Source organism: Streptomyces dryopteridis (assembly GCF_049606955.1).
Lineage (GTDB): Bacteria > Actinomycetota > Actinomycetes > Streptomycetales > Streptomycetaceae > Streptomyces.
Map to the genome: position 1 here is coordinate 2,747,896 of NZ_CP187113.1, position 457,072 is coordinate 3,204,967.

General features: G+C 73.1%; 402 protein-coding genes, 7 tRNA genes and 1 pseudogene (2 of these 410 running past the window's edge). 235 read left to right on the forward strand and 175 right to left on the reverse strand.

The window, feature by feature from the left end:
- Together ACN20G_RS11635 and ACN20G_RS11640 are read left to right on the forward strand one after the other, a co-directional pair.
- A protein-coding gene (locus ACN20G_RS11635) for a PAS domain-containing protein (protein WP_424212668.1) crosses the window boundary here: on the forward strand, positions 1-1,445 show its 3' end. It extends 2,056 nt beyond the left edge of the window; only the last 1,445 of its 3,501 coding nucleotides appear in the window; its start codon lies off the left edge, out of view; the stop codon is at positions 1,443-1,445.
- A 14-nt stretch (positions 1,446-1,459) separates the two neighbouring features.
- On the forward strand, positions 1,460-2,086 hold the full coding sequence (locus ACN20G_RS11640) for an antibiotic biosynthesis monooxygenase (RefSeq protein WP_424212669.1): 627 nt from the start codon (positions 1,460-1,462) through the stop codon (positions 2,084-2,086).
- Positions 2,087-2,201: 115 nt separating this feature from the next.
- Here the strand turns inward: ACN20G_RS11640 and ACN20G_RS11645 are convergent, their stop codons facing one another.
- The 15 genes and pseudogenes from ACN20G_RS11645 to ACN20G_RS11715 form a co-directional block, all read right to left on the reverse strand.
- On the reverse strand, positions 2,202-3,866 hold the full coding sequence (locus ACN20G_RS11645; protein WP_424212670.1) for a long-chain fatty acid--CoA ligase: 1,665 nt from the start codon (positions 3,864-3,866) through the stop codon (positions 2,202-2,204).
- 352 nt (positions 3,867-4,218) lie between these two features.
- Positions 4,219-4,755: pseudogene (locus tag ACN20G_RS11650) on the reverse strand (SigE family RNA polymerase sigma factor); the annotation flags it as partial.
- Between the two features lie 158 nt (positions 4,756-4,913).
- Complete coding sequence (locus ACN20G_RS11655) at positions 4,914-6,080, reverse strand: lipid-transfer protein (RefSeq protein ID WP_424212671.1); 1,167 nt, start codon at positions 6,078-6,080, stop codon at positions 4,914-4,916.
- Positions 6,077-6,526 carry an acyl dehydratase gene (locus tag ACN20G_RS11660; protein WP_424212672.1) on the reverse strand — a complete coding sequence of 150 codons (450 nt, stop codon included), beginning with the start codon at positions 6,524-6,526 and terminating at the stop codon, positions 6,077-6,079. Before ACN20G_RS11660 ends, ACN20G_RS11655 begins: the two co-directional genes overlap by 4 nt.
- Entirely contained in the window at positions 6,523-7,611 is a 1,089-nt protein-coding gene (locus tag ACN20G_RS11665) for an acyl-CoA dehydrogenase family protein (RefSeq protein WP_424212673.1), read from the reverse strand. Before ACN20G_RS11665 ends, ACN20G_RS11660 begins: the two co-directional genes overlap by 4 nt.
- Positions 7,611-8,588: a bifunctional MaoC family dehydratase N-terminal/OB-fold nucleic acid binding domain-containing protein gene (locus ACN20G_RS11670; protein ID WP_424212674.1), complete on the reverse strand. Its 978-nt coding sequence runs from the start codon at positions 8,586-8,588 to the stop codon at positions 7,611-7,613. Before ACN20G_RS11670 ends, ACN20G_RS11665 begins: the two co-directional genes overlap by 1 nt.
- A complete protein-coding gene (locus ACN20G_RS11675) occupies positions 8,585-9,742 on the reverse strand; it encodes an acyl-CoA dehydrogenase family protein (protein ID WP_424212675.1) in 1,158 nt (385 codons plus the stop codon). Before ACN20G_RS11675 ends, ACN20G_RS11670 begins: the two co-directional genes overlap by 4 nt.
- A 282-nt stretch (positions 9,743-10,024) precedes the next feature.
- On the reverse strand, positions 10,025-10,327 hold the full coding sequence (locus ACN20G_RS11680) for a hypothetical protein (RefSeq protein ID WP_424212676.1): 303 nt from the start codon (positions 10,325-10,327) through the stop codon (positions 10,025-10,027).
- A gap of 664 nt (positions 10,328-10,991) precedes the next feature.
- Positions 10,992-11,369: a DUF6344 domain-containing protein gene (locus ACN20G_RS11685; RefSeq protein ID WP_424212677.1), complete on the reverse strand. Its 378-nt coding sequence runs from the start codon at positions 11,367-11,369 to the stop codon at positions 10,992-10,994.
- A gap of 241 nt (positions 11,370-11,610) precedes the next feature.
- Positions 11,611-11,697, reverse strand: a tRNA-Ser gene (locus ACN20G_RS11690).
- Positions 11,698-12,006: 309 nt separating this feature from the next.
- Positions 12,007-12,420: an ankyrin repeat domain-containing protein gene (locus ACN20G_RS11695; protein ID WP_424212678.1), complete on the reverse strand. Its 414-nt coding sequence runs from the start codon at positions 12,418-12,420 to the stop codon at positions 12,007-12,009.
- A 9-nt stretch (positions 12,421-12,429) separates the two neighbouring features.
- Entirely contained in the window at positions 12,430-12,723 is a 294-nt protein-coding gene (locus ACN20G_RS11700) for a hypothetical protein (protein ID WP_424212679.1), read from the reverse strand.
- 201 nt (positions 12,724-12,924) lie between these two features.
- Positions 12,925-13,350, reverse strand: a complete 426-nt coding sequence (locus ACN20G_RS11705) for an acyl-CoA thioesterase (protein ID WP_424212680.1) — start codon at positions 13,348-13,350, stop codon at positions 12,925-12,927.
- Complete coding sequence (locus ACN20G_RS11710; RefSeq protein WP_424212681.1) at positions 13,350-14,069, reverse strand: XRE family transcriptional regulator; 720 nt, start codon at positions 14,067-14,069, stop codon at positions 13,350-13,352. The genes ACN20G_RS11705 and ACN20G_RS11710 overlap by 1 nt, the downstream gene beginning before the upstream one ends.
- Before the next feature lie 346 nt (positions 14,070-14,415).
- The gene (locus tag ACN20G_RS11715) at positions 14,416-14,862 is read right to left on the reverse strand and encodes a helix-turn-helix domain-containing protein (RefSeq protein ID WP_424212682.1); all 447 of its coding nucleotides are present in this window, start codon (positions 14,860-14,862) and stop codon (positions 14,416-14,418) included.
- A 313-nt stretch (positions 14,863-15,175) separates the two neighbouring features.
- On the opposite strand from ACN20G_RS11715, the gene ACN20G_RS11720 reads away from it, so the two are divergent.
- The 18 genes from ACN20G_RS11720 to ACN20G_RS11805 all read left to right on the forward strand — a co-directional run bounded on the left by ACN20G_RS11720 (position 15,176) and on the right by ACN20G_RS11805 (position 32,479).
- Positions 15,176-15,484, forward strand: a complete 309-nt coding sequence (locus ACN20G_RS11720; RefSeq protein ID WP_424212683.1) for a hypothetical protein — start codon at positions 15,176-15,178, stop codon at positions 15,482-15,484.
- Positions 15,481-16,038 carry a WhiB family transcriptional regulator gene (locus ACN20G_RS11725; protein ID WP_424212684.1) on the forward strand — a complete coding sequence of 186 codons (558 nt, stop codon included), beginning with the start codon at positions 15,481-15,483 and terminating at the stop codon, positions 16,036-16,038. The genes ACN20G_RS11720 and ACN20G_RS11725 overlap by 4 nt, the downstream gene beginning before the upstream one ends.
- Positions 16,039-16,102: 64 nt before the next feature.
- Positions 16,103-16,429 (forward strand): hypothetical protein, encoded by a 327-nt coding sequence (locus ACN20G_RS11730; RefSeq protein ID WP_424212685.1) that lies wholly within the window; start codon positions 16,103-16,105, stop codon positions 16,427-16,429.
- An 8-nt stretch (positions 16,430-16,437) separates the two neighbouring features.
- Positions 16,438-17,187 carry a hypothetical protein gene (locus tag ACN20G_RS11735; protein WP_424212686.1) on the forward strand — a complete coding sequence of 250 codons (750 nt, stop codon included), beginning with the start codon at positions 16,438-16,440 and terminating at the stop codon, positions 17,185-17,187.
- The gene (locus ACN20G_RS11740; protein WP_424212687.1) at positions 17,187-17,915 is read left to right on the forward strand and encodes an ATP-binding protein; all 729 of its coding nucleotides are present in this window, start codon (positions 17,187-17,189) and stop codon (positions 17,913-17,915) included. Before ACN20G_RS11735 ends, ACN20G_RS11740 begins: the two co-directional genes overlap by 1 nt.
- Positions 17,912-19,057, forward strand: coding sequence for a DUF2637 domain-containing protein (locus tag ACN20G_RS11745; protein WP_424212688.1), 1,146 nt, complete (start codon positions 17,912-17,914; stop codon positions 19,055-19,057). The genes ACN20G_RS11740 and ACN20G_RS11745 overlap by 4 nt, the downstream gene beginning before the upstream one ends.
- A 434-nt stretch (positions 19,058-19,491) precedes the next feature.
- Positions 19,492-21,315, forward strand: coding sequence for a SpaA isopeptide-forming pilin-related protein (locus tag ACN20G_RS11750; protein ID WP_424212689.1), 1,824 nt, complete (start codon positions 19,492-19,494; stop codon positions 21,313-21,315).
- A 123-nt stretch (positions 21,316-21,438) separates the two neighbouring features.
- The gene (locus tag ACN20G_RS11755) at positions 21,439-21,987 is read left to right on the forward strand and encodes a hypothetical protein (protein ID WP_424212690.1); all 549 of its coding nucleotides are present in this window, start codon (positions 21,439-21,441) and stop codon (positions 21,985-21,987) included.
- Positions 21,988-21,991: 4 nt separating this feature from the next.
- The gene (locus ACN20G_RS11760) at positions 21,992-22,972 is read left to right on the forward strand and encodes an NlpC/P60 family protein (protein WP_424212691.1); all 981 of its coding nucleotides are present in this window, start codon (positions 21,992-21,994) and stop codon (positions 22,970-22,972) included.
- 43 nt (positions 22,973-23,015) lie between these two features.
- On the forward strand, positions 23,016-23,351 hold the full coding sequence (locus tag ACN20G_RS11765; RefSeq protein WP_424212692.1) for a hypothetical protein: 336 nt from the start codon (positions 23,016-23,018) through the stop codon (positions 23,349-23,351).
- 106 nt (positions 23,352-23,457) lie between these two features.
- Positions 23,458-24,621 (forward strand): hypothetical protein, encoded by a 1,164-nt coding sequence (locus ACN20G_RS11770; protein ID WP_424215480.1) that lies wholly within the window; start codon positions 23,458-23,460, stop codon positions 24,619-24,621.
- A gap of 82 nt (positions 24,622-24,703) precedes the next feature.
- The gene (locus ACN20G_RS11775; RefSeq protein ID WP_424212693.1) at positions 24,704-26,287 is read left to right on the forward strand and encodes a hypothetical protein; all 1,584 of its coding nucleotides are present in this window, start codon (positions 24,704-24,706) and stop codon (positions 26,285-26,287) included.
- 3 nt (positions 26,288-26,290) lie between these two features.
- Complete coding sequence (locus tag ACN20G_RS11780; protein WP_424212694.1) at positions 26,291-27,814, forward strand: SCO6880 family protein; 1,524 nt, start codon at positions 26,291-26,293, stop codon at positions 27,812-27,814.
- Entirely contained in the window at positions 27,811-29,238 is a 1,428-nt protein-coding gene (locus ACN20G_RS11785; RefSeq protein WP_424212695.1) for an ATP/GTP-binding protein, read from the forward strand. The genes ACN20G_RS11780 and ACN20G_RS11785 overlap by 4 nt, the downstream gene beginning before the upstream one ends.
- 82 nt (positions 29,239-29,320) lie before the next feature.
- Positions 29,321-29,596, forward strand: a complete 276-nt coding sequence (locus ACN20G_RS11790; protein ID WP_424212696.1) for a hypothetical protein — start codon at positions 29,321-29,323, stop codon at positions 29,594-29,596.
- A gap of 2 nt (positions 29,597-29,598) precedes the next feature.
- Entirely contained in the window at positions 29,599-31,044 is a 1,446-nt protein-coding gene (locus tag ACN20G_RS11795) for a type IV secretory system conjugative DNA transfer family protein (RefSeq protein ID WP_424212697.1), read from the forward strand.
- Positions 31,041-31,517, forward strand: coding sequence for a hypothetical protein (locus ACN20G_RS11800; RefSeq protein WP_424212698.1), 477 nt, complete (start codon positions 31,041-31,043; stop codon positions 31,515-31,517). The genes ACN20G_RS11795 and ACN20G_RS11800 overlap by 4 nt, the downstream gene beginning before the upstream one ends.
- A gap of 725 nt (positions 31,518-32,242) precedes the next feature.
- Positions 32,243-32,479, forward strand: a complete 237-nt coding sequence (locus ACN20G_RS11805; protein WP_424212699.1) for a hypothetical protein — start codon at positions 32,243-32,245, stop codon at positions 32,477-32,479.
- Positions 32,480-32,540: 61 nt separating this feature from the next.
- Here ACN20G_RS11805 and ACN20G_RS11810 read toward each other — a convergent pair whose 3' ends face one another.
- On the reverse strand, positions 32,541-33,086 hold the full coding sequence (locus ACN20G_RS11810) for a GNAT family N-acetyltransferase (protein WP_424212700.1): 546 nt from the start codon (positions 33,084-33,086) through the stop codon (positions 32,541-32,543).
- Between the two features lie 16 nt (positions 33,087-33,102).
- Positions 33,103-34,362, reverse strand: a complete 1,260-nt coding sequence (locus ACN20G_RS11815; RefSeq protein WP_424212701.1) for a Tat pathway signal protein — start codon at positions 34,360-34,362, stop codon at positions 33,103-33,105.
- A 263-nt stretch (positions 34,363-34,625) separates the two neighbouring features.
- On the opposite strand from ACN20G_RS11815, the gene ACN20G_RS11820 reads away from it, so the two are divergent.
- From ACN20G_RS11820 to ACN20G_RS11845, 6 genes are all read left to right on the forward strand, one after another.
- The gene (locus ACN20G_RS11820; RefSeq protein ID WP_424212702.1) at positions 34,626-34,982 is read left to right on the forward strand and encodes a hypothetical protein; all 357 of its coding nucleotides are present in this window, start codon (positions 34,626-34,628) and stop codon (positions 34,980-34,982) included.
- 82 nt (positions 34,983-35,064) lie between these two features.
- Complete coding sequence (gene fxlM / locus ACN20G_RS11825) at positions 35,065-36,276, forward strand: methyltransferase, FxLD system (RefSeq protein ID WP_424212703.1); 1,212 nt, start codon at positions 35,065-35,067, stop codon at positions 36,274-36,276.
- A 67-nt stretch (positions 36,277-36,343) separates the two neighbouring features.
- Complete coding sequence (locus ACN20G_RS11830; protein ID WP_424212704.1) at positions 36,344-36,508, forward strand: FxLD family lanthipeptide; 165 nt, start codon at positions 36,344-36,346, stop codon at positions 36,506-36,508.
- Positions 36,509-36,607: 99 nt separating this feature from the next.
- Entirely contained in the window at positions 36,608-39,571 is a 2,964-nt protein-coding gene (locus ACN20G_RS11835; protein ID WP_424215481.1) for a lantibiotic dehydratase, read from the forward strand.
- Positions 39,568-40,719, forward strand: a complete 1,152-nt coding sequence (locus ACN20G_RS11840; protein WP_424212705.1) for a lanthionine synthetase C family protein — start codon at positions 39,568-39,570, stop codon at positions 40,717-40,719. Before ACN20G_RS11835 ends, ACN20G_RS11840 begins: the two co-directional genes overlap by 4 nt.
- A gap of 22 nt (positions 40,720-40,741) precedes the next feature.
- On the forward strand, positions 40,742-41,629 hold the full coding sequence (locus tag ACN20G_RS11845; protein WP_424212706.1) for a thiopeptide-type bacteriocin biosynthesis protein: 888 nt from the start codon (positions 40,742-40,744) through the stop codon (positions 41,627-41,629).
- Here the strand turns inward: ACN20G_RS11845 and mobF are convergent.
- On the reverse strand, positions 41,592-45,947 hold the full coding sequence (gene mobF / locus ACN20G_RS11850; RefSeq protein WP_424212707.1) for a MobF family relaxase: 4,356 nt from the start codon (positions 45,945-45,947) through the stop codon (positions 41,592-41,594). The genes ACN20G_RS11845 and mobF overlap by 38 nt on opposite strands.
- Before the next feature lie 367 nt (positions 45,948-46,314).
- Between mobF and ACN20G_RS11855 the strand changes: the two genes are divergently transcribed.
- Positions 46,315-47,151 carry a sulfite exporter TauE/SafE family protein gene (locus tag ACN20G_RS11855; RefSeq protein ID WP_424212708.1) on the forward strand — a complete coding sequence of 279 codons (837 nt, stop codon included), beginning with the start codon at positions 46,315-46,317 and terminating at the stop codon, positions 47,149-47,151.
- Between the two features lie 175 nt (positions 47,152-47,326).
- On the opposite strand, the gene ACN20G_RS11860 is transcribed toward ACN20G_RS11855, so the two are convergent.
- The 12 genes from ACN20G_RS11860 to ACN20G_RS11915 form a co-directional block, all read right to left on the reverse strand.
- A complete protein-coding gene (locus tag ACN20G_RS11860) occupies positions 47,327-48,244 on the reverse strand; it encodes a hypothetical protein (RefSeq protein ID WP_424212709.1) in 918 nt (305 codons plus the stop codon).
- A 309-nt stretch (positions 48,245-48,553) separates the two neighbouring features.
- A complete protein-coding gene (locus ACN20G_RS11865; protein WP_424212710.1) occupies positions 48,554-48,730 on the reverse strand; it encodes a hypothetical protein in 177 nt (58 codons plus the stop codon).
- Positions 48,727-49,362, reverse strand: a complete 636-nt coding sequence (locus ACN20G_RS11870) for a hypothetical protein (RefSeq protein ID WP_424212711.1) — start codon at positions 49,360-49,362, stop codon at positions 48,727-48,729. The genes ACN20G_RS11865 and ACN20G_RS11870 overlap by 4 nt, the downstream gene beginning before the upstream one ends.
- Before the next feature lie 25 nt (positions 49,363-49,387).
- Entirely contained in the window at positions 49,388-49,666 is a 279-nt protein-coding gene (locus tag ACN20G_RS11875; protein ID WP_424212712.1) for a DUF6211 family protein, read from the reverse strand.
- 96 nt (positions 49,667-49,762) lie between these two features.
- A complete protein-coding gene (locus ACN20G_RS11880) occupies positions 49,763-50,191 on the reverse strand; it encodes a DUF6181 family protein (RefSeq protein ID WP_424212713.1) in 429 nt (142 codons plus the stop codon).
- Entirely contained in the window at positions 50,086-51,426 is a 1,341-nt protein-coding gene (locus ACN20G_RS11885; protein WP_424212714.1) for a DUF3560 domain-containing protein, read from the reverse strand. Before ACN20G_RS11885 ends, ACN20G_RS11880 begins: the two co-directional genes overlap by 106 nt.
- A 423-nt stretch (positions 51,427-51,849) precedes the next feature.
- On the reverse strand, positions 51,850-52,230 hold the full coding sequence (locus tag ACN20G_RS11890; RefSeq protein WP_424212715.1) for a DUF6409 family protein: 381 nt from the start codon (positions 52,228-52,230) through the stop codon (positions 51,850-51,852).
- An 82-nt stretch (positions 52,231-52,312) separates the two neighbouring features.
- Complete coding sequence (locus ACN20G_RS11895; RefSeq protein WP_424212716.1) at positions 52,313-53,215, reverse strand: hypothetical protein; 903 nt, start codon at positions 53,213-53,215, stop codon at positions 52,313-52,315.
- A gap of 137 nt (positions 53,216-53,352) precedes the next feature.
- A complete protein-coding gene (locus tag ACN20G_RS11900) occupies positions 53,353-54,567 on the reverse strand; it encodes a hypothetical protein (RefSeq protein ID WP_424212717.1) in 1,215 nt (404 codons plus the stop codon).
- A gap of 124 nt (positions 54,568-54,691) precedes the next feature.
- The gene (locus ACN20G_RS11905) at positions 54,692-55,108 is read right to left on the reverse strand and encodes a hypothetical protein (RefSeq protein ID WP_424212718.1); all 417 of its coding nucleotides are present in this window, start codon (positions 55,106-55,108) and stop codon (positions 54,692-54,694) included.
- 59 nt (positions 55,109-55,167) lie between these two features.
- Positions 55,168-57,054, reverse strand: a complete 1,887-nt coding sequence (locus ACN20G_RS11910; protein WP_424212719.1) for a ParB N-terminal domain-containing protein — start codon at positions 57,052-57,054, stop codon at positions 55,168-55,170.
- A 1,006-nt stretch (positions 57,055-58,060) separates the two neighbouring features.
- The gene (locus ACN20G_RS11915) at positions 58,061-58,690 is read right to left on the reverse strand and encodes a hypothetical protein (RefSeq protein WP_424212720.1); all 630 of its coding nucleotides are present in this window, start codon (positions 58,688-58,690) and stop codon (positions 58,061-58,063) included.
- A gap of 654 nt (positions 58,691-59,344) precedes the next feature.
- Between ACN20G_RS11915 and ACN20G_RS11920 the strand changes: the two genes are divergently transcribed.
- The 5 genes from ACN20G_RS11920 (at position 59,345) to ACN20G_RS11940 (ending at position 62,191) form a co-directional block, all read left to right on the forward strand.
- The gene (locus ACN20G_RS11920; RefSeq protein ID WP_424212721.1) at positions 59,345-59,647 is read left to right on the forward strand and encodes a hypothetical protein; all 303 of its coding nucleotides are present in this window, start codon (positions 59,345-59,347) and stop codon (positions 59,645-59,647) included.
- A complete protein-coding gene (locus tag ACN20G_RS11925; RefSeq protein WP_424212722.1) occupies positions 59,631-60,245 on the forward strand; it encodes a hypothetical protein in 615 nt (204 codons plus the stop codon). Before ACN20G_RS11920 ends, ACN20G_RS11925 begins: the two co-directional genes overlap by 17 nt.
- 85 nt (positions 60,246-60,330) lie before the next feature.
- Complete coding sequence (locus ACN20G_RS11930; protein ID WP_424212723.1) at positions 60,331-60,564, forward strand: hypothetical protein; 234 nt, start codon at positions 60,331-60,333, stop codon at positions 60,562-60,564.
- Between the two features lie 2 nt (positions 60,565-60,566).
- Positions 60,567-60,761 carry a helix-turn-helix transcriptional regulator gene (locus ACN20G_RS11935; RefSeq protein ID WP_424212724.1) on the forward strand — a complete coding sequence of 65 codons (195 nt, stop codon included), beginning with the start codon at positions 60,567-60,569 and terminating at the stop codon, positions 60,759-60,761.
- Positions 60,755-62,191: a tyrosine-type recombinase/integrase gene (locus ACN20G_RS11940; RefSeq protein ID WP_424212725.1), complete on the forward strand. Its 1,437-nt coding sequence runs from the start codon at positions 60,755-60,757 to the stop codon at positions 62,189-62,191. The genes ACN20G_RS11935 and ACN20G_RS11940 overlap by 7 nt, the downstream gene beginning before the upstream one ends.
- Positions 62,192-62,457: 266 nt before the next feature.
- Here the strand turns inward: ACN20G_RS11940 and ACN20G_RS11945 are convergent.
- The 5 genes from ACN20G_RS11945 to ACN20G_RS11965 all read right to left on the reverse strand — a co-directional run bounded on the left by ACN20G_RS11945 (position 62,458) and on the right by ACN20G_RS11965 (position 66,912).
- Positions 62,458-62,544, reverse strand: a tRNA-Ser gene (locus ACN20G_RS11945).
- Positions 62,545-62,623: 79 nt separating this feature from the next.
- Complete coding sequence (locus tag ACN20G_RS11950; RefSeq protein ID WP_424212726.1) at positions 62,624-63,712, reverse strand: YeiH family protein; 1,089 nt, start codon at positions 63,710-63,712, stop codon at positions 62,624-62,626.
- Positions 63,712-64,266, reverse strand: coding sequence for a cysteine dioxygenase (locus ACN20G_RS11955; protein WP_424212727.1), 555 nt, complete (start codon positions 64,264-64,266; stop codon positions 63,712-63,714). The genes ACN20G_RS11950 and ACN20G_RS11955 overlap by 1 nt, the downstream gene beginning before the upstream one ends.
- Positions 64,267-64,363: 97 nt before the next feature.
- Positions 64,364-65,269, reverse strand: coding sequence for a LysR family transcriptional regulator (locus ACN20G_RS11960; protein WP_424212728.1), 906 nt, complete (start codon positions 65,267-65,269; stop codon positions 64,364-64,366).
- A 107-nt stretch (positions 65,270-65,376) separates the two neighbouring features.
- Complete coding sequence (locus ACN20G_RS11965; protein WP_424212729.1) at positions 65,377-66,912, reverse strand: S1C family serine protease; 1,536 nt, start codon at positions 66,910-66,912, stop codon at positions 65,377-65,379.
- Positions 66,913-67,155: 243 nt separating this feature from the next.
- On the opposite strand from ACN20G_RS11965, the gene ACN20G_RS11970 reads away from it, so the two are divergent.
- The 3 genes from ACN20G_RS11970 (at position 67,156) to ACN20G_RS11980 (ending at position 69,812) form a co-directional block, all read left to right on the forward strand.
- On the forward strand, positions 67,156-67,968 hold the full coding sequence (locus ACN20G_RS11970) for a glycerophosphodiester phosphodiesterase (protein ID WP_424212730.1): 813 nt from the start codon (positions 67,156-67,158) through the stop codon (positions 67,966-67,968).
- A gap of 85 nt (positions 67,969-68,053) precedes the next feature.
- Complete coding sequence (locus ACN20G_RS11975; RefSeq protein ID WP_424212731.1) at positions 68,054-68,656, forward strand: ATP-binding protein; 603 nt, start codon at positions 68,054-68,056, stop codon at positions 68,654-68,656.
- Positions 68,657-68,837: 181 nt separating this feature from the next.
- Entirely contained in the window at positions 68,838-69,812 is a 975-nt protein-coding gene (locus ACN20G_RS11980) for a DUF5926 family protein (protein ID WP_424212732.1), read from the forward strand.
- Positions 69,813-70,013: 201 nt separating this feature from the next.
- Here the strand turns inward: ACN20G_RS11980 and ACN20G_RS11985 are convergent, their stop codons facing one another.
- Together ACN20G_RS11985 and ACN20G_RS11990 are read right to left on the reverse strand one after the other, a co-directional pair.
- Positions 70,014-70,598, reverse strand: coding sequence for a hypothetical protein (locus ACN20G_RS11985; protein WP_424212733.1), 585 nt, complete (start codon positions 70,596-70,598; stop codon positions 70,014-70,016).
- Positions 70,599-70,710: 112 nt separating this feature from the next.
- The gene (locus ACN20G_RS11990; RefSeq protein WP_424212734.1) at positions 70,711-71,685 is read right to left on the reverse strand and encodes a bifunctional DNA primase/polymerase; all 975 of its coding nucleotides are present in this window, start codon (positions 71,683-71,685) and stop codon (positions 70,711-70,713) included.
- Positions 71,686-72,160: 475 nt separating this feature from the next.
- On the opposite strand from ACN20G_RS11990, the gene ACN20G_RS11995 reads away from it, so the two are divergent.
- Together ACN20G_RS11995 and ACN20G_RS12000 are read left to right on the forward strand one after the other, a co-directional pair.
- A complete protein-coding gene (locus ACN20G_RS11995) occupies positions 72,161-73,768 on the forward strand; it encodes a PP2C family protein-serine/threonine phosphatase (RefSeq protein WP_424212735.1) in 1,608 nt (535 codons plus the stop codon).
- A 169-nt stretch (positions 73,769-73,937) separates the two neighbouring features.
- The gene (locus ACN20G_RS12000) at positions 73,938-75,416 is read left to right on the forward strand and encodes an aminopeptidase P family protein (RefSeq protein WP_424212736.1); all 1,479 of its coding nucleotides are present in this window, start codon (positions 73,938-73,940) and stop codon (positions 75,414-75,416) included.
- A gap of 132 nt (positions 75,417-75,548) precedes the next feature.
- On the opposite strand, the gene ACN20G_RS12005 is transcribed toward ACN20G_RS12000, so the two are convergent.
- A complete protein-coding gene (locus tag ACN20G_RS12005) occupies positions 75,549-75,989 on the reverse strand; it encodes an ATP-binding protein (RefSeq protein WP_424212737.1) in 441 nt (146 codons plus the stop codon).
- 290 nt (positions 75,990-76,279) lie between these two features.
- On the opposite strand from ACN20G_RS12005, the gene ACN20G_RS12010 reads away from it, so the two are divergent.
- The 9 genes from ACN20G_RS12010 (at position 76,280) to ACN20G_RS12050 (ending at position 86,114) form a co-directional block, all read left to right on the forward strand.
- Positions 76,280-77,059, forward strand: a complete 780-nt coding sequence (locus tag ACN20G_RS12010) for a hypothetical protein (protein ID WP_424212738.1) — start codon at positions 76,280-76,282, stop codon at positions 77,057-77,059.
- A gap of 106 nt (positions 77,060-77,165) precedes the next feature.
- Positions 77,166-77,909: a YcnI family protein gene (locus ACN20G_RS12015; protein ID WP_424212739.1), complete on the forward strand. Its 744-nt coding sequence runs from the start codon at positions 77,166-77,168 to the stop codon at positions 77,907-77,909.
- An 88-nt stretch (positions 77,910-77,997) separates the two neighbouring features.
- The gene (locus ACN20G_RS12020; protein ID WP_424212740.1) at positions 77,998-78,651 is read left to right on the forward strand and encodes an SCO family protein; all 654 of its coding nucleotides are present in this window, start codon (positions 77,998-78,000) and stop codon (positions 78,649-78,651) included.
- On the forward strand, positions 78,648-79,109 hold the full coding sequence (locus ACN20G_RS12025) for a copper chaperone PCu(A)C (protein ID WP_424212741.1): 462 nt from the start codon (positions 78,648-78,650) through the stop codon (positions 79,107-79,109). Before ACN20G_RS12020 ends, ACN20G_RS12025 begins: the two co-directional genes overlap by 4 nt.
- A gap of 91 nt (positions 79,110-79,200) precedes the next feature.
- Positions 79,201-81,192 carry a copper resistance CopC/CopD family protein gene (locus tag ACN20G_RS12030; protein WP_424212742.1) on the forward strand — a complete coding sequence of 664 codons (1,992 nt, stop codon included), beginning with the start codon at positions 79,201-79,203 and terminating at the stop codon, positions 81,190-81,192.
- Positions 81,193-81,197: 5 nt separating this feature from the next.
- Positions 81,198-82,484 (forward strand): iron uptake transporter deferrochelatase/peroxidase subunit, encoded by a 1,287-nt coding sequence (gene efeB / locus ACN20G_RS12035; RefSeq protein WP_424212743.1) that lies wholly within the window; start codon positions 81,198-81,200, stop codon positions 82,482-82,484.
- A 42-nt stretch (positions 82,485-82,526) separates the two neighbouring features.
- A complete protein-coding gene (gene pheA, locus ACN20G_RS12040) occupies positions 82,527-83,462 on the forward strand; it encodes a prephenate dehydratase (protein WP_424212744.1) in 936 nt (311 codons plus the stop codon).
- A gap of 550 nt (positions 83,463-84,012) precedes the next feature.
- Positions 84,013-85,305, forward strand: a complete 1,293-nt coding sequence (gene serS, locus ACN20G_RS12045) for a serine--tRNA ligase (protein ID WP_424212745.1) — start codon at positions 84,013-84,015, stop codon at positions 85,303-85,305.
- Entirely contained in the window at positions 85,302-86,114 is an 813-nt protein-coding gene (locus tag ACN20G_RS12050; protein WP_424212746.1) for an HAD family hydrolase, read from the forward strand. Before serS ends, ACN20G_RS12050 begins: the two co-directional genes overlap by 4 nt.
- 143 nt (positions 86,115-86,257) lie before the next feature.
- Here the strand turns inward: ACN20G_RS12050 and ACN20G_RS12055 are convergent, their stop codons facing one another.
- From ACN20G_RS12055 to ACN20G_RS12075, 5 genes are all read right to left on the reverse strand, one after another.
- Entirely contained in the window at positions 86,258-86,962 is a 705-nt protein-coding gene (locus ACN20G_RS12055; protein ID WP_424212747.1) for a rhomboid-like protein, read from the reverse strand.
- 88 nt (positions 86,963-87,050) lie between these two features.
- Positions 87,051-87,770 (reverse strand): ABC transporter permease, encoded by a 720-nt coding sequence (locus ACN20G_RS12060; RefSeq protein WP_424212748.1) that lies wholly within the window; start codon positions 87,768-87,770, stop codon positions 87,051-87,053.
- 16 nt (positions 87,771-87,786) lie between these two features.
- Positions 87,787-88,698 (reverse strand): ABC transporter ATP-binding protein, encoded by a 912-nt coding sequence (locus tag ACN20G_RS12065; protein WP_424212749.1) that lies wholly within the window; start codon positions 88,696-88,698, stop codon positions 87,787-87,789.
- Positions 88,695-89,585 carry an ABC transporter permease gene (locus tag ACN20G_RS12070; RefSeq protein ID WP_424212750.1) on the reverse strand — a complete coding sequence of 297 codons (891 nt, stop codon included), beginning with the start codon at positions 89,583-89,585 and terminating at the stop codon, positions 88,695-88,697. The genes ACN20G_RS12065 and ACN20G_RS12070 overlap by 4 nt, the downstream gene beginning before the upstream one ends.
- Positions 89,572-90,573 (reverse strand): ABC transporter ATP-binding protein, encoded by a 1,002-nt coding sequence (locus ACN20G_RS12075; protein WP_424212751.1) that lies wholly within the window; start codon positions 90,571-90,573, stop codon positions 89,572-89,574. Before ACN20G_RS12075 ends, ACN20G_RS12070 begins: the two co-directional genes overlap by 14 nt.
- Before the next feature lie 361 nt (positions 90,574-90,934).
- Between ACN20G_RS12075 and ACN20G_RS12080 the strand changes: the two genes are divergently transcribed.
- From ACN20G_RS12080 to ACN20G_RS12090, 3 genes are all read left to right on the forward strand, one after another.
- A complete protein-coding gene (locus tag ACN20G_RS12080) occupies positions 90,935-91,771 on the forward strand; it encodes a M24 family metallopeptidase (protein WP_424212752.1) in 837 nt (278 codons plus the stop codon).
- The gene (locus ACN20G_RS12085) at positions 91,768-93,570 is read left to right on the forward strand and encodes an SDR family oxidoreductase (RefSeq protein ID WP_424212753.1); all 1,803 of its coding nucleotides are present in this window, start codon (positions 91,768-91,770) and stop codon (positions 93,568-93,570) included. The genes ACN20G_RS12080 and ACN20G_RS12085 overlap by 4 nt, the downstream gene beginning before the upstream one ends.
- A gap of 122 nt (positions 93,571-93,692) precedes the next feature.
- Positions 93,693-94,652 carry a MerR family transcriptional regulator gene (locus tag ACN20G_RS12090; RefSeq protein ID WP_424212754.1) on the forward strand — a complete coding sequence of 320 codons (960 nt, stop codon included), beginning with the start codon at positions 93,693-93,695 and terminating at the stop codon, positions 94,650-94,652.
- Positions 94,653-94,898: 246 nt separating this feature from the next.
- Here ACN20G_RS12090 and ACN20G_RS12095 read toward each other — a convergent pair whose 3' ends face one another.
- The gene (locus ACN20G_RS12095) at positions 94,899-95,663 is read right to left on the reverse strand and encodes an aquaporin (protein WP_424212755.1); all 765 of its coding nucleotides are present in this window, start codon (positions 95,661-95,663) and stop codon (positions 94,899-94,901) included.
- Positions 95,664-95,848: 185 nt separating this feature from the next.
- On the opposite strand from ACN20G_RS12095, the gene ACN20G_RS12100 reads away from it, so the two are divergent.
- The 3 genes from ACN20G_RS12100 (at position 95,849) to ACN20G_RS12110 (ending at position 101,623) form a co-directional block, all read left to right on the forward strand.
- Positions 95,849-96,418 carry an RNA 2'-phosphotransferase gene (locus tag ACN20G_RS12100; RefSeq protein WP_424212756.1) on the forward strand — a complete coding sequence of 190 codons (570 nt, stop codon included), beginning with the start codon at positions 95,849-95,851 and terminating at the stop codon, positions 96,416-96,418.
- Positions 96,419-96,566: 148 nt separating this feature from the next.
- On the forward strand, positions 96,567-98,492 hold the full coding sequence (locus tag ACN20G_RS12105; protein ID WP_424212757.1) for an HSP90 family protein: 1,926 nt from the start codon (positions 96,567-96,569) through the stop codon (positions 98,490-98,492).
- On the forward strand, positions 98,489-101,623 hold the full coding sequence (locus tag ACN20G_RS12110; RefSeq protein ID WP_424212758.1) for a tetratricopeptide repeat protein: 3,135 nt from the start codon (positions 98,489-98,491) through the stop codon (positions 101,621-101,623). Before ACN20G_RS12105 ends, ACN20G_RS12110 begins: the two co-directional genes overlap by 4 nt.
- A gap of 45 nt (positions 101,624-101,668) precedes the next feature.
- Here ACN20G_RS12110 and ACN20G_RS12115 read toward each other — a convergent pair whose 3' ends face one another.
- Both ACN20G_RS12115 and ACN20G_RS12120 read right to left on the reverse strand, forming a co-directional pair.
- Entirely contained in the window at positions 101,669-103,006 is a 1,338-nt protein-coding gene (locus ACN20G_RS12115) for an IS701 family transposase (RefSeq protein ID WP_424212759.1), read from the reverse strand.
- A 45-nt stretch (positions 103,007-103,051) separates the two neighbouring features.
- Positions 103,052-103,831, reverse strand: a complete 780-nt coding sequence (locus ACN20G_RS12120) for an L-threonylcarbamoyladenylate synthase (RefSeq protein WP_424212760.1) — start codon at positions 103,829-103,831, stop codon at positions 103,052-103,054.
- A 382-nt stretch (positions 103,832-104,213) separates the two neighbouring features.
- On the opposite strand from ACN20G_RS12120, the gene ACN20G_RS12125 reads away from it, so the two are divergent.
- Positions 104,214-105,116, forward strand: coding sequence for an LLM class flavin-dependent oxidoreductase (locus tag ACN20G_RS12125; protein WP_424212761.1), 903 nt, complete (start codon positions 104,214-104,216; stop codon positions 105,114-105,116).
- Positions 105,117-105,164: 48 nt separating this feature from the next.
- Positions 105,165-106,103, forward strand: a complete 939-nt coding sequence (locus ACN20G_RS12130) for a Cof-type HAD-IIB family hydrolase (RefSeq protein WP_424212762.1) — start codon at positions 105,165-105,167, stop codon at positions 106,101-106,103.
- 52 nt (positions 106,104-106,155) lie between these two features.
- On the opposite strand, the gene ACN20G_RS12135 is transcribed toward ACN20G_RS12130, so the two are convergent.
- From ACN20G_RS12135 to ACN20G_RS12150, 4 genes are all read right to left on the reverse strand, one after another.
- Complete coding sequence (locus ACN20G_RS12135) at positions 106,156-107,865, reverse strand: GAF domain-containing sensor histidine kinase (RefSeq protein ID WP_424215482.1); 1,710 nt, start codon at positions 107,863-107,865, stop codon at positions 106,156-106,158.
- A 116-nt stretch (positions 107,866-107,981) separates the two neighbouring features.
- The gene (gene cydD, locus ACN20G_RS12140) at positions 107,982-111,644 is read right to left on the reverse strand and encodes a thiol reductant ABC exporter subunit CydD (RefSeq protein ID WP_424212763.1); all 3,663 of its coding nucleotides are present in this window, start codon (positions 111,642-111,644) and stop codon (positions 107,982-107,984) included.
- A 206-nt stretch (positions 111,645-111,850) separates the two neighbouring features.
- Positions 111,851-112,855 (reverse strand): cytochrome d ubiquinol oxidase subunit II, encoded by a 1,005-nt coding sequence (gene cydB, locus ACN20G_RS12145; protein ID WP_424212764.1) that lies wholly within the window; start codon positions 112,853-112,855, stop codon positions 111,851-111,853.
- Between the two features lie 19 nt (positions 112,856-112,874).
- On the reverse strand, positions 112,875-114,380 hold the full coding sequence (locus ACN20G_RS12150) for a cytochrome ubiquinol oxidase subunit I (protein WP_424212765.1): 1,506 nt from the start codon (positions 114,378-114,380) through the stop codon (positions 112,875-112,877).
- A gap of 197 nt (positions 114,381-114,577) precedes the next feature.
- Here ACN20G_RS12150 and ACN20G_RS12155 point away from each other — a divergent pair, with 197 nt between their 5' ends.
- Positions 114,578-114,955, forward strand: a complete 378-nt coding sequence (locus ACN20G_RS12155) for a cyclophilin-like fold protein (RefSeq protein WP_424212766.1) — start codon at positions 114,578-114,580, stop codon at positions 114,953-114,955.
- A 55-nt stretch (positions 114,956-115,010) separates the two neighbouring features.
- Here the strand turns inward: ACN20G_RS12155 and hisC are convergent, their stop codons facing one another.
- Complete coding sequence (hisC, locus tag ACN20G_RS12160) at positions 115,011-116,093, reverse strand: histidinol-phosphate transaminase (protein ID WP_424212767.1); 1,083 nt, start codon at positions 116,091-116,093, stop codon at positions 115,011-115,013.
- 452 nt (positions 116,094-116,545) lie between these two features.
- On the opposite strand from hisC, the gene ACN20G_RS12165 reads away from it, so the two are divergent.
- From ACN20G_RS12165 to ACN20G_RS12180, 4 genes are all read left to right on the forward strand, one after another.
- Entirely contained in the window at positions 116,546-117,661 is a 1,116-nt protein-coding gene (locus ACN20G_RS12165; RefSeq protein ID WP_424212768.1) for a LacI family DNA-binding transcriptional regulator, read from the forward strand.
- A gap of 318 nt (positions 117,662-117,979) precedes the next feature.
- Positions 117,980-119,131 (forward strand): metallophosphoesterase, encoded by a 1,152-nt coding sequence (locus ACN20G_RS12170; protein WP_424212769.1) that lies wholly within the window; start codon positions 117,980-117,982, stop codon positions 119,129-119,131.
- A 152-nt stretch (positions 119,132-119,283) separates the two neighbouring features.
- Positions 119,284-120,114: a hypothetical protein gene (locus ACN20G_RS12175; protein ID WP_424212770.1), complete on the forward strand. Its 831-nt coding sequence runs from the start codon at positions 119,284-119,286 to the stop codon at positions 120,112-120,114.
- Between the two features lie 219 nt (positions 120,115-120,333).
- On the forward strand, positions 120,334-121,605 hold the full coding sequence (locus ACN20G_RS12180; protein WP_424212771.1) for a glycosyltransferase: 1,272 nt from the start codon (positions 120,334-120,336) through the stop codon (positions 121,603-121,605).
- A 39-nt stretch (positions 121,606-121,644) separates the two neighbouring features.
- Here ACN20G_RS12180 and ACN20G_RS12185 read toward each other — a convergent pair whose 3' ends face one another.
- Complete coding sequence (locus tag ACN20G_RS12185) at positions 121,645-123,015, reverse strand: VWA domain-containing protein (RefSeq protein WP_424212772.1); 1,371 nt, start codon at positions 123,013-123,015, stop codon at positions 121,645-121,647.
- A gap of 94 nt (positions 123,016-123,109) precedes the next feature.
- Complete coding sequence (thiC, locus tag ACN20G_RS12190; protein WP_424212773.1) at positions 123,110-124,909, reverse strand: phosphomethylpyrimidine synthase ThiC; 1,800 nt, start codon at positions 124,907-124,909, stop codon at positions 123,110-123,112.
- A 392-nt stretch (positions 124,910-125,301) separates the two neighbouring features.
- Between thiC and ACN20G_RS12195 the strand changes: the two genes are divergently transcribed.
- Positions 125,302-126,825 carry a YibE/F family protein gene (locus tag ACN20G_RS12195; RefSeq protein ID WP_424212774.1) on the forward strand — a complete coding sequence of 508 codons (1,524 nt, stop codon included), beginning with the start codon at positions 125,302-125,304 and terminating at the stop codon, positions 126,823-126,825.
- Positions 126,826-126,877: 52 nt separating this feature from the next.
- Here the strand turns inward: ACN20G_RS12195 and ACN20G_RS12200 are convergent, their stop codons facing one another.
- From ACN20G_RS12200 to ACN20G_RS12215, 4 genes are all read right to left on the reverse strand, one after another.
- Positions 126,878-127,324, reverse strand: a complete 447-nt coding sequence (locus ACN20G_RS12200) for an SsgA family sporulation/cell division regulator (RefSeq protein ID WP_424212775.1) — start codon at positions 127,322-127,324, stop codon at positions 126,878-126,880.
- A 97-nt stretch (positions 127,325-127,421) separates the two neighbouring features.
- Positions 127,422-128,168 (reverse strand): IclR family transcriptional regulator, encoded by a 747-nt coding sequence (locus ACN20G_RS12205; protein WP_424212776.1) that lies wholly within the window; start codon positions 128,166-128,168, stop codon positions 127,422-127,424.
- A 374-nt stretch (positions 128,169-128,542) separates the two neighbouring features.
- Positions 128,543-128,767, reverse strand: a complete 225-nt coding sequence (locus tag ACN20G_RS12210) for a DUF5326 family protein (RefSeq protein WP_424212777.1) — start codon at positions 128,765-128,767, stop codon at positions 128,543-128,545.
- Positions 128,768-128,965: 198 nt separating this feature from the next.
- A complete protein-coding gene (locus ACN20G_RS12215; protein ID WP_424212778.1) occupies positions 128,966-129,283 on the reverse strand; it encodes a cupin domain-containing protein in 318 nt (105 codons plus the stop codon).
- Positions 129,284-129,399: 116 nt separating this feature from the next.
- On the opposite strand from ACN20G_RS12215, the gene ACN20G_RS12220 reads away from it, so the two are divergent.
- From ACN20G_RS12220 to ACN20G_RS12230, 3 genes are all read left to right on the forward strand, one after another.
- Positions 129,400-129,777, forward strand: a complete 378-nt coding sequence (locus ACN20G_RS12220) for a phage holin family protein (RefSeq protein WP_424212779.1) — start codon at positions 129,400-129,402, stop codon at positions 129,775-129,777.
- On the forward strand, positions 129,770-130,951 hold the full coding sequence (locus ACN20G_RS12225; RefSeq protein ID WP_424212780.1) for a cystathionine gamma-lyase: 1,182 nt from the start codon (positions 129,770-129,772) through the stop codon (positions 130,949-130,951). The genes ACN20G_RS12220 and ACN20G_RS12225 overlap by 8 nt, the downstream gene beginning before the upstream one ends.
- A gap of 104 nt (positions 130,952-131,055) precedes the next feature.
- The gene (locus ACN20G_RS12230; RefSeq protein WP_424212781.1) at positions 131,056-131,535 is read left to right on the forward strand and encodes an NUDIX domain-containing protein; all 480 of its coding nucleotides are present in this window, start codon (positions 131,056-131,058) and stop codon (positions 131,533-131,535) included.
- A gap of 24 nt (positions 131,536-131,559) precedes the next feature.
- On the opposite strand, the gene ACN20G_RS12235 is transcribed toward ACN20G_RS12230, so the two are convergent.
- Both ACN20G_RS12235 and ACN20G_RS12240 read right to left on the reverse strand, forming a co-directional pair.
- A complete protein-coding gene (locus tag ACN20G_RS12235; protein WP_424212782.1) occupies positions 131,560-133,320 on the reverse strand; it encodes a globin domain-containing protein in 1,761 nt (586 codons plus the stop codon).
- Positions 133,321-133,461: 141 nt separating this feature from the next.
- Positions 133,462-134,118: an HAD family hydrolase gene (locus tag ACN20G_RS12240; protein WP_424212783.1), complete on the reverse strand. Its 657-nt coding sequence runs from the start codon at positions 134,116-134,118 to the stop codon at positions 133,462-133,464.
- 253 nt (positions 134,119-134,371) lie between these two features.
- Between ACN20G_RS12240 and ACN20G_RS12245 the strand changes: the two genes are divergently transcribed.
- Both ACN20G_RS12245 and ACN20G_RS12250 read left to right on the forward strand, forming a co-directional pair.
- Complete coding sequence (locus ACN20G_RS12245; protein WP_424212784.1) at positions 134,372-134,878, forward strand: N-acetyltransferase family protein; 507 nt, start codon at positions 134,372-134,374, stop codon at positions 134,876-134,878.
- A 91-nt stretch (positions 134,879-134,969) separates the two neighbouring features.
- Entirely contained in the window at positions 134,970-136,157 is a 1,188-nt protein-coding gene (locus tag ACN20G_RS12250; protein ID WP_424212785.1) for a winged helix DNA-binding domain-containing protein, read from the forward strand.
- A 31-nt stretch (positions 136,158-136,188) separates the two neighbouring features.
- Here the strand turns inward: ACN20G_RS12250 and ACN20G_RS12255 are convergent, their stop codons facing one another.
- Both ACN20G_RS12255 and ACN20G_RS12260 read right to left on the reverse strand, forming a co-directional pair.
- Positions 136,189-137,568: a serine hydrolase domain-containing protein gene (locus ACN20G_RS12255; protein ID WP_424212786.1), complete on the reverse strand. Its 1,380-nt coding sequence runs from the start codon at positions 137,566-137,568 to the stop codon at positions 136,189-136,191.
- Between the two features lie 10 nt (positions 137,569-137,578).
- Positions 137,579-138,493: a helix-turn-helix domain-containing protein gene (locus ACN20G_RS12260; RefSeq protein ID WP_424212787.1), complete on the reverse strand. Its 915-nt coding sequence runs from the start codon at positions 138,491-138,493 to the stop codon at positions 137,579-137,581.
- A 130-nt stretch (positions 138,494-138,623) separates the two neighbouring features.
- On the opposite strand from ACN20G_RS12260, the gene ACN20G_RS12265 reads away from it, so the two are divergent.
- Entirely contained in the window at positions 138,624-139,427 is an 804-nt protein-coding gene (locus tag ACN20G_RS12265; protein WP_424212788.1) for an NAD(P)H-dependent oxidoreductase, read from the forward strand.
- Positions 139,428-139,454: 27 nt separating this feature from the next.
- Here the strand turns inward: ACN20G_RS12265 and ACN20G_RS12270 are convergent, their stop codons facing one another.
- The 3 genes from ACN20G_RS12270 to dnaB all read right to left on the reverse strand — a co-directional run bounded on the left by ACN20G_RS12270 (position 139,455) and on the right by dnaB (position 143,289).
- Positions 139,455-140,900, reverse strand: a complete 1,446-nt coding sequence (locus ACN20G_RS12270) for an FAD-dependent monooxygenase (RefSeq protein ID WP_424212789.1) — start codon at positions 140,898-140,900, stop codon at positions 139,455-139,457.
- A 173-nt stretch (positions 140,901-141,073) separates the two neighbouring features.
- Positions 141,074-141,751, reverse strand: a complete 678-nt coding sequence (locus ACN20G_RS12275) for an SDR family oxidoreductase (RefSeq protein WP_424212790.1) — start codon at positions 141,749-141,751, stop codon at positions 141,074-141,076.
- A gap of 41 nt (positions 141,752-141,792) precedes the next feature.
- Positions 141,793-143,289 (reverse strand): replicative DNA helicase, encoded by a 1,497-nt coding sequence (gene dnaB / locus ACN20G_RS12280; protein ID WP_424212791.1) that lies wholly within the window; start codon positions 143,287-143,289, stop codon positions 141,793-141,795.
- A gap of 433 nt (positions 143,290-143,722) precedes the next feature.
- On the opposite strand from dnaB, the gene ACN20G_RS12285 reads away from it, so the two are divergent.
- Entirely contained in the window at positions 143,723-145,060 is a 1,338-nt protein-coding gene (locus tag ACN20G_RS12285) for an MATE family efflux transporter (protein WP_424212792.1), read from the forward strand.
- 80 nt (positions 145,061-145,140) lie between these two features.
- On the opposite strand, the gene rplI is transcribed toward ACN20G_RS12285, so the two are convergent.
- The 4 genes from rplI to rpsF form a co-directional block, all read right to left on the reverse strand.
- On the reverse strand, positions 145,141-145,587 hold the full coding sequence (gene rplI / locus ACN20G_RS12290) for a 50S ribosomal protein L9 (RefSeq protein WP_424212793.1): 447 nt from the start codon (positions 145,585-145,587) through the stop codon (positions 145,141-145,143).
- Positions 145,588-145,605: 18 nt separating this feature from the next.
- Positions 145,606-145,842, reverse strand: a complete 237-nt coding sequence (gene rpsR, locus ACN20G_RS12295; RefSeq protein ID WP_358826448.1) for a 30S ribosomal protein S18 — start codon at positions 145,840-145,842, stop codon at positions 145,606-145,608.
- 42 nt (positions 145,843-145,884) lie between these two features.
- Positions 145,885-146,499 carry a single-stranded DNA-binding protein gene (locus ACN20G_RS12300; RefSeq protein ID WP_424212794.1) on the reverse strand — a complete coding sequence of 205 codons (615 nt, stop codon included), beginning with the start codon at positions 146,497-146,499 and terminating at the stop codon, positions 145,885-145,887.
- A 73-nt stretch (positions 146,500-146,572) separates the two neighbouring features.
- The gene (gene rpsF / locus ACN20G_RS12305; protein ID WP_006604399.1) at positions 146,573-146,863 is read right to left on the reverse strand and encodes a 30S ribosomal protein S6; all 291 of its coding nucleotides are present in this window, start codon (positions 146,861-146,863) and stop codon (positions 146,573-146,575) included.
- A 250-nt stretch (positions 146,864-147,113) separates the two neighbouring features.
- Here rpsF and ACN20G_RS12310 point away from each other — a divergent pair, with 250 nt between their 5' ends.
- The 3 genes from ACN20G_RS12310 to ACN20G_RS12320 all read left to right on the forward strand — a co-directional run bounded on the left by ACN20G_RS12310 (position 147,114) and on the right by ACN20G_RS12320 (position 149,875).
- Entirely contained in the window at positions 147,114-147,428 is a 315-nt protein-coding gene (locus ACN20G_RS12310) for a hypothetical protein (protein WP_424212795.1), read from the forward strand.
- A gap of 175 nt (positions 147,429-147,603) precedes the next feature.
- A complete protein-coding gene (locus ACN20G_RS12315; protein ID WP_424212796.1) occupies positions 147,604-148,725 on the forward strand; it encodes a lipid II:glycine glycyltransferase FemX in 1,122 nt (373 codons plus the stop codon).
- A gap of 118 nt (positions 148,726-148,843) precedes the next feature.
- A complete protein-coding gene (locus ACN20G_RS12320) occupies positions 148,844-149,875 on the forward strand; it encodes an alanine racemase (RefSeq protein ID WP_424212797.1) in 1,032 nt (343 codons plus the stop codon).
- Positions 149,876-149,952: 77 nt separating this feature from the next.
- Here the strand turns inward: ACN20G_RS12320 and ACN20G_RS12325 are convergent, their stop codons facing one another.
- Both ACN20G_RS12325 and ACN20G_RS12330 read right to left on the reverse strand, forming a co-directional pair.
- Positions 149,953-151,434, reverse strand: coding sequence for a glycosyltransferase family 87 protein (locus tag ACN20G_RS12325; RefSeq protein WP_424212798.1), 1,482 nt, complete (start codon positions 151,432-151,434; stop codon positions 149,953-149,955).
- Between the two features lie 113 nt (positions 151,435-151,547).
- Positions 151,548-154,103, reverse strand: coding sequence for a transglycosylase domain-containing protein (locus ACN20G_RS12330; RefSeq protein WP_424212799.1), 2,556 nt, complete (start codon positions 154,101-154,103; stop codon positions 151,548-151,550).
- A 273-nt stretch (positions 154,104-154,376) separates the two neighbouring features.
- Between ACN20G_RS12330 and ACN20G_RS12335 the strand changes: the two genes are divergently transcribed.
- The 3 genes from ACN20G_RS12335 (at position 154,377) to ACN20G_RS12345 (ending at position 157,560) form a co-directional block, all read left to right on the forward strand.
- Positions 154,377-154,979, forward strand: coding sequence for a helix-turn-helix transcriptional regulator (locus tag ACN20G_RS12335; RefSeq protein ID WP_424212800.1), 603 nt, complete (start codon positions 154,377-154,379; stop codon positions 154,977-154,979).
- 49 nt (positions 154,980-155,028) lie between these two features.
- Positions 155,029-156,111 (forward strand): inositol-3-phosphate synthase, encoded by a 1,083-nt coding sequence (locus tag ACN20G_RS12340; RefSeq protein ID WP_424212801.1) that lies wholly within the window; start codon positions 155,029-155,031, stop codon positions 156,109-156,111.
- Positions 156,112-156,261: 150 nt separating this feature from the next.
- On the forward strand, positions 156,262-157,560 hold the full coding sequence (locus tag ACN20G_RS12345) for an MFS transporter (protein ID WP_424212802.1): 1,299 nt from the start codon (positions 156,262-156,264) through the stop codon (positions 157,558-157,560).
- Between the two features lie 69 nt (positions 157,561-157,629).
- On the opposite strand, the gene ACN20G_RS12350 is transcribed toward ACN20G_RS12345, so the two are convergent.
- Positions 157,630-159,096 carry a CCA tRNA nucleotidyltransferase gene (locus ACN20G_RS12350; RefSeq protein ID WP_424212803.1) on the reverse strand — a complete coding sequence of 489 codons (1,467 nt, stop codon included), beginning with the start codon at positions 159,094-159,096 and terminating at the stop codon, positions 157,630-157,632.
- Between the two features lie 210 nt (positions 159,097-159,306).
- Between ACN20G_RS12350 and ACN20G_RS12355 the strand changes: the two genes are divergently transcribed.
- From ACN20G_RS12355 to trxA, 7 genes are all read left to right on the forward strand, one after another.
- On the forward strand, positions 159,307-161,568 hold the full coding sequence (locus ACN20G_RS12355) for a DUF6049 family protein (RefSeq protein WP_424212804.1): 2,262 nt from the start codon (positions 159,307-159,309) through the stop codon (positions 161,566-161,568).
- Positions 161,569-161,615: 47 nt separating this feature from the next.
- Entirely contained in the window at positions 161,616-163,937 is a 2,322-nt protein-coding gene (gene murJ / locus ACN20G_RS12360) for a murein biosynthesis integral membrane protein MurJ (protein WP_424212805.1), read from the forward strand.
- A 117-nt stretch (positions 163,938-164,054) separates the two neighbouring features.
- A complete protein-coding gene (locus tag ACN20G_RS12365) occupies positions 164,055-165,830 on the forward strand; it encodes a protein kinase family protein (RefSeq protein ID WP_424212806.1) in 1,776 nt (591 codons plus the stop codon).
- 23 nt (positions 165,831-165,853) lie between these two features.
- Positions 165,854-166,609 (forward strand): RNA polymerase sigma factor SigM, encoded by a 756-nt coding sequence (gene sigM / locus ACN20G_RS12370; RefSeq protein WP_424212807.1) that lies wholly within the window; start codon positions 165,854-165,856, stop codon positions 166,607-166,609.
- The gene (locus ACN20G_RS12375) at positions 166,606-167,514 is read left to right on the forward strand and encodes a zf-HC2 domain-containing protein (RefSeq protein ID WP_424212808.1); all 909 of its coding nucleotides are present in this window, start codon (positions 166,606-166,608) and stop codon (positions 167,512-167,514) included. Before sigM ends, ACN20G_RS12375 begins: the two co-directional genes overlap by 4 nt.
- Positions 167,515-167,651: 137 nt before the next feature.
- The gene (gene trxB / locus ACN20G_RS12380; protein ID WP_424212809.1) at positions 167,652-168,620 is read left to right on the forward strand and encodes a thioredoxin-disulfide reductase; all 969 of its coding nucleotides are present in this window, start codon (positions 167,652-167,654) and stop codon (positions 168,618-168,620) included.
- 50 nt (positions 168,621-168,670) lie between these two features.
- A complete protein-coding gene (trxA, locus tag ACN20G_RS12385; RefSeq protein WP_424212810.1) occupies positions 168,671-169,009 on the forward strand; it encodes a thioredoxin in 339 nt (112 codons plus the stop codon).
- 69 nt (positions 169,010-169,078) lie between these two features.
- On the opposite strand, the gene ACN20G_RS12390 is transcribed toward trxA, so the two are convergent.
- From ACN20G_RS12390 to rpmH, 9 genes are all read right to left on the reverse strand, one after another.
- A complete protein-coding gene (locus ACN20G_RS12390; protein ID WP_424212811.1) occupies positions 169,079-169,696 on the reverse strand; it encodes an N-acetyltransferase family protein in 618 nt (205 codons plus the stop codon).
- A gap of 80 nt (positions 169,697-169,776) precedes the next feature.
- Positions 169,777-170,856: a ParB/RepB/Spo0J family partition protein gene (locus ACN20G_RS12395; RefSeq protein WP_424212812.1), complete on the reverse strand. Its 1,080-nt coding sequence runs from the start codon at positions 170,854-170,856 to the stop codon at positions 169,777-169,779.
- Positions 170,853-171,935, reverse strand: coding sequence for a ParA family protein (locus ACN20G_RS12400; RefSeq protein WP_424212813.1), 1,083 nt, complete (start codon positions 171,933-171,935; stop codon positions 170,853-170,855). Before ACN20G_RS12400 ends, ACN20G_RS12395 begins: the two co-directional genes overlap by 4 nt.
- Before the next feature lie 254 nt (positions 171,936-172,189).
- On the reverse strand, positions 172,190-172,957 hold the full coding sequence (gene rsmG / locus ACN20G_RS12405; RefSeq protein WP_424212814.1) for a 16S rRNA (guanine(527)-N(7))-methyltransferase RsmG: 768 nt from the start codon (positions 172,955-172,957) through the stop codon (positions 172,190-172,192).
- A gap of 73 nt (positions 172,958-173,030) precedes the next feature.
- Positions 173,031-173,543 carry a protein jag gene (locus ACN20G_RS12410; protein WP_424212815.1) on the reverse strand — a complete coding sequence of 171 codons (513 nt, stop codon included), beginning with the start codon at positions 173,541-173,543 and terminating at the stop codon, positions 173,031-173,033.
- A 16-nt stretch (positions 173,544-173,559) separates the two neighbouring features.
- Positions 173,560-174,681, reverse strand: a complete 1,122-nt coding sequence (gene yidC / locus ACN20G_RS12415; RefSeq protein WP_424212816.1) for a membrane protein insertase YidC — start codon at positions 174,679-174,681, stop codon at positions 173,560-173,562.
- A 3-nt stretch (positions 174,682-174,684) separates the two neighbouring features.
- A complete protein-coding gene (gene yidD / locus ACN20G_RS12420; protein ID WP_424212817.1) occupies positions 174,685-174,966 on the reverse strand; it encodes a membrane protein insertion efficiency factor YidD in 282 nt (93 codons plus the stop codon).
- Positions 174,963-175,337: a ribonuclease P protein component gene (rnpA, locus tag ACN20G_RS12425; protein ID WP_424212818.1), complete on the reverse strand. Its 375-nt coding sequence runs from the start codon at positions 175,335-175,337 to the stop codon at positions 174,963-174,965. Before rnpA ends, yidD begins: the two co-directional genes overlap by 4 nt.
- 21 nt (positions 175,338-175,358) lie before the next feature.
- Positions 175,359-175,496, reverse strand: coding sequence for a 50S ribosomal protein L34 (rpmH, locus tag ACN20G_RS12430; RefSeq protein ID WP_018547628.1), 138 nt, complete (start codon positions 175,494-175,496; stop codon positions 175,359-175,361).
- 393 nt (positions 175,497-175,889) lie between these two features.
- Between rpmH and dnaA the strand changes: the two genes are divergently transcribed.
- The 10 genes from dnaA to ACN20G_RS12480 all read left to right on the forward strand — a co-directional run bounded on the left by dnaA (position 175,890) and on the right by ACN20G_RS12480 (position 189,059).
- Entirely contained in the window at positions 175,890-177,653 is a 1,764-nt protein-coding gene (gene dnaA / locus ACN20G_RS12435; protein WP_424215483.1) for a chromosomal replication initiator protein DnaA, read from the forward strand.
- Positions 177,654-178,508: 855 nt separating this feature from the next.
- Positions 178,509-179,639: a DNA polymerase III subunit beta gene (gene dnaN / locus ACN20G_RS12440; protein ID WP_424215484.1), complete on the forward strand. Its 1,131-nt coding sequence runs from the start codon at positions 178,509-178,511 to the stop codon at positions 179,637-179,639.
- A 272-nt stretch (positions 179,640-179,911) separates the two neighbouring features.
- Positions 179,912-180,787, forward strand: a complete 876-nt coding sequence (gnd, locus tag ACN20G_RS12445; protein WP_424212819.1) for a phosphogluconate dehydrogenase (NAD(+)-dependent, decarboxylating) — start codon at positions 179,912-179,914, stop codon at positions 180,785-180,787.
- A gap of 151 nt (positions 180,788-180,938) precedes the next feature.
- Positions 180,939-182,084: a DNA replication/repair protein RecF gene (recF, locus tag ACN20G_RS12450; RefSeq protein WP_424212820.1), complete on the forward strand. Its 1,146-nt coding sequence runs from the start codon at positions 180,939-180,941 to the stop codon at positions 182,082-182,084.
- Positions 182,081-182,698 carry a DUF721 domain-containing protein gene (locus ACN20G_RS12455; RefSeq protein WP_424212821.1) on the forward strand — a complete coding sequence of 206 codons (618 nt, stop codon included), beginning with the start codon at positions 182,081-182,083 and terminating at the stop codon, positions 182,696-182,698. Before recF ends, ACN20G_RS12455 begins: the two co-directional genes overlap by 4 nt.
- A gap of 413 nt (positions 182,699-183,111) precedes the next feature.
- Complete coding sequence (gene gyrB / locus ACN20G_RS12460) at positions 183,112-185,130, forward strand: DNA topoisomerase (ATP-hydrolyzing) subunit B (RefSeq protein WP_424215485.1); 2,019 nt, start codon at positions 183,112-183,114, stop codon at positions 185,128-185,130.
- Positions 185,131-185,179: 49 nt separating this feature from the next.
- The gene (gene gyrA, locus ACN20G_RS12465) at positions 185,180-187,780 is read left to right on the forward strand and encodes a DNA gyrase subunit A (RefSeq protein ID WP_424212822.1); all 2,601 of its coding nucleotides are present in this window, start codon (positions 185,180-185,182) and stop codon (positions 187,778-187,780) included.
- 3 nt (positions 187,781-187,783) lie between these two features.
- Positions 187,784-188,575, forward strand: a complete 792-nt coding sequence (locus ACN20G_RS12470; RefSeq protein ID WP_424212823.1) for a DUF3566 domain-containing protein — start codon at positions 187,784-187,786, stop codon at positions 188,573-188,575.
- A 115-nt stretch (positions 188,576-188,690) separates the two neighbouring features.
- A tRNA-Ile gene (locus tag ACN20G_RS12475) sits at positions 188,691-188,764 on the forward strand.
- A 160-nt stretch (positions 188,765-188,924) separates the two neighbouring features.
- Entirely contained in the window at positions 188,925-189,059 is a 135-nt protein-coding gene (locus ACN20G_RS12480) for a DLW-39 family protein (RefSeq protein ID WP_208809277.1), read from the forward strand.
- A 312-nt stretch (positions 189,060-189,371) separates the two neighbouring features.
- Here ACN20G_RS12480 and ACN20G_RS12485 read toward each other — a convergent pair whose 3' ends face one another.
- On the reverse strand, positions 189,372-189,920 hold the full coding sequence (locus ACN20G_RS12485; RefSeq protein WP_424212824.1) for a DNA-binding protein: 549 nt from the start codon (positions 189,918-189,920) through the stop codon (positions 189,372-189,374).
- A 162-nt stretch (positions 189,921-190,082) separates the two neighbouring features.
- On the opposite strand from ACN20G_RS12485, the gene ACN20G_RS12490 reads away from it, so the two are divergent.
- Positions 190,083-190,155: transfer RNA gene (locus ACN20G_RS12490), tRNA-Ala, on the forward strand.
- Between the two features lie 75 nt (positions 190,156-190,230).
- Here the strand turns inward: ACN20G_RS12490 and ACN20G_RS12495 are convergent.
- Positions 190,231-190,926: a DUF5324 family protein gene (locus ACN20G_RS12495; RefSeq protein ID WP_424215486.1), complete on the reverse strand. Its 696-nt coding sequence runs from the start codon at positions 190,924-190,926 to the stop codon at positions 190,231-190,233.
- A 218-nt stretch (positions 190,927-191,144) separates the two neighbouring features.
- On the opposite strand from ACN20G_RS12495, the gene ACN20G_RS12500 reads away from it, so the two are divergent.
- The gene (locus ACN20G_RS12500) at positions 191,145-191,684 is read left to right on the forward strand and encodes a peptidylprolyl isomerase (protein WP_424212825.1); all 540 of its coding nucleotides are present in this window, start codon (positions 191,145-191,147) and stop codon (positions 191,682-191,684) included.
- Positions 191,685-191,792: 108 nt separating this feature from the next.
- On the forward strand, positions 191,793-192,671 hold the full coding sequence (locus ACN20G_RS12505) for a rhomboid family intramembrane serine protease (RefSeq protein WP_424212826.1): 879 nt from the start codon (positions 191,793-191,795) through the stop codon (positions 192,669-192,671).
- A 114-nt stretch (positions 192,672-192,785) separates the two neighbouring features.
- Here the strand turns inward: ACN20G_RS12505 and crgA are convergent, their stop codons facing one another.
- Positions 192,786-193,040: a cell division protein CrgA gene (crgA, locus tag ACN20G_RS12510; RefSeq protein ID WP_424212827.1), complete on the reverse strand. Its 255-nt coding sequence runs from the start codon at positions 193,038-193,040 to the stop codon at positions 192,786-192,788.
- Between the two features lie 92 nt (positions 193,041-193,132).
- Between crgA and ACN20G_RS12515 the strand changes: the two genes are divergently transcribed.
- Genes ACN20G_RS12515 through ACN20G_RS12540 form a run of 6 tightly spaced genes read left to right on the forward strand, consistent with a single transcriptional unit; the run spans position 193,133 to position 197,193 of the window.
- Positions 193,133-193,924 (forward strand): DUF881 domain-containing protein, encoded by a 792-nt coding sequence (locus ACN20G_RS12515; RefSeq protein WP_424212828.1) that lies wholly within the window; start codon positions 193,133-193,135, stop codon positions 193,922-193,924.
- Positions 193,878-194,615, forward strand: coding sequence for a class E sortase (locus tag ACN20G_RS12520; RefSeq protein ID WP_424212829.1), 738 nt, complete (start codon positions 193,878-193,880; stop codon positions 194,613-194,615). Before ACN20G_RS12515 ends, ACN20G_RS12520 begins: the two co-directional genes overlap by 47 nt.
- A 33-nt stretch (positions 194,616-194,648) precedes the next feature.
- Complete coding sequence (locus tag ACN20G_RS12525; protein WP_424212830.1) at positions 194,649-194,825, forward strand: hypothetical protein; 177 nt, start codon at positions 194,649-194,651, stop codon at positions 194,823-194,825.
- A complete protein-coding gene (locus tag ACN20G_RS12530; RefSeq protein WP_424212831.1) occupies positions 194,822-195,460 on the forward strand; it encodes an aminodeoxychorismate/anthranilate synthase component II in 639 nt (212 codons plus the stop codon). The genes ACN20G_RS12525 and ACN20G_RS12530 overlap by 4 nt, the downstream gene beginning before the upstream one ends.
- Entirely contained in the window at positions 195,457-196,422 is a 966-nt protein-coding gene (locus tag ACN20G_RS12535) for a class E sortase (RefSeq protein WP_424212832.1), read from the forward strand. Before ACN20G_RS12530 ends, ACN20G_RS12535 begins: the two co-directional genes overlap by 4 nt.
- Before the next feature lie 39 nt (positions 196,423-196,461).
- Positions 196,462-197,193, forward strand: coding sequence for a class E sortase (locus tag ACN20G_RS12540; RefSeq protein WP_424212833.1), 732 nt, complete (start codon positions 196,462-196,464; stop codon positions 197,191-197,193).
- Positions 197,194-197,385: 192 nt separating this feature from the next.
- On the opposite strand, the gene pknB is transcribed toward ACN20G_RS12540, so the two are convergent.
- The 6 genes from pknB to ACN20G_RS12570 all read right to left on the reverse strand — a co-directional run bounded on the left by pknB (position 197,386) and on the right by ACN20G_RS12570 (position 205,416).
- On the reverse strand, positions 197,386-199,443 hold the full coding sequence (pknB, locus tag ACN20G_RS12545; protein ID WP_424212834.1) for a Stk1 family PASTA domain-containing Ser/Thr kinase: 2,058 nt from the start codon (positions 199,441-199,443) through the stop codon (positions 197,386-197,388).
- 179 nt (positions 199,444-199,622) lie between these two features.
- Positions 199,623-201,083, reverse strand: coding sequence for a peptidoglycan D,D-transpeptidase FtsI family protein (locus ACN20G_RS12550; RefSeq protein WP_424212835.1), 1,461 nt, complete (start codon positions 201,081-201,083; stop codon positions 199,623-199,625).
- Positions 201,080-202,504: an FtsW/RodA/SpoVE family cell cycle protein gene (locus tag ACN20G_RS12555; protein WP_424212836.1), complete on the reverse strand. Its 1,425-nt coding sequence runs from the start codon at positions 202,502-202,504 to the stop codon at positions 201,080-201,082. Before ACN20G_RS12555 ends, ACN20G_RS12550 begins: the two co-directional genes overlap by 4 nt.
- Positions 202,505-202,535: 31 nt before the next feature.
- The gene (locus ACN20G_RS12560) at positions 202,536-204,032 is read right to left on the reverse strand and encodes a PP2C family protein-serine/threonine phosphatase (RefSeq protein WP_424212837.1); all 1,497 of its coding nucleotides are present in this window, start codon (positions 204,030-204,032) and stop codon (positions 202,536-202,538) included.
- Between the two features lie 90 nt (positions 204,033-204,122).
- Complete coding sequence (locus tag ACN20G_RS12565; protein WP_424212838.1) at positions 204,123-204,629, reverse strand: FHA domain-containing protein FhaB/FipA; 507 nt, start codon at positions 204,627-204,629, stop codon at positions 204,123-204,125.
- Between the two features lie 10 nt (positions 204,630-204,639).
- The gene (locus tag ACN20G_RS12570) at positions 204,640-205,416 is read right to left on the reverse strand and encodes an FhaA domain-containing protein (RefSeq protein WP_424212839.1); all 777 of its coding nucleotides are present in this window, start codon (positions 205,414-205,416) and stop codon (positions 204,640-204,642) included.
- 301 nt (positions 205,417-205,717) lie between these two features.
- Here ACN20G_RS12570 and ACN20G_RS12575 point away from each other — a divergent pair.
- From ACN20G_RS12575 to ACN20G_RS12600, 6 genes are all read left to right on the forward strand, one after another.
- Positions 205,718-205,803 (forward strand) — tRNA-Leu (locus ACN20G_RS12575).
- 219 nt (positions 205,804-206,022) lie between these two features.
- Complete coding sequence (locus ACN20G_RS12580) at positions 206,023-207,741, forward strand: sensor histidine kinase (RefSeq protein ID WP_424212840.1); 1,719 nt, start codon at positions 206,023-206,025, stop codon at positions 207,739-207,741.
- Between the two features lie 31 nt (positions 207,742-207,772).
- On the forward strand, positions 207,773-208,408 hold the full coding sequence (locus ACN20G_RS12585) for a response regulator transcription factor (RefSeq protein WP_424215487.1): 636 nt from the start codon (positions 207,773-207,775) through the stop codon (positions 208,406-208,408).
- A 112-nt stretch (positions 208,409-208,520) separates the two neighbouring features.
- Positions 208,521-209,957 carry a DUF2252 domain-containing protein gene (locus tag ACN20G_RS12590; RefSeq protein WP_424212841.1) on the forward strand — a complete coding sequence of 479 codons (1,437 nt, stop codon included), beginning with the start codon at positions 208,521-208,523 and terminating at the stop codon, positions 209,955-209,957.
- A 56-nt stretch (positions 209,958-210,013) separates the two neighbouring features.
- A complete protein-coding gene (locus ACN20G_RS12595) occupies positions 210,014-210,901 on the forward strand; it encodes a J domain-containing protein (RefSeq protein ID WP_424212842.1) in 888 nt (295 codons plus the stop codon).
- Positions 210,902-210,990: 89 nt separating this feature from the next.
- The gene (locus tag ACN20G_RS12600) at positions 210,991-211,335 is read left to right on the forward strand and encodes a rhodanese-like domain-containing protein (RefSeq protein ID WP_424212843.1); all 345 of its coding nucleotides are present in this window, start codon (positions 210,991-210,993) and stop codon (positions 211,333-211,335) included.
- A 38-nt stretch (positions 211,336-211,373) separates the two neighbouring features.
- On the opposite strand, the gene ACN20G_RS12605 is transcribed toward ACN20G_RS12600, so the two are convergent.
- The gene (locus tag ACN20G_RS12605; protein WP_424212844.1) at positions 211,374-212,525 is read right to left on the reverse strand and encodes an acyl-CoA dehydrogenase family protein; all 1,152 of its coding nucleotides are present in this window, start codon (positions 212,523-212,525) and stop codon (positions 211,374-211,376) included.
- A gap of 167 nt (positions 212,526-212,692) precedes the next feature.
- Here ACN20G_RS12605 and ACN20G_RS12610 point away from each other — a divergent pair, with 167 nt between their 5' ends.
- Entirely contained in the window at positions 212,693-213,502 is an 810-nt protein-coding gene (locus tag ACN20G_RS12610; RefSeq protein WP_424212845.1) for a hypothetical protein, read from the forward strand.
- A 13-nt stretch (positions 213,503-213,515) separates the two neighbouring features.
- Here ACN20G_RS12610 and ACN20G_RS12615 read toward each other — a convergent pair whose 3' ends face one another.
- The 5 genes from ACN20G_RS12615 to paaA are packed head-to-tail and all read right to left on the reverse strand — an operon-like array spanning position 213,516 to position 217,238.
- Entirely contained in the window at positions 213,516-214,667 is a 1,152-nt protein-coding gene (locus tag ACN20G_RS12615; RefSeq protein WP_424212846.1) for a 2Fe-2S iron-sulfur cluster-binding protein, read from the reverse strand.
- Positions 214,668-215,168: a 1,2-phenylacetyl-CoA epoxidase subunit PaaD gene (gene paaD / locus ACN20G_RS12620; protein WP_424215488.1), complete on the reverse strand. Its 501-nt coding sequence runs from the start codon at positions 215,166-215,168 to the stop codon at positions 214,668-214,670.
- Positions 215,165-215,896 (reverse strand): 1,2-phenylacetyl-CoA epoxidase subunit PaaC, encoded by a 732-nt coding sequence (gene paaC / locus ACN20G_RS12625; RefSeq protein WP_424212847.1) that lies wholly within the window; start codon positions 215,894-215,896, stop codon positions 215,165-215,167. The genes paaD and paaC overlap by 4 nt, the downstream gene beginning before the upstream one ends.
- Positions 215,893-216,204, reverse strand: a complete 312-nt coding sequence (gene paaB / locus ACN20G_RS12630) for a 1,2-phenylacetyl-CoA epoxidase subunit PaaB (RefSeq protein WP_424212848.1) — start codon at positions 216,202-216,204, stop codon at positions 215,893-215,895. Before paaB ends, paaC begins: the two co-directional genes overlap by 4 nt.
- Positions 216,201-217,238 carry a 1,2-phenylacetyl-CoA epoxidase subunit PaaA gene (gene paaA, locus ACN20G_RS12635; RefSeq protein WP_424212849.1) on the reverse strand — a complete coding sequence of 346 codons (1,038 nt, stop codon included), beginning with the start codon at positions 217,236-217,238 and terminating at the stop codon, positions 216,201-216,203. The genes paaB and paaA overlap by 4 nt, the downstream gene beginning before the upstream one ends.
- Positions 217,239-217,469: 231 nt before the next feature.
- On the opposite strand from paaA, the gene ACN20G_RS12640 reads away from it, so the two are divergent.
- The 3 genes from ACN20G_RS12640 to ACN20G_RS12650 are packed head-to-tail and all read left to right on the forward strand — an operon-like array spanning position 217,470 to position 220,092.
- The gene (locus ACN20G_RS12640) at positions 217,470-218,078 is read left to right on the forward strand and encodes a DUF5819 family protein (protein ID WP_424212850.1); all 609 of its coding nucleotides are present in this window, start codon (positions 217,470-217,472) and stop codon (positions 218,076-218,078) included.
- Complete coding sequence (locus ACN20G_RS12645) at positions 218,075-219,313, forward strand: HTTM domain-containing protein (protein WP_424215489.1); 1,239 nt, start codon at positions 218,075-218,077, stop codon at positions 219,311-219,313. Before ACN20G_RS12640 ends, ACN20G_RS12645 begins: the two co-directional genes overlap by 4 nt.
- Positions 219,310-220,092, forward strand: a complete 783-nt coding sequence (locus ACN20G_RS12650) for a TrmH family RNA methyltransferase (RefSeq protein ID WP_424212851.1) — start codon at positions 219,310-219,312, stop codon at positions 220,090-220,092. Before ACN20G_RS12645 ends, ACN20G_RS12650 begins: the two co-directional genes overlap by 4 nt.
- 16 nt (positions 220,093-220,108) lie before the next feature.
- Here ACN20G_RS12650 and paaN read toward each other — a convergent pair whose 3' ends face one another.
- Positions 220,109-221,830: a phenylacetic acid degradation protein PaaN gene (gene paaN, locus ACN20G_RS12655; RefSeq protein ID WP_424212852.1), complete on the reverse strand. Its 1,722-nt coding sequence runs from the start codon at positions 221,828-221,830 to the stop codon at positions 220,109-220,111.
- A gap of 136 nt (positions 221,831-221,966) precedes the next feature.
- Between paaN and ACN20G_RS12660 the strand changes: the two genes are divergently transcribed.
- Both ACN20G_RS12660 and ACN20G_RS12665 read left to right on the forward strand, forming a co-directional pair.
- Positions 221,967-223,478, forward strand: a complete 1,512-nt coding sequence (locus ACN20G_RS12660; protein WP_424212853.1) for a 3-hydroxyacyl-CoA dehydrogenase — start codon at positions 221,967-221,969, stop codon at positions 223,476-223,478.
- The gene (locus ACN20G_RS12665) at positions 223,479-224,111 is read left to right on the forward strand and encodes a TetR/AcrR family transcriptional regulator (protein WP_424212854.1); all 633 of its coding nucleotides are present in this window, start codon (positions 223,479-223,481) and stop codon (positions 224,109-224,111) included.
- A 72-nt stretch (positions 224,112-224,183) separates the two neighbouring features.
- On the opposite strand, the gene ACN20G_RS12670 is transcribed toward ACN20G_RS12665, so the two are convergent.
- Entirely contained in the window at positions 224,184-224,921 is a 738-nt protein-coding gene (locus ACN20G_RS12670; RefSeq protein WP_424215490.1) for an Lrp/AsnC family transcriptional regulator, read from the reverse strand.
- Positions 224,922-225,114: 193 nt separating this feature from the next.
- Between ACN20G_RS12670 and pdhA (ACN20G_RS12675) the strand changes: the two genes are divergently transcribed.
- From pdhA (ACN20G_RS12675) to ACN20G_RS12685, 3 genes are read left to right on the forward strand one after another with little or no spacing between them, the layout of a single operon-like run.
- Positions 225,115-226,281: a pyruvate dehydrogenase (acetyl-transferring) E1 component subunit alpha gene (gene pdhA / locus ACN20G_RS12675; RefSeq protein WP_424212855.1), complete on the forward strand. Its 1,167-nt coding sequence runs from the start codon at positions 225,115-225,117 to the stop codon at positions 226,279-226,281.
- Positions 226,278-227,306 carry an alpha-ketoacid dehydrogenase subunit beta gene (locus ACN20G_RS12680; RefSeq protein ID WP_424212856.1) on the forward strand — a complete coding sequence of 343 codons (1,029 nt, stop codon included), beginning with the start codon at positions 226,278-226,280 and terminating at the stop codon, positions 227,304-227,306. The genes pdhA (ACN20G_RS12675) and ACN20G_RS12680 overlap by 4 nt, the downstream gene beginning before the upstream one ends.
- Positions 227,306-228,646, forward strand: a complete 1,341-nt coding sequence (locus ACN20G_RS12685; RefSeq protein WP_424212857.1) for a dihydrolipoamide acetyltransferase family protein — start codon at positions 227,306-227,308, stop codon at positions 228,644-228,646. The genes ACN20G_RS12680 and ACN20G_RS12685 overlap by 1 nt, the downstream gene beginning before the upstream one ends.
- 116 nt (positions 228,647-228,762) lie before the next feature.
- Here the strand turns inward: ACN20G_RS12685 and ACN20G_RS12690 are convergent, their stop codons facing one another.
- The 7 genes from ACN20G_RS12690 to ACN20G_RS12720 form a co-directional block, all read right to left on the reverse strand.
- On the reverse strand, positions 228,763-229,746 hold the full coding sequence (locus tag ACN20G_RS12690; protein WP_424212858.1) for an NAD(P)H-quinone oxidoreductase: 984 nt from the start codon (positions 229,744-229,746) through the stop codon (positions 228,763-228,765).
- 57 nt (positions 229,747-229,803) lie between these two features.
- Positions 229,804-230,880, reverse strand: a complete 1,077-nt coding sequence (locus ACN20G_RS12695; RefSeq protein ID WP_424215491.1) for a potassium channel family protein — start codon at positions 230,878-230,880, stop codon at positions 229,804-229,806.
- Between the two features lie 20 nt (positions 230,881-230,900).
- The gene (locus tag ACN20G_RS12700; RefSeq protein WP_424212859.1) at positions 230,901-232,556 is read right to left on the reverse strand and encodes a molybdopterin molybdotransferase MoeA; all 1,656 of its coding nucleotides are present in this window, start codon (positions 232,554-232,556) and stop codon (positions 230,901-230,903) included.
- Positions 232,553-233,542 (reverse strand): NTP transferase domain-containing protein, encoded by a 990-nt coding sequence (locus tag ACN20G_RS12705; RefSeq protein WP_424212860.1) that lies wholly within the window; start codon positions 233,540-233,542, stop codon positions 232,553-232,555. The genes ACN20G_RS12700 and ACN20G_RS12705 overlap by 4 nt, the downstream gene beginning before the upstream one ends.
- A gap of 82 nt (positions 233,543-233,624) precedes the next feature.
- Positions 233,625-234,161 carry a bacterial proteasome activator family protein gene (locus tag ACN20G_RS12710; RefSeq protein ID WP_424212861.1) on the reverse strand — a complete coding sequence of 179 codons (537 nt, stop codon included), beginning with the start codon at positions 234,159-234,161 and terminating at the stop codon, positions 233,625-233,627.
- Between the two features lie 118 nt (positions 234,162-234,279).
- Positions 234,280-234,795: a hypothetical protein gene (locus tag ACN20G_RS12715; protein WP_424212862.1), complete on the reverse strand. Its 516-nt coding sequence runs from the start codon at positions 234,793-234,795 to the stop codon at positions 234,280-234,282.
- 136 nt (positions 234,796-234,931) lie between these two features.
- Complete coding sequence (locus ACN20G_RS12720) at positions 234,932-236,539, reverse strand: protein kinase domain-containing protein (RefSeq protein ID WP_424212863.1); 1,608 nt, start codon at positions 236,537-236,539, stop codon at positions 234,932-234,934.
- 238 nt (positions 236,540-236,777) lie between these two features.
- On the opposite strand from ACN20G_RS12720, the gene ACN20G_RS12725 reads away from it, so the two are divergent.
- Positions 236,778-238,454, forward strand: coding sequence for a protein kinase domain-containing protein (locus ACN20G_RS12725; RefSeq protein WP_424212864.1), 1,677 nt, complete (start codon positions 236,778-236,780; stop codon positions 238,452-238,454).
- 153 nt (positions 238,455-238,607) lie between these two features.
- Here the strand turns inward: ACN20G_RS12725 and ACN20G_RS12730 are convergent, their stop codons facing one another.
- Together ACN20G_RS12730 and ACN20G_RS12735 are read right to left on the reverse strand one after the other, a co-directional pair.
- Entirely contained in the window at positions 238,608-239,024 is a 417-nt protein-coding gene (locus tag ACN20G_RS12730) for a pyridoxamine 5'-phosphate oxidase family protein (protein ID WP_424212865.1), read from the reverse strand.
- Between the two features lie 249 nt (positions 239,025-239,273).
- On the reverse strand, positions 239,274-239,933 hold the full coding sequence (locus ACN20G_RS12735; RefSeq protein ID WP_424212866.1) for a response regulator: 660 nt from the start codon (positions 239,931-239,933) through the stop codon (positions 239,274-239,276).
- Positions 239,934-240,257: 324 nt separating this feature from the next.
- Between ACN20G_RS12735 and pdhA (ACN20G_RS12740) the strand changes: the two genes are divergently transcribed.
- The 9 genes from pdhA (ACN20G_RS12740) to ACN20G_RS12780 all read left to right on the forward strand — a co-directional run bounded on the left by pdhA (ACN20G_RS12740) (position 240,258) and on the right by ACN20G_RS12780 (position 251,377).
- Positions 240,258-241,463: a pyruvate dehydrogenase (acetyl-transferring) E1 component subunit alpha gene (gene pdhA, locus ACN20G_RS12740; protein ID WP_424212867.1), complete on the forward strand. Its 1,206-nt coding sequence runs from the start codon at positions 240,258-240,260 to the stop codon at positions 241,461-241,463.
- 5 nt (positions 241,464-241,468) lie between these two features.
- Positions 241,469-242,449, forward strand: a complete 981-nt coding sequence (locus ACN20G_RS12745) for an alpha-ketoacid dehydrogenase subunit beta (protein ID WP_424212868.1) — start codon at positions 241,469-241,471, stop codon at positions 242,447-242,449.
- A 35-nt stretch (positions 242,450-242,484) separates the two neighbouring features.
- A complete protein-coding gene (locus ACN20G_RS12750; protein WP_424215492.1) occupies positions 242,485-243,903 on the forward strand; it encodes a dihydrolipoamide acetyltransferase family protein in 1,419 nt (472 codons plus the stop codon).
- Positions 243,904-244,284: 381 nt separating this feature from the next.
- Positions 244,285-245,265 carry an N-acetyltransferase family protein gene (locus ACN20G_RS12755; protein WP_424212869.1) on the forward strand — a complete coding sequence of 327 codons (981 nt, stop codon included), beginning with the start codon at positions 244,285-244,287 and terminating at the stop codon, positions 245,263-245,265.
- A gap of 104 nt (positions 245,266-245,369) precedes the next feature.
- The gene (locus tag ACN20G_RS12760; RefSeq protein ID WP_424212870.1) at positions 245,370-246,176 is read left to right on the forward strand and encodes a hypothetical protein; all 807 of its coding nucleotides are present in this window, start codon (positions 245,370-245,372) and stop codon (positions 246,174-246,176) included.
- A 354-nt stretch (positions 246,177-246,530) separates the two neighbouring features.
- Positions 246,531-247,181 carry a hypothetical protein gene (locus tag ACN20G_RS12765; protein ID WP_424212871.1) on the forward strand — a complete coding sequence of 217 codons (651 nt, stop codon included), beginning with the start codon at positions 246,531-246,533 and terminating at the stop codon, positions 247,179-247,181.
- A 179-nt stretch (positions 247,182-247,360) separates the two neighbouring features.
- Positions 247,361-249,262: a C1 family peptidase gene (locus ACN20G_RS12770; protein ID WP_424212872.1), complete on the forward strand. Its 1,902-nt coding sequence runs from the start codon at positions 247,361-247,363 to the stop codon at positions 249,260-249,262.
- A 92-nt stretch (positions 249,263-249,354) separates the two neighbouring features.
- Entirely contained in the window at positions 249,355-250,083 is a 729-nt protein-coding gene (locus ACN20G_RS12775; protein ID WP_424212873.1) for a hypothetical protein, read from the forward strand.
- 10 nt (positions 250,084-250,093) lie between these two features.
- A complete protein-coding gene (locus ACN20G_RS12780) occupies positions 250,094-251,377 on the forward strand; it encodes a sensor histidine kinase (RefSeq protein ID WP_424212874.1) in 1,284 nt (427 codons plus the stop codon).
- Between the two features lie 83 nt (positions 251,378-251,460).
- Here ACN20G_RS12780 and ACN20G_RS12785 read toward each other — a convergent pair whose 3' ends face one another.
- Positions 251,461-253,539 (reverse strand): PhoX family protein, encoded by a 2,079-nt coding sequence (locus ACN20G_RS12785; protein ID WP_424212875.1) that lies wholly within the window; start codon positions 253,537-253,539, stop codon positions 251,461-251,463.
- Between the two features lie 301 nt (positions 253,540-253,840).
- Between ACN20G_RS12785 and ACN20G_RS12790 the strand changes: the two genes are divergently transcribed.
- A complete protein-coding gene (locus ACN20G_RS12790; RefSeq protein ID WP_424212876.1) occupies positions 253,841-255,679 on the forward strand; it encodes a VWA domain-containing protein in 1,839 nt (612 codons plus the stop codon).
- Positions 255,680-255,830: 151 nt separating this feature from the next.
- On the opposite strand, the gene aspS is transcribed toward ACN20G_RS12790, so the two are convergent.
- The gene (aspS, locus tag ACN20G_RS12795) at positions 255,831-257,606 is read right to left on the reverse strand and encodes an aspartate--tRNA ligase (RefSeq protein ID WP_424215493.1); all 1,776 of its coding nucleotides are present in this window, start codon (positions 257,604-257,606) and stop codon (positions 255,831-255,833) included.
- A 199-nt stretch (positions 257,607-257,805) separates the two neighbouring features.
- Between aspS and ACN20G_RS12800 the strand changes: the two genes are divergently transcribed.
- Entirely contained in the window at positions 257,806-259,989 is a 2,184-nt protein-coding gene (locus ACN20G_RS12800; RefSeq protein ID WP_424212877.1) for an ATP-binding SpoIIE family protein phosphatase, read from the forward strand.
- A 4-nt stretch (positions 259,990-259,993) separates the two neighbouring features.
- Positions 259,994-261,103 (forward strand): AI-2E family transporter, encoded by a 1,110-nt coding sequence (locus ACN20G_RS12805; RefSeq protein WP_424212878.1) that lies wholly within the window; start codon positions 259,994-259,996, stop codon positions 261,101-261,103.
- A 113-nt stretch (positions 261,104-261,216) separates the two neighbouring features.
- Here ACN20G_RS12805 and ACN20G_RS12810 read toward each other — a convergent pair whose 3' ends face one another.
- The gene (locus ACN20G_RS12810; protein ID WP_424212879.1) at positions 261,217-262,200 is read right to left on the reverse strand and encodes a pirin family protein; all 984 of its coding nucleotides are present in this window, start codon (positions 262,198-262,200) and stop codon (positions 261,217-261,219) included.
- A 212-nt stretch (positions 262,201-262,412) separates the two neighbouring features.
- Positions 262,413-262,865, reverse strand: a complete 453-nt coding sequence (locus tag ACN20G_RS12815) for an SseB family protein (protein ID WP_424212880.1) — start codon at positions 262,863-262,865, stop codon at positions 262,413-262,415.
- 173 nt (positions 262,866-263,038) lie between these two features.
- Here ACN20G_RS12815 and ACN20G_RS12820 point away from each other — a divergent pair, with 173 nt between their 5' ends.
- The 3 genes from ACN20G_RS12820 (at position 263,039) to ACN20G_RS12830 (ending at position 267,247) form a co-directional block, all read left to right on the forward strand.
- Positions 263,039-264,865: an acyl-CoA dehydrogenase gene (locus ACN20G_RS12820; protein ID WP_424212881.1), complete on the forward strand. Its 1,827-nt coding sequence runs from the start codon at positions 263,039-263,041 to the stop codon at positions 264,863-264,865.
- A gap of 233 nt (positions 264,866-265,098) precedes the next feature.
- Positions 265,099-265,845, forward strand: coding sequence for a hypothetical protein (locus ACN20G_RS12825; protein ID WP_424212882.1), 747 nt, complete (start codon positions 265,099-265,101; stop codon positions 265,843-265,845).
- Between the two features lie 106 nt (positions 265,846-265,951).
- The gene (locus ACN20G_RS12830) at positions 265,952-267,247 is read left to right on the forward strand and encodes a M18 family aminopeptidase (protein ID WP_424212883.1); all 1,296 of its coding nucleotides are present in this window, start codon (positions 265,952-265,954) and stop codon (positions 267,245-267,247) included.
- A 61-nt stretch (positions 267,248-267,308) separates the two neighbouring features.
- Here ACN20G_RS12830 and ACN20G_RS12835 read toward each other — a convergent pair whose 3' ends face one another.
- Positions 267,309-269,201: an NHL domain-containing thioredoxin family protein gene (locus ACN20G_RS12835; protein WP_424212884.1), complete on the reverse strand. Its 1,893-nt coding sequence runs from the start codon at positions 269,199-269,201 to the stop codon at positions 267,309-267,311.
- A 69-nt stretch (positions 269,202-269,270) separates the two neighbouring features.
- Between ACN20G_RS12835 and ACN20G_RS12840 the strand changes: the two genes are divergently transcribed.
- A complete protein-coding gene (locus ACN20G_RS12840; protein WP_424212885.1) occupies positions 269,271-269,810 on the forward strand; it encodes an LURP-one-related/scramblase family protein in 540 nt (179 codons plus the stop codon).
- Positions 269,811-270,106: 296 nt separating this feature from the next.
- A complete protein-coding gene (locus ACN20G_RS12845) occupies positions 270,107-271,387 on the forward strand; it encodes a cytochrome P450 (RefSeq protein ID WP_424212886.1) in 1,281 nt (426 codons plus the stop codon).
- Between the two features lie 25 nt (positions 271,388-271,412).
- On the opposite strand, the gene ACN20G_RS12850 is transcribed toward ACN20G_RS12845, so the two are convergent.
- Entirely contained in the window at positions 271,413-272,192 is a 780-nt protein-coding gene (locus tag ACN20G_RS12850; protein ID WP_424212887.1) for a carbon-nitrogen family hydrolase, read from the reverse strand.
- Between the two features lie 242 nt (positions 272,193-272,434).
- Here ACN20G_RS12850 and ACN20G_RS12855 point away from each other — a divergent pair, with 242 nt between their 5' ends.
- Complete coding sequence (locus ACN20G_RS12855) at positions 272,435-273,211, forward strand: maleylpyruvate isomerase family mycothiol-dependent enzyme (protein ID WP_424215494.1); 777 nt, start codon at positions 272,435-272,437, stop codon at positions 273,209-273,211.
- 52 nt (positions 273,212-273,263) lie between these two features.
- Here ACN20G_RS12855 and ACN20G_RS12860 read toward each other — a convergent pair whose 3' ends face one another.
- From ACN20G_RS12860 to ACN20G_RS12875, 4 genes are all read right to left on the reverse strand, one after another.
- On the reverse strand, positions 273,264-274,628 hold the full coding sequence (locus tag ACN20G_RS12860) for an MFS transporter (RefSeq protein ID WP_424215495.1): 1,365 nt from the start codon (positions 274,626-274,628) through the stop codon (positions 273,264-273,266).
- A 71-nt stretch (positions 274,629-274,699) separates the two neighbouring features.
- Entirely contained in the window at positions 274,700-275,404 is a 705-nt protein-coding gene (locus ACN20G_RS12865) for a GntR family transcriptional regulator (RefSeq protein ID WP_424212888.1), read from the reverse strand.
- A gap of 103 nt (positions 275,405-275,507) precedes the next feature.
- Positions 275,508-277,697, reverse strand: a complete 2,190-nt coding sequence (locus ACN20G_RS12870; RefSeq protein ID WP_424212889.1) for an FUSC family protein — start codon at positions 277,695-277,697, stop codon at positions 275,508-275,510.
- A 157-nt stretch (positions 277,698-277,854) separates the two neighbouring features.
- Positions 277,855-278,700, reverse strand: coding sequence for a hypothetical protein (locus tag ACN20G_RS12875; protein ID WP_424212890.1), 846 nt, complete (start codon positions 278,698-278,700; stop codon positions 277,855-277,857).
- Positions 278,701-278,861: 161 nt separating this feature from the next.
- On the opposite strand from ACN20G_RS12875, the gene ACN20G_RS12880 reads away from it, so the two are divergent.
- On the forward strand, positions 278,862-279,257 hold the full coding sequence (locus ACN20G_RS12880; RefSeq protein ID WP_424212891.1) for a hypothetical protein: 396 nt from the start codon (positions 278,862-278,864) through the stop codon (positions 279,255-279,257).
- Positions 279,258-279,492: 235 nt separating this feature from the next.
- On the opposite strand, the gene ACN20G_RS12885 is transcribed toward ACN20G_RS12880, so the two are convergent.
- The 6 genes from ACN20G_RS12885 to ACN20G_RS12910 all read right to left on the reverse strand — a co-directional run bounded on the left by ACN20G_RS12885 (position 279,493) and on the right by ACN20G_RS12910 (position 285,512).
- Positions 279,493-279,714, reverse strand: coding sequence for a hypothetical protein (locus tag ACN20G_RS12885; protein WP_424212892.1), 222 nt, complete (start codon positions 279,712-279,714; stop codon positions 279,493-279,495).
- A gap of 92 nt (positions 279,715-279,806) precedes the next feature.
- The gene (locus ACN20G_RS12890) at positions 279,807-280,259 is read right to left on the reverse strand and encodes a hypothetical protein (protein ID WP_424212893.1); all 453 of its coding nucleotides are present in this window, start codon (positions 280,257-280,259) and stop codon (positions 279,807-279,809) included.
- Positions 280,260-280,519: 260 nt separating this feature from the next.
- Positions 280,520-281,281 (reverse strand): hypothetical protein, encoded by a 762-nt coding sequence (locus ACN20G_RS12895; protein ID WP_424212894.1) that lies wholly within the window; start codon positions 281,279-281,281, stop codon positions 280,520-280,522.
- A 283-nt stretch (positions 281,282-281,564) separates the two neighbouring features.
- Positions 281,565-282,626 (reverse strand): PucR family transcriptional regulator, encoded by a 1,062-nt coding sequence (locus ACN20G_RS12900; protein ID WP_424212895.1) that lies wholly within the window; start codon positions 282,624-282,626, stop codon positions 281,565-281,567.
- Between the two features lie 194 nt (positions 282,627-282,820).
- Positions 282,821-283,738: a factor-independent urate hydroxylase gene (pucL, locus tag ACN20G_RS12905; RefSeq protein WP_424212896.1), complete on the reverse strand. Its 918-nt coding sequence runs from the start codon at positions 283,736-283,738 to the stop codon at positions 282,821-282,823.
- A 415-nt stretch (positions 283,739-284,153) separates the two neighbouring features.
- The gene (locus ACN20G_RS12910) at positions 284,154-285,512 is read right to left on the reverse strand and encodes an aspartate aminotransferase family protein (RefSeq protein WP_424212897.1); all 1,359 of its coding nucleotides are present in this window, start codon (positions 285,510-285,512) and stop codon (positions 284,154-284,156) included.
- Between the two features lie 306 nt (positions 285,513-285,818).
- Between ACN20G_RS12910 and ACN20G_RS12915 the strand changes: the two genes are divergently transcribed.
- Both ACN20G_RS12915 and ACN20G_RS12920 read left to right on the forward strand, forming a co-directional pair.
- On the forward strand, positions 285,819-286,394 hold the full coding sequence (locus tag ACN20G_RS12915) for an STAS domain-containing protein (protein WP_424212898.1): 576 nt from the start codon (positions 285,819-285,821) through the stop codon (positions 286,392-286,394).
- The gene (locus ACN20G_RS12920) at positions 286,391-287,194 is read left to right on the forward strand and encodes an ATP-binding protein (protein WP_424212899.1); all 804 of its coding nucleotides are present in this window, start codon (positions 286,391-286,393) and stop codon (positions 287,192-287,194) included. The genes ACN20G_RS12915 and ACN20G_RS12920 overlap by 4 nt, the downstream gene beginning before the upstream one ends.
- Positions 287,195-287,211: 17 nt before the next feature.
- On the opposite strand, the gene ACN20G_RS12925 is transcribed toward ACN20G_RS12920, so the two are convergent.
- Entirely contained in the window at positions 287,212-288,105 is an 894-nt protein-coding gene (locus ACN20G_RS12925; RefSeq protein WP_424212900.1) for a SigB/SigF/SigG family RNA polymerase sigma factor, read from the reverse strand.
- A gap of 265 nt (positions 288,106-288,370) precedes the next feature.
- Between ACN20G_RS12925 and ACN20G_RS12930 the strand changes: the two genes are divergently transcribed.
- The gene (locus ACN20G_RS12930; protein ID WP_424212901.1) at positions 288,371-290,692 is read left to right on the forward strand and encodes a SpoIIE family protein phosphatase; all 2,322 of its coding nucleotides are present in this window, start codon (positions 288,371-288,373) and stop codon (positions 290,690-290,692) included.
- 5 nt (positions 290,693-290,697) lie between these two features.
- Here ACN20G_RS12930 and ACN20G_RS12935 read toward each other — a convergent pair whose 3' ends face one another.
- Positions 290,698-291,321 (reverse strand): TetR/AcrR family transcriptional regulator, encoded by a 624-nt coding sequence (locus ACN20G_RS12935; protein ID WP_424212902.1) that lies wholly within the window; start codon positions 291,319-291,321, stop codon positions 290,698-290,700.
- Positions 291,322-291,441: 120 nt separating this feature from the next.
- Between ACN20G_RS12935 and ACN20G_RS12940 the strand changes: the two genes are divergently transcribed.
- The 9 genes from ACN20G_RS12940 (at position 291,442) to ACN20G_RS12980 (ending at position 304,188) form a co-directional block, all read left to right on the forward strand.
- On the forward strand, positions 291,442-292,377 hold the full coding sequence (locus ACN20G_RS12940) for an alpha/beta fold hydrolase (protein WP_424212903.1): 936 nt from the start codon (positions 291,442-291,444) through the stop codon (positions 292,375-292,377).
- 91 nt (positions 292,378-292,468) lie between these two features.
- Complete coding sequence (locus ACN20G_RS12945) at positions 292,469-293,869, forward strand: glutamate decarboxylase (protein WP_424212904.1); 1,401 nt, start codon at positions 292,469-292,471, stop codon at positions 293,867-293,869.
- 507 nt (positions 293,870-294,376) lie between these two features.
- The gene (locus ACN20G_RS12950) at positions 294,377-295,606 is read left to right on the forward strand and encodes an ATP-grasp domain-containing protein (protein ID WP_424212905.1); all 1,230 of its coding nucleotides are present in this window, start codon (positions 294,377-294,379) and stop codon (positions 295,604-295,606) included.
- A gap of 165 nt (positions 295,607-295,771) precedes the next feature.
- Positions 295,772-297,025, forward strand: coding sequence for a radical SAM protein (locus ACN20G_RS12955; RefSeq protein ID WP_424212906.1), 1,254 nt, complete (start codon positions 295,772-295,774; stop codon positions 297,023-297,025).
- A gap of 119 nt (positions 297,026-297,144) precedes the next feature.
- Positions 297,145-298,365: an ATP-grasp domain-containing protein gene (locus ACN20G_RS12960; protein WP_424212907.1), complete on the forward strand. Its 1,221-nt coding sequence runs from the start codon at positions 297,145-297,147 to the stop codon at positions 298,363-298,365.
- On the forward strand, positions 298,362-299,294 hold the full coding sequence (locus ACN20G_RS12965) for a sulfurtransferase (RefSeq protein WP_424212908.1): 933 nt from the start codon (positions 298,362-298,364) through the stop codon (positions 299,292-299,294). Before ACN20G_RS12960 ends, ACN20G_RS12965 begins: the two co-directional genes overlap by 4 nt.
- Positions 299,291-300,601, forward strand: coding sequence for an MFS transporter (locus tag ACN20G_RS12970; protein WP_424212909.1), 1,311 nt, complete (start codon positions 299,291-299,293; stop codon positions 300,599-300,601). The genes ACN20G_RS12965 and ACN20G_RS12970 overlap by 4 nt, the downstream gene beginning before the upstream one ends.
- Positions 300,598-301,908: a cystathionine beta-lyase gene (gene metC / locus ACN20G_RS12975; RefSeq protein WP_424212910.1), complete on the forward strand. Its 1,311-nt coding sequence runs from the start codon at positions 300,598-300,600 to the stop codon at positions 301,906-301,908. The genes ACN20G_RS12970 and metC overlap by 4 nt, the downstream gene beginning before the upstream one ends.
- Before the next feature lie 102 nt (positions 301,909-302,010).
- Positions 302,011-304,188: an ATP-binding protein gene (locus ACN20G_RS12980; protein WP_424212911.1), complete on the forward strand. Its 2,178-nt coding sequence runs from the start codon at positions 302,011-302,013 to the stop codon at positions 304,186-304,188.
- Between the two features lie 39 nt (positions 304,189-304,227).
- Here ACN20G_RS12980 and ACN20G_RS12985 read toward each other — a convergent pair whose 3' ends face one another.
- The 7 genes from ACN20G_RS12985 to ACN20G_RS13015 form a co-directional block, all read right to left on the reverse strand.
- A complete protein-coding gene (locus ACN20G_RS12985; RefSeq protein WP_424212912.1) occupies positions 304,228-305,526 on the reverse strand; it encodes a hypothetical protein in 1,299 nt (432 codons plus the stop codon).
- 661 nt (positions 305,527-306,187) lie between these two features.
- Entirely contained in the window at positions 306,188-307,399 is a 1,212-nt protein-coding gene (locus tag ACN20G_RS12990; RefSeq protein ID WP_424212913.1) for an NAD(P)/FAD-dependent oxidoreductase, read from the reverse strand.
- A gap of 122 nt (positions 307,400-307,521) precedes the next feature.
- On the reverse strand, positions 307,522-308,466 hold the full coding sequence (gene sigJ / locus ACN20G_RS12995; RefSeq protein ID WP_424212914.1) for an RNA polymerase sigma factor SigJ: 945 nt from the start codon (positions 308,464-308,466) through the stop codon (positions 307,522-307,524).
- A 108-nt stretch (positions 308,467-308,574) separates the two neighbouring features.
- Positions 308,575-309,267: a response regulator gene (locus ACN20G_RS13000; RefSeq protein ID WP_424212915.1), complete on the reverse strand. Its 693-nt coding sequence runs from the start codon at positions 309,265-309,267 to the stop codon at positions 308,575-308,577.
- Positions 309,264-310,433 (reverse strand): sensor histidine kinase, encoded by a 1,170-nt coding sequence (locus tag ACN20G_RS13005; RefSeq protein WP_424212916.1) that lies wholly within the window; start codon positions 310,431-310,433, stop codon positions 309,264-309,266. The genes ACN20G_RS13000 and ACN20G_RS13005 overlap by 4 nt, the downstream gene beginning before the upstream one ends.
- Positions 310,434-310,450: 17 nt before the next feature.
- A complete protein-coding gene (locus tag ACN20G_RS13010; protein WP_424212917.1) occupies positions 310,451-311,236 on the reverse strand; it encodes a hypothetical protein in 786 nt (261 codons plus the stop codon).
- 158 nt (positions 311,237-311,394) lie between these two features.
- A tRNA-Gly gene (locus ACN20G_RS13015) sits at positions 311,395-311,465 on the reverse strand.
- Positions 311,466-311,893: 428 nt separating this feature from the next.
- On the opposite strand from ACN20G_RS13015, the gene dcd reads away from it, so the two are divergent.
- Both dcd and ACN20G_RS13025 read left to right on the forward strand, forming a co-directional pair.
- Entirely contained in the window at positions 311,894-312,481 is a 588-nt protein-coding gene (gene dcd, locus ACN20G_RS13020; RefSeq protein ID WP_424212918.1) for a dCTP deaminase, read from the forward strand.
- Positions 312,478-312,975, forward strand: a complete 498-nt coding sequence (locus ACN20G_RS13025; RefSeq protein ID WP_424212919.1) for a phosphoribosyltransferase — start codon at positions 312,478-312,480, stop codon at positions 312,973-312,975. The genes dcd and ACN20G_RS13025 overlap by 4 nt, the downstream gene beginning before the upstream one ends.
- 70 nt (positions 312,976-313,045) lie before the next feature.
- Here the strand turns inward: ACN20G_RS13025 and ACN20G_RS13030 are convergent, their stop codons facing one another.
- On the reverse strand, positions 313,046-314,134 hold the full coding sequence (locus ACN20G_RS13030) for a Yip1 family protein (RefSeq protein ID WP_424212920.1): 1,089 nt from the start codon (positions 314,132-314,134) through the stop codon (positions 313,046-313,048).
- A 273-nt stretch (positions 314,135-314,407) separates the two neighbouring features.
- Here ACN20G_RS13030 and ACN20G_RS13035 point away from each other — a divergent pair, with 273 nt between their 5' ends.
- A complete protein-coding gene (locus ACN20G_RS13035) occupies positions 314,408-315,439 on the forward strand; it encodes a hypothetical protein (protein WP_424212921.1) in 1,032 nt (343 codons plus the stop codon).
- A gap of 195 nt (positions 315,440-315,634) precedes the next feature.
- On the opposite strand, the gene ACN20G_RS13040 is transcribed toward ACN20G_RS13035, so the two are convergent.
- Entirely contained in the window at positions 315,635-317,863 is a 2,229-nt protein-coding gene (locus ACN20G_RS13040) for a heterodisulfide reductase-related iron-sulfur binding cluster (protein ID WP_424212922.1), read from the reverse strand.
- 121 nt (positions 317,864-317,984) lie between these two features.
- Positions 317,985-318,782: a sugar transferase gene (locus ACN20G_RS13045; RefSeq protein WP_424212923.1), complete on the reverse strand. Its 798-nt coding sequence runs from the start codon at positions 318,780-318,782 to the stop codon at positions 317,985-317,987.
- Positions 318,783-319,010: 228 nt separating this feature from the next.
- Between ACN20G_RS13045 and dnaK the strand changes: the two genes are divergently transcribed.
- From dnaK to ACN20G_RS13065, 4 genes are read left to right on the forward strand one after another with little or no spacing between them, the layout of a single operon-like run.
- Complete coding sequence (gene dnaK / locus ACN20G_RS13050) at positions 319,011-320,852, forward strand: molecular chaperone DnaK (protein WP_424212924.1); 1,842 nt, start codon at positions 319,011-319,013, stop codon at positions 320,850-320,852.
- Positions 320,852-321,535: a nucleotide exchange factor GrpE gene (grpE, locus tag ACN20G_RS13055; protein WP_424212925.1), complete on the forward strand. Its 684-nt coding sequence runs from the start codon at positions 320,852-320,854 to the stop codon at positions 321,533-321,535. Before dnaK ends, grpE begins: the two co-directional genes overlap by 1 nt.
- Before the next feature lie 33 nt (positions 321,536-321,568).
- On the forward strand, positions 321,569-322,753 hold the full coding sequence (dnaJ, locus tag ACN20G_RS13060) for a molecular chaperone DnaJ (protein WP_424212926.1): 1,185 nt from the start codon (positions 321,569-321,571) through the stop codon (positions 322,751-322,753).
- Position 322,754: 1 nt separating this feature from the next.
- Positions 322,755-323,213, forward strand: coding sequence for a heat shock protein transcriptional repressor HspR (locus tag ACN20G_RS13065; RefSeq protein ID WP_424212927.1), 459 nt, complete (start codon positions 322,755-322,757; stop codon positions 323,211-323,213).
- A gap of 99 nt (positions 323,214-323,312) precedes the next feature.
- Here ACN20G_RS13065 and ACN20G_RS13070 read toward each other — a convergent pair whose 3' ends face one another.
- Positions 323,313-324,431, reverse strand: coding sequence for a helix-turn-helix transcriptional regulator (locus tag ACN20G_RS13070; protein WP_424212928.1), 1,119 nt, complete (start codon positions 324,429-324,431; stop codon positions 323,313-323,315).
- A 210-nt stretch (positions 324,432-324,641) separates the two neighbouring features.
- Between ACN20G_RS13070 and ACN20G_RS13075 the strand changes: the two genes are divergently transcribed.
- Positions 324,642-324,908: a hypothetical protein gene (locus tag ACN20G_RS13075; RefSeq protein ID WP_424212929.1), complete on the forward strand. Its 267-nt coding sequence runs from the start codon at positions 324,642-324,644 to the stop codon at positions 324,906-324,908.
- Complete coding sequence (locus ACN20G_RS13080; RefSeq protein WP_424212930.1) at positions 324,908-325,222, forward strand: (2Fe-2S)-binding protein; 315 nt, start codon at positions 324,908-324,910, stop codon at positions 325,220-325,222. Before ACN20G_RS13075 ends, ACN20G_RS13080 begins: the two co-directional genes overlap by 1 nt.
- A gap of 120 nt (positions 325,223-325,342) precedes the next feature.
- Here ACN20G_RS13080 and ACN20G_RS13085 read toward each other — a convergent pair whose 3' ends face one another.
- Positions 325,343-325,753 (reverse strand): pyridoxamine 5'-phosphate oxidase family protein, encoded by a 411-nt coding sequence (locus tag ACN20G_RS13085; RefSeq protein ID WP_424212931.1) that lies wholly within the window; start codon positions 325,751-325,753, stop codon positions 325,343-325,345.
- A gap of 250 nt (positions 325,754-326,003) precedes the next feature.
- Here ACN20G_RS13085 and clpB point away from each other — a divergent pair, with 250 nt between their 5' ends.
- Both clpB and ACN20G_RS13095 read left to right on the forward strand, forming a co-directional pair.
- Complete coding sequence (clpB, locus tag ACN20G_RS13090; RefSeq protein ID WP_424212932.1) at positions 326,004-328,589, forward strand: ATP-dependent chaperone ClpB; 2,586 nt, start codon at positions 326,004-326,006, stop codon at positions 328,587-328,589.
- 160 nt (positions 328,590-328,749) lie between these two features.
- On the forward strand, positions 328,750-329,343 hold the full coding sequence (locus ACN20G_RS13095) for a YbjN domain-containing protein (protein ID WP_424212933.1): 594 nt from the start codon (positions 328,750-328,752) through the stop codon (positions 329,341-329,343).
- A gap of 89 nt (positions 329,344-329,432) precedes the next feature.
- Here the strand turns inward: ACN20G_RS13095 and ACN20G_RS13100 are convergent, their stop codons facing one another.
- Entirely contained in the window at positions 329,433-330,662 is a 1,230-nt protein-coding gene (locus tag ACN20G_RS13100; RefSeq protein ID WP_424212934.1) for a glycosyltransferase family 39 protein, read from the reverse strand.
- 112 nt (positions 330,663-330,774) lie between these two features.
- A complete protein-coding gene (locus tag ACN20G_RS13105; protein WP_424212935.1) occupies positions 330,775-331,980 on the reverse strand; it encodes a pyridoxal phosphate-dependent aminotransferase in 1,206 nt (401 codons plus the stop codon).
- A 125-nt stretch (positions 331,981-332,105) separates the two neighbouring features.
- On the opposite strand from ACN20G_RS13105, the gene ACN20G_RS13110 reads away from it, so the two are divergent.
- From ACN20G_RS13110 to fbaA, 7 genes are all read left to right on the forward strand, one after another.
- Positions 332,106-332,558, forward strand: a complete 453-nt coding sequence (locus ACN20G_RS13110; RefSeq protein ID WP_424212936.1) for a hypothetical protein — start codon at positions 332,106-332,108, stop codon at positions 332,556-332,558.
- Between the two features lie 694 nt (positions 332,559-333,252).
- Positions 333,253-333,828, forward strand: coding sequence for a DUF2617 family protein (locus tag ACN20G_RS13115; RefSeq protein ID WP_424212937.1), 576 nt, complete (start codon positions 333,253-333,255; stop codon positions 333,826-333,828).
- Positions 333,829-334,245: 417 nt separating this feature from the next.
- Positions 334,246-335,898 carry a polyamine aminopropyltransferase gene (locus ACN20G_RS13120; protein ID WP_424212938.1) on the forward strand — a complete coding sequence of 551 codons (1,653 nt, stop codon included), beginning with the start codon at positions 334,246-334,248 and terminating at the stop codon, positions 335,896-335,898.
- A 100-nt stretch (positions 335,899-335,998) separates the two neighbouring features.
- The gene (locus tag ACN20G_RS13125) at positions 335,999-336,898 is read left to right on the forward strand and encodes an SRPBCC domain-containing protein (RefSeq protein WP_424212939.1); all 900 of its coding nucleotides are present in this window, start codon (positions 335,999-336,001) and stop codon (positions 336,896-336,898) included.
- 51 nt (positions 336,899-336,949) lie between these two features.
- Positions 336,950-337,750 (forward strand): aldose 1-epimerase, encoded by an 801-nt coding sequence (locus ACN20G_RS13130; RefSeq protein ID WP_424212940.1) that lies wholly within the window; start codon positions 336,950-336,952, stop codon positions 337,748-337,750.
- A gap of 18 nt (positions 337,751-337,768) precedes the next feature.
- Positions 337,769-338,314, forward strand: coding sequence for an orotate phosphoribosyltransferase (gene pyrE / locus ACN20G_RS13135; protein WP_424212941.1), 546 nt, complete (start codon positions 337,769-337,771; stop codon positions 338,312-338,314).
- Positions 338,315-338,770: 456 nt separating this feature from the next.
- The gene (fbaA, locus tag ACN20G_RS13140) at positions 338,771-339,793 is read left to right on the forward strand and encodes a class II fructose-bisphosphate aldolase (protein ID WP_424212942.1); all 1,023 of its coding nucleotides are present in this window, start codon (positions 338,771-338,773) and stop codon (positions 339,791-339,793) included.
- Positions 339,794-340,464: 671 nt separating this feature from the next.
- Here fbaA and ACN20G_RS13145 read toward each other — a convergent pair.
- Complete coding sequence (locus ACN20G_RS13145; protein WP_424212943.1) at positions 340,465-341,565, reverse strand: ScbA/BarX family gamma-butyrolactone biosynthesis protein; 1,101 nt, start codon at positions 341,563-341,565, stop codon at positions 340,465-340,467.
- A gap of 364 nt (positions 341,566-341,929) precedes the next feature.
- Here ACN20G_RS13145 and ACN20G_RS13150 point away from each other — a divergent pair, with 364 nt between their 5' ends.
- The 7 genes from ACN20G_RS13150 (at position 341,930) to ACN20G_RS13180 (ending at position 351,496) form a co-directional block, all read left to right on the forward strand.
- Entirely contained in the window at positions 341,930-342,667 is a 738-nt protein-coding gene (locus tag ACN20G_RS13150; protein WP_424212944.1) for an HAD family phosphatase, read from the forward strand.
- 215 nt (positions 342,668-342,882) lie between these two features.
- Positions 342,883-343,647, forward strand: a complete 765-nt coding sequence (locus tag ACN20G_RS13155; RefSeq protein ID WP_424212945.1) for a glucose 1-dehydrogenase — start codon at positions 342,883-342,885, stop codon at positions 343,645-343,647.
- Positions 343,648-343,765: 118 nt separating this feature from the next.
- On the forward strand, positions 343,766-344,623 hold the full coding sequence (locus tag ACN20G_RS13160) for a ScbR family autoregulator-binding transcription factor (RefSeq protein ID WP_424212946.1): 858 nt from the start codon (positions 343,766-343,768) through the stop codon (positions 344,621-344,623).
- A gap of 648 nt (positions 344,624-345,271) precedes the next feature.
- The gene (locus ACN20G_RS13165) at positions 345,272-346,639 is read left to right on the forward strand and encodes a BTAD domain-containing putative transcriptional regulator (RefSeq protein ID WP_424212947.1); all 1,368 of its coding nucleotides are present in this window, start codon (positions 345,272-345,274) and stop codon (positions 346,637-346,639) included.
- Positions 346,640-346,936: 297 nt separating this feature from the next.
- A complete protein-coding gene (locus ACN20G_RS13170; RefSeq protein WP_424212948.1) occupies positions 346,937-348,223 on the forward strand; it encodes a hypothetical protein in 1,287 nt (428 codons plus the stop codon).
- 393 nt (positions 348,224-348,616) lie between these two features.
- Positions 348,617-350,956 carry a helix-turn-helix domain-containing protein gene (locus ACN20G_RS13175; RefSeq protein WP_424212949.1) on the forward strand — a complete coding sequence of 780 codons (2,340 nt, stop codon included), beginning with the start codon at positions 348,617-348,619 and terminating at the stop codon, positions 350,954-350,956.
- A gap of 66 nt (positions 350,957-351,022) precedes the next feature.
- On the forward strand, positions 351,023-351,496 hold the full coding sequence (locus ACN20G_RS13180) for a GNAT family N-acetyltransferase (RefSeq protein WP_424212950.1): 474 nt from the start codon (positions 351,023-351,025) through the stop codon (positions 351,494-351,496).
- 104 nt (positions 351,497-351,600) lie between these two features.
- Here the strand turns inward: ACN20G_RS13180 and ACN20G_RS13185 are convergent, their stop codons facing one another.
- Together ACN20G_RS13185 and ACN20G_RS13190 are read right to left on the reverse strand one after the other, a co-directional pair.
- Positions 351,601-352,932: an IS701 family transposase gene (locus tag ACN20G_RS13185; protein WP_424212951.1), complete on the reverse strand. Its 1,332-nt coding sequence runs from the start codon at positions 352,930-352,932 to the stop codon at positions 351,601-351,603.
- 310 nt (positions 352,933-353,242) lie between these two features.
- Complete coding sequence (locus ACN20G_RS13190; protein WP_424212952.1) at positions 353,243-353,662, reverse strand: DUF3151 domain-containing protein; 420 nt, start codon at positions 353,660-353,662, stop codon at positions 353,243-353,245.
- Between the two features lie 406 nt (positions 353,663-354,068).
- On the opposite strand from ACN20G_RS13190, the gene ACN20G_RS13195 reads away from it, so the two are divergent.
- The 3 genes from ACN20G_RS13195 to ACN20G_RS13205 all read left to right on the forward strand — a co-directional run bounded on the left by ACN20G_RS13195 (position 354,069) and on the right by ACN20G_RS13205 (position 357,228).
- Entirely contained in the window at positions 354,069-354,917 is an 849-nt protein-coding gene (locus ACN20G_RS13195; protein ID WP_424212953.1) for a tryptophan 2,3-dioxygenase family protein, read from the forward strand.
- A complete protein-coding gene (kynU, locus tag ACN20G_RS13200) occupies positions 354,910-356,181 on the forward strand; it encodes a kynureninase (RefSeq protein ID WP_424212954.1) in 1,272 nt (423 codons plus the stop codon). Before ACN20G_RS13195 ends, kynU begins: the two co-directional genes overlap by 8 nt.
- Positions 356,182-356,328: 147 nt before the next feature.
- A complete protein-coding gene (locus tag ACN20G_RS13205; RefSeq protein WP_424212955.1) occupies positions 356,329-357,228 on the forward strand; it encodes an alpha/beta hydrolase family protein in 900 nt (299 codons plus the stop codon).
- Between the two features lie 95 nt (positions 357,229-357,323).
- On the opposite strand, the gene ACN20G_RS13210 is transcribed toward ACN20G_RS13205, so the two are convergent.
- Positions 357,324-358,607, reverse strand: a complete 1,284-nt coding sequence (locus ACN20G_RS13210) for an adenylosuccinate synthase (protein WP_424212956.1) — start codon at positions 358,605-358,607, stop codon at positions 357,324-357,326.
- 163 nt (positions 358,608-358,770) lie between these two features.
- Here ACN20G_RS13210 and ACN20G_RS13215 point away from each other — a divergent pair, with 163 nt between their 5' ends.
- Positions 358,771-359,664, forward strand: coding sequence for a diacylglycerol kinase (locus ACN20G_RS13215; protein WP_424212958.1), 894 nt, complete (start codon positions 358,771-358,773; stop codon positions 359,662-359,664).
- Positions 359,665-359,680: 16 nt separating this feature from the next.
- Here the strand turns inward: ACN20G_RS13215 and ACN20G_RS13220 are convergent, their stop codons facing one another.
- A complete protein-coding gene (locus ACN20G_RS13220) occupies positions 359,681-360,244 on the reverse strand; it encodes a GbsR/MarR family transcriptional regulator (protein WP_424212959.1) in 564 nt (187 codons plus the stop codon).
- Positions 360,245-360,340: 96 nt separating this feature from the next.
- Here ACN20G_RS13220 and ACN20G_RS13225 point away from each other — a divergent pair, with 96 nt between their 5' ends.
- Both ACN20G_RS13225 and ACN20G_RS13230 read left to right on the forward strand, forming a co-directional pair.
- Entirely contained in the window at positions 360,341-361,246 is a 906-nt protein-coding gene (locus ACN20G_RS13225) for an ATP-binding cassette domain-containing protein (RefSeq protein ID WP_424212960.1), read from the forward strand.
- Entirely contained in the window at positions 361,243-362,838 is a 1,596-nt protein-coding gene (locus ACN20G_RS13230; RefSeq protein WP_424212961.1) for an ABC transporter permease, read from the forward strand. The genes ACN20G_RS13225 and ACN20G_RS13230 overlap by 4 nt, the downstream gene beginning before the upstream one ends.
- Positions 362,839-362,917: 79 nt before the next feature.
- On the opposite strand, the gene ACN20G_RS13235 is transcribed toward ACN20G_RS13230, so the two are convergent.
- From ACN20G_RS13235 to ACN20G_RS13250, 4 genes are all read right to left on the reverse strand, one after another.
- Positions 362,918-364,171, reverse strand: a complete 1,254-nt coding sequence (locus ACN20G_RS13235; RefSeq protein ID WP_424212962.1) for a cytochrome P450 — start codon at positions 364,169-364,171, stop codon at positions 362,918-362,920.
- A gap of 69 nt (positions 364,172-364,240) precedes the next feature.
- The gene (locus tag ACN20G_RS13240; RefSeq protein ID WP_424212963.1) at positions 364,241-364,924 is read right to left on the reverse strand and encodes a response regulator; all 684 of its coding nucleotides are present in this window, start codon (positions 364,922-364,924) and stop codon (positions 364,241-364,243) included.
- Positions 364,921-366,294, reverse strand: a complete 1,374-nt coding sequence (locus ACN20G_RS13245) for a sensor histidine kinase (RefSeq protein WP_424212964.1) — start codon at positions 366,292-366,294, stop codon at positions 364,921-364,923. The genes ACN20G_RS13240 and ACN20G_RS13245 overlap by 4 nt, the downstream gene beginning before the upstream one ends.
- Before the next feature lie 122 nt (positions 366,295-366,416).
- The gene (locus ACN20G_RS13250) at positions 366,417-367,439 is read right to left on the reverse strand and encodes an alpha/beta hydrolase (protein WP_424212965.1); all 1,023 of its coding nucleotides are present in this window, start codon (positions 367,437-367,439) and stop codon (positions 366,417-366,419) included.
- Positions 367,440-367,614: 175 nt separating this feature from the next.
- Between ACN20G_RS13250 and ACN20G_RS13255 the strand changes: the two genes are divergently transcribed.
- Positions 367,615-368,109 (forward strand): HIT family protein, encoded by a 495-nt coding sequence (locus ACN20G_RS13255; protein WP_424212966.1) that lies wholly within the window; start codon positions 367,615-367,617, stop codon positions 368,107-368,109.
- 56 nt (positions 368,110-368,165) lie between these two features.
- Here ACN20G_RS13255 and ACN20G_RS13260 read toward each other — a convergent pair whose 3' ends face one another.
- The 4 genes from ACN20G_RS13260 to ACN20G_RS13275 form a co-directional block, all read right to left on the reverse strand.
- Positions 368,166-368,600: a nuclear transport factor 2 family protein gene (locus ACN20G_RS13260; RefSeq protein ID WP_424212967.1), complete on the reverse strand. Its 435-nt coding sequence runs from the start codon at positions 368,598-368,600 to the stop codon at positions 368,166-368,168.
- A 121-nt stretch (positions 368,601-368,721) separates the two neighbouring features.
- Entirely contained in the window at positions 368,722-370,521 is a 1,800-nt protein-coding gene (locus tag ACN20G_RS13265; RefSeq protein WP_424212968.1) for a serine/threonine-protein kinase, read from the reverse strand.
- Positions 370,522-370,958: 437 nt separating this feature from the next.
- Positions 370,959-371,519 (reverse strand): MarR family winged helix-turn-helix transcriptional regulator, encoded by a 561-nt coding sequence (locus ACN20G_RS13270; protein ID WP_424212969.1) that lies wholly within the window; start codon positions 371,517-371,519, stop codon positions 370,959-370,961.
- A 94-nt stretch (positions 371,520-371,613) separates the two neighbouring features.
- Positions 371,614-372,252 (reverse strand): DJ-1/PfpI family protein, encoded by a 639-nt coding sequence (locus ACN20G_RS13275; RefSeq protein ID WP_424212970.1) that lies wholly within the window; start codon positions 372,250-372,252, stop codon positions 371,614-371,616.
- A 250-nt stretch (positions 372,253-372,502) separates the two neighbouring features.
- On the opposite strand from ACN20G_RS13275, the gene ACN20G_RS13280 reads away from it, so the two are divergent.
- The 3 genes from ACN20G_RS13280 (at position 372,503) to ACN20G_RS13290 (ending at position 375,515) form a co-directional block, all read left to right on the forward strand.
- Complete coding sequence (locus tag ACN20G_RS13280; RefSeq protein ID WP_424212971.1) at positions 372,503-373,867, forward strand: aspartate aminotransferase family protein; 1,365 nt, start codon at positions 372,503-372,505, stop codon at positions 373,865-373,867.
- 209 nt (positions 373,868-374,076) lie between these two features.
- On the forward strand, positions 374,077-374,760 hold the full coding sequence (locus ACN20G_RS13285; protein WP_424212972.1) for a GntR family transcriptional regulator: 684 nt from the start codon (positions 374,077-374,079) through the stop codon (positions 374,758-374,760).
- Positions 374,761-374,864: 104 nt separating this feature from the next.
- Positions 374,865-375,515, forward strand: coding sequence for a hypothetical protein (locus tag ACN20G_RS13290; RefSeq protein ID WP_424212973.1), 651 nt, complete (start codon positions 374,865-374,867; stop codon positions 375,513-375,515).
- A gap of 81 nt (positions 375,516-375,596) precedes the next feature.
- Here the strand turns inward: ACN20G_RS13290 and ACN20G_RS13295 are convergent, their stop codons facing one another.
- Positions 375,597-376,463 carry an SLATT domain-containing protein gene (locus ACN20G_RS13295; RefSeq protein WP_424212974.1) on the reverse strand — a complete coding sequence of 289 codons (867 nt, stop codon included), beginning with the start codon at positions 376,461-376,463 and terminating at the stop codon, positions 375,597-375,599.
- Positions 376,464-376,838: 375 nt separating this feature from the next.
- Between ACN20G_RS13295 and ACN20G_RS13300 the strand changes: the two genes are divergently transcribed.
- The 7 genes from ACN20G_RS13300 (at position 376,839) to ACN20G_RS13330 (ending at position 383,590) form a co-directional block, all read left to right on the forward strand.
- Positions 376,839-377,183, forward strand: a complete 345-nt coding sequence (locus ACN20G_RS13300; RefSeq protein WP_424212975.1) for a YbaB/EbfC family nucleoid-associated protein — start codon at positions 376,839-376,841, stop codon at positions 377,181-377,183.
- An 86-nt stretch (positions 377,184-377,269) separates the two neighbouring features.
- The gene (gene recR, locus ACN20G_RS13305) at positions 377,270-377,869 is read left to right on the forward strand and encodes a recombination mediator RecR (protein ID WP_424212976.1); all 600 of its coding nucleotides are present in this window, start codon (positions 377,270-377,272) and stop codon (positions 377,867-377,869) included.
- Complete coding sequence (locus ACN20G_RS13310; protein ID WP_424212977.1) at positions 377,862-378,578, forward strand: DUF5063 domain-containing protein; 717 nt, start codon at positions 377,862-377,864, stop codon at positions 378,576-378,578. Before recR ends, ACN20G_RS13310 begins: the two co-directional genes overlap by 8 nt.
- 194 nt (positions 378,579-378,772) lie before the next feature.
- Positions 378,773-380,083 (forward strand): aspartate kinase, encoded by a 1,311-nt coding sequence (locus ACN20G_RS13315; RefSeq protein ID WP_424212978.1) that lies wholly within the window; start codon positions 378,773-378,775, stop codon positions 380,081-380,083.
- The gene (locus ACN20G_RS13320) at positions 380,080-381,420 is read left to right on the forward strand and encodes an aspartate-semialdehyde dehydrogenase (protein WP_424212979.1); all 1,341 of its coding nucleotides are present in this window, start codon (positions 380,080-380,082) and stop codon (positions 381,418-381,420) included. The genes ACN20G_RS13315 and ACN20G_RS13320 overlap by 4 nt, the downstream gene beginning before the upstream one ends.
- Positions 381,421-381,869: 449 nt before the next feature.
- On the forward strand, positions 381,870-382,412 hold the full coding sequence (locus ACN20G_RS13325; RefSeq protein WP_424215496.1) for a SigE family RNA polymerase sigma factor: 543 nt from the start codon (positions 381,870-381,872) through the stop codon (positions 382,410-382,412).
- Entirely contained in the window at positions 382,409-383,590 is a 1,182-nt protein-coding gene (locus ACN20G_RS13330; RefSeq protein WP_424212980.1) for a hypothetical protein, read from the forward strand. The genes ACN20G_RS13325 and ACN20G_RS13330 overlap by 4 nt, the downstream gene beginning before the upstream one ends.
- Before the next feature lie 75 nt (positions 383,591-383,665).
- Here the strand turns inward: ACN20G_RS13330 and ACN20G_RS13335 are convergent, their stop codons facing one another.
- Both ACN20G_RS13335 and ACN20G_RS13340 read right to left on the reverse strand, forming a co-directional pair.
- Complete coding sequence (locus ACN20G_RS13335; protein ID WP_424212981.1) at positions 383,666-384,520, reverse strand: SURF1 family protein; 855 nt, start codon at positions 384,518-384,520, stop codon at positions 383,666-383,668.
- Between the two features lie 46 nt (positions 384,521-384,566).
- Entirely contained in the window at positions 384,567-386,426 is a 1,860-nt protein-coding gene (locus ACN20G_RS13340; protein ID WP_424212982.1) for a prolyl oligopeptidase family serine peptidase, read from the reverse strand.
- Positions 386,427-386,582: 156 nt separating this feature from the next.
- Between ACN20G_RS13340 and ACN20G_RS13345 the strand changes: the two genes are divergently transcribed.
- Together ACN20G_RS13345 and ACN20G_RS13350 are read left to right on the forward strand one after the other, a co-directional pair.
- Positions 386,583-387,200 carry an HD domain-containing protein gene (locus ACN20G_RS13345; protein ID WP_424212983.1) on the forward strand — a complete coding sequence of 206 codons (618 nt, stop codon included), beginning with the start codon at positions 386,583-386,585 and terminating at the stop codon, positions 387,198-387,200.
- Positions 387,201-387,281: 81 nt separating this feature from the next.
- Positions 387,282-387,464 (forward strand): hypothetical protein, encoded by a 183-nt coding sequence (locus tag ACN20G_RS13350; RefSeq protein ID WP_424212984.1) that lies wholly within the window; start codon positions 387,282-387,284, stop codon positions 387,462-387,464.
- 21 nt (positions 387,465-387,485) lie between these two features.
- Here ACN20G_RS13350 and ACN20G_RS13355 read toward each other — a convergent pair whose 3' ends face one another.
- The 3 genes from ACN20G_RS13355 to ACN20G_RS13365 all read right to left on the reverse strand — a co-directional run bounded on the left by ACN20G_RS13355 (position 387,486) and on the right by ACN20G_RS13365 (position 390,429).
- Complete coding sequence (locus tag ACN20G_RS13355) at positions 387,486-388,097, reverse strand: response regulator (protein WP_424212985.1); 612 nt, start codon at positions 388,095-388,097, stop codon at positions 387,486-387,488.
- On the reverse strand, positions 388,094-389,290 hold the full coding sequence (locus tag ACN20G_RS13360) for a sensor histidine kinase (protein WP_424212986.1): 1,197 nt from the start codon (positions 389,288-389,290) through the stop codon (positions 388,094-388,096). Before ACN20G_RS13360 ends, ACN20G_RS13355 begins: the two co-directional genes overlap by 4 nt.
- Positions 389,291-389,436: 146 nt before the next feature.
- Positions 389,437-390,429, reverse strand: coding sequence for a UbiA family prenyltransferase (locus ACN20G_RS13365; protein WP_424212987.1), 993 nt, complete (start codon positions 390,427-390,429; stop codon positions 389,437-389,439).
- Positions 390,430-390,740: 311 nt separating this feature from the next.
- On the opposite strand from ACN20G_RS13365, the gene leuC reads away from it, so the two are divergent.
- The 18 genes from leuC (at position 390,741) to ACN20G_RS13455 (ending at position 406,270) form a co-directional block, all read left to right on the forward strand.
- Positions 390,741-392,174: a 3-isopropylmalate dehydratase large subunit gene (leuC, locus tag ACN20G_RS13370; protein WP_424212988.1), complete on the forward strand. Its 1,434-nt coding sequence runs from the start codon at positions 390,741-390,743 to the stop codon at positions 392,172-392,174.
- A 68-nt stretch (positions 392,175-392,242) separates the two neighbouring features.
- Positions 392,243-392,845, forward strand: coding sequence for a 3-isopropylmalate dehydratase small subunit (leuD, locus tag ACN20G_RS13375; RefSeq protein ID WP_424212989.1), 603 nt, complete (start codon positions 392,243-392,245; stop codon positions 392,843-392,845).
- Between the two features lie 24 nt (positions 392,846-392,869).
- Entirely contained in the window at positions 392,870-394,138 is a 1,269-nt protein-coding gene (locus ACN20G_RS13380; protein WP_424212990.1) for an MFS transporter, read from the forward strand.
- A 140-nt stretch (positions 394,139-394,278) separates the two neighbouring features.
- Positions 394,279-394,707: a GlcG/HbpS family heme-binding protein gene (locus ACN20G_RS13385; RefSeq protein ID WP_424212991.1), complete on the forward strand. Its 429-nt coding sequence runs from the start codon at positions 394,279-394,281 to the stop codon at positions 394,705-394,707.
- 230 nt (positions 394,708-394,937) lie between these two features.
- Positions 394,938-395,219, forward strand: a complete 282-nt coding sequence (locus ACN20G_RS13390) for an acyl carrier protein (RefSeq protein ID WP_424212992.1) — start codon at positions 394,938-394,940, stop codon at positions 395,217-395,219.
- A 49-nt stretch (positions 395,220-395,268) separates the two neighbouring features.
- A complete protein-coding gene (locus ACN20G_RS13395) occupies positions 395,269-395,727 on the forward strand; it encodes an acyl-CoA thioesterase (RefSeq protein WP_424212993.1) in 459 nt (152 codons plus the stop codon).
- Positions 395,724-396,965, forward strand: coding sequence for a beta-ketoacyl synthase N-terminal-like domain-containing protein (locus ACN20G_RS13400; RefSeq protein WP_424212994.1), 1,242 nt, complete (start codon positions 395,724-395,726; stop codon positions 396,963-396,965). Before ACN20G_RS13395 ends, ACN20G_RS13400 begins: the two co-directional genes overlap by 4 nt.
- Positions 396,962-398,119, forward strand: a complete 1,158-nt coding sequence (locus tag ACN20G_RS13405) for an NAD-dependent epimerase/dehydratase family protein (RefSeq protein WP_424212995.1) — start codon at positions 396,962-396,964, stop codon at positions 398,117-398,119. The genes ACN20G_RS13400 and ACN20G_RS13405 overlap by 4 nt, the downstream gene beginning before the upstream one ends.
- Complete coding sequence (locus ACN20G_RS13410) at positions 398,116-398,496, forward strand: hypothetical protein (protein ID WP_424212996.1); 381 nt, start codon at positions 398,116-398,118, stop codon at positions 398,494-398,496. Before ACN20G_RS13405 ends, ACN20G_RS13410 begins: the two co-directional genes overlap by 4 nt.
- 1 nt (position 398,497) lies before the next feature.
- Entirely contained in the window at positions 398,498-399,322 is an 825-nt protein-coding gene (locus tag ACN20G_RS13415; protein ID WP_424212997.1) for an SDR family NAD(P)-dependent oxidoreductase, read from the forward strand.
- A gap of 152 nt (positions 399,323-399,474) precedes the next feature.
- Entirely contained in the window at positions 399,475-400,329 is an 855-nt protein-coding gene (locus ACN20G_RS13420) for an enoyl-ACP reductase FabI (protein ID WP_424212998.1), read from the forward strand.
- The gene (locus ACN20G_RS13425) at positions 400,322-400,732 is read left to right on the forward strand and encodes a hypothetical protein (RefSeq protein ID WP_424212999.1); all 411 of its coding nucleotides are present in this window, start codon (positions 400,322-400,324) and stop codon (positions 400,730-400,732) included. Before ACN20G_RS13420 ends, ACN20G_RS13425 begins: the two co-directional genes overlap by 8 nt.
- 1 nt (position 400,733) lies before the next feature.
- Positions 400,734-401,549 carry a hypothetical protein gene (locus tag ACN20G_RS13430; protein WP_424213000.1) on the forward strand — a complete coding sequence of 272 codons (816 nt, stop codon included), beginning with the start codon at positions 400,734-400,736 and terminating at the stop codon, positions 401,547-401,549.
- A complete protein-coding gene (locus tag ACN20G_RS13435) occupies positions 401,546-402,967 on the forward strand; it encodes a class I adenylate-forming enzyme family protein (protein ID WP_424213001.1) in 1,422 nt (473 codons plus the stop codon). Before ACN20G_RS13430 ends, ACN20G_RS13435 begins: the two co-directional genes overlap by 4 nt.
- A gap of 54 nt (positions 402,968-403,021) precedes the next feature.
- Positions 403,022-403,705 carry an L-threonylcarbamoyladenylate synthase gene (locus ACN20G_RS13440; RefSeq protein ID WP_424213002.1) on the forward strand — a complete coding sequence of 228 codons (684 nt, stop codon included), beginning with the start codon at positions 403,022-403,024 and terminating at the stop codon, positions 403,703-403,705.
- Positions 403,702-405,168 carry an MFS transporter gene (locus ACN20G_RS13445; protein WP_424213003.1) on the forward strand — a complete coding sequence of 489 codons (1,467 nt, stop codon included), beginning with the start codon at positions 403,702-403,704 and terminating at the stop codon, positions 405,166-405,168. The genes ACN20G_RS13440 and ACN20G_RS13445 overlap by 4 nt, the downstream gene beginning before the upstream one ends.
- Positions 405,168-405,905, forward strand: coding sequence for an adenylate kinase (locus ACN20G_RS13450; RefSeq protein ID WP_424213004.1), 738 nt, complete (start codon positions 405,168-405,170; stop codon positions 405,903-405,905). The genes ACN20G_RS13445 and ACN20G_RS13450 overlap by 1 nt, the downstream gene beginning before the upstream one ends.
- Positions 405,902-406,270, forward strand: a complete 369-nt coding sequence (locus ACN20G_RS13455; protein WP_424213005.1) for a holo-ACP synthase — start codon at positions 405,902-405,904, stop codon at positions 406,268-406,270. The genes ACN20G_RS13450 and ACN20G_RS13455 overlap by 4 nt, the downstream gene beginning before the upstream one ends.
- A gap of 175 nt (positions 406,271-406,445) precedes the next feature.
- Here ACN20G_RS13455 and ACN20G_RS13460 read toward each other — a convergent pair whose 3' ends face one another.
- A complete protein-coding gene (locus ACN20G_RS13460) occupies positions 406,446-407,471 on the reverse strand; it encodes a hemolysin family protein (RefSeq protein WP_424213006.1) in 1,026 nt (341 codons plus the stop codon).
- Positions 407,468-408,841: a hemolysin family protein gene (locus tag ACN20G_RS13465; protein WP_424213007.1), complete on the reverse strand. Its 1,374-nt coding sequence runs from the start codon at positions 408,839-408,841 to the stop codon at positions 407,468-407,470. The genes ACN20G_RS13460 and ACN20G_RS13465 overlap by 4 nt, the downstream gene beginning before the upstream one ends.
- Positions 408,842-409,193: 352 nt before the next feature.
- On the opposite strand from ACN20G_RS13465, the gene ACN20G_RS13470 reads away from it, so the two are divergent.
- Entirely contained in the window at positions 409,194-410,183 is a 990-nt protein-coding gene (locus tag ACN20G_RS13470) for a sporulation protein (RefSeq protein WP_424213008.1), read from the forward strand.
- A 131-nt stretch (positions 410,184-410,314) separates the two neighbouring features.
- Here the strand turns inward: ACN20G_RS13470 and ACN20G_RS13475 are convergent.
- The 3 genes from ACN20G_RS13475 to ACN20G_RS13485 form a co-directional block, all read right to left on the reverse strand.
- Positions 410,315-410,388: transfer RNA gene (locus tag ACN20G_RS13475), tRNA-Pro, on the reverse strand.
- A gap of 38 nt (positions 410,389-410,426) precedes the next feature.
- Positions 410,427-411,155, reverse strand: coding sequence for a Pr6Pr family membrane protein (locus ACN20G_RS13480; RefSeq protein WP_424213009.1), 729 nt, complete (start codon positions 411,153-411,155; stop codon positions 410,427-410,429).
- Complete coding sequence (locus tag ACN20G_RS13485; protein ID WP_424213010.1) at positions 411,152-412,096, reverse strand: metallophosphoesterase; 945 nt, start codon at positions 412,094-412,096, stop codon at positions 411,152-411,154. The genes ACN20G_RS13480 and ACN20G_RS13485 overlap by 4 nt, the downstream gene beginning before the upstream one ends.
- A gap of 76 nt (positions 412,097-412,172) precedes the next feature.
- Here ACN20G_RS13485 and ACN20G_RS13490 point away from each other — a divergent pair, with 76 nt between their 5' ends.
- Positions 412,173-412,634, forward strand: a complete 462-nt coding sequence (locus ACN20G_RS13490; RefSeq protein WP_424213011.1) for a GatB/YqeY domain-containing protein — start codon at positions 412,173-412,175, stop codon at positions 412,632-412,634.
- Between the two features lie 124 nt (positions 412,635-412,758).
- Here the strand turns inward: ACN20G_RS13490 and ACN20G_RS13495 are convergent, their stop codons facing one another.
- Complete coding sequence (locus tag ACN20G_RS13495) at positions 412,759-415,104, reverse strand: transglycosylase domain-containing protein (protein WP_424213012.1); 2,346 nt, start codon at positions 415,102-415,104, stop codon at positions 412,759-412,761.
- Positions 415,105-415,489: 385 nt separating this feature from the next.
- Here ACN20G_RS13495 and ACN20G_RS13500 point away from each other — a divergent pair, with 385 nt between their 5' ends.
- Positions 415,490-415,855 carry a WhiB family transcriptional regulator gene (locus tag ACN20G_RS13500; protein ID WP_424213013.1) on the forward strand — a complete coding sequence of 122 codons (366 nt, stop codon included), beginning with the start codon at positions 415,490-415,492 and terminating at the stop codon, positions 415,853-415,855.
- Between the two features lie 137 nt (positions 415,856-415,992).
- Here the strand turns inward: ACN20G_RS13500 and ACN20G_RS13505 are convergent, their stop codons facing one another.
- Together ACN20G_RS13505 and ACN20G_RS13510 are read right to left on the reverse strand one after the other, a co-directional pair.
- Complete coding sequence (locus ACN20G_RS13505; RefSeq protein ID WP_424213014.1) at positions 415,993-417,393, reverse strand: ArsA family ATPase; 1,401 nt, start codon at positions 417,391-417,393, stop codon at positions 415,993-415,995.
- Positions 417,390-418,409, reverse strand: coding sequence for an ArsA family ATPase (locus ACN20G_RS13510; RefSeq protein ID WP_424213015.1), 1,020 nt, complete (start codon positions 418,407-418,409; stop codon positions 417,390-417,392). The genes ACN20G_RS13505 and ACN20G_RS13510 overlap by 4 nt, the downstream gene beginning before the upstream one ends.
- Before the next feature lie 98 nt (positions 418,410-418,507).
- Between ACN20G_RS13510 and ACN20G_RS13515 the strand changes: the two genes are divergently transcribed.
- The 4 genes from ACN20G_RS13515 to ACN20G_RS13530 all read left to right on the forward strand — a co-directional run bounded on the left by ACN20G_RS13515 (position 418,508) and on the right by ACN20G_RS13530 (position 421,058).
- Complete coding sequence (locus tag ACN20G_RS13515) at positions 418,508-418,669, forward strand: hypothetical protein (RefSeq protein WP_424213016.1); 162 nt, start codon at positions 418,508-418,510, stop codon at positions 418,667-418,669.
- Positions 418,666-419,139 carry a RidA family protein gene (locus ACN20G_RS13520; RefSeq protein WP_424213017.1) on the forward strand — a complete coding sequence of 158 codons (474 nt, stop codon included), beginning with the start codon at positions 418,666-418,668 and terminating at the stop codon, positions 419,137-419,139. The genes ACN20G_RS13515 and ACN20G_RS13520 overlap by 4 nt, the downstream gene beginning before the upstream one ends.
- Before the next feature lie 138 nt (positions 419,140-419,277).
- On the forward strand, positions 419,278-420,216 hold the full coding sequence (locus ACN20G_RS13525) for an NUDIX hydrolase (protein WP_424213018.1): 939 nt from the start codon (positions 419,278-419,280) through the stop codon (positions 420,214-420,216).
- Positions 420,213-421,058 (forward strand): MBL fold metallo-hydrolase, encoded by an 846-nt coding sequence (locus ACN20G_RS13530; protein WP_424213019.1) that lies wholly within the window; start codon positions 420,213-420,215, stop codon positions 421,056-421,058. Before ACN20G_RS13525 ends, ACN20G_RS13530 begins: the two co-directional genes overlap by 4 nt.
- 70 nt (positions 421,059-421,128) lie before the next feature.
- On the opposite strand, the gene ACN20G_RS13535 is transcribed toward ACN20G_RS13530, so the two are convergent.
- Both ACN20G_RS13535 and ACN20G_RS13540 read right to left on the reverse strand, forming a co-directional pair.
- Positions 421,129-421,992, reverse strand: coding sequence for a nucleotidyltransferase domain-containing protein (locus ACN20G_RS13535; protein WP_424213020.1), 864 nt, complete (start codon positions 421,990-421,992; stop codon positions 421,129-421,131).
- Between the two features lie 140 nt (positions 421,993-422,132).
- Positions 422,133-422,807, reverse strand: coding sequence for a Crp/Fnr family transcriptional regulator (locus ACN20G_RS13540; RefSeq protein ID WP_424213021.1), 675 nt, complete (start codon positions 422,805-422,807; stop codon positions 422,133-422,135).
- 403 nt (positions 422,808-423,210) lie between these two features.
- On the opposite strand from ACN20G_RS13540, the gene nth reads away from it, so the two are divergent.
- The 3 genes from nth (at position 423,211) to ACN20G_RS13555 (ending at position 426,118) form a co-directional block, all read left to right on the forward strand.
- A complete protein-coding gene (gene nth, locus ACN20G_RS13545; protein ID WP_424215497.1) occupies positions 423,211-424,038 on the forward strand; it encodes an endonuclease III in 828 nt (275 codons plus the stop codon).
- A 117-nt stretch (positions 424,039-424,155) separates the two neighbouring features.
- Entirely contained in the window at positions 424,156-424,902 is a 747-nt protein-coding gene (locus tag ACN20G_RS13550; protein ID WP_424213022.1) for an NUDIX hydrolase, read from the forward strand.
- 13 nt (positions 424,903-424,915) lie between these two features.
- A complete protein-coding gene (locus tag ACN20G_RS13555) occupies positions 424,916-426,118 on the forward strand; it encodes a MarP family serine protease (RefSeq protein ID WP_424213023.1) in 1,203 nt (400 codons plus the stop codon).
- A gap of 547 nt (positions 426,119-426,665) precedes the next feature.
- Here ACN20G_RS13555 and ACN20G_RS13560 read toward each other — a convergent pair.
- The 5 genes from ACN20G_RS13560 to ACN20G_RS13580 form a co-directional block, all read right to left on the reverse strand.
- Complete coding sequence (locus ACN20G_RS13560; RefSeq protein ID WP_424213024.1) at positions 426,666-427,619, reverse strand: alpha/beta fold hydrolase; 954 nt, start codon at positions 427,617-427,619, stop codon at positions 426,666-426,668.
- Complete coding sequence (locus ACN20G_RS13565; protein WP_424213025.1) at positions 427,616-428,113, reverse strand: phage holin family protein; 498 nt, start codon at positions 428,111-428,113, stop codon at positions 427,616-427,618. Before ACN20G_RS13565 ends, ACN20G_RS13560 begins: the two co-directional genes overlap by 4 nt.
- Before the next feature lie 97 nt (positions 428,114-428,210).
- Positions 428,211-429,635 carry a Na+/H+ antiporter NhaA gene (gene nhaA, locus ACN20G_RS13570; RefSeq protein WP_424213026.1) on the reverse strand — a complete coding sequence of 475 codons (1,425 nt, stop codon included), beginning with the start codon at positions 429,633-429,635 and terminating at the stop codon, positions 428,211-428,213.
- Positions 429,636-429,885: 250 nt separating this feature from the next.
- On the reverse strand, positions 429,886-431,886 hold the full coding sequence (gene acs / locus ACN20G_RS13575) for an acetate--CoA ligase (protein ID WP_424213027.1): 2,001 nt from the start codon (positions 431,884-431,886) through the stop codon (positions 429,886-429,888).
- Between the two features lie 308 nt (positions 431,887-432,194).
- The gene (locus ACN20G_RS13580; RefSeq protein ID WP_424213028.1) at positions 432,195-434,603 is read right to left on the reverse strand and encodes a bifunctional SulP family inorganic anion transporter/carbonic anhydrase; all 2,409 of its coding nucleotides are present in this window, start codon (positions 434,601-434,603) and stop codon (positions 432,195-432,197) included.
- 239 nt (positions 434,604-434,842) lie between these two features.
- Between ACN20G_RS13580 and ACN20G_RS13585 the strand changes: the two genes are divergently transcribed.
- The gene (locus ACN20G_RS13585; RefSeq protein ID WP_424213029.1) at positions 434,843-436,153 is read left to right on the forward strand and encodes a hypothetical protein; all 1,311 of its coding nucleotides are present in this window, start codon (positions 434,843-434,845) and stop codon (positions 436,151-436,153) included.
- Here the strand turns inward: ACN20G_RS13585 and ACN20G_RS13590 are convergent.
- A complete protein-coding gene (locus ACN20G_RS13590; RefSeq protein ID WP_424213030.1) occupies positions 436,116-437,144 on the reverse strand; it encodes an ATP-binding protein in 1,029 nt (342 codons plus the stop codon). The two genes, ACN20G_RS13585 and ACN20G_RS13590, sit on opposite strands and share 38 nt — an antisense overlap.
- Positions 437,145-437,251: 107 nt before the next feature.
- Here ACN20G_RS13590 and ACN20G_RS13595 point away from each other — a divergent pair, with 107 nt between their 5' ends.
- Complete coding sequence (locus ACN20G_RS13595; protein WP_424213031.1) at positions 437,252-438,118, forward strand: oxidoreductase; 867 nt, start codon at positions 437,252-437,254, stop codon at positions 438,116-438,118.
- Positions 438,119-438,489: 371 nt separating this feature from the next.
- On the opposite strand, the gene ACN20G_RS13600 is transcribed toward ACN20G_RS13595, so the two are convergent.
- Positions 438,490-439,344, reverse strand: coding sequence for an HAD family hydrolase (locus ACN20G_RS13600; protein ID WP_424213032.1), 855 nt, complete (start codon positions 439,342-439,344; stop codon positions 438,490-438,492).
- 455 nt (positions 439,345-439,799) lie between these two features.
- Between ACN20G_RS13600 and ssd the strand changes: the two genes are divergently transcribed.
- From ssd to ACN20G_RS13635, 7 genes are all read left to right on the forward strand, one after another.
- Complete coding sequence (gene ssd / locus ACN20G_RS13605) at positions 439,800-440,966, forward strand: septum site-determining protein Ssd (protein WP_424213033.1); 1,167 nt, start codon at positions 439,800-439,802, stop codon at positions 440,964-440,966.
- A complete protein-coding gene (locus ACN20G_RS13610; RefSeq protein ID WP_424213034.1) occupies positions 440,963-442,117 on the forward strand; it encodes a TadA family conjugal transfer-associated ATPase in 1,155 nt (384 codons plus the stop codon). Before ssd ends, ACN20G_RS13610 begins: the two co-directional genes overlap by 4 nt.
- 194 nt (positions 442,118-442,311) lie before the next feature.
- Positions 442,312-443,097: a type II secretion system F family protein gene (locus ACN20G_RS13615; protein ID WP_424213035.1), complete on the forward strand. Its 786-nt coding sequence runs from the start codon at positions 442,312-442,314 to the stop codon at positions 443,095-443,097.
- Positions 443,098-443,102: 5 nt separating this feature from the next.
- The gene (locus tag ACN20G_RS13620; protein ID WP_424213036.1) at positions 443,103-443,615 is read left to right on the forward strand and encodes a type II secretion system F family protein; all 513 of its coding nucleotides are present in this window, start codon (positions 443,103-443,105) and stop codon (positions 443,613-443,615) included.
- Positions 443,616-443,657: 42 nt separating this feature from the next.
- Positions 443,658-443,870 carry a DUF4244 domain-containing protein gene (locus tag ACN20G_RS13625; protein ID WP_424213037.1) on the forward strand — a complete coding sequence of 71 codons (213 nt, stop codon included), beginning with the start codon at positions 443,658-443,660 and terminating at the stop codon, positions 443,868-443,870.
- Positions 443,857-444,243 (forward strand): TadE family type IV pilus minor pilin, encoded by a 387-nt coding sequence (locus tag ACN20G_RS13630; protein WP_424213038.1) that lies wholly within the window; start codon positions 443,857-443,859, stop codon positions 444,241-444,243. The genes ACN20G_RS13625 and ACN20G_RS13630 overlap by 14 nt, the downstream gene beginning before the upstream one ends.
- Positions 444,240-444,659 carry an Rv3654c family TadE-like protein gene (locus ACN20G_RS13635; RefSeq protein WP_424213040.1) on the forward strand — a complete coding sequence of 140 codons (420 nt, stop codon included), beginning with the start codon at positions 444,240-444,242 and terminating at the stop codon, positions 444,657-444,659. Before ACN20G_RS13630 ends, ACN20G_RS13635 begins: the two co-directional genes overlap by 4 nt.
- Here the strand turns inward: ACN20G_RS13635 and ACN20G_RS13640 are convergent.
- Complete coding sequence (locus ACN20G_RS13640; RefSeq protein ID WP_424213041.1) at positions 444,646-447,090, reverse strand: DEAD/DEAH box helicase; 2,445 nt, start codon at positions 447,088-447,090, stop codon at positions 444,646-444,648. The genes ACN20G_RS13635 and ACN20G_RS13640 overlap by 14 nt on opposite strands.
- 81 nt (positions 447,091-447,171) lie before the next feature.
- Between ACN20G_RS13640 and bldG the strand changes: the two genes are divergently transcribed.
- The 8 genes from bldG to tmk all read left to right on the forward strand — a co-directional run.
- A complete protein-coding gene (bldG, locus tag ACN20G_RS13645; protein ID WP_042812494.1) occupies positions 447,172-447,513 on the forward strand; it encodes an anti-sigma factor antagonist BldG in 342 nt (113 codons plus the stop codon).
- 114 nt (positions 447,514-447,627) lie between these two features.
- The gene (locus tag ACN20G_RS13650; RefSeq protein WP_424213042.1) at positions 447,628-448,077 is read left to right on the forward strand and encodes an ATP-binding protein; all 450 of its coding nucleotides are present in this window, start codon (positions 447,628-447,630) and stop codon (positions 448,075-448,077) included.
- A 231-nt stretch (positions 448,078-448,308) separates the two neighbouring features.
- Complete coding sequence (locus tag ACN20G_RS13655; protein WP_424213043.1) at positions 448,309-450,300, forward strand: hypothetical protein; 1,992 nt, start codon at positions 448,309-448,311, stop codon at positions 450,298-450,300.
- A gap of 167 nt (positions 450,301-450,467) precedes the next feature.
- Positions 450,468-451,049 carry a small secreted protein gene (locus ACN20G_RS13660; RefSeq protein ID WP_424213045.1) on the forward strand — a complete coding sequence of 194 codons (582 nt, stop codon included), beginning with the start codon at positions 450,468-450,470 and terminating at the stop codon, positions 451,047-451,049.
- A 104-nt stretch (positions 451,050-451,153) separates the two neighbouring features.
- Positions 451,154-452,728 carry a DUF7059 domain-containing protein gene (locus ACN20G_RS13665; protein ID WP_424213046.1) on the forward strand — a complete coding sequence of 525 codons (1,575 nt, stop codon included), beginning with the start codon at positions 451,154-451,156 and terminating at the stop codon, positions 452,726-452,728.
- A gap of 162 nt (positions 452,729-452,890) precedes the next feature.
- On the forward strand, positions 452,891-453,088 hold the full coding sequence (locus ACN20G_RS13670) for a hypothetical protein (protein ID WP_424213047.1): 198 nt from the start codon (positions 452,891-452,893) through the stop codon (positions 453,086-453,088).
- A gap of 462 nt (positions 453,089-453,550) precedes the next feature.
- Entirely contained in the window at positions 453,551-456,430 is a 2,880-nt protein-coding gene (gene topA, locus ACN20G_RS13675; RefSeq protein WP_424213048.1) for a type I DNA topoisomerase, read from the forward strand.
- Positions 456,431-456,713: 283 nt separating this feature from the next.
- Positions 456,714-457,072: the start of a dTMP kinase gene (gene tmk, locus ACN20G_RS13680; RefSeq protein ID WP_424213049.1), read on the forward strand. Its footprint extends 2,785 nt past the window's final position; the window shows 359 of its 3,144 coding nt (coding positions 1-359); its start codon is at positions 456,714-456,716; the stop codon falls past the right edge of the window.

A 457,072-nucleotide genomic window follows, 5' to 3' on the forward strand; every position in this document is an offset into this window, starting at 1 on the left:
CCGAGGCCGCGACCCGGGTGGCCCCGGCCGGCGGTTTCGCGCTGCCCGCCGCCGACAGCCCGGCCGCGGGTCCCGTGCCCCCCGCCGGCCGCACCGGCGAGCAGCCGGCCGAGCACCCCTCCGACGAGTCCCCGGAGGCCGGCGCCGTCGGACGACGGGCCCGCCGCGCCCTCGGCGCGCCCGCGACCGGGGAGGAGCCCGCCGACCCGGCCCCCGAGACCGCCGAGAACACCCCCACCGGCCGCCGCCGCTCCCTGGCCGGCGGCGCCCCCGCGGCCTGGCCCGTGCCCGGGGCCCGCCCCGCGCCCGAGGCCGCGCCGGCCCCCACCCCCTCGGTGCCCGCCGCCCGGCAGTCCCAGGACGGCGCGGCCCGCCCGGTCAGCGTCCGCGCCCTCGGCGCCCGCCCGGTGGCCCACCCCGCCGGACCCGCCACCGGACCACGGGACGGGACGGGCGCGGCCGGGACAGAGGGCCCGGAGAGCCCGTCCGGACGCCGTCGCCGGCTCGCCGAACCCGCCGAGCGGCCGGCCGGCGCCCCGGCCCCCTCCGTGATCCCGGCGCCCACACCGACCCTGGGGCAGCCCCGCGCCTTCGCGATAGGCGCCCCGGCGGCCGACGCCGCCGAAGGGCCCGAACCCCTCGACGGTCCGGGCGGCGCGGTGGAGGTCTCGCCCGAGAGCACCGGCCGACGGCCCGTGCCGCTGCCCGTGGACGACGAGCTGCCGCCCGAGCCCCTGGACAACCCGCGCCGGCTGCTGGTCTGGCCCGCGCCCGACGTGGCCACCGCGCAGGCCCTCACCGAACGCGGCTACCGGCCCGTGATCGTCCGCTCCCGGGAGGAGGTGGACGCGCAGACCTCCGCGTTCCCCGCCGCCCTGTTCGTGGACCCGCTGACCGGCCCGATCACCCGCACCGCCCTGACCCAACTGCGTCAGGCCGCCGCCGCGGCCGCCGTCCCCGTACTGGTCACCGCCGGACTCGGGCACGCCTCCCGCGAGGCCACCCAGGGCGCCGACCCCGCCGTCCTCCTCAAGGCCCTCGCCCCCCGCGACAGCGAACAGCACCCCTCGCGGGTGCTGCTGGTGGAGGAACGCGACGAACTGGCCGGGGCCCTCACCGCCGCCCTCGAACGGCGGGGCATGCGGGTCGGCCGGGCCGGCGCGACCACCGACGCCGTCGAACTCGCCGCGCGGGTCCGCCCCAACCTCGTCGTCATGGACCTCATGCAGGTGCGCCGGCGACGCGCCGGGATCGTCGACTGGCTCCGGGAGAACGGGCTCCTGGCCCACACCCCGCTCGTCGTCTACACCGCCGGCGGCATCGGCACGGAGGAACTCGCCCGGCTCGGCACCGGCGAGAGCACCCTGTTCCTCGCCGAACGCTCCACCTCGGCCGAGTCCCAGGGCCGCATCGTGGACCTCCTGACCAAGATCGGCACCCGGTAGTCCAGGCTGGCCCGATGGCCACGACGAACCCGAAGACGCGCACGAGCGAGAAGACCCGGTCCGACGACGGCGGGGCCGGCGGTGAGCACCGGGTGCCCGCCGACGACGGCGAGGTCACCCTGCTGATAGCCCGGCAGGTGGAACCCGGGCACGAGGACGCCTTCCGGATCTGGGCCGAGGGGATCCTGGCGGCGGCCGCGGCCCTCCCGGGCCACCTCGGGCACGGGCTGTTCCGGCCCGCCCACGAGGGCGCCCCCTGGTTCCTCGTGCACCGCTTCCGGGACCAGGCCGCCCTCGACCGGTGGCAGGAGTCCCCCGAGCGGGCCGCGTTCTTCGCGAACTGCCAGGGCCACCGGCACACCGAGATCGCGCGCCGCGAACTCCAGGGCATGGAGACCTGGTTCGCCAAGCCCGGCACCACCCGGCCGGCCCCGCCGCGCTGGAAGATGGCGATCAGCTCCGGGCTGGCCATCTTCCCGATCTCGCTGGCCGGCAACCTGCTGCTGGCCCCGTACCTGATCGACCTGAACGTGGTGCTGCGGACCGCCGTGTTCGCGGCCGTGTTCAGCACCCTGATGACGTACGTGGCGATGCCGGCCGTGAGCCGGCTGCTGCGGGGCTGGCTGACCCGGGGCCGCTGACGCCCGCGACCCGACCGGCCGCGCGGGCCGGTCGGGTCGGTCGGGTCGGGGACGCGTGCGGGACGCGCGGGCGGGACGCGCGGGCGGGACGCGCGGGCGGGACGCGCGGGCGGGGTCAGTCGAGGGTGGTGACGTCCAGCTCCCCGGCCGCGTACTGCCGCCGGATCACCTTCTTGTCGAACTTGCCGACACTGGTCTTGGGCACCGCCGCCACCAGGCTCCAGCGCTCCGGCAGCTGCCACTTGGCGATGGTGCGCCCCAGAAACTCGCGCAGCTCGGGGTAGCCCACCTCGGCCCCCTCGCGCAGCACCACGGTCGCCAGCGGGCGCTCGCCCCACTTCTCGTCCGGGACCGCGACCACCGCGGCCTCCGCCACGTCCGGGTGGGCCATCAGCGCGTTCTCCAGCTCCACGCTGGAGATCCACTCGCCGCCCGACTTGATCACGTCCTTGGCCCGGTCGGTGAGGGTCAGGTAGCCGTCCGGGCTGATCACCCCGACGTCCCCGGTCCGCAGCCAGCCGTCCGGGCTGAACTTGTCCTCCGGGCGCAGCGGCTCGGCCCCGGCCCCGCCGAAGTACGAGCCCGCGATCCACGGACCGCGCACCTCCAGCTCCCCCGCCGACTCCCCGTCCCAGGGCAGCACGTCCCCGTTCGGGCCGATCAGGCGCGGCTCCACGCTCGCCGGGAACCGGCCCTGGGTCAGCCGGTAGGGCCAGGCCGCCTCCGCCGCGAGACCGTGCGGCGGGTGGGCCACGGAGCCCAGCGGGGAGGTCTCGGTCATGCCCCAGGCGTGCACCAGCCGCACGCCCAGCCGCTCGTACGCCTCCATCAGCGCGGGCGGGCAGGCCGAACCGCCGATGATCACGTTGGCCATGGAGCTCAGGTCCCGCGGCCGGGCGGTGACCTCGGCCAGCAGGCCCTGCCAGATGGTGGGCACGGCGGCGGCGTGGGTGGGCCGCTCCCGTTCGATCATCTCGGCCAGCGGCTCGGGCTGGAGGAAGCGGTCCGGCATCAGCACGTTCACGCCGGCCATGAACGAGGCGTACGGCAGCCCCCAGGCCAGCACGTGGAACTGCGGGACCACGGCGAGGGTGGTGTCGGCGGAGGTCAGCCCCATCGACTCGGTCTGGTTGACCTGGAGGGAGTGCAGATAGATCGAGCGGTGCGAGTACACCACGCCCTTGGGGTCCCCGGTGGTCCCGGAGGTGTAGCACATGGCCGCACCGGTCCGCTCGTCCAGCTCGGGCCAGTCGTAGGTGGTGGGCCGGCCCGCGAGCAGCTCCTCATAGGCGTGCACGACCAGTCCGGGACGGTCGGCGGCATGGACGTCGAGGGCGCTCCGGTCCCCGGGACCGACCACGACCACGTGCTCCACGCAGGGCAGGTGCGGCAGCAGCGGGACCAGCAGCGGCAGCAGGGAGCCGTTGACGAGCACCACGCGGTCGGCGGCGTGGTTGACGATGTAGACGAGCTGCTCGACGGGGAGCCGCAGGTTCAGCGGGTGCAGGACCGCGCCCATGGCCGGGACCGCGAGATAGGTCTCCAGGTGCTCGGCGTTGTTCCACATCAGCGTCGCCACGACACCGCCCTCGACGACCCCGAGGTCATCGCGCAGGGCGTGGGCGAGCCGCGCGGCCCGGTCGCCGACCTCGGCGAAGTCCCGGCGCTGCGGCTCGGGCTCCCCGGTCCACGTGGTGACCCGTGAGCCCCCGTGGATCCGACGGCCGTGTTCGAGGATCCGTGAGACCAACAGCGGCGTGTCCTGCATCGTGCTCAGCAAAGCGTCCTCCCGGTGGGCGCTGTGACCGACGCGACCTGGGCAGGGCCGCGCACCCCGCGGCGAGGTTCGTCGTGAGGGTGTGCGGTCGATTTTGCGCATCGATGGGGCGAGCTGTCACTACCCGGGAGTAGAGGCGTACCGGAATCGCCCCGCGCGGGCCGACGCGGGCCTGCTCGGGCCGAAGGGCCGGTCAGGCGGCCATCGACACCGCGACGGGACGGACGGGACGGGGCGAGGGCGCTGTTTCACGTGAAACGAGGGCACCTGTTTCACGTGAAACAGCGGTGCCCGTTTCACGTGAAACAGTCGGGACGGCGGTCAGGAGGGCGCGGCCGGCGGGGGCCGGGGCCTCCGGGGCGAGCTCGGGGGCCTCACGGAGTTTGACCAGGGCGCGGGAGACGGCGCTCTTGACCGTGCCGACGGAGACGCCGAGCAGGTCGGCGGTCTGCGCCTCGGTCAGGTCCTCGTAGTAGCGGAGCACCACCATCGCGCGCTGGCGGTCCGGCAGCCGCATGATCGCCTGCCACATCGCCTCGCGCAGGGCCTGGGCCTCGGCCGGGTCCGCCGCGGGTGCCACCGCGTGCTCGGGCACCTCCTCGCAGGCGTACTCGTCGACCTTCCGCTTGCGCCACTGCGAGGTGCGGGTGTTGACCAGGGCCCGACGCACGTAGCCGTCGAGGGCCCGCTGGTCCTCGATCCGGTCCCAGGCCAGCCAGGTCTTGGCGAGGGCGGTCTGGAGCAGGTCCTCGGCCTCGCTCGGGCTGGCGGTGAGCGACCGCGCGGTGCGCAGCAGGGCCGCGCCCCGGGTCCGCACGTACGCGCTGAACGTCGGGTACGTCGGCTCGGGCAGCGACGGAAGGGAGGCTTCCCTGCACACAGGCGTGGTCATGGGTCCACGCTAGAAGCGCGCGGGGCCCCGGGGATCGGCCGCAGGTGCCGACCCCGGGTCCCTCTCAGGTCGTAGGGAACGGGCCCGCCGCACCTCCTGAGGGTGGAGGCGGGCCCGGAGGGCGGGTCGGGGAAGGGCCCTGGGCGGGGTCGGCGGGCTCAGCCGTCGGCGCCCAGGATCAGGCCGGAGGTGGGGACGCCGGTGCCGGCGGTGACCAGGGTGTGGGTCGCCCCGTCGACCTGGTTGACGGCCGTGCCGCGGACCTGTCGGACGGCCTCGGCGATGCCGTTCATCCCGTGCAGGTATGCCTCGCCGAGCTGTCCGCCGTGGGTGTTGAGGGGGAGGGTGTCGGCGGCGACGAAGGCGGAGCCCTCGCCGCGTCCGCAGAAGCCGAACTCCTCCAGCTGCATCAGCACGAAGGGGCTGAAGTGGTCGTAGATGATGCCCACGTCGATCTCGTCGGGTCGCAGTCCGCTGGTGTTCCACAGCTGGCGGGCGACCACGCCCATCTCGGGCAGGCCGGTGAGGTCGGAGCTGTAGAAGGAGGTCATGGCCTCCTGGCCGCGGGCGGCGCCCTGGGCGGCGGCGCGGATCACGGCGGGCGGGCGGGCCAGGTCGCGGGCGCGTTCGACGGTGGTGACGACGATGGCCTGGGCGCCGTCGGTCTCCTGGCAGCAGTCGAGCAGGCGCAGGGGTTCGACGATCCAGCGGGAGGCGGCGTGGTCGGCGAGGGTGATGGGTTTCCCGTGAAACCAGGCGTGCGGGTTGGTCGCGGCGTGCCGGCGGGCGGTGACCGCGACCGGGCCGAATGCCTCCGGGGTGAGGTCGTGGGCGTGCAGGTAGCGCTGGGCGGTCATGGCCACCCAGGAGGCGGGGGTGAGCAGGCCGGAGGGCAGGGCCCAGCCCATGGCCACGCCCTCGGCGGAGGGCTCGCGGTGTTGGACGCCGGAGCCGAAGCGGCGTCCGGAGCGTTCGTTGAAGGCGCGGTAGCAGACGACGACCTCGGCGATGCCGGTGGCGACGGCCATGGCGGCCTGTTGGACGGTGGCGCAGGCCGCGCCGCCGCCGTAGTGGATGCGGGAGAAGAAGGACAGCTCGCCGATGCCGGCCGCCTGGGCGACGGTGATCTCGGGGTTGGTGTCCATGGTGAAGGTGACCATGCCGTCCACGTCGGCCGGGGTGAGGCCGGCGTCGTCGAGGGCGGCGTGGACGGCCTCGACGGCGAGTTTGAGTTCACTGCGGCCGGAGTCCTTGGAGAACTCTGTGGCGCCGATGCCGGCGATGGCGGCGCGGCCGCCGAGGCGGTCGGGGGTGCGCAGGCTCATGGCGTCGGCTCCTGGGGGAGGGTGAGGGTGGCCGTGCCGGTGACGTGCGGGCCGGCGGCGTTGGTGCCGAGGACGCGGATCTCCACGGTGCGTTCGGCGTTCGGGTCGGCGGGGTCGGGTTCGGTGAGGGCGGTGACCGTGCCGGTGAGGGTCATGGTGTCGCCGGGGTGGTTGGGGGTGCCGAGCCGGATCGCGAGGCGGCGCAGTACGGCCCGGGGGCCGAGCCGGTCGGAGAGGTAGGCGCCGACGAGCCCGTTGGTGGTGAGGATGTTCATGAAGATGTCCGGGGAGCCCTTCTCCCGCGCGAGTTCCACGTCGTGGTGCACGTCCTGGTAGTCGCGGGAGGCGATGGCCCCGGCCACGATGAGGGTGCGGGTGACGGGGACGACGGTGGGGGGCAGGGCGGTGCCGACCGCGAGCGGGGGCGGGGTGTCGGGGCTGCTCATGACCGTCCTTCCGGTGCGGTGGGGGCCGCGGCGGCCGGGCCCTCGGTGAGGTGTTCGCCGAGTTCGGCGAGCAGGCGGGCGCCGCCGCCGAGCAGGGCGTCGATCTGCCGGCCCCACAGGAAGTGCCGGTGCACGGGGTGGTCGAGGTCGGCGCCGGTCCCGCCGTGCAGGTGCTGGCCGGTGTGCACGACGCGGCGGCCGGCCTCGGCGGCCCACCAGGCGGCGGTGAGGGCCTCGGCGTGGGCGGGCAGGCCCTGGTCCACGCGCCAGGCGGCCTCGTAGGCGGTGACCCGGATCGCCTCGGTGTCCATGTGGGCGTCGGCGGCGCGGAGCTGGACGCCCTGGTGGGTGGAGAGCGGGCGGCCGAACTGTTCACGGGTGGAGGTGTGGGCCACGGCGCGGGCCAGGGATCCCGCGCAGACCCCGGCCTGGAGGCCGGCGAAGGCGATCCGGGCGGCGTCCAGGGTCCGCTCGTAGGGCTCGGGGTCCCCGGGCGGGCCGAGGCGCGTCCCGGCCGCGCCGTCCAGGTCGAGCCGGCCCGCCGCCCAGGGCGCGGTGGTCTCGACGGGGGTGACGCGCACCCCGGGGTCGTCGGTGCGCACGAGCCACAGGGCGCGGTCGGCGTCGGGCACGAGGACGAGGTCGGCGCCGCGCAGCCAGGGCACGACGGGGGCGGTGCCGGTGAGCCGGCCGGCGGCGGAGACCAGGCCGGGGCGGGCCGGGAAGGCCCCGGTGGCCACGAGTTCGCCGGCGGCGAGGGCCGGGAGCAGTTCGGCGCGCTGTCGGGCCGAGCCGTGGGCGGCGATCGGGAGCAGGCCCCAGGCGCAGGTCGCGGCGTACGGGACCTGGGCGGTGACCCGGCCCTGTTCCTCCAGCAGCAGGACCAGGCCGAGCAGGCCCAGGCCCGGGGCCCCGGGTTCGTCGAGGACGGCGGCGATCAGACCGGCGTCGGCGAGGGCCTTCCAGAGTTCGGCGTCCACTCCGCCGCCGGCGGCGTCGAGGCGGGTGTGGTCGGAGAGGTCGCCGAGTATGCGGGCGGCGAGGCGGACCGCCTCGGTCTGCTCCTCGGTGGGCCGGAAGTCCATCAGTGGCCCTCCTCGACGCGGAAGGCGGGCAGTTCGAGTTCCTCGTCCACCCGGTGGAACTCGACGCGGACGGGCAGGCCGACCCGGACCTTGTCGCAGGGCACGCCGACGACGTTGCCGAGGATCCGGACCCCCTCCGTCAGCTCGACCAGGGCCACCGCGTAGGGCGGGTCGAAGGCCGGGAAGGGCGGGTGGTGCATGACCACGTGGCTGAAGACGGTGCCGGTGCCGGCGGCCTCGACGGTGTCCCAGTCGGCCCCGCCGCAGGAGTTGCAGCCGGGCAGCCAGGGGAAGCGGAGGGTCGCGCAGTCGGCGCAGCGCTGGATCAGCAGGCGGTGTTCGCGCACCCCGTCCCAGTAGCCCCGGTTGTCGCGGTTGACCACGGGGCGGGGCCGGCGGGGGCGCTCGGACCCGGCGGGGGCGGCGGCGGGGGGTTGGGGGCGGCGGGCCGGGGCGTACTTGAGGATCCGGAACCGGTGGGTGCCCACGGGTTCGCCGTCCACCGTGAGGTCCATCCGGCTGGTGACGAAGTGGCCGGTGCCCAGGCGGGTGGTCTTCAGCGGGGAGACCGACTCGATGACGGCGTCGTAGCGGACCACGTCGCCGGGGCGCAGCGGGCGCAGGTACTCCTGTTCGCAGTCGGTGGCGACCACCGAGGTGCGGCCGTCGGCGTCGAGGAGGGCGAGGAGCTCGTCGTAGGCCGTGGCCCGGCCGGTGCCGTCGCCGTGCCCGGAGAGGCCGCCCATGGTCCACGCCTGGAGCATGGTGGGCGGGGCGATCGGGTCGGGGCCGGTGTACCGGGGGTCGGTGTCGCCCATGGCCTCGCACCAGTGGCGGATCATGGCGGTGTTGACGGGGTCCTTGGCGGTGCCGCCGACGGCGGCCGCGCGGCCCTCGTAGGCGCGCAGGGCCTCGTACCGGGCCTGGGCGGCCGTGGCCTCCGCCCGGTCCTCGGCGCTCGTGTCGGACGCGCTCATCGCTTCCTCCCCTTCATCCCCAGCCGCATCTGGGCGACGATCTCGCGTTGGACCTCGCTGACCCCGCCGCCGAAGGTGTTGATCTGCGCGGCGCGGTTCATCCGCTCCAGCTCCCCGCCGAGGAAGCCCTCGGGGCCCCGGACGAGGGCGGTGTCGCCGACGACCTCCTGGCAGATCCGGTAGATCTCGACGGCGGCCTCGGTGCCGTGGAACTTGACCCCGCTGGCGTCCCCGGGGGCGAGGGTGTCGGCGCCGACGTCCTGCACGAGCCGCCAGTTCAGCAGCCGCACGGCGGCGAGCCGGGCGTGCGATTCGGCGAGCCGGGCGCGCACCCAGGGCTGGTCGGCGGGGCGTTCGCCGCCGATCGGGTCGCGGGTGCGGGCCCGGTGCAGGGCGGCGGCGTGGAAGTCCTCGGCCTGCATGCCGATGGCGGCGAGGGCGACGCGTTCGTGGTTGAGCTGGTTGGTGATCAGCCGCCAGCCGGCGTGTTCGGCGCCGACGAGGTTCGCGCGCGGGACCCGGACCCCGTCGTAGTAGGTGGCGGTGGTGGTCTGGCCGCCGACGGTCTCGATGGGGGTCCAGGAGAAGCCGGGGGCGGCGGTGGGGACCAGCACGATCGAGATGCCCTTGTGCTTGGGGGCCTCGGGGTCGGTACGGCAGGCGAGCCAGATCCAGTCGGCGTTCTGGGCGTTCGAGGTGAAGATCTTCTGCCCGTCGATCACCCACTCGGAGCCGTCCTCGGAGGGCACGGCGCGGGTGCGCAGGGAGGCGAGGTCGGTGCCGGCCTCGGGTTCGGAGTAGCCGATGGCGAAGACGAGTTCGCCGGCGAGGATCCGGGGGAGGAAGTACGCCTTCTGTTCCTCGGTGCCGTACTTCATCAGGGTCGGGCCGACGGTGTTGAGCGTGACCATGGAGACCGGCGCGCCGGCGCGGTATGCCTCGTCGAAGAAGACGAACTGCTCCTCCGGGCCCCGGCCCGCGCCGCCGTACTCGGTGGGCCAGCCCAGGCCCAGCAGGCCGGCGGCGCCGATCCGGCGGAGCAGGGCGCGGCCCTCGACGGGGTCGGCGGGCGGCCCCTGGGGCATCAGCTCGGCGAAGCGGGCGCGCAGGTCGGCGCGCAGCCGTGTCTGCGCTGCGGTGGGTGCGAGGTGCACGTGCGGTCCTCCCGGCGGGCGAGCGGTCGGGCCGGTGCGACGGGTCCGCGGGAGCGGGGCCGGCCCTGCGGAGACAGGACCTGACTGTCCGTCAGATTCCCGTCCCCTGTCAAGGCGCGGACCGGGACGCGCGCGAGGGCGCCCGCGACACCGGGACCCTGCTCGGCCCGGCCTCGCGAACGCCCTCGCGCACGTGCGACGGAGAACTCGATCTCGGCACGGGGATCCCCGACCGACGGGCCGCCTCCTCGTGGCCCGTCGACGCGTGCTCCCCGGGCCCCACTAGTGCCAGTGGAAGTTGACCGCCACGTTGGACTGGTCGATCGCCGTCACGCCGGAGCCGTTGACCTGCGCCCCGTTGTTCTGGTTGGAGGCGCCGGAACCGGTGGCGACCTGCTGGGTGGTGGACGAGTTGCCGTGGTTGTCGCCGGCGACCCCGCTGCCGACGACGCTCGCGACGCTGGTGTTGGATCCGTTGTCCGCGAAACCGCCGTTGTCGGCCTGGGCGACGCCACCGAAGAGGGCGACGGCGAGCGGGAGCGAGGCGACGGTCGCGATGACCCGGGCGGTACGGATGCTTGCCATGTCCTGATCCTCCATAGAACCCGAAGTGGGGGGTTGCACAAGGCAGTTGGCCGACTGCCCCGATCGTTCTCACACAGTGACGACGTCGCCGGACCAGAGTCGCCCACCCGGTCCCCCTCGAACCAGCCCGGGGCGCCTGATTCCCCCGCAAGCATGAGCAACATCGGATAAACCTCATTCACGCCCCCAAAGCCCCCGGCGCCACGCCGTGAGGTGCCCGGTGCCCTTGGGCCACAAGGGCCGAAGCGTTCCGTCCGAAGTGCGACCCGCGCGCCCCCGCACCCGGGTCCGGACATGCGGAAATGGCCGGCGTGTCCGGAAAACCTCGGGTTTCCCGACCGCACGGCCTCGCGTTGTGCAGGCGTCGTCCAGCAATGCCAAGCCCTCGGCGCACGCGCGCCCCTCGCACGCCCCCGGCGCCCACCCCTGCATCCGGCCATTCGGCCGTATCGTCACGTTCCGTGACCCGCGCGCGAGTGTCGCGCGCCGTCCGACACCGCCGCCGTGCCAGGCTGGCGGGTCCTGCCCGTCGCGGCCGCGCGTACTCCGCGCACCGCGCCCTCCCGGGACATCCGACCCCGGGGCCCTCCGCGCCCTGCCGTCTCTCGCGCCGTCTTCCGTGCCGTCTTCCGTGCCGTCTCTCGTGCCCTCGTCGTGCGTGCTCTCAGCCGGAGAACGGCTCCTGGTCCCGATCGGTCACCGCGGGTCGACCGGCGGCGGCCAGGGCGGTGGTGGAACGGCGACGGGCGGAGGGGGAGGAACCGTGGGCCTCCGCGCGGATCCGCTGCACCAGGGTGGGCGGCAGCGCGGCGCCGGCCGCCGTCAACCGCCGCATCCGGGCGGCCTGTCGGGGGAACTCCGTCACCGTCCCCCCACCCGTCGCACCGGTCGGCGCCGATCCGCTCTCCACGATCCGCACGACGCGCTCCACCCGGTCGGCGCGGGCCGCCGCGCCGCGGGCCGCGTAGACCACCACGAGGCCGGTGACGGACAGGGTCCACAGAAGGAAGAGAACGAAACCGCTGCTGCCGACGATGCTCATGACGTGCTCCGATCCAGACTGTTGCGACGGGCGGATCTGCATACATTCGTCATGATGCGTCCGCACCTCGAACAGTCGTGGCACGCACGCCGATCTTCCGACAAACACCACCCGTACGGCGCAGCACCGGGCGGCCCATCCCCTCTGGACAAGCCCCTGACCTGCACTTTCACCAAGCAGCCCCAGGACACCGACCCGGAACGCCGAAGGGGCGCCCCCGACGGGGCGCCCCTTCTCGGTGCGGTGGGTGTGGGATTTGAACCCACGGAGACGTTGCCGCCTCGGCAGTTTTCAAGACTGCTCCCTTAGGCCGCTCGGGCAACCCACCTGGCAGGGAAAACCGTCCCTGACCTCGAAAGCTGGGCCGCGTATAGGCCGCGGGCCGCAAGCGGGGCCGTGACGAACCGTCAGCAGTCCTGAAGGGGATCACCAGCGGTCAGTAGGGAGCATACCGCCGTACGGGGCCAGGTGGCCCGGCCCTCCGGGTCCGACGACCGGCAACGCCCGGCGCGCCGGTCACGCACCGTGCCGAGCTGGAAGCGCACGCACCGGACGCATTGAGGGGGACGGCTCCATGAAGCCGTCCCCCTGCGCGGTCGCCTCCGGGAGCGATCCACTCTCGGACCTCGATCCGGCACTACGCGCCGGCCAACAGCTCCTTGATCGCCTTGCGCTGGGGCGAGTCGTCACCGGGCCTGTCGGCCCACTGAACGGCCGGCGACCCTCCGGTCTCCGCCTGGCGCGGGTCCGCGCCGAATCGGAGCAGAACGGCGGCGGTGTCCACGAAGGCATGAGTGGCGGCGACCGCCAAGGGCAGTCCTGCCCTCCACCCCGTCGACTCCGTGTTCGGCGACGCGCCGGCCTGCAAGAGGGCCTCCACACAGCGGGGCTGGTCCTGGGCCGCCGCGAGGTAGAGGGGCGTGGCACCGTCAGGGCGCCGGCCGTCGGGATCTCCGCCGCGGTGAAGCAGCTCGCGGAGCGCGCCAACGCGCCCGTCCTCGGCCGCGGAGCAGATCCACGTGGCCATCTTCTTGCGGTCTCGGTTGTTCACGGTTCCGTCCTACCGTCGGGAGGTGCGGAACGTGCAGTGGTGCGCCCGGAAGCCCTTGCCGAACTTGCTCGCGATCTGTCGTTGGACATCGGACTGAGCGGCCTTCTCGGCTTCGCCTTTGCTCTTCCCGACCCCATTGCCCTTGAGCTGCTTGTCCCCGTGGTCCCCCTTCCCGATCTGCTCCACGCCGCAGGTGGCCGTGGAGTACCACTTCTTGGGGCCCGCCTGGGCTTCCGTCGCGCCGATGAACGGCAGCGCCATCAGCGCCACCACGGCAACGCATCGCTGGACAACACGAACCATGCTTCCTCCAACCATGTGGACCTCCGGTCGACACGATCGTTCCGGCCTTGCTCCCTGGCCCACCAGTCACCCAGAGGAGTGCCGCGATGATCAGTTGATAGGTCCGAGCACGCCCCCGACGCCCGCACTTGGCGCGCGGTCAGCGCCCCGACAACAGCGACCGCCGGCGCACTGGGCACCGGCGGTCGCTCGTCGGGTGAGTCAGGCGCCCGCAGGGGCCTCGACGGGGGCCAGAAGGAAGGACTCCATCGCGGCCATCTCCTCGGCCTCGAACCGGCGGATGCGGCCGGTGGTGGAGTCGACGCCGGCCATGACCGTGGACGCGGTGACGTAGGTCTGCTCGGCGTCCTTGATCTCGTAGTGCACCTCGAAGCTGACCCGCTTGAGCGCGGTCACCCACGCCTCCACGGTGACGGGGGTCTCCCAGGTGGCGAGGGGGCGGAGGTACTTGATCGTCTGCTCGCGGACCAAGAAGTTCCGGCGCAGGCGCTCGGCGGGATCGGCGGGCACGAGGGACTCGAACATTCGCATTCGGGTCTCTTCGAGAAGGGTGCCGTATCGCGAGCTGTTGACGTGGCCGTTGGCGTCCATGTCGGACCAACGGATAGGGCAGGGGTAGACGAACATCAGCTCTTCAGTTCCTTGGCGGATCGGGTCACGTACTCAGGGGACAGGAATTCACCGTGAAAGCAGTCGTCGCCGGGCCACGTCAAAAGGACTAGGCGAAGGTCTTCGAGTTGGGCCGGAATGAGGACCTGGCTTATAAGGTCGACCTCCGCACCGTCGAAATACGGAAGCCTCAAGCGGAAGTGGTGACCGTCACGGTTGGCCACGACCTTCGCGTCCTCTTCCCAGATCGCCAGGCACGCGGGGTCGCGAAGGACGTCGTCCCGGAGCTGCATGAGCCGCGGAAGGTCGCGATAACGCGACAATTGCAGGCGGAGCATGGCCAGGTAGACCCGTGCGTGGCTGCGCCAGCTCACGAGCTGCCGGCGCGCCGCCGGATCCAGAAGAGCCCAGCGCAGGAGGTTGGCGCCGGGTTCCTTGACCCATGGGAACCAGTCGGCCATGACCTGGTTGTAGGCGATGATTTCCCAGCTCGCGTCCGACAGGTACGCCGGCCGTGGGGCCTGCTGGGAGATGACGAGTTGAAGTGCCCGGTGCTGCGGGCTGTCGTGCAGGGCCGTGACGCCCTTGGGGGCTGGGCACCCAAGGGTGTGCAGGAAGAGGGTCAAGCGCTGGTCCGGCTCCAGCAAGAGGGCCTCGGCCAGGTCCTCCATGACCTTGCGGTCTGCCTTTCGGGGAAGGCGGCCCTTTTCGAGATCGCGGAACCACTTGTCGCTCACGCCCGCACGTTGGGCCACTTCGATCTGCGTCAGGGGGCGAGACCTCCCGAGTTTGGCACCGGCTTCCGCGCGCCACGCAACCAGAAATCTTGGAAGACCTATGGCCGGGTCATCCACACTCACTATCACACCTCGCGATAGAAGTCACCGAAGAACTGCTCTGGATTTCAGATTACATCCAGCAACGGGCAGGAATCCGGGACTTTCGCCCCATCGGGCGGGCCCATCGGCCGGTAACTTTCTTCCGGAATGCGCGTTCCGTCATTTCCCTCTGTAAGGATCGCGTTGTGATCCGGCAAAGGAATGCGAAAGTGAAGATCGTTTACGGGGAGGCGCGCGAAGTCCGTCAGGGGCGGATGCTCTGGACTTCGGCTCGCCACCGGTCGGCGGCGACAATGCCGGCGCTGCGGACTCGCGCCGCGGGGACGCCGAACAGCGAGGAGAGCGGGCCCACCCACTCCTCTCGGAGCGGCACCTTCCCCGCCTCCAGCTCGCTGACATCACTGGGCTGGATCGCCAGCACCTCGGCCACGTCCACCTGACGCAGGCCGGCGCGCGTCCGCAGGGCGGCAATGTCCGCGTCATCGCCGAGAGGCTCCACCAAGTCGTCGGCGGTCACGGAGAGAACTTCCAGCAACCTGCCGAACGCCTTCGCGCTCGGCGCCCCCTTACCCCGTTCCCAGCGGCCGTACGTGTTCTCCGTAACGCCGACGGCGGCAGCGACGACAGCTTGCGAGCGGTCGGCGCGGGCGTCCTTGAGGCGCTGGGGCGAGAAGCCCTGAACGGATTTCATTCCCTCAGTATCGCGTAGGGGCCCAATCCGGCACAGGTTCAAAATGTTGGGTTGGAAGTGTTGGGAAGAAAATGATGGTAAGGTGATCGTGCTGGCGCCGCTTCGGCGGTGTCGGTGAGTGGGCTTCGCCCACGAAACAGATGCGCCCCGACGGCGGAGCGGGAACTCCAGCCGACGGGGGCGCATGGCACACGTGCTGTCGCGACCGGCCTAGGAACCACGGCGGCAGCACTTCGACAGCACCCCTGAGCACTGCTCTGGGGACTGACGCGGGCAGGGGGTTCACACCCATGCCCGAAGAAGGGATTGTGTCATGGGAGTGACCTCTCAGGCATCCCCGCGTCCGGCCGCTCCGGCGGCGGACGTGGTCTTCGAAGAGCTGCCCCCCGTCCAACGGACGCAGGGCTCGCGGCCCGCCGCGCACACCGACATCGCGAACGCCCTTCGGGCACGGCCCAAGAGCTGGGCCTTCGTCGGGACTCGCGTCACGGCGCAGGCTGCGGCCGGTGCGGCGTACCGGATCCGGACCGGGGCGCTCGTCGCGTTCCAACCGGCCGGCTCGTTCCGCGCGAAGGCGCGGGGCCGGCACGTCTACGCCCAGTTCCGGGGCGGCGCCGAGTGACCCCCTCCATCCGGACGCTGGCGGACGCGGCGTTGGACGGCGACTGGGCTCCCCTCACGAACGCGGCTTCGGGGGCACCTCGCCGGTGGGCGGAGTCCGCCGCGTGTGCGTCCGACCGGCCGGACGACTGGATGCCCCGCTTCGACTCCCCGACCGCCGACCCGGAGAACGTCCGTCTGCTGCTCGGGGGCACCCTCGCGGCTCCGTTGTCGGCGTGCGCCGGCTGCCCGGTGGCGGCACGGTGCCTGATGGACTCGGTGGCCTTGGGCGACGCGTACGGGATCAGGGGCGGTCTGCTCGCGGCGGAACGCTCGGCCCTCACGCGGTCGTGGCACACGACGGTCCGGGCGGACCGGGTGGAGGACGCCGTGGCCGGTGCGGCCTGTGTGCCGTTGACCGCCGGTGAGCGCCAGGCCGCCGTGCAGGCCGCGACCGACGCGACCGTGCACGACTTGTCTGCGGCAGCTCAAGGCATCGGCGTGAGCCGCGAGTACCTCGTCCGGCGCGCCCGGAACGCTCGGTACAGGAAACCGGAAAACCGCCTTTCCGCCTGACCCAATCCTTTTCTCGATTTCTCAAGGGGATACCCCCATGTCAAAAACTTCCGAAATTCAGATAGTGCGTGAGAACTTGAACGCCTGGATTTCCGACCTCGTACCGACCGCCGCCGTCGTCCGCGTCGTTGCTTTTCCGCGATTCGACAGCGTGCGGATCTTCGACTCTCGATTCGGTGTCGTGAGCGTCTCGGTTCGAACCGCCGCGCGCGTGGCCTGGCTCATCCGACGGGCCTTTCCCGGCGCCGACTGGGCCGGGCTGGGCAACGACTACGCCGTCCACGCCGGCCTGCTCTACCGTGCCCCCGGCCCGCTGGCGGACGGCTTCGTGCCGGAGGACGACCAGACCTTCGGCCACACCTCGATGCGCCTGGTGGGGAGGATCGGGTGAGCGGGACCATGACCGACCTCGTGTACGACCACTCCCGGTCCCGGCTCGGCGCCCGGCTGGTCCTCCTCGCGCTCGCGCACCACGCCGACGGCAGGGGCGTGGTCACGCTGTCGGCCCGGGAGGTCGCCGACATGACCGGTCTGACCGATCGGTCCGTCTTCGAAGGGCTCAAGGTCCTCAGAGAGGCCGGTGAGGTCAAGCGCACCGAACACGGGCGCGGGCACGCCGTGCGCAACACCTACCAGTTGTCGCTGGGCCCCCTTGCTGACGTCACCTTCTCTGAACCTTCTTCGATCAACCGTGAGGAAGCTTCGGCTTCTGTGCGGGGAGTTCAGAGAAGTTCGGACCCGGAACCGGCCTCGCGTACGCGCGTGGGGGGTACTCCCTTCGGGAGTACCCCCCACAACAAGCAAGCCAGCAAGCTGGGTTCCGGATCGATCGACGTTCCCGACGGGGCCCGGCCGCTGGTGGACGCGATGGAAGCCGCAGGAATGACCGTCGGGTGGCGGCTGACGTTGGAGGAGTGGAAGGCCGTCCAGACCCTCGTGGCCCGCTGGGGTGTCGCTCGCCTCGTGGACCTCGCGGCCCGTCGTTGGAAGGACCCGGCACGCAGGCCGCAGAGCGCCCGCTACCTGGTGCGCATCTGGAGCGACCTGCCCGCGATCACCCCGCCCGCGAACGTCGTCCCGCTGCGCGTTCCCACGGCTCGCGCCTACGTCGACCCGGTCTCGACCGACGTCTACGGGAGTGGGTTCTGATGCCCGAACCGACGCGACTGGGCAACGAAGCGGCCATGCGGCGGATGCACGAGATCCTCCGGGACCGGGGAATGCAGATCCCTTCGGGCGGAGCGCTGTACGCGGACCCCGGAGGCCCGCAGGAACCCGGCTCCCCGGAATGGCACCGACAGACCCGGACCGACGTGGCGGTGGCCCGGTGGAGGGCTGCGACCCCGCCGCAGTACGCCGAAGCGACGGCGACCGCGCCGGCGGTGCGGGACTGGGTGCGCGCGATGCTGGAAGGCCCCTCCACGCCGCAATCCCTCGTGTTGACCGGTCCGGTGGGCCGCGGGAAGACCTGGGAGGCGTACGGAGCCCTCCGGGCGCTGGCCGAAGCACCGGTGCCGAACTTTGGCCTGCTGGCGGTCCGAGCAGCCGACATGTACGCGAGTCTGCGCCCGACGGCGACGCCGGGGAGCGCGGAGATCGCGATGGGCCGGCTGTGCCGGGTCCCGTACTTGCTGATCGATGACCTCGGGGCGGGAAAGTGGTCGGAGGCCGTCCACGAAGCCAGTGAGCGGATCTTCTTCTACAGGTACGACCACCGGCTTCCCACGGTGATCACGAGCAATCTGCCGCCCCGGAGTGACGACGGCGAGGACCTCGTGAGCTGGGTCGGGGACCGCGTCGCGAGTCGACTGGCGCAGACCGCCCGGATCGTGGCCATGCTCGGCCCGGATCGGCGCCGGCTGGAGGGTGCGGCATGAGCACCCTCACCAAGGACGTCGCTCCCTGCCCCCATCACGACGGGCCTCGGAGGATGACGGCCTGGGACCGTGCGGCCATCGCGGCACTGGGTCTCGCCGGCTTCGTGTTCTCCTTCGACGCGCTTCGGCAAATCGCCCTGGCGATGCACGCCGCTCCGCTCCTGAGCTGGCTGTTCCCCGTCTTCCTCGATGGTTTCATTGCCTACTCCACGCGGGCGCTCGTGCTGATGCGGTCGGCTCCGTTCCGCGCTCGGCTGTACGTCTGGGCCCTCTTCGCCATCTCGACGGGAACCAGCATTTGGGCTAACTGCCTGCACTCGGTCACGATGAATGGGGTCGTGGCCAACGGTGTGGTGCACCTGAGCGACAAGGTGGTGGCCGTGCTCGCGGCCGTCGCCCCGCTGGCTCTGGCCGGGGCCGTCCACCTGTACATCCACATGGCGAGGACGGTGGAGGTCTGCGTCTGCGACGGGCCCGGTAACAGCCCGCCGGCGCCCACGGCCCGCACGGAAATCGTCCGAACGCCGGCCTCGGCCGCGCCTCTCGGTCCAGCGGGGCAGCCCCGGGCCGTCCCTCCAACGCCTGCTCCCGCAGTGCGTGAACGGCCCGCCCCGCCGCCCCGGGAGGACGGACCGGTGGAAGGGGACCTCCTCCCTCCGGCAGAGGTGTCCCCCGCGACTCCGGACCCCGCGCCGCTTCCCCGTCCCGTCCCGGACGGGACGGAGCTTCCGGGTGACGGCGCAGAGGCCCCGGGGACTGCGGACGGTCGGCACGACGACGGCCAGGACGACGCCCCAATGACGCCGCCTCGCCCAACAGACCTGGCTCCGTCGACGGACGGGACGGAGGAGGCTGCCCCTGCACCACACCCTCCCGTCCCGGACGGGACCGCCACAGCTCGGGGCGACGAAGGGAGGTCGGAGGAGGACCAAGCCCTTCGTCTGGCTCTGCCCCTGGCTGTCGAAGCGGCGCGCGCGGCCGGCCGCGTCACTCGCGACGTCGTGGGCGACGCGGTGAGGGTCCGCCACCCCATCAGCAACGCGCGCTTGACCGTTCTGGTGGACCTGACCCGGAAGCACTTGGCCCAAGAGGACGAGGAGAGGAGCGAGCACGAGCACGCGGCGGACACGCGCCTTTGGTGATCCGGCCCGCGACGTGACGGCGGGGCGCCTCGACCAGCGGGGCGTCCCGTCCGTAGGGCCCTTCGGTCGGACCGAAGGGCCCTACCGCATCCCGCGTGACGCAATTCAAGCGGAAAGCTTCTGTGAAGCTTTCCGCTTTTCGTGCATCGAGTTCAGGGAACTGAATTCACCCAAACGTAAACTGGAAATCAATACGGCCACCTTGTGAGGATTCCGGACGGCAACGGAATAACCCCCACAGGAGTGACATGAAACGTCGAATACAAACCTCGCGGCTCGCGGCGGTGGCCGTGGCTGCCGGGGTCGTCGGAACCATGGCCATAGCGCCTTCCGCCGTGGCTGCCGATCGATACGGACCCGGGTACGCCATTCCCGATTCCGACGGCCACGCCGCGACATCTCACATCGGGGCCTACGGTCCCCCGGGTGCCCCCGTGCACGGTGACCTCCAGACCTACTGCGGGGACCCGTCCCGGCGGGGGCCCGACGCGGCCGGCGGCTACGGGGACCCGGTGGCGGTCTCGGACTGGATGTCCAGCGAGACCGGGGCCAAGGTCGGCGCGGACGCGGTCGCCAGGGCCTCGTACATCATCAGCCGGTACGGGCAGACGACCGTGGACGCGCGGGCGGCGGCCGTGGACGCGGCCGTGTACGACCTGCTTGCCGGCGGGTCGTACGGGATCAACGGAAGCCGCGGCAAGACCCGCCTGGCCTACCCGGTCGTGTCGCCGACCTCGCGCACCCTCGCGCTCCAGTACCTCGATGAGGCCCGCCGGCTCGCCGGGCCGTACGAACTGCACGTGCGGCCGAAGGTCACCGAGACGGCCGTGGGCACGAAGGTGTCCGTGGACCTGTCGGTGACCTCGAAGGTCTCCGGCGCCAAGATCCCCGGGGTGCGGGTCGCGATGACAGCCGGGGACGCCCACGGTTCCGTGACGACCGGGGCAGACGGTACGGCGACCTGGGACGCGACGGCCGCCAAGGCGGGCAAGCTGACCGTCAAGGGGGTGGCCTCGGGGCTTCCTGGGGCCCAGTTGAAGAAGCTCGACCCGAAGGACAGCCGCGCGCAACGGATGCTCCTCGCCGGCGACACGGCGTCCGTGGCCGCAGAGGCGCCCGTGGACGTGAAGCCGGCGACCGGTGGGGTGACGCTCCACAAGAGCGACCCCGAGGGTTCGCGGATGGTGGGTGCCGCCTTCCAACTCCTCTCCGGCTCGAAGGTCGTGGCGGAGGGGAAGACGGACAGCTCTGGCGTGTTGACCTTCAAGGGGCTGGCGGCGGGCACGTACCGGCTGCACGAAACCTCGTCGGGCTCGAACCTCCACGGGACAGTCCCCGATCAGGACGTAGTGATCGTGGCGGGCCAGGACGGCACGGCGAAGCCGGTGGTGGTGGTCGATCCGTTCAAGCCGGCCGACCTCACCTTGAAGAAGCTCGACCGGAAGACCGGGAAGCCGCTCGCCGGCGCGGTGATCAACGTCCTCGACGACGCCGGCGGGAAGCCCGGGACCAAGAAGGTCGCGGAGGTCACGACGGACGCCGCGGGCATCGCGAAGGTCAAGATCGGGATGGACGTCAAGGCCGGTCAGACCTACTGGGCCAAGGAGGTCAAGGCCCCGGCCAAGTACCAGCTGAACGGTGAGCCCCAGAGCTTCAAGGCGACGCCCGGCGCCGCCGTCTCGCTCACGATGTTCAACGATCCGAAGCCGGCGCGGCTGACCGTGCTCAAGGTCGACAAGGCCGACAAGGCCCCGCTGGCCGGGATGGGCTGGCAGGTGAGCACGGTCAAGGTGGACTCGGACGGCAACAAGGTGCCGGGGACGAAGGTCGCGTCGGGGACGACGGGGAAGGACGGCAAGTCCGCCCCCGTGAACCTCGATGCGCTCGTGGACACCGGGATCGAATACCTCCTCACCGAGACGAAGGCGCCGGCCGGGTACGAACGCGCGGAGCGGCCCGTGCCCATCACCGCGCGGGCGGATGAGCCGGTGGACGTCCGGGTTGAGAACACCCGGGCCGCCACGCCGCCCGCGCCCGAGACCCCCGAACCGAGCACGGCCCCGACCTCGCCGGCCGCCCCGTCGGCGCCCGGGAAGGGTGGCAACGCCCCAGCCAAGCCGACCGGGTCCCTCGCGGCCACGGGCGCGGAGCTGTCCGTGTGGGTCGCCGGCGGCGCAGGGCTGCTGGTCGCGGCCGGCGGCGCGACGGTGTGGGCGACACGGCGGCGCCGCGCCTCCGGCAGCACCTCGGCGCGCTAGCGCCTCCTCGGCGGCGCGGCCTCCTGCTCCGCGCCGCCCCTTCCCCTTCGTCCTCCTCCCCTTGGTACTTCCATGCCTCCACACGCCCCATTCCTGCCTATATGCGCCGTTCTTCTAGGGGCGGTGCTGACCGGCTGCGCACTGCTGCCGGCGTCCTCGGCCGACGCCGCCCCCGTAACGGGGGAGCAGCCGGCCGTCATGCTGGCCGCCCCCACGTCGGCACCCACGACCGGCGGGCCGACCGCCAAGAGCAGCTCGGTTCCGCCGGCGGTGCCGGACGCCGTGGAGCAGGTGGCGCGCAGCTTCGTCACCGCCTACGCGAGTCGTGACGCCCGCGACGGCCAGGACGACGGCTTCACCGCTGCGGGCCGGCGCGCGGCCCGGTGGGCGACGGGCGACCTCGTGCGGCTCCTGGGTGAGCCGCGCGCGGGTCAGGCCGGCGCCTGGGCTCGCCTGCGCGAGGACCGGACCCGGCAGACCGCAGAGATCGTGAGCGTCGTCGTCCCGGACGGTGCCCCCGACCCCACGCCGTCGGCCGCCCTCGTCCGGGTCGGCTATCGCGTCACCGCCACGACCGGGACCGGCCGGACGCGGACCTCGGCGGACCACATGGCGCTGCGACTCACCAGCACCTCCGACGGGTGGCGCGTGGCCGCGCTGCCGTGGGCGTGATCGCGTGAACGGCAAGACGGGCGCCGGCCTGGGCCTCGGGGCCGTGCTCGTGGTCGGCACGCTGATCGGCGGCCTGTTGATGCTGGGCGGGTCCAGCAGCGCGGCGACCGGCGGGGCCGGCTTCGGCGGCGGGATCGCCACGGACGCCCCCGTGCCGGGGTGGCTGCGGACCCTGGTCACGAAGTTCGGAACGAAGTGCCCGCAGATCACGCCAAGCCTGATCGCCGCGCAGCTCTACACCGAGAGCGGCTTCGACCCGAAGGCGGTCAACACCAGCTCCGGGGCTCAAGGGATGGCCCAATTCCTCCCCGGGACGTGGGGCGATTACGGCGTGGACGGCGACGGTGACGGAAAGGCCGACCCGTTCAACCCGGCGGACGCCGTGGCCTCGATGGCGAACTACGACTGCGTCCTTGTGGGGTACGTCGACAAGATCCCCGGCGACATCACGGATCTGATGCTCGCGGCCTACAACGCGGGGCCGGGCAACGTGCAGAAGTACGGCGGGATCCCCCCGTTCGAAGAGACGCGCGGGTACGTGAAGCACATCCGTGAGCTGGCCACGAAGTGGGCCGCCGCCATCACGAACGTCCCGGCCGGCAAGGGCGCTGCCGCCGCCATCGCCGCTGCCAAGACGGCGCTGGGGACCTGGTACGTCTGGGGCGGATCGTGCGTCGCGCCGTACACCGGTGGTGGCGGCTGCGACTGTTCCAGCCTCGTGCAGATGGCCTGGGGCAAGGCCGGCGTCAACCTGCCCCGGGTCACGTACGACCAAGTCCATTCCGGGACGGCGGTCACCTCGATCAGCGCGCTGGCACCCGGGGACCTCCTCTTCACACGGCCAGGGCCCGCCGGCCCTGAGCACGTCGGCATGTACATCGGTGCCAACCAGGTGATCGAAGCGCCGCGGACCGGGGTGCAGGTCCGCATCCAACCGCTGTCGACCTGGGCCCCCCAGATCATCGCGATGCGCCGCGTCGGCTGAGCGCTCGCCCCTCTCCTCCCCTCCCTCGTTCAAGGAGTTCGTCATGCAGTCGTTCAGCCTCCTCTCCGACCCGAGCACGCACACCGTGCTGGCCGCCGGGGTCGACACCGTGTCCGGCATCAAGCCCGATTGGGGCCCGTTCGGGAAGCTCGGCAACACGGCCAAGGTCCTGCTGGGCGTGCTCGCGGCTGTGGTCCTCGCCTTGGGCGTCGGCGCGTTCCTCGCGGGGCTGGGGAAGTCGAAGGGGTGGTTCGGCGAGGGTCACTCGACCATGGACTCCTCGCGGGGCAAGGGGATGATGGTCGGCGGTCTGGCCTGCATCTTCTTGGTGGCCTCGCTGAGCACGATCGTCGGCATCGCCTACGGCATGGGCGTCTGACGTGACCAGAAGAAACGATTCCCCTCGGCCTCGCCGGGCGTCCCGGGTACTGGGCATCGTGGTGGCCGGCGTCTCCGTGCTGACAATCTGCGGGGTCGCCGTGACGATGCTGACGGACCCCCCGGCCCCGGCGTCGACCACGTCCCCGTCGGCCGGCCCCACCTCGACCTCGCCCGTGGCCAGGGGCCGGGTCAAGGACGGTGTCCCCGTCGGTCACCCGCACACCGGCCCGGGGGCCCGCGCGGCTGCGGCCAACTACGTGACCGTGCTGAACAGCCCGGCGATGGTCACCAGCACGGGCCGGGCCCGCTCGGTCGCGGTGATGACGGCGGACAGCGGGAAGGAGATGCTCCAGCGGCACGCGGCTGAGGCGGGAACGCGTCTTCGTGCGATCGACACGGCCGGTGGTGACCCGTCCTCGCTGTTCGCGCGCACGGGCGTGCTGTCGTCCGAGCTGCTGGGGGTCACTTCGGAGACGGCGACGGTCCGCTTGTGGGTGACGACGGTCGCCGGGCACACCACCGGTCGGACCGTCCCGGCCTCGGCGTTCCGGTCGGTGACGGTCGGACTCCGTTGGGAACGGGCCGATTGGAAGGTGGCGTCGATCTCCGACGACGGCGGGTTGGTGCCCTCGGCCGACGTGCGGCAGGCCACGAACGCCCCGGCGGACTTCGACCGGGTCTCGGCGGACGCGGCGGACCCGATCGCGGCCGGCACGGCCGATGCGGACGGCGTCCCCGCGCCGTACGACCGGACCGACGCCGGCGCGCGGGCTGCGGCCACGACGGCCGCACAGTTCTACGGGGATCCGCGGTTCTACGCGTCGGCGCAGTGGCGTCACCGGATGCTGACCGCGATCACCTCGGCCGGCGCGCTCCCCACGGCTCGGTCCGACGCGGACCGGACGGCCGACCTGGTGGTGACGAACCGGGGTCTCGGCGAGGACGGCCGGACGGCGGACGGCGGCCTGTTGATCACGCGGACGGCGGTGCTCTCGACCCGGATGGTCTCCTACTCGCCGTCGGCCGCCGCCGTCGAACTGTGGACGGCGAGCGTGGGCGGCGTCGCGGGTGACACCGAACGTATGCGGCCCCAGGTGTCCTACCTCCGGATGGCCGTGGACCTGGTCTGGGAACGGGGTTCGTGGAGGGTCACGAACCTGCGGGCCTCGGAACCCCTGGTGCCGACTCCGGCCACGGCGACGGCCGTCGTCCCGGCATCGGCGTTCGCTGCCGTGGGAGGTGTCGACCATGCTCCGGCGACCTCGTGACGGCGGCGCGGGGACGGCGCGTCCCCGGCCGACCATCAGTCGGGGACGGCGTCTGTGGACTGTGGCCTCCACGGTGATCGCGGTGTCCTTCCTGCTGGTCCCGAAGGCGGTCGCCAATCCCTTCTGCCACATCCCGTTGGTGTGTGAGATCGGTACCGCGATCGACTTCGCGACGGACCCGTTCGGGTTCATCCTCCAGAAGATCGGCGAGGCCAACATCTGGTTCTTGAAGGAACTCCTGGACATGATCCAGAACACCAGCAAGATCAATCTGGGTGGGTCGGAGTTCACCAAGCACTACGCGATCATCTTCGCGGCCTCCGGCTTGATCACCGTGGCGCTCTGGTTGATCGGGGTGGCCAAGCGAGCGGTCCGGGGCGTCGCGCTCGGGACGGCGCTGGGTGAGGCCGTGGGATTCCTCCTCCTCTCAGTCGTCGTCAGCGCCTTGGCTCCGGCCGTGGTCGGGCTGTTCCTGGCCGGCGTGGACGAGGTAACAAAGGTGTTCCAGCCGTACGCGGTGGAGAACTTCAAGCCCTTCCTGGAAGCCCTGCTGAAGCACATCGCGGTGGACCCCGGGAACGGGAACGCACAGCTCCTCGTCGTCAACTTGGTCATGCTGCTCGGCGGCCTCCTGATGTGGGTGGAGATGCTCATCCGGGGCGCCGCCATCTACGTCGCCGTGGCGCTCGCGCCGATGGTGACCGCCGGGCTCGTGGACAAGGACCTATGGCCCAAGACCCGGAAGTGGGTCGGCGCGGTGGTGGGCCTCGCGCTCACGAAGCCGGTACTGGTGGCACTGCTCGGCCTCGGCGGCGCGGTCCTCAGCGACTCGGCGACAAGCAAGGACCCGGCGTCTCAGATCCTGGTGGGGGCGTTGATCCTGCTGCTGACGGTGTTCGCCTCGGCGAGCGTCTACAAGTGGGTCCCGACGTTCGGGGACGACATGGCCGCCCTGCACCACGCGCGGAAGTCGGCTGCGTCCTCGGGGCCGGCGGGTGCGGTTCCGGGCCCGGCGAGCACGGCGAACAGCCTGGCCACGTCCTACATGCAGAAGGCCGTGGTCGGCGGCGGGAAGGCGGCGAGCACCGGCGCGAAGGCCGCGGCCACCGGTCCGGGTGCGGCGGCGGTCGCCGCCGCGAAGGCTGCGAAGGCCGGGGTCGACTGGAGCAAGAACAAGGCCATGTCCAGTCCCGGCGCCAGTCCGGATACGTCCGGCCAGGGCGGCGCCTCGAAGGGCGGTGGGACGCCCAACGCAGGTGGCGCCCCAGCGACAACACGGCCTCCGGCCTCTGCTCCGTCCGCCGCGTCTCCCCGCGCGGGCAGCTCCCCGAGCGGTTCACGTCCCACCCCGCCGGCGACGGCGAAGCCGGCGGTACCCGGCGGTTCCGGGGCCGTGGTTTCGGCACCGGGCGGCTCCGCGAAACCGCCCGCCGGCGCGCCCCCGACCCCACCGGCTACCGCTCGGACGGGGGCCGGAGCGACCTCGACGGTCGTCCTCCCGACTCCTGGGGGCCCATCCCCCTCGTCGGGGTCGGGCAGCGCCCCCACCTCGGCGGGACCGTCCCCGCTGGGGCCGGCGGCGCAACGCCCGGCGCCAACCACAGCTCCGCCGGCTTCGTCCCGGCCATCGGCCACACCCCCCACCTCTTCCTCGAAGGACAGCTGACCCATGCGCACGTATCAGTTCGGCAAGCACAGGCCGACGGGCCTGGTCGGACGCCGCGACCTAGGCGAGCAGATCGTTCTTGGGGCGGGCGCTTCGATCGGGATTCTCGGCAGTTTCGCTGTGAGCTCCATGAGTGCGGCGGCGGCCGGGGTGGTGTTGGCCCTGCCCATCGTGGTGGCGGTGCTCGTCGTCTTCATGCCGTACCGGCCGCGAGGAACAGAACAGCGTCGGACGATCTACCGGTGGTGGAGGATCGCTCGGTACCACCGGCAGGCACTCGCCCGGACGGGCGGCGTCTGGACGAACCCGGCGGTGGAACGTGGAACACCGGTCGGGGGATTCCCGCCGGACTCGGCGTTGGAGGGGCCGGAAGGGATCGCCGGGATGACCTGGCTACCCGTCGTCGTTCGTGGCCAAGACGCCGTGGTCGTGATGCAGCCGGCGGCCGGCTGCATCACCGGGACCTTGGAGGTCTCCTCACCCGGTCTCGGTGGCAAGGACCCGTCCGAACAGGCCGTGACGGTGGCGCGTTTCGGCGAACTTTTGGACGCGTTCGGGAACTCGGAGCAGCACCCCATCAAGCGTGTTCAGGTCCTCGCGCGGCAGATGAAATCCGACCCGCACGCGCATCAGGCGTGGGTGGCGGAGCGCGACGCCACGGCTGCGACGGCCGACGTCCCGGCCTGGTTGAAGGAGTCGTACGAGACCCTCGCCACGGCTGTGTCCACCAGCGCGGAAGAGCACAGGTACTACATCACGGTGCACGCGCGCTTCACCCGCGACCTTGCGGCGGACGCTTCTTCTCGCGGCACTGGCGACGAAGGTGTGGCGGCGGTCATGGCAACCTGCCTGGAAGAGCTGTGGGCCCGCTGCGAGGACGCGGAGCTGACGGTGATCGCTCCCCTCAGCGTCCCGAAGCTGACGGCCCTGATCCGCAATTCGTTCGACCCCGACCACGCGATATGGGACGAGGACCTGCCTGTGTCGCACGCTTGGCCGCGACAGATCGACGTGCGCGACGGCCGGTACGTGGCCGCCAGGGCGGCCGACAGCGTCACCTCCTGGTACCACGCGACGGCGGCCGTCCGGTCCTGGCCGGGGACCCCGGTCGGCCCTGATTTTCTGAGCCCGCTCCTGATCGGGATGCCGGACGTGATCCGGACCCTCGCCATCACGCAGGACCTCGAACCCAACGATCAGGCGGTGGAGAGGATGCTGAGCGAGGACACGAACAACCAGGCTGAGCTTCTGCGGGCGCAGGCGCGGGGCAAGAACGTCGACCCGCGTGACGTGCTGGCGGCGAACGCCACCGGGTCCCGGGGCATGGCCCTGGCACAGTCGGGCGCGGCCGGTTCCTCGGTCGTCGGGTACATCACGGTGTCGGCACGGAGTGCGGATGAACTGGAGCGCACGAAGCGCACGGCCGCGTCACGAGCGCGGTCCGCGCACCTGCGAATCGAGTGGCTCGACCTCGAACACGCACGGGCCATCGCCTGCACCCTGCCGTTCGCCGGGGGCATCCTGTGAGCCTCGACCTGCCCTTCCTCTCGCCGTTCCACGCGACCGCTCGCCGGCCGCTGCACTCCGACACCACCACGACACAGGCTCTCTACCTGCCAATCAGCCCGCCCACGTTGGGCTCCGGCGGCGTCATCATCGGACGCGAGCTGTACAGCGGGAAGGCCCTGGTGTACTGCCCGTTCGCGGCGTTCGGTGACGGTCTCCCCGGCGCGAACATGATCGTCTTGGGGGACACTGGCCGGGGCAAGTCAGCCCTCACGAAGACGTACACGGCGCGGCAGATCCGGCAGGGCCGGAAGGTGGTCGTCCTCGACACGAAGGAACAGACGGAGCGGCAAGAAGGGGAGTGGGCGGCGCTGGGGCGCGCGATCACCGGGCACGCGCCGGTGAAGTTCACCCCGGGCGGGCACGGCGAGAGTTCGTGCATCAACCCCATGGACCCGGCCCTGTCCGGCACCCGCCGGGCGGAGCTGATCCGGACCATAGTGGAACTCGGCCTAAACCGGCCCCTGGACGAGTTCGCCGGGTCGGCGCTCCGGGTCGCGATCCAGCGGGCGCACGAGCGGGCCACGGCCGCGGGGCGGGTTCCCGTGCTGTCCGACGTGTCCGCCGCGCTGCGGTCGCCGGAAGAGGCGGACGCGGCAGCGAAGATGCAGACCCGGGAAGAGGTGCTCGAAGCCGGCCTCGAAGCCTCGTTCGTCCTCGACCGGCTGTGCGGCGACGGGGACACGGCCGGGGACCTGACCGGGATGCTGGATCAGCCCACGAGCCTGTCCCTGGACCTCGACGCGTCGATGGTGGTCTTCGACCTCACGAAGGTCCCGTCGGGCGGCGTCGCCATGACCATCCTCGTCGCGGTGATCGCGGTGTGGTTGGAAGAGATCTGGCTTCGCCCGCAGTGCGAGTGCGGGGCCTCCCCCGCCGAACACGACCGGACCGTGGTGGACTCGGCGTCCGGCGCCTGGGCCTTGGGCGGGTGCGCGGCTACGGGCTGCACCCGCTACGTCCAGCAGAAGAAGATCCTGGTGTGCGAAGAGGCGTGGCACATCCTCGGCACCCCGCAGCTCGCGGCCCTGCTCGAAAAGTTCTTGAAGTTCGCGCGTGGACTCGGCTTGAGCTGCATCTTCATCGTCCACCACCTGAGCGACATCGATGACTCTCCGGAGACACAAGCCGCGCTCAAGATGGCGGACACGGTCGTCGTGTACTCGATGAAAGCGGCGGAGGCCGCGGAGACCGTGGCGCGGCTCGGGCTGCCGGCGTGGACGGCGGAACACATCACCCGGCTACGTCGGGGGGTCGCGCTGTGGCGGGTGGCAGAGGTCATCTACGCCTCGGTGCAGCACCTTCTCACCGAAGCGGAGCAGCATCTCTGTTTCAGCTCGGGCTCGATGGCGGACGAGTCCGGCAGTGAGGCGGAGGCGGCGTGATGCGGCCGGTGAACGCCTCCGTCGCGGCGCTGGTCGTGCGCCGGTTCCGGTTCTTCGCGGGGCTCATCGTGAGGAGGTTCCGGTGGACGGGCTGATCAGCTCCGGGCTACAGACCGTGCTCTACGTGGTCGTGGCGGTGGTCGGGCTCGCCATGGTTGCCGTCGCCGTTTCGACGGCACGGGGCCGGCGCGACGCGGGCTTCGCGCCGCGCGCGGTGGTGCGCCGCGAGCTGTCAGTGCGGGCCCTCGGGCGGGCGAAGGAGATCCGCCCGTCCCTGCACACGGACGAGAAAGATCCTGTCGACGCCACCACCCCGGTGTCGCTGAACAAGGCCGTCGACGCGCGGCGAGAGGTGTGATCGTGCGTACCGTCATCGACCCGTACGACTACGGGTACGAGCTGGGACGAGCTGTCCGGCCGAAGGCCGGGCCGGTCTGGGCACGGGCCGATCAGTCGGCGCGGGTGATCGGCCCGATGGGCAGCGGAAAGACGATGCGGGTCTTCGGCCCGTTGATCCGACGGTGGCCGGGACCGGTCGTCGCAACCAGCACGAAGCCGGACCTGGTGGAGCTGACCTTGGACGCGCGCCGGGCCGATGACCGGCCGGTCGTCGCGTTCGACCCGCAGGGCATCGCTCCATCCCTGCCTCGGCTGAGGTGGTCGCCGATCACGGGGGCGGCCGACACACGGATTGCTCTGGCCCGTGCGAAGGCACTCGTGGCCGGGTCCCGCACGCCGGGCTCCGTCGGGGCCTCGTCCGAGGGCGGGGCCTTCTACCGGGGCCAGGCAGCCAAGGTGCTCGCCTGCTTCCTGCACGCGGCGGCCCTCGACCGCACGCCGCTGGGGACGGTGCTGCGGTGGGCTCGGAAGCTCACCGACCCGGTTCCGGTGAGCATCCTGGCCACCCACCCGGGCGCCGGCCCGGGGTGGGCGGAGGTCCTCCGCACGGCCACGAGCGGCGATAGCCGGACCGTGGGCAACATGGCGGCGACCCTCGACGCGGCCCTTGAGCCGCTGATGCACGCGGACGTCGTCGCCGCGCTGGAAGGCGACGGCGGCCCGCCGACAGACCTCGCCGCGCTGCTGGCGGCGGGCGGCACGATCTACATCCTCGGCAAGGACAGCGAGGTCGACTCGATCACGCCGTTGACCACAGCCATCACCGAGGACATCTTCGACGCGGCCGAAGGGTGTGCCCTGCTCTCCCCGGCGGGCCGGCTCGACCCGCCGTTGCTCGGCGCGCTGGATGAGGTCGCGAACATCGCCCCGATCCCCTCGTTGCGGCAACGGGTCGCGGACGGGCGCGGGCGCGGGATCACCATCGTGTACGGGCTGCAAGCCTGGGCGAGCGCCGTGGCCCGGTTCGGTCCGGACACGGCCGCGGAGCTGGCCGCGTTCACGAACATCGTGCTCGTCCTCGGCGGCGCGAAGGACCCCGGTTGGCTCCGAGAGATCAGCGACCTGTGCGGCCAGGTGGAGCGGGTCCGCACGTCCCGGACGAAGGGTGGAGGCCAGGGCGGGGACTCGGTGAGCCGGCAGACGGTCTGGGAACCGGTGCTGCGGCCGGACGAAATCAAGGGCCTCGCCACCGGCCGCGCGCTCGTGCTCGCCGGGAACCTCCCCCCGATCATCACCAAGATCGAAGGGATGTGGACCTGGGAGACCTGGCCGGCCATCGAGAAGGAGATCACCGTGCTCCGCGCGGCCAACGACACCGTTCGCGCCCGAACGGACGCTGTTCGACGCCGGGCAGCAGCGGCCCACGCTGCGGCCTGGAAGGCCGGTCGGGGGCGTGGGGCGGCATGAGCGAGGACGTCTTCCCCGCGCTGCCGGACCTTCCGGTCGTAGTCGCGGAGTACCTGGTGAAGCTGGCCACGAAGGAGGGAGTGGGGAGCCCGCCGTGGGAGTTCGGTGGCCTGCCGGCCAGCGCGCGGGCAGGCGTCCTGGAGTGGCTCGACGGGGTGGCACGGTGGCTGAACCACGCGTACGCCTGGCAACCCGAGCAGGTCATCCCACCGTGCTGGGCCCAACACCCCGGGCTCGCCCTCGACCTCGCGGGCCTCGCCTTCGCCCGCCTGGACCTCGCACGCGAACCGGCCGGATCGGCCGTCGTCTGGCACGAACGCTACGAACGCGCGCTCACCCGCTGGAACACGGCCCTCGGGCGATCAGGCAACGACTGCCGGGCGGGGCAGCATGAACATCGGCCCGCAAGGGTCGTTATGGCTGCGTGGGGCACGCCAAGGACTCACTCGACAGAAGATGCCGTCCGGACATGAAACGATGATTTACGTGCGCCAGGCTGTTGGCACCACTAGAGTTCGACGGTATGGAGCAGGTCGTCCCCCCGAGCATGGCGCTAGCCCAGTTCGGGCCTCGCGTCGGACGCTACATGGCCGTGCCCCTGCGGACTGCTCTCCATCGGCCTTGGCATCAAGCCGTGCACATCGCGGGAGTTGATAGCCGCCGCGTCAGCTGGCGTATCAGTGACCTGAGGTATGAGCACGAAGTTGTGACCTTACTTTCCCCCTCACCCAAGATCGACCGACATTCCTTGTTGGCGGATCTGCTCTTCCTCGAATCGATCGACAGCCCTTCCAACTACGGTCACCTCACGCCCAAAGAACAGGTGATTCGCGAGTTCCAGCTCTACACCTGCGGGTCACGCGAAGAGAACATTGAACTTCCCAAGAGCGCAGCGTGGCAGAACACCCGTACACCACACCTCAGTTCAGACCACAGAAGCGCAGCCAGGATCATCAAGGCCGTCGTAGTCGCCCTGCGACTGCTACTTGACGACCATCGGTCCACCTGTGGATGGCCGTTTACTCGATCTGTCCCCCGTGTTCCCCAAGCGCCTTGCGGAGTCCTACGCCTAGCCGCTCCGCGCACGCCCCGGGGCCCTGTGCTGCCGCACCTCTCTCCGCCGCCTCAAACCCAATGGGCGCTGGCTGCCTGATCTCCGGACCGGGCAATGGTGCCCAGTCATCTTCACGGAGAAGCAGTGCAGTCGATCAACTCGATCATCGAGTACGCGTCGGAAGGCCCGTACGAAGCTTCGCTCATCGGCCTCGCCATCGCCGTCCTCGGCCCGCCGATAGTGCAGCGCATCGGACAGCTGACCGTCGCTTTCTGGGGCCCGAAGGTCCGAAAGCTGCGGCGGGTCGTCGCTGACCGGGTGGCTCCGAAGGACCCGGAGCCACCCGCCGAACCGGGCGCCGAACTGGCCGAACGGTTCTGACACCATCCGCACCTCCGGGTCCTCGCGCCGCTCTCTGCGGGGCCCGGAGGTGCGGCACCCTTCACAGGCGGCGGAGCATCGTCGCGTAGATCGGCGCGTCCGGGAACGGCTGCTGGTCGCCGATGTGCTCGTACCCCCACCGTTCGTACAGGGCCTTCACCTTCGGGTGTTCCGGCTCGACCAGCAACGTGACCCGCTCCTCGGACCGGCCGGCGAGCAGCTCTTCGTGGATCTGCTCCGCCAGGCCCGTCCCCCGCCACGGCGTGCGCACCATGATCTCGAACAGGGCCAGGGTGCGGCTCCCGTCCTCGGTGATCTCCGCCTCGGGCAGGGGGCTCAACATGTGTGCCCACCACCCGGTCGCCGGCGGGAGGGTGGCGGCGTAGGCGTAGCCGGCGGCCTCTCCCCCGTCGTACGCCACCACGGCTTCCCACGACGGCCGCGACGCGTGGCCGGTCAACCGCCCTTCGAACCGGTCGACGCTGAAGAACGGGTCCTCCCCGATCTCCTTCTCGTAGACCTCGGCATACAGGCTCACGAGCGTTGGCCGGATCGCGGACAGCTGGTCGACGCCGTAGCGGTGGAGGGTGATGGCGGACGTGGTCATGGGTCTCCTGTCGGGATCAGGACGTGCGGACGTGATCGGTCCACTGCCGGGTGACTGAGGCAGTGGGCGCGGCCTGCTGGAGGGCGGACGTGAAGTTGCCGAGCAGGTGTGTGACCCGGCTCGTGGGAGAGGCGTTGGGGGCCGTGACCCGCCTCGCGGTGCTGACGGCCTGCTCGATCTCGCCTTGTGCGACTTGGGCCAGGGCGATCTGGGAGAGGTAGTACGCCCGGTTCCTGACCTGGTCTTCCCGCAGCCCTGACAGGCAGCGGTGCGCCGATGCCTCGGCGGTGGCTCCGTCACCGAGTCGGTAGTGGGTGATGCCGGTCAGGCCGTGCAGCTCGCCGCGGGTGAAGAAGGCGACGGAGGGCGGGCGGTCCGCTCCGGCTTCGGCTCGTCGGTAGGACTCCTGGGCGCGATCCATGGCCCGCTGCGCGCGTCCCTTCTCGTGCAGGTTGGCGGCGGCCAGGGCGATGCGGGCGTGGGTGAGCGCGGCGTAGAACGGATCGGTGCGGTGGGCCCGGGTGCTCGCGCAGGCTTCGGCGGCGGCGAGTTCATCGGCGTAGCGGCCTCGTTGCGCGGCGAGCATCGACGCGTGGCGCCACATCTCGTGCTGCACCTGCCCGTCCCGGGACAGGCCGGCGAGGTAGGTGCCCTGTTCAAGGTAGCCCTGGGCGGCCTTGAAGCGGCGGGAGTCGATGGCCGCGAAGACCGCGATTCCGGTGAACGAGGCGGCGACGGAGTAGAGGCGGGCCCGGACGGTCTGACTGGCCGATCCGTGCTGTTGGAGTTCGAGCGCGCGTGCGGCAAGTCCGGTGGCCCGGCTCTCCAGTACGGGGCCTCCACCGTTCTTGTCGTCATCGAGCCAGAGATCACGGAGTTGGGTGTTCAGGCGATCCACGTCGGAGTGTCCGACGGTGGGGCGGGCTGCGGCGGTGCCGGCGACCAGTGCGATCGACACCCCGACGGCCCGAGAGCCGAAGGTGCGGCGGAGCAATTTTGCCTCCTGACGTGCTGATGGCGGTGCTGGTGCGGCACGCCGTTTGAAGCCCAACGCGGTCGGTGGCAGGCCCGTGAGGGCCTCCAACGCGTCCCACTGTTCGCTCTGGGGACTCTTGGTCTGCCCGGACGTCCAGCGGTAGACGGTCCTCGTGCTGACACAGTCCGGGTCTCCGAACTCCCGACCGAGGGCCCGGTTCAGCTCCTCGACCAGTGATCTCGCAGTGTGCCCGTTCTCCCGCATCCACTCGGTTAACAGCCGGTTCGGCGTACGCACCATGACGTCACGGTAGGGCGGCTTCCGGGGGCGCGGGTAGCGGAGCTCGGGACTTTTTGTCAGTGGTCACGCGAGCAGCAGCGGACCGCTTTGTCATTTCCAAGGGGGCCTCGAAGCGCGTTACTTATCCGCACACCGGGTCGCCGGCAGCAGGCGGAAGGGAGCGGACCGTGAGCGTCCTCGTGCACCACCCTGCACCACCTCGTGAGGGCAGTGTTCCGCTTCCCTCCTTGACTCGAACGACCACTCCGTCGGAGGCGCGCGCCGTGGCCGGGGTAGTGGAGATCGCCTTGTTGCTGGCGCGCTGCAACCCGTCCGGGGACGAAGCGGCGCGGGTCCGAGTGCAGCTCCGCGAGCACATCGTGCGGCTGATCGAACCGGCGGCGGAGTACGCGGTGCTGCTGCCCGAGTCGCGGGTGAAGGACATCGTCGGCGCCACGGTGAACGGGGCCCGCCGGATCCTCGGCGTCCACGGCGGAGACCCGAAGGCCACGCTGCTGCTCTTGGCGAAGGCCACGGAGCATCTGGCGCGGTTCGCGGATCTGCGACGCGTCCCCCTCCAGTCCCGTCCGGCCCCGGCTGCCCGGAGGCGCCGGGTCCGGACGGTCACCGACGAGTGGTAGAGGACCGTCACCGGAAACGGTGTGCAACAGACCGACTCGGGCCGAACGAGGCCCGGGTGAAGCACGATCCACAGGGAACGACATGACGGACACGACCGAGGACAGGGCCACGACCCTCCGCCTCGAACTGGTGGAAGCCCTGGTCAAGGCCGGGGACCTCACCGAGGGGAGCACGGTGCACGTCGCGTTCCTCGCGGTGCCGCGCCACCTGTACTTGCCCGGCGAGTCGCTGGAGCGGGCCTACGCGAACACGGCCGTGGTCACGAAGCGCAACAAGGACGGCGGGTCGATCAGCTCCGTGTCCCAGCCCTCCATGGTCGCGCAGCAGCTCACCCAGCTCGATGTGCGTCCGGGCATGAGCGTGCTGGAGATCGGCTCGGGCGGGTATCAGGCACACCTCCTGCGCCACCTCGTCGGGGAGGAAGGTTCGGTCACCTCCGTCGACATCGACGCCGACGTCACGGACCGTGCCGAGTCCTGCTTGGCCGCGGCCGGCGTCAAGGACGTGCGCGTGGTCCTGTCCGACGGCGAGTACGGGGCACACGACTTCGCCCCGTACGACCGGATCGTGGTCACGGCCGGCGCCTGGGACGTACCGCGCGAACTGGTGGCGCAGATGGACGGGGACGGACGCCTCGTGACGCCGCTCCGGATGCGCGGGCTCACCCGGTCGCTGGCCCTGGAACACCGGGACGGCCGGTTGAGCGCGGTCTCCGCGCGGCAGTGCGGATTCGTTCCGATGCAGGGGGACGGGGGCCACGACGAGCGGCGCGTGTTGCTGCACGGGACAGAGGTGGCACTTCGGATCGACGAGTCCGCCGACCTCGGGGTGGACACGGAGTCCCTGGCCACGGCCGTGGAGCAGATCCGACACGAGGAGTGGACGGGCGTCACTGTCGCCGGCGGGGAGCCGTTCGAAGACCTCGAAATGTGGCTGGCGACCCTCCTCCCCGGGTACTGCCGCCTCGCCTCGGAGAAGACCGCCGTGGACCGGGGAGTGGTGAAGCCCGCCCTGCCCTGGGGTGGATCCGCCGCCGTGCACCGGGGGTCGTTCGCCTACCTCACCTTGCGCGCGGTCGACGCGGGATACGAGTTCGGTGTCTACGCCCACGGCGCGGACGCGGAGCAGCTCGCCGGCACCTTCGCGGGGGCGGTCGTGAGCTGGGACGCGGAGCAGCGCCAGGGCGACGGCCCGAAGTTCGACATCTTCCCGGCGGGCACCCCGGACGAGCGGCTCCCCGAGGGCCGCGTCATCGACAAGCGGCACACCCGCCTCACGATCTCCTGGCCCTGATCGCGCCTTCGCGCGGTCCGCAGTCAGGCACGCCAGAGCACCACTACAACGAGAAGAGGAGTTCCCCATGGACCGGTTCGAGAACACCGTGGCGCCCAAGGCGGACGACGGCTGGACCCTCGACGTGCAGGTCGTCGCGGACGGAGCGGTGACGTCCGCGCTGTTCCGCAACACGGACGACGGGTGCGGCTCGACCTGCCCGAACGCCTGCGCGTCCGGCGGCGCGGTCTGACCGGACGTCGGTCGCCGTTGACGTGAGCCGGTGCCGGGTCCTTCGGGGCCTGGCACCGGCTCTCCCATGTGGAAGGGGTGATGTCGGATGTACAAGGCGATGAACGCCGTGCTGGTGCGGGCGGCCGTACACACCGAAACGGAGCTGCCCGACCTGCCGGCCGTGGACACCTCAACGGCTGTCGGCGCGGCCTCCGTGCGTACGTGGTTGGGGCAGGTCTGGGCCGTGCCGTCGTTCGCAGAGGCCGTCACGGTGGCCTCCCCGGTGCTGGCCACGCAGGTCTCGCAGGCTCTTGAAGGACGCCACTCGGGCCGGCGCCTCCGGAAAATAGCCGGCTCGGTGGGGAAGTACGTGCTGCGCGGGACGGGGCGGGCGACGCCGTTCGGGCAATTCGCCGGCGTTGCGGCCGTATCCGTCGGGGAAAGCACAGCCTTCCGGTGGGGGTCGGATCACCACGTGGTCGTAGGGCCGGATGGTGAGTGGGTGGCTCGTGCCGTCGCCGTGCTGACCGCTGATCCGATGGTCCTCGACCGCATGGTGGTGGTGGCCAATCCGCTCTGCCGTGACCGTGGTGAACGGCTGGTCCTCCCTCCTGCGGCTCAGAGTGCGGGGGAACCTGCGGAGGTGCTCGTCCGGAGCACGCCGGCCGTCCTCGCCGCGCTGGCCGGGGCGCACGCGCCGATCGCCTTCGGCGACCTGGTGGAGAAGCTCGCAGTGGATCACCCTGCGGTCCCGGACGAACGCATACGGGCTGCTGTGACCGATCTGGTGAACCGGCGGTTTCTCCTGTCGGCCCTCGAACCGCCGATGTCGGCGACTGACCCGCTGGGTCACTTGGCCGGTGTCCTGGGGCGTGCCGGTCTCACCGACCACGCGGCCCGGGTCCGCGCGGCCGGTGCCACGCTCGCGCGGGCTGGAACGCCGGCGGCGCGGGGCCGCGCCGTGAAGGTGTTGGAGCGCCTCGGACAGCCGGGCGAGACGCCCGCGTTGGTCGTCAACCTCGCGTTGGACGCGGACCTGACCTTGCCCGTCGGGGTGCTCGAAGAGGCCGAACGGGCGGCATCGGCCATGACCCGGTTGTCCCCCGCGCCCCATGGTTTCCCCGCCTGGGCGGAGTACCACGGGGCCTTCCTCGACCGGTACGGTCCCGGTGCGCTCGTGCCCGTCCTCGACCTGACCGATCCGGTCCGGGGCCTGGGGCTTCCGGCTCGGTATCGCGGATCGACCCGGCCCACCGGCCCGACCGTCTTCACCCGGCGGGACGCCGACCTGATCGCCCTCGCGCAGCGGGCCGCGCTCGAAGGCCGCACCGAGATCCACCTGACGCCGTCGGACATCGACCGGTTGGCCGGCGTCGACGTACCGGTCCAGCCCTACCCCCACGCCGAGCTGCGCTTCCACCTCCAGGCGCCGACCCGGGACGACGTGGACGCCGGTGACTTCCGCCTGGTGGTCGTCGGAGCCTCCCGCGCGGCCTCCACGACCATGGGCCGCTTCCTCCCTCTGCTGGATCCCGTCGATCAGGACCGGATGCGCAAGGTCTACGAGGGCCTTCCGACGATGACCCCCGGCGCCAGAGCCGTGCAGGTGTCCGCACCCCCCAGCTACCGGCGCACGGCGAACGTCGCCCGCGCGCCCCGGCTGGCGCCGGTGCTGTCCGTGGGCGAGTATCCGGCCAACGGCCCGGCCCTCTCGGTGACCGACCTCGCGGTGGGCGCGGACTCCCGACACCTCTACCTCGTGCACCTGCCCACCGGCGACGTGGTGGAGCCGTTCGCCGCGAACGCGGTCAGCTTCCGCGACCACGTGCCGGGCCTGGTGCGGTTCCTGTGCGAACTCCCGCGGGCTCGTGCCACCGCCTTCATGCAGTTCTACTGGGGGGCCGCGTCCTCGCTGCCGTTCCTCCCTCGGATCCGGGTCGGCCGGACCGTGCTCGCTCAGGCCCGGTGGAACCTGCCCTCCTCGGACCTCCCGGCACCGGGCGACGTCGCCGCGTGGGACCGTGCCCTTGCCCTGTGGCGGGCCACGCACTTCGTGCCGGCGGTGGTCTCGGTGGGTGAGTCGGACACCAGGCTCCGGCTCAACCTGGACGTCGCCTCGCACCGGTCGGTTCTCCGTGACGAGCTGGCCAAGAACTCCTCGGTATCGCTGGTGGAGGCCCCCACGGCGAAGGACTGGGGATGGGCCGGCGGACGCGCCCACGAGGTCACCGTGCCGCTGTCCACCACCGTGGCGTCACCGTGGACACCCCCGGCGGTCCAGCGCCAGGCCCTCCACGAAGGACGCGTCCACCCGCCAGGGGCAGGGTTCTGGCTGTCGGCCCGGATCGGTGTCCGCCAAGCCGACGAACAAGCCGTCCTCGACCGCCTTCCCCTGCTGATCCGAGCTCTGGGCACACAGGCTCCCGTGTGGTGGCTCCTGCCGTACGCGGATCCCGCACCCCACCTCCTCCTCCGGCTGCGGATCACGAACGGCAGTTGGGGCACAGCCGCGGACGCACTGAACGCCTGGGCGAACACCTTGATGGCCGGGGGCCTGGTCTCGGACCTGAGCCTGGTCACCTACCGACCGGAGACCGCACGGTACGGGTCGGGCCCCGTCATGGACGCGGTGGAGGAGGTCTTCGCCGCCGACACCTCGGCCGCTCTGATCGAACGGACCCGACCCTCACGGGTCGCGGTGGGAGCGGCCTCGCTCCTCGACCTGGCCGCCTCGTTCCTGGGCGGCTTCGAGATCGCTGCCCCTTGGCTCGCGGCTCGGGTCCCGTACGGCGACGGTCACCAGCTCGACCGGGAAGCCCTCCAAGGGGCTCTCCGAATCACGGAACGCGTGGGGGCCGATCCGGCCATCGCGGAAGCGTGGGCCCACCGGCAGCACGCCGTTCGCGGCTACCGCGAGCACCTCCGGACCACAGGCGGCCCGGATCCGGACGCCGTGCTGTCCTCCCTCCTGCACCTGCACTGCGTGCGCCTGTTCGGCGTCGCGCCCGACGTGGAGACGCAGGCTCACCGCGTCGCCCGTGCCGTGTCCATCGCATGTCTCAAGCGGAGGAACGTCCAATGATCACCGACCTCCCCACCACACCGTTGCGGCCGGGATGGGGCCAATCCCTCGCCCAGGGTGCCGCCGGCGTCGCCCTCCTTCACGTCGAACGGGCACGTGGAGGACGTGGCGGATGGCCAACAGCCCAAGCCTGGCTCGCCAAAGCCGCGACCGACGTCATCAGCGGGGCGGACAGTGCCGGCCTGTACTTCGGCGCCCCCGCGTTGGCCTTCGTGGTCCGGGCTGCCGCAGCCGATGAGCCCGGCAGGTACGCACGAGCCCTCGCACGGCTCGATACCGCGACCGTCGCGATCACCCGGCGCCGGTTGGACGCGGCGCACTCCCGCATCGACGCCGGCCGCCGGCCTCGCCTCGGTGAGTTCGATCTGATCTACGGCCTGACCGGGCTCGGGGCCGGATTGCTGACCGGAGGTACCGCGCAGCACGATCTCCTCCGCGAGGTGCTCGGCTACCTCGTCCGGCTCACCGAACCCGTCGCCGGCCTCCCTGGGTGGTGGACGGCGAACGATCCGTCGGACAGTCCGTCCGCAGAGTTCCCGGGAGGCCACGGCAACTTCGGGATGGCCCACGGTGTCGGCGGCCCGCTCGCCCTGTTGGCCATCACCGCGCGGCGGGGAGTAGTGGTTCCGGGGCACCTCGACGCGATCCGAACCATCTGCCGATGGTTCGACGTCTGGTGTCAACCAAGCCCCACCGGCCCTTGGTGGCCGGAGTGGATCACCCTTCACGAGCACGGGACCGGCCGGCCACGAGCCGAGAGGCCCGGCCGCCCCTCGTGGTGCTACGGAACTCCTGGGTTGGCCCGCGCCCAGCAGCTCGCGGCCCTCGCGCTGACCGATCCGACGCGCCAGGCCATGGCCGAAGGCGCTCTCGTCGGCGCGCTGATCGACCCCGTTCAGCGGGGCGCGATCACCGATCACAGCCTCTGCCACGGGACGACCGGGCTCCTTCACACGGCCTGGCGCATGTCCCTCGACGCCCCCGGCTCCACCATCGCCGGTCTCCTTCCGGAGCTGCGGGCGTCGTGCAGGACGGCCGCGGGGCCCGGCTTCCTCGAAGGCGGTACGGGCTCGGTGCTGGCGCTCGACGTGCAGGACACCGGCCTCCCTCCGACGACCGCGTGGGACACCTGCCTCCTCGTGAACTAGCAGCTCCACAGAAGGGAACACCGTGCACTCCGCCGAATCCCCCTGGCAGCAGTTCGACATCACCTTCACCGCGTGGGGCTCCGCCGAACAGGTCGCGGCCCTCCATCTCGCTCCGCACCTCGCCAACCAGGAACAGGCCGGAACGGTCACCGCCTGGTTCTTCGTGCGCAAACACCCGACGTGGCGACTGCGGATCCTGCCGGCTCCGCACCGTGAAGCTCAGGCGGTGACCGCTCTGGAAGCCCTCTTCCAAGCCCTCTGCGGACAAGGCCACCTGACCGGATGTGCCCGCCCGATCTACGAACCGGAGACCCACGCCTTCGGTGGCACGGCCGCGCTGGACATCACCCACAGGCTGTTCCACCATGACAGTCGACACGTCCTCGCGCACGTTCGCCCACCCGGCCACGCCGGCGCGGCACCTCAAGATCACAGACGCGAGCTGTCCGTCCTCCTCGCCACAGCCCTCATGCGCGCTGCGGGCCAAGAGTGGGCGGAACAGGGCGATGTCTGGGCCCGGCTGGCTGACGCACGACTCGCCGACGACGGCACCCGGCCGACCGCCGTGCCCAGGATCGAAGCGGCGCTCCGGCGGCTGATGACCGTGGACAGTAGCGCCGGAAGCCCGATGGTCGCGGAAGGATCACTCGCCACGGCGGCCACGTGGCTGACCGGGTTCCGTGCCGCCGGCGAACGTCTCGGCGCCTTGAGCCGCTCAGGGCAGATGACACGCGGGCTCCGCGCGGTCCTCGCCCACCACATCCTGTTCCACTGGAACCGGCTGGGAGTGCCGTACGCGGTACAGAGCGACCTCGCGGCGACCGCCCGCCACGTGGTTCTCGGCGAGGACCTCACCCGGCCCCGCCTCCCCGTCACAGAGACGGTGGGGCAGGGTCCTGCGGCACGGTGACATCCCAGGAGTCGTCTGGAACGGCAACGGAGCGGTCTGGAGGGGCGGAGGCCCCTCGACTGCTCGGCCCGGGATCGCCATATGCCGGAGAGCTGGGGCGTCGGTCGGCATCAGCCTTGAGGTCCACCACCCGGCGCCCGGCCTGCGTCGCGTGCACGGCGGCGTCGTCGGCCTCGCTGCGGAGCGCGCCGGCGCGACCGACGTCCTGTTGGCGCGCGGCGGCCGTGCGTTCGTCCGCGTGCTCACGGTGTTCAGCGGCGGTGGCCAAGACTTCGGGGTGCTCGTGCTCGGGGCCAGTGGTGGCGAGCAGTTCGGTCTTGCGCCGTTGCAGTGCAGCGATCCGGGCCGTCAGCGCTTCGGCCTCGGTGGTGAGGGTCGCGCGATCGGCTTGCGCTTCGGTGCGCGCCTGTCCCCTCAAGGTTGACCGGCCGAACAGTCCGCCGGTCTCGGCCAAGGCCGTGTCGATGTTCGTCAGGCGGTCGCTCGCGGCTCGATGGCGGTCCTCGGTCTGGGAGAGGGCTTCGGCCGTCTTCCGGTAGTCGGCTACAGCCTGCGCGCGTTCGTCGGCCAAGGCCGCTTCCTCGGCCAAGGCCCGGACGGCGGGGCCGGTGCCGGTGGCGGCTTCGACCTCGGCACGTTCGGCGGCCTGGGCGGCTTCGGCAGCGGCACGGTCGGCGGCCTGCTGGGCCGTGATGGCGTGGCGGAGTGCGGTCTGCACCTCGGTGTCGGTCAAGTGGGTGTACCTCGTGCTGTCGGGCAGTGGCGTCGGGCCTTCGGGACCCGGCTCGTCTTCGTCAAATTCGGGGGTTCGGGTCGGGCGTTCCGGAAGGGCTGCGACGATGCCCCGAAGGTGCTCGGGGACCCGGTGGGCGGGCAGCTCGGTCAGGACGAGTGCCTCGTCCTGACCGGCCTCGATCTCTCGGAGGAGTCCGGAGACGGCACGATCCACGCGTTCCTGATCGGTGGCAGGGACCCCGCCGCGGGCACGGTCGGCGTCGGTCTCGTAGCAGTCGAGCGGGAGGTGGAGGTGGACTTCGCCCTTCTGCCTGCTGAGCATCGTGTAGAGGGCGTTCGACTGGGCTCCGGGGCCGTACACGAGGACGTCTTGGACGGTGAGGCCCTGGCTCTTGTGGCCGGTGATGGCGTAGCCGTGGCTGAGGCCGCCTTCGGAGATGTACTCGGGGGTGAGCCACTCGGCGGTGAGGGTGGAGCCGTCCGGGGTGGCGGTCTGCCACTCCACGAGGGCGCGCCGGTCGGAGTCGATGGCTCGGACGATGCCCCGGGTGCCGTTGAGGACGTCGGCGTGGCCGCTGCCGACCCGGGACCGGTAGTCGTTGCGGCGGATGAGTACTTGGTCTCCGACGATGAGGGCGAGTTCGCCGCCGTCGGGGAGGGCATAGAGGTGTTCGGGACCTGAGAGTGCGCCGGTGGTCTTCCGGGTGGCGCGGGCTCCGGCGTTGAGTTCGTCGACGACCGCGTTGGTGGAGGCGAGCATGAGGAGTTGCCGGACGGCGGTGTGGTCGTCGGTGTGCGCTTCGCGTCGTTCAGCCCACTGGGTGAGCATCGCGGCGAGGACCTCGTGGTGATCGGCGCCGGCGTGGACGCGTCCGGTGGCGGCGAGGGTCCGGAGTGCTCCGGTCCGGTTCTCCTTGCGCCACAGGGCGAGGGCCTGGCGTTCGACGGGGTCCTTCTGGCGGAAGTTCTCGGTAAGGCTGAGGCCGCCGACGGTGTGGTGGACGGCGGCGAAGCTGCCGCCGATGCCCGGGGAGTGGAGTTGTTTCGGGTCTCCGACGCCGACGATCTTCGTGCCCGTACGGGCTGCGTGCGCCAGCAGTTCGGCAACGTCGCGGTCGTCGCACATCGCGGCCTCATCCACGATCAGGATGTCCACGCCGGTGAGGCCCTTGCCTCCGGCTCGGATGCCGGTGAGCCAGGATGCGACGGTGCGGGAGGCGACGCCGGCTTCGGCTTGGAGATTGGCCGCCGCAATGGCGGCGGTGCTGGCGCCCGCGACCACGTACCCCTGCGCCTCCCACGCCTGGCGCGCGGCCGACATGATCGTGGTCTTGCCGGCTCCGGCGATGCCGAGCAGGGCATCAACGCCGTGTCCGCCGGTGAGGAGTCGGTGGAGGACGGCGCGCTGTTCGTCGCTGAAGGCGAAGCCCTGTTGGACCTCGGCGGCGGAGAGGGTGAAGGTGACGACGTCGGCCGGGACGACGGCGGCTTGTTCGCCGAGTCGACGGGTGGCCTCCGTCATGATCGTGGTCTCGGCGGCCACGACGTCGGCAGTGGTGTAGCGGTCGGCGTGCTTGTAGTGCTGGGGGCCGCGGGGGTTCAGCTTGACGGCGAAGCCGGCGTGTTTCAGGACGGCGGTGGTGAGCTGTTCGGCTTCGTCGGCGGTGCCGATGCCGTAGGGGAGGGCGTCCAGCACAGCGGCGAGCGCGGCGGCGTGGCTGAACTCCTTGCTGTGGGAGGTGAGCCCGGTTTTGGGGTCGAAGATCGTCCGGCAAAGTTCGGCGACGTCGGGGTTCTGGCCGGGGCCACCGGGGGTGAGCGCGGCGGCGGCCAGGGCGGTGGGGTCGTCGCCGGCGGCACGGCCTTCGGCCTGCCAGTGCGCACGGAGGGCATCGTCGCTGATGCCGGCGGTGTCGGGGTTCTTGGCCTCCTTGGAGCGGGCGGAGAGGGCAGCGCGCTGCTGGTGAGAAGCGGTGTCGTAGTCGATTCCGAGGGCTTCGAAGAGCTGCCGGACCTGTCCGTCGCGCTTGCTGAACAGGCGGCGGGTGGCCTCGGGGATGGCGCTGATCTCCCACGCAGCGGTGTTGGGGTCGCGGGTGAAGGCGACGCCGTACCGGTCGGTGAGGTCGCGGCGGATCCTCGCGGACATGAGGGCCTGGGTGGCGCGGGCGTGGCGGTGCAGGTCCCGGCCGCCGGACGCGGTGGTCGACCACTTGCCGTCGACGCCCTTGACCATGTTCGCGATGTTGAAGTGCAGGTGGAAGTGGGGGTCCCCGACCCGGGCCCCTTCGACCGGGCGGGCGGCTCGGTGGATCATCAGCCATCCGGCGAACCCGCTGGTCTCGATGACCTCGGCTTCCTCGCCGTCGCCGTGGTGGCCGCGCATGGCGTACGCGGTCCATTTCTCCAGTGCCGCGACGGCTTCGTGGCCCGCGCCGGTGTAGATCGCCTCGACCTCGGCAGCAGCCTCGACGGACGCGTAGGCGAGGAGAACGGATTGGGATTTGGGCAGGTCAAGGGTGACGTCGGCGCCTCGGTTGCCGACCTCGACGCGGCCTTCGCGCTGGGCGGCCTTGATCTCTTCGGGGTCCCAGACCTCTTCGGGGGTGAGCCCGGCGGCGACGGCCAAGGCGACGGCGTCCCGGACGGGAACGGGGAGGTCGACACGTCGCCGGCTGGTCTCGGCGGCGAGCTGCGTGAGCCGGCGGGCGGCGGACTTCTTGACGTTCTCGGTGGGGTGCCGGCCGGTGTCCCGGGCTCGTTGTTCGAGCACGCGCACGAGGGCGCGTCCACTGAGGTGGCCGCCGTTCTCGATGGTGAGCGCCTGGGCGAGTCGGTCTTCGCCGTAGAGCGCGCCGGCGTCGACGCCGGCGGCTTGGGCGAGCTTGAACGCGGTTGAGGCGGGGACTCGGTGGGTTTCACCACGCCGGTGAACCTGCCGGTCCATCCGTCCGTAGGCGTCGCGTTTCCGCTTGGAGTCGAAGAGGGCCGCGGGGGCGATGCCGCGTTCTACGGCGGTGCGGCGGATGGCCTGAAGGAGGGGTGCAGCGGGGAGTTTCGCGGCGGGCGCGACGGCCAACTTGGGCTCGACCAGCACGCGGCCGCTGTTCGGGTCCTCGCCGCGCATCAGCCGGCGGGCGGCAAGGTGTTGGTCGGGGGTGAGGGGGCTGCCGGGGGTGATGCCGTGCTCGGTGAGGCCCTTGCCGATCCACACAAGGGGGCGTTCGGACGCGTCGACGTGGTAGTCGATCTGGCGGTCGGGGAGGGTCGCACGGAGCTTCGTCTTCGGGTAGATCCGGGTGGGGTCCAACCCGGCGGCCAAGGAGATCTCGACGGCGGCGGCATCGGCGAACGTGGCGGTCTCGCCGCCGCGCGCGTGGGTGCGGGCGCGGAAGTAGGCGCGGCGGGCGTCGGGGTTCTGGATGAGGGCGGAGACGGTGGTGCCAGCCGCTTCGGCGGCGGCTTCGACGGCTTCGATCAGGGGGCGGGCGTCGAGTTCGGCGGTGGTGGTGCAGCCGTGGCCGCCGGTGAGGCGGTAGTCCACCTGACTGTCACTGGGGCCGATGACGGTGACCCACCCCATCGGCCGTTCGCCTCCTGCCGGTCCCGCTTGGAGTCGTTGGCCAAAGGCCCACGTATCGTCACGGAGTGACGATACCTTGGTCCTCTCCGATCAAAATATGAAATATTCGCAGGTCAGAGAGGGTGTCTCGTCTCGTCCCGATCGACTCTGGCAGCTCCAAACTGCACGTGTTCTTGCGGTGATCAGTTTGACCTTGCATCGAGGAGTCGGCGGAAGGCCCGGTTCGGCGGATCGGCTCAGCAAACAGAGCAGGGCTCGGAGGAAGGTGAGATCCGGGACCGTGGGTCTGGGAGTGTGGAGGTTGGCGGGTGATGCTGGTCGGCGACGTGGCGCGCCTTCGCGCCCGCACGAAGAAGAGGTTCGTTCGTTGAGCACCAAATCCGACGCCCTGCCAGGCGCCGCCGTGCGTTCGATGCCCGTGACGTTCGCCTGTGGGGCCGCGGTCGGAGTGCTGGGCGGCATGATCGGCCTCGGCGGGGCTGAGTTCCGCTTGCCGTTGCTGATCAGCGTGTTCGGGTTCGCGGCCCTGTCGGCGGTCATCCTGAACAAGGCGATGAGCCTGATCGTCGTCATGACCGCGCTGCCCGCGCGCCTGGCGGCGGTCTCCTTCACCGACCTCGCCCCGCACTGGACCGTCGCGGTCAACCTGCTCGCCGGAAGCCTGCTCGGAGCCTGGGCCGGGGCCTCGTGGGCGGTGAAGATGCGGACCAGCACCCTCTACAAGGTCCTCGCGGTCCTGATGGTGGCCATGGCCGCCGCCCTCGTCTACACCCACACCGCCGACCTCGGCGGCCTTGGCCTGTCCGGACCGCTCCTCGCGATCCTCGGCGTCGTCGCCGGGTTCGGCATCGGTGTGGTCGCCGCGATCATGGGCGTCGCCGGCGGCGAACTCCTCATCCCCACGATCGTGCTGCTCTACGGCGTCGACATCAAGATCGCCGGAAGCCTGTCCCTGGTGGTGTCCCTGCCCACCATGCTCGTCGCGTTCGCCCGCTACAGCCGCGACGGCAGCTTCACCGTCCTGCGCGCCAATCTCCGCTTCACCCTCGTCCTCGCCGCCGGCTCCGTCACCGGCGCCCTCCTCGGCGGGCTCCTCTTGGGCACCGTCCCGAACACCGTCCTGATCCCGGTGCTCGCGGTGATCCTGCTGATCTCGGCGGTCAAGACCGCCCGCCACGCGACCCCCGCCAAGACCACCAACTGACCGACCTCGCGGCGCTGCCACCCGGCCAGCGCCGCGAGGTTGGCCGACACGTTGGCGAACAGCACCACGCGTTCCCCCACCACCCGCGAAATGCAGGGTCAACCTGCCCTCCCACGCCGACGACCATCCCGGGCATTCCTTCATCTCCCAGGTCGCCGGGGCCACCCACGCAAGGTCACTTGGAAACGGACACAGGGCTGTCGGAATTGCCCATGGCTTGCAGGGGAATCGTCGCGGTGACCTTCGCTCCGGGGTAGGTCTGCTCCAGTTCCTTCTTGAGGGTCATGATCCGCCTGGGCACTTCGCCGGGCGGGACCTCCTTGAGCAGCGGAAGTGGAGGCAAGGCGTCTCCGTCGGACCATGAACCCGTCACCACGAGGTCCGTTCCGATCAGTCGGCCGCCAAGCGCCTCGGCCTCGCGCAACGCCCACGCCGGAGGCGGCAACCGTGCGACGCTCAACGCCAAGGTGCGGCCGGCATGAAGCCCTTCTCGGACCGGTTCCGGGCGCAACGGCCGGGCGCGACGCGGGGCAAGCGGATGGTCCTTGCCGATGGGCCACTGCCGCGGGGCGTCCCGCTCTGCCACGTACGGGGGCAAACACGGCTTGCCCGTATCGGGGTCGATCGTTTTTCGGGCCTGCTCGATCCACCGTTCGAGCTTTCGTGAGCGCTGGGCGCCGTCCAGCGGGATGCCGTAGACCTCGGCGATGACTCGCTTGGGCACGAGACCGCGTCCTTGGGCTGCTCGGTACATGGTCGCGATCGTCCTGGCCCGCAGCAATACGCTGTTCTGCTTCTTCCCGTGTGGTGAGGGGAGGGCCAGGGAGAGAACCCAGACCATGCTTCGGGGTGCTTCGTGGACGGCTTCCGCCGTCGCTCTGATGCGCTGAACCAATTCGGCGTCGCCGCTGGGCCGACGGGCGTTCCGCCGGGTGCCGGGTGGCGGGATGTCGCGGAGTTCCCCGGCCGTCCAAGTCCTCCAGTCGATATCGACCTGCACCATCCACCCCGGCCAGCCGTAGAGCCCACGGAGGTCTACGCCTCGCCCTGTGATCGCTAACCGGACTCCACTCACCATCGTCTGCATCGGCACGTACCCACCATGGCAGGCCCCCGGGCGGGTGAGTCAGGATCCGGCGCCGAACAAGAAAGATCCCCGATTTTGTCGGCCTGGTTTCTCCGGTCCTTCCCGAGAACCTCGGTGCATGACGAAAAACCCATCTGACATGCAGGTTTGCCCAGACTGCGATGGAACCGGTCACCACCCCGCCACGGACGAGATGTGCGAAATGTGCCAGGGCGAAGGGCACGTTCCTGCGTGGTGAAACCCGTCGTGCAACGGGCTCGAATACGGGGTTGTCCCGCACCACCAACGTGGTGCGGGACAACCCCGTGTTCGGGTTCAGATGGACGCGGCGTTCCACTGGTCGAAGGGGAGCGGGGCCAAGCCGGCTTCTTCGCGGTCGGCCTCGTCCGCCCCGCACGCGGTGCAGATCGGGACGTCCCTGTCGGCCGTGAGCCGGGACGTGGCCGGGTGGGTGCCCAGCGGACGGACGCCGCAGCGGCGGCACAGGGTCACGGGGTCTCCTCGTTGTCGCGGGCGGACTTGAGGATGTTGTTCCACGTGGGGCGGGAGTACGGCTTCTCAGAGCGTTCGGCGAGCAGGGGGATCAGCTCGGAATTCCGGGCGCCGGGGTGCTCGGCGAGTACCTGGCGAGCCAGGGTGAGCCGGGGGTCCCCCTGGTACGGGTACGCCTGTCCCCCGCTGCGGCCGGCCGGGCGACCAGCGGCTTGGCCGCGGGGCGCCCGGTTGCGGACGTAGTTCCACAGGGTCGCGCGTTTCCACCGGGGCCGGCGGCGGGTGGGGAGGACGTCCCAGTCGTCGGGCTCGGGCCATCCGGCGGGCGGGTTCTTCATGTACCCGGAGATGACGGAGGTGTCCGCGAACCCGCAGACCTTCGCGGCCTCGGCGGGCCCGACGGTCTCTTCGGGGTCGCCGGTGAAGTCGGGGTCCCGGGTCGTGGTGGCGGTGGCGCGTCGGGATTGCAGGTCCCGGTGCCAGGTGCGCCAGGTGGCGAGGTCCCAGCGCATCCGACCGTCGGTCGTGATCGCGGGCGGGTGTCCGTTCTCTTCGCGCTTGGCCCAGAGGTTCGAAAGCGTGGCCTTGCTCAAGCCCACCTCCACGGCGAGTTCGTCTCTGGTGCACAGCACGGTCGGGGTCCTTGTCTGGTGGGGGTCACGAGCCGTCGTCCACGGTAGACGGCCAGGACCACGTTCCGGTCGTGGTGAGGCGGGTGAGGGTGCGGATCGCGGTGGTCGGCACGAGGGCGGCCCAGTCGTCGTCCTCGGGGTCGTTGATCGCGACGTGGCCGGGGACGGGGCGGGGCCAGTTCTCGACGACCACGTAGGTCTCGAAGGGGTCGACGTCGACGGCGCTGTTACCGGTGAGGGTCACGAGGTCTCCGGGGTGAGGCTCCGGTGCGGGACTCGGGATGGGTTGGGGGCCGAATGGCATGATGGTGGGGTTCTCTCTGGTGAGGACGGTGGCCGGCCCCGGTTGCCCACTTGGGGCCGGCCACGCTCGTGCCCGGCGCCGGTCGGCGCCGGCGCGTCACGCGGGGGTGTTCAGGAAGGCCGCGTCGGGGGTGCCCCGGAACCGGCCGCCGTACGCGCGCCAGATGGCGGCGCGGGCCTGCTGGTGGCGTGCGTCGGCGGGGTCGTAGCGACGGACTTGTTGCAGGGCGCCGTACCCGTAGGCCCTCAGGGCGACGCCGATGGCTTCGCGGGTGCGCGTGGGCGTGATGTCGGTGAGGTCGGTGGGCATCGCGAGGAGTACGCGGGTCAGCTCGGTGGCGGTGAGTCGGACGGTCACGGGTACTGAGACCCGGTGCCGGCCGTCTTCGCTGGGGGTGGCGGCGCCTCGGCCGGCCCCGGTCACGCGACGGGCCCTTCGTGCGGGGTGCTGCCGGTCTCGGTGGCGAGGACCTCGGCCTGTGCGTCCGCCACGTGGGTGAGGCAGGCGACTCCGCCGCCGCCCCACCGGTAGTAGAAGCAGATCGCGGCGGGGGCGTCGCACACGTGGCACTCGTCGTCGTCCTCGGGCTGGAGCGGCCCATAGCTCCACGTGGACCGGTCGGAGCCCTCGTTCAGCTGCGCGATCAGGCTGTCCCGCGCTGCGGTGAGGCTCGCCAAGACGGCGGCGCCTCCTCCGGCGGTGCGCGTGGTCTTGATGTTCAGCTCGATGCCGGCCAGGGCGGCGAACCGGCCCGGGGCGGTGCCGGCTGCGGCGGGCTTGGGCTGTCGCCCGCTGACGCGGTCGTAGGTGATGGTGGTGGTGAGCCCGCGGGGGTCGTCGGCGGCCCGGACGGTGTCGCTGCCGTTGCCGGTGATCGGGTTCGGGATGGTGAGGCTCCTGGGGTTGACCCGGAGAACCTCGTACCAGGTGCCCCGGTGGCGCGCGAGGTCTCCGGGGCGGAAGTCGGCACGGCTCCAGAGCTTCGCGCCGGCCGCTTCGGCGGCGCGGACGGCCTCTTCCCAGTGGGCTATCTCCTCGGTGAGCTGTTGGTGGGTGGCGTGGAGGTCTTCGCGGACGCTGGGGTCGGTGGTGTCGCGGGACTGGCCCTTCGCGGAGCGGCCGGCCTGCCACTTCTCGACGGCGCGCAGCTCGGCGCGGAGCTTCTCCAGCCGGCGGAGGGTGGTGCCCAGGTCGGCCCGGCCGGCCTCGTGGCCGGCGGCTGCCTGTGCGCGCCGGGTCCAGTGCTCGGCCCGGTCGTGTTCCTCGATGCTGCGGCGCGTCGCCGCCTCGATCCGGGCTTGGTCTCGGCGGGCCCGGCGCTCGCTGTGGTGACCCACGAGGATCGGCTGGCCGTACGGGATGCCGTCGGCTATCGCGTGGCCGGCTCGCCATGCTGCGGTGGAACGGGCGGAGGCGTTCTCGGCGTAGCCGGTGAAACGGTCGGCCCGGTCGGCGGCGCGGGCGATCCGCTCGGCTTCGGCCTCGGCGAACGGGCGCCGGTCATCGTTGTTGATGGTGACGGTGGTGGGGTGGCCGGCTTCGGTGAGGCGTTCGGCCAGGGCGGTGAGAACGGTTCCGCGGGCGCGCTGGTCGCGGGTGTGGGGGAGGTACCAGCACTCCAGCTCGCGGGTCCAGCGGGCGGGGTTGGTGTAGCCACTGGGGTAGTGACGTGCTCGAAGGATCTCGGCCTCTTCGCCGTGTCGGCTGGTGCCGGTGATGAGCGTGCCTTCTCGGGGGCTGTGGGTGATCTTGATGGTCATGGTGTGCCTGCCTGCTTGCTCTTCTGGTGAGTGGTTGGTCCGGCCGAAGGTCGGACCCTGGCGACGGCGCTCGGCCACAGCGCCCGGTCCCGGAGGGACGGAGGGAACGGGCCGTCGGCGCCCCGGGCGCCGACAGATGCAGCCGCGCGCCGGCGGCGCGTGTCCGAAGGGCGATCGGGGGCCCGGTGACGGGGGTGCGCTCCCCGCTGCCGGCCGGTGGGTGGGGTTGGTCCGGCCGGAGGTCGGACCCTGCCGACGGGCCTCGGCCACAGCGCCCGGTCCCGGAGGGACGGAGGGAACGGGCCGCCGGCGCTCGCGCCGGCAAGTGCAGCCGTGCGCCGGCGGCGCGCGTCCGCCGGCCGGCCGGGGTCGACCGGTTCGAAGGTTGCCCTCCTCGAACCGGTCGACCCCGGTGGGATGCTGCTAGGAGGTGAGGTTGAGCGCCTCGGCCACGGTGCGCTCGAACTCGGCGGCGGCCAGGGCGGCGGCCAGGGAGCGGCCGTCAACGGGTCCGGCGTGGTGCCATCCGTCCCGGATCACGCGAAACACGTCGGCGTCGACGGTGTCCAGCGTCTCGCCGGTGGCGGTGACCTCGCGCGGGGTCATGGCCTGGACGGTGGCACCGGGGATCGGGTCGCCCAAGGGCCAGAACCAGACCAACAGGTTCGAGTCCTCGTGGTCGGTCCACGGGCCCAGGGAGATTCCGGCGGTCACCTCCTGCTCGACGCTGCGCTTCCACCAACGTCCCGTGATCAGGGTTCCGGCGGGGAAGTCTGCGGCGGTGGGGCGGGTGGTGGTGTTCATGAGTGGTGCTCCTGGTGAGGGTGGGTGGTGTAGTCCGAGGTGGGAGGGGGTTGCCCTCCCCGCCCACCCCGGACCGGGGGGATCAGGCGGCGGCGTGGTCTTCGGAAGCCTCGTCGGCGTCGTCGTCCTCGTGGTCGCCGAAGATGTTCGGCGCGCCTGCCGTGTCGATGACGTCTTGTGCGATGGCACGGCCGGCGGTGATGACGCGGACGGCGGCGTGGTGGATGGGGGGCTTCCGGTCCAGCGTGGTCCATTCGGACATCGGGGGGTGGAGTGCCGGCGGCGGGGTGAGTCCGAGGATGCGGGCGGCGACGTAGACGACGCTGACGACTTCGCTGATCCACTGGCCCGGGGTCATGTCGGGGGCCTCGGGGATCTCAAGTTGGGCCTGGTCGAACAGGCCGTCAAGGGCGGTTCGCTCGGGGCTGGCCTCGGACCACTCGGGGGCCTCGCCGGTGCCGATCTGGTAGTTGGTGGCGAGAATGCCCGCGATCTCGGCGGCGGGGATGGTGGGGCGGTGGTCGGGCCCCACGTCGGTGCCCTCGGTCTGACTGATGTCGAAGCAGGGGCCGGCCTTGTAGGCGGTCACGGTCTCCGTCGACTGGTCGGCCTGGGAGGCGTCGGCCGGCGTCGCGTGTTCGGCGGTGGGGGCGGCGTTCCGGTAGCGGACGGGGGTCCAAATCCGGATCGCGCGGCTTCCCTTGGCGGGGTACCGGCCGGCCTTCCTCCAGTCGCCGGCCGACCGCACGTCGGTCGCCCCGGGGCACTGCGCGGTGATCGCGATGCAGTTGACCGGGCTGCGGTCCGTGCGGGCGCCGGCGACCGCGTTCCGGGTGAGGGCGACGGCGGTCGACATGAGGTCGGCCCACGCGTCGGGGCTGGTCTCCAGCCGGCTGTACGCGGTGGTCATGATCTGTTCGAGCTGGGCCCGCATCTCGGCGGTGTACGCCTTACGGGCTTCAGGGGTCATGGTCTTGCGCGCCATGGGGGGCGGCTCCTTCTGGTGAGAGATGGCCGGCGGGTTGCCCTCCGCCGGCGGGGTGTCGGGAGGGGGTTGCCCTCCCCTCCCGACTGATCTAATTAAACCATGTTTCTGGATCCTGGTCCAGTACAGCTGGGGGTTCAGGCGGCGGCGAGCTCGCGGACCTTGCAGCGCTTCATGACGGTCTGCTGTACGTCGCGGTACGCGTCGTGCTTGGACACGGTGCCGGTGACCTCGACTTCGTCCCCCTCGTCGGGGACGTGGGCGGCGCTGGCAAACCAGACGAACACGTTGCCGGTGGGGTCCATGAAGCGCACGAGCCGCCGGCGCTGGGTGGTGTAGCCGTAGTGGCGGGCCTCCAGTTCCACGACCGTGGTGACGGTGGCGGTAACGGTGAGGCGCTGCCCCGGTTCGCCCTGGTGACGACTGACTGCGGCGGCCTTCTCGACGGCGGTCTTCTCGCGGTCCCGGCGCCATCCCACGATCGCGGACACGAGGGTGGGGAGGTGCCGGGGGGCAACGGTTTCGGCGTGGGCCAACTGGCCGATCTTGTAGCGGTATTCGTTCTCGCTGGATCGACCTTCGATCGCCCATGCTCGAATGTCGGCGGCGTGGGCCTGGGCGGCGGGTTCGGCGTCAATGTCGGCCAGCCACTCGGCAGGGGCGTTGCGTGCGAAGTAGTACGCCTTCACGTCGTCGGCGGTGGTGGGCCGACCGGTCCACGCGTCGGCCTTCGGGACGAACCGGCCGGTCATCGTGACGACTGCGGCGGCCACCCGGAGCACGTCCGCGACGGGCAACCGGATGTCGTCCGGGATGCCCTGCTCGCGGTCGTCGTCACCCTCCTTGATCCGGTGGAGCGTCCAGAGCGCCTGCAATCCGGCGACCGGGATTCCGGTGTAGGGCTCCACGCACGTGGTGCCCAGCAACTTGGCTCCGTGGTTGGGGTGGTGGGCCAAGTAGGTGGCGGTCCGGGGGCGACTGATGCCACACGCGTCACACCGGTCGGTTGCGGCGCGGTGGGCGCGGACGATGTCGGCGGCGGTCTCGGAGAGTCCGGGGAACAGGCTCGCCACGGGGCCGGCCTCGGGGTCGTGGTCCAGTCGGGCCAGGATGGTCCAGCCGGCGTGTCGGGGCATGTTGCCGGTGAGGGTGACGGCGACGGTGGGGCGCTGGCCGATGACGCGCCCGGTGAACGGGTCGGTCCAGTCGCGCAACACGGGTGCGTCGACGGTGAGGTGGTAGCCGGTGAGGCCGTGGGCGGCGGCGCGGCGGTTGGCGTTGTCCACGAGTCGGCGGACGTGGTCGGCGTCGATGGCGGGGACTTCGAATCGCATGGTGGCGACGGTGGTCATGGGGTGGTTCTCCTACTGGTGAAGGTCGGGGCCGGCTGCGGGTTGCCCTCCGCGTTGCGGCCGTTCGGGCGCGGGGGCCCGATCATCGGGAAGAGGGGTTGGCCTCCCCTTCCCGATGAACTAATTAAACCACGTTTTGAGCCCTGGGTCGACTGTCCACCCTGGGGAGTTCAAGGGCGGCGCGGTCGCGCATGTAGGCGACGAACAGGGCGGCCACGTGGGCGTCGCGGGTGCCGTAGACGCGTCGGGCGTCCAGCGCTGCGACGCGCCGGCGATTGCGGTGGACGGGGAAGGGGGCTCCGGGGGCGGGGATGACCAGGGTGACAAGGGTTCCGTCCTCGGCGCACACCCTGAGGACAGCTCCGCCGGCCTCGGGGTCGACTGCGGTGCTCCAGCGGTCGGGGCCGATGCCGTAGCGGGCAAGTCCCCCGGCTATGGACCGGGCCTGCATGAGGTCGGCTTCCGTCGTGGGGTCGGGGTCGGCGGGGTGAGGAACACAGGCACAGCCGGTGTGGGTGGGGATCGGGCTCGGGGTGAACACGTCGGGTTCTCCTGCGGGGTGGGGCGGGGGCGGTGGGCGCCCCCGCCCGGGGGCTGTGATCAGGCTGCGGCGGGCTCGACGGTGGGCGGCGGGCCGGCGGCCTGGGGGGCGCCGTCGTCGGCCACTTCGGCGGCGGCCTGGTGGTCGTCGCCAACGGCCTCTTCGTCGTCGGCCCCCTCGTTGGTGGGCTCCTCGACTTCGGACTTCTCGTCGTCGCCGGCCTCGACCGGCAACGGCGTGGGCTCGGACGCCGGGTCGGCGGGCTCGTCCGCCGGGGTGGGGACGGTGGACTTCGGGTGGTTGGCGCTCGGGTGGTACTCCTCGTCGTTCATGACGGCGCGCTCGATCGGGCTCGGGCTGTACCCGATGGCCTCCAGCGTGCGGAGCCACTCCGCCGTCGCGCTGCGGAGCGTGTTGGACCGCTGCTCGTCGGTGCGCCACGCGACCCGGCTACCGGCCCCCTTCTCCTGCACTGCGGCGACGGTGGCCCACTGGAAGGCCAGAGCGCGGGCCGGCGACTTCGCGATGTGCGCCGTGAACTCGGAGCGTTCCCGGCTCTTGGGGCCTCGCAGGTTCAGGAACTTGGCGAGCACCTCGGTGACCGGGCCTTTGTTCAGCTCGGATGCGACTCGCCACGTTCCGTCAACGAGTGCGGCGGTGACGTGGGCGGTGAGGACGGCGGCGATGTCCCTGGGGAGGGTGCGGGCCTGCACGAGGTTCGCGATCCACTGGCGTCGACATTCGGTCGCGGTGTCCCAGTGGGCGTTCCCCTTCTTCACGGCGGACCTTGCGGCCTTGGCGGCGGCGGCCTCGGCGGTGATCTGCTCTCCGGTCTTGCCGGCACCCGGGGCGGCGTGGCCGTACAGGGCCGGGGACACGCAGTAGGGCTGATAGGCGGTGTCCTCCTCGGGGTCCTCCAGCACCCAGACGAGTCCCTTGCACTCGGCGTGCTCGGTGGTGGTGATCCGCTTGCCGGTGGTGGTCTTGAGCCTCCACACCGGGGTCGCGCGCTCGGAGAGTTCGCTCAAGTCCCGGATGCGGGCTCCGCCGGCCTCCAACTCAGCCCGGTGCGCCTGGGCGGCCATGCGGACGGCTCGTCGGTTGCGTTCGGTCCGGATCACCCAAGCGACGTGGGCGGCGGGGTCGGGCTTCTTGTCGGCCACGGCCTGTTCGGCGGCCTCGGTGATGATGTCGACGACGTTCGGTTCGTCTGCGAACTCGGCCACTGCCTCCATCTCGTCAAGGGTCCAGTCGTAGCGGCGGGAGACGGCCTTCTTGATCCGCTCGTTCGACATGACGGCGCGGGCGGTCTTCACGTCCTTCTGCCGGACCCGGCCGGCCTTGGCGACGCGGGCGGGGTCCGCTCCGGCCTCGGCGGCTGCGAACAGGGCGCCGGTCAGCTCGGCCGTCGTGAGGTCCTCGCGGTGACGGGCGGTGGTGATCATGTCGATGATCTGGCCGGCGTCGTCGCGCTGGTCGACCTCGACGGGGACGTGGGTGATACCGACCTGCCGGGCGGCGCCGAACCGACGGTGTCCGTCGATGATCCGGGCGCCTCCGTTCGGCATGTACTGGATCTTGATGGGAACTCGGCACCCTTCGGTTCGGATGGATTCGACAAAGTGCCGGTCGATCCGAACAGGGCGGACGTTGGCGGGGTGAGACATGAGGTCGGCCACACGCATGACGGCACGGCGGGTCACCGGGACAGCGTCGATGCCAGCGGTAACGGCGGCTCGGAGCAAGCGGGTCCCGTCGACCACGCGGATTTCGCCGTTCGACTCCACGATGTAGAGCGGATCGACCACACCCCCTTGCGTCACGGCGGCGAGCATCATGGGCGGCACACTGTCGGCCAGGTTCGCCGGCCGGGCGGCCAGCGTGGCGACGGGGAGGGTCTCCCACTGCGGGGTGTAGGTGGGCTCGGCCTTCGTCTTGGCGGTCACGTTGGGGCTCCTGGTGAGGTTCTCTCCGGCGGGCGCCGGTGGGCTCGTTCCGGGGGGGTGCCCTCCCCCTTTCCGATGTCTTAATTAAACCATGTTTTACGACCCCTGTCGAGCCCTCCACCCCTTCTGACCTGGGGTTTTCGGTAGGCGGCAAGCCGCACTGGCCGACTTCCTTCATGCGGGCCGGCCTCGCGTTGTCATCCCGTGTGCTGTCGACCCGGGTTCTGCGGCGCGGGCCGGCGTTCCGGTGTCCTAAGCGGAGCGTGGACTCCGGGTTGTCGGGCTGCAAAGCTGGGCCTGGGTCGACAGTGCGCGGGATGACAACGCGCCCCGCCCTCGCCCCGAACGGCCCGCACCCGCCCGACTGCCCCCGTACATCCCGGCGTTGGCCGCTCCCCCGCCGGAGGCAGCTTCTTATCGCGCTCAGACCGAATCTGGGTGGCCCGGGACAATTCATGGACTTTCAGTTGACGAGTCGACAAACCCCTCGTGGTGAACTCGCCTAATATGCCCGGGACCATGAGGGTATCCGCATACCCGACACATCTTGATACCCACAGGGAAGAATCCACAGCAAATTGCGGTTACCCGCATGAAGCCACGACCCTCGGAACACTCAAGACAAGAGAGGTCGTCACAACGACTCAAGAGACGCTCAAGAATGTTCAACTTACCAGCATCCCGCACCCTCATCTCACGCTCCACATCCTCTTCCTCTTTAGCCTTCCGCCAGAGCGAATAGACGCGCGCCCCAAATTCGTCAAGGAATGTTTCGGAATCTTCGTCAGGTCTAGGCATGCGCGCAGCCAAGTGCAATGCCACACGCGTAACAGAATCCGAGCTCTGTACTTTGCGTGCAGAAAAAATACTGGACACTGCACTCTTGCTCAGCCCGACCCCAATCGCAATCTCCGATTGACTGATCCGGCCGCTTTTCTGCTGGAGACCAATAAGCATCTTTTGAAGGTCTCGACGAGCCCCGCGGGGAAGATCAGACCCCCTAGACTCACCCTTCCTGCCCATACCATGCATCCTCTACGGTCATATCCAGAACCGCCGCAATCGCGTTAAGCGGGAGACAGCTCAGGTCGGCCACTTGCGAGATTAGATCCACATATCTCCTGTACGCGACGGGCGCATTCGGCAGCAAGTCAAGCTGCGCGCGAGACGCCCTCAAGTGCTTCCACATCCCCCTACCCGAGTACTTCAAGTGACAGTTGGGGCAGACCATGACGAAATCCCACGGAACGAACCAGGGTGGTGGCACTTCCCTCGCTCGCAGCCCTTGAGACCTCAACCAATGAAATACTTCCCCCTCCACGACAGGAGAACCTAGCCTCTTAACAAAGAGTTGCCCACGCCAACCACAGCTCGAACATGCCCCATCGGCCAGCTCTTTAGCGAGACTCATTGCCGCCGCCATAAGAACTTCAAAGGTCCCAGAGGGATACTCTCTATATTTACGAAAAGGCGAGTCGCCGGAAAAGCCATTTCGAACCATTCTCGGATCGCTTTCCGTGCCAACTGGGGAGACACCCCCCTCCTCGACCATTTCTTCATCTCGCGCTAGAATCCACATATCGAGAACCCGAGTGCTCACTTCATCTAAATATGCCTCCTTGTCGATTCCCGCCACGCGAGCCTTATCTGCGAGATATAAAGCAACAAGCATTACTAGTTGACTTGATTGGACTCGCCCGGAAGAGAAGACATTAGACACGGAGCTTTTACTCCATCCAGTCACGCGGGCAATTTCAGATTGACTGACCCCTCCAGCGGCACGCTGCATCCCAATAAGCTGCTGTTGGAGATCACGACGACGGCCTTCAGGCAAATCAGCCCCCTTCGACTGCCCTTTCCTCCCCATGGCCCTCTCCCTCTCTTCGGGCTCGCCAGCGGTTCTTCACCCACTTGGCCAACGCCAAGACACCGGCCACGATGATGCCGGACACCACTTCCGCAGCAATGTCACTCATGGGAAGAATCTTGACGCCTTGATCGACCCAACTGGACACCTGTGGACACTTGGTGACGATTCATTGAGTCTTTTACACACTCCCGCGAGCCGCAGACCAACTGGGGCTTCCGTGAAGAGGTTGCACACTTGCGTGGCAGTGAGACGCCCAGCCATGTCTAAGGTGCGCGCACCCCGACCCGGAACGAGAGGTGGCGACCTGTGGGCGCACGTGGTGAGACAGCGACGATGGCCGAAGTGCGGCAGCGTGTTCGTGCTGAGGAGAGGCGGCGGACGAAGATCCGCGAGCTGGCGGCAGCGTCGGCCCTACAGGGGGTGACGGGGGCTCGCGACGCGGCCGACGCGCTCAAGGCCGCGGAGTTGATCGCGGCGGAGTCCACGGCCGCTCTGATCCGGCTGTACGACGGGAACGTGGAACTCGTTGCGGACCTGCTCTCGTTGAACCCGGAAGACCTCGACAAGAGCGCCAAGGGGGTCTCGGCGGCACGGGCCCGCGCCGTCATCGCGGAGCTGGGACACAAGGTCGACCGGCCCCGTCTGACCGCCCCTTCGGCTGCGGGCCCCGGGGCCGGCGTCGACGGGACGACCGTGCCGGGCTCCGGTGTCCCGACCTCCTGAGCAGCCGGGGCTGTTCCCGGTGCTCTCCGCCAGGGCACCGGGCTCACAGCTCTCCCTGCTCGGGCCCCCGGTACCGGTCCGGATCGCGTCGGAGACCTGGCGGTCCTGGTTGGAGGACCCGACCTGTCGGGCGAGGTTCGACGCGAAGGTCTACCGCCTCGACGGCGCCGGCTGCTGGTTCTGGACCGGTGCGATCAGCGGTACCGGCCACGCGAGCTTCCGCGCCGCGTCACTGCCCGGCAGGACGCGCCGCGGGACGGTTCCGGGCCACCTGTACGCCTACCAACGCGCCCACGGCGTGATCCCCCGCCTGGGCTGGGGCACCGAGAACCCAACCGTGTGCCACCGGTGTGACAACCACTCCTGTCAGCGGCCCGACCACATGACCCTCGGCACCCCCGCGCAGAACCGGCACGAGTGGCTGGCCCGCCGGCACCTCACCGGTTCACCCCTCGCGGACCTGCGCGGCCCAGCGGGCCGCTCACGGGCCATCGCGCGGGCAATCCGGACCGGGCTCGACCTCCACGAGCCTGCCACCCGCATCAACGCCCGCATCAACGCCGCCGCAGATGCGGGACAACCGCTCCAGCTCTGGTGACCCCGAGGAGTGCTCCTTGACCTCTACCGAACGATGCCCTGCCGCTCATCCCGCCGACCCGTGCCCGTGCGCTGGCCCGGCCCTCGTGTCCGTAGTCGACCGCTGCGGGACGGCCGTGGACGCCTGCGAAGCCCACGGCGCCCGCCTCCTCGCCTCCCTGGAGGACGGCCGGGTCTACCCGCACCCCTCCGCTCCCACGGACGTGGCGATCCGCGTGTTCGGCGCGGCACGGTCCACCCGGCCCTTCGCCTGGGTGGACGGGCCGCGCACAAGCCCACCCCAGCTCAGCCGCACCGAGACCGAAACCCACAGGAGATGACCATGGCCGGCCCGACCAAGATGCTCAAGCTGGAGGAGACCTTGGAGGTGCTCCAGATGAGCCGAGCGTCCTTCTACCGTCTCCGCGCCCGGGGCAACGGTCCCCGGATCGTCAAGCTGCCGAACGGTCACCTCCGGGTCCGTCAAAGCGATCTGGACTCCTGGCTCCGCTCCTGCGAAGAGGTCCTCGCGTGCTGACGTACGACGTCAAGGTCTGGAGCATTCGCGAGCGAACCCGGGCCAAGGGCAAGAAGACCTTTGAGGTTCGGTGGCTTACTGCCGGAGAAGGCCACGGGGACACGTTCTCGTTCAAGCCGCAGGCAGAAGGCCGCCGACTCGACCTGATGACGGCTATTCGGAACGGGGAGCGTTTCGACACGGAAACCGGACTTCCGGAATCCGAACTCAAAGCCCAGCAGGCTGTTACCTGGCTGACCCATGCCCGCGAGTACGTGGCAATGAAGTGGCCAACCGCAGCAGCCAAACAACGAGCCAACATTGCCGAGACTCTCGCCAACACAACGCCGGCGCTCACACGAGAGGGAAGGAACCGACCTGACCCCAAGTTGATCAGGAAGACTCTACTCCTGTTCGCTTTTCGAATGGCGCGGGACGCAGAGGGGAAATGGGCACCCCGCACGGAAGTCGACTTCATTCCCGATGATGTGGCACGCTGCTTGAAGTGGCTCCATGAGAATTCTGTCGACATTGCTTCTCTTGACGATGACCCCGCCTTGACCCGGGCAGCCTTGGATTCCATGACGGTACTCCTGGACGGCAGCCGCGCAGCTGACAATACGATCCGCCGCAAGGTGCCGGTTTTCACCAACTGTCTGCGGTATGCGATAGAGCGAAAAAGGTTGTCGACCCTGCCAACGAAGTACATCGATTGGCAGGCTCCGGAATCCGATCAGGAAGTGGATCTCCGGCGCGTGCCGGACGCAGAGTTGGCCGACCAGCTCATTAATGCGGCTCCGGAAGCCTCGCCAACAAGGGGCGAGTATCTGAAATCGTTCTACGCCACCATCTACTATTCGATGGCACGCCCCGGCGAGGCCAAAGGAATTCGACCGACAGACTGCTTCCTCCCCTTGACGGGATGGGGACACGTCACCGTGTCGACCAGCACGCCGGACGTCGGATCGGGATGGACGAACGACGGAACTCCCTACGACTCACGAGGTCTCAAGAAGCGGGCACGGAATGCGACTCGCGAGATACCCATCCCGCCGACCCTCGTTCAAATTCTTCGTGAGCACATCTCCCAGTTCTCCATCGGCCCTCTTGAATACCTGTGGCGTTCGATCCGCGGGAAAGGACCTCTCACGACGAACGAATACGGGGAGGTATGGCGGCTGATTCGGATCACCGTCCTCACTGCTGAGCAGTTGGACGAAAAGCTCGCCGATCGGCCGTACTCGCTCCGGGCTGCCGGCATCTGCCTTCTGCTCGCGGCGGGCCTCGACCCCATGGAGGTGGCCCGCCGGGCCGGCCACTCCGTCGCCGTCCTGTTCAAGTTCTACGCGCGCGTCATCGCCCGTTCCCGGCAGGAGGACAACGCTCGGGTCGACCGGCTCTTGGAGGCCGCGCAACAGCCCCATGCCGTCACGGAGCCGGACGCCGAGTGACCAGGGGGCGGCGCGGCCCGAACATCACGGCCTGTCACCGACGAAGCCCGACGACGAAGGGGTGGTCCGAGAGGACCACCCCTTCGTCGTGCGTGCCCCCGGACCTGCGCATCCGCCTTGCTGGAGCGTCAAAAGCTGGGCCGCGCCTGGGCCGCGAACACTGGATTCCCTTGGGACATAGCCGACACAAGGTGAGACACACCCAAAACAGATGGGGTGTCGAGATCCTCTCGACACCCCATCTGACCTGCATTTACGTCATTGAGCGGTGGGTGTGGGATTTGAACCCACGGTGACATCGCTGCCACGACGGTTTTCAAGACTGCTCCCTTAGGCCGCTCGGGCAACCCACCTGGCGGGTACAGGGTACCGGGCCCGCCGGGGTGACCGGTGGTGGATTCGGCGGCACGAGGGCACGGGGCGCGGGAGCCGTCAGGTCGTCAGGAGTACGCCGCCGTAGGCCGCGCCCGCGATCACCAGCCACGCGGCGAGTCCGAGCAGGGCCGCGCGGGCGCCGGTGCGGGACAGGGTGGGCAGGTGCACGGCGCTCCCGAGGGCGAAGAGGGCCGCCGCGAGCAGGAGTTCCTGCGCCGTACGGGCCCCCGTCAGCAGTTCGGCCGGCAGCAGTCCGGTCGCCCGGAGCGCCACGGCGGCCAGGAAGCCCAGCACGAACAACGGGACCAGCGGCGGTCTGCGGCCCGAGACCGTGCGCCGGACGCGTCGCGAGCGGCGGACGGAGAGCGCCACCAGGGCCACCAGCGGGGCCAGCAGCGCCACCCGCATCAGCTTGACGACCACCGCCTCCCCCAGGGCCTCGGGACCCGCGGTCTGGGCCGCGGCCACCACCTGGCCCACGTCGTGCACGCTCGCCCCGACCCAGCGCCCGAACTCCGGCGCGTCGAGTCCCAACGGGCCCTGCAACAGCGGCAGGACCACGATGGCCAGGGTGCCGCAGAGGGTGACCAGGGCCACCGACGCGGCCACGTCCTCCTCCTCGCTGTCCGAGACCTCGCTCACCGCGCCGATGGCCGAGGCCCCGCAGATGGCGTAGCCGGTGGCGATGAGCAGCGGCTGGTCCCCGCGCAGGCCGAGCCGGCGGCCCAGCCACAGGGTGCCGAGGAAGGTGGCCACGACCACGCCGACCACCATGGCCACCGTGCCCCAGCCCAGCCGCGCCACCTGGTCCAGGCCCAGGCCCAGCCCCAGCAGCACGATCCCGATCCGCATCGGACGGCGCGCCGCCAGCGAGAGTCCCGGACGGGCCGCGGACCGCAGCCAGGGCCGCAGGGCGGGCACGTGGGCCAGCGCGATGCCCCCTGCGACGGCCGCCGTCAGCATCGGCACGGCCGGCAGCAGCCGGTGGACCGACCAGGCCAGGGCCGCCCCGCCGACCGCGAGGGCCATGCCGGGCCAGGGGCCCCGGGTGGGTGCGGGCCGCGCTGTTTCACGTGAAACACGTTCGGCCGAATCGACGGCGGCCCGGCCCCGGGCCGGCGTCCGGGGCCGGTGCAGGAGGGCCATCAGCCCACCGGGAGCCGGTAGACGCGGCGGACGCTGCCGCCGAGGCGGGAGACGTCGGCCCCGTAGACGTGGAGCGAGTACGCGGTGTCGGCGCCGGCGTTCACCACCCGGTGGATGTCCCCGGGCGGGGCGAAGCCGCTGATCTGGCCGGGCCCGTTCACGAGCTCCTCGGTGCGGGCCAACCGCGCGGGCCGGCCCTCGACCCCGGGCACCAGCCGGTAGCGGGTCTCGCTCTCGTGGCCCTCGTGCACCCCGGTGGCGCACCAGGCCACGTGGTCGTGGATCGAGGTGCCCTGGCCGGGCAGCCACACCAGGGCCACCACGGAGAAGGCCCCGTCCTCCTCGGCGTGCACCAGGTGCTGCCGGTAGCGCTCCGGGTCGCCCTCGCGCTGGGCGGGGGTGAGCAGGTCGGGGGCGCCCAGGTGCGGGGCCAGGGCCTCGCCGACCAGGTGCGCGGTGTGGTCGGGGGACAGTCCGCGGTCGACGACCGCGCGTACGTGGTGGACGAGGGCGGCCATCCTCGCGGTGGTGCGGGCCGGCGTGGCGATGGTCATGTCCGCAGCGTCGACGCGATCGATCCATCACGTCCAACACCGGTTTCACCCCCGTGACCCAACTCCCGCTTATGGATCGCGGGGCGGCGGGCGGGGCTCAGCAGCCGACGCGGTTGGCGGCGGCCCGGCGCAGGGCCTCCAGGACGGCCGCGGTGGCCGGGATCCGCAGGTGGTCGGCGTGCGCGTAGGCCGATATGTGCCGGCGGGCGGAGGGTTGCAGCACCCGGCCGCACACCTTGGTCAGGGCCAGCGAGGGCAGCACCATCGCGGGCATCATCGCCACCCCCAGCCCCTGGGCCACCAGGCTCTGCACCACCAGGTTGTCGTCGGTGGCGAAACGGATGTCCGGGACGAAGCCCAGTTCGGCGCACTCGTGCAACAGGTTGGCCCGGCAGCGCGGGCAGCCCGCGATCCAGCGCTCCTCGGCCAGGTCGGCCAGGTGCACGGCGCGCCGGCGGGCCAGTGGGTGCCCGGTCGGCAGCAGGACGGTGAGCTGGTCCTCCATCAGCCGGACCTCGGTGACCTCCGCCGGCAGTTCCTCGTGCAACCCGGGGTAGGTGAAGGCGAGGGTCACGTCGCTCTCCCCGCGCCGCAGTCGGGCCAGCGACTCGGGCGGCTCGCCCTCCAGCAGCTCCACCTGGATGCCGGGGTGCGTGGCCGCGAGGTCCGCGAGGGCCTCGGGCACCAGGCTCACGTTCGCGCTGGGAAAACCGCACAGCCGCACCCGGCCGGTCTGGAGCCTGCCGTACGCCTTGAGCTGGGAGTGGGCGTCGGACATCGTGGCGAGGATGATCTCGGCGTGCCGGGCCAGCGACTCCCCGGCCTCCGTCAACCTCATGCGTCGCCCCACCCGGGTGAAGAGCGGGGTGCCCACCACGCGTTCGAGGGCCTTCATCTGCTGGGTGATGGCCGGCTGGGTGTACCCCAGGGCGCGGGCCGCCGCCGAGTAGGAGCCGGTCACCACCACCTCGTGGAAGCTCCGTATGTGCCGCGAATCGAACACCCGCGAAGCATAAGGGGAGCTTGGGTCCGACCGGCACACCCCGACGGGCACGCGAACGGCCCCGCCCGAAAGGGGCGGGGCCGTCGTGGCGCGGGGGCCGGCGGGGGTCAGCTGTCGCCGGTGCGCGAGCCGAGGGTCACCTCGACGGTGGTGGGCTTGCCGTCGCGCTCGTAGGTCAGCTTCACCTTGTCGTTCGGCTTGTAGGTCCAGATCTCGCCGATCAGGGTCGGGCCGCTGTCCACCGGCTTGCCGCCGAACTCGGTGATCACGTCGCCGGGCTTGAGGCCCGCCTTGCCGGCCGGGCCGTTGGGGTCGACGAGCTGGTCGGCGGGGGCCCCGCCGGTGGAGACCTTCGCGCCGGCCGCCGAACGGTCCTTCAGGTCCACCGAGACACCGATCACCGGGTAGACGGGCTTGCCGGTCTTGATGAGCTGTTCGGCGACGTTCTTGGCCTGGTTGATCGGGATGGCGAAGCCGAGGCCGATGGAGCCGGGCTGGCCGCTGCCCATGCCGCTGCCGGCCGACTGGATCGCCGAGTTGATGCCGATCACCGCGCCGCGCCCGTCGAGCAGGGGGCCGCCGGAGTTGCCGGGGTTGATCGAGGCGTCGGTCTGGAGGGCGCTCATGTACGAGTTCTTGCCGCCCGAGCCGTCCCCGGAGGCGACCGGCCGGTTCTTGGCGCTGACGATGCCGGTGGTGACCGTGTTCGACAGGCCGAAGGGGGCGCCGATGGCGATGGTCGCGTCGCCGACGGCCACCTTGTCGGAGTCGCCGAGCGGCAGTGGCTTCAGCCCCCGGGGCGGGTTCTTGAGCTTGAGGACGGCCACGTCGTAGCCCTGGGCGCGGCCGATCACCTCGGCCTCGTAGGTCTTGCCGTCGGAGAAGGTCGCGGAGAGCTTGCCGCCGTTGGCGGCGGAGGCGACCACGTGGTTGTTGGTGAGGATGTGGCCCTGCTCGTCGTAGACGAAGCCGGTGCCGGTGCCGCCGGACTCGCCCTCCCCGCCGTCGCCGAGTCCCCCGCCGCCGCCACCGGCCGAGGCACGGATGGTGACCACGCTGGGCAGGGCGTTCGCGGCGAGGCCCGCGATGGAGTCGGGGGCACGGCCGAGGTCCTTGGGGGAGCTCGCGCTGACCACGGTGGAGCCCGAGGCGCGGTCGATGCGGTCGGCGGCCCAGTAGCCGAGGCCGCCGCCGACGCCGCCGGCCACCAGGGCCGCGACGAGGATGCCGGCGATCAGGCCGCCGCGTCCCTTGCCCTTGCCGCCGGGGGCCGGCTCGCCGGGGTGGCCGCCGGGCGGCGGGGGCCAGCCGCCCGCGACCGGGGGCTGGGCGCCGTAGGCGTAGGCGGGGACGGCGGGGGGCTGCGGGGGCCAGGCGGCGCCGGGCGGGGCCTGCGGCGGGGCCGGGGGCACGGGCGGCTGCGCGTGGCCGTGGGGGTACGCGGCGGTCGGGGGTTCCACGGGCGGCAGCGGAGCGGTGTGCTCCGGACCGGCGGCCGGTGCGGGGGGCTGGGCCGGGGGCGCGGGGGCACCGGCCGGGGGCTTGTCGAAGGCGACCGTCGGCTCGGCGTCCGCCGGGGGCTGGACGGGGGGCGTGGCCGGGGTCTCGGAGGGCGGGGTGGTGCCCTCGTTCTCGGTGCTCACAGCGCTGCTCTCCTCGTCACGCACGTCTGATGGGCGGGTCCCCTGGTTCGCGGACCGACGGTCGAACGGAACGTTCGGCCGACCTCACAGGTTCCCGCACCAAGCCTTTCCCATGAATCGTCAGGCCACGGTAAGCCGGACCTGTGCGTCCGTGCCCCATCCTCTCCCGCAACCGGGGCAATTCGCCCGTACACCTCCGGCCGGGGGCTCCGGGAGGCACCCGAGGGGTGGCACGATGACCCCGTGACGCACGCAACGCCCCCGCCGATCCAGGTCGTCGCCCACCGCGGCGCCTCGGAGGACGCCCCCGAGCACACCCTGGCCGCCTACCGCCGGGCCATCGAGGACGGGGCGGACGCCCTGGAGTGCGATGTGCGGCTGACCGCCGACGGGCACCTGGTGCTCGTGCACGACCGGCGGGTGAACCGGACCTCGAACGGGCGCGGGGCCGTCTCGGCCCTGGAGCTGGCGGATCTCGCGGCGCTGGACTTCGGCTCGTGGAAGGACCGGGACGAGGCCCCGGACTGGGAGGCCGACCCGACCCTGGCGGCCGAGCGGACCTCCGTGCTGACCCTGGAGCGGCTGCTGGAGCTGGTCGCCGACGCGGGCCGGCCGGTGGAGCTGGCCATCGAGACCAAGCACCCGACCCGCTGGGCCGGTCAGGTGGAGGAGCGGTTGTTGGCCCTGTTGGGGCGGTTCGGGTTGGCCGAGCCCGCGGCCGGGGGCCCGCACCCGGTGCGGATCATGAGCTTCTCGGCGCGGTCCCTGCACCGGGTGCGGGCGGCGGCGCCGACCATCCCGACGGTCTACCTGATGCAGTTCGTCTCCCCCCGGATGCGGGACGGTCGGCTGCCGGCGGGGGTGGGGATCGCGGGCCCGGGGATCCGCATCGTCCGCAATCACCCCGGCTTCATCCGCAAGCTCCAGGCGGCCGGGCAGCGGGTGCACGTGTGGACCGTGAACGAGCCCGAGGACGTTCGGCTCTGCGCTGAATTGGGTGTGGAGGCGATCATCACCAATCGGCCGCGGCAGGTTCTGTCCCAACTCGGCCGCTGAATTCCCGATATGCCCACCCGTCCCGCCCTCCGCTTCCGTCACAGGGCGTGCCCCGGCGCGTTCGCCGCGCGTTCGTCGGTGGTGAATGCGTCAGACGCCTTTCATCAGGCGGTTTCCCCTCCGAACGGACGGGGCATCCAGATCTTGGCGTGGGGCTAAGGAGGTTCCGGGGGTGGCATTGGTGGTGGCGCAAGAGGTGCCCACGTCGGCGTGCGTGGCCGTTCCCCACGGCCCGGCGGGTGTGGGCCGGGCGCGGCGCAGGATGCGCGAGGAACTCTGTCTGGGCGGGGTGACCGAATCGGTCGTGGACGACGCCGTCCTGGTCCTGTCCGAACTGCTCAGCAACGCGTGCCGACACGGCAGACCGCTCGGCTCGGCCGAGATCGGCGAGGGCGAGGTGCGCGCCGCGTGGCGCGTGGACGGCGGCGGCCGGCTCACGGTGGAGGTCACGGACGGCGGGGGTCCCACCCGTCCCGTCCCGTCCACCCCCTCCGTGACGGCGCGCGGCGGCCGGGGGCTCAACATCATCGCGGCCCTCGCGACCGACTGGGGGGTGCGCGACGGCGCGGCCGGGGAGCTGACCGTGTGGGTCACCCTGGCGGCCGACCCGCGGCACGAGGACTTCGTCTCCCGGGTCGCCGTCCCGACCGTGGACTTCACGACGGCCTTCGACGACCTCGACCTGTGAGCGGATCGCCCGCGGTCCGCAGCGGCTAGGGTCTGGAGCGGTGGAGCGCGCGTACCGCGTGGCGCTCCACCGGACCGAACCGGGCCCGTACGCCCGGGCGGCGCCACCGGGCATCCCGCGCGGCGCAGCCGCCCGACCGGCACCCGGAGCCCCACCGCCGTACAGCCGGGAGACACCCACGATGGCCAAGAAGCGCCCCGCCGCGAAGTCCGCGACCCCGCAGCTCCAGGACGGGGAGATCCCGGTCGTCGGAGCCCGCGAGCCCTGCCCGTGCGGGTCCGGCCGCCGCTACAAGGCGTGCCACGGGCGCGCCGCCGCGCAGGCCGGCGCCGACCTGACCCGGCGCCCGTTCGAGGGACTGCCCGGCGAGTGCGACTGGGTCGCGCTGCGCGAGCTGGTGCCGGCCGCGACCGTGCCCCTGCACCTGGCGGGCGGCCTGCCCGAGGGCGTGCCCTCGGTGACCCTGGCCACCGTGCTGCCGATGGCCTGGCCCGCGCTGCGGCGCGAGGACGGTTCGGTGCTGCTGGGCCTGCAGAACGAGTCCTCCACCGGTGACCTCGGCCGCGACCTCGCCGACACCCTGGAACGGGCGCTGGCCGCCGAGCCGGGCACCCCGGTGCCGGCCCGTCGGGTGCCGGCCGAGGGCCCGCGCCTGACCGAGCTGCTGGACCCGGCCGGCCCCTTCGAGCCGGCCGTGCACACCGGCTTCGAGTTCTGGATCCCGGAGGGTCAGAGCGCCGAGGCCGCGGGTCCCGAGGTCGCCGCCTCCCTGGAGCGGGCCAACGCCGCCGCCATCCCGACCGTGAAGCTGGCCGGGGTGGACGCCGCGTACTGGTGCGAGACCCCGGAGAAGAACCACCTGCGCTGGGTCATGCCGCACCCGGAGGAGAAGCTCCTCGACGCGCTCGCCCGGCTGCACGCGGCCGGCGAGTCCTCGCTGGGCGACGGCACCCGCCTGGTCGGGTCCTTCCGCGCGCACGGCCTGGTCGTCCCGGTCTGGGACCTGCCGACCGGGGTCACGGCGGCGGACGTGGAGCAGCCGGCGGCGCAGTTCGCGGACCGGCTCGCCAAGACCCTCGCCGACGAGCGTCCGCTGACCGCCGAGGAGCGTCGGGCGCGCGGCGGTCTCACCAACCGTCAGATCACGCTGAGCTGACGATCGCCTACCGAGCGAATCGGTGACGGGGGAGCAACTCCCGCCATTCGCCCGCAAATCGCTGTCTGAATATCAGAGTTCGAATTTGCGAAGAGGCGATCTCTTGTTACCGTTCTTGTAGCCCGGTCGCTGGTGCATCCCCCGTCGCCAGCGACCGGGCGTTGTCGTGTTCCGGCCCGGCCCGCGCTCGCGGACGCCGGGTCAACCGTTCTTCGGAGAGGCCGCGTTCGACGCCGGCGCCGGAGCGCTCCCCGCCCGCAGCAGCAGGGCGTCCGCCGCGCCGGTCCCCGCGAACTCCGCCACCGCCGAGTAGTCCCCGCGCCCGCCCTTGGTGGCCTCGCGCGGGGTCTCGCACAGCCCGGGCTCGTCCCCCGCCTCGACCTCGCAGTGGACCCGCGTGGTCCGGCCGGCCGGCGCCATCAGGGTCAGCACCGACTCCAGGGCCCGGCCGCTGGTGTTGCGGTAGTAGGTGCGGGCCCAGGTCTCGCCGGCGGCGCTCAGCACGCAGGTCTGCGCCTCCACCCCGTCGGGGGAGGTGAGTTCGGGGCCGCACCGGGTGTCGGGGCGCACCGGCGCCGGGTCCCGGTCGCCGCCGCGCGCGTCGTCGCCCGCGCTCCCGCCCTCGGCGAGCCGCCCGTCCTCGGCGAGTCCCAGGGAGGACAACAGGCCGGATTCGCCGGCCGCCCCGGACCGCCCGCCGAGGACCGGTCCGGCGATCGCCCCGGCCAGTGGGAGCGTGAGGACGACCAGGACGCCGGCACCGATGCCGACCAGGCGGAGGTTCATCCCGCGAACATAGCGACGCGGATCGGGGCGACCGCCGCGCCCGCGCCCGTTTCCGCGTGAATGGGGGCACGGCGGCACCCGTTCGAGTGAGGGCGCGGTGCGGCGACCGGCTTCACCAGGAGAGTCGGCTGCCCCCGCCGGGGGTGGCCAGGGTGGCCTCGATCAGGGTCTCGACGAGGTCGCCGATCCGGGGCAGCCAGGCCCCGCCGCCCTCGGCCGGCTCGGGGTGCCGGCGCCAGCTCGCGTTCCCGCCGGGGCGTTGGGCCGAACGGGTGGGATCGTCCGCCCCGTCGGGTCCGGCCCCGATCGGCGCCTCCCCGGGCAGCACCGCGTACCCGTCCGGGCCGTGGAAGCGCAGTTCGGCGGGGACCCGGTCCTGGGCCCACAGCAGCTCGCCGAGGAACTCCAGGCTGTACGGGGCCACGAGCAGGGTCCAGCGCGAGGGCCCGGCCACGATCGGCCCGAGCCGCACGCCGGCCGCGTCCAGGGTGCGCACGGCGGAGGCGGCGGCCGCGGCGGGCAGGCTCACCGCGCAGGGGGCGGCCCCGCCGGTGGCCAGCAGGATCGGGGCGGTGGGGCGGGTGGACCACCACCAGGCGATCATCCGGGCGTCGGTGGTGGCCGCGAGCAGTCCGGGCTCGAAGGGGTGGCCGCCGGGGACCTGGCACTCCCGGTCCGGGCAGGCGCAGTGCGCGAGGACCCCGTCCCGTTCGGGGGCGCGGCCGACCCCGGGGAGCACCGGCCAGCCCCAGTCGCGGGCGCAGGCCAGCGCGGCGCCGGCGGGGTGCGGGGCGGGCCGGTCGGCGCGGTCGGGGCGGTCGGCGTCGGCGTTCGGCAGGACGCGGACCGGGACCCCGATCCGGGGGGCGGGGCCGCAGGGGTCGGCGGGGCGGCCCGGGGCCCGGCCGGCGGCGCCGGGGGCCGCGGGGGCGGAGCGGGTGGTGCGGGGGTCCGGCGGGGCGGCCGCGGGGCCGCGGCCGAGGGGGCCGTCCGTCGCGAGTTCGCCGGAGCCGTGGACCCGCGCCGGGCGCAGTGCGCGCAGCGAGTCACGAATCCGTCGCAGACGCCTTCCGAGGATCTCGCGCATGAGCGCTCGTTCCTTTCCGTTGAACGTCGAGGGCCACATCGCACCGTGCGCACGGAATCTCACCGTGCGTGTGCGTTTCGCGTCACTGTCCGCTGGAAGCAGCTTTACACGGTTTGTGCAGATTGTTGCTGTTTACGCGGATTGCACGTTTTGGGTCCATCAAACGTCCGGCCCGGCGCCAATGCCCGGGCCGTCTGCGCGCTTGCGGTCGTCGGGGTCGTACGGGCGCTGTCCTGTGAGGACGGCGCCGACCCCCGGACGGTTCCCGTTCGGACGCGGCCGAGGCATCGTCAACTTCCCTCGGCTCACCGTCGGTTACGTACCCGGACCCGGTTCGATCTCAGGTCAGTCGACCGCAAAAACTCGCACCCTCAGGCGTTTTCCGGCCAAGTTCGAACGGGGTGCGCGAGTGCTCCGGGACCCCTGCCGAACACCTCTCCGAGCCCGCGCGGACACCACGAATCAGCACAGGACAATGCTGGACATCGGGCCGGCGAGGCGTGTAGATGTGGACGCATTGTTGGCGTTGCACCACGACAACGGATTGCTGGGGGTTTGCAATGCTCCATGGCGAATCGCACCCGGTGGAAAGGCGGTCGCCATGAGCGCCCCGCACCTCCCGAAAGTGGCCGGAATCGATCCGCCGACTTTGGGCTCCCCTCACACTGCGACCCCTTCGATCCCGGCCGCCGGCGCCGGCCGCGCGAGCGCTCCCGGCACCCCGCCCCAGGACCCGGCCGACCTGCCCCCCGCGGCCGGCAGCGTGATCCAGGACCGGCTCGCCGGGATGGTCTCCGACCTCACCACCCTCCACGAACTCACCGAACGCCTCACCCGGGCGGTCACGTTGGAGGCGGCCGCCCGCGAGTTCCTGCGCGCCGGCGCCGCCCTCGTCGGGGCCCACCGGGGACTGCTCGTCCTGGAGCCCTCCGACGGCCTCGGCCCCGGCGCCACCCACGGCCTCGGACTGGCCCGCGCCGAGCTCGGGCACATCGAGACCGTGCCCCGCTCCGCCACCCCGCACGGCCGGATCCTCGACGGCCTGCCGGAGCCCGGCGGCGCCGAACTGCTCCCGGAACCCCTCGGCGACGCCGGTACCCCCACGACCGGTGAACCGACGGAGCGGCCCGCGGCCGGGCCCGACCCGCGCTGGCGCGAGGTCGCCGCCCGGATCGGCTTCGGCGCCGGCTACACCCTGCCGCTGACCGCGCAGGCCACCGGCCGGCTCGGCGCCGTGGTCTGGCTGTACGAGGACGCCGTCGAGCCCTCCGCCCGCCAGCGCGACCTGGTCGGCCTGTACGCCCGGCACGGCTCCGAACACCTGGCGCGGATGCTCGACGTGGAACGCAGCCGCAGCCGGCTGGCGACCGTCGCCGAGGAACTCCTGCCGAGCCGACTGCCCCGGGTCCCCGACGTGCGCCTCGCCGCCCGGCACCACACCGGACCGCGCGGCGGCGGCGACTGGTACGACGCCCTGCCCCTGCCCGAGGGCGCCCTCGGGCTGGCCGTGGGCTCGGTCACCGGCTCCGGGCCCGACGCGGTCGCCGCCATGGGCCGGCTGCGCGCCTCGCTGCGCGCGTACGCCGTGATGGAGGGGGAGGACCCGGTCGCCGTGCTCTCCGACCTGGAACTGCTGCTCCGCCTCACCGAGCCCGCCCGCTCCGCCACCGCGCTGTTCGCGTACTGCGAGCCGGCCCGCCGCAAGATCGTCGTGGCCGGGGCCGGGCACACCCCGCCGCTGCTGATCGGCGAGCGCCGCACCGAGTTCGTCGAGACCTCCCTGTCCGCCCCCCTCGGCATGTTGGCCTGCTGGGAGGCCCCGAGCGTGGAGATCGAGCCCGCCGCCGGCGAAACGGTGCTGCTCTACACCGACGGTCTGCTGCGCCGCACGGGCGAACCCATGGACCGGGCCTACGCCCGACTGCACGCCGCGGCCGCCGGCGTGCCCTCGGGGTCCCGCTCCGACCCGGACGCCGTCTGCGACCACGTGCTGCGCGCGCTGCTGCCCGAGGGGGCCGCGCCCGGCGGACCGGAGGACCCGCACGCCGAGGACGTGGTCCTGCTCGCCGCCCGCTTCGACTGAACCCGGCCGCGTCCCAGTACGTCCCGCGTCCCGCGAGCGCGCACCCGGCCGGTGCGCGCTCGCGGCAATTGGTGGATTTGTCACAGCCGGGTCGGTCCCCTGGCCCTCGCACATACGATGGAGAACGGTTGGGGCGACAGTCCGACCGATGTCGTAACGAGGAGAAGACGTGGCTGACGAGCTCACCCCGGAGACCCCGGAGACGGCTGAGACGGCTGAGACGGCCGAAGAGACGCCGGTCAAGCAGCGGAAGAACGGCCTGTACCCGGGCGTCTCCGACGAACTCGCCGAGAACATGCGCGGCGGCTGGGCCGACACCGAACTGCGCGACCTGAAGCCGATCGCCCAGGCCGAGCAGACCGCCGCCCGTCGGGCCGCGCTCTCCGCCCGGTTCCCCGGCGAGCGGATCGTCGTTCCCGCCGGTCGCCTGAAGACCCGCTCGAACGACACCGAGTACCCGTTCCGCGCGTCCACCGAGTACACCTACCTCACCGGTGACCAGACCGAGAACGGCGTCCTGGTCCTGGAGCCCACCGCCGAGGGCCACACCGCCGGCATTCACCTGCTGCCGCGCTCCAACCGTGAGAACGGCGAGTTCTGGCTCTCCGGCCAGGGCGAGCTGTGGGTCGGCCGCCGGCACTCCCTGACCGAGGCCACCGCCCTCCTCGGGATCCCGGCCCACGACGTGCGCGAGCTGCCCGAGGCGCTCACCGCCGCGACCGGCCCGGTCCGCGTCGTGCGCGGCCACGACTCCGTGGTCGAGGGGGCCCTCACCGACAAGGTGACGGCCGAACGCGACGAGGAACTGCGCGTGTACCTCTCCGAGGCCCGCGCCGTGAAGGACGCGTTCGAGATCGGCGAGCTCCAGAAGGCCGTGGACTCCACCGTGCGCGGCTTCGAGGACGTGGTGAAGGTCCTCGACAAGGCCGAGGCCACCTCCGAGCGCTACATCGAGGGCACCTTCTTCCTGCGCGCCCGGGTCGAGGGCAACGACGTGGGCTACGGCTCCATCTGCGCCGCCGGCCCGCACGCCTGCACCCTGCACTGGGTCCGCAACGACGGCGACGTCCGCTCCGGCGACCTGCTGCTGCTCGACGCCGGCGTGGAGACGAACAGCCTCTACACCGCCGACGTCACCCGCACCCTGCCGATCGACGGCACGTACACCGAGATCCAGCGCAAGATCTACGACGCGGTGTACGAGGCCCAGGAGGCCGGCATCGCCGCCGTGCGTCCCGGCGCCAAGTTCCGCGACTTCCACGACGCCGCGCAGCGCGTGCTCGCGGAGAAGCTCGTCGAGTGGGGCCTGGTCGAGGGCCCGGTCGAGCGGGTCCTGGAGCTCGGCCTCCAGCGCCGCTGGACCCTGCACGGCACCGGCCACATGCTCGGCCTGGACGTGCACGACTGCGCCGCCGCGCGCACCGAGGCGTACGTGGACGGCACCCTGGAGCCGGGCATGTGCCTGACCGTCGAGCCGGGCCTGTACTTCCAGGCGGACGACCTCACCGTGCCCGCCGAGTACCGCGGCATCGGCGTCCGGATCGAGGACGACATCCTGGTGACGGAGGAGGGCAACCGCAACCTCTCCGCCGGGCTGCCCCGCGCCTCCGCCGAGGTCGAGCGCTGGATGGCCGAGCTCAAGGGCTGAGCCCCCGCGCCCCGCGCGCCCGCACCACGACCGACGGCCGGTCCCCGCATCGGGGGCCGGCCGTCGGCGTGCGCGCGTGTTTCACGTGAAACAGCGTGCGAAAGCCCCGGGGAGGTTCAGACGGGCAGAGGTTCAGACGGACAGGGCGGCCGAGTGCTCGCGCCGCACCAGGCAGCGCTCGAAGCTGACCACCGCCCCGCGACCGGGCCGATTGCGGAAACGGACCTGGTCGGCGAGCTCCTCGATCAGGCTGAGCCCCCGACCGCACTCGGCGAGGTCCGCGCCGGACCGGCCGACCGCGCGCGGCGGAAAGCCGGGGCCCGAGTCGGTGACCTCGATGCGACAGCGGTCCTCGTCGAGGAAGGCCGTCACCCGGTACTCCCCGCACTCGGCCGAACCGACCGGGCCGCCGTGCTCCACGGCGTTGGCGCATGCCTCGCTGAGCGCGAGCGAGAGATCGAAGGAGATCTCGGGGTCCACCCCGGCGGTCTCCATCGTGCCCAGCAACAGGCGCCGGGCGAGCGGGACACTCGCGGCGTCCCGCCGCACGTGGAGAGACCACCAGATGCTCATACGCTTACCTATTGCCGGCGTGCCCCGGCCGCAATCCGAGGGCGCCCACCCCGCCCCCTTTCGGCCGACACGCGCCCGCCCGAACGGAAGCGCCGCAGGGCGCGACACCCCGGTCCACGGGGCCGAACGGGCCAACCCGAGGGCCCCGGACACGGCGCGTCACGGGGAGCCTCCGGCCAATTCCCGACCTCCTCGACAGTGCGCGGGGGGCCTGGTGCGATGATGACCGGGCCATGCACGCCCACACGACGCGCCCCGGTTCCCCGGGTGTCCGAACGCTCCGGGCCGCGGTGTTCACCGCGGTCTGCGTCGTGTTGTCCGCGCTGGGCCACGTGCTCGCCTCCTGTGTGGCGGTGCCGTGGTGGTCGCTGGCCCTCGGGTTCGTCCTCGTGTTCTGCGCGGCGGCCCCCCTGGCCGGCCGGGCCCGTTCCCCCTTGGGCGTCGCGGGCGCCCTGGCCGCCGGCCAGATCGCCCTGCACCTGCTCTTCGGCCTCGGCCAGCACGGCGGCGCGGCCGCCGCGGGCTCCGGGACCCGGGACGCCGCCTGGGTGAGCGGCCTCGCCGCCCGCCTGCTGTGCGGCGGCGCGGGCACCCCGCTCAGCCAGGCCGAGGCCCGCCGCGTGGTCCTGGACGCCGGCCTCGACCCCACCGCCCCCGTACCCCCCGGCGGACCGGCCGGGCACGGCGCGCACACGGCGTTCGGTGCCGGCACCGGCACCGGTGCCGCGGCGGACGGGGGCGAGGGGGTCACCGGACTGCTCTCCGCCCCCATGCTCCTCGGGCACCTGCTGGCCGCGCTCGCCGCCGGACTGCTCCTCGCCCGCGGTGACGCCGCCCTGTCCCGTCTGGTCCGCCTCTCCCGCCGCACCGCCGACAGCGGTCCCGTGCGCGCCCTGTGCGTCGCGGTCCGCTGGGCCCTGCTGCTGTGCGCCGGACTCGCGGACGCCGGCGCCACGCCGGCGCGGGTCCGCCGACCCGAACACTCCGCCGTGCCCGACACCGGGCGCACGGCACTCCAACACGCGGTGATCCGACGCGGGCCGCCCGCCGACCTGGCCCTCGTCGCCTGACGCGACACCAACCCTTCCCCGGGACACGAGCGGGATCGGTGGTGTCGCGCCCTCCGCGCGCGACCGCGCCGGAGCCCGTCACCACATCTCCCGTGGAGTTTCTGCCGTGAAGACCTCTCGCGTCCCCCTCGCCGCCGCGCTCGCCGCCGGCTCCGTCCTCCTCCTGTCCGGCACCGCCTTCGCGCACGTCAGCGTGCAGCCCGGCGAGGCCCCGCAGGGCGGGTACGCCACCATCGACTTCAAGGTGCCCAACGAGCGCGACAACGCGTCCACCGTGAAGCTGGAGGTCAACTTCCCGCTGGACCACCCGCTGGCCTCCGTGATGCCGCAGGACGTCCCGGGCTGGACCGTCACCGTCGAGAAGGCCAAGCTCGACAAGCCGCTGACCGTGCACGGCAAGCAGATCAACGAGGCCGTCAGCAAGGTGACCTGGAGCGGCGGCAAGATCGAGCCCGGCCGCTTCCAGCAGTTCCCGCTCTCCGTCGGCCAGCTGCCCGAGAACACCGACAAGATGGTCTTCAAGGCCCTCCAGACCTACGACAACGACGAGGTCGTCCGCTGGATCGAGGAGTCCAAGGAGGGCGCGCCCGAGCCGCAGACCCCCGCTCCCGTCCTCAAGCTGACCGCCGCCGCCGGTGACCACCACGGCGGGGGCGCGGACAAGTCCGCCGCCCCGAGCGCCCCGGCCGGGGCCGAGCAGGAAGACGACAAGGCCGACCACGAGGCGAAGCCCACCGCCTCCGACTCCGCCGGCACCGACAACACCGCCCGCGTGCTGGGCGTCGTCGGCATCGTCATCGGCGTCGCCGGGGTCGTCTTCGGCGTGACCGCGCGCCGCCGCAACGCCTGATCCCACCCCCTCCCACCCGGCCGGTCCGGGGCGGGCCGACGCCTCGTCGCGCACCCGCCCCGGCCCGTCCCCAATCCCAGGGAATCCCATGCGCACCACCCGCGTGACGCTCGCGGCCCTCGTGGCCGCCGCCGCGCTCGCCCTCACCGCCTGCCAAGGCTCCCCCGCGCCGCAGGACAGCGCGGTCGCGGAGGTCAACGCCCCGCAGAAGAGCAAGCCCGGCACGGTCCTCGACCGCCCCTTCGAGAAGCCCGACCTGGTGCTCACCGGCACCGACGGCAAGCCCTGGAGCCTGCGCGAGCAGACCAAGGGCAAGCCGACCCTCATCTACTTCGGGTACACCAACTGCCCCGACGTGTGCCCGCTGACCATGAGCAACATCGCCGTGGCCAAGAAGGCGCTGCCGAAGGCCGACCAGGAGAACCTGCGGGTCGTCTTCGTCACCACCGACCCCGACCGGGACACCCCCGAGTCCCTCGGGTCCTGGCTCCGCGCCCAGGACCCCTCCTTCATCGGGCTGACCGGCGACTTCGCCACCATCCAGGCGGGCGCCCGCAAGCTCGGCATCGGCATCGAGCCCGCCAAGAAGGAGGCCAACGGCGACGTGGTCTCCATGCACGGAGCCCAGGTCATCGCGTTCTCGCCGAAGACCGACGAGGGCTACGTCCTCTACGGCGAGGGAACGACCGTCGAGGACTACACCAAGGACCTTCCGAAGATCTCCAAGGGGGAGAACCCGTGAACCGCCGCACCACCCTCCGTACCCTCGCCGCCGCCGTCTCCCTCGCGGCGGCCGTGACCCTCACCGGCTGCTCCTCCGACGGCGACGCCGCCGCCGCGCCCACCGTGTCCGGGGCCTTCATGCCGCAGCCGGTGAACGACAAGATGGCGGGGGCTTTCATGACCGTCAAGAACGACTCGAAGACCGCGGACAAGCTGGTCTCGGTGACCAGCCCGCTCTCCGACGACGTGCAGATCCACGAGACCAAGGACCAGAAGATGCGGCAGGTCCAGTCGCTGGACCTGCCGGCCGGCGGGGAGCTGAACCTGGCCCGCGGCGGCGACCACATCATGTTCATGGGCCTGAAGAGCACGCCGAAGGTCGGCGACAAGGTCAAGATCGAGTTGAAGTTCGAGAAGGCGGCCCCCGTGACCGTCGAGGTCGAGGTCAAGGAGCGGACCGCCCAGTCCGGTCACTGACCCGCCCGGGTGGGCCCGGACCCGGGCCCACCCTCCGCCGAGCGCATGAGACCGACCGCACACCGACACGGAAACGAGGGACAGACCCGCCATGACGGCCACCGCCCGCGCCCTTCCCCCGGCCCGCGCGCGAGGCGCGGGCTCCGCGTCCGCGCTGCCGCGCCTCGTCCTGGTCCTCGTGGCCCTGCTCGGCAGCCTCTTCCTCGCCGCCTCCCCCGCCTCCGCCCACGCCGCGCTCACCGCGAGCGATCCGGCCGACGGCGCGGTGGTCGCGACCGCCCCCGACCAGATCACCCTCTCCTTCTCGGAGCAGGTGGCCATGGACGACGACTCGATCCGGGTCCTCGACCCGCAGGGCACCCGGGTGGACACCGGCGAGCTGCGGGACATGTGCAGCGGCAACGTGATCCGGTACGGGACCGCGCTGCGGCCCGGACTCGGGAACGGCACCTACACGGTGGCCTGGCAGGCGGTATCCGCCGACAGCCACCCGGTCTCGGGCGCGTTCACCTTCTCCATCGGCGCCCCCTCGGCCACCGACGTGTCGCTGCCCACGCGGGCGGCGGGCGGCGGGCCCGTGGGCGCGGCGTACGAGGTGGCGCGCTTCGTGTCGTACGCGGGCTTCACGGTGCTGGTGGGCGGGGCCGCGTTCATCCTCGTCTGCATGCCGGGCGGGGCCGGGCTGCGTCCGCTCCAGAAGCTGGTGGTGCGGGCCTGGGTCGCGTTGACCGCGGCCACCCTGGCCATGCTCGTGCTGCGCGCGCCGTACACCGGCTCCGGTCGGTTCGCCGACGTCTTCGACCTGGACGGGCTGCGCGCCGTCCTGGGCACCAAGACCGGTGCCTCGTTGGTCTCGCGGCTGCTGCTGCTCGGGGCCGTGGCCCTCTTCCTCGCCGTGCTCTTCGGGGTGTACGCCCGGCGCCGGGCGGCGGCGGAGGAGGCGGGGGCCGGTGGGGAGCGGGACCGCGACCTGCGGGACCTCACCTTCGGGCTGGGGATCGGCGGCGCGGTGGTGGCCGCGGGCATCGCCGCCACCTGGGCCCTCTCGGAGCACGCCTCCACCGGGATCCAGCCCGCGATCGCGATGCCGGTGGACATCCTGCACCTGCTGGCCGTGGCCGCCTGGCTGGGCGGGCTGACCGCGCTGCTGGTCGTGCTGTACCGGGGGCCGGGGATCGAGCGGGAGGCCGTGCGACGGTTCTCCTCCGTGGCCTTCGGCAGCGTGGTGGTCCTGGTCCTGACCGGGATCTACCAGTCCTGGCGGCAGGTGGGCAGTTGGTCCGCGCTGACCGGGACCGACTACGGCCGGCTGTTGTTGCTCAAGATCGGCCTGGTGGTCGTGCTCGTGGGCACCGCGTCGATCTCGCGCCGCTGGACGGCCCGGCTCGCCGAGGCCCCGGCCGCGCGTGTTTCACGTGAAACAGCGCGGGTGGGCGCGGGGGCCCCGGCCGAGGAGGAGACCGCCGAAGCCGCCGAGGAGACCGGGACCGGGACCGGCGGGTCGGTGGATCCGCGCCGGGCCGCGCAGTTGGCACGGCAGCGGGCGGCCCGGGACAAGGCCCGGGAGAAGAAGGACCGCGACTCCGACGGGGAGCGGTCCGGGCTGCGCCGTTCGGTCCTGGTCGAGGCCGGGATCGCGATCGTGCTGCTGGTCGTGACCACGCTGCTGACCACCACCGAGCCGGGGCGCACGGCGGAGAAGGAAGCGGGGCGGACCGGGGCGAGCACCGCCGTCCCGAACCGTCCGGTGAAGATCACCCTGCCCTTCGACACCGGTGGCGCGAACGGCAAGGGCACCGTCCGGGTCGAGCTGGACCCGGGGCGGACCGGGGCCAACACGCTGCACGTGTGGGCGGAGAACCCCCAGGGCGCCCCGATGGACCTCGCGGAGCTGAAGGTCGCCTTCACCCTGCCCGCGAACGAGCTCGGTCCGCTGCCCGCCGTCCCGGACCACCTCGCCCCCGGGCACTGGAGCGCCTCCGGGGTCCGGCTGCCGCTGGCCGGCTCCTGGCGCATCGACGTCACCGTCCGTACCTCCGACATCGACCAGACCACCGTCGACAAGACCGTCAAGATCGGCTGAACCGCGTGACCGACAGCACCCCCGCCCCCGCCCCCCTGGAGATCTCGCGCCGCCGGCTGCTCGGCACCGTCGGCGCGGCCGGTGTGACCGGGGTGGCCCTCGGCGCCACCGGCGGCGCCCTGATCGGCTCGGCCCTCGACGGGGAAGCCCCCGCCGGGGCGGCCGGGGCGGCCGGTTCCCTGGCCTCCCTGGGGGCCACGAAGGTCGCCTTCCACGGGACTCGGCAGCCGGGGATCACCACCCCGATGCAGGCCAAGGGGCATCTGGTCGCCTTCGACCTCGCCCCGGGAGCGGGCCGCAAGGAGGCGGCGGCCCTGCTGCGCCGCTGGTCCGAGACGGCCCGTCGACTGATGGACGGGGAGACCGCGCCGCACGAGGACACCGGGGTCGCGTTGGACGCGGGTCCGTCCTCCCTCACCGTGACCTTCGGTTTCGGCCGGAGCTTCTTCGACCGGACCGGGCTGGCGGACCGTCGGCCGACCGCCCTGGACCCGCTCCCGCAGTTCTCGGCCGACGCCCTCGACGCGGCGCGCGGCGAGGGGGACCTGTGGGTGCAGATCGGGGCCGACGACGGGCTCGTCGCCTTCCACGCGCTGCGCGCCCTCCAGAAGGACGCGGGCGCGGCGGCGCGGGTGCGCTGGCAGAGCAACGGCTTCAACCGGACGCCCGGGGCCACCGCCCGGCCCATGACGGCGCGCAACCTGATGGGCCAGGTGGACGGGACCGGCAACCCCAAGCCCTCGGAGCCCGATTTCGAACGGCGGGTCTTCGTCCCGGACGCCGGTCCCGGGCCGGCGGCGCACGCGTGGATGGGCGGCGGCTCGTACGTGGTGTTCCGGCGGATCCGGATGCTGCTGGACCAGTGGGAGGAGCGCTCCCTGGCGGAGCAGGAGCGGGTCATCGGCCGGCGGAAGGCCGACGGCGCGCCGTTGACCGGCGGGGAGGAGAGCACCGAGCTCGCCCTCGACAAGCTCGGCTCCGACGGCAAGCCGGTGATCCCCTCGAACGCGCACGCGCGGATCTCGGCCCCGGAGCAGAACGGCGGGGCCGCGATGTTGCGGCGGCCCTTCTCCTTCCACGACGGGATCGCCGCCGACGGGACCCCGGACGCGGGACTGCTGTTCCTGTGCTGGCAGGCGGACCCGCTGCGCGGGTTCGTGCCCGTGCAGCGGAAGCTGGACCGGGGCGACGCCCTGTCGGCCTTCCTGCGGCACGAGGCCAGTGGGCTGTACGCGGTGCCGCCCGGGGCGCCGACCGGGGAGTACGTGGGGCAGCGCCTGCTCGAAGGGTGAACACCTCCGGTGCGGGTGCGTCCGGCGGCATAGGCTGAGTCCATGTCAGCCACCCGTTTCACGTATCTCGGTCCCGCCGGCACCTTCACGGAGGCGGCGCTGCGCACCCTGCCCGAAGCCGCGACCCGGGAGCTGGTGCCGATGGTCTCGGTGCCGGCCGCGTTGGACGCGGTGCGGGCCGGGGAGGCCGCGGCGGCGCTGGTGCCGATCGAGAACTCGGTGGAGGGCGGGGTCACGGCGACCCTGGACGAGCTGGCGGCGGGCGAGCCGTTGATGATCTACCGCGAGGTGGTGCTGCCGATCGCCTTCGCGCTGCTGGTGCGCCCGGGCACCTCGTTGAGCGAGGTCAAGACGGTCACGGGGCACCCGGTGGCCCAGCCGCAGGTCCGCAACTGGCTGCGCGCCCACCTGCCCGACGCGGTGTGGGAGTCGGCGGCCTCAAACGCGGACGGGGCCCGGCTGGTGCAGGAGGGCCGCTTCGACGCGGCCTTCGCGGGCGAGTTCGCGGCCGCCACCTACGGGCTGGAGCCTCTGGTCACGGAGATCCACGACGCCGAGAACGCGGAGACCCGCTTCGTGCTGGTGGGCCGGCCGGCCCGGCCCGCGGCGCCGACCGGGGCGGACAAGACCTCGGTGGTGCTGTGGCTGCGGGAGGACCACCCGGGTGCGCTGCTGGAGCTGCTCCAGGAGTTCGCGGTCCGCGGGGTGAACCTGATGCTGATCCAGTCCCGCCCCACGGGTGAGGGGATCGGGAACTACTGCTTCGCCGTGGACGCCGAGGGCCACGTGGCCGACCGCCGGGTGGGGGAGGCGCTGATGGGGCTGCGGCGGATCTGCCCGCAGATCCGGTTCCTCGGGTCCTATCCCCGGGCCGGCGTCGCACAGAGTGACGTTCGGCCCCCTCGGATCGGGACTTCGGACGCGGAGTTCGCGGCGGCGGCGGACTGGCTGACGCGTTCCCTGGACGGACGGGTCTGAGGTTGTCCCCAGAGTTATCCACAGGTTCGGTGGACAACCTGGGGACAAGTCGACAGGTCGCCCGGATCCTGTCGACAAGTCGGCTCTGTCACCGGGTGTCGCGTGGGGGCTCCGTCGAGGCCCGGAGCCGACCGAAACCGGCATACCCACCCATGAGAACCACGCATTACCACCCGAATGAGTGTCTGAGCGGGGTTTGAACCATGTTTTCCCCGGGTCGAGAGTCGATCGGCAATGATCGCTTTCGACATCCACAGTTCCGCTTCCAAGCCTGTGGACAACTGCCGCGTTCCCGAAGATCCCTGTGGACAAACCACAGCTCAACGGGGGCGAAATCGGCCGTTCCACCGGCTTGAATCCTCCCCCTGTTCCCGGGTTTCCCCCGGAAATCCACACCCCTCGGAATGCCGCCGGGGCCGATCGCATTCCTGATCGACGCATCCCGCGAAGGCCCCGATCGTGGGTTTTGCATTCTCGGCAATCGGGACAAAGCGACACGCAGCGTGATATCGGTGTGATCCCCCAAGGGGCGGACCGGTAGCCTGGAGGGGTGATTGACCTCCGGCTGCTCCGTGAAGACCCCGACCGTGTCCGCGCCTCGCAGCGCGCCCGTGGAGAGGACGTCGCCCTCGTCGACTCCCTCCTCTCCGCCGACGAGCGCCGCAGGTCCGCGGGATCCCGCTTCGACGAACTGCGCAACGAGCAGAAGTCCCTGGGCAAGCTGATCCCCAAGGCGACCCCGGAGGAGCGCGCGGAGCTGCTGACCCGCGCCGACCAGCTCAAGACGGACGTGAAGGCCGCCGAGGCCGAGCAGAACGAGGCGGACGAGACCGCCAAGGCCCTGCTGCTGCGCCTGGGCAACCTGGTCCACCCCGAGGTCCCGATCGGCGGCGAGGAGGACTTCGCCCTGCTGGAGACCCACGGCACCATCCGCGACTTCGCCGCCGAGGGCTTCGAGCCCAAGGACCACCTCGAACTCGGCGAGGCACTGCGTGCCATCGACGTGGAGCGCGGGGCCAAGGTCTCGGGCTCGCGCTTCTACTACCTGACCGGCGTCGGCGCCCTGCTGGAGCTGGCCCTGGTCAACGCGGCCATCGCGCAGGCCACCGAGGCCGGGTTCATCCCCATGCTCACCCCGGCCCTGGTCCGCCCCAAGGCCATGGAGGGCACCGGCTTCCTCGGCCAGGCCGCCGAGAACGTCTACCACCTGGAGAAGGACGACTACTACCTGGTCGGCACCTCCGAGGTCCCCCTCGCCGCGTACCACATGGACGAGATCATCGAGGCGGACCAGCTCCCGCTGCGCTACGCCGGGTTCTCCCCCTGCTTCCGCCGCGAGGCCGGCACCTACGGCAAGGACACCCGCGGCATCTTCCGCGTCCACCAGTTCGACAAGGTGGAGATGTTCTCCTACGTCGCCCCGGAGGAGGCCGAGGCCGAGCACCGGCGCCTGCTGGAGTGGGAGAAGCAGTGGCTGACCTCCCTCGGCCTGCCGTTCCGCGTGATCGACGTGGCCACCGGTGACCTGGGCGCCTCCGCCTCCCGCAAGTTCGACTGCGAGGCGTGGATCCCCACCCAGGGCAAGTACCGCGAGCTGACCTCCGCCTCCAACTGCGACGGCTTCCAGGCCCGCCGGCTCTCCGTCCGGGTCCGCGAGACCGGCGAGGGCGGCAAGAAGACCACCCGCCCGCTGTCCACCCTCAACGGCACCCTGTGCGCCGTGCCGCGCACCATCGTGGCGCTGCTGGAGAACCACCAGCAGGCCGACGGTTCGGTCCGCGTGCCCGAGGTGCTGCGTCCGTACCTGGGCGGCCGCGAGGTACTGGAGCCGGTCGCCAAGTGAGCACGGCCCCGTTCCCGTACAAGCTCGTCGCCACCGACCTCGACGGCACGCTGCTGCGCTCCGACGACACCGTCTCGGAGCGCACCCGCGAGGCCCTCGTGGCCGCCTGCGCGGCCGGCGCCGCGCACATCGTGGTCACCGGCCGGTCCGTGCCCTGGACCCGGCACATCCTCGACGACCTCGGCTACCGGGGCATCGCGGTCTGCGGCCAGGGCGCCCAGATCTACGACGCGGGCGCCGGCCGGCTGCTGACCTCGGTCACCCTCGACCGTCAGCTCGCCGGACTGGCCCTGGCGAAGATAGAGGCCGAGGTCGGCTCGGTGGCCCTTGCGGCGAGCCGGGACGGGGTCGACGGCGAGGTCCTGTTCGGGCCCGGGTACCGGGTGCAGGAAGGGCTGCCGGCGCTCTACCTGGAGGACACCTCCGAGGTCTGGAGCGCCCCGCTCAACAAGCTCTACATCCAGCACGCCGAGCTGGACGACGACGCGCTGGCCAAGGCCGCCCGTGAGGTCGTCGGCAACCTGGTCGACATCGTGATGGCCGGGCCCGGGATCGTGGAGATCCTGCCGCTGGGCCTGAGCAAGGCCACCGGTCTCTCGCTGGCCGCGCGCCGGCTCGGGGTCAAGGCCGCCGACACCATCGCCTTCGGCGACATGCCCAACGACATCCCGATGTTCGGCTGGGCCGCGCACGGGGTGGCGATGGCCAACGCCCACGCCGACCTCAAGGCGATCGCGGACGAGGTCACCACCTCGAACGAGGAGGACGGCATCGCCGTGGTCCTGGAGCGCCTGCTCGGCGCCGCCTGAGCGAGAACGGACGGGAAGAGGTCCGGATCGGCCCGCGCCCACAGGCGCGCTCGAAGTGGCCGGTCCGGACCTCTCGTTTCTCCCCGCGGCTCCACTCTGCTCCTTCGGCCGGCCGGTCGCCGGCCATTTTCCGACGGGTCGGCTCAGGGTGTTTCACGTGAAACACCGGTCGCTGTTTCACGTGAAACACGCTTCTTGGCGAGGCGGCGGCCCGGGGCGTGGGGACCGCGCGGCCGGCGGGTCAGCGGCCAGGCCAGCAGGCCCACCGAGAGGGCGATCGCGTGCCCGAGGTCGGTGAAGGCCGCCCCGCCGACCAGCGGGATCCCGAAGAAGGCCACCGCCCCGACCAGGTAGAACCAGCGCCAGGGCCGGGGCAGTCGGTAGGTGAGCACCCCGACGGCCCCCGCCAGCCCGTAACTGACCCCGATGTCGACCACGTGCGCCATGCTCTTCGGGGCCCGGTGCGCCTCGATCGCGAGCGAGACCACCTTCTGGCTGATCAGGGTCGCCGTGATGTGCGCGGTGGCCACCACCGCCAGCCAGCGCAGGGTGCCCAGCCAGCGCTCGGTGGTGGCGTGGAAGAGCTGGAAGAGCAGCAGGTAGAGCGGGAGCGAGGCCGGGTTCTCGATCCAGAAGGCGCTGGCGAGCAGGGCCCGGAAGGGGTGGTGGACGAGCTGGTGGATGTTGCTGCTGTTGCGGTGCATCAGCCACTGGTCCACCCGGTCGGGGGCCACGAGGACGATCAGGCTCGTGACGGCGATGGCCACCAGCCACAGCTGCGTACCGGGACTGGAGCGGATCCAGGAGCGCACCGGACGCGCGGGTTCGGGCTCGCGCGGTGTCGACATGTACCGATCCTCGCGCGCACGCGCGCGCCCCGCCCGGCCGGGGGGCCGAGCGGGGCGTGACGTCCGCGTCCTCACGGGTGCGCGGGGCTCACTCCTCGCCGGCGAGGCTGAGCCGGCGGAGCTTCTGCCCGGCGTAGGCGGTGGCGCCCACCGTGACCACGACGAGCAGGATCACGGCGGTGGGCAGGCCGACGCTCGCGTTCACGAAGCCGTCCCCCGCGATCCGGTCCGCCACCGACAGGGACCACTGCTGGACGCTGAGGGTCTTGGCGCCCTCGACCAGGCTGCCGAAGAGGGACTCCCAGATCAGGGCGTAGACCAGGCCGAAGACCACGGCGTGCCGGCTGACCGTGCCCAGGAGCAGGAAGAGCGCGCTGTAGGCCACGGAGGCGATCAGGGCCGCGATCATGTAGGCCACGGCGATCTGCTGGCCGTTGCCGTTCAGGATGAACCCGGCGATCAGGGTCGGGATCGCGGAGAAGGCCATGGTGACGGCGATGGCGACGATCAGCTTGGTCATGATGATCGTCGGGCGGTTCACCGGCTTGGCGAGCAGGTAGACGATCGAGCCGTCGTCGATCTCCGGGCCGATGGCGCCGGTGCCGGCGATCACACCGATCAGCGGGACCATCGTGGCCAGGGCGAAGCCGCCGAGGAAGTCGGCGGCGACCTTGTCGTCGCCGCCGGTGAACAGGCGGACGGCCACGGCGATCGCGATCAGGACGACCGGGAGCCCGAAGAGGATCAGGGCCCGACGGCGGCCGAGGAGAGCGCGGTAGGTGAGCCGCGCGACGGTGGGTTCGTACATGGGGTTCGGGCTCCTTTCAGGCCGTGACGAGGTAGGAGAAGACCGACTCGAGGGACTCGTCCGAGGGCGAGACCGTGAGCAGTCGGATGCCGTGGGTCCGGGCGATCCGGGGCAGCAGTTCGGTGAAGCGGCCGAAGTCCACGGCCTGTACCCGCAGCGCGCCCTCCTTGTGGTCCACCTCGATGCCGGCGGTGGAGGGGTCGGCGATCAGGGCCGCGGCCAGGGCCCGGTCGTCGGAGGAGCGGATCAGGTAGCGGTGGGGGCGGTCGGTCATCAGCCGCCGGATCCTGCGGAAGTCGCCGGAGGCCGCGTGCCGGCCCGCGACGATCACCTCGATGTGGGAGGCGAGCTGTTCCACCTCCTCCAGGATGTGGGAGGAGAAGAGCACGGTGCGCCCGCTCTCGCCCATCCGCCGCAGCAGGTCCATGAGCTGCATCCGCTGGCGCGGGTCCATGCCGTTGAAGGGCTCGTCGAGGAGGAGCACGGCCGGGTCGTGGACGAGGGCGGAGGCCATCTTCACGCGTTGGCGCATGCCCTTGGAATAGCCGGAGATCTTCCGGTCCTGGGCGTACTCCATCTCGACGGTGGCCAGCGCGCGCCGGGCGGCGGCCTCGTCGAGCCCGTGCAGCTCGGCGTTGGCCAGGACGAACTCCCAGCCGGTGAGGAAGTCGTACATGGCCTCGCGCTCGGGGACCACGCCGATCTTCTTGTAGACCGATTCGTTGCGCCAGATCGGCTCCCCGTCCAGGGTGACGGTGCCGGTGGAGGGGGGCAGGAAGCCGCCCATCATGTTGATGAGGGTGGACTTGCCGGCGCCGTTGGGGCCGAGCAGTCCGGTCACGCCGGGGCCGATCCGCATGGTGACGTCGTTGACGGCGACGACGTTGCCGAACCAGCGCGAGGTGTGGTCGATGTCGATGGTACTCACAGGCCGGCCCTCCGGTAGCGGGCCATCAGCGCGGCGTAGGAGCCGATCACGAGGCCGATGACGACCAGCAGGTAGACGATTCCGACGCCCGCGCCCGGGCCGCCGCCGCCGGGGAAGGCGGAGGTCGCGCCGAGGAAGGCAGTCTGGACCCCGTCGATCAGGGTGATCGGCGAGAAGAGTCCGAGCCATTCCACGGCGCCGGCGTTGCCGGTGGAGTAGGCGATGGCCTGGACGGTGGAGACGGCGCCGTAGGGGATCAGGAGCATCGCGATCACGGCGGCGACGCCGAAGCCGCGCCGGGGGGTGAGCGCGGCCATCACCAGGCCGAGGCCGGCGAAGAGGAGGGAGAGCAGCAGCACGGACACCAGTCCCTGACCGAAGCCCTTCGTCTGGTCGCCGAAGTCGAACTTCGCGAGCAGGGCCCCGATGTACATGATCAGCAGGGGGGTCGCGGTGAGGACGGCGAGCGCGGTGAACATGGCGGCGAACTTGGCGAGGACGTAGTCCACGCGTTCGATGGGCCGGGAGAAGTACAGCGGCACGGTCCGGAAGCGCAGGTCCCGCGAGACCGACTGCGGCGCCTGGGAGGCCAGGAAGAGCCCGATGATCACCTGGGTGGTCAGGGCGTAGGTGGTGTACTTCAGCGGCAGGTCGGAGGAGCCGGGGATCGCGATGGCCACCGCGACGATGATGAGCGCGGGCACGCACATCACGCCGAAGAGGATCATCGGGAGGATCTTCGACTTGGCCGAGCGGCCCAGCCCGTAGGCCCCGCGCAGGGACTGCGTGTAGAGGGAGCGGCGGGCGTAGGCGCGGCCGAGGCGGGCGCCCTCGTAGGAGCGGTAGCCGATGTTGTGGATGCGGGACGAGGTGTCAGGCGACGCCATCGGTGCCGACTCCCTTCGCGAGGGCGGCGGAGGGCGCGTGGGCCTCGGCCTGCGGGGTGCGGAAGACCTCGGCGATGTGGTGCCGGCGCTGTTCCATGCGGACCAGGCCGAGTCCGAGGTCGGCGACGAGGTCGCGGACGGTGTCGTGGGTGGACTCGCCGACGGCCTCCACGAGGAGGATGTGGCCGGCTCCCGGCAGTCCCTGCTCGGAGGTGGTCTCCAGGGTGACGCCGGCGGCGAGCAGCGCGCGGCGCAGGGCCTCGGTGCCGTCGGGGTGGGCGTCGGAGTCGGTGACCTCGACGGCGAGGGTGGTGGTGGTCTGGGTGAAGTCGCTGGTGGAGCTGGAGCGCAGCAGTCGGCCGCCGTCCACGACCACGACGTGGTCACAGGTGCGTTCGAGTTCGCCGAGCAGGTGCGAGGTGACCAGGACCGAGATCCCGAAGTCGGTGTGGACGCGCCGGATCAGGTCCAGCATCTCGTCGCGGCCGACCGGGTCGAGGCCGTTGGTGGGCTCGTCCAGCAGGACCAGCTGGGGGTCGTGCACGAGGGCCTGGGCCAGTTTGACCCGCTGCTTCATGCCGGTGGAGTATCCGCCGATGGGGCGGTAGCGCTCCTCGTAGAGGCCGACGTGGCGCAGGGTGTCGGCGGTCCGTTCGCGGGCGGCGGTGGCCGGCAGTCCGGACATCCGGGCCATGTGGACGACGAACTCGGTGGCCGAGACGTCCGGGGGCAGGGCGTCGTGCTCGGGCATGTAGCCCACCCGCTCGCGGATGGCGCTGCCGTGGGTCGCGACGTCGAGGCCGAGCACGGCGGCGCGGCCCTCGGTGGCGGGGGACAGGCCCAGCAGGATCTTGATGAGCGTGGACTTGCCCGCTCCATTGGCGCCCACGAGGCCGGTCACCCCGGGGCCGATGTCGAGGGTGAGCCGGTCGAGGGCGGTCACTCGGGGGTACCGCTTGCTCAGGCTTTCGGTCGCGATGACAGTCACGGGTTCGACGGTAGTGGCGAAAGACCCGCGGTTCGTCAGACCAGAAGCGTGCCTGTGTCTCCGCCTTCAGGACTACACGCCCTTACGGGAGGACTACACGCGGCGGGGGTGGGGATCAGGGGCGCGGGTCGAGGGTGCGGCTCGGGGCGCGGGTCGGGGCGCGGGGGGAGTCGCGCGTTTCGGGGCGAAGGTTGTCCACAAGGCGCTGGTTTTCCACAGGTACACGCATCCCCCTTGACGTGCACGCCGGGCATTGTCACATTCATCGGTGTCAAGTTACGGGCGCGTACGGCTACGGGAGACGGGCGGCTGTGTGATGGCTGGGGACAGGCGGGGAACGACGGTCGGGGCGGGGGCGGGGATGCCCGCGGCGGCCGAGTTGGAGGGTTTCCGGGAGGTCCAGCGGTTGGCGTACGCCTGCGCGGAGGCGGTGGCGGCCCGGTTGCGGCCGGGGGTCACCGAGCGCGAGGCGGCCCGGATGCAGCGGGAGTGGCTGCGGGAGCGGGGGGTGCGGGACTGGTTCCACCTGCCGTTCGCGTGGTTCGGGGACCGCACGGCCTTCGAGAACTTCCGGATCCCGCTCCAGTTCTTCCCGACCAACCGCGCGCTGGAGCCGGGGATGCCCTTCATCCTCGACATGGCGCCGGTGTACCGGGGGTACACGGCCGACGTGGGGTACTCCGGGGTGCTCGGGCCCAGTCCGCTGCACGACCGCCTGGTCGCCGACCTCCGGGTGCACCGGGAGCTGATCCTGGAGCAGGTGCGGGCCCGGCGTTCGCTGCGCGAGATCTACCGGAACGTGGAGGTGCTGATGACCCGGCAGGGCTACGCCAACCGGCACCGGGCGTATCCGTTCGGGGTGATCGCGCACAAGGTGGACCGGGTGCGGGAGCGGCGGTTCGCGCCCACGGCGTTCGGGTTCGGGACCCAGTCCCTCAAGGGACTCGCGAGCGACGCCCTGCACGGTCACCGTGAGGGCTGGTCCCCGCTGTGGAGCCCGTACCGGTTCTCCGACCACCCGCCGACCCCCGGGTTGTGGGCGGTCGAACCGCACCTGGGGTTCCGGGGGGTGGGGGCCAAGTTCGAGGAGATCCTCGTGGTGACCGATTCGCGGGACCCCGAGGAGAGCGCGTTCTGGTTGGACGACGACCTGCCGCACGTGCGGCGCTGGGCCGAGGCCGAGGAGACGGTGGCATGAGCGGGAACGGGAGCGGGGAGACCCGCTGGTGGCCGGGGGCGACCCGGCGGCAGGTGCGCACGGGCGGGGTCGAGCTGTGCGTGGTGGAGCTGGGGGCGCCGGCCCCGGACCGGCCCACGGTGGTGTTGGTGCACGGCTACCCCGACACCAAGGAGGTGTGGTCGGAGGTGGCCGAGCGGCTCGCCGACCGCTTCCACGTGGTCGCGTACGACGTGCGCGGGCACGGGGGCTCGGCGGCGCCCGAGCCGCTGCGCGGCGGGTTCACGCTGGAGAAGCTGACGGACGACTTCCTCGCGGTGGTCGACGCGGTGAGCCCGGACCGGCCGGTGCACCTGGTGGGCCACGACTGGGGCTCGGTGCAGGGCTGGGAGTTCGCGACGGTACGTCGCACGGAGGGGCGGATCGCCTCGTTCACCTCGATCTCGGGGCCCTCGCTGGACCACTTCGGGCACTGGATCAAGAAGCGGATGACGCGGCCCACCCCGCGTCGGACCGCGCAGTTGCTGGGCCAGGGCGCCAAGTCCTGGTACGTGTACGCGCTGCACACCCCGGCCCTGCCGGAGCTGGCCTGGCGGGGGCCGCTGGGCAGGCGGTGGCCGGCGATCCTGGGCCGCTTGGAGGGGACCCGGGAGGCCGGGTACCCGACCGCGTCGCTGCCCTCGGACGCGGCGCGCGGGGCGTGGTTGTACCGGGACAACGTGCGGGCGCGGCTGCGCCGGCCGCGCGCGGACGCGTTCGCGCACGTCCCGGTGCAGTTGATCACCCCGACCGGGGACGCGTTCCTCTCCGAGCGGCTCTACGACGACCTGGGCGACTGGGTGCCGGAGCTGACCCGGCGCACCCTGCCGGCGCGGCACTGGGTGCCCCGTACCCGGCCGGACCAGGTGGCCTCGTGGATCGGGGAGTTCGTGGCGGCGCACGAACGGCGGCCGGCGCCTGCGGGAGGGCTGCCGGCGGCTCCGAAGGGGCCCTGGGCGGAGCGGTTCGCCGGGCAGTTGGTGCTGGTGACGGGCGCGGCGAGCGGGATCGGGCGGGCCACGGTGTTCGCGTTCGCGGAGGCCAGGGCCCGGGTGATCGCGGTGGACATGGACGCGGAGGGCGCGCGGCGGACGGCGGAGCTGTCCCGGCTGGTGGGCGCTCCGCAGGCGTGGGCGGAGTGCGTGGACGTCTCGGACGAGGCGGCCATGGAGAAGCTCGCGGCGAAGGTGGCGGCCGAGTACGGGGTGGTGGACGTCCTCGTCAACAACGCCGGCATCGGGCTCTCGGGCCCGTTCCTGGAGACCTCCTCGGAGGACTGGCGGCGGGTGTTGGACGTGAACCTGTGGGGAGTGATCCACGGGTGCCGGATCTTCGGCCGGCAGATGGCCGAGCGGGGGCAGGGCGGACACATCGTCAACACGGCCTCGGCGGCCGCGTACCTGCCCTCGCGGGTGCTGCCCGCGTACAGCACCTCGAAGGCCGCGGTGCTGATGCTCTCCGAGTGCCTGCGCGCGGAGCTCGCGGACCGGTCGATCGGGGTCTCGGCGATCTGCCCGGGGATCGTGAACACCAACATCACGGCGACCTCGCGGTTCGTGGGGGTGGACGCGACGGAGGAGCGGCGGCGACAGGAGCGCAGTTCACGGCTGTACGCGCTGCGGGCCTTCCCGCCGGAGAAGGTGGCCGAGGCGGTGCTGCGGGCGGTGGTCCGCAACGAGGCCGTGGTGCCGGTGACCCCCGAGTCGAAGGGTGCCCGGGCCCTGTCGCGGTGGGCTCCCGGGGTGCTGCGGTTCCTGGCGAAACGGGAGGCGCGGATCTGAGGGATCGGCCGGGGCACGGCCATACCGGGCCCCGGTCGCCGGCCGTACCATCCCTCGCGGGAGGTCCGGCGGCCGACCCGGCCGCTCCCGGTGGGGAACCGGCCGCCGTCACAGGGAGTGGAATGTCCGAACAGGCAGCACCGACCGAGTACCGCATCGAGGACTTGGCGCACCACAGCGGGGCGACGGTGCGCACGATCCGGGCCTATCAGGATCGCGGCCTGTTGCCGAGGCCGGAGCGGCGCGGCCGGGCCAACGTGTACGGCACCGCGCACCTGGCCCGGTTGCGGCAGATCGCGGACCTGCTGGACCGGGGCTACACCCTGGCCTCGATCAAGGAGCTGTTCCAGGCATGGGACAGCGGTCGGGGTCTGGGCGGGGTGCTGGGGCTGGTCGCGGAGGTGCACGCGCCGTGGACGGACGAGCAGGCCGACCGGATCTCGCGGGAGGAGCTGGATCGGCGGTTCGGCGGGCGGCCGGACGACCGGGCGGTGGCCGAGGCGTGCGAATTGGGGGTGCTGGAGCCGGTGCCGGGCCGGGCGGACGAGTTCCTGGTGCCCTCGCCCACGGAGTTGGCGGTGGCGGCGGAGCTGTACGAGGCGGGGGTGCCGTTGGGGGCCATCACCGGGCACCTTCGGGAGTTGCGCGGGCAGGTGGAGCTCATCGCCTCCCGGTTCCTGGAGTTCACGACCGAGCACGTCTTCGCCCGCTACCTGGGGCCGTTGCCCGAGGACCCGGGGCCGGAGGGGGAGGTGCCGGTGTTGAGCGAGGCGGCGGCCACGGAGGCGGCGGCGATGGTGCGCCGGCTGCGGCCGTTGGCGCAGCAGACCGTGGACGCCGAGCTGGCGCGGGCGATGGGCCTGTACGCGAGCCGGCACCTGCACCGACACCTGGTCGCGGGCGGGGGCCAGGGACCGGGGCCGGCCGGTCCGGCGCCGGTGTCCCTGCCCGCCGAGACGGTGTCGGCGGTGCGGGAGCTGGTGGGGGCGGAGCACGTGGCGGCGTTCGTGCGGGCCGCCACCGAACGCGAGGTGCAGGCGCGCACGATGAACGCGCTCGCCGGGCGGGCCCCGGATGCCTGAGCCGGCCGCCGTCCGGACGCCCGGTCCGGAGATCGGTGCGCGCGGGAGGGGGCGTGCCCCGGGGCGTGCGCGCGGCGGCGCGCGGGTGTCCCGTCGCGCCCTGTGGCACCCGTCCGTCCACAGGTCCCGGGTCACAGTCCACAGGGCGGATCACCCATTTGCCGGGCAATTCGCCCCAAAGCGCTGTGGACAAGTGCCCGATGCCTGTGGACGAGCGTGCCATCGTCCACAGGTTCCCAGGGCCGCTCAGGTCGCCTTGTGGAACTCCGGGCGGTCGGCGGGGACGCCGGCGGGCGCCTCGGTGAGCACCGGGGCGACCGAAGCGCGCTCCGGACGCCCGTAGAGGAGCGCCGTCACGGCCAGGCCGAGGACGCCGCCGAGGAGTTGGGCGAGCACGAACCCGGGCAGGGAGCCCGGGGCGATGCCGGTGAAGGAGTCGCTGAACGAACGGGCCACGGTGCCGGCCGGATTGGCGAAGGAGCCGGAGGAGGTGAACCAGATCGCGGCCCCGATGTAGACGGCCACCGCCAACGGGATCAGCCGGGCCCGCCCGATCCGCCCCAGCCCCTGGATGACGAGCACCAGTCCGGCCGTGGCCACCACCTCGCCGATCAGCAGGTGTCCCTCGTCGCGCACCGTGCCCGCGAAGGTCCCCGGGGTGCGGCCGAACATCACCTCGGCGAGGACCGCGCCCGCTATCCCGCCCGCCATCTGGGCCGCCACGTACACCAGGGCCTCGCGCGCGCTCAGCCCCTCGCCGCCCATCCGCCGACCCCACCAGGCCGTCAGGGTGACCACGGGGTTCAGGTGCGCGCCGGAGAGCGGGCCGAACAGAACGATGATCAGACCGAGTCCGACGGCCGAGGCCGCCGAGTTCGCGATCAGCGCGACACCCGAGTCGCGGCTGAGCGCCGCGGCCTGGATACCGGAGCCGATCACCACCACGAGCAGGCCGGCGGTGCCGATGAGTTCGGCGGTCGCGCGGCGCGACAACGAGGCGTGGGCAGTCATGGTCTCCCCTGAGAACAGAGCGATGGTGGGTGATATCGGAAAATATATTTCGCATCACGGAAACTGAACAGAGGGTCGAGGCGAGCGCTCGAAGCGCTCGCGCACCGGATCGCGCGCCCCCCGATCCGCCGGTACGCCCGCGAAAACCCGGTGCCCCGCCGGCGCTCCCCCGGCACCCTGGGACCATGGCCCCCGACGACCCTCCCGCGACCCCGTCCGACGAGCGGACCGTGCGGATCTCCAAGTACCTCTCCCGGCACCTGCGACACCGCCCCGAACGCCTCGGGCTCGTCCTCGCCCCCGGCGGCTGGGTCCTCGTGGACGAGCTCCTGCGCGCCGCCGCCGCGCACGGATTCCCCATCACCCGGGCCGAACTCGACCACGTGGTCGCCGTCAACGACAAACGCCGCTTCACCGTCGAGGGCCCCCGGATCCGGGCCGCCCAAGGGCACACCGTCGCCGTGGACCTGGGCCTGCCCGCCGTGGAACCGCCCGAGATCCTCTTCCACGGCACCGTCCCGGCCGCCCTCCCCGCGATCCTCGCCGAGGGGCTGCGCCCGATGAAACGCGACCACGTGCACCTCTCCCCCGACCGCGAGACCGCCCGCCGGGTCGGCGCCCGGCGCGGCCGGCCCGTGGTCCTCACCGTGGACGCGGCCGGGATGCGCGCCGCCGGACACCTCTTCCGCCGCAGCGAGAACGGCGTGTGGCTCGCCGCCGCCGTTCCCCCCGAATTCCTGCGCCCGCCCCGCTGAGCACCCGTCACCCCGGACGGTCCTCGAACGCGGGTGGGAAATTCGCGGCGGCCCTGTCGGCGCGGCCGCCTACCCTGGGGCGCACGGTCTGTGAGGGGGGGTCCTCGCGATCGGCCCCCTCCACCGGCGACCCACGAGGTGACAGCCCATGAGCACGACGACACCCCCGCCCGAGCCCGCCGCGACCGGCGCGCCCGAACCCGGCGCCAACAGCTTCCAGGTGGACCTGCGCGGTCTGGTGGACCTGCTCTCCCACCACCTGTACTCCAGCCCCCGGGTGTACGTCCGCGAACTGCTCCAGAACGCCGTGGACGCCGTCACCGCCCGCCGCGCGCTGGGCGGCCCCGCCGAACCCGCCGCGATCCGGCTCGGCTCCGACGGTCACACCGTCGTCATCGAGGACAACGGCATCGGCCTGACCCCCGCCGAGACCCACACCCTCCTGGCCACCATCGGCCGCAGCTCCAAGCGCGGCGGCGAGGCCGGACTCGAAAGCGCCCGCCGCGAGTTCCTCGGCCAGTTCGGCATCGGCCTGCTGGCCTGCTTCGTCGTGGCCCGCACCATCCGGGTCGTGACCCGCTCGGCCCGTGACCCGCAGGCCCCGCCGGTGGAGTGGCTCGCGGAGGACGACGGCCCCTACACCGTGCGCGAACTGCCCGCCGGGGCCCGCGCGGAGCCCGGCACCACCGTCTTCCTGCGGGTACGCCCGGGCGCCGAGGAATGGGCCGCGCCCGACCGCGTCGAGAAACTCGCCCGCGAGTTCGGCTCCCTGCTGCCGCACGAGGTCACCTTCCACGAGCTCCCGGCCCCCGTCGGCGACGCGGCCGGGGAACCCGCCGCGCCCGGCTCCGTGCCCGGCCGGCCCGTCACCGACCGGCCCGCGCCCTGGGAACGCCCCCACCCCACGCCGCTCGCGCGCCGCGCCGCGCTCGGCGCCCACTGCTCGGAGCTGTTCGGCTTCGCGCCCCTCGACGTCATCGACCTCGACCTGCCCCTGGTCGGCATCCGCGGCGTGGCCTACGTGCTGCCCGCCGCCGTCAACCCGTCCCAGCGCGCCGGACACCGCGTCCACCTCAAGGGCATGCTGCTGACCGACCGGGCCGACAACCTGCTGCCCGACTGGGCCTTCTTCGTCCGGGTCGTCCTCGACACCGACGCCCTGCGCCCCACCGCCTCCCGCGAGAACCTGTACGACGACGAGACCCTCGCCGCCGTCCGCGAGGCCCTCGGCGACCGGATCCGCGGCTGGCTGACCGAACTCGCCGCCGGCGACCCCGAGCGGCTCGCCGCGTTCCTGAGCGTGCACCACCTCGGCGTGAAATCGCTGGCCCGGCACGACGCCGAACTGCTGCGGCTGATGCTGCCCTGGCTGCCGTTCGAGACCAGCGAGGGCTCCACCGACCTGGCCCGGCTCACCGCCGCCCACCGCGAACTGCACTTCACCCGCACCGTGGAGGAGTTCCGGCAGATCGCCCCGATCGCCGCCGCGCACGGCCTCGGCGTGGTCAACGCCGGCTACACCTACGACGCGGAACTGCTGGCCCTGCTGCCCGAGGTGCTGCCCGGGGTGAAGGTGCTCGAACTGGACGCGGGCGCCGTCACCGAACGCCTCGACCCCGTCCCCGCCGAGGCCGAACTGGCCCTGACCGCCTTCCTCGCCGATGCCCGGACCCGCCTCGACCCGCACGGCTGCGACGTGATCCTGCGCGCCTTCCAGCCCGTCTCGGTGCCCGCCCTCCACCTCGACGACCGGCAGGCCCGACAGGAACGCGAACGGGCCGGCGCGGAGGAGAACGCGGACTCGCTGTGGGCCGGCATCCTCGGCGCGCTGCGCGGCTCGGCCCCGCGAGCCCGGCTCGTCCTCAACCACAACAACCCCCTGGTGCGCCGGATCTCCGCGCTGCCGGACGCCGGACTGTCCGGCACCGCCGTCGAAGCCCTGTACGGGCAGGCCCTGCTGATGGCCCAGCGACCGCTGCGACCGGCCGACACCGCCCTGCTCAACCGCAGTTTCCTCGGCCTGCTCGAATGGGCCACCCACCCCGCCGCCGAGTCCGGAGAGGACCTCCGATGAGCCCGCTGAGCCCCGCCGAGATCGAAGAGGGCCTGAGCGAGAACGCCCGCTCCCCGCACGGCCAGGCCCGCAACGCGCACGCCGAGGCCCTGACGGCCGCCGCCGAGGCGACCGGGGACCGCGAACTGCTGCGCCGGGCCCTGTTCGGACAGGTGCAGGCATACGAGTTCTCCGCCGAACGCACCCGCATACCGGTGCCCTTCGCCCGCCTGCTCCAGGAATGGGACCGGGACCCGGCGGCCTTCTCCGCCTGGGAGGCCCACCAGCTGTTCTGGCAGTTCAAATGGGTGGCCTCGGCCCTCACCGCCACCCCGGAGATCCCGCTGGCCTCCGCCGAGGGCTGGCTCGCCGAGATGGAACGCCGCTACCGGATCGCCGGCCACAGCGAACGCGCCGTGCGCTCCGCCGAGTACGACCTGGCGAGCGAGGCCGGTGACGACGAGCGGGCCGCCCGCGCCTTCGCCGCCTGGCAGGCCGCCGAACGCGACGAGATGGCCGACTGCCACGCCTGCGAGATCAACGGGCAGGGCCACCACCGGCGCGAACTCGGCGACGACGCCGGAGCCCTGGAGACCTGGGAACCCGTGCTGTCCGGCGACCTGACCTGCGCCGAGGAACCCCACCGGCTGCTCGCGCACTCGCTGCTGCCGCTGGCCCGCCTCGGCCGCTGGGACGAGGCCCGCGCCAACCACCTGCGCGGGCTGCGCATGGCCCGCGACAGCGAGAGCCTGATCGCCTCCATCGGCCGGCACGTGGAGTTCTGCGCCCTGACCGGGAACACCGCGCGCGGCCTGGAGATCCTCGTCGAACACGCCGCGCACCTGCGCCCGCTGCCAGACCGGAGCACCCGGCTGGGCTTCTTCGGCGGCGTGCTGGTGCTGCTGGCGCGACTGCGCGAGGACGGGCACGGCGCCCTGCCGGCCGTGCCCTACGAGGGGGTCAAGCGGACCGTCGACGAGCTGTACGAGGTGCTGTGGGCCGACGCCTCGGAGGTGGCCGCCCGCTTCGACGCGCGCAACGGCAACGACCGGACCTCCACCCGCCTGCGCGAGCGGGTCACGGCGCGCCCCCTGGTGGACGCGCTGCCCCTGGGGATCCGGGTGCGGACCCCCGTGCCGGCCCCGCAGGCCCCGGCCGGCGGCGATCCCCTGACGCTGCCGACGGCCCCGGCGGCGCCCGCCCCCCAGGCCGCGCTCCCGTTCGCCGAGGCCGCCGAGGCGGCCCGGGCCGCGCGCCGGGCCGGGCACCCGTCCACCGAATCCCTGTGGACGGCGCTGCGGGCCCGCCCCGAGGCCGCGGACCCCGGGCTCGACCCGCTGCTGCGCGTCGAACTCCGCGACCACGAGACGCTGGTCGCGGCCCGCGCCGGCGACCCCGAGGCGGTCGCGCGGTTCACCGAGGTGCGGGACGCGTACGCGGAGCTCGGCGCGGCCGAACGCGTGGCCTCCGCCGGCCTGCGGATCGTGGAGGCGAGCGTGGTCTCCGGCGCCGCACCGGAACTCGTGCGCGAACGTCTGCGGGCCGCCTTCGCGGACGTCGAGGCGGTGCCCGCCGCGGACCCGCTGCGGGCCCGCCGGCGGGCCTCCGCCGAACTGACCCGGATCCGGGTCGAGGCGCACCTGCGCGAGCTCGAACGCCACGAGGCGGCGCACGCCGCGGCCGACCCGGACACCGCCGGCCCCGGACACGCCGAAGGTCTCGGGGAGTCCGGCGGGCCCGAGGACTCCGGGCCCGAGGACTCCGGGCCCGACCCGGTGGTCGAGGCCGAACTCACCGCGTACGTCGCCGCCCACACCGATCCCGCCGACGGCCGCGCCGCCGAGGACCTCGCCGACCTCGTCGCCGACGCCGAGGCGATGCTCGCCCACCACGCCCTGCACTCCGAGCAGGTCGACGAGGCCCTGGCCCTGACGGCCCGCGCCGCCGCCCGGACGCTCGACGCGGGGCAGCCCTGGGAGGCCGTGCCGCACCTGGCCTGGCGGACCCGGATCCTGCTCGGCCTCGGCCGCCCCGAGGAGGCCGCCGCCGAGGCGACGGCCGCGCTGAGCCACGCCGGCGAGTTCGCCGACCCCGAACAGCGCGGGGAACTCGACCTGCTGCTCGCCGAGGCCCTGCTGCGCCAGGGTCCCGAGGAGGGCCGGGGCGAGGCGGCGGTGCGGCACGCGCTGGCCGCGTCCCACTGGTTCGACCTGTCGGAGGCCGGCCCGCGGGCGGGGGCGGAGGCCCGGCTGCTGCTGGCCCGCGCGTACGCCTCCCTGGAGCGGCCCGCCGAGGCCGCCGAGGTGCTCCAGGCCGCCCTGCCGGACCTGCTCGCCGGCGAGGACCACCAGCCGGTGCGCGCCCGCGAGTTCCTCGGGGACCTGCTGCGGGAACTCGACGACCACCGGGGCGCCGCCGAGCAGTTCGTGGCCGCCGCCGAGGCCGCCGCGGCCTGGGAGGACCCCCGGCCGCGCGCCGACCTCGCCCACTCGGCGGCCGACGCGCTGTCGGCGGCCCGGATGCCCGAGGCCGCCGAGGACGCCTACCGGGCCGCCCTGGAACTGCGGCGGGAGCTCGGCGACAACCCCGTGGCCGAGATCCGGATGATCCGCTCGCTGGCCTGGCTGGGCCTGCGCGAGGGCACCGCTGACGGCCGGCTGGAGCGGGCCGCGGAGTGGATGTCCGAGGGCGAGAGCGGCCTGACGGAGGCCCTGTCGCAGTACCCGGGCCACCCGCTGCTCCGCTACGAACTGGCCCAGACCCGGCAGCAGTGGGCGGGGATGCTCGCGGAACGGGTGGACGAGGAGGAGACCGCCGCCGACACGGCCCGCGCGGAGGGCGAGGCCCCGGACCCCGGGCGGGAGGAGCGGATCGGGGAGCTGCGCGAACGGATCGTCGCCCTGCTCGACCGGGCCGCCGAGGAGTACACGGAGCTGCTGCCCGAGCACGCCGAGGACTGGCTGCGGTGCGTGCGCAACGCCGTGTGGCAGCAGCGGCTGGGCGGCGCGGTGGACGCGGCCCGGGTGCGGGCCGAGGGCCTGCTCGCCTTCGTGCGGGAGCGCCCCGAGGGCGAGCTGCCGGAGTGGATCGGCGAGCGGCTCGTCGAACTCCTCGACTCCTTCGCGGAAGGGGCCGAGGGCACCGAGGACTGAGCCCGGCCCCGCTCCTCGGCACCGGCCCCGCTCCCCGACACCGGCTCAGCGGCCGGTGTCGAGGAGCGGCGGCAGCGGGGAGAGGACCGTGCCCCGGGGGTGGCCGCCGGTCTGGACCGCGAGGAACGCGGCGGCGGCCTGGGCCAGCGTGACGTGCCGGTACCAGCCGTGCCAGGAGCGGACCCGGTAGTTCGCGAGCCCGGTGCGTTCCACCGCCCCGGTCAGCACGTTGCGCCCGTGCCGCCAGGTCGCCACCACCGAGGCCAGTTCGTCGAGCGGGGTGTCCGCCGGGCCGTGGGCGAGGAAGTGCCGGCGGGCCTCGACGTCCCCGGTCCGCCGGCAGGCCACCAGCCAACGGGCCTGTTCGGGGGCGGCCGGATCGGGCGGGGGCGCACCCGCGCGGCGCGGCAGGGTCGGGATCCGCCGCACCCACCACTGCCAGGGGGCGGTGTCCACGGCGTCGCTGCCGACCGTGAGCCAGTCCCATTCCGACTCCCGGGCGTGCCCGGCGACCAGGCGGCCGATCCGCCGCCAGCCCGGTTGGGGCAGCACGGGGTGGTCCGGGGCCACGGCGAGCACCCGGGGCACCCCCTCGTCCTCCAGCCGGCGGGCCAGGGTGGGTTCGGTGGTGAGCCGCGCGTCGGCCACCACCCACATGCCCCGGGCGGCGGCCTCGGGCAGTCGGGCCCGGAACCGGTCGACGACGCGCCAGGCCAACTCGCCCTTGCCGGCGGGCCCCACGTGCGGGGGCACGTGCGCGCGCCGACGCCGCTCGGGGTCCGCGTCCCAGGCGGGGGGCAGGTACAGCTCACGGTCGACCATGGCCGTGCCCGCCGTGGTGGACCAGGCCGCGAAGACCCCGATCTGACGGGAGACCACGCCGCCGAACTCCTCGGCGTGCCCGTGCAGCACCCCCGCCGAGGCCGTGCCCTTGCGGCGGAACGAGAGCTCGTCCAGGACCAGCACCCCGCCGCCGGTGCCGTCCGCCAGGCCGTCCACCACGTAGTCGGTGGTGAAGTCCCGGATCGGATCGGGGTCCCAGACGGCCCGGCCGAGCAGGTGCTGTCGCAGCCACGAGGGATCCGGGCCGGTGGCCGCGGCCCCGCCGGGCGGGAGGACGGGCGGCAGCGCGGAGCCCGGACCCTCGGGCCCGCCCGCCAGCAGCTCCCGCACGTAGCCCAGGGCCTGTCGGCGCAGGTCGGAGCGGGTGAAGAAACGGCTGCCCAGGGCGTCGAGGAATGCCTCGAAGCGTTCGGCCCACTCCTCGGCCACCCGTTCCTCGGCGGTCACCGCGGTGGGCGCGAGCCAGGCGGCCCGTGCGCCGCCGGAGCGCTCCGCCCGCGCGGCCGTCGCCTCGGGCTCCGTCCCGTCCCCGCCGTTCATCCCCGGTCCGCCCGTCCCCGTCCGTGGCACCGTCCGTGGCACCCGTCAGTAGTACTCGCCCTGGCGGTAGTCCCACGAGGGGTAGACCTCGGACAGATTCTCCATGATCGCCGGGTAGTCCAGGCCGCGCCGGATCAGGCTCGGGGCCGGGGAGACGGACCTCTCGCCCTTCTGCACCGGCACCAGCGCGCCCCGCTCGTCCACCATCGAGACCATCACGCCCTGCTCGTGGCGGGTGTCGTCGTCCTTGTCGGGCTGGATGGACAGCACGTAGTCGTCGGCGGCCAGGATGAAGTCGGCCGCGTCCTCGATCCGGCTGCCGATGTTGGCGACCCGACCCCGGTTGCCGATGCCCGAGGGGTTGGCCGAGCTGGCGAAGACCAGACGGCGCTCGGCCCACAGGGCCGCGACCAGCTGCTCGGCCGGCCGGCCGAAGCGGACGACGAAGCAGCTCGTGCCGCGTCCGTCCCGGGCCAGCTCACGGGCCGTCTCGTCGGGCAGCAGCTCCAGGGCCTCGGGCCGCCAGGGCAGAATGCAGCCCAGCAGCACGTCCTGGTCCCAGTGGCGCTCGTAGAACTCCAGCGTCTCCTCGTTCAGCTGCGCCACCTCCTTCAGCTGCTCCAGGTCCGCGCACAGCACCACGCCGGGCTTGTTGCGGTTGCGGACCTTGGCGTCGAACTTCCGCTCCAGGCCCTCGCCGTCGGTGGTCATGAGGATGTAGCCGACCTTGGTGGCGCTCACCACCAGGGCGCCGGGGGCGGACAGGGCCGCCAGGGCCTCGGGGACGATCTCGCCCTGCCACTGGGCCCGGGGGGTGTTCGACATCGGCTTCTCGTTTCTCTCGGCGGCTCCGGACGGGAGCGGCGCACAGGACGGGTGACGACCGCGCCGTCCCGCCGTGTTTCACGTGAAACAGCCGCGCCGGGCGTTGTTTCACGTGAAACACGGCGGGCCGAAGAAGCTCACCAGAGCCCTCTCGCACGCTGCCGCGCATCAGATCCGTCTCGCATGTCGAGCGAATCCGGCTTGCATGACGAGACGCTACGCGCGCCGAATCCCCCGGATCAGCCCCCGTTCACCCCCTGAGACACCAAACTGCGCCCCGCGCCGAAAGCTGTAGTTCGCCTCCTCGATCCGCCCCCGCACCGGTCCGCCCCGCGGCCCACGAACCCTGCGAAGCGGAATGTGGGGGCTTAGGGTCGGGGGCATGAGCCTGCGTTTGAGCACCGTGATCCTTCCCGTCCACCGCTGGCACGAAGGGGGTCGGGCCGCTTGGCGGCGGGCCGAGGAGCTGGGCTTCCACACCGCCTACACCTACGACCACCTGAGCTGGCGGTCCTTCCGGGACGGGCCCTGGTTCGGCGCCCTGCCCACCCTCACGGCCGCCGCCGGCGCCACCGAACGGATGCGCCTGGGCACCCTGGTCACCTCCCCCAACTTCCGCCACCCGGTGACCCTGGCCAAGGAGCTCATCACCCTCGACGACGTGTCCGGAGGCCGGATCACCCTCGGCATCGGGGCCGGCGGCAACGGATTCGACGCCGAGGCCCTGGGTCAGGAGCCGTGGACCCCGAAGGAGCGCGCCGACCACTTCGCCGAGTTCGTGCCGCTGCTCGACCGGCTGCTCACCGAGGGCGCCGTCACCGAACGCGGCCCGCGCTACTCCGCCGTCGAGGCCCGCAACCTGCCCGGCTGCGTGCAGCGCCCCCGGCTGCCCTTCGCCGTCGCCGCCACCGGCCCGCGCGGACTGCGGCTGGCCGCCCGGCACGGGCAGGCATGGGTCACCACCGGCGATCCCAAGCTGTACGAGTCCGGCACTCCCGAGGAATCCCTCACGGCCCTGCGCGGACAGCTCGAACGGCTGGACAAGGCATGCGCCGAGGCCGGTCGGGACGCCGCCGAACTCGACCGGATCCTGCTCACCGGCTTCACCCCCGAGCAGAACCGCGTGCTCGACTCCGTCGAGGCATTCGTGGACTTCGCCGGCCGCCACCGCGAGCTGGGGTTCACCGAACTCGTGCTGCACTGGCCCATCGCCGACTCGGTCTTCGCCGCCGACCACGCCGTCTTCGAGCGGATCGCCGTCGAGGCCCCGGGCCTGCTCGGCTGAGCCCGGCCCGCGCGCGGTCCGGCCGGCGCCGGTCGGCCCGCGCGCCGGATGGGTGAAGATGGGGGTGTGACCTCGGCTTCCCAGGGGCCCGACGGCCTCCACCCCACCCCGTCCGGCACGGGCGCGGCGCCCACCCCCGCGCGCGTCCGGCTCATCGCGACCGACCTCGACGGCACCCTGCTGCGGGACGACCAGACCGTCTCCGCGCGCACGATCGCCGCGCTGGAGGCCGCCGAACGCGCCGGCGTGGAGGTCTTCTTCGTCACGGGCCGGCCCTCGCGCTGGATGGACGTGGTGAGCGCGCACGTGCACGGCCACGGCCTGGCCATCTGCGCGAACGGCGCCGCCGTCGTGGACCTGCACGCCGGCCGGCGGATCGTGAAGGTCCGCGAGCTGCCCCGGGCCCGCGCCCTGGAGGTCGTGCACGATCTGCGCGCCGCCGCCCCCGGCACCTCCTTCGCCGTCGAGCTCACCACCGGCATCCACTACGAGCCCGACTACCCACCGTTCTTCGAGGACCCGGGCGCCACCGTCGCCGGCGCGGAGAAGCTGCTCGCCGAGGAGGCCGGGGCCACCGCCGCCCCCATGATCAAGCTGCTCGCGCACCACCCCGAGCTGGCCCCCGACGAGTTCCTCCGATTGGCCCGCCGCGTGGCCGGCACCCGGGTGGCGATCACCCGGTCCTCCCCGACCGCCCTGCTGGAGATCAGCGCCCTCGGCGTCAGCAAGGCAAGCACCCTGGAGATGTGCTGCGCCGAACGGGGCATCGGCCCCGCCGAGGTGGTCGCCTTCGGGGACATGCCCAACGACATCGAGATGCTGTCCTGGGCCGGCTCCTCCTACGCCATGGGCAACGCCCACCCCGACGTGATCGCCGCCGCCGGCGGACGCACGGTCGGCAACAACGAGGACGGCGTGGCCGTGGTCATCGAACGGATCCTCGCCGCCCAGGGCGACCTGCCGGCCGCGCCGCCGCACGGCGCCTGACCCCCCGGCCGCCGGGCGGGGCACCCACCCCGCCCGCGCGCCCGACCGGGCCCTAGAGCGGTGCCTGCCAGACCAGGGTGGTGCCGCCGCCGTCCTCGCCGAGGCCCGGGCCGTACCAACTGGCCCCGCCCAGGGACTCGGCCCGCCGGCGCAGGTTGCGCAGCCCGCTGCGCCGCCCGCCCTCCGGGATGCCCACCCCGTCGTCGGCGACCTCCAGCCGCACCCCCGGCCGCCCGTCGTCCAGGGTGATCGTCGCGTCCAGGACCACCTCGATCCGGCCCGCCTCGGCGTGCCGGAACGCGTTCGACAGGGCCTCCCGCAGGGCCGCGATCAGGTTCTTGCCGACGAGTTCGCCCACCACCGCGTCCACCGGCCCCAGGAAGCGGTGCGCCGGCTTGAAGCCCAGCGGCACGGCCGCCATGTTGATCTCCCGCAGCACCCGGGTCCGCAGCCCCGACGGCGCCTCCGCGGGCCCCTGCTGAAGGGCGAAGATCGCGGTCCGGATCTCCTGGATCGTCACGTCCAGCTCGTCCACCGCCTTGCCGACCCCGTCACGCACCTCCGGCACGATGGACCGCCGCTGCGCCCCCTCCAGCATCATCCCCGTCGCGAACAGCCGCTGGATCACGAGGTCGTGCAGGTCGCGCGCGATCCGGTCCCGGTCCTCGAAGACCGCCAGCCGCTCCCGGTCCCGCTGCGCCTCCGCCATCATCAGGGCCAGCGCGGCCTGGGAGGCGAACTGGCTCGCCAGGGTCCGCTCGGCCTCCGTGAACGGCCGCTTCCCCCGGGCCCGGGGGGTCACCAGCGCGCCCAGCACCCGGCCGCCGCTCTGCAGCGGCAGCATCATGCACGGCCCGTACTGGCTGGTCAGGCGGCTGATCATGCGCGGGTCGGTGGCCGCGTCCTCCACGAACACCGGCTCGCCCGCGAGCAGCTTGTCCACCACCGGGCTCTCCGGCGGCAGCACCACACCCAGCGAGGACGCCGGGTTGTCGGAGGAGACCGCCACGATCTCCATGCCGCCCTCCCCGGCCGGCAGCAGCACGATCCCGGCCGCCGAGTCCGCGAGCCGGCGGGCCTGCTCGGCCACCACCACGAGGGCGTCGTCGGCGTCCCCGCCCGAGAGCAGGGCCGTGGTCACCGCCACCGAGCCGTCGATCCACCGTTCGCGCTGGGTGGCCGCCTCGTACAGGCGCGCGTTGCCGATCGCGATGCCCGCCTCGGTGGCCAGCACCCGGACCATGTGCACGTCGTAGTCGTTGAACTCCACCCCGCCGTGCTTCTCGGCCAGGTACAGGTTGCCGAAGATCTCGCCCTGCACCCGGATCGGCACCCCGAGGAAGGTCTTCATCGGCGGGTGGTGCGCCGGGAAGCCCGCCGACCGGGAGTCCTTGGTGAGGTCCGCGAGCAGCACCGGATCGGGATGCCGGATCAACGCGCCCAGCAGCCCCCGCTTGCCGTCCGGGCGGTGCCCGATCCGGCGGGCCTGCTCCGCGCTGATCCCGTACGTCACGAAGTCCGACAGCCCCCGGCCCTCGGTGTCCACGACGCCGATGGCCGCGTACCGGGCCCCCGCCAGCTCGGCGGCCGTCTCGCAGATCCGGTCCAGGGTGGTGTGCAGCTCCAGCCCCGTGCCCACCGAGCGCATGGCCTCCAGCAGCTGCGGCACCCGGGCGGTCAGCTCGGTGGACAGCCCCTGCAGGCCCCGCGTGGCCTCGGTCGCCGCCGTCACCGGATCGACCCCGCCCGGCTCCTCGCCCATCACCCCCGGGCCGGTCGCTCCGGTGCCCCGGGGGGACGAGGACGGGGCTGCCGGGTCCGGGGAACCCGACTCTTGCTGCGACTCCTGCACTGACATGCTCTTGAGCCTAGTTAGTCCTATTTACCAGGGAAAGTCGGGTACGCCTCACCGACGGACCCGGCACCCGCGCCGGCGGGCACGCGCAACGCGTCCGCGGCCCGTTCCCGTTCCGCCATCCGACGCAGCGGACCCGGCTCCGCGAGCAGTTCCGCGTACCCGCCGCGCTGCGCGATCCGCCCGGCCTCCAGCACCAGCACCTCGTCCACGGCCTCCAGACCCGCCAACCGGTGGGTGATCAGCACGGTGGTCCGGCCCTCGGTCGCGGCCAGCAGGTCGGCCGTCAGCTCGTCCGCCGTCGCCAGGTCCAGGTGCTCGGCCGGCTCGTCCAGGATCAGCACGGGGAAGTCCGCGAGCAGCGCCCGCGCCAGCGCCAGACGGCGTCGCTGACCGCCCGAGAGCCGGGCACCGTGCTCGCCGACCATCGTGTCCAACCCCTCGGGCAGCCCCCGCGCCCAGTCGGCCAGCCGGGCCCCGGCCAACGCCTCCCACAGCTCCTCGTCCGAGGCGCCCGGCCGGGCCAGCCGCAGGTTCTCGCGGATGGAGCTGTCGAAGACGTGCGCGTCCTGCGCGCAGAGCCCGACCCGCTCGCGGACCGTGTCCCCGTCCAGGGTGCGGGCATCGACCCCGCCCAGCCGGTACTCCCCGCCGGTCGGGTCGACGAACCGGAGCAGGGTCTGGGCCAGCGTGGTCTTGCCCGAGCCCGAGGGACCCACCACCGCGATCCGGCGGCCGGCGGTCAGGGCCAGGTCCACCCCGCGCAGGGCGTCCGCCTCCTGCCCCGGGTGCCGCGCGACCAGCCCGGACAGGGTCAGCGGGAACGGGGAGGCGGGCGGCGCGGCCGGCTCGGCCGGCTCCGCCACCGGGACCGGCGCGTCCAGGACCTCGTACAGCCGCTCCGCGCTCCGCTTGACCCGACGCCGGTACTGCACGGCGAGCGGCAGCCCGGTCACCGCCTCGAAGGCCGCCAGCGGCGTCAGCACCACCACGGCCATGGCCACCCCGGACAGCCGCCCGTCGACCACCGCGTCCGCGCCGAAGGCCGCCGCGGCCACCACGGTCAACCCGCACACCAGCGCCGACAGCCCCGCGCCCAGTCCGGCGGCGGCGGCGCCGCGCGCCGCGATCCGGGTCAGCACGGCGTCGCCCGCGCGGGCCCGCTCCCGCCGCTCGGGCAGGGCGCCGGCGACCGTCAGTTCACCCAGCCCGGTCAACAGCTCGGCGATCCGCCCGGCCAGGTCCCCGCGCGCGGGCGCCAGCCGGTACTCGGCCCGTCGGGCCACCGCCCCGCTGAGCGCCGGCACGGCCACCCCGGCCAGCAGCAGGCCCACGGCCAGGGCCGCGCCGGCGGCCGGCAGCAGCCAGGCGGTGAAGGCCACCGAGCCCACGCCGACCAGCAGGGCCGTGCCCACCGGCAGCAGCCAGCGCAGCCAGTAGTCCTGGAGGGCGTCGGCATCGGCCACGAGCCGGGTCAGCAGGTCGCCCCGACGCTGCTCGCGCAGCCCGGCCGGGGCGATCCGCTCCAGCCGGCGGAAGACCGCGACCCGCAGGTCGGCGAGGATCCGCAGCACCGCGTCGTGCGAGACCAGCCGCTCCGCGTAGCGGAACACGGCCCGGCCGATGCCGAAGGCGCGGGTCGCGGTCACCGCCATCATCAGGTAGAGCACCGGCGGCTGCTCGGAGGCCCGGGAGATCAACCAGCCGGAGACCGCCATCAGCCCGACCGAACTGCCCACGGCGAGCGCGCCGAGCAGCAGGCCCAGCCCGAACCGGCCGCGCCGGGCCCCGGCCGCCGCCCGCACCCGCGCGAGCGCGGGCAGCGCGGGGGCCTCCCGGGTCGCGGGCGCCGGGACCCCCGGTGCGGCCCCGGCCGTGACGCCCTCCGTGACCGCGTCCCGGGCCTCACGGGTGCTCTCCGGGGCGGTGCCCAGGATCCACTCGCCGGGATCGGCCGGCGCCCGCGTCCCCCGGTCCGCCGACTCCCCGGCCACCGGGTCCCCGGCCTCCGCCCGGTCCTCGGCCCGGATCTCCAGCACCCGGTCGGCCACCGCCAACAGCGCCGGCCGGTGCACGACGAGCAGCACGGTCCGGCCCACCGCGAGCCGTCGCACCGCCTCCACGATCCCGGCCTCGGTCTCCCCGTCCAGGGCCGCCGTCGGCTCGTCGAGCAAGAGCAGCGGCCGGTCCGCGAGGAAGGCCCGGGCCAGCGCCAGCCGCTGGCGCTGACCGGCCGAGAGCCCGACCCCGCCCTCGCCGAGCACCGTGTCCGCCCCGGCCGGCAGCTCCCGCACGAAGGACAGCGCGCCCGCGTCCCGCAGCGCCGCCTCGACCCGCGCGTCGTCCGCGTCGGGCCGGGCCAGTCGCACGTTCTCGGCGATGCTGCCCGCGAACAGGTGCGGGTGCTGGGGGACCCACGCGATCGTCGACCGCCACCGCTCCCGGGCCTGCGGGCTCAGCGTGGCCAGGTCCGTGCCGTTCACCAGCACCCGGCCCTCGGAGGCCGGGGCGAAGCCCAGCAGCACGTCGAGCAGGGTGGACTTGCCGCAGCCGCTCGGGCCGGTCAGCGCCGTGACCGTGCCGGCGGGCACCTCGGCGGTGACGGGGCCCGGCGAGGCCGCGGCCCGCCCGGGACGGACCACCGCGAGCCCCTCGAACTCCACCCGGGGCGGGGTCCGGTCCCCGGCCGGCCCGAGGAACTCGGGCCCGGTCCCGCCGCCGGCGGCCCCGTCCGGGGCCTCCAGCACGGCGAAGATCTCCTCCGCCGCCGCCAGCCCCTCGGCCGCCGCGTGGTACTGCGCGCCCACCTGCCGCAGGGGCAGGTACGCCTCCGGGGCCAGGATCAGGATGATCAGGCCGGTGTGCAGGTCGAGGTCCCCGTGCACCAGCCGCATGCCGATGGTCACGGCCACCAGCGCCACCGAGAGGGTGGCCAGCAGTTCCAGCGCGAAGGAGGAGAGGAAGGCGATCCGCAGCGTGCGCAGGGTGGCCCGCCGGTAGTCCGCCGTGATCGTCCGGATGGCCTCGGCCTGGGCCTTGGCCCGGCCGAAGACCTTCAGCGTGGGCAGGCCGGCGACCACGTCGAGGAAGTGGCCGGAGAGCCGGGAGAGCATCCGCCACTGGCGGTCCATGCGGCTCTGGGTGGCCAGGCCGATCAGGATCATGAAGATCGGGATCAGCGGCAGGGTGCAGACGATGATCGCCGCCGACACCCAGTCCTCGGTCACCACCCGGGCCAGCACGGCGGCCGGCACCACCACGGCCAGGCCGAGCTGGGGCAGGTAGCGGGAGAAGTAGTCGTCGAGGGCGTCCACGCCCCGGACCGCGAGGGTGACCAGGGCGCCCGTGCCGGGCAGATCGGCGCGGCCCGGCCCGAGGGCCGCGACCCGGTCCAGCAGCCGGGCCCGCAGCTCGGACTTGACCGCCGCGCCGGCCCGCTGGGCGGCGAGCTCGGTGAGCCAGGAGACCAGGGCCCGACCGAGGGCCACCGCGGCCAACCCCACCAGCGGGGTGCGCAGGGCGCCCGCGCCCTTCCCGTCCTCGAAGGCCCCGACCACCAGATCGGCGATGAACATGGCCTGGGCGATCACGAGACCGGCGCCGAGCAGGCCGAGGAGCACCACCGCGCCGAGGAAGACGCGGGTGGCCCGAGCGTGGCGGATCAGTCGCGGGTCGATCGGTTTCACGTGAAACAGCCCCCTTGGCAGGGTCGGGCGGGCGCCGGGCACGGGGCCGGTCGCGGTGTTTCACGTGAAACAGCACCCGTGGGGTGGGGCAGCGCGGGGGCTGTTTCACGTGAAACATCGACGGACGCGTGGTCCGCGCGGCGAGAAGTGGGGGGACGCCGGCCGGAGCGGACGGGCTCCGGCCGGCGTCGGGTGGGACCCGGCCGTCAGTGGGCGGCGTCGGCGATGTGCTGGGTGCCGATCCGCTTGCGGAAGACCCAGTAGGTCCACCCCTGGTAGAGCAGGACGATCGGCGTGGCGATGGCCGCGCACCAGGTCATGATCTTCAGGGTGTAGGGGCTGGACGAGGCGTTGGTGACCGTGAGGTTCCAGGCGTCGTTCAGCGAGGAGGGCATGACGTTCGGGAAGAGCGTCAGGAAGAGCATCGCGACGGCGGCCGCGATGGTCACGCCCGAGAGGGCGAAGGACCAGCCCTCGCGTCCCTTGAGGTTGGCCCCCAGGGCCGCGACCAGGGCCACGACGGCCACGAGCATCGCGATCAGGCTCGCGGTGTCGCCCTTGCTCGCCTGGGTCCAGATCAGGAAGACCAGGGCGAGGACGGCGGTGGCCAGGCCGAGCTTCGTGGCCAGGGCGCGGGCCCGCTCCCGGATGTCACCGACCGTCTTGAGGGCGGTGAACACCGCGCCGTGGAAGGTGAACAGGGTGAGGGTGACCAGGCCGCCGAGGATGGCGTACGGGTTCAGGAGGTCGAAGAAGGTCCCGACGTACTCCTTGTGCTGGTCGATCTTCACGCCGCGCACGATGTTGGCGAAGGCCACGCCCCACAGGAACGCGGGGATCAGCGAGGTCCAGAAGATCGCCTGCTCCCAGTTGGTCTGCCAGCGGTCCTCGGGCCGCTTGGCGCGGTACTCGAAGGCGACGCCCCGGATGATCAGGCAGACCAGGATGAGCAGCAGCGGGAGGTAGAAGCCGGAGAAGAGGGTGGCGTACCACTCGGGGAAGGCGGCGAAGGTGGCGCCGCCGGCGGTGAGCAGCCAGACCTCGTTGCCGTCCCAGACCGGGCCGATGGTGTTGATGAGGACGCGCTTCTCGGTCCGGTCGCGGGCCAGCAGCTTCGTCAGGACGCCGACACCGAAGTCGAAGCCCTCCAGGAAGAAGTAGCCGATCCACAGGACCGCGATGAGCACGAACCAGACGTCGTGGAGTTGCATGGTGGTGGTCTCCTCCGCCTCAGTACGAGAAGGCCATCGGACGGTCGGCGTTCTTGTCGTCGCCGCCGATCTTGGTGGGCGGGTTGAGGTCGTCCTCGGTCAGCTCGGGCGGGCCGGCCTTGACGTACTTGACGAGGAGCTTGACCTCGATGACGGCGAGCACGGCGTACAGCAGGGTGAAGACGATCATCGAGGTGAGCACCTCGCCCTGCGAGACGCCGGGGGAGACGGCGGACTCGGTGCGCAGCACGCCGTAGACCACCCAGGGCTGACGGCCCATCTCGGTGAAGATCCAGCCCCAGGAGTTGGCGATGAGCGGGAAGCCGAGGGTCAGGACGGCGGTGAGCCAGTAGAGCCGGGTCAGGCGGGGGCCGAGGGGGCTCTTGAAGAGCACCAGGTGCGGCCTCTCGTCCTCACCGGTCCGCAGGGCCGGCGGCAGCAGGAACCTCTTCCGGGTCAGCCACAGCCCCACGCAGCCGAGGGCGAAGGAGGCCATGCCGAAGCCGATCATCCAGCGGAAGCCCCAGTAGGCGACCGGGATCTCGGGGCGGTAGTCGCCCGGCCCGTACTTCTCCTGTTCGGCCTTGTTCACGTCGTTGATGCCGGGCACGTAGGAGTTGAAGTCGTTGTCCGCGAGGAAGGACAGCAGGCCGGGGATCTCGATGGCGACCTTGTTGTGGCCCTTGTCCACGTCGCCCACGGCGAAGACGGAGAAGGGCGCGCTCTTCTCGCCGTCCCACAGTGCCTCGGCGGCGGCCATCTTCATGGGCTGCTGCTTGAACATGACCTTGGCGAGCACGTCGCCGCTGACGGCCGTGAGCAGGCCGCCGACGATGACGGTGACCAGGCCGAGGCGGAGCGAGGTGCGCATCACCGCGACGTGCTTCTTGCGCAGCAGGTGGTACGCGGCGATGCCGACCATGAAGGCGCCACCGGTGAGGAAGGCGGCCGTGATGGTGTGGAAGAACTGGGAGGTGGCCGTGTTCTGGCTGAGCACCGCCCAGAAGTCGGTCAGCTCGGCGCGGCCGTTGGCCTCGTTGATCTTGTAGCCGACCGGGTGCTGCATCCAGGAGTTGGCCGCCAGGATGAAGTAGGCGGACAGGACGGTGCCGATGGCGACCATCCAGATGGTGGCGAGGTGGATCTTCTTGGGCAGCTTGTCCCAGCCGAAGATCCACAGACCGATGAAGGTCGACTCGAAGAAGAAGGCGATGAGGGCCTCGAAGGCCAGCGGGGCCCCGAAGATGTCCCCGACGAACCGCGAGTAGTCGGACCAGTTCATGCCGAACTGGAACTCCTGCACGATGCCCGTCACCACGCCCATGGCGATGTTGATCAGGAACAGCTTGCCCCAGAACTTGGTGGCCCTGAGGTACTTCTCCTTCTCCGTGCGCACCCAGGCCGTCTGGAGGCCCGCGACCAGCGCTGCCAACGAGATGGTCAGGGGGACGAAGAGGAAGTGGTAGACGGTGGTGATGCCGAACTGCCATCGCGCCAGTGTTTCCGGCGCCAAAGCTAGATCCACGTCGTCTTCTCCTTCACGTCGCCGTGGTCCGTGGTCACAGCGGCAGTTTGCCCGGGATGCCCCCGACAAGGGGGGATGAAACCGGACACGCTTGTGAACGCGTTCACATTCACAAGCATTATGTCGTACTGCTGTCGGCAACTTTCGGCCGGGGGGCCCTCTAGCGGAAAAAATCAACAGATTGTTGAATGCGGCGCATGAAGATACGCATCTCCTGGCCCGCCGGCCATCTCACCGCGACCCTTGAGGACACCCCCACGGCCAAGGCCCTCGGGGCGTCCCTGCCGATCTCCGCCACCGCCCACACCTGGGGCGAGGAGGTCTACTTCGACACCGGCGTCTCCGTCGCCCTCGAATCCGACGCCCGCCAGGTCGTCGAACCGGGCACCGTCGCCTTCTGGACCGAGGGCGACGCCCTGGCCCTGCCGTACGGCCCCACCCCAATCTCGCGCGGGAACGAGAGCCGACTCGCGAGCCCCTGCAACGTGCTCGGCGCCCTCGACGGCGACCCCCGCCTGCTGGCCACGGTCCGCGACGGCGACCCGATCCGGGTGGAGAACGCGGAAACGGTCTGAGTCGGAGCCCGACCCAGACCGTCCTCGACCCGACGCGCCGACCGCGCCGGCCGCGCTACAGCTCCTTGTGGAACGCGCCCGCCGTGTGCAGGAACACGTCGTTCGCCTCCGGTTCGCCGATCGTGACCCGCAGGCCCTCGCCCGGGAAGGGCCGGACCACCACACCGGCCTTCTCGCAGGCCGCCGCGAACTCCGCGGTCCGCTCGCCCAGCCGCAGCCACACGAAGTTCGCCTGCGTCTCGGGGACCACCGTCCAGCCCTGCGCCAGCAGCGTGTCGTACACCCGCGCCCGCTCGGCGACCAGCGAACCCACCCGACCCAGCAGCTCGTCCTCCGCCCGCAGCGAGGCCACCGCCGCGTCCTGCGCGAGCTGGCTCACGCCGAAGGGGACGGCGGTCTTGCGCAGCGCGGCCGCCACCGGCTCGTGCGCCACGGCGAAGCCGACCCGCAGCCCGGCCAAGCCGTACGCCTTGGAGAAGGTCCGCAGCACCGCCACGTTGGGCCGGTCCCTGTAGAGCTCGATGCCGTCCGGCACGTCGGCGTCGCGGATGAACTCGCGGTACGCCTCGTCCAGCACCACCAGCACGTCCGCCGGCACCCGGTCCAGGAACCGCTCCAGCTCGGCGCGGCGGACCACCGTGCCGGTCGGGTTGTTCGGGTTGCAGACGAAGATCAGCCGGGTCCGCTCGGTGATCGCGGCGGCCATGGCCTCCAGGTCGTGCGCGTCCCCGGCGGTCAGCGGGACCTCGACCGGGGTGGCCCCGGAGATCCGCGTGATGATCGGGTACGCCTCGAAGGAGCGCCAGGCGTACATCACCTCGTCGCCCGGACCGGCCGTGGACTGGATCAGGGACTGGGCCACGCCCACCGAACCGGTGCCCGTCGCGATGTGCCCGACCGGGACGCCGAATCGATCCGCCAGCTCGGCCACCAGCCCGGTGCAGGCCATGTCCGGGTACCGGTTGAAGTTCGAGGCCGCCGCGACGGCGCTCTCCAGCACCCCCGGCAGCGGCGGGTAGGGGTTCTCGTTGGAGGACAGCTTCCAGGCCACCGGGCCGTCCGCCGAGGCCGGCCGGCCCGGCTTGTAGGTGGGGATGCCGTCCAGCTCGGCGCGCAGCCTCGGGCTCTTCTCGCTCACCGCAGGTCCTCCTCGACCTTCCCAACGACCGTGCGGCGGGGCGCCGCGTCAATACTTCTCACCTTATGAGGATTCCCGGGCCACGGAAACGGTTCCCGGGCACCGATCCGGACGCTCCGCTTCGACCCCCGACACGGTCCGACGGGCCGGGACCGGACACGAACGGAGGCATCCGGGGGCGCTCGAATGGCAGGGGGAGCGCGCGCATATATGCGCGCGCCCGTGGCTCGCGCCGTAGCGCGCGTCGCTCGTACAGGTGAGTTGTGATCTGTCCGAGACCTTGTCGACTTGGCATGACCTCTCGCGGCGACAAGCAGCACCGAGGGCCCACAGCCCCAACGACCTTGCCTTACAAGGAAATCTGGGGTGGCGAACCTTGCAGAATCGTGCCTGTCAACGCGTGCATATGCAGCCGAGCCGTCCACCCTTCCGGGCCCTACCATCGGCTCGCCATGACAGCAGCAGGGAAGCATCAGGTGAGCCGGACCGACACCCCCCGGCGTCCCACCGGCCGACAGGGCCGGGCCGGCATCAGGGACGTGGCCGCCGCGGCCGGCGTCTCGATCACAACCGTCTCCGACGCGCTCAATGGCAAGGGTCGTCTCCCGGACGCCACCCGTCGCCATGTCCGCGAGGTGGCCGACCGACTCGGCTACCGCCCCTCCGCCGCGGCCCGCACCCTCCGCACCGGCAAGTCCGGACTGATCGGCCTCACCGTCACCACGTACGGGGATGAACCTTTCACCTTCACCGAATTCGCCTACTTCGCCGAGATGGCCCGGGCCGCCACCTCGGCGGCACTCGCCCGCGGCTACGCGCTGGTGATCCTGCCGGCCACCTCCCGGCACGACGTGTGGTCCAACGTCGCCCTCGACGGCACCGTCGTGATCGACCCCTCCGACCACGATCCCGTGGTCACCGAACTCGTCCGCCAAGGGCTCCCGGTGGTCTCCGACGGACGCCCCGCCGGGTCCGTCCCCGTCACCGCCTGGGTGGACAACGACCACGAGGCGGCCGTCCTCGACCTCCTCGACCACCTCGCCGACGCCGGCGCCCGCCGGATCGGCCTGCTCACCGGCACCACCACCGACACCTACACCCGGCTCTCCACCACCGCCTACCTGACCTGGTGCGAACGCGTCGGCCAGGACCCCGTCTACGAGTCCTACCCGGCCCACGACCCGTGCGCCGGAGCCGTCGCCGCCGATCGACTGCTCGCCCGTCCGGACCGCCCGGACGCCGTGTACGGCCTCTTCGACCCCAACGGCACCGACCTGCTGGCCGCGGCCCGCCGGTACGGGCTGCGCGTCCCCGAGGACCTGCTGCTCGTGTGCTGCAGCGAGTCCACCGTCTACGCCACCACCGAACCCCCGATCACCACCCTCTCCCTCAAACCGCGCCGGATCGGCACCGCCGTGGTGCAACTGCTGATCGACGCCATCGAGGGCGTGGACACCGGCGGACCGGTGGAACAAGTGGTCCCGACCGAGCTCATCGTCCGCACCTCCTCCCGGCGCCGGCAGCCCCGCGTCACCATCAGCCCGCCCAGGTCACCCGCCGCCGATTGACCTCCGACCCGCCCGGCGGGGGACCGAAACGCACGAGGTGACACGTGCACAGTCCCCCGCTCCCCACCCCCGCGACCGCCCACCGCGCCCGGGTCCACGGGCCGAAGGACCCGGATGCCCCGCAGGTGTGACGGCGGTCAACGGAACAAAACAGCGAAAAACCACCGGAACACCATGCTCCGGCCAGGATTCACCACCCCTGGTGCGTCACAGAGCGCGAGCCGCATTCCTATGATGGGCGCACGACATCACGGCCTCTCTCGTCCCCCGACGGACAGGCCGCGGGTGCACGGCAGCGCGACGGTGGTGGAGGGGTCGATGACTCAGGGGGCCGGTCAGGGACCCGCGGTGCGGACTGCGACGCTGCGGGACTTCCGGGTCCCCGCGTTCGACGGACCCACCGCCCCGGTCGAGGCGTTCGAGCCGGCCGCCGCGCCGGCGCCCGTCGCGTACCCGCGCGTCCCCGCCCCCGCCGGTCCGCCGGCGGTGGAGCGCATGACGGTCCGCGCCTCCGACGAGCTCCCCGACGAGGACCCGGAGGGCTACACCCCCACCGAGCGCGACCTGCCGATCATCGGTCGCGGCGGCCCCGGGGACACCGTGGCGATCCACGTGGAACAGCGCGCCGAAGGGGTCCCGGGCGGACCGGGCCCGCTGTACGTCGTCGGAGACGTGCACGGCTACCTGGAGGAGCTGCTCACCCAGCTGCACATCGCCGGCCTCATCGACGACCAGGCCCACTGGCGCGCCGGCAACACCCGCCTGTGGTTCCTCGGCGACTTCACCGACCGCGGCCCCGACGGCATCGGCGTGATCGACCTCGTGATGCGCCTGTCCGCCGAGGCCGCCGCCGCCGGCGGCTTCTGCAAGGCCCTGATGGGCAACCACGAGCTGCTGCTGATCGGCGCCAAGCGCTTCGGCGACACCCCCGTGGTCTCCGGCGCGGGCACCGCCACCTTCCGCGCCGCCTGGCTGCTCAACGGCGGCCAGGGCACGGACATGGAGCGGCTCCAGGACGTGCACCTGCAGTGGATGTCCCGGCTCGACGCGGCGGCCCTGGTCGACGACCACCTGCTGCTGCACTCCGACACCACCGCCTACCGGGACTACGGCGACACCATCGAGGACGTCAACGACAAGATCCACGAGCTGCTGAACCTGCACGACGCGAACGAGACCTGGGACCTGTTCCGCAAGTTCACCAAGCGCTTCGCCTTCCGCGACCCCGAGACCGGCCCCGCCGCCGTGCGCGAACTGCTCGACGCCTACGGCGGCAGCCGCGTGGTGCACGGCCACAGCCCGATCCCCTACCTGCTCGGCGAGGTCGCCGCCGAGGAGGGCGCCGAGGACTCCGGCCCGCCGCCCGTCACCGGCCCGCACGTCTACGCCGACGGCCTGGCCATCGCGATGGACGGCGGGGTCACGATGGCCGGCCGACTGCTCGTCGTGGAACTCCCGCTGCGGGACTGACGGGCCCTCGGACCGGGTATTTCCCGAAAGCCCCTGTCTCCCTGCGGCAGGGGCGCTCTACCATCGCCCTGTCCGAAGCAGGATCTCCTCCGTCGGGTCCGCCGCCCGTCCGCGCGGCCGAGCGCACCCCGCCGGAGCATCGGGGGAGGCACATGACCAACGCTCCGCACCTGCTGAACGAGGACCGGCCCGAATTCGAGCGGATCCTCGACGAGGCACTGCGCTCCGCCGAGGACCGTCCGGAACTCGCCGGCATCGGGGAACGACTCAACGCCGAACAACTGCGCACGATGGCCACCAGCGCCGCCGCCCTGCTCACCGCCGCCGCGGCGGCCGAGTACGGGCACTACGTCCGCACCCGGGAACAGTCCCGGGACGAGGTGGCCGCCGCGCAGAGCGCCGGTGCCCGGGGCGGCGAGGGAGCCGGCGGCGGGGCCGGCGCGAGCGCGATGGTGCTCGTCCTGGCCCCGGTCCTGGCCGCGACCGCCATGCTGATCTTCCTGCTGGTCGGCTGGGTGCTGAAGGCCCTGGACCCGGAACCGGCCCTCGCGGAGACCATCCTCACGGCGGGCTGGCTGTTCGGCGGGCTCACCGCCGTCGCGATCCTCCTCGCCGCCGTGGGACTGCTGGTCACCGCCGTCCGCAACAGCTCCACCGAGGTCTCCGCCGACCTCGCCGCCGGGGTCCCCGAAGAACTCTCCCGGGCCCACGAGGCATGGCGCAACGCCCTGTTGGAACGGGGCATCATGCCCTTCCTGCGCGACGCCCTCGCCGATCCCACCCTCGGGCCGGGGGTCACCCCGCCGGGCGCCGCCCCCACCCGACACCCCGCGACCCGACCGCCCGGCCACGTCTCGCCCGGTTTCACCGGCCCGGGATACACCGGGCCCGGGTTCACCGGCCCGGACTTCGGGGGCCCCGATTTCGAGGGGCCCACCGGCGAGCCCCCGCGAACCGGCCGAGATCCCGACGACACTCCGTAATGCTGCGCACGAACACCTCGGCCCCCACCGGCCCACCCCTCGGCGCCGACTCCCCCTCCCGCACCGGGCGCCGATACCGCCGCGAGGAGGACAACACCCCAGGTGGCACAGGACAACCCGATCGGGGTCGGCCGAAAGGTCCATGACAGACACCCACGGGGGCGCACCCCGGCGCGCCGTCGCGCTCGAACGAGCAGCCGACACCTAACGTCACACCGCGTGAAGCCGACCATCTGTCTCTGCATGATCGTCAAGAACGAGTCGCGCGTCATCGAGCGCTGTCTCGCCTCCGTCCGGGACTTCATCGACACCTGGGTGATCTCCGACACCGGCTCCACGGACGGCACCCAGGAGCTGATCCGGGCGAGTCTGGCCGGGATCCCGGGAGAGCTGGTCGAGGAGCCCTGGGTCGACTTCGGACACAACCGCAGCCTGAACCTGGCCCACGCCCGGGGCCGTGCCGACTGGCTGCTGCTCCTCGACGCCGACCTCGAACTGCGCCGGGACGCCCCCCTGCCCCCGCTGCTCGCCGACGCCCACCTGCTCCGGCACGAGGGCGTCACCGAGTACCGGATCAAGCGGCTGGTCCGCGGCGACCTGCCCTGGCGGTACGAGGGCGTCACCCACGAGTACCTCACCACCGACCCGCCCGCCGCAGGGGCCGGGGCGCACGGGACCGGGGCGCACGGGGCCGAGACCACGACCCCGCTGGTGACCACCGAGGCCCTGATCGACGCCCTGGTGATCGTCGACCACGCCGACGGGGGCTCCCGGCACGACAAGTTCACCCGCGACGCCCGGCTGCTCGGGGCCGAACTGCAACGCGACCCCACCAACACCCGGACGGTCTTCTACCTCGCGCAGACCATGCGCGACCTGGGCGACAGCGGGGCCGCGATCCGCCTCTACGAGCGCCGGGCCGCGATGGGCGGCTGGGCCGAGGAGGTCTACTGGTCCCTGCTCCAGGCCGGGATCCTGCACGCGGACGGGGGCAACTGGCCGGCCGCGATGGACGCCCTCTCCCGGGCCTGGGAGACCCGTCCCGAACGACTGGAGGCGAGTTACGAACTCGCCTCCCGGCTGCGTCTGCTGGGCCGGCACCAGGCCGCTCACGCCGTGTCCCGGGCCGGTCTCGACCGGCCGGCCCCCGAGGACCTGCTCTTCACCCAGCCCTGGGTGTACCGCTGGGGCCTGCTCTTCGAGTACTCGATCGCGGCCTACTGGGTGGGCGAGCCCGAGTCCTCCCTCTGGGCCTGCGACCGGCTGCTCGCCCTGCCCGACCTCCCCGAGACCTACCGGCGCCAGACCCTCGCCAACCGGGCCTACGCCGAACAGGCCCTCGCGGAGCAGGAGGCGGCGGAGTCCGCCCAGCGTGTTTCACGTGAAACACGCGCCGCGGAGCTGCCCGCACCCGGCTGGGAAGCGGCGGTCACGGGCGCTGTTTCACGTGAAACACCGCCGCCCCACCGGCCGGCCCCGGCCGGGGTCTGAACCGCCGACCCCCGCACCCGGGCCCGGGCCGACGCGGGGTCAGAGGATCCCGGCGGCCCGGGCGGCGGTGATCCAGGAGGGGAACTCCGAGAGCAGCCGGTCGTACAGCTCCCCGTCGGGCAGGCCGGCGATGTCGTCGACGGCGAAGAAGCCCACGTTGTCGACCCGCCGGCCGGGCAGGGTGTCGAAGCGCTCCAGCACCCCGTACTGGGCCCGGCCCAGACCGACGAACTGCCAGAAGATCGGCTCCTCCACGGCGGCCCGCAGCTCCCGCTCGATCTCCGCGTTGCGGTAGACCCCGCCGTCGGAGAAGAAGAGCACGAGGGTGGGGTGCGGCAGGGGGTGCCGGCGCACGTGCTCGCGGACCTCGGCGATCACCTTCTGCTCCTCGTTCTGCACCCCCACCAGCCTCATGTCCACCTGCCCCTCGACCAGGTCGCGGGGGCGCTTGGCCCGGCCGAACAGCGGACCCATCCGGCCCACCCGGACGTGCAGCTCCAGCCAGCGGGGCAGTTGCCCGATCCGCAGGTCGGGCAGGCGGGCGGGCTGGGAGGCGAAGGTCCACGCCTGCATCTCGCCGTCGTCGTCGAGTTGCGCGGCCACCGCCGCCATCCGCTCGACCACGTCGTGCACGGTGCGCCGGGTGTAGAGGGCGCTCATCGACCCGGAGGCGTCGAGGACGAGCACGATCCGCGCGGTGATCCCGACGGCCCCGTGCTTGCGCAGGCTCACGGCCACCTGCTCCTTGCGCAGCGAGAGCCGTTGCCGCATCTCCGGCGGCAACAGGTGCTCGCCGGCGCCCGGCGCGGACGGGGCCGGTGGCGCGGAGGCCGGCGGCGGCGGGGACACGGGCACCGGCGCGGGCGTCGGCGCGGGGGCGTCGTCCACGGTGATGCCGAAATCGGTGGCCAGCCCGGCGAGCCCACTGGCGTACCCCTGACCCACCGCCCGGAACCTCCAGCCGCCGGCGCGCCGGTACAGCTCCCCGCAGATGAACGCGGTCTCGGAGGCCGCCGTCATCTCGAACCGGGCCAGTTCGGCCCCGCCCACCGCGTCGAGCAGCCGCAGCGTGAGCCCGGGCACCGCCCCGAAGCTCCCGCCGTCGGCCGAGGCCCCGAGCACCACCCGTTCCACCGTCGGTTCGAGGGCGCCCAGCCGGATCTCCAGGGTGTCGGTCAACCCCGTGCCGGCGTGGTGCTTGCCGAGGTGTCGGACCGCGCCCGAGGCGTGCCGGGGCTGGTTGTAGAAGACGAAGTCGTCGTCGTCCCGGACCCGGCCGTCCGGTCCGAGCACCAGGGCCGAGGCGTCGACCTCGGGCACCCCCGGCCGTGTGGTCCAGCCGAGGACGGCGTGCACGGCGGGGGCGTCGACGGGCACGTTGCCACCTTTGGGCAAGGAGGTTCCGGTCATGTGCCCAGTCTCCCCGCAGCCCCTCCCCCCGGGGCAAGACACCGAACGCCCCCACCGCGTCCCGGACGGGGGACGGGGCGGGGGCGCCGGTGGGTCAGTCCCCGGCCAGCGGGAGGTAGACCCGGTTGCCGGCGGCCGCGAACTCCCTGGACTTCTCCAGCATCCCGGCCTCGATCTCCTCGGGGCTCGCGTCGCCGTCCCCGCCGAACTGCTCGCTGATGGAACGGCTGATCTTCATGGAGCAGAACTTCGGACCGCACATGGAGCAGAAGTGCGCGGTCTTGGCGGGTTCGGCCGGCAGGGTCTCGTCATGGAACTCACGCGCCGTGTCGGGGTCGAGGGCCAGGTTGAACTGGTCCTCCCAGCGGAACTCGAAGCGGGCGTCCGAGAGCGCGTCGTCCCATTCCTGCGCCCCCGGGTGCCCCTTGGCGAGGTCGGCGGCGTGCGCAGCGATCTTGTACGTGATCACGCCGGTCTTCACGTCGTCCCGGTTGGGCAGGCCCAGGTGCTCCTTGGGCGTGACGTAGCAGAGCATCGCGGTGCCCCACCAGGCGATCATCGCGGCGCCGATGCCCGAGGTGATGTGGTCGTAGGCGGGCGCGACGTCGGTGGTGAGCGGGCCCAGGGTGTAGAACGGGGCCTCCTCGCAGATCTCCTGCTGGAGGTCGATGTTCTCCTTGATCTTGTGCATCGGGACGTGCCCCGGGCCCTCGATCATAGTCTGCACGCCGTGGCGCTTGGCGATGGTGTTCAGCTCGCCCAGGGTCCTCAACTCGGCGAACTGCGCGGCGTCGTTGGCGTCCGCGATGGACCCCGGACGCAGGCCGTCGCCGAGGGAGTAGGTCACGTCGTAGGCCGCGAGGATCTCGCAGAGCTCCTCGAAGTGGGTGTAGAGGAAGTTCTCCCGGTGGTGCGCCAGGCACCAGGCCGCCATGATCGAGCCGCCGCGCGAGACGATGCCGGTCTTGCGACGGGCCGTCAGGGGCACGTACGGCAGCAGCACTCCGGCGTGCACCGTCATGTAGTCCACGCCCTGTTCGGCCTGTTCGATCACGGTGTCCTTGTAGACCTCCCAGGTCAGCTCCTCGGCCCGGCCGTCCACCTTCTCCAGGGCCTGGTAGAGCGGCACGGTGCCGATCGGGACGGGGGAGTTGCGAAGCACCCACTCGCGGGTGGTGTGGATGTTGCGCCCGGTGGAGAGGTCCATGACGGTGTCGGCGCCCCAGCGGGTGGCCCAGGTCATCTTCTCCACCTCCTCCTCGATGGAGGAGGTGACGGCGGAGTTGCCGATGTTGGCGTTGACCTTCACCAGGAACCGCTTGCCGATGATCATCGGCTCGATCTCGGGGTGGTTGACGTTGGCGGGCAGGACGGCGCGGCCCGCCGCGATCTCCTCGCGCACCACCTCGGGGGCCACGTTCTCGCGCAGCGCCACGAATTCCATCTCGGGGGTGATCTCCCCCCGCCGGGCGTAGGCGAGTTGGGTGACGGCCGCGCCGTCCCGGCCCCGGCGGGGCACGCGCGGCCGGCCCGGGAAGACCGCGTCGAGGTTGCGCAGCCCGCCGCGCGGCGAGGTGTGCCTGATGCCGTCGTCCTCCGGGCGGACCGGTCGGCCCGCGTACTCCTCGGTGTCCCCCCGGCCGATGATCCAGTTCTCCCGCAACGGGGGGAGGCCGCGTCGGACGTCGGTGTCGACGTTCGGATCGGTGTACGGACCGGAGGTGTCGTACAGCGTGACGTGGTCGCCGGTGGTCAGGTGGACCTGGCGGACGGGCACGCGGAGGTCGGGCCGGGAGCCCGTGACGTAGCCCTTGTGCCATCCGGGCGCGCGCTCGCCCGTGCTCCCCGGGGCGTCCTGGCCGGACCCGGGCGTGCCTGTGTGCTGCATGGTCATGAGACCCATCTCCCTACGCCGGCATTACCCGGTAACAGGTTCAGCGGTCGACGCAGCCGTTCCCGTCGGGACCCGCATCGTGTGATGCGACCCTCGGTTGTCAGCGCCCTCTCAGCCCGGTGCTCCGAGCTCCCGCGTAGTGCAAAGGTGCCCCCACGCTAGCGTCACCCGTGGCGCGCTGACCAGTGGGCCCCCTCAACTCTTGCGATGATCGACCGGTGAGCTCCTCGCCCCCGCCCCCCTCAGACCCCTCCGGACGCCCCCAGCACGGCCGGCCGGACCACGGCCAGGGCACCACCGGCCACACCGGTCACTCCGGACCGCCCCAGCAGCCGCCCCGGCCCCATGAGCAACACCCGGGCCACATGCCACCGCCGTACCCCGGCCCCCCCATGCCCCCCAACGGCCCCACCGGTCCCGCGATGCCCGGGTACGGGCACCCGCACGGCGATCCGCACGGCAATCCGCACGCCGACCCCCACGGCACGGAACCCGCGCACCCCGGCCACGAACACGGGGCCCACGCGCACGCGGGTCACGAGCACGCCGGTCACGGCGGCCCACCCCCCGCGTCCGGCGGCCACGGCGGCCACGGGCACAGCCATCACCACGGCCCGGCCGCCCCGGTCTCCCGGCACCTGCGCAAGGTGATCGCCGCCGTGCTGATCCCCTTCGCGGGCGCGGTCCTCGTCGGCATGATCGCGCTGTGGCCCGGCGGCACCCCGGGGCACGAGCGCACCGGGGTGGGCTTCGACCGACAGACCCAGCAGGGGAAGGTGGTCGAACTGGTCACCGTGGACTGTGCGTCCGTGAACGCCGCGCAGGTCCCCGTGGACGGTCCCGGGGGCACCGGCGGCGCCGGGGAGCCGACGAAGGCGGCGAAGGGGAAGCAGGACTGCAAGAAGGCCACCATCGAGGTGACCACCGGCCCGGACAAGGGCCGCAAGTTCGGCGAGATCGTCCAGCCCGGCGCCCCGCGCCAGTTGAACGACCAGCAGGAGATCGTCGTCGCGTACGCCCCGGACGCCCCGCGCGACCTGCAGTACTCGGTGATCGACGTGAACCGGAAGTTCCCGCTCGCGCTGCTCGCCGGCATCTTCGCGCTCGCGGTGGTCCTGGTCGGCCGGATGCGCGGGGTGTTCGCGCTGGTAGCGCTCGCGGTGAGCTTCGGGGTGCTGAGCCTGTTCATCCTGCCCGCCATCCTCCAGGGCTCGAACCCGCTGGTGGTGGCCGTGGTCGGGGCCAGCGCCATCATGCTGATCGCGCTCTACATGTGCCACGGGTTGACGGCGCGCACCTCGGTGGCGGTGTTGGGCACCCTGGTCTCGCTGCTGCTGATCGGCCTGCTGGGCTCGTGGTTCATCGGCTGGGCCTTCCTCAGCGGCAACACCGACGACAACACGGGCCTGATCCACGGCCTGTACCCGGACATCGACATGAGCGGCCTGCTGCTCGCCGGGGTCATCATCGGCTCCCTCGGCGTGCTCGACGACGTGACGGTCACCCAGACCTCCGCCGTGTGGGAGCTGCACCAGGCCGACCCCTCGATGGGGCCCCGGGCCCTGTACCGGGCGGGCATCCGGATCGGCCGGGACCACATCGCCTCGGTGGTCAACACCCTGGTGCTGGCGTACGCGGGCGCGGCCCTGCCGCTGCTGCTGCTGTTCTCGATCGCGAACAGCAGCATGGGCACGGTGGCCAACAGCGAGCTGGTGGCGGAGGAGATCGTGCGCACCCTGGTGGGCTCGATCGGTCTGGTGGCCTCGGTGCCGGTGACCACCGCGCTGGCCGCGATCGTGGTCTCGGCGGACCGTCCCGAGCCGGCCGCGGCCGGTGCCGGGGCCGGCGGGGCGGCGGGCGCCGCGGGCGCCGGGTCCGCGCCCCGGGCCGGGCGAGGCCGGCGGCGCAAGCGCTGAACGCGTCGGGCCGGGGTCCGTCGTGGACCCCGGCCCGTTCCCCTCGCGCGGATCAGCCCGCGTTGCGCTCGTTCTGACGGCCCGACAGGATCCGCTCCAGCGCCTCGTCGAGGTGGCTCTCGAAATCGCCCCGGCTGCGCTCCTGTCCCAACGGGACGAGCCGGTCGGTGCGGTCGAGGAAGGCCACGAGGGGGGCCGCGCCGGCCCGGAAAAGGGCCCGGTCCCCGCCGACCTGGAGCCGGATGTGCACGTCGGACAGGTCCTCGGGGTCGGTGGGCTCGATCCGCACGTCCCCGTCCCCACAGGGCCGGTTGATCCCGTCGAGGAGGAGTTCCCGCCCGAAGGCCCAGGTCACGGGGGCGTCCCCGGGAAGGTGGAAGGTGAGGCGCACCGCGTACGGATCACACGCGTCGTAGCGCAACTCCACCGGAATCCGGAACGCGAGCTCCTCCGAGACGAGGAAGCTCATCATGACCTCTGCCTGCACCGTTTCCCGCATCTGATACCCCGCTGTCGTGAAAGTGGCCAGGAACGATCCCCCAGAGCCCTCTTGACAAGAGTGGTGGAAGTGCTAGCGGATCACAAGCAGTGAGTTTTCAGATACTGATAGAGAACGAGAGGGTGCTCATCAGCGTGCCTACTTCATTCCGTAGTCGATCGATTGCAGACGGCAAACGATCGGCACGGTCGGAGGGGAGGGAAATGGCCAAGGTCGCTGCGGTGTTTCCGACCGTGATGGGGATGGCCGCGCACACCGTGCCCAGGGCGTACTCCTGACGCTCCGTGACCGGTTCCATCCGCCCCTGGGCCGCGAACCGCTCCTCCAACTCCCGCCGGTCGCCTACCGTGTACGGGGTGACCTTCCCCACCGGGTGCCGGGCGAGGTGGTCGCGGCGGGCCTCGTCGTCCAATTGGCCGATCAGACACTGGCCGATCGCGTGCGCGTGCCCGGTGGCGCGGAAATCGGCCCATTCGCGGACGGCCGGGGCGGCGAGGGTGTCGGAGACGCCGACGACCTCGATCTCCCCGTACCGGTAGAGGGCGAAGTAGACCGGGGCGCCCACCACGTCGCGGAAGTGGGCGAGCGAGTCGAGGATCATGGTGCGACGTTTCTGCTCCACCCCACCGTCGGCCAGCCGGCGGGCCGCCGGACCGAGCACGAACACCCCGGCCTCGCGCCGCAGATAGCCCTCGTGGGTGAGGGTGCGCAGCAGGTGGTAGGCGGTCGGCAGGGACAGGCCCGCCTCCCGGGCGAGCTGTTTGGCCGGTGCGCCCTCGCGGTGCGAACCCACCGCCTCCAGCAGGCGCAGGGCCCGTTGCACGGACCCGATCAGTGTCGGCACGGCGGTGTTGCGGACCGTCGGCAAAACCTCACCCCCAGGCGTGGCGAAGGGCCGCGGGCACTGCTCCGGCACTCGACCGGGCCCGCGCTGCCGCCGTCCTGGATCACGAGCCCACACGCGCGACCCTCGGAGCGCGGCGGGTCACACGGGGCTCCGGAAGTGGGGTCGGCGCCCAAGGGCGACACGGTTCAGCACTGTATCGGCCGCCTCGCCGCCGAAGCGGGGTCCGCCGGGGCACGTTCCCCCGGGCGGCGCAACGCCCCGCCGCGCGGGGTCCTCGTCCGCTCCGGTCCGGGCCGGAAACGGGGCCGGGACGGGGCCGGAACGACGAACGGGTGGGTACCCCCGCAGGGGCCCCACCCGTCACATCGGCCTCACCACTTGTCGGTGGAGGACTTGCCGCCGCCGCCGAACCTCTTCACCAGCCAGATCAGACCGGCGACCAGGCCCACGAACAGCAGCACCTTGAAGACGATGCCGACGAGGGTGCTGAGGATCGAGGTGATGACCCCGCCGAACACGAAGAGGGCGACCAGCGGAATGGCGACCCACTTGACCCACCACGGCAGTCCCGCGAAAACCTCTCGGATCTGGTCCATCGCCCGCTCCTCTTCCCCACGCTCGACAAGCTCCACGACCTCGTGCGCGGCGCCCGCCCTCGGCGGTCCCCACCGGGTCCCTGTTGTCTTCGACTCTAGGAGCCGGACGGGTCCCGCGGGGGCCCGCGAGCCCCCGTCCGTCCCTGATCCGACCCCTAGGGGACACGGGGGTCGAAGGCCCTCGGGCCTCGGGGTTCCTCAGCCCTCCGGCGGCGAGAACACCACCATGACCCGCAGGTCCTCGGTGATGTGGTGGAACCTGCGCGGCACCCCGCCCGGCACGTGCACCACACCGCCCCGGGCCACCACGGTGGTCTCCTCGCCGACCGTGAGCGAGGCCCGCCCGCTCACGACGAAGAACAGCGCGTCCTGCGGCTGCGGCCGCTGCGGGTCCGTCGCCCCCGCCGGGAGCGCGTACAACCCCGCCGACATGTTCCGCTCCCGCAGGAACCGCAGGTACGCGCCGTCGTTCGCGGCCCGCTCGGCGTCGAGCTCGTCCAACCGAAATGCCTTCATCTGATCCTGTCCGTCTTCTCGCGCCCGATCGCGCTCTCGTTCCGGCGTCCCGAGGGACGCGGCATCGGCCGTGCCGGCGATGCCCCACCACGATCTTCTCTGCCACGATCGTGGGTATGACGAATTTCCTGATCAAGACGGTCGCCAACGCGGCGGCCCTGGCCGTCGCGGTCTGGCTCGTCGCCGGGATCACCCTCACCGGCGCCGACACCGGCCGCAAGACCATCACCCTGATCCTGGTCGCGCTGGTCTTCGGACTGGTGAACCTGGTCGTCAAGCCGGTGGTGAAGCTGCTGTCCTTCCCTCTCTTCCTCCTCACCCTGGGCCTGTTCACCCTGGTCGTGAACGCCCTGATGCTGCTGCTCACCTCGTGGCTGGCCGACAAGCTCGACCTCGCCTTCCACGTGGACGGCTTCTGGGCCGCGCTCATCGGCGGCCTGATCGTCTCCGTCGTCTCCTGGGCCGTGAACGCGGCCCTGCCCGACCGTGACTGAGCCCCGCGCCGGCGCCCCGATCGGGGACGGCACCCGGGCCGTCCGCGCGGGCCTGCCGGAGCCCGTCAAGAACGAACCCACCCTGCCCGGCCCGGTCTTCGCCGCCCACTTCCACCTCCCCGGCGAGGTCTCCGGCCCCTACACCTACGGCCGGGACACCAACCCCACCTGGACCCTCCTGGAGAACGCGATCAGCGAACTGGAGGCACCGGGGGACGAGCGGGCGCAGACGGTGGTGTTCGCCTCCGGCATGGCCGCGATATCGGCCGTGCTGTTGTCGCAGACCCGCGCCGGGGACACCGTGGTCCTCCCCGACGACGGCTACCAGGCGCTGCCGCTGCTGCGGGAGCAACTGGCCGCGTACGGGGTCGAGGTGCGCACCGCGCCCACCCGGGACGGGGCCCAGCTCGGGCCGCTGGCCGGCTCCGGGGCCCGGCTGCTGTGGATCGAGACCCCCTCCAACCCCGGGTTGGACGTGTGCGACGTGCGGGCCCTCGCGGACGCGGCGCACGCCGAGGGCGCCCTGGTCGCCGTGGACAACACCCTGGCCACGCCGCTGGGCCAGCGGCCCCTGGCGCTGGGCGCGGACTTCTCCGTGGCCAGCGGCACCAAGGGGCTGACCGGCCACGGGGACCTGCTGCTCGGCTACGTCACCTGCCGCGATCCGCTGCTCGCGGACTCGGTGCGGCGTTGGCGCAAGGTCGTGGGCGCGATCCCCGGCCCGATGGAGGCATGGCTCGCGCACCGGTCCCTGGCCACCCTGGACCTGCGGGTGCGGCGGAGCTGGGAGAACGCGGTGGCGGTGGCCCGGGCCCTGTCCGACCGGCCGGAGGTCACAGGGCTGCGCCAGCCCGGTCTGGTCGGGGACCCCGCGTACCCCTTGGCGAGCCGGCAGATGCGCGGGCCGGGGCCGATCGTCTCCTTCACCCTGGCGGACCGGGCGACGGCCGAGCGGTTCATGGCGGCGCTGCGGCTGGTGGAGGACGCGACCAGCTTCGGCGGGGTGCGCTCCACGGCCGAGCGGCGGGGCCGGTGGGGCGGGGACGCGGTGCCGGAGGGCTTCATCCGGTTCTCGGCCGGCGCCGAGGACACGGCGGACCTGGTCGCGGACGTGCTGCGGGCGCTGGACGAGGCAGGCGCCGGCGCGGCCGCCCCGGGAGCGGCTCCGGCGTGAGCGGGGGCCCGCCGGTCGGGTCGGGGAAGGCGCCCGGGGCCTCCCTGACCGGCCGGGCGGCCCCGGCACGTTTCGGAAGCGGAGCGCTGGGCCACTCTTCTCCCATGACCGAACGTCCCGTGGTCAAACGCACCGCGCGCGCCATCCTGCTCGACGGTGCCGACCTCATCCTCATCAAACGCACCCGCCCCGGGGTGGACCCGTACTGGCTCACCCCCGGCGGCGGGGTGGAACCGGAAGACGCCACCGTCGTCGACGCCCTGCACCGGGAGGTGGACGAGGAACTCGGCGCGAAGATCACCGACGTCGTGCCCTGCTTCGTGGACACGGTGGAGCACATCGAGGCGGGCGGGGTGACCGGCTGCAAGGTGCAGCACTTCTTCGTCTGCCGGCTGGAGTCCATGGACCCCTCGCGCCGGCACGGGCCCGAGGTGGACGAGCCCGTGGGCGAGTACGAGATCGTCCGGGTCCCGTTCAGCCGGGTCGGGATCGCCGCCGTGCACCTGGTGCCGCTGTCCCTGCGCCACTACCTCGACGGGAACATCGAAGGGGTGCGGGCCATGCACGCCCCCGACCTGGGCTGACCCCGTCCCCCGGCCCGGCCGGTCTCAGCCCGCGCGCCCGAGCACCTCGTCGAACTCGTCGAAGCGGATCCGGTCCCCCGGGATCCCGATCCGCTTCAGGGCGGCCACCTCGTCGCGGATCATCGCGGGGGGCCCCGAGACGAACGCGTCGTAGGCGTGCCACGGCCCGTGCTCGCCCGCCGCCTGCGGCAGTTGCCCCACCAGCCCCTCGCAGACCACGGGGCGCACCGACAGCCAGGGGTGCGAGCGCTGGAGCCCGAGCAGGGTGTCCTTCACGTACAGGTCGCCGTCGGTGCGGGCGCCGAAGAACACCTCCATGGGACGCCGTTCGCCGTGCTCGGCCACGTCCTCGATCAGGGCCTTGATCGGGGCGATGCCGGTACCGCCGCCCAGGCACAGCATCCCGTTGTCGGTGCTGTGGTCCACCACCATCGAGCCGGCCGGCGGGCCCAGCCGCAGCACGTCGCCGGGGCGGGCGTGCCGGACCAACGCGGTGGAGACCCAGCCCGCCGGCACGGCCTTCACGTGGAACGAGAGCAGGCCGTCGGCGCGCGGGGCGGAGGCGAAGGAGTAGTTCCGCCACACCCGCGGCCACCACGGGGTCTCCAGGCTCGTGTACTGGCCCGCGAGGAAGGGGTAGGGCTGGTCGGGGCGGACGGTGAGCACCGCGATGTCCCGGGTGCGCAGCTCGTGGGAGACCACCTCGCCCTGCCACCAGGCGGGGGCGGTGCGCTCCGATTCGGCCGCCGCGTCGATCATCGTCTGCGAGATCAGCGTGTAGGCGCGGACCCAGGCCGCCTCGGTCTCCGGCCCCCAGACCTCCGCCGCGTGCCGGGACAGGGCCCCGACGAGGGCCTCGCCGACGGCCGGGTAGTGCTCGGAGCGGGTGCCGTACTTGCGGTGTCCGCTGCCCAGGCGGCGCAGGTAGGGGACGAGCACCTCCGGGTTGTCGATGTGCTCGGCGGCCGTGAGCAGGGCGGTCAGCAGCCGGTCTCGCTGGACGTCCATGGCGGCGGGGAACATGGCCCGCAGGTTCGGGTGCTCGGTGAAGAGCAGGGCGTAGAAGTACGAGGTGACCCGGTCGGCGGTGGGGGCGATCTCGGCGAGGGTGCGACGGATCAGCACGGCGTCGGCGGAGGGCTCCGCCACCGTCCCGGCCGCGACGGGAGCCGCTGCGGGGGCGGGTTCGGGGGCCGGCGCGGGCGGCGCGGGGGCGGCCGGTGCGGGGGCCGGGGTGACGGGCTCGGGGCCGTGCTCGGCCTCGGGGTGCTCGGTGACGACGGCCAAGTGCAGGGTGGCCGGGGCCTGTTCGGCGACGGGGGCGGGCGCGGGCCAGACCCCGGGGCGGGGCACCGGCACGGTGTGCCACTCGGGAGCGGCCCACTCGGCCGCGGGCGCGGGCTGCGGCACGGGCCCGGGCGCGGCCGGGGGCACGGGGTCGGGCGCGGCCGGCACGGTCGGCGGGGCGGTGGGCATGGGCGGGATCGGCCGCGTCTCGACCGGTACCGGCACAGAGGGCGGGGCCGCGGCCTGGATCGGGGTCGGGGCCGGCTCGGCCGCGGGCACGGGGAGGGCGGTCGGGCCGGAGGCGGCCAGAGGGGGCAGGGCCGGCAGCCGGATCGGGATGGTGACGCCGGTGGGGGGCGTGGTGGGGGAGGACGGCGGGACGGTGTGGAGGAGGGGAACGGATGCCGGCGCGGGGGCGGGGTTGCCCCCGCCGGTCGCGCGGCCCACCAGGGGTATCCGGTCCTTGCGTCTGGCCGGCTTGACGGGCGGAGCGTCCATGCGGTGCCTCGCTTCGAACATCTCGGTCGGTCTGCACTCCGCCGGGGACTCGGCCCTCGGTCGGGGAAACCGCAATATGCCGGCCCGTCGCGAGCCCCCGTGGGAATTGGGCGAAACCCGCGCCCGGCCCCGGGGGAGCCCCTAGGATGCCGCGTTCCCCGGGCCGGTCCCGGGGACGAGGGCGAAGGCGTCCCGGAGGTCTTCGCCCTGGTAGACGTGGGTGGCGCGGGCCGCGATCCAGGGTCTGGCGTTGACCGCGACGGAGATCGGGACGGCCGCGAACAGGGCTTCGTCGGTGTTCGAATCGCCGTACGCCACGCAATCCTTTCGGGTGAGGCCGAAGCGCGCGCAGAGCCGATCGGCGACCACGACCTTGCCCGCCGGGGTCAGGAGTCCGGCGGGGTCCAGGGGGACGACGGGGACGCCGAAGGGCGGCGCCGGGAACACCGAGCCGTGGGCGGCGTCGGCCCCCCAGTCCAGCAGCAACTCCACGAAGAAGGAGGGCGAGAGGGAGACCACCGCGCAGTGCTCGCCCCGGGCGCGGATCTCCCGCCAGACCTCACGGATCCCGAGCAGCCAGGGCGCGCCGTCGAAGGCGGTTCGCACGTGCTCCGCCGTCAGCCCGCTCCACAGCGCGTACAGCTCCCGGGCGAACTCGGCGGGCGGCAGGCCGGCGGAGAAGGCCCGCTCCAGAGCGACGATCTCCCTTTCGAGGCCGAGCTGTCGGGAGATCTCCACCGGGGCCGCGGAATCACGGATCAGCGTGCCGTCGAGGTCGAAGAGGTGCAATCGGGTCATGCCCGCAGACGCTAGTACGCCTCCGCGCCCGTGGGCCGCCCTGTTTCACGTGAAACAGCGGCTCGCCGCGCACCCCCGGACCCCTGTTTCACGTGAAACAGGGGCCTGTTTCACGTGAAACACGCCGCGCGTTTCACGTGAAACATCGGACACCGGGAACCCCTTGGCCGGGCCGGGATCGTGCACGAGGGTGGGTCCCAAGAGCTGTGAGCGCCCCGTGCCGTGCCCGGACGGGGCCGAGAAAGGACCGCACGTGAGCACCGCCCCCGGCCCCCTCCCCACCCCCGACGCCTCCCCCACCCCCGGCGAGGACGAGCTCCTCATCCGCCCGGCCGTCGAGGCGGACCTGCCCGCCGTCGTCGCGATGCTGGCCGACGACACCCTCGGGGCGAGTCGTGAGGACCCCAGCGACCTCGCCCCCTACCGCCGCGCCTTCCTCGCCCTGGCCGCCGACCCGAACCAGCACCTCGTGGTCGCCGAACGCGCCGGCCGCGTCGTGGGCACCCTCCAGCTCACGGTGATCCCCGGACTCTCCCTGAAGGGCACCACCCGGGGCCTGATCGAAGGCGTCCGCGTGCACGCCGACGAGCGCGGCAACGGTCTGGGCAGCCGGTTCATCGCCTGGGCCGTGGAGAAGAGCCGCGCCGAGGGCTGCGCGGTGGTGCAGCTGACCTCCGACAAGTCCCGGGTGGACGCGCACCGCTTCTACGAGCGGCTCGGCTTCACCGGCTCCCACCTCGGCTTCAAGCTCAAGCTCTGATCCCGGCCCGGCAGCCCTGGCCCCGCCGGCCCCGCCCCGTCACCGGCCCGGGCGCCCGTCCGATGTCGGCGGCCGGTCGTACCATCCGCGCATGAGCCGCAGCCTTCCCCTCGTGACCGTCGCCGACCGCCGGGCCCGGCTCGGCCGGCGCCACCGTCTGGCCCCCGGCACCGGTGCGGACCGGCTCGCCGGGGCCGCCGACGCGGTGGTGGCCCTGCACGCCACGGACGCCGCCACCGTCTTCCTCTCCGCCCGCGCCCGGCTCGATCCCACCCGGGCGGACGCGAGCCCGGCGGGCATCGAGCGGGCCCTGTACGAGGAGGTCGAGGTGGTGCGGGCGCTGTGCATGCGCCGCACCCTGTTCGCGTTCTCCACCGAGTTCGCCCCCTTCGTTGACTCCTCCACCGGCCGGCGGATCGCGGCCAAGGAGCGGGCCGGGCTGCTCAAGCACCTCGCGGAGGACGGTGCGGGCATGGACGCGGCCTGGCTGGCCGAGGTCACCGAGGCCACCCTCGCCGCCCTGGACGCGGGCGGCCCCAGCACCGGCGGGGCCCTGTCCGCCGCCCTGCCCGAGCTGCGGCGCAAGTTCACCTACGACCGGGGCAAGAAGTGGGAGACCACCACCGGGGTGGCCTCGCGGGTGCTGCGGGTGCTGGCCGCCGAGGGCCGGATCCGTCGTGACCGGCCCGTGGGCTCGTGGGTCTCCAGCCAGTTCCGGTGGACCCGCGCCGAGCCCTGGCCGGAGCTCCCCGAGGCCGGGGCCCGCGCCGAACTGGCCCGACGCTGGCTGTACGCCTACGGACCGGCCTCGGAACGGGACCTGGCCTGGTGGACGGGGTGGACCCTGACCCAGGTGCGGGCCGCGCTGGCCGCCGTGGACGCCGAGGAGGTCCGGCTCGACGACGGCTCCACCGCCCTCGTGCTGCCCGGTGACACCGGCCCCGAGACCACCCCCGAACCGTGGGCGGCCCTGCTGCCCGCCCTGGACCCGAGCGCCATGGGCTGGGCCGACCGCTCCTTCCACCTCGACCCCGCGCACCGGCCGGCCCTCTTCGACCGGGCGGGCAACATCGGGCCCACGGTGTGGTGGAACGGCGCGGTCGTCGGCGGCTGGGCGCAGCGCGCCGACGGGACGGTGGTGTGGCGGGCCCTCGCCGACCTCGACACCCGGGCGCGGGCGGCGGTGGACCGGGAGGCGGAGCGCTTGGGCGACTGGCTCGGCCCGGTCCGGGTGACCCCCCGCTTCCGCACCCCCCTGGAACGCGAACTCACGGCCTGAACCTCCGACCCCCCGCGCCGCCCGGCGGCCCTCAGGCCCGTCCGGCGCCCCAACCGCGCGGGTCGACGCCACCGGGCACCGGGGCCGCCGGATCGTAGGGGGCGCGGGTGAACACGAACGAGGCCACGTCGAGGTGCCCGACCGTCCCGTCGGCGGCCCGCACCGCCCGCAGGGTCTCGTAGGCGTGGTAGCCGGATTCGCCGGTCCAGGTCCCGTCCGCCGCCGGCCGGAACCGGGCCGCCCGGCCCGCCCCGCCGACCGGCGCCAGCTCCAGGGCCCCGCCGGCCAGGGCCCGCAGGGTGTGGGCCGCCGTCCCCCAGTACCAGACCCCGGCGAGTTCCAGCGCCGCCGGCGGCACCTCCGCCGGTCGCCAGGGCGCCGGGAAGGCGGGTTCGGCCTCGATCACGCGGCCCATCAGCTCGGCCGCCAGGGTCGCCGCCGGCAGCCCGGAGGTGCAGTTCGCGAGGGCCACCCCCACCAGGTCCTGGGCGGGATCGATCCACAGCCCGGCCACGTACCCGGGCAGGGACCCGGTGTGCCCGATCCACTGCCGGCCGCCGACCCGCAACAGTTGCAGCCCGAGCCCGTAGGAGCCGTCCGGGCCCCAGGCGTCGGCCGGGGCCGCCGACAGGGCCATCGCCCGCACCGACTCGAGCGCCAACACGCCCTCCTGACCGTGCGCCAGGAAGTGTCCGAAGCGGACCAGGTCGGTGACGGAGGACCACAGCTGCCCGGCCGGGGCCATCAGCCCGAGGTCCTCGACCCGTTCGGGCTGTACCACGTCCGCCCAGGGGTGCACCGCCCAGCCCCGCGCGTACGGCTCCACCGGCCCGTACGAGGTGTCGCGCAGCCCCAGCGGCTCCAGCACCTCCGCCGTGAGCGACTCGATCCAGGGCCGTCCGCGCACCGCCGTGACCAGCGCACCGAGCAGGGTGTAGCCGGTGTTGGAGTAGTGGAACCGGCCCCGGGCCCCGGTCCGCGCCGGATCCGGGCCGAGCACGGCCGCGAGGTCCGGGTGGTGCCCGGCCTCCGACCGCTCCCACCACGGCCCGGGGGTCTCCGCGCCCAGTCCGGCCGTGTGCGAGAGCAGGGAGGCGATCGTGGCCGCCCCGGCCACCGGGCCCGCCTCCGGCACGTGACGGCCGATCGGGTCCTCCGGGGAGATCAGGCCCTCGTCCCACAGCCGGCGCACCAGCACCGCCGTGAACACCTTCGTGATGGAGCCGACCCGGTAACGCACCCGGGCCCCGGCCTCCTCGCCCACCCCGCCCGTCCACAGCGGACGGCCGCCCCGGGCCACCGCCGCCGACACCGAGGGGGCCCGCCCCTCTGCCTGGGCCGTGGCCAGCCGGTGGTCCAGGGACCGCAGGGTCCCGGGCAGGAGTTCGCGCGCGTACCGGTCCGTGTCCATGATCCCGATGCTACGACCCCCGCGCCGCCACCCCCCGCGCCTCGAACCCCCGCGCCGCGCCACCGAATCCGCCCGCGCCCCCGCGCTCCCGCACCAGCTCGGTCAGCCGCTCCCACGCCGCGTCCGTCTCCCCGACGGGCGCGAACACGTGCAGCGCCGGGCCCGTGGCGTCGGCGACCGTCGGCACCCGCAGGCTCTGCCAGTCCAGCGCCAGCTCCCCGGCCACCGGGTGTCGGAAGCGCCGGCGCCCCGCTCCGCACATCATCACCTCGCCGGAGGCCCACCGGTCGCGGAACTCCCCGCTGCCCGCCGCCAACACGTCGATCAACGCGATCAGCTCGGCGTCGCGCGGGAACCGCCCGGCCGCCACCTGCAACAGGCCCACCACCTCGCGGGCCCGCGCCTCCCAATCCGCGTACACCTCCCGCGCGGCCGGATCGAGGAAGACGAACCGGGCGTCGTTGGTGTCTCGGCCACCCTCCCCCGGACGCCCCAACAGCTCCCCGCCCGCCGCGTTCCAGGCCATCAACTCCACCCGGTGGTCGGTCACGAAGGCCGGCAGCGGGTCCGCGGCCTCCAACAACCGCCGCAGCACCTCGGGGACGTGGGGCAGGGGCGGCTCGGCCCGGCGCGCCCCGGCCAGGGTCTCCAGGTGCCGGCGCTCGGACGCGTCCAGGCGCAGGGCCCGGGCGAGCGCGGTCAACACCTCGTCGGAGGGGGCGTTGGCCCGGCCCTGTTCGAGCCGCACGTAGTAGTCCACGCTGATGCCGGCCAGTTGGGCCAACTCCTCGCGCCGCAGCCCCGGCACCCGCCGGCGGGCACCCGCCGGGATCCCGACCTCCGCCGGCGAGACCCGGCCCCGCCGCGCCGCGAGGAACCCGCCCAACGCGGGCCGCAGCACCGCCGGCGGCGCCGTCTCCCCCATCGTCCCGTCCATCCCCGACCCCCGTCTCTCGCCTCCCAGTATGAGGGGGGACCCACGGGTACCAGGATCGGCGGTCCGTCGGTGAGAGGGGGCGCCGGCTGTTTCGCGCGCACCGCACGAGAGTGGTGCCATGACCCAGCACACCACCGCTCCCGGGGGCGACCGGCCCCGCCGCGTCCTCCTCGTCACCGCCCACCCCGAGCCCCGTTCCCTCACCTCCACCCTCTCCGCGTTCGCCGAGGAGCACCTGCGCGGCCTCGGGCACGAGGTGCGCACCTCGGACCTGCACGCGATGAAGTGGAAGCCGGTCCTCGACGCCGAGGACTTCCCCGCGCACCCGGACGGAGAGCCGCTCGTCCTCCTCGACGCCCAGACCCGCGCCCAGGCCGAGGGAAGGCTGCCGGCCGACGTCCTGGCCGAGCAGGAGAAGATCCGCTGGGCCGACGCCGTCGTGCTGCAGTTCCCGCTCTGGTGGTTCGGGGTGCCCGCGATCCTGAAGGGCTGGCTGGACCGGGTGTTCACCCCCGGTTTCGCCCACGGCCCCGCGCTGCCCGCCCCCTACACCGCCGGGTCCGCGCTCGGCGGCCGGCGGGCCCTGCTGGTGAGCGTGTCCGGCTCCCGCGAGGGCGCCCTCTCCGACCGGGGGGTGCACGGCCCGCTCACGGAGCTCCTGCACCCGATCCAGCACGGCGTGTTCTGGTTCACCGGCATGGCCCCGCTCGAACCCTTCGGCGTGTACGGCAGCCACGGTCTCGACCCGGAGCGGTTCGCCGAGGTGCGGGCCGCGTACGCGGCCCGCCTCGACGGCCTGTTCGGAGACCCCGTGCTGCCGTACCTGCCCCTCGACGAGGAGCACTACGACCACGACATGCGGTTGCTCCCGGGCCGCGGGACCCCGGGCGCCGGCGGGCTCGCCCTGCACCGGCGGGCCTGACCGGGCCCGGGTCCCAAGCCAGGGGTCTCAGGCCAGGGGCGACCCGAACCAGGTGGTGAGCGCCGCCTCGGGGCCGGGCGCGTCCTGCGCGCCGGCGACCCAGACCACGTGCCCGTCGGGCCGCAGCAGCACCGCCGGCGCCTCGATGTCCACCTCGGGGTCCACGAGGTGGTCGACCCGGTCCGTCCAGCCGGTCGGCGCGTGCCCACCGGTCCGGTCCACGAGCAGGCCCCGGCCCGTGCGCGTCCGCTCGTACAGCCGCCCCTCGCGCAGCGGCAGGTCGCGCAACCGGCGCCCGAGCAGCGGGTGATCGGCGCCGGGCACCTCGTAGCGGACGTCGAGTGCGGTGATGATCCCGGTCAGGTGCCGGTTGACCTCCTCGAACTCCATCAACCGCGCCAGCAGCCCGCGCAGCGCGACCGCGCCGGGCTCGGTGCCCAACAGGGTCATCTGCGCGCGGGTGTTGGCGAGCACGGCGGCGCCGACCGGGTGCCGTTCGGCGTGGTAGGTGTCGAGCAGCCCCTCGGGGGCCCACCCGCGCACCGTCGCGGCCAGCTTCCAGCCCAGGTTGAAGGCATCCTGCACGCCGATGTTGAGGCCCTGGCCGCCGGTGGGCGGGTGCACGTGGGCGGCGTCGCCGGCGAGCAGCACCCGGCCGAGGCGGTAGCGCTCGGCCTGCCGGGTCGCGTCCCCGAACCGGGAGAGCCAGCGGGGGGAGTGGACGCCGAAGTCGGTGCCGGCCACGGCCCGCAGGCGCTCGCGGAACTCCTCCAGGGTCGGCGGGGTGCTCCGGTCCTCGGCGACCCCGTCGGCGGGCACGATCACCCGGTACAGGCCCGCCTCCCCGCCCGCGTCGGGGGCGAGGCCGAAGCGCAGCTCGGTGCGGCGCACCTCCTCCACCACGGCGGCCACCTTCGCCGGGTCCTCGGTGACCTCCATCTCGCCGAGGAGGGTCTCCACCCGGGCGGGCTCGCCGGGAAAGTCGATGCCGACGGCCTTGCGGACGGTGCTGCGTCCCCCGTCGCAGCCGACGAGCCAGGCGGTCCGCAGCAGGGTGCCGTCGGCGAGTTCGACATCCACCCCCCGCGGGTCCTGGCGCACGTCGCGCACCTCGACGCCCCAGCGCAGCTCCGCCCCGAGTTCCAGGGCCCGATCGCGCAGCAGGCGCTCGGTGACCGGCTGCGGGCTCGCCAGGCCGTACGGGTGCCCGGTGTCCATGCCCGCGGGCCACTCCTTGTGCACCCCGCCGTACATGCCGCCGACCCGGAACTCGGCACTCTCGGCGCGGAACCGTTCCAGCAGCCCGCGCTGGTCCATGATCTCCACGCTGCGGGCGTGCAGCCCCTGACCCCGGGACTCCCCGGAGGGTCGCGTCAGCCGCTCCAGCACCAGCACCCGCACCTCGGCCAACCGCAGCTCGGCCGCCAGCATCAGCCCGGTCGGCCCGCCGCCCACCACGATCACGTCGAACATCCCACAGCCCTTTCCACGCCACACCCGAATCCCGACCGCCCCCGGCGGCTCAGGTCGGTCATTGTGCGACGGCCGAGGGGCCTTGCGGCAAGGCCCCCCACGGGCTATAAGTTGAACAGGGCGAGGAGCCGGCATCCTCGCCCTTCGCGTTTCCCCGCCCCGCCCCCGCCCGCTCAGAGCGTCTTCACGGTGCCGCCGTCGATGACGTGGTCGGCGCCGGTGATGTTGCCCGCGACGTCGGAGAGCAGGAACGCGATCAGGGCCGCCACTTCCTCGGGTTCGGTGATCCGGCCGCTGGTGATCCCGAACGCCTGCGGGATCCGTCGGAGGAAGGCCGCGTGCTCCGCCCCGGCTCCGGCCGCCACCTTGCCCCCGAATCCGTCGGGGTTGGCCGCGCTGTACGCGACCGGGCCGGCGGCGGGCAGCCGGGAGTTGACGGACGAGACGTTGACGATCGCCCCCCGGCGTTCGATCAGGCTGGGCAGCGCGGCGCGGGTGGCACGGACGGCGCTGAGCAGGTTGATGTCGAGGGCGCCGATCCACTGGGAGTCCTCGGTGTCGAGGAAGCCCACGGGCTCCACGTCGTCCCCGCCGCCGACGTTGTTCACCAGCAGGTCGATGCCGCCCAGTTCGACGAGGGCACGCTCCATGAGGTGGGCGACGCCTTCGGCGGTGCTCAGGTCGGCCGACACCGTGTGCGCGCCGGTTTCCCGCAACTCGGGCGTGATGGTGCGGGCGGCGCCGACGACACGGACGCCCTCGGCCCTGAGGGTGCGGACGCTCGCGAGCCCGATGCCCCGGCCCGCTCCGGTGACGACGGCGGTCTTGCAGTAGCACCATTCTTGACCCACAGGTCAAGAATGGTGAGCCCAACCGCCTCCACCCACCCGGATCAGGTGTTGGCCATGTCCACGAAGCGGGAGTAGTGGCCCTGGAAGGCCACCGTGATCGTGGCCGTGGGGCCGTTTCGGTGCTTGGCGACGATCAGGTCGGCCTCGCCGGCGCGCGGGGACTCCTTCTCGTAGGCGTCCTCGCGGTGCAGCAGGATGACCATGTCGGCGTCCTGCTCGATGGAGCCGGACTCACGCAGGTCGGAGACCATCGGCTTCTTGTCGGTGCGCTGTTCGGGTCCTCGGTTCAGCTGCGAGAGCGCGATCACCGGGACCTCCAGCTCCTTGGCGAGGAGCTTGAGGTTACGGGACATGTCGGAGACCTCCTGCTGCCGGCTCTCGGGCCGGCGGGAGCCGCCGGACTGCATCAGCTGGAGATAGTCGATCACGACGAGCTGGAGGTCCTGGCGCTGCTTGAGGCGCCGGCATTTGGCGCGGATCTCCATCATCGACAGGTTGGGGGAGTCGTCGATGTAGAGGGGGGCGGCCGAGACGTCGGGCATGCGGCGGGCCAGCCGGGTCCAGTCGTCGTCGGTCATGGTGCCGGAACGCATGTGGTGCAGGGCCACCCGGGCCTCGGCGGACAGCAGGCGCATCGCGATCTCGTTGCGGCCCATTTCGAGCGAGAAGATCACGCTGGGCAGGTTGTTCTTGATCGAACAGGCCCGCGCGAAGTCCAGGGCCAGGGTGGACTTGCCCATCGCGGGACGGGCCGCGATGACGATCATCTGGCCGGGGTGCAGGCCGTTGGTGAGGGAGTCGAGGTCGGTGAAGCCCGTGGGCACGCCGGACATCTGGCCGCTGCGCGAACCGATCGCCTCGATCTCGTCGAGGGCGCCCTCCATGATGTCGCCCAGCGGCAGGTAGTCCTCGGAGGTGCGCTGTTCGGTGACGGCGTAGATCTCGGCCTGGGCGCTGTTGACGATCTCGTCCACGTCGCCGTCGGCGGCATAGCCCATTTGCGTGATCTTCGTACCGGCGGCGACGAGGCGACGCAGCACGGCGCGCTCGTGGACGATCTCCGCGTAGTACTCGGCGTTCGCCGCCGTGGGCACCGACTGCACGAGGGTGTGCAGGTAGGAGGAGCCGCCGACCTTCGCGATCTCGCCGCGTCGGGTCAGCTCGGCGCCGACCGTGATCGGGTCGGCCGGCTCGCCCTTGGCGTACAGGTCGAGGATGGCCTGGTAGATGGTCTCGTGCGAGGGCCGGTAGAAGTCGTGGCCCTTGAGCACCTCGACCACGTCGGCGATGGCGTCCTTGGACAGCAGCATGCCGCCGAGCACGGACTGCTCGGCGTCGAGGTCCTGCGGGGGCACCCGCTCGAAGCCGCCGCCGCCCGTCCCGCCCGAGTCGCCGTCCCAGCCGCCGTCCCCGTCCCGGCCGCCCCGGCGCTCCCCGTCCCGACCTCGGCCCTCGCCCCGCCGCGAGCGGGACACGGGCAGACGATCGCCCGGACCGCTGTCGGCCCAGGGGTCGTCCATGGGCTCGGGAATGCTCACCGGGCCGCCTCCTCCCGTCCGCTGCGCGGACCTCGCCGTGCCATTCTTTCTACGTCACGGCTCTGACATGTGGATGCCGCGGGCACCGTTCGGCGCGTCGGACACCGCCCCACGGTAGAGCCGCGAACGACGTCAGCCAATCCGGTTATCCACAGGGCGTGTGGATGAGATGTGGATGACGGGCCCGATCCTGTGGGTAACTCCCCCCAAGCTGTGTACGGACCGGGGGACGAGCCTGTGGACAAAATCACCGCCACCCCCACGACACCCCATCTGACCTGCGAAGACTCCGATCTCGCGACGAGCGCCGGAAAATAATCCGAGCAGACTCCCCGATCGCCGCCATCAGGGCGCGCGCGCCGGCCCCCGCGCGCCGTGCGTAAGGGTTGAGACACGGTTGCATTCATTACCTGTGGAAGATTGGATGGGGACCATGACAAGCGCTCCCCCGACCCCCGCCACCGGGCCCCGCCGCCACGACCGCGAAATCCTCGCCCTGGCCGTCCCCGCCTTCGGCGCCCTCGTCGCCGAACCCCTCTTCGTCATGGTCGACAGCGCCGTCGTCGGACACCTCGGCACGCCGCAGCTCGCGGGGCTCGGCGTCGCCGCCGCCCTCCTCACCACGGCCGTCAGCGTCTTCGTCTTCCTCGCCTACGCCACCACCGCCGCCGTGGCCCGCCGGGTCGGCGCCGGGGACATGGGCGCCGCCATCCGCCAGGGCATGGACGGCATCTGGCTCGCCCTGCTGCTCGGCGCCCTCGTGGTCGCCGTGGTCCTGCCCACCGCCCCCTGGCTCGTCGGACTCTTCGGGACCTCCGACACGGCCCTGCCGTACGCCGTCACCTACCTGCGGATCTCCGCCCTCGGCATCCCGGCCATGCTCGTGGTGCTCGCCGCCACCGGCGTGATCCGCGGCCTCCAGGACACCCGCACGCCCCTCTACGTGGCCATCGGCGGGTTCAGCGTGAACGCCGCCCTCAACGTGCTGCTCGTCTACGGCGCCGGCCTCGGCATCGCCGGCTCCGCCTGGGGCACGGTGATCGCGCAGTGCGGCATGGCCGCCGCCTACCTCGTGGTGGTCGTGCGCGGGGCCCGCCGGCACCACGCCTCGCTGCGCCCGGACGCCGCGGGCATCCGCGCCTGTGCCCAGGCCGGGGCCCCGCTGCTGATCCGCACCCTCTCGCTGCGCGCCGTCCTCATGATCGCCACCGCCGTCGCGGCCGGGCTCGGCGACGCCGACATCGCCGCGCACCAGATCCTGCTCTCGCTGTGGAGCCTGCTGGCCTTCGCCCTGGACGCCATCGCGGTGGCGGGGCAGGCCATCATCGGGCGCTACCTCGGCGCCGGGGACACCGAGGGCGCCAAGGCGGTCTGCCGACGGATGGTCCAGTGGGGGATCGGCACCGGGATCGTGCTGGGGGTGCTGGTGGTGGCCTCCCGGCCGCTGTTCGTGCCCCTGTTCACCTCGGACCCCGCCGTGCACGAGGCCCTGCTGCCCGCCCTGCTCGTGGTGGCGATCTCGCAGCCCGTCTCGGGGATCGTCTTCGTGCTGGACGGGGTGCTGATGGGCGCGGGCGACGGGCCGTACCTGGCCGGGGCCATGCTGGTGACCCTCGCGGTCTTCGCCCCGGTCGCCCTGCTCGTGCCGAGCATGGGCGGCGGGCTGACGGCGCTGTGGTGGGCCATGACCCTGATGATGCTGGTGCGCATGGTCACCCTTCAGCTGCGGGCCCGCTCGGGTCGCTGGCTGGTCACCGGAGCCACCCGCTGAGGCCGCTGTTTCACGTGAAACAGACGCGAAGAGGGCCCGCACCCCGGGGGGTGCGGGCCCTCTTCAAGCGTTCAACGCGCTCAGGCGGCGACGACCTCGACGGCCACGTTCGCGGAGACCTCGGCGTGCAGACGCACGGAGACCTGGTGCGAACCCAGGGTCTTGATCGGGGAGCCCAGCTGGACGCCACGCTTGTCGATCTTCGGGCCACCGGAAGCCTCGATCGCCGCGGCCACGTCGGCCGGGGTCACGGAGCCGAAGAGACGGCCGGCGTCACCCGAACGGGTGGCCAGACGCACCTTGACGGCCTCGAGCTTGGCCTTGACCTCGTTGGCCTGCTCGATGGTCTGGATCTCGTGGATCTTGCGGGCGCGGCGGATCTGCGCCACGTCCTTCTCGCCACCCTTGGTCCAGCGGATCGCGTAACCGCGCGGGACCAGGTAGTTGCGGGCGTAGCCGTCCTTGACTTCGACGACGTCGCCGGCGCCACCGAGGCCGGAGACCTCGTGGGTAAGGATGATCTTCATTGTTCGGTCACCCTTTCCTTATCGCGCGGTGGACGTGTAGGGCAGCAGCGCCATCTCACGGCTGTTCTTGACGGCCGTGGCGACGTCACGCTGGTGCTGCGTGCAGTTGCCGGTCACGCGGCGGGCACGGATCTTGCCGCGGTCGGAGATGTACTTCCGCAGCATGTTCGTGTCCTTGTAGTCCACGTACGCGGTCTTGTCCTTGCAGAACGCGCAGACCTTCTTCTTAGGCTTGCGCACAGGCGGCTTCGCCATGATGTTTCTCCTGTGTGATCAAGAAGTGGGGATGAGCGCCCTCTAGAAGGGCGGCTCGTCCGAGCTGCCACCGCCGCCGGAGTTTCCACCCCAGCCGCCGCCGTTGCCGCCGCCGGAGCTTCCGCCCCAGCCGCCACCGCCGCCGCCCTGCGGGCCGCCGGACGGAGCGCCCGCCGACCAGGGGTCGTCGGAGCCGCCGCCCTGCGGGGCGCCGCCGGCCGGGGCACCCCAGCCGCCGCCACCGCCACCCGGCTGCTGGCCGCCGCCGCCGTAGCCGCCCTGGCCACCGCGACCGGTGGTGCGGGTGACCTTGGCCGTGGCGTTGCGCAGGCTGGGGCCGACTTCCTCGACGTCCAGCTCGAAGACCGTGCGCTTGACACCCTGGTTGTCGTCGTACGACCGCTGGCGGAGCCGGCCCTGAACGACGACGCGCATCCCCTTCTGCAGGGACTCCGCGACGTTCTCGGCCGCCTGGCGCCACACCGAGCAGGTCAGGAACAGGCTTTCGCCGTCCTTCCACTCGTTGGTCTGGCGGTCGAAGGTCCGCGGGGTGGACGCGACGCGGAACTTCGCGACGGGCACACCTGCCGGGGTGAAGCGCAGCTCGGGGTCGTCGACGAGATTGCCGACGACCGTGATGACGGTCTCGCCTGCCATGGATGAACCTCTCGGCGGGATTGCTTCTGGCTGCTTGTGACTACTCGGAACCCGTAAACCCGTGAACCGAGGTTCAGTGGGTCTCGGGGCGGAGGACCTTGGTCCGGAGGACCGACTCGTTCAGGTTCATCTGGCGGTCGAGCTCCTTGACAACCGCAGGCTCGGCCTGCAGGTCGATGACCGAGTAGATGCCCTCGGGCTTCTTCTTGATCTCGTAAGAGAGACGACGACGGCCCCAGGTGTCGACCTTCTCGACCTTTCCGTTGCCCTCACGGACGACGGAGAGGAAGTTCTCGATCAGGGGGGAGACAGCGCGCTCCTCCAGATCGGGGTCGAGGATGACCATCACCTCGTAGTGACGCATGTGGAACCCACCTCCTTTGGACTCAGCGGCCACGGTCGTTCCGTGGCAGGAGGGTCGTGATGCGTACGCACCCTCGTCACAGGACAGGGGTGCAGACCGTTCAGAGTACCCGGTCACCGCCTTCCGGTTGAAATCCGGCCGTGGGGGGACACACCCTGTACACATCGGGTGCGCTCCTGACCCGGGCCCGGCAACCCCGCCGGCCTGGGGTTTCGAGCGCCGTGCTGCGTCCGCCAGGAGGTGCCTTCCGATGGCACAGGCATTGCGACCCCAGTCCTCGATCTCCCTCTTCGCCACCGACGGCAAGCCCCACCCCGTCCAGGACACGCTGGTGGCGGCCACCCTCGTGCTCGGCGCCGTGGCGTTCGTCACGGCCTTCTTCCACCACCTGCACCTGATCAGCTCCTGGGCCGGGCTCCTCGGGATCATCACCGGGGCCTACGGACAGTTCATCTCCGAGACCACGCGCGAGCGCTTCGCGTTGATCGTCGGCCTAGGGGCAGCGGGCATCGGCTTCTTCCTCGGCATGGCGCACGGCGGCCTCTTCGGCGGCGTGATCGGCTGAGGGAACTCCTCCGGCGGCCTCGCGGAACCACCCGGCCCCTCGCGGACGTTTCACGTGAAACACCGCGTGCGGCCTTCTGACCGCGAGTTTCGGGGCCCGTCCCCCAAGGGCCGGGCGCCCTTGTCGCAGTAGGCTTCCCGCCATACCTGCGAAGCCGCCGGAGGAGACACCCCGCATGAGCCTGTCCCTGAGGACCATCAGCCGAGAGCAGCATCTGGCCTATCTCCAGAGCCTGCCCTCGGCGAGCCACTGCCAGGTCCCGGCGTGGGCCGACGTCAAGAACGAATGGCGTCCGGAGAACCTCGGCTGGTTCGACAACAACACCGGCCAACTGGTCGGCGTGGCGCTGGTGCTGTACCGCCAGCTGCCCAAGGTCAAGCGCTACCTGGCCTATCTGCCCGAGGGCCCGGTCATCAACTGGAACGCGCCCAACCTGGCCGAGTGGCTGGAGCCGATGCTCGCCCACCTCAAGGCCCAGGGCGCGTTCACGGTGAAGATGGGCCCCCCGGTGGTGATCCGCAAGTGGAACGCGGCCGCCATCAAGTCCGGCATCCAGGACCCCGAGGTCAAGCGCCTGCGGGACGTGGAACCCAGCCACATCGAGCCGCGCGCCTTCGAGGTCTCCGACAAGCTCCGTCGGATGGGCTGGCAGCAGGGCGAGGACGGCGGGGCCGGCTTCGGCGACGTGCAGCCGCGCTACGTCTTCCAGGTGCCGCTCGCCAACCGCTCGTTGGACGACGTGCTCAAGGGCTTCAACCAGCTCTGGCGACGGAACATCAAGAAGGCCGAGAAGGCCGGCGTCGAGGTGGTCCAGGGCGGCTACGAGGACCTGCCCACCTGGCAGCACCTGTACGAGATCACGGCGGTCCGCGACAAGTTCCGCCCGCGCCCGCTGAGCTACTTCCAGCGCCAGTGGACGGCCCTCAACACCGAGGACCCCAACCGCATGCGCCTGTACTTCGCCGTGCACGAGGGCGAGGCGGTGGCCGCCGCGACCATGATCACCGTGGGCCAGCACGTCTGGTACTCCTACGGGGCCTCGGCCAACCACAAGCGCGAGGTGCGCCCGTCCAACGCGATGCAGTGGCGGATGCTGCGCGACGCCTACGCCCTGGGCGCGAGCGTCTACGACCTGCGCGGCATCAGCGACACGCTGGACGAGAACGACCACCTGTTCGGCCTGATCCAGTTCAAGGTCGGCACCGGCGGCGAGGCCGTCGAGTACGTCGGCGAGTGGGACTTCCCGCTCAACAAGCTGCTCCACAAGGCGCTCGACATGTACATGTCCCGGCGCTGATCCGCGACGGCCGCCGGACCCCAGGGCCCGGCGGCCCCCGCAGTCCATCGAGAAGTTGTCGGGTCGGGACCGCCACCGCGGCGGGACCCGGTTCTCGCGAGAGAGGGTTCACTCGGGCATGGCGCTCACGCTCTACGTCGACACCGCGCGCTGGCGTGCGCACCAGAAGCACGTCCTCGACCAGTTCCCCGGGATCATCCCGGTCTGCAAGGGCAACGGCTACGGCTTCGGCCACGAGCGGCTCTGCGAGGAGGCGACCCTGATGGGCGCCGACGTCCTGGCCGTCGGCACCACCTACGAGGCCGCGAAGATCAAGGACCTGTTCGGCGGGGACCTGCTCGTCCTCACCCCCTTCCGGCGCGGCGAGGAGCCCATCCCGCTGCCCGACCGCGTGATCCGCTCCGTCTCCTCCGTGGACGGGGTCCGCGGGCTGGTCGGCGCCCGCGTCGTCATCGAGTGCATGAGCACCATGCGCCGGCACGGCATCTCCGAGCAGGACCTGCCGCTGCTGCACTCCGCCCTGGAGGACGTGCGGCTGGAGGGCTTCGCCCTGCACCTGCCGCTGGACCGGCCCGACGGCTCCGACGCCGTCGAGGAGGTCATCGCCTGGATGGAGCGGCTGCGCGCGGCCCGACTGCCGCTGCACAGCATGTTCGTGAGCCACCTGCGGGCCGAGGAACTGGCCCGGCTCCAGCAGCAGTTCCCGCAGACCCGGTTCCGGGCCCGGATCGGCACCCGGCTGTGGCTCGGCGACCACGAGTCCACCCAGTACCGGGGCGCCGTCCTCGACGTCACCCGGGTCGCCAAGGGCGACCGCTTCGGCTACCGGCAGCAGAAGGCCGCCTCCGACGGCTGGCTCGTGGTGGTCGCCGGCGGCACCTCGCACGGGGTCGGCCTGGAGTCCCCCAAGGCCCTGCACGGCGTGATGCCCCGGGCCAAGGGCGTGGCCCGCGCGGGCCTGGCCACCGTCAACCGCAACCTGTCGCCCTTCGTCTGGGACGGCAAGCAGCGCTGGTTCGCCGAGCCCCCGCACATGCAGGTCTCCATCGTGTTCGTGCCCTCGGACGCCGCCGAGCCCCGGGTCGGCGACGAGCTGGTGGCCCACCTGCGGCACACCACCACCCAGTTCGACCGCGTCCTCGACGCCTGAGCCCCGCGCGGGCCCCACACGAACCCGGCCCCCGCACCACGACGGTGCGGGGGCCGGGGCGCATCCGTGCCGCGGGCTCAGACCGGGCCCTCGTCGCGGGACGGGGCACCCCAGCTGACCCGCCGGCCCCGCTCGCCCTCCGTGTCCGGCTCGTCGGCCGCCCCGGGCCCCCGGCCCGCCCAGGACAACGCGTCGGGCGCCCCGTCCAGCACCCCGCCGCTCGGGTCGTCCGAACCGTCCCGGCGCACCGGGTCCCGATCGGGTCGCAGCACGTCCCGGATCACCACCGCGCACAACCAGGCCGTGCCCAGCAGGTGCGCGAGGATCGCCACCTGGTAGCCCTCCACCGGCAGGCCCTGGTGCTTGTCCCCGTTGCCGGTGTACGCCAGGTACATCCAGATGCCGAGGAAGTAGCAGACCTCGGCCGCCTGCCAGATCAGGAAGTCCCGCCAGCGCGGCCGGGCCAGCACGGCCAGCGGGATCAGCCACAGCACGTACTGCGGGGAGTAGACCTTGTTGGTGAGCACGAACGCGGCCACCACCAGGAACGCGACCTGCGCGAACCGGGGCCGGCGCGGCGCCTTCAGCACGAGGACCGCCAGCCCCGCGCAGAGCAGCAGCATCAGCACGGTGGCGTAGGTGTTCGCGCCGTCCAGCGGGTTGCCGGTGCGCTGTGAGATCAGCAGCCAGACCGAGCCGAAGTCGATCCCGCGCTCCTGGCTGAAGGTGTAGAACTTCGTCCACCCCTCCCAGGCCACCAGCATGACCGGCACGTTCACCAGCAGCCAGGCCCCGGCCGCGCCCAGCAGCGCCCGGCCCGCCTCCCGCCGGGCGCCGGCCCGCAGGCAGAGCACCAGCAGGGGGCCGAGCAGCAGCACCGGGTAGAGCTTCGCGGCGGTGGCCAGCCCGATCAGCACGCCGAAGGCCAGGGCCCGCCCCCGGGACCACATCAGGACGGCGGCGGCGGTCAGGGCCACGGCCAACAGGTCCCAGTTCACGGTCGCGGTCAGGGCCGCGGCGGGCGCCAAGGCCACCATCAGCCCGTCCCAGGGCCGGCGCCGGTGGGTGCGGGCCGTACAGACCGCCACGACCACCGCGCACACCAGCAGCATCCCGGCGTTGACCAGCCAGTACACCTGCTCGCGGTGCATCGTCGTGCCGCCGCCGGGGGTCATCCAGGAGGCGATCTGCATGAAGGCCCCGGTCAGCACCGGGTACTCCAGGTAGCGCATCTCCCCGGGCAGCGCGTCGAGGTACGGCACCAGCCCGTCGGCGAAGCCCCGCGCGGCGTACAGGTGCGGGATGTCGGAGTAGCAGGCGTGCACGTACTGCGAGGTGGCGCCCCGGAACCAGGCCCAGTCGTAACAGGGCAGCTTCTGCGCCATCCCCAGGGCGAACATGCCGATCGCGACCAGCGCGATCACCCGCACCGGGTGCCACCAGTGGCCCCCCGGCCGCGCGAAGCGGCCCCACGGACCGCCGATCAGCTCGCTGCCCGCGGCCGCGACCTCGTCACGGCGGGTCGGCGATACGGGGTCCTCCAGGCGCGCCTTCGTCATGCGCTCATCCTGCCGTACCGGGCCCGGAACGGGCGCGGAGACGGACGCCGCGACGGGCGAGGGCCGCCGCGCCCCCGGGGGAGGTGCGACGGCCCTCGGGGCCGGGAACAGGGTCACCGGCGGTCGGACTCACCGCCCAACAGCCCGCCCCGGCCGGGCCGGGAGCCGGGCTCGGTGGGCATCGGCCCCGGCGTGGGGCCGCCCTCGCCCGCCGGGCCGCCGCCCGGGGTGCCCGGGGCGCCGCCCGTGCCCTCGGCCGGCTCCTGCCCCGGGTCGCAGTACAGGTCCCACGGCTTGCAGGTGGGCGCGGCCCCGGGGGAGGCCGAACCGGACGGGGAGGCGCTGGGGGAGGGCGCCGACTCGGAGGGCGAGGGGGAGGCGGAGGCCGGCGCGGAGGGCTCCGGGGTCGGGGCGCCGGCGGCGTCGGCGACCACGCCGAGGGGTTCGGCGGGCGGGAACTGCCGGACCGGTCGGCCGTCCAGGGCGGCCTTCATGTAGCGGGTCCAGATGACGGCCGGGATGTCGCCGCCGTGGATGGAGTCGATGCCGCCGGTGCCGTTCATCGACATCAGCTCGCGGGCCGGGGAGTTCGGGTTGTTGCGGAACAGGGCGACGGCGGTGGACAGCTCCGGGGTGTAGCCGACGAACCAGGCCGACTTGTTCTGGTCGGTGGTGCCGGTCTTGCCGGCGGCCGGACGGCCGAGCTTGGCGGCCTTGGTGCCGGTGCCCTCCGTGACCACCTTGCGCAGCACGTCGGTGACGTTGTCGGCGACGGTGTTGTCCATCGCGCGCTCCGCCTCCGGGGCCTCGAACCCGGGCAGCTCCTTGCCGTCCTTGAGCACCTTGGTGACGGAGAAGGGGTCGTGGTGGGAGCCGGAGGCCGCGAAGGTGGCGTAGGAGTCGGCCATCCGGATCGCGCTGGGGGTGGAGGTGCCCAGGGCGAAGGAGGCGTCGTTATTCGGGTTCATCGAGTCCTTGAGGATGCCGGTGGACTCGGCGAGCTCGCGGACCTTGTCGTGGCCCACGTCGAAGACGAGCTGGGCGAAGGGGGTGTTGATGGACTTCTCCATCGCCTCCGTGAGGGTGACGTAGCCGTAGGGCTTGTCGCTCTCGTTCTTCTGCCGGAACGGCCGGCCCTTGCTGTCGAGCAGCGGCTGGCCCTCGCGGTTGTCGATGACGGCGAGGTCGTTGCCGTTGTACTTGCTGGCCGGGGAGAGGGGTTCGCCGTCGGAGTGCTGGGTGCCGTAGCGGAAGGCGGCGGCCAGCACGAAGGGCTTCCACGTGGACCCGACCGGCACCCCGGCGGTGTTGGCGTTGTTGTTGAAGTACTTCTTGTCGAATCCGGGGCCGCCGTACAGGGCCACGATGGCCCCGCTCTCCACGTCCACGGAGGCCGCGCCCACCTGCACGTGGGTGTCGTGCGCGGGCCGCTTCTCCTCGTCCAGGAATGCCTCGCGGCTCTCCTGCACGGCCGTGCTCAGCGCCTCCACCTTCGCCTTGTCGAAGGTGGTGTGGATCTGGAACCCGCCCTTGGCCAGTTCCTCGGCCTGGAGGTCGGCGGTCTTGAGCACGTAGCTCTTCGCGGTGTCCACCAGGTAGCCGATCTGCCCGGACAGCGAGCGGGCCTGCGCGGAGTCCACCAGGGCCGGGAAGGTGCGGTAGCGGTCCCGTTCGCTCTGCTCCAGCCGGCCCACCAGCACCTCGCGGTCGAGCACCCAGGCCCAGCGCTTCTTGGCCCGGATCGTGTTCTGCTCGGGGGTGGCGTTGTCGCCGATGCCACCGTCGGGGTTGTACAGGTTGGGGCCCTTGAGCATGGCCGCGAGGAAGGCGCTCTCGGAGGGGTTGAGGTCCTGGCAGTCCTTGCCGAAGTAGGCGCGGGCGGCGGCCTGGATGCCGTACGCGTCGCGCCCGTAGTAGGCCGTGTTGAGGTAGCCGGCGAGGATGGTGTTCTTGTCTCCGGTCAGCCCGAGCTTGATGGAGATCAGCAGCTCGGTGACCTTGCGCTTGAGGGTCTGGTCGGCGGTCAGGAAGGTGTTCTTCACGTACTGCTGGGTGATGGTGGACCCGCCCTGGGTGGAGCCGCCCTTGGCCATGTTGACCACGGCGCGGGCGATGCCGGTGGGGTCGATGCCCTTGTCCGTCTCGAAGGTCACGTTCTCGGCCGCGATGACGGCGTTGCGCATGGACTTCGGGATCCGTTCGATGCCCACGATCTGCCGGTTGACGGTGCCTCCGGTGGCCACCATCTGGCTGCCGTCGGCCCAGAAGAACACGTTGTTCTGGGCCTCCGAGGTCTTGTTGGCGTCGGGGTAGCCGACCACGGCCACGCCGATGCCGGTGCCCAGGATCAGCGCGGTGAGAAAGCCGAGGACGGTGCCGCACACCAGCCGCCACGAGGGCACGAACCGCCGCCACCCGTCCCGGCCGGCCCGCGGGTAGTCGATCATCCGTCCGGAGTCCGCGCCCCTGCTCCGGCCGCGGCCTCCGTTTCCGCGCCGCGCGGCGGCTCGCCGGGCCTCGGCCCGGCCTCCCCCGGCGGGCCCGGCGCCCGGGTTCGCGCCCGGTCCGCCCGCACCCGCGCCCCGGCCGGGACGCTGCCGATCCGCCCGTCGGGACGCCGCACGGCCGCCCTCCCGGGACTGCGACGGTTTGCGACGGTGCTCGCTCATCGAACGACCAACTCCTCGGGCAGGCGCAAGACCTGATCGCGGCCTTGGAATTCCGGTTCCCCCGTGTCATGGCGCACAGACTACGCACGGTCACATGTCGGTCACGCTCGAAATTCACCCTGAATCAGGCATCCCGACTGCTGCGAACCGGTGATGTGACGCCGGTCACCGCCCCATCCCTTGTCGCGTGCGGCGGCCCGTTCTATCGTCTGGATGTATCGAGTCGATACATCAGCTCGACACAATGACTCGGGACGGAGGGGGAACGGACGAGTGAGCAGACGCTCAGGCATCCTCGAGTTCGCCGTCCTCGGCCTGCTTCGCGAATCCCCCATGCACGGCTACGAGCTGCGCAAGCGGCTCAACACGTCGCTGGGGGTGTTCCGTGCGTTCAGCTACGGGACGCTCTACCCCTGCCTCAAGACCCTGGTCGCCAACGGATGGTTGATCGAGGAACCGGGAAACGCCCCCGAGGACGCGCTCGCCGCGTCACTCGCGGGGCGCCGGGCCAAGATCGTCTACCGGTTGACGGCAGCGGGGAAGGAGCACTTCGAGGAGCTGCTCTCCCACACCGGCCCCGACACCTGGGAGGACGAGTCTTTCGCCGCCCGGTTCGCGTTCTTCGGTCAGACCGAACGCGAGGTGCGCATGAGGGTGCTGGAAGGGCGTCGCAGTCGACTGGAGGAACGCCTGGAGAAGATGCGCGCCTCCCTCGCCCGAACCCGGGAGCGACTCGACGACTACACCCTCGAACTCCAGCGCCACGGCATGGAGTCGGTGGAGCGCGAGGTGCGCTGGTTGAACGAGCTCATCGAGAGCGAGCGGGCCGGCCACGATCGGCGAAAGCCCGGCCCGTCCGACGAAACCGCAAATTGAGACCGCGCCTGCCGCGTGGTCTCGTGAGAACGAACAGGGAGCAACCGAAATGGGTTCGGTTCGCGTAGCCATCGTCGGCGTGGGCAACTGCGCCGCCTCGCTGGTGCAGGGCGTCGAGTACTACAAGGACGCCGATCCGGCCGGCAAGGTCCCCGGCCTGATGCACGTCCAGTTCGGCGACTACCACGTGGGTGACGTCGAGTTCGTCGCCGCCTTCGACGTGGACGCCAAGAAGGTCGGTCTGGATCTCGCGGACGCCATCGGCGCCAGCGAGAACAACACCATCAAGATCTGCGACGTCCCCACCACCGGCGTGACCGTGCAGCGCGGCCACACCCTGGACGGCCTGGGCAAGTACTACCGCCAGACCATCGAGGAGTCCGAGGAGACCCCCGTCGACATCGTGCGGGTCCTCAAGGACCAGCGCGTGGACGTCCTCGTCTGCTACCTGCCCGTCGGGTCCGAGGACGCGGCGAAGTTCTACGCCCAGTGCGCCATCGACGCCAAGGTCGCCTTCGTCAACGCCCTCCCGGTGTTCATCGCGGGCACCAAGGAGTGGGCCGACAAGTTCACCGAGGCCGGTGTCCCGATCGTCGGCGACGACATCAAGTCGCAGGTCGGCGCGACCATCACGCACCGCGTGATGGCCAAGCTGTTCGAGGACCGCGGCGTCCGCCTGGAGCGCACCATGCAGCTCAACGTGGGCGGCAACATGGACTTCAAGAACATGCTGGAGCGCGAGCGCCTGGAGTCCAAGAAGGTCTCCAAGACCCAGGCCGTCACCTCGCAGATCCCCGACCGCGACCTGGGCGAGAAGAACGTCCACATCGGTCCCTCGGACTACGTGGCCTGGCTCGACGACCGCAAGTGGGCCTACGTCCGCCTCGAAGGCCGCGCCTTCGGCGACGTCCCGCTGAACCTGGAGTACAAGCTGGAGGTCTGGGACTCCCCGAACTCCGCCGGCGTGATCATCGACGCGGTGCGCGCCGCGAAGATCGCCAAGGACCGCGGCATCGGCGGCCCGATCCTCTCGGCGTCCAGCTACTTCATGAAGTCCCCGCCGGTGCAGTACTTCGACGACGAGGCGTTCGCCAACGTCGAGAAGTTCATCAAGGGCGAGGTCGAGCGCTGATCCCCTCCCCGTCCCCGCGCCCGAGCACCCGGGCGCGCGCCGGACGGGGACCGCGAAGCCGCCCCGACCAAGGGTTCTTCGCCGGTTGTTTCGCGGAGGGTCCCCGGACGAACTGTCCGGGGACCCTCCGCGTGTGTGAACCTTTCCCTCATGGCTGTCGTCGGTGACCTGCGCGCGTTGGCGCGACTGCGGGACTTCAGGAACCTGCTCGGGGTCCGGCTGCTCTCCCAGGCGGCCGACGGGGTCTTCCAGGTGGCGCTGGCCACCTACGTGGTGTTCTCCCCCGAGAAGCAGACCTCGCCGGGCGCGATCGCCTCCGCGATGGCCGTGCTGCTGCTGCCGTACTCCCTGATCGGCCCCTTCGCCGGGGTCCTGCTCGACCGCTGGCGGCGGCGCCAGGTCTTCCTGCACGGCAACCTGCTGCGGGCCGCGCTGGCCTGCGTGACCGCCGTGCTGATCGTCTCCCACGTGCCGGACTGGCTGTTCTACGCCTCCGCCCTCTGCGTCACGGCCGTGAACCGCTTCGTGCTGGCCGGGCTCGCGGCCTCGCTGCCCCGGGTGGTGCCCGCCGAACGGCTGGTCAGCGCCAACGCCCTCTCCCCCACCGCCGGCACCCTCGCGGCCACCGCCGGCGGCGGCCTCGCCTTCCTGCTGCCCCTGCTCGGCGCCGACTCCGGGGCCTGGGTGGTGCTGCTCGGCGCCCTGCTCTACCTGGGCGCCGGACTGCTCTCGCTGCGGCTGGCGGTGGACCTGCTCGGGCCCGACCACGGACCCGAGCACCGGCACCCGGCCCTGGTCGAGGGGGTCGCGCTCACCGCGCGCGGCATGGTCGAGGGCCTGCGGCACCTCGCGGCCCGGCGGCCGGCCGCCCGCGCCCTCACCGCCATGACGCTGATGCGCTTCGCGTACGGGGCCCTGACGGTCATGCTGCTGATGCTCTGCCGGTACGCCTGGGGCGACGGGGGCAGCGACGGGCTGGCGCTGCTCGGGGTGGTCGTCGGGATCTCCGGCGCCGGGTTCCTCGCCGCCGCGATCGTCACCCCGGCCGCCGTGAACCGCTGGGGCACCGGCGGGTGGATCGCCCGGCTCGCGGCCGCGGCGGCCGTGCTGGTGCCGGCCCTCGGCCTCTTCTTCGCCCCCGGACCGATCCTCCCGGCCGCGTTCCTGCTGGGCCTGGTCACCCAGGGCGCCAAGATCGCCACCGACTCCGAGGTCCAGTTCCGCGTGGACGACGACTACCGGGGCCGGGTCTTCTCCGTGTACGACGTGCTCTTCAACGTGGCCTTCGTCGGCGCCGCCGCCGTCTCCGCCCTGATGCTGCCGGTGGACGGGCGCTCGGCGGTCCTGGTGCTCTTCGTCGCGGTGATCTACGCGGCCACCGCCCTCGGCATGGCCCGGGCCGAACGCGCCGCACGGACAACGGTGCCCCGTGAGACAGGGGCCGCGTGAGCCCGTGTTTCACGTGAAACACGGGGCCGCGCCGCCGCCTGTTTCACGTGAAACAAGCGCCTCGTGCCCTCAGCCCTGGGTCGCCCACCACTCCTTCAGCGCCGCTTCGGCGGCCTCGGGCGCCATCGGGCCGTTCTCCAGCCGCAGCTCCAGCAGGAAGGCGTACGCCTTGCCGATCACGGGGCCGGGGCCCACGCCCAGGACCTCCATGATGCGGTTGCCGTCGAGGTCGGGCCGGATCGAGTCCAGCTCCTCCTGCTCCTGGAGCACGGCGATCCGCTCCTCCAGCCCGTCGTAGGCGCGGGAGAGCGCGGATGCCTTGCGCTTGTTGCGGGTGGTGCAGTCGGACCGGGTCAGCTTGTGCAGCCGGGAGAGCAGGGGACCGGCGTCCCGGACGTACCGGCGGACGGCGGAGTCGGTCCACTCGCCCGCGCCGTAGCCGTGGAAGCGCAGGTGCAGCTCGACCAGGCGCGAGACGTCGCGGATCATCTCGTTGGAGTACTTCAGCGCCGTCAGCCGCTTCTTGGTCATCTTCGCGCCCACCACCTCGTGGTGGTGGAAGGAGACCCGGCCGTCGCCCTCGAACCGGCGGGTGCGCGGCTTGCCGATGTCGTGCAGCAGGGCCGCGAGCCGCAGCACCAGGTCCGGGCCGTCCTCCTCCAGGTCGATCGCCTGCTCCAGCACGATCAGGGAGTGGTCGTAGACGTCCTTGTGCCGGTGGTGCTCGTCGCTCTCCAGGCGCAGCGCGGGCAGCTCGGGCAGCACCCGGGCGGCCAGGCCGGTGTCGACGAGCAGCGCGAGACCCACCCGGGGGTGGGCGGAGAGCAGCAGCTTGTTGAGCTCGGCCTGCACCCGCTCGGCCGAGACGATGTCGATCCGGTCCGCCATGTCGGTCATCGCGGCCACCACCTCGGGGGCCGGCACGAAGTCGAGCTGGGCGGCGAACCGGGCCGCCCGCATCATCCGCAGCGGGTCGTCCGAGAAGGAGTCCTCGGGGGTGCCCGGGGTCCGCAGCACCCGCGCGGCCAGGTCCTCCAGGCCGTGGTGCGGGTCGACGAACTCCTGCTCCGGCAGGGCCAGCGCCATCGCGTTCACCGTGAAGTCCCGGCGGACCAGGTCCTCCTCGATGGAGTCGCCGTAGGAGACCTCGGGCTTGCGGGAGGTCCGGTCGTAGGACTCCGAGCGGTAGGTGGTGATCTCGATCTCGAAGGTCTTCTCGACCCCCTCGACCACCGCCTTGCGGTGGCAGCCCACGGTCCCGAAGGCGATGCCCACGTCCCAGACCGAGTCGGCCCAGGGCCGCACGATCCGCAGCACGTCCTCCGGACGCGCGTCCGTGGTGAAGTCCAGGTCGTTGCCGAGCCGACCCAAGAGCGCGTCCCGGACCGAGCCCCCGACCAGGGCCAGGCGGAAACCGGCCGCCCGGAAACGGCGGCCCAGCTCGTCGGCGACGGGGGCGAGGCGCAGCAGGTCGTCGACGGCGCGCCGCTGGACCTGGCTCAGGGCACTGGGGGAGTGTTCGTTGGCGTTCGGCACAACAGAAAAGGGTACGTGGCCCGCCCGCCTCCGGTCGCCCCGCTTTCCCCCGCGCACCGCCCGACCGCCCGGGGACACCCCGCCGGACCGCCCCGACCCGTGCGGCCCGATCATGTGGAGCAGCGTGCGGCACTCGCGCACAGCGCCCCTCGTTACCATGCGTGGACGCAGGAACGACGACCACTGACACTTCGACGGACGGACGAACGCGTGGCGGAACCGGCAGACACCCCGGGGAAAGCCCCCCTCCCTGCCCGCCGCCGGTGGTTCCGGCGCGTCGCCGTCCTGCTCGCCGGCACCCCCGTGTTGATCTCCGTCGTGCAGGTCCCGGCCGCTCCCGCGCAGGCCGCACAGGGTGACCCGGTCGACGTCTCGCTCTCCGAGTTCTCCCCCGGCGCCCCCGTGAAGGGGGACACCCTGACCGTCTCCGGGCAGATCGTGAACAAGGGCAAGGAGGCCATCACCGGCGGCCGGATCGGCCTGCGCGTCGGCGAGGCGCTCACGGACCGTGACGCCGTGGAAGCGGCCGGCGAACAGCGGACCCGGAGCGGGTGGGAGAGCCCGGACCTGGACAAGGACCTCTCCGTCGAACTGCCCGCCGTGCCGGCCGGCGCGGGCCGCGAGTTCACCCTGCGGATCCCCGTGGCCAAACTGCCCGTGGACAAGGACGGGGTCTACCCGATCGGCGTGACCGTGTCCGGCGGCACCGCGAACCGCCCCGCGCCCCGCGTGCTCGGCGTGGAGCGCACCCTGCTGCCCTGGCAGCCGGAGACCTCCGGGAAGACCTCCGAGACGGCCTGGCTGTGGCCGCTGATCTCCACCGCGCACGTCACCGCGCAGACCCGCTCCGACGAGGTGCGCACCCCCGTCTTCGCCAACGAGGACCTCGCCGACGAGCTCCGCCCGGGGGGCCGGCTGGAGCGACTGGTGGCCCTCGGCGAGCGGCTCCCGGTCACCTGGGTCGTCGACCCCGACCTGCTGGCCACCGTGGACGCGATGGCGCAGGGGTACGAGGTGCAGGGAGCCGACGGACGCACCGTGCCGGGGGCGCACAAGGCGGACGCGGCCCGCTGGCTCACCGCCCTGCAAACCGCGGTGCGCGGGAAGAAGGTGGTCGCGCTGCCCTTCGCCGACCCCGACCTGGCCTCCCTCGCCCACCGCGGCAAGGACGTGTCCGGCAGCCTGGGCCAGCTCCGGCCCGCCACCGACAAGGCCAAGCAGGCCGTCGAGGTGGTGCTGCACGTGACCCCGTCCACCGACTACTCGTGGCCGATCGAGGGCGCCGTCGACCCCGCCATCGTCAACGTGGCCGGCTCCGCCGGGGCGCACGCCGTGCTGGCCCGCGGCGACAGCATCAAGGAGAGCCCCTCCCTGGGCCACACCCCCAGCGCCGCCCGGCCGATCGGCGGCGGCACCACGGCCGTGGTCGCCGACGCGCGGATGTCCACCGCCTTCGACGGGGACATGCTCAGCGCCGGGAACTCCGTGCTCGCCGCCCAGCAGGCCCTCGCGCAGAGCCTCGCCATGAACCTGGAGTCGGTGGACGGCCCGCGCGGCTTCCTCGTGGCCCCGATGCGGATGCCCACGGCCAGCCAGGCCCACACCATGGCCGAGGTGATCGGCACCCTCGCCGCGGGCCGCTGGACCAAGCCCGCCGACCTGGACACCGTCACGCGGATCAAGCCCGACCCGGGGGCCGCGACCCGCGTGCCCGGCACCGGCTCCTACCCCGACGAACTGCGCGAGACCGAGCTGCCGACCACGGCCTTCGAGCAGATCCGCACCACCCAGCGGACCCTGGACCACTTCCAGTCGATCCTGTCCGAGCCCGGCCGGGTCACCATCCCGTTCGGCAACACGATCAACCGCGAGATGTCCACGTCCTGGCGCGGCCGGGCCGGCGAGGCCCGCACCTACCGGGAGCAGTCCCAGGACCACCTGGTCGCCCTCACCGAACGGGTGCGTCTGATCCCGAAGTCGGACGCCACCCTCTCGGGTCACAACGCCACCATCCCGATCACCGTCGAGAACAACCTGGTGCAGGACGTGAACGGGCTCGTGCTGCGGCTGAAGTCCGCCAACCCGACCCGGCTGATGTTCGACGACAGCGGGGAGGTCGAGCAGGAGATCACCGTGCAGGGCGGGCACCGGCAGTCCGTGAAGATCTCCGCCAACGCCACCGCGAGCGGCCCCGTCGAGGTCACCGCGCAGCTCTACACCCGTGACGGGCTCCCCTACGGCAAGGAACGCCGGTTCACCGTCGAGGCCACCGAGATCACCTCCACCGTGATGCTCGTCATCGGCGGCGGGGTACTGCTCCTCGTCCTGGCGGGCATCAAGATGTACGCCAGCCGCAAGCGCGCGGCGGCCCGCGCGGCCGGCTCCGAGGACACGCAGCCGAGTGACGAAGGCACGGACACCGGACCGCAAAGCACCGGCACCGCCGGATCGGGTGAGAAAGTGGACCGTTGAGCGATGCCGTGGCCGATCGGGCCTGGGGACGATGAGGTGGGGTTTCGATGAACGCGCCGTACGACGGTGACCGGGCGCAGCAGGGTGGTGGCCCGGCGCCCGCGCAGGACGGCACGCCCCCGGGCACTCCGGTGCCCGGGCAGGTCCCGCCGCCCCCCGCGCACCCCGGCCCGTACCCGTACCCGCCGACCGGCCCCGAGGACGCGCCCCGGCAGCCCGACGGCACCCAGCAGCCCGGCACCCCGTACGGCAGCGGCCCGCTGCCCGGCACCGCGCGGCCCGCGCCCGGCGCGCCGACGGCCCCGGAGCCGGACCCGTACGTCCGGGACGCCTACGCCCCCGACCCCTACCGCTCCCAGGACCTGTCGGCCCAGGACCCGGTGACGGAGGCCCTGTACGACCGGGCCTCCCACCCGCCCCCGCCGCCGGGCACCTTCCGCGAGGCCGGTCCGCTGTACGGCGCCCCGCGGCCCGAGCAGAACGCCCCCGATCCCCGGATCTGGGCGCAGACCCCGCCGCCCGAGCCGGACGGGCCCTCCCGTCGGATGCCCTACGGGGACCACGCGACCACCACCGAGTTCGTGGGGGTCGACGCGCTGGTGACCCGGGCCGGCGAGACCGAGCCCGCCGAGCGCGACGCGTTCCAGCACCTGTACCGCGACCAGCAGGCCGTGCCCCGGCCCGCGCGGGTCGAGGACGCGCCGGTCGCGGCCCCGGCCCCGACCAAGCCGGCCGGGAAGGCCGCCGGGCTGCTCAAGTCCAGCGCCCTGATGGCCGCGGGCACGATCGTCTCCCGCATCACCGGCTTCGCGAAGACCCTGGTCATCGCCGCCGCGATCGGCCTGGGCACCTTCAACGACGGCTATCAGGTCGCGAACACCCTGCCCACGATGATCTACGTGCTGGTGGGCGGCGGCGCGCTGAACGCCGTGTTCATCCCGCAGCTCGTGCGGGCCATGAAGAACGACGCGGACGGCGGCGAGGCGTACGCCAACCGCCTGCTGACCCTGGTCGTGGTGCTGCTCGGGGCGGTGACGGCGGTCTGTGTGCTGGCCGCCCCGGTGTTCATCACGATGATGTCGCCGAAGATCGCCTCGGACCCCCGGCAGATGGAGGTGGCGGTCGCGTTCGCCCGCTACTGCCTGCCGACCATGTTCTTCATGGGGATCCACGTGGTCCTCGGGCAGATCCTCAACGCGCGCGGCCGCTTCGGCGCCATGATGTGGACCCCGGTCCTCAACAACATCGTCGTCATCGCCACCTTCGGCGCGTTCATCTGGGCCTTCGGCACCTCCGCCGAATCCGGCGTCGACGCCACCACGGTCACCCCCGAGGGGCTGCGGCTGCTCGGCCTGGGCACCCTGCTCGGCCTGGTGGTGCAGGCCCTGGCGATGTTCCCGTACCTGCGGGACACCGGCTTCCGGCCCCGGCTGCGCTTCGACTGGCGCGGGCACGGCCTGGGCAAGGCGGCGCGGCTGGCGAAGTGGACCTTCTTCTTCGTGCTGGCCAACCAGGCCGGTCTGGTCGTCGTGACCCAGCTGGCCACCTGGGCCGGTTCGGTGGCCGCGGGCCAGGGCCACGAGGGCACCGGCATCACCGCCTACAACTACGCCCTGCTGCTGTGGCAGATGCCGCAGGCCATCATCACCGTCTCCGTGATGACCGCCGTCCTGCCCCGGATCTCCCGCTCGGCCAGCGACGGGGACGCCGGCGCGGTCCGCGACGACATCTCCTACGGGCTGCGCACCTCGGCCGTCGCGATCGTGCCCTGCGCCTTCGCGTTCCTCGCCCTGGGCGTGCCGATGGCGACCCTGCTCTACGGCAGCGCCGGTTCCGGCGCGCAGAACATCGGCTACGTGCTGATGGCCTTCGGCCTCGGGCTCATCCCGTACTCCGTGCAGTACGTGGTGCTGCGCGGGTTCTACGCCTACGAGGACACCCGCACCCCCTTCTACAACACCGTCATCGTGGCCGCGGTCAACGCGGCGGCCTCGGCCGCCTCCTTCTTCCTGCTCCCCGCCCGCTGGGCCGTGGTCGGCATGGCCGCCTCCTACGGGCTGAGCTTCGCGGTCGGCGTCGGGGTGGCCTGGAAGCGGCTGCGCGTCAAGCTCGGCGGCGACCTCGACGGCGCCCACGTCCGGCGCACGTACACCCGTCTGGCGGGCGCGTGCGTACCGGCCGCGGCGGTCGCCGGCGCCGGTGCCTGGGGGCTCACCCGGGTCCTGGGCAACGGCGCGCTCGGCTCGACGGTGGCCCTGCTGGCCGGGCTGATCCTGCTGGCCGGCGTGTTCCTCGTGACCGCGAAGCGGATGCGGGTCGAGGAGCTCAACTCGATGGTCGGGATGGTGCGCGGACGGCTGGGACGCTGATGCGCGCGCCCCGCACGCCCCCTCGCGTGTCGTGCGCCGTGCCGGACTGTGGGCACAATTGGCATGGCTTCGCAGACTGGCCCAGAGCGTTCAACGGATGGGGAGGCAGGGACGACGGTGGCGGAACGTAGCACGGCTGCCGTCGACGTGGCCGACAACGGCGGGACCCGACCGCCGACCGCTGACGCGGACCGGGCCACGGCCGACGGGGCGGACAAGAGCGGCGGCCTCGACGAGACCGCGAACACCGAGCCGGACGCGCCCGCCGAGGGCGCGGCCGGCACTCCGGAGCCGGCCGACCGGGCACCGGCCGCGGCCCCCGCGAAACGGACCGGCCCCACCGGCTCGGGACCCGATCCGCACAGCGGGCACAAGCTCGCCCGCCGGTACCGGCTGGAGGAGTGCGTCACCCGGCTCGACGGGTTCAGCTCCTGGCGGGCCGTCGACGAGAAGCTGCGCCGCGCCGTCGGCGTCCACCTGCTGCCGGCCGACCACCCCCGGGCCCGGTCCGTCCTGGCGGCGGCCCGCTCGGCCGCACTCCTCACCGACCCCCGGTTCGTGCAGGTCCTCGACGCCGTCGAGGAGAACGAGCTGGTCTACGTGGTCCACGAGTGGCTGCCCGACGCCACCGAACTCGGCGCGGTCCTCGCGGCCGGCCCCATGGAGCCCTACGAGGCCCACCAGCTCGTCCTCCAGGTCTCCCAGGCGATGGCCGCCGCGCACCGCGAGGGCCTGTCCCACCTGCGGCTGACGCCGAGCGCCATACTCCGCACCTCCACCGGCCAGTTCCGCATCCGGGGTCTGGCCGTGAACGCGGCCCTGCGCGGCATCACCGACCCCGCGCCGCACCGCACCGACACCGAGGCCATCGGCGCCCTGCTGTACGCGTCCCTGACCCAGCGGTGGCCCTACGAGGAGGACGCCTACGGGCTGACCGGCCTGCCCAAGGGGGTCGGCCTGATCGCCCCCGACCAGGTGCGGGCCGGGGTCCACCGGGGGCTGGGCGAACTCGCGATGCGGGCCCTGGCCAACGACGGGGCCACCGCCTCCCGCCAGGAGCCCCCGTGCGTCACCCCGGAGGAGCTGGCGAAGGCGGCCGCCGGGCTGCCCAGGATCGCCCCGCCGGAGCCGGCCTTCTCCCCCACCCCGGACTTCCGCGGCGGCTACCAGCAGGGAGCGCACGGCAGGCCCGGCGGCATCGGCGGCCCCACCGTCGCCGTGCCCGTGCCGCCCCCGCCGCCGCTCCAGAGCACCTCCGGGAAGGTCCTCAAGTGGGGTGTGGTCGCCCTGCTCGTGGTCGCCGTGGGCCTGGGCAGCTGGCAGCTGGCCACCGTCCTGATCCGCAACGACCCCAGCGACGGCAACACCCCGTCCACCAGCACCAGCGACAAGGCCACCACCAAGCCCACCCCGGTGGCCCTGCCGATCAAGGACGCCGCCGAGTACCTCCCGGGCGGCCTGTCCGCGCAGAACCCCGACGGGGTCCGCAACACCTACGACAAGGACTCGAACAGCTACTGGCGGTCCAAGAGCTACGTGGACGGCCCGAAGATGGGGATCTACCGCCCCGGCGTCGGACTGGTCTACGACCTCGGATCGGAGCAGGAGGTCACCGGCGCCTCGATAGCGCTCCGGTTCGGCGGTGACCACACCACGGGCACCCTGTACGCGGCCACGAGCATGTCCCCGAGCGGCCCGGTCACGGCGCTGCCGGAGATCGCGTCGGCCACCACCCAGGCGAGCCCGCTCACGCTCAACGCCAAGAAGCCGGTCAAGACCCGCTACGTGGTGCTGTGGATCACCGCCATGCCCTACGCCGGCAACACCGAGTTCAGTGATCCGGGGTACAAGCAGTACATCACCGACGTGAAGTTCACCGGCTTCACGGGCTGACCGCGCGGCAGGGGGGCTCACCGTTGGACGAGGGCGCCGACCTCGACGAGGAAGACGACCGCACGCTGATACGCCGGCACGTGGCCGGCGACGGCCGGGCCTTCGGCGAGCTGGTGCGCCGGCACCGGGACCGCCTGTGGGCGGTGGCCCTGCGCACCCTCGGGGACCCCGAGGAGGCCGCCGACGCGGTCCAGGACGCCCTGGTGTCCGCCTACCGCGCGGCCCACACCTACCGGGGCGAGGCGGCCGTCACCACCTGGCTGCACCGGATCACCGTCAACGCCTGCCTTGACCGGGCCCGCAAGGCCGCCGCCCGGCGCGCCGACCCCGTCGCCGACCCGGTCGCCCTGGAGCGGCTGCTGGAGCCCCACGAGTCCGCCGAGGCCCCCGCCGAACGCGAGGACCTGCACCGCGAACTGCTGGCCGCCCTGCGGCTGCTCCCGCCCGAGCAGCGGGCCGCCCTGGTGCTCGTGGACATGCAGGGCATGCCGGTGGCCGAGGCCGCCCGCGTCCTCGACACCCCGACCGGAACCGTCAAGAGCCGCTGCGCGCGGGGGCGCGCGAAACTCCTGCCGCTCCTCACTCATCTGCGCGGCGACGCCGTGGATAACCCGGTGTCGGAGCGGGGAAGGAACCGGACGCCGGGGACATCCGTCCCACCCACGGCCGGCCGCACGCCGGCGACCGGGACGGGTGACGACCCGGGGGCGAGCGGCGCGACGGTGGACGGCGGCACGGTGGACAGCGACACGGTGAAGGGCGGAGGTGGACGAGCGTGACCTCCACGACCGGCACGATCGGACACCCGGACGTCTCGGAGATCTCCGACCTGGCCGAGGGGCTCCTGCCCCCGGCCCGCACCACCGAGATCCGCGAGCACCTCGCCGGCTGCGCCCTGTGCGCCGACGTCCGGGATTCCCTCGACGAGATCCGGGCCCTGCTCGGCACCCTGCCCGGACCACCCCGGATGCCCGCCGACATCGCCGGCCGGATCGACGCGGCCCTGGCCGCCGAGGCCCTGCTCGACGCCACGGCCCCCCGCCCCGCCGCCGAGCGTGTTTCACGTGAAACACGCTCGGGAGAGGGCCCCCGCGCCCCGCGCCCGACGACGGCCCCCCGCGCCCCCGAGGTCGCGGCCGGCGGGCCGGGCCGCACCCGGCGGCGCCGCACCGCGCGCCTGGCCCTCTTCGGCACGGCGGCGGCCGGGCTCGTCGGCGTGGTCCTGTGGGGGGCCCTCGGCTCGAACCCGGGCTCCGGCACGGCCCCCCAGGCCGTGCGCCAGGACCGCGCGGCGGCCGAGGCGGCCGCGGGCTTCTCCGCCGAGAGCCTGCCGGACACCGTCCGCAACCTGCTGACCGCCGCCCCCGAGGCCCTGGTCCCGCAGAAGCGCACCGCCCCCGACCAGGGCGCGGCCGGCATCGACAGCACTCCCTCGGCGGCCGCCGGCCAGGGCGGCACCGACACCGGGGCACCCGGCTGCGTACTCGCCGGCGCCGGTCGCACCGACCCCCCGGTGGCCGCCGAATCGGGCAGTTGGGCGGGCCGCCGGGCCTGGCTGGTGGTCTTCGCGCACCCCGGCGACAGCGCCCGCGTCGACGCCTGGGTGATCGACTCCCGGTGCGCGGACCGCCCCGACACCGGGCCCGCCCCCGTGCTGCACCGCGCCACCCTGCCCCGCCCCTGACCCCGCCCGATCGGGCGTGCCCCACGCCACACGGGGATCCGGGGAATGCTCGCGCCGTAGGATCCGTTGGGAGGGGGTGACAGGCCGATCCGACCCCCCAGGCAGCAGGCAAGTCCGCAGAGACGAGGAACACACCCGTGAGCGACGTTCGTAACGTGATCATCATCGGATCCGGGCCGGCCGGGTACACCGCCGCCCTGTACACCGCGCGCGCCTCGCTCAACCCGCTGGTCTTCGAGGGTGCCGTCACCGCCGGTGGCGCGCTCATGAACACCACCGAGGTGGAGAACTTCCCGGGCTTCCGCGACGGCATCATGGGCCCCGAGCTCATGGACAACATGCGCGCCCAGGCCGAGCGCTTCGGCGCCGAGCTGGTCCCGGACGACGTGGTCGCCGTGGACCTCACCGGTGAGATCAAGACCGTGACCGACACCGCCGGCACCGTGCACCGCGCCAAGGCCGTGATCGTCACCACCGGCTCGCAGCACCGCAAGCTCGGCCTCGCCAACGAGGACACCCTCTCCGGCCGCGGCGTGTCCTGGTGCGCCACCTGCGACGGCTTCTTCTTCCGCGAGCACGACATCGCCGTGGTCGGCGGCGGCGACACCGCGATGGAGGAGGCCACCTTCCTCTCGCGCTTCGCCAAGTCCGTCACGATCGTGCACCGCCGCGACAGCCTGCGCGCCTCCAAGGCGATGCAGGAGCGCGCCTTCGCCGACCCGAAGATCAAGTTCGCCTGGGACAGCGAGGTCGCCGAGATCCACGGCGACGGCAAGCTCAGCGGCCTGACCCTGCGCGACACCAAGACCGGCGAGACCCGGGAGCTGCCCGTGACCGGGCTGTTCATCGCCGTGGGCCACGACCCGCGGACCGAGCTCTTCAAGGGTCAGCTCGACCTGGACGCCGAGGGTTACCTCAAGGTCCAGGCCCCCTCCACCCGCACCAACGTCACCGGGGTCTTCGCGGCCGGCGACGTGGTGGACCACACCTACCGTCAGGCCATCACGGCCGCCGGCACCGGGTGCTCCGCCGCCCTCGACGCCGAGCGGTTCCTGGCCTCCCTGACGGACGCGTCCGACGCGGCGGCCGAGACCGCCGCGGTCTGACCACCAGCACCACCCCACACCCCTACCCCGCGCACCCGAAGGAGCCAGCCGTGGCCGGCACTCTCCAGGCAGTCACCGACGACACATTCGAGGCCGAGGTCCTCAACAGCGACAAGCCCGTTCTCGTCGACTTCTGGGCTGCCTGGTGCGGCCCGTGCCGTCAGATCGCGCCCTCGCTCGAGGCCATCGCCGCCGAGCACGGCGACAAGATCAAGATCGTCAAGCTGAACATCGACGAGAACCCGGGCACCGCCGCCAAGTACGCGGTCATGTCCATCCCGACCCTGAACGTCTACCAGGGTGGCGAGGTCGCCAAGACCATCGTGGGCGCCAAGCCGAAGGCCGCGATCCTGCGCGACCTCGACGAGTACGTGAACCCCACCGCCTGACGGCGTTGTTTCACGTGAAACGGGGCCGTCTCCCTCGGGAGGCGGCCCCGTTCCGCGTGTTCGGACCGCTCACAGCGGATGCGGCACGGGCTCCTTGCGGGCCCCGCCGAGCAACCGGTCCAGCGCGGGCTCCACGGCCTCCTTCCAGGAGATCGTGGACCGCAGCTCCAGCCGCAGCCGGGGGTGGACGGGATGGGGTCGCACGGTCTTGAAGCCCACGGCCACCAGGTGGTCGGCGGGCCACAGGCAGCCGTCCGCCTTGGGACGCACCTCCCCGAACGCCTCGACGGCCCGGAACCCCCGGCGCACCAGGTCCTTGGCGGCCGTCTGCGCGAGCACGCGTCCCAGCCCCTGCCCCCGGTACCCCGGAGCGATCCGGCCGGTGATCAGCTGCACGGCGTCCGGGGCGATCGGGCCGGTGGGGAAGGAGGCGGACCGCGGCACGTAGGCGGGCGGGGCGTAGAGCACGAAGCCGACGGGGGTCTCGTCCACGTAGGCCACCCGGCCGCAGGAGCCCCAGTCCAGGAGCACCGAGGAGATCCACGCTTCCTTCTCCGGCTCCGCCCGGCCGCAGGTGACGGCGGCGTCGCCGCTGACCGGGTCCAGTTCCCAGAAGACGCAGGAACGACACCGCGTCGGCAGGTCCGGGAGATTGTCCAGCGTGAGAGGCACCAGCCGACGACCCATGTCTCGCAGCGTACAAGGCCGAAGGGCGGGTCGCACCGGTGATCGACCGGGTGCGACCCGCCCTCACGGCGAGCGGGGGATCAGCCCTCGGGGTTGAGCACCCGGCCCTCGCCGGGGGCCAGGGTGCCGAGGATCCGCTCCAGGTCCTCCATCGAGGCGAACTCGACGGTGATCTTGCCCTTCTTCTGCCCCAGGTCCACCTTGACCCGGGTCTCGAAGCGGTCCGAGAGGCGGGTGGCCAGGTCGTTCAGGGCCGGGGCGACCCGGCTGCCGGCGCGCGGCCGATTCGGCTTCGCGGGGGCCTGCTCCTCCCCGTCCATCAGCGCGACGATCTCCTCCACGGAGCGCACCGAGAGGCCCTCGGCCACGATCCGGTGGGCCAGCCGGTCCTGCGCGGCCGGGTCGGCGACCCCGAGCAGGGCGCGGGCGTGACCGGCGCTGAGCACCCCGGAGGAGACCCGGCGCTGGACCGGCGGGGAGAGCTTCAGCAGCCGCAGGGTGTTGGTGACCTGCGAGCGCGAGCGCCCGATCCGGTCGGCCAGCCGCTCGTGCGTGCACCCGAAGTCCTTGAGGAGCTGGTCGTACGCGGCGGCCTCCTCCAGCGGGTTGAGCTGGGCCCGGTGGATGTTCTCCAGCAGGGCGTCCAGCAGCAGCTTGCCGTCCTCGGTCTCCCGGACGATCGCGGGGATGGACTCGAAGCCGGCCTCCGTGCAGGACCGCCAGCGCCGCTCGCCCATGATCAGCTCGTACCGGGGCTCGCCGTCCTCGTCCGTCCCGGCGGGGCGGACCACGATCGGCTGGAGCAGACCCACCTCCTGCACCGAGTGCACCAGCTCGGCGAGGTCCTCCTCGTCGAAGACGGTGCGCGGCTGGCGCGGGTTGGGGCGGATCGCCTTGATCGGCAGCTCGGCGAACCAGGCCCCGGCCACCCGGGCCGGTTCGGGTTCGGCGGCCGGGGCCGGCACGGGAGCGGGCAGGACGGCCGTGTCACGGGCGGCCTCGCGCTGCCCGAGCCCGGCGAGCTTGGCGGCGGCCGGCCCGCGCTCGGCGGGCACGCCCGCGGAGAAGGTGGTCCCGGCGGGCACCCCTTGGGGTTCCTGGCCGGCCGAGGGGATCAGTGCCGCGAGACCCCGCCCCAGACCCCTGCGTCGTTCGCTCACTGCTTCTCCTCGATGTTCTCTGAGCCGATGGGCTCCGCGCCCACGTGGGCGTGGATGCCGTTGTAGGTGATGCCGGCCCCTCGGAAGGCGATCTCCCGGGCCGCCTCCAGGTAGGAGAGGGATCCGGTCGAGGAGGGGTCGTAGGTGAGGACGGTCTGGCCGTAGCTCGGCGCCTCGGAGATCCGGACGGACCGGGGGATGCTGGTGCGCAGCACCTCCTGGCCGAAGTGGCTGCGGACCTCCTCCGCCACCTGGGAGGCGAGCCGGGTGCGGCCGTCGTACATGGTGAGCAGGATCGTGGAGACGTGCAGGTGCGGGTTGAGGTGGGAGCGCACCAGCTCGACGTTGCGCAGCAGCTGCCCGAGCCCCTCCAGCGCGTAGTACTCGCACTGGATCGGGATGAGCACCTCGGCGCCGGCGACGAGGGCGTTGACCGTCAGCAGCCCCAGGGAGGGCGGGCAGTCGATCAGGATGTAGTCGAGGGGCTGCTCGTATGCCTGGATGGCGCGCTGGAGCCGGCTCTCGCGGGCCACGAGGGAGACGAGTTCGATCTCGGCGCCGGCCAGGTCGATGGTGGCGGGGGCGCAGAACAGGCCCTCCACGTCCACCACCGGCTGGACCACCTCCATCAGGGGGCGTCCCTCGACCAGCACCTCGTAGATGGAGGGCACGTCGGCGTGGTGGTCGATGCCCAGGGCGGTGGAGGCGTTGCCCTGCGGGTCGAGGTCGATGACCAGCACCCGGGCCCCGTTCTGGGCCAGGGCGGCGGCGATGTTGACCGTGGTGGTGGTCTTGCCGACGCCGCCCTTCTGGTTGGCGACGATCATCGTCCGGGTCCGGTCCGGGCGGGGGAGTTCGATCCCCGGCCAGGCCGTCTCGCCGACCGAGGGGGTCGGGATCTCCGCGGTGGCGGTTCTGCTCGGACCCTCCGTCGGCGCGCCGTCCCGCGGGGCGTCGACGTGGGGGGATGTGGTGCGGGGGCCGGGGACCGGTTCGGCCATCGGCCCCGCGAGGTTGGCGTCGGACCGCACGGTCTCACTCTCCTCGGCATCGGGCTCTCGACAGACAGAGCCTGCCATGCCGGTGGCACCGGGAACCAGCGGCCCCCGCCCGCCTGTGGACGGACGGGCCGGTGTGGAAAACTCCCTCACCGGTTCGGGTGAGTCACCGCGACGCGGACGGTCGGTGGACACGATGCGGGCCCGGGTGATGATCCCGTGGAGCAGAGAGCGCTGTTTCACGTGAAACACGATGCACGGGCGGCCCTGACCGCCCGCCACGACACTCCGAAATCAGCATCCATCGGACAAAATCGCCCATCCCGCAGGGGGGATCAACGGCGCCGACGAACCCGTCCGGCCCGCGCGGCCTTGGCCCGCTTCGCCGCGAACCGCACCCCGCCGGGGCTCTCGCCCACCTCCACGCGCACCACGGTGGAGAGCGGGTCCACGATCCCCTCGCCCACGTGCAGCACCGAGGTGTCCACGACGCCGAGCTTGCTCAGCGCGGCCTTCGCCGCCACCAGCTCCTCCTCGGCCGTGTCCCCCTTCAGCGCGAGCATCTCGCCGTAGGGGCGCAGCAGCGGGACGCCCCAGCCGGCCAGCCGGTCCAGCGGCGCGACCGCGCGGGCGGTGACCACGTGCACCGGGGGCACCTTGCCGAGCATCTCCTCGGCCCGTCCGCGCACCACCGTGACGTGGTCGAGCCCGAGGAGCTCCACCACCTCCTGGAGGAAGTTGGTGCGGCGCAGCAGCGGCTCCAGCAGGGTGATCCGCAGATCGGGCCGGGCCAGGGCCAGCGGGATGCCGGGCAGGCCGGCGCCGGAGCCCACGTCGCAGACGGTGACCCCTTCGGGGACCGCCTCGGAGAGCACCGCGCAGTTCAGCACGTGCCGCTCCCACAGGCGGGGCACCTCGCGGGGGCCGATCAGGCCCCGCTTCACGCCGGCGTCCGCCAGCAGCTCCGCGTAGCGGACGGCCTCCGGGAACCGGTCGCCGAACACCTCGCGCGCCACCTCGGGCGCCGGGGGAAGCTCAGAGCCTTCCGGCTCCGGGGGGAGCTGGTCCGCTTCCGTCACGGGATCCGTCCTTCCGTACCGCACTCGCGTATTCAGGGCTGACAAGGTTCGGCCCCGCCTGACGCGCAGACGGGGCCGATCACTGCAGGTGGGTCGATCAGGCCGGCAGCACGACGACGAAGCGCTGCGGCTCCTCGCCCTCGGACTCGCTGCGCAGTCCGGCCGCGGCCACCGCGTCGTGGACCACCTTGCGTTCGAAGGGGGTCATCGGCGCGAGCTTGAGCGGTTCCCCGGAGCTGCGGACGTCGGCCGCGGCCTTGGCGCCGATCTCCGCGAGTTCCTTGCGCTTCTCGGCTCGGAACCCGGCGATGTCCAGCATCAGTCGGCTGCGGTCCCCGGTCTCCCGGTGCACGGCCAGACGGGTCAGCTCCTGGAGGGCCTCCAGGACCTCGCCGTCCCGGCCGACGAGCTTCTGCAGCTCGCGGCCGGCGCTGTCGCTGATGATCGACACCGCGGCGCGGTCGGCCTCGACGTCCATGTCGATGTCGCCGTCGAGGTCGGCGATGTCCAGCAGACCCTCGAGGTAGTCCGCCGCGATCTCACCCTCCTGCTCCAGGCGGGTCAGGGTGTCGCCGCCCTCGGCGATGGCGGGGGTGGTGCCGTCCGTCACGGGATGGACTCCTTCGTCAGTTCTTGGAAGAGGGCTTGGGGGGCGTGGTGCGCCGCGACTTCGACTGCCGCTTGGGCTGTTGCCGCTTCGCACCGACCCCGGCGCCCGGACCGCCGCCGGCGGTGTCGGCGTCCGCCGTGGGCTCGACGCTCTTGACCACCGAACCGTCGGTCTGGGCGGCCATGCCCTGCTTCGACAGCGCGGAGATGAACTTGCGCTCGTTGTCGTTGCGGTCCGGGCCCTTGGCGACGATCGCCGCGACGATCTTCTTCGCGCTGCGGCCCTTCAGCTCACCGTGGGTGGTGACCTTCTTGACCAGACGGGTCAGGTACTGGTCCTGGGCCTTGCTGCCAGGGGTCGGGTTCTGGTTGATCACGTACATCTGCTGACCCATGGTCCACAGGTTGGTGGTCAGCCAGTAGACCAGGACGCCGACGGGGAAGTTGATGCCCATGACGGCGAAGATCAGCGGGAAGATGTACATGAGCATCTTCTGCTGCTGCATGAAGGGCGTCTTGACCGAGAGGTCGACGTTCTTCTGCATGAGCTGGCGCTGCGTGTAGAACTGCGACAGCGACATCATGATGATCATGACGGCGGTGACCACGCGGACGTCGGTGAGCGAGGCGCCGAGCGCGGCGACCTTCTCCTGGCTGTCCATGAACTTCACGGCGAGCGGGGCACCGAAGATGTGCGCCTGACGGGCGCTCTCCAGCAGCGGCTGGTCGATCTTGCCGATCGTGGTGCCGTTGGCGATGCTCGCGAGCACGTGGTAGAGCGCGAAGAAGAACGGGGACTGCGCCAGGATGGGCAGGCACGAGGAGAGCGGGTTCGTACCCGTCTCCTTGTACAGCTTCATCATCTCTTCGGACTGGCGCTGCTTGTCGTTCTTGTAGCGCTCCTGGATCGCCTTCATCTTCGGCTGGAGCGCCTGCATGCCCCGGGTCGCCTTGATCTGCTTCACGAAGAGCGGGATCAGGCAGATCCGGATCAGGATCACCAGGGAGACGATGGACAGGCCCCAGGCCCACCCGGTGTCCGGGCCGAAGACCGCCCCGTAGACCTTGTGGAACTGCACGATGACCCAGGACACGGGCCAGGTGATGAAACTGAACAGACTGGCAATCGAGTCAACCACTAATCAGGCTCCTTGAGCATTGCGAGGTCCACGCAACGCGCTGCGCAGCGACTCGTGCCAACGCGGGCGTTTACGGGGCGGGACATGGTCCACACCGCCGGGGGACCACGGGTTGCACCGCAGGATCCGCCAGGCGGTCAGGGCGGTGCCCTTGACCGCACCATGCCGGTCGATGGCCGTGAACCCGTAGTGCGAACACGAGGGGTAGTAACGGCACACAGGCCCGAGCAAGGGACTGATCGTCCACTGGTACAGCTTGATCAAAGCGAGCAGCGGGTACTTCATCGAGGTGCGCCTCCCTGCAAGCGGGACAGTGCCGCGTCCAGGTCCCGGGCCAGCTCGGCGTATTCCGCCTCGCCCGCGCCGGGGAGGGCGCGCACCACCATCAGGCTACCGGGGGGCAGCTCGGACAGCCGTTCGCGCACCAGGTGACGCAGCCTGCGCTTCACCAGGTTCCGCACGACGGCCCCACCCACGGCCTTGCTGACGACGAAACCCGCACGGGCAGGGGGAAGTGTCTCCCCCGGCCCGTGCGGGTCCGTTTCAACGCTTGTGCGTAGGTGGACGACGAGGAGCGGGCGGCCTGCCCGGCGGCCCCGTCGTACCGCGCTCGCGAAGTCCTCGCGCCGCCTCAGCCGATTCTCGGGAGACAGCACGACGTCATCGACCCGTCAGGATCAGGCGGACAGCGCGGCGCGGCCCTTGCTGCGACGGTTCGCGAGGATCGCGCGACCGGCGCGGGTACGCATCCGCAGGCGGAAGCCGTGGGTCTTCGCGCGGCGACGGTTGTTCGGCTGGAAGGTGCGCTTGCTCACTCGGGGGCTCCAGAAAATGAATCGTGGTGGCGGTTCGCCTGGCTGTCACCGTGCGCCCACGAGGAACTTCGCGTGACCGCCCGAGTGGCACCGCTAACCGATCACTCGATCGTGATCTCGCCCATCGGTAGGCAGGCGGCAGCAGCCATCGACAACTCGACCTCGTTACGGTACGCGCGGCTGCGCCATCCGGTCAAACCGAGTGGTCAGGAGGGCCGTCTGTGCACAGCCTGTGGACAACGACTTGAACAGGGCCGGTCAGCCTGACTACCGTTGCTCGACCCCTGTTTTTCGTCCAGACCGTCCCAAAGAACCACACATTCGTGGGACCCCCGTGAGAGAGCGTGCTCTGTGGCTGACGTACCTGCCGATCTTGCCGCAGTGTGGCCACGGGTGCTGGAGAAGCTCCTCGGCGACGGGGCGCAGGGCATCGAGTCCAAGGACAAGCAGTGGGTCGAGCGCTGCCAGCCGCTCGCCCTGGTGGCCGACACCGCGCTGCTGGCCGTGCCCAACGAGTGGGGCAAGCGGGTCCTGGAGGGCCGGCTCGCGCCACTGATCAGCGACACGCTCAGTCGCGAGTGCGGCCGCCCGATCCGGATCGCGATCACGGTGGACGACTCGGTCGGCGGGGACACCGGCCCGACCGGTCCCGGCCCCGAGCGCCGCGAGTACGACCCCTACGGCGGCGACCGCCGCTCCGGGCCCACCGGCCCCGGCGGTCCCACCGGCCCGGCCGACGACCAGCTCCCGTCCGTGCGTCCCGCGTACCCCGAGTACCAGCAGCCGCGCGAGCCCGGCGCCTGGCCCGGCCGCGGCGCCGAGGACTACGGCTGGCAGCAGCAGCGGCTCGGCGGCTTCCCCGAGCGCGACCCGTACGCGACCCGCCGGCCGGACTACGACACCGGCGGCTACGAGCAGCCCGGCGCCGGCGGCGGCTACACCGGCGAGCAGTCCCCGTACGAGAAGCCCTACGAGTCGAACCAGCCCTCCTACGAGTCCCCTTCCTACGAGGGCGGCTACGAGGGGTACGACGGCCCGCCGACGGGGGGCGCGGGCGCCGGCACCGGCCGTCCCGCCCCGGCCCCGCCCGGCGGGGGTTCCTCCTCCTCGGGCCCGCTGGAGCCCACGGCGCGGCTGAACCCGAAGTACCTCTTCGACACCTTCGTCATCGGCGCCTCCAACCGCTTCGCGCACGCGGCCGCGGTGGCGGTGGCCGAGGCCCCGGCCAAGGCGTACAACCCGCTGTTCATCTACGGGGAGTCGGGCCTGGGCAAGACCCACCTGCTGCACGCCATCGGGCACTACGCGCGGAGCCTGTACCCGGGCACCCGGGTCCGGTACGTGAGCTCGGAGGAGTTCACCAACGAGTTCATCAATTCCATCCGCGACGGCAAGGGCGACGCCTTCCGCAAGCGGTACCGGGAGATGGACATCCTGCTCGTCGACGACATCCAGTTCCTCGCGAGCAAGGAGTCGACGCAGGAGGAGTTCTTCCACACCTTCAACACCCTGCACAACGCGAACAAGCAGATCGTGCTCTCCTCCGACCGGCCGCCCAAGCAGCTGGTGACCCTGGAGGACCGGCTGCGCAACCGCTTCGAGTGGGGCCTGACCACCGACGTGCAGCCGCCCGAGCTGGAGACGCGGATCGCGATCCTGCGCAAGAAGGCGGTGCAGGAGCAGTTGAACGCCCCGCCGGAGGTGCTGGAGTTCATCGCCTCGCGGATCTCGCGCAACATCCGCGAGTTGGAGGGCGCGCTGATCCGGGTGACGGCCTTCGCGAGCCTGAACCGGCAGCCGGTGGACCTCGGGCTGACCGAGGACGTGTTGAAGAACCTCATCCCGGGCGGGGAGGACACCGCGCCCGAGATCACGGCCGCCGACATCATGGCCGCCACCGCGGACTACTTCGGGCTCACGGTGGAGGACCTCTGCGGATCCTCGCGCAGCCGGGTGCTGGTGACGGCGCGCCAGATCGCCATGTACCTGTGCCGCGAGCTGACCGACCTGTCACTGCCCAAGATCGGGACGCAGTTCGGCGGGCGGGACCACACCACCGTCATGCACGCCGACCGCAAGATCCGGGCCCTGATGGCCGAGCGCCGGTCCATCTACAACCAGGTGACGGAGCTGACCAACCGCATCAAGAACGGCTGACCGCCGGCCGGTTGACGGCCGAACGAGGTCCGCGAGGGGCGCCCCCGTGTCATCCGGGGGGCGCCCTTTGGTGTTCGTGCGCCCCTGACCTGTTCGAATACGCCCCCTGGAGGGCGAGTTATCCACAGATTGGGCAACTTTCTTGCTTCCACAGGGTGGGGACCATCCGGAGTATCCACATTCTGTCCACAGGCCGGCCTGTTGATGAACCATCAGGCGAGGTCAGACCCCTGTGGATTTGTGCACAAAGGTTATCCACAGGGTGTGGACGGTCTGGTTGTCCACAGGGGGCCTCACGGAGTTGTCCACCGCTCGCCCACAGGATCGGGGTCTCTGTGCACAGGATGAGGCCAGTTCTCCACACCCTTGTCCACTGTTCGGCAACCGAGTGACCCCCATCACTCGACCGAGTGAACCCGATCACACCCGGGTGGACGTTTGGGGTGTGGACAGCCGGGGAAAATCTGGGGACGAATCTGTGGACTACTCGGCCTCTCCTGTGGACAGCCTGTGCAGAACTTTCGTTTCTCCACAGTGCACTACCGTTATCCACCGACGCCGTCCACAAGTGCAGTGGATAAAAAACCGGGGTCTACCTGCGGAAACAAAGTTATCCACTGTATCCACAGGCCCTACTACTACTCCCAGGGACAGTTAGCTCCGGTTCGGTTTTCAAGCAGGTCCTGTGCACAACTCGCTCGGAGCCCCCTCCCGACACCTCGGGGCCGATTTGACGGCCGGCAGCACCAGGTGTCGGTGCCGTACGTCAGACTGGTCGGGCGGCGCATCGCCGACGACGAGCCGGCGATCCCGGCGGCAGGGCAATCAAGCGAGCAACAGCAGGAGGCGGTACCGGTGAAGATCCGGGTGGAACGCGACGTACTCGCGGAGGCGGTGGCATGGGCGGCCCGCAGCCTCCCGGCCCGCCCGCCGGTGCCCGTGCTCGCGGGCCTGCTGCTGAAGGCCGAGGAGGGCTCCCTGAGCCTCTCCGGCTTCGACTACGAGGTCTCGGCGCGCGTGTCCGTCGAGGCCGACGTGGAGGAGGACGGCACCGTCCTCGTCTCCGGCCGACTGCTGGCGGACATCTGCCGCGCCCTGCCGAACCGCCCCGTGGAGATCTCCACCGACGGCGTCCGCGCCACGGTGGTCTGCGGCTCCTCGCGGTTCACCCTCCACACCCTTCCGGTGGAGGAGTACCCGGCGCTGCCCCAGATGCCCACCGCGACCGGCACCGTGCCCGGCGAGGTCTTCGCCTCCGCGGCCTCCCAGGTCGCCATCGCCGCCGGCCGTGACGACACCCTCCCCGTGCTCACCGGCGTGCGCATCGAGATCGAGGGCGACCGGGTCACCCTGGCCTCCACCGACCGCTACCGCTTCGCGGTCCGCGAGTTCCTGTGGAAGCCGGAGAACCCCGAGGCATCCGCCGTGGCCCTGGTCCCGGCGAAGACCCTCCTGGACACCGCCAAGTCCCTCACCAGCGGCGACACCGTCACCCTGGCGCTCTCGGGCTCCGGCGCGGGCGAGGGCCTGATCGGCTTCGAGGGCGCCGGCCGGCGCACCACCACCCGCCTGCTCGAAGGCGACCTGCCGAAGTACCGGACCCTCTTCCCCACCGAGTTCAACTCGGTGGCCGTGATCGAGACCGCGCCCTTCGTCGAGGCCGTCAAGCGCGTGGCCCTGGTCGCCGAGCGCAACACCCCGGTCCGGCTCTCCTTCGAGCAGGGCGTGCTGATCCTGGAGGCCGGCTCCAGCGACGACGCGCAGGCCGTGGAACGCGTGGACGCCGACCTCGACGGCGACGACATCTCGATCGCCTTCAACCCGACCTTCCTGCTCGACGGCCTGAGCGCCATCGACAGCCCGGTCGCGCAGCTCTCGTTCACCACCTCCACCAAGCCGGCGCTGCTCAGCGGTCGCCCGGCCAAGGACGCCGAGGCGGACGAGGCGTACAAGTACCTGATCATGCCGGTCCGCCTCTCCGGCTGACCCGCAGGAACCGAGCAGGGCCCGCCCCCATCCGCCGCGCGCGGTCGGGTCGGGCCCTCGCCGTTGTCCACAGCCCGTGGACGACGGGCCCCGGGCCGGTGGACGAACCCCGCCGCGGACCCCGCCGCCGTCCACAGCCCGTGCACGACACCCCCGCCCCACCCGTGGCGCCGCCCGACGACGGCGGGCGTAGGCTCGTTGCCGGGACCGGCCGGTCCCGGACCGCCCCGGGGGACCCCGGGAAGACGCCACAACACTCAAGGAAGCATCTGATGGAGCTTGGTCTCGTCGGTCTCGGCAAGATGGGCGGCAACATGCGCGAGCGGATCCGCCGCGCGGGCCACACCGTCATCGGGTACGACCGCAACCCGGACCTCGCGGACGTCCACAGCCTGCCCGAGCTTGTGGAAAGCCTGGCGACCCCGCGCGTCGTGTGGGTGATGGTCCCGGCCGGCGAGGCCACCCAGTCCACCGTGGACGAGCTCGCCGAGCTGCTCTCCCCCGGTGACGTGGTCGTGGACGGCGGGAACTCGCGCTGGACCGACGACGAGAAGCACGCCGCCGAGCTGGCCGAGAAGGGCATCGGCTTCGTGGACTGCGGGGTCTCCGGCGGCGTCTGGGGCCTGGAGAACGGCTACGCCCTGATGTACGGCGGCGACAAGGAGCACGTCGAGAAGGTCCTCCCGATCTTCGACGCCCTCAAGCCCGCCGGCGACTTCGGCTCCGTACACGCCGGCAAGGTCGGCGCGGGCCATTTCGCGAAGATGGTCCACAACGGCATCGAGTACGCCATGATGCAGGCGTACGCCGAGGGCTGGGAGCTGCTGGAGAAGGTCGACTCCGTCACCGACGTGCGCGAGGTCTTCCGCTCCTGGCAGGAAGGCACCGTGATCCGGTCCTGGCTGCTGGACCTGGCCGTGAACGCCCTCGACGAGGACGAGCACCTCCAGGCGCTCAAGGGCTACGCCCAGGACTCCGGCGAGGGCCGCTGGACCGTGGAGGCCGCGATCGACAACGCGGTGCCGCTGCCGGCGATCACCGCCTCCCTGTTCGCCCGCTTCGCCTCCCGGCAGGAGGACTCCCCGCAGATGAAGATGATCGCGGCGCTGCGCAACCAGTTCGGCGGCCACGCGGTCGAGAAGAACTAGCGCGAAGACCGGACCGGGGTCCGGGGACCGTCCGGCGCGCCGCCCGCGCGCCGGGTCCCCGGCCCGTCCGACCCCCTCGCCACCCCCCGTCCGCGGGGACCACAGCACCAGCGACACGAGTACGGCAGGGCCGGGGGAGGTCGGCGCCACCATGCACGTAACCCATCTCTCCTTGGCCGATTTCCGCTCCTACCAGCAGGTCGAGGTCCCGCTCGAACCGGGGATCACCGCCTTCGTCGGCCCCAACGGCCAGGGCAAGACCAACCTCGTCGAAGCCGTCGGCTACCTCGCCACCCTCGGCAGCCACCGGGTCTCCTCCGACGCCCCGCTGGTCCGCGCCGGCGCCCAGCGCGCCGTGATCCGCGCCGCCGTCCGGCAGGGCGAACGCAGCCAGCTGGTGGAGCTGGAGCTGAACCCCGGCCGCGCCAACCGGGCCAGGATCAACAGGTCCTCGCAGGTCAGGCCCCGGGACGTGATCGGGATCGTGCGCACGGTGCTGTTCGCCCCCGAGGACCTCGCCCTGGTCAAGGGCGACCCCGGCGAACGCCGCCGCTTCCTCGACGACCTCGTCACCGCCCGCTCCCCCCGGATGGCCGGCGTCCGCTCCGACTACGAGCGGATCCTCAAGCAGCGCAACACCCTGCTGAAGACCGCCGCCCTCGCCCGCCGGCACGGCGGTCGTTCCATGGACCTCTCCACCCTCGACGTGTGGGACCAGCACCTCGCCCGCGCGGGCGCCGAGCTGCTCGCCGCCCGGCTGGATCTGATCGGTGTGCTGCTGCCGCTGGCCAACAAGGCGTACGAGCGGCTGGCCCCCGGCGGCGGCCCGCTCGCGCTCGGCTACCGGTGCGCCGCCGGGGCCCCCGGCACCGCCGTGGACGAGGGGGTCGCGCACACCCGCGAACAGCTCCTGGAGGTGCTGACCCAGGCCCTCGTGGAGTCCCGGAAGTCGGAGATCGAACGCGGGGTCACCCTGGTGGGACCGCACCGCGACGAACTCCTGCTGCGCCTGGGCGACCTGCCCGCCAAGGGCTACGCCAGCCACGGCGAGTCCTGGTCCTACGCCCTGGCCCTGCGCCTGGCCTCCTACGAACTGCTGCGCGAGGAGGGCGCCGAACCCGTGCTCGTCCTCGACGACGTGTTCGCCGAGCTCGACGCCCGCCGCCGCGAGCGGCTGGCCGAGATGGTGGCCCCCGGCGAGCAGGTCCTCGTGACCGCCGCCGTGGACGAGGACGTGCCCGGACCGCTGGCCGGCGCCCGGTACTCCGTGCGGGACGGCGAGGTGACCCGCCGGTGACCGACGTCCCCCGCCGCACCCACCGCCGCCCGACGGCCGCCCCCGGCCCCGAGCTGCCGGGCGTGGGCGCCGAGCCCGCCGCCGCCCCCGCCGAGCCGGCCGCGCGACGGGCCCCCGAACCCTCCGGGGTGGACCTGGCCCGGCAGGCGCTGGCCGCCGCCAAGGAGCAGGCCCGCGCCCGCGGCCTGAGCGGTCCGGGCCGCGCCGGCCGTGAGCAGCGCCAGGGCCTGCGCTCGGGCGCCCGCGCCGACGGCCGCGACCCGATGCCGCTGATGGCCGCGCTCGACCGGCTGCGCACGGAGCGCGGCTGGGAGATGCCGATGGCGGTGGCCGGGGTGATGGAGCGCTGGCCCGAGCTGGTGGGCCCGCAGGTGGCCGCGAACTGCCGGCCGCTGCGCTTCGAGGAGCACGAGCTGACCGTCCGCTGCGAGTCGCCGACCTGGGAGACCCAGATGCGGATGCTCGCGCCCAGCTTCGTGAAGACGATCAACGAACAGCTCGGCGCGGGCACCGTCCGCGTGATCCGCGTCATGGGCCGCGACGGCGACCGGCCGCGCGGCTACGGGGGGCCGCTGCGGGCCCCCGGCACCACCCGTCGCGACGGGCGCCGCTGAGCCCGCGCGCCCCCGTGCGCGTCCGACCGCCCCCGCCGGCACGCGGGGCGCCCCGCCGCGCGCCGACGCGCCGGGGCGGGCCCGCGAACCACCCGAACGGGGCCGGCGCGGGAACCGTCGGGCCCCCGCGCGGCGTGGTGTCCCTCACCGTGGTGGGAGGTTGACACATCGAAGGGCTGGAGGCCGGTGTCAGCCCCCTGAGGGCCCGGCGTGAATATGGGGAGTCGGCCGAGGGAGGTTCAGGGCGGCACATGGCATCTCAGGCGCCCGCAAACCCCCATTCGTGTCAGTGCTACCGGTAGACTGGTAGAGAGTCCCGCCCATTCGCGGGTTACCCGCTCACCAACGCAGACAACGCAGATCGACGCAGCCGCTCCCGCCGGCGTATCCGCTGGTCCGGTACCCGGCCTGCGCTGTGCCAGAAAGGGCGCTTCGTGGCCGATCCCGGCGACTCCAACGAGAAGAACTACGACGGCAGTGCGATCCAGGTTCTGGAGGGCCTGGAGGCGGTTCGCAAGCGTCCCGGCATGTACATCGGCTCCACCGGCGAGCGTGGTCTGCATCACTTGGTCTACGAGGTGGTCGACAACTCCGTCGACGAGGCCCTGGCCGGATACGCCGACACGATCGACGTCACGATCCTTCCCGACGGCGGCGTGCGCGTCATCGACAACGGCCGCGGCATCCCCGTGGACATCGTGCCCGCGCAGGGCAAGCCGGCCGTCGAGGTCGTGCTGACCGTGCTGCACGCGGGCGGCAAGTTCGGCGGCGGCGGCTACGCCGTCTCCGGCGGTCTGCACGGCGTCGGCGTCTCCGTCGTGAACGCCCTGTCCACCAAGGTGGCCGTCGAGGTCCGTCGGGACGGGCACCGCTGGACCCAGGAGTACAAGCTCGGCGAACCCACCGCCGACCTCTTGAGGAACGAGGCCACCGAGGAGACGGGCACCTCCGTCACCTTCTGGGCCGACGGGGACATCTTCGAGACCACCGAGTACTCCTTCGAGACCCTCTCGCGGCGCTTCCAGGAGATGGCCTTCCTCAACAAGGGCCTCACCCTGACGCTGACCGACGAGCGCGAGTCGGCCAAGGCCACCGCCGGCGCGGACTCCCCGGAGGAGGCCGACGACAACCTCGCGCGGACCGTCACGTACCACTACGAGGGCGGCATCGTCGACTTCGTGAAGTACCTCAACTCGCGCAAGGGCGAGCTGATCCACCCCACCGTGATCGACGTCGAGGCCGAGGACAAGGAACGCCTCCTGTCCGTCGAGATCGCGATGCAGTGGAACAGCCAGTACACCGAGGGCGTGTACTCCTTCGCGAACACGATCCACACGCACGAGGGCGGTACCCACGAGGAGGGGTTCCGGGCGGCGTTGACGACGCTCGTGAACAAGTACGCGCGGGACAAGAAGCTGCTGCGGGAGAAGGACGACAACCTCACGGGTGACGACATCCGCGAGGGTCTGACGGCGATCATCTCGGTGAAGCTGGGCGAGCCGCAGTTCGAGGGTCAGACGAAGACGAAGCTGGGGAACACGGAGGCGAAGACCTTCGTGCAGAAGGTCGCGCACGAGCACCTGAACGACTGGTTCGACCGCAATCCGGTGGAGGCGGCCGACATCATCCGCAAGGGGATCGCGGCGGCGACGGCGCGGGTGGCGGCGCGCAAGGCGCGTGACCTGACGCGTCGGAAGGGCCTGCTGGAGTCGGCGTCGCTGCCGGGGAAGCTCTCGGACTGCCAGTCCAACGATCCGACGAAGTGCGAGATCTTCATCGTCGAGGGCGACTCGGCCGGCGGCAGCGCGAAGTCGGGTCGCAATCCGATGTACCAGGCCATCCTGCCGATCCGCGGCAAGATCCTGAACGTGGAGAAGGCGCGGATCGACAAGATCCTCCAGAACACCGAGATCCAGGCGTTGATCAGCGCTTTCGGCACCGGTGTGCACGAGGACTTCGACATCGAGAAGCTGCGCTATCACAAGATCATCCTGATGGCGGACGCCGATGTGGACGGTCAGCACATCAACACGCTGCTGCTGACGTTCCTGTTCCGGTTCATGCGTCCGTTGGTGGAGGCGGGGCACGTGTACCTGTCGCGTCCGCCGTTGTACAAGATCAAGTGGGGTCGGGACGACTTCGAGTACGCGTACTCGGACCGGGAGCGCGACGCCCTGGTGGCGCTGGGCAAGTCGGCGGGCAAGCGGATCCGCGAGGACTCGATCCAGCGGTTCAAGGGTCTGGGCGAGATGAACGCCGAGGAGCTGCGGGTGACCACGATGGACGTGGACCACCGGGTGCTGGGTCAGGTGACCCTCGACGACGCGGCCCAGGCCGACGACCTGTTCTCCGTGCTGATGGGCGAGGACGTCGAGGCCCGGCGTTCCTTCATCCAGCGCAACGCCAAGGACGTCCGCTTCCTCGACATCTGAGTCGGTCGCCACCGCGTCATCGACCCCTTGAAAGGACCTGAAGCCGGTTATGGCCGACGAGAACACCCCCACCCCCGAGACCACCGAGGGCGTGGCCGAGGTCGCGCAGACGCGCATCGAGCCCGTCGGGCTCGAAACGGAGATGCAGCGCTCCTACCTCGACTACGCGATGTCCGTCATCGTCTCGCGGGCCCTGCCCGACGTGCGTGACGGCCTCAAGCCCGTGCACCGGCGCGTGCTGTACGCGATGTACGACGGCGGGTACCGCCCCGAGAAGGGCTTCTACAAGTGCGCCCGCGTCGTCGGCGACGTCATGGGCACCTACCACCCGCACGGCGACTCCTCCATCTACGACGCCCTGGTCCGCCTGGCCCAGCCGTGGTCGATGCGGATGCCGCTGGTGGACTCCAACGGCAACTTCGGCTCCCCGGGCAACGACCCGGCCGCCGCCATGCGCTACACCGAGTGCAAGATGGCGCCGCTGTCGATGGAGATGGTCCGCGACATCGACGAGGAGACCGTCGACTTCACGGACAACTACGACGGCCGCAACCAGGAGCCCACCGTCCTGCCGGCGCGGTTCCCGAACCTGCTGGTCAACGGCTCCGCGGGCATCGCCGTCGGCATGGCCACCAACATCCCGCCGCACAACCTGCGCGAGGTGGCCGAGGGCGCCCAGTGGTTCCTCGCCAACCCCGAGGCCGGGCACGAGGAGCTGCTCGACGCCCTCGTCGAGCGGATCAAGGGCCCCGACTTCCCGACCGGCGCCCTCGTGGTGGGCCGCAAGGGCATCGAGGAGGCGTACCGCACCGGCCGCGGCTCCATCCCGATGCGCGCCGTGGTCGCCGTCGAGGAGATCCAGAACCGGCAGTGCCTGGTCGTCACCGAGCTGCCCTACCAGGTCAACCCGGACAACCTCGCGCAGAAGATCGCCGACCTCGTCAAGGACGCCCGGATCGGCGGCATCGCCGACGTGCGCGACGAGACCTCCTCGCGCACCGGCCAGCGCCTCGTGATCGTCCTCAAGCGGGACGCCGTGGCCAAGGTCGTCCTCAACAACCTGTACAAGCACACCGACCTCCAGACCAACTTCAGCGCCAACATGCTGGCCCTGGTCGACGGCGTGCCGCGGACCCTCTCCCTCGACGCCTTCATCCGGCACTGGGTCACCCACCAGATCGAGGTCATCGTCCGGCGCACCCGCTTCCGGCTGCGCAAGGCCGAGGAGCGCGCCCACATCCTGCGCGGCCTGCTCAAGGCCCTGGACGCGATCGACGAGGTCATCGCCCTCATCCGGCGCAGCGACACGGTCGAGGTGGCCCGCACCGGCCTGATGGCCCTGCTGAGCATCGACGAGATCCAGGCCAACGCGATCCTGGAGATGCAGCTCCGCCGGCTCGCCGCCCTGGAGCGCCAGAAGATCGTCGCCGAGCACGACGAGCTCCAGGCCAAGATCGACGAGTACAACGCGATCCTGGCCTCCCCCGAGCTCCAGCGCGCGATCGTCAGCGAGGAACTGGCGACCATCGTCGACAAGTTCGGCGACGACCGCCGCAGCAAGCTCGTGCCCTTCGACGGCGACATGTCCATGGAGGACCTGATCGCCGAAGAGGACATCGTCGTCACCATCTCGCGCGGCGGCTACGTCAAGCGGACCAAGACCGACGACTACCGCTCGCAGAAGCGCGGCGGCAAGGGCGTGCGGGGCACGAAGCTGAAGGAGGACGACATCGTCGACCACTTCTTCGTGTCCACCACCCACCACTGGCTGCTGTTCTTCACCAACAAGGGCCGGGTCTACCGGGCCAAGGCGTACGAGCTGCCCGACGCCGGCCGCGACGCCCGCGGCCAGCACGTGGCCAACCTGTTGGCCTTCCAGCCGGACGAGCGGATCGCGCAGATCCTCGCCATCCGCGACTACGAGGCGGCGCCCTACCTGATCCTGGCCACCAAGGCCGGTCTGGTGAAGAAGACGGCGCTGAAGGACTACGACTCCCCGCGCTCCGGCGGCGTCATCGCCATCAACCTGCGGGAGCAGGAGGACGGCGTCGACGATGAGCTGATCGGAGCCGAGCTCGTGTCCGCCGAGGACGATCTGCTGTTGATCAGCCGGAAGGCGCAGTCGATCCGGTTCACCGCGACCGACGACGCCCTCCGGCCGATGGGTCGGGCGACCTCGGGCGTGAAGGGCATGAGTTTCCGTGACGGGGACGAGCTGCTCTCCATGAGCGTGGTCCGCCCGGGCACGTTCGTCTTCACCGCGACCGACGGCGGTTACGCCAAGCGGACGCCGGTGGACGAGTACCGGGTCCAGGGCCGCGGCGGTCTCGGCATCAAGGCGGCCAAGATCGTCGAGGACCGGGGTTCGCTGGTCGGCGCGTTGGTCGTCGACGAGGCGGACGAGATCCTCGCCATCACGCTCAGCGGTGGTGTGATCCGTACGCGAGTCAGCGAAGTGCGCGAGACGGGCCGTGACACCATGGGCGTTCAGCTGATCAATCTCGGCAAGCGGGACGCGGTCGTGGGTATCGCGCGCAACGCCGAGGCGGGTCAGGATGCCGAGGAGGGCGAGGAGCCCGAGTCGGTCGAGGGACAGGCCATCGAGGCCCCCGAGGGCACGGAGCCCTCGGGCGGGGAGCACGAGGAGTAACACGTGAGCGGAGCCACGGGCACCGGATCGGCGACGACTGGAGCGAAAGGTGCCCGTGGCTCCGCCGCGGACTCCGCGGCCCGCGCGGCCGACGCGGAGGGCACCACCGAGGGCAAGTCCGGGGGCACGTCCGGCGCGGTGACCGAGGCCGGTGCGGCCGACGCCGCCGGCGGCCCGAAGAAGCGGCAACAGCAGGCTCAGGGGCAGCCGTCGAAGGCGGCGGAGAAGGAGCGACCCGTGGCAGGCAAGGGCAACCCCCAAGGGCCGCAGGCGGCCGGTACGGGCGCGCGGGAGGAACGGACGGCGCCCGGGGCCACGTTCACGCCCCCGCAGGCGTACGGGGCCCCTGGGCCCCGTGTACCGGGTGTCGGGCCGGACGCCGGCCCCCGGGTGCCGGCCCCGAGCGGCGCGCGGCTCACCCCGCGCACCCGCAAGGCGCGGCTGCGGGTGGCCAAGATGGACCCGTGGTCGGTCATGAAGGTGAGCTTCCTGCTCTCGATCGCGCTGGGCATCTGCACGATCGTGGCGGCGGCGGTGCTGTGGATGGTGATGGACGCGATGGGCGTGTTCGCCACCGTCGGCGGCACCATCAGCGAGGCCACCGGCTCGAACGAGTCCAACGGCTTCGACCTCCAGTCCTTCCTGTCGCTGCCCCGCGTGCTGACCTTCACCTCGGTGATCGCGGTCATCGACGTGGTGCTGATGACGGCCCTGGCCACGCTGGGCTCGTTCATCTACAACCTGTCCGCCGGGTTCGTGGGCGGCGTCGAGCTGACCCTGGCCGAGGACGAGTAGGACGGGCGGGATCCCGGGGGTGCCCACGTCGGCACCCCCGATGACCTGCGATTTGGGAACTCCCCGCCCTGTGCGCTAATCTTCAGGAGTCAGCGCGCAGGGCGCGCAGGCGGATGGGGCTATAGCTCAGTTGGTTAGAGCGCATCCCTGATAAGGATGAGGCCACAGGTTCAAATCCTGTTAGCCCCACAGTGTGACGAGGCCCCCGGCGACAGTGTTCGCCGGGGGCCTCGTTCGTTTTCGTCACGGTGGGCCGATCGGGTCGTTCCCAGGTAACCGAACGATATCGATCGGTGTGTATTGTGGGCGCCGGAAGTCCCCTACAGACGACGAAAGACGAGGTCGCGCGGTGAAGAAGCTTCTCCTGGTCGCACTGGCCGCCATCGGCGGGCTCCTCGTGTACCGCCAGATCCAGGCGGACCGCGCCGAGCAGGACCTGTGGACGGAGGCCACCGACTCCGTGCCCTCGGGTTCCGGTGTGTGAGACCGAACGATGTGACGAGACCCCCGACCGCCGCTGCGGTCGGGGGTCTCGTGCTTTCCGGGGCCGGTCGGCGTCCCCGGGCGGGTGTCCTCGGAACAGGGTGCAGGTTTCCTGTGGCGGGGGCACGTGCTCGGGAACGGCGGCCGGGGTCCGAGAAGGGGCCCGGAGGGGCCGTGGGCGGCCCTGTCGGGGCCCGCTGACGGTGCGTGAGGCGACGGGCGGGCTCGGTGGGCCGACCGAGGGTGGGTGCGGCGTCCGGATGCCCGGGCCTTCCGGTCGTGCCGGGTCCGGCGGGTGTCGCCCCGGTGGGCGTCAGTTCTGGTGCGCCTCGTAGTGCGCCACCGCGTCCGAGGTCCGACCGGCCCCGTAGACCCGGAGGAACTCGGCGAGTTCGGGGTGGTCCCCGGCGAGCGTGTCCGCCGCCTCGATGATGTCACCGGCCGCCGCGACGGAGCGCAGCAGCGACTGGATCTCGCGGACCACCCGCTTGACGGTCGGGGCGCCGGAGCCCGCGGCCGGTTGGCCGGCCGTGCTGAGCACGGACCCGCCCTGGGACTTCTTGACCTCGTCCATCCGCGCGGCGGCCTCGGCGGCGCTGACGCTGCCGTCCGCCACCTGCCCGGCCAGGTCCTGGAGGGCCTGCACCCGCTGGACGACGGCCGGATTGCCGATCTTGGCCCGCTGCCCGCTCATGAGCTGCGACAACATGGGCGCCGACAGTCCCAGCACGGCGGCCAGACGCGCCTGGTTGAGCCCCAGGTCGTCTATGAGCCGCCGGAAGAGAGCGCCGAGGGGCTCCCCGTACCAACCGCGCTGGAGCTCCCTCGCTCTCGCGGTGGCCTCTTGCTGAACTGCGTCCACTCTTCGTACTCCCCTTCGCTGGTGCGAACCTCGCGAGCATCTTACGGAGCGTGCTCGCGGGGCGGGAGACCCTGTTATTTTGCAGGATCCCGGGGGAGACCCGGTACTCTGTCCCTCGGACGGCCGGCCCTGCCCGCGAGCGGCGCCGATCCCCGTCCGCGCGGGGCCTTAGCTCAGTTGGTAGAGCGCTGTCTTTGCATGGCAGATGTCAGGGGTTCGACTCCCCTAGGCTCCACGAACACGAAGACCCCCTCCGCCCGTGCACCACGGACGAAGGGGGTCTTTCGCGCGCCGGAACGGCCCTTGGGGGTCAGGGGCGGTCCGGGGGGTTCGGGGTTGGGTCGGAGTCCGCCTCGGCTTCCTTCGCGGCCTGTTCGGTCTCGAAGGAGCTCGGGACGGGTTCGGGGATCTCGGTGGCGGCCGGCGGTTCGATCAGCCAGTCCGGGTTGGACTGGCGGTCCCACCAGGTCCACGCCGCGTAGGCCGCGCCCGCGAGGAGGCCGGTGAGGGCCAGTCCCTTGAGGAAGCGGCCGCCGGCGGCGCGGCGGCGGTTGCGGCACGAGATGTGCTTGACGTCGGCCGGGGTGACCTGCCCGCGCAGCGCCGCGTAGGCGGCGGTGGAGCGGGAGGCGGCCTCCTCGGCCACCGGGCGGCCGGCGGCCCATGCCTGTTCCAGGCGGGGGCCGGTGTAGTCGGCGGCCTGGCGCGCGGCCTTGCGGGTGCCGTGCACGGCGCGCGAGGCGGCGCGGTCCACGTTCGGCGGAACGTGGGCGCGGGCGGCCGAGAGTCGGGGGTGCAGATGGTCCTCGTATGCGGTGCGGGCCTGTTTGGCGGCCTCGCCGGCCGCGTGGGACACCTTGGGGGCGAGCACCGCGTTCGCCTCCTGGGCGTAGTGGGTCGCTGCCTCCTTGGCGGTCCCCGCGTACGGCGCCACCACTTCGGCCGCGTGCCGCACGCTGTCCTTGGCGCTCTCGGCGGCTGCGCGCACGCTGTCCATGCGGGTCACGTGATCCTCCTCCTGGGTGACGGACACGGTTCACCTTTCCACCCTTTGTCGGATCATGCCTCCCGGTCGCCCGACGCGGCGTGCGCGACAGGGCATCCGGGTGGCCGATTACCCCGAGTCCCGCCTCACTTCTCCCCGGTCGGGCGCATCGTGCGAGGATCGGGAACCACACGGGGACCGGTATCGGACCGGCGTCGGGCGCGAGGGAAGGCAGATCCGTGGCACACAGGCTCATCGCCACTCTGAGGACCAACCACGGGGACATCCGGGTCGAGCTGCTGCCGCACCACGCGCCCAAGACGGTCCGCAACTTCGTCGAACTGGCCCGGGGCGAACGGGAGTGGACGCGGCCCTCGGACGGGCGCAAGACCACCGAGCCGCTGTACGACGGGACCGTGTTCCACCGGGTGATCAGCGGGTTCATGATCCAGGGCGGGGACCCGCTGGGCGCCGGGGCGCAGGCCGGGACGGGCGGGCCGGGGTACAACTTCGCCGACGAGTTCCACCCGGAGCTGGCGTTCACCAAGCCGTACCTGCTGGCCATGGCGAACGCGGGGCCGGGCACGAACGGTTCGCAGTTCTTCATCACGGTGGCGCCGACCGCGTGGCTGACGCGCAAGCACACGATCTTCGGCGAGGTGACGGACGCGGCGAGCCGGGCCGTGGTGGACGCGATCTCGCAGGTGCCGACGGTGGAGGGCACGGAGCGCCCGGTCACCGACGTGGTGCTGACCGAGGTGCTCGTCACCGAGGAGTAGGCGGCGGGCACGGCGTCGGCGGGCGGTCCGGGAACCTCTCGGGGGGCCCGTTCGTGGATCGGAGGGCGGGCGCGGGTGGTGACCGGCGCGGACCGGAAGGGAACCCCGATGAGTACTGAGCACACCGAGCACCCGCCGGGCTGCCACCGGCATCCCGAGCGTCCCACGGGCATCAGCTGTACCCGCTGTGAGCGTCCGATCTGCACCGATTGCATGATCGACGCCTCGGTGGGCTTCCAGTGCCCGGACTGCGTGCGCGGGGGTTCGGGCACGGGGCACCGGCCGGGGGCGAACGCGCCGCGCAATCTCGCGGGCGGGGTGATCACGGCCGATCCGCATCTGGTCACGAAGGCGCTGATCGGGGTCAACGCGGCGGTGTTCCTCGCGGCCCTCGTGGTGCCCGGGATCGTGCTGCCGCTGGAGCTGCTGGGCCGGTACGTGGAGTACTGGGGCGGGCCGGTGGAGGGGGTCTCGACCGGGCAGTGGTACCGGCTGCTGACCTCGGTGTTCCTGCACCAGGAGTGGTGGCACGTGATCGGGAACCTGCTGGGCCTGTGGTTCCTGGGCACGCACCTGGAGGAGGCGCTGGGGCGGGTCCGGTACCTGGCCGTGTACCTGCTGTCGGGGCTGGCCGGCAGCGCGCTGGTGTACCTGGTGAACGCCCCGAACCAGGGGGTGCTGGGGGCCTCGGGCGCGGTGTTCGGGCTGCTGGGGGCGACGGTGGTGCAGATGCGCCGGGCCCGTTACGACATGCGGCCGGTCCTGGTGTGGGTGGTGCTGATGGTGGTGCTGTCCTTCACCGGCTCCAACACCTCGTGGGAGGCGCACGTGGGCGGCCTCGCGGCGGGGCTGGTGCTGGGACTGGGCATCCTGTACGCGCCGGCCAAGCGGCGGGCGCTGGTCCAGTGGGGGACCTGCGCGGCGGTGTTCCTGCTGGTGGTGGTCGTGGTGGCGGTGCGGACGGCCGAGCTGACGGCCCTGGTGTGAGGGCCGCCGTCAACACTCCACAAAGTTATCCACAGAGCTAGTCACCTTTTCCTCAGGTGTGGATAGCTCTGTGGATAACTCACCCCCAGGCTTGCGCTCGCGCCGCCGTCGTGCTCACTTCCACTGCGTGGACACGCCGAAGCCGGCGGCGATGAAGCCGAACCCGACGACGATGTTCCAGTTGCCCAGGGATTCGATCGGCATGCTGGTGTCGGTCACGTAGAACACGACGATCCAGGCGAGGCCGATGAGGAACAGGGCGAGCATCACGGGCGCGACCCAACCGCGGCTGCCGAGGCGGATCGCCTGGGCCTGCTTGGTCGGGGGCGGCGTGTAGTCGTCCTTCTTGCGAATGCGTGACTTCGGCACGAGGGTCTCTCCTGTCGATGCGCTGGGGACGGTGCCTCCCCCGGGCGTCCGTTAGCGTAGTGGTTGATGCGGCGTTGAAGGAGAAGGGTACGTTGAGCAATTCCGACGACTCCGCCACGGACCGCCGGCGCCGGTTCCGTCCGGTCCGATTGCTGTCCGCCGCCGTGTTCGCCCTGGCCGGCCTGCTCTTCGTCACCAGTTTCAACACGTCCAAGGGTACGAACATTCGCACGGACGATTCGCTCCTGCGCCTGTCGGACCTGATCCGGGCCCGCAGCGACACCAACGGGGACCTCCAGCGCGAGACCGCCGAGGTCCGCGCCGAGGTCGACGCCCTCGCCGCCCGCCGGGGCACCGGCTCCGACGCGGGCGACGCCGCCCTCGCCGCTCTCCGTGACGCCGCCGGCACCAGCCCGCTCTCCGGCCGGGGCCTCGCCGTCACCCTCGACGACGCCCCGCCCGGGGCCACGGCCCGCATCCCCGGGGTCCCCGAACCCCGCCCCAACGACCTCGTGATCCACCAGCAGGACCTCCAGGCCGTGGTGAACGCCCTGTGGCAGGGCGGCGCCGAGGGGGTCGAGGTGATGGGACAGCGGCTGATCTCCACCAGCGCCGTGCGCTGCGTCGGCAACACCCTGATCCTCCAGGGCCAGGTCTACTCCCCGCCCTACACCGTGCGCGCCGTCGGCGACACCCCCGCCCTGCGCAAGTCCCTGGCCGCCTCCCCGGCCCTGCAGAACTACCAGCTGTACGTCTCCGCCTACGGCCTCGGCTGGAAAGTGGACGAGGACAAGGCCCTGACACTGCCCGCCTACTCCGGCACAGTGGACCTCCACTATGCGAAGCCGGTGGAGAACGGGAGCGGGTCGCCGAGCGCGTCCTGAGACGGTCGCACGCCTGCTGGTGCGCACCTTCAGCGAGCTGTGCCTGACGGTGGGCACCCTGATCGTGCTGTTCGTGGTCTACGTGCTGTGGTGGACCGGATTCGTCGCCGACCGGGCCATGGCCGCCGAGATCGACCGGCTGCGCGCCGACCGCGCCGCCGCCGGCCCCGCCGCGCCCGGCCCGACCGCCGACCCCGACCGGCCCCGACCCGGCGCCGGCGCCGACACCGGATACCGCGTGGGCCGGGTCTTCGCCGAGATGCGCATCCCCCGCTTCGGCCCCGACTGGCACAAGCCCGTCCTGGAGGGCACCGACCCCGACACCCTCGCCCGGGGCCTGGGCCACTACCCGGACACCGCGCGCGCCGGCGCCGTCGGCAACTTCGCCGTCGCCGGCCACCGCCGCACCCACGGCGACCCCTTCAAGGACTTCCCCGAGCTGCGCCCCGGCGACCTGGTCGTGATCACCGACGCGAGCACCCGGTACACCTACACGATCCGGGGCGGCCCGCACCGCACCCTCCCCTCCGACGTGCGCGTGGTGGACCCCGTGCCCCGTTCCTCCCCCTTCACCGGACCCGGCCGCTACCTGACCCTGACCACCTGCGATCCCGAGTGGGGACACAGCCACCGACTGATCGTGTGGGCGGAACTCACGGACACCCGGGCCGCGCGGGCGGGCAGCCCTTAGTCTGGTCCGGCACACACGTGAGGAAGGGACGGCATGTACGGGTGGATCTGGCGGCACTTGCCCGGCAACGCGCTGGTCCGCGCGCTGATCTGCCTGGTGCTGCTGCTCGCGGTGGTCTTCGTGCTGTTCCAGTACGTCTTCCCGTGGGCCGAACCCCTGCTGCCCTTCAACGACGTGACCGTCGACGAGGGAGCGGGAACCGCCCGGTGAGCGCGCGCATTCTGGTTGTGGACAACTACGACAGCTTTGTCTTCAACCTGGTCCAGTACCTGTACCAGCTCGGAGCCGAGTGCGAGGTGCTCCGCAACGACGAGGTCGAGCTGTCCCACGCGGCCGAAGGCTTCGACGGGGTCCTGCTGTCCCCCGGCCCCGGCACCCCCGAGGAGGCCGGGATCTGCGTGGACATGGTCAAGCACTGCGCCGAGATCGGCGTCCCCGTGTTCGGGGTCTGCCTGGGCATGCAGTCCATGGCCGTGGCCTACGGCGGCGTCGTCGGCCGGGCCCCCGAACTCCTCCACGGCAAGACCTCCCCCGTGGTCCACGAGGGCGCCGGCGTCTTCACCGGCCTGCCCTCCCCCTTCACCGCCACCCGCTACCACTCGCTGGCCGCCGAGCCCCCCACCCTCCCCGAGGAGCTGGAGGTCACCGCGCGCACCGAGGACGGCATCGTGATGGGCCTGCGCCACCGCGAGCACGACGTCGAGGGCGTGCAGTTCCACCCCGAGTCCGTGCTCACCGAATGGGGCCACCGGATGCTCGCCAACTGGCTCGTGCGCTGCGGCGACGCCGGGGCCGTGGAGCGCTCGGCGGGGCTCGCCCCGGTGGTGGGCAAGGCCGTCGCGTGACCGTGTACGCGCCGTCCGTCCCCCCGGAGGAGGGGCGGGCAGCGCGGCGACGGGCCGCGGCCGAGGCCGAGAAGCGGTCCCGGCGCAAGCGCGGGGGGCACGGGCGCCGGCGGAAGGGGAACCCGCCGGCCGCCGAAGAGACCTTCGAGCGGGCCCCGGGGCACGTCGCGCCCGCACCCGCCGCGCCCGGCCACGGCCGGGGACGACGTGCCGCGCCCGCGGGCCGGGGCCGCGCCCGACCGCGCGCCGCCGCCCGCCCGGCGGCCCGCCGCGGCGGACCCGCCGTCGTGGCCGCCCGCACCGTCGGCGAGCTGTTCATCACCTTCGGCGTGGTCATGCTGCTCTTCGTCGCCTACCAGCTCTGGTACACCAACGTGCTCGCCGCCCACGCCGCCGACGGCGCCGCCGGCGACCTGGTGAAGGGCTGGGAGGCCCCCGCCGAACCCGGGAAACCGCCGGTCACCGCCTTCGAACCGGGCCAGGGCTTCGCCCTCATGTACATCCCCAAGCTGGACGTGAAGGTGCCCGTGGCCGAGGGCGTCAGCAAGCCCAAGGTCCTCGACAAGGGCCTGGTCGGGCACTACGGCGAGGGCGCGCTGAAGACCGCCATGCCCGCCGACGAGAAGGGCAACTTCGCCGTCGCCGGCCACCGCAACACCCACGGCGAGCCCTTCCGGTACATCAACCGGCTCAGCCCCGGCGACCCGATCGTCGTCGAGACCCGCGACGCCTACTACACGTACGAGATGACCTCGCGGCTCGACCAGACCCCGCCGAGCAACGTCTCCGTGATCAAGGAGATCCCCACCGGCTCCGGGTTCACCGAACCCGGCCGGTACATCACCCTGACCACCTGCACGCCCGAGTTCACCAGCACCTACCGGATGATCGTATGGGGCAGGATGGTCGACGAACGGCCGCGCAACGCCGGCCCGCCGCCCGCGCTCCAGAACCGCTCCTGACCCTGCCCCGCCGCCCCGCACACCCGAGGACGAAGCCCCGTGTCCGGTTCCCGACGCGCCTCCAGACGCCCGTCGCCGGTCCGCCGCAACCCGGTGGCCACCGCGCTCAGCCTGCTCGGCGAACTGCTGATCACCATCGGCGTCGTGCTCGCCCTGTTCGTGGCCTACTCCCTGTGGTGGACCAACGTCCTCGCCGACCGCGACGCCTCCGCGCGCGGCGACGAGGTCCGCCGCCAGTGGTCCGCCCAGGCCCCCGCCGCCCCGCAGCGACCCGGCGCCCTCGACACCGGCGACGGGGTCGGCTTCCTGCACGTGCCCGCCATGGACAACGGCGAGGTGCTGGTCAAGAAGGGCACCACCCCGGCCGTCCTCAACGACGGGGTCGCCGGCTACTACACCGACCCGATCCCGGCCGTGCTCCCGTGGGAGGACAAGGACGGCAACTTCACCCTGGCCGCGCACCGCGACGGGCACGGCGCGAAGTTCCACAACATCGACCGGCTGCGCACCGGCGACGCCATCGTCATGGAGACCCGGGACACCTGGTACGTCTACAAGGTGTTCGCCGACCTCGAGCAGACCACCAAGTTCAACGTGGACGTGATCGCCCCGGTTCCCAAGCAGTCCGGCCGCACCAAGCCCGGTCGGCTGATCACCCTCACCACCTGCACCCCGGTCTACACCTCGAAGTACCGGTACATCGTCTGGGGCGAGTTGGTGCGCACCGAGAAGGTCGACGCCAAGCGCACCCCGCCGCCCGAACTGCGCTGAACCGGCCGAACGCGGGCCCTGGCGGGGCCTGTGGCGGCCTGACGGGCCGTCCGGGACCCCCGATGACCCCCGGGGCGGGCCGCGCCCGCAGAACCATGGCCATGGCTTTGGACGGCCGCCCGCGGGCCCACGCGCGAGGCCCCCGTCCGGAACCTGTCCGGGCGGGGGCCTCGTGTGCGCGGGGCGCGGGCGTCAGGGACGGAACTGGTCCCAGAAGTTGCCGCCGTTGTTGTTGTTGCCGTTGTTGTTCGGGTCCTTGGTGCGGACCGTCACCGCGCTGTTCGGGTCGACCTGGTCCCCCGCCTTGGGGTTCTGGTCGGTGATCACCGCGTTGTCGTCACCGGGACCGCCCTGCACGTTCAGGGTCAGGCCCAGCGCCGCCAGCTCGCCCTTGGCCGCCCCGACCGTCTTGTCCTTCAGGCTCGGCACGGTCGGCTTCTGCGGGGGCGCGGCGGCGGCCTTGGTCACGTTGATCGCCGTGCCCGGCGCGACCTCCTGGTTGGGCGGGATCTCCTGGCCGATGATCGTGCCCGGGGTGGCCGAGTCCGGCTTCTCCTGGGTGGAGCCCAGGACCAGGCCGGCGTTCTTCAACGCCTGCTTCGCCGCGTTCTCGTCCAGCCCGGCCAGGTTCGGGACGATCGACTTCGCCTTCTCCTTGGCCACGGTGAGGGTGATGGTCGTGCCCGTCTCCACCGTCCTGCCCGACTGCGGGTCCTGGTCGAACACGGTGCCCGGGGTGCGGTCGGCCTCCTTGTTGCGGCGCTCGACCTTGAAGCCCTTGTCCTTGAGCTGCTTCTCGGCGTCCTCGAACTTCAGCGAGAGCACGTCCGGCACGGAGACCTTCGGGGCACCCGAGGACACCTTGACGGTGATCGTGTCGCCCGTCTTCACCGTGGTGGCGGCCTCCGGGCTCTGGCTGCAGATCTTGCCCTTGGGCTGTTTCTCGCACTCCTCGTCGGTGCCCTTGACCAGCTTCAGGTCCGCGTTGTTCGCGGTGACCCCGGCCTCCTGGAAGGTCTGGCCCACGAAGTCCGGCGCCGGCAGGGTCCCGGGGTCCTTCTTGTCCGGGAACATGACCCGGCCGATCAGCACCGCGCCGACCAGCACGAGGATGCCCGCGACCACCAGCAGGATCGTGGAGGCCCGGCTCTTGCGCGGGGGCGGCTGCCGGCGCGAGCCCCGGCCGCCGTTGGTGTCGTACCCGCCGTTGTCGTAGCCGCCGGGACCGCCGCCCGGGTGGCCCCCGTACCCGCCGTTGTCCTGGACGGGCGGCAGCATCGCGGTCGCGCCCGCGTCGGCGGGGTGCCGGCCGGGCATGCCGTGGCCCTGGGTCTGGTCCTCGTAGCCGTTGCCGTACCCGTCGTAGCCGCCGTAGCCGGGGCCGCCCATGCCGACGGCCGCGGCCACCGGCCGGCCGTCGAGGCACGCCTCGATGTCGGCGCGCATCTCGTCGGCGGACTGATAGCGGTACGCCGGGTCCTTGACCAGGGCGCGCAGCACGATCGCGTCCATCTCGGGCGTGATCACGTGGTCGAAGGTGGACGGGGGCTGCGGTTCCTCGCGCACGTGCTGGTAGGCCACCGCCACGGGCGAGTCGCCGATGAACGGCGGGCGCACGGTCAGCAGCTCGTACAGCAGGCAGCCGGTGGAGTACAGGTCGCTGCGCGCGTCGACGGTCTCGCCCTTGGCCTGCTCCGGGGAGAGGTACTGGGCGGTGCCGATCACGGCCGAGGTCTGCGTCATGGTCATGCCCGAGTCGCCCATGGCACGGGCGATGCCGAAGTCCATCACCTTGACCTGACCGGCCCGGGTCAGCATCACGTTCGCCGGCTTGATGTCGCGGTGAACGATGCCGGCGCGGTGCGAGTACTCCAGGGCCTGGAGGATGCCGGTGCACATCTCCAGGGTCCGCTCGGGCAGCAGTTTGCGGCCGGAGTGCAGCAGCTCGCGGAGGGTGGAGCCGTCCACGTACTCCATGACGATGTACGGGATGGAGATGTTGTCGACGTAGTCCTCGCCGGTGTCGTACACGGCGACGATGGCGGGGTGGTTCAGCGAGGCCGCGGACTGGGCCTCGCGGCGGAACCGGGCCTGGAACGAGGGGTCCCGTGCGAGGTCGGCGCGCAAGGTCTTGACGGCGACGGTACGGCCGAGCCGGGTGTCCTGGGCGAGGTAGACCTCGGCCATGCCACCGCGGCCGAGCACGTGGCTCAGCTCGTACCGGCCGCCGAGGCGACGCGGCTCTTCCATAACCTTCCAGCCCTCTCCGTCAGTCCCGACCGCACCCGTGTGTGGTCCGGCGGTGCGCTGTTCGCGCAAAGGCTACCGGCCGATCGCGAATGATCGGCTCGCGACCACGGGCCGATACCGGACCGGTACAGTTCGCTCCCGTTCGAACGTCCCGCACCGGTCCGGCACGGTGTGATCGGTCAGCCCTGGTTCTTGAGCACGGCCTGCATCACGGCCTTGGCGACGGGAGCGGCGAGACCGCCGCCGCTGATGTCCTCGCGGCTGGCCGCCGAGTCCTCGATCACCACGGCCACCGCCACCGGAGAGCCCTTGTCGGTCTTGGCGTAGGAGATGAACCAGGCGTACGGGTTCTTCTTGTTGCCCACGCCGTGCTGCGCGGTGCCGGTCTTGCCGCCGACCTGGACCCCGGGGATCTTCGCGTTGCCGCCGGTGCCCTTCTCGACCACGTTGACCATCAGCTGCTGGAGCTTCTGCGCGTTCTCGGCCGAGACCGGCCGGCTCATCTCGGAGGGCTCGGTCTTCTGCACCACGTCGAGGTTGGGGGCGGTCAGCTCGTCCACCATGTACGGCTTCATCAGCTTGCCGTCGTTGGCCACGGCCGCCGCCACCATCGCCATCTGGAGCGGGGTGGCCGCGGTGTTGAACTGGCCGATGGAGGAGAGCGCGTTGCCGCCGCGGTCCATGGTCTTGTCGTAGACGCTGGCGAACGCGCGGACCGGGGTGTCGATCTCCTCGTTGTTGAAGCCGAACTTCTGCGCCGTCTCCACCATCTTGTCCCGGGTGACCTTGTCCCCGAGGTTGGCGAAGACCGAGTTGCAGGAGACCGACATCGCGTGGTCCAGGCTGGCCTTCTCGCAGCCGGAGGCGTGGTTGACCATCGGGGTCCGGCTGAGCGGCAGGATGTACGGCTCGGGGGTGTCGGTGGGCGCGTCGATGTCCTTCACCACGCCGTTCTCCAACGCCGCCGCCGCCGTGACCACCTTGAACGTGGAACCGGGCGGGTAGGTCTCGCGCAGCGCGCGGTTGACCAGCTCCTTGTTCTCGCTCTTGTTCAGGCTGGTCCAGGCATCGCCGTCCTTCTTCGACATGCCCGCGAAGGAGGAGGGGTCGTAGGAGGGGGTGGAGGCCAGGGCCAGGATGGCGCCGGTGCGCGGGTCGATCGCGGCCACCGCGCCCTTCGCCTTGCCCAGGCCCTCGAACGCGGCCTTCTGCGCGGCGGCGTTCAGGGTGGTGACGACGTTGCCGCCCTGCTTCTTGTCACCGGTGAACATGCCGATGGTGCGGTCGAAGAAGAGCCGGTCGTCATTGCCGGTGAGGATGCCGTCCTGGAGCTTCTCCAACTGGGTGGAGCCGAAGACCTGGGAGGCGTAGCCGGTGACGGGGGCCCACATCGGGCCGTCCACGTAGGTGCGCTTGTACTTGAAGTCGCTGCCGTCGACGGCGACGGAGCCGGTGATCGGCTTGCCGCCGACGATGATGTTGCCGCGCTCCTGGCCGTACTGGGCCATGGCGACGCGACGGTTCTCCTTGCGGGTGGACAGCTCCTGGGCGTTGACGTACTGGAGCCAGTTGGTGCGGACCATCAGGGCGAGGACGAGCAGCCCGCAGAAGATGGCGATCCGACGCAGGGGCTTGTTCATGACGGGCGAACCACCTGGGTCATCTCGGAATCGGGGGACGGAGCGGGAGCCGGCGCGGGGCGCCGCGCGGTGTCGCTGATTCGGATGAGGATGCCGATGAGGGCCCAGTTCGCGATCACGGAGGAGCCACCGGAGGCCAGGAAGGGCATGGTCATGCCGGTGAGGGGGATCAGGCCCATGACGCCGCCGGCGACCACGAAGATCTGCAGGGCGAAGGCCCCGGAGAGACCGATCGCGAACAGCTTGCCGAAGGGGTCGCGGGCCGCGAGGGCGGTGCGCACGCCCCGTTCGATGATCAGGCCGTAGAGCAGCAGGCAGGCCATGACCCCGGCCAGGCCCAGTTCCTCGCCGACGGTGGCGAAGATGAAGTCGGAGTTGGCCGCGAACTGGATCAGGTCGGAGTGGCCCTGGCCCAGGCCCGAGCCGAGCACCCCACCCGAGCCGAAGCTCATCAGGGACTGGCCGACCTGCTCGCAGGCGCCGGAGGTGGCGTAGCAGCCGAAGGGGTCCAGCCAGGCGTTCACACGGGCCTGCACGTGGGAGGCGGTGGAGGCCACGACCACGGCGCCGCCGACGCTCATCAGCAGGCCGATCACGATCCAGCTGGTCCGCTCGGTGGCCACGTACAGCATGATCACGAACATGCCGAAGAACAGCAGGGAGGTGCCGAGGTCGTTCTCGAAGATCAGGATGAGCAGGCTGACGCCCCAGATCGCGAGGATCGGACCGAGGTCGCGCCCGCGCGGCAGGTAGAGGCCCATGAAGCGGCGCGAGGCCAGCGCGAGGGCGTCCCGCTTGACCATCAGGTAGCCGGCGAAGAAGACCGCGATGACGATCTTCGCGAACTCGCCCGGCTGGATGGAGAACCCGGCCACGCTGATCCAGATCTTCGCGCCGAACACGTCGGCGCCCAGGCCCGGGACCACCGGGAGGATCAGCAGGAACAGGGCGATGGCCATCGAGATGTACGTGAACCGCTGGAGGGTGCGGTGGTCCTTCAGCGTCAGCAGCACGCCGGCGAACAGGGCGACGCCCACGGCCGTGTACATGATCTGGTTCGGCGCCGAGGGCGAGAACGCGCCGTACGCCCGCTTGGCCAGGCTCTGCAGCCGCTCGGACTGGTCGAGCCGCCAGATCAGCACCAGGCCCAGTCCGTTGAGGAGGGTGGCCAGCGGCAGCAGCAGCGGGTCGGCGTACTTGGCGTAGCGCCGGACGATCAGGTGCCCGATGCCCGCGAGCACGGCGAGCCCCAGCCCGTACACGATCATGCCCGGGGGCAGTTTGCCGTGCACGGCGAGACCGACGTTGGCGTAGGCGAACATCGGGATGGCGACCGCGAACGCCAGCAGCAACAACTCCGTGTTGCGCCGACTCGGGAGCTCGATGGCCCCCACGGTGGTCGTGTTGGTGACAACGCTCATGGTGTGGCGGGCCCCCTGCGCCCGGGTCTGACTACTGCTTCCCGCACAGGCCGACGAGCTTGCGCTCGTCCTCGGTGAGCGCGGGCTCGGTGGGCGGGTTGGCACCGCCCGGGTCGGCGCTGCGCCGCTGTTCGTCCTTCTTGCAGGCCGAGACCTGCGTGCTGAGCTCGTCGATCTTCTTCCGGGCCCCGTCGAGATCGGTTTCGCTGATCGTCGCCTCGACCTGCTTCTTCTTGAACGGAGGCAGGTACTTGAGCTGGATGTCCGGATGGTCGGCGGCCACCTTCGACAGCTCGATCCAGGCCAGCTTCTGGCTGATGCCCTGGTAGAGCGCCACGTGGTCGTCCTTGACCCCCACGTAGTACTGGGTCTGGGTCCACTGGTAGGCGGCGTATCCGCCGCCGCCGAGCAGCCCGAGGACGATCAGGGTGACCAGGGACCGGACGGTCCACCGGACTCCTTTGCCGCGGCGTCTGCGGGGGTGATCGTAGGTGTCGTCGTAGGCACCGGCCGCGTCGTAACCGGAGGACGAGCCGTAGCCGGCCCCGTCGCCGGCGTCGTAACCGTACCCGCCGCCGCCGTGCGCGCCCGGGGCGGGGGCCGGGGCGGGCACCGCGGGGCCGCCGCGCCCGAGGCCGGAGGCCCGGCCGGCGGGGGTCTGCATCGCGTTGCCGCCGTCGAACAGCGGGCTCTGGTTCTCGGCCACCGCGCCGACGACCACGGGGGTGTCGTTGATCTGCGCGGCGACGGTGTCCCCGCTGTCGGTGTCGAGGACGTCGGCGACGATGCAGGTGATGTTGTCGGGGCCGCCGCCGCGCAGCGCGAGCTGGATCAGCTCGTGCACGGTCTCCTGCGGGCCCGCGTACCCGGCGAGGGTCTCCTCCAGGGTCTGGTGGGAGACCACGCCGGAGAGGCCGTCGGAACAGATCAGGTAGCGGTCGCCGGCGCGGACCTCGCGGATCGACAGGTCGGGCTCGACGATGTCCCCGCTACCCAGGGCCCGCATCAGCAGGGACCGCTGCGGGTGGGTGGTGGCCTCTTCCTCGGTGATCCGGCCCTCGTCCACGAGCCGCTGCACCCAGGTGTGGTCCTGGGTGATCTGGGTGAGGATCCCCTCGCGCAGCAGGTACGCGCGGGAGTCGCCGACGTGCACGAGCCCGAGCCGCAGGCCCGTCCACAGCAGGGCGGTCAGGGTGGTGCCCATGCCCTCCAGCTGCGGGTCCTCCTCGACCATCGCGCGCAGCTGCTCGTTGGCCCGCTGCACGGCCGCGCCGAGCGCGCTGAGCAGGTCGGAGCCGGGCACGTCGTCGTCGAGCTGGACCAGGGTGGAGATGACCTCGGAGCTGGCGACCTCGCCGGCGGCCTGACCGCCCATGCCGTCGGCGATGGCGAGCAGCCGCGGCCCGGCGTAGCCGGAGTCCTCGTTGCCCTCGCGGATCATGCCCTTGTGCGATCCGGCGGCGAACCGCAGGGACAGACTCATGCGCACCTCGCCAGTCGGCTTCGGGTAGAGCCGGTCTTGAGCCACAGTGCCCACCCTCCGGTCGGGAGCGGGGTGGGGGTCGGGTCCGATGGACGGCCCGCCGCGGCCCGCTCGCTCCGCTCGCTCATTCTCGTACTACTTCCGCAGCTCGATGACGGTCTTGCCGATGCGGATCGGTGCGCCCAAGGGGATGGGCGTGGGGGTGGTGAGGCGGGCCTGGCTGAGGTAGCTGCCGTTGGTCGACCCGAGGTCCTCGATGAACCACTGGCCCTCGCGGTCCGGGTAGATCCGGGCGTGCCTGCTGGAGGCGTAGTCGTCGTCGAGGACGATCGTGGAGTCGTGGGCGCGGCCGAGGGTGATGGTCTGCCCGGCGAGCGCGACGGTGGTGCCCGTCAGCGTGCCCTCGGTGATCACCAGCTTCGTGGGGGAGCCGCGGCGCTGGCGCTGCTGGGGCGGCGCGGGTTGCCTGCCGCCCTGCTGCGCCGGCTGCCGACCGGTGTTCTCACCCCCGCGGCGGGATCCGCGCTGGGTGACGCGCGTCCCGAAGAGGTCGCTGCGGATGACCTGTACGGCCACGATGACGAACAGCCACAGAACGGCCAGGAAACCCAACCGCATGACCGTCAGGGTCAGCTCTGACATTGCCCCCGCTTCACCCTTCGGCTTGCCGGTAAATGATGGTGGTGCTGCCCACGACGATCCGCGAGCCGTCGCGGAGCGTAGCGCGGGTGGTGTGTTGCCCGTCCACCACGATGCCGTTGGTGGACCCGAGATCCTGGATCGTCGAGGGCGTTCCGGTCCGGATCTCACAGTGCCGGCGGGAGACGCCGGGGTCGTCGATCCGCACGTCGGCTTCGGTGCTTCGGCCGAGTACGAGGGTCGGGCGCGAGATCTGGTGGCGGGTGCCGTTGATCTCGATCCACCGTCGGGTGCCCGCTCCGCCGCCCGCGCCGGGCGGCGGGGAGGTGGGCATGGGCGGGGCGCCGACCGGCGGGTAGCCGTAGCCCCCGCGCGGTTCCTCGGGCCCGCCGGCGCCGCCGGGGCCCTGGGAGGTGCTGGAGGCCAGGGTGCGGCTGCGCACCCGGTACAGACCGGTGTCGAGGTCCTCGGCCTTCTCCAGGTGCACCTTGATCGGGCCCATGAAGCTGTAGCGCTGCTGCTTGGCGTAGTCGCGGACCAGGCCGGCGAGTTCGTCGCCGAGCTGTCCCGAGTAGGGGCTCAGCCGTTCGTAGTCGCCGGCCGACAACTCCACGATGAAGTCGTTGGGGACGACGGTCCGCTCGCGGTTCCAGATCGTGGCGTTGTTGTCGCACTCCCGCTGGAGCGCGCCGGCGATCTCGACCGGCTGGACCTCGGACTTGAACACTTTGGCGAAGGTGCCGTTCACCAGACCTTCGAGCCGCTGCTCAAAACGCTTCAGGACTCCCATCGGGCACCTCCTCCGTCGCTGTCGCCCTGTACTGCTTACTGATCGTATCCACGCGTGGGGGATTCGGCTGGTTCCCCTTCCCCCTTGCCCCGGTGAGTGTTGGTACTCACAAGGACGCCGGGTCTTCTCGCGCGGGTCGCGAACACAGTGTCCCGCACCCGGGGGCGCCGGCGGGAGGGGCCGGCGGGGGAGTGATCGTCGGGGTGCGGGAAAGGGATGTGAACCCACCCCCTCCCACGTGCTAATGTTCAGGTGTCGCCAGGGGAACGGCCCGCAAGGGAAGAACCGCTGGTAGCCGCTCGGGCGAGTGGCGGAACGGCAGACGCGCTGGCTTCAGGTGCCAGTGTCCTTCGGGACGTGGGGGTTCAAATCCCCCCTCGCCCACCATCGGGAAGCCCCCGGATCATCGATCCGGGGGCTTCTTCGTGTGCGCCCGCGGACCTTCGCGCGGGAACGGGGGCGCGGGGCGCGGGGGTTGTGACGTACGCCATGCGGGAGGGCGCGGGGGCCGTGCGGCGGTGGTGCGCGGCGGGCGCGCGACTTTCGTCGGGCGGCGCGCGACGAAAGGCGGACGCCGGGGGCGGGGGCGCTGCCTAGGGTCGGAGGGTGGACAGGAACGTGACGAAGGCGCGGGCGTTCGGACGGTGGCTCGCGGGCCCCGAGGCGTGGACCCGGGGCAAGCTGGTGGGCGACCTGGCGGTGGCCGTGGTCTTCGCCCTGATCGGCGCGGGCCTCGACCTGGTGGCGCGGACCTCGACGGCGCTGACGGTGGTGGCCGCGGTGGCCTGCGTGGCGCTGGTGCTGCTGCGCCGACGGCTGCCGGCGACCACGCTGTTGGTGGCCGCGGCCCTGGGCGGGCTGGTCACCGGTCCGGTGCTGGTGATGATCCTGCTCGGGTGGTCGGCGGGCCGGCGGATCACGGACGTCGGGCGGGCGGTGGGCACGTTCTCGCTGGCCCTGTTGCTGACCCTGGGCGCCTCGCTGTGGAGCGGGCACGCCGAGATGGCGCCGGTGGTCGTCCTCGTGTTCAGCGCGTTGATGTTCCTGGCCACCACGGTCGTGCCGGGCCTGGCCAGTCGGTACTGGTACCAGCGCCGGACCCTGCTGGACACCCTGCGCGAGCGCAACGCCCAACTGCTGCGCGAGCGGGCGATGGTGGCCGGTCAGGCGCGGCTGCGGGAGCGGCAGCGGATCGCGCAGGACATGCACGACAGCCTCGGGCACCAGTTGGCGCTGATCTCCGTGCACACCGGGGCGCTGGAGGTGGACCGGGAGCTGACCGACCGGCAGCGCGAGGCGGTCGGGGTGCTGCGGCAGGCGTCGGTGGCGGCCATGCACGAGCTGCGGGAGGTCGTCGGGATCCTGCGGGACGGGGTGCGGGCCCCGGAGGAGCACGAGGCGGTGGGGGCGCCGGGGCGCGGGGTGGCCGGGCTCGGGGCGGTGGTGGACTCGGCGCGGGCGGCGGGCACGGAGGTGTCGCTGGTGACCTCGGGGACCACCCGTCCGCTGGCGCCGTCCATCGACCACGCCGCGTACCGGATCGTGCAGGAGGGGCTGACCAACGCGTACAAGCACGCGCCGGGGGCGCGGATCGAGGTCGGGCTGCGGTACGAGGACGATTCGCTGGTGGTGGAGGTGGCCAACGGGCCGGCGGGCGCGGTGCCCGGGGTGGGCGCGGAGGTCTCGGGCGGGCAGGGGCTGACCGGGCTGCGCGAGCGGGCCCGGCTGGTGGGCGGGATGGTGCACGCGGGGCCGCTGGAGGACGGGGGCTTCCGGGTGGCCGGGGTGCTGCCCTACGGGGCGGGTCCGGCGGGGGTCGAGGACGAGCTCGGGTACGAGGGCCTGCCCGGGGCGGCCGGGGCGCCGGGGTTCGCGGCGGGGGCGCCGGCGGGCTGGGGCGCGGGTCCCTCGGGGGCGGCGGTGGACTGGGCGCTGGCCGGGGAGCGCAAGCGGGGCCGGACCCAGAGCGTGGCCCTGGGCTGCGGGGTGGCGGTGGCGGCGCTGGCGCTGATGGTGATCGTGCTGGTGGTGGGCGCGGTGCTGTTCGTGGGGTCGATGGGGGACGCGTACCTGAGCCGCGCGGACTACGACGCGGTGCGGGTGGGCAGCTCCGAGTCGGAGGTCCGGGCCGGGCTGCCGCGCGGGGAGAACCTGCTGACCTCGGGCATGGACCGCAAGGGCCCGCCGAGGCCGGCGGGGAGCACCTGCCTGGCGCTGCTGGGGGAGGACAATGGCGGCGACGAGCTCACGGAGACCACCGTGTACCGGTTCTGCTTCCGGGACGGCCGGCTCGTCGAGAAGATCACGTATCGGGCGAAGCAGTGAGGGGACGGGTGCGCCGGTGACCGTACGCGTGGTGATCGCCGACGACGAGCCGCTGATCCGGGCGGGGATCAGGATGATCCTCACCTCGGATCCGGGGATCGAGGTGGTCGCGGAGGCCGGGGACGGTCGGGAGGCCGTGGAGCTGGCGCGGGCCCATCAGCCGGACGTGGTGCTGCTGGACATCCAGATGCCGGTGCTGGACGGGCTCGCGGCCCTGGCCGAGCTGCGGCGGGCGGTGCCGGCGGCGCGCGGGCTGATCCTGACCACCTTCGGGGAGCGGGAGAACGTGCTGCGGGCGCTGGAGGAGGGCGGGGCCGGGTTCCTGCTGAAGGACTCGGCGCCGGCGGAGCTGATCGGGGCGGTGCGGGCGGCGGCGGCCGGGGACGCGTACCTGTCGCCGGCGGCGACGCGGCACGTCGTGGACCGGTTGGCCTCGGGTCGGGAACGGGCCCGGGACGCGGACGCGCGGCGTCGGGTGGAGGCGCTCAGCGAGCGGGAGCGCGGGGTGTTGGCGCTGCTCGGCGAGGGCCTGTCCAACGCGGACGCGGGGCGTCGGCTGCACATGAGCGAGGCGACGGTGAAGACGTACGTGAGTCGGATCCTGGCCAAGCTCGACTGCGAGAATCGCGTGCAGGCGGCCTTGCTGGCCAGGGACGCCGGGCTGTAGACAGCGTGCTCGGGGGTGGGCGGTCGTGGCGGGAACGCGACGGTCGGGCTCCCCCGTGACCAGGGACGAGCGGTGACGTGAGCGGCCGGAGGGCCGGACGGGGGCAGGGCGCATGGTGACGGTGGCAGGGGCCGGCGTGGCGGACGGGGCGGGCGTGGCGGGGCGGATACCGGTGGTGCCGGGGTTCGCGGCCCGGCGCGGGGCCGGGGAGCGGTCCCCGAAGGCGCTGGGCAAGGAGCTGCGGAGCCGGGTGCCCCGGTCCGCGCACGCCGGGTTCGCCCCGGCCGCGGACCGGCCGGACGCGCTGCGGGCGGTGGTCGACTCCAGCGTGGGCCGGGTGCCCGAGCTGACCCCGATCCGGGTCGGGCGGATGGCCGCCAACCCCTTCGCGTTCCTGCGGGGCGCGGCCGGGCTGATGGCCCACGACCTCGCCGGCACCCCGGTGACCGGGATCGGCGCGCAGATCTGCGGGGACGCGCACGCGGCGAACTTCGGGCTCTACGGGGACGCGCGCGGCCGGCTGGTGATCGACCTCAACGACTTCGACGAGACCGTGCACGGGCCGTGGGAGTGGGACGTGAAACGGCTCGCGACCTCGCTGGTGCTGGCCGGGCGGGTGGCCGGCGCGGACGAGGCGACCTGCCGGGCGGCGGCGGTGGACGCGGTGGGCGCCTATCGGCGCACGGCGCGGCTGCTGGCCAAGCTGCCGGCCCTGGACGCGTGGAACGCGATCGCCGACGAGGAACTCGTCTCGCACACCGACGCCCGGGACCTGCTGGGCACCCTGGAGCGGGTCTCGCAGAAGGCCCGGAACAACACCAGCGCCCGGTTCGCCGCGAAGTCGACGGCGGTGACCGAGGACGGCGGGCGGCGGTTCGTGGACGCGCTGCCGGTGCTGCGGCGGGTCGGGGACGGGGAGGCCGCGGCGGTGGCCGCCGCGCTGGGCCCGTACCTGGAGACGCTGCCGGCGGACCGGCTGCCGCTGCTGGCCCGGCACGCCGTGCACGACGTGGCCTTCCGGGTGGTGGGCACGGGCAGCGTCGGCACCCGCTCGTACGTGGTGCTGCTGCTGGACCACCGGGGCGAGGCCCTGGTGTTGCAGGTGAAGGAGGCGCGGCCCTCGGCGCTGCTGCCGTACCTGCCGGCGGTCGGGTTCCCGGGGGAGCCGGAGGCGCACGAGGGCCGGCGGGTGGTGTTCGGGCAGAAGCGCATGCAGGTGGTCTCGGACATGCTGCTGGGGTGGACCACGGTGGAGGGCCGGCCCTACCAGGTGCGGCAGTTCCGCAACCGCAAGGGCAGCGTGGACCCGGCGGCCCTCGCGCCCGAGCAGATCGACGACTACGGGCGGATGACCGGGGCCCTGCTGGCGCGGGCGCACGCGCACAGCGCGGACCCCCGGCTGCTGGCCGGGTACTGCGGGCGGGGCGAGGAGCTGGACGAGGCGATCGGGGCCTTCGCGGTGGCCTACGCCGACCGCACCGAGGCCGATCACGCGGACCTGCTCGCGGCGATCGCGGCCGGGCGGATCGCGGCGGAGTCCGGGGTCTGAGCGGGGCGGTCCTCGGGCCGGGGAGGCGGTCGGGGCGGCGGGCGTAGGGTGGCGGGGTGACTGAGCACACTGCCCCCGACGCCCACGCCACGCCCGACGCAGCCGGGGCCGGGTCCGAGGAGGACCGGCCGGAGGCCCGGCTGGCGCGCGCGGTGCGCGCCGCCGAACAGGCCCTGATCGAGTTCGAGATCGCGGTGGAGACCTTCCGGGTGGAGGTGGACAACTTCTCCCGTCTGCACCACACGAGACTCGGCCCCGTCTACAACCGGCTCGACGAGCTGGAGGCGCTGATCGCGGAGGCGCGCGCGGCCCGCACCGGGGACCCGGAGGACCTGCGGCGGGCCGCCGAGGCCCGTGCCCTGGTCATGCCGATGCCCCGGGTCGAGGAGCTGTTCGACGGCTGGATCGACTCGGACGGGATGGGGGACGACGCCCGGGCCATGCTCACCGGCGGCTCGGTCACCCCGCCGCCGCGGGTGCGGCCCAGTGACGAGGCCCGGCGGCTCTACCGCGAGCTGGCCCGCAAGGCCCACCCGGACCTCGCGCAGGAGGACAAGGAGCGCACCCGCCGGGAGGAGTTCATCACCCGGGTCAACGCGGCCTACGCGCGCGGGGACGAGGCGCTGCTGCGGGAGCTGTCGCAGGAGTGGGAGGCCGGGCCGGTGCCCGAGGAGGAGACCCCCACCGAGGGCGAGGAGCTGTACGCCCGGCTGGAGTGGCTGGCCCGGCGCAAGGAACTGCTGTCGGTGGTGGCCCGGGACCTGGAGGAGTCCGCGATCGGTTCGATGCTGCGGATGGCCCCGGAGGACCCGGACGGGCTGCTGGAGCAGATCGGCGCCCAGCTGGAGGCGGACGTGGTCGCCAAGGAGGCGGAGCTGGCCGCGCTGCTGGCGGAGGGCGCCGCCGAGGACGGGCCCTCGGGGTCCGGGACGTCCGGGGGCTGAGATCCCGGGCGGCAGCCGCTCGTGTTTCACGTGAAACACGTCCGATAGGTTGCTGAGCACCACCCTTGTGACGAGAGAGAGCGATCCACATGAACTTCGGCTCGGTCCCCACCGTCGGCGTCGACGCGCTGACCCCCGAGAGCTTCCTGCTGGACGTTCGGGAGAACGACGAGTGGACGGCGGGGCACGCGCAGGGCGCCCTGCACATCCCGATGAGCGAGTTCGTGCCCCGCTTCGGCGAGCTGACCGAGGCCCTGCCGGACGGCGCCACCGTGCACGTGCTGTGCCGTGTGGGCGGGCGTTCGGCGCAGGTCACGCAGTACCTGGTGGGCCAGGGCATCGACGCGGTGAACGTGGCCGGCGGGATGCAGGACTGGGAGGCCCGCGGACGTGAGGTCGTGGTCGACGGCGGGGGCGCGGGCGTCGTCATCTGACCCCGCGTGCGCGGGCGCTCGGCCTGGCTCCGGCCGGTCTAGGTGAGGGGGTGGGCGGCCAGGAGGTCGCCGAGGGCCTCCTCGTGCGCGGCGGCCGGGCCGAGTTGCAGCTCCACGTGCTTGGCCCAGGCGTGGTAGCGGTGCAGGGAGTAGTCGGTGTCGGCGCCGAAGCCGCCGTGCAGGTGCTGCGCGGTCTGCACCACCCGGCGGACCCCCTCCGAGGCCCAGATCTTCGCCACCGCCAGGTCCCCGGTGGCCGGCAGGGGGCCTCCCTCGCCGGGCCGGTCCAGGCGCTGCGCGGCCTGCCAGAGGGTCACCTCCATCGCCTTCAGGTCGATGTACCGGTCGGCGGCCTGGACGGCGACGGCCTGGAAGGTGGCCACGGCGTGCCCGAACTGCTCGCGCTTGCCGGTGTAGTCGGCCGTCATGGACAGCACCTGTTCGCCCAGGCCCAGGGCGAGGGCGCAGGTGCCGACGGTGAGCACCTCGCGCAGCCGGTCCCAGGCCCCCTCGGCGTCCAGCAGCAGCCGCGCGGGCACCCGCACGCCGTCCAGGGTCAGCTCGGCGAGGCGTTCGCCGCTGGTGGAGTACTGGTCGGCCGTGCGCAGCCCGGGGGCGTGCGGGGGGACCAGGGCGAGGACCGAGCGGCCCTCGCCGGTGTGCGCCGGCACGGCGATCCAGTCGGCGTGGTGGGCCCAGGGCACCAGGGTCTGGGTGCCGTCGAGCACCCAGACGGCGTCGTCCCCGGCCGGGTCCTCGCGGCGGGCGGTGACGGCGAGTTCGGCCGGGTCGTGGCCGGTGCGGCCGTGGGCGGCGGCGGTGAGCACCGTCTCGCCCCGGGCCACCCCGGGCAGCAGCTCGGCCGCGAGATCGGCCGGGGCGTGACCGGCGAGCACGTGCGCGACCGCCGCGTGCTCCAGCAGCGGCACCCGGGCCAGGACCCGCGCCGACTCCCGCAGCAGCAGGCACAGCGCGACCACGTCGAGGCCGGCGCCCCCGTGCACCCCGGGCACGAGCACCCCGAGCAGGTCGGATTCGCCGAGCTGCGCCCACAGTGCCCGGTCCGGGCCGTCGGCGACCGCGCCGGAGGTGAGGGCCGGGCTCGGCACCCGGTCCGGGGCCACGGCGGAGAACACGTGCCGGGCCGCCTCGACGACGGCCTGCTGTTCCTCGGTGAAGGTGAAGTCCACTGCCTGTCCTCCCGTGCACCGGCCCAGGGCCGCCCTGCCTGACGGTGCGTCAAGATAGAACAGGTTCCTGTATTTGCCCAGAGGCGCGGGCCCGCGTGCCCTGCCGAGGGGACGGTTCCGTCACTGGCCTGGGGTGTTCGCGAGCGAGCGGGGGCGACGTGGCGGACGTGAGATCCGCGGTGGGCGGGGTGACGGCGCCGGGTGGGCCGGCGGGCGGGGCCCCGCCGGTGTTTCGTGCCGGTCCGGTGGTCCGGTGGGCGTTACGGGAGCTGTGGGCCTCGGGCCGCCCGGTGGCCGGGGCCCTGGCGGTGGTGCAGTGCGTGGCGGTGGTGCCCTTCCTCGCCCTGACCTGGCTCGCGTTGGGCACGGACCTCGCCGATCGGGACGGGTGGGAGCGACTGCTGCTCGGCGTGGTCGGGTTCACGGTCCTGGTCGCCACCGCCGGGGACTCCGCGCTGCGGACCGCTCTGATCGAGCACCGTCGCGCGGGTCGTCCGGTGGGCGGCCGGAGCCTGACGGGGCTCACGCTGCGGCGTTGGCCCGTGGCGCTGGGCCGGCTGACGCTCTACGCGGGCCTCGTGGGAGCCACGGGCGGAGCGCCGGTGTGGCTGATGGTGGGGGTGATCTGGTGGGTGGAACAGGGGATCGCGCCGGTGATCCGGGTCCGTGAGGGACTGGGGACCGGGGACTCGTGGAAGCGTTCGCAGGACCTGCTGCGCGGGCGCTGGTGGTGCGCGGCACGCGCGTTCGCCCTGCCCCTGGTGATCCTGCGCGGGGCGGCCTGCCTGCTGCTCGTGGCCGCCGTGATCCGGCTCGGGTCGGTCGAGGGCGTCGGGTGGGACGCCCTGGCGCCCGTCGCGGTCATGGTGGCCGCGGCCATGTGGCTGTGGGGGCTGGTCGCTCCCCTGCTCGCGCTGGTCGCGGAGAGGTTGTACGAGGACCGGACGGCCTGGGAGCGGGCCCGGCGCGGGTGGTGAGCCCCGGGTGGGCTCAGCGGTCGAAGTCGATCTCCACCTCCGGGGTCAGGGGGTGGGACTGGCAGGCCAGGACGAAGCCCGCGTCCGTCTCGTCCTCCTCCAGCGCGAAGTTGCGGTCCATCCGCACCTCGCCGCGCACGAGGAAGGCGCGGCAGGTGCCGCAGACGCCGCCCTTGCACGCGTAGGGGGCGTCGGCCCGGGAGCGCAGCACGGTCTCCAGCAGGCTCTCGCCCGGTTCGGCGGGCCAGGTGCCGGCGCGGCCGTCGAGGCGGGCGGTGATCCGACGCGGCAGGGCCGATCCCGGGCCGTCCGCCGGGTCGGCGGTGACCCGCAGGGCGCCGGAGGCGGGTTCGGCGGCGGGATCGAGCTCGGGGTCGGAGTCCACGTGGAAGATCTCCTGGTGCACCCGCGCGCGGTCCACGCCGAGCGCGGCCAGGGCCCGTTCGGCGGCCGTGACCAGCCCGAAGGGGCCGCACAGGTACCAGCCGTCGATCGCGTCCACCGGCAGCAGCCGGGGCAGCAGCTCCCGCAGTCGTGCCTCGTCGAGCCGGCCCGTGGGCAGTCCGGCCTCCTGCTCCTCCCGGGACAGGGCGGTGACCAGGTGGAACCGCTCGGGCCGGCGGTCCTTCAGGTCCGCGACCTCGTCGAGGAACATCGTGGAGCCGGCCGAGCGGTCGGCGCGGATCAGCGTGAACCGGGCCCCCGGATGCCGGGCCGACAGGGTGGAGGCGATCGAGAGGACCGGGGTGATGCCGCTGCCGCCGACGATCGCCGCGTACCGGCCGCCGGCCGGGACCGCCGCCGGGTCCAGGGTGAAGCGACCGGCCGGGACCATCGCCTCCAGCACGTCCCCGACCGCCACCTCCTTGTCGGCGAAGGTGGAGAAGGCCCCGCCGGCCACCCGACGGACCCCGATCCGCAAGAGCTCCGGTCCGGGGCCGGCCGGGTCGGGGGCCGGGGAGCAGATCGAGTAGGTGCGCCGCACCTCGACGCCGTCCGCACCCGGCCGACGCAGGATCAGATGCTGACCGGGCAGGTGCCGGTACGCCTCGCGCAGCTCCTCGGGGACCCGCAGGGTCAGGGCCACCGAGTCCTCGGTGAGCCGGTCCGTCGCGGTCACGGTCAGCGGGTGGAAGGCGCCGTGCCGGCCCGGGGCGGCTGCCATCTACAGCTCCTTGAAGTGGTCGAAGGGCTCGCGGCAGGAGACGCAGCGGCGCAGGGCCTTGCAGGCGGTGGAGGAGAAGCGGCTGAGGAGTTCGGTGTCGGTGGACCCGCAGTGCGGGCAGCGCACCGACAGGCTCAACGGGACCGGGCCGCCGGCGGGGTGCGGGCGGGGCGGGGCGATGCCGAACTCGGCGAGCTTGCGGCGGCCCTCGGCGCTGATGTCGTCCGTGGACCAGGCCGGGGCCAGCACCGTGTGCACCCGGACCTCCGCCACCCCGTGCCCGTGCAGGGCCTCCTCGATGTCCCGGGACATGGCCTCGATGGCCGGGCAGCCCGAGTAGGTGGGGGTGATGCGCACGTCGGCGCTGCCGTCCGCCGCGACGCTGACCCCGCGCACCACGCCGAGGTCGCCCAGGGTCAGCACGGGCAGCTCGGGGTCGAGGACGGCGCCGGCCAGGCCGGTCAGCTCCGCCTCCAGCCGGCTCGTGCCGGGCGCGGTCACCACGACGCCCCCGGGTGGCTGCGGTGCAGGTGCTGCATCTCGGCGATCAGCCGGCCGAAGGACTCGGTGTGCAGCCCCTCGCGGCCCGCGCCGGCCGCCCAGCCGTCGGCGCGCGGCCCGGTGGGGGTCGACAGGCCGGCCCGGTCCAGGAGTTCGGTCAGCGCGTCCAGCCAACGGCGCTCCAACGCGGCCCAGTCCACGGCCTCCTCCAGGCCGGGGACCGGACGGCACAGTTCGCCCGTGTACCGCCACAGCGCGTCCAGGGCGGCGCGCATCCGGCGGGTGCTCTCCGGTGTGCCGTCGCCCAGCCGCAGGGTCCACTGCTCGGCGTGGTCGCGGTGGTAGGCGGTCTCCTTGACGGCCTTGGCCGCGAAGTCCCGCAAGGGGCCGGGGACGGCGGCGAGTTCGCCGAGCAGCAGGTGCCGGTGCAGCGAGTGGTAGAGCTGGCGGGCGATGGTGTGCGCGAAGTCCCCGTTGGGCTGCTCGACGAGCTGGAGGTTGGTGAACTCCCGCTCCTCGCGCAGGAAGGCGAGCTCGTCCTCGTCGCCGATCCGGGCGTACAGCAGGCGGGCCTGGCCCAGCAGGTCCAGGGCGATGTTGGCGAGGGCGAGTTCCTCCTCCAGCACCGGGGCGTCGCCGGCCCACTCGCCCAGCCGTTGGGCGAGGACCAGGGCGTCGTCGGCGAGGGCGAGGGTCGCGCGGTCGAGGTCCGTGCCGGTCGTGCTCACAGGTGGCGCACCCCCTCGGGGATCTCGTAGAAGGTCGGGTGTCGGTAGGGCTTGTCGGCGGCCGGCTCGAAGAACGGGTCCCGTTCGTCGGGGGAGGAGGCGGTGATCGCCGAGGCGGGCACCACCCACAGCGAGATGCCCTCGCCGCGCCGGGTGTACAGGTCCCGGGCGTTGCGCAGGGCCAGCTCCGCGTCGGGGGCGTGCAGGCTGCCGGCGTGGGTGTGGGACAGGCCGCGCCGGGAGCGCACGAAGACCTCCCACAGCGGCCAGTCGCCGCCCACCGTGCCCGTGGCGCCGCCCTCGCTCATGCCCGTGCCTCCTCGTGCGCGCCGCCGCCCGCGGGGGCGGTCGTCCGGTGTTTGGCCGCGTGCGCCGCGGCGGCCTCGCGGACCCACGCGCCGTTCTCGTGGGCCCGCCGGCGGCGGTCGAGCCGCTGGTCGTTGCAGGGACCGGCGCCCGAGAGCACGGCCCGGAACTCGTCCCAGTCGATGGGCCCGAAGTCGTGGTGCCCGCGCTCCTCGTTCCACCGCAGCTCGGGGTCGGGCAGGGTGAGCCCGAGGGCCTCGGCCTGGGGCACGGCGATGTCCACGAACCGCTGCCGCAGCTCGTCGTTGGAGTGCCGCTTGATCTTCCAGGCCATGGACTGCGCCGAGTGCGCCGACTCGTCGTCGGGCGGGCCGAACATCATCAGCGAGGGCCACCACCAGCGGTCCACGGCGTCCTGGGCCATGGCGTGCTGCGCCTCGGTGCCGCGCGAGAGGGCCAGCAGCAGTTCGAAGCCCTGCCGCTGGTGGAAGGACTCCTCCTTGCAGATCCGGACCATGGCGCGCGCGTAGGGGCCGTAGGAGCAGCGGCACAGCGGGACCTGGTTGGTGATCGCCGCCCCGTCCACGAGCCAGCCGATCGCGCCCACGTCGGCCCAGGTCAGGGTCGGGTAGTTGAAGATCGAGGAGTACTTCTGGCGGCCCGTGTGCAGCTTGTCCAGCAGCTCCTCGCGGTCGGTGCCCAGGGTCTCGGCGGCGCTGTACAGGTACAGCCCGTGCCCCGCCTCGTCCTGCACCTTCGCCATCAGGATCGCCTTGCGCCGCAGGCTGGGCGCACGGGTGATCCAGTTCGCCTCGGGCTGCATGCCGATGATCTCGGAGTGGGCGTGCTGGGCCATCTGGCGGACCAGGCCGGCCCGGTAGCGCTCGGGCATCCAGTCGCGCGGCTCGATCCGCTCGTCCGCCGCCACGGCCGCGTCGAAGGCGGCCAGCAGCGCCGCCTCGTCCGTCGCCGCGCCACCGGGCGGGGGCGCGAGCGCCTCGCTCCGTGGCCCCGTTTCCGGGGTCGTGGTCACCATCCGGGCCCCCTGCCGACGTGAGTGGTCCGCCACCGGCCGGAAGGACCGACCGACCGATCGTTCGGTTCGTGCCCTTCAATGGTGAAGCGACGGCCCGTAGGGTGTCAACCTCTGTGGATGGCCGATGATCGGGGCGGGATGGAAACGAGCGATCGGCACGGCGCGCCGACCCGGGACGCGAGCCGTCCGGACTCGGAACCGGAACCTCCCGGCAGACCCCCCGGGACCCCCGTGGCCGGCATCCGGGGGCTGCCCGCGCCGCACCGCGTGCTGGTCGCCCTCGTGCTCGGCCTGGTCACCGCCGGGGCCCTGGCCCACCTCGGATTCGTCTTCCTGCACGTCGCCCCCGCCAACACCCTCGGGAAGCGGAACGGCGCCATGGTCGACGCGTGGATCTACCCCGAGTTCGAGCAGAACTGGAAGCTGTTCGCCCCCAACCCCCTGCAACAGAACGTCGCCGTGGAGGCCCGCGCCCAGCTCCGCGCCCCCGGCGGGGAGACGATCACCTCGGACTGGCTCGACCTCACCGCCCAGGACATCGCCGACCTGCGCGGCAACCCCTTCCCCAGCCACACCACCCAGAACGAGCTGCGCCGTGCCTGGGACTTCTTCACCGGCTCCCACGGCGAGGACGACCGCCCCCAGGGCGAACGCGGCGAACTCGCCGAGCTGTACCTCCAGCGGATCGCCGTGAACCGCCTGCTGGCCGCCCACCCCGACGCCGACGTGCTGCGCGTCCAACTCCGCTCCGCCACCCGGGCCGTACCCGCCCCGAGCTGGAGCGAGGAGCGCACCGACACCCAGACCCACTACCGGGAGCTGCCCTGGTGGACCGTGTGACCCCGCCCGCCCCCTCCGCCCCGCCGGGCCGGACCGCACGGCTGCGGGCCCGGCTGCTGCCGGCCGTCGACGCCGTCACCGGCCGGGTGCTCGGCCCGTACCAGAGCGCCGTGGTCCGGATCGGCTTCGCCGGCACCTGGCTGCTGTTCCTGCTGCGCGAGCTGCCCCACCGGCGCGAGCTGTACGGACCCGACAGCCCCTGGGGCTGGGACCTCGCCGAACGCCTGGTCGCCGGCAACCGCGCCTTCACCGTGCTGCTGTGGACCGACGCCGGCTGGTGGTTCGAGCTGGTCTACCTGCTGGCCGCGCTCGCCGCCCTGGCCACCGCGCTGGGCTGGCACACCCGGTTCGCGACCCCGCTGTTCCTGATCGGGGTGCTCTCCCTGCAGAACCGCAGCGTGTTCATGGGCGACGGCGGGGACAACGTCGTCCACATCATGGCGATCTACCTCGTCCTCACCCGCTGCGCCTCCGTCTGGTCCCTCGACGCCCGACGGGCCGCCCGCCGCGCCGCCGCCGGCCCCGACGCGCCCCCCGACCGGGTCGGACCCGCCCTGTGGGCGCTGAGCGGGGCCGGGCTGGTCGGGACCGTCGTGGCCGACGCGCCGATCAGCGCCGGCTGGTTCCTCTTCCTGACCGGCCTGTGGGTGGTCCAGGGCCTGTGGTGGGCCGCCGACCGGGCCGCAAGGCGCGCCGGCGTCGTCCGGGTCGGCGAGGGCCGCCCCGGCGAGGGTCGGGCCCTGCTCGACGTGCTGGGCACCATCGCGCACAACGGCGCCCTGTTCGTGATCATGGTCGAGGTCTGCCTGATCTACGCCACCGCCGGCTGGTACAAGATCCAGGGCTCCCGCTGGCAGGACGGCACCGCCCTCTACTACCCGCTGGGCCTGGACTACTTCACCCCCTGGCCCGGGCTCTCCGCCCTCCTCGCGAGCAGCGGCACCGCCGTCCTGCTCATCACCTACGGCACCGTCCTGGTGCAGGTCGCGTTCCCCTTCACCCTCTTCCACCGCCGGATCAAGAACGTGCTGCTCGCCGTCATGATGCTGGAGCACCTCGGCATCGCGGTCCTGCTCGGACTGCCGGTGTTCTCCCTCGCGATGATCGCCGCCGACGCCGTCTTCCTCCCCACGAGCCTGCTGCTGCGCGTCGGGGCCGCAGCCGGCCGCGCGCGCGGCCGGATCCGGGACCGGCTCCGGAGCCGGGGGCCGCCCCCGCGTAGGGTCACAGGGTGAACGAGACAGTCGCCGACCACTGGCGCCGCACCGCCGCCGACCCCGACCACGTGCTCCTCGACGGGTTCCACGCGGTCAAACACGCCCTGCGCTTCGGCGCCGAACTCGGCCCCGTCCTCGCCGAGGACCCGGCCGCCGTCCTCGCCCTCGCCGACCGCCTCGCCCCCGACACCCGCCCCGCCCTCGAAGCACTGCTGCGCCCCGGGGATCTCGCGGCCCTGCTGCCCCGCGTCCACCCCACCGGGATCGCCGCCCTCGCCCGCCGGCCGGCGCCCGCGCCCGCGGACGCGCCCCGGCGCGCGCCGGCCATCGTCCTCGACCACCCGCGCAACCTCGGCAACGTCGGCGCCGTGGTCCGGCTCGCCGCCGGCTTCGGCGCGGACGCCGTCGTCGCCCGGGGCCCGCTCGACCCCTGGCACCCCAACGTCGTGCGCGCCGCCGCCGGCCTGCACTGGGCCACCGAGGTCCGCCGGCTGCCCGCCGAGACCCCGCTCGACGCGGCGGGCGACGGAGCCCCGGCGCTGCCCGCGGGCCCGCTCTACGCCCTCGACCCCGAGGGCGCCGACATCCGCTCGCTCACCCTGCCCGACGACGCCGTGCTGGCCTTCGGCTCCGAACGCAGCGGCCTGACCCCCGAACTGCGGGCCCGCGCCGACCACCTCGTCGCCCTGCCCATGCGCCCGCTGGTCTCCAGCTACAACCTGGCCACCAGCGTGGCCATGACCCTCTTCCACTGGGGCGGACCGGCCGCCGGGGCCGCCGGTCCGCACCCGTCCTGACCGCGGGCCGCCGGGCTCAGACCTGCCGGCGCACCTCGACCACCCGGAAGCGGTTCGCCACGAAGGCCCCGTCGCACAGCGCCGCGTTCGCCGCCGGGTTGCCGCCCGAACCGTGGAAGTCGGAGAACGCGGCCGTCTGGTTGACGTAGACCCCGCCCGTCAGGTTCAGCGACAACTGCGCCGACTCCTCCAGGCACACCTCCTCCACCGCCCGCTCCACCTCCGCCGAGGTGGTGTAGGCGCCCACCGTCATGGCGCCCTTCTCGCGGATCGTGCGCCGCAGCAGCTCCAGGCCCTGCTCGGTGGAGTCCACCGCCACCGCGAAGGCCACCGGCCCGAAGCACTCCTCCCGGTACGCGGCCTCCTCGTCCGGCTTCGCCGCGTCCAGGCGCACCAGCAGCGGGGTGCGCACCACCGCGTCCGGGAACTCCGGGTTGACCACGGCCCGCGAGGCCAGCGCCACCTCACCGAGCCCGGCCGCCGCCTCCAGCCGCGTCTTCACGTCCGGGTTGACCAGCGCGCCGAGCAGCGCGTTCGCCCGCGCGTCGTCCCCGAGCAGCTTCTCCACCGCGCCCGCGAGATCGGCCACGACCTCCTCGTGGGTGCGCCGGCCCGCGTCCGTGTCGATGCCCTCGCGCGGGATCAGCAGGTTCTGCGGGGTGGTGCACATCTGGCCGCTGTAGAGGGAGAGCGAGAAGGCCAGGTTCGACAGCATCCCCCGGTAGTCGGAGGTGGAGTCGATCAACACCGAGTTGACGCCGGCCTTCTCCGTGTACACCTGCGCCTGCCGCGCGTTGGCCTCCAGCCAGTCGCCGAAGGCCGTGGACCCCGTGTAGTCCACGATCCGCACCTCGGGCCGCGTCGCGAGGGTCTTGGCCAGCCCCTCGCCCGGCCGCTCCACCGCCAGCGCCACCAGGTTCGGGTCGAAACCGGCCTCCGCCAGCACCTCCCGCGCCACCCGCACCGTCAAGGCCAACGGCAGCACCGCGCGCGGGTGCGGCTTGACCAGCACCGGATTGCCGGTGGCCAGCGAGGCGAACAGCCCCGGGTAGCCGTTCCAGGTCGGGAAGGTGTTGCAGCCCACCAGCAGCGCGATCCCGCGCGGCACCGGGGTGAAGGTCTTCGCCAGCTCCAGCGGCTCCCGCTTGCCCTGCGGCTTCGACCAGGGCGCGGCGCCGGGCACCCGCGTCTGCTCCGCGAACGCGTAGGCCACGGCCTCCAGCCCGCGGTCCTGCGCGTGCGGGCCGCCGGCCTGGAAGGCCATCATGAACGCCTGCCCGCTGGTGTGCATGACCGCGTGCGCGAACTCGTGGGTGCGCGCCCCGATCCGGGCCAGGATCTCCACGCAGACCAGCGCGCGGACCTCGGGGCCCGCGTCCCGCCAGGCCGGGATCGCCGCGCGCATCGCGGGCAGCAGCACGTCCGGGTCGGCGTGCGGGTACTCCACGCCCAGCTCGATGCCGTACGGGGAGGTCTCGGCGCCGGTGTACCCGTCGGTGCCGGGCTGGTCGAGTGCGAAGCGGGTGCCGCGCAGGGCCTCGAAGGCCGCGCGGCCCTCGGCGTCCGCGTTCTCCCCGTACGCCTTGGGGTGCTCGGGGTGCGGGGACCAGTAGGCGCGGCTGCGGATCGCGGCCAGGGCCTGCTCCAGGGTGGCCCGGTGCCGGGCGAAGGGCACCTCGCCGGCGGCTGCGGTGTCGTCGGTGGGGGCGGTGGTGACGGGGGCGGACTCGGCGGCCATGGTCGGACCAACTCCTCGTTGAGCCGGGCGGGGACGGGTGGCGTGTTGCGGTCGGGAGTTAGAGTAACCGAACGATCGGTCGGGACAAGAGGCCCCGTGCGGCCTGTGGACAACCGGATACGGGAGGATCGGGGTCATGACAGCCATCGAACGGGGCCGCGTGATCGCGGTGGTCGGCGCCGGAACCATGGGCCAGGGCATCGCCCAGGTGGCCCTTCTCGCGGGTCACCCCGTACTGCTGCACGACGCCCTGCCCGGACGCGCGACCGAGGCGGTGGACGCCGTCGCGGGCCGCGTGGAACGCCTCGTGGCCAAGGGCCGGCTCGACCGCGCCGAGGCCGACGCCGCGCTGGGCCGGCTGCGGCCCGCCCACGCCCTGGCCGACCTGGCCGGGGCCGCCCTGGTGATCGAGGCGGTGATCGAGGACATCGGGGTCAAACAGGGCCTGTTCACCGCCCTGGAGGGGGTGGTGGAGCCGGAGGCGCTGCTGGCCACCAACACCTCCTCCCTCTCCGTCACCGAGATCGCCGCCGGGCTGAGCCGCCCCGAGCGCCTGGTCGGACTGCACTTCTTCAACCCGGCTCCGCTGCTGCCGCTGGTGGAGGTGGTGAGCGGGTTCGCGACCGGGCCCGAGCACGCCGAACGCGCCTACCGGACGGTGCTCGGCTGGGGCAAGACCCCGATCCGCTGCGCCGACACCCCCGGCTTCGTCGTCAACCGCCTCGCGCGCCCCTTCTACGCCGAGGCGCTGGCCGTGTACGAGGAGCGCGCGGCCGATCCCGCCACCCTGGACGCGGTGCTGCGCGAGAGCGGCGGTTTCCGCATGGGGCCCTTCGAACTGACCGATCTGATCGGCCAGGACGTCAACGAGGCGGTCACCCGCTCGGTCTGGGAATCCTTCCACCACAGCCCGAAGTTCACCCCCTCCCTCGCCCAGCGCCGGCTGGTGCAATCGGGGCGCCTGGGGCGCAAGACGGGTCGGGGGTGGTACGACCACACGCCGGGCGCCACCCCGCCCGCCCCCCACACGACAGGTCCCGAGAAGGCCCCGGACGCCGTCACCGTGGTCGGCGACCTCGGACCCGCCGCCCCCCTCGTGGAGCTGATGCGGGCGGCCGGCGTCGAGGTCACCGAGGTGGCCACCGGCGGCCCGTACATCCAACTGCCCGGCGAGGGGCAGCTCGTGCTCGCCGACGGGCGCACCTCGGTGGAGTTCACCGACGTGGTCTCCTTCGACCTGGCCCTGGACTGGTCCACGGCCACCCGCATCGCGCTCAGCGCGAGCGAGGACGTCTCGGAGCGCACCCTCGCCGAGGCGATCGGGCTGTTCCAGCGGCTCGGCAAGCGCGTCAGCCTGCTCGGCGACGTGCCCGGGATGGTGGTGGCCCGCACCGTGGCCATGCTCGTGGACCTCGCCGTCGACGCCGTGGCCAAGGGCGTCGCGAGCGCCGAGGACGTGGACACCGCGATGCGGCTCGGCGTGAACTACCCGCTGGGCCCCTTCGCGTGGCAGGCGAAACTGGGCCGGGACTGGGCCTACGACCTGCTGAAGCAGCTGGACGAACGCTGTCCCGGCGGCCGGTACGCGCCCTCGCTGGCGCTGTTCAGGTCCGGGTACGCGGAGGACGACACGGAGGAGGGGTCGTAAGTGACGACCGTCAGACGGGACACGTACACACCGGAGACGCTGCTGTCGGTGGCGGTCGGGGTCTTCAACGAACGCGGCTACGACGGCACCTCGATGGAGCACCTGTCGAAGGCGGCCGGAATCTCCAAGTCCTCGATCTACCACCACGTGGCGGGCAAGGAGGAACTGCTGCGGCGGGCCGTCAGCCGGGCCCTGGACGGGCTGTTCGCCGTCCTCGACGAACCGGGCGCGACCCGCGGGCCGGCCGTGGACCGGGTCGAGTACGTCACCCGTCGCACGGTGGAGGTGCTGGTCGCCGAGCTGCCCTACGTGACCCTGCTGCTGCGGGTGCGGGGCAATACGCGCACCGAGCGGTGGGCGCTGGAGCGGCGGCGCGAGTTCGACCACCGGATCGCGGAGCTGATGCGGGCCGCCGTCGGCGAGGGGGACCTGCGGGACGACCTCGACACCCGGCTCGGCTCCCGGCTGCTGTTCGGCATGGTCAACTCGCTCGTGGAGTGGTACCGCCCCACGGCCGCCGGGGCGGCGGGCCCGGGGGCCGAGGAGGACGGGGAGCGGCTGGCGGACGCGGTGGTCCGGATGGCCTTCGGCGGCCTGCGGGCGCCCGGCCGCGAGGGCGACCGCCGGGGCTGAGCCCGGCCCGGGCCACCGCGGGCGCGTGGGGGCCCGGGTCGGGGTCGGGTGGGGTGCGGGGGCCCGGGGGCCTCAGGCAGGGTCCAGGGGGGCCTGGGGGCGCGGGACGGGCGTGCCGGGGGGCGCGTCGAGCAGGTCGGTCTCCTCGAAGACGAGCAGGGTGCGGGTGGACAGCACCTCGGGGATGGCCTGGAGCCGGGTGAGCACCAGCTCGCGCAGGGTCCGGTTGTCCGGGGTGTGCACGAGCAGCAGCACGTCGAAATCACCGCTGACCAGCGCGATGTGCGCGGCCCCCGGCAGCTCCCGCAATTGCTCGCGCACGGTGCGCCAGGAGTTCTGCACGATCTTCAAGGTGATGTACGCGGAGGCGCCCTGACCGGCGCGTTCGTGGTCCACCCGGGCCGTGAACCCCTGGATCACCCCCTCGTCGATCAGCCGGTTCACGCGGGCGTAGGCGTTGGCGCGCGAGACGTGCACCTGCTCGGCCACGGAGCGGATGGAGGCCCGGCCGTCGCGTTGGAGCAGCCGCAGGATGGACCGGTCGATGGGGTCCAGCGGCCGGGCCTCCGGTGCACGGGCCTCCGGCGGCCTGGGCGTGCCCGGGACGGGTCCGGCGGGCCCGGCGGGCGGGGTCTCGGGCGGGCCGGTCAGGGGCGGCGCCGGGCTCCGGTCGGGCGCCGCCGGTTCGGGGTGGGCGCGGGGCGCGCCCCCCGGCGCTGGCACCCGCGCCGGCCCCCGTTCCCGGGCCCCTGTCGGCCCCTCGACCCCGCCTCGCGCGCCCCCCGGGCCCCGACCCCCCGGTCCGGCCATTTGTTCATCCGGCATTGCCCCCTGCCTCCCTGTGCTGGACGTCCTGTGTCCATCCCACGGCCGCGTCGCCCGTTTGTCCACAGCCTGGGGGCGCCTGTAGCCAAATTGCCGGGGCAACCGAACAATCGGTAGGTGAGGCGGCTCACACCGGGCCGCCCTCCTGCCCGCTTCCCACGAGGAGGTGCACGCCGTCATGACGGTGCAAGAGCTGCCCGGTGCCGGACCCGCCGACGCGGCCCACCGGCCGCCCACGGCCTCCCCCGCCTGGCGCCCCCGGACCGATCCCGCCCCCCTGCTGCCCGACGCCGAGCCGTACCGGGTGCTGGGCACCCCGGCGGCCGACCGGATCGACCCGGAGCTCATGCGCCGGGCCCACGCCGAGCTGGTGCGCGGCCGGCGCTACAACGCGCAGGCCACGGCCCTGACCCGGCAGGGGCGGCTCGCCGTCTACCCGTCCACCGTCGGGCAGGAGGGGGCCGAGATCGCCGCCGCCCTCGTCCTGGCCGAACGGGACTGGCTCTTCCCGAGCTACCGCGACACCCTCGCGGCCGTGGCCCGGGGCCTGGACCCGGTGCAGGCCCTCACCCTGCTGCGCGGGGACTGGCACACCGGGTACGACCCGCGCGCCACCCGCATCGCCCCGCTCTCCACCCCCCTGGCCACCCAGCTCCCGCACGCGGTGGGCCTGGCGCACGCGGCGCGGCTGCGCGGGGACGACACGGTGGCCCTGGCCATGGTCGGCGACGGCGGCACCAGCGAGGGCGATTTCCACGAGGCCCTGAACTTCGCGGCCGTCTGGCGGGCCCCGGTGGTATTCCTCGTGCAGAACAACGGCTACGCCATCTCCGTGCCGCTGGCCAAGCAGACCGCCGCCCCCACCCTCGCCCACAAGGCCGTGGGCTACGGCATGCCCGGCCGGCTGGTCGACGGCAACGACGTGGCGGCCGTGCACGAGGTGCTGGCCGAGGCTGTGGCCCGGGCCCGGGCCGGCGACGGACCCACCCTCGTGGAGGCCGTCACCTACCGGATCGAGGCGCACACCAACGCCGACGACGCCGGCCGCTACCGCGACGAGGCCGAGGCCGCCGCCTGGCGCGAGCACGATCCCGTGCGGCTGCTGGAACGCGAGCTGACCGCGCGCGGGATCATCGGCGAGAAGGAGATCGCGGCGGCCCACGAGGCGGCCGAGGAGATGGCCGCGGACCTGCGGGAACGGATGAACGCCGACCCCGTCCTCGACCCCATGGACCTCTTCGCGCACGTCTTCGCCGAGCCCACCCCGGCGCTGCGCGAGCAGGCCGCCCAACTGCGCGCGGAACTCGCGGCCGAGGCCGCGGACGCCCCGGAGGCAGGACGATGAGCACCGCCACCACCCCCGCCCCGACCCGCGCCCCCGGCCCCGCCAAGCCCGCGACCATGGCCCAGGCCCTCAACCGGGCGCTGGCCGACTCCCTCGCCGCCGACCCCGACGTGCTCGTGCTCGGCGAGGACGTCGGCACCCTCGGCGGGGTCTTCCGGATCACCGACGGACTGGCCGCCCGCTTCGGCGACCACCGCGTCACCGACACCCCGCTGGCCGAGGCCGGCATCCTCGGTGCGGCCGTGGGCATGGCCATGTACGGGCTGCGGCCGGTCGTGGAGATGCAGTTCGACGCCTTCGCCTACCCGGCCTTCGAGCAGCTGCTGTCGCACGTGGCCCGGATGCGCAACCGGACCCGGGGCGCGATGCCGCTGCCCATCACCGTCCGCGTGCCCTACGGCGGCGGGATCGGCGGGGTGGAGCACCACAGCGACTCCTCCGAGGCGTACTACACGGCCACCCCCGGACTCACCGTCGTCACCCCGGCCACCGTCGCCGACGCCTACGGGCTGCTGCGCGCCTCCATCGCCTCCGACGACCCGGTGGTCTTCCTGGAGCCCAAGCGGCTCTACTGGTCCAAGGCCGACTGGGATCCCGAACGGCCCGAGGGAGTCCCCGGCATCGGGCGGGCCGTGGTCCGCCGGGCGGGCACCGGGGCCACCCTCGTCACCTACGGACCCGCGCTGCCGGTCTGCCTGGAGGCCGCCGAGGCGGCCCGCGAGGAGGGCTGGGACCTGGAGGTCGTGGACCTGCGTTCCCTGGTCCCCTTCGACGAGGAGACCGTGCTGGCCTCCGTCCGGCGCACCGGCCGGGCCCTGATCGTGCACGAGGCCAACGGCTTCGGCGGACCGGGCGCCGAGATCGCCGCCCGGATCGGCGAACGCGCCTTCCACCACCTGCACGCCCCGGTGCGGCGCGTGACCGGGTTCGACATCCCGTACCCGCCGCCCATGTTGGAGAAGCACCACCTGCCCGGGGTCGACCGGATCCTGGACGCGGTCGCGCGCTTGCAGTGGGAGAACTGATGCCGCAGGTGTTGGAGTTCAGGCTGCCGGACCTCGGCGAGGGACTGACCGAGGCGGAGATCGTGCGCTGGCTCGTCGCGGTCGGCGACGTGGTCGCCGTGGACCAGCCCATCGTCGAGGTGGAGACCGCCAAGGCCATGGTCGAGGTGCCGTGCCCCTACGGCGGCGTGGTGACCGCGCGCTTCGGCGAGGAGGGCACGGAACTGCCGGTCGGCGCCCCGCTGATCACCGTCGCCGTCGGCTCCGGCACGGTGCCGACCGGGAGTGGGGTCGGGAGCGGGGCCGGGGCGGAGGCGGAGGACGAGACGGGCTCGGGGAACGTGCTCGTCGGCTACGGGACCGGACACGCGAGCACCGCCCGCCGGCGCCGCGTCCGCCCGCCGGAGCCGGTGGCCGTGCCGCCGACCGCTCCGCCGGTCGCGCCCGCGCCCGTCGCGACCGCGGGGCCGATCGGGTCGGTGGCCGTGATCTCCCCGCTGGTCCGCAAACTGGCCCGGGACCACGGGGTGGACCTGTGGTCCCTGCACGGCAGCGGGCCCGAGGGGCTGATCCTGCGCGCGGACGTGGAGGCGGCCCTGCGCGCGCTCGACGTGCCCGCGCCGGCGCCCGTGCCGGACGTGCCCGACGGACCCGGGGCGGGCGGATCCGGGACGGTCGAGCGGATCCCGCTCAAGGGGGTGCGCGGGGCGGTCGCCGAGAAGATGTCCCGCAGCCGCCGCGAGATCCCCGACGCCACCTGCTGGGTGGACGCCGACGCGACCGAGCTGATGGCGGCCCGCGCCGCGATGAACGCGGTGGACGGCCCCCGGATCTCGGTGCTCGCGCTGCTGGCCCGGATCTGTGTGGCAGCCCTGGCCCGGTTCCCCGAGCTGAACGCGACCGTGGACACCGAACGCCGCGAGATCCTGCGCCGGTCCGAGGTTCACCTCGGCTTCGCCGCGCAGACCGACCGGGGCCTGATGGTGCCCGTGGTCCGGGACGCGCACCTGCGCAGCCCCGAGCGGCTCAGCGCCGAGTTCGCGCGGCTCACCGAGACCGCGCGGGCCGGGCGGTTGGGGCCCGCCGAACTGACCGGCGGCACCTTCACCCTCAACAACTACGGGGTCTTCGGGGTCGACGGCTCCACCCCGATCCTCAACCACCCCGAGGCCGCGATGCTCGGGGTCGGCCGGATCGTGCCCCGACCGTGGGTGCACGGAGGGGAACTGGCGGTCCGCCAGGTGGTGCAGCTCTCGCTCACCTTCGACCACCGGGTCTGCGACGGCGGCACCGCGGGCGGCTTCCTGCGGTACGTGGCCGACTGCGTGGAGCACCCGGCGGTGCTGCTGCGCAGCCTGTGACCCCGCAGCCTGTGACCAGGGCTCAGGGTGCTCGTGTGGGCGACTGTTTCACGTGAAACGGCGGGGTCGGTGTTTCACGTGAAACACCGACCCCGGACCGGATCCGGCGAGGGCCGTCAGCCGGCCACCCGCAGCAGCACCTTGCCGACGTGCGCACTCGACTCGACCAGCCGGTGGGCCTCGGCGGCCTCGGCCACCGGCAGGGTCGCGTGCACGACCGGACGCACCCGACCGCTCGCCACCAGCGGCCACACGTGCTCGCGCACGGCGGCGACGATCGCGGCCTTCTCCTCCAGGGGACGGGTGCGCAGCGCGGTCGCCGTGATGCTCGCCCGCTTGGCGAGCAGCGCGCCCAGGTTCAGCTCGCCCTTCACCCCGCCCTGCAACCCGATGACCACCATCCGCCCGTTCACGGCCAGGGCCTCCACGTTCCGGCCCAGGTACTTGGCGCCGATGATGTCGAGGATCACGTCGGCCCCGGCACCGCCGGTCGCGGCCTTCACCTCGGCCACGAAGTCCTGCTCGCGGTAGTCGACGAGGATCTCCGCGCCCAGCTCGGCGCACCGCTTGAGCTTCTCCTCGCCACCGGCCGTCACGGCCACCCGGGCCCCGACCGCCTTGCCGAGCTGCACGGCCATCGTGCCGATGCCGCTGGACCCGCCGTGCACGAGCAGGGTCTCGCCGGGGCGCAGGCCGGCGGCCTGGAACACGTTGGACCAGACCGTCGCCGCCACCTCGGGCAGGGCCGCCGCCGTCACGAGGTCCACCCCCTCCGGCACGGGCAGCAACTGACCGGCGGGCACGGCCACCTTCTCCGCGTAGCCGCCGCCGGCCAGCAGCGCGCAGACCTCGTCCCCGACCGCCCAGCCCGAGACCCCGGGCCCGAGGGCGAGGATCCGGCCCGAGCACTCCAGGCCCGGGTACACGGGGGCGCCGGGCGGCGGATCGTAGAAGCCCTGCCGCTGCATCAGGTCGGCCCGGTTCACGGCGGTCGCCGCCACCTCCACCAGGACCTCGCCGGGACCGGGCACCGGATCGGGGACCGCGGTCCACTCCAGGACCTCGGGGCCCCCCGAACGCGCAATCGTGATCGCATACATGGCCCGGACCCTATGCCCTGCCCGCCCCCGACGCGCGGGGGACGGACGGGCCGCGGCTCAGTTCCCGGGCAGGGTGAGCGGGGTCGGGCCGGTGGGCCCGGCGGGCGGGGCCGCGCGCACGATGACGATCAGCCGGTCGGTGAGCTGCAGGGGTCCCACGTGCACGTCGTCGTAGGCCAGCAGTCGGTGCCCGCGCAACACGCTGACCACCAGGTCCTCGGTCTCGCGGACCCCCTTGCCGACCTCGCACTTGGTCACCGGGCGCTCGATGATGTCCAGCCCGGAGCCCTGCTGGATCAGGTCCTCCATGACGGTGCCCGCGCTCGGGCTGAGCACCGACAGGCCCAGCAGCCGACCGGCCGCGCTGGCGCTGGTGATGACCGCGTCCGCCCCCGACTGCTTGAGCAGCGGGGCGTTCTCCTCCTCGCGGACCGCGGCCACGATCTTCGCGCCCCGGTTGAGCTGTCGGGCCGTCAGCGTCACCAGCACGGCGGTGTCGTCGCGTTGGGTGGCGATGATGACCTTGCGGGCCTTGTGCACCTCCGCCCGGCGCAGCACGTCCGAACGGGTCGCGTCCCCGACCACGCCGGTGAACCCCTCCGCGTTGGCCATGTCGATGACCTTGGCGGACGGGTCGACGATGACGACCTGCTCCTTCTGCAGACCGGTGGCCAGCAGGGTCTGCAGGGCCGAACGGCCCTTGGTGCCGAAGCCCACGACCACCGTGTGCTCGCGCAAGTTCTTCCTCCAGCGGTTGAGCCGCCACTCCTCCCGGGTGCGCTCCGTCAGCACCTCCAGGGTGGTTCCGACCAGGATGATCAGGAACAGCACCCGCAGGGGGGTGATCAGGAGGACGTTGACCAGGCGGGCGCTGTCGCTGTAGGGGACGATGTCGCCGTATCCGGTGGTGGAGAGGGTGACGGTGGCGTAGTAGACGCAGTCGAGGAAATCGACGCTCTCGTTCGCGTTGTCGTGGTACCCGTCCCGGTCGAGGTAGACGATCAGGACGGTGAGGCAGAGCACGAACAGGGCCATCAACAGCCGCTTCGTGACCTGCCGGAGCGGCTTCTCGACCACCCGGCGAGGCAGTTTGATGCGGCGTGAGACGAGCTTCTCGTCCGCGTCGCGGGCCATCGCGTCCTGGCCGTTCAGTTTCACGTGAAACACCCTCCCGAAGACCAGGGCAGGTCGAGGATCTCCAACTCCTGCCCGGCCTCGGCGCCGTGCGGGGGAACGACCGCGAGGGCGTCCGCCCCCGCGACCCCCCGCAGCATCGCGGGACCGTTCCACCGCAACGGTACGCACAGCTCCCCGTCGAGCAGCACCGGGATCAACCGGGTGTCGTGCGGATGCCCCGGCACGGCGTCCCGGACGGCGGCCGTCCACCGGTGCCGGACGGCCCGGCCGGAGAGGGCGCGCAACAGCGGCTCGGCCAGGGTCACCAGCCCCGACACGGCGGCCAGCGGGTTGCCCGGCAGGCCCACCAGGTGGCGTACCCGACGCGGCTCGTCCACGGGGGCGGGCAGCCGGGCCAGCAGCATCGGGTGCCCGGGGCGCACGGCCACCCCGTCCACCAGCAGCTCCGCGCCGAGTCGGCGCAGTACCGGGTGCACGTGGTCCACCGGGCCCGAGGCCGTGCCGCCGGTGGTGAGGACGAGGTCGGCCGCGCTGCCGGCGAGCAGCTCGTGCAGGGTGTCGGCGCCCTCGGGGTCGTCGCCGATCCGGTGCGTGCCGAGCACCTCGGCGCCCAGCGACCGCAGCCACGGGGCCAGCATCGGGCCGAGGGCGTCACGGATCAGGCCCTCGTGGGGCAGGCCCGAGGTGAGGAGTTCGTCGCCGAGGACCAACACCTCGACCCGGGGCCGGGGGTGGGTGCGCAGCTCGTCGTAGCCCGCGGCGGCGGCCAGGCCCAGGACGGCCGGGCTGACCCGGGCCCCCTCGGGCAGCAGCAGGTCACCGGTGCGGCACTCCTGGCCCCGGGGGCGGATGTCCTGTCCGGTGTGCACGAGCCGCTCCGGGTACAGGCGCTCCTTCTCGGCGTCCAGCCGGGCGTGCTCGCTGCGGACCACGGCGGTCGCCGAGGGCGGGACCCGGGCCCCCGTCGCGATCCGGACGGCCTCGCCGTCGGCGAGCGGTTCGGGACCCTCGGAACCGGCCAGCACCCCGGCGCCGGTCCGCACGGTCCAGGGGGCGGGCCCGGAGACGGCCCAGCCGTCCATGGCGGAGGTGTCGAAGGGCGGCAGGTCGGTGAGGGCCGTCAGCGGGCCGGCCAGCACCTCGCCCAGGGCCTCGGCGGCGGGCACCAGGTGCACGCCGCCGCCTCCCGCGTGACCGGCGCGGACCGCGAACTCGCGGGCCCGGTGCCAGGCGGAGGCCCGGTGTCCGCCCCCGTCGGGGTTGCGGGTCACCAGGGCCAGGGCCTCGTCCAGGGCCCGCTCCGGGGGCTGCGGGGCGGTGCCGGTCGCGGCGGCCGGGCCCGGATCCGGGTCGGGGGCCGGGGCCGGGGTCGGGGTCGGCTCCGGAGTCGGTTCCGGGCCCGCGTCGTGCGGGGTGGTGGAGGCGACGGGGGCGGTGGGAGCGCTGGGGGCGGGTTCGGCGAGGACCACGTCCAAGGGGTCCACGGGCCCGAACGGGACGGGAGCGGCGGGAGCGGCAGGGGTGGCGGGGGCGGCCCCCACCGGGTCGGACACCGCCCGCCCGGCCCCGGCCGCGCCGGAGCGGGGCCGGGCCCAGTGGGCGAGGGCGTCGTCGAGGTCGCGTTCGGCGTCCCGCAGGCGGGCGGCCGGATCGGCTTCCTGGGGCGGGGTCATGCCGAGGAGTTCTCCCCGGGCTCCCCCGCGGCCGGCTTCTCCGAGGCCCCCTCCCCCGAGGCGTGGGCCGCCTCGGCGGCCCAGCGCAGGGCCAGGTCGGCGGCCTGTCGGGAGGCCGCGGCCACGGCCGCGGCCGGGTCGGCGCCGGCCGCCTCGGCACGGGCGGCGGCGTACCCGACCAGGAAGGTGGTCAGCGGGGCGGCGGGGCGGGCGACGCCGTGCGCGGCGTCGCGGGCGAGGTCGAGCAGGGTCTTGACGTCCACATCGACGTCACCGAGGTCGAGTTCGCTCTTGGCTGCGGTGATCCATTCGTCCAACACCTTTCCATGCTCCCTGATCCGGGCCCGCGCCGACGCGAGATCGTCCCAGGTGTCGCAGTCGAAGGACGCCAGTTGAGTGGTGCCGGAAGTCCCGGCGGGCACGGGCCGAAGGGCCAGTTCGGCCGTCAGGAGTCGCAACGGCAGGCCGCCGAGCGAACCGTGTTCGGCGGCCAGCAGGGCGCACTCGCGCCGCAGCGGCTCCGTCCGGTACGCCGCCACCAGCGGCTGGTCCCGACCGTCGGCGTCCCGCAGCACGGCCCCCTCCACCGCCGGATCGGCCGCCGCCCGCAGCAGGGCCCCGGTGGTCGCCGGGTCCAGGAACGGCAGGTCGGCGGAGAGCACCAACACCCACGGGGCCCGCACCTCCCGCAGCCCCGCCCACAGCGCGGCCACCGGCCCGCCCCCCGGCGGGTCCTCGCGGGTCCACCGCACGGGCCGGCCGGTGGCCCGCCGCGAGCCCACCACGACCGTGCGCCCGGCCCCGGGGCAGGCGGCCAGCACCCGGTCCAGCAGGGTGCGCCCGCCCACCGGCAGCCCCGGCTTGTCGGCCCCCGACAGCCGACGGGCGGCCCCGCCGGCCAGCACCACCGCGTCGTGCGCCGGTGGCTCGGAGGGGAGGGAGGGATCGCGCGGCGCGTGCGGGGGGAGGGGGGCGTGAGGGGCCATGGCTTCGAGTATGGCCCCGGACGCGAGAACGCCCGCCGCCCCGCGAACGGGGACGACGGGCGTCGTCGTGCCGGGATCCGGCTCAGAGGTACGGGCCCGATCGGACGGCGCCGTGGCCGTCTTCCTCGTCGTCCCCGCCGGAGCCGGGCGGCAGGGCCCGGCGCATCTGCTCCAGCTGCGCCCGCGCCGCCATCTGCTGCGCGAACAGGGCGGTCTGGATGCCGTGGAACAGCCCCTCCAGCCAGCCCACCAACTGGGCCTGTGCGATCCGGAGTTCGGATTCGGAGGGGATCGCCTCGTCGGTGAAGGGCAGGGACAGTCGCTCCAGCTCCTCCACCAGCTCGGGGGCCAGACCGTCCTCCAGTTCCTTGACGGAACTGGCGTGGATGTCCTTGAGCCGGACCCGGCTGGCCTCGTCCAGAGGCGCGGCGCGCACTTCTTCCAGAAGTTGTTTGATCATGCTGCCGATGCGCATGACCTTGGCGGGCTGTTCGACCATCTCCGTCACGGGGACCTCGCGCGACTCGTCATCGGCGCCGCCGACCGCCGCCCCGTCCTGTCCCACGATCAACACCTGCGGGGGGCTGTCCTGCGACCGTTCACTCCTCGGCATCTCCATGCCGAGCATTCTCTCGCACACCTGCGTACTCACACGGTGTGCCCCCGCACGCACGTGATCCACCCTCCGCCCGGCCGGTCGTTGCCGACCCGTCACCGACCCGGGGTCGCGGGCCCGGTCAGCGGCGCAGCCGGACCGCGATGCAGCCCAGGCCCACGCCCATCAGGGCCAGGCCGGTGCCGAGCGGCACCAGGTGCGTGCCGAGCTCGGTGAACCGGGTGTTCGGCCGGGTCCCCAGGTACTGCCGGGAGCCCTCCGCGAGCACGTCCGGGTCCGTCACCTCGGGCACGCGCGGCCGGGCCGGGGCGATGGCCTCGGGGGCCACCGGCGGGGGCGGGACGGGGTGAGCGACCCGGACCGGGGCGGCGGACGGCGCGTCGGGGGCGGGTTCGGCGTCCACCGGGCGGCCGGGGCGGTCACGGCCCTCGCCGGCGGGACTGCCGGCCAGCCGGTGCGGGGCGGTGGGGTCGGTCTCCCCCTCCCCGGCCTCCTCGGCGGTGGCCGCGAGCACCACGGCCGTGACCGGCGCCCCGAGCACGGGCGGGAGGGAGCGGGCCGCGTCGGGCGCGGACGGGAGCAGGAAGAGTGCGAGGAGCGCGCCGGCAGCCGCGGGCACGCCGAGTCCGAGCGTCACGGGGAGGTCCCTCCCGTCCCGAGTGCTGCGTGAACGTCTCGTCCAGCGTCACACGGGGCACCGCCCGGGGCATCCCGGGCGGCGCGGACGGGTCGCCCGAGCGGTCCCGCGCTGTTTCACGTGAAACAGGGCCGGCTCAGCCGACGGGGTTCCCGGTGGAGACGGTCAGGGTGAAGGTCGAGCCCTTCTTCGGGGTGGTGGAGCCCGGCGCCGGCAGCTGCTCCATCACGGTGCCCTCGCCGTACACGTTCTCGTCGCGGACCTGGGTGTTCAACTGCCAGCCGGCGGCCTGGAGGCACTCGCGCACCGAGTTGATGTTCTTGAAGCGGAAGTCCGGCACGTCGACCTGCTGCGGGTCGGAGTAGGAGGTGCGGGCCTCGCTGCAGATCTTCTTGTCCACGGTGGCCCCCAGGTTCGGCCCCTTGTGCCCGGCGACCGCGACCGGAGCGGAGGAGGAGGCCGAGGGGTCGGGATCCTTCGACCCGTCCTTGCCGTTCATCACCAGGGCGGTGACCAGGCCGCCGATCGCCAGCACGGCCACGGCCGCGCCGATCAGCACCGGGGTGTTCCGCTTCCGCCCCGGGCCGCCCGGCGCGCCGGGGGAGGCCGCGGGGAAGGGGCTCGTGCTCTGCGCGGCGGGCGGGTAGGCGTAGCCGCCGGTCTGCCCCGGGGCCTGGTAGGGGGAGGCGGTGGGCGCGGGGGTCGGCGCGTACGGGGACGGGGCGGGGGTCGGGGCGTAGGCCCCGGGGGTGGCGGCCGAGGCGTCCAGCGGCGGGAACACGGTGGAACCGACCCCGGCCCCGCTGTTGGCGGGCGGCCCGCCGGCGACGATCGAGGGCGCCGCCCCGTGCCCGCCCAGGGAGGCCAGCACCCGCAGGCACTCGCCCCGCATGGCCTCGGCGGTGGGGAAGCGCTCGTTCGGGTTCTTCTTCAGCGCCCGCAGCACCAGGGCGTCCATGGCCGGGGTGACGGAACGGTTCACCGTGGAGGGCGCGACCGGCTCCTCCTGCACGTGCGCGTAGGCGATGGCCAGCGGCGAGTCCGCGTCGAAGGGGAGTCGGCCGGTCAGCAGCTGGAACAGCATGATGCCGACCGAGTACAGGTCGGAACGGGCGTCCACGCCCCGGCCCAGGGCCTGCTCGGGCGAGAGGTACTGCGGGGTGCCGACGACCATGCCGGTCTGGGTCATGGAGGTGACCCCGGACTGCATGGCGCGCGCGATGCCGAAGTCCATGACCTTGATCGTGCCGCGCCGGGTCACCATCACGTTGCCGGGCTTGATGTCGCGGTGCACCAGCCCCATCTCGTGGCTGGCGTCGAGGGCGGCGAGCACGTCGGCGGTGACCTGGAGGGCGCGGTCGGCGGGCATCGCCCCGTGCCGCTCGATGTCGGCGCGCAGCACCGAACCCAGTGGGTCGCCCTCCACGTACTCCATGACGATGTACGGCATGACCTCGCCGCCGAGCTCGCCCTCGCCGGTGTCGAAGACCGAGACGACGTTCGTGTGCGACAGTTTCGCGACAGCTTGGGCCTCGCGGCGGAAGCGCTCGCGGAAGGACTGCTCCCGCCCGAGCTCGCTGTGCAGGGTCTTCACGGCCACCGGGCGGTCCAGGGCGGTGTCGTGCCCCAGGTACACGGAGGCCATGCCGCCCTCGCCGAGGAGATCGTTCAGCCGGTAACGGCCACCGGCCAAGGAACCGCCCGCGTACCGGCCCTGGGTGCCGTGACCGCCGTCCTGACTCATGACTCCTGCTTCCCCTCCGGCGGTCCGAGACGCCAGTGCCGTGCTCTTGTCGGTGGCCAGTCTGCCGGAGGCGACCCACACGTCAAGCGAGGTGCCCGTTCTGTGACCGCCTGGCAACGGTCCGGGGTAGTCCGAACGGGGACGGGTGCGAAGGCTGTAGCGTTCAGTCGGAGCACCCGTATCACACCGGACACGTCGAGATCGCTTGTCCGGCCGAGAGAGACGACGGCGAGGACTGATGGCACCCGAACCCGATGGAAACGGCGCCGGGATGCCAGACGGTCCTGAGCTGTGGGGCGCGTCCGGCCTGGTGGGTGACGGTCGCTACCGGCTCACGCACCGGCTCGGCCGGGGTGGCATGGCGGAGGTGTTCGCCGCCGAGGACGTCCGGCTCGGCCGCACCGTGGCCGTCAAGCTGCTGCGCGCCGACCTGGCCGAGGACCCGGTCTCCAAGGCCCGGTTCACGCGCGAGGCGCAGTCGGTCGCGGGCCTGAACCACCACGCGGTGGTCGCCGTGTACGACTCCGGCGAGGACCGGATCGGGCCGAACATCGTCCCCTACATCGTGATGGAGCTGGTCGAGGGCCGCACCATCCGCGACCTGCTGATCAGCGCCGAGGCCCCGGGCCCCGAGCAGGCCCTGATCATCGTCTCCGGGGTGCTGGAGGCGCTGGCCTACTCGCACCAGCACGGCATCGTGCACCGGGACATCAAGCCCGCCAACGTGATCATCACGAACAACGGCGCGGTCAAGGTCATGGACTTCGGCATCGCCCGCGCCCTGCACGGGGCGCAGTCCACGATGACCCAGACCGGCATGGTCATGGGCACCCCGCAGTACCTCTCCCCGGAGCAGGCCCTCGGCAAGGCCGTCGACCACCGCTCCGACCTCTACGCCACCGGCTGCCTGCTGTACGAGCTGCTGGCCCTGCGTCCGCCCTTCACCGGCGAGACCCCGCTGTCGGTGGTCTACCAGCACGTGCAGGACGCGCCGATCCCGCCGTCCCGGCTGCCCTCCTCGCACGGGGTGCCGGCCGAGCTCGACGGGCTGGTGATGCGTTCGCTGGCCAAGGACCCCGACGACCGGTTCCAGAGCGCCGAGGAGATGCGCGGGCTGGTCCAGTACGCGCTCCAGATGCTCCAGGACCAGGGGCCGAACACCGGCACCTGGGGCACCGGCCCCGTCACCATGGCCCTGCCGCACGGTCCCGGGGGCGGTGTCGCGCCCGCGCCGATGGGTGTGACCGGCCCGCAGGCCGGCTATCCCGGCCACGGGAACCCGACCGGGGCCACCTCGCAGTTCGCGGCCCCGATGGTGCCCCCGCTCAACCCGGACGACGGCTCCGCCTTCGGCGCCGGCGGCGGCCAGGGCGGCGGCCACGGCGGCTACGGGGGCGGCGGCTACGACAACGGCGGCGGGGGCGGTGGGCGCTGGAAGAACGTGCTGCTCGCGGTCGTCGCCGTGATCGCGGTGGCGGGCATCGTGGTCTTCGCGCTCAACAACATGGACCTGTTGGGGAACGGCAAGAAGGGGGAGGACAAACCGTCGAACTCCCCCAGCGTGAGCCAGTCCACCGGTTCCCCCTCGCCCACGCCCTCCGAGTCGAAGCGGGCCACGGAGAGCCGGGAAGAGGAGGACACCTACACGCCGACCCAGCCCAAGACGCGCACGCCGAAGCCCCCGCCGGTCACGCACAGCCAGGCCCCCGAGCCCAGCAAGTCGACCGAGCCGGAGCCCTCGAAGAGCACGAAGCCGGACCCGGACCCGAGCGGTTCCGGTGGCACCGGCGGTGACGGCGGCACGGGTGACGGCGGCACCGGCAACAACGGCGGCACGGGGAACAACGGCGGCACCGGCAACAACGGCGGCACGGGCAACGGGGGCGCCGACGCCGGCGCCGGCGGGACGCCCTGATCGCGGGCACACGAGGACGGGCCGGGGCCCGACGGGAGCGGACGTGACGCTCCGGTCGGGCCCCGGCCCGTATTCACCCGTTCGGCCGCACCCGGAAATGCGGGTACGAGAAAATCCGCGCGGGTTCGGCCGCGCGGGGAAAACCGTGTCGGATCAGAGGGCGTGCTGGTACTGCCGGTCCAGATTTCCGGCGAGGGTGTGCACGGTGACGAACTGCGGTTCGATCCGCATGTAGACGGGATCGAAGACCGCGCCGTCCACGAAATGCGGGCCGGGGCCGAAAAGCTCCAGCTCAGTGGTGGTGGGCTCGACGATCTCGGCGGTTCCGGTGAACTGCACGGACCACAGTTGGCTCTCGTTCGAGCTGAAGTTGTCGGCGCCGTAGGCCACGACGCTGCCGTTGCAGGCGTGGTGGTAGCCGAATCCCGAGTGCATTCTCAGCACGACCTTGCCGTCCACCACGATGTGGCGGGCGAGCGCCAGGAAGGGCAGCGCGCGCATGCTGGTGGCCACACGGCCGTACGGCACCCGGCGCAGCAGTTCGATGGCGTGGAGCTCCTCAGGGGACATGTCTTCCACTGTCCGCTCCCGACACCGTGCCGGTAAAGGGAAGGGCGCCCCCGACCCTCGGGTCGTTGGTCCCGAAACGGGACAGGCCGCCCCCGGCCCCGTGGCGGCAGGAGTCCACGGGGCGCCCGCGTGAGGCGATGAGCCGGATGGGCGGTCAGGGCGGCTTCGAAGGGGCTTCGAAGGGGCTTCGAAGGGGCTCGGAAGGAGCCTGGGAGGCGGTTGGGGCCGCGGTGGGGGCTGTGTCCGGCCTCAGCGCTTCTCGGCCTGGAGGCGCGCCACGTAGGCCGCCGCCTGAGAACGACGTTCCATGCCCAGCTTGGACAGCAGGGAGGAGACGTAGTTCTTGATCGTCTTCTCGGCCAGGTGCAGTCGCTCGCCGATCGCCCGGTTCGTGAGGCCCTCGCCGATGAGGTCGAGGATCTTCCGTTCCTGCTCGGTGAGGTTCGAGAGCCGGTCGTCGCCCTTGCCGTTCTTGCCGTCGCGCAGGCGCTCCAGCACCCGAGCGGTGGCCACCGGGTCGAGCAGCGACTTGCCGGCCGCGACGTCCCGCACGGCGTTCAGCAGCTCGTTGCCGCGGATCGCCTTGAGGACATAACCGCTGGCCCCGGCCATGATCGCATCGAAAAGTGCCTCGTCGTCGGCGAACGAGGTGAGCATCAAACACTTGATGTCCTCGTTCTGCGAACGCACCTCGCGGCACACCTCGACGCCGCTGCCATCGGGCAGTCGGACGTCGAGAACCGCGACATCGGGGCGGGTGGCCGGAATCCTCACGAGGGCGTCGGCGGCCGTACCGGCCTCACCGACGATCTCGATGTCGTCTTCGACCGACAACAGCTCATAGACCCCTCGTCGCACCACTTCGTGGTCGTCCAGGAGGAATACCTTGATTTTTCCGTCTTCGCGCACACAGTCAGTTTCACATACTCCCCTCTTCCCTGCCGCAAGTGACCGGGATAACGTGCCGTTGTTCCGGCCCCCTGCAAGGCTGTGACCAGCGCTGCTTCCCGAATCCCCGCGATTTACTTGGAAATCCAAGCAAAATCGCAGGTCAGGCGGGGTTTCGCGGATATGTGGAGCACTGGGTAACGTGCATTGCGCAGGGCACTCGCCGGGGCACCTGTCACGCCTGATTCGGCTACGAGTCGCACCCACCCCGTGCGCGGGAACGAACTCAGGCGAGCCGCACTGGTCCCCGGAGAACCCGGGTGCCGGACCGACGGAGGAGCACACGTGACCGTGGAGAGCACTGCCGCGCGCAAGCCGCGACGCGGCAGCGGCACCAAGCGGACGACCGGTGGAACGACGGGCACCGCCCGCAAGACCGCCGCCGTCGCCGAGGGATCGGCCAAGACCGAACCCCAGCTCGTACAGCTTTTGACGCCCGAAGGGGACCGGGTGGAGTCGGCGGAGAACGCCGAGTTCGCGGCCTTCGTCGAGGACATCACCGCCGAGGACCTGCGCGGGCTCTACCGCGACATGGTCCTCACCCGCCGGTTCGACGGCGAGGCGACCGCGCTCCAGCGCCAGGGCGAGCTGGGCCTGTGGGCCTCGCTGCTCGGGCAGGAGGCCGCGCAGATCGGCTCCGGCCGGGCCCTGAACGACGACGACTACGTCTTCCCGACCTACCGCGAACACGGCGTGGCCTGGTGCCGCGGCGTGGACCCGACCAACCTGCTCGGCATGTTCCGCGGCGTGAACCACGGCGGCTGGGACCCCAACTCCAACAACTTCCACCTGTACACGATCGTCATCGGCTCGCAGACCCTGCACGCCACCGGCTACGCCATGGGCGTGGCCAAGGACGGCGCCGACTCGGCCGTGATCGCGTACTTCGGCGACGGCGCCTCCAGCCAGGGCGACGTCATGGAGGCGTTCAACTTCTCCGCCGTCTACAACGCGCCCGTGGTGTTCTTCTGCCAGAACAACCAGTGGGCGATCTCCGAGCCGACCGAACGCCAGATGCGGGTGCCGCTGTACCAGCGCGCGCAGGGCTTCGGCTTCCCGGGCGTCCGGGTGGACGGCAACGACGTGCTGGCGTGCCTGGCGGTCACCCGGTGGGCACTGGACCGGGCCCGACGGGGAGAGGGCCCGACCCTGGTCGAGGCGTTCACGTACCGGATGGGCGCGCACACCACCTCCGACGACCCGACGAAGTACCGGCGGGACGAGGAGCGGGTGGCCTGGGAGGCCAAGGACCCGATCGCCCGCGTCAAGGCCCACCTGCTGGCCTCCGGCGGCGCCGACGAGGACTTCTTCGCGGAGCTGGAGGTCGAGAGCGAGGCCCTGGGCAAGCGGGTGCGCGAGGTCGTGCGCTCGATGCCCGACCCCGACACGATGGCGATCTTCGACAACGTCTACGCGGACGGGCACGCGCTGGTCGACGAGGAGCGGGCGCAGTTCGCCGAGTACCTGGCGTCCTTCGAGGGTGGGGAGTGAGCGGCATGGCCGTCGAGAAGATGTCGATCGCGAAGGCGCTCAACGAGTCCCTGCGCAAGGCGTTGGAGACCGACCCCAAGGTCCTGATCATGGGCGAGGACGTGGGCCGGCTCGGCGGCGTCTTCCGGATCACCGACGGGCTGCACAAGGACTTCGGCGAGGGCCGGGTCATCGACACCCCGCTCGCCGAGTCCGGGATCGTCGGCACCGCGATCGGGCTGGCACTGCGCGGCTACCGGCCGGTGGTGGAGATCCAGTTCGACGGGTTCGTGTTCCCGGCGTACGACCAGATCGTCACCCAGCTCGCGAAGATGCACGCGCGGGCCCTGGGCAAGATCAAGCTGCCCGTCGTGATCCGGATCCCGTACGCGGGCGGCATCGGCGCGGTGGAGCACCACTCCGAATCCCCCGAGGCGCTGTTCGCGCACGTCCCGGGGCTGAAGGTGGTCTCCCCGTCGAACGCCTCGGACGCGTACTGGATGCTCCAGCAGGCGATCCAGAGCGACGACCCGGTGATCTTCTTCGAGCCGAAGCGGCGCTACTGGGACAAGGGCGAGGTGGACGTCGAGGCGATCCCCGACGCCCTGCACACCGCGCGGGTGGTGCGTGCCGGTTCCGACGTGACCCTGGCCGCCTACGGGCCGATGGTGAAGGTGTGCCGCGAGGCCGCCGAGGCCGCCGCCGAGGAGGGCAAGTCGGTGGAGGTGCTGGACCTGCGGTCGATGTCCCCGGTGGACTTCGACGGGATCCAGCGTTCCGTGGAGCGCACCCGGCGCCTGGTCGTGGTGCACGAGGCCCCGGTCTTCCTCGGGGTCGGGGCGGAGATCGCGGCGCGGATCACCGAGCGCTGCTTCTACCACCTGGAGGCCCCGGTGCTGCGGGTCGGCGGGTTCCACGCGCCGTACCCGCCGGCGCGGTTGGAGGACGAGTACCTGCCCGGACTGGATCGCGTGCTCGACGCCGTCGACCGCTCGTTGGCGTTCTGAGGAGATCGACTGTGACGACGATCCGTGAATTCAAGATGCCCGACGTGGGCGAGGGCCTGACCGAGGCCGAGATCCTGAAGTGGTTCGTGGCGGTGGGCGACACCGTCACCGACGGGCAGGTGGTGTGCGAGGTCGAGACGGCGAAGGCGGCCGTCGAACTCCCCATCCCCTTCGACGGGACGGTGTCGGCGCTGCACTTCGAGGAGGGCGTGACCGTCGACGTCGGTCAGGTCATCATCTCCGTCGAGGTGGCGGGCGCGGCCGGCGTCGAGGCCCCGGCCCCGGAGCGCCCGGCGGTCGAGTCGGCCCCGGCCGGTGGTGACGCCGGGGCGGGCTCGGAGGCGGCCCCGGCGCGGCAGCCGGTGCTGGTCGGGTACGGGGTGTCCCAGGGCTCCACGAAGCGGCGGGCCCGCAAGACCGGCCCGGTGACGGCCCCGACCGTCGCGCCCGTGGTGCCGGCGCAGGCCCCGGCCGTCCCGGCGCCCGCGCCGGTCGTGGCCGAGGCGCCGGTGGAGCCGGTGGGGGAGCGTCCGTTGGCCAAGCCGCCGGTGCGCAAGCTGGCGAAGGACCTGGGCGTGGACCTGTTCGCCGTGGTGCCCACGGGCGCGCACGGGATCGTGACCCGTGAGGACGTGCTGGCCGCGGCGGCGCCCGCGCCGGCGGTCTCCCCGAACGGGACCGCGGCCCCCGTTTCGGCGCCTGCCCCTTCGACGGCCCCGGCCCCGGCCCCGGCTTCGGTTTCGGTGGTGGGTGCGCGGGAGACGCGGATTCCCGTGAAGGGGGTCCGCAAGGTGACGGCGCAGGCGATGGTCGGTTCGGCGTTCACCGCCCCGCACGTCACCGAGTTCGTCACCCTCGACGTGACCCGCACGATGAAGCTGGTCGCGGAGTTGAAGGAGGACCCGGACCTGGCGGGGCTGCGGATCAATCCGATGCTGCTCATCGCCAAGGCCGTGCTCGTGGCGGTCCGCCGCAATCCGGAGGTCAACGCCTCCTGGGACGAGGCGGCGCAGGAGATCGTGCTCAAGCACTACGTGAACCTCGGCATCGCGGCGGCGACTCCGCGGGGTCTGATCGTCCCGAACGTCAAGGACGCGCAGGACAAGACGCTGCCGGAGTTGAGCCGGGCCCTGTCCGAGTTGGTGGCCACGGCCCGGGAGGGCAGGACCTCCCCGGCCGACATGCAGGGCGGCACGATCACGATCACCAACGTGGGCGTGTTCGGCGTGGACACCGGGACCCCGATCCTCAACCCGGGGGAGTCGGCGATCCTCGCGGTCGGCGCGATCAACCCGCGGCCGTGGGTCCACAAGGGCAAGGTCAAGCCGCGTCAGGTCACCACCCTGGCGCTCTCCTTCGACCACCGACTGATCGACGGCGAACTCGGCTCGAAGTTCCTCGCGGACATCGCCGCCGTGCTGGAACACCCCCGCCGGCTGATCACCTGGGCCTGAGCCCCGCGCCACATCCGCACCCGACGCCCCCTCGGCCGCACGTCGAGGGGGCGTCGCGCGTGTGCGCGTGGTGCCTGACCCGAACGTAGCGAGGGGGCCGGGCCGGTCAGGGCCGCATCACGCGAGACGACCGGAACGCGCCCCCGGGGCGGAATGCGGCATGTGCGCACCCCGTGCAGGTCACGGGCGTGCCGGGCCGAAAACAGGAGACCGCGCGCGGTGCGGGCGGCGCCGCGCGCCGGCGCAACCATTTCGACACCCGCCGGGCCGAGGGGGCGGGCGGAAAAGCCTTTTCACCACCCGCCCGCGCGTGTGATCATCAGCGCGGTCGTGGACCGAACCCGGTCCGGACCTTCCTGTCGTTCTCACCCCGGAGCGTTTGTGCGCCTTCGCCTGCTGTCCCCCGCCGACCTCGCCGACGAGGCCGGTTTCGCCCGTGTCGCCGCCGCCGGCGACGAGGACCCCCTGCCCGGCATCGGGCCCGAGAAGCTCCGCGAGGAACTGGCCGCCCGCCGGATCCGACCCGAGTGGATCGGTCTCGCCGAGGACGAGGAGGGCCGGCCGCTGGCCCGGGCCCTGTGGTGGGGACGGGCCGACGGCGAACTCCCGGTGGCCCTCGACTGTCTGCGGGTCTCGCCGGCCGCCGCCGAGGCCGCGGGCACCACGCCGGAGGAACTGGGCGCGGCCCTGCTGGCCCTGGGCCACGAGAGCTTCGGCCGCCGGCCCGAGTACAACCTGATGCTGGCGCCGGACTGGCACGAGCGGGAAGCGCTGCGCGAGGGCGCGGCCTGGCGACGCGCGGCGGCCGCCCGGGGCGGTCTGGGGCGCGAGATCGAACGCCTGCGCTTCGAGTGGACCCCGGAGACCGCCGTGCCGGCCCCCGCGGTCGACGCCGAGCGCCCCGGGCCGGTCTTCCGCCCCGGCACCGACGACGAGTTCCGCGAGGTCTTCGCCCGCGTCGCCGCAGGCAGCCTCGACCTGCACACCCGGGGGGAGCTGGCGCGCGGCGCCACCCCCGAGGAGATCGCCGCCGACGACCTGGCCTTCTACGAGGACTGCCCCGGCGAGCGCTCCTGGTGGCGGCTGGCGCTGCTGCCGGACGGGGAGACCGTGGCGGGGTTCACGGTGCCCTCGGCCACCCCGTACGCCCGCAACGTCGGCTACATCGGCGTGGTCCCCGAGCAGCGCGGCCGGGGCCTGATCCATCCGATCCTCGCCGAGACGGTGCGCGTGCACCGGGAGTCGGGGGCCGAGCGGATCACCGCGACCACGGACGCGGTGAACGTGCCCATGGCGGCGGCCTTCGAGAAGGCCGGGTTCACGGTCACCGAACGCCGGCTGATCTGGGAACGCCAGGACTGAACCGGGCGCCGGGCCGGCCCTGTCCGGGGGCCGGCCCGAATCCCGGACGGAGGGGGATCCTCCGGCCCGCCGCGCGGTAGCGTGCCCCGATCGTGGGCCGACCGGTGCGTGGCAGACAGGAGGCGGGCGAGGTGCCCATCGCCGAGTTGCAGGTCCGGTCCGTCGAATCGACGGACGCGGAGGGCGGAGTGTGCGCGGTCCGGTGCGTGGCGGGGCTGGCCCGGGTGGGGCAGGTCCTCGCGACCGGGTCCGAGCGCCTGGTGCTGCGGGGGATCAATCGCGCGTGGGACGGGGCCCCGGCGGCGGTCCTGGCGCCGCCCCGGGCCGCGACCGTGCGCCTGCGCGGACCGATCGTGCCCCTGCTCGCCCCCGGTCAGCTGCTGACCGGGGTGCCCGTGGAACGCATGGACCTGGCCGAGGCCGAGCTGTGGGCGGCCCAGGAGCCCGTCCCGTCCCAGGCCGAGATGGGACGGGCGGCCCGCGCCCTCGCGGTGGGCCGGATGCACGACGAGGAGCTGCCGACACCGCGCCGACTGCGCTGGGTCGAGGTGGCGCTGGCCGCGGGCGCGTGGACCGGGGTCGGACAGGACCCGCTGGTCGCGGCCGCGGACCGGGCCGCCGTGCGGGGCTGGGCCGCGTACCGGTTCGGGCCGGCCCCCGGCAGCCGGGACCCGGTCTCGCTGTGCGAGGAGTTCCTCGCCCTGGCGGACTCCCTGGAGTTGACCCCGGAGGGGGCGGCCCACGAGGGGCGGACGTGGCGGACCCTGCCCCGGGAGCGGATCCTCCTGCTGCGTCGGCTGCGCAACCTGCTGGCCTGGCCCGTGTCGGTGCGTCCCCTGCTGCCGGCCGAGGCGGCGGAGACGGCGGCCGGGGTGGACCGGTGGGCGGCCGTCCGGGGACTGCTTCCCTGACCGTGCTGTTTCACGTGAAACAGGTGCCGAGCCGGGGCTGTTTCACGTGAAACAAGGGCTGTTTCACGTGAAACACACGCGGCGGGGGCGTTCCGGGCCGGCCCGTCACCCGGGGAGCGCCGTCGGGTGAGAGGGGCCCGACCGGAGGAACTCCCCGCTTCCGGCCCGGTCATTCGGGGCGCGACCGATCGGGTGAAGGGTGTTTCCGCAGGTCGGACGGTGTGTCACGGCGCGTCGTGACGGCGTGTCACGCGCCCGGCGTGACCCGCCCGGTTGCGGGTGTGGGCCGTCGGGCGCTCCGTGGAGGGGTCAGCCAACGGTCCGACCCCGGACCCCATTCGATCGGAGCCTTCCGTGCGCAGTACCCCGACGCGTCTCGCCCGCCTCACCCGCCTCGCCGCACCCGCCGCCCTCGGGCTGACCCTGCTGACGGCCGCGCCGGGCGTGGCCCGACCGGCCGAGGCCCCGGGCCTGGACGCGGTGACCCAACAGGCCGGGGTGCTCGGAGCGCTGGCGGGGGTGACCAAGCCGGCCACCGAGCTCGTGGCACTGGCCGCGAAGGCCCCCGACGGCAAGATCCCCGAGGCGGACGCGAACCGCCTCAAGGGCGAGGTCGCCGCGGCCCTCGACACCCTCAAGTCGGCGCTCCCGGCCGGCGCCCCCGCCGCGCCCGTGCCCGCCCCCGAACTGCCCGCGGCCCCGCCCGTGGAGGCACCGGTGAAGCCGCCGGTCGGCCTGCCCGTCACCCGCGCCCAGGCCGCCCCGGCCGAGCTGATCGCGACCGCCGCCGCCAACCTCAAGAAGTCCGTGGACGCGCTGGCCGCCCCCGCCGGCGAGGCCGCCCCCTGCACCTGCAGCCCGAAGGCGGCGGCCGCCGGGTCCGCCCAGCGGGTCGTGACCGACACCGTCAACCTCACCGCCGCCACCGTCCTCGGGGCCGGCCTGCCCGCCCCCGACCTCGCGGGCCTGCCCAAGCTCCCGGCCCTCCCGGTCGCCACGCACTGACCCGCCCGACCCGGGGCCGGCCGGAGCGGGGGCCCCGGCCGACCCCGGGTCGGGGGCCTGTCCGGGGCACGGGCGGGGAAGACTCGCAGGGGAAGGCACGCCCGCGGGTCCGCGCGCGGGCGGGCCCCGTTCGCGTGGCGGTGCGCGCGCGGCACGGACGGCGCGGTCGGGGGGAAGAGATGACGGAGCCGGCGGGAGCACGGCGGCAGACGGTGGCGGAACTGCGGGCCCGGTTGGCGGCGCTCGGGGCCCGGTGGACCGTCTCCGAGCACCTGCCCGACGGGGACCCGCTGCCCCTGCCGGGGCTCGGCCTGGCCCCCGGCCACGAGCCGGTCACGGCCGCCGCCTGCGGCCCGGTGGACCTGCCCGCGCTGATCGGCCGGGAGAGCGCCAACCCGCACCTGACCCGGCGGCGGGCCGCCCACGGGCTGCTGCCGGAGACCGAACCGCCGGCCCCGGGCACGGCCCGACCGGCTGCCGTGGACTGGCGGCTGCGCTGGGGCCGGCGCTGGCTGACCCGGGTCAAGGACCAGGGCGACTGCCTCTCGGGCTGGGCCTTCGGGGCCACCGGCCTGGTCGAGGCCATGGCCCGGATCGAACACGACGTGTGGGCCGAACGCTCCGAGGGCGACGTGCGCGACGGCATGCGGCGCGCGTGCGGGGAGGGCGAGGACCCCGAGGCCGCGTTGGACTGGATCCGGGTCAACGGCGGCCTCGCCGACCCCGGCTCGCACGGCTACACCGTGCCCCCCGCCCGGCTCCCCGCCGCCCGCCGGGCCGCCTGGCGGGCCGAGTACGCCCCGTCCTGGGACCGCTCCGGCCGCACCGTGCGGATACCCGGGCACGTGCGGCTCGGGGACGTGGAACAGCAGAAGGTGTGGCTGGACACGGTGGGCCCGCTGCTGGCCTGCCTCGACGTGTACGAGGACCTCCCCGCCCTCGGCGCCGGGGTCTACCACCGGGTCGCCGAGCGTCTGCTGGGCGGGCACTGCGTCCTGGTCGTCGGCTACGACGACGCCGCCGGATGCTGGATCTTCCGCAACTCCTGGGGCCCGGACCGGCACGAGGCCGGGTACGGACGGATCGGGTACGGCGAGGCCCGGGTGGACCACTGGGCCAAGCTCGGGCTCCAGGGCACCAACATCGACCCGTGGAGCAAACGCCGGCGGCACACCGGCGTGGTCTACGAGAGCGGCAACGGCCGCGCCCACCGCAATTTCGAGCTGCTGCTGCCCACCGGCACCGGGCGGTTGCAGCACTGGTCCCGGGACGGGGACGCCCCCTACCGGTGGAGCCGCTGCGGGGCCTTCGGCTCCGACGCCTCCGGCCCGCCCGCGTTCACGGGTACCACCTTCAACCGGAACATGGAATCGGTGCACGTCACCACCGGGGGCCGGTTGCGGCACTTCTTCTTCGAGCAGTCCATCCGGGTCTGGCGCGACGCGGGCCTCTTCGGACCCCCCGACGCCGTCCCCGGTTCCTCCCCCGCCTTCATCCAGAGCGACTACGGCAAGCCCGGCAACCTGGAGGTGGTGGTCCGCACCGCCGACGGCCGGCTGAACCACTGGTGGCGGATCAACGGCTCCCCGTGGACGTGGAGCGACGGCGGGCGCTTCGGCTCGGGCATCGCCCACCACGGACCGGCCCTGATCCAGACCCGGGGCCGGCGCCTGGAACTGGTCGCGACCCGCACCGACGGCCGGATGCAACTGTGGTGGCGCGACGACGCGCACGGTTTCACGTGGCGCCCCGGGGAGATCTTCGGCGCGGACGTCACCTCCGCGCCCGCCCTCGTCGAAGGGGACGACGGGGCCGTGGACGAGGCCACGGCCGGCGCGTACGAACTGTGCGTGGCCGCCTCGGGCCGGATCGAGCACTGGCGGCGCGACAACCGGGCCCCCGGCACCGCCTGGGAACGGGCCGCGGTCTTCGGGCACGGCACGGAGGCCGTGATCGGCCTCGTGCAGGGCAGCTTCGGCTTCAACCTGGAACTGATCGCCCGGCGCCGGGACGGCCGCTCCCAGCACTGGTGGCGCGACGGGAGCGGTTGGCACGAGGGCGGGGTGATCGACGCCGACTGAGCGCCCCCACACCTCGGTGGCCCGCCGGCCGGCCCGACCCGAATGGCGCTCCGGGCCGTGCCCGGCGGCCGGGCCCGGGGGAGCATCGGAACATGCCCGTCCGCCGGCGCCCCCCGCGCGTCCTCCTCCTGGCCCTCGCGGTCGGTCTGGGCGCGGTCGGGTGCGCGGACGCCGAAGGGCTGCGGGACGTGGGCGACCTCGGCGAGGTCAAGGCCCCGCTCACTCTCTGGCCGGCCCTGCACCCCTCGCCCGCAGCCCCCGGCCAGCGGCCCGGGACCGCGGCCCCGGTGCCGGGGGTGGCCCGGGTCCCCGACGGTTCGCTGGCCGGGGTGTCGGCGCTCTCGCTGCTGCGGGCCGACATCACGGCGGCCACCCGGCAGGACGGCGGCACCGGCCGGCTGGTGGACCCCCGGGCCGTGCAGCGCCTCGCCCTGTGCGACGAGAGCGAGTCCGGCGGCCCGAAGTGCCCGATGCGCCCGCCCGTCCTCAACGACGTGACCGACGACGGCAAGCCCGACCTGATCGTCGCACTCGACCTCGACGGGCGGCTCAGCGAACTGAGGGTCTACACGGTGCGGGACGGGGTGGTCACCCGGGTCCTGGCCCGGCGGGCCGTGTTGGAGGGGGTCGAGGTCGCGGCCGGACACCTCGCGGTCCGCGAGCCCACCTCCAACCCGAGCAAGGTCTCCGTCTCCGACTACACCTGGGACAAGGACGCGGGCAGCATGGTCCTCTCCCAGCTCACCCTCGACTCCTGCGCCGCCACGACCACGGCGGCGGCCACGGACCCGGGCGTGGTCTGCCCCGCCGAGGGGACCTGAGGGGGCCGGGATGCGCGCGATGAGCAGCCTGCGCTGGAAGATCTCCGCCACCGTCACGGCCGTGTGCTGCGGGGTGGCCCTGGTGCTCGGGGTGCTCGTGCACAACGTGGTGGCCCGGCAGGTGATCGGCGAGGTCCGCAAGGACGCCCAGCGGGCCCTGGAGCAGGCCGTCGCCGACTACGCCTACGGCACCTCGCACGGGGACCGGGACGTGGCCCTGGACCCGGCGGACATGCCCGCCGCGCTGCGCGAGCTGGTGGCCCGGGGCCGCAGCGGGGACATGGTGGGCGCCCGTGACGGCACCCCCGTGATGTGGGCCGCGTCCCCCGCCGACGGGCGGGCCCTGGCCGTGTGGATCCCGTTCGCCGAGACCCGGGACCGGATCCGGGAGATCGACACCGCGATCCTCGCCTCCGCCGCCCTCGCCGCGGGTCTCGTGGCCGTGGCCGGACTCTTCCTGGCCGGGCGGATCGGGCGCCGGCTCGCGGCCACCGCCGCCGTGGCACGGCGGATCAGCGCCGGGGACCTCGACGCCCGGGTCGGGTTCGCGGACGCGGACACCGGCGGGGACCCCGGGCCGGCGGACGGGGACGGGGCGGCCGACCCGGAGCGCCGGCCCGGGCGCTACCGCGACGAGGTGCGGGACGTGGCCCTGGCCCTGAACTCGATGGCCGGCTCGCTCCAGGACCGGCTGGAGGCCGAGAAGCGCTTCACGGCCGACGTGGCCCACGACCTGCGGACCCCCCTCACGGGCTCCCTGGCCGCCGCCGACCTGCTGCCCGAGGGGCGGCCCAAGGAGATGATCCAGGACCGGCTGCGGGCCCTGCACCGGCTCACCGAGGACCTGCTGGAGATCTCCCGGCTGGACTCCGGGGTGGAACGCGCCGACCTGGAGGACCTGGTGCTGGGACCCGCGATCCGACGCATGGTGCCGCCGGGGGACGAGGTCCGGCTCACGGTCGAGGGCGAGACGGTGGTGCGCACGGAACGGCGCCGGCTGGAGCGGATCCTCGCGAACCTGATCGCCAACGCCCGCCGCCACGGCGCCCCGCCGATCGAGATCCGGGTGGCCGGGCCGATCGTGATCGTCCGCGACCACGGGGAGGGCTATCCCCAGGTCCTCATCGACCACGGCCCGCAACGCTTCCGGACCGGTGACCCGGGCCGGGGCCGGGGCCACGGCCTGGGGCTCACCATCGTGCTCGGGCAGGCGGCGGTCCTCGGCATCGGCGTCTCCTTCGCCAACGCGTCGGACGGCGGCGCGGTCACCACCCTGCGGGTGCCGACGGTCTGAACGGCCGGTGCGGCACGCCGTGTTTCACGTGAAACACCGCGCGCCGCACCGGGACCGGGTCGTTCGGGATCCTGCCGTCGGCGTCAGACGCCGATGTTGCCGCCGTCCTTGCGCCACACCGACACCACGGACGGGCGGACGATCTTGCCGGGCCCGTCGGGCCAGGTGGACTGCGGCTTCTCCACGCTCGCCCCGTCGATCTCGCCCGGGTGCTGCACGGCGACCAGCACGCGCTTGTCCTGGATCAGCGGACCGCAGGTCTCGGCCCCGCGCGGGACGGTGAGGAACTGCTTCAGCTCCCCGCGCCGCTCACCGGCCGTGGCCACGCCGAACAGGCCGTCGTGGGAACCGAGCTGGTTGCCGTCCGTGGAGATCCACAGGTTGCCGTGCGGGTCGAAGGCCACGTTGTCGGGGCAGGAGATCGGGCTGACCTTCTCCTTCGGGAACCCGGCGAAGTAGGTCGAGGGGTCCTTGGGGTCACCGGCCACGAGGAACAGCCGCCAGGCGAAGCCGTCGCCCGCCGGGTCGTCGAAGTTCTCGGCCAGTTCGAGGATCTGCCCGTGCTTGTTGAGGTTGCGCGGGTTGGCCTCGTCGGCACCGGCCTTGCCGGCCTTGCCGCGGTCGGTGTTGTTGGTGAGGGCCACGTACACCCGGCCGGTGCGCGGCGAGGGCTCCACGTCCTCCGGGCGGTCCATCTTGGTGGCGCCCACCTTGTCGGCCGCGAGCCGGGTGAAGACGTACACCTCCTCGGCGGACATGCCGGGCACGTGCGAGGTGGTGCCGGTGGCCAGCGGGATCCACACGCCGGAACCGTCGAACTCGCCGTCGGTGGGGTACTTGCCGGTGCCGTCGATCTGGTCGACGGGGGAGTCGCCGGTCAGCTTGGCCACGTACAGGGTGCCCTCGTCGAGCAGGGTCAGGTTGTGCTCGCGGGCGGCGCGGCTGTCGCCCTTCTTCATCCGCTTCGAGGAGACGAACTTGTAGAAGTAGTCAAAGCGCTCGTCGTCGCCCATGTAGATCACCGGGCGGCCGTCCTCGGTCAGCCGGGGCTGCGCGGCCTCGTGCTTGAACCGGCCGAGCGCGGTGCGCTTGCGCGGGGTGGACCGCGGGTCGTACGGGTCGAGTTCGACGACCCAGCCGAAGCGGTGCGACTCGTTGGGCTCCTGCACGGCGTCGAAGCGCTTGTCGAACCGCTCCCACTTGCGCTCGGTGGCGCCCGTGGTCACGCCGTAGCGCTTGAGGCGGGCCGCCTGCGTCGCGTCGGTGACCTGACCGGCGTTGGCGAAGTACTGGTTGAAGTTCTCCTCGCCGTGCAGGGTCGTGCCCCACGGGGTGGTGCCGCCGGCGCAGTTGTTCAGGGTGCCGAGCACCTTGGTTCCGGTGCGGTCGGCGGAGGTCTTCAGCAGCTCCGAACCCGCGGCCGGACCGGTCAGCCGGAACTCGCTGGTCGCGGTGAGGCGACGGTTCAGCTCGTGCCGGGTCACGGCGGTCAACTTGCCAGAACGGTGGTCCTCCTGGACCACGACCACGGACAGGCCGTGCGCGGCCCACGCGATCTCGACCTGCTCCTTGGTCGGGTTCGCCGGGTCGTAGCCCTTGAACATCAGGTTCTCGTCGGTGTACTCGTGGTTGGCCACGAGCAGCTGGCGACGCTCGTAGCGGTCGCCGTAGGGCAGCAGGCTCAGGAAGTCGTTGTTGTAGCCGAACTGACCGGCCTGGGCGGCGGCGGTCTGCTTGTCGGCGTTGAACGCGGGCGCGCCGCGCAGGATCGGCTCGCCCCAACGGATCACGACGTTCTGCTCGTACCCCTTGGGCACGGTCACCTTGTCGTCGGTGTTCGGCGCCACCGGCGCGAACCGCAGGCCCCGCGCGCCGTCCCCGCCGCTGCCGGAGGTCGCCTTGTCGGCGCCGCTCGCGACCGCCTCCGTGCCGCCCCCGCCGAGCACCACCGAGCCGGCGGCGGCCGAGGCCACCGTCACCACGGCGGCCGCCCGCATCATCGAACGCCGCGAGAGGGCACCGGCTATGACGTCGCCGACGTATTCGTTGTCGCTGGTGTTGGGCACCTCGTGGAAGCAGGCGTCGCCACAGCGGTAGCGGCAGGTGAGGGCGGAACGGCCGCCCCCATGCGGGTTGCCGAGGAGCGGCAGGAGCTTGCGCACGGGTGTCCTCCGGAAGCGGGAAGTGCTGGGGTGCCGACAGGGTGTCGGCGTCGACCCGGCTGTGACGCTAAGAGGGCGGTGCGCCGTCGTGACGGCATCCGAATGAACACCGGGTGAATCGGTCGCGTCGGGGCGGGAGTTCACCCGCGCGGTGCTTGTGCAATAGAGCCGGGCCACGGCGGGGGCTCCCCTGCGCCCGCTGGGGCCCCGGGATCGATAACCTTACGTGTCCACTCTGGGCAGGGATATTCCGCGCAGGACGGACAAACGACGCACGCGACGCACGCGAAAGGGCGCGCCCATGGGCATTCGGAACTTGTTCCGCAAGGTGTTCGGCCGGGACCGGACCGAGGCGATTCCGGAGACCGAGGGCGCCGACGCGACCCCGGACACCGGGGCCGAGACCGCGGGGGAGGTCACGGGGGAGGCCGCGCAGGCCGCCGCCGTCCCGGCCGGCGCCGGTGCCAAGGCCGCGCACGGGACCTCCGGCGCCTCCGTGGCCACGGAGACGGCCGCGCCCGCGCAGCCCGCCGTGCCGGCGCAGGCCGACCGGGGCCCCATGGACGCGGCGGCCGAACTGGTCGCGGCGGCCTTCGACAACCCGACGGTGCCCCCGCAGGCCGCGCCGCGCGACCGCGGCCCGCTCACCACCCCGCCGCCGGCCGCCCCGACCCCGCCGGCCCCGACCGGAGGCGTCCCCGAGGCCCGCTCCGAATCCCCGTCCCGCCCCGAACCCCAACCGGAGCCGGAGCGGGAGCCCACCCCCGCCCCCGAACCGCAGCCGCTCGCCGAGCCCACGGCAGAAGCCGCCCCCGCGCCGGCCCCGCTCACGGAAGCCACGGCCGCCCCCGAGCCGAAGCCGGAACCCCTCGCGGACCCCACCCCGAACCCCGAGCCCGCGCCGCTCGCCGAGGCCACTGGCGCCCCCGAGCCCGCCCCCGAGCCGTTCACCGAGGCCACTCGCTCCGCTGAGCCCGCGCCCGAGGCGGAACCGCTCACCGAGCCCACCCCGGGCCCTGCGCCCGAGCCGCTCGCCGAGGCCACTCGCGCCCCCGAGCCCGCGCCCGAGGCGGAACCGCTCACCGGGCCCACCCCGGACCCCGCGCCCGCGCCGCTCGCCGAGGTCACCCCTGAGGCCGAGCCCGCGTCCGCGGCGCTGGCCGAGGTGGCTGGTGCAACCGAGTCCGAGCCGGGGCTCGCGCCGCTCGCCGAGGTCGCCTCCGAGCCTGCGCCGGAGGTGGTCGTCGAGGCGCCCATCGATGCGGACGCGACCCCCGAGCCGGCCCCGGAGCCCCTCGCGGACACTGCCGTGCGCGAGGCCGCGCCCGTCGTCGAACCGGTCGCCGAGGCGGACCCGGAGCAGCGCGCGGAGGTCGAGGCCGTCGTCACGCCGGTCCCGCAGGTCGCCGCCCCCGCCGTCGAACCCGCCCCCGCCGAGGAGCCGGTCGCCGAGACCCCCGTGGCCGGTCGGGGCGGGCCCGCCGTGCCGCTCGCGCGCGTCCGGCGTCGGTCGCCCGAGGTGGCGGAGGCGTACAAGACGGTCGGGCAGGCCCTGCGCCGCGCCGGCCAGGCCGGCACCCGAACCGCCGTGTACCTCGTCCTGGACCGCAGCGGTTCGATGCGCCCCTTCTACAAGGACGGCTCCGTCCGCCGCCTGGCCGAGCACACCCTCGCCCTCGCCGCGCACGTGGACGAGGCCGCGACCGTGCACACCGTCTTCTTCTCCACCGACGTGGACGGCACCGCCGACCTCGCCCTCGACGGCTACACCGTCGACTGGGTCGAGAACACCCACGCCGGCCTCGGCCGGATGGGCCGCACCTCGTACCACCGCGCCGTGGAGCAGGTGTTGGAGCACCACGAGAAGCACCACGCGGCCGAGGGCCGCACCGCCCTGGTCGTGTTCCAGACCGACGGCGCCCCCGACAACCGGCAGCCCGCCCGACAGGCCCTGGTGGACGCCGGTGAGCGCCACCCCGAGGTGTTCTGGCAGTTCGTGGCCTTCGGTGACGACGATGCCAAGGCATTCGAGTTCGTGCGCCGTCTGGACCTGCCGCACACCGGCTTCTTCCCCGCCGGCCCCAACCCGGCCGAGCTGTCCTCGGCGGCCCTCGCCAAGGGGCTCGTCCAGGGCCTCTGACCCGGCGGCCCCGCCACAGGCCCCCGCCAGGCCCGCACCACACGGCCCCGGCACCGCCCCCATCGGGCCGGTGCGGGGGCCGCGGTGTTTCACGTGAAACACGAACGGCGCCCCGGACGGATCCGGGGCGCCGTGCGCGTACACGCGGGTGTCACTCGGCCGGCTTGGACTCCACCGGCTTGCGCAGCGCGATGTTCAGCTCGCGCAGGCGGGCCTCCTCCAGCACCGTCGGCGCGCCCATCATGAGGTCCTGGGCGTTGCCGTTCAGCGGGAAGGCGATGGTCTCGCGGATGTTCGGCTCGTCGGCCAGCAGCATCACGATGCGGTCCACGCCCGGGGCGATGCCACCGTGCGGCGGGGCGCCGAGGCGGAAGGCCCGCAGCATGCCCGCGAACTCGCGCTCCACGGTCTCCGCCTCGTAGCCGGCGATCTCGAACGCCTTGAGCATGACCTCGGGCTCGTGGTTGCGGATGGCGCCGGAGGACAGCTCGATGCCGTTGCAGACGATGTCGTACTGCCAGGCCAGGATGTCGAGCGGGTCCTTCTCCTCCAGGTCCTTCATGCCGCCCTGCGGCATGGAGAACGGGTTGTGGGAGAAGTCGATCTTCCCGGTCTCCTCGTCCTTCTCGTACATCGGGAAGTCGACGATCCAGCAGAACCGGAAGACGTTCTCCTCGAACTGGCCCGCGCGCTTGGCGGCCTCGACCCGGACCGGGCCCATGATCTTGGAGACCTCGTCGAACTCGCCCGCGCCGAAGAACACGGCGTGCCCGGCGGCCAGGCCCAGACGGTCGGTGAGGACCTTGACGTTCTCCTCGGTGAGGAACTTGGCGATCGGGCCGGTCAGCGCGCCGTCCTCGCCCACGCGGACCCAGGCCAGGCCCTTGGCGCCCAGGGAGACCGCGAAGTCGCCCAGGCCGTCGAAGAACTTGCGGGGCTGGCCGGCGGTGTCCGGCACCGGCAGGGCACGCACGTGCTTGCCCGCGAACGCCTTGAACTCGGAGTCGGCGAACACGTCGGTGATGTCGACGAGTTCCAGCTTGGCGCGCAGGTCGGGCTTGTCGTTGCCGTACTTCAGCATCGACTCGCGGAACGGGATCCGCGGGAAGGGCGAGGTGACCTCACGGCCGTTGCCGAACTCGGTGAAGAGCTCGGTCATCAGCTTCTCGATCGGCTGGAACACGTCCTCCTGCTCGACGAAGGACATCTCCACGTCGAGCTGGTAGAACTCGCCCGGCGAACGGTCGGCGCGGGCGTCCTCGTCGCGGAAGCAGGGCGCGATCTGGAAGTAGCGGTCGAAGCCCGAGATCATCAGCAGCTGCTTGAACTGCTGCGGGGCCTGCGGCAGCGCGTAGAACTTGCCGGGGTTCAGGCGGGACGGGACCACGAAGTCACGGGCGCCCTCGGGGGAGGTCGCGGTGAGGATCGGGGTGGCCATCTCGTTGAAGCCGAGCGCGACCATCTTGGAACGGATGGAGGCGATCACGGCGGAACGCAGCATGATGTTGCGGTGCATGCGCTCGCGGCGCAGGTCGAGGAAGCGGTACTCCAGACGCCGCTCCTCGTTCACGCCGTCGTCGGTGTTGATGGTGAACGGCAGCGGGGCGGCCGCGCCCAGCACCTCGACCTCGGAGACCTCGATCTCGATCTCACCGGTGGGCAGCTCGGGGTTCACGTTGTCCGCGCCGCGCGAGACGACCTTGCCGTCGATCCGGACGACCGTCTCCTTGGTGACGTGGCTCAGGGCCTCGTTCGCCGCGGTGCCGGGACGGGCGACGAGCTGCGTGATGCCGTAGTGGTCGCGCAGATCGATGAAGAGGATGCCGCCCAGGTCGCGCCGATTGTGCAGCCAGCCGCTCAGCCGGACGTCGATGCCGACGTCGGAGGCGCGGAGCTCGCCGCAGGAGTGGGACCGGTACCGATGCATCATTCATCCAGTCGTTGTTCTTGGCGGGTGTGGGTTCGAGCCCTCCCAGGTTACCGCCCGCTCCCGCGCGGGCCCGCCCGCCGCCCGCCCCGCGCCCCGTCACGGGCCTTCGGGCCGGGCTCCGGGCCCGGCCCGGGGTCCCGCTCCGACGGCGGACCTGACCAGGGCGCCCGGGGGCCCCACCTGTCAAGATGGCGTCGTGCGCACCGAGGATGTCCTGGCCGCGATCGCGACCGGCCTGTGGCGCTGGGACAACGCCTCCGGGACGGTCGAGCTCGACGCCGAGGCCGCCCGGCTGCTCGGGCTGCCCACGGAGCCGACGGCGCTCTCCGAAGCCGCCGTCCGGTCCCGGTTCCACCCGGTGGACTGGAACGAGATCAACGGGATCATCGCCCTGGCGCTGGCCGAGGGCACCCTCGCCGAGGCCCGACTGCGGATCATGGACGAGGACGGGCGGGTGCTGCGCACCGTGCGCAGCCGGTCCAAACCGCTGCTCCACGTGGACGCGGCCGGCGGCTCCGATTTCGAGCTGGTCGGCACCATCCAGGAGATCGCCGAGCCGCAGCCCGGCACCACGGCCGCGCACACGCCGATCACGGGCGACTGGCGGCGTTCCCGCGAGGCGTTCCTGCTGGACGCCGGGCGGGCCCTGGCGGAGGCCCGGTCCACGGCCGAGGTGCTGCGGGTCGCGGCCTCGCTGTCGATGCCCGGGTTCATCCCGGACGGGCTGGCCGTGTTCGGGGTGGAGGGCGACCGGCTGTCGATCATCGGGCACCACGGGCACGGGCCGGGCGCCGAGGGGCCCTTCACCGACATGCGCCTGGACACGAACTACCCGGCGGCCGAGGTGGTGCGCACCGGGCGGGCCATCTACCTGCCGTCGCCGGAGGAGTACAAGCGCCGGTTCCCCGCCACCTGGCCGTTGGCCCGGCACTTCGGGCGGGTCTCCTGGGCCTTCCTGCCGCTGGTGGTGGCGGGACGGACGATGGGGGCGTGGATGGCGGCGTTCACGTACCCGGTGGGCTTCACCCCCGACGAGCGGTCGGTGTTGACCACGGTGGCCCGGATGCTGGCGCAGGCCCTGCAACGGGCGGGGGCGGCGGAGTCGGAGCGGGAGCTGACCGACGGGCTGCAACGCTCGATGATGCCGACCCTGGGCCCCGAGATCCCGGGGATGACGGTGGCCGCGCGGTACGTGCCCACCGGCGGCGGGCTGGAGGTGGGCGGGGACTGGTACGACATCATCCCCTTGCCCTCGGGCCGGTTCGCGCTGGTCATCGGGGACGTGCAGGGCCATGACGTGCGGGCCGCGGGCCTGATGGGGCAGCTGCGGATCGCGGTGCGCGCCTATGCCTCGGAGGGGCACCGGCCGGACGCGGTGCTCTCCCGGGCCTCCCGCTTCCTGGCCGGTCTGCACGCGGGCGCGGACGACGCGGTGGCGGGGGTCGACGACCCGGAGTCGGCCGGCGCGCGCTTCGCGACCTGCCTGTACGTGGAGTGCGATCCGGTGACGGGGCGGCTGGAGGCGGCGCGGGCCGGGCATCCGGAGCCGGTGGTCCGGATGGCCGACGGGACGGTGCTGACCCGGCCCGTGGAGGGCGGGTTGCCGCTGGGCATCGTGCCGGACACGGACTATCCGACGACGCGGTTCGCGCTGGAGCGCGGCGAGACGATGATGCTGTGCACGGACGGGCTGATCGAGACCGGCGGGCACGACCTGGACACCGGGTGGGTGCGGCTGCGGGCCCTACTGGAGGGACACGGGAAGCCGGGGGAGAGCCTGGAGGCCCTGGCCGACCGGCTGGTGTCGGCCGTGCACGGCCCCTCATCCCACCACACGACGGGGCCGCTCGCGGACCGGCGCGAGGACGACATCGCGGTGGTGCTGCTGTGTCGGGAGGGGCCCGAGTGCGGGTGCGGGAGCCCGGCGGAGCATCCGGCGGGGCCGGTGCGCCGCACCGTGCTGACGGTCGGGCAGGACGAGCCCGAGCGGATCTCCGGAGCCCGCAGGCAGGTCCGGGAGCTGTTGCACGACTGGGCCGACGAGGAGCAGTTGGACTCGGTGGTGCTGATGGTCTCCGAGGTGGTGACCAACGTGTTGGTGCACACCGACGGGGACGCGGTGTTGGTGGCCGAGGCGGTGGGCGAACCGGGGTCCCGGCGGCTGCGGGTGGACGTGGCCGACGGCAGCGACGAGCCGCCGCACAAGCGAAGGCCCGGGGAGATGGCCTCCAGCGGGCGCGGGGTGCTGCTGCTGGAGCTGCTGGCCGACGCCTGGGGGGTGGATCCGCGCGGCGAGGGCAAGTCCACCTGGTTCGAGCTGCGGGAGCGGCCGGCCGGTGCGGGGGGAACGGGACCGGAGGCGGAACACCCCCTAGCCTGACGGGGTGATCAGCTCTCTGCTTCCCGAGCCCGTGCGGCGCTTGGCCGCCTGGTGTGTCGTCTTCCTCGTCGTCACCGGGGTGGTGGCGGTGTTGGTGTGGTTGTGCACGGTGTTCCGGACCGCCGTGACCCCCGTGCTGCTGGCCCTGTTGGGCACGGCCCTGCTGGGGCCGGTGTACCGGCGCCTGGTGGCGCTGCGGGTGAACCGCTCGCTGGCGGCCGGCGTCACCTGTCTGGCCGTGGTCGCGGTGGTGGGCGGGGCCGGGTACGTGGTGGTCGCGGCGCTGGTGGACACCGGGGACCAGATCATCGCCTCGCTGCGGCAGGCCGGGGCCGATCTCACCGAGCACTTCGGGGCGGCTGGCACCTCCCTCCAGGACCTGGCGGGCAACGCCAAGGAACTGCTGGGCAAATTCGGCGGGACCGCGGCGACCGGGGTGCTCACGGGGCTGAGCGCGGTGGGTTCGATGCTGGCCACGGCGGTGCTCGCGTTGCTGCTGATCTTCTTCTTCCTGCGCGATTCGCACCGGGCGATGGACGGGCTGCGGGGGCTGGCCCCGCGGGCGGGCGCGGATCTGGTCGAGGCCATGGCCCGGCGGGCCTTCGAGGCCGTCGAGGGCTTCATGCGGGGCACGACGTTCATCGCGCTCATCGACGCGATCTGCATCGCGGTGGGCCTGCTGATCCTGGACGTGCCGGGGGCGGTGGGGCTGGGCGCGCTGGTCTTCGTCGGCGCGTACATCCCGTACCTGGGCGCGTTCATCTCGGGTGCGGTGGCGGTGTTGGTGGCCTTCGCCGACCGGGGGTGGCTGATCGGGCTGTGGGCGTTGGGGGTGGTGCTCGCCGTGCAGGTGCTGGAGGGGCACGTGCTCCAGCCGATGATCCAGAGCCGCACGGTGCAGATGCACCCGGCCGTGGTGATGTTGGCGATCACGGCCGGGGCGAGTGTGGCGGGCATCCTCGGGATGCTGCTGGCGGTGCCGTTGGCGGCGGCGGCCTTCGGGGTGTTCTCGGAGCTCCGCACGCGGTACGGCTCGGGGCCGGACCCGGCCGGGGGCGGGACGGGCGAGGACGGGTCGGACGGCGCCCTGCCGGAGGTCGTGCCGGGGCGTTGACCGGTCCCGGTCCCGGTCCCGGGCGCGGACGCGCCGACGGGCGGTGGTGTTTCACGTGAAACACCACCGCCCGTCGGGCTGTCGGGGGGTCGTCCGGTCGTCCGGGTCCTGGGTCAGAGGGTGTCGCCCGGGTCCGTGTGCGGGACCCGGGGGGAGTTGGGGATGACCCCGAGGCGGCCGGCCTGGAAGTCGTCGAATGCCTGCTGGAGTTCGGCGCGGGTGTTCATGACGAACGGTCCGTAGTGGGCCATGGGCTCCCGGATGGGACGCCCACCGAGGAGCACGACCTCCAGCGCGGGGGCGTTGGAGTCCTGCGCGGTGTCGGCGGAGAGGGTGATGGAGCCGCCCTCGCCGAAGATCGCCGTCTGGCCGGTGTGGATCGGACGGCGGTCGGTGCCGACGGTGCCGCGGCCGGCCATGACGTAGGCGAGGGCGTTGAAGTCCTCGCGCCACGGCAGGGTGATCCGGGCGCCCGGGGTGATGGTCGCGTGGATCATCGTGATCGGGGTGTGGGTGATCCCGGGGCCCTGGTGCCCGTCGAGTTCGCCCGCGATGACCCGGAGCAGGGCGCCGCCGTCGGGGGTGCTCAGGAGCTGCACCTGACCGCCGCCGATGTCCTGGTAGCGCGGGGCCATCATCTTGTCGGCGGCCGGCAGGTTGACCCAGAGCTGGAGCCCGTGGAACAGGCCGCCCGAGACCACCAGGGACTCCGGCGGGGCCTCGATGTGCAGCAGGCCGGAGCCGGCCGTCATCCACTGGGTGTCGCCGCCGTTGATGACGCCGCCGCCCCCGTGGCTGTCCTGGTGCACGAAGGTGCCGTCGATCAGGTAGGTCACCGTCTCGAAGCCGCGGTGCGGGTGCCAGGGGGTGCCCTTGGGCTCGCCCGGCGCGTACTCCACCTCGCCCATCTGGTCCATCATGATGAACGGGTCGAGGTACTGGTAGTTGATGCCGGCGAACGCGCGGCGCACCGGGAATCCCTCCCCCTCGAATCCGGCCGGGGCGGTGGTGACGGCCAGGACGCGACGAGCGGCGGCGGTGGCCGGCTCGGTCACGCGCGGGAGCGTCAACGGGTTCTCAACGGTCACAGCGGGCATGGCGGGACCTCCTTCTGCGGCGAGTCTAGTTGAAAGTTGAACTTTCTGCCACACCTCCCCAACGCGGGCCCCCCGGCCGGCATTCCCGACCCGGAAAACCCCTGGTGGGACGCGGTTCGGGGCGGCCGGGCGGGCGCCGGGCACACGAAAAACCGCCCGGCCGGAGGGCTCGGGCGGTGCTGCGGGTCGGTGTCGCGGCCGACGGGGGTGGGTCAGCCGTACATGCGGCGCATGGCGTAGTCCACCATCTGCTCCACGGCCTTGGCGTCGAAGACCATCCGGTGGTCGCCCTCCATGTCGAGGACGAATCCGTAGCCGGTCGGGAGCAGGTCGATCACCTCGGCCCCGGTGATGGTGAAGTACTTGGACTCCTTGCCCGCGTACCGGCGCAGCTCCTTGAGGGTGCTGAACATCGGGATCACCGGCTGCTGGGTGTTGTGCAGGGCCAGGAAGCCCGGGGTGTCCCCGCGCGGGCAGTAGACCTTCGAGTTCGCGAAGATCTGCTGGAAGTCCTCCGGGGAGAGGGAGCCGGTGGTGAAGGCGCGCACGGCGTCCCCGAGCGACGGGGGCGAGGGCTCCGGGTAGAGCGGCTGCTCCGCGTAGCCGGCGGCCATCTGCTGCGGAGGGGCGTACTGCTGCCCCGCGTTCTGGTCGTAGCCGTACATGGGCCACAGCGTACCGAGCGGCCCACCCCGAGGGGCACGCGATCCGGACACGCTTGATGCTGGTCACACTCGTCAATCAAGGGTTGATTCTTATTACCCGTGGGTAGCATCATGACGTTACCGATTGGTACGCACGAGGACCCTGTCTCCCGAGCCTTTACGGAGCCGTCGCCATGGGGCACTACAAGTCGAATCTTCGCGACATCGAGTTCAACCTCTTCGAGGTGCTCGGTCGTGACCACGTCTACGGCACCGGCCCGTTCGCGGAGATGGACACCGAGACCGCCAAGGACGTGCTCTCCGAGCTCACCCGGCTGGCGGAGAACGAACTGGCCGCGTCCTTCGCCGACGCCGACCGCAACCCGCCGGTCTTCGACCCGGCGACCAACACCGCCCCGGTCCCCGCGACCTTCAAGAAGAGCTACGAAGCCTTCATGGAGTCCGAGTACTGGCGCCTGGGCCTGCCCGAGGAGATCGGCGGCACCACCGCGCCCCGCTCCCTCATCTGGGCCTACGCGGAGCTGATCCTCGGCGCCAACCCGGCCCTGTGGATGTACTCCTCCGGTCCCGCCTTCGCCGGCATCCTCTTCGAGGAGGGCAACGAGGCGCAGAAGAACATCGCGCGGATCGCCGTCGAGAAGCAGTGGGGCTCCACCATGGTCCTCACCGAGCCCGACGCGGGCTCCGACGTGGGCGCCGGCCGCACCAAGGCCGTGCTCCAGGAGGACGGCTCCTGGCACATCGAGGGCGTCAAGCGGTTCATCACCTCGGGCGAGCACGACATGTCCGAGAACATCCTCCACTACGTCCTCGCCCGCCCCGAGGGCCACGGCCCGGGCACCAAGGGCCTCTCCCTCTTCCTGGTCCCGAAGTTCCACTTCGACTGGGAGACCGGCGAGCTGGGCGAGCGCAACGGCGTGTACGCCACCAACGTCGAGCACAAGATGGGCCTCAAGGCGTCCAACACCTGCGAGATGACCTTCGGCGACCAGGAGCCCGCCAAGGGCTGGCTGATCGGCGACAAGCACGACGGCATCCGTCAGATGTTCATGATCATCGAGTTCGCCCGGATGATGGTCGGCACGAAGGCCATCGCCACCCTCTCCACCGGCTACCTCAACGCGCTGGAGTACGCCAAGGAGCGCGTGCAGGGCCCCGACCTCGCGAACTTCATGGACAAGACCGCGCCCAAGGTCACCATCACGCACCACCCCGACGTGCGCCGCTCCCTCATGACGCAGAAGGCATACGCCGAGGGCATGCGCGCCCTGGTGCTCTACACCGCGGCCGTGCAGGACGAGATCGCCGTCAAGCAGGCCGCCGGCGAGGACGCCTCCGCCCAGGTCGGCCTCAACGACCTGCTCCTCCCGATCGTCAAGGGCTACGGCTCCGAGCGCTCCTACGAGCAGCTCGCCCAGTCCCTCCAGACCTTCGGCGGCTCCGGGTACCTGCAGGAGTACCCGATCGAGCAGTACATCCGCGACGCCAAGATCGACACCCTCTACGAGGGCACCACGGCCATCCAGGGCCAGGACTTCTTCTTCCGCAAGATCGTCCGCGACCAGGGCGCCTCGCTGAACCTGCTCTCCGAGACCATCAAGAAGTTCCTCGCCGAGGCCGAGGGCGGCGAGGAGCTGGCCGAGGCCCGTGCCGCGCTGGCCACCGCCGCCGTGGACCTGGAGGCGATCGTCGGCCGGATGATCACCGACCTCACCGCCACCGGCGAGGACGTCCGCAACATCTACAAGGTCGGCCAGAACACCACCCGCCTGCTGCTCGCCTCCGGCGACGTGGTCGTCGGCTGGCTGCTGCTCAAGGGCGCGGCCGTGGCCGCCGCCAAGCTGCCCACCGCCTCCGCCAAGGACCGCGCCTTCTACCAGGGCAAGATCGCCGCGGCGAAGTTCTTCGCGAGCCAGGTGCTCCCGGGCCTCGCGGTCCAGCGCTCGCTGGCCGAGAGCGTGGACAACACCCTCATGGACCTCGACGAGTCGGTCTTCTGACCCTCCCGAGTCCCCTCCGGCCGGCGCGGCCGCTCCTTGTGAGCTCCCGCGCCCGGCCGGCCCCCTGCGTACGCGGTGTGTGTACGAGGCCGGGCCGGACCCTCGCACAGGGGTCCGGCCCGAGCTGTTTCACGTGAAACACCGAACCTGTTTCACGTGAAACAGGCCCTCCCGCCCCCTGCCGGCGCGCCGCGCCCGCACGAATGTCCGCCGTCCGTGGCAGGCTCGATGACATGAGTCCACAGGAGCCGCAGCACCCCCACCAGACCCGGGGCTACTCCGTCCCCAGCGGCAGGCCCTACGCGCTGAAGGAACTGCACGCCGGGCTCAACGTCGTGGGGGACATGGCCAAGGAGCTCTACGACGGGGCCCACCCGGCCGAGTACGAGGCCATCAGCGACGCGCTGTACACCACCTTCCGCGCCGCCGCCGGGCTCGCCCCGGCCAAGAGCCACACCGGCTGCGCGGAACACCCCGACGGCGCCCTCGACCCCGAGCCCCCCGAGGGCTGGGGCCTCTGCCTCATCTGCAACGACCGGCGCCGCCGACACCTGCGCGAGACCGGCCGTCGCACCGCGCCGATCACCCGCACCCGGGCCGAGGAGCGCCGCCTGGGCTACCCCGTCCCGCCCCCGCCCTACACGCTCGACGGGCTGCGCGCCCAGCTCGCCCGACTGGAGGAGGGCCGGTTCCACCTCACCGTCGCCTCCCCCGAGCAGGAGTTCGCCCGGGTCGCCGACGATCTGCACCGCGCGTTCATCGTCGCCCGCGAACTCTCCCGCGCCCGCACCGCCTCCGGCTGCCCCGAACACCCCGGCGCGCCCACCGATCCGACCGCCCCACCCGGCGAGGACTGTATTTTTTGCGCCGGACGCAAGAGACGCGCACAGCGGCCCGAGGACGTCCCCGACATGCTCCCCCGCATCCGTCGGGGCGAGCGACGGCAATTGCAGCGCCGCTTCGAGCGACCTCCGGGCTGAGCCCCGACGGAAGGGCGCACACGCGCGCCGGCCCGTCACAAGGCGGCTTCGCGGCCGAACGCCGCTGTCCGGACTGACGCACACGACCGTCGTTAAGGTGAACTACATGAGTGCTCCCGCCCGCTTCGACCGCGGCCACACGGACGACCTGATGACCTTCCTCGCGGCGAGCCCGACGCCGTACCACGCGGTGGCCAACGTGGCCGAGCGGCTGGAGAAGGTCGGGTTCCGGCAGGTCTCCGAGACCGACGCCTGGGACGCGGGCACCGGTGGGCGGTTCGTGCTCCGGGGCGGCGCCGTCATCGCCTGGTACGTGCCGGAGGGCGCGGCCCCGCACACCCCGTTCAAGGTGATCGGCGCGCACACCGACTCCCCCAACCTGCGGGTCAAGCCGCTGCCCGACACCGGCTCCCAGGGCTGGCGGCAGGTGGCCGTGGAGATCTACGGCGGCACCCTGCTCAACACCTGGCTGGACCGCGACCTCGGCCTGGCCGGCCGCCTCACCCTGCGCGACGGCACCGAGCACCTCGTCAACGTGGACCGCCCCCTGCTGCGGGTCCCGCAGCTCGCCGTGCACCTCGACCGCTCGGTCAACACCGACGGGCTCAAGCTCGACAAGCAGCGGCACATGCAGCCCGTCTGGGGCCTGGGCGAGGCCCGCGAGGGCGACCTCATCGCCTTCCTGGAGGAGGAGGCCGGCCTGCCCGCGGGCTCGGTCGCCGGCTGGGACCTCATGGTCCACTCGGTGGAACCGCCCGCCTACCTCGGCCGCGACCGCGAGCTCCTCGCCGGTCCCCGGATGGACAACCTGCTCTCGGTGCACGCCGGCATCGCCGCCCTGGCCGCTGTCGCGAACTCCGGCGCCCCCCTGGACCACATCCCGGTCCTCGCCGCCTTCGACCACGAGGAGAACGGCTCCCAGTCCGACACCGGCGCCGACGGCCCCCTCCTCGGCACCGTGCTGGAACGTTCTGTCTCCGCGCGCGGCGGCGGTTTCGAGGACCGGGCCCGCGCCCTGGCCGGCACCGTCTGCCTCTCCTCCGACACCGGCCACGCCGTCCACCCCAACTACGGCGAACGCCACGACCCCACCCACCACCCCCGCGCCAACGGCGGCCCCATCCTCAAGGTCAACGTCAACCAGCGCTACGCCACCGACGGCACCGGCCGCGCCGTCTTCGCCGCCGCCTGCGAGCGGGCCGGGGTGCCCTGGCAGACCTTCGTCTCCAACAACTCCATGCCCTGCGGCACCACCATCGGGCCGATCACCGCCGCCCGGCACGGCATCGCCACCGTGGACATCGGCGTCGCGATCCTCTCCATGCACAGCGCCCGCGAACTGTGCGGCGCCGAGGACCCGTACCTGCTGGCCAACGCGCTCGTGGCCTTCCTCCAGGGCTGACCCGCGCTCCGGGCCCGCGCCGCACCGCGCGGCGCGGCGCGGGCCCCGGTCCGTCCCGGGCTCAGGCCCCCGGGCCGGACCCCCGCTCCGCGTCCTCGGCGTCCTCCTCCATGCCGGCCAGGACCAGGGCCAGCCGGCCCGCCCCCTCGGCCGTCAACCGCACCGGCACCCCCCAGTCCTGCTGGTGCACGTGGCACGCCGGGTAAGGGTTGTCCGGGTCCTCGTCGCAGGACGCGGCCATCGCCGAGACGTGCAGCACGCCCTCGGTCACCCCGGCGCCCCACACCAGGTCGCGGGCCAGGTCCGTGCCCGCGCCCGAGCCCTCGGCCAGCAGCTCCGGCGGGGTCGAGGAGACCAGCAGCCGGGTCGAGGGCCCGTAACGGGTGTCGAGCTTCTGCCCGGAGGGCGCCCGGAAGACCACGTCCAGACGCAGGGATCCGGCCGCGACCTCGGTCGCGGCCCGTCGCGTGCGGTGTGCCACCGCCGGGACCACCACGGCCTCCTCCGGCAGCCGCAGCCGGGTCAGCCGGTGCCGGGCCGACTCCACGACCACCAGCTCCCCGTCCACGAGGACCGCGTCGCTCGGCTCCCGCAGGTCCCCGGCGAGGGTCGTGACCTCCCCGGTGGCGGGGTCGTAGCGGCGCAGGGCGTGGTTGTAGGTGTCGCAGACCGCCACCGAGCGGTCCGGCAGGACCGTCACCCCGAGCGGGTGCTGGAACAGGGCCTGCCCGGCGGCCCCGTCCCGGTGCCCGAAGTCGAAGAGCCCGGTTCCGACGGCCGTGCGCACGGTGTGGCCGCCCGCCCCGTCGGGTTCGATCCAGCGCAGCGCGCTGGTCTCCGAGTCCGCCAGCCAGAGCCGGTCCTCGCCGTCGGCGGCGAGCCCGGAGGGCTGCGCGAACCATGCCTGGTCGGCCGGCCCGTCCACGAGCCCCTCGTTGGTGGTGCCGGCGGCGAGGGCCACGGCGGCGGTCTCCGGGTCGTAGGTCCACAGCTGGTGGACGCCCGCCATCGCGATCCACACCCGCCCCCGCCACCAGGCCACGTCCCAGGGCGAGGACAGATCCACCTCCAAGGCGGGACCCGAGGTGGCGGAGCCCTGCCACCACTGCCGGCCGGTGCCGGCCACGGTGGTGACCTCGCCGGTCGCGGGCTCGAAGCGGCGCAGCGCGTGGTTCACGGTGTCGGCGACGATCACCGAGCCGTCCGGGAGCAGGGCCAGGCCCTGCGGCTCGCTGAAGGAGTCGGGCCCGAACCCGCGCTCGCCGGACCCGATCCGCCGCACCACGGTCTCCCCGTCCGGGGCGAACTCGACGAGCCGGTGCCGGGTGGTGTCCGAGACCAGCAGGTTGCCCGAGGGCAGCACCAGGGCCTTGCCCGGGAACCGCAGGTCGCCGGCGACCGGCTCGGGGGCCACGTACGGCCCGTCCCCGCGCCGGAGGGTGCCCTTGGCGGCGTGCTCCTCCTCCAACTCGGTCACCAGGCGCTCCAGGGCGTGCGCGTGCCCCTCGCCCGCGTGCTGGGCCACCACGTACCCCTCGGGGTCGATCACGACCAGGGTGGGCCAGGCGCGGACCGCGTACTGCTTCCACGTGGTCAGCTCGGGGTCGTCGAGCACCGGGTGGGCCACCCCGTAGCGCTCGACCGCGTCCACCACGGCCGCGTGATCGGCCTCGTGCACGAACTTGGGCGAGTGCACGCCGATGACGACGACGGTGTCGCGGTGCTTCTCCTCCAGTTCCCGCAGCTCGTCGAGGACGTGCAGGCAGTTCACACAGCAGAAGGTCCAGAAATCGAGGATCACCACGCGTCCGCGCAGGTCGGAGAGGGTGAGCTCGGTCCCTCCGGTGTTGAGCCAGCCGCCCTTCCCGACGAGCTCGGGAGCCCGGACGCGGGCGCGTTTGCGGGGGGTGGGCGAGGAGGTGGGGTCGGATGCTCCGGGTGCGGCAGAAGTCATGGTGACCAGGGTGCCGGCCGGTGTCCGAGGGGTGGGATTCGCAGGTCGGGGGCTGGGAAGCATCGGGGGGTGAAATATCTCGTACGGGACAAACTGCTCGGCTTCGGCGAGGATTACCGGATCGAGGACGAGAACGGGCGCTACGCCTACCTCGTCGACGGCAAGGCGCTCAGCCTGCGCGACACCACGGAGCTCAAGGATCCCGACGGGCGGATCCTGCTCGTACTGCGCTCCCGGCTGCTCAGCGTGCGCGAGACGATGGTCCTGGAGCGGGAGGACCGCCGGCTCGCCGTGATCCGCCGCAAACGCCTCTCCCTCCTGCGCGGGCACGTGCTGGTGTCCCTGGTGGACGGCACGGAACTGGACGTCAGCGGGCGGATCGCGGACCGCGAGTTCCGGGTGGACCTCGACGGCGAACCGCTCGCCCTCGTCTCGCGCCAGTGGTACCGCGTCCGCGACACGTACGCGGTGGACGTGCTGCGCGAGGACGCGGACCCGGCCCTGCTGCTGGCGGTGGTGGTCTGCGCGATCCGGATGGCCGACAAGGAGCGCGAGGACCGGGAGGACGAGGCGGGCCGGACCGCCCCGCGAGAGGAGGCGCCCCTCTGATCGCCGGCGCGTCGGCCGGCCGCTGTTTCACGTGAAACACGTGCCGGCCGACGCACGGGCCCCACTCCGGACGCGACGCCCGGGGCGGTTGTCGCGGGGTGGGGCGGACGGGCGGAAAGGGGCCGGGATCGGAGGGCGGGAACCGCGTGAGGCCCTGATTCCACGGGAAGCCCCCCGACACGAACGCCCGTTCGCGAGGAGGGGCGGCGGGGTCCGGGAGGTGACACGTGCCGACGGCGCCGCGTGTTCCCGGGCCGCGCCCCACCCCGCGACGGCACGCGAAGGGAGCCCCGACCGTGTCCGAGTCCGCGTATCCCGCCCCCGTTCCCGGCGCCTCAGCCGAGAACCCCTACGGCCTGCTCACCCCCGAGTTCTTCCGTGACCCCTACCCCGCCTACGCCCGGCTGCGCGCCGAGGAACCGGTGCGGTACTTCGCCCCCCTCGACGCCTGGCTGTTGGCCCGCTACGAGGACGTGGACGCCCTGCTGCGCAGCAAGGACGTCTCCTCCGACCGGGTCTCGGCCCTGTTCACGGACACCCCCGAGGAATTACGGGCCGACTCCGGCCGCGTCGCCCGACACCTGTCGGACTGGATGGTCTTCGCCGACGCGCCCGAACACACCAGGCTGCGCACCCTCATGACCCGCACCTTCTCCCCGCGCACCCTGGCCGGGCTCGCCCCCTTCGTCGAGCGGACCGCCGACGAACTCCTGGAACGGGCCGCCGAGAAGGGCACCTTCGACCTGGTCCGGGACTACTCCCTGCCGCTGCCGCTCCAGGTGATCGGCCGGATCCTCGGTGTGCCGAAGGAACTGGTCGACGACTTCCGGGGCTGGTCCGAGGCCCTGTTCGCGGTCCCCCAGATGGACGGGGACCCGGCGGCCCGGCACCGCGCGGCCATCACCTCGCTGGCGAAGGTCGAGGAGCTGTGCGGCGCGCTGATCGCCGAACGCCGCCGGCGCCCCACCGACGACCTGCTCGGCCACCTCGTCGCCGCCGAGGTGGGCGGGGAGCGCCTCACCGACGAGGAGCTCATCGCCAGCTGCACCCTCATCCTCATAGCGGGCCACGAGACCACCGCGTACTCCCTGGTCAACGCCGTCCGGGCGCTGTTGGCCCACCCCGACCAAGCGGACGCCCTGCGCGCCGACCCGGCCCTGCTGCCGGCCGCGTTCGAGGAGACCCTGCGCTACGACAGCCTGGTCGGCTGGGTGGGCCGGACCGCCACCGCCGACCTGGAGTTCGGCGGCCGCCGGATCCCCGCAGGCTCCCTCGTCTTCGGGATGGTCGGTGCGGCCAACCGGGACCCCGAGGTCTACCCGGACCCCGACGCCTTCGACGTGCGCCGCCGGGCACCCCGGCGGCACGTCACCTTCGGGTACGGGATGCACGTGTGCCTGGGCGCCGCGCTGGCCCGGATGGAGGGCGTGATCGGACTGCGCCACCTGCTGACCCGGCTGCCGGACCTGCGGGCCGTGGACACCCCGCTGCGCTGGTCGGAGGGGATAGCCGTGCGCGGCCCGCGCAGCCTTCCGGTGGAGGTGGGGCCGCGCGGGCTGCTGCCCGCGACCGGCTGAACGAGGGCGCCCGGGGCCGGGGCGCTCAGCCGCGCAGCCGGCGGTCGCGCAGGGCGGGGAAGACCTTGCGGGTCTCGGCCACCTTGCCCGCGAGGAGCTCCACCGTGAGCACCTCCTCGCCCGGTCCGGCCTCGGCGAGCACCTCGCCCCAGGGGTCCACCACCAGGCTGTGCCCGGACTGCTCGACCCCGGCGTGGGTGCCGGCCGTGGCACAGGCCAGCACGTACGCCTGGTCCTCCACCGCGCGGGCCCGGTTGAGCAGGGTCCAGTGCTCGCGGCGGCGGGCCGGCCACCCCGCCGACACCACGAAGGTGGTGGCCCCGGCGTCCACCAGCCCCCGGAACAGCTCGGGGAAGCGCAGGTCGTAACAGGTGGCCAGGCCGAGGGTCTGCTCGGGCAGGGTGACCGTGGTCAGGGTCTCGCCGGGGGCCATCAGGACGGCCTCACCCTCGTCGAAGCCGAACCGGTGGATCTTCCGGTAGGTGGCGGCCAACTCGCCCTCGGGGGAGATGACGAGGGCGGTGTTGAAGAGGCGCCCGTCACCGGCCCGTTCGGCGATGCTGCCGCCGTGCAGCCAGACCCCGGCCGCGCGGGCCGCCGCCGACAGGGTCCGGAAGGTGGGGCCGTCCAAGGGCTCGGCCTCGGTCTCGAAGAGCTCGTACGCGAAGGCGCCCACGGGCCACAGCTCGGGCAGGACCACGAGGTCCGCCCCGCCCTGCTCGCGCACCAGATCGGCCACCCGGGCCCGCCGGGCGGACACCGACTCCTCGTCGTGGACCGCGACTTGGATGAGAGAGGCACGCACGGGCAACACCGTCCTGTCTGAGGCGAACACCGACTCGGGAATCCTGTCCCGATTACATGATCGTGCAGTGATCCGGGACCCGAAAGGACTGCCGGGCCGCTCCTCCACAGCGTAGTTTTGGGAACAGTCCACAACGCGCCACCGCTCGGCACCCGAACACGCAAGGGGTCTCGTTGACCGTCCACGATGTCCGCGACGTCCATCCCGACCTGCAACCGTTCGCCGACGCGTGGGCCCACTCGATGGAAGCGATATCCGAGCTGGTCCAGGCGCTGCCCGAGAGCGACTGGAACCGGCCCACGCCCTGCCCCGGTTGGTCGGTGCGCGACATCGTCTCCCACCTGATCGGCATCGAGACGGAGATGCTCGGGGACCCGCGCCCGATCCACACCCTGCCGCGCGACCTGCGGCACGTGGTGGACGAGTTCAGCCGGTACATGGAGGTGCAGGTGGACGTCCGGCGCCACCACACCTCCCCCGAGATGACCTCCGAGCTGGAGTACACTCTGATCCGGCGCGCCCGGCAGCTGCGCAACGAGCGACGGGACCCGAGCACCTTCGTGCGCGGCCCGCTCGGTGACCAGGTCACCCTGGAACACTCGCTGCGACTGCGGGCCTTCGACGCCTGGGTGCACGAGCAGGACCTGCGGACGGCGTTGAAGACCCCCGGAAACCTCGACTCCCCCGGCGCGTTCATCGCCCGCGACCTGCTGGTGTCCGGGCTGCCCAAGGTGGTCGCGCGGCGGGCCGGTGCCCCGGCTGGTTCGGCCGTGGTGATCGACGTGCACGGCCCGGTGGAGTTCCTGCGGACGGTACGGGTGGACGCCGACGGCCGGGGGGTGTTGGACCTGGCGCCCGCGCTCGGCCCGGCCGTCACCATCGCCACCGACTGGGAGACCTACCACCGGCTGGCCACCGGCCGCGTGCGGGCCCGCACCGTGCCGGCGGACCGGCTGCGGGTGCACGGGGAGCAGGAGCTCGGCGAGGCGATCCTGCGCGAGTTCTCCGTGACCCCCTGAGCGGACCGGCCGTGCGTGTTTCACGTGAAACACGCACGGCCGGCACCCGGGATCACCCCCGGGGAGCGCTCGGGGCGGGGACGGGCTTCCCTGACACGGCCTGCTCCGCCACGGGCTTCTCGGGGGCGGGGTCCTTCGTGGCCCGGGGGCCCACCACGACGGCCCCGGCGGTCGCGAGGGCCAGGGCCTCGGCCCGGACCTCGCGTTCCCGGGACAGCGCGGGACCGCGCAGGCGCAGGATGGACGCGATGCCGACCGCCTCCACCACGAACACGGTGGCGAACGCGATCCGGTAGTTCTGCCCGGTGGCGTCCAGCAGGATGCCCACCGACAGCAGGGTGGTCATGGTGGCGATGAACCCGCCCATGTTGGTGATGCCCGAGGCGGTGCCCTGCCGCTCGGCGGGGTTGGCGGGTCGGGAGAAGTCGAAACCGATCATGGAGGCCGGGCCGCAGGTGCCCAGGACCACGCACAGCGTGACCAGCAACCACATCGGGGACCGTTCGCCGGGCCACAACAGCACCGAGGCCCACAGGAGGGCGGTGCCGGCGACCGTGCCGAGGGCCAGCGGGATCCGCGCTCCCTGACGACGCCCCACCAGTTGCCCGTAGACCAGGCCGAAGCCCATGTTGGCCGCGACCACCAGGGTCAGCAGCCATCCGGCCGCGGTCCGGGACAGCCCCTGGTCCTCGATCAGGAAGGGCATGCCCCACAGCAACAGGAAGACCATCGCGGGGAACTGGGTCGTGAAGTGCACCCACAGGCCCAGCCGGGTGCCCGGCTCCCGCCAGGAATCGGCGATCTGTCGGCGCACGAAGCCCCCGGCCGGCTTCCGACCGCCGGGGGCGGCGGGGGCCGGCGTCGAGGGGGCCTGGCCCTCGGGGTGGTCGCGCAGGAACAGGACGAGCGGGACGAGGACCACCAGACCGGCCACCGCGCTGCCGGCGAAGGCCGGCACCCACCCGATCCCGTGCAGCACGGGCGCCAGCACCAGGGTCGAGACCAGGTTGCCCGCCATGCCGACCAGACCCGCCAACTGCGCCATCAGCGGGCCCCGGTGGGCGGGGAACCAGCGGGTGCCCAGGCGCAGCACCGAGATGAAGGTCATCGCGTCCCCGCAGCCGAGCAGGGCCCGGGCGGCCAGCGCCATGCCGTAGCTGGGGGAGAGGGCGAACCCGAGCTGCCCCAGGGTGAACAGCACCGCGCCCAGGGTCAGCACCCGCTTGGTGCCCAGCCGGTCGACCATCAGGCCGACGGGTATCTGCATGCCCGCGTAGACGAGCAACTGGAGCAGGGAGAAGGTCGACAGGGCCGAGGCGTTGACGTGGAACCGGTCCGCCGCGTCCAGACCCGCCACGCCCAGGCTGGTGCGGAAGATGACGGCGACGAAGTAGACGGCCACGCCGATCGACCACATGAGCACCGCGCGCCGCCCGCCGGGCGGCCCGGACGGGCGGAGGGAGGGGGTGGCCGTGGGGGAGGCGGCGCTCACCGGGACTCCTCCCCGCGCACCAGCGCGCCCACCCGGCCCACGTGCGCCCGTACGGCGGCGGCCGCCGTGTCCGGATCGCCGGAGCGGATCGCCGCGAGGATCTCGGCGTGCTCGGCGATCGTCTTGGCCAGCCGCTCGGGGTGCGCGTGCAGCAGGGCCACGCCCATCCGCAGCTGTCGGTCCCGCAACTGGTCGTAGAGCCGGGACAGGATCGCGTTGCCGGCGCAGCGCACGATCTCGGCGTGGAAGGCCCGGTCCGCGGCCATCATGGCCGGCAGGTCCCCGAGGGCGGCGTGGGCCCGCAGCTCGGCCATCAGCTCGTCCAGCCGGGCCAGCAGCGCGGGCGGGGCCGGGGTGGCCCGGCGCACGGTGAACTCCTCGACCAGCAGCCGGGTCTCGACCACGTCCGCGATCTCCTGCGCGGAGACGGGCAGCACCAGGGCGCCCTTCTTCGGGTAGAGCTTGAGCAGCCCCTCCGTCTCCAGCCGCAGCAGGGCCTCGCGCACGGGGGTCCGGGACACCCCGACCGCCTCGGCGAGCTCGCCCTCGGTGAGCAGCGTCCCGCCCTCGTAGCGACGGTCCAGCACGCTCTGCTTGACGTACTGGTACACGCGCTCGGCGGCGGCGGGCGGACGGCGGGTCGCGCCGTCGGAGGGAGGTGCGGGGGGCGGGGCGGTGGCGGCGGAGCCGGGTGAAGACATGCGCACATCATAGATACAACACAGACGCAAGGTGTGCCCCGTCCGCGATGCGGACCACCCGGCCCCTGTTTCACGTGAAACAGGGGCCGGGTCAGGGCGGGGGTCAGTCCGCTCGGGGGGCCGTCAGCCCGCGGGCCGTCGCGAGCTCCCGGTGCACGGGGGCCAGCACCTCGCTCTCCGCCGACGGGTGCCGGGCCCCCGCGGCCCGCGCGGAGCGGGTCGGTCGGGTCGGCTCCGTCCGTCGGGCGACCGCCGTCGAGCGACGCCGGGCCCGCGCGAACCGTCGGGCCCGTGCGGCGGGACCCCCCGGCCCCTCCGCGCACGCCCCGATCCCGGCGGTTCCCGCCGCGGCCTCCGCCGCGACGCTCTCCACCGGGGTGAGGGGCAGGCCCTCGGACCGCACCACCTCCGCCAGGGACCGCAGCTCCGCGGCCAGTCGGGCCACCTCCGCCGGCTCCGGCGCCGTCGCCCCGTGGTTCACCCGGACCCGCGCCGCCGTGGTCGCGTCCACGATCCGCTCCACAGCCACCACCAGGGGCCACCAGGCGGCCGCCCGCGCACCCACCGGCGGCGGCTCGGTCAGGGCCCGCTGGAACTCGCTGCGCACCCCCGACAGGTCCCGGTAGATCCGCCGCCGGGCCTGGAGCCGTGCCTGCCGCACCGCCCGCAGGGTGCTCTCGTCCGGCGCCGGGGCGAAGGCCCGCTCCACGTAGCGCGCCGCGTCCTCCACGGCCCCCGCCAGTCGGTCGCCGATCCGGGTCCGCCAGCTCTCCGGCCACAACAGGTAGCCCGCGACCAGGGTGATCGCGCAGCCGATCAGGCTGTCGTAGAGCCGGGGCCGGATCAGATCGAAACCGGAGTGGTTCAGCGAGTCCGACAACAGCAGGATCACCGGGGTGATCGCGGCCGTCTGGAAGGCGTAGCCCTTCACCGAGAAGGCCGGGATCAGGGCCGCCAGCACCACCATCACCGGCACGTCCCACCAGCCCCGGGGCACCTCGGACAGCACCGCCGCCGCCAGCACGAGCCCCGCCGCCGTCCCCAGCGCCCGCAGCACCGCGCGCGAGAACACCGACCCGAAGTCCGGCTTCAACACGAAGGTGACCGTCAGCGCCACCCAGTACGAACGCTCCACCTCCACCAGCGAGACCAGCGCCTGCGCCAACCCGATGCACAGGGCCAGCCGGGTGCCGTAGCGCCAGGACGCCGAGGAGAGGGCCATGTCCCGGGCCGCCCGCCGCACCCGCACCCGCAGCGCCGCCGGCCGCCCCAGCCGGTCGTCGACGTTGTACGGGTCCGGCTCCGCCAGCGGCACGATGGTCGCCGCGTACCGCAGGGCCGCGTCCAGCGCGCGCTCTGCCTGCCCGTGCGGGGCCGGCAACACCGGCTCCGCGACCTCCGTCGCCCCGCTCTCCACCGCCGCCGCCAACCCCCGCACGGCCGCAGGCACCTCCGCCGGCAGCGGCCGGCCCCGCAGGTGCACCGCCGGCGCGGCCTCCACCAGCGGGATCACCACGTTCAACTGGGCCAGCATCCGCACCAGGGACGGACTGCGCCCGTGCACCCGGGCCCGCCGCCCCAACACCAGGTCGTACGCCGTGTCCAGGGCCTTGGTGACCGCCTGCCGGCGCACCTCGTACCCGGGGCCGCCGGCGGCCTCCAACAGATCCGCCACCGCGCGGTACACGGCACCCACGGCCGCCCGCTCCGGCCGCCGCCCGCGCAGCGGCCAGCCCAACAGGGTCAACAGCAGCACGAACAGGCCGCCCGCCGTCAGCAGCAGCGGCGCCGTCCACCACGGGTCCGGCATCGGCAGCCCGGCCCCCACCACCGCGTTCAGCAACAACAGCAGACCCGAGACCGAGGCCACCGTCCCGATCGAGGAGATCATCCCCGACACCAGTGCGACCAGGGTCAACGCGCCCACGGCCCACCAGCCGTGCCCGTACACCAGCGTGCCCAGCGCCACCCCCACCGCGCCGAACAACTGCGGCACCGCGATGTTCAGGATCCGCATCCGATAGGCGTCGGCGGTGTCCCCGATGACGCCCGAGAGGGCCCCCATCGACACCAGGGCCCCGTACGCCACCCGGTCCGTCCACAGACCGACCGCCAACGGCGCCGCCAGCGCGACGGAGGCCCGCAGCACGGCGGCCCAGGGGATCGGCGCGCTCGTCGGGCGCAGCCCCTTGAGCAGCCACTCGGGCGGGGCCAGCGGATGGGGCCGGGGACCGGCGCTGCCGGGTCGGCGGGTGGGCGTGCCGGGGCCGCCGGGGATCTGTCGGATGCTCATGTGCGTGGGTCCGTGCCGAGGGTGCCGTCGGACGGGCGGGAGGCCGGTGGCAGGGCAGGCGAACTGCCCCGACTGCGCGGGTCCGGGTGGGTTGCGTACGGTTCGAGCCTACGACCTGCCGCGCGCGCCCCGCCCCACGAACCCCGTCCGCCCCGGCTCACACGGCCCCGCGGGTCCGCCGGATCCGTCCGAACAGCCACGCGCCCAGCGCCACGACCAGGCCCAGGGCGAGCAGCCACCACACCGTCGTGCGCAGGAACGAGGTCAGCGCGTCGTACACCGCCTCGGCCGCCGGGCGGTCCACATCGGCCGGCAGATCGGCCAGCGCGAGCCCGCGGCAGACCGCGACCGCGATCGCCAGCAACCCGGCGCCCAGGGCGATGCCCAGCCCGACGGCGCACACCGCCCGCCCGCGCCGGACCGCCACCGCCACCGCGCCCACCGCCACCACCAGGGTCAGCACCGGCAGCCACACACCCAGCGTCCGCAACACGCGAAAGCCCTCCCGCAGCGCCTTGAGGTTCTCGTACTCCATGACCTTGACCCGCAGGTGCGTCACCGGGATCCGGTTCGCGAACGGCACCCCGTCGGCCACCAACTCCTGACGCACGCTCGCGAGGACCGGGGCCAGGTCGATGGTCACCGCCTCCTCCTCACCGGGCTCGTCCCGGGTCAGCGCGTTCAGGAACGCCGTGTGCGCGGCCCGGTTCGCCGCCTCCCACGCGGTCCGGTAGGCGGGGGTCCCGGTGAAGGAGCGCAGCGCGTCCTCCAACAACGACTCCACCCCGGCCCGGAACGGCCCGAGGTCGATCTGCGCGGAGATCGCCCGCCCCGCCTGTTCCACGACCACCCGCCGCACCTCGGGGTTCTCCGCCAGCGGGGCCATCGCGGCCGTGTACCGGTCGGCGTCGCCCAACTCGCGGTCGGCCCAGTACGCGACCGCGCTCGCGGGCACGAGGAGGACCAGGAGGGCGATCAGGACCGCCGAGACAGTGGTGCGCACCCTCCCAGGGAAACCCGGCGCGGGCGCCCTCGCGCGCGAGGCGCGGCCGGCGGGGGCGCGGGTACGGCCGTACGGGTTGCCGGGTGTGGCGGACGGGTGTGCCCTGGAAGGACCGCCCCCGGGCCTCCCGGGCGGCCGGACGCACGAACAGGAGCGGCGACATGGCACACGCGGCACCCACCGCCCCCGGCGCGGGCCTCGACCTGCGGCACCTCGGTCGGGGCGCCTGGACCCGACCGCTGCTCGCGGGCCTCGTGTACGGGGTCTGGGCGGCGTTCATCCAACGGCATCAGGGCCCCGTGGACGCGGGCAACGTCTTCTACGGGATCCTCTGCGGCGTGGTCTTCGCCGCGATCATGTTCGCGTTGGCCCGGTTCGGTCCCCGGCTCGCGCGCGAACCGCGGGCGGCGGCCTACGCGGCCTTCGGCGGCATCGCGATCGGCTACCTGCACAGCCTGACCAACCAGAGCCTGCTCCGGTCGGTGGCCGTGGGACTGGGCACGGCCGTCGGCGTCGGCGTCGTGGCCTTCTACCGCTACTACACCCGCGAGGACTGAAAGCCCCCGGGGCCGGGGTCCTCGGGCCCGGTCGGGCCGGGTCCCGCACCCTGCTTTCGGCGGACCGGACCGGCCCCGGGCGGGGCCGGTCGCCCGATGCGGGACCGGAACCCGGCCCCGCACACTGGTGGACGGCGCCGGTACCCGCGCCCCGTGGTCGAACCTCACGTGACCACACTCTCCGTTGCCGAGGGCGCGGGTACCGGCGTTTTGGCGTGTCCGACGCGGGGTCGGCTCAGGCGGTGCGGGCCGCGGCCCCCGCGACCGGGACGGCCTCCTCGGCCGAGGCGCCGGCGCGCAGCGCACGCTCGGCCCGCCGGCGTCGGGCCCCCGCCGGGTCCAGCCCGTCCAGCGGGCCGGGGGTCGGCGCGGCGCGCTCGGCGGCGGTCGGCGGGGTGTAGCGGGCGGCCTCGGCGCGGATCATGGCGTTCAGGGCGGCATACGGGTCGATGGGCATGACGGAACCTCACGGGTGTCGATGCGGACGAGCGGTACCGAGCGGGCGGCGACCGCACGGGGCGGCGCCGCGGACATGCCTGCTCGGTGCGCTCAGCAGCGCAACACCACGCTCCGGCTCGTCCCCGAGACGGTGGGACGAGCTCGGCGCGGCCCCTCGACCCGGCCCGGGGCGGGCGGGCGGACGGCCGCGGCGGTGGTCTCGGGGGCCCGGCGGGCCGGTTCGCCCCGGGCCACGCTCCGCGCGGCCGGGCGGGCCTCCGGATCGGCCGCCGGGTCGGACTGGCTCTCCCCGGGCTCGCCCGGCCCCGAGGGCGCGGGCGGGGCGGCGGGGCCGGCGGGGCCCGCCGGAGTCGAGATCGGGGCGGGTCCGTGGACCGGCGCGGGGGGCACGGGATCGGCCGTCGGACCGGCCGCGCTCGTGGCGGCGCGGAGGGCCGCGGCCCGCGCGGAACCGGGGCCCGGGGACAGCAGGGCCAGGAACGCGAGCAGCACGACGCAGGCCACGGCGGTGGCCCGAGTGCGTACGGCGCGGTTCCGGTTCATGCCGGGGGTGTGCCCCGACACGCCCGGAAGGTTTCCGAAACCCGTCCAGAACACCCCGACCGGAGGACGCGGACTCGCCGGTCGGCTGACGTGCGCTCCCCCGGACGTGTGTCCGGCGTCAGTCCGCGCTGACCTTCGTCACGGGCGTCCCCCGCGCCCCGGCGGCCCCTCCCGCCCGGGGACGTGACCGCTACCTGCCCGCGCCCCGCCCCGGCCACACCCGCACCGGCCCGGGGACGGTGTCCGTCGGCGCTGTTCGGTCACCGCGTTCGGGGGTGGTGGGGGCCGAGGGCGCGCGGGCCGTGGGCCCAGACCACCGTCGTGCCGTCGGACAGGCGCAGGCCCACCCCGGTGCGCGCTTCACGGCCGGCGCCCGCCCGGACCCCCGCCGGGGTCCGGCCCCGGGTGTCGGCGGCCCGTTCCACCCGGTCCACGGTGAACACCGCGGTCTGACCGTCGGCCCGGGGCACCTCCACCGTCCGGCCCACCGGCAGCGCCGCCAACTCCAGGCAGCCCCCGGCCCCGGGCGGGCGCTCGGGTTCGCAGCCCGCGCGGGCACCGGCCACCAGCACCGCCATGCCGAGCCCGCCGGGCACCGGCCCGCCGGCGTCCCAGAACACCCCGGTGCCGCCGAGGGTGCCGAGGGTCGCGGGATCCCGGGCCGGCCCGGTGCGCAGCGGCAGGTCCACGTCGAGGGCGGGGATCCGCACCCGCAGCGGCACCCCGGCCGCCCGGCCGCCCGGCCCGGCGGCCGGACGCGGACCGCGACCGCCCTCGGGGGAGCGGCGGGCCCGCACCCGGTCCCGGGCCCGTTCCCGATCCTGCTCCAGCTCCCGCAACAGCCTCCGGTGCCCGGACAGCCCCAGCACCCGACTCGGGAACTGTTCGGCCGCGAGCGCGTCGGCGGCCGGATCCGGTGACACCGTTCCCGCCGTGCTCGTGCCCAGCAACCAGAGTCCGGCCGCCGCGGTCAGCGCCGTGACCAGGCCGCAGATCACCGTCGTCGAGCGGTCCACGCGCATGACTTCACCCCTGCCGGGCCCGACCGGTCGCCCGGCGGCCGGTCGTCGAAGAACGAACGCCTCGTGTTCTGCCCCTTCGACGGCCCCGCGTCCACCTCGCCCACCCCCGGCGCGGGCCCGTTCGGGTGTCCCGGGGACCCGGCCGTTCGGGCGAAGGTCCAGGCAGGGGCCCCGTAGCCGCACCGGTCCGGCGGGCACGGGCGGTTCGGGACGATCACCCGATCGGAGGGCCCCCGGACGCACCCCCGGCGGCCCGCTGTTTCACGTGAAACAGCGCGCCGACTCACGCCGGATTGCGGGGCCAGTCCAGGAGACGGGCGCCGAGCACGGCGGTCTGGAGGGTGTACCGATCGGCGGGGTCCCCGGGATCGACGCCGGTCAGCCGGCGCACCCGCTCCAAGCGGTAGGTCAACGCCCGCACGCTGAGGTTCAACCGACGGGCCGCCTCGGCCGCCACGCACCCCGCCGCGAAGTACACGCCGAGGGTCTTCAACAGCGGCTCCGCCCCGCCGCGCCCGGCCCGCAAGGGCCCCAGCACGCTGACCACGAGATCCACGAGCGCCGCCCGGTCACGGGCCAGCACCGGGAAGACCAGCAGGTCCGCCGAACGCAGCACGGGTCCCTCCAGGCGCAGCCGGTCCGCGAGGTCGAGGGCGCTCAGCGCCTCCTCGTAGGAGGTGACGACCCCGCCCGCGCCCGGGTGGGGGCGGCCGATCGCGATGTGGCCGCTCTGCCCGGCGGCGGCGTACGCGTACTTGGCGAAGGCCACGAGCACCTCGTCCTGGTCCCCGGGCGCCACGCAGATCAGCCGGCTGTCCTTGGTGGCGAGGAGGAAGGTGCGCGTGTCGAACCGCCCGGTGAGCCACAGCTCCACCTGACGGATGGCGGTGCCCGCGTCCTCGTATGCCTCGGGGCCGCGGGCCACCGCGACGGCATGCGCGTGCGCGAGGTGCAGCCCGAAGCGGGCGGCCCGCTCGCTGAGCCGGCCGAGGTCGCTCATGCCGTGCAGGAGGTCGTCCACGAACTCCCGGCGCGCGGCCTCCTCCTGCCGGACGGCGAGCCGCTGGGCCCGCTCGTATCCCTCGGCGAAGGCGTCCACGGCGATCTCCACGGCGGCCATCACGTGGTCGGGGGTGACCCGGCCGCCGAGCGCGGCCCGGGTGGCGGCCAGGTGCGCCCCCACCAGCCCGCGCAGGCCGTACCCGGCCTCGGCCGCCTTCTCGCCGAGGGCGCGGCGCGCGTCGAGTTCGGGCCGGTCGGGGCGCCGGCCGGTGGCGGCCACGCTGCGGAGGATGTGGACGTACCCTGCCAGGTACTCGTCGGGGATCTCCCGCGCCACCGTCACGCTCGCTCCTCGTCCCGGTCGGGACCGGGTCGTCGGGGGCGCGCCCCCGGACCGACCGCGCCCGCCCGCAGTTCGTCTCGTCCGTCCCCTGACCGGGTCCATTCTCCCCGGGAACGGGCCCGGCCCGGACCCCCGAGGGGATCCGGGCCGGGTCGTGCGGCTCGGGACGGCGGGCGCGCCGGGTGGTGCGAGGGTCAGGCGACGATCCAGTCGGAGGTCGCGATGACCGGCTGCACTCCGTCCCGGTGGATGGTGCCCTCGATGAGGCCGTACATCCGGTCGGCGGCGAAGTAGACCTCGTTGTCGTTCTTGAGGCCGAAGGGCTCCAGGTCGACGAGGAAGTGGTGCTTGTTGGGGAGGTTCAGCCGGACCTCGTTGACCTTCGGGCAGTTGTCGAGCACCCGCTCGGCCATCTGGTTCAGGGTCTGCTGCAGGGAGTACGAGTAGGTCTCCGCGAAGGCTTCCAGCATGTGCTTGCGGACCTTCTTGTACGACTGGTCCCAGTCGTACTCGACGTCGTCGGCGGCGAGGGCGGAGTGCGCCCAACGGCTGGTGACCTTGGTGGCCAGGATGCGGTCGTACGCCTCCTGCAGGGTCGTGTACTTGTCCTTGATGTAGCCATGGAACTCGGAGTTGGTCGAGTTCATCACGGTCAGGTCCTTCAGGCCGGAGATGACCTGGAGGCCCGAGGACTCGCCGTAGGTGATCTGCGCGGTGCGCACTTCCTGGCCCTTGCGGACGAAGGAGTGCTGCTCCTTGCGGGTCGGGACGGGGATCCGCTCCCAGGCGAACTCCTCGATCCGGATCTGCGCCTCGCGGATCGGGGTCTGGGAGGAGACGAAGTGCTTGGCGAGAAGGATGCCGAATGCCTCGGGCGACTCGATGCCGTGTTCCTTGGCGAAGGCGAACACGGTGTTCTTGGTCGTGTCCGTCGGCAGGCAGTTGCCGTTGTCACCGGTCAGGTGGACGTCGCGGAACTCGCCGCGGAGCGCGACCGAGACATTGAGGTCGCGGATCTCGTGCCAGGACCCGTCGTTGCCCTTGCGGGTGACCTTGACGACGCGGTTCTCGGCCTTGCCGTACTGGTTCTGGGCCAGAACGTGCTTGCTCATGCTGCTCTTCCTTCGGGTTACGGAGTCCGTGGTGTGCCTCTGGATCCCGTACGCCCGGCGTCCGACGACCGCCCCGGAGCCCTGTTTCCGGCCGCTCGCCCCCCGCCGTTCGATCCGCTGGGCGAACCGCCCCGGGCCTGACGTGCATCCCGGTCCGTAGGTGCTGTGCTGTGTTGGATTGCAGCATGCGCGCGGCGCAACTTCAACAGTTTGTTTCATCCGAGAATCACTTGCCGGGGTTTGGGTGACCGTACAGAACGGGACATCCTCGGCCATGTCCCCCAAGGGATGTGCGAATTCCTGTCCACGAAATGGACGGGGAATTCCGGCCCGAGAGGGTCTCCGCGGAGCGGTCCGGACGCGCGCGTGCCCCCGGGCGGGGACCCGGGGGCACGCGGGGCGGTACCGGCTGAATTCAGCCGGCGGTGTGGGCGTCGGCGACGGTCAGGGCCTGGTCCAGCATCCCGAGGGCCGCCGTCACCTCCTCGGCCGACACGTTGCAGGGCGGCGCGAGGTGGATCCGGTTGGCGGCGATCAGCGGCCACAGGCCGGCCTTCTTGCAGGCGGCCCCGAACTCGTTCATCGGGGCGTTGTCGGCCCCGCTCGCCGCGTAGGGCACGAGGGGTTCGCGGGTCTCGCGGTCCTTGACGAGTTCGAGGGCCCAGAAGGTGCCCAGGCCGCGGACCTCGCCGATCGAGGGGTGGCGCTCGGCCAGCTCGCGCAGGCCCGGACCGAGCAGTTCCGCTCCGGTGCGGGCGGACTGCTCCACGATGCCCTCCTCGGCCATCGTGGTGATCGTCGAAACCGCCGCCGCGCAGGCCAGCACGTGTCCGGAGTAGGTGAGGCCGCCGGGGTAGGGGCGGCGGGCGAAGGTGTCGGCGATGGCGCCGGAGATGGCGACGCCGCCGAGCGGTACGTAGCCGCTGTTGACGCCCTTGGCGAAGGTGAGGAGGTCGGGGGTGACCTCCCAGTGGTCGGCCGCGAACCACTCGCCGGTGCGCCCGAAGCCCACCATGACCTCGTCCAGGACGAAGACGATGCCGTAGCGGTCGCAGAGCTCCCGGACGCCGGCCAGGTAGCCCTTCGGCGGCACCAGCACGCCGGGGGCGCCCACCACGGACTCCAGGATGATCGCGGCGATGGAGGCGGGGCCTTCGAAGACGATGGTGTCCTCGAGGTGGGTGAGGGCGCGGGCGCACTCCTCGGCCTCGGTGCTCGCGTGGAAGGGCGAGCGGTACAGGAAGGGGCCCCAGAAGTGCACGACCCCGGCCGTCGCCGCGTCGTTCCCGAAGCGCCGCACGTCACCGGTGAGGTTGATCGCGGTGGTGGTCGCCCCGTGGTAGCTGCGGTACGAGGCGAGCACCTTGGGCCGCCCGGTGTGCAGGCGGGCCATGCGCACGGCGTTCTCGACGGCCTCGGCCCCGCCGTTGGTGAAGAAGATCTTGTCCAGGTCGCCCGGGGTGCGCTCGGCGATCAGCCGGGCGGCCTCGGACCGCACGTCCACGGCGAAGCCGGGGGCGACCGTGCACAGCTTGGCGGCCTGCTCCTGGATCGCGGCGACCACCTTCGGGTGCTGGTAGCCGATGTTCGTGTAGACGAGGGAGCTGCTGAAGTCGAGGTAGCGGTTGTCCTCGTAGTCCCAGAAGTACGAGCCCTCGGCCCCGGCCACCGCCAGTGGGTCGATCAGCTCTTGGGCCGACCAGGAGTGGAACACGTGCCGCCGGTCGGCTTCCTTCACGGCGGCGAGAGTGGCGGGAACGGCGTCAAGGGTCATGTCCCGAGGGTAGTCGTCCATGATGTGGACCTTTCGGGGGCGGCGTGTTTCACGTGAAACACGCGGCGGTGGGGGGTGTCGCGTGGTGTTTCACGTGAAACACGCGGGGCGACGCGCGCGGGGTCCGCGAGCGGGGAGTGGGGCGGCGCGGTACGGGTAGACGGGTGATCGACAGCGGGTGGAAACCGCGTGTCGTCGCCCGTTCCGTGGGGCGAGATGGCCTCGGAGGCCCGCGTCCATCAGGATTACGCGGGCCGCCCCGCACGCGACGGGGCGCGAATGACGGTGTGGAGGGAGGGTCTGGTGATGACCGGACGGTTCTCGGTCGAGGTCGTGACGCTGGACGACAGCGGCACGACCGTGCTGGCGTTGGCGGGTGAACTCGACCACGACACGGCGGAGCCGCTCCGCCAGGCCCTGTCGGCCGCGATCGACGCGGCGAGCGGAGCCCGCCTGCTGGTGGACTGCGCGCGCCTGCGATTCTGCGATTCGACCGGGCTGAACGTGCTGTTGCGGGCCAGACTCGCGGCCGAGGAGGCGCACGGATCGGTGGAGCTGGTGGCGCTGCGCGACCAGATGTCCCGCATGTTCCGGCTGACCGGGGCGGACGGGGTCTTCCGGATCCACCGTGACCTGGCCGGGGCGCTCGGCGGCGGACCGGTCGGGGCGTCGGCGGGGGCGGAACACGCCAAGGCCGCGGGGCAGCCCTCCGGGGGCTCGGGGCACGGGGGCGTGGGACACGAGGAGACGGCGGGCGCGTCGGGCGCGGGGTCGCGGCTGTCGCGGCCGGGCGGACCGTCCGCGGCGATGAGGGAGGGCGCGGTGTCGGACGGCCCGGTCGCGTCCACGGGGGACGGGCCGGGGAGCGGTGGCACGCGATGAGCGAACAGACCCGACGACTGGTCCTGGGCGGGGCGACCACGGGCGTGGTGACACGCTGTCGTGACTTCACCCGCCGGGCCCTGACCGACTGGCAGTGGCTGAGGCACGTGGGGGGCCCCTACGCGGCGGCCCATCCGATGGACGAGCACGAGGCATGGGACGCGGAGGCCCTGCCGGACGCCGACCGGGAACGGGAGGAGGCCGCCGAGGACGTATTGCTGCTGGTCTCCGAGTTGATCACCAATGCGTGCATGCACGCGGGCGGTCCCCAGGAGCTGGTGCTGCGGCACGACGCGTACCGGCTGCGGGTCGAGGTCAGCGACGGCACGGCGGAGCCGCCCCGGCGGCGGGTCGGCGGCAGTCCGGCGCTGCCCGGGGGCCACGGGTTGGTGGTCCTGGAGCGGTTGGCGCGGAACTGGGGATGGGTGGCCCATCCGGAGGCCGGACCCGGTGGGCCGGGCAAGACGGTGTGGCTGGAGGTGGCCTCGCCGCTGACCCCCGCCACGACCCGGGAGGGTGCGCGGGGCGAGGCCCGCGCGGCGGAGGGCGAGAGAGCGGGCGCCGACCCGCACGCCGCCGGCCCGGCCGGCGGGCCGCTCCTGCCGCAGGACGACCGGGCCGGCGCGGGAGCCGCCGGCCCCGCCTCCGATTCGGTGCTCGCCGCCGGTCTGGCCCCCGGAGGGGGCGAACCCCTGCTGACGGGCCCGGCGCCCGCCGCGGCCCCCGGTCAGGGGACGGCGCCCGGCGGTGAACTGCCGGAGGACCCCACCACCGACCTCTCGGGGCACCCCGGCCTGTGACCGGGCTCGCGGGGGCGTCAGTCCTCGATGAGGAGTTCCGCGCGCAGCCGGGACAGGGTGCGGGAGAGCAGACGTGAGACGTGCATCTGGGAGAGGCCGAGGCGTTCGCCGATCTGGGCCTGGGTGAGGTCCTCGCCGAAGCGCATGGCCAGCATCCGGCGTTCCCGTTCGGGCAGCGCGGCCAGCAGCGGGGCGAGGGAGAGCAGGGACTCGACGCGCGCGTAGGCGGGGTCCTCCTCGCCGGGGGCCTCGGGCGTCGGGTCGGGGGCTTCTCCGAGGTCCGGCGCGGGCGCGTCCAGGGAGCGCGCGGAGTAGGCGTGGGCGGCCAGCCGGCCCTCGGCCAGCTCCGCGTCCGCGATGCCGAGGCGTTCGGCGACCTCGTGCTCGGTGGCCGCGCGCCCCAGTCCCTGTTCGAGCGAGTCCTGTGCCTTGGCCGCGTCCAGGCGCAGTTCCTGGAGCCGGCGCGGTACGCGGACGGCCCAGCTGGTGTCGCGGAAGAACCGCTTGATCTCGCCGGTGATGGTGGGCAGGGCGAAGGTGGTGAACTCGACCCCGCGGTCGGGGTCGAAGCGGTTGATGGCCTTGATCAGACCGATGGTGCCGACCTGGAGGATGTCCTCCAGGGGTTCGCTGCGGTTGCGGAACCGGCGGGCCGCGTAGCGCACCAGGCTGAGGTTGAGCTCGACCAGGGTGTTGCGGACGTAGGAGTAGTCCGCGGTGCCCTCCTCCAGCGCGGCGAGTCGGCGCAGCAAGGCGATCGAGAGGGACCGGGCCTCGCCCGTGGCCACCTCGGTCGGGTGCTCGGGCAACTCCGGCAGCTCGGGCAGCTCGGGGGGATCCGGGGCTCCGACCGGGCGTGCCGGTCGGACGGCGGCGAGCGGCATGGCGGGGGGAAGCGGGGCACGAGTCATGAGCCTGCTCCTGACGGGGGCGGAACCCGGAACTGTGGGCTGCCGCGCGGCGGACGCAGCGTGACCGTCGTGGGCGTCTCTGACCACATGGATATACCCGGACAAAAGGAACAGAACACCTGTCCGTGGTGACGGGTCCTCCCGCCGGCCGTCCCCGCTGGACAAGCGCCGGCGCCGGCGAGAGGGTGAAGGGCATCGACGGATCGACGCACCGGCGGTCGTGGTCCGGCCTGCCGAACACCCACCGGTGGAGGAGGGCGCGTCCATGAGCACGCCCGCGTTCGAGGAGCTGGCCGCCGCCGTCGCCGACCTCGGCGCGGAGGTCGCGGACCTGCACGCCGACCGCGCGCGCCGGCGTCTCCTCGACCTCGCCACCGGCGTCCTCGTGGACCAGCTCGGCCTGGATCCCGGGGAGGCCGGGGACCACCTGCGGGACCTCGCCGTCAGCACCGGCCTGGGGGCCGCCGACCTCGCCGCCGACATCGTGAACGCCGCCGCCGGCGGACCCGTCACCACCCCGGCCCCCGAATCCCGTCGGATCCGCCGGGCCCAGGCCGCCGTGCACACCGCCGACACGGCCGGCGAGGCGGCCCGGAGCCTGCTCGAAGGGGGGCTGCGGCGGCTCGGGGTGCGGGCGCTGATGTTGTGGCGGCGCACCGACAGCGACTGCCTGGAGCTGGTGGGGCACGCGGGTGTCGGGCCGACGGAGGCGGTGCACTGGCAGTGGGTGCCGCCCGACACCCCGCTGCACCGGCCGCTGTGGGAGCACACCTCGTGGTGGGGACAGGACCCGTGGCTGCCGGGCGGCTCCGAGGAGGCGCCCACGACCGACCGCACCGCCCACGCCGTGCCCGCGACCCTTGAGCCCGGGACCGGGACCGGGACCGGGCCCGTGCCCGCGACCGGCGCGGCCGGCCCGGCGGGACCGGACGTGCGGGCCGGCGAGGGGCCGGTGTCCGGGTTCCCCGACGCGCCCGCCGACCCCGCCCTGCGGGCGCTGTTCCCGCTGCGTCGCCGCGGCGCGGTGGTCGGGGTGGCGCTGGCCGTCTGGGCCGCCGACGCCGAGGGCCGCGCCGCCGCCCGGGACCCCGCCGTGCGCCGGACCGCCGAACTCCTCTGCGAGCCCAGCGGAGCCCTGCTGGAGGTGCCCGAGCCGCTCGGGCTGCGCGACCGGGAGACGGCCCTGCTCGACCTGTGCGACCGGCCCGGGGCCCTGCTCGACGAGGACGGCCGGGTCGGGTACCTCAACCCGGCCGGGCACACCGCCCTGAGCGGCGTGCACCGCCCGGTGGGGCGGCCGGCGGCCGAGGTGTTCCCGTACGCCTGGCCCCGGCTCGCGGCGGCCGTGCGCCGGGTGGGCGCCCAGTACCTCGGGCAGGTGGACGACCTGGACGAGGTGCGGGTGCTGCCGTTGGCCCGGGGCCGGGCCGCCGTGGTGTGGAACGCGCCCGGCGATCCGGGACAGGCCCCGCTGCGGGCCCTGTCCCGGCTGGAGCGGATCGGCTGGTTCCGGGAGGACACCCGCTCGGGCCACACCGCGTGGAGCGAGCCCTCCCGGCTCCTGTTCGGCCTGGCGCCCCAGGACCCGGCCGTGCCCTTGGCGCACCTCGCCGAACACGTCCACCCCGATGACGCCGAAGCCGTCGACGCGCTGGTCAACGCCCTGATCGGGCGGCACGAGGGCGGGCTCGCGGTGGTCCGCGCGGTGCGCCCCGACGGGACGGTCCGGCACGTGCGGATCGCCGCCGAGCCGCTGCTCGACGGGTCCGTGCTGACCGGCGTGATCGGCCTGCACCAGGACGTCTCGGACCGCCGGCGCACCGAGCTCGCGCTGTCGGCGGCGCAGGAGGACGCCGTGCAGCGGGCCCGGTTCACCCTCCGGTTGCAGCAGGTGATCATGCCGGAGTCGGTGCCGGCCCCACCGGCCGCGCTCGGCCTGGAGGTCGCCGGCCGCTACCGGCCCGCCGCGCAGGACTACCGGGTGGGCGGCGACTGGTACGACGTGACGCGGCTGCCCGACGGCCGCTGCCTGTTCGTGGTCGGGGACATCGCCGGCCACGGCCTGGACGCCTCCACCGGCATGGTGGCCCTGCGCAACGCGCTGCGCGGGCTCGCCGTCACCGGGTCCCCGCCGGGCAGGCTCCTGGGCTGGCTCAACGACCTCACCCTCGCCACCCCGGGCCGCCCCACCGCCACCGCCGTCTGCGCCCTCTACACCCCGTGGACGCGCACCCTGTGCTGGTCCGTCGCGGGCCATCCCCCGCCCCTGCTGCTGCGCGCGGGCCGGGCCCGCTTCCTGAAGGCGCCGCAGAACATCATCCTGGGCGCGCTGCCCGGCGCCGGGTACGAGGAGGCGGAGTGCGAGCTGCGCCCCGAGGACGTGTTGCTCTTCTACACGGACGGTTTCGTGGAGCGCCGGCACGTCAGCCTCGACGACTCCCTGACCGCCCTGCGGCACGCCGTGGAACACCTGCCGCCGCACGGGCTCCAGGCCCGTGCGGACACCCTGATGTCGCAGGTGATCGGCGACACGGACGACGACACGAGCCTCCTCCTGGTCCGCGTCACCACCCCCGACCCGCTGTGATCCGCTCAGGCGTCCGGCGTCGGGGCGGGGGGCGCGGGGCGGAAGATCCGGTCCAGTTGGTGGGCCAGGACGGCCCGCGCCGAGTCCGGGGTGCGGTGGCCGACGAGGATGCTCGTGCCCAGGGTCCCGGCCATGGCCAGGAGGGCCGCGGCCTCCATGCGGGGGTCGACGGAGGGGTCGGCCGTGCCCGCCTCGCGGGCGGCGGCGATCAGGCCGGTCACGGCGTCCTCGGCGGCGTTCGGGCGCGCCGTGAAGGCGGCCAGCGACGGGTCGGTGACCGACAGGATCGCGTACGAGGTGAGGAGCAGGTGGAAGACCCTGCCCTCCTCGTCGAGCGGCAGTGAGGCGCCGAGCAGCTCCTCCACGGTCGCGCGCGGGCCGGGCGCGGGCCCGATGGCGGCGAGCCGGGCCCCGACGCGCGCCGTGAACACGTCGGTGAGGTGGTGCAGGCCGTGGAGGAGCAGCTTCTCCTTGGTCTCGAAGTAGTACTGGACCAGGCGCAGGGAGACCCCGGCCTCGGCGGCCACGTCGCGCATGCCGACCGCGTGCAGGCCGCGCCGGCCGGCGACCCGGACGAGGGCGGCGGCGATCTGGGTGCGTCGTTCCTCGTGGTCCACGCGTTTGGGCATGTCCTGCCGTCTCCTTCTGCCACTGCGGCTCCGGTTCACGGTACCGCCGTATCACTGTTGTGGTACGTTCGTACCACGAAAAGCCGAGGTGTTCACCCACTCCTGCCGGAGGTGCCCGCCGTGCCCCAGAACCAGCCCCGACCCCGTCGCGACATCGGCCGCTACGTCAGCGACGAGCTCCGGGACCGCTACTTCGCCACCGCCGACGCCCTCTTCGCCAAAGGCGCCCCCATACGCTCCGAGACGGACGTCGAAACCTCCTTCGGCACCACCCACGTCTACCGCTTCGGCCCCACCGACCCCGCCCACGAGGACCGCACCCCGATCGTCCTGATCCACGGCTCCGGCGGCTCCTCCGCCATGTGGTACCCCAACACCCCCGCCCTGGCCGCCGAACGCCCGGTCTACGCCCTCGACACCCCGGGCGACCCCGGCCGCAGCGTGCAGCGCGAACCCATGTGGCAGCCCGAGCGCGCCGCCCAGTGGCTCGACGAGTCCCTCGCCGCCCTCGACCTGGACCGGGTCCACCTGGTCGGCTCCTCCTACGGGGGCTGGCTCGTCCTCAACCAGGCCCACCTGCGGCGGGACCGGCTGGCCTCCGTCACCCTGCTCGACCCCGGCGGCCTGGAGAAGGTCGGCCTGCGCTTCTTCGTCTGGATCTTCCTCAGCCTGTTCGCGACCTTCGCCCCCAAGGCCCTGCGCCCCACCCTGGCGGCCTGGCTGGAGCAGCCGGTCATCGTGGTGCCCGAACTGCGGGCCTGGATCCAGGCCGGGGTGCGCGCCTTCCGGATCCGCCGGCCCGCGCCGCTGCCGCTGGCCGACGCGGACCTGAGCGCCCTGAGCACCCCGCTCTACCTCGTCCTCGGCAAGCGCAGCCTGCTGCTGCGCCCCAAGCGGCAGCTCGCACGCGTGCCCCGGCTGATCCCCGGCGCCCGCGCCGAGATCGTGGCCGCCACCGGGCACGGACCGCAGATCGACCACCCCGAGCTCGTCAACGACCGGATGCTCGCCTTCATGCGCGAGACCGAGGCCCGCACCGCCGGCCGGGCCGCCTGAGGCCGGTCCTCCCCGCCCGCGCCGACGGGCGGGGAGAGCGGGGACGTGGCTCAATGGAGGGGTTCGCGGGGGGCCGAACGAAGGGACGCCGGTGGCCCTGCACGAGATGAAGCCCCCCGAAGGCCGCGACGCCGCGACCGACGTGTTCGCCTCCCCGCTCAGCGAGGACGTGCTCCCCAAGTACCGGATGCCGCAGGAGCACAGCCGCCCCGAGGTGGTCTACGCCCTGCTCCACAACGAGCTGCTGCTCGACGGCAACGCCGCCCAGAACCTCGCGACGTTCTGCACCACCTGGACCGACGTCGAGGTCCGCCGGCTGATGGACGAGTGCCTCGACAAGAACATGATCGACAAGGACGAGTACCCGCAGACCGCCGAGATCGAGGCGCGCTGCGTGAACATCCTCGCCGACCTCTGGAACGCCCCGCCCGGGGACGGTCCGGGGGAGTCCCGGGCGGCCATGGGCTGCTCCACCACCGGCTCCAGCGAGGCCGCGATGCTCGGCGGCCTGGCCCTCAAATGGCGGTGGCGAGAACGCCGCAGGCAGGCGGGCAAGCCCACCGATCGGCCCAACATCGTGGCCGGTCCGGTGCAGATCTGTTGGGACAAGTTCGCCCGCTACTTCGACGTGGAGCTGCGCCAAGTGCCCCTGGAGCCCGGGGCCACCGGCCTGCGGCCGCACCAACTGCGCGAGTACGTCGACGAGAACACCATCGGGGTCGTCGCCATCCTCGGCGTCACGTACACCTGCGACTACGAACCGGTCGCCGAGATCGCCGCCGAACTCGACCGGATCGAGGCCGAGACCGGGCTGGACGTCCCCCTGCACGTGGACGCCGCGAGCGGCGGGTTCATCGCCCCCTTCCTCCACCCCGACCTGGTCTGGGACTTCAGACTCCCGCGGGTGGCCTCGGTGAACACCTCGGGCCACAAGTACGGGCTGGCGCCGCTGGGGGTCGGCTGGATCGTGTGGCGCACCGCCGACCTGCTCCCCGAGGACCTGGTCTTCCGCGTGGACTACCTCGGCGGGGACATGCCGACCTTCGCCCTGAACTTTTCCCGCCCCGGCGGCGAGATCGTCGCGCAGTACTACAACTTCCTGCGCCTGGGGCGCGCCGGCTACCGGCGGGTGCAGCAGGCATGCGCCGACACCGCCCGCTTCTTCGCGGGGCAGGTCGAGGCCATGGGCCCGTTCACCCTGCTGTACGACGGGACGGGCGCCCTGCCCGCCGTCTCGTACACCCTCACGGATCCGGCCGGCGCCGGGTTCACCCTGTACGAACTCTCGGATCGGCTCCGCGCGCGGGGTTGGCAGGTCCCCTCGTACCCGCTGCCCCCGGACCGGCAGGAGACCGTGATCCAACGCGTGCTCATCCGGCACGGCGTGGGCCGGGACGAGATCGACCTGCTCGCCCGCGACATGCGCCGCTGCGTGGCCGCGCTCACCGCGCCGCAGGACCCCGAGCCGCCCCGCGCGGCCTTCCACCACTGACCGCCACCACTGACCGGCCCCGTCCGGCGGGTGTCCGGTGCGTGACCGAACATCCGGCTCCGCGCCGGAGGTCCCGCACATCCGGTCCGTACCCCCACGTCCCGGTTTCCCCTGCCTCGTCAACGGCCGGGCCACGCACGGGATTCCCGCCCGACGGGCCCGTGATCGAGTTTGGCCGGATCCCTGCTACCGATGGGTAGATCCTGCTGCGGTTTTGTGAACGGAGTGTGTCGTGCCGGCCGAGAATTTGGCCGAAAACAGTCGCCCGAGGGTGGCCGGGAGGGCCCGGGGGTCGGCGCCCCGCGCCCCGTGACGATCGCCCCGCGCCGCCCCGGAAGCGACCGGACCCACCCCGCCCGCAGCCCCCTCCCGGCCGGGTTCCGGCAGGTCGGACGGGGCACCGGCCCGGATCCGCGAATCTGTTGACAGTCCCCGATCACGCTTGCGATGTTGTCCCCGCCGCGACGATCGAACGAACGGTCGGCGCGGCGGCTACGGGGAGGCAACGTGAACGCTGTGGGGGCGGGGGACGGGTCCCGGGGGACCCACCCGAACGGCCGGGACCATGCGGTCCCACCGCTGCCGGTGCTCGTGGTCGTCGGCGCCAATCCGACCGTGGCCCGCGAGGCCGAGGCCCTCCCGGCCCGGGTGGTCCACGTCCAGGCCCCCGGGGCGCCCGCGCTCCAACCCGGGGCACGGATCCTCACCGCCGACTTCCGCGACCTGCCCGCGTTCCTCGACTTCGCCGACGCGGTGCTGCGCCCGCTCGACCCGGTCGCCGTCGTCTCCCTCACCGAACACGGGCTGGAACCGGCCGCTCTGGCCGCCCGCCGGCTCGGCGTCCTGGGCACCGACCCCGAGCTGGTCCGCGCCACCCGCGACAAGCCCACGATGCGCCGGATCCTGCACGCCAAGGCCCCGCACCTGAACCCGGACTTCGCCCTCGGCGACGACGCCCCCGAAGTGGCCCGCCTCTTCGCCGAACACGGGCGGGCCGTGGCCAAACCCGTCGACGGGGTCGGCAGCGCCTCCGTCGCCCTCGTCGAGGGGCTCGCCGCCCTGCCCGCCGACCGCCGCACCGCCGACACCCTCCTCGAACAGTTCGTCGAGGGCACCGAATTCAGCGTCGAGGCCCTCTCGCGGGCCGGCGCCCACACCGTCCTCGGCATCGTCGAGAAGGGCGTGGCCGAGGGATTCGTCGAGGTCAGCCACCTGATGCCGGCGCCGTCCCTGGACGAGGCCCGGCGCGCGGCGGTGACCCGTGCGGTCGGCGAACTCCTCGACGCCCTCGGCGTCACCGACGGCCCCAGCCACACCGAGGTCAAGGTCGAGGGCGACAAGGTCCTCGTCATCGAGACCCACACCCGGCTCGGCGGCGACGGCATCGCCGACCTGGTCCGCCTCACCACCGGTGTGGCCTGGCGCCGCGCCGCCCTCGGTTGGCCCCTGGGCCTGGGCCTGCCCCGCGAGGCCGCCCACGCGCCGGCCGCCGCCACCGTCTTCCTGACCGCCCGCCCCGGCCGGGTCACGCACGTCGGCCCGCCGCCCGCCCTGCGCCGGGGCCGCGTGCACACCTGGGACCTTCCGCTGCACCTCGGCGCCGAGGTGTCACCCCTGCGCTCCTCCACCGACCGGCTCGGGATGGCCGTCCTCACCGCCCCGGACCCGGCGAGCTGCGCGGACGCCGTCGCCGAACTCCTCGCCCACCCGGTCGTGACCACCACCCCGACCGACTGACCCCCGGCGCCCCTCCCGCGCCGCCCCCTCACACCACCGACCGCCCCACCGCGCGCCGGCGTGCCCCGGCGCGCCCACGCACACCCCTCAAGCCCTCCCAGGCCACACCCGCACCACGCACCGCTCTGAGACGCCGTTCACCACACCTCACCGCACGGGGGAACCATGTCCGTTCAGAACGAGCCCATCTCGTACGACTTCCACGGGGACGAGCCCTTCTCCACGCCCTTCAAGGACATCAGGCCCGAGGACATCCACATCTACCTCGACCTCGACACCAAGGTCGGCAAGAACACCTGCGGCCAGAAGTGCAACCACTGTTGGTTCGTCAACTACGAGAAGGTCTACGACAAGTCCTTCGCCATGGCCGAGGGCCCCCTGATCCTCTCCGGCCTCCAGGCGCACGGCTACCACGTCTACCCGCGCTACGTGGACAGCTTCGCCTACGACGGCGAGTTCATGCGGATCTACGGACCCGCCAACAACCGCGAGTTCCGCCAGGAATCCGACCACAAGCCCACCGAGACCATGGAGAAGGGCGACGCCTGGACCAGCGGCCGGCCCCTCCTCGCCGACAACTGGCGCGAACTCCTCGACCTCGCCGCCGAGAACGGCTACGGCACCGTCTCCATCACCTACCACGGTCGGATCGCCGAGGACCTCACCGTCGTCGACCACAAGACGTACCCCATCAAGGGCGTCTTCTCCGGAGCGGACACCGAGAAGGTCCTGCGCCGCATCGAGGAGTGGAACGCCGGCCGCGACCCCGAGGACGCCTTCCGCGTCAACATCGGAGTCACCGTCGGCCGCCACAACCACGGCCGCGAGCACCTCGAACGCTACGCACACTACTTCAACCGGCTCGGCGTGGCGACCGTCCGCTTCAACAACTTCACCGACCACGGCAACCGCCACCCCGACCTGCGGTTGTCCCGCGAGGAGATCGAGCAGGCGTACCGCGACTTCAAGGACATCCACGACACCGTCCCGCTCTCCTTCCAGCTCGGCGTCAGCGAGGACTTCGGCACCTTCGGCATCAAGGCCATGGGCTTCCCCGGGCACGTCGGCTGGTGCCGCGCCGGCCGCCAGCTGTTCGCCGCGATCCCGGCCGTCGAGGAGGTCCTCTCCGACGGCCCCGAGGGCCGCCGCGAGAAGATCGGCGACGTCGTGGGCTGCGTCAACACCTTCGAACCCCACCTGGGCACCCTCGTGCGCACCGTCACCCCCGGCCCGGACGGCGAGGTCACCGCCTACGACGTCGAGTTCGACCACGACGAGATCGAGGCGTTCACCGCCAAGCGCCTCGCCGGCACCTACAAGGACGGCTGCTTCGCCACCGAGCTCTCCGAGGAGCTGGGCCTGATCTCCCGGATCCCCGAGCGCCGCCGCCTGCCGCTGCTCGTCGACGCCCGGTCCTGACCCTCCGCCCCTGACACCCGACCGCCCGACCGTCCGCCGCCCGGCAGCCGCCGGGCGGCGCCCCGCCCGCGGCCCGCCACACCCGTCGCCGCCCGAGCCCGGAGGGACAGCCCGCCCCGATGCGCCACGTCCTCGTCTTCGCTAAGACGCCCCACGCCAAGACCCCCTACGACCAGTGGCTCGACGGCACCGACGTCGTCCCCGTGATCCTCACCCCCACCGAGTACGCGGCCGGCTACGCCCACCTGCCGCACGTCCACGCCTTCGACGGCTACGACACCAACCAGCTCGTCGAGAAGACCGCGCTCCGGCTGGGCCGCGAACTCGCCGTCGACGCCGTGTTCGCCCGCGCCGAGGCCGACGTGCTGCGCGCCGCCCGACTGCGCGAGCTGCTCGGCGTGCCCGGCGGGCACCTCGCGAGCGCGCTGGCCTTCCGCGACAAGGTGGTCATGAAGGACCACCTGGTGGGCGGGCCCGTCGAGATCCCGCCCTACCGTGCGATCGACTCCGCGTACACGGTGCTGGAGTTCACGGCCGAACACGGCTACCCCGTCGTGATCAAGCCGGTCTCCGAATCCGGCTCACTGGGCACGGTCGTCGTCCGCGACGAGGCCGAGCTCGACGCGTACCTGGCCCGCCCCTGGTCCGGCCGCAGCGAGATCGAGGTCTTCGTGCCCGGCCCGATGTACCACGTGGACGGCCTGGTCGTGGACGGGGAGGTGGTCTTCGTGCACCCCTTCCGCTACCTCCACGACTGCCTGTCCTTCCGCGCCGACGACTGGGTCGGCAACATCCCCCTCACCGCCGAGGACCCCGCGCACGACCGGCTGGTCAAGGCCGCGCGCGCCGTCCTCGACACCCTCCCCACCCCGCCCCACCTGGCCTTCCACGCCGAGTTCTGGATCACCCCCGACGACCGCGTGGTCTTCTGCGAGATCGCCGGCCGGACCGGCGGCGGCATGATCAGCTCGATGGTCCGGCACGCCTTCGGCCTCGACCTCGACCGGCAGTGGCTCTACGCCGAATGCGGCCTGCCCACCACCGTCCCGCCCCACCCCGCCCCCCACCGGCCGGCCGGCGCCCTGTGCATCCCCCCGCGCCGGGGCGTGCTGGAGGCCCTGCCCACCGGGGCGCGACCGGAGGCCGTGCTGGAGGAGTCCTGGACCGGGGCCGTCGGCCAGGAGTTCCACGGCGGCGTCAAGTCCGGCCTGTTCCTGGCCGGTTACGTCGTGGGCGCGCCCACCGAGGAGGATGTGGCCGACCGACTCGAACAGGTGGCGGGCTGGTTCTCGGACAACACCCGGTACCGGCCCGTCGATTCCCCCGGAGGCACCGCATGAGCAGCACCCCTTCCCCCGCCGTCGGCCCCGGCCCGGACCCCCTGGGCGATCTTGTCGACGTGTCGACACTCGCGGAGCTCCTCACCCGGGACGACACGGTCCTCTTCGACGCCTCCGTCGGCGCCCACCGCGGCGCCCCCGCCCGGATCCCCGGCGCCCGGCCCTTCGACCTCGACGGCGCCCTCTCCGACCACGACACCGACGTCCCGCACACCATGCCCGGCCCCGACGCGTTCACCGAGGCCGTCCGCGAGCTCGGCCTGCGCGAGGGCGACACCGTCGTGGTCTACGACGCCCAAGGCGTCTACTCCAGCGCCCGCGCCTGGTGGATGCTGCGCGCCATGGGCTTCGACCGGGTCGCCGTCCTCGACGGCGGCCTGCCCGCCTGGCGCGCCGCCGGCCTTCCCGTCGAAGCCGAACCGGCCCGGTACGCGGGACCGCGCGGGACCTTCACCGCCCGGCCCCGGCCCGGCCTGATCGTCGACGCCGACACCGTGGCCAAGGCCCTCGCCGACCCCGCCGCCCGCGTCCTCGACGCCCGCACCCGGGGCCGGTACGCGGGCACCGCCCCCGAACCGCGTCCCGGCCTGCGCGGCGGCCACATGCCCGGCGCGGTCAGCCTGCCCTTCGGCGAGCTCCAGGACGCCGACGGCGCCATGCTCCCCGTCGACTCCCTGCGCGCCGCCTTCGCCGAGGCCGCCGGGGACGGCGAACGGCTCTACTTCAGCTGCGGATCGGGCGTCACGGCCTGCGTCCTCGCCCTCGGCGCCACCCTCGCCGGCCGCGAGGACCTCGCCGTGTACGACGGGTCCTGGAGCGAATGGGGCCTGCCCGCCACCAGCCCCGGGGACCGCCCCGTGGTCACCGGGGACGCCGTGCACGGGGATGCGGCCGCCGCGCCCGCCGACGGAGGGAGTCCCGCGCCGTGACCCCCACCCGCCCGGGCGGCGGCTCCCTCGCCGCCCGCCGGCGCGCCCTGACCGCACTGCCCGCCGGGCTGCGGGCCCTGATCGCCCTGTCCTTCGTGGTCGCCCTCGGCAGCTACATGGTCACGCCGTTCATCGGCGTGCTCATGGTGCGGGCCGTCGGACTGGACGTGCGGATCGCGGGGATCCTCGTGGCCGCCGCCACCTTCGTGCAGTTCGGCGGCAGCATCCTCGGCGGGCCCGTCGTGGACCGCCTGGGCCTGAAGCGCACCATGGTCTCCGCCCTCGCCCTGCGCACCGCCGGCCTGGTCCTCCTCGGCCTGGCCACCAGGGCCCCGTGGGCCGCGTACCCGGCCGTGCTCCTCGTCGCCGCCGGCCCGGCCCTCTATCTGCCGGCCAACAAGGCGTACATCGTCACGAGCGTCTCCGAGGAACTGCGCCCGCTGTTCCTCGGGGTCAGCGGCGCCGCCCTCAACGCCGGCATGGGCCTGGGGCCGCTGCTCGCCGCGCTGCTCGTGGACGCCGACCCGATGGCCCTGCTGATCGGTCTGGCGGCCCTCTTCGCGCTGATCACCCTCGCACACCAGCTCACCCTGCGCGGCGACGCCCGCCCGACCCCGGCCACGAGCCCGGTCGCGAGCCCGACCGTGCGGACCGGGCGATCCGGCAGCCGACGGGCCGCCCTGCGCGGCGCGCTGCGCCCCGTGCTCTTCACCGCCCTCGCCTTCTACCTGTACTTCTTCTTCCAGAGCTTCATGGGCCTGTACGCGGCCGGCCTCTCCGACATCCGGGTGCTCGGCTGGGTCATGCTCCTGAACTGCGCGATGGTGGTGGTGCTGCAACCGGCCCTCGCCGACCGCATCGCCCGCGCCGGCTACCGCCCGCTGGTGGTCGGCTCCTTCCTCCTGATGGGACTGGGCACGGCCGCCCTCGCGCACGGCGGCCTGCCCGCGCTGCTCGGTGGCACCGCCCTGTTCACCCTCGGGGAGATCTTCCTGTTCCTGCGGTGCGACCTCGAACTCGTCGACCGGGTGCCCGGCAACCCGGCCTTCGCGTTCGGTGTACAACGACTGACCGCCGGGATCGGCGGCGGCGCCGCCGGGGTGGTCGGAGGCTTCCTCTTCGCCCACTACCAGGCGGCCGGTCGGCTGGGCGCGTTCTGGCTGGTGGTGGCCGCCCAGTGCGGGGCCGCCGCCGTCCTCGCCCTGTTCCTCGCGGGTGGCCGACGGAGCGTCGAGCCCCTCGCCGTGCCGAGCCCCGCGCCACCGCCCGCCGCACCCACCGGAACCGAGACCACGGTGACCCGATGACGCAGACCGATCCGCGACCCACCCCGCACCCTGTTTCACGTGAAACACCGGCCGAACCCCTCGCTGTTTCACGTGAAACAGCGCCCGAGGCCCGCGAGGTTTCACGTGAAACACGGGCCCCCGAGCACGGCCGGGACACCCGGCTGGTGCACGCCGGCGCCGATCCGCGGGCCCACGGCGGGTACGTGAACCCGCCGCTGCACCGGGCCTCCACCGTCCTCTACCGGGACACCGCCGAGATGGCCGCCTCCCAGGCGGACCCCCTCAAGCGGGAGGGACCCGTCTACGGCCGCTTCGGCACCCCGACCACGCGCGCCTTCGAGGAGGCCCTCGCCGAGTTGGAGGGCGGGCACGCGGCCGTCGTCACCTGCTCCGGGCTGGCCGCCATCACCACCGCGATCCTCGCGTACGTCCGCGCGGGCGACCACCTCTTGGTGAGCGATTCCGTCTACCTCCCGACCCGCCGGTTCTGCGATTCCCTCGCCGCGCTGGGGGTCACCGCCGAGTACTACGACCCGCGCGCGGACGGCCCCGCCATCGCCGCGCTGATCCGCCCCGAGACCCGGCTCCTCTACCTGGAGTCCCCCGGCTCGACCACCTTCGAGGTGCAGGACCTGCCCGCGATCACCGAGGTCTGCCGCGCTCGGGGCGTGATCACGATCGCCGACAACACCTGGGCCACCCTCGCCTTCTGCCGCCCGCTGACGTTGGGCGCGGGCGTGGACGTGGTGGTGCACTCGGCGACCAAGTACCTGACCGGCCACGCCGACAGCATCCTCGGGGCGATCGTCTGCACCCCCGAGAGCCATCCGGTGATCCGCGCCGCCGCGATCCGGCTCGGCCAGTGCGCGAGCGCCGACGACGCCTACCTGGGCCTGCGCGGGCTGCGCACCCTCGGGGTCCGCCTGGACCGTCACCACGAACGCGGTCTCGCCCTGGCCGCCTGGACGGCCGGCCGCGAAGGGGTGGTCGGCGTGCTGCACCCCGGTCTGCCCACCGACCCCGGACACGCCCTGTGGCGGCGGGACTTCACGGGCGCGGCCGGCCTGTTCGGCGTGGAACTCGACACCCGTTTCGGTGCCCGGGCCGTGGACGCGATGCTCGACCGGCTGCGCCTGTTCGGCCTCGGGCACAGCTACGGCGGTCACGAGAGCCTCGTCGTGCCCACCGACCCGGTCGCCCACCGACTGCCCGGCACCTGGGCCGGCCGGGGCCCGCTGCTGCGCGTGCACGTCGGGTTCGAGGACCCCCGGGACCTGGAGGCGGACCTCGCCGCGGCCTTCGACGTGCTCCTCGCCCACGGGTGACCGGGGCCGGCGCGAATCCTTCCCGAACCCGCGCGTCGGCCGGCGCCCGGGGATACAGTCCGGCGAGAGGCGGTTCGGTGACCCGGGGAGGGGCTGGCTGACATGCTGGAGGTCGTGGCGCTCGGCGCGCTGACCGCGTTCCTCACCTCGGTGGGCAATGGCGCGGCCGGTGAGATGGGCAAACAACTGTTGCTGTCCACCGGCGCCCTGGTGCGCCGGGCCACCGGCCGGGACGTCCCGCTGCCCGCCGACCCCGCCGGCTGGGAGGCACTGGCCGGGCAGGTGCACGCCCGTACCGCCGAGGACCCCGAACAGGCCCGCGCCTGGGTCGCCCTGCTCACCGCGTTCGCCGCGTCCGGCGCCGGCCCGACCCTGCTCTCCAGGGGCCCGGGACTGCCCCCGGCCACCCGGCACTTCACCGACCGCAGGGACGTCGTGCGCCGGCTGCGCCGCGAGGCGACGCGGCCCGCCGCCGGGCGTCCCCGCGTCGCCCTGGTGCACGGCCCGCCCGGGATCGGGACCAGCGCCGCCGCCCTGCGGGTCGGCGCCCTCAGCCGACACCGCTTCCCCGACGGACAGTTCCACGTGGACCTACGCGAACTCGCGGCGGGCGAGCGCGGCCCGACCCCGGCCGCCGTCCTCGGGCTGCTGCTGCGCCGGATGAACGTGGCCGCCGACCGGATCCCGGGTTCCGAGGCCGACCGCGAGGACCTGTACCGGCGGCTGACCGCCGACCGCCGCGTCATGATCGTGGTCGACCACGCCTCCTCGGTGGCCCAGGTCAGGGGGCTGATTCCGGCCACTCCCGGAGTGTTCCTGCTGATCGTGGTCTCCGGGCCGCCGTTCGTGCTGGAGGCCGAGTCGGTACCGGTGCCGCCGCTGCGCGACCGGGACGCCGTGCGGCTGCTGCGGAAGGTCGCGGGCCGGGCCCGGGTCGCGGACGCCCGGCACCGGCTCCCCGAGGTGCTGGGGCACTGCGCGGGCAATGCCTTCGCCCTGCGCGCGGCCGCCCTGAACCTGCCCACGAGCGCGCCCGCCGGACACCCCGCGCCCGCCCCGGACCGGGGCCCCGGCCACGATCCCGACCACGACCCGGTCCGGGCCGCGACCCGTGCCACCGTCGCCGGGCTGCGCCCGGAGACCGCACGGATGCTGCGGCTGACCGCCCTCGGCGGCTGGCCCGTGCTGACCCCGGCCCTCGCCGCGGTCACCGCCGAGGTCACCGAGGACGAGGCCGAGCGGATGCTCGCCGAGGCCGTCGACGCCCATCTGCTGGAAGCCCGACCCGACGCCCGCCACCGGTTCCGCCCCGAGGTCAGGCGCCCGCTGGCCGCCGACGCCGGCACGGAGCACGGGGTGGCGCATTGCTCGGCGGCCGTCGCCCGCGCCCTCGACCACCTCCTGGACCACGCCGTGCGCACCGCCCACGCGGCCCTCCCGCAGAGCTGGCGCGCCGTGCCGGTGACCGGTCGCGGGGAGCCCGTGCCGCAGGTCGGGGCCCCGGACCGGGAGCCGGGGGCCGCCCTGACCGCGCTCGTGGCCGAGGTCCCCAACCTGGTGCACGGGGTCACCCTCGCCCGCGACCACCACCGGATCGACACGGCCCTGCTGCTGGCCCGGGCCCTGTGGCCGCTGCAACTCCAGGCCGGGCACTGGGACGAGCTGCTGCCCGCCCTGCGGGCCGCCGCCCGCTGCGCCGACGAGGAACGCCCCGGCACCCGGATCGCGGGCGCCCTGCACTTCCAACTCGCCCAGTGCCTCGGCGAACTCAAGCGCCGCGAGGAGGCCGACCGGGCCATCGAGGCGGCCGTCCGCGCCGAACGGGCCGCCGGGCACGTCCGCGGCGAGGCGTCCTGCGTGGAGTACCGGGGCCTGCTGCGGCTCTACGACTGGCAGTCCGAGGCCGCGTACGAGGGATTCGTCGAGGCGGGGGCCGTGTACGACCGGATCGCCGAGGGCGAGGAGGGTTGGACGGACCTGCCGCGCGCCCGCGCCCTGCTGCTCCGGCACCGGGGCCGGGCCCTGCGCGGCACGGGCCCCCTCGACGAGTCCCGGCGGCTGCTGGAGGACGCGGCCGAGTTCTTCGCGACGCACGGGGACCCCTACAACCGGGCCCGGACCCTCACCGACCTGGCCGAGACCCTGCACCTGGCCGGGGAGAACGAGACGGCGCTGGCCCGGATCACGGAGGCGGAACGGCTGCTGCCGGAGTCCGCGACCCCGCACCGGGCGTACCTCGCCGGACTGCGCATGTACTGCGGCGGCGGACCCACCCCCTGACCGGCCCCACCCCCTGACCGGCCCCGGGCCCGACTGCGGTCACGCCTCGGGCCGGTCCGCCTCCACCAGCACCGGATGCGCCCGCCCCGCGACCCGTACCGCGAAGGCACCGGCACCCGCCGCGTCCGACGGCCGGCCCGCGTCGAGCCACGCCGCCAGCCCGACCGCGTACGCCGGCGGGTCGGCGTCGGCCCCCGGCGCGGCCGCCAACCGGAACAGCCCGTGCGACCGCACCCGGACCACACACGCGTCCGGCCCCGTCACCCAGGCGGCCGCCGCGCAGTGCGGATACCGCCGCAGCACCTCCGCCGTCCACGCCTCCGGCCCCCCGAACCGGGGATCCTCCGCCGGCCCCTCCCGCGTGATCAGATCGGCGGACTCCAGGGCCTCCGGATCCAGGGTGTCCTCGTGCACGAGCAGCCGCGAGGCGCCGCCCGCCCCGTACGGGTGCGCCGTGGACCGTTCCACCGTGACCTCCGCCCCCGACACCAGGGTCCGCGCGAAGTACGGCGCCGTGCGCCGGGGCGGCTCGTGCGGGGGCAGGGGCAGGGGCTCCAGCAGCGCGGGCGCCGCCGGTTCGGGCAGCCCCAGCAGGGCGTAGAAGTGGCGGCGCAGCAGGCCCGCCGAACCCCCGGGCGCCGAGGTCGTGAACTCGGCCGGCCCCGGCAGCGGCCGGTGCTTCGCGATCACCTCGTGGAAGCCCCGCGCCAGGTCCGCGCCCGCGTCGAACCGGGGCGCCTCCCGCACGAACGCGGCGGGCGGCGCCTGCGGGTCCAGCCGCTCCGCCCCGTCGGCGGCGATCAGCACCGGCAGGCCGAGGGCGGCGGCGTAATAGGAGACGGCGCCGAAGTCGCCCACCACCAGATCCGCGGCCACCAGGGCCTGCCGCCAGGACCGCACCGGGTCGATCAGGGTCAGCCCGGCCCGCCGCGCCCCGTCCAACCAGGCCCGCACCTGCCCGGGACCGTGCCCGAACCACACGTTGGGGTGCAGCACGGCGACCACGCGGTACTCGTCGGCCGGCAGTTCGGCGCCGAGCCGGGGCAGCAGGCCCGGCAGCAGGTCGGCGTCACCACCGTTGCCGAAGAAACCCTCCGGGTTCCACGTCGAGTTCAGGACGACGAGCCGCTGCCCGGAGCGCACGCCCAGGGCCCGGCGGAACCGCTCGCGGTGCGGACGGGCGGCCAACATCCGGTCGAAGCACGGGTCCCCGCCGAGCACCGCCGCGTCCAGGGCCTGCGGGCATGCCTCGCGCAGCCGATCGACCTGCTCGGGGTGGGACAACACGAGCCCGTCCACGAAGGGTTCGCCCCCGACGAGCAGCCACTCGGCGGACAATCCGAACGTCGGCTCCCGGCTCCCGGCTCCCGGCTCCCGGCTCCCGGCTCCCGGCTCCCGGCTCCCGGCTCCCGGCTCCCGGCTCCCGGCTCCCGGCTCCCGGCTCCCGGCTCCCGGCTCCCGGCTCCCGGCTGCGCCAGTTTCTTAGTATATCCGACACCATGTGACAATACGCTCAACTTACCGTGCAGACGGTGAAGTTCGCCGCCGAAGCTCGCCGACACCGCCAGGTCCACCGGCGTCTCCAGCGCCTGCTCCCACGGCAGCACCGGCAGCCCCAGCCCCTCGAACACCTCGTCCAGCCCGCCCCGGAACACCGACGAGCCGGTGGAGGTCACGAGCAGCTGCACCCGGAAGTCGTCCCGGAACAACGGCAGCACGTCGAGCAGCCGCCCCGCGGAGGTGACGTTGTGGGCCACGAGCAGCACCCGCCGCTCCACCGCCCGGCTGGTCCACCGCTCGGCGCCCTCCCCCACCGGCACCCCAAGCGGCACGCCCGCACCTCCCGCCACGCCCACACCTCCGTGCACCCGGCCAACTCGCCCCGCAGCCGCCCACTTTAACGCCGCGGGCGCGCGGGGCGGTGCGGAACGGGCGGGTCCCCCCGGCCGGGAATCCGGCCCCCGTCGCCGCCCCGCACGGCCGCCCCCGTCCTCGCCGCTCAGGCCGCCGTGCCCGCGCGGACCGCGTCCGGGGTGCGGACCTCCGCGCCGACCGTGCGCCGCCGCCGACCCGGCATGCCCAGGGTCGGGTGCGCGACGCCCCAGGCCGCGCCCTTGCAGATCAGCTCCTTGTAGCGCGCCGCGAGCCGACCCGTGAGCGCCCGCTCCACCGCCCGGTCCTCGGCCGTGACGAACTGGATCAGCCCCTCCTGCCGGCCCAGCGAGACGCACCACTGCGTGTACCTGATGTCGATCCGGGGCACCTCGGCCCCGGTGAGCCGGGCGGCGATGGCGTCGGCGGCCTGCCAGGCCATCGGCACGCCCGAGGCGCACGACATGCGCAGCGGCCGCCCGCCGGGGCCGAGCGCCATCGCCGCGTCGCCCACGGCGTACACGTCGGGGTGCGAGACCGAGCGCATGGTCTCGTCGACCACGATCAGTCCCCGCTCGGTGACCTCCATCGTGGTGGCCCCGGCGATGGGGTGCACGGCGAATCCGACGGTCCAGACGGTGACCTCGGCGGGCAGGCTCCGTCCGTCCGCGGTGGTGACGCGGTCGGCCGCCACGGCCGTGACCGGGGTGTTCTCGTGGACCGTGACGCCGAGCCCGTCGAGCACCTTCCGCAGGTGGGCGCGGCCCTTCGCCGAGAACTCGGCGCCCAGCGCGCCGTGCGTGGCCAGCGCCACGTCCAGGTCCGGCCGCGCCTCGGCGATCTCCGTCACGGCCTCCAGGCCGGTCAGCCCGCCGCCCACCACGAGCACCGGACGGCCCGCGCCCAGGCCCGCCAGTCGCTCGCGCAGCCGCAGCGCGCCGGCCCGGCCCGAGACCTCGTGGGCGTACTCGGCGGTGCCCGGCGCCCCGCCGTCGTCCCAGCCGCTGCCGAGCGCGTAGACGAGGGTGTCGTACTCCAGCTCCTCCGTCCGCCCGGGGGCGGTCACGGGGCTGAGGGTGACCCGCTTGCGGTCCGCGTCCACGGCGGTCGCCTTCGCGAGCCGCAGCCGCACGCCGGTGCCCGCGAACATCGCGTCGAAGGGCCGGGGCGCGAGCTCCTGGCCGACCGCGATCTGGTGCAGGCGGACCCGCTCCACGAACTCGGGCTCGGGGTTGACGAGGGTGATGGCCACGTCCTCGCGGTGCAGCCGCTTGGCGAGACGGCCGGCGACGACGGCTCCGGTGTAGCCGGCTCCGAGGACGACGATGCGGTGCTGCATGTCCGTGCTCCTGTCTGGGCGGGTCCGCCGATGTCCGGCGTGGTGTCGCTCCTTGAACCGGACGGCCCGACGTTCCCTGACAGGATTCGCATGTGACCCGCGTCACATCCTCCGCGCTCGCTTCAGAGGGTGTGGAGCGGAGCCTCCCCGGCGTGCCCGGCGGCCCAGCGCGCGGTGGCGCGCACGAGCTTGTCGGGGTTGACCTGGCTGCGCACGGCCACGATCCCCTCCGGGGTGACCTCCAGGCAGGAGATCGTGACGACCCGGCCCTCCACGAGCACGAAGAAGGCCGGTTCGCCGTTCGCGATGCCCGCGTGGATCTCGGGGATCCCGCCCACGATGGCCCGCTTGGCCTTGCCGGGCTTGAACAGCCCGCGCAGGAACGTGGCGACCGCGACCGCGCCCTCGAACGCCTTCGCCCGCGCCGGCATCTTCCCGCCGCCGTCCCCGATCGCCACGGCCCCGGTGGTCAGCAGCCGCACGAGGGGTTCGGTGCGCCCGCTGGTCGCCGCCGCCAGGAACTCCTCGACGATCCGCCGCGCGGCGTCCGCGTCGATCTCGGTGCGCACCTTGCCGGCGGCGATGTGCTTCTTCGCCCGGTGGTAGGTCTGTTGGGCGGTGGCCTCGCTGATGTCGAGGATCTCGGCGATCTCGCGGTGCGGGTGGTCGAACGCCTCGCGCAGCACGTACACCGCGCGCTCGTTGGGGGTCAGCCGTTCCAGCAGCACCAGCACCGCGTACGACACGGACTCGCGCTGCGCGGCGGTCTCGGCCGGGCCCAGCATGGGGTCGCCTTCGAGCAGCGGCTCGGGCAGCCAGTGCCCGACGTACGTCTCCCGCCGGGCCCGCGCCGAGGTCAGCAGGTTCAGGCACAGGTTGGTGAGGACCTTGGTCAGCCACGCCTCGGGCACCTCGACGCGCCCGATGTCGGCCGCCTGCCAGCGCAGGAACGTCTCCTGCACGACGTCCTCGGCCTCGCTCGACGAGCCCAGCAGCCGGTAGGCGATGGCCTCCAACCGCGGCCGCGCCGCCTCGAACCGCTCCACGTCGGCAGTGATCATCCCCATCCCCGCACCCTAGCGGCCCCACCGCCGCGTCGGCAGACCGGCGAGCGACCCGGATCAGGTGCCGACGGGCCGGAGGCTCGCCTGGTGCCGGGGCGCGCGGGCCGTCGCTCAGTGGGTTCCCAGGCCGCCGTCGGAGGCGGACACGACTCCGGACTCGTACGCCGCGATCACCAGCTGGGCGCGGTCGCGGGCGCCCAGTTTGGCCAGGAGACGGCCGATGTGGGTTTTCACCGTGCCCATGCTCAGGTGCAGACGCGCCGTGATCTCGTCGTTCGACAGGCCCCGTGCGATCAACTCCAGTACCTCGCGTTCCCGCTCCGTCACCCCGGTCAGCGCGCCCCCGCCCCGGCCGGCGCCCGGGTCCGGGCGGCGGGTGAACTCCTCGATCAGGCGGCGGGTCACCGACGGAGCCAGCAGGGAGTCGCCCCCCGCCACGACCCGAATCGCGGCCAGCACCTCCGCCGGCGGGGCGTCTTTGAGGAGGAAGCCCGCCGCACCGGCCCGCAGGGCCGCGTACACGTACTCGTCGAGGTCGAACGTGGTCAGGATCAGCACCCGTACGCCGGCGGTACGGGGGGAGCGGCAGATCTGTCGGGTTGCCTCGATGCCGTCCATGACCGGCATCCGAACGTCCATCAGGACGACGTCCGGGCGGTGCAGGCGGGTGAGTTCGACGGCCTCGGCCCCGTCGCCCGCCTCCCCGACGGCGGTGAGGCCGGGCTCGTTCTCGACGAGGATCCGGAAGGAGCCGCGCAGCAGCACCTGGTCGTCGACGACGAGCACCCGTGTCCCGTCCGTCATGCGGTCCTCCTCACGCCGTCCTGCGGCAGGCGGGCGGAGACGGCGAAGCCCCCCTCGGGGCGTGGGCCCGCGCTGAACGTACCGCCGTGCGTCATCGCCCGCTCCCGCATTCCGACCAGGCCGTGGCCCCCGGGCCGTTCGAGGTCGGGGCCTCGCGCGCCGTCGTCCGTGACATCGATCCGCACCTCGCTCGGGTCGGCCTCGACCGTCACCCGACAGCGTGCGGGGGCCGCGTGCCTGACCACGTTCGTGAGTGACTCCTGGACGATCCGGTGAACGGCCAGGGCGATTCCCGCGGGCAGACCGTCCTTTGGCACCCGGACGCTCAAGTCGACGTCCACACCGGCCTGTCGTGCCTGGTCGGCCAACCGGTCGAGTTCGTCGAGGCCGGGCACCGGGCCCAGCGGGGCGGCGCCCGTGTCGGTGCGGAGCACGCCCAGGGTGCGACGCATCTCGGTCATGGCGGCCCGGCTGGTGCGTTCGATGACCCGCAGCGCGTCCACGGCCTCCTCCGGGCGCTGCTGGGCCACGTGTGCGGCGACCCCCGCCTTCACCGCGATGAGACCGAGGCTGTGCGACACGATGTCGTGCAACTCCCTTGCGATCCGCAACCGTTCCTCGGCGATGGCGTGCTCGGTGCGGCGGGCGGCGCGGTCGGCCTCCCGGGCCCGGCGGGCGCGTACGACGAAACCCGCGGCCCAGCCGCCGCCGAGGACCAGCCAGACGATGGCGGCGACGCCGGCCGCCCCGCTCCAGGTCTCGGCCGGGGTGACCACGGCCTCTCCGGTGAGGACCGCGGCCGCCGCGAGGGTGAGGGAGGCGGCGAGCACCGGCACCGAGCGCCGCGGGGGCCTGGTGAGGGCGACCGTGTAGAGGACGAGGCCCACTCCGGTCCACGGCTCGCGCGTCACGTCCAGGAGCGTGGCGGTGACGGCTCCGGCGAGGGCCGTCGCCGCGGCCGGTACGGGCCACAGTCGGCGGACGGCGACCGGGAGGCCGACCGCCGAGGCCACGAGCACGCCCGCCCACACCGGTCCGGTGTAGGCGGGCTGGGTCCCGCCGCCCGACATCCGGGTGAAACCGACGTACACGGCGGTGACCAGCAGCGCGGTCGCCAGGTCCAGCGCGAGCGGATGGCCGGCGCGCAGTCGGCGGGGGACACGCATGATTCGACCGTACATCGTCAACCGGCTCGCCCGATCAAGGTCATGAGGACCAGCGTGGCCGTGATCACGAGGGTCCAGCGCAGGGCCGCGGCCCGGCCGGGTGCCGGGCCGTCGCGTAGCACGGTGATGCCCAGCGGGACGAGGGCGAGGCAGAGGCCCGCGACGGCCACGACCGACAGCGCGGTGGTGCCCTTGAGCACGCCGAGCGGCAACGCCGCGGTCGCCGCCAGGGCGAGTGCCCGGACCGGACCCAGCACGCGGGCCCGCCAGGCTCCGACGGCGAGGAGCGGCCAACCTCCCACGATCGCGAGGTTGAGCGCGCTGAAGACGTGGAAGGCGCCGTACGTCTCGCCCACGAACAGGGCGGCGGCCTCCGCGCCCTGCCGGTCGGCGAGCTGGAAGGCGAGGTGGTCCACGCCGGCGTGGAACGTACGGGCGAAGAGCCCGAGGACGGCGAAGACCCCGCCCCACAGGGCCGGCCCGGGGCTGCGCCTGCCGATGCGGGCGGCGAGTGCGACCAGGGCGGGCCAGAGCAGGACGGTTCCGGCCGCGAAGGCACCGTAGGAGGCCGCGATCAGGCCGGGACGTTCGACGCGGGCGGCGAGTTGCTCCGGGAAGAAGAAGTGAAAGGGCAGCCGCAGCAGGACTCCGGCCGCCAGCAGCACGGGCGCCGCCACCAGGGAGACCCCGCCCACCCACCGCCCGGGGAAGGGCGCGTCGCCGTCCCACGCCACGGGCAGCGGCCGGACCCGGGCCGGGGCGGCGGTGTCGGGCCCGCGGGGCGTGCTCTGTGTCGTCGTCATGCCGTGAACGATCCCGCCCGGACGGACCCCTCCGCGTCGGAGCACGGTCCACTCCCCGCATCGGCCCCAGGTCCGACCCGGCCCCCGCGGTCGGACCGCGGTCCGACCCCAGGGCCAACGCAAAAGCCCCAGGTCGCTGACCTGGGGCTTTGCCGAAGAGCGGATGACGGGAATCGAACCCGCGCTATAAGCTTGGGAAGCTCATGTTCTACCATTAAACTACATCCGCATCGCGTACCGACTGGTCGGCAGCGCCATCGTCGGATACCTTACCCCATCCTTCGTCCCCGGTGTCGTCGCCCGGGGTTCGGGGCGTTGTGCGGGGGGAGTTGGGGCGTAGCGTGGGGGTGCGGAGTGGTGGCCGGCGATCACGTCGGCTCATCCCCTAATGTGGCGATTCGTCGCAGCAGGGCTCGTGAAGGGGACTCGATGGAGCACACCGTCGTCCGTTGTGCCGAAGGGCACGTTTTCCGCACCTCGTCTTTTCCGATGCGGAACCTCGGTGCCGGTCGGATCGGTCCCGGGCGCCTCGTGCGGTGTCCGCGGTGCGCGCGGCTCCGGCGGGCCGTGCCCGTGACCCGCTGATCGATTCGCACACCGACGCGGACGGCCCCCGCCGATTGGGGGGCGGTCCGCGTCGCTGCGTATCCTCGGGACGTGCTTCTTTCAGACAAGGACATCCGGGCCGAGATCGACAGCGGACGGGTTCGCATCGACCCGTTCGAGGAATCGATGGTGCAGCCCTCCAGCATCGACGTGCGTCTCGACCGGTTCTTCCGGGTCTTCGAGAACCACCGATACGCCCACATCGACCCCGCCACCGAGCAGCCCGACCTGACCCGCATGGTCGAGCCCGAGGGCGACGAGGCGTTCATCCTGCACCCCGGGGAGTTCGTGCTGGCCTCGACGTACGAGGTCATCAGCCTTCCCGAGGACATCGCGTCCCGACTGGAGGGGAAGTCGAGCCTGGGCCGACTGGGCCTGGTGACGCACTCCACCGCGGGGTTCATCGACCCCGGGTTCTCCGGTCACGTGACGCTGGAGCTGTCCAACCTCGCCACCCTGCCGATAAAGCTGTGGCCGGGGATGAAGATCGGGCAGCTCTGCATGTTCCGGCTCAGCTCGCCCGCCGAGTTCCCGTACGGCAGCGAGCGCTATGGGTCGCGCTATCAGGGGCAGCGCGGGCCGACCGCCTCGCGTTCCTTCCAGAACTTCCACCGGACCCAGGTGAGGGACAAGGCATGAGCGACGTACGTGAGAACCTGACCTACGAGGGGTTCGGCCGCGCCGTTCGCGAGCTCGCGCAGACGATCGCCGACGACGGCTACGAGCCGGACATCATCCTCAGCATCGCGCGCGGCGGCGTCTTCGTCGCGGGTGGTCTGGCGTACGCGCTGGACTGCAAGAACATCCACCTCGTGAACGTGGAGTTCTACACCGGCGTGGGCACCACGCTGGAGATGCCGGTCATGCTCGCGCCGGTCCCCGACGCGATCGACTTCTCCGACAAGAAGGTCCTGATCGCCGACGACGTCGCCGACACCGGCAAGACGTTGAAGCTGGTCCACGACTTCTGTCTGGGCACGGTCGCCGAGGTCCGCTCCGCCGTGGTCTACGAGAAGTCCCACTCGCTCGTGAAGTGCGAGTACGTGTGGAAGAAGACCGACGAGTGGATCAACTTCCCGTGGTCGGTGGAGCCGCCCGTGGTGCAGCGCGCCGGGCAGGTCCTGGACGCCTGACCGGGCGCCGGGAGGCGAGACGACGAAGGGCCCCGCGCCGGGTGCGCGGGGCCCTTTCGGCTGTCCGGGGTCAGACGGCGCCGAGCTTGATCAGCGACAGCAGCGCGACCAGCTGGATGGCCGAGGCGCCCAGGGCCTTGGGCCAGGGCAGGTCGTGCGAGTCGCGGATCAGCAGGGTGAAGAGGAAGCCGGCCATGATCCAGGTGAGCCAGCCGAGCACCACCACGAAGAGGTTGGTGCCGCCGAGGAAGATCGCGAAGATCAGGCGCGGCACGTCCGTGATGGTCATGACCAGCATGGACAGGCCGACGGTCGGCTGCCAGGACCCGTCGCCGCCGAGCTGGCGGGCCAGGGTGTGGGTGACGGCCCCGAGCAGCAGGCCGCAGATCACGAAGGCGACGCCGGTGCTGAGCACGATCGGGACGGCCTGGCCGATGGTGGCCTTGATGACCTGGTCGCGGGGTTCGTCGAGGCTGAACACGGCGAGCAGCCCGTAGACGAAGGTCACGATCAGGGCCGGGCCCCACACGGCGTGGTCGCGCATCCGCAGGAAGGTCGGGCCGGGGCGGGTCACGATGCCCCGGAGCAGTTCCTTCCACGGCAGTCGCGGCCCACTGGGCACCGGGGCGCCGCCGCCCGCGTGGTAGGTGTCGCCGGGGCCGTACGGCTCCTCGCCGACGGCGAAGGCGCGGGTGTGCCCCGGGTCGTCCCCGTGGCCGCCGGGGCCGGGGGGACGGCCGCCGCCGCGGTACGGGTCGCCCGCGTACGGGTCGTGGCCCTGGGGCGGGCGTCCGTGCGGGTCGCGACCGTAGGGGTCGTGACCGTACGGGTCGGGTCCGCGGCCGCCGCCCTGGTACGGGTCCTGGCCGTACGGGGGGCGCGGGGGCTGCGGGGGGCGCCCGCCGCGGTCGTCGTAGGGGTCGAAGTACTCGGGTTCGCCGCCCTGACCGCCGCCGTGCCCGCCGTGCGCGGCGTATCCGCCCCCGCCCTGCGGGCCGGGCGGTTGTTGTCGGGGCCACCGCTGCTGTTGCGGCGGGCCCTGCCGCGGGTACGGCGGCTGCTCGTACGGCGGTTGTTGTGCGCCGTACGGCTGTTGCCGCGGGGGTTGTTGCGGGGTGCGGTTGTTGTCCCGGCCGCGTCCGATCCTGAATCCAGCCACGTGGTCGAACGTACCTGTTCCGATGGTTCGTCATGCGCGGGTGGTCCCGGGACGGGGCCATTGCGGCTGAGCTGTGACATCCCCTAGGGGAGGGCCCCGAGGGCACCGTCAGGGGTGGTACGGGCGGTTTTGTGGGGTTTCTCGGCGGGTTACAGGCCCGCGCCCGAGTCTGCGGACGACCGTTACGTTCCCGCAGGAATACCCACATATGGGCTCCGTAACGTCGTGGACATCGCCGCCACGAGCTCGATGTCCACAAGGAGAACACCCCTCATGCGCAGCCCCCGTCGCTCCACCCTCCGTGCCGCCGCCGCGACCGTCGGCGCCGTCGCCGTCCTGGCGCTGCCGGCCGGTACCGCCTTCGCCGACTCGCCGGCGGTGCCCACCCCGCAGGTCTCGACCGGGGACGAGCAGCGGCCGCAGGTCGACCCGACCCCGACCCCCGGCCCCCGGGACGACAAGAAGCGGGACGAGAAGAAGCAGGACGAGAAGCGCGACGAGTCGAAGGAGAAGGGCAAGGAGAAGGGCAAGGAGCTCGCCCGCACCTACGTCACCACCGTCAAGCTCGCCGACAAGTCCGTCGCCAAGGTCTACTCCTTCGCCGACGGCCACTTCGAGGCCGACATCGTCTCCGACGGCACCGTGTTCGGCACCCTGGTGAGCACCAACGGCAAGCCCGCCCACGGCGAGCACAACGGGCTGCACGTCGTGCTCCAGCCCAACGGCACCGTCAGCTCCTGGGTGGAGGGCGGCACCAAGCCCGCCGAGAAGCCCAAGCCGCAGGTGAAGAAGGAGACCTCGGTCCGGATCACCATGCCGGACGGGCGGATCGCCAAGCTGATCGACGGCCCCTCGGGCAAGCGCGTGGAGCTGTCCATGCCGAACGGCAACGCGCTGGGCACCCTGGACGCCAAGAACCCGAACGCGGTCAACGACGGCTGGAGCTACCGCCTCGTCACCGACGGCAAGATCACCAAGTTCGTGGTCATCGACGGCAAGAACGGCGGCGCGAGCTGGGTCTACGACTTCTCCGGCAAGCTGATCGAGAAGTACACCCCGGAGGGCTCCGGCAAGAAGGCCGAGAAGAAGTCCGACAAGAAGGCCGAGAAGCCCGCGACCAAGCCCACCGGCGACCGCGTGGTGCCCAAGGGCGGCGTGAAGGCCGGCGCCGAGGGCGTGTCCACCGCCGAGGCCCAGGACTCCGGCGAGACCGCCGTGCTCCTCGCCTCGGGCGCGGGCATGGCCGCGGTCGGCGCGGCCGGTCTCGGCTTCGCGCTGCTGCGCCGTCGCGACGCCGAGCGCTGATCGCACCCCGCCGGCCCGGGCGCTGTTTCACGTGAAACACGCAGGCCCGAGCCGCCCCCGTTTCACGTCAAACACGCCCCCCCGCCCGGCCTCTGTTTCACGTGAAACAGCGCGCGGCCGGGCGGGCCCCGGCAGGCCGAAGGGCCGGCTTCCCGAGCGTTCGGGAGGCCGGCCCTTCGGGCGTCACGGCGTCGGTCACACCTCGACGGCGTCCGCCGGCTTCTTCACGGACTCCAGCAGCAGCTGGGCCACGTCCACGACCTGCACGGACTCCTTGGCCTGCCCGTCGTTCTTCTTGCCGTTGACCGAGTCGGTCAGCATGACCAGGCAGAACGGGCACGCGGTGGAGACGATGTCCGGGTTGAGGGAGAGGGCCTCGTCCACGCGCTCGTTGTTGATGCGCTTGCCGATCCGCTCCTCCATCCACATCCGCGCGCCGCCGGCGCCGCAGCAGAAGCCGCGTTCCTTGTGGCGGTGCATCTCCTGCTGGCGCAGGCCCGGCACGGCCGACATGATCTCGCGCGGCGGGGTGTAGACCTTGTTGTGCCGACCCAGGTAGCAGGGGTCGTGGTACGTGATCAGCCCGTCCACCGGGGTCACCGGCACCAGCTTGCCCTCGTCGATGAGGTGCTGGAGCAGCTGCGTGTGGTGGATGACCTCGTACTCGCCGCCGAGCTGCGGGTACTCGTTGGCGATGGTGTTGAAGCAGTGCGGGCAGGTCGAGACGATCTTCTTCGCCGACTTCGGCTTCTTGGTGGTCTCGTCCTCGTCGTCCTCGCCGAAGGCCATGTTCAGCATCGCGACGTTCTCCTGGCCGAGCTGCTGGAACAGCGGCTCGTTGCCCAGGCGGCGCGGGGAGTCACCCGTGCACTTCTCCTCGCCGCCCATGATCGCGAAGCTGACGCCCGCCATGTGCAGCAGTTCGGCGAATGCCTTGGTGGTCTTCTTCGCGCGGTCCTCCAGGGCGCCGGCGCAGCCCACCCAGTACAGGTAGTCGACCTCGGTGAGGTCCTCCACGTCCTTGCCCACGATCGGGACCTCGAAGTCGACCTCCTTGGTCCACTCCACCCGCTGCTTCTTGGCCAGGCCCCAGGGGTTGCCCTTCTTCTCCAGGTTCTTGAGCATCGTGCCCGCCTCGCTGGGGAAGGCGGACTCGATCATCACCTGGTAGCGGCGCATGTCGACGATGTGGTCGATGTGCTCGATGTCGACCGGGCACTGCTCCACGCACGCGCCGCAGGTGGTGCAGGACCACAGCACGTCGGGGTCGATGACCCCGTTCTCCTCGTGCGTCCCGATCAGCGGGCGCTCGGCCTCGGCCAGGGCCGCCGCGGGCACTCCGGCGAGCTGCTCCTCGGTCGCCTTCTCCTCGCCCTCCGCGTTCTTGCCGCCACCGGCGAGCAGGTAGGGCGCCTTGGCGTGCGCGTGGTCGCGCAGGGACATGATCAGCAGCTTCGGCGAGAGCGGCTTGCCGGTGTTCCAGGCGGGGCACTGCGACTGGCAGCGACCGCACTCGGTACAGGTGGAGAAGTCGAGGATGCCCTTCCAGGAGAACTGCTCGACCTGGGAGACGCCGAAGACGTCGTCCTCGCCCGGGTCCTCGAAGTCGATCTCCTTGCCGCCGCTGGTCATCGGCTGGAGGGCGCCGAGGGCGGTGGCGCCGTCCGCGTTGCGCTTGAACCAGATGTTCGGGAAGCCCAGGAAGCGGTGCCAGGCCACGCCCATGTTGGTGTTGAGCGAGACCGTGATCATCCAGATCAGCGAGGTGCCGATCTTGATCATCGCGGTGAGGTAGATGGCGTTCTGGAGGGCGCCGAGCGAGAGCCCCTTGAAGAGCAGCACCAGCGGGTACGAGACGAAGTACGCGGCCTCGTAGGAGTCCACGTGGTGGATCGCGCCCTCCAGGCCGCGCAGGGCCAGGATCGCGAGGCCGATGGTGAGGATCACGTACTCGACGAAGTACGCCTGCCACGCCTTGGAGCCGGCGAAGCGCGACTTGCGGCCGGCCCGGGAGGGCAGGTTCAGCAGGCGGATCGCCATCAGGACGACGATGCCGACCACCGTCATCAGGCCGATGAACTCGATGTACATCTCGAACGGCAGGAAGCCGCCGATGATCGGCAGGGTCCAGTCGGCCCGGAACAGCTGCCCGTACGCCTGGGCCAGGGTGGGCGGCAGGGTCAGGAAGCCGATGGCCACGAACCAGTGCGCGAAGCCGACGATGCCCCAACGGTTCATCCGGCTGTGCCCGAGGAACTCGCGGACCAGGGTGAGGGTGCGGGCCTTGGGGTCGTCGGTCCGGCTGCCCGCCGGGACGGGTTGGCCGAGTGTGACGAACCGGTAGATCTGCGCCACGGCCCGGGCGATCAGCGCGACGCCGACCACGGTCAGGACCAGCGACACGATGATCGCGGCGAGTTGCATGGAGGGGCTCCTCGGGCGGCACGGGGACGACCGCTACTAAGCGGTAACTTATGTGGTCAAGGCTTGAGGTTACCCAGTTCCCGTGCCGCAATGTAGCCGAGCGTGCGGTGATCTGTGTCGCTCAGGGTCGCCTCTCCGGGCCCCCGGGCGGCGCGGGCGCGCACGGGGCCGAGGGCGCGGGCACCCGCCCGCCCGTCGGGGTCGCGGTCCGGTCGGCCGGGGACGCGGGCGGGTCGAGGGGTCGGGGAACGGGGTCGAAGGCGTCGGGCGCGTCGAGCCCGTCGGCTCCGAGGCCGCGCGCGCCCGTCCGGGGGCGGTCGGGGCGGGCCGCCCGCCACAGGGCGCGCGGGGTGCGCGCCAGGATCGCCAGGTCGGTGCCGAGCCAGTGCCCTTCCACGTACTCCCGGTCCAGCAGGTCCATCGCCTCCCAGGGCAGCTTCGAGCGGGCCCCGATCTGCCAGGGCCCGGTCAGGCCGGGGCGGGCCAACAGGCGTTCGGGGTGGTCGGGCAGGGCCCGGGGGGCGGGGCCGACCAGGGACATCTCCCCGCGCAGCACGTTCCACAGGGCCGGCAGGCCGCTCAGTCGGCGGCGGCGAAGGGCCGCGCCCAGGCGGGTGTCGGCGCGCAGGCCCAGCAGCGCGAACGGGCGGCCGGCGAGCCCGAGGGCGGGGCTCCGGCGCAGCGGTGCGCGGTCGCCGGCCGGCGCGCCGGCGGCGAGGGCGGCGCAGGTCAGGGCGAGGGGCGCGGCGAGGAGGGCGAGCAGCAGGCCGGCGCCGAGCAGGTCCAGGACCCGCTTGGCGCGCGGCGGGCGGACGCCGGCCGCCGGGTGCCGCGGCGCGGGCGCCTCCGCGGCGGCGGTCGCGGTCGCGGGCGTGGGCGGGTGCACGGTGGGGCCGGGGAGGGGGAACGGCGGGTGCATGGGGGCACGGTGCCCGACGGGTCGGGGGCCCGGTCCGTCCCGCGCCGTGCGGGGCCGGCGGCGTCATCCGCTCGGCGGCGTGCGGCCGGCCGTGCGGGACCGCGTTCCCGCTGGTTGCGCATAAGGGCAACCTAAAAGTTGAGCCCCCTGGGCTCACCTCTGTTGACGGGAGCGTCTTCGTGGGGCATGGTTGAGTCTGTTCCACTCAAGTCAGCTGGAGGAATCACCATGGCTCGTGCGGTCGGCATCGACCTGGGCACCACCAACTCGGTCGTCAGCGTTCTCGAAGGCGGCGAGCCCACCGTCATCACCAACGCCGAGGGCGCCAGGACCACGCCGTCCGTCGTCGCCTTCGCCAAGAACGGCGAGGTCCTCGTCGGCGAGGTCGCCAAGCGCCAGGCGGTCACGAACGTGGACCGCACCATCCGGTCGGTCAAGCGCCACATGGGCACCGACTGGAAGATCAACCTGGACGGCAAGGACTTCAACCCGCAGCAGATGAGCGCCTTCATCCTGCAGAAGCTGAAGCGCGACGCCGAGGCGTACCTGGGCGAGAAGGTGACCGACGCGGTCATCACCGTCCCGGCGTACTTCAACGACTCCGAGCGTCAGGCGACCAAGGAGGCCGGTGAGATCGCGGGTCTGAACGTCCTGCGCATTGTCAACGAGCCGACCGCCGCCGCCCTGGCCTACGGTCTCGACAAGGACGACCAGACCATTCTCGTCTTCGACCTCGGTGGCGGCACCTTCGACGTGTCGCTCCTGGAGATCGGCGACGGCGTCGTCGAGGTCAAGGCCACCAACGGTGACAACCACCTCGGCGGCGACGACTGGGACCAGCGCGTCGTGGACTACCTCGTGCGCCAGTTCGCCAACGGCCACGGCGTGGACCTGTCCAAGGACAAGATGGCCCTCCAGCGTCTGCGCGAGGCCGCCGAGAAGGCGAAGATCGAGCTGTCCTCCTCCACGGAGACCACGATCAACCTGCCCTACATCACGGCCTCCGCCGAGGGCCCGCTGCACCTGGACGAGAAGCTCACCCGCGCCCAGTTCCAGCAGCTCACCGAGGACCTGCTGCAGCGCTGCAAGACCCCGTTCACCAACGTCATCAAGGACGCCGGCATCAGCCTGTCCGAGATCGACCACGTGGTCCTGGTCGGCGGTTCCACCCGTATGCCCGCCGTCGCCGAACTGGTCAAGGAACTGACCGGCGGCAAGGAGGCCAACAAGGGCGTGAACCCGGACGAGGTCGTCGCCATCGGCGCCACGCTCCAGGCCGGCGTCCTCAAGGGCGAGGTCAAGGACGTCCTGCTCCTCGACGTCACCCCGCTGTCCCTCGGCATCGAGACCAAGGGCGGCATCATGACCAAGCTCATCGAGCGCAACACCACGATCCCGACCAAGCGGTCCGAGATCTTCACCACGGCCGAGGACAACCAGCCGTCCGTGCAGATCCAGGTCTACCAGGGCGAGCGCGAGATCGCGGCGTACAACAAGAAGCTCGGCATGTTCGAGCTGACCGGCCTGCCGCCGGCCCCGCGCGGCGTGCCGCAGATCGAGGTGTCCTTCGACATCGACGCCAACGGCATCATGCACGTGACCGCCAAGGACCTGGGCACGGGCAAGGAACAGAAGATGACCGTCACCGGCGGCTCCTCGCTCGGCAAGGACGAGGTCGACCGGATGCGTCAGGAGGCCGAGCAGTACGCGGAGGAGGACACCCGCCGCCGCGAGGCCGCCGAGACCCGCAACCAGGCCGAGCAGCTCGTGTACCAGACGGAGAAGTTCGTCAAGGACAACGAGGACAAGGTCCCGGCCGAGGTCAAGACCGAGGTCGAGACCGCCGTCGCCGAGCTGAAGGACAAGCTCAAGGGCGAGGACACCGCCGAGATCCGCACCGCGACCGAGAAGGTCGCCGCGGTCAGCCAGAAGCTGGGCCAGGCCATCTACGCCGACGCCCAGGGCGCGGCCGCCGGCGCCCCCGCCGGTGACGCCCAGGCCAAGGCCGACGACGACGTCGTCGACGCCGAGATCGTCGACGACGAGAAGCCGAAGGGCGGCGCTGCCTGATGTCGGAGGAGACCCCGGGCTTCGACGAGAAGTCCGACGGCCCCGCCGGCAAGGGCAAGGCCGGCTCCGAGGACGCCGCGTCGAAGTCCGCCTCCTCCGCCGACAAGGCGGAGGGGGCGGCCCCGGCCGACGACGACCTCGCGCGCGACGTGTCGCTCCTCGCCGAGCTTGACCAGGCCCGCACCGCGCTCGGCGAGCGCACCGCGGACCTTCAGCGCCTCCAGGCGGAGTACCAGAACTACCGCCGCCGGGTCGAGCGGGACCGCATCGCGGTCAAGGAGATCGCCGTCGCGAACCTCCTGACCGAGCTGCTGCCCACCCTCGACGACGTCGGCCGGGCCCGTGAGCACGGCGAGCTCACCGGCGGCTTCAAGTCGGTCGCCGAATCGCTGGAGACGGTCATCGCGAAGATGGGCCTCCAGCAGTTCGGCAAGGAGGGCGAGCCCTTCGACCCGACGATCCACGAGGCGCTGATGCACAGCTACGCGCCGGACGTCACCGAGACGACCTGCGTGGCGATCCTCCAGCCCGGGTATCGCATCGGCGAGCGCACCATCCGCCCCGCGCGGGTGGCCGTCGCCGAACCCCAGCCGGGGGCGGCGCCCAAGTCCGAGTCCGCGGAGGGGGAGAAGTCCCCGGCCGCGGAGGCGGGCGAGGACACGGATGCCCCCGACAAGGGCTGACGCAGGCGAGGACCGAGAGGAGGGACACCGGGGATGAGCACGAAGGACTTCGTGGAGAAGGACTACTACAAGGTTCTCGGTGTCCCGAAGGACGCCACCGAGGCCGAGATCAAGAAGGCGTACCGGAAACTCGCCCGCGAGTTCCACCCGGACGCCAACAAGGGCAACGCGGAGGCCGAGGAGCGGTTCAAGGAGATCTCCGAGGCGAACGACGTCATCGGCGACCCCAAGAAGCGCAAGGAGTACGACGAGGCGCGCGCCCTGTTCGGCAGCGGCGGCTTCCGCCCCGGCCCGGGCGCGGGCGGCGGCTCGTTCAACTTCGACCTCGGTGACCTCTTCGGCGGCCAGGGAGCCGCCGGCCAGGGCGCCGGCGGCTTCGGCGGCGGACTCGGCGACGTGTTCGGCGGCCTGTTCAACCGAGGCGGGGCGGGCGGCGCCGGAACGCGCGCCCAGCCCCGGCGCGGGCAGGACATCGAGTCCGAGGTGACGCTCAGCTTCACCGAGGCGGTGGACGGGGCCACGGTCCCGCTGCGGATGTCCTCGCAGGCCCCGTGCAAGGCGTGTTCGGGCACCGGCGACAAGAACGGCACCCCCCGGGTGTGCCCGACCTGCGTCGGCACCGGGCAGGTCTCGCGCGGCAGCGGCGGCGGTTTCTCGCTCACCGACCCGTGCGCGGACTGCCGGGGGCGCGGCCTGATCGCCGAGACCCCGTGCGACGTGTGCAAGGGCAGCGGTCGGGCGCAGAGCGCCCGCACCATGCAGGTGCGGGTCCCGCCGGGCGTCTCCGACGGGCAGCGGATCCGGCTGCGCGGCAAGGGCGCGCCCGGGGAGCGCGGCGGGCCGGCGGGCGACCTGTTCGTCGTCGTGCACGTGGACGCGCACCCCGTGTTCGGCCGCAAGGGCGACAACCTCACCGTCACGGTGCCGGTCTCCTTCACGGAGGCCGCGCTCGGCGGCGAGGTGCGGGTGCCCACCCTGGCCGGTCCGACGGTCACCCTGAAGCTGCCCGCGGGCACGCCCAACGGGCGGACCATGCGGGCCCGCGGCAAGGGCGCGGTCCGCAAGGACGGCACCCGGGGCGACCTGCTGGTGACCGTGGAGGTCGCCGTGCCGGACCAGTTGTCGGACAAGGCGCGCGAGGCGTTGGAGAGTTACCGCGACGCGATGGCGGAAGAGGATCCGCGGGCCGCGTTGTTCGAGGCCGCGAAGGGAGCATGACATGGACGGTCGCCGACGTGATCCCTATGAACTGACCGACGAGACCCCGGTCTACGTGATCTCGGTGGCCGCCCAGCTCTCCGGTCTGCACCCGCAGACCCTGCGGCAGTACGACCGCTTGGGCCTGGTCTCGCCGGACCGCACGGCCGGTCGGGGGCGGCGCTACTCGGCCCGGGACATCGAGCTGCTGCGCACCGTGCAGGCGCTCTCCCAGGACGAGGGCATCAACCTCGCCGGCATCAAGCGGATCATCGAACTGGAGAACCAGGTGGCCGCGCTCCAGCAGCGGGTCGCCGAGCTGGCGACGCAGGTCGACGGCGCGGCGGCGGCGATGCGCCAGCGCGAGGCCCAGGTGCACGCGTCCTACCGGCGCGACCTGGTGCCCTACCAGCCGCCGCGGCCGCCGTCCTCGGCCCTGGTGGTCTGGCGGCCCAAGCGGCCGGGCGGTCACGTCGACTGAAGACCGCCGCCCGACCGGGCGCGCACGTGAGAAGGGGCCCCGGGCCCGCGCGGAGTGATCCGCCGGGCTCCGGGGCCCCTTCGCGCGCGTCCGGCGGGCTCAGGGGTCCTGGGGGCCGGGCACGGGGTCGGCGGGCGGCGCGTGGGCGGGGGCGGGGGACGCGGCGGGGCCGACCAGGGGCACGGGCACCCCGTGCGGCGGCAGCAGCGGCCCGGCGCCGTCCAGGATGCCCGAGCGGGCGATCAGGTAGCCGAGCTGCGCGCGGCTGCCGCTGCCCAGGGCGGTGGCGAGCCGGGCGATGTGCGCGCGGGCGGTGCGCACGTTCATGCCGAGCCGGCGGGCGATGGCCTCGTCCACGTGACCCTCGACCAGCAGTTGGGCGATGGAGCGCTGGATCCCGGTGATGCCGTTCGGGGTCGGGGTGTAGGTGACCTCGTCGCGCAGGGGCACGGCCCGCCGCCACAGCTGGTCGAAGACCTTGATCAGGTAGCTGACCAGCCCCGGGTGGCGCAGTTCCAGGGCCACCCTGCGGTCGTCCTGGGCGGGGATGAACGCGACGGTCTCGTCGAACACGATGAGCCGCTCTATCAACTCCTCCAGTGTCCGGATCTCCACCTTGCCGGCCGAGATGCGGTCCACGTACGCGAGGGTGCCCTGGCTGTGGCGCACGGTGTGTTGGTAGAGGGTGCGTATCCGGACACCCCGGTCGATCAGCGGGGCGTCCCGTTCCAGGGCCTGCGAGAGGACGTGGGAGGGTCGGGCGCCGCCGGGCTGGATGGTCAGCACCTCGGTGTGGCATTCGGCGGTGGCGAGGTCGAGGGCCGAATTGATCTGGTCGAAGCCCTCCAGCACGGTGATGGCGTGGGTGTTGGCGGGGCTCTGCGCGCTGATGGTCAGGAACGGCTCAAAAGCGTCGGTGAGATCTACAGCGGTGCGACGCCGCTCCTGGATCTCGCGCTCCAAGGGGTGAAGACGTTGCGCGAGTGCCACCGAAGGCGCGACCGGACGGAGCTGGTTGGCGTCGTCCGGGTCCGGCTGGAGCAGGGCGAATTCGAGCAGGCAGGGAGCGTTGCGCACCTCCCCGCGACTGATCCGCCCGGTGCCGAGCGCGGCGGCGTAGAGCCGTGAGCCCTCCGTGCAGAGGGCCGTGACCGGGTGGGGATGTGTCGGGTTTGTGTGGTCTATTGGCAAATCTCCACCCCCCAGGGTCCTGAACATGCAAGAACATGATGCATCGTCCCTGTGGCCGCGACGTGCCCGAATGAGCCATCGTCTGTCACGCGGGGGAGAGGATTCCATCAAGTGAGGACGAAGCCGACCATGTATCAGAGAATGCTTCGCTCGGCGCTTGCCGTTGTTTTCTCCGCTGTCGCGGCATGGGGGGCGGTCAGCGCCGCAGGCGGCGACGCGGAGGCCGTGGCGGCCGGCGTGGACACCGGTTGGAACAGCGGCGGCTCCGGCAAGGTGGACACGGGGTGGAACGTGGCCCCGGCGTCCGCGGACACCGGGTGGAACAGCACCCGTCCCGACACCGGCTGGAACGTGGCCCCCGCCTCGATCGACACGGGGTGGAACAGCGACACCGACACCGGGTGGAACGCCCCCGGTCGGGCCGGCGCGTACCGCGTGATCGACACCGGGTGGAACACCGACACCGACACCGGCTGGAACACCGCGCCGACGGACGTGGCCTGATGACACCCGACGACCGCGACTTCCGCCGCGAGATGGCCTCCGCCTACCGCTCCGGCTGGCAGTTCGTCGACCTCGCCACGGCCATCCCGCACGCCGGTGACTCCCTCATGGTCACCCTGTTCGGCCAGCCCATCGTGATCACCCGCGACGAGGACGAGGACGTGCGGGCCTACCGGTGCCTGCGCCGGCCGCGCGGGGCGCCGCAGCCCGTGCGCTGCGAGGTCCGCTACGGCATGGTCTTCGTCAACCTCGACGCCCGTGACCACAGCCTCTTCGCTTCCGAGGCCACCCCTGCCACACCCCGCAGTGCCTGAGGCGATCCCCCTCGTTGCCGTCGCCCCGGGCGCTTCCCCCACACAACGGCGCCATCGTGGACCTGACCACGATGGCGCCGTTGTGTCGTTCCCGGCCGTGTCGGCCGCGGACTTCGGGGCTCAGGCCCGGCCCATGGCCCGGTCGAGGGCGATCTCGATGAGCACCCGCTCCGGGTTGGGCGCCGGCACGCGCCCGTAGCGCTCCGCGTAACGGGCCACCGCGTCCGCGACGGCCTCCGGGTCCCGGACCACCCGCGCGACGCCCTCCAGGGTGGCCCAGCGGCCCCCGTCGAGCTGGCACACGGCCACCCGGGGGGCCTGCCCGCGCGCGTGCGCCTCCTCCACGTTGCGGACCTTGCGGCTGCCGGACCGCGTGATCACGCGCGCCAGCCCCGCCTCGGGGTCGTAGGTCACCCCCACGGGCACCACGTGCGGGGTGCCGTCGGCGCGAGGGGTCGTCAGCGTGCACAGCAGCCGTTCCCGCCAGAAGGCCAGGAACTCCGGGGTCGGATCGAGCGCGTCGTGAGCCATGCGCGAAGGGTACGGAAGGCCCGGCCGGTCGCGGGAGGCGGGACCCGGCCGGCCCGCGCCCGCGCGTTCCCGCCGCCCTCCCCGCCCCGCGCGCCCCGTGCGCACCCCTGAGACACCCCCGAAACGCCCCCGAGCCGCCCCTGATCCGTGCGGGGTCGGGGTGCCGGATTCACCTTGAGTGGAATAGACTCAACTTTGTGCACGTTGAGCGTGTCAGCATCTGTACGGAGAGGGAGAGGAGAAGGCGCACGTGGACGCCGAACTGACCAACCGGAGCCGGGAGGCCCTGAACGCGGCGGCGGCCCGCGCCGCCAAGGACGGCCACCCCGACCTGACCCCGGCCCACCTGCTGCCGGCCCTGCTCGCCGGGCAGGACAACGAGAACGTCACCGACCTGCTCGCCGCCGTCGGCGCCGACCAGGCCGCGATCCGCGCGGGCGCCGACCGGATCCTGGCGGGCCTGCCCAGCGTCGCCGGTTCCACCGTCGCACCCCCGCAGCCCAGCCGCGACCTGCTCGCCGTCCTCGCCGAGGCCGACGCCGAGGCGGGCCGGCTCGGCGACACCTACCTCTCCACCGAGCACCTCCTGATCGCGATCGCCGCCAAGGGCGGCGCGGCCGGCGAGGTCATGACCGCCCAGGGCGCGACCGCGCGCGCCCTGCTCGACGCCTTCCAGAACGCACGAGGAGCACGCAGGGTGACCACCCCCGACCCGGAGGGCCAGTACAAGGCCCTGGAGAAGTTCGGCACGGACTTCACCGCCGCCGCCCGCGAGGGCCGGCTCGACCCCGTCATCGGGCGGGACCAGGAGATCCGCCGGGTCGTCCAGGTCCTCTCCCGCCGCACCAAGAACAACCCGGTGCTGATCGGCGAGCCCGGCGTCGGCAAGACGGCCGTCGTCGAGGGGCTCGCGCAGCGCATCGTCAAGGGCGACGTGCCCGAGTCCCTCAAGGGCAAGCGGCTGGTCTCCCTCGACCTCGGCGCGATGGTCGCCGGCGCCAAGTACCGGGGCGAGTTCGAGGAGCGCCTCAAGACCGTGCTGGCCGAGATCAAGGAGAGCGACGGCCAGATCATCACGTTCATCGACGAGCTGCACACGGTGGTCGGCGCGGGCGCCGGCGGGGACTCCGCCATGGACGCCGGCAACATGCTGAAGCCGATGCTGGCCCGCGGCGAACTGCGCATGGTCGGCGCGACCACCCTCGACGAGTACCGCGAGCGGATCGAGAAGGACCCCGCCCTGGAGCGCCGCTTCCAGCAGGTGCTCGTGGCCGAGCCCAGCGTCGAGGACACCATCGCGATCCTGCGCGGGCTCAAGGGCCGCTACGAGGCCCACCACAAGGTGGTCATCAACGACGGCGCGCTCGTCTCCGCCGCCACCCTCTCCGACCGCTACATCACCTCCCGCTTCCTGCCCGACAAGGCAATCGACCTCGTGGACGAGGCCGCCTCCCGGCTCCGCATGGAGATCGACTCCTCGCCCGTGGAGATCGACGAGCTCCAGCGCTCCGTGGACCGCCTGCGCATGGAGGAACTGGCCCTGCGCAACGAGTCGGACGCCGCCTCCCGCGAGCGCCTGGCCCGGCTGCTGAAGGACCTCGCCGACCGGGAGGAGGAACTGCGCGGCCTGACCGCCCGCTGGGAGAAGGAGAAGCGTTCCCTCAACCGCGTCGGCGAACTCAAGGAACGCCTCGACGACCTGCGCGGACAGGCCGAGCGCGCCCAGCGCGACGGCGACTTCGACTCCGCGTCCAAGCTCCTCTACGGCGAGATCCCGACCCTGGAGCGCGAACTCGCCGAGGCCACCGAGGCCGAGGCGGAGGCCGCCCGCGACACCATGGTCAAGGACGAGGTCGGCCCCGACGACATCGCCGACGTGGTCGCCGCCTGGACCGGCATCCCGGCCGGCCGGATGATGGAGGGCGAGACGCGGAAGCTGCTGCGCATGGAGGACGAGCTCGGCCGCCGCCTGATCGGCCAGGGCGAGGCCGTCCGCGCCGTCTCCGACGCCGTCCGCCGCACCCGCGCCGGGATCGCCGACCCCGACCGCCCCACCGGCTCCTTCCTCTTCCTCGGCCCCACCGGCGTCGGCAAGACCGAGCTGGCCAAGGCGCTCGCCGACTTCCTCTTCGACGACGAGCGGGCCATGGTCCGCATCGACATGTCCGAGTACTCCGAGAAGCACAGCGTGGCCCGGCTCGTCGGCGCCCCGCCCGGCTACGTGGGCTACGAGGAGGGCGGGCAGCTCACCGAGGCCGTGCGGCGCCGCCCGTACAGCGTGGTCCTGCTCGACGAGGTGGAGAAGGCCCACCCCGAGGTCTTCGACATCCTGCTCCAGGTCCTCGACGACGGCCGGCTCACCGACGGCCAGGGTCGGACGGTGGACTTCCGCAACACCATCCTCATCCTCACCTCCAACCTCGGCAGCCAGTTCCTCGTGGACCCGGTCACCGGACCCGAGGAGAAGCGGGCCCGGGTGCTGGAGGTGGTCCGCGCCTCCTTCAAGCCAGAGTTCCTCAACCGCCTCGACGACCTCGTGGTCTTCTCGGCCCTCGACCGCGCCGAACTCGGCCGGATCGCGGAACTCCAGATCGCCCGCCTCGCCGCCCGCCTCGCCGAACGCCGACTCACCCTCGACGTGAGCCCCGAGGCCCTGGCCTGGCTCGCCGACAAGGGCAACGACCCCGCCTACGGCGCCCGACCGCTGCGCCGACTGATCCAGACGGCGCTCGGGGACCGGCTCGCCCGCGAGATCCTCGCCGGCGAGGTCGTCGACGGCGACACGGTCCGGGTGGACGTGGCCGGGGACGACCTGCTCGTCGGCAAGGCCGGCTGAACCGCCGGGCGCACGCCGTCGCACACCGTGCCCCGCCGCTCGCTCCGCGTGCCCGCGCCCACCCCCCGCTTCCGCCCGAAGCGGATCGAGTGGGCGCGGGCTTGCCACAGGGCGGGCGGGATGGGAGAGGATGACGACATCCGCACGAAGGGAAACCACGGTGAGCATCGACCCGGCCGCGATTCCGAATTTCGGAGGACAGCCCGAACCCCAGGCCGCGGGGCCGGCGGGCCCCGTCGTCCCCGACCAGGACCTGGTCAAGCAGCTCCTCGAACAGATGGAGCTGAAGTACATCGTCGACGACGAGGGTGACCTCGCCGCGCCGTGGGAGGAGTTCCGGACCTACTTCATGTTCCGGGGCGAAGGGGAGCAGCAGGTGTTCTCCGTGCGCACCTTCTACGACCGCCCCCACGCGATCGAGGACAAGCCGCAGCTCCTGGAGTCCGTGGACGACTGGAACCGCCGCACCCTGTGGCCCAAGGTCTACAGCCACACCCACGACGACGGCACCGTCCGCCTGATCGGCGAGGGCCAGATGCTGATCGGCACCGGCGTCTCCCTGGAGCACTTCGTGTCCTCCACGGTCAGCTGGGTCCGCGCGGCCATCGAGTTCGACCACTGGCTCACCAACGAGCTGGGCCTGGGCGAGGACGAGTCCGCCGAGGCCGGCGAGTCCGCCGCCGGTGACGAGGCCGCCGAGGCCAAGGGCGACGCCGGGGACGACGACGCCAAGGGCGACGTCAACAAGGGCTGACCCCACCGCGCCGCGTCCGCGCCGCGCACACCGCCTCCGGGGCCGCACGGGAACCTTCCGTGCGGCCCCGAGCCGTACCTCCGGCGGCGTCAGAGCGGCAGACCGGAACCCAGCAGCAGGTACGCGCCCCAGCCGCAGGACACCGCCGCCAGCCCGCCCACCACCGCCACCGCCGTCCGCCGCCGCGCCCGCCCCAGCGCCCACGCCGCCGGCAGCAACAACGGGAAGGCGGGCAGCAGGAACCGCGGCCGGGACTCGAAGAACCCCGCCCCGCCGAACGCGATCAGCAACAACACCCCCGTGTAGACCAGCACCGGAAGCGGCGGCAGCGGCCGGGTCCGCGCCAGCGCCACCGCCGACCACACCACCCCCGCCAGCACCAGCGGCACCGTCAGCGTCACGATCGGGGCCCGGCCCGGATCCGCCGCCAACCGCGCCACCGAGGTCACCACCCCGCGCCCGAAGTCGAACCGGGACCCCCAGTCCGCCTGCACCGCGAAGTACCCGCCCCACAGGTCCCCCCGGCGCGCGCCCACCGCCAGCACGTACGCCGCCCACCCCGCCGGCGCGCACAGCCCCGCCGCCCAGATCCCCGGCCGGGCCCGCCCCCGCGCGGCCACCACCGCGCACAACGCCGCCACCGATACCGCCGCCGCCACCGCGATCCCCGTCGGCCGGGTCAGCCCCGCGAGCACCGCCGCCACCGCCGCCCAGCCCCACCACCCGCGCAGCACCGCGTACAGGGCCCAGGCCGCGCACGCGGTCAGCAGGGGCTCGGTGTACGCGATGCCCAAGACCACCGCGTGCGGCAAGGCCGACCACAACAGCACCGACAGCACCGCCGTGCGCGTGCCCCCCACACGTCGCGCGACCTGGTACACCCCGACCGCCGCCGCGGCCGCCGCCGCCCACGCCACCAGCAACCCGGCCGCCATCGGCGGCATTCCCGTCACCGCGCACAACAGCCGGGTCAGCCCCGGGAACAGCGGGAAGAACGCCAGATCGGACTGGACCGAGTCCAACTCCGGCCAGATCTGCGTGCGCCCGTACCCGTGCGTCACGATCGACAGGTACCACCGCGAGTCCCAGGACCCGCCGAGCACCGTCAACGGCCGCCGCCCGCTCGCCCACGCGCCGAGCGCGACCGTCAACGCCCCCGCGCCGCGCACGGTGAGGAACAGGCCCAGGGCCAGGGCCCAGCCGGGCAGCCCGGCCACCGGGGGCGGCAGGTCCGCCCGCCCGATCGGAACGGGCCGGGGCGCCGCCGGCGCCCTGCCGGTCACACCCAGGACGCCGCCTTCGGGCCCGCGCACAGTCATCGAGTCCACTTCCGAGAATCCGCTGCCCCACCGCGCCGACGACGCTGCCCACACCCTACGAGCGCCCCACCCCCGAACGCCCGAACGCCCCCGCCCGGCGGGCCGCGCGGACTCAGCGGGCCAGGGTCGTCAGGCGGTCGGCGGCTTCCCGCAGGACCTCGTCCTTCTTGCAGAACGCCCAGCGCACCAGTGTGCGACCGGCCTGCTTGTCGTCGTAGAACACGGCGTTGGGGATGGCCACCACCCCGCAGCGCTCGGGCAGCGAACGGCAGAAGGCCATGCCGTCCTCCTCGCCGAGCGGGGCGATGTCGGTGGTCACGAAGTACGTGCCCGCCGGCCTGAACACCCGCAGCCCGGCCGCCCGCAGGCCCGCCGAGAGGATGTCCCGCTTGCGCTCGTGGTCCGCGCGCAGCGTGTCGTAGTAGGAGTCCGGCAGGGCCAGCGCCTCGGCGATCGCGTACTGGAACGGGCCGGAGGAGACGTAGGTGAGGAACTGCTTGGCGGACCGCACCGCCGCCGTCAACTCCGGCGGCGCCGTCACCCAGCCGACCTTCCAGCCCGTGAACGAGAAGGTCTTGCCGGCCGAGGAGATCGTCACCGTTCGCTCCCGCATGCCCGGCAGCGAGGCCAGCGGCACGTGGCGCGTCCCGAACACCAGGTGCTCGTACACCTCGTCCGTGATCACCAGCAGGTCCCGCTCGATGGCGAGCTCGGCGATCGCGGCCAGATCGGCCGGACCCAGCACCGTGCTGGTCGGGTTGTGCGGGGTGTTCACCAACAGCAGCCGGGTGCGCGGGCCGACGGCGGCGCGCAGCTCGTCGTGGTCCAGCACGAAGGTCTCGCCCTCGGGGCCGTCGGGGCGCAGGGTGACGGGCACCCGGGTGGCCCCCGCCATCGCGATGCACGCCGCGTACGAGTCGTAGAACGGCTCCAGCGCCACCACCTCGTCCCCCGGCTCCAGCAGGGCCAGCAGGGCGGCGGCGATGGCCTCGGTGGCGCCCGCCGTGATCAGCACCTCGGAGTCCGGGTCGAAGGACAGCCCGTGGAAGCGCAGTTGGTGCTCGGCCACCGCCCGGCGCAGCTCCGGGACCCCCGGACCGGGCGGGTACTGGTTGCCGCGTCCCTCGCGCAGGGCGCGCACGGCGGCCTCGGCGATCTCGGCGGGGCCGTCGGTGTCGGGGAAGCCCTGACCGAGATTGATGGAGCCGGTGCGGGCGGCGAGCGCGGACATCTCGGCGAAGATCGTCGTGCCGAAGGCGGCGAGACGGCGGTTCAGGAAGGGGCGTTCGGCGCCCACGGGCAGGTCCATGGTCGCCATCCTGCGGGCAAGCTCTGTTCTTGCTCAAGTGCGCTTTCGCGGGAGTGTCGAACGGGCATCCCCCGATCACCGCGGACCACGGGGGTACGCGCACCCGGCCGAGGGCCGGGCCGGTGACACGGAGCGTGAGTCATGGCTGTGCTGATCTGGATCCTGGCGGTGACGGCGGTGGTGGTCGTCGCGGGGCTGTTGGCGGTGCGGGCGGCGACGCGGCGGGCGCGGCGCGCGCGTCGGGCGGTGCTCGGGAAGGCGCGGGCGGGCGCGGGGAACGGGCGCCGCTCGTCGTCCTCCTCGTCGTCGTCCTCTTCGTCCTCCTCCTCGGACGCCTCGTGGTGGGCGGCCGGGGCCGGGACGGCCTCCTCCTGCGGGTCCTCGTCCCCGTCCTCGTCCTCCACGCACCACGGGCACGACTCGCCGGGCTCGTCCCACTCGTGCGGCTCCTCCTCGTCCTCCTGCTCCTCTTCGTCCTCCTCGTGCGGTTCCTCCTCCTCGTCCTGCGGGGGCGGCGGGGGATGCGGCGGCTCGTGACGGCGCGGGGGCGGCCGGGTTCGGCGCGGGCCGGCGGGGAATCCCCTTGATGAGGCGGGACACGGGGGTTTCGCCACTCGGTGGGGACCGAGGAGTTCCGGAAGGGGGCACACGTCATGTTCCTGGCCCTGGCCTTGCCGCTGGCGGTGGTGGCGTTCGGGTGCGCGTGGGTGGTGGCACGGGGGATCGGCTCGCTGGGGCCCGCGGAACCGGAGGAACCGCCCCGGCCGGTGACGTCGCGACGGCGGCGTATCGTCCGTCGATTGACGCGAACGGAAGGTTGAGGCGCCCCGGTCGCGGGCACAGGCGGGATCAGGACCGCCCCATCGAACGGAGAGCCCGGACCCGGGCCGCTGCCCGGTGAGACCCGGCAGGCGCACGGGAGCGAGAACCGCGGAAACACACGCCCCGTGCGCCCCGCGCGGGCGCCGCGAAAGCATCGAGCGCGCTGCGTGCATCATCTTTGCCCGGCAGGGGGATTGTCCTCTGCGGGCTCCTGCGAGTGGCCGACACCGACGACGTTGTTGAACACGTGAACCGCATTGCCCCCGAGGGGATGTAAACCCCGTCAAGTTGGGTAAAAACGCTGTGAGTGCCGTGCCTTTCATGATTCCCTCGGTTGAGTAGACCAGTCCTCGGCCCTCCCTGGACTTCCTGTGGATCCGAGCCGGTGACCCCCCACCCGTCGTACGACCGCCGGCGGGGCTCCGGCCCCACTCCCTCGCGCGTTTGCGGAGCCGACTCATGCTCACGACCCTCCACGCCACCTACACCGACACGCGTGCCTCCGACCTCGCCTGGGCCCTCGGGCGGGAGCGGCTGCCCGCCCTGGCCGTGCTGAACCTCGAACTCGACGGGGCGGCCGTGGAGCTGCGCCTCCTCGGCGCCTCCCACCAGGTGCTCCTGGAACAGGGCGAGGTGCGCTGCTCCGAGACCGTCGCCTGCATGCCCGGCAGCAGGACCCCCCTCCCGCTGGGCGTGGCCAAGACCGTGGGCGCCTGGGACTACGAGTTCGCCGCCCGCGTCGAACAGCTCACCACCGACGCGTTCGTCGGTCGGGCCCAGGAGTTGCTGGCGCTGGTCGCCGACCACCCCCACGGCATCGCCGGCACCTTCCCGGGCAGCCCCTACGCCTTCACCGCCCTGCTCGCCGGGCGGCACGAGGGCCAGGTCCGCTGGCGCACCTGGCACGCCTACCCGCAGGAGAACCAGCTCGTCGCGACCCGCACCCGGGTCACCGTGCGCACTCCCGCCCCGGACGCGGACCCGGTCCCTCTCACGGTCACGGCCGTCCCGACCGCCCTGCCCGCCGCGGTCTGAGCCGCCCCGCGCCCGTTCGCCCGTTCACCCGTTCGGAGCAAGCCCCGGCCGTCCCGCGCACGAGGGCCCCACGGGGTTCCCGCGGCCCCGGCGCCACCGCGGCGCGGCCGCGACACCACCCGTGCCGTGCGTGAGGCCGCCCCCCCCGGCGCGGACGGGAGCCCGGTACCGAACGCACGCCGTACCGCGCGCCGACAGCTCCACACGCGCGCCCCGCGCGCTCCCCTGCGCGAGCGCGCGCACCCGAAAACGACGCCCCCCGTCCGTGCCCCCGACGGCCCCGTCCCACCCGGCACCGCACGTCGTCCCACGTGCGTCCATGCACCCTCGGCATTACGCCAACCGGCGGCGTGGGCGCCCGCGCGGCACCCATGTGGGTGACCGGACGACCGCGCTCCGTCACGTACGGTTCCCTGCATGATCGACCGATCCGCCCCCCGCGAAGTGCTCCCGAACCCGGAGCCGCGGCGTGCGACACCCTCCTCCGCCACACTGCCCGTGGACCCCCGGACCGGCCGATTCCTCGTGCTGGCCACCGTCTTCGTGTGCGCGGCGTGCGGCCTCGTCTACGAGCTCGAACTCGTGGCCCTGGCCTCGTACCTGATCGGGGACTCGGTCACCCAGTCCTCCGTCGTGCTGTCCGTCATGGTCTTCGCCATGGGCGTCGGCTCCCTGCTCGCCAAGCGTCTGCGCGGCAGCGCGGCCGCCGGCTTCGGCGCCATCGAGGCGGCCCTCGCCCTCGTCGGCGGCCTCTCCGCCACCGCCCTGTACGCCTGCTTCGCCTGGCTCGGCGAATCCCGCCCCGTGATCGTGCTGTTCTCCCTGGCCATCGGCATCCTCATCGGCGCCGAGATCCCGCTGCTGATGGTGATGATCCAGCGGATCCGCCGGCAGGACGCCGGCGGCGCCGTCGCCGACCTCTTCGCCGCCGACTACGTGGGCGCCCTCGTCGGCGGGCTCGCCTTCCCCTTCGTGCTGCTGCCACTGCTCGGCCAGCTCACCGGCGCCATGCTCACCGGCACGGTCAACGCGGCCGCCGGCGGCGCCCTCGTCCTGTGGCTGTTCCGGGGCGACCTGACCCCCCGCGCCAAGCGCCGGCTCGTCCTGGGCAACGCCCTCGTCCTGCTGGTCCTCGCCTCGGCCACCGTGCTCGCCGACGACTTCGAACGCCTCGCCCGCGAGCGCATCTACGGCCCCGAGGTCCGCGTGGCCCTCCAGACCGGAGTCCAGGAACTCGTCGTCACCGGCCCCGACCACGGCTCGCCCCGCACCCTCGACCTCTACCTGGACGGCCGACTGCGGGTCAGCGGCTACGACGAGTACCGCTTCCACGAGGCCCTCGTCCACCCCGCCATGACCGGACGGCACGAGAACGTCCTCATCCTCGGCGGCGGCGACGGCCTCGCCGCCCGCGAGGTGCTCCGCTACCCCGACGTGCGCTCCGTCACCGTCGTCGAACTCGACCCCGGCGTCGTCGACCTCGCCCGCACCGACCCGATGCTCTCCGCCCTCAACACCCGCGCCTTCGCCGACCGCCGCGTCCACACCGTCAACGCCGACGCCTTCCGCTGGCTGCGCGGCCCCGGCGCCCGGGCCCCCTACGGCCCCTTCGACGTGATCCTCTCCGACCTGCCGGACCCCGGCATCACCCCCAGCACCAAGCTCTACTCGCAGGAGTTCTACGGGCTCGCCGCCCACAGCCTGCGCCCCGGCGGCCTCATCGCCGTCCACGCCGGCCCGTTGAGCACCCGCCCCCGCACCTTCTGGACCGTCGAGTCCACCCTCCGCGCCGCCGGACTCGGCACCACCCCCTACAGCGCCGGCGGCAGGCTCTCCGGCTTCGCCGCCGGCCCCGACCGGATCCCCGGCGAGAGCGACACCCCGCCCCAGGACTGGGGGTTCGTCCTCGCGGCGCCCGGCGCCCCGCCCGCCCTCGGCGTGCGCAAGGACGCGCCCTGGCTGCGCTCCCTGTCGGCGCACTCCCTCGCCGACGCCGGCCGGGACACCGAGAGCACCCGCATCCCCGGCCTGCCCCCGTCCACCCTGGCGCACCCCCGCTTCGCCTCCTGAACGACCCCACCACCCGTGCGCACGCGCCTGACCGGGTGGGCGCGGCCCGATCGGCGCACGACCGGGTCCCCGGGGCGCGCGGTGGCCTAGGCTCGGCGACATGGAGCATCAGGCGGTCGTCCCGGTCCCTGTCCACGAGCTGCGCGCGGTCCTGCGCGACCCCGCCCGGGCGGCCCGGTGCGTGCCCGGCCTCCAACGCGACGCCGACGCGGCGGCCGATCCGTTCACCGGTCGGCTGAGACTGCGGCTGGGCAAGCACACCATCACCTACCGGGGCGGCGCGGACCTCGACGAGGACGAGGACGGCGCGTTCGTGTTCGCGGGCAAGGCCGGGGAGGTGCGGGGGAGCGGCACGGTCGTGTTTCACGTGAAACTGCGTCTCGAACCCACGGCGGACGGCTCGGGCACGCGGATCACCGTGACGGCCGGGGGCACGGCCGAGGGACGGGCCGCCGAGCTGCCGGCGGAGACCCTCGACACGGCCACGCGCCGACTGCTCGACCGGACCGTGGGCGGGCTGGCCGCCGAGGCGGGCCGCGCCCCGACCGCCGAGCACACGGGCACCGACGCCGCTGCGGACGCCGCCGCCGAGGCCGACGCCGAGGTCGAGGCCGCCGACGCCGGGCCCGGCTCCGGCGCGGAGCCCGGCACCGCCGGCGGCACCGTGCCGCCGGGGCGCAAGGGCAGCCCGCCCGAGCCCTCCGTCTTCGACACCGAGGTCCCCCCGCCCTCCCTCGACCCCTTCCCCGAGGAGGAGTTCAGCGATCTGACCGGCATCGAGGCCCCCCGCCCACCCGCCGAGGCCGCGCACGCCCGGCGCACGATGATCGGCCGCAGCGCGGAGGAGGTCGACCACGCGCCGCCGCGCGGTCGGTACGCGCCGGTGCCCGCGCCCGGCAGCGTCAACCCCGGCGTCGACCTGCGTCGCCTCGCCCCGGCCGCCGCCGTCGCGCTGGCCGGCGCCGTCGTCCTGGCCCGCGCCCTGCGCCGTCGCCGCTGAGCCCGCCCGGGCGTTCCGCGCCGGGCGGGCCGAACCCCTAGGGTCGGCCCCATGACTACGCAACTCAAGGCGGCCGGCGTCGACGTGACGATCGACGAGGACAACGGCTGTCGGGTCGTCGGCCTGAGGGTGGACGGGGTGGAACTGCTGCGCCAGGGACCGGGGTACGGATCGTTCCCGATGGTCCCCTGGTGCGGTCGGATCGCCGACGGTCGCTTCCAGGACGGCGCCACCACCCACCAGATGCCCGTGAACCACCCGCCCCACGCCATCCACGGTTTCGGGCGCGACGCGGCCTGGACCCCGGTCCGCCCCGCCTCCGGTCAGGACACCGATCGGAGCGTCGCGTTCTACTGGGACCTGGCCGAGCCCTGGCCCTATCGGGGCCGGGTGACGCAGATCTTCGAGCTGTCCGAGACCGCCCTGACCATGACCCTGGGCATCGAGACCCACGAGGACTCGTTCCCGGCCCAGGCCGGCTGGCACCCCTGGTTCCTGCGCGACCTCGGGCAGGGCGGGGGAGAGGTCCGGATCGACTTCCGGCCCGAGTGGCAGGAGGAGCGCGGCGAGGACCACCTGCCGACCGGGGCCCGGGTCGAACCCGGGCCGGGGCCGTGGGACGACTGCTTCGGGATGCCGTACGGCGTGGACGTCACCCTCACCTGGCCCGAGACGCTGGAGCTGCGGATCACCAGCCGCGCCGAGTGGGTCGTGGTCTACGACGAACAGCCCGAGGCGGTGTGCGTGGAGCCGCAGACCGGCCCGCCCAACGGCCTCAACACCCAGCCGCGGCTCGTGACCCCGGTGGATCCGCTGGAGGTTTCCGCCACGTGGACGTGGCGGCGCCCGTGACCGGCCGGCTTTAAGCTCATGGGCATGAGTGACGTGCGTGGTGAGCTGCTTTCGCAGATCAAGGACAAGGCCGTGGTCCACGGCAAGGTGATTCTCTCCTCCGGGCGGGAGGCCGACTACTACATCGACCTCCGTCGGATCACCCTGGACGGCGAGGCGGCCCCGCTGGTCGGTCAGGTCATGCTCGACCTCACCGCCGAGCTGGACTTCGACTGCGTCGGCGGACTGACCCTGGGCGCCGACCCGGTGGCGACCTCGATGCTGCACGCCTCCGCGGCGCGCGGGCAGCGGCTGGACGCGTTCGTGGTGCGCAAGGCGCAGAAGGCGCACGGCATGCAGCGCCGCATCGAGGGCACCGACGTGAAGGGCCGGCGCTGCCTCGTGGTGGAGGACACCTCCACCACCGGCGGCTCCCCGCTGACCGCCGTGGAAGCGGTCCGCGAGGCCGGCGGCGAGGTCGTCGCCGTCGCCACGATCGTGGACCGGGGCGCGGCCGACGCGATCGCGGAGGCCGGGCTGACCTACCTCACCGGCTACCGCCTGGGTGACCTCGGTCTCTCCTGATCCACCGACATCGCCCCACCGCTGTGCCGACGGCGTCGCGCCGGTCCCGAGGACCCGCGCGGCGCCGTCGTCGTGTCCGCTCCGCGCGGGGCCCGGGGCGGGGTCGGGGATCGGTCGATCTCGGGTGCACGGCGGTGCGCGGGACCCCGGATGGACGCGTGTGGCCGGCCCCCGGGGAGGGAGCCCGCCGGGGGCCTCGGGAACGGTGTTCCAGCAGGTCCGAGCGGTGCGCGGGCCCTCTTCGGCACAACTGGTGACTTAGGTCCCCACCTCCGCCCCTACCCCCCCTGACCTGCACTTTTTCGACATCGGCACGGTTTCACGGGAAACAGTGCCGATCGCTCGGGGTGGAGGTGTGCGCCAAGTCTGGGAAGATGGCCCCGGCGGGGCAACGTCGCCCCGAAGGTCAGGGCCAGCCATCAGCAACACACCCCGCACATCACAAGGAGCGGACAGATGCCCATCGCAACCCCCGAGGTCTACAACGAGATGCTCGACCGGGCGAAGGCAGGCAAGTTCGCCTACCCGGCCATCAACGTGACCTCGACCCAGACCCTGCACGCTGCCCTGCGCGGCTTCGCTGAGGCCGAGAGCGACGGCATCATCCAGATCTCCACCGGTGGTGCGGAGTTCCTGGGCGGCCAGTACAACAAGGACATGGTCACCGGCGCGGTCGCCCTGGCCGAGTTCGCGCACGTGGTCGCTGCCAAGTACGACATCACGGTGGCCCTGCACACCGACCACTGCCCGAAGGACAAGCTGGACGCCTACGTCCGCCCCCTCATCGAGGTGTCCGCCGAGCGTGTCGCCCGCGGCCTGAACCCCCTCTTCCAGTCGCACATGTGGGACGGCTCCGCCGAGACCCTGTCCGACAACCTGGCCATCGGCCAGGAGCTGCTGGCCAAGGCCGCCGCCGCGAAGATCATCCTCGAGGTCGAGATCACCCCGACCGGTGGCGAGGAGGACGGCGTCACCCACGAGATCAACGACGAGCTGTACACCACCGTCGACGACGCGATCCGCACCGCCGAGGCCCTGGGCCTGGGCGAGAAGGGCCGCTACCTGCTCGCCGCCTCCTTCGGCAACGTGCACGGCGTGTACAAGCCGGGCAACGTCGTCCTGCGTCCGGAGCTCCTGAAGGACCTCCAGCAGGGTGTGGGCGAGAAGTACGGCAAGACCAGCCCGTTCGACTTCGTCTTCCACGGCGGCTCCGGCTCCACCGAGCAGGAGATCGCCACCGCGCTGGAGAACGGCGTCGTGAAGATGAACCTCGACACCGACACCCAGTACGCCTTCACCCGCCCGGTCGCGGACCACATGTTCCGCAACTACGACGGCGTGCTGAAGGTCGACGGCGAGGTCGGCGTCAAGTCCACCTACGACCCGCGCACCTGGGGCAAGCTGGCCGAGGCCGGCATGGCGAAGCGCGTCACCGAGGCGTGCGCCAACCTGCGCTCCACCGGCACCAAGCTGAAGTGATCCGGCGCCCGGCCGATGCCGGGCGGCGACACGGGGCGGCCGGCCCTCCGGCCGCCGCCCCGGCACCCCGTTCGGCGGGGTGACCGACAGACGCGCCAAGGGCCTCGCACCCGTCCGAACGGACGGGTGCGAGGCCCTTCGCCGTTCCCGGACCCGCGGAGCCGGCCGCTCCCCCGGGTCGTCGGACGGTTCCGACGACCCTGACCGGCCCCCCCGGGTCGGGAGTTCACACGGGCCTGTTTCACGTGAAACAGGCCGCCGGGTGGAGGTCGTGTCCGGCGGACGGTCCGGGGCTCGTGGTCGTGCGAGCCCCGGACCTTCCGGACCGTCCCCCTCGTTCCCGGAGGGGAAGGCGCTCCGGCGCCGGATGTTCCCCCGAACACCCGGCGTGCGGCGCACCGGCCCTCCGGTCCGGCGTCCTCCCGGCCCCCCGGCCCGGGATTCCTCCGGTCCCCCCGTTCCCCCTGTTCCCCTCCCCCTGTCCGGAGTGGGACGGGCTCCCCCGAGCCCGGATCCTCCGGTTCCCCCTGCTTCCGGGGTCTTTCGCGGCCCCCCGGCCGTGAATTCCCCCGGCCCCCGGCAGGCGCCCCCCGGCGCCCCCGGCCCCCCGGGTCCTCGGACGCGTGCCCGCCGTGACGGCGGTCGGCACGCGACCAGGTGTGTGGTGCGGTTCAGGCCCAGGCCGTGTCCATCAGCGCGTCGAACACGGTCTCGCCGTTCTGCAGGCCGGTGACCCGGACCCGAGTGGGTCCGACCCGGACGGCGGATATCCACAGCGGCTCGTCGAACTCGGCGTACCGCTGATAGGTGCTGCGCACGGCGGTGGGCAGCAGGTAGGAGCCCGGCGGTGTGTCGTCCGGCGGCGGGACGACGCTCTCGGGGACCGGGGTGAGCGCGATCGCGGCCTGGCGGGCCGCTTCGAGCAGCACCATCCCCGGCACGTGGTCGCCGGGGTGGTCGAAGAGGATCGGGTGCCGGGTGTCGTACCGCAGGCGCCAGCGCATGCCCTCGCCGTGCACCTCGTCCGCCGACGTGCCCGGGTTCGGTTCCTCGACCGTGTTCCGGGCCGTGGTCGCCATGACCTCGCGTCCCGGGATCGGCGCGGCCGAGGCGAGCACCACGTCGAAGAGCCTGTTCCGGCCGACCTCGTAGGGCCGCACCGGCCGGGCCGGCAGCGACGGCCGGGGCGTGCGGGAGATCTGCTCGGCGCGCAGCCGGCGGTAGACGGCCGGCGAGGTCACCGAGTAGCCGACGTGCCCGGTCGCGATGACGTGTTCGCCCAGGCGCATCACCACGCTGTAGCAGAGCGACTGCAGCCGGCCGGCCCGGTGCCGGATCTCGCTGCACGTCACGTCGAGGTCGACGTCGGCCGGGGTGTCGCCGATCCCCAGGTGCTCGGGGAAGGTCTCGTAGTCCAGCCGCGAGAGCAGGAACTGGTGCCCCAGGGGCACGCCGTACGCGCTGTGGGCGATGAAGGCGCCGACCTGACGGATGGTCTCGCAGACCAGCATCGGGTCGTAGTGGCCGCCGCCGACCGGCACGAAGAAACTGTGAGCCCGGGGCAACTGGGCCGTGATGTGGAAACGGTCCGCACCCGGTTGACACATGCCCGTCAGGAACACCTCCGCCGTGGCGGCGCGGTGCACCAACTCGCGGGGCACCGCGGTGGCGCGGGAGCCGGTGGTGTCGACGGTCGGGCAGAGACAGGTGGAGACCGGCTCGTCCAGGCCGTCCAGGGTCAGATCGATGGTCGGATCCGTTGCCGTGGTCATCAAGTTCCTCAAGGCTGGCGGAAACTCGCGGCTACTAACTTGACGCAAGGTACGTACTTCAGAGTCTGGTTGTAGTCAGAGAACTACAGGAAGTCCAAGCTGGTGGGGAGGTGAAGTGATGCATCCCACAGCGTAAAACGACCGGAATTGCTCATTCACAGTCATCATCGGTCGACCGAGCGTCCGGAACCGAGCCCTGGGTGTCGCATGGGTCGAAGAGTGAGACCGCGGGCGAGCGCGCGAAGGGTACTCGGGTATCGTTCCATGTCAAACAACTTGCGTACCGCTGAGTACTTTTCAGCCTTCGTGGGCGACTCGGATCGTGCCCTGGTCTTCCTCCCGCCATCTCACCGAACGGAACGCGATGAACGACGTGACGAGCCCCGCGGAAAGCGTGCGGGCTCCGTTGGAGCACCTCAGGCTCGTGGCCCTCAACATCGACGGCGTCGTGCTCAACGACACGTTCAGCCCGGTCATCCACGCCTTCATCACGAGCCGCGGCGGACGGTACGACGCCGAGGTCGAACGGTCGATCTTCTCCCGGCGCCGGGCCGAGGCCGGCCTCGCGCTCGGCCGGGCCGCCGGCCTCGACCTGGACTCGGCCGAGGTGCTGAGCCTCTACTTCGAGGAGCGCGCCGCGTACCTCGCCCGGAACCCGATCCGGATCCTCCCCGGAGCCGAGGCCCTGCTGCTCAGGCTGCGTGGGCTGGGGGTGGCCACGGTCTGTTACGGAGGTCTGGACAAGGAGCACTTCGACACCCACGTCGGCCCGATCGCCCACCTCTTCGACGGCCCCGGCTACGTCTGCACCAACGAGTTCCGCCCCGGTGTCCGCGAGGTCACCGAAGAGGTCTTCGGCCTCGCACCCGAGCAGGCGCTCTTCGTGGACGACGTGGCGAAGGTCGGCGAGGTCGCGGCCGCCCTCGGCGTCAACTTCATCGGTCACCCCAGCCCCTTCGCCCACGGGCACCAGGGCGAACTGATGCGCGCGGCGGGCCTGCGGCACGTGGTGGACACCCTGGACGCCATCGACGAGCCGCTGCTGCGGATACTGGACCGGGAGGCCGGCGAGCGGGCCCGGGAACATACCCCCGTGCTCTGATGCCGACGGCCGCGGACCGGCCCGGGCATCGTTCCGAGGACGGCGCGACGCCGGCACGGAGGACAAACGAAAGCGGCTGTTCCGGTTTCTCCTCTCCCAGGGCCCGCCCACCCCGCCACACCCCGCTCGGTCACCCCGCCGCCCTTCGCGCGGGCCCGGCATCCGCACCCGACATGTGAGGCGGCGCGACCGCGCGCCGCGCGAAAGGACGACGAATGAACGCAGGACTCCTCCAGGACAAGGTCGCGCTCATCACGGGGGCCAGCAGCGGCATCGGCGCGGCCGCCGCGCGCGTCTTCGCCCGCGAGGGTGCCCGGGTGGTGCTCGTCGCCCGTCGCGAGGACCGCCTCAAGGCGCTGACCGCCGAGATACGCGAGACCGGCGCCGAGATCGAGTACCTGGCCGGCGACGTGACCCGCGCCGAGGACGCCGCGGCCGCCGTCGCCCTGGCCGTGTCCCGCTTCGGCCGCCTGGACTGCGCGTTCAACAACGCGGGCTGGGGCCAGGGCCGCACCCCGCTGCACGAGATGGACGACGAGCTGTACGACCGCATCATGGACGTCAACGTGCGCGGCGTCTGGAACTTCCTGCGCGAGGAGGTCAAGGCGATGCTGGCGACGGGCGGCGGCGCCATCGTCAACAACAGCAGCGTCGGCGGGCTCCTCGCCACTCCCGTGGCCGCCCCCTACGTCGCGGCCAAGCACGCGGTCATCGGACTGACCAAGGCCGCCGCCGCCGAGTACGCCGCGCGGGGGATCCGCGTCAACGCGGTCGCCCCCGGCACCACCCGCACCGAGGTGGTGGAGGAGTGGTTCGCCGCGGTACCCGGCGTCGAGGCCCAATTGCACGCCGCGACTCCCCAGCCCCGCACCGCCGAACCGGCCGAGATCGCCGAGGCGGCTGCCTGGTTGTGCAGCTCTCGTGCCTCTTTTGTCACAGGCGCGACGATGCCGGTGGACGGCGGCTTCACCATGGTGTGAAGTTGGGTGACAAAGTACGTACCCGTGGGCATGTAATTTGCCGCTGGATCGGGGGGAATGGAGAGGGACAGATCTACACATGAGGACAGGACGACCCCAGGCGAAGCAGGATCGCGCTGTGCGCACCCGGCAGGCCATCCTGGAGGCCGCGGCGATGGTCTTCGACGAGCGCGGCTACGACGCGGCCAAGCTCTCGGACATCGTCCGCATCGCGAACGTCACCAAGGGTGCGCTGTACTTCCACTTCGAGTCCAAGGAAGACCTGGCGCAAGCGGTCATCGAGGCCCAGGTCAACATCGAGCCGACCTTCACCGAGCAGGAGTTCAAGGCCCAACAGTTCGTCGACGTCGGCATGATCTTCTCGCACCGGCTCCAACACGACGTGCTGGTGCGCGGCAGTGCCCGGCTCACCTTGGAACAGAGCGGTCGGGCCCTGGACCGGTCCGTTCCCTACCAGGGGTGGATCGCGCTGCACACGCAACTGATGACGGAGGCCAAGGAACGCGGTGAACTCCTGGCCCACGTGGACCCGGCGCAACCTGCCCGACTGATCGTCGGGGCCTTCGCGGGCCTCAACGTGATGTCCCAGACCCTCGGGCTGAGCCTGGACGAGGAGGTCTCCGCGCTCTACACCAGCGTGATGCCCAGCCTGGTCGCCTCCGCGGTGGCCATCCGCCTGGACACCGCGCCCGGTCGGGGTTCGCGCGCGCTGCACGGTCCGGACGGCGCCTACCTGTGCACCTGTTCGAGGGGCCTGGGCGCCTCGACGGGATCGCAGGTGCCGGCCGCCCCGTCCGCGGCGACCGTCTCCGGCGGGGTGCCCGGTTCGGGTGGCGTGCCGTCGGCGTCGGGCCCGGTGGGCACGGCGGGGTCGGCCGGTGTCCCGGGTCCGACCGGAACCGTCGCCGCCGTACCGACGGGCACGCTGCCGCTGTCCACCCCTCTCCACCAGGGCGGCTCCGCGCTCACGGGCTGAGCCGCACGGGCGGTGCGGCGCCCGGCCGAGGTGCCGGGACCGCGCCGCCCGCCGGGTGCCTTCGCCGTCCGGCGGGCTAGTCGGGCGGTGCCGAGCCGCGCGCCCGCCCGATCGTCCGCGTGGGCGATCCCTTCCCTCGTCCCCCGCGTCGTTCCGGGGCGATGCCCCCGTCCCGACGGCGCCCGTCCGGCACGCGGTTCGCTCCGCGCCGCCGGCCGGCCCGTCGGCCCCGCCGCCCCGACGCCCGCGCCGGCCCCGCTCACGCCGGTGATTCGCTCACGGGGTGAACCGCGCATTCATCGCATCCGTGTCACTCGGCGGGGAGCTTGTTCGCTCCCGCTACCCGGGGGAGCGTTCTCCCGTCGCGCGGGGTGTGCCTGCCCGGCGTTCGGCGACCACCGAAACGTGATCCGGAGGGCCTTGATCGACTTGTGGGGTCGGCCCGAGGCGGGAGCGTGGTGGCGGCCTGCATCGGTCGGATACCACATCGGTCACGAAAGTCCGCCCGAATTGGTGGGGTTGACGGTGATCATTGGCATATGTCGGCCACGGAAGTGTCGGGTCCGACACTCATCCCTGTTTCCGCAAAAAAGACTTCCGAGTAGTCTTTTTTTGCGCGCCAGAGGGGCTGCGTCAGGGGAGGGGTCTGTGGACATCGAGCTGCTTGGCGGTTTGCGGGTGAGGGAGAACGGGGTCTCCCTCGTGCCCCCGGAGCCGCTGGTCCGACAGGTTCTGGCCCTTCTCGCCGCCCATGCCGACCAGATGGTGCCCACCGAGGTGCTCACCGAGGAGTTGGCGGCGCACATCTCGGCCGTCGACGCCCAGGTCGTCCTCGGCACGGCCGTGCGCCGGCTGCGGGAGCGGCTGTCGGAGGCGGCCGACGGAGCCCGGGGCCGGACTCCCGACACCATGCTGCGGGCCCTGCCCGGCGGATACCTCCTCGACACCGGCGGGGGCCGCTCCGACCTGCGGGAATTCGCCCGCGAGGCGGGGGCGGGCTACCGGGCCATGGCCCGCGGGGACATGGCGGGCGCGGCCCGTCGGCTGGCCGGAGGGCTGCGCCTGTGGCGCGGCCGGGTCTTCGAAGGGGTCCCGATCGGTCCCCGGCTCGCCGAACGGGTCGCGGACCTGGAGGGCACGCGGCGGTCGGTGCACGAACAGTGGGTGCACGCCCGACTCGAACTCGACCGGCGGCACGGGGAGGAGGCCCCCCGGGTCTTCCCCGGCTCCCTCGACGGCATCGACGCCGCCCAGGCGGCCCGCGCGCTCTACCGCTCCCGCCTGCTGCACGGTCGGGCGCCGGTCCGACGGGCCGGCGGGTTCACACCGCCCGGGGACACCTCGGGGGCCGCGGGCGGGGGGTCGCCGATGCCTTCGGGATCCTTCGCCGGGTACCGGCCGGCGCGCGCCGGCGCGGCCTTCGACGGCGGGCCGTGGCCCGCCCCGGACGAGCGATTTCCGCCGGCACGGTCCGAGGGACGAGTGGCCGCGACCGGTGCGGCCCGGGTGCCGTTCGGTGCGGTCCGCGACCCTGCTCACCCGGGTGGCGCACGGGTCGCCGTGGTGCACGCAGGTTTCCCCGGGGACGCGTGGGGTGCGGGCGACCCCGAGGAGGTGACGGTCCCGGCGACGATTCCCGGCCGGCCGGCCGGCCCGGGGTTCCACTCGTGGGAGACCGAGGATTCCGCTTGTGAACCGGCGGGGCCCCGCCCGTCCGGTCCGGACCCGGCTCACGCCGAAGGGTCCGCACCGTACGGGCGGCTCGGGGCGGGGCCGGCCGAAACCCGGGTGCCGAGACCGCGTGGTGCGACGGGCGTCGACCTCGGCTCCGACTCCCGGATCGAAGGCCCCGCGGACCGTACGGGTCCCGGGAAAACCGCCGGTGACGACCTGTCGCCCCGGGCGCCGGCCGGCGCCCGGCCCGCGAGGGCCGCTCGTGCGCCCCTCGGCGACCGAGCGATTCTCCCGGCGAAGGGATTCGGCCGGCCCGAGTCCGCGCGAGTTGCCCGCTGTTGAGCGGGCCGGTGGGGCACGCGCCCCGTCGGACCCCTGACCGAGCCGCTAACCGAAACGTTCCATTCCGCTACCTGATGAAAGCCTGACGGGCCCAGCCCCGCTCGGCATTCTCTCGGGTATGTTTTTCTGACACCGAGTCGGGCACCGCCCGCCGAAGTATTCGAGAGGTAACCCGCATGTCCAGCGAGACCCTGTTCCTTCCCGGCCCCGTCGACACCGGCTGGAATCGCTGACCGGGCCGGGCGGCACCACCGAGGGACCGGAATCCGGCCGATGCGCCCAGGGGGGACGTCACCCGTGCCCGACACGACCGCGCCACTGATCGCGATCGTGCACCGAGGCACGCCCGGACGCGCGTCCGCCGCCGCCTACGCGGCGCGTGACGGGGTGTCGGAGGCCGGGGTGCGGGCCGTCCTGGTGTCCGCGCTGGCACCGGACGAGCCCGGGTGGGCGCGGGCGCGCACCGCGCGGGGGCTGATCCTGGGGGCGCCCCTGCCGGGCGACGGCGACGCCGGCGCGGAGCCGTGGTGGCGGGGCCTGCCCGTCGCGGGCTTCGCCGACCCGGGACCGGCGGCCGACCCGCTCGGCGCGCTCGGGCCCTTCGAGGCATACGACCCGAGCTGCCGGCTCGCCGACCTCCGCGCGGACGCCATCGTGCGGGGCCTGCGCTGGATGGGGCCCGACCTGCCCACCGGCTGGTTCGCGAGGGCCTCCGACGAGGCGGTCCTGGACGGGGTTCGCGCGGCGGCCGCCCGCGTCGCCCGGCAGGTCCTCGACCCGGCGCCCTTCTACTCGCGACCGGCCCTGACACACGTCGGCCTCGGCTGCCCCGACCCGGAGCCCGCCCGCCCGCGAGCCCCGCACGCCGGGCCCTCGTACGCCGGGCCCCCGCACCCGCAGAACCCGGCGCGGTCGACCCCCGAAGCCGAGGCGGGCGCTGCCGACCTCGACGCGCGCGGCATCGGCTGCGCCCCCGGGGACGGTCTGCCGGCCGGCGGCCCCGAGGACCCGGAGGACCCGGACGGTCGCCGTCCGCGGACGCACGAGGGACCGCACGCGGCGGCCCGGGAAGGCGGCGCGTCCGCCGTCACCTCGCCCCGCGCCCCCGTCCCCTCCGCCTCCCCGGGGCCGGCCCGCCGGCTGCGGCTGGTCCCCCCGCTCCCCGACGGCTCGGCGACCCCGATCCCGGGCGCGCTCACCGCCGAACACGAGACGCACCCGTCGGAACCGGACCTTCCGGAGCACTCCCCGTACAACGTGCCGTTCCGTACGCGCTCCTCCCGCACCGCCCGCGCGCTCCTCGCCGAGGCCCCCGCCGGCCGTGAACCGGAACGGACCCGCTCCGGCGCGGGCACCGGCGACGCCGCCCGCCCGGACCGCCGTTCCGCCCTCGCGTCCGTGCACCCCCTGCCCCCGCCCCGGGAGGCGCGGGCCTCCCGGGACACCGAGTCCGAGGTCCTCGACGCGCGGGGGGAGTCGCGGGAGGAGCGCTTCGGACCCGTGGGTTCCGTCACATCGCTGCCCGCGCCGGCGGGTCCCGCGCGTCCCGCCGGCCGCTCCGCCTCCCTCCCCTTGAGTCGCTGACCTCCCCCGCGCGGACCCCGCGTGCTCCCCGCCCACCTGCCGAAGGCCGCCGCCCACACCGGGTGCGGGCCGCTCGCGAGGTTCCGTTTCGCCCGCTCCGGGGACGCTTTCCGCCCCGAGGGCCCCGGCCGCCCCGAACCGCGTTTCGGCTATCGCCCCGGATAGCATCGGTTTGACCCCGGACGGCGCGGCTCTTAGGTTCAAGTGACCTGATTCCACTGGGTGGAACGCCGGTCGAGCACGTGGAACGGACCGCTCTCGTCGCGCGGCGACGATCGGTGTACGTCCCGCGGCCAGGCGGGACCAAGCGGAACCAACCGAGCCCGCAGCGGAGTTGGGTGGACGAAGGCCGGGGCCGAGGGGCGAGACGGCGGGGGGCGAGGCGGGAGATCCGTGACCGAGGGGGACGGGAACATACCCGGGACAGGGCGAGAGCCGGACGCGAGCACGCACCGGCACCACACGGCCGAAGTCACCGGGGAGTCGATCCACACCGCCGAACACACCGGCGCGGCGGGTCCGCTGATCGTGCTGGAACTGTTGGCCCGGGACGCTCCCGCCGCCCGCTTCGACGTCATGCTGGAACGGGCCCGCCGGTCCGGACGCCCCGCCGCCGAGGTCGCGGCGCTGGCCCGCGCGGTGACCCTCGCGCACAGCATCCGCGAGACCACCGGACGCCACCGGGAACGCGACGCCACGCTGGCGGCCCTCGTGGACACCGCCCACGACCTGACCTCGACCCACGACCTGGACGCCCTGCTCCGCATGATCGTCCGCCGGGCCCGTCGGCTGCTCGCCTTCGACATGGTCTACATCACCCTCCACCGCGCCGACGGGCACTCCTACGTGCGCACCTCGGACGGCGAGACCCGCTCCTATCCGGTGGGCCAGGTGATCGGCCCCGGCGAGGGTCTCGGCGGCATCGCCGAACAGCGCCGCGCCCCCGTCTGGACCTCCGACTACCTCGCCGACCGGAGCATCGGGCACACCGACGCCTCCTCGGCCACCGCCCGGGCCGAGAACCTCCGCGCGGTCGTCGCCGTTCCCCTGCGGCACGGGGACAGCACCCTCGGCGTCCTGTACGGGGCCAACCGCGCGGGCCGCACGTTCACCTCCGACGAGATCGCGGCCCTCCTCTCGCTGGCCGACCTGGCCGCGGTGGCCTGCGAGAAGGCCGGACTGCTGGAGCGGACCCTGGACGAGGTCAGCGCCCTGGAACGGTTCGGCTCCACCACCCACGCCAACCTCACCCGGGTGCGGCACCTGTGGGAATGCCACGCGCGGCTGTCCCGGCTCGTGCTCGACGGCGCCGGGGTCGAGGTCCTCACCCGGGCCATCGCGGACGCCCTCGACGGGGAACTGCGCGTGCACGATCCGGGCGGCCGGATCATCGCCTCCTCCCACCCCGTGCCGGATCGCGACGTGCCCTGCGTGGCCGCCGCGGTGGGTTCCGCTTCCGACCCGGGGCCGGGTTCCGGTTGTGTCCGCCCGCCGACCGGCGCCGGCGCCGTCCCGGCCGATGCCCGAGCCGGCCGGGGCCCGGACCCCGACGGCGCACCGTCGGAGGACACCGCCGTCGAGGCGCCGGCAGCGCCCGCGCGGGAGCACCGGCCCGACCCCGTCGGCGGCGCGGCCGCCGACCCGCGAGCCTGCGTCGACCGTTGGCCCTCGGACGCCTCCGTCCTGCGCACCTACCTCCAGGCCCGGATCGCCCGGCGCGCCGTCGAACTGCCCCCCGCCCTCGACGCCCCCGAGCCCGCCGCCCCGGTCTGGGTCGCCCCCATCTCGGCGGGCGCCGAGGACCTGGGCATGCTCGCCCTGCGCCCCAACGAGCCCCTCACCGAAGAGGACGTGCTGCTCTTCGAACAGGCCGCGCTCACGGTGGCCGCGCTGCTGCTGATCCAACGCGGCGCGGCGGCGGCCGAGGGACCCGTCCGTGACGAGCTCCTGCGGGATCTCCTCGACCGGGGCCACCACACCGACCAGAACCTGCGCGAACGCAGCCGTCGGCTCGGCGTCGACCTCGACGTGCCGCACGTCCTGGTGCTGACCCGGCCCGAGGGCGGCAGCCTGGGCAAGGCCGCCGCCTGGGCAGGGGCCTTCGTCCACCGCATGAGCGGGCTCAAGGCCGTGCGACGGGGCTGCGTCGTGCTCCTCCTGCCCGGCTCCGACCCCTCCCTCGCCGCCCGTCAGGTCTCCGCCGAGCTCGGCCCCCTGCTCGGCACCGCCGTCTCCACCGGAGCGGCCGGCCCCACCAAGGGCGCCGGCTCGGTGGCCACGGTCTACGAGGAGGCCGTGCGCTGCCTGGACGCGCTCACCGCCCTGCACGGCGTGGGCGGCACCGCCTCCCTCGACGAACTCGGCTTCCTGGGGTTGCTGCTCTCCGCCGACCACGACGTGGACTCCTTCATCGCCGGGGCCATCGGACCGGTCGTCGACTACGACGAGGCCCGGTTCACCGAGCTCACCCGCACCCTCGACGCCTACTTCGAGTCCGGGGGCAGCCCCACCCACGCGGCCGAGGCCCTGCACGTGCACCCCAACACGGTGCACCGGCGCCTGGAACGCATCGCGGACCTGCTCGGCGAGGGCTGGCAGCGCCCCGAGCAGGCCCTGGAGATCCAGATGGCGCTGCGGCTGCGCAAGACCCGGGACGTGCTCCACGCGCGCCGGACCGATGCGCCGTCGGCGGACGGGGCCCTGCGCGGCTGGGGCGGCGGTCCGCACGGCTGAGCGCCCGATCGAGGGCCCGATCGAGGGCCGGGCCTCCGCGACGGGCCGCGGCGTAGACTCGGCCGGATGACGCCGACCACCACGATCGTGCGGGCCACGGCCGCCGACTCCCGTCGCCTGACCCGGCTCGTACGGGACTCCGCCGCCTACCGGGGCCGGTACGCGGCGATGGTCGCGGACTACCGGGTCGGACCCTCCTACATAGAGGCCCACGAGGTCCACAAGGCGGTTCGCGCCGGCGAGGACCGGGCCCTCGGCTTCTACTCCCTGCTGGTGGACTCCGCCGAGCTCGACCTGGCCTTCGTCGGTGACGAGGCCCAGGGCACGGGGATCGGCCGTCGGCTCCTCGCGCACATGCTCGACCGGGCGGCGTCCCTCGGCCTGGACGAGGTGCGGGTGGTCTCGCACCCGCCCGCCGAGGAGTTCTACCGACGGCTCGGTGCGGTCCGGGTCGGCACGGTCCCGGCCTCGCGGCACGTCGCGTGGGACCGCCCCGAACTGGTCTTCACGGTGCCCGGGCGCGTGGCCTCCGGGGCCTGACCCCGGCCGGACCGAAGCCCCCGCGAGCCTTGAGCGGGCGTGTTTCACGTGAAACACGCCTCGCGGAGGCATGTTTCACGTGAAACGGGACGGCGCGGAGCCCCTCAGCCCGCCACGCGGGACTGGGCGACGGCCGGGATCCCGGCCGTGCCGTTGAGCGCGCGGGCCGCGTGGGCCACCGAGGCCATCGTCACGTGCCGGTGCCAGCCGCTCAACGAGCGCCCGGCGAAGTCCCGCAGCCCCACCTCCTGGGCACTGTGGCCGGCGGCCGAGACCCGACGGGCCTGCTTGGTCAGCCTCAGCAGGGCCGGGGCGGCGGGCCGCACCAGGTCCGTGATCCAGAGCTCCGACGGGGGCTTGCGCGGGTCGGACCACTCGCCGAGCAGCATCAGGTGCCGCCGTCGCATCGGCGAGGGGTCCGGCATCATCACCCGCACCGCCCCGACGAAGGACATCCGACGCCGGCCGGGAGCGGCCGGGTCCGACCAGTCCACCGCCGTGCGCAGACCGCGCACGCTCTGCAGGATGTCCTGGGCCGTCAGCGTGCCCGCCCCGTGGCCCGGCACCGCCGGGTCCGTCACCAGCAGCCGGGTGCCGGGCGCGACCCGGGCCACCACGGGCAGCCGGGCCTCCGCGAACCGGTTCAGCGTGGAACGGGTGCCGATGTCCCGGATGTCCAGCAGCACCGGACGCGGCGGCAGGTCCAGGTCCCGCAGGGTGTCGAGCACGGCGGCGGCCGCGCTCTCCTCGTACGTCTCCTCGTGCCCGTCGCCGTCCGGGCCGACCGTCCGAGCGGTCCCCCCGGACCGCGTCGAAGGACGCCCGTCACGACCCTCGGAGAGGCTCGCGCACGCGGCGGCGAAGGCGCGCTCGGGAGCCGCCTGCGTGCCGAACCCGGACCGCTCCCCTCCGGCGGGCCGCAGCACGGAACCGGCGCCCCGGGCGCCCCGCTCCGCCGTCTCGGGCAGGAACATCCGCCAGCCGACCGGGGTCACGAACTCGGCCGAGCTGAACCACACGCCGAATGCCTGCTGGCCCCGGAACATGGTGTTCTGGTGCGGGTCGAAACGGTGCCCGACCCCCACCGAACGGTCCCCGCCCTTCGGGATCGCCAACGGCTGCGCGATCCAGGCCGACAGCGGCGACTGTTGCGCCAGGTGTCGGGCCAGCGCCGCGCGGATGGGCTGCCAGTCCCAGGTGGACGAGGTGATGAAGTGGTGCAGGCTCTGTTCGTCCGCCGAACCCCCCGCCTGCGCCGCGATGTTCCGGATCGACTTGCGGCCCTGGGTGGCCAACAGCCCCCGGACGTAGGTCAGCCCCTTCTCCCGCTGGTCGCGACGGCGCAGCGAACCGAGCACCGCCTCACACAGCTCGTCGATGTCGGCGTCAACGCCGTCGCGGTGGATCCTGCGCACCCGTGAGACGGTGGTGGTCACAACAAAGCCCCCTCAGACCTCGGTCGTCTGCCTTGTCCACGGTCCCCCGCAGGCCCCTCCCGGGGGGAGGTGGGCCGGCCACACACCTTGGGTCCGGGGTGGTGGGGCGCCCACCACCCCGAGCGCCCGCTCGCCGCCCGTTCACCCCCGGTTCGCCCCGGATGCCGGTTAGACGCCCCCGAGACCCCCGGAAGGGATCCCTCCGCCCGCGTTCCGGGCCCGCGTCCGGAATGCGAACCGGCCCGGTCCGCGAGGCGGGACCGGGCCGGGAACGGACGGACGGACCGTGCCGTGCGCGTGGGGGCGAATATCAGCCGAGCAGCTCGGCGAAGCCCTCGGCGCTGCTGTCCTTGAGGAACTGCCGGCAGCGGTCGGCCTCCTCGGTCTCCTCGATCGCGCCGGCCGCGCGGGACAGGGCGGCCAGGCAACGCAGGAACCCGCGGTTCGCCTCGTGGCTCCACGGCACCGGGCCGTGCCCCTTCCAGCCCGCGCGCCGCAGCGCGTCCAGGCCCCGGTGGTAACCCGTCCGGGCGTACGCGTACGACTCGATGACCCGGCCGCCCGCGAAGGCGTCCTCGGCCAGGAGGGCCCAGGCGAGGGAGTGGGTCGGGAAGGCGGCGGCCACCTCGGCGGGCGTGGCCGAGCCGCCGGCCAGCAGGGCGGCGGCGTCCTCGTTCTCCGGCAGGTGGGTCGGGTTGGGTCCGTCCAGCAGGTTCTGGTGAATAGCCATGCGTGCAGTCTGCCATTCGCGCCCCCGCCCCCCGACGGATCCGTCACGCAGCTCCGCCGCCCCCGCCCCGCGTCCCGGGACGGACGCAGCATTCCGGCCTGACGGCATGTGCCCGCCGACTGTGCCCGCACCCCGGATCGGGGCTCCCGCACCCCGCCGGCACCCGCCCCGAAGGCCCGCCCGCACCCTGTCGGCGACCCCGGTCCGGAATCCTCGGAAGCCCCCGCGCGGGCACCCGCCGGCCGGACCCGCGCACCCGGCCCGCGAGCCGTTCCTGTGATGCCGGTCACCCACCGCTGGAGGGTCCCCGAGAAGCGGTCCTATGATGCGAACAGGGGACCGGGGCTCCACCCAGCACAAGGAAGGGGCGGACCGCTACCCGGAAGCACGTGTCGAGGAGACAGCGATGTCGCACGCACCCCTTGATGCCTCCGGAGCCGGTTCGGACGCCCCGAACCTCGACTTCGCCGGCACCACCCCGTACGAGGACTACGTCCAGGCCGACGTGCTCACCCACCTCCAGCACCCCCTCTCCGACGATCCGGGCGAGATGGTCTTCCTGGTCACCACCCAGGTCATGGAGCTGTGGTTCACGGTCATCGTGCACGAATGGGAGACCGCCGCCCGCGCCCTGCGCGAGGACCGGCTGCCCGTCGCGATGGACGCGCTCAAGCGCTCCGTCCGCGAGCTGGACGCCCTGAACGCCTCCTGGCGACCGCTCGCCCAGCTCACCCCCGCCCAGTTCAACTCCTATCGCTCCGCCCTCGGCGAGGGCTCCGGATTCCAGTCCGCGATGTACCGCCGGATGGAGTTCCTGCTCGGCGAGAAGTCCGCGTCCATGCTGGTCCCGCACCGGGCCGCACCGCGCGTGCACGCCGAGCTGGAGAAGGCCATCCAGGAACCCAGCCTGTACGACGAGGTCCTGCGCCTGCTCCACCGGCGCGGCCTGCCCATCCCGACCGAGGTCCTCGACCGCGACCCGGCCGCCCGCCACGAACCCTCCCCGCAGGTCGAGGCCGTGTGGGCCGAGCTCTACGCGGCCGGGGACGACAACTCCGACCTGGTGCGCCTGGGCGAGGCCCTCACCGACGTGGCCGAACTGGTCTGGCGCTGGCGCAACGACCACCTGGTCGCCACCCGCCGCGCCATGGGCTCCAAGGTGGGCACCGGCGGCTCCGCCGGCGTGGCCTGGCTGGAGAAGCGCGCCGCGAAGAACGTCTTCCCCGAGCTGTGGACGGCGCGCAGCCATGTCTGAGCCGACCCCCGCGAACCCGCCCGTCCCGCCCGTCCCGTCCACCGCCGGCGAGGCCGACCTGCGGGCCCGGGCCGAGGCCCTGGACGCCGTCGACCCGCTGGCCCCGGTCCGCAAGCGGTTCGCCCTCCCCGCCGGCGTGGTCTACCTCGACGGCAACTCCCTCGGCGCCCTCCCCGGCGCCGTCCCCGGCCGGATGGCCGAGGTCGTCGGCCGGGAATGGGGCGAGCTGCTCATCCGGTCCTGGACCGAGAGCGGCTGGTGGACCGCGCCCGAGCGGATCGGCGACCGGATCGCCCCGCTGATCGGCGCGGCCCCCGGGCAGGTGGTGGTGGGCGACTCCACCAGCGTCAACCTGTTCAAGGCCCTGGTCGGGGCGGCCCGCCTGGTCGCCGCGCGCCCCGACGGGGACACCCGCACCGACCTCCTCGTCGACGCCGCCACCTTCCCCACCGACGGCTACATCGCGGGCTCCGTCGCCCGGATGACCGGACTCACGCCGGTCCCCGTGGACCTCACCGACCCGGTCGCCCGTGCCGGGGCCTTCGGCCCGAACACCGCCGTCGTCCTCTTCAACCACGTGGACTACCGCACCGGCCGGCTCCACGACCTGCCCGCGCTGACGGCCGCCGCGCACGCCGCCGGCGCCGTCATCGTCTGGGACCTCTGCCACAGTGCCGGGGCCCTGCCCGTGGACCTCGACGCGCACGCGGTGGACCTGGCCGTGGGCTGCACCTACAAGTACCTCAACGGCGGGCCCGGCGCCCCCGCCTGGCTCTACGTCGCGGCCCGCCACCAGACGGGGTTCGACTCGCCGCTGCCGGGGTGGAACTCGCACGCCGAACCCTTCGCGATGACGACGGAGTACACGCCCACCGACGACGCCCGACGGGGCCGGGTCGGCACCCCCGACATCCTCTCCATGCTCGCGCTGGAAGCGGCCCTGGACGCGTGGGACGGGGTCACGATCGAGGAGGTCAGGGCGAAGTCCCTGGCCCTGACCGACTTCTTCCTCGAATGCGTCGCCGCCTACCTTCCGGTCGGCCGGGTGGAGCCGGTGACCCCGCTCGCCCACGCCGAACGCGGCAGCCAGGTCTCCCTGCGCACCCCGGACGCCGCCGAGCTCATGCGGCGGCTCATCGAACGGGGCGTGATCGGGGACTTCCGCACCCCGGACGTGCTCCGGTTCGGCTTCACCCCGCTCTACGTGGGCTTCGCCGAGGCCGAGGCCGCGGCCCGGGTCCTCGCGGAACTCTGCCGCGACTGAGCGTCCGGCGGCCCCGCTTGTGCGGGCGGGCGGTGTTTCACGTGAAACGGGCAGCTGTTTCACGTGAAACACCGCGCTCGTTTCACGTGGGACAACCCGCCCGCCCCATACTTCGAGCAGCTCGTGCGTGAGGAGAACCCCAGCCCGATGACGGACCCCGCCGCCGAACGGGACGCCGCCGAGGAGGCGTCCGCCTTCTCCCACCCGGCCGTGCCGCCCGACGCGACCGCCTCCTACGGGGACCACCCCGACCAGGTCGTGGACTTCTACGCCCCCCGGGACGAGGGGACCGGTCCGGTGCCGCTCGTCGTGCTCGTCCACGGTGGGGCCTGGCGTGCGCCCTACGACCGCGTGCACGTCTCCCCGCTCGCCGACCACCTGGCCCGCAGGGGCTTCGCCGTGGCCAGCGTGGAGTACCGCCGGGGTCCGGAGCGTTCGGCGGCCGGGCCGCTCCCGCATCCGGCGGCGCCGGCCGGCACCCCGCTCGCGGGGCGGTGGCCGGCCACGCTGGACGACGTCGCCGCCGCGTTCGACGTGCTGCCCGCGCTGGCGCGGGCGGCGCTGCCCCGGGCCGATCCCGCGCGGACGGTGATCACGGGGCACTCGGCCGGCGGGCAGCTCGCGTTGTGGGCGGCGGCCCGTCACCTGTTGCCCGCCGACGCGCCGTGGTGGCTGTCCGCGCCTCCGGCCCTGCGCGGGGTGGTGGCCCTGGCGCCGATCGCCGATCTGCGGCTCGCGGAGGAACTCGACGTGTGCGGCGGGGCGAGCGGGCAGTTCCTCGGCGGGCCGGCGCACTTCGCGGACCGCTTGCCCTACGCCGATCCCGCGTCGCTGCTGCCCACGGGCATCGCCACGACGATCGTGCACGGGCGGGCCGACCTCGTCGTGCCCGCCGAGGTGACGGAGGGGTACGTGGCGGCGGCGGCCTTCGCGGGGGAGCCCATCGGGCTGACCCTGCTGGACGAGGTCGGGCACTTTCCGCTCATCGACCCGGCGGCCGACGCGTGCGCCGTGGTGGCCGAGGAGATCGCGCAACTCGCCTGGTGAGCGCCGCTGAGCCGGGTCCGGGTTCCGGCGAAGACGAGGGGCGGCCCGACGCCGTGCGTCGAACCGCCCCTCGGGTGTCCCGGGTCCCGGGCTCCTTACAGGAAGGAGTTGATCTCGATGGTCTCGTCGCGGCCGGGGCCGACGCCGATCGCCGAGATCGGGGCGCCGGACATGTCCTCCAGCGCCTTCACGTAGTTCTGCGCGTTCTTCGGCAGCTCGGAGAAGGTCTTCGCCTTGGTGATGTCCTCGGACCAGCCGGGCAGGGTCTCGTAGATCGGCTTCGCGTGGTGGAAGTCGGACTGCGAGTAGGGCAGCTCCTCGACGCGCTTGCCGTCGATCTCGTACGCGACGCAGACCGGGATCTCCTCCCAGCCGGTCAGCACGTCGAGCTTGGTGAGGAAGAAGTCCGTCAGGCCGTTCACGCGGGTCGCGTAGCGGGCGATCGGGGCGTCGAACCAGCCGCAGCGACGGTCACGGCCGGTGGTGACACCGCGCTCGCCGCCGATGCGGCGCAGCGCCTCGCCGTCCTCGTCGAACAGCTCGGTCGGGAACGGGCCGGCGCCGACGCGGGTCGTGTACGCCTTCAGGATGCCGATCACGCGCGAGATCTTGGTGGGGCCGACACCGGTACCGGTGCAGGCGCCGCCCGCGGTCGGGTTCGAGGAGGTGACGAAGGGGTACGTGCCGTGGTCCACGTCGAGCAGGGTGCCCTGCCCGCCCTCGAACAGCACGACCTTGTCCTCGTCGAGCGCGTTGTTGAGGATCAGGGTGGTGTCGGCGACGAAGGGCTTGATCTGCTCCGCGTAACCGAGCATCTCCTCGACGATCCGCCCGGACTCGATGGCCCGACGGTTGTAGAGCTTCGCCAGGAGCTGGTTCTTGCCCTCGAGGGCCGCCTCGACCTTCTGGGTCAGGATCGACTCGTCGTACAGGTCCTGGACCCGGATGCCCACGCGGTTGATCTTGTCGGCGTAGGTCGGGCCGATGCCGCGGCCGGTGGTGCCGATCTTGCGCTTGCCGAGGAAGCGCTCGCCCACCTTGTCGAGGGTGACGTTGTAGGGCGTGATCAGGTGCGCGTTGCCGCTGATCAGCAGCTTCGAGGTGTCGATGCCGCGCTCGTTCAGGCCGCGCAGCTCGGAGAGGAGCACGGACGGGTCGATGACGACACCGTTGCCGATGACCGGCGTGCACGTGGGTGAGAGGATCCCGGAAGGGAGCAGGTGAAGCGCGTACTTCTGATCACCTACGACGACCGTGTGGCCGGCGTTGTTGCCGCCCTGGTAGCGGACCACGTAGTCGACGGAGCCACCGAGGAGGTCGGTGGCCTTTCCCTTGCCCTCGTCACCCCACTGGGCTCCGAGCAGCACAAGAGCGGGCACAGGCGTACACCTCTTCCGGATGGGGCATGTCCAAGGTCAGGGGGCGTACGACGATGTACACCGCAGGCTGAGCCGTCGGACCGGTGCCCCGGAATAGACGAAGCCCCTGGCGCAATAGCGCAAGGGGCTCTTGCACAAAGATGCTACCCGAGGAAGGACCGAGGTGTCGGCTCCAGAGCCCACCACGAGGCGCACGGCCACGCCGGCAGGCGGATTGCTCGTGCTGGTGGACCCCCAGGCACGGCGACTCGACGGAGAGTCCGTGCGGATCGCGAGGGACGTGCTGAGCGCGGGAGCGGCGGCGAAGATCTGCCTTCCCGAGGGCCCCGAGGAGTTCGCGCGGGCACTCGCCCGCCGCGGCAGTCGCAGGCCCGTCATCGTGGGGGACGACCGGGCGCTGGTGCGGGCGGTGAGCCTGTTGCACCAGGGGCGGGAGTTGGCGGCGGGGGAGCTGTCGCTGGTGCCGGTGGGACCGCCGACAGCGTTGTCACTGGCGCACGGGCTGGGCGTTCCGGTGGGCGCCGTGGCCGCCGCGCGCGCCGTGCTGGCGGGCCGGCCCCGGCCCTGCGACCTGCTCGTCGACGACAGCGACAACATCGTGCTGCGCGCGCTGCGCATCGTGCCCGGCGCGCCCGCGGTCCCCGCCGGGCGGTTCCCGGCCGGCGCGGGAGGGGCTCCGGGGGCGCAGGCGGTGGGGCCGACGCTGTGGAGCGCGTGCCGCTCGCTGGTGCGGACCCTGGTGCGCCCGCCGGTGACCGGGCGCACCGGGCCGGCGGGTCACCGGCTGCGGGTGGAGGTGGACGGCACGCTGCTGGTGGACGTGGACCGTCCGGTGGAGGCGCTCACGGTGGCGACGGCGCCCTCCGACTCGGAGCGGGCGGGGCTGGCCGAGGTCGTGATCCTCACCTCGGACGGGCAGGTCCGCGCGCGGGCCCGGACGGTGACGGTCTCGGGCGCGGACTTCCGCTACCGGGCCGACGAGGCGCCGACCGGGCCGGTCCGGCGGCGCACGTGGACCCTGCGGCCCTCGGGCTGGAACCTCACGCTGCCCTCCTGAGCCGGCGGGCCGGCCCTCAGTCGAGCGGGGGCAGGCCGATCGTCGCGCGGTGCTCCCGCCAGCGGTCGAGGAGGGCGTGCAGTTCGTTCTGCAGGAACTCGAAGAAGGCCGCGGTCTCGGCGACCCGGCTGCCGGCCGGGGTGTCCGGGCCGAGGGAGAGGGCGCCGTCGCGCAGGGTCCTCTCCCACAGGGTCAGGACCTGGTCGCGGCGGGTGAAGGTCTCGTACCAGAGCTCGTTGTGCAGCACGTAGCGGTCGCGTCGGGAGCCGGGTTCCCGTTCCCGGCTGACCATGTTGACCTGCGTGAGGTAGGAGATGGCGCCGGAGACGGCGGCCGGGCTGATCCGAAGGGCCGCGCCGAGTTCGGCCGAGGTCATCGCGGCCTTGTCGCTGGCCAGCAGGGCCGCGAAGACCCGTGCCGCCATGCGCTGCATGCCGGCGTCGGTGAGCTGGCCGGCGAAGCGCTCCACGAAGCGGGACACCGCCTCGGGGTCGCGCGTGCCCGCCGGCGCGGCCTCCGGGCGTGGTTCGGGACTCGTGCCGGGGCTCGTGCCGGGGCTCTCGTGCGTGGTCATCGTCATCGCTCCCTCGTGGTCCGATCGGCCGCCTCGACCTTTACGAACTTTACGGGATTCCCATGGTTCACAAATTTGTGAAGGAAGCGTACGTTCGGAGCCATGACGAAGGCCATCAGCATCGCCGGACTCCACAAGGGCTTCGGCCGCACCCCCGCGCTGGACGGGCTCGACCTGGAGGTCCGCACCGGCGAGGTCCACGGGTTCCTCGGTCCGAACGGGGCCGGCAAGTCCACCACCATCCGCGTCCTGCTCGGCCTGCTCCGCGCCGACTCCGGGACCGTCTCCCTCCTCGGCGGCGATCCCTGGGCCCGGGCCGTGGAGCTGCACCGCCGCCTCGCGTACGTCCCCGGCGACGTCACCCTCTGGCGCAACCTGACCGGCGGCGAGGTCATCGACCTGCACGGCCGGCTGCGCGGTGGCCTCGACCCCGCCCGGCGCGCGGAGCTCATCGGCCGCTTCGACCTCGACCCGACGAAACGCGGCCGCGCGTACAGCAAGGGCAACCGGCAGAAGGTCGCGCTCGTGGCCGCCTTCGCCTCGGACGCCGAACTGCTCGTGCTGGACGAGCCGACCTCCGGGCTCGACCCGCTGATGGAGGAGGTGTTCCGGTCCTGCGTCACCGAGGCCAAGGCCGCCGGCCGCACCGTGCTGCTCTCCTCCCACGTGCTCAGCGAGGTGGAGGCCCTGTGCGATCGGGTCAGCATCGTCCGCAAGGGCCGCACGGTGGAGACCGGCACCCTCGCCGACCTGCGCCACCTCACCCGCACCTCGATCACCGCCGACCTGCGCGCCGTCCCCCCGCCCGAGCTCGCGGCCGTCCCCGGGGTGCACGACGTGGTGACCACGGGCACCTCCCTGCGGTGCCAGGTGGACGGCGACCGGGTCGGCGACCTCCTGGCCCGGCTGACGGCCGTGGGCGTGCGCGGCCTCACCGCGACCCCGCCCACCCTGGAGGAGCTGTTCCTGCGGCACTACGCGGACGAGCCGACGGGAGCGGCCCGATGACCGCCCCCCGAACCCACTGCCTGACCGGCGCCGGCGCGCTGCTCCGGTTGGCGTTGCGCCGGGACCGGGTGTTCATCCCCGGGTGGGTCGCCGGCACCGCCCTGCTCGTCCTGTCCATGCCCAAGGCCCTGGGCAGTGTCTACGCGACGGCCGCCGAGCGGGCCGAACTGGTGCGGTCCACGGCGGGCAACGGCTCGCTCCGCGCGCTCTACGGCCCCTTGTACGGGGACTCGCTCGGCGCGTTGACGGCCTGGCGGTCGGGGGTGTTCGCGGCGATCCTGGCCGCCGCGATGAGTCTGATGATCGTGGTCCGGCACACCCGGGAGGACGAGGAAGAGGGGCGGCACGAACTGCTCGGGGCCCTGCCCGTCGGCCGACTCGCCCCGCTCGCGGCGGCCCTCGGCGCGGCCGGCATCGCGAACCTGCTGGTGGCGATCGCGATCGGGGCCGGTCTGGCCGGACAGGGCGCGGCCGGGGCGGTGGCGCTGGGCCTGGCCGTGGCGGGCGCGGGCCTGACGTTCGCGGGCCTCGCGGCGTGCGCGGCGCAGTGGGCGGGCACGGCGCGGGCCGCCCGGGGGGTGACGGTGGGGCTGTTGGGCTCGGCCTTCGCCCTGCGGGCCGTCGCCGACGCGGGCGGGTCGGGGGTCGGCGCCCGGCTCGGCGGGCTCTCGCCCCTGGGGTGGGTCACGCGGGTCCGCCCGTTCGCCTCCGTGCACCTGTGGCCCCTGGGGTGTCTGCTCGCGGCCGGCGTGCTGTCGGCGACCCTGGCCGTGGTGGCCTCCACCCGCCGGGACCTGGGGGCCGGCCTGTTCGCGGCCCGTCCGGGACCGGCCGGCGGCGGCCCGGGGTCCTGCGCCGCCCTGGCCCTGCGGTTGCAGCGGGGCGCGCTCCTGGGGTGGGCGGCCGGATTCCTGGTCGCGGGCCTGGTGTTCGGGGCGATGGCGCGAGGGGCAGGCGAACTGGTCGGCACGAACGAGAACTCGCGCCGGATCATCGAGCGGATGGGCGGCGGCGGCTCGATGACGGACGCGTTCCTCGCCACGATGGTCGGCATGTTCGGGCTGGTGGCGACCCTGTTCGCGGTGGGTTCGGCCTTGCGTCCGCACGCGGAGGAGAGTGGCGGGCGCGCCGAGTGGCTGCTCGGGGCGCCGGTCGGACGGCTGCGCTGGGCCGGGGCCCACCTCGGTGTCGCGTTCCTCGGGTCGGTGGTCCTGCTCCTCGCGGCCGGCGCGGGTCTGGCACTCGGTCACGGGCAGGACGGCGGGCGGCTCTTGGGCGCGAGCCTGGCGCAGGTCCCGGCGGTGTGGGTGCTCGCGGGAGTGGCGGCCCTGCTGTACGGGGCGGTGCCCCGGTTCGCGGTCGGCGCGTGGGCGGTGGCGGGGATCGTGTTGGCCCTGGGCTGGGTCGGCCCGGCCCTGGACCTGCCGGCCCGGGTGCTGGACCTGTCGCCCTTCGCCCACCTGCCGAAGCTGCCGGCGCCGCCGGGATCTTCGGCCGTCTCCGCCGCCCCGTTCCTGGTGACGGTGGCCGTGGCGACGCTCCTCACGGCACTCGGCCTGGCGGCACTGCGGCGGCGCGATCTGCGGACGTGACGCGTCGTCGGCGTCCGGGGGGTGCTGTTTCACGTGAAACAGCACCCCGACTGCCCTGCCCGAAGCCGGACCTGAGCTCTCAGCAGGTGACGTTCAATCCGGTGAGGCCCCGGATCACGAAGCTCGAACCCCATCGCGGCTCCTCGACAAGACGGAGCTCGGGAGTGCTCGGATCGAGGAGGGCGCCGAAGGAGGCGACGAGTTCGGCGCGGGCCAGCGGGGCGCCGAGGCAGTAGTGGATGCCGGCCCCGAATCCGACGTGCGGGTTCTCCCGTCGCCCGAGGTCGAGCGCGTCGGGATCGCGGAACCTCTCCTCGTCCCGATTGGCCGATCCGAAGAGCAGCGCCAGCTCGGAGCCGCGCGGGATCCGCACCCCGTCGATCTCGATGTCCTCCAGGACCCACCGCTCGAAGAGCTGGAGCGGGGTGTCGAAACGCAAAAGTTCATCCACAGCTGTGGACAACTTTTCGCGATACGCGATCCGGGCCCTGCTCCCGTCCCCGTCGGAGGCCGCCGCGGCCGCCTCCGAGCGCAGCTCGGCGAGCTTCTCGGGGTGGCGCAGCAGCGCCCACCAGCCGTTCGCCGTCGTGTTGACCGTGGCCTCGTGGCCGGCGTTCAACAGCAGCACGCACGTGGAGATCATCTCCTGTTCGCTCAGCCGGTCGCCCTCGTCGTGGACGGCGATGAGCGCCGAGATCAGATCCTCGCCCGGGGCCCGACGACGCTCGGTGATCAACGCGCGGAGGTACGCGCTGAACTCCTCCGAGGCGATCACGGCCCGTCGCGCCGCCTCCGGGCTCGGCCGCAGGTCGTACATGCCGCAGATGGCCGCCGACCACGGGCGCAACGCGGCCCGGTCGGCCTCCGGGATGCCGAGCAGTTCCGCGATCACGGCCACGGGCAGCGGCTCGGCGATCTCGGTCAACAGGTCCCCGCCGCCAGCCGCGACGAACCCGGCGGCGGATCGACGCGCCATCCGTTCGACGGTGGGCACGAGGCGTTCCACGGTGCGCGGGGTGAACGCCCGGGCCACGAGCCGCCGTACCCGCCCGTGCGCGGGGTCCTCCAGGTCCAACAGCCCGAAGTCGTTGAGGGTGTGGAAGGGCTCCTGCTCGGGCGGTGGCGGAGTCCGGCCGAACTCCTCGTGGGTGTAACGGTGCAGGTAGGTGCGGCCGAGGCGACGATCCCTCAGCAGGGCGCTCACATCGGCGTGGCGGGGCACGAGCCACTGGCCGCTGGGCTCGTAGCGGATGACGCGTCCCTGGGCGCGCAGCGCGCGGAGTGCGGGATAGGGGTCGGCGATGAACGTCGGGTCCCACGGGTCGAAATCCATGGCCCGTACGGTAGGCGCCCCCGCGGCTCCCCGCAGCGGCGCCGGACCCGGGTGCGGCGCCGGCGCGGCTCACCGGAAGGGCATGCCCTGGGGCGCCGGGGCCACCAGGCGGGCCTCGTACGCGAACACGGCGGCCTGGGTGCGGTCCCGCAGCCCCAGTTTCACCAACACCCGGCTGACGTGGGTCTTGACGGTGGACTCGGCCACCGACAGGTGCTCGGCGATCTCGCCGTTGGACAGCCCGTGGGCGATCAACGTCAGCACCTCGCTCTCGCGGTCGGTCAGTTCGTCGAGCGTCCGGCGCTCGGTGAGGGGCCGGCGGGTTCCGTCGAGTCGGGTGAACTCCGTGATCAACCGGCGGGTCACGGAGGGCGCCAGCAGCGCCTCCCCGTCGGCCACGACCCGCACGCCCTCGGCGAGCTGTCGGGCGGAGGCGTCCTTCAGCAGGAACCCGGAGGCGCCGGCGCGCAGCGCCTCGTACACGTACTCGTCCAGGTCGAAGGTGGTGAGGACCAGCACCTTGGTCGCCCCGCCGGATCCCACGATGACCCGGGTGGCCTCCAGCCCGTTCATCTCGGGCATGCGGATGTCCATCAGCACCACGTCCGGGCTCAGCCGGGCGACCTGCTCGACGGCCTCGCGTCCGTTCACGGCCTCCCCGACGACCTCGATGTCGGGTTGGGCACCCAAGAGCACGGAGAAGCCCTCGCGCACCATCATCTGGTCGTCGACGATCAGCACGCGCACGCTCATGCCTCCGCTCCCGGCTTCGTCAGGCCCTCGACCGCCTCGGCGCGCGGCGCGGGAACGAACACGGAGACCTCGTAACCGCCCTCGGCGGTGGGCCCGGTCGTGATCTCGCCGTGCAGCATCGCCACCCGCTCCCGCATCCCCGTCAGCCCGTGGCCGGCGCCGGGCGAGGGCCGGACCTCCTTGGAGGGCCGCTCGTTCACGACGCGCAGGCCCAGGCCGCCGAGCACGTAGGAGATCTCGACGTTCGCCTCCGCCCCGGGAGCGTGTCGCAGCACGTTGCTCAACGCCTCCTGCACGATGCGGTACGCCGACAGCTCCACGCCCTGGGGCAGGGGACGCCGGCCACCGGTGAGGGTCTTGGTGACGCGGATTCCGGCCCCGTGCACGTTGGCGATCAGGGAGTCGAGGTCCGCGAGGGTGGGCTGCGGGGCGTCCGGGGCCTCGAAGTCCGCGGTCCGGACCACGCCGAGGACCCGCCGCAGTTCGGTCAGCGCGGCGACGGCGTTCTCCCGGATGGTCGCGAACGCGGCCTCCAGCTCCGGCGGCGGGTTCTCCACCCGGTAGGGGGCCGCCTCGGCCTGGATGGCGACGACGGACATGTGGTGGGCGACCACGTCGTGCAGCTCGCGGGCGATGGTGGTGCGCTCTTCGAGGAGGGTGCGCATGCCGCGTTCGGCGGCGGTGACCTCGCGCTCGGCGGACACCTCGCGCGCGGCGCCCCGACGGACCTGCTGCACGCAGATCAGCAACAGGAGGAAGGCACTGACCGGGATCATCGCGAGGACCCCGGCGTGCGGCTGGAAGAACCCGGACAGCAGCCAGGCCCCGACGCCGAAGCCGCTGTTGACCACCCACATCCACAGGGCGGTCGAGGGCCGGGTCCGCAGGGCCACGACGGCCAGCACGGCCAGGGTGACGGGGAACGCTGCCATGGCCCAGGGCCAGGCGGGTCGGCCCGCGTCGGTGCCGGCCAGCAGCACCGAGGCCCCCATGAGGATCCAGAAGGCGCCGACGGGACGGGTGAGCGTGACCACGAGCGGGCCGGCGGTCAGCACGGCGAGGAACAGCGCCGGCACGAGCCCGTAGGACGGGAGGTGGGAGGCGAGCGCGGCGATGAACAGGATCGCCGAGAGGCCCATGACCAGGGCGTGCCGCGTGTGGCGGGCGGCTTGGCGTATCCCCTCGGGCAGCCGGCGGACGAACGGCCCGTCGGCGGGGGAGGGGGCCAGCGGCACCCGGGCGAACGGCTCGTTCAGGAGGTTGTCGCGGAAGGAGTTCCACAGGGGAACCACGGGGTTCTCGACGGGGGACCCGTCGGCGGCGGGGTGCGGTGGCGTGGCGATCCGGATCGACCGGATGGTGTCCGTCATGCCGGAAACGTTAGGCGGGCGGGCCGGACGGCCGCGTCCCCCGTCGCGCCGATCTTCCGGGGTCCTCCTCAAGACGGACCCCGAGGCGGACCCCGGGCCGGATCCCGACCCGGGGCGGGGCCTCAGGGCGTGGCGGTGCCGAGGACCACGCGGGCGAGGGAGTCGAGGGGGACGCTGCCGGGGCGCAGGTAGTCGCTGTGCCCGCCGTCGCCCGCGGGAAGGATCCGGGCGCCGAAGGACGGGGTCATCGGGTCGGTGCCCAGGCCCAGGTCGCCGATCCGGACGTGGGGGATGTCGGCTATCCAGTCGGCCGAGCCGCGGGCGGCCCAGACCCGGGCCGGGGTGGGGAGGTCGGCGGCGGTGCGGGCGTCGCCCGTGCCGGGGCTGCCGTAGAGGACGAGGTCGGCGACGGCCGGGCCGGTGTCGGTCCGGGCGCACACCACCGAGCCGTAGGAGTGGCACAGCAGGCTGAACCGGGTGTCGGGTCCGGTCAGTCGCGCGAGGCGGTCCAGGAACGGGCCCAGGGCGCGTGCGCCCTCGTCGGCGCGGGCCGTGGTGACGACGGCGCCGCCCACGGTCTCGGGGGTGGTGTAGCCGAGCCAGGCGACGACCGCCGTCGGCGTGTCCGCTTCGGAGAGCCGCTCGTGGAGGGCCGCGGCGCCGTCGCGCATCCGGCGGTAGGTGTCCAGGGAGGTGTCCGAGCCGGGGACGAGCACCGCCACCCTGCGCGCCCGTGACAGGTCTCCGAAGACCTCCACGAGTCGTCCCGGTCCGCGCCCGTCGAACTCCAGCAGGTTCGGCCGGTCCGCCGCGAGCGAGGCCAGGGCCGCCGCCCGTTCGGGGTGCCGGCCGTCCCCGGCCATCCGGGCGGCCGCGGTCAGGGCGGAGAGTTGGGCCGCCCGCCGGGCCTCGGGCGGGGTGCCGGCCGGCAGGTCGAGGGGGGCCGGCGCGGGGGCCGCGGGGACGGGGGCGGCGCCCGCGACGGGAGCCGTCAGTCCCAGCAGCACCAGGGTCGCCAGGGCCACGCGCGCGAGCCGGCCCGGCCTCCGGAGGCGCCGGGTGAGCGGCGGGACGGTCGCCGCCGGGTCGGCCTTCGGGGCTCCGGAGCGGGTGCGGGCGGCGGGGGTGGTGGCGGGGGTGCGCATGGTGGCCTTCCGGGCGGCGACGGGGCGGCGCCCGAGGGGAACCGTCCGGGCGAGGCCGACCGTAGGAAGGGGGCCGCCGGCGGGGCGTCACGCCGTGGGGCCGGCTCGTGTCTGGCACCCGGGTATGACGGGTAGTGCCTTCGGCCGAGGTCGGGGGCCGGCGCAGAATGAGGCCATGGAGATCACCGATTGGCGTCGGGACCGCATCGGCAGCGCGCTGCGCGGCGGGAATCCGACCGTGCTGCGTCGACTGGACGCGGGTTTCGCGGTGATGGGGGACCGTCAGTTCCTGCCCGGGTACGTCGTCCTGCTCGTGGACGATCCGGCGGTGACGCGCCTGAGCGAGCTGCCCGCGCCGGCCCGGGCCCGGTACCTCGCGGACCTGGACCTCGTGGCCGAGGCCGTGGAACGGGCCTGCGCCGGGCACGATCCGGGCTTTCGGCGGGTGAACATCGAGATCCTCGGCAACACCGACCCGTACCTGCACGCCCACGTCTGGCCGCGCTACGACTGGGAGGCGCCGGACCTCGTGCGGATGCCCGTGTGGTTGTACCCGCGGGAGCGCTGGACGTCGGAGGAGTTCGCGCTCGGGCCGCGGCACGACGGGCTGCGCGAGGCGATCGGGCGGGAGATCGACCGGCTGCGCGAGGCACGCGGGGCCGGCGGGTGACCCGCGCGGGCGGCGGGGCGGTTCGGTGGGGCGGGGCGGCGGGTCGGCGGGGCGGTTCAGCGGGTGAGTTCGAGGGCCTCCGCCGGGGCGGCCGAGGCGGCGGGCGCGAACTCGACGCGCTCCACGTAGCCGGCCCGCCAGCGCGGCGCGGGGTCCTGGCCGGGGCTGGTCCAGTACTCGCGGGCCGCGACCACCCTCCCGTCCCGGACCGTCCACCAGGACACCGCGCGGTAGACGACGTGGTCCAGCCGCAGTTCCACCTCGCTGATCACCCGTTCCCCGTCGGCCACGATGTCGAGGAGGCGCACCGAGCCGTCCTCGCCGTAGGTGTCCTCGTCGGCCACCGCCAGGAAATTGGCCCGGCCGACGATGCGTTCCCCGCTGACCGGCCAGTCCACGACCAGGTCCTCGGCGAGCAGACGGGCCACGCCGTCCCAGTCCCGGGCGTCGATCCGCTTCCACAGTTCCGCAACCACGTCCAACGGCTCCATGAGCGGCAGTGTGCGGTGCCCGTCTCGGGGGCAACAAGCTTTGCTTTCAGGCTTATTGACCCCGACACAATTCCGTGATTCGGAATTCGCGGCTCAGCGGTGCCCGGGCGCGCGCCGGAATTCAGCCCCGGTAGTACACCTTGGGCGACTTGGCCGAGGAGTACGTGTCCCGGTGGAGGGTGCCGTCGGAGCCGAGGGAGAGGGAACTGGCCGGGCCGGAACTGCACCCGCCGCCGGAGCTGTACGTCAGGTTGGTGGCGGAGACCTCGACGCTGCCGCCGCCGCGCACCAGGGTCGCCGTCCAGCCGCAGCTCAGGCCGTCGGCCGTCATGGACAGGTCCATGACGGAATCGCCGACGCGGCCGGGGGCGAGGCGGATGCGCCAGGTCTGCCCGCCGAGGCTGCCGACCCAGTCGCCGAGGTAGGCGCTGGGCACGCTGTCGTTGGGCGTGGCGGCCTGCGGGTTGGTGGGGGTGGTGTTCGGGGTGGAGGCGGGGACGTCGCCGGACTTCCCGCCGTTCCCGCCGGAGCCGTTCGGATCGGTCGAGGTGCCGGGGGCGCCGGACGCGGTGTGGGTGCCGCCCTTGGCCTCGGGATCGCCCTTCTGGCTCTGCATGATGGCGAACACGGCGCCCCCCGCGAGCAGGGCCACGACGAGGCCGACGCCGATCAGCTTGGCGATGCCGACCTGTCCGCCGCCGTTCTGCGGCGGCTGGGGCAGGTAGGGGGGCGGGGTGTGGGGGTGCGGGTAGCCGTACCCGTACCCGTGGCCGGGCGGCGGGGTGCCGCCGTGCGGGGGCAGGTTGTACGGCGGGGGCGGCGGCGCGGCCGGCCCGCCGGGGTGGGAGTGGGCGCCGACGAGGGTCGCGGCGTCCCGGCCGGTGCCGCCGGTGGGGGTGCCGGTGCCGGGGATGCCGGGGGGCGGCGGGGTGTTGTGCGGGTGCGGGGGGACCACCTCGGTGTGGCCGGGGCCGACGGGCGGGGTGGTGCGCGGGCGGTCGTCCTCGTGGTCGAGGAGGCTGGTGCTGGCGCGCGCTATGCCCTCGATGAGGGAGGCGGGGAGCCAGGATTCGCGGGCCTTGCCGTCGGCGACGGTGTGGTCCGCGCCGACCCGGGCGAGGATCTGCGCGGGCGTGGGGCGGCGGGCGGGGTCCTTGTGGAGGCAGTCGCGGACCAGGTCGCGCAGTTCCTCCGGCACCCGGTCGAGGTCGGGTTCGTCCTGGCTGATGCGGATGAGCAGGGCCGGCAGGCCGCCGATGCTCTCGGCCTCTCCGAAGGGGAGCGAGCCGGTGGCCGCGTAGGCGAGGAGGGTGCCGAGGCAGAACACGTCGCAGGCCGGGGTGACGGTGGCGCCGCTGACCTGCTCGGGGGCCATGAACCCGGGCGAGCCGATGAGTTGCCCGGTGCGGGTGAGCCCGGGTTCCTCGCTCGCTTCGAGGGCGCGGGCGATCCCGAAGTCGATGACGCGGGGGCCGTCGATGGTGACGAGCACGTTGGACGGCTTGAGGTCGCGGTGGATGAGACCGGCCGCGTGGATGTCGGTGAGGGCGTGGGCGAGGCCGGCGGCGAGGATCCGGACGGAGCGGACCCCGAGCGGGCCGTGGTCCTGGCCCACGACCTCGCGCAGGCTGGGGCCGGCCATGTAGCCGGTGGCGACCCAGGGCACGGCGGCCTCGGTGTCGGCGTCGAGGACGGGTGCGGTCCACTGGCCGCCCACGCGGCGCGCGGCGTCGACCTCTTGGCGGAACCGGATGCGGAACTCCTCGCGGACCGCGAGCTCGTGGTGGACGAGTTTCAGGGCGACGATGCGGCCCCGGTCGGATCGGGCCAGGTAGACGCGGCCCATGCCGCCGGCGCCGAGCCGTGAGATCAGGTTGTACGCGCCGATCCGTTGCGGATCGGTCGAAGTGAGGCGCTCCATGGCCGGGGTCCCTCCCCCTAGGACTGGCTGGCCGAATAGCGTCGAGGATAGTCGGGTGGTCCGGTCGTGGGCAGGGGGGTTGGCCCGCGGAGCCGGCAATCGCGCCCTGTGTGGCGCATGGGGCCGCTGGGGTTCGCGGGGTGGTGTGGGGGCGTCGGTGTCCGGGGTGGTGTTGCGCGGTGGTGTGCGGTGCGGCCGGGGCAGGGCCCTGACGTCGGCGTTCGGGTCGGGTGTGGGTCGGGTGCGGGGCGGGCGGGGTGTGCGCGCCCCTCTTTCGAGCCCCTTGTGCCTCGACCGCCCCTATCCCCGCATCATCACTCTCCGTTACTTTCGGTGCGGAGCGTGACGATGCGGGGGTGAGGGGCGTGGGATGGCGCTGGTGGTTGCTGTGGGCGTTCGGCGTGCTGCCGGGCGGGCGGGGGACGGGCGAACGGGGGTCAGGCGGGCGGCGGGAGGTGTCGTTCCAGGGCCGCCGCCAGGCGCTCGACCGCTTCGACCGCCCGCTCGAACTCCTCGGACCCGCCCAGGACGGTGCTCAGGGAGGTCGCGAGCTCGGCGTGGGCGGGGGTTATGCGGGTCACCGCGGCACGCCCCGCGTCCGTCGGGCGCAGCAGTTTCGCCCGTCGGTGCGCCGGATTGGGCACGTACTCGGTCAGGCCGCGCTCGGTCAGGAGGTCGGCGATCCGCTGCACGCTCTGCCGGGTGATGCCCATGGTGCGGGCGATGGCCGCGACCGAGAGGGGTTCGCGCAGCACCGCGCCCAGGACCTGCCACCAGGCGGCCGTGAGGCCGGCCGGGCGGGCGATCTCCTCGGAGACCGCCAGCAGGCGGGCGTTGAGGCGGAACGCGCCGAGGGCGGCGCGGTCCAGGAGGGCGGGCACGGGTGGGGTCGCGGAGGGCCCGGGGGTGGGATCGGCGGTGGGATCGGCGGCCGCGGTCCCGGCCGTCGTCGGTGCCGGGCCCGGTGCCGGGGCCGCTGTGGTCGGGGGCGGTGTCATGCCCCGGAGGATACGGCCGGTGGCGCTCGGGTCCGAGGTGTCGGCGGGGTCGGATCCGGGTGGCGGGACGCGTCGTGCGGGGCCCGCCGGCCGGTCAGGCACGGCCTTCCTCGGCCGCCGCCATCAGCACCGGGAAGGCGGAGGGGTCGGAGTCGTGGAAGAGGCGGAACCACGCGTCGCGGACCTCCGCGTCGTAGGCCTCGACCCGGGCGAAGATCTCGCGGGCGAAGGCCACGGGGTCGGTGGGGCCGGCGGTGACGAGGTCCCCGTCGGTGACGGCGTCCGCCTCCACGTACAGGTCCCCGCCGGTGTAGCCGGGCTGGGCGGCCAGGTACTCGGCGGCGCCGCTGGTGTGGGCCCGCTTGTCCAGGATTCCGGCCCGGGCGAGGCCGGCGGTGGCCCCGCAGATCGCGGCGACCGGGACGCCGGCGTCCAGGAAGGCGCGGGCCTTCTCGGCGAAGGGGGCCAGGTCCTCGCCGGTGTCCCACAGCTGGGCCCCCGGGAGGATCAGCAGGGCGGAGTCGGCCGGGTCCAGGTCCGCGAGGGCCATGTCGGGGGTGACGCGCAGGCCGCCCATGGTGGTCACGGTGCGGTCGGGGTCGAGGGCGACGGTGCGAACGGTGTGGCCGCGCTGGGTGAGGTGGGCCGTGGCGTGGCCGGTCTCCCAGTCGGCGAGGGTGTCGTAGACCGCGACGTGGACGACGGGCGTGGCGGCATCGGCGGTGGTGCTCATCGTGACTCCCGGGGCAGGTGTGCGGGCGCCGGCCGACTTCGGTCGACGCGGTGGACGGGGTCTGCGCCACCCTCGTCCACTGACAACAGACTGTCATGATGACAGCAAACTGTCAAACAAAATCCGGCTGTTCCCATGTCGTTCGACCCCCGACCGGTCGCCGGGGGCGGACAGACTGCCGAGCCCACCCGGCCACACCCACACAACCCGCCGATACCCCCTCCCACCTGCGCGCTTCTAGCCTCACGGCATGACCCCTCACCTCCCCTCCCCGGAGGCCGGTGCCGCCGTCAAGGCCACCGACCGCGCCCACGTCTTCCACTCCTGGTCGGCCCAGGCCCTGATCGACCCGCTGGCGGTGGCCGGGGCCGAGGGCTCGCACTTCTGGGACTACGAGGGAAACCGCTACCTCGACTTCGCCTCCCAGCTCGTCAACACCAACATCGGCCACCAGCACCCCAAGGTGATCGCCGCGATCCAGGAGCAGGCCGCCAAGCTGTGCACCCTGGCCCCCGGGTACGCCGTGGACGTACGGTCCGAGGCCGCCCGGCTGATCGCCGAGCGCACCCCGGGCGACCTGGACAAGATCTTCTTCACCAACGGCGGGGCCGAGGCCGTCGAGAACGCCGTGCGCATGGCCCGCCTGCACACCGGGCGGCAGAAGGTCCTGAGCACCTACCGCAGCTACCACGGGGCCACCTCCGCCGCGATCAACCTCACCGGGGACCCGCGCCGCTGGGCCTCCGACACCGCCTCCGCCGGGGTCGTGCACTTCTGGGGCCCCTTCCTGTACCGCTCGGCCTTCCACGCGAGCACCGAGGCCGAGGAGTGCGCCCGCGCCCTCACCCACCTTGAGGACACCATCGTCTTCGAAGGCCCCGCCTCCATCGCCGCGATCGTCCTGGAGTCCGTCCCCGGCACGGCGGGGATCATGGTGCCGCCGAAGGGCTACCTGGCCGGGGTCCGCGAACTCTGCGACCGCCACGGCATCGTCTTCGTCCTCGACGAGGTCATGGCCGGCTTCGGGCGCACCGGCGAGTGGTTCGCGGCCGACCACTGGGAGGTCACCCCCGACCTCCTCACCTTCGCCAAGGGCGTCAACAGCGGCTACGTCCCGCTCGGCGGCGTCGCCATCTCCGGCGCCATCGCCGAGACCTTCGCCCGCCGCCCCTACCCCGGCGGCCTCACCTACTCCGGGCACCCCCTCGCCTGCGCCGCCGCCGTCGCCACCCTCACCGCCATGGCCGAGGAGGGCGTCGTGGAGCAGTCCGCCCGCACCGGCGCCGAGCTCATCGGGCCCGCCCTGCGCGAGCTGGCCGAGCGTCACCCCTCGGTCGGCGAGGTCCGCGGCCTGGGCACCTTCTGGGCCCTCGAACTCGTCAAGGACCGCGAGACCCGCGAACCCCTCGTGCCCTACAACGCGGCCGGCCCGGACAACGCCCCGATGGCCGAATTCACCGCCGCCTGCAAGAGCCGCGGGCTGTGGCCGTTCGTCAACATGAACCGCACCCACGTCGTCCCCCCGTGCAACATCACCGAGACCGACCTCAAGGAAGGGCTCGCCGTTCTCGACGAGGCCCTGAGCGTCGCCGACGCCCACACCACGTCCGCATAGCGGGCGGTTCCTCCTGACATGCGGATATCCCCCCGTGCGCCCGCGAACATCCCGCGATGCCCGGGGGGACCCGTCCGTCGATCTCCCGAACTCCGTCCCGGATCCACCCGATGAACGCCGCGAACCGCCCCCGACCAGCACAAACGATCAAGGGGAGCCCCTTCGGCCGGCCTATGGTGTCCGGAGTTCTACGAAGGAGACGGACCCCTATGCCAGCCAGCGGACCCGTGACCCGCAACACCTTGCGGCGCCAGGTCGCGGACGCTCTGCGCGACGAAGTGCTCGCCGGCCGGCTGCCCCCCGGGACCGAGTTCACGGTCAAGCAGATCGCCGATCAGTACGAGGTCTCCGCGACCCCCGTCCGCGAGGCCCTCGTCGACCTCGCCGCCCAAGGGCTCCTGGAGTCCGTCGAACACCGGGGCTTCCGGGTCCGGGTCTACTCCGTGGCCGATTTCCGCTGCATGGTCGAGGCGCGGGTCCTCGTCGTGGACGGGGTCTTCCGCCGCCTCGTCGAACGGGGCACCACGGCCGGCTGCGCCGAACTCCTCGTCTCGGTCCGCCGGCGCGGCGAAGAGGCCCGCAAGGCCGCCCTCAGCGGCTCGCTGGAGGTCCTCATCGGCTACGACCTGCGGTTCTGGCGGGAGCTGAGCGGGCTGGTGGGCAACGAGTACATCACCGAGTTCCTGCACCGGATCCGCGTCCAGTGCTGGGTCTTCGCCGTGCCCTTCCTCAAGGCCGACCCGCAGTCCCGCACCGGCCTCTGGTGCGGCCACCGGGAACTCATCGACGCCATCACCCGCGCCGACGCCGACGAGGTCCGCGCCCTCGTCCACGACTACAACCGACACGGCCTGGACTGGGCCGACGAACTCAACCGCGCCGGCCACCGCTAGCGCTTCTCCCCCGGCCCCGTGACGACCTCTTCGCTGAGCGTGTCCGGAGCATTACGCTGGCCCGATCGGCGGACAACGACCGACCCCGACCGAACGGAGCCCGCGTGGCCTGTGACCTGTGGCTGGTCCCCCTTGTCGACGTGCTGTGCCACAGCGCCGACAACCCCTTCGCGGAGGAGATCGCCGCGTACGACAAGGCGCTCGGCGCCGCCGGACTGCCGTCCGTGCCCGTCTTCGCCTACATGCCGGGCCTGTCCGGGGACGTCGCCCCGGTGGCCGGTTTCGACTACGAGGCGCTGCACCTGCTGCGCCGCGCCTACCTGCTGCGGGTCTGCGGACTCCCGGTGGCCCCCGTGGGCGACCTCGGCAGCGATTACGAACAGCTCCTGGAGATGTTCGAGGCGACCGCCCGGGAGTCCCACCTCGTGTGGCACTTCGACCACGCCGGCGCCTACGTGCCCGTGGACTTCCCGGCCCCGCTCACCGACGACGAACTGCCCGCCGGAGGCGGACCCCTCGGTTCCGCGCACGGCCTCCTGCGCGAGCTGCTGTTCGTGGCCCCCGCCCTCGGCATAGACCCCGACAAGCCCCCGGCCGCCCCCGCGCCCCCCGGCGGCCCCACCGCGCCGGAGGAGCCCGCCGGGCCCCTCCCCGCCGACGACAGCCCCTACGCCCGCGAACGCCACGTGTGGGCCGGCCTGCACGCGGCCGCGACCCGCAGCCTCGCCCAGGGCTCGATGATCATCTTCAGCTGATCCACCCGATCCGCCCACCGGTCGCGCGGGGTGAGCACCTCGCCCGCCCGCCTCGCCCGACCGGTGCGCGGACGGCACGACTCAGCGCGGCTGCTCCGGCGGCCGCTGACGCGGCATGTTCGGCCGGGTGCCCGGCGGCAGCGGGAACCTCGGCTGCTGCGGGCCCGGCTCCGGCCCCCGGTTCCGGTCCCCGCCCCGGTCCTGCGTCATCAGGGGCGCCGGACCGGACCGGAACTCCACCATCCAGTCCGCCGTCTCGCTGCGCACCAGCTCCGTGACGTCCTCGGAGAACCGACGCAGCACCGTCAGACAGCGCTCCGCGGCCTCGCCCGCCGTGCCCTCCGTGGGCCCCAGCACCTCGCGCACGTTCTCCGACGCCCAGTCGAACTGGAGCGTCTGGAGTCTTCGCTGCACCGCCTGCGCGGTCGCCACGTTCCGCATCCACCCCGAGGTCAGCCCGAAGAACCGGTCCCCGGCCACGCACCCGGCGGCGAGCAGCAGCGCGAGCCAGCCGTAGACGGCGGCCCCGGGCACCGCGCCCGTCAGCTCCAGCAACGGCAGCGCCCCGCCGACCACCGCGCTCCCGGCGGCTCCGGCGCGCAACACGCGCGCGCCCCGGCGCTTCCACGACCGGTCGGAGAGGTACCAGGCGGCGGTCCGCAGCGCGTCCTCCTCCACCCGGCGGTAGATCTCGTCCAGCCGCTCGGCCGGCTCGCCCCAGTCCCCCAGCGGGAACGGGCGTCCGATGAGGTCGTCCAGGGCCCGGGCACCGGACCTGCCGCCGCCCGCCCCGGACCCGGCCTTCCCGATCCCCGCCCCGGCCGCGCCGCCCGCCCCGGCCGGCACGGGCTCGCCCGCGCCCCGCACCGCGTCGCCCGCGCCGTTCGGACCCGCGTCGCCGTCCTCCCGGGGCGCCGACCCCTCGGGCTGCATCTCCGGCTGGCTCACCCGGCACTCCCTCGTGTGGACATGTCTGCACGGACCCTGACACCGACCTCGCCCCGCGTGCCGGCGGCGCGTGCGCACCTGGCCCGGCCGGCGAGAAGACGACGGTGCGAGGTCGATCCGGCACGGTACGACGACGTTCCCGAACCGAGCGCCGGGTGCTCGCCGGCGCGCGGGGGCGCGACGGTGCGCGTGCCCTTCCTACCTCCGAATGGCGGTCCGTGGACAACGATTCCCGGGATTTCCGCCCACACGGCCGTCGTGATCAGGTACGCGCGCGTCCACTCCCTCACCCGAAAGAGTTGGTCCTCACGGCGTAGGGCGCGCCCGCCGGGGAGCACGTAGGCTCGGTTTGACCGCAAGACGAAGGAGTGACGCGTGATCCCCGGTGCCGGCCAGCCCAACATGCAGCAGCTGCTCCAGCAGGCCCAGAAGATGCAGCAGGACCTCGCGGCGGCCCAGGAGGCCCTCGCGGCGACCGAGGTGGAGGGCCAGGCGGGCGGCGGCCTGGTGCGCGCCACGGTCACCGGCTCGGGCGAGCTGCGGGCCCTGGTGATCGACCCGAAGGCGGTGGATCCCGAGGACACCGAGACCCTCGCCGACCTCGTGGTCGCCGCCGTTCAGGCCGCCAACGACAACGCGCACCGCCTCCAGCAGGAGAAGCTGGGCCCGCTCGCGCAGGGCCTCGGCGGCGGCTCCGGGATCCCCGGCCTGCCGTTCTGAGCGCGCGCACGCGACCGCCCCGGCCGTCGCGTGCGCACCACCCGTGACGTTCCCCCCACCGAGTTCGCCAGGAAGAAGGCAGTCCGTTGTACGAAGGCGTGGTCCAGGACCTGATCGACGAACTGGGCAGGCTGCCCGGCGTCGGGCCCAAGAGCGCGCAGCGGATCGCCTTCCACATCCTGCAGGCCGAGCCCACCGACGTGCGTCGGCTGGCGCACGCGCTGCTCGAGGTGAAGGAGAAGGTCCGGTTCTGCGCGGTGTGCGGGAACGTCGCGCAGGAGGAGCGGTGCGGGATCTGCCGTGACCCGCGCCGCGACGACACCGTCATCTGCGTGGTGGAGGAGTCCAAGGACGTGGTCGCGATCGAGCGGACCCGCGAGTTCCGCGGCCGCTACCACGTGCTCGGCGGCGCCATCAGCCCCATCGAGGGCGTCGGCCCGGACGACCTGCGGATCCGGGAGCTGCTCGCGCGGCTCGCCGACGGCTCGATCACCGAGCTGATCCTGGCCACCGACCCCAATCTGGAGGGGGAGGCCACGGCCACGTATCTGGCGCGCATGATCAAGCCCATGGGCCTGAAGGTGACCCGCCTGGCCAGCGGGCTCCCCGTCGGGGGAGATCTTGAGTACGCGGACGAGGTCACGCTCGGGCGGGCCTTTGAGGGAAGGCGACTACTCGATGTCTGATGCAACGCTCCACGCCCTGGGCCGTGATCCGGACGATTTCGCGGCCTCGGTCGCGGACCAGATCGAGTCCTTCCTCGTCGCCGTCACCGAGGTGGCCAAGGGCGAGGACCCCGACAGCGCGGTGCCGTTCCTGCTCCTGGAGGTCTCCCAGCTGCTGCTGGCGGGCGGCCGGCTCGGGGCGTACGAGGACGTCGTGCCCGAGGACCGGTGGGAGCCGGACGTCGGCCCGGAGCCCGACGTGGATGAGCTGCGCGAGCGGTTCGCGCTGATGCTCGACCCCGTCGACGTGTACTCGGAGGTCTTCGACCCCTACGAGCCGCGCAAGGCGCCGGTCGCGCACCGGATCTCCGACGACCTCGCGGACGTGGTCGCGGACCTGCGGCACGGGCTGGCGCACTACCGGCAGGGCCGGGTCACCGAGGCCCTGTGGTGGTGGCAGTTCTCCTACTTCACCAACTGGGGCACCACCGCCTCGGCGACCCTGCGGGCGCTCCAGTCGCTGGTCGCGCACGTCCGGCTGGACCAGCCGCTGGCCGCGCTGGACGGGCTGGACACGGACGAGGACCTCGCCGACGAGGAACTGGCCGAGGAGGCCGGAGTGGTCATGGCCCGCGAGATCGCCGGCCCGCTGGGACTGGGCCGGGCCGCGCGACGGGCGGCGGCGGAGGCCCGGGGCGAGGACGTGCCGCAGCCCGCGTCGGCCCCGTAGCGTCGGGCCCGGCGTTCCCGGCCCGGCGACCGCGCGTCGGGACGGGAACGCCTTGGTCCGGTTTCCTCCCTCAATCGGGTGATCATGGAACCGGATCCCTGATCATTTCGTCTCATGATGTGGTACGAGGCGGCCGGATCCCGGCCTCTCGTTAGACTGCACCCGCAACGAGACGGACTGAGCGAGGAGCGCACGTGGGCCTTGTCGTGCAGAAGTACGGAGGCTCCTCCGTAGCCGATGCCGAAGGCATCAAGCGGGTCGCCAAGAGGATCGTCGACGCCAAGAAGAACGGCCACCAGGTCGTTGTCGTGGTGTCGGCGATGGGCGACACGACGGACGAGCTGATCGATCTCGCCGAGCAGGTGTCCCCGATGCCTGCCGGCCGGGAATTCGACATGCTGCTGACGGCGGGAGAGCGCATCTCCATGGCCCTGTTGGCCATGGCGATCAAAAACCTGGGCCACGAGGCCCAGTCGTTCACCGGCAGCCAGGCCGGCGTGATCACGGACTCGGTCCACAACAAGGCGCGCATCATCGATGTCACGCCGGGCCGAATCCGCACCGCGCTGGACCAGGGCAACATCGCCATCGTCGCCGGTTTCCAGGGCGTCTCGGCGGACAGCAAGGACATCACCACGCTGGGCCGCGGCGGCTCGGACACGACGGCGGTCGCGCTGGCCGCCGCCCTCGACGCCGAGGTGTGCGAGATCTACACCGACGTGGACGGCGTGTTCACCGCCGACCCGCGCGTGGTGAAGAAGGCCCGGAAGATCGACTGGATCTCCTCCGAGGACATGTTGGAGCTGGCGGCCTCCGGGTCGAAGGTGCTGCTGCACCGCTGCGTCGAGTACGCCCGCCGCTACGACATCCCGATCCACGTCCGCTCGTCCTTCTCCGGACTGCCGGGCACCTGGGTCAGCAACGAGAAGCCGCAGAACGAGAAGTCGCAGAACAAGAACGCAGAGTCGCAAGGGGACGAGCCGGTGGAGCACGCCATCATCTCCGGAGTCGCCCATGACGTCTCCGAAGCCAAGATCACCGTCGTCGGGGTCCCGGACAAGCCGGGCGAGGCCGCGGCCATCTTCCGCGCCATCGCGGACGCCGAGATCAACATCGACATGATCGTGCAGAACGTGTCCGCGGCGGCCACCGGCCTCACGGACATCTCCTTCACCCTCCCCAAGACCGAGGGCCACAAGGCCATCGACGCCCTGGAGAAGGCGAAGTCCGCGATCGGCTTCGACTCCCTGCGCTACGACGACCAGATCGGCAAGATCTCGCTGGTCGGCGCGGGCATGAAGACCAACCCCGGGGTCACCGCCTCCTTCTTCCAGGCGCTGTCCGACGCGGGCGTCAACATCGAGCTGATCTCCACCTCGGAGATCCGCATCTCGGTCGTCACCCGCCAGGACGACGTCAACGAGGCCGTCCGCGCCGTGCACACGGCCTTCGGCCTGGACTCCGACAGCGACGAGGCCGTCGTCTACGGAGGCACCGGACGATGAGTCCGGACCGGTCGACCCCGGCTCCGGCACTGGCCGTGGTCGGGGCGACCGGAGCGATCGGCTCCGTGCTCCTGCGGATGCTGCCCACCCGGGCGGCGCTGTGGGGCGAGATCCGGCTGATCGCCTCCGCGCGCTCGGCGGGCCGCACCCTCACCGTCCCGGTGAGCCCGGGCCTCGCCGCGGCGCGCGCCGCCGCGCTCCGGGCCGCCGGACGCGAGACGGGGCCGGGCACCGAGACCGGGCCGGGCACCGAGGTTGGTGAGTTCGTGGTCGCGCTCCCCGCGCCCCGCGCCGACCAAACCCACAGCCCGTCCGCACCGATCGGCGACGACGGTTTCCGGCCAACCTCGAATGCTCCGGCCCGGACCTTCGGCGGGTCCGCGACCCTCGATCCCGAACCCGAGGTGGCCACCCAGGCCGAGGTCCTCGCCCTCGACGAGGCGGCCTTCGCCGGCCTCGGCCCCGGCGACGTGGTCCTCTTCCTCACCCCCGCCGAGGTGTCCGCCCGCTGGGCCCCCGCGGCCGCCGCCGGCGGCGCCTGCGTGGTCGACCAGTCGGCCGCCTTCCGCGCGGATCCCGAGGTTCCGCTCGTCGCCCCCGAGATCAACCCCGAGGCCGCGCGCCACCGCCCCCGCTCCCTGATCGCCGGGCCCGACTGCGTCACCGCCGTCCTCGTCTCCGCCCTCGGACCGCTGCACGCCGAGTACGGGCTCGTCGACCTCGCCGTCTCCTCCTACCAGGCCGCCGGCGCGCACGGCCGGGACGCCGTGGACACGCTGCTGCGTCAACTCGCCCTCGTGGCAGACCCGGACGCCGATCTCGGCCGCACCCCGGGCGACCTGCGCCGGGTGGTCGGCGAGGACACCGGCCCGTTCGCCGCGCCCCTGGCCCTCAACGTGATCCCCTGGTCCGGCACGGCCGGCCCGGACGGCTGGTCCTCGCACGAACTCGCCCTGCGGGCCGAGACCCGTCGCATCCTCGACCTGCCCGAACTGCCGGTTTCCGTCACCTGTGTCCAGGTTCCGGTCGCGGTCGGGCACTCCCTGACCGTGCGGGCCCGTTTCGGTCGGACCGTCACCGCCGAGGACGCCCGCGACCTGTTGCGGGCGGCGCCCGGGGTGGTCGTCGCGGACGATCCGGCCGCCGGGGACTTCCCCACGCCGGCCGACGCGGCGGGCACCGACCCGGCCTGGGTCGGGCGGGTGAGGGTGGCCCTCGACGACCCGAACGCGCTGGAGTTCTTCGTTTGCGCCGACAATCTGCGCCGAGGGGTCGCCCTGAACGGGATTCAGACGGCCGAACTCATCGCGGGTGAATTCGACCACGTCGCTTTGTAGGATCGTCGGAAGAACCCGCGATCAAGGTGAGGTCCCGTAGGACCCCGACTGCCGCCTGGATGCATGGGGCACCCAGGAAGAGCAGGTAGACGGATGAGGGCAGGCGCCGAGGCGCGGGTCGGAAGGCCCCACGCGTACAACCCTGGCGGCCGGCCGAGGGTCCCACCGATGTGGCAGAGGCACTGTTGGAGTTCACCATCATCCCGGTGGGCCGGGGCATCACGCCCGTGCGCCCGCGCATCCCAGGTGTCCGGACGCCCGGGGACCTCCCGGTGAGCGCTCCCACCGACCATCCGGACCGGCGCCCGGACCACCGCGAACCCACCCCCGGTGGGCGGGTTCCCGGCCAGCGCACCGGGGACGGGTCGCGGAGCCGCCCCACCGCCCCTCCTCCCGAGGACGAGATCCCCGAGGACGAGCTCCCCGCGGCCCCGATCCCCGAGGACCCGGTGCCGGCCGCGGAACCCGTCGCGGAGCCGGTCGAGGCGGAGGCGCCGGCCGGGACCACCGTGGACCACCTGACCGAGACCTACCAGGCGCACTACCGCTCCCTGCTCGGCCTGGCCGCACTGCTCCTCGACGACACGGCCTCCTGCGAGGACGTGGTCCAAGAGGCGTTCATCCGGGTGCACTCGGCCCGCAACCGGGTGCGCGACCGCGACAAGACGCTGGCCTACCTCCGCCAGACCGTCGTCAACCTCTCGCGATCCGCGCTCCGCCGCCGCATCCTCGGCCTGAAGCTCCTGTCCAAGCCGATGCCGGACATGGCGAGCGCCGAGGAAGGGGCGTACGACCGGCTCGAACGCGACGCCCTCGTCGCGGCGATGCGCGGGCTCCAGCGGCGACAGCGCGAGGTGCTGGTGCTGCGGTACTTCGCGGACATGACGGAGGCACAGGTGGCCGAGACCCTCGGCATCTCGCTGGGATCGGTCAAGGCGTACGGATCCCGGGGGATCGCGGCGTTGCGCGTGGCGATGGGGGACCGGTCATGAGCGAGCGGCCCGAGACCCCGGCCCCCGGCCCGGAGAAAACCGGAACGGGATCCGCCCCCTCCGAGGCGCCGGAGCTGCGGGCCCTCCTGCACGGGGCGGTGGCCGAGCTCGGACCCTCCCCCGACGCGCTCGACCGGATCCGGCGCGGGGTCCCCCGTCGCCAGGCCCGCAGGCGCCGGGTCGTGGTGGCCGGCGCGGTGTTCGCGGCCCTCGCCCTCGGGGTGCCGACCGCGCTGAAGGTGACCGCCGCGGGCTCCGAGCCGGGCGAAGCGCCCCACGCGAGCCTGGCCCACGGGGGTACCGCCGACGGGGGCACCGCCGACCCCGTCCTCCCGAACGCCGCCCGACCCGGCGGCGGTCACGCGGGCACGCAGGGCGGCCCCGACGCCGGGACCGCCGGCCCCGAGGGCGCCGGTCACGCCGACGCCGGGACCGACGCACGCCCCTCCCGGGGCTCCTCCGCGTCCCCCACGACCGGCGGCGGGTCCCTCCCGGAGGGCCCCGGCCGGCCTCGGCCGCCGGTGGTGCCCACCCCGCTGCCGCCCGGCTCCGCCCCCCACACCCCCCGCTGCACGGCCGCCCAGCTCGACAGCGTCGCCGCCACCGGACGCCCCGACGCCGAGGGGCGCGTGCGCGGCACCTTCCGCGTCACCAACCACTCCGCCGCCGACTGCCTGGTGCCCGGGCCGGGCGCCGTGGTGGCCCAGGTCCGGGACGGGGTCTCGGTGCGGGGCGGGGTGCGGGTGCTCGACAACCCGGGGAGCGGGGCGGCGACCGGGCTGCCGGACCCCTCGCTGACGTCGAGTGCGCTGATCCTGCCCCCGAAGACGGCGTACGAGGTGCGCTTCGTGTGGATGCCGGGCGGCCCCGCGTGCGAGGCGGGCTCGGGGGAAGGCGCGGACGCGGCCCCGTCGAAGGGTCCGGGGGAGCGGCTCCCGCTCGCGGAGGCGGGGCGGGCCGCCGCGCCGGGGCCCGAGGGCGGGGAGGCGTCGGAGACGGCGGATCCGGGGAGCGACGGGACGGCGCGACCGCCCGCGGCCGGGACCCTCGACGTGACCCACACGCCGGTGGCCGGCGCGCCGGGGGAGACGGTGTCGATCCCGGCGACGTGCGAGGCGGGGACGGTGTACCGGACGGACGTGCTGCCGGTGGGCGCGGGCGGGGTCCCGGCCTCCTGAGCACGGATGCGCGAGGCCCCCGTGACCGGTGTGGTCACGGGGGCCTCGGTGCGCGTGCGGCCGGCGCTCGGGCGGTCAGTCGGCGGCGGTCGTGGCCGGCGCGGGGGTCTTCGGGGCCTCGGCCTCGGCCTCGACCTCGGCGTCCAGGAGGCCGGCCTCGGCGTCGCGGATCGATTCGACCTCGCGCCGGTAGAGCCGCCACCACATGAAGAGGACGAACGCGGCGAAGACGAACCACTCGCCGGTGTAGCCGAGGTTCTGGAACGCCTTCAGGTCCAGGCCGGTGTTGACGGGGGCCTTGGCGGGCACGGGGGTCAGCGCGGGCCCGCCGGCGCCGGCGACGGGGGCCCCGTCGGCGGTCCGTTCGGGCTGCTGCATCGTCAGCCAGGCGTCGTACAGCTCGTGGGGCACGAGGTTGATCAGGGCGGCGGGGCCGATCACGCCGAGTTGTCCGGCGGGCAGGCCGCCGGCGGAGTACACGCCCTTGCTGCTGGCGTTCTCCGGGGCCTGGAGGGCCCCGACCACCCGCACGCGGCCGGTCGGGGCCTGCGGAGCGGCGGCCGGGTCGGCGGTGCCGGGCAGCCAGCCGCGGACCACGGGCACGGCCTTGCCGGAGTCGGTCTTGAGGAGGTTCAGGACGAAGTAGCCGTCCTTCCCGTCGAGCCGACGTTCGGGCACGAGGAACCGCTCGGCGTACACGCCGGTGACGGTGGCGAGGCGACCGGAGGTCCGCTTGTCCACGGGGAGCAGGGAGTCGAGGGGGGCGGGGGCCTCGTCGGCGGGGCGTTCGGCCGTGACCTCCCGGTGGGTGTCGACGCGATCCTCGAAGCGGCCGAGCTGCCAGGTGCCCATGAACAGGCAGAAGGGCACGGACAGCACGACGAAGATGTTGATCCCCCACCATCGCGGGGTCAGCAGAAACCGGTGCACCCCTCCACCGTACGGGGGGTGCACCGGTTCCCGGGCGCCGGGTCGGTCAGACGGCCGGCCGGTCGGTCGGGCGGGGGAGGTGCTTGAGGGCGAACTCCAGCTCCATCCGGACCTGCTTGATCCGCTCGGCGACGACGAGGGAGCCGTGGCCGGCGTCGTAGCGGTAGACCTCGTGCTCGTGGCCGCGGGCGGCGAGCCGGTCCACGTAGTTGTCGATCTGGCGGATGGGGCAGCGGGGGTCGTTGACGCCCGCCGCGATGTGCACCGGGGCGCGCACGGCGTCCACGTACGTCAGGGGGGAGGACGCGGCCCAGCGTTCGGGCTGCTCCTCGGGGGTGCCGCCGAAGAGGGTGCGGTCGAGGGCCTTCAGGGCCTCCATCTCGTCGTGGTAGGCGGTGACGTAGTCGGCGACGGGGACGGCCGCGAGGCCCACCGCCCAGGCATCGGGCTGGGTGCCCAGTCCGAGGAGGGTGAGGTAGCCGCCCCAGGAGCCGCCGGAGAGGACGAGGCGGGCGGGGTCGGCGGGGCCTTCGGGGGAGACGGCCCAGGCCCGGACGGCGTCGACGTCCTCCAGCTCGATGAGCCCGACGCGGTGCTTGAGGGCGTCGGTCCAGGCGCGGCCGTAGCCGGTGGAGCCCCGGTAGTTGACGCGGATCACGGCGAAGCCGTGGTCGAGCCAGGCGGCGGGGGCGGCGGCGAAGGCGTCGCTGTCGTGCCAGGTGGGGCCGCCGTGGACCTCGAAGACGGTCGGGTAGGGGCCGGGGCCGTGCAGCTCGGGGTCGGGGGTCTGGACCAGGGCGTGGACCCGGCCGCCGGGGCCGTCGACCCAGACGTCGGAGACGGGCAGGGAGCCGGGGGCCTTGGGGCCGGGGGCGTCCAGGACCACTCCGCCGTCGAGGGCGGTGGAGCGGACGGAGGAGGGCTCGGCGGCGGAGGACCACAGGTATTCGACGCTGCCGTCGGGGCGGGCGGAGGCGCCGGAGACGCTGCCCCGGGGGGTGTCGACGCGGGTCAGGGTCCCGTCGGCGAGCTCGTGGCGCCACAGCTCGCTGCGGGCCTCGAAGCTGTGCGAGACGAGGAGGGCGGAGCCGTCGGGGTACCACTCGGCGGCCACGTCGCCGGGCAGGTCGAGGGCGAGGTCGGTCTCGGTGCCGGTGGTGACGTCCCAGATCATCGGTTCCCAGCGGCCGCGGCGCTGGTGGCCGACGAGGAGGCGGGTGTCGCCGTCGACGGGTGCGAAGCCGAGCACTTCGAGGCCGAGTTCGAGGGTGCCGGCGGCGGAGTCGTCGAGCTCGGCGACGGTGGTGCCGTCGAGGGTGACCACGCGGATCGCCGAGTGCATGGCGTCGCCGTGTTCGGTGTGCTCCAGGGCGATCAGGGTGCCGTCTCGGGAGAGGTCGCCGACGCCGGCGGATTCGCGGTGCCGGTAGATCTCGACGGGGGCGCCGCCGTCGGCGGGCAGCACGTGGACGGTGGAGCCGTCCTCGTCGGTGGACCGGCCGACCACGACGGTGCCGGTGCGGCCGATGGCGAGGCCGGCGGGGTAGGAGGGCTCCAGGCCGGGGGTGGCGGGTTCGTCGGGGCCGCCGGCGAAGGGCTGGCGCACCCAGGTGCCGAACTCGTCGCCGTCGGTGTCGGAGAACCACCAGATCCACTCGCCGTCGGGGGAGAGGGTGCCGTCGGTGGTGCCGTTGGGGCGGTCGGTGGCCTGGCGGCGTTCGCCGGTGGCACGGTCCCAGGCGTACAGCTCGTAGGTGCCGGTGGCGTTGGAGACGAACAGGGAGCGGTCGGGCGCGTCCTCGGCCCATTCCGGCAGTCCGACCCGGGGGGCTCGGAACCGCTTCTCCCAGTCGGGCGTGGTCTCGCCCGCGTCGAATCCGGTGGTGTCGCTCGCGTCGCTGCTCATGGAGCCATTGTGGGGTGCGGTGTTTCACGTGGAACACGAACGCCGTGTTTCACGTGAAACAGGGCCGGGGCCCGGGAGCGGCCGGCCGCCGGCGCGGGGCGCGCGGCGGGGACGTACGGTGCTCGTGCACCGTCGTCGAGACCGGGGGGACCCACGATGTCCGAGACCACCACCGACCCGCGCCACGCCCGCCTGTGGACCCCGCCGACCCCCGCCGGGGAGGCGGCGCTGGCCTTCGCGGCGGAGTACGCGGACGCCGACCTGTTGGCGCACTCGGTCCGCTCGTACGCCTTCGCGGCGGCCCGGGCGGAGCGGGACGGGCTCGACGTGGACGCCGAACTCCTGTGGGTGGCCGCGCTCCTGCACGACCTGGGTCTGACGGACCCCTTCGACAGCCACGCGCTGCCCTTCGAGGAGGCGAGCGGGCACGTGGCCCGCGCGTTCACGGCGGGGCTGGGCTGGTCCCGGGCCCGCCGGGACCGGGTGGCGGAGGTGATCGTGCTGCACATGCGCGAGGACGTGCCGGCCGCGGCGGACGCGGAGAGCCACCTGCTCCAGGTGGGCACGAGCGCGGACGTGTCCGGGTTGGACGTGACGACGTTCCCGGCCGAGTTCCGCGAGGCCCTCGTGACGGCGTACCCGCGCGGCGCCTTCGGCGCGGCGTTCCTGGCCCACATGACCGCCCAGTCCGCCCGCAAACCCGCCTCGGCGGCGGCCGGCCTCGTCGAGAACGGCGTGGCCGCCCGCATCGCGACCAACCCCTTGGACCACTGACCCCGAGCCCCGGGCGTGATTGTCGGTGGTGGGTGGAAGCATCCCCGTAGGACTGCTCGCGACAGGTGGGGGTGGATCGGGATGTGGAGTCGGCGGACGAGTGCGCACGGGGTCGAGGCGGCCGGGGAGCGGCCGGCCCGGGGCGGGGCGGCGGCGGGGGAGGTGGGGGAGTCGCGGGACCCGATCCTGTTGGGGGACCTGCTGGCGCAGACCTGGCCCGCGTTGGCGGCGGCCCCGCCCCGGCCCCGGTTGCGGACGGCGTGAGGGGCGGGTCCGCGGGGCCGGTCAGTACGGTTCGAGCTCGCGCAGGCGGTTGACGGCGTCGAGGCGGGAGGTCGCGCCGAGTTTGTCGAAGACGTTGCGGAGGTGCCGTTTGACGGTGCCCTCCGTGATGCCGAGGCGGTTGCCGATCTGACGGTTGCTGGCGCCCTGGGCCACGTGTTCCATCAGTTCGCGTTCGCGGTCGGTGAGGGTGGAGCGTTCGGGGGCCTCGGCGCCGGCGCGGGGCAGGAAGGTGGTCTTGCCGCCGGCCATGGCGCTGCGGATCGCCGAGACGAGGATGTCGCGGTGCACCTCCTTGTGGAGGTAGGCGGAGGTCTCGGCGGCGAGCAGGGTCTCGATCAGGCGAGGGTCGTCGTGCATGGTCAGGACGATGATGCGGGCCTCGGGGGCGGCCTGGCGCAGGTCGCGGACGGTGGGCAGGGGCCCGGGTCCGGGCATCTCGACGTCCATGAGGACGACGTCCGGCTGGTGCTCGCGGGCCATGGCGACGGCGCCGGCGGCGTCGCCGGCCTGGGCGATCACGCGCAGTCCGTCGTGCAGGTCGAGGAGTTCGCACAGGGCCTCGCGCAGCAGGCTGTGGTCGTCGGCGGCGAGGATGCGGATGTCGCGGTTCATCGGGCGGGGGCCTCCGTCCGGGGGCTCGGGCCGGTCGCGGGGGAGGCGGGTCGGCCGAGGGGGACGGTGAAGCGGGCGCGGGTGCCGTGTCCGGGGCGGCCGGTGAGGGTGAAGGCGCCGCCGAGGGCGCGGACGCGTTCGCCCATGCCGGCGATGCCGCCGCCGGGCCGGTGGTCGGCCGCGTCGGGGTCGAAGCCGGTCCCGTCGTCCTCGACAGTGCCCTCGACGAGGTCGGGGGCGATGTTGACGAGCACGTCGACGCGCTGGGCCGCCGCGTGGGCGAAGGCGTTGCGGAGGCATTCGCGGACGACGAGGAAGATCTCCTCGCGCTGTCGGTCGGTCATCCAGGTCTCGTCGCCGTTGAGGGTGACGGTGACCCGGGCGCCGTGGGTGCTCGCGGTGCGGGTGTACTCGTCGATCTCGGCGCTCAGGCTGTCGCGGAGGTCGTAGGCGCGCAGGCCGCCGACGAGCCGGCGGGTGAAGCCGAAGGTGCTCAGGAGGGCCTTGCGGGCGTCGGCGAGGCGGTCGCGCCCGCCTTGGGCGGGGTCCTGGGTGCGTCCGAGGGCGAGTTCGGCCTCGTACAGGTCCAGGCAGCGCAGGGCGAGGCTGAGGCTGCTGCCGATGTGGTCGTGGATGTCGCGGGCGAGTTCGTCGCGGCGGGCGGTGTTGGCCTCGCCGACGTGGCGGAGGGTGGATGCCTCGTAGCCGATGGCGGCGGCGGCGACGCGGCTGGAGATCGCGCGGTGCAGGGTGCGCGAGGCGCGTCCGAGGTGGGCCAGGGCGGTGTCGGCGGGCAGGGCGCGGGCCTCGTCGACGAGGACGAGCGAGGCGGTTTCGAAGAGGGCCTGGGCGGCGCGGATCGAGTCGATGGGGTCGATGCGTTCGGCGGCGCGGCGGACTCCGACGGCGAGGGAGGTCCATTCGGCCTCGGGGTCGATGCCCCCGGGGTTCTCGGGGTCCGCCGTGTCGGGTCCGGTGCCGGTGGTTCCGTCCTCGTGCAGGGCCCGGAGGCACTCGGTGAGGATGCCCTCGGCCTGGGCGCGGGCGGAGAGCCAGACGGTCTCGGTGGCGACGAGGGGGTTGCCGGCGCGGCGGAGGGCGTCGCCGTAGGCGTCGAGGGCCCGGGTGAGGGGAATGCCGAGGGGATCGGCGGGAGGGTGTGGCTCCCCGTGCTGCCTTTGTCTCGCGGGCATGTTTTCGCGACTCTTTCTGCAAGTACGTGCGGCGACGGGGGGAGCGTCGTTCGCAAATCTAGCAATAAGAGATCTTGGTGCGAGTAAAGGGCGGGGAAATTCTCTCGGTAAGACCGGACGGTCACGTTCGATAGTCGGAAAGTGGGTCAGACTCCGACGAACCCGCAGGCCAGGGCCAGGGCGACGACCAGGTGCACGGCGTACTGAGTCGCCATTCCGGCCCGGTACGGGGCGCGTGGGCGGGATTCGATCGGATGAAAGCAACTCTGGGCGACTTTGAGGGATCCGATGCTCAGGACGCAGGCTCCGGCGAGAAGGGCGATCTTCGCCGCGAGGATCGTGGAGAAATACGGAGCGCAGATTCCGGTTGCCTCGGGCGGGGGGACGATTCCGGACACCTGGGCCGGGAGTCCGGCGAGGGCGGCGCTGCCGACGACGGCGATCGCGGACAGGGCCAGGGCGCAGACGGCGCTGAACCGGCGGGCCGCGTTCTCGCCGCGGGTCACGGCCAGGGTGCGGCGCCCGGCGCGGGCGTCGCCGGCGGTGCTGCCGAGGTCCTTGGTGACGGCGCCGATCAGGCCGACCCACAGGGACATCACCCCTCCGACGGCGAGGGCGGTGGTGGTCAGGGCGCCGCCGCCGGCGAGGCAGCCGCCCACGTAGCTGAGCAGGGCGGCGGCGGTGGTGCTGAGGGTCGCGGACCAGCCGCGACGCTTGGCGGCGCCGCGCGGGGCGGAGTACCAGAAGCCGAGGGCGAGGTAGCCGAACACGCAGGGCACGAGGGCGGGGGCGGCGCCGGCGGCGAGGGCCGGGGCGAGCGCGGCGAGGGCGAGGGTGACGACGCGGGCCGCGGGGGCCGCCAGCCGGCCGCTCGCGAGGGGCCGACGGGAGCCGTTGACCAGGTCCTCCGGCAGGTCGGACAGGCCGTTGTACAGGTAGATGGCCACGGTGGCGGCCCACCAGGCGAGGGCCCCGAGCAGCAGGTTCGGCAGGGTGCTCACCTCGCCGGTGAGGGCGGCGAGGCCGCCCGTCAGATAGCGGAGCACGAACACGGCCTGGACCAGCGGGCGGGCCTCGGTCAGGCAGAGCCGCAGGGTGCGCGGCAGGCGGACGAGCGTGGTGCGGACCGACGAGATCACGCCGTGCGGCGCGGGGGCGGAAGCGGTGGGGCCTAAGCCGCCGTCCGCCCCGGGGCGGGCTCCGACGGGCGCCTGGGCGCGGTCGGGAAACAGGGCGATCGATCTGTCACTGACGGTGATGGTGGGCACGGCTCGAATCTAGGCAGGAGGGGGTTATTCCGCCCATGTCACTTTGGAGGTACGCCCGTGTTCCCTGCGAAGTGCTCCCATTGAGAACCGGCTCGGGGTGCGAATAACGTCGTGTTCACAACGCCGGGTTCGACGGAAATACGCGAAGCCCCCGGCGAGAGCACGAGAGAAAAGGAGCGGACGTGTCGGGGCTCACCCTCGCCGAGAAGGTCTGGAACGCGCACCTGGTCCACCGGGCCGAAGGCGAACCGGACGTCCTCTACATCGACCTCCACCTGCTGCACGAGGTCACCAGCCCGCAGGCGTTCGACGGCCTGAGCCTGCGCGGCCGGCGGGTGGCCCGCCCGGACCTGACCCTGGCCACCGAGGACCACAACACCCCGACCGAGAACATCGGGCTCCCGATCGTGGACCGGGTCTCCCGGGCCCAGGTCGAGGCCATCCGCGAGAATTGCGAGAAATTCGGGGTCACGCTTTATCCGCTCGGTGATCCGGGACAGGGAATCGTCCACGTGATCGGCCCCGAAACCGGATTGAGCCAGCCCGGAATGACGATCGTGTGCGGGGATTCCCACACCTCCACGCACGGCGCTTTCGGCGCGATCGCTTTCGGGATCGGGACCAGCGAGGTGGAGCACGTGTTGGCCACCCAGACCCTGCGGCTGCGGCCGTTCCGCACGATGTCCGTCAACTTGCGCGGCACGCCGGGTCCCGGGGTGACCGCCAAGGACATCATCCTCGCGGTGATCGGCCGGATCGGCACCGGCGGTGGCCAGGGGCACGTGATCGAGTACCGGGGTCCGGTGATCGACGCGATGTCCATGGAGGCCCGGATGACGATCTGCAACATGTCGATCGAGGCCGGCGCCCGGGCCGGGATGATCGCCCCGGACGAGACCACGTTCGCGTACCTCGAAGGCCGGGAGCACGCCCCGACCGGCAGCGACTGGGACGAGGCCGTGGCCTGGTGGCGGACCCTGCGCGGAGACCCCGACGCGGTGTTCGACAAGGAGGTCGACATCGACCTCGACGAGCTCACCCCGTACGTCAGCTGGGGCACCAACCCGAGCCAGGTCGCCCCGCTCGCCGCCGAGGTGCCGGACCCGGCCTCCTTCGCCGACCCCGACGATCGGGTGGCGGCCGAACGGGCCCTGGCCTACCAGGGCCTGACCCCGGGGACGCCCCTGCTGGGGATCCCGGTGGACGCCGTCTTCCTCGGCTCCTGCACCAACGGCCGGATCGAGGACCTGCGCGCCGCCGCCGACGTGCTGCGCGGTCGCACGGTCGCCGAGGGCCTGCGGATGCTCGTCGTGCCCGGTTCCGACCGGGTCAAGGCGGTGGCCGAGGCCGAGGGCCTGGACCGGGTGTTCCGGGACGCGGGCGCGGAGTGGCGCAACGCCGGCTGCTCCATGTGCATGGCGATGAACCCCGACTTCCTGGAGCCCGGGCAGCGCGCGGCCTCCACCTCCAACCGCAACTTCGAGGGCCGGCAGGGCGCCGGTTCCCACACCCACCTGGTGTCCCCGGCGGTGGCCGCGGCCACGGCGGTGGCCGGCGCGCTCGCCTCCCCGGCGACGCTCGCCCCGGTCCCCGCCCGGGCCGCGTCCCCCGCCTGAGCCCCGACGCCGACCGCGTCACCCGCGCCGTCCGCGCCGACCGCCCCACCCCAGACCCGAGAGCGACCATGGAACCCTTCCACCGGCACACCGGCCGCATCGCGCCCCTGCGTCGCGGCAACGTCGACACCGACCAGCTCATCCCCGTGAGCTACCTCAAGCGGCTCACCCGCACCGGGTACGCCGACGGCCTGTTCGCCCGCTGGCGCCGGGACCCCGGGTTCGTGCTCAACCAGCCCCGCCACGACGGGGCCACGATCCTCGTCGCCGGCCCCGAGTTCGGCACCGGGTCCTCCCGCGAGCACGCCGTGTGGGCCCTGCTCGACCACGGGTTCCGCGTGGTCGTCTCCCCCCGCTTCGCCGACATCTTCCGCGGCAACTCCCTCAAGAACGGCCTGCTCACGATCGAGCTGGAGGAGTCCGTCGTCGCCGAACTGTGGCGACGCGCCGAGGAACACCCCGAAACCCCCGTCACCGTCGACCTCGAACACCTGCGGGTGCGCGCCGAGGGCCTCGACGTGCCCTTCACCCTCGACCCCTACCACCGGATGCGGCTGATGGAGGGGCTGGACGAGATCGACGCGACGCTGCGGCACGCCGAGCGGATCCGGGAGTACGAGGCGGGCCGACCCGCCTTCAAGCCCCGGATCGGCGCGCGGTCCGCCGCCTGACCACCCCCCCAGGAGCCACCGACCATGACCACCTCAGCCGGCCCCGCCGCCCCCGGCCTCGCGGGCCCCGCCCGCTCGGCCGACTCCGCGCCCCGGGTCTTCACCGCCTACCGGGTGCTCTCCCGGAGCTACTTCCACCTCACCGTCCTCTTCGTCTTCCTCTGGGACCGGGGCTTCTCCCTGCCCACGGTCGAGATCACCCTCGCCGTGTACGGGGTGGCCCTCGCCTTGGCCGGGGTCGTCACCCGGCCGCTCGCCGGCCGGCTGAGCCTGACCGGCTCGGTCGCCCTCGGCGAATGGCTCAAGGCGGCCGGACTGCTGCTGTTGGCGGTCCCCGGCGGGCTGCCGGTCGCGGTGCTCGGACAGGTCGTCGCCGCCATCGGGTTCGCCCTGGCCAGCGGCACGGACTCGGCGCTGCTCGGCGAGATCTGCCGGCGCGACGGAGCGGACGCCCGACTGTGGGAGGCCCGCAGCGGCTCGCTCACCTTCGCCGCCGCCCTGGTGGCGGGCGTGCTCGGCGCGATCCTCTACCAGTGGTCGACGGTGACCCCGTTCATCCTGTCCGCCGTGATGTCCGCGCTCGCCGCGCTCGTGGTACCGATCGCGGGCCGGGGCCTGGCCAAGGACGCCGAACCCGGCGCCCGCCGGCCGGCCGCGCGATCCGCCGCCGGATCGGACGAGGGTGCGGTGCCGGGCGGCGCCCGCTCCGAGGTGCTGCGCTGGAGCGCGTACTACAGCGTGGTCCGGGGCTTCGTCCTCGCCCTGTTCATCGGCTTCCTGCCCTACCTGCTCTACACCCGTCTGCACGCCTCGCTGCCGGTGTTCGGCCTGGTCCTCGGCTCGTACACGCTGGCCGGGTACTTCACCGCCCGGCACGGCGCCCGACTGGCCGCCCGGTTCGGCGCGAAGAACGCCGCCACGGCCGGGGCCGCCCTCGCCGGTCTGGGGCTGCTGGTGCTGCTGTGGCAGCCGACCACGATCGGCGCGGCCTTCGCCACCCTCGCCCTCGGCGCCGGCGTCGGCGCGGTCCGCCCGATCTCGGTCGGGGCCATCTCCGAACTGCTCGCCGACCGCCCGGCCGCCGAGAAGGCCGCGGCCCTGCGTTCCAACGAGGCCCGCTTCGCGACCCTCAACACCGTGCTGATCCTGGCCGCCGGACTGCTGCTCGACCAGGTCGAACTGCGCACCCTGCTGCTCGGCGTCGTCCTCGCCTACCTGGCGCTGGCTGCGATCGTCCTCATCGCCCTGCCCGCCCCGACCCGCGAGAAGCCGGCGCCGGCCCCGACCGGCTGACCGAAGCCGCCGCGGCACCCACACACCTCAGGGCCCCCGGGCCCGTCCGCCACGCACCACCCGACCTCCGTGTCCGGGCCGGAGCGCGCCCCGTCGCGCCCCGATCCGAGGGACGGATCACCAGAAAAGGAAGAAAACGGATGTCCGCTCAGATTCGTCAGCGCCCCGCCCTCACCAACGAGCTCGCCCAGCAGGTCCTCAAGGCCGCCGAGAAGGCCGCCGCCGACCTCGGGCAGCCCTCGACCATCGCCATCGTCGACGAGTCCGGCAACCTCAACGCCCTCAACCGCCAGGACGGCGCGGCCCTGCTCACCGTCGAGATCGCCCAGGACAAGGCGTACACGGCGGCCGGCTTCGGGATGCCCACCGACCAGTGGCACGAGTTCATCAAGGACGACCAGCCGCTCGCCATGGGCGCCCCCACCGGTATCCGCCGCCTGATCGTCTTCGGCGGCGGCCTGCCGATCGTCGTCGACGGCGCGGTCGTCGGCGGTGTCGGGGTCAGCGGTGGTCACTGGAGCGACGACATCAAGATCGCCCAGGCCGGTCTCGCCTCGCTCGACGCCTGATCCAGGCCCGACCGGGGCGCGTGGCCGGGCCGCCGAACGCGGCCCGGCCCACCACGGGCCCCCGGCCCCGGGGCACGGGAGCCGGGCGGGACCGGAACCGGCCCGCACCACGCGGTGCCCACCGCCCCGCCCCACGCACACCCTCCGCACCACGCACGGCACACATCCTCCGCAGATCCCCCCGGCAGGCCGGAGCACCGGCCCCGGAACCCACCAGAAGGAGCTCCACCATGTCCGTCATCGCCAACGAGACCGTCGCCCCCCAGGCCATCGCCACCCACCTCAAGCAGTTCATCGTCGACGCCCTCTTCATCGACATGGAGCCCGCCGAGATCGGTGACGACATGCTCCTGGGCACCGAGGTCGGCGTCGACTCCCTCGGCTTCGCCGAGCTCCTCGCCCACCTGGAGGACGAGTACGGCATCTCCGTCGCCGACGGCGAGTTCGTGCCCGACAACTTCGCCACCGTCGCCCGCATCGTCGCCCTCGTGGGCGAGAAGCTCGCCGGCTGACCCCACCCGCCCACGGACGCCGAGACACGAAAGACGACAAGAGCCAGCAATGATCCTGAGTCTGGAACACCCGGTCATCGAAGCCGAGGTGGACGAGTTCGACGTGGTCCACTTCTCCAACTACCTCAAGTGGTACAGCAACGCGCTGAAGGAGTTCCTCAGCCGCTACAGCGAGCCCCCCGGCTTCTTCGGCGAGGGGGTCGAGGTCCGGGTCGCCCGGGTCCGCGCCTCCTACAGCAACTCGGCCCTGCGCGACGACATCGTGAAGGTCTCGGTCACCAAGGTCGAGAACCTCGACCGGACCCTGCGCCTGAGCTTCCGCTCCGAGGCCCGCGGCAGGATCCTGGCCCGCGCCGAGCTGAACCTGGTCTTCGTCCAGAAGGACCCGTACAAGCTGCTGCCGGTCCCGGAGAGCTTCGCCGCCCGCCTGGCCGCGGCCTCCGCGTCCGGGGAGACCGTCGCGGTCTCCGAGACCTCTCCGGCCGACGCCGTGGAGCGTGCCGCGTGAGCGGCTCGACCCCGAGCGGCGGCGCCGCCGAGGCGACGAGAGTGCTCGTCGCCTCGGCCGGGGCCACCACCTGCCTGGCCGCCTCCGCCGAGGGAACCTGGGAACTGGTCCGCAAGGGCAAGAGCGGCCTCGGCCCGCTCACCCTCTTCCCGGCCCCCGCCGCCGGCCGCAGCGGGGTCGTCGGGGAGGTCGCCGGACTGCGCACGCTGACCGGCGGCCCCCGCCTCGCCGCCCTCGCCGGCTCCGCCATCCAAGAGGCCCTGGCCAAGGCCGAGGCCGAATCCGGGCTGACCCGCGAACAGCTCACCAACGCCTGGGTCACCGTCGGCGTCAGCCTCGGCGACATCTTCGAGCAGACCGGCCCGGACGTGGAACTCGACCACTTCTGGGGCGAGGTGGCGGCCGAACTGGGCCTGACCGGCCCGGTGGTCTTCCTCTCGTCCGCCTGCTCCTCCGGCACCGACGCCATCGGCTACGGCGCCGACCTGGTCGCCACCGGGGTGGCGCCGGTGGTCCTGGCCGTGGGCGTGGACTCGCTGGAACCCGGCAAGTTCATGGGCCACTCGGGCCTGAAGACGATGTCCCCCGACCGCTGCCGGCCCTACGACTCCGCCTCCGACGGCACCACCGTCGCCGAGGGCGCCGCCTGCCTGGTGCTGGCCGCCGCCGACCTCGTCACCGGCACCCCCTTCGCGGAGGTCCGGGGCTGGGGCTCCGGCACCGACATCGACTCCCTGACCTCCCCCGACCTGACCGGTCGGGGCGCGGCCCGGATGCTGAGCGACGCGATATCCCGCGCCGGGGCGACCCCCGGCGAGATCGCCCACCTCAACGGGCACGGCTCGGGGACCCCCGTCAACGACGAGCTGGAGGCCGCCGTCTACCGGGCGGTCTTCCCCGAGGGCACCACCGTGGTCTCCGCGACCAAGGGCGCGCTCGGCCACTCGCTGGGCGCGACCGGAGCGGTCGAGGCCCTGCTCACGGCGTGCGCGCTGCGCGACGGCGAGGCCCCTCCGGTGGCCGGGCTGCGCGAGCCGCACGAACGCTGGGCGGGCATCCCGATCGCGGTCGGGACCACCCACGCCCTGCCCGACGCGACGATCGGCACGACCGTACGGGAGGCGGCCGGAGCCGAGGAGATCGCGACGGAGCCGGGCCGGGGCCCCCTGCTGGGGGCGAGCGTGACCTACGGGTTCGGCGGCGCCAACTCCTGCGTGGTGTTGGAGGTCCGGCGATGACCGCGAAGAACGAGGGCCGCCGACTGGTGGTCACGGGAGCCGGCGGGCTGGTCGGCGCGGAGCTGACCGCGAGCCTGCTGGGCGGGTTCGACCGGGTGCTCGTGCTCACCCCGGGCCCGGCCGAGCCGGAGCGGGTGCGCTCCCGGATCGCCCGGGTGCTCACCGCGCAGGCCGGTGTCGGCGCGGAGGAGGACACGGTCGCCGCCGGGGTCGCGGCCGCGCGGGCCGTGGCACGGATCGAGGTCCGGTCGACCGCCGGACTGACCCGGGCCGAGCTCGTGGCGACCGGCTTCGACCGGGTCGCGCAGGTGTGGAACGTGGGCGCCTCGCTCTCGTACGACAAGGACCGCTTGACGGAGACGGTGGACGCGAACACCACCGAGGTGCTCCGGCTGCTGGAGCTGTGCCCCCCGGAGGAGCGCTTCTTCCACGTCTCGACCGTCGGCGTCACCGGACCGGGGCTGCCCGGCCGGCGCGAGACGGTGTTCGAGGAGCCGGTCTGGACGCCCGACGCGGTCAACCCGTACGTGGTGTCCAAGCTGCTGACCGAGCACATGCTCGACCACCTGCGGCTGCGCGAGGGCACCCCGGTGACCATGCTGCGGCTGGGCTCGGTGATCGGCCCGGTCGGGCACGCGCCGGTGCAGGCCAACCGGGCGGGCTACTACACGCTGGTCGAGATGCTGGCCAAGGTCCGGGCCCGGGGCGCGACCCTCAGCCTGGACGTGGACCCCGCGACGGCCCCGCCGCTGGCGCACGTGGACCAGCTGGCCCGCGCCTGCGCCGCGCTGTCGGTGCGGGCCCGGGCCGGGGCGGAGGTCGCCCCGTACTACCACCTGGGCGATCAGAGCCTGGGCAACGGGGACGCGGTGGCGGCCGTGAACGAGGCGGTCGGCGCCGAACTGCTGCGCCTCGGACCGGCCACGACGGCCCTGGACCGGGCCTACGCCTCGGTCAACGCCGACAACATCGGCTTCATGAACTGCGGGTTCGTCTTCGACCACGCGGTGCTGGACGCCCACGTGCCGCGGGAGGCGCGCCCCCGGGTGACGGCCGAGTCCTACGCGGGCTTCGTGCTCGGGCAGTTGGAGCGACTGGCCTCGGGCGCGGCCCGCCGGACGCCCGGTCGGGTCCGGACGGGGGCGGCGCGATGAGCGCGGCGGCCCCGACCGAGGCCCCCCTCGCCCCGCCGGTGCTGGGGATCCCCTCGGCGCCCGAGCCGGAGGTGGACGCGGACCGGGCGAGCCTCCTGCTCGACCTGGACGCGAGTTGGCCCGTCTTCGCCGAGCACTTCCCGGGGAACCCGATGTTCCCCGGTTCGGCCTCGGTCCGGCTGCTGCTGGACCTGGCCCGCCGGATCCACCCCGGGACCCGGGGCCTGCGGGACGTGCGCTTCGCGCGGCCCCTGGTCCCGCCGGCCCGGGCACGTTTCACCGCGGAACGCCTCGCGGACGCATCCGTCCGCGTCACCGCGCAGATCGAGCAGGACGACGGCACGTGGACCGTCGCGATACGAGGGGAGGTGACCTGAGATGACGGACCGGCCGAAGGACCGCAGCCAGGACGACAAGCAGCACGACAAGCAGCACGAGAAGCAGGACGCGACGCAGGGCGGTGCCCAGGGCGAGGAGGCGGCCCGGCCCGTCGCCGTGGTCACCGGCGGCGCGCGGGGCATCGGCCGCGCGGTCACCCGACGGCTGACCCAGGAGGGCTACCAGGTCGAGTTCACCTACCTCAGCTCCAAGCGCGCCGCCGACGAACTCACCGAGGCCACCGACGGCCTGGCCCGCGGCTCGCGGGTGGACGGCCGGGACGCCGACCAGGTGCGGGAGTTCGTCTCCCGGATCGCCGCCGACGGCCGGCTGCGCGCCCTGGTCAACAACCAGGGGCTCACCGTGGACAAGCTCGTCGGGCAGGTGACCTGGCCGGAGTTGCACGACCTGCTGGACACCAACCTGGGCAGCGCCGTCACCTTCACGCACGCGGTGCTGCCGTACCTGATCAAGCAGCGCCGGGGCGACCTGGTCTTCATCTCCTCCCAGGCCCGGCGCAACGCCCGGGTCGGGAACGCGATGTACGGGGTCAGCAAGGCGGCCATGACCCGCTACGCCGCCAACATCGCCCTGGAGGGCGCCCGGTTCAACGTGCTCGCCAACGTGGTCGAGCCCGGGTTCGTCGAAACCGACCTCACCAAGGTGATGTTGGAGGGCAGCGCCCGCAAGAAGTACCTCCAGGAGATCCCGCTGCGCCGGTTCACCAACCCGCGCGACGTGGCCAAGGTGGTCGCCGCCCTGGTGACCCGCAGCCCCGAGCTGGTCGGCGCCGTGTTGCCGGTCGCCGGTGGTGCCCACCTGTGAGCAGCCCCGCCCCCGTCGCTGTTTCACGTGAAACGCGCACCGCTGTTTCACGTGAAACACGAGCGGACGTTTCACGTGAAACACCGCCCGCCGAGGTCGCCGCAGGCCGACCCGCCCGTCCCGTCCCCTCCCTTCCGAAGGAGCCCACCACCATGTCCACCGCCACCACCGAGCCGTCTTCCTCGGCCCCGACCGCCGCGGGACTGCTCGCCGGCCGCAAGGGCCTGGTGCTCGGCGTGGTCAACCAACGGTCGATCGCCTGGGGCATCGCCCAGCGCCTGGCCGCCGAGGGCGCCACGCTCGGGTTCACCTACCGCGCGTCCAGCGCCGGCCAGTGGCTCCAGCGGGCCACCCCGCGCCTGACGGCCGGCACCGACGCCCCCGACCCGTACCTCGGGCACTGCGACGTGCTGGAGGACGGCGCGCTGGAGCGGGTCACCCGCGAGTTCGCCGAACGCCACGGAGAGATCGACTTCGTGGTGCACGCCGTGGCCCACGCCGACAAGGACGAACTGGCGGGGGGCCTGGCGAGCACCAGCCGGGAGGGCTTCCGGCACGCGATGGACAGCTCCGTCTACTCGCTGATCGGCCTGGCCGGCGCCCTGCGCCCGTACCTCTCGGCCAACTCCTCGGTGCTCACCCTCTCCTACCTCGGCTCCGAGCGGGTCTGCCACGGCTACAACGTGCTGGGCGTCGCGAAGGCCGCGCTGGAGTCCTCGGCCCGCTACCTGGCGGCCGAACTCGGCCCGACCGGCACCCGCGTGAACGTGCTCTCCGCCGGCCCCATGCGCACCCTGGCCACCTTCGGCCTGCCCAACTTCGCGGCCTCCATGGCCCAGCGCGCCGGCCGCAGCCCGCTCGGTCGTGCCATCACCCCCGAGGACGTGGCCGGCACCGCCCTGTACCTGCTCAGCGACCTCTCCTCCGGGGTCACCGGCGAGACGGTGTACGTGGACTCCGGCTACCACATCATGGGCACCTGGCCGGGAGACGTCGGCCATGGCTGAGGGCTGGTTCCTTTCCCTGTGCGGCCCGCTCACCCTGACCGACGCCGCCGCCGAGACCGCGGCCCCGGGCCCGCACCGGGCCACCGCCGAGCTGCGCCTGCCGGAGGACCCGGCGGCCCACACCCCGGCCGCCCGTGACCTGATCGCCGTCGAGGCCCTGCACCAGATCGCCTGCCGGCTCTCCGCCACCGCCCGGGGCGCCGCCCGCTGCGTCCCCGCCAAGCTCGCCGAACTCACCGTCCCCGACGTGACGGAGGCGGCCGACACGGGCTGGAGCCTGACCGGCGCCCGCCTGGAGGCCGAACTGGTCCGCTCCGGCCGGCTCTCCACCGTCCACACCCGACTGACCACCCACGGCCGCGTCCGATACGCCGCCACCGTCTGCGCCCAGGAGGTGTCCTGACATGACGACTCTGCTGTTCGAGGGGCTGAGCGGGGCCTTCCGCCTGCGCGACGCCGTCGTCCTCGCGACCGAGGGGTTCCGCGCCGAACTGGAGCGCGACCACGTGCCCTCCGGCGTGATCACCACGGTCACCCCGGACCGGCTCCGGGCCAAGCAGGACCCGGCCTCCCGGCTGGCCGCGCTCGCCGCCGAGGCGGTCGCCGCCCGCCGGGGCGAGCCCGCCGCGGACCGGGACCCGTGGGTCGAGGGCGTGTTCGTGAGCAGCCGGCGCGGCAACCAGAGCTCGGTGCGCGCCTTCGCCGGCGCCCTGGCCGCCGGTCGCCGCTCCCCGTCCACCTTCTCCGTCTCCGGCTACAACATCGTGGCCCAGAGCGCCGCCCGGGCCCTGGGGGCCCAAGGCCCCTCGGTGGTCCTCGCGGGCCGCCGCGCCACCCTCGACGGCGCCCTGTTCCTGGCCGCGCTGCGCCTGTCCACGCAGGTGGTGAGCGTGGCACACGCCGGACACGTGACCTGGCTGCCCGGCCCCGACGGCAAGGGCGGCGAGGGCCTGGCGGTGTTCGGGACCGTGGAGCGGGTCGAGCCCACCGGCTACGAACAGCACGTGGTCCGCCTCGTGCCGGCCGCCCTCTACGACGCGCCGACCGCCGCCGACGAGGACGAGCCGCCCACCGAGGACCGGCCCGGCGTCGAGTCCTTCGACCCGGAGCGCTTCGTGGCCGAGGGCGCGATCACGGCGAGCGGCCCCGAGGACTTCGCGGCCGTGCACCGGGTGGTGCCCGGCATCCTGCACGAGCTGGTGACGGGGGTGGGCCGATGAGCGCCGCCGACTGGATCCACCCGGCGAGCTCGGTCACCGAATACGCCCAGGCCGGGGTCCGCACCCTGGACGCGGGCGAGCTGCGCGCCCTGATCGCGGACCGCACCCGGACCTGGGCCGATCAGGGACTGGCCCCCGGGGACCGGGTGCTGCTGGCCACCGGCAGCCGGCTGAACACCCTCGTCGACCTCGCGGCGACCTGGGAGGCGGGGCTGACCCCCGTGCTGCTGTCGGACTCGCTGGCCCCCGAGAGCTACCGGCTGCTGGCCGAGGCCACCGGGGCCCGCGCGGTCCGGGCCACCCCCGCCGTGGCCCGCGCCTGGTCCCGGGGCGGCGCCGACGACGCGGCCGGCGTCCTGCTGCGCCTGAACCCCGCCGCCCCGGAGCACGCCGCTCCGGAGAACGCCGCCCCGGAGCACCCCGCCCCGGCCGAGCCCTGCCTGGTGCTGGCCACCTCCGGCAGCACCGGCCTGCCCAAGGCCGTCGTGCACCCCCGCTCCCACCTGCTGCGCAACGCCGCGATGCACTGGGAGAGCGTGGACCCGCAGGCCGGCCCCGGCAGCCGCTACCTGCTCTCGCAGTCCCTGTTCTTCTCCTCCGCCTTCGTCTGCGGGGTGCTGGGGGTGCTGCACCGGGGCATGGACCTGGCCCTGGTCGAGCCGCCGTTCTCGGTGGTCCGCTGGGCCGAGGCGGCCCGTGACCACCGCACCACCCACACCGCGCTCACCCCGCACCTGCTGATGCGGGTCCTCGACGGCGCGATCGACCTGCCCGACACCCTGTGCCAGGTCACCATCGGCGGCGACCGGCTCGGCGGCACCGCCCTCGCGGCCCTCCGCGACCGCGGGGTCCCCGAGGTGTTCACCACCTACGGCCTCACCGAGGCCGGCCCCCGTGTCGCGACCAACCCCCTGACCGTTCCGGGCCGGCACGACGTGCTCGGCACCCCCCTCGACGGGGTGGAGCTGCGGCTGGACCCGGTGCCCGGGGAGCCGGTGGACCCGGACCGGGGCGAACTCGTGGTCATCACACCCACCGCGCAGATCGGCTCCTACCGGGACGGCCGCTACGTGCCCTACCCGGAGGGCCTGCGGGTCCCGACCGGCGACATCTGCGAACGGCTCCCCGACGGCTCGTTGCGCCTGGTCGGCCGGGCCCGCCGGGTCGCCTCGGTGGCCGGCGAGAAGGTCTTCCTCGGCCTCGTCGAACGGGTCCTGTCCGACCACCCGGCCGTCGGCGCGGCCCGCGTCGGACCCGACCCCGAGGGCCAGGGCCTGAGGGCCGAGATCCTTCCCCGCCCCGGGGCCGAGGCCCCGGACGCCGCCGAACTGCGCCGCTGGTGCCGGGGCCGGCTGCGCGCCGTCGAGGTCCCGCGCCGGTTCGTCGCCGTCGACTCCGCCACCCCGCTCAGCAAGTGACCGGGCCCCGCCCGGCCGCGCACCACCCGTAGTCGTCCCACCCGAGGAGCATCCGTGAGCACCACGTCCGAACCCCAGGTCACCGTGGCCGAACCCACCGACGAGAACCTGCGCACCGCCGGCGAACTGATCCGGGGCGGCGGGGTCGTCGTCGCCCCCTCCGACACCAACCTGGCGCTGACCCTGGACCCCTGGAACCAGGCCGCCGTGGAACGCGCCTTCGCCGTCAAGCGCCGCCCCCCGACCTCCCCGCTGACCCTGTTCGTGCGCCACCCGCAGGAATGGCAGGAGTACACCGAGGTCCCCGAGGACCGGCGCGAGGCGGTCCGCCGGCTGGCCGACGCCTTCTGGCCCGGCCCGTTCAACATCGTCCTGCCGCGCTCCCCGCGCATCCCCGACCACCTGGTGTGCGGCGGCCCGACCGTCGCCATCGGCTGCCTGTCCAACCCGACGATCCAGCGCCTGATCGAGTTCACCGGCCGGCCCGTCGCGATGACCTCCGCGAACCTGTCCGGCCAGGCCGACGGCGTGCTCGTCGACCTGGACCTGGCGGTCCGCCAGATCGGCCCCGCCGTCGACATGGTGGTCCGCGGCGAGCACCAGGGCACCACCGCCTCCTCGACCATCGTCACCGTCACCGACCAGGGCATCCGCGTCCTGCGGCTCGGCGACATCACCCACGACCACATCAAGGCCGCCCTGGGCGACCTGGCACACCTGCTGGAGGACGCCTCGTGAGCACCGCACCCCTCGACCGCGCCAGACCCGCCGGCCGCCCGACCCCGCCCGACGGCGGCGCGGTGGACTCCGACCGGCTCTACACCAAGGTCGCCCGACGCCTGCTGCCCCTCCTGGGCCTGCTCTACCTGGTCAGCTACCTCGACCGCAGCAACATCGCCTTCGCCGCGCCCAACGGCATGAACGAGGAACTCGCCCTCACCTCGGCCGCCTTCGGCCTGGCCTCCGGCATCTTCTTCCTCGGCTACTCCCTCGTCGAGGTCCCCAGCAACCTCGCGCTGCGCCGCTTCGGCGCCCGCGCCTGGCTGGTCCGCATCCTGGTCTCCTGGGGCATCGTGGCCACCGCCACGGCCTTCGTCACCAGCGCCGGCCAACTCCAGACCGCCCGACTGCTGCTGGGCATCGCCGAGGCCGGCTGCCTCCCCGGCATCGTCTACTACCTGACCCTGTGGCTGCCGCGCTCGGTCCGCACCCGCCTGATGGCGGTGTTCTTCGTGGCCCTGCCGCTGTCCACCGCCCTCGGCGCCCCGCTCTCCGGCTGGCTCATGCAGGCCGCCGACGGCATGTTCGGCCTCTCCGGCTGGCGCGCGATGTTCCTGCTGGAGGGCCTGCCCGCCCTGCTGCTGGCCGTGGTCGTCTGGAAGATGCTCCCCGACGGTCCCGCCGAGGCCCGCTGGCTCACCCCCCGCGAGCGCGACCACCTGCTGGCCGCCGTGGCCCGGGACGAAGAGCCGCCCGCTACGTCCGGCGCCGGCTCCGAGGCCGGTTCCGAGGCGGCCTCCGCCAAGGGCGGCGGCTGGTTCACCCCGCGCACCCTCCTCCTCGGCCTGGCCTACTTCGGCATCATCTACGGCCTGTACGCCCTCAGCTTCTTCCTCCCCACGATCATCGCCGGCTTCCAGGGCGAGGGCGGCGCGCCGTTCACCCTGCTGGAACGCGGCCTGATCAACGCGGTGCCCTACGCCCTCGGCGCGGTCGCCATGCTGTGGTGGGGCCGGCGCGCCCAGAGCTCCACCCGGGTCTCGCGCTACGTGGCGGTCCCGGCGGTCGTCGCCGGCGTCTCCGTCCCGCTCGCCCTCTACATGGGCACGCCGATGCTGACCATGGTCGTCATCAGCGTCACCGCCGTCTCGGTGCTCTCCGCGATCCCCGTCTTCTGGAGCCTGCCCACGGCCACCCTCACGAAGAAGGGCGCGGCCGGCGGCATCGCCCTGGTCAACACCATCGGCAGCCTCGGCGGCTTCGCGGCCCCCTACTTCACCGGCTGGCTCAAGGACTGGACGGGTTCGGTCCGTCCCGGGCTGTGGCTCACCGGCGGCCTGCTGATCATGTCGGCCGTGCTGGTCACCCTGCTGGCCCGCGGCAACCGCCAGGCCCCGGCCGGCGCCGAACCCGCCGCCGACGCGCACCCCGCCGCCGAGCCCGCCCCGGCCGCGGCCGAGGCCCGGGAGGCGACGGTCTGATGCGACTGGTCCTGATCGGCCCGCCCGGAGCGGGCAAGGGCACCCAGGCCCGACGGCTGGCCGCCCGCTTCGGGGTCCCGCACCTCGCCACCGGTGACCTGCTCCGCGAGCAGGTGGCCGCCCGCACCGTGCTGGGCCGGCGGGCCGAGAGCTTCATGACCCAGGGCCGGCTGGTCCCGGACTCGCTGATCACGGCGATGACGCGGTCGGCACTGGCCCGCCCCGAGGCCGCGGCGGGCTTCGTCCTCGACGGATTCCCCCGCAACGCCTTCCAGGGCGCCGCCCTCGACACCATGCTCTCCGTCGGCACCCGGGAACCGGTGTCGGTCGTGGAACTGGTCGTGGACGAGGAGGAAGTGGTGCGACGGGTCTCCGGCCGGCAGCTGTGCCGCCGCGACAACGGCCACATCTACCACGTGGACACGCACCGTCCCCTGGTCACCGGGATCTGCGACAGCTGTGGCGGTGAGCTCTTCCAGCGCTTCGACGACGGGGCGGCCACCGTCCGCGCCCGCCTCGCGGTGCACCGGGCCGAGACCGCGCCCCTGACCGCCTGGTACGCGGCGAGCTCGCGCCTCAACCGGGTGATCGCCGAGGGCCCGGTCGAGGCCGTGACCGGTCGGATCCTGGGGGCCCTGGGAGTGCGGGACCCGAAGGATCCCGCTCCCCGCTCCACCGGCCGCGCCCCCGTCGCCCCCACCTCGTGGGTCTCCCGGGCCCCGGTGGTGACCCGGTGATCCGGGGGATCGGGATGGACGTGGTGGACGTGGACCGGCTGGCGGCGAGCCTGTGCCGCACGCCGGGCCTGGCCCCCCGCCTGTTCACCGACCGGGAGCGGGTGGCCCCGGACGGCACTACCCGGGGCCCCGCCTCCCTCGCCGCCCGGTTCGCCACGAAGGAGGCCGTGCTCAAGGCCATCGGGGCCCCGGCCGGGATCGGCTGGCGGGACATCGAGGTGGCCCAGGAACCCTCGGGCCGGCCGGCGGTCCTGGTCACGGGCCACGCCGAACGCCTGGCCCGGGGCCTGGGGATCACCGGCTGGTTGGTCTCCCAGACCCACGACGCGGGCATCGCGGCGTCCATGGTCATCGCGGAGGGCTGAACCCGGGTGTCCCGGACCCGCGCCGGCCGACTGTGCGCCGATCGGCGCGGGGAACCCACCGCGATCACCGCCCTGTTTCACGTGAAACAGCCTGTTTCACGTGAAACACAAGGCGACGGCCCGCCCGTCGTACCCCTCGGGGGTGCGGCGGGCGGGCCGTCGTGGTGCGTGGGCGTCAGGCGCGGGGGGCGACCGCCTCGCCCACCAGCTCCTCCAGCACGTCCTCCATGGTCACGAAGCCGATGACGGCGCCCTCGGCGTCGACCACGGCGGACAGGTGGGTGCCGGCCGCCCGCATCGCCGTCATCGTGTCGTCCAGCGGGGTGTCGCAGACGACCGTGGTGACGGTGTGCAGGGCCTCGCGAGGGAAGGGCGCCGTGCGGTCGGCGGCGGCCAGGGCGTCCTTGATGTGCAGGAAGCCGAGGATGCCGCCGCCCGGCTCGCTGACGACCAGGCGGGAGAACCCGTGCCGGGCGGCGGTCCGCTCCAGCTCCCGCGGGGTGATCTCGGGCCCGACGGTGACGAACTCCGCGCGCGGGATCATCACCTCGCCCACGGTGCGGCGTCCCAGCTCCAGGGCGTCGCGCAGCCGGCGGCTGTCCTCGTGGTCGATCAGGCCGGCCTCCCGGGAGTCCTCGACCAGGCGGGCCAGTTCGTCGTCGGTGAAGACGGCCCCGACCTCGTCCTTGGGCTCCACCTTCAGCAGCCGCAGGATGCTGTTGGCGAAGGCGTTGATGCCGAAGATCAGCGGGCGCATGGCACGGGTCAGGGCGACCAGGGCCGGGCCGAGGAACAGGGCGGTCGGCGCCGGGGCGGCGAGCGCGATGTTCTTCGGGACCATCTCGCCGACCAGCATGTGCAGGTAGGTGGCGAGGGTCAGGGCGATCACGAAGGCGATCGGGTGGACCAGCGGCTCGGGCACGCCGACGGCGGCGAACGGGCCCTCCAGCAGATGGGCGATGGCCGGCTCCGCGACGGCGCCGAGCACCAACGAGGAGACGGTGATGCCGAGCTGGGCGGTGGCCATCATGGCCGACAGGTGCTCCAGGCCCCACAGGGTGGTCTTGGCGCGCCGGTTGCCCTTGAGGGCCAGCGGTTCGATCTGACTGCGGCGCACCGAGATCAGGGCGAACTCGGCGCCGACGAAGAACGCGTTGGTGACCAGCGTGAGCAGGCCGATCAACAGTTGGACGGTGGTCATCGGGCCTCCTCCCGGGGGGCGCCGCTGCCCGCGGTCGCGGACGCGCGGTCTCGGTCTCGGTTCACGGTCGGGTCGGGCGCGGTGACGCGGACCCGGTCGGCGCGGTGGTGTTCGACGTGCAGCACGGTGAGGTGCCAGCCGTCGACCTCCAGGTCGTCGCCGACGGCGGGGATCCGCTCCAGGCGGGTGGCCATGAGTCCGGCCAGGGTCTCGTACGGGCCCTCGGGGGGCTCGAAGCCGATCTCGGCGAGTTCGTCGGTGCGGACGCTGCCCTCGGCCTCCCAGACGCGGCGGCCGTCCCGTTCGGGGGCGCCGGCCAGGGCGGGGGTCTCCTCGGGGTCGTGTTCGTCGCGGACCTCGCCGACGACCTCCTCGACGATGTCCTCCACGGTGGCCACGCCGGCGGTGCCGCCGTACTCGTCGATGACGACGGCCATGGTGCGGGCCCGGCGCAGTCGCTCCAGCAGGGTGTCCACGGGCAGCGAGTGCGGGACGAGCAGCGCGGAGGTCATCAGCTCGGTCACGGGGGTGCGCGGCCGGTCCTCCTCCTCCAGGTCGAGCACGTCGCGGATGTGCAGGGTGCCGACCACCTCGTCGAGGCTGTCGCGGTAGATCGGGAAGCGGGAGACGCCGGTGGCGAGGGTGAGGTTCGCGGCGTCGGCGGCGGTGGCGCGCATCTCCAGCGCCTGCACGTCCACGCGCGGGGTCATCACGTTCTCGGCGGTCAGGTCGCCCAGCCGCAGGGTGCGCACGAACAGCTCGGCCGAGTCGGCCTCGATCGCGCCGGCCCGCGCCGAGTGCCGGGCCAGCGCCACCAGCTCCTCGGGGGCTCGGGCGGAGGCCAGTTCCTCGGCGGGTTCCAGGCCGAAGCGGCGGACCAGCCGGTTGGCGGTGTTGTTGAGGTGACGGATCAGGGGGCCGAAGACGGCGGTGAACGCGCGCTGCGGGCCGGCCACGACCTTGGCCACGGCCAGCGGGCGCGAGATGGCCCAGTTCTTGGGCACGAGCTCGCCGACGACCATGAGGACGACGGTGGACACGGCCACGCCGAGCAGGGTGGCCGTGGTGGGGACGGCGCCGGCGGGCAGGCCGACGGCCTCCAGCGGGCCGCGCAGCAGGGCCGACACGGAGGGTTCGGCCAGCATGCCGATGACCAGGGAGGTCACCGTGATGCCGAGCTGGGCGCCGGACAGCTGGAAGGTGAGCCGCTTGGCGGCCTTGAGGGCGCTTTCGGCCCCGCGCTCACCGGCGGCGGCGGCTCGTTCGAGCTCGCTGCGTTCGACCGTGGTGAGGGAGAACTCGGCGGCGACGAACACCGCGCAGGCAAGGGTCAACGCCAGGGCGAGGAGCAGCAGCAGGATCTCGGTCACCGTGCCACCCCCGCTCCCGGCTCAGGATGCTGCGGGCTGGGTGTGGCACGGCTGGGACTGGGAGGTTCACCCATTGCGGGTCTGCTGCTCCGTTTCCTTCTCGGCGGACCGGGCGGTCCGGCTGCGTGTGGGGGTTTACGACAGTGTCCGCACACCAGGGTAAAAAGCAGGTAAAACACCTGGTGGGGCGGTATGTCGCCGACCGGGATCATCCGACCCTCGCGCCCCGGTCCGGGGCGGCCGCCCGGATCGCGGGCCGGACCGCGGTCGGGACCTTGGCCTCCTCATCTTTCTACAACTGTGTAGATTCCGCCAGGACGATCTTCCGTCCCCGATACCTGTGGAGGTCCCGATGGTGTTCAAGCGGCTGCTCGGTGCGATCGGAGTCGGCGGCCCGACCGTGGACACGGTGCTCGACCCCACCCCCGTCCTCCCCGGCGGTCCCCTCACCGGCGAGGTCCGCCTCACCGGCGGCAAGGCCGACTTCGACATCGACCACGTCACGCTGGACCTGCTCGCCCGGGTGGAGGCCGAGACCCACGAGGGCGAGCACGAGGGCACCCTCTCCTTCGAGCGGCACACCGTCGGCGGCGGCTTCCGTCTCCGCGAGGGCGAGTCCCGCGTCCTGCCCTTCTCGCTGACCCTGCCCTGGGAGACCCCGATCACCGAGCTGTACGGGCAGCCCCTGGGCATCGTCCTGGGCGTCCGCACCGAACTCGGCGTGGCCGGCGCCAAGGACAAGGGGGACCTCGACCCGCTGGCCGTGCGCCCCCTGCCCTCCCAGGAGGCGGTCCTGGAGGCCCTGGGCTCCCTCGGCTTCGCCTTCGGCTCGGCCGACCTCGAATACGGCCGGATCGCCGGCACCGCCCAGGCCCTGCCCTGCTACCAGGAGATCGAACTGGCCCCGGCGGCCCGCTACCGGGACCGCATGATCGAACTGGAGCTCACCTTCCTGGCCGGCCCCACCACCCTGGAGGTGGTCCTGGAGGCCGACAAGCGCGGCGGGTTCCTCGGCGGCGGCGGGGACGCGGTCCGCCGCTTCACCCTCACCCACGAGGCGGCCGCCCACACCGACCTGGTCCCGGTGGTCACCGACTGGATCGAAACCCTCCTGGCCGGCCGCACCGCCCACACCGTGCCCGCCCCGTACGACCACCACGCCGACCACCACCCCGACAAGCACGAGGGCCACGGCCGCTCGGGCCCCGGCATCGGCACCGCGGTGGCCGCCGGCGCGGCCGGCCTCGCGGTCGGCGTGGTCGGCGGCATGGTCGCGGCGGAGGCCGTCGACGAGATCGGCGACTGGTTCGAGGACGAGGACGAAGCGGACGACGAGAGCTGACCCCCCATCACCCCACCCGCGCCCCCTCGACCCCCGGGGGCGCGGGCCCGTTCGGCCCCCAAGGCACGCGGAAACACGGCGGAAAACACAGCAGAGGCCGCGTACCCGTAGGTACGCGGCCTCTGTCACTGTCGGGGTGGCGGGATTTGAACCCACGACCTCTTCGTCCCGAACGAAGCGCGCTGCCAAGCTGCGCTACACCCCGATCGTCTTCCCGGCGGTTTCCCGTCGTGGCGACATCGATTACTGTAGCCGACCCTCGGCCGGAGACGAAATCCGATTGCCCGGGAGTGAGACGGCGGGGCGGAAGCGGTCCGCCGTGGTCAGGAGCAGGCCCAGGAGCAGGAAGCCCGCTCCCAGGACCAGCGCGTTCACCAGCACCGATCCGTACCCGTACCGGGTCACGTCCACGAAGGGGTACGGGTAGCGGTTCGGGGAGTCCGGGGCGAGCAGCGCGCCCCGGGTCAGGGCGAAGCCGAGGTAGGCCGCCGGGTAGGCGAGCCACAGGGCGGCGTGCCGCGGGCGCAGTCGGCGGGCCGGGGTGAGCAGCAGGAAGTCCAGCGCGGCGCCGATCGGGGTGACCGTGTGCAGCAGCTGGTTGGCGACGGCCTTGGGCCCGGTCAGCCCGTCGATGGCCGCCGTCACGTTGTAGGGGCTCGCCGGGTTGTCGAGCACCAGGTGGAAGACGAGCCCGGTGACGAGGATGAAGAGGAGCACCCCGCCGCGCAGGGCGGGGGAGAGGTCGGGGCGGCCGCGGGCGGCGCGGGCGGCGGAGACGCCGAACACGACCGCCACGAGGATGTTCGTCCAGATCGTGAAGTAGGACAGGACCGTCGGCACGCTGCCGTACGCGCACTCGATGCCGACCCCGACCGCCGCCGCCCCCGCCAGGGCTCCCCGTACCGTCGCGGCCAGGGGCCGGCGGCGCGGGGTGGCCAGGGTCAGCGGCGCGACGAGGGGGGTCGGGCTCACGGCGTGGGCTTCGGGACGAGGGTCAGGAGGGTCGCCTCGGGCGGGCACGCGAACCGGACCGGGGTGTACCGGTTGGTGCCGCAACCGGCCGAGACGTGCAGCCAGGAGCGGTGCCCGGCGGCCTCGTGGAAGGAGAGGCCCTTGACCCGGTCGGTGTCGAGGTCGCAGTTGGTGACCAGGGCCCCGTAGAAGGGGACGCAGAGCTGCCCGCCGTGGGTGTGGCCGGCCAGGATCAGCGGGTAGCGGTCGGCGGTGAACGACTCCAGCACCCGCAGGTAGGGGGCGTGCACCACGGCGAGGGAGAAGTCGGCGTCCGGGTCGGGGCCGCCCGCGACCCGTTCGTAGCGGTCGCGCTTGATGTGCGGGTCGTCGAGGCCGGTGAAGGCGAGTTCGACGTCGTCCAGCTTGAGCCGGCCCCGGGTGTTGGTGAGGTTCAGCCATCCGGCCGCGTCGAAGGCGTCGCGCATGCCCTCCCACGGGTTGTGGACGGCGCCCACCACGGGCTTGTTGCCGTTCAGTCCGTGCCGCCCCTGGGCCTTCTCCATCAGGTAGCGGGCGGGGTTGCGCCGGCGCGGTCCGTAGTAGTCGTTGGAGCCGAAGACGTAGACCCCGGGGAACTCCATGAGCGGCCCGAGCGCGTCGAGCACCTCCGGCACGCCCTCGGTGTCGGAGAGGTTGTCGCCGGTGTTGACGACGAGGTCGGGGCGGAGCCCGGCCAGGGACTGGAGCCAGGCGCGCTTCTTGCGCTGGCCGCTGACCATGTGGATGTCGGAGACCTGGAGGATCCGCAGCGGACGCATCCCCTCCGGCAGCACCGGGACGGTGACCCGGCGCAGTCGGAACGACCGCGCCTCGAACCCGGCGGCATAGGCGAGCCCCGCCGCTCCGACCGCGGCGATTCCCGCGGTGACCTTCAACGGAACTCCGTATCGCGCACGCATGCTGCCATGGTCGCAGACCCCGCCCCGGCGTAAACCCACGGGCGGTCAGGGGTCGGAACCTGGCAGACTCGGTGCCATGACCACGCTCAAGGCCAGGCTCAAGGACGACCTCACCACCGCCATCAAGGCGCGCGACGAGCTGCGCTCGTCCACCCTGCGGCTGACCCTCACCGCCATCACCAAGGAGGAGGTCGCCGGCAAGAGCGCCCGCGAACTCTCCGACGAGGAGGTGCTGAAGGTCATCGCCAAGGAGGCCAAGAAGCGCCGCGAGGCGGCCGAGGCGTTCGCCGCCGGCGGTCGCGCGGAGTCGGCGGCGCGGGAGACGGCCGAGGGCGAGGTGCTCGACGCGTACCTGCCCAAGCAGCTCACCGACGAGGAGCTCGACGGGATCGTGGCCGCCGCGGTGGCCGAGGCGCGGGCGGCCGGGGCCGAGGGGCCGCGGGCCATGGGCGCCGTGATGAAGATCGTGAACCCGAAGGTGGCCGGGCTGGCCGAGGGCGGGCGGGTGGCCGCGACGGTCAAGCGCCTGCTGGCCTGAGGCCCGGATCGATCGGGACGGGGAACGGGGCGGGGCCCGGAGCGACGTGTTCGCTCCGGGCCCCGCCCCGTTCCGGTGTCCGTGCCCGGGTCCGGGTTCGCGCCCGGGTCCGGCCGTCCGTCCGTCAGAAGAGGTCGTCCGGGGACGGCGGGAACTGCGGGTCGGTGCCGGGGCCGCCGGTGGTCGGGCCGCCGGTGCCGGGGTCGGTGGTGCCGCCCCCGGAGGTGCCGGTGCCGCCCCCGCCGGGCTTGTTGTCGCCGCCGCCCGGCTTGTTCGGACGGTTGGGCCGGTTGGGCTTGCCGCCGTTGTTGTTGCCGGTGCCGCCCTGGCCCGTCGAGGCGCCGGTGCCGGGCGGGGTGGCCGGGTCGGTGGCGCGGCCACCACGACCGCCGCCCGCGGGCGGGGTGGTCGGGTCGAGCCCGCCGACCATGGTGAAGGACGGGGCCTCGCGGCCCGCCAGCGCGCCGGCCACGGCCTGCTTCCAGATCGGGCCGGGCAGTCCGCCGCCGTAGACCTTGTCGTAGTAGCGGCCGCCGATGGTGATGTCGACCATGGAGACCTGCTTGGCGCCGCCGGAGCCGACCCAGGTGGCACCCGACAGGTTGGGGGTGTAGCCGACGAACCAGGCGTTGTAGCGCTCGTCGGTGGTGCCGGTCTTGCCCGCGTTCTGGCGGTCGGTCAGACCGGCGGCGGTGCCGGTGCCGGAGTCGACCACGCCGAGCAGCAGCGTGTTGACGGTGTCGGCGGTCCGCTCCGACATGGCCCGCTGGCACTTGGACTTCGGCACGGCCAGGGCCTTGCCGTGCGAGTCGGTGATGGACTCGATGGCGGTCGGGGTGCAGTACACGCCCCGGTTGGCGAAGGTCGCGTAGGCGTTGGCCATGACCAGCGGGGACATGCCCTCGGTGCCGAGCGCGATGGACGGGACCTGCTTGAGCTTGGTGCCGTCGGCGGGGATCACGCCGAGCTTGGTGGTCATCTCGGTCAGCGGGCACAGACCCATGTCGCCGATCATCTCGACGAAGTAGGTGTTGACCGACTTCTCCATGGCCGTGCGCAGCGCGTACGGGCCGACCTCCGACTCGGTCTCGTTCTCGACCCGGTCGCCGCCGTTCTTCCAGATCCCGCCGCCACAGGTGCTGACCGTGGACGGGTAGGGCATCTCGTACGGCGAGGGGTAGCTCTTGGTGGCCGGGATGCCCTGTTCGAGGGCGGCGGCGGCCACGAAGGGCTTGAAGGTCGAACCGGTCGGGAAGCCGAAGTTGGAGCCGCCCATCCGCTTGTCGACGGAGTAGTTGATCTGGGTCTCGTTCTTGCCGAAGCCGTAGGGCTTGGACTGGGCCATGCCCAGGACCCGGCCGGTGCCCGGCTGGACCAGGGTGGTCGCGGTGGCGACCGTGTCGTCCTGGTTGACGTGCTCCTTGATGGAGTCGTTCACGGCCTGCTGGGACTGCGGGTCCAGGGTGGTGCGGATGGTGAGTCCGCCCTGGTTCCAGATCTTGGCGCGGGCCTCGCGGGTGTCGCCGAAGACGGGGTCGGTGAGGAAGGTGTTGCGGACGTAGTCGCAGAAGAAGCCGGCGCCCTTGACGGCGGTGATGCAGCCGCTCTTGGGCCGGGTCACCTTGAGGACGAGCGGCTTGGCCTTGGCGGCGTCGGCCTCGGCCTGCGAGATGTCCTTCACGTCGGCCATGCGCTGGAGCACGATGTTGCGGCGCTTGGTGGCCTCGGCGGAGTCGTTGACGGGGTCGTACCGGCTCGGCGACTGCACGAGGCCGGCGAGCATCGCGGCCTCCTCCAGGTTCAGGTCCTTGGCGGGCTTGCTGAAGTAGCGGCGGGCGGCCGACTCGATGCCGTAGGCGTTCTGACCGAAGAAGGTGATGTTGAGGTAGTTCTCCAGGATCTTCTTCTTGCCGAGCTCCTCCTCGACCTGGATCGAGTACTTCAGCTCGCGGATCTTGCGCCCGAGGCTCTTCTGCTGCGCTTCGAGCACCTTCTCCTCGTCGTCGCCGGCCTCCTCCACGAACACGTTCTTCACGTACTGCTGGGTGAGGGTTGACGCGCCTTGGGCCGCGCCGCCCTCCTGGGCGTTGCGGTTGATGGCCCGCAGCACGCCCTTGAGGTCGATCGCGCCGTGCTCGTAGAAGCGCGAGTCCTCGATGGCGACGATGGCCTTCTGCATGTAAGGGGAGATGGCGGTCAGGGGGACCACCTGTCGGTCGCGCGAGTAGACGGTGGCGATCAGGCCACCCTCGGCGTCCAGGATCGTGGTGCGCTGGCTGAGCGGGGGTGTCTTCAGATTGGCCGGGATCTCGTCGAATCCTTCGACCGTGCCCTTGGCCGCGAGGCCGAAGGCGCCGGCCGCCGGGATCGCGATGCCGGCGAGTACGACCCCGGAGAGAACGGACACACCGAGGAATTTGGCGGCTTGCTGACTCCCCGAGAGCCCTCCGCCAGAGCGCTTCTTTGCCATGAGGGCAGCCTACGTTGCCATTCGCCGGACACATGCGAATGCCTTGGCCTAAGCTGCCCACTACTGTCACAGCCGTGTCCTGCCGCATCAAGCCCGCGGCTTGATTTTCACCCCTCCCGAAAGGGGTGGACACCTGTCCGATTCTCGTCGCTCCACCGGATGGGTCACTCCGGATTACACCCGAAATGCCGGTTTGGCCGGGCATGTCGTCCCATCACTCCGTCGGGTGATCTGCCGCTTACCCATAGTCCGTTCGGGCCATTCGAGATTGGGCCCGTCGGGGGTGTTGTCGTTCGCTCGCCCTGCGTAACGTCCTCAACTGGCAGCGGTGAATATGCCGCTACCGCCGTGGGGGAGCCTCGATTCGGGAGAGGACGGCGCCGGCATGGGCTGGGTTACCGACTGGAGTGCGCAGGCAGCCTGCCGCACTACCGATCCGGATGAACTGTTCGTTCAAGGTGCGGCACAGAACCGGGCGAAGGCGGTGTGCACCGGATGTCCGGTGCGCACGGAGTGCCTCGCCGACGCCCTCGACAATCGCGTCGAGTTCGGCGTCTGGGGCGGAATGACCGAGCGGGAACGTCGGGCGCTGCTGCGCCGGCGGCCCACCGTCACCTCGTGGCGGCGCCTGCTCGACACCGCGCGCACGGAATACGAGCGCAGCACCGGAATCCTCGATGTCGACGTGGACATCGACGTGGACGTGGACGAGATCGGCGTGGGGTACGAGACGTACGCCGCCGCCGGCTGAGAGAACACCAGGAAAACGCGTACCGCTGACGCCGGGAGAGGAACGCGGTCGGCCGGCCCGTACCCGGGCCGCACGACCCGTCCGTTCCCGGCTCGCGCGCGTTCCCGCCCCGCCGGCGCCGGCCGGGCGCGAGCGCCTCAGTCCTCGTCCGCCCTGTCCGCCCCGTCCGTCTCGGGCTCCCGGCCCTGCCGGCGCGAGCCCGCCGCGTCGGCGAGGCGTTCCCCGATGGTGCGCAGCCCGTCGAGGTCGTGGACGTCGCCGGGGAGCGCCGCCACCTCGGCCACCGCGACCTCCGGATGCCGGGTGGTGAACCGTTCCCGGGTGCGGCGCTGGCGCGCGATCAGGTTCATCCGGTCCGCGTGCAGCCGCAGCAGGCCGGCCGTGATGCCGTCGTGGGCGTGCTCGTGGGCGGGCTCGTCTTCGGGTGAGGGGTCGGGTGTCGATCCGGTGCGCTCGTCCGGCCCGGGGGAGGGGGATTCGCTCGCGGCCCGATCGACGCCACGAGGAGCAGTGTTCCCGGTCCCCTGATCCACAATGCCGGTCTCGTCGAGATTCTCGGCGGCGGCCGCGGCCCGCTCCGCCGTGAGCCCCGGCGCCCCGCTCTCCTGCACCCGGTTGAGGACCAGTCCGGCCAGCGGCATCCGGTCCTCCGCGAGCCGTTCCACGAAGTACGCGGCCTCCCGAAGCGCGTCCGGCTCCGGGGCGGCGACCACGAGGAAGGCCGTGCCGGGGGCCTGGAGCAGCCGGTAGGTGGCGTCGGCCCGGGTGCGGAAGCCCCCGAACATCGTGTCCATCGCGGCCACGAAGGTCTGCACGTCCGCGAGCAGCCGGCCGCCCATGACCTTGCTGAGGGTGCCGGTGACCAGGGACATGCCCACGTTGAGGAATTTCAGCCCGGCCCGCCCGCCGACCTTCGCGGGTGCCGACAGGACCCGGATGAAGGTGCCGTCGAGGAAGGAGCCGAGCCGGGTGGGCGCGTCGAGGAAGTCCAGCGCGGACCGGCTCGGCGGGGTGTCCACGACGATCAGGTCCCAGTCCTCGGCGGCGCGGAGCTGGCCCAGCTTCTCCATCGCCATGTACTCCTGCGTGCCCGCGAAGCCGGCCGAGAGCGACTGGTAGAAGGGGTTCGCGAGGATCGCGGCGGCCCGCTCCGGATCGGCGTGCGCCTCGACGAACTCGTCGAAGGTCCGCTTCATGTCGAGCATCATCGCGTGCAGCTCGCCCGGACCGGAGACGCCCGTGACGGGGCGCGGGGTGTTGTCCAGGGAGTCGATGCCCATGGACTGGGCGAGCCGGCGGGCCGGATCGATGGTCAGCACCACCACCCGGCGACCGCGTTCGGCGGCCCGCAGGCCCAGGGCCGCGGCCGTCGTGGTCTTGCCGACCCCGCCCGCGCCGCAGCAGACCACGATGCGGGTGTTCGGGTCGTCCAGCAGCGCGTCCACCTTCAGCTGCGGGGAGGGCCGCAGCCCGCCGCCCGCGGGCACCCCGTCCGCCGTCGGCCCCGTTCCCGGCGCCGTGTCCTTCCGTGCGCTCATGCCGCGTCACCGCCGTTCCCGTCGAGTCCGCCCGCCGTGACGCGCTCGCGCACGATCCCGGCCAGCCGGTACAGCCCGGCCGCGTCCACGCCCTCGCCGAGCAGCGGCAGTTCGTACGCGGGCACGTCGATCCCCGTGAGGGCCGCCCGCTGCTCCCGTTCGAGCTCCACCCGGGCCGCGTGCTCCTCGGCCTCCGTGAGCAGCGCCGTCACCAGGGCCTCGGGCGGGGTTCCGGCGCGGGGGCCGCCGAGGCCGGCGCGGGTGAGGGAGCGCAGGATCCCGGCCCGTCCGGCCTCGGTGTCGACGGTCCGCGCCATCGCCGGGTCGAGGTGGTGGGGGCGGGTCATGTTGACGAAGACCCGGCCGACGGCCAGTCCGGCCGCGCGCAGCTCCTCGATGCCGTCCGCGGTCTCCTGGACCGGCATCTCCTCCAGCAGGGTCACCAGGTGCACGGCGGTCTGCGGGGACTTCAACACGCCCATCACGGCCTGGGCCTGATGGTGGATCGGGCCGATCCGGGCCAGGCCCGCCACCTCGTCGTTGACGTTGAGGAAGCGGGTGATGCGGCCGGTGGGCGGGGCGTCCATGATCACGTGGTCGTAGACGAAGCGGCCCGCCTTGTCCTTGCGGCGCACGGCCTCGCATGCCTTGCCGGTCAACAGCACGTCCCGCAGTCCCGGCGCGATCGTGGTCGCGAAGTCGATCGCGCCGATCTTGCGCAGGGCCCGCCCCGCCGAACCCAGCTTGTAGAACATCTGGAGGTAGTCCAGCAACGCCCGCTCCGCGTCGATCGCGAGGGCGTACACCTCCCCGCCGCCCGGGCCCGGGGCGACGGCGATCTTGCGTTCCTCGTACGGCAGCGCCTCGGTCCCGAAGAGCTGCGCGATCCCTTGCCTGCCTTCGACCTCCACCAGAAGCGTCCGCCTGCCCTCGCGCGCGAGGGCCAGCGCGAGTGCCGCGGCGACCGTGGTCTTCCCGGTCCCGCCCTTGCCGCTGACCACCTGGAGCCTGCTCACGGGGCCCGAGCCTAATTCCTTCCCGCGGTCCGCGGGGTGTCCGGGGGGCCGTGTGGGCCGCGCGTGGCCGCCCGTGACAGGCGCTACGCTCGGGCCCCATGAGCAAGAAGTTCGAATACGCGACCGTCCCGCTGCTGGTCCACGCCACCAAGCAGATCCTCGACACCTGGGGCGAGGACGGCTGGGAACTCGTCCAGGTCGTGCCCGGCCCGAACCCGGAGCAGCTCGTGGCCTACCTGAAGCGGGAGAAGTCCGCATGAGCGGTGTCGTCGAGTCCCGGATCGCGGAGCTGGGGCTGACCCTGCCCGAGGTGGTCCCGCCGCTGGCCACGTACCAGCCGGCGGTCCGCTCCGGCGCCTACGTGTACACCGCCGGGCAGCTCCCGATGGTCAAGGGCGCGCTGCCGCTGACCGGCAAGGTCGGCGCCGAGGTGTCGGCCGAGCAGGCCAAGGAGCTCGCGGCCACCTGCGCGCTGAACGCGCTGGCGGCCGTCAAGTCCGTGGTCGGCGACCTGGACCGGATCGCGCGGGTGGTCAAGGTGGTCGGCTTCGTGGCCTCCGCCCCCGACTTCACCGCGCAGCCCGGCGTGCTCAACGGCGCCAGCGAACTGCTCGGCGAGATCCTCGGCGAGAAGGGCGTGCACGCGCGCAGCGCCGTCGGCGTGACCGTGCTGCCGCTGGACGCTCCGGTCGAGGTCGAGATCCAGGTCGAGCTGACCCCCGACGCCTGACCCCTGCCTTCCGCGCACCACCCGATCCGGGCGCTGTTTCACGTGAAACGTGGGACGGCGTCCGGATCGTGCGCGTTGTGGGGGAGATCGCCCCGGGCAGGGGTCGAACATCGCGGCGGATGGTCGTAGCATCCGGCCATGCCGCATGGTCAGCACGGTCAAGACGGTTCTCCCGCCCGCCCCGCCGCCGGGCCCGCCCCCGGTGGGCAGTGGTACCCGCCGGAGTGGCCCGATCGCATCAGGGCCCTCGCGGAGGGCTCGCTGGTGCCCGTGGAGCCGCGTCGCGCGGCCACCGTGATGCTGCTGCGGGACACCCCCGCCGGTCCGGCCGTGCACATGCTGCGCCGCCGGGCCTCGATGGCCTTCGCCGGGGGCGCCTACGCCTATCCCGGCGGCGGGGTGGACCCGCGGGACGCGGACCGCAGCGTGGAGTGGGCCGGGCCGGGGGCGCCGGAGTGGGCCGCGCGCCTGGGCACGGACCCGCGCACCGCGCAGGCCGTGGTGTGCGCCGCCGTGCGCGAGACCTTCGAGGAGGCCGGGGTGCTGCTCGCCGGGCCGGGGCCGGAGAGCGTGGTCGGCGACATCACGGGCGCCGACTGGGAGGCGGACCGCAAGGCCCTGGTGGCCCGTGAGGTGTCCTTCGCCGAGTTCCTGGCGGCCCGCGGGCTGGTGTTGCGCTCGGACCTGCTGGGGGCCTGGGCGCGCTGGATCACCCCCGAGTTCGAGCCGCGCCGCTACGACACCTGGTTCTTCGCGGCCGTGCTGCCGGAGGGACAGCGGACCCGGAACGCGTCCACGGAGGCCGATCGGACGGTGTGGGTGCGGCCCGAGGAGGCCGCCGCCGGCTACGACCGGGGCGAGTTGCTGATGATGCCGCCCACGATCTCCACGCTGCGTTCGCTGGGCCCGTACCCGAGCGCGGGGGCGGCGCTGGCGGCGGCGCCCGGACAGGACCTGACGCCGGTGCTGGCGCGGGCCGAACTGGTCGACGGCGAGTTGGTGCTGAGCTGGCCGGGGCACGAGGAGTTCACCAAGCGGGTCCGGGTGGGCGTGTCCGGGGCGGAGGGCACGCCGTGACGGAGGCCGCCGCCCTGCCGGGGCAGCCGCGTGGGGTGGTCGTCTCCGGACGGGCCACGGCGCGGGCCGTGAACGTGCTCGCCCCCAACCCCTCCGCGATGACCCTGGACGGCACCAACACCTGGCTGCTGGCCGAGCCGGATTCCGAGCTCGCGGTGGTCGTGGACCCGGGACCGGCGGACGAGGGGCACCTGCGGGCGGTGATCGCGGCCGCCGAGGCGGCCGGCAAGCGGGTCGGGCTGACCCTGTTGACCCACGGGCACTGGGACCACGCCGAGGGCGCGGGCCGGTTCGCCGAGCTCACCGGCACGAAGGTGCGGGCCCTGGACCCGGCGCTGCGGCTGGGCGACGAGGGCCTGGGCGCCGGCGACGTGATCGATCTGGGCGGCCTGGAGCTGCGCGTGGTGCCGACCCCCGGGCACACCTCCGACTCGCTCTCCTTCCACCTGCCGGCCGACCGCGCCGTGCTCACCGGGGACACGGTGCTGGGGCGGGGCACGACGGTGGTGGCGCACCCGGACGGCCGGCTGGGCGACTACCTGGACTCGCTGCGACGACTGCGCTCGCTGGCCGTGGACGACGGGGTGGACGTGATCCTGCCGGGTCACGGGCCGGTGCTGGACGACGCGCGAGGGGCCGTGGAGTACTACCTGGCGCACCGGGCCGGGCGGCTGGCGCAGGTGGAGACGGCGGTGGAGAACGGGTTCACCACGCCGGAGGCGGTGGTGGCGCACGTGTACGCCGATGTGGACCGGTCCCTGTGGCCGGCGGCGGAATGGTCGGTGCGGGCCCAGTTGGAGTACCTGCGCGACCACGGGCTGATCCCGGGCCGTTCGGACTGAGCGGGCGCACCGGCCGCTGTTTCACGTGAAACGTCGAGCCGTGCTGTTTCACGTGAAACAGCGGGCCGGCTCAGGGCCGGGGGCTCTTGGTGCCGTGCCGGGCGGTGTACTCGGCGGCGAGCCAGGGGCCGAGCTCCTCCAGCCAGAACGCGAGCAGCGCGGGATCGGGGCGCGGTGCGTGGGCGACCCGGGCGGCCTCGGCCAGGGCCCGCGCGCGCTGCGGGTACCAGTGCCCGAAGACCTCGGCCGAGATGGTCAGATCGCTGGTCCAGCCGCCCCAGCGGGGCATCACGAGGGTGAACGCCGTGCGCACCAGGTGTCGGGACCAGGCGCGGCACAGCTTCCGCAGGGCCTCCTCGCGGGCGGGTTCCGGGAGGTCCGCGACCTCCGCGAGCCGGGCCCGCCAGCGCAGCAGCACCTCGGCGAGGTCGCCGTTGGTCTCGCGGGCCAGTGTGCTGTCGGGGCGGTGGCGGGGAAGGCGCGCGGCGAGGTCGGGGCCGGCGAGCGGGGTGCACAGGCAGGAGAGGAACCAGCCGAGGTCGTGGCGTTCGGCGGGGGAGAGCAGCCGCTCGCGGCCGAACAGCAGCACGCCCGCTCCGTCCACGGTGTCGAAGGCGGCGTCGAGTTCCCGTCCGAGGGCGGCGGCGGCCTCGTGGTCGGCGGGCCCGGGTTCCTCGTGCAGGGCCAGCAGCAGGTCCAGGTCGGAGCGGCCGGGGCGGGCCGTGCCGCGCGGGACGGAGCCGTACAGGTACACGCTGTGCAGGCGGGGCCCGAAGACCTCGCCGGCCCGGGTGCGGGCGGCGGCGACCACGGGGGCGAAGACGGGGGCCACGCGGGCGAGGGAGCCCTCCCGGGCGATGCGGCCGTCGGCGTCCAGTCCCCGGGGCGCGGGCGGGGGCCGCGTGGCGGGTCCGGTGGGCGTGTGCGGGCTCATGGGACCCCACTGTGCCCTCCGCGCGCCCTCGGGGCCGTCACGGGGGTCGCGGGAGCGGGGCGGGGGTCCGGGAAGGGCTCGGGGCCCCCGTCGTGACGACGGGGGCCCCGAGGGGTGTCTCGTGGGCCGGGCGGGCCGGGTCAGCGGCTGCGCTTGGCCAGTCGCTCCACGTCGAGCAGGATCACGGCCCGTGCCTCCAGGCGCAGCCAGCCGCGGCCGGCGAAGTCGGCCAGGGCCTTGTTCACGGTCTCGCGGGAGGCGCCGACCAGCTGGGCCAGCTCTTCCTGGGTGAGGTCGTGCACCACGTGGATGCCCTCCTCCGACTGCACGCCGAAGCGGCGCGACAGGTCCAGCAGGGCGCGGGCGACGCGTCCGGGGACGTCGGAGAAGACCAGGTCGGACATCTGGTCGTTGGTCTTGCGCAGGCGGCGCGCGACGGCGCGCAGCAGGGCGGTGGCGACCTCGGGGCGGGCGCTCAGCCAGGGCTGGAGGTCGCTGTGGCCCAGGCCGAGCAGCTTGACCTCGGTGAGCGCGGTCGCCGTGGCGGTGCGCGGGCCCGGGTCGAACAGGGACAGTTCGCCGATCAGCTCGCCGGGGCCGAGGACGGCCAGCATGTTCTCGCGGCCGTCGGGGGAGGTGCGGTGGAGCTTCACCTTGCCCTCGGTGACCACGTACAGCCGGTCGCCGGGGTCGCCCTCGTGGAACAGGGCGTCGCCGCGGGCGAGGGTGACCTCTCCCATCGAGGCGCGGAGCTCCGCGGCCTGCTCGTCATCGAGCGCCGCGAAGAGCGGCGCGCGCCGCAGAACGTCGTCCACGTCTCTCTCTCCTATGTCGCCGGTTCAGGGGACCGTGCTCCCCATCTTGCCGGACGCCTCAAACAGTGCGATCGATCACAAGGATGCCGGACGTACGCCCGTGCTGTGCTGTCGAAGCCCATTCGGAGTGGTGTTACCGGAGGTCCGGGCGGGTGTGTCCGAGCGGCCTTAGGGTGGCCCGGTGTCCAACAAGCCGGTCAGAGCACAGGCCAAGGGGTCCCAGGGGGTAACCGAGGCGGCTGATTCTGCTGTGAGCGAACAGGAGGCGACGGTGTCGTCCGAGCGGACCCCCGCGAAGGCCCAGGGCAAAGGTTCTGCCAAGAAAACGGTGGACAGGGCCGTGCCGAAGAAGACCACGACCAAGACCGCGAGCAGGTCCGCGACCAAGACCACGACCAAGACCGTGAGCGACGCCGCGAGCGCGCCCGCCGCCGCGTCCCGGCCCGCCAAGGCGGAGTCCCACCTCGCGATGGTCCGTCGGGCCCGGCGGATCAACCGGGAGCTGGCCGAGGTCTACTCCTACGCCCACCCCGAGCTGGACTTCCGCAACCCCTTCGAGCTGCTCGTGGCCACCGTGCTCTCCGCGCAGACCACCGACCTGCGGGTGAACCAGACCACCCCGGCCCTGTTCGCGGCCTACCCCACCCCCGAGGACATGGCCGCCGCCGTCCCCGAGGAGTTGGAGGAGCTGATCCGGCCCACCGGCTTCTTCCGGGCCAAGGCCCGTTCCCTCCTCGGCCTCTCGGCGGCCCTGCGGGACCGGTACGACGGCGAGGTCCCGGGCCGGCTGGAGGACCTGGTGACCCTGCCCGGGGTGGGCCGCAAGACCGCCAACGTGGTCCTCGGCAACGTCTTCGGCGTCCCCGGGATCACCGTGGACACCCACTTCGGCCGGCTCGCCCGCCGCTTCAAGTGGACCGAGCAGGAGGACCCGGAGAAGGTCGAGGCGGAGATCTGCGCGATCTTCCCCAAGACCGAGTGGACGATGCTCTCGCACCGCGTGGTCTTCCACGGCCGCCGCATCTGTCACTCCCGCAAGCCGGCCTGCGGGGCCTGCCCGATCGCCCACCTCTGCCCCGCCTACGGCGAGGGCGAGACCGATCCGGAGAAGGCCCGCAAGCTGCTGAAGTACGAGAAGGGCGGCTTCCCCGGCCAGCGGCTGAACCCGCCGCCGGACTATCCGGGCCTGCCCGCCGCCCCGGCCGCGCCGGCGGCCGGATCCGCCGACTGACGGCCCGGCGCGCGCCCGGACCGCTGTTCGAGGGTCCGGGCCCGGCGGGTTCGAGCGGAACGATTCCGCCCCCGCGCCGCGTTGCCGCTCACAGGGACGATGACGAACGGGGAGCACATGACACGCGCGGCGCGCGACGAGACGACCACCACGGACACCACCCTCGGCACGCCCCCGGGCACGCCCGCGGCCCCGGACGGTGTCGAGCTGCCCGACTGGCTGCGCCCGGTCGCCCACGCCGCGGCCTCGCTGCGCCCCGGGCAGCTCAGCCGCTTCCTGCCGCCCGCCGACGGGGCGGGCCGCGAGTCGGCGGTGCTGATCCTGTTCGGTGACGGCGCCGCCCCCGGCGAGCCGCCCCGCCCCGAGCTGCTGCTGATGGAACGCGCCGGCACCCTGCGCTCGCACGCGGGCCAGCCCTCCTTCCCGGGCGGCTCCCTGGACCCGGAGGACGGCGACCCGGCCGGTCCCGGCCCGGTGCGTGCTGCGCTGCGGGAGGCGGAGGAGGAGACCGGGCTGGACCCGGCCGGGGTCGCCGTGTTCGGCGTGCTGCCCCGCCTGTACATCCCGCACAGCGGGTTCGTGGTCTCCCCGGTGCTCGGCTGGTGGCACACCCGCAGCCCGATCACGGCCGTGGACCCCGGGGAGACGGCGCGGGTGTTCACCGTGCCCGTCGCCGATCTCGCCGACCCCGCCAACCGGGTCACCGCGATCCACCCCAACGGCCACACCGGCCCCGCCTTCGAGGTGGCCTCGGCCCTGGTCTGGGGGTTCACGGCGGGGCTGATCGACCGGATCCTGCACCACGCGCACTGGGAACGCCCGTGGGACACCTCACGCCGGGTCCCGCTCGATTCCCGCGCGTGAGACGGTGACCCACGTGAACGTGCTGGACATCCTGCTCCTCCTGGCCGCCGTGTGGTTCGCCGTGATCGGCTACCGCCAGGGCTTCGTCGTCGGCGTGCTGTCGGTGATCGGCTTCCTCGGCGGCGGCCTGATCGCCATCTCCCTGCTGCCCCTGGTCTGGGACGAGGTCACCGACAACGGCACCCGGGTGTCCACCCCGATCGTGATCGCCGCCGTGGTCGTGGTCATCGTGTGCGCCTCCATCGGGCAGGCGTTCACCACCCACCTCGGCAACCGGCTGCGCCGGCACATCACCTGGTCGCCGGCGCGCGCCCTCGACGCCACCGGCGGCGCCCTGGTCAACGTGGTGGCGATGCTGCTGGTGGCCTGGCTGATCGGCTCGGCCCTCGCGGGCACCTCGCTGCCCACGGTGGGCAAGGAGGTCCGCAACTCCAAGGTGCTGCTGGGGGTCTCCCGGGTACTGCCCGCGCAGGCGAACACCTGGTTCTCCAACTGGAGTTCCGTCCTGGCCCGCAACGGCTTCCCGCAGGTGTTCAGCCCCTTCTCCAACGAGCCGATCACCGAGGTCCGCCCGCCCGACCCGGCCCTGGCCGGCGGGCCCGTCGCGGAGGAGGCGAAGCGTTCCATCGTCAAGGTGGTGGGCACGGCGCCGAGCTGCGGCAAGGTCCTGGAGGGCACCGGCTTCGTGTTCGCCCCCGGCAAGGTCATGACCAACGCCCACGTGGTCGGCGGGGTCGACGAACCCACCGTGCAGATCGGCGGCGAGGGCCGGCTCTACGACGGCACCGTCGTGCTCTACGACTGGGAGCGCGACATCGCCGTCATCGACGTGCCGAAGCTGAAGGCCCCGGCGCTGGAGTTCACCGAGAAGGACGCGAACGGCGGCAGCGACGCCATCGTGGCCGGGTTCCCCGAGAACGGCTCCTACGACGTGCGCCCGGCCCGGGTGCGCGGCCGGATCAACGCCAACGGCCCCGACATCTACCACCGGGGCACGGTCCGCCGTGACGTGTACTCGCTGTACGCCACGGTCCGGCAGGGCAACTCCGGCGGGCCGCTGCTGACCCCGGACGGCAAGGTGTACGGCGTGGTCTTCGCCAAGTCCCTGGACGACCCGAACACCGGGTACGCCCTCACCGCCGACGAGGTCCGCGACGACGTGCGCGCGGGCCTGACCGCGCGCGGGCGCGCCGACAGTCAGGGCTGCGCCCTCTGACGGGGCCGGCGCGGGCCGACTTCAGGGGAGTGTGAGGGGTCGCCGCCGGAGCGCGGCGGCGACCGGAGGGGGCGCGCGCCCCGCGCGTCCTACGTCCGCTGGTGCCGGAGCCGGGCGGAGACCCAGCGGGCGCGGCGGCGGAGGATGCGCGAGATGCCCAGACGGGGATCGGTCGGGCCGTGGCGGCCGGAGCGATCCCGGGGTTCCGGCGGCGTCGCCGGGTGATGTGCTCGTGTGGAGTCACCGTAGTCGTGCGTCCAACCCATACCCGACGGATGCCCCCGGCCCATGGTCGGTAACCGCCGCCGGCGTCCTCGATTGGCCTATGCGTCGGGCATGTGTACGAAGCGGAGGGGGCATTCCGGACGAACCGTCACCAACCACCCCGGTTTTCGGGGTGGGGTCCGAGGAATCGGACGGTGCGTTGGATCGGGGCCCGGCCGACCGGACGCGGAACCGCCGGCTCCGCGAGCGATCCTCGTCCCCGACACGACGCGTCTGCCCGGATCGGCCGCCCTCACACGGCCGCACCCGGACCCGCGCGGGCTCAGCGGTCCGGTTCGGGATCCCGCAGCCACTCGACGAGTTCGGTGGAGAACGCCACCGGGTCCTCCTCGTGCGGGAAGTGCCCCAGCCCCTCGAACAGCCGCCAACGGTAGGGCGCCTCCACGTACTCCACCGACCCGGCCGCCGTTCGCGTGCGCATCACCGGGTCCAGCGCGCCGTGCATCTGGAGGGTGGGCACCCGCACCGGCCGCTTCATCCGGCGGTTGAACTGGAAACCGTCGGGGCGTCCCAGGGACCGCACCATCCAGCGGTAGGGCTCGATCGAGCAGTGCGCGGTGGACGGCACGCACATGGCGCGCCGGTAGACCTCCAGGGTCTCCTCGTCCGGTTCGCGCGGGCCCGACCACTCGCGGATCAGCTCGCCCACCAGCGCCCCCTCGTGGGCCTGGAGCCGGCGTTCGGGGATCCACGGCCGCTGGAAGCCCCAGATGTGGGAGCCGGCGCGGTTCTGCGCGAAGTCGGAGAGCATGGCCGAACGCCAGCGGCGCGGGTGCGGCATCGAGGAGACGACCAGGCGCCGGACGAGCTTGGGGCGCATCACGGCGGCCGTCCACGCGAGGTAGCCGCCGAGGTCGTGCCCGACCAGGGCGGCGTCGGCCTCCCCGAGGGAGCGGATCACGCCGGTGATGTCCAGGGCCAGGTTGGCCGGGTCGTAGCCGCGCGGGGTGCGGTCGCTGCCGCCGACCCCGCGCAGGTCGAGCGCGACGGCCCGGAAGCCGGCCTCGGCCAGCGCGACGAGCTGCTCCCGCCAGGTCCACCAGAACTGCGGGAACCCGTGCACGAGGAGGACGAGGGGTCCCTCGCCCAACTCCGCCACGTGGAACCGGGCCCCGTTCGCGGCCACGTCCCGGTGGGTCCAGGGGCCGTCGAGGAGGACCGCCGTGGCGGCCGTGGGCGGGGTCGCGTGGCCGGGGTCGGACGGGGTGGCAGTCATGAGGACGAGCGTGCCACACCCACGGCCTGGTCACTGACGGGGCGCGGGTGCGGCTTGACCGTGCCGACGAGGGCGGCGGTCTCCTTCACCGAGGCGATGGACTTCTGCGGCGGCTTGACCTTCTTGAGCTTGGACACGGCGAACAGCGCGACCAGCAGGCCGAGCAGCACCATGGCGCCGCCGACGATCAGGAAGGACCAGGCCAGGCCCAGGCCGAGGTTGTGGATGCCGTAGGCGGCGGCGAAGGTGAACACCGGCAGGGAGAACAGCGCGAGCACGCCCGCGATGATCAGGCCGACGCTGCCGATGCCGGCGCGCTTGACGTCCTGGCGGATCTCGACCTTGGCGAGCGCGATCTCGTCGTGCACCAGGGCGGACATCTCGGCGGTGGCGGACGCGACGAGCTGACCGAGGGTCCGTTCGACCCCCGCGCCGGCCGCCGTGCCCGTGCCCGCCTTCGTCGTCGTGCCGGTACCCGGGTCCGCTGCGCTCATCGCTGACTCCCTCACACTCGTGGTCCTCGTCCCTCGCGGTCCGCGCGATCGCCGTCCTCGCGCGACCGATCCGGATCGGTCCGGATCTGTTGTCAGATCATGCCGGACCGTCGGCGCCGGCGGAGGACCCGGGCGTGTGCGCGCCGTCGGCCGTTCGGGCGGCGAGTTCGGCGCGGCGGCGGTGTTCGGCGGCCTTGGTCTCGTGGATCGCGGCCATGCGGAGGTGGTATTCGGGCTTGTCCTGCTCGTAGACGTCGGGGATGCCGTCCTGGTCCTCGTCGAGTTCCTCGGCCTCGGTCAGGGCGCGGTAGCGGCGGTCGCGGAGCTTGAGGAGCACGCAGGCGAGGACGGCGGCGATGAGGGAGCCGAGGAGGACGGCGGCCTTGACCTCGTCGGTGAGCAGGGGGTCGTCGGCGAAGGCGAGTTCGCCGATGAGGAGGGAGACGGTGAAGCCGATGCCGGCGAGGGAGGCTACGGCGAACACGTCGGGCCAGGCCAGTTCCTCGTTGAGCTCGGCCTTGGTGAAGCGGGCGGCGAGCCAGGTGCCGCCGAAGATGCCGACGGTCTTGCCGAGCACGAGGCCGAGCACGACGCCGAGGGTCTCGGGGCGGGTGAAGACGGCGGTGAGGGAGTCGTCGGAGAGGGAGACGCCGGCGGAGAAGAGGGCGAACAGGGGGACGGCGAGGCCGGCGGAGATCGGGCGCACGAGGTGCTCGATGTGCTCGCCGGGGGAGTGCTCGTCCTCCTTGTCGCGGGTGCAGCGCAGCATCAGGCCCATGGCGACGCCGGCGATGGTGGCGTGCACGCCGCTGTTGTACATCAGCCCCCAGATGGCCAGGGCGAGGGGCACGTAGATCCACCAGCCCCGGACGCCGGAGCGCAGCAGGAACCAGAACAGGGCCAGGCCGACGACGGCTCCGCCGAGGGCCGGGAAGTTGATCTCGCTGGTGAAGAACACGGCGATGATCAGGATGGCGAAGAGGTCGTCGACGACGGCGAGGGTGAGGAGGAAGGCGCGCAGGGCCGAGGGCAGGGAGGTGCCGATGACGGCCAGCACGGCGAGGGCGAAGGCGATGTCGGTGGCGGTGGGGACGGCCCAACCGCCGAGTGAGCCGTCGCCGGTGACGTTGACGAGGACGTAGACCAGGGCCGGCACGGCCATGCCGCACAGGGCGGCGATGACGGGGAGGGCGGCGGCCTTGGGTTCGCGCAGGTCGCCGGCGACGAGTTCGCGTTTGAGCTCGATGCCGGCCACGAAGAAGAAGATCGCGAGGAGGCCGTCGGCGGCCCAGTGCTGGATGGAGAGGTCCAGGCCGAGGGCGGAGGGTCCGATGTGGAAGGTGCGGACCGTCTCGTAGCTGTCGGCGAGGGCCGGGATGTTGGCCCACAGGAGCGCGGCGATCGCCGCCACCAGCAGCAGGACTCCGCCGACCGTCTCGGTTCGCAGGGCGTCGGCGACGAAGCGGCGCTCGGGAAGGGAGAGACGGCCGAGCAGCTTGCGGCCGGGGGTGGGCGTGGCCACGAGGGGCACCTCCGAGGGTGGTCGACGGCATGGCGAAACGACTTGCCGACCAGACTTCCCGGCGCACCCTGTGGACTGCGGTACGGCGGTGGACCGGGGTCCGCCGCCGTCGAGTTCGAACGTCAATTGTTGACGCTTCTTTAATTTTATCAGGGTGCGTGCGGTCGTATCAGGTGATCCTCACCCTAAACGCCCTCAGGGCATCCGGCGCGCGCTCGCGCTCCGGATGCCCTGAGGGGGTGAACGGGGGTCAGTCCTCGGAGGACTGGGCGGGCAGCTTGGCCTGGATCAGGTCCATCACCGAGGAGTCGGTGAGGGTGGTCACGTCGCCCAGCTCGCGGTTCTCGGCCACGTCGCGCAGCAGGCGGCGCATGATCTTGCCGGAGCGGGTCTTGGGCAGCTCGGCCACCGGCAGCACCCGCTTGGGCTTGGCGATCGGGCCGAGGGTGGCGCCCACGTGGTTGCGGAGGTCGGCCACGAGGGCCGGGTCCTCGGCGTCCGCGGTGCCGCGCAGGATGACGAAGGCCACGATGGACTGCCCGGTGGTCTCGTCGGCGGCGCCGACCACGGCGGCCTCGGCGACCGAGGGGTGCGAGACCAGGGCCGACTCGACCTCGGTGGTCGAGATGTTGTGGCCGGAGACCAGCATCACGTCGTCCACCCGGCCCAGCAGCCAGATGTCCCCGTCCTCGTCCTTCTTCGCGCCGTCGCCGGCGAAGTAGGTGCCCGGGAAGCGGGACCAGTAGGTGTCCACGAACCGCTGGTCGTCGCCCCAGACGGTGCGCAGCATCGAGGGCCAGGGCTCGGTGATGACGAGGTAGCCGCCGCCCCCGTTCGGGACCTCGTGGCCCTCGTCGTCCACGACGGTGGCCGCGATGCCGGGCAGGGCGCGCTGGGCGGAGCCGGGCTTGGTCTCGGTCACGCCGGGCAGCGGGGAGATCATCATGGCGCCGGTCTCGGTCTGCCACCAGGTGTCCACGATGGGGGTGAGGTCCGCGCCGATGTGCTTGCGGTACCAGATCCACGCCTCGGGGTTGATCGGCTCGCCGACCGAGCCGAGCAGGCGCAGCGAGGACAGGTCGAACTTGGCGGGGATCTCGTCGCCCCACTTCATGAACGTCCGGATCGCGGTGGGCGCCGTGTAGAGGATCGTCACGCCGTACTTCTGCACGATCTCCCAGAAGCGGCCCTGGTGCGGGGTGTCCGGGGTGCCCTCGTACATGACCTGGGTGGCGCCGTTGGCGAGCGGCCCGTAGACGATGTAGGAGTGGCCGGTGACCCAGCCGATGTCGGCGGTGCACCAGTACACGTCGGACTCGGGCTTGAGGTCGAAGACCGCGTTGTGGGTGTAGGCCGCCTGGGTGAGGTAGCCGCCCGAGGTGTGCAGGATGCCCTTGGGCTTCCCGGTGGTGCCCGAGGTGTACAGGATGAACAGCGGGTGCTCGGCGTCGAAGGCGACCGGGGTGTGCTCGGCGGACTGCCGGCCCACGACCTCGTGCCACCACAGGTCGCGGCCCTCGGTGAAGGCGGTGTCCTGGCCGGTGCGGCGCACCACGAGCACGTGGTCGACCTGCGGGCACTTGGCCACGGCCTCGTCGATGGCGGGCTTGAGCGCGGAGGGCTTGCCCCGGCGGTAGCCGCCGTCGGCGGTGATGACGATCTTGGCGTCGGCGTCCTGGATGCGGGAGGCGACGGCGTCGGCGGAGAAGCCGCCGAAGACCACGGAGTGCGCGGCGCCGACGCGCGCGCAGGCGAGCATCGAGACGACCGCCTCGGGGATCATCGGCAGGTAGATCGCGACCCGGTCGCCGGCCTCGACACCGAGTTCGGTGAGGGCGTTGGCGGCGCGGGAGACCTCGTCCTTCAGCTCCGCGTAGGTCAGGGAGCGGCTGTCGCCGGGCTCTCCCTCGAAGTGGATGGCGACCCGGTCGCCGAGGCCGTTCTCCACGTGGCGGTCCACGCAGTTGTAGGCCACGTTGAGTTTCCCGTCCGCGAACCACTTCGCGAACGGCGGATTGCTCCAGTCGAGGGTCTCGGTGGGCTCGACGGCCCAGTTCAGCCGCCGGGCCTGCGTGGCCCAGAATTCCAGTCGATCGGCCTCGGCCTCCTCGTACGCCGCGGCGGTGACGTTCGCGGCGGCCGCCAGATCGGCGGGCGGTGCGAACCGTCGCTCCTCCTTGAGCAGGTTGGCCAGGCTTTCGTTGCTCACGACTTCTCCCTTTCCCAGGGTGTCCGTTGCGTCCCCGGGCATAGCTCACCAGTCGGAAGGCCAGGTGACAAGGGCTTGCCCGAATATTGGTTTAGACCTATAGGGGGTCAGAGGGCACGTCCCGGGGGGCGACGCACCGCGACCCCTTCCCGCGCCGGGGCGCGGGAAGGGGTCATACGGTGGCACGGATCGCGGTCACGCGCGGTTCGGCCGTGGCCGGGGATCCGCGGTCACGGGGCTCCGCCGGAGCCGGCGCGGGGCTCCGACCGGGCCGCGCCGGGCGCGGCCCGTCCCGCCCCGGACCGGGGAGTTCGTCACCTTCGCGGCCCCCGGGGCGGGGGCCGGCGGGCTCAGCCGCGGCCCACCGGCACGTCGGTGCGGCGCGGTCGCGGATTCACACTGTCGAAGACGCGGCAGTCGAGCGGATCGGGTCCCTCCGTGAGCAGGTATGCCTGGGCCTCGCCCACGTGGAAGTACATCCCGTGCAGCTCCAGGGTGCCCTCGGCGAGCCGGCGGGCCACCGACGGGTGCGCCCGGAGGTGCTCCAACTGCTGCACCACGTTGGTCAGGCACAGTTGCTCGACGGCGTCGGCGGGCAGCCGCCCCGAGATCCGGGCCCATGCCTGGTGCCGACTGGCCATCCGGCGCAGGCTGGGCCGGCCGTGCCGCAACCAGCGCCGCAGCGGGGTGGACGGGGCGTCGTCGGGGGTGGACAGCAGGGCCTGCATGGCCCCGCAGCCGGAGTGCCCGCAGACGGTGATGTCGTCCACCCCGAGCACGTCCACGGCGTACTCGACGGCGGCGGCCACCGAATCGTCCCCGGACTCCTCCCCGGGCATCGGCACCAGATTGCCCACGTTGCGCACCGTGAACAGGTCCCCGGGGCCGCTCGCCGTGATCATGCTGGTGACCACGCGGGAGTCGGCGCAGGTGATGAACAGCTGGGTGGGCCGCTGTCCTTCGCGGGCCAGTCGCTCCAACTCGCCGCGCACGTGCGGTGCGGTGTCGCGCTGGAAGGCGCCGATCCCGCTGGCCAGCCGGTGCGCCCCCGGCCGGGAGTGCGGGGTCCGGGGCGCCGGACCCGCGCCGGCCGGGCTGGGGGCGGCGGGGGCCGGGGAGCTCGCGGGGGCCTCGGCGGGGGCTTTGACGGCGGGCGACTGCGCCCGGTGGTCGCAGTGGTTCTGCCACGGCGTCCAGGGCCGGCAGCACTGGTGCGAACCCTTGGGCCCGGATTCGCCGGCCTTGCCGGGTGGGGGCAGGGCGCGGCCGGTGACCTCCAGGGTGCCGCCGTGCGCGAGGTGGGCCTCCTGCCAGTCCTTGAGGGTCTCGAAGGCGGCGTGGTCCATGAAGGAGCCGTCGAGTTCGAGCACGGCGTGACCCTCGTGCGGGATCTGGGCCAGCGCGCGGCTCAGCCGGGGCACCGCGAGGAAGGTCAACTGGCCCCGGGCGCGCAGCCGGTGGGTGCCCTCCTCGGGCCGGTCCACGGTGATCCGGGTGCGGGCGAGCCGGTGCAGGGCCACCGCGACGGCGACCGCTACGCCGATGGCGACGCCCTCCAACACCCCGCCGAGGACCACGGCCACGATGGTGGTGAGGTACACGGGGAACTCGCGGTGCCGGGTGACGGTCCGCAGGTGCGTGATGCTGACCATCTGCACGCCGACCGCCATCACGAGCGCGGCGAGGGCCGCGAGCGGGATCAGGTCGAGCACGGGCACGAGGAGGGCGGCGGCCAGCGCGATCCACAGGCCGTGCAGCATCGAGGAGCGCCGACTGGTCGCCCCCGCCTTCACGTTGGCCACGCTGCGCACGGCCACCCCGGTGATGGGCAGGCCGCCGAGCGCCCCGGAGACGATGTTCGCGGCGCCCTGGCCGCGCAGTTCGCGGTCGAGGTCGGCGCGCGGGGGCCGGTCCTCGGTGCGGCGTTCGGCGGCGATGAGCTTGTCGGTGGCCACGGCGGACAGCAGGGATTCCACGCTGCCGACGAGGGTGATGGTCAGGACGGCCGCGATCAGCCCGAGCACGGGCCCCTCGGGCAGTTCCGGCAGGGCGTGCCCGCTCCAGGAGGGCAGGTCCACCCGGGGCAGTCGCAGCCCGGCGAGCGCGGCGAAGGCGGTGGCCCCGGCCACGGCGGCGAGGGCCGCCGGCGCGGTGCGCAGCGCCCGTCCCACCCGCCCGGGCAGTCGGGGCCAGGCCAGCAGCAGCGCCAGGGTGAGGGCGCTGACCAGGAGGGCGGCCGGGTGCGGGTCGGCCAACTGGTCCGGCAGGCCGATCACGTTGGCCACGGCGGATGCCTGGGGGGTGCCGCCGAGGACGATGTGCAGCTGCGCGAGGGCGATGGTCACGCCGATGCCGGCGAGCATGCCGTGCACGATCGCGGGGCTGACCATCAGCGCGTTGCGCGCGGTCTTCAGGAAGGCCAGGCCGAGTTGGCACAGGCCGGCCAGGACGGTGATGGCGCAGGTGGTGCGCCAGCCGTAGCGCTGGATGAGTTCGGCGGTGACCACGGTCAGACCGGCGGCGGGCCCGCTGACCTGCAAGGGGGCGCCCCCGAGGCGGGCGGCGACGATACCGCCGGCGGCGGCCGCGACCAGACCGCCCTGGAGGGGCGCGCCGGTGGCCAGCGCGATGCCCAGGGAGAGCGGCAGGGCGATCAGGAAGACCGCCACGGAGGCCGAGAGGTCGGCGCCGAACGGGCCGCGACGGGGCGTGGCCTTCGGCGGGGTGGACGAGGTGGTGTGGGGGGTGGTGGCTGGCATGGGTCCCGTCTCCTCTGTGGCAGGGACGAAGCGGCGGGAGGTCAACAATCGGTAAACGAACCGTAATCGAGAGTAAAGATGAATGATGGGCAAAGCAGGCAAAAGGGCTAGTAATTAACACGCACGTGTGAATAAGCATTTCGGTCGGCTTGTCACATCTTCCTCAAACCCGACCGCATGGGACGTTGCGCCCGGAAGTCCCCTGCCCCGTGCAACACCGAGGAAGAGGTGAGCGGAACATGGCCGCCACGAAGAGAGTCGCCGCCGGTCTGATCGCCACGGCCCTGGCGATGGGAGCCGCCGGCTGCGCCGGCTCCGACGGCGCCGGCCCCGCGACCGGCGCCGGCCCGCAGGCCGCCCGCAAGGGGCCCGCCGCCCCGGCCGCCCCCGGCAGCGTGCTCAAGCTGATCGGCGACGGCTCGACCTCGTACACCGGGCTCCAGCCCAACGTGGCCGCCGCCGCCCGCAAGCTGGCCCCCGGCGAGAAGCCGCCGCAGTTCGTCGTCTTCTCCTGGGACGGCGCCGGCGAGGACAGCCAGAAGCTGTTCTCCCACTTCCGCGAGGTCGGCAAGGCCAACAACGCCCGCATGACCTACTTCCTCAGCGGCGTGTACATGCTGCCGGAGGAGAAGCGTTCCCTCTACACCGCGCCCCAGCACTCCCCGGGCCGCTCCGACATCGGCTTCGGCGACCTCCAGGGCATCAAGGACACCGCCGAACAGGTCCGCGGCGCCTGGCTCGAGGGCAACGAGATCGGCACCCACTTCAACGGCCACTTCTGCGGTCCCGACGGCGGCGTCGGCACCTGGTCGGTGGAGGAGTGGAAGAGCGAGATCAACCAGGCCAAGTCCTTCGTGAAGTCCTGGAAGTCGAATTCGGGCCTGAAGAACGAGAAGGCGCTCCCCTTCGACTACGACAAGGAGCTCATCGGCGCCCGCACCCCCTGTCTCGAAGGCCAGAAGAACTTCATGAAGGCCGCCAAGGACATGGGCTTCCGCTACGACTCCAGCGGCATCTCCAAGCAGATCTGGCCCAAGAAGACCGACGGCCTGTGGGACCTGCCGCTCCAGCTCGTCCCCATGCCCGGACGGGCCTTCGAGACCCTGAGCATGGACTACAACTACCTGGTCAACCAGTCCGGGACCACCACCCAGGGCGACCCCTCCCAGCACCAGTACTGGGGCGACCAGATGCGCGACGGCCTCCTCAAGGCATTCGACCGTTCCTACAACGGCAACCGCGCGCCCCTGATCATCGGCAACCACTTCGAGTCCTGGAACGGCGGCACCTACATGCGCGCCATCGAGGAGACCATCAAGACGGTCTGCGTCCAGAAGGACGTCCGCTGCGTCCCCTTCAAGGAACTCGCCGACTACCTCGACGCCCAGGACCCCAAGAGCCTGGAATGGCTGCGCACCCTGGAGGTCGGCCAGGCGCCGAAGACGGGCTGGAAGGCGTTCATGACGGCCGGCCCGCCCGCCGCCCCCGCCTCGTCCTCGGCGCCCGCCGCCGTCACGCCGGCTGAGGGGCGGTCGGACGAGGAGAGCTGACGAGCTCCCCGTCCACCGGTCCCGAGCGCTGCTCGCCGAGGACGAACCCGGGGTCGACCTGAGCCGCCAGGTCGACCCCGGCCTTCGCGTTGCCCCAGCTCTCGGCGTTGCGCAGGTGGAAGTGGACCATCTGACGGGTGTAGCGCTCCCAGTCCCGCCGCTCGTGCGAGTCGTCGGCGGCGTCCTGCAGGGCCTGCAAGGCCAGCCGGTTGCTCGCCTCCAGCAGCTCGAAGGGGGCCGGCCGGCCCTTCTCCACGGCCCGCACCCAGTCCGAGTGCCCCACCGTCACCAGCAGGTCCTCGCCCACCTCGTCCTGGAGGTACTCGATGTCGTCGGGGGTCTGCACCTTGTTGCCGATCACCTTCAGGGCCACCCCGAAGTCCCGCGCGTACTCCTTGTACTGGCGGTAGACGGAGACGCCCTTGCGGGTGGGCTCGGCCACCAGGAAGGTCATGTCGAAGCGGGTGAACATGCCGGAGGCGAAGGAGTCCGAGCCCGCGGTCATGTCCACCACCACGTACTCCTCCGGCCCGTCCACCAGGTGGTTCAGGCACAGCTCGACCGCGCCGACCTTCGAGTGGTAGCAGGCCACCCCGAGATCCGACTCGGTGAACGGGCCGGTGGCCATCAACCGGGCCGTCCCCCCGTCCAGTTCCACCGGCCGGGCGCAGGCCGCGTAGATCAGGTTGTCCTCGGTGACCCGCAACAGCCGCGAGCCGGCGCCCGGCGGGGTCGTCTTGATCATGGTCTCGGCGGAGGCGATCCGGGGGTTGGAGCCGCGCAGGTACTCCTTGATGAGCGGCAGGTGCGCGCCCATCGCGGGCAGCGACCCGGCCTCCTCCTCCGTCAGACCCAGGGCCGCGCCCAGGTGCTGGTTGATGTCGGCGTCCACGGCGACGACCGGGGCCTCGTTGGCGACGAGATGGCGGATGAAGAGCGAGGACAGCGTGGTCTTGCCGCTGCCGCCCTTGCCCACGAAAGCGATCTTCATGTTCACCAAGCGTAGTACCACGGCGACGGTGCGTGCCCGGGGTGAGTGAAGAAGACCACTCCAAGGTGGGGTCCTGGGGGCGGGGGGCGACTGCGTAGGCTGCTCGCATGAGCGCTTCCTCCGCCTCCCCCGCCCCGGCCGCCGCCGCGGACCCGTTGCTCGCCCTCGCCACGCTGCCGGGGGTGCCGGACGCGGTAGACGCGATGCGCAAGGCCGTGGACCGGGTGTACGGCCACCGCGTGATGCGACGCCGCGCAGGCGAGATCACCGGTGAGGCGGCCCTGCGCGGGGCGCGCGGCAGCGCGGCGCTGTCCGGCGCCGACTGGGCGCTGGAGGAGGTGCGCCGGCGCACCGACTTCGGGGCCGACGACGAGGCCCGCGTGGTGGGCGGGGCCCTGCGGTTGACGGCGGAGGCCGGGCAACTGCTGAGCATCTGGCGCCAGTCCCCGCTGCGGGTGCTGGCCCGACTGCACCTGGTGGCGGCCGGTGGCGCCCCGGCCGCCGACGCGGGCGTCGAGGGGGAGCGCGTGGGCCGGCCCCGGCTCGCCGGGGAATCGGTCGACGAGCCCCTGGTCGAGCTCCCGCTGCCGGGCGCGGCGGAGGTGGCGGCCCGGCTGGACGGGCTGTCCCGGCTGATCGTCGCGGGCGGCGCGGCCCCGGCGCTGGTGACGGCGGCGGTGGTGCACGGCGAACTGCTGGCGCTGCGGCCCTTCGGCTCCCACAACGGTCTGGTGGCCCGGGCGGCCGAGCGGATCGTGCTGATCAACAGCGGCCTGGACCCGAAGGCGATCTGTCCGGCGGAGGTGGGGCACGCGGAGCAGGGGCGGGCCGCGTACCTCGCGGCCCTGGACGGCTACGTCTCGGGGACCCCGGAGGGCATGGCCCTGTGGATCGCGCACTGCGGGCGGTCGGTGGAGCTCGGGGTGCGCGAGTCCACGGCGGTGTGCGAGGCGCTCCAGCGCGGCGCGGCCTGAGGCCGGAGCCCGGGCGGGCCGGGTCGGGACGAAAAAGCGCGGCGACACCGTCCTGCTCGTGGTGTCGCCGCCTGGCATGGGCGTCGAGTTACCAAGCGTCCTCGATGGTTGCCCATCAGGTCGGGAGCTCTGCCCGTTCCCTGGTGCGGCTGGCCCGTAATCGACGGGTCGACGTCGCGTGGGTGCTCGGCGTTCATGCAATGCGGTCCGTGTGGCCTTGCTGCGTTTTAAAGATGATCCTCTCGGATGTCCTTGGTCTCGCGGGCCGTTGACTCCTTTGTACTCCGATTCCGGGACGAACGAAACCCCTGGCCTCTTTCTTTACTTTTGGCTTCAAACACCCGTGAATCGGACATTCGGGTTCCCGCAGGTCAGGCGGAGGCCCGCCGACGGCTCGCGTACCAGACCAGCCCGGCCGTGGCGGCCGCCGCGCCGACCGCCGCCGCCGCGACCAGGGCGGGACGCGCGGGCATGGAGAACCCGGGCAGGCGCTGCTTGAGGCGCACGGGCCGGTCGAAGACCAGCACGGGCCACTCGCGGGCCACGGCCTCCTTGCGCAGGGCCCGGTCCGGATTGACCACGTGCGGGTGCCCCACGGCCTCCAGCATCGGCACGTCGGTGACGGAGTCGCTGTACGCGTAGCAGCGCGCCAGGTCGTAGCCCTCGGACTCGGCCAACTCCCGTACCGCCTCGGCCTTGGTGGGCCCGTAGGCGTAGTACTCGATGTCGCCGGTGTAGCAGCCGTCCTCGCCGACCACCATGCGGGTGGCGACCACGCGGTCGGCGCCCAGCATCGCGCCGATCGGTTCGACCACCTCGGCCCCGGAGGAGGAGACGATGACCACGTCCCGGCCGGCGGTGTGGTGGGCCTCGATCAGCGAGGCGGCCTCGTCGTAGATGATCGGGTCGATCAGGTCGTGCAGCGCCTCCGCGACGATCTCGCGCACCTGCTGCACGTTCCAGCCCTTGCACAGGGCGGACAGGTATTCCCGCATCCGTTCCATCTGGTCGTGGTCGGCCCCACCGGCCAGAAAGATGAACTGCGTGTAGGCGGTGCGCAGCACGGCGCGCCGGTTGATCAGGCCGCCCTGATAGAAGGACTTGCCGAAGGTGAGGGCGCTCGACTTCGCGATGACCGTCTTGTCCAGGTCGAAGAAGGCGGCGGTGCGGGGCAGCGGGCGCGGCGAGGGCTGGTTTTCCACGGGTCGAGCATATGCGCCCACCATTCGGCGTAAGGTGTGGCGCGTGGGTTTGCCTGAGAGGGCTCTCGGGTACACCATGGAAGTCACGGATCGTTCGCGACCGTGCTAACCCGGTCTGGCTCCTCCCCCCCCCGAGTCGGACCGTGGGGACGACCCCCGCTCTCCCCCCCGGCGGGGGTCGTCGCATGTCCGGACGCGGTTTGCCGCCTCCTTCGGGCCCTCGACGGCCTCATTCGTTCCCCCCTTCCCCAGGGCGCCACTCTCGGCGCGCGGGCTCCCGCGTCCCGACTTCCGTCACTCAGGGTAATCGCGCGGCGGCGCAGGGGGAACTCGCTCGTTGGGGTGAGGAAGTTATTCACAGGCTGTGGGTTGTCCACAGATTTCACTCAAGATCCACTTCTTTTTCCGTTCCCCGGCAGGGTGATTCCGCGTCGCGAAGTCCGTGACGGTGGATTTGTCGTGTGAAGGGGGCGGAGATCGTGCGTCGATCGAAGTCGAACGTGAACGGGCGGGCCGCGGAGTTCGCCGGTGCCGGGCCCGCGGCCCCGACCGCCGGGCCGTTGATCCTGACCCGTGATCCCGCGCTCGTCGAGGACCTCGCGCGGCTGTGCGCCGTCGCCGGCCCGGAGCCTCGGATCGCGGGCGGCGACCGCGACGGTCCCCCCGGGGACCCCGGCGGTGCCGAGGGGCCGGCGGCCTGGCGGGACGCGCCCCTGGTGCTCGCGGGCCCGGACGCCGCCGACCGGTATCCCCGTCGGCCCCGCCGCCAGGGCGTCCTCATGGTGGCCCCCGCCCCGGTCGACGCGGCCGAGGAGGCCGACCTGTGGCGGCGGGCCGTCGCCATCGGGGCCGAGGACGTCCTGTTCCTGCCGGCCGCGGAGGCCCGGCTCCTGGACCGGCTCGCGGACCTCGCCGACGGGCCCGGCCGCCCCGCGCTCACCGTCGGCGTCCTCGCGGGCAGCGGCGGCGCCGGGGCCTCGACCCTGGGCGCGGCCCTCGCCCTCGCCGCCGCCCGCGACCGCGCCCCCAGCACCCTGATCGACGCCGACCCCCTCGGCGGGGGCCTCGGTGCCCTCCTCGGCCGGGACCCGGCCCCCGGGCTGCGCTGGCCCGAGATCGCCGGGGTGCGCGGCCGGATCGACAGCCGGGCCCTGGCCGAGGCCCTGCCCGCCCAACGCGGGGTCCGCTGCCTGACCTGGGAGGGGCCCGAGCGGCGACCGCCGATCCGCCCCGACACGATGGGCGCCGTGCTCGACGCCGCCCGCCGGCGTGGCGGGTGCGTGGTCGTGGACCTGCCGCGCGCCCCCGACGGGCCGGTCCTCGCGGCCCTGGACCACCTCGACCTCCTGCTGCTCGTGGCGGACGCGGAATCCCGCCGGATCACGGCCGCCCACCGCACCGCGCAACCCCTGCGCGACCGGGTCACCGACCTGCGGGCCGTGGTCCGGGACCGGGGCCGCGCGGGGCCCGCCCCGAGCGCCGTCGCCGCGACCCTCGGCCTGCCGCTGGCCGGGGAACTGCCGGAGGACCCCGGACGCCGGGAGCGTCCCGGATTCCGCCGGGGCGACCCCCTCGCCAGGTTTTCCACAGCCCTGTGGGCGCGGCTGCGCGGCCCCCGGGAACCGGAGGAGGTGCGCGCCGCGTGAGCGCCCCACTCCTGGACGCCGTCCGCCGGCACCTCGTCGAACAGGGCGCCGAGCCCACGCCGGCCCGGGTGGCCGCCGCGCTGCGGGCCCAGGGCCCGATGCTCGGCGGCGCCGAGGTCCTGGGGGCCACGGCGGAGCTCCGCTCCGAACTCGTGGGCGCCGGCCCCCTCGAACCGCTCCTCGCCGATCCCGAGGTCACCGACGTGCTCGTCGCGGCCCCCGATCGGGTGTGGGTGGACCGGGGCCGCGGGCTGGAACTGACCGCCGTCACCTTCCCCGACGCCGCGGCCGTGCGCCGACTGGCCGGACGCCTGGCCGCCGCGGCCGGCCGTCGGCTGGACGACGCCCGCCCCTGGGTGGACGCCCGGCTCCCTGACGGCACCCGACTGCACGCCGTCCTGCCGCCGGTCGCCGTGGGCTGCACCTGCCTCTCCCTGCGGGTCCTGCGCCCGCGAGCCTTCACCCTGGCCGAGTTGACGGCCGCGGGCACCCTGCCCGTCGGCGGGGAGGCGGTGCTGCGGGCCGTGGTCGAGGCCCGGCTGTCGCTGCTGATCTCCGGTGGCACGGGCACCGGGAAGACCACCCTGCTCGGGTGCCTGCTCGGTCTCGTGGGGCCCGGCGAGCGCATCGTCGTGGCCGAGGACTCGGCCGAACTCCGCCCGGACCACCCGCACGTGGTGCGGTTGGAGGCCCGGCCCGCGAACCAGGAGGGCGCGGGCCTGGTCACCCTCACCGACCTCGTGCGGCAGGCCCTGCGGATGCGGCCGGACCGGCTGGTCGTCGGCGAGGTGCGGGGCGCGGAGGTCGCCGACCTGCTGGCCGCGCTCAACACCGGGCACGCCGGCAGCGCGGGCACGGTCCACGCCAATACGGCCGCGCAGGTGCCGGCCCGGCTGGAGGCCCTCGGCAGCGGCGCCGGACTGGACCGGGCCGCGTTGCACAGTCGGCTCGCGGCGGCCGTGGACCTGGTGCTGCACCTCGTGCGCGACCGGCGGGGCCGGCGTCGGCTCTCCGAGATCCACCTGCTGGAACGCGCCCGGGAAGGCCCCGGGTGGGTGCGCACCGTGCCCGCCTTGAGCTGGGGTCCGGACGGGTTCGTCCGGGACGTGGGCTGGGACCGGCTGCGGGCCAGGCTGGACGGTCGGCGGTGACCGGCGGGTGGGCCCTGCCGGTGGCCGGGGCCGTCGGATGCGCGGCGCTCCTCTGGCCCGGTCGCCGAGCCAGAGCCTGGGGGACGGGCGCGGGCGGGCTCGCGCGTCGGCCGTCCGGCCCGGGCCGGGCGGTGCGGGTCGTGGACCGGCGGGGGCGCGGGGCCGGGGCCACCGGGGGGCCGGGGACTCGGGCCGTGTGGGCGGCGCCGGTGCTGGGCGCGGCGGTGGGGTGGTGCGGGGAGTCCCTCCTGCCCGTGGCGGCGGGGCTGTTGGCCGTGCCGGCCCTGCGGGCGGCCGGGCGTCGTCGGGCGGGGGCGAGGCTGCGGCGGGCCCGTGAGGACACGGTGCTCGATCTGTGCGGGGCGGTCGCGGCCGAACTGCGGGCCGGCTCCCAACCGGACGGGGCGCTGGTCGCCGCCGCGCGACCGCCGGGGGCGCCGGGCCCGTCGGGCGACCGGCCCGGCCCGTGCGGCCCTGGTTCGGTGGGGTGGTGGGCGTGGGTGCGGGGCCGGTGGGAGCGGGCCGGCGTGCCGAGGGCGCCGGACCCGCCCCGGTGGCCGGTGCCCACCGGGATCCTCGCGGCCGCGACCTTCGGCGGGGACGTGCCCGGGGCCCTGGCGGAGGCGGCCCGGGAACCGGGGGCCGGGGGTCTGGCGGGCATGGCCGCGTGCTGGCGGGTGGCCGCCGACGGCGGTGCGGGCCTGGCCGGGGGTCTCGACCGGGTCGAGCGGGCCCTGCGGGCCGAGCGGGACGAACGGGAGGCGATCGAGGCCCGGTCGGCCGGCGTGGGGACCACCGTGGGCGTGTTGGCGGCCCTGCCCGCGTTCGGCCTCGCCCTCGGGACGGCCCTCGGGGCCCGTCCGCTGTGGGTGTTGCTGCACACGGCGCCCGGCTGGGCCTGCCTGCTGCTCGGCGGGGCCTTCGAAGGTGTGGGGATCTGGTGGTGCCGGCGCATCCTGCGCGGCGCGACGAAGGGGTGAGCGATGTGAGCGGTGTGACGAGGGTGGTGCGGGCCGGTGTCCGGGTCGGTGGCAGCGCGGGGAGAGAGGGGGATCGGTGGGGGCGTGAACTTCCGCTCGCGGCCGAACTCCTGGCCTCCTGTCTGATCGCCGGCGCCGATCCGGTGGACGCGGCCGAGGCGGTGGGACGCGCGCTGGGCGGCCCGGTCGGGCGGGCCTTCGCCCGGGTCGAGGCCGATCTGCGGCTCGGTGGCGAACCGGCGGCGGCCTGGGCCGGGTTGGGGGCGCGGCCCGGGGCCGCGCGGTTGGCGGGCTGTCTGGAGCGGGCCGCGCGCAGCGGGGCTCCGGCGGCCGAGGCGGTGGGCCGGATCGCCGAGTCCATACGGGCCGAACGCGGCCGGCGCGCCGTGGCGCGGGCGGCCCGGGCCGAGGTCCTGGTGACGGTGCCCGTGGGTCTGTGCTTTCTGCCCGCCTTCCTCGCGTGGGGCGTGGCTCCGGTGGTGATCGGGATGGCGGCGACGCTGCTGTCCGGGAAATGAGGGGACGTCATGGGGCGTGCCGCAAGGGAGAGGAAGACGGAGATGGGTGTGGGAACGGACGTGCTCGTGGGCCGGGTCCGGCGGGTGTGGGCGGGACGGGTGCGCGGGGACGAGGGGATGTCGACCTCCGAGTACGCGATGGGGACCATCGCGGCCTGCGGGTTCGCGGCGGTCCTGTACAAGGTCGTGACCAGCGACGCGGTCTCCGGGGCACTCGCGGCGGCCGTGCAGCGAGCTCTCGATGCGCCGTTCTGAGGGCGCGGCCGGCCCCGATCGGGGCTATGTGACGGCCGAGGCGGCGCTGGTGATCCCGGCCTTGGTGCTGTTCGTCGGGCTGCTGGTCTGGGCCCTGTCGGCCGTGGCGGTGTCGTTGAGGTGCGGCGACGCGGCCCGCGTCGCCGCGCGGGCGGCGGCCCGTTCGGAGTCGCCCGCGACCGTCGCGGAGTTGGCGCGGGCGGCGGGTCCGGCGCGGGCCCGGGTCACGGTCGAACGGGAGGGGGAGCTGTGGCGCGTGACGGTGCGGGCCCCCGCCCCGGGGCCGGTCCCGCTGCCGGGCGGGGTCTCGGGTCGGGCGGTGGCCTGGGCCGAGGACGAGATCGGCACGGCCGGGGAGGGGAGGGGCGGATGAGCCGGACGGGCGCCGGCGTGGCGCGGGGGAGGGGGGACGCGGGGTTCGCCACCGTGTGGGCCCTCGTGATCGTGGCGCTGACGATGGTGGTGTTCGGCGCGGTCCTGGCGCTGGGGCACGTGACCCTGGTGCGCCAGCGGGTCGCCGGCGCGGCCGATCAGGCGGCCCTGGCGGCGGCGACGCGGTGGCGGGGAGGCGAGGACGCGGCCTGTGGCGCCGCGCGGCGGGTGGCGGGGGAGTGGGGTGCGCGGCTGACGCGGTGTTCGGTCGAGGGGGAGGTGGTACGCGTGTGGGTCGAGGGGCGCCCGGGGCCGTTCGTCCCCAGGACCGAGGCCCGCGCCGGCCCACCCCCCGAGCCCGTCCCACCGATCCCACCGGCCGTCCCGGGCCCCGGCGAGGACCTCAGTGGTCGGTGAGGAGGCGGGTGAGGAGGCGCAGGGCGCCCCGCTTGTGGAGGGGGTCGTTGCCGTTGCCGCACTTCGGGGACTGGACGCACGAGGGGCAGCCCGCCTCGCACTCGCAGGCCGCGATGGCGTCGCGGGTGGCCGTGAGCCAGGGACGGGCCTGGTGGAAGGCGCGTTCGGCGAAGCCGGCGCCGCCGGGGTGGCCGTCGTGGACGAACACGGTCGGGGCCTGGGTGTCGGGGTGCAGGGGGATCGAGACCCCGCCGATGTCCCAGCGGTCGCAGGTCGCGAAGAGCGGCAGCAGGCCGATGGAGGCGTGCTCGGCCGCGTGCAGGGCGCCGCCGAGGATCTCGGGGGAGATGCCGGCCCGGTCGAGCTGGTCCTCGGTCACCGTCCACCAGACGGCCCGCGTGCGCAGGGTGCGCGGCGGCAGGTCGAGTTTGGTCTCGCCCAACACCTCGCCGGTGATCAGTCTGCGGCGCAGGAAGGAGACGACCTGGTGGGTGACCTCCACCGAACCGAGGCAGAGCCGGGCCGGGCCCCACGGGACCTCGGTCTCGGTGTCGAGCACGCTGATCGAGGTCACGTCGCGGGCCGTCGTGGAGTACGGCGGATCGGCGCGGTGGACCAGGGCCACCGAGTCCGTCAGGTCGAGTTTGTCGACCAGGTACGTGCGGCCCTGGTGCAGGTGGACGGCGCCCTCGTGGACGGCGCTGTGGGCGGCGGTCTCGTCGACCGTGCCGAGCAGCCGCCCGGTCTCGTTCTCCACGATCTGCACCGGCCGGCCACCCGTGCCCCGGATGTCGGTGAGGTCCGAGGCCCGCTCCCGGCGGGTCCAGTGCCAACCCGTGCTCCGCCGGCGCAGCAGCCCGGCCCGCTCCAACCGGGGCAGCAGCTCGGGCGCGGACGGGCCGAACAGGTCGAGATCGGGCTCCGTCAACGGCAGTTCGGCGGCGGCCGCGCACAGGTGCGGGGTGAGGACGTAGGGGTTGTCCGGGTCCAGCACCGTGGCCTCCACGGGCCGGTCGAACAGGGCCTCCGGATGGTGCACGAGGTAGGTGTCCAAGGGGTCGTCGCGGGCCACCAGTACGGCGAGGGCGCCCTGACCGGCCCGACCCGCCCGACCGGCCTGCTGCCACAACGAGGCGCGGGTGCCGGGGTAGCCGGTGATGAGGACCGCGTCCAGTCCGGCCACGTCCACGCCCAGTTCGAGGGCGGTGGTCGCGGCCAGGCCCAGCAGCTCACCCGAGTGCAGGGCGGCTTCCAGCGCCCGGCGCTCCTCCGGGAGGTAGCCGCCCCGATACGCGGCGATCCGGCCGGGCAGGCTCCGGTCCACCTCGGCGAGGCGTTCCTGCGCGATCAGCGCGATCAGCTCCGCTCCCCGCCGCGACCTGACGAACGCGACGGTCCGAACGCCCTGGACCACGAGGTCGGTGAGCAGCTCGGCGGTCTCGGCGGTCGCGGTGCGACGCACCGGCGCGCCCTTCTCGCCGGTGCGTTCCGTCAGGGGCGGCTCCCACAGCGCGAACACGAGCTCCCCGCGCGGGGAGCCGTCGTCCGTCACGGCCGTCACGTCCAGGCCGACCAGCCTGCTCGCGGCCGTCGCCGGATCCCCGGCGGTCGCGGAGGCCAGCAGGAACACGGGCTCGGATCCGTAGCGGGCGCACAACCGGCGCAGCCGGCGGATCACCTGCGCCACGTGGCTGCCGAACACGCCCCGGTAGGTGTGGCACTCGTCGATCACCACGTAGCGCAGCGCGCGCAGGAAGGAGGACCAGCGGGCGTGGCCGGGCAGGACGCCCCGGTGCAGCATGTCGGGGTTGGTGAGCACGAGGTTGGCGTACTGGCGCACCCACTCGCGTTCCTCGACCGGGGTGTCCCCGTCGTACACGGCCGCCCGCACCGCGTGCCCCAGGGGCGCGGCGAGTTCACGGACCGCCCGCCGCTGGTCGGCGGCCAGGGCCTTGGTGGGCGCCAGGTACAGGGCGGTGGCCCCGCGACCGTTCGCGGCCCGGGCCCCGTCCGCGAGGGCGGAGAGCACGGGGGCCAGATAGGCCAGGGACTTGCCCGAGGCCGTGCCGGTGGCGACCACCACCGAACGCCCGTCGAGGGCGTGCTCGGCGGCGGCCGCCTGATGGGTCCAGGGGTGCTCGATGCCGTGCGCGCCGATGGCCGCGATCACGTCCGCGCGGATGCGGTCGGGCCAGACCGCATGACGACCCGCTCGCGGGGGCAAGTGCTCCGTATGGGTGATGCGTGCGGCGCGGGACGGGCCCCCGACGAGGCGGTCCAGGACCGTGTCGGGGCCGGGTCGGGAGTCCCCCGGTGCCGCGGCCGGCCCGGGTCGATGAGTATTGGCCATTGGAACCGAGTGTGTCACCGGTGTGCGGGACAATGGACCAAAGGCGTCGTGCGCGCCTGCCGGTAAGTGATTGAATGCCATCGCGGCAGCCGATCCCTTTCCCGCCTACGGTGGGGAAGGCCCCTGGGGGGCGCCGCTCGATAGCAAGGTGCTGGAGGATCCGTGGACCTGTCCCTGTCGACTCGCACTGTCGGCGATCGTACGGTCGTTGAGGTCGGTGGCGAGATTGATGTGTATACCGCGCCCAAGCTGCGCGAGCAGTTGGTCGAGTTGGTGAACGACGGCAGCTACCACCTGGTTGTCGACATGGAGCGGGTGGACTTCCTCGACTCCACCGGTCTCGGCGTGCTCGTGGGCGGCCTGAAGAGGGTGCGCGCGCACGAGGGCTCGCTGCGGCTCGTCTGCAACCAGGAGCGCATCCTGAAGATCTTCCGGATCACCGGTCTCACCAAGGTGTTCCCGATCCACACCAGTGTGGACGACGCCGTCAACGCCACCGACTGACGGGGTCGGCCGGGCCCACCGGTCGATCGCAGGAGAACCATCGACGGGGGCGTCGGGCCGGTCGACCGGCCCGTGCCCCTGTTCGTCACGCCCGAAGTCCGAGGGGGATGCGCAATGGCCACCGTGGAACTCCGCTTCAGCGCCCAGCCCGAGCACGTGCGGACGGCCCGGCTCGTGGCCGCCGCCGTCGCCCGTCGGGCCGGGGTCGACGAAGCCGTGCTCGACGAGGTCAGACTCGCCGTGGGCGAGGCGTGTTCGCGTGCCGTCGGACTGCACCGCACCCACGGGATCGGGTCGCCGGTGCGGGTGGTGCTGACGGAGGAGGAGAAGAGCTTCTCCATCGAGGTCGGGGACGAGGTCCCGGGCCCCGAGAGCGGGGCGATCGGGTCGGAGCCGGTGCCGGCGATCGACGCCGTCCTCGACCCCGACATCGAGGGCGAGGACGAGATGGGCCTCGCCGTGATCAGCGGCCTGGTGGACGACGTGGCCGTCACCACCGGCGCCGGGGGCGGCGCCATCCGGATGACCTGGCCCCTGCACGGTTCCGGCGCGCTGAGCGGCTGAGCCCGCGCGCGGCCCCGGGCCGCGCCCACGACGGACCCCCGACGGGCCCGCGCCGTCCGGCGCGGGCCCGTCCCCGTCTGCGCCGACCGGGCGATTCGGCATGTCATCGGGCCCGCCGGCGGGCGATCTGCGGGAAGCTCGCCTTTCCGTCCGCACCGTCCGCACGGCCCGCGGCGTGCGCGCTGCCGTCGCCGTCGGGGCCGGTGGGACCCCGCACGCCCAGGAGCACGCATGACGGGACTCCTCCCCCCGCCCGGAACCGCCCACGGCCCGGGCCCCCTGGCCGCCGCCGTCCTCACCGAGGACAACCGCCTGCTCCTGCTCGCCCTCGTCGCCCTCGCGGGTGTCGGGCTCGCGCTCGCCCGGACGCTGTACCGGCGGGCACCGGCCGGGCCGGCCGACGGGGCCGGGCGCGCGGCGCCCGCGGCCGATCCCGGGGACCGGCTGCCGGCCCTGACGGCGCTCGCGGTCCTCGGCTTCTGGGCCCTCTTCCCGCTGCCCGCCGACACCTGGTCGGAGCGGGCCGGCCGGTCGGCGTTCTTCCTGCTCGGGGCCCTGTTCTCGGTCGTGACCGGGTACGTGGCGGCCGGGTCGGCGGCCCGGCCGGGCCCGCGTCCGGCCGGCGCGGCGGTGGTCTGCGCCCTCGGCCTCGGCGTGCTCGGCACCTCCGGGGCGGTCCTCGTGTACGCCGCCGACGCGCCCCGGGTGCTGACCGGATACGCGCTCGGCGCGGCCCTCGTCGCCGTGTTCGTCCGCGCGACGGGCCGGACCGCCGGCCGGGTCGCGGACCTCGTGGAGTCCCAGGCCGTGCTCGCGGTCGTGGCCCTGGCCGCGGGGCAGACGGTGCTCGGGGACCTCGGGCTGGTGCTCGCCCCGGTGTGCGCGGCGGCGGGCCTGCTCGCGGCGGTGCTCGGCGCGTTCCTCGCCCCGCGCGGGCCGCTGCTGTGGGCCGTGCCCTGCCTGCTCGGGCCGGTCGGCGCGGTGTGGTCGGCGGCGCCCGCGCGGTACGCGGAGCTGCGCGGGATCGGGAGCGCCGACCTCGCGCGCGCGGCCGGGGACCCCTGCGTCACGGTGTCGGCGGCCCTGGCCCTCGGGCTCGTGCTCGCGCTCCTGGCCGGCCGGCTCGGCACGGAGGCCGCGCGCGCCGCGGACCGGGAGCGCCGACCCCTGCTGACGGGCCTGTGCGCGGCCGTGCCGCTCGGCCTCGCGGGCCTCCTCGCGCCGCTCCTGTTCGACGCCCCGGCCGCCCTGGTGCCGTTCGCGGCGGCGCTGGTCGGCGTCGGCCTGGGGCTGGGGCACGGGGCCTTCGCGGCGGCCGGTGTCCGGGTGCCGAGGCTCGCCGGGGCGGTGTCCCTGGTCGGGGCGCTCGCCCTGCTGGGGGCGTACGCGGCGGTGGTGCGCACGGCGTGGCGGGCCACGGGCCGGGGGGAGGGCGCGTTCGACGTGCTGCTCGACCCCACCCGGATCGGGAACCCGGTCGGGGCCGGGCTCGGGCTCGCGGCGGTGCTCGTCTCGGCGTGGGCGGCGGCCCGACCGGCGGGCCGGCGGGTGTGGGCGGCGCCGGCGCTGCTCGGCGCGGCGCTGCCCCTGGCGCTGGGCTTCGGGTTCGGCGCGGGCGCGCCGGCCTGGTGCGCGGCGGCGGTGCTCGGCTGCGGGGTGGTCGCGGCGGTCCTCGGCCCCGGGGCCGGGACGGGTGTGCGGGCCGGGATCGGGCGGGTTTGGGGGCCGTTCGCGAAGGTCCTGGGGCTGGTCGCGCTGGTGATCGCGCCGGCGGCGGTGTGGGTGGGGGCCGGTGCGCCGGGCGGGCCCGCGTGGGTGCGGTGGGCCGTGGTGGGAGTGGCCGGGGCGGTGGCCCTCGGCGCGGTGGTGGCCCTGGTGGTCGGGGTGCGGCGGGGCGTGGACGGCGGGTTCGGGCCGGTCGGTGGGGAGCTCGGGGCGGGGGCCCTGTGGGGCCCGCCCGCGTGGGCCGTCCCGGTCCCGCCCGCCGCGACCTGGGGCGGAACGGGCGCTGCCGGTTCGGGTTGGGGGGTGCCGGCCGCGTCGGACGGGCGGGCCGTGCCGGTCGGGGTCGGGGATCTCACACCCGGGGTCCCCTCCGTGCCCGCGCCGGCGCCCGCCGGGGACCGGGACGAACGCCCGCCGCTCGACACCCCGGACCCGGGAGGGGTCGGCGCGCCGACCGGGCCGACGCCGGCCGACTCCGAGGCCCCGCAACGCGACTGACGGCGTGTCGGGCCCCGGCGGGTCGCCGGGACCGGCTCCGGCGGCGGGGCGTGCGACCGAATGGCGGACCGGCGGCGCGATGCGACGCGTCGTCAGTCCGCCTTGACGCACGGGCGATCGGGCGCCGTGTAGCCTCCGGGCCGAGAGCCACGGAAGGGACCGATCCGGTGAAGAAGAAGGCGAACAGGCTGACGGCCGCCCTGACCGGCGGCGCGGTGCTCGCGCTCGTGCTGACCGGCTGCGGCGGCGGCGACGAGGACGCGGAGGCCAAGAAGAAGACCGACGCCTGGGCCAAGACGGTGTGCGACGCCTGGAAGCCCGAGGTGGAGAAGATCCGCAAGGCCGAGGAGGACATCAAGAAGGTGTCCGGCGACGCGACCAAGCCGGAGGAGGTGAAGACCGCCGACTCCGCGGCCTTCGGCAACATCGCGGCGGCCTACAAGGCGCTCGGCGCGGCCGTCACCAACGCGGGGGTGCCCCCGGTCTCCTCCGGGAAGTCGGCGCAGACCGAGGCCGTGGGCAAGTTCGACAAGACCTCCCAGGGCTACACCGCCCTCAAGACCCGCATCGACGCCCTCGACACCAAGGACCAGGCGAAGTTCGCCAAGGACCTCGGCGAGATCGCCAAGGGCATCGACCCGCTGGTCACCGAGGCCAAGAGCGGGTTCGAGCAGCTCGACAAGGCGGGCCTGTCGGCGGCCATGAACGCGCAGCCGGGCTGCAAGGACACCGCCCCCGCCAAGAGCTGAGGCCGCCGGTCGGCGGGCGTCCGGCGTCGGGCGCCCCGCCCCGGACGTTCGAGGCGGGCACGGGCCGTGCCGGTGTGGCCGGCCCGTGCGGGTCGCCCGCCACAATGGGGGACGTGAGTACCAGCAGCCTCCCCCGTCTCCCCGCATCCGATCGCGCCGCGTCCCTGCGCGCCGCCCTGCTCGCCGCCGGCTTCACCTCCGACGGCCTGCTCGACCTGCTCGGCGCCCCCGCGTACGCCGCGCTCGCCCGCAGCGAGACCGTGCCGGCCCTGCGGGCCACCCGTTCCGGGGGCCCGCAGGCGACCCTGACCCGGCTGTTCCTGCTGCGGCGGCCCGTGCCGGAGGCGGAGGCGGCGGCCGTGCTGCCGGTCGCCGAGGCCCTGGCCGACGGCTGGCTGCGCCGGGTCGACGGGGCGGGCGCGCCGGACGAGAAGGCCGGCGAGTGGCTGGCGGCGACCGTGGACGTGCGGCCGTACGCCGGGCCCGACGGCGAGGACTGGTTCATCGTCTCCGACCTCGGCTGCGCCGTCGGCGGGGCCGGGGGGATCGGCAGCCGCGAGGAGGGCGTGGTGCTCGGGGTCGGCGGGGCCTCCACCACCCTGGCCGGGATCACCGTCCGTGAACCGGTGGGTTCGGTGCTCGACCTCGGCACCGGCTCCGGGATCCAGGCCCTGCACGCCTCCGCGCACGCCACCCGGGTGACCGCCACCGATGTCAACCCGCGGGCCCTGGAGTTCACCCGGTTGACCCTGGCCCTGTCCGGCGCCCCGGCCGCCGACCTGCGCGTCGGCTCCCTGTTCGAGCCCGTGGGCGAGGAACGCTACGACCTGATCGTCTCCAATCCGCCCTTCGTCATCTCCCCCGGCGCCCGCCTCACCTACCGCGACGGCGGCATGGCCGGCGACGAACTCTGCCGCACCCTCGTGCGGCGCGCAGGGGAGCACCTGAACCCCGGGGGTTACGCCCAGTTCCTGGCCAACTGGGAGCACACGGCCGACGAGGACTGGCGCGAGCGGCTGCGGGGCTGGCTGCCCGCCGACTGCGACGCGTGGATCGTGCAGCGCGAGACCCAGGACGTGACCCAGTACGCCGAACTGTGGCTGCGCGACGGCGGCGATCACCGGGAGGACCCCGAGGAGTACGCGCGCCGCTACGAGGACTGGCTCACGGAGTTCGAGGGGCGCGGGGTGAGCGCCGTCGGCTTCGGTTGGCTGACCCTGCGCAAGCGGCCCGCCGGGGCCGCCGACACCGAGCGCACGATCGTCATCGAGGAGTGGCCGCACCCGATCGAGCAGCCGCTCGGGCCCTGGGTGGCGGCCCAGTTCGCGCGCTGGGACCACCTGCGCGAGCACGACGACGCCGGACTCCTCGCCGGGCACTTCCGGCTCGCCGACGAGGTCGTGCAGGAGCAGGTCGGGCTGCCCGGCGCGGAGGACCCCGAGCACGTGGTCCTGCGGCAGAACCGGGGCATGCGCCGGGCCACGAAGGTGGACACGGTCGGCGCCGGGTTCGCCGGGGTCTGCGACGGCACGCTGAGCGCCGGGCGGATCCTCGACGCCATCGCGCAGCTCGTGGACGAGGACCCGGTCGTGCTGCGCGACCGCACCCCCGAGGCGATCCGGATGCTCGTGGACCAGGGCTTCCTGGAGCCGGTGCCCGCGGCCGACGCCGGGCGCTGACCGGCATCGCCCGGCCCCCGGGTGGGCGGTCGCGTGCCGGCGGCGCGCCGTTCACCCGGGGTTCGCGCCCCGTACCCCGGGGGCTGCCACGCTCACTGCCACCAGCGGATCCGGGGGGATCCACGAGCGGCTCCGGGGCGTCCGGGGGGACGGGGGGACCACATGGAGACCGGACCGGCGATCTTCGCCTCGGTCGTGTTCCTGCTGTTCGGAGCCGCTCTGCTGGTCTGGACCACGGGCAGGCTGCTGCACCGCGCGCCCGTCGCGCTCGGGGTGCGCCCCGCGCTCGCCGTGCCCCTGACCATCGGCGCCGGGCTGCTCTCGGTCGCCCTCGGCCTCTGGTGCGCCGCCCGGATCTGACCCGGCTCCGCCCGGATCCGAGACGGCTTCGCGCGGGCCGGGACACCCCGGCGCGCGCCCACCCGCGCGCGGGGCGACCGCCTCGCGCGCCCCGGGAATGCGATCTCGAACACCCCACCGGACCCGGGGCACGCCGGCCGCGCGCTCGGGTCCCGAACGGGTCGCGCTCGCGCCCCGCTCCCGTCACGATTACCCCGAGCCCTGCGGGCGCACGGCTGTGACCAGCGCCGAAGCCTCCGAGCGGGGACCCCGCTCGGGCGCGGCCAGACGGCCCTTCCACCACTCTGCCCGGTGATCGGCGCGCGCCCGGCGGGACATCCGGGCGGCAGAACCGGCACTTGTCGGGTTACCGTTCGAGTGGCCGTTGCGGGCTTGTGCCGTTTGACACGGGGGCGGGTTGTACCGTCACACTCCGCAGCGTCGCCGAAAGCGACCGAGTGCCGACCGGAGAGAAGAGCCAAGTTGTCCCCGACCAGCGAGACCGCAAAGGGCGGCCGGCGACTCGTCATCGTCGAGTCCCCTGCCAAGGCGAAGACGATCAAGGGCTACCTGGGCCCTGGGTACGTCGTCGAGGCGAGCGTCGGGCACATCCGCGACCTCCCCAACGGCGCCGCCGAGGTGCCCGAGAAGTACACCGGAGAGGTCCGGCGGCTCGGCGTGGACGTGGAGCACGACTTCGCGCCCGTCTACGTCGTGAACTCCGACAAGAAGGCACAGGTCAAGAAGCTCAAGGAGCTGCTGGCCGAATCCGACGAGCTCTTCCTCGCCACCGATGAGGACCGCGAGGGCGAGGCCATCGCGTGGCACCTCCAGGAAGTCCTCAAGCCGAAGGTCCCCGTCCACCGGATGGTCTTCCACGAGATCACCAAGGACGCCATCCAGGCCGCCGTCGCCAACCCGCGCGAGCTGAACCAGCGCATGGTCGACGCCCAGGAGACCCGCCGCATCCTCGACCGCCTGTACGGCTACGAGGTCTCGCCGGTGCTGTGGAAGAAGGTCATGCGCGGCCTGTCCGCCGGCCGCGTGCAGTCCGTCGCCACCCGCCTCGTCGTCGAGCGCGAACGCGAGCGCATCGCCTTCCGCTCCGCCGAGTACTGGGACCTCACCGGCACCTTCGGAACCGGACGCGCCGCCTCCGACGGCGACCCTGCCTCCCTCGTCGCCCGCCTGCACTCCGTGGACGGCAAGCGCGTCGCGCAGGGCCGTGACTTCGGCCCCGACGGCCGGCTCAAGGGCGACGTGCTGCACCTGGACGAGGCGAACGCCCGCGCCCTGGCCGCCGGTCTCGCCGAGACCGCGTTCGCCGTGCGCTCGGTGGAGTCCAAGCCCTACCGCCGCTCCCCGTACGCCCCGTTCCGCACCACCACCCTCCAGCAGGAGGCCAGCCGCAAGCTGGGGTTCGGCGCCAAGGCCACCATGCAGGTCGCGCAGAAGCTGTACGAGAACGGCTTCATCACCTATATGCGCACCGACTCCACGACCCTCTCCGACACGGCCGTCACGGCCGCCCGGGCGCAGGTCACGCAGCTCTACGGCGCCTCGTACCTGCCGGAGAAGCCCCGGGTCTACGCGGGCAAGGTCAAGAACGCGCAGGAGGCGCACGAGGCGATCCGCCCCTCGGGTGATCGTTTCCGCACCCCGGCCGAGACCGGCCTGACCGGCGACCAGTTCCGGCTCTACGAGCTGATCTGGAAGCGGACCGTCGCCTCCCAGATGAAGGACGCGGTCGGCGACTCCGTCACCGTCCGGATCGCCGGGCGCGCCGCCGACGGCCGGGACGCCGAGTTCACCGCCTCCGGCAAGACCATCACCTTCCACGGGTTCATGAAGGCGTACGTCGAGGGCGCCGACGACCCGAACGCCGAACTCGACGACCGCGAGCGCCGGCTGCCGCAGGTCGCCGAGGGCGACGCGCTCGGCGCCGAGCGCATCGAGGCCGACGGGCACGCCACCAAGCCCCCGGCCCGCTACACCGAGGCATCGCTGGTCAAGGAGCTCGAAGAGCGCGAGATCGGCCGCCCGTCCACCTACGCGTCGATCATCGGCACGATCCTGGACCGCGGCTACGTGTTCAAGAAGGGCACCGCCCTGGTGCCCTCCTTCCTCTCCTTCGCCGTGGTCAACCTGCTGGAGAAGCACTTCGGCCGGCTCGTCGACTACGACTTCACCGCCCGCATGGAGGACGACCTCGACCGGATCGCCCGGGGCGAGGCCCAGTCCGTGCCGTGGCTCAAGCGCTTCTACTTCGGCGAGACCGAGGGCGCGGGCGCGCCCGCCGGCGCCGCCGACGCCGGCAACGGCGACGGCGACCACCTCGGCGGCCTGAAGGAACTCGTCACCGACCTCGGCGCGATCGACGCCCGGGAGATCTCCTCCTTCCCGGTCGGCGACGACATCATGCTGCGGGTGGGCCGCTACGGGCCCTACGTGGAGCGCGGCGAGAAGGGCGCCGAGGACCACCGCCGGGCCGACGTGCCCGAGGACCTCGCCCCCGACGAGCTGACCGTCGCCTACGCGGAGGAGCTCTTCGACAAGCCCAGCGGCGACTTCCGCCTCGGCACCGACCCGATCAGCGGCCACGAGATCGTGGCCCGCAACGGCCGGTACGGCGCGTACGTCACCGAGGAGCTGCCCGAGGGCACGCCGAAGACCGGCAAGAACGCCGTCAAGCCGCGCACCGCCTCCCTCTTCCAGTCCATGTCCCTGGACACGGTCACCCTGGCGGACGCCCTCAAGCTGATGTCCCTGCCCCGGGTGGTCGGCGCCGACGCCGAGGGCGTGGAGATCACCGCGCAGAACGGCCGCTACGGCCCGTACCTGAAGAAGGGGACGGACTCGCGGTCGCTGGAGACCGAGGACCAGCTCTTCACGATCACCCTGGAGCAGGCCCTCGCCATCTACGCGCAGCCCAAGCAGCGCGGTCGCGCCGCCGCCAAGCCCCCGCTGAAGGAACTGGGCACCGACCCGGTCAGCGAGCGGCCCGTGGTCGTCAAGGACGGGCGCTTCGGCCCGTACGTGACGGACGGCGAGACGAACGCGACCCTGCGGCGCGAGGACGACGTCGAGACCATCACCCCCGAGCGCGGCTACGAGCTGCTGGCCGAGAAGCGCGCGAAGGGACCGGCGAAGAAGGTCGCGAAGAAGGCGCCGGCGAAGAAGACCGCCGCCAAGAAGACCACCGCGACCAAGACGGCCGCGACGAAGAAGACGGCCGCCAAGAAGACCGCGGCCACCAAGACCACGGCCACGAAGACGGCGGCGAAGAAGACCACCACCGCCAAGAAGACGACCGCGGCCGCGAAGAAGACGACCGCGGCGGCGAGCGCGACCGCCGAGGACTGATCGGCGGGAGTAGGAGCCGAGTGACGCACGCGGGGCCGGGCCCCGTCCCTTTCGGGGACGGACCCGGCCCCCGGCGCGTTCCGCGGCGGACGCGCGGGCCGGTTGTACGGCGTGTCGCGCGCGTCGGCGGCGGAACCGGAAGCTCCCCGTCCGGCCGTCGGCCGGGTGCTCCCGGGCCCGCGCCGGCCCGCCCGGCCCAACCGGAACCACCCGCCCGGGTCCCCGCCCCCGCCCGGACCCGCTCGGCCGCCGCACACCCCTGCCCAACGGCTAGGCTGGGCGGATGACGCGAACCGAGCAACCGACGGCCGTCACCCCCACCTACGACGAGGCCCTCGCCGCGGACTCCCGCGAGCGGGCGGTGCGCGCCCTGCTGCGCACCCCCAGGCTCCGCCGGCTGTGGAGCGCCCAGGTGGTGAGCGGGGTCGGCGACGCCCTCGCCCTCCTCGTCCTCGTGCTGCTCTCGCTCCAGGCCGCCGTGGACACCGCGGCCTTCGGCGGCGGCTACCGGGGCGTGGCGTTGGTGGTCGCGACCGTGTTCGCCGTCCGCGCCCTGGCCGTACTGCTCTCCGGCGCGGTGCTGCTCGGCCCGCTCGCGGCACTGCTCGCGCCGGGCGGGAAGGTCGACCGCCGCTGGACCAT

What these genes read in the sequence shown, in the direction of transcription:
- ACN20G_RS13470 (WP_424213008.1), top strand. Translation starts at nt 409,194, where the DNA reads ATGGTGTTCAAGCGGCTGCTCGGTGCGATCGGAGTCGGCGGCCCGACC.
- ACN20G_RS12120 (WP_424212760.1), bottom strand. Translation starts at nt 103,831, where the DNA reads ATGTCGAACACCCCCCGGGCCCAGTGGCAGGGCGAGATCGTCCCCGAG.
- ACN20G_RS13345 (WP_424212983.1), top strand. Translation starts at nt 386,583, where the DNA reads ATGTCCGAGACCACCACCGACCCGCGCCACGCCCGCCTGTGGACCCCG.
- ACN20G_RS12330 (WP_424212799.1), bottom strand. Translation starts at nt 154,103, where the DNA reads ATGAGCGAGCACCGTCGCAAACCGTCGCAGTCCCGGGAGGGCGGCCGT.
- fxlM (WP_424212703.1), top strand. Translation starts at nt 35,065, where the DNA reads ATGACGGACACGACCGAGGACAGGGCCACGACCCTCCGCCTCGAACTG.
- ACN20G_RS12815 (WP_424212880.1), bottom strand. Translation starts at nt 262,865, where the DNA reads ATGTACGGCTACGACCAGAACGCGGGGCAGCAGTACGCCCCTCCGCAG.
- ACN20G_RS12155 (WP_424212766.1), top strand. Translation starts at nt 114,578, where the DNA reads ATGAAGATACGCATCTCCTGGCCCGCCGGCCATCTCACCGCGACCCTT.
- ACN20G_RS12400 (WP_424212813.1), bottom strand. Translation starts at nt 171,935, where the DNA reads ATGGCAGGCTCTGTCTGTCGAGAGCCCGATGCCGAGGAGAGTGAGACC.
- ACN20G_RS11955 (WP_424212727.1), bottom strand. Translation starts at nt 64,266, where the DNA reads ATGACCATCGCCACGCCGGCCCGCACCACCGCGAGGATGGCCGCCCTC.
- ACN20G_RS12005 (WP_424212737.1), bottom strand. Translation starts at nt 75,989, where the DNA reads ATGAGCATCTGGTGGTCTCTCCACGTGCGGCGGGACGCCGCGAGTGTC.
- ACN20G_RS13425 (WP_424212999.1), top strand. Translation starts at nt 400,322, where the DNA reads ATGGCTGAGGGCTGGTTCCTTTCCCTGTGCGGCCCGCTCACCCTGACC.
- ACN20G_RS12910 (WP_424212897.1), bottom strand. Translation starts at nt 285,512, where the DNA reads ATGACCCTTGACGCCGTTCCCGCCACTCTCGCCGCCGTGAAGGAAGCC.
- ACN20G_RS12525 (WP_424212830.1), top strand. Translation starts at nt 194,649, where the DNA reads ATGTACGGGTGGATCTGGCGGCACTTGCCCGGCAACGCGCTGGTCCGC.
- ACN20G_RS12030 (WP_424212742.1), top strand. Translation starts at nt 79,201, where the DNA reads ATGACGGCCACCGCCCGCGCCCTTCCCCCGGCCCGCGCGCGAGGCGCG.
- ACN20G_RS12265 (WP_424212788.1), top strand. Translation starts at nt 138,624, where the DNA reads ATGACCCAGCACACCACCGCTCCCGGGGGCGACCGGCCCCGCCGCGTC.
- ACN20G_RS13550 (WP_424213022.1), top strand. Translation starts at nt 424,156, where the DNA reads ATGACACGCGCGGCGCGCGACGAGACGACCACCACGGACACCACCCTC.
- ACN20G_RS13005 (WP_424212916.1), bottom strand. Translation starts at nt 310,433, where the DNA reads ATGCGTGTCCCCCGCCGACTGCGCGCCGGCCATCCGCTCGCGCTGGAC.
- ACN20G_RS13145 (WP_424212943.1), bottom strand. Translation starts at nt 341,565, where the DNA reads ATGACCACGGCAACGGATCCGACCATCGATCTGACCCTGGACGGCCTG.
- ACN20G_RS13275 (WP_424212970.1), bottom strand. Translation starts at nt 372,252, where the DNA reads ATGAGCACCACCGCCGATGCCGCCACGCCCGTCGTCCACGTCGCGGTC.
- ACN20G_RS13485 (WP_424213010.1), bottom strand. Translation starts at nt 412,096, where the DNA reads ATGCGTGCGCGATACGGAGTTCCGTTGAAGGTCACCGCGGGAATCGCC.
- gnd (WP_424212819.1), top strand. Translation starts at nt 179,912, where the DNA reads ATGGAGCTTGGTCTCGTCGGTCTCGGCAAGATGGGCGGCAACATGCGC.
- ACN20G_RS12695 (WP_424215491.1), bottom strand. Translation starts at nt 230,880, where the DNA reads ATGGCCCGCGACGCGGACGAGAAGCTCGTCTCACGCCGCATCAAACTG.
- ACN20G_RS12185 (WP_424212772.1), bottom strand. Translation starts at nt 123,015, where the DNA reads ATGACCGGAACCTCCTTGCCCAAAGGTGGCAACGTGCCCGTCGACGCC.
- aspS (WP_424215493.1), bottom strand. Translation starts at nt 257,606, where the DNA reads ATGCATCGGTACCGGTCCCACTCCTGCGGCGAGCTCCGCGCCTCCGAC.
- ACN20G_RS12745 (WP_424212868.1), top strand. Translation starts at nt 241,469, where the DNA reads ATGGCCGTCGAGAAGATGTCGATCGCGAAGGCGCTCAACGAGTCCCTG.
- ACN20G_RS11885 (WP_424212714.1), bottom strand. Translation starts at nt 51,426, where the DNA reads ATGACCATCAAGATCACCCACAGCCCCCGAGAAGGCACGCTCATCACC.
- ACN20G_RS11810 (WP_424212700.1), bottom strand. Translation starts at nt 33,086, where the DNA reads ATGACCACGTCCGCCATCACCCTCCACCGCTACGGCGTCGACCAGCTG.
- ACN20G_RS12720 (WP_424212863.1), bottom strand. Translation starts at nt 236,539, where the DNA reads ATGAGTCAGGACGGCGGTCACGGCACCCAGGGCCGGTACGCGGGCGGT.
- ACN20G_RS12555 (WP_424212836.1), bottom strand. Translation starts at nt 202,504, where the DNA reads ATGAGCGTTGTCACCAACACGACCACCGTGGGGGCCATCGAGCTCCCG.
- ACN20G_RS12285 (WP_424212792.1), top strand. Translation starts at nt 143,723, where the DNA reads ATGACAAGCGCTCCCCCGACCCCCGCCACCGGGCCCCGCCGCCACGAC.
- ACN20G_RS12790 (WP_424212876.1), top strand. Translation starts at nt 253,841, where the DNA reads ATGGGCATTCGGAACTTGTTCCGCAAGGTGTTCGGCCGGGACCGGACC.
- ACN20G_RS12520 (WP_424212829.1), top strand. Translation starts at nt 193,878, where the DNA reads ATGCGAAGCCGGTGGAGAACGGGAGCGGGTCGCCGAGCGCGTCCTGAG.
- ACN20G_RS11685 (WP_424212677.1), bottom strand. Translation starts at nt 11,369, where the DNA reads ATGAGCATCGTCGGCAGCAGCGGTTTCGTTCTCTTCCTTCTGTGGACC.
- ACN20G_RS12890 (WP_424212893.1), bottom strand. Translation starts at nt 280,259, where the DNA reads ATGAACCGGAACCGCGCCGTACGCACTCGGGCCACCGCCGTGGCCTGC.
- ACN20G_RS13040 (WP_424212922.1), bottom strand. Translation starts at nt 317,863, where the DNA reads ATGCAACTCGCCGCGATCATCGTGTCGCTGGTCCTGACCGTGGTCGGC.
- ACN20G_RS13190 (WP_424212952.1), bottom strand. Translation starts at nt 353,662, where the DNA reads ATGGCTATTCACCAGAACCTGCTGGACGGACCCAACCCGACCCACCTG.
- ACN20G_RS13435 (WP_424213001.1), top strand. Translation starts at nt 401,546, where the DNA reads ATGAGCGCCGCCGACTGGATCCACCCGGCGAGCTCGGTCACCGAATAC.
- thiC (WP_424212773.1), bottom strand. Translation starts at nt 124,909, where the DNA reads ATGACCATGCAGCACACAGGCACGCCCGGGTCCGGCCAGGACGCCCCG.
- pheA (WP_424212744.1), top strand. Translation starts at nt 82,527, where the DNA reads ATGTCAGCCACCCGTTTCACGTATCTCGGTCCCGCCGGCACCTTCACG.
- ACN20G_RS13235 (WP_424212962.1), bottom strand. Translation starts at nt 364,171, where the DNA reads ATGGATTTCGACCCGTGGGACCCGACGTTCATCGCCGACCCCTATCCC.
- ACN20G_RS13525 (WP_424213018.1), top strand. Translation starts at nt 419,278, where the DNA reads ATGCCGCATGGTCAGCACGGTCAAGACGGTTCTCCCGCCCGCCCCGCC.
- ACN20G_RS13380 (WP_424212990.1), top strand. Translation starts at nt 392,870, where the DNA reads ATGACCACCTCAGCCGGCCCCGCCGCCCCCGGCCTCGCGGGCCCCGCC.
- ACN20G_RS11665 (WP_424212673.1), bottom strand. Translation starts at nt 7,611, where the DNA reads ATGGACTTCCGGCCCACCGAGGAGCAGACCGAGGCGGTCCGCCTCGCC.
- ACN20G_RS13245 (WP_424212964.1), bottom strand. Translation starts at nt 366,294, where the DNA reads ATGACGGACACCATCCGGTCGATCCGGATCGCCACGCCACCGCACCCC.
- ACN20G_RS13560 (WP_424213024.1), bottom strand. Translation starts at nt 427,619, where the DNA reads ATGACTGCCACCCCGTCCGACCCCGGCCACGCGACCCCGCCCACGGCC.
- ACN20G_RS13115 (WP_424212937.1), top strand. Translation starts at nt 333,253, where the DNA reads ATGCTCACGACCCTCCACGCCACCTACACCGACACGCGTGCCTCCGAC.
- ACN20G_RS12820 (WP_424212881.1), top strand. Translation starts at nt 263,039, where the DNA reads ATGGGGCACTACAAGTCGAATCTTCGCGACATCGAGTTCAACCTCTTC.
- ACN20G_RS12680 (WP_424212856.1), top strand. Translation starts at nt 226,278, where the DNA reads ATGAGCACCGCCACCACCCCCGCCCCGACCCGCGCCCCCGGCCCCGCC.
- ACN20G_RS12090 (WP_424212754.1), top strand. Translation starts at nt 93,693, where the DNA reads ATGTCCGAACAGGCAGCACCGACCGAGTACCGCATCGAGGACTTGGCG.
- ACN20G_RS12705 (WP_424212860.1), bottom strand. Translation starts at nt 233,542, where the DNA reads ATGGCCCCTCACGCCCCCCTCCCCCCGCACGCGCCGCGCGATCCCTCC.
- kynU (WP_424212954.1), top strand. Translation starts at nt 354,910, where the DNA reads ATGTCTGAGCCGACCCCCGCGAACCCGCCCGTCCCGCCCGTCCCGTCC.
- ACN20G_RS12135 (WP_424215482.1), bottom strand. Translation starts at nt 107,865, where the DNA reads ATGGGCGAGGAGCCGGGCGGGGTCGATCCGGTGACGGCGGCGACCGAG.
- ACN20G_RS12085 (WP_424212753.1), top strand. Translation starts at nt 91,768, where the DNA reads ATGAGCGGGAACGGGAGCGGGGAGACCCGCTGGTGGCCGGGGGCGACC.
- ACN20G_RS12895 (WP_424212894.1), bottom strand. Translation starts at nt 281,281, where the DNA reads ATGCGCGTGGACCGCTCGACGACGGTGATCTGCGGCCTGGTCACGGCG.
- gyrA (WP_424212822.1), top strand. Translation starts at nt 185,180, where the DNA reads ATGGCCGACGAGAACACCCCCACCCCCGAGACCACCGAGGGCGTGGCC.
- ACN20G_RS12710 (WP_424212861.1), bottom strand. Translation starts at nt 234,161, where the DNA reads ATGGAGATGCCGAGGAGTGAACGGTCGCAGGACAGCCCCCCGCAGGTG.
- ACN20G_RS11640 (WP_424212669.1), top strand. Translation starts at nt 1,460, where the DNA reads ATGGCCACGACGAACCCGAAGACGCGCACGAGCGAGAAGACCCGGTCC.
- ACN20G_RS12055 (WP_424212747.1), bottom strand. Translation starts at nt 86,962, where the DNA reads ATGTCGACACCGCGCGAGCCCGAACCCGCGCGTCCGGTGCGCTCCTGG.
- ACN20G_RS11655 (WP_424212671.1), bottom strand. Translation starts at nt 6,080, where the DNA reads ATGAGCCTGCGCACCCCCGACCGCCTCGGCGGCCGCGCCGCCATCGCC.
- ACN20G_RS12700 (WP_424212859.1), bottom strand. Translation starts at nt 232,556, where the DNA reads ATGACCCCGCCCCAGGAAGCCGATCCGGCCGCCCGCCTGCGGGACGCC.
- ACN20G_RS12670 (WP_424215490.1), bottom strand. Translation starts at nt 224,921, where the DNA reads ATGGCCGGACCGGGGGGTCGGGGCCCGGGGGGCGCGCGAGGCGGGGTC.
- ACN20G_RS12210 (WP_424212777.1), bottom strand. Translation starts at nt 128,767, where the DNA reads ATGGACCAGATCCGAGAGGTTTTCGCGGGACTGCCGTGGTGGGTCAAG.
- ACN20G_RS12125 (WP_424212761.1), top strand. Translation starts at nt 104,214, where the DNA reads ATGAGCCTGCGTTTGAGCACCGTGATCCTTCCCGTCCACCGCTGGCAC.
- ACN20G_RS12215 (WP_424212778.1), bottom strand. Translation starts at nt 129,283, where the DNA reads ATGAAGGCATTTCGGTTGGACGAGCTCGACGCCGAGCGGGCCGCGAAC.
- ACN20G_RS12725 (WP_424212864.1), top strand. Translation starts at nt 236,778, where the DNA reads ATGGCACCCGAACCCGATGGAAACGGCGCCGGGATGCCAGACGGTCCT.
- ACN20G_RS13065 (WP_424212927.1), top strand. Translation starts at nt 322,755, where the DNA reads ATGGACGGTCGCCGACGTGATCCCTATGAACTGACCGACGAGACCCCG.
- pknB (WP_424212834.1), bottom strand. Translation starts at nt 199,443, where the DNA reads ATGGAAGAGCCGCGTCGCCTCGGCGGCCGGTACGAGCTGAGCCACGTG.
- ACN20G_RS12570 (WP_424212839.1), bottom strand. Translation starts at nt 205,416, where the DNA reads ATGGGAGTCCTGAAGCGTTTTGAGCAGCGGCTCGAAGGTCTGGTGAAC.
- ACN20G_RS13665 (WP_424213046.1), top strand. Translation starts at nt 451,154, where the DNA reads ATGGGGGACGTGAGTACCAGCAGCCTCCCCCGTCTCCCCGCATCCGAT.
- ACN20G_RS11895 (WP_424212716.1), bottom strand. Translation starts at nt 53,215, where the DNA reads ATGGCGCGCAAGACCATGACCCCTGAAGCCCGTAAGGCGTACACCGCC.
- ACN20G_RS13495 (WP_424213012.1), bottom strand. Translation starts at nt 415,104, where the DNA reads ATGGCAAAGAAGCGCTCTGGCGGAGGGCTCTCGGGGAGTCAGCAAGCC.
- ACN20G_RS13085 (WP_424212931.1), bottom strand. Translation starts at nt 325,753, where the DNA reads ATGGCTCACGACGCGCTCGATCCGACCCCGGAGTTCCTGGCCTTCTGG.
- ACN20G_RS12930 (WP_424212901.1), top strand. Translation starts at nt 288,371, where the DNA reads ATGAGCACGCCCGCGTTCGAGGAGCTGGCCGCCGCCGTCGCCGACCTC.
- ACN20G_RS13240 (WP_424212963.1), bottom strand. Translation starts at nt 364,924, where the DNA reads ATGAGCGTGCGCGTGCTGATCGTCGACGACCAGATGATGGTGCGCGAG.
- ACN20G_RS12965 (WP_424212908.1), top strand. Translation starts at nt 298,362, where the DNA reads ATGAGCAGCACCCCTTCCCCCGCCGTCGGCCCCGGCCCGGACCCCCTG.
- ACN20G_RS13490 (WP_424213011.1), top strand. Translation starts at nt 412,173, where the DNA reads ATGACCACGCTCAAGGCCAGGCTCAAGGACGACCTCACCACCGCCATC.
- ACN20G_RS12260 (WP_424212787.1), bottom strand. Translation starts at nt 138,493, where the DNA reads ATGGGGGAGACGGCGCCGCCGGCGGTGCTGCGGCCCGCGTTGGGCGGG.
- ACN20G_RS12935 (WP_424212902.1), bottom strand. Translation starts at nt 291,321, where the DNA reads ATGCCCAAACGCGTGGACCACGAGGAACGACGCACCCAGATCGCCGCC.
- ACN20G_RS12345 (WP_424212802.1), top strand. Translation starts at nt 156,262, where the DNA reads ATGGCTGTCGTCGGTGACCTGCGCGCGTTGGCGCGACTGCGGGACTTC.
- ACN20G_RS12855 (WP_424215494.1), top strand. Translation starts at nt 272,435, where the DNA reads ATGGAAGCGATATCCGAGCTGGTCCAGGCGCTGCCCGAGAGCGACTGG.
- ACN20G_RS13460 (WP_424213006.1), bottom strand. Translation starts at nt 407,471, where the DNA reads ATGACCACCGTCCAACTGTTGATCGGCCTGCTCACGCTGGTCACCAAC.
- ACN20G_RS13565 (WP_424213025.1), bottom strand. Translation starts at nt 428,113, where the DNA reads ATGAGCGCAGCGGACCCGGGTACCGGCACGACGACGAAGGCGGGCACG.
- ACN20G_RS12960 (WP_424212907.1), top strand. Translation starts at nt 297,145, where the DNA reads ATGCGCCACGTCCTCGTCTTCGCTAAGACGCCCCACGCCAAGACCCCC.
- ACN20G_RS11735 (WP_424212686.1), top strand. Translation starts at nt 16,438, where the DNA reads ATGACCGACCTCGTGTACGACCACTCCCGGTCCCGGCTCGGCGCCCGG.
- ACN20G_RS11680 (WP_424212676.1), bottom strand. Translation starts at nt 10,327, where the DNA reads ATGGCAAGCATCCGTACCGCCCGGGTCATCGCGACCGTCGCCTCGCTC.
- ACN20G_RS13385 (WP_424212991.1), top strand. Translation starts at nt 394,279, where the DNA reads ATGTCCGCTCAGATTCGTCAGCGCCCCGCCCTCACCAACGAGCTCGCC.
- ACN20G_RS13280 (WP_424212971.1), top strand. Translation starts at nt 372,503, where the DNA reads ATGACCCCTCACCTCCCCTCCCCGGAGGCCGGTGCCGCCGTCAAGGCC.
- ACN20G_RS12835 (WP_424212884.1), bottom strand. Translation starts at nt 269,201, where the DNA reads ATGACTTCTGCCGCACCCGGAGCATCCGACCCCACCTCCTCGCCCACC.
- ACN20G_RS11875 (WP_424212712.1), bottom strand. Translation starts at nt 49,666, where the DNA reads ATGCCATTCGGCCCCCAACCCATCCCGAGTCCCGCACCGGAGCCTCAC.
- ACN20G_RS12775 (WP_424212873.1), top strand. Translation starts at nt 249,355, where the DNA reads ATGCCCGTCCGCCGGCGCCCCCCGCGCGTCCTCCTCCTGGCCCTCGCG.
- ACN20G_RS11840 (WP_424212705.1), top strand. Translation starts at nt 39,568, where the DNA reads ATGATCACCGACCTCCCCACCACACCGTTGCGGCCGGGATGGGGCCAA.
- ACN20G_RS12885 (WP_424212892.1), bottom strand. Translation starts at nt 279,714, where the DNA reads ATGCCCATCGACCCGTATGCCGCCCTGAACGCCATGATCCGCGCCGAG.
- ACN20G_RS12310 (WP_424212795.1), top strand. Translation starts at nt 147,114, where the DNA reads ATGGCACAGGCATTGCGACCCCAGTCCTCGATCTCCCTCTTCGCCACC.
- ACN20G_RS12255 (WP_424212786.1), bottom strand. Translation starts at nt 137,568, where the DNA reads ATGGACACGGACCGGTACGCGCGCGAACTCCTGCCCGGGACCCTGCGG.
- ACN20G_RS13355 (WP_424212985.1), bottom strand. Translation starts at nt 388,097, where the DNA reads ATGAACCGCGACATCCGCATCCTCGCCGCCGACGACCACAGCCTGCTG.
- ACN20G_RS11660 (WP_424212672.1), bottom strand. Translation starts at nt 6,526, where the DNA reads ATGAGCAGCCCCGACACCCCGCCCCCGCTCGCGGTCGGCACCGCCCTG.
- ACN20G_RS12825 (WP_424212882.1), top strand. Translation starts at nt 265,099, where the DNA reads ATGAGTCCACAGGAGCCGCAGCACCCCCACCAGACCCGGGGCTACTCC.
- leuD (WP_424212989.1), top strand. Translation starts at nt 392,243, where the DNA reads ATGGAACCCTTCCACCGGCACACCGGCCGCATCGCGCCCCTGCGTCGC.
- ACN20G_RS12200 (WP_424212775.1), bottom strand. Translation starts at nt 127,324, where the DNA reads ATGCGGGAAACGGTGCAGGCAGAGGTCATGATGAGCTTCCTCGTCTCG.
- ACN20G_RS13520 (WP_424213017.1), top strand. Translation starts at nt 418,666, where the DNA reads ATGAGCGGTGTCGTCGAGTCCCGGATCGCGGAGCTGGGGCTGACCCTG.
- ACN20G_RS12550 (WP_424212835.1), bottom strand. Translation starts at nt 201,083, where the DNA reads ATGAACAAGCCCCTGCGTCGGATCGCCATCTTCTGCGGGCTGCTCGTC.
- ACN20G_RS13330 (WP_424212980.1), top strand. Translation starts at nt 382,409, where the DNA reads ATGAGCGAGCGGCCCGAGACCCCGGCCCCCGGCCCGGAGAAAACCGGA.
- ACN20G_RS11715 (WP_424212682.1), bottom strand. Translation starts at nt 14,862, where the DNA reads ATGAAATCCGTTCAGGGCTTCTCGCCCCAGCGCCTCAAGGACGCCCGC.
- ACN20G_RS11780 (WP_424212694.1), top strand. Translation starts at nt 26,291, where the DNA reads ATGCGCACGTATCAGTTCGGCAAGCACAGGCCGACGGGCCTGGTCGGA.
- sigJ (WP_424212914.1), bottom strand. Translation starts at nt 308,466, where the DNA reads ATGGGGATGATCACTGCCGACGTGGAGCGGTTCGAGGCGGCGCGGCCG.
- acs (WP_424213027.1), bottom strand. Translation starts at nt 431,886, where the DNA reads ATGCCCGGGGACGCAACGGACACCCTGGGAAAGGGAGAAGTCGTGAGC.
- ACN20G_RS12115 (WP_424212759.1), bottom strand. Translation starts at nt 103,006, where the DNA reads ATGAACGGCGGGGACGGGACGGAGCCCGAGGCGACGGCCGCGCGGGCG.
- ACN20G_RS13220 (WP_424212959.1), bottom strand. Translation starts at nt 360,244, where the DNA reads ATGACGATGACCACGCACGAGAGCCCCGGCACGAGCCCCGGCACGAGT.
- ACN20G_RS11835 (WP_424215481.1), top strand. Translation starts at nt 36,608, where the DNA reads ATGAACGCCGTGCTGGTGCGGGCGGCCGTACACACCGAAACGGAGCTG.
- ACN20G_RS11975 (WP_424212731.1), top strand. Translation starts at nt 68,054, where the DNA reads ATGCGTCAGACGCCTTTCATCAGGCGGTTTCCCCTCCGAACGGACGGG.
- ACN20G_RS12080 (WP_424212752.1), top strand. Translation starts at nt 90,935, where the DNA reads ATGCCCGCGGCGGCCGAGTTGGAGGGTTTCCGGGAGGTCCAGCGGTTG.
- ACN20G_RS13625 (WP_424213037.1), top strand. Translation starts at nt 443,658, where the DNA reads ATGGGTGTGGGAACGGACGTGCTCGTGGGCCGGGTCCGGCGGGTGTGG.
- ACN20G_RS12920 (WP_424212899.1), top strand. Translation starts at nt 286,391, where the DNA reads ATGAGCGAACAGACCCGACGACTGGTCCTGGGCGGGGCGACCACGGGC.
- ACN20G_RS12925 (WP_424212900.1), bottom strand. Translation starts at nt 288,105, where the DNA reads ATGACTCGTGCCCCGCTTCCCCCCGCCATGCCGCTCGCCGCCGTCCGA.
- ACN20G_RS13130 (WP_424212940.1), top strand. Translation starts at nt 336,950, where the DNA reads ATGACTACGCAACTCAAGGCGGCCGGCGTCGACGTGACGATCGACGAG.
- ACN20G_RS13410 (WP_424212996.1), top strand. Translation starts at nt 398,116, where the DNA reads ATGAGCGCGGCGGCCCCGACCGAGGCCCCCCTCGCCCCGCCGGTGCTG.
- ACN20G_RS12590 (WP_424212841.1), top strand. Translation starts at nt 208,521, where the DNA reads ATGGTGACGGTGGCAGGGGCCGGCGTGGCGGACGGGGCGGGCGTGGCG.
- ACN20G_RS12615 (WP_424212846.1), bottom strand. Translation starts at nt 214,667, where the DNA reads ATGGCAGCCGCCCCGGGCCGGCACGGCGCCTTCCACCCGCTGACCGTG.
- paaB (WP_424212848.1), bottom strand. Translation starts at nt 216,204, where the DNA reads ATGAGCGAGGGCGGCGCCACGGGCACGGTGGGCGGCGACTGGCCGCTG.
- ACN20G_RS12505 (WP_424212826.1), top strand. Translation starts at nt 191,793, where the DNA reads ATGAGTACTGAGCACACCGAGCACCCGCCGGGCTGCCACCGGCATCCC.
- ACN20G_RS11950 (WP_424212726.1), bottom strand. Translation starts at nt 63,712, where the DNA reads ATGGCCCTCCTGCACCGGCCCCGGACGCCGGCCCGGGGCCGGGCCGCC.
- ACN20G_RS12810 (WP_424212879.1), bottom strand. Translation starts at nt 262,200, where the DNA reads ATGCCCGCTGTGACCGTTGAGAACCCGTTGACGCTCCCGCGCGTGACC.
- ACN20G_RS13080 (WP_424212930.1), top strand. Translation starts at nt 324,908, where the DNA reads ATGACACCCGACGACCGCGACTTCCGCCGCGAGATGGCCTCCGCCTAC.
- ACN20G_RS12235 (WP_424212782.1), bottom strand. Translation starts at nt 133,320, where the DNA reads ATGGACGCTCCGCCCGTCAAGCCGGCCAGACGCAAGGACCGGATACCC.
- murJ (WP_424212805.1), top strand. Translation starts at nt 161,616, where the DNA reads ATGAACGCGCCGTACGACGGTGACCGGGCGCAGCAGGGTGGTGGCCCG.
- ACN20G_RS12105 (WP_424212757.1), top strand. Translation starts at nt 96,567, where the DNA reads ATGAGCACGACGACACCCCCGCCCGAGCCCGCCGCGACCGGCGCGCCC.
- ACN20G_RS13650 (WP_424213042.1), top strand. Translation starts at nt 447,628, where the DNA reads ATGGCCACCGTGGAACTCCGCTTCAGCGCCCAGCCCGAGCACGTGCGG.
- ACN20G_RS12770 (WP_424212872.1), top strand. Translation starts at nt 247,361, where the DNA reads ATGACGGAGCCGGCGGGAGCACGGCGGCAGACGGTGGCGGAACTGCGG.
- ACN20G_RS13310 (WP_424212977.1), top strand. Translation starts at nt 377,862, where the DNA reads ATGTCTGATGCAACGCTCCACGCCCTGGGCCGTGATCCGGACGATTTC.
- ACN20G_RS13630 (WP_424213038.1), top strand. Translation starts at nt 443,857, where the DNA reads ATGCGCCGTTCTGAGGGCGCGGCCGGCCCCGATCGGGGCTATGTGACG.
- ACN20G_RS13360 (WP_424212986.1), bottom strand. Translation starts at nt 389,290, where the DNA reads ATGCCCGCGAGACAAAGGCAGCACGGGGAGCCACACCCTCCCGCCGAT.
- rplI (WP_424212793.1), bottom strand. Translation starts at nt 145,587, where the DNA reads ATGAAGATCATCCTTACCCACGAGGTCTCCGGCCTCGGTGGCGCCGGC.
- ACN20G_RS13025 (WP_424212919.1), top strand. Translation starts at nt 312,478, where the DNA reads ATGAGCGACGTACGTGAGAACCTGACCTACGAGGGGTTCGGCCGCGCC.
- ACN20G_RS12095 (WP_424212755.1), bottom strand. Translation starts at nt 95,663, where the DNA reads ATGACTGCCCACGCCTCGTTGTCGCGCCGCGCGACCGCCGAACTCATC.
- ACN20G_RS12070 (WP_424212750.1), bottom strand. Translation starts at nt 89,585, where the DNA reads ATGGCGTCGCCTGACACCTCGTCCCGCATCCACAACATCGGCTACCGC.
- ACN20G_RS12690 (WP_424212858.1), bottom strand. Translation starts at nt 229,746, where the DNA reads ATGTATGCGATCACGATTGCGCGTTCGGGGGGCCCCGAGGTCCTGGAG.
- ACN20G_RS13105 (WP_424212935.1), bottom strand. Translation starts at nt 331,980, where the DNA reads ATGGCGACCATGGACCTGCCCGTGGGCGCCGAACGCCCCTTCCTGAAC.
- ACN20G_RS13285 (WP_424212972.1), top strand. Translation starts at nt 374,077, where the DNA reads ATGCCAGCCAGCGGACCCGTGACCCGCAACACCTTGCGGCGCCAGGTC.
- ACN20G_RS12870 (WP_424212889.1), bottom strand. Translation starts at nt 277,697, where the DNA reads ATGAGCATCCGACAGATCCCCGGCGGCCCCGGCACGCCCACCCGCCGA.
- ACN20G_RS12110 (WP_424212758.1), top strand. Translation starts at nt 98,489, where the DNA reads ATGAGCCCGCTGAGCCCCGCCGAGATCGAAGAGGGCCTGAGCGAGAAC.
- ACN20G_RS11890 (WP_424212715.1), bottom strand. Translation starts at nt 52,230, where the DNA reads ATGAACACCACCACCCGCCCCACCGCCGCAGACTTCCCCGCCGGAACC.
- ACN20G_RS11985 (WP_424212733.1), bottom strand. Translation starts at nt 70,598, where the DNA reads ATGAACCTCCGCCTGGTCGGCATCGGTGCCGGCGTCCTGGTCGTCCTC.
- ACN20G_RS11700 (WP_424212679.1), bottom strand. Translation starts at nt 12,723, where the DNA reads ATGGTTCGTGTTGTCCAGCGATGCGTTGCCGTGGTGGCGCTGATGGCG.
- ACN20G_RS13635 (WP_424213040.1), top strand. Translation starts at nt 444,240, where the DNA reads ATGAGCCGGACGGGCGCCGGCGTGGCGCGGGGGAGGGGGGACGCGGGG.
- ACN20G_RS13155 (WP_424212945.1), top strand. Translation starts at nt 342,883, where the DNA reads ATGAACGCAGGACTCCTCCAGGACAAGGTCGCGCTCATCACGGGGGCC.
- cydB (WP_424212764.1), bottom strand. Translation starts at nt 112,855, where the DNA reads ATGCAACTCCACGACGTCTGGTTCGTGCTCATCGCGGTCCTGTGGATC.
- ACN20G_RS13270 (WP_424212969.1), bottom strand. Translation starts at nt 371,519, where the DNA reads ATGACACCGCCCCCGACCACAGCGGCCCCGGCACCGGGCCCGGCACCG.
- dnaK (WP_424212924.1), top strand. Translation starts at nt 319,011, where the DNA reads ATGGCTCGTGCGGTCGGCATCGACCTGGGCACCACCAACTCGGTCGTC.
- ACN20G_RS13250 (WP_424212965.1), bottom strand. Translation starts at nt 367,439, where the DNA reads ATGCGCACCCCCGCCACCACCCCCGCCGCCCGCACCCGCTCCGGAGCC.
- ACN20G_RS13180 (WP_424212950.1), top strand. Translation starts at nt 351,023, where the DNA reads ATGACGCCGACCACCACGATCGTGCGGGCCACGGCCGCCGACTCCCGT.
- ACN20G_RS11800 (WP_424212698.1), top strand. Translation starts at nt 31,041, where the DNA reads ATGAGCGAGGACGTCTTCCCCGCGCTGCCGGACCTTCCGGTCGTAGTC.
- paaA (WP_424212849.1), bottom strand. Translation starts at nt 217,238, where the DNA reads ATGGTGACCACGACCCCGGAAACGGGGCCACGGAGCGAGGCGCTCGCG.
- ACN20G_RS12020 (WP_424212740.1), top strand. Translation starts at nt 77,998, where the DNA reads ATGCGCACCACCCGCGTGACGCTCGCGGCCCTCGTGGCCGCCGCCGCG.
- yidD (WP_424212817.1), bottom strand. Translation starts at nt 174,966, where the DNA reads ATGAAGTACCCGCTGCTCGCTTTGATCAAGCTGTACCAGTGGACGATC.
- ACN20G_RS12315 (WP_424212796.1), top strand. Translation starts at nt 147,604, where the DNA reads ATGAGCCTGTCCCTGAGGACCATCAGCCGAGAGCAGCATCTGGCCTAT.
- ACN20G_RS12240 (WP_424212783.1), bottom strand. Translation starts at nt 134,118, where the DNA reads ATGACCCGATTGCACCTCTTCGACCTCGACGGCACGCTGATCCGTGAT.
- ACN20G_RS12230 (WP_424212781.1), top strand. Translation starts at nt 131,056, where the DNA reads ATGACCGAACGTCCCGTGGTCAAACGCACCGCGCGCGCCATCCTGCTC.
- ACN20G_RS13205 (WP_424212955.1), top strand. Translation starts at nt 356,329, where the DNA reads ATGACGGACCCCGCCGCCGAACGGGACGCCGCCGAGGAGGCGTCCGCC.
- ACN20G_RS13195 (WP_424212953.1), top strand. Translation starts at nt 354,069, where the DNA reads ATGTCGCACGCACCCCTTGATGCCTCCGGAGCCGGTTCGGACGCCCCG.
- ACN20G_RS12730 (WP_424212865.1), bottom strand. Translation starts at nt 239,024, where the DNA reads ATGTCCCCTGAGGAGCTCCACGCCATCGAACTGCTGCGCCGGGTGCCG.
- ACN20G_RS13265 (WP_424212968.1), bottom strand. Translation starts at nt 370,521, where the DNA reads ATGGAGCGCCTCACTTCGACCGATCCGCAACGGATCGGCGCGTACAAC.
- ACN20G_RS12195 (WP_424212774.1), top strand. Translation starts at nt 125,302, where the DNA reads ATGCCCCCCAACGGCCCCACCGGTCCCGCGATGCCCGGGTACGGGCAC.
- ACN20G_RS13100 (WP_424212934.1), bottom strand. Translation starts at nt 330,662, where the DNA reads ATGACTGTGCGCGGGCCCGAAGGCGGCGTCCTGGGTGTGACCGGCAGG.
- ACN20G_RS13580 (WP_424213028.1), bottom strand. Translation starts at nt 434,603, where the DNA reads ATGCCAGCCACCACCCCCCACACCACCTCGTCCACCCCGCCGAAGGCC.
- ACN20G_RS13405 (WP_424212995.1), top strand. Translation starts at nt 396,962, where the DNA reads ATGACCGCGAAGAACGAGGGCCGCCGACTGGTGGTCACGGGAGCCGGC.
- ACN20G_RS13430 (WP_424213000.1), top strand. Translation starts at nt 400,734, where the DNA reads ATGACGACTCTGCTGTTCGAGGGGCTGAGCGGGGCCTTCCGCCTGCGC.
- ACN20G_RS12980 (WP_424212911.1), top strand. Translation starts at nt 302,011, where the DNA reads ATGCTGGAGGTCGTGGCGCTCGGCGCGCTGACCGCGTTCCTCACCTCG.
- ACN20G_RS13125 (WP_424212939.1), top strand. Translation starts at nt 335,999, where the DNA reads ATGGAGCATCAGGCGGTCGTCCCGGTCCCTGTCCACGAGCTGCGCGCG.
- ACN20G_RS13450 (WP_424213004.1), top strand. Translation starts at nt 405,168, where the DNA reads ATGCGACTGGTCCTGATCGGCCCGCCCGGAGCGGGCAAGGGCACCCAG.
- recF (WP_424212820.1), top strand. Translation starts at nt 180,939, where the DNA reads ATGCACGTAACCCATCTCTCCTTGGCCGATTTCCGCTCCTACCAGCAG.
- dnaJ (WP_424212926.1), top strand. Translation starts at nt 321,569, where the DNA reads ATGAGCACGAAGGACTTCGTGGAGAAGGACTACTACAAGGTTCTCGGT.
- ACN20G_RS13000 (WP_424212915.1), bottom strand. Translation starts at nt 309,267, where the DNA reads ATGACGGACGGGACACGGGTGCTCGTCGTCGACGACCAGGTGCTGCTG.
- ACN20G_RS12390 (WP_424212811.1), bottom strand. Translation starts at nt 169,696, where the DNA reads ATGGGTCGTCGGCTGGTGCCTCTCACGCTGGACAATCTCCCGGACCTG.
- mobF (WP_424212707.1), bottom strand. Translation starts at nt 45,947, where the DNA reads ATGGGGTGGGTCACCGTCATCGGCCCCAGTGACAGTCAGGTGGACTAC.
- ACN20G_RS11740 (WP_424212687.1), top strand. Translation starts at nt 17,187, where the DNA reads ATGCCCGAACCGACGCGACTGGGCAACGAAGCGGCCATGCGGCGGATG.
- ACN20G_RS11720 (WP_424212683.1), top strand. Translation starts at nt 15,176, where the DNA reads ATGGGAGTGACCTCTCAGGCATCCCCGCGTCCGGCCGCTCCGGCGGCG.
- ACN20G_RS12565 (WP_424212838.1), bottom strand. Translation starts at nt 204,629, where the DNA reads ATGTCAGAGCTGACCCTGACGGTCATGCGGTTGGGTTTCCTGGCCGTT.
- ACN20G_RS12220 (WP_424212779.1), top strand. Translation starts at nt 129,400, where the DNA reads ATGACGAATTTCCTGATCAAGACGGTCGCCAACGCGGCGGCCCTGGCC.
- ACN20G_RS12860 (WP_424215495.1), bottom strand. Translation starts at nt 274,628, where the DNA reads ATGTGGTCGATCGGCGTGGCCGTCTACTTCGTCGCCGTCATCTTCCGC.
- pdhA (WP_424212855.1), top strand. Translation starts at nt 225,115, where the DNA reads ATGACGGTGCAAGAGCTGCCCGGTGCCGGACCCGCCGACGCGGCCCAC.
- ACN20G_RS13320 (WP_424212979.1), top strand. Translation starts at nt 380,080, where the DNA reads ATGAGTCCGGACCGGTCGACCCCGGCTCCGGCACTGGCCGTGGTCGGG.
- ACN20G_RS11815 (WP_424212701.1), bottom strand. Translation starts at nt 34,362, where the DNA reads ATGGTGCGTACGCCGAACCGGCTGTTAACCGAGTGGATGCGGGAGAAC.
- ACN20G_RS11995 (WP_424212735.1), top strand. Translation starts at nt 72,161, where the DNA reads ATGCTGGACATCGGGCCGGCGAGGCGTGTAGATGTGGACGCATTGTTG.
- ACN20G_RS11745 (WP_424212688.1), top strand. Translation starts at nt 17,912, where the DNA reads ATGAGCACCCTCACCAAGGACGTCGCTCCCTGCCCCCATCACGACGGG.
- pucL (WP_424212896.1), bottom strand. Translation starts at nt 283,738, where the DNA reads ATGAGCAAGCACGTTCTGGCCCAGAACCAGTACGGCAAGGCCGAGAAC.
- ACN20G_RS13350 (WP_424212984.1), top strand. Translation starts at nt 387,282, where the DNA reads ATGTGGAGTCGGCGGACGAGTGCGCACGGGGTCGAGGCGGCCGGGGAG.
- ACN20G_RS13500 (WP_424213013.1), top strand. Translation starts at nt 415,490, where the DNA reads ATGGGCTGGGTTACCGACTGGAGTGCGCAGGCAGCCTGCCGCACTACC.
- ACN20G_RS12175 (WP_424212770.1), top strand. Translation starts at nt 119,284, where the DNA reads ATGACCAACGCTCCGCACCTGCTGAACGAGGACCGGCCCGAATTCGAG.
- ACN20G_RS11980 (WP_424212732.1), top strand. Translation starts at nt 68,838, where the DNA reads ATGGCCAAGAAGCGCCCCGCCGCGAAGTCCGCGACCCCGCAGCTCCAG.
- ACN20G_RS12915 (WP_424212898.1), top strand. Translation starts at nt 285,819, where the DNA reads ATGACCGGACGGTTCTCGGTCGAGGTCGTGACGCTGGACGACAGCGGC.
- ACN20G_RS13420 (WP_424212998.1), top strand. Translation starts at nt 399,475, where the DNA reads ATGTCCACCGCCACCACCGAGCCGTCTTCCTCGGCCCCGACCGCCGCG.
- ACN20G_RS11830 (WP_424212704.1), top strand. Translation starts at nt 36,344, where the DNA reads ATGGACCGGTTCGAGAACACCGTGGCGCCCAAGGCGGACGACGGCTGG.
- pyrE (WP_424212941.1), top strand. Translation starts at nt 337,769, where the DNA reads ATGGGCATGAGTGACGTGCGTGGTGAGCTGCTTTCGCAGATCAAGGAC.
- ACN20G_RS11900 (WP_424212717.1), bottom strand. Translation starts at nt 54,567, where the DNA reads ATGACCACCGTCGCCACCATGCGATTCGAAGTCCCCGCCATCGACGCC.
- ACN20G_RS12955 (WP_424212906.1), top strand. Translation starts at nt 295,772, where the DNA reads ATGTCCGTTCAGAACGAGCCCATCTCGTACGACTTCCACGGGGACGAG.
- ACN20G_RS12865 (WP_424212888.1), bottom strand. Translation starts at nt 275,404, where the DNA reads ATGTCTTCACCCGGCTCCGCCGCCACCGCCCCGCCCCCCGCACCTCCC.
- ACN20G_RS13655 (WP_424213043.1), top strand. Translation starts at nt 448,309, where the DNA reads ATGACGGGACTCCTCCCCCCGCCCGGAACCGCCCACGGCCCGGGCCCC.
- ACN20G_RS12780 (WP_424212874.1), top strand. Translation starts at nt 250,094, where the DNA reads ATGCGCGCGATGAGCAGCCTGCGCTGGAAGATCTCCGCCACCGTCACG.
- ACN20G_RS13230 (WP_424212961.1), top strand. Translation starts at nt 361,243, where the DNA reads ATGACCGCCCCCCGAACCCACTGCCTGACCGGCGCCGGCGCGCTGCTC.
- ACN20G_RS12660 (WP_424212853.1), top strand. Translation starts at nt 221,967, where the DNA reads ATGACAGCCATCGAACGGGGCCGCGTGATCGCGGTGGTCGGCGCCGGA.
- ACN20G_RS12880 (WP_424212891.1), top strand. Translation starts at nt 278,862, where the DNA reads ATGGCACACGCGGCACCCACCGCCCCCGGCGCGGGCCTCGACCTGCGG.
- ACN20G_RS13670 (WP_424213047.1), top strand. Translation starts at nt 452,891, where the DNA reads ATGGAGACCGGACCGGCGATCTTCGCCTCGGTCGTGTTCCTGCTGTTC.
- ACN20G_RS12100 (WP_424212756.1), top strand. Translation starts at nt 95,849, where the DNA reads ATGGCCCCCGACGACCCTCCCGCGACCCCGTCCGACGAGCGGACCGTG.
- fbaA (WP_424212942.1), top strand. Translation starts at nt 338,771, where the DNA reads ATGCCCATCGCAACCCCCGAGGTCTACAACGAGATGCTCGACCGGGCG.
- ACN20G_RS13340 (WP_424212982.1), bottom strand. Translation starts at nt 386,426, where the DNA reads ATGAGCAGCGACGCGAGCGACACCACCGGATTCGACGCGGGCGAGACC.
- ACN20G_RS13590 (WP_424213030.1), bottom strand. Translation starts at nt 437,144, where the DNA reads ATGAAGATCGCTTTCGTGGGCAAGGGCGGCAGCGGCAAGACCACGCTG.
- ACN20G_RS13070 (WP_424212928.1), bottom strand. Translation starts at nt 324,431, where the DNA reads ATGTTCAGGACCCTGGGGGGTGGAGATTTGCCAATAGACCACACAAAC.
- ACN20G_RS13595 (WP_424213031.1), top strand. Translation starts at nt 437,252, where the DNA reads ATGAGCGCTTCCTCCGCCTCCCCCGCCCCGGCCGCCGCCGCGGACCCG.
- ACN20G_RS12990 (WP_424212913.1), bottom strand. Translation starts at nt 307,399, where the DNA reads ATGCAGCACCGCATCGTCGTCCTCGGAGCCGGCTACACCGGAGCCGTC.
- ACN20G_RS13395 (WP_424212993.1), top strand. Translation starts at nt 395,269, where the DNA reads ATGATCCTGAGTCTGGAACACCCGGTCATCGAAGCCGAGGTGGACGAG.
- paaN (WP_424212852.1), bottom strand. Translation starts at nt 221,830, where the DNA reads ATGGCCGCCGAGTCCGCCCCCGTCACCACCGCCCCCACCGACGACACC.
- ACN20G_RS13120 (WP_424212938.1), top strand. Translation starts at nt 334,246, where the DNA reads ATGATCGACCGATCCGCCCCCCGCGAAGTGCTCCCGAACCCGGAGCCG.
- ACN20G_RS12130 (WP_424212762.1), top strand. Translation starts at nt 105,165, where the DNA reads ATGGGTGAAGATGGGGGTGTGACCTCGGCTTCCCAGGGGCCCGACGGC.
- ACN20G_RS12830 (WP_424212883.1), top strand. Translation starts at nt 265,952, where the DNA reads ATGAGTGCTCCCGCCCGCTTCGACCGCGGCCACACGGACGACCTGATG.
- rpsF (WP_006604399.1), bottom strand. Translation starts at nt 146,863, where the DNA reads ATGCGTCACTACGAGGTGATGGTCATCCTCGACCCCGATCTGGAGGAG.
- ACN20G_RS12165 (WP_424212768.1), top strand. Translation starts at nt 116,546, where the DNA reads ATGACAGCAGCAGGGAAGCATCAGGTGAGCCGGACCGACACCCCCCGG.
- ACN20G_RS13035 (WP_424212921.1), top strand. Translation starts at nt 314,408, where the DNA reads ATGCGCAGCCCCCGTCGCTCCACCCTCCGTGCCGCCGCCGCGACCGTC.
- ACN20G_RS11705 (WP_424212680.1), bottom strand. Translation starts at nt 13,350, where the DNA reads ATGTTCGTCTACCCCTGCCCTATCCGTTGGTCCGACATGGACGCCAAC.
- ACN20G_RS13390 (WP_424212992.1), top strand. Translation starts at nt 394,938, where the DNA reads ATGTCCGTCATCGCCAACGAGACCGTCGCCCCCCAGGCCATCGCCACC.
- ACN20G_RS13225 (WP_424212960.1), top strand. Translation starts at nt 360,341, where the DNA reads ATGACGAAGGCCATCAGCATCGCCGGACTCCACAAGGGCTTCGGCCGC.
- ACN20G_RS11765 (WP_424212692.1), top strand. Translation starts at nt 23,016, where the DNA reads ATGCAGTCGTTCAGCCTCCTCTCCGACCCGAGCACGCACACCGTGCTG.
- ACN20G_RS13255 (WP_424212966.1), top strand. Translation starts at nt 367,615, where the DNA reads ATGGAGATCACCGATTGGCGTCGGGACCGCATCGGCAGCGCGCTGCGC.
- ACN20G_RS13640 (WP_424213041.1), bottom strand. Translation starts at nt 447,090, where the DNA reads ATGGCATTCAATCACTTACCGGCAGGCGCGCACGACGCCTTTGGTCCA.
- ACN20G_RS13535 (WP_424213020.1), bottom strand. Translation starts at nt 421,992, where the DNA reads ATGAGCCCGCACACGCCCACCGGACCCGCCACGCGGCCCCCGCCCGCG.
- metC (WP_424212910.1), top strand. Translation starts at nt 300,598, where the DNA reads ATGACGCAGACCGATCCGCGACCCACCCCGCACCCTGTTTCACGTGAA.
- ACN20G_RS12750 (WP_424215492.1), top strand. Translation starts at nt 242,485, where the DNA reads ATGCCCGACGTGGGCGAGGGCCTGACCGAGGCCGAGATCCTGAAGTGG.
- ACN20G_RS12060 (WP_424212748.1), bottom strand. Translation starts at nt 87,770, where the DNA reads ATGTACGAACCCACCGTCGCGCGGCTCACCTACCGCGCTCTCCTCGGC.
- ACN20G_RS12270 (WP_424212789.1), bottom strand. Translation starts at nt 140,900, where the DNA reads ATGTTCGACGTGATCGTGGTGGGCGGCGGGCCGACCGGGCTGATGCTG.
- ACN20G_RS11990 (WP_424212734.1), bottom strand. Translation starts at nt 71,685, where the DNA reads ATGCGCGAGATCCTCGGAAGGCGTCTGCGACGGATTCGTGACTCGCTG.
- ACN20G_RS11935 (WP_424212724.1), top strand. Translation starts at nt 60,567, where the DNA reads ATGGCCGGCCCGACCAAGATGCTCAAGCTGGAGGAGACCTTGGAGGTG.
- ACN20G_RS12320 (WP_424212797.1), top strand. Translation starts at nt 148,844, where the DNA reads ATGGCGCTCACGCTCTACGTCGACACCGCGCGCTGGCGTGCGCACCAG.
- ACN20G_RS12250 (WP_424212785.1), top strand. Translation starts at nt 134,970, where the DNA reads ATGAGCCGCAGCCTTCCCCTCGTGACCGTCGCCGACCGCCGGGCCCGG.
- ACN20G_RS13260 (WP_424212967.1), bottom strand. Translation starts at nt 368,600, where the DNA reads ATGGAGCCGTTGGACGTGGTTGCGGAACTGTGGAAGCGGATCGACGCC.
- grpE (WP_424212925.1), top strand. Translation starts at nt 320,852, where the DNA reads ATGTCGGAGGAGACCCCGGGCTTCGACGAGAAGTCCGACGGCCCCGCC.
- ACN20G_RS11770 (WP_424215480.1), top strand. Translation starts at nt 23,458, where the DNA reads ATGCTGACGGACCCCCCGGCCCCGGCGTCGACCACGTCCCCGTCGGCC.
- ACN20G_RS12325 (WP_424212798.1), bottom strand. Translation starts at nt 151,434, where the DNA reads ATGACGAAGGCGCGCCTGGAGGACCCCGTATCGCCGACCCGCCGTGAC.
- ACN20G_RS13150 (WP_424212944.1), top strand. Translation starts at nt 341,930, where the DNA reads ATGAACGACGTGACGAGCCCCGCGGAAAGCGTGCGGGCTCCGTTGGAG.
- ACN20G_RS13585 (WP_424213029.1), top strand. Translation starts at nt 434,843, where the DNA reads ATGGCCGCCACGAAGAGAGTCGCCGCCGGTCTGATCGCCACGGCCCTG.
- ACN20G_RS13505 (WP_424213014.1), bottom strand. Translation starts at nt 417,393, where the DNA reads ATGAGCGCACGGAAGGACACGGCGCCGGGAACGGGGCCGACGGCGGAC.
- ACN20G_RS12600 (WP_424212843.1), top strand. Translation starts at nt 210,991, where the DNA reads ATGAACTTCGGCTCGGTCCCCACCGTCGGCGTCGACGCGCTGACCCCC.
- ACN20G_RS11670 (WP_424212674.1), bottom strand. Translation starts at nt 8,588, where the DNA reads ATGAGCGCGTCCGACACGAGCGCCGAGGACCGGGCGGAGGCCACGGCC.
- rpsR (WP_358826448.1), bottom strand. Translation starts at nt 145,842, where the DNA reads ATGGCGAAGCCGCCTGTGCGCAAGCCTAAGAAGAAGGTCTGCGCGTTC.
- ACN20G_RS13045 (WP_424212923.1), bottom strand. Translation starts at nt 318,782, where the DNA reads ATGCACCCGCCGTTCCCCCTCCCCGGCCCCACCGTGCACCCGCCCACG.
- ACN20G_RS13515 (WP_424213016.1), top strand. Translation starts at nt 418,508, where the DNA reads ATGAGCAAGAAGTTCGAATACGCGACCGTCCCGCTGCTGGTCCACGCC.
- ACN20G_RS12340 (WP_424212801.1), top strand. Translation starts at nt 155,029, where the DNA reads ATGGGTTCGGTTCGCGTAGCCATCGTCGGCGTGGGCAACTGCGCCGCC.
- ACN20G_RS12685 (WP_424212857.1), top strand. Translation starts at nt 227,306, where the DNA reads ATGCCGCAGGTGTTGGAGTTCAGGCTGCCGGACCTCGGCGAGGGACTG.
- ACN20G_RS13415 (WP_424212997.1), top strand. Translation starts at nt 398,498, where the DNA reads ATGACGGACCGGCCGAAGGACCGCAGCCAGGACGACAAGCAGCACGAC.
- ACN20G_RS12170 (WP_424212769.1), top strand. Translation starts at nt 117,980, where the DNA reads ATGACTCAGGGGGCCGGTCAGGGACCCGCGGTGCGGACTGCGACGCTG.
- ACN20G_RS12300 (WP_424212794.1), bottom strand. Translation starts at nt 146,499, where the DNA reads ATGGCAGGCGAGACCGTCATCACGGTCGTCGGCAATCTCGTCGACGAC.
- ACN20G_RS13600 (WP_424213032.1), bottom strand. Translation starts at nt 439,344, where the DNA reads ATGGTGGGCGCATATGCTCGACCCGTGGAAAACCAGCCCTCGCCGCGC.
- ACN20G_RS13010 (WP_424212917.1), bottom strand. Translation starts at nt 311,236, where the DNA reads ATGACGACGACACAGAGCACGCCCCGCGGGCCCGACACCGCCGCCCCG.